Origin of the sequence: Aeoliella sp., from assembly GCF_965227375.1 — a bacterium.
Classification (GTDB): Bacteria; Planctomycetota; Planctomycetia; order Pirellulales; family Lacipirellulaceae; genus Aeoliella.
The window spans coordinates 2,991,568-3,452,940 of the sequence record NZ_CBDDFX010000002.1; the positions used below are offsets into that span (position 1 = coordinate 2,991,568).

Here is a 461,373-nt window from a genome sequence, read left to right on the forward strand (position 1 = left end):
CATCAGCAAGTTCAGCAACTTGCTAAACATGAAAGTTCTTTAGTAAGCGAGGGTTAGCCCGGGGGATCGACCGAGATTCGAATCTCCGCTCCATCGGGCAGGTCACGCAGTTGGTCTGCTAGTGCCGCGTGGGCGTGCAACGCGTCGAATACCGGCACAGTTCCAAGCGACGGCGGCTTCTCGGATTTCACGACAAACGGTGGATAAGCAAAGAACACCATCCCCGGCTCCAACGGTCGCTCAATGCTGAACGAAAGAAATCCTTCGGGGTCTGCCAGGTAGGCTGCAAAGAACCCATCGAGACTCAAGTTCAGTTCTTCCAAACCTCCGTCTTCCGCCTTCAGCCGAACGACGTGGCTCTTGCGCAACAGGAATTGATCTCCCATGCAGTCTTGAGCAAACGGCACGTCAGTCGGCGCAACTTCGGCATATAGTTCCGACAAGGCGTGATCGTCTTTCCAGACCTCTCGCAGGGAATGCCAATCGGGAGCGGTACAAGCACCACGAACGTGCAATCCACCACGAAACAGGATGAACCCGTTGCACTGCTTCAGGTAGTGCTGCAACTCATCCGGGCACGCAGCAAGTATCGCGTCATCGTCGAGTTCAGGCCCAGACCAAGTCGCATCCTGGAGCAACTCGGCGATCATCACCACCCCTTCACACCGCAAGCCTCTTGCGCTCGCTTGAGCGTGTCGCCAGCCTTGGCCCGCGCCTTCTCGGCACCGGCGGCTAATATCTCACGCACCAACTCAGGCTTAGCAGCAAACTCCTCGCGGCGTTCGCGCACTTCGGCCCAGTACTCTTGCGCCGCGTTGGCCAGGGCTTTCTTCACTTCGCCGTACCCGAAACCACCTTTACGATAAGTCTCGCTCATCTCGGCGACTTGCTCGTCGGTGGCGACCAGTTTGTAGAGGTCCATCAGCACGTCGCCTTCGGGGTCCTTGGGATCCTCCATCGGGCGGCTGTCGGTCTGGATCCGCATAATCTGCTTTCGCTGCTTCTTCTCTTCGTCGAACACGGCCAGCGTGTTGTTGTAGCTCTTGCTCATCTTCTCGCCATCGAGCCCAGGCACCTTGGCGCTTTGGTCGAGCACCTTGCCTTTGGGCATGACGAACGTTTCGCCGAAGTGATGATTGAACGAACCGGCGATGTCGCGGCAGACCTCGATGTGCTGCAGCTGGTCCTCGCCCACCGGCACGATGTCGGCGTCGTACGCCAGGATGTCGGCCGCCTGCAGCACCGGGTAGGCAAACAACCCCGCGTCGGCCTTCAGCCCCTTGGCAATCTTGTCCTTGTAGCTCACGCATCGCTCCAACAGCCCCATCGGCGTGCCGGTCATCAGCAGCCAACACAGCTCGCTCACTTCCGGCACGTCGCTCTGCACAAACAGCACCGCCTTCTCGGGATTGAGCCCCAACGCCAAAAGGTCGGTGGCCCCGTCGAGCGTGTACTGCTTGAGCAGTTCCTGATCCCGCACGGTGTTGAGCGCGTGCAGGTTGGCGATGAAGTAATACGACTCGGTGGCGGTGTGCTGCAGCTCGATGTACTGCCGAATGGCGCCGAAGTAGTTGCCCCAGTGAAAAGGGCCGGTGGGTTGGATGCCGGAAAGTACGCGCATGGTGGTGGAGGGGTCGGGGTTTGTTGTCTCGAGAGTTACTAGCCCCGGCATTTATGCCGGGGGATGATATCTATGTATCTTCATCCTTATCCCATGGCATGAATGCCAGGGCTAATCAACAGCTACGCAACCAGCGTCCCCACGACCTCGGCCACCGAACTCGCTCCCAACTCCTTGAGCGCACCCGGCAACGCATCCAAGACTTCCATACTAGCTTGTGGTTTGTAAAAGTTCACCGTGCCGAGTTGAACTGCGGTGGCGCCCGCCACCAGGAACTCCATGGCGTCGTCAATATTGGCAATGCCACCGATGCCGATAATGGGGGTGTCGGTCACCTGCCGGGCCTGGTACACGCATCGCAGGGCGATTGGCTTGATCGCGGGGCCGCTCAGTCCGCCCATCACGTTGCCCAGCATTGGTCGGCGGTTCCGCCAGTCGATCGCCATGCCCAGGCACGTGTTGATCATCGACAACCCGTCCGCTCCGCCCGCCGAGGCCGCTTTGGCCATGTCGGCGATGCGAGTGACGTTCGGCGTGAGCTTCGCCAGGATCGGCACCTCGGTCGCTTCGCGACAGCGACGCACCAGGTCCTCGCACATCGCCGGATCGGTGCCGAAGTCCACCCCTCCAGACACGTTGGGGCAGGAGATGTTCAGTTCCACGGCCGCCACGCCTTCGACTCCGTCGAGCTGCTGGGCGAGCTCCACGAACTCGTCCGCCGTGCGGCCTGCGACGCTCACTACGATCGGCACGCCGAGCGATGCCAGGTACGGCATCAGCTTCTGGAGGAACGAGTCGATACCGTCGTTGTCCAGGCCGATGGAGTTCAGCATGCCCGCTGGCGTCTCGATGGTTCGCCAGGGTGCGTTGCCCGCGCGGGGCTGCTTGGTGATGGTCTTCGGCAGGATGCCACCCAGACGCCCCAGATCCACCAGACCCTGCATCTCGCGGGCGTACCCAAACGTGCCGGAGGCCACCATGACTGGGTTGGGTAGCCGCAGTCGGCCGAGCGAGACGGACAGGTCCACGAGCGCAGGTTTCCTCAAGCGTTACTAGCAAGTCACAGGGTCAAACCGGCAATGTACCGCGCGTCCCACGGCGACGCGAGCGGCCCAACTGCTGCGGTGTGGCCCGAGTGGCTGCTAAATAACGCCGCCGTGCGTCACGAACGGCTTCATGTGGCTTGGCTGGTCGAGGAACCAGATTCGCTCCCACTCGTCCATCATCGCGCCCAGGTCTTCGGAGGTGAAGATCAACTGGCGGACGCGGCGAGCAGGGTCGCCCGAATAAAGCGGCAGCAGGCAACCGACGTTCGACATGAGGACGCAGGCCAGCAGGCCGGTCAACAACCATTTCCGGGAATGGCACTTACGCATGGGACTGGTACTCCTCCTTGAGTAACCACCGGCCCAGTGGGCGAACGCCCTGGAGGCTCGGGGAGACGTGATTCCTACTGTTGCGGCCGAAGCCGCGGGGTGACAAGTTCTTGGGATAAGTGTTTTGCAGCCAACAAGTTGCGCGGGCGATGAGCCGGCGATGGTCGGCTTTCCTTCAATCCTTTGAAGGAGTGTCTCTCGCCTGCTCGTCTACTCGTAACTCGTTTGTTCGCTTGGTGTTGGCGTCGCTGGGGGCGGCGCCGCGGCGGTGTGGCCTGACGAGCCGTTCATCTCGGCCGCCTCGGCCCGCTCACGGGCTTCGCGTTCCTCGTTAGCGCGACGTTCCAGCTCGCGGACGCGTGCTTCCATCTCCTTACCAGGCTTGAAGGTTACGACGAATTTCTCCGGTACCGATACCTTCTCGCCGGTGCGGGGATTCCGCGCCTTGCGGGCCGCTCGTTTCTTCACTTCGAAGACCCCGAAATTGCGAAGCTCGATCCGATGGTCCTCGACCAGGGTCTCCACAATCGCGTCGAATGTCTTCTGGACGATCTCTTTGGTCTTGAGCTGGGTGAGCCCAATCTCCTCGGAAATGGTCTTTACGATCTCTTTTTTGGTCACGACAGAATTTCCTCGTCCGAAGAGCTGATTTGGGCAGCGAAAATGGCCCTGATGACGACGTGCTGTCTTGCTCCAAGTGTAATTGTAGCAAGCACTAGAGTCAAGATTGACGCTTCGCCGACACCCGCTCTGGTACGGGATTCTGCCGCGCTCTGTTCGTTGATTCTGCTGCCAGCTGTGGGCTGAACAAAACGCACTTAAACCCAAATTGTCAAACAACTTACGAGTCGCCACCAGGCTCGCGAACCGGCTCGATTTGGAGAAAATCGCTGCAAATCTATATTTAACAAAGACTTGCGAAAATTCTCGCCGCACTCGGCCTATCGCTATCCGCGCAGTCCAATGGGGACTCACAACTAATCATCGGTCGCTCCGATCAGCAAACTTCATCCAATCGGAAAAGTTTCTCAAATCCCTACGGTCCTCTATCCGGGGTCGAGGACGACCCGCCTCGCTAGCACTTACAGCAAGCTTCACACGCGGATCTTCGCTCGCTCCGATTCGATGTGCTCGATGTCGTACAGCTTCCCTTTGCCCGCGCCGGGGCATTCCTCGCAGGTCGCTTCCCAAGTCTCCGGCGTGCGGAGGTTCGAGTCCCAGAACGGCCAGGTGCGGCACTGGCGCGGTCGGGCGGCGTAGACTTCGCACTTGCGGGTTTTGCCATCGAAGAACACGCAGTCGCCGTTGTCGAACTCGATCAGGCTCTTCCGCACGCCCACGCTGCGGACGTACTTGGCTTCGAAATCCGGGACTTCCATCTCCATCTCGGCCGCCAGCAGCTCAATGTCGGCCTTGTTCACCCACACGTAGCCCGGCGCCCCCGTGCAGCAGTCGCCACACCCGGTGCATTTGAACCGGAGACCGTCGGCGTACCAGGGAGTGGGGGGCTTCTTTGCAGGCATAGGTTTCGTCGGTGGTTCGATACGAGGGAAGTTTTTAATGACCAATGACGAATGTCCAATGACCAAATGCGCCAACGTAACGGGTTTGCCGACGAAGTATTGGTCATTGTTAATACGTCATTGGTCATTCATAACTACCCTCCGATCTGGTACATGGCCCTTTGCGGCCGCAGGAACGTTTGGTCGTCGATGCCGTGGCCGGGCTTTTTGGCCGCGATCGACTCGCGGACCAGTTGTTCGATTGCTCCGTCGCTCGCCCCCTCACGCAGCAGCTTCCGGGCGTCCGACTCGGTTGTGCTGAACAAGCAGTTGCGAATCTGGCCTTCGGCGGTCAAGCGTAGCCGATCGCACGCCCCGCAGAAAGGCTCGCTCACCGGGTTGATGAACCCCACGCGCCCGCTGCCATCGGCGAAGTCGTAGTCCACCGCTGGCTGACTGGTGTCGGTCCGCTCGGCAGGCGCCAACGGGCCCAGGTCGCGCTCGAGGATTCCACGAATGGCCTCGCCGGTCAGCACACGATCGTGCTGCCAGGCACCTTCAGCATCCAGCGGCATGAACTCGATGAACCGCATCACCAGCCCCCGCGACCGCGCGAACTGAACTAGCGGCACCACTTCCTCTTCGGTCTCATCGCGAATCGCCAAAGCGTTCAGCCGAATCGATGCAAACCCCGCCCGCTGCGCCGCGTCGATACCCGCCAGCACTTGCTCGAGTCCCTGCCTGCGCGTCATCCGCTCGAACTTCGCCGCGTCGAGCGTATCGAGGCTAATGTTCAACCGATCGAGTCCCGCCTGCTTGAGCGGCTCGGCTTGCTCGCCCAGCAGCATGCCGTTGGTGGTGAGAGCCAAGTCTTCCAGACCATCGATCTCACGGAGCATGGCGATCAGCGTCGGCAACTCCGCCCGCACCAATGGCTCACCGCCGGTGATGCGAATCCGAGTCACACCCATCGGCACAACCACGCGAACGAAGTGCGTGATCTCCTCGAACGACAAGATCTCACTCCGCGGCAAGAACCGCACCCCTTCGGCCGGCATGCAGTAGAAGCAACGAATGTTACACCGATCGGTAACGCTGAGCCGCAAGCTCGTATGCGTGCGATCAAACGAGTCCACAAGCGGAGGTCGAGTTGGAAGGGAGTCAGCCAAGTTAAGTGAGCCGACGGCGCTAGCCGCGGGTAACGTTGTGAGTAGGTGAGTAAGTGTGCTCAGTTCCCTCCCCCGGGCGATTTCGCGCGGGTGGGAGTCGACACGGCCAAATGACTTGGTCGCGAAATCGTTTGGGGGAGGGCTAGGGTGGGGGCCGAATTGCCAAGCCATGATCCCATTAACCGATCCCCGGATGCACCCATTCGGTCTCCCCTCCTTGGTAATGTTCCTGCTTCCAAATCGGCACGTCCTGCTTCAATGTATCGATGAGCCACTCGGCCGCCTCGAAACTCGCGCGTCGATGAGGGCTGCTGACCACCACGGCGACGCTCGCCTCGGTGATCGGCACTTCGCCCAGCCGGTGCACAACGATGCACTCCACCAGCGGCCACCGCTTCCGCGCGGCCGCTTCCAGCTCTTCGAGCTTCGCGAAGGCCATCTGCTCGTAAGCCTCGTACGCCAGCCGCTCGGTGTGCTTGTCGCCCGCCGCATCTCGGGTTTGGGCCCGGGTGATGCCGACGAACGCCACCACCGCCCCGGCAGCCGGCTGACTGGCTCGCGCGACGAGCGGGGGGAGTTCGATCGGCTTGTGAGTCAGCGAGATCACCGTGGAGAATTCCGAGGTCTTAACTTAGTTGTTTTCTACTAATATTCGACGCCGGCCCAAAACGGGTTTTGGGCCAGTTATGGGGATAAACGATCCATTGGCCCAAAACCCCATGTGGCTTTAGGCCCCATTAAACTCGTAAACCACTTGTTTTGCAGCCTCTGGCTAGTGGTCGCGGGACCGAAACGCGAGGGGTTTTGCCCCAGGGTTAACCGCAGGTGGACCAAAACCCCAATTGGCCCAAAACCCTCGGCCCAATCTCGGTGGGGCAACTCGCGGCCCACGTGGCGGTCCGGCTCGTGGGTTCGACCCCCCAAATCCGGAAGGACTCTCCACCTAGCCGCAGCGTCCGCTCTGCACCGCAGAGCACGTCCATTAGAACAGATTGGTGTGCGATTTCTACGGCGGATTTCTTACACTTGTGGGATTGGTGCGGAAGCGGAACGAGGATCTAACTTTGGAGGGAAATCCGGTGCGGACCATACTTCTATCCTGCTGCGTGGTGTGCTGCGTCAGCCTGGCCTCCGCTCAACAAACCGTAGTGGAGGTGAGCGCCCCGCTAGCTGTTCTGAGCGATGACGATTCCCACGTGACGCAGGCCAGTTTTCGTCGCATTGATACACAACAGCAGTGGTCGCAGGTGTGGCTCGAGCACCTGGACATTGAACCTGTTTACGACAATCCCAACCGCGAGTCCTTCCAAGTCGATTTCAAGCGGTGCATGGTGGTGGCCATCTTCGGCGGCGCGACCACGAACACCGCAGGCTACAGAGTCGACACGGTGACGAACGAAGTAAACACTGTTGTCCTACGGTTCGAAGCGAGAACCTACCAAACAGCGGGCCCCAACGGAGGTGCAGCGCATGTCACCCCCTACGCATTTGTCGTACTTCCGAAAACGACAAAGAACATCGTGCTGGAGCGTTCTGCAGAGCGTTACAAGGGACAGCCACCAGTGTGGAGGAAAGTGGCGGAACTTCCTGCTGCCACCGTCACGCCAAATGCACAACGCTCGAGCTTAGCGCACCCGAAACGTGTTGATATCCCAGACGACATTCCTTTCGTGCTTGTCCGCAACGCGCGGGAGAAGGATGGCACGGTGTATAAGCAGCGTCTGCACGCTGCATTCTCCTACGAAAGCGCACATCATCAGGCCTGGGAAGACTGCCTGGAGTGGATTGCTTCTCCCTATCGCAAATCGGGCGCATTCCGGGCACCCATCCCTCAAACGAACGACCCCTACCTACTCCGCGGCCTGGAGGATGGGTCCAATGATTGCATGGCTAGGATTCAAGCGCTTCGCGAAGCGGGACACACTGATGAATCGATTCGCCAACTAGCCCAACAAACGCTACAGCAATCCGGCGTTTACTCTTCCGCTCCACCACCACCTCCTGCCAATTGACTTGAAGCCACGGAGTGGCGACCGCGCATAGCCTGGGACGTCAGTCCCAGGAACAGTTGAGAATCTATCTCCAGCCGCGGAGCGGCGACAGCGAACCCTGGTGGCTAAATACGGTCTTACTCGCATACGGCACCTTATTGGTATGCTGGGTGAGTCAATGGTCACGTTCCACCGAGTTTTTCATCATCACGGTCGCGACTGCCAGCGTGTTCAATCTCCAATTCTGGACAGTAGCAGACGTGAGGAATTCAGCTTTGAACTTTCAGCCAGATTGTTCATTCATCAGAGAAGGGAAACCGCTCGAGGAGTGGCTATGGCTGCTGCTCGACGAATCGGCTTCGGTACGCATCCACGCTGGCGAAGTGCTACAGGCGATGGAATGGGGGATGCCTTCGGCCCACACCGACTTTGAAGACATGGCGGAGATGCCAGATGTCGAGTCGCAATCTCCTCGCTTTGCGGCACACCTCAAAGAAGTTGTTGGTGGTGCCGATTTCGATTCGGCGCAGTTTGTGGAGAAACTCGGTGCTTTTAAGTTGGCTTGTTCGAGAGATTGGAATCAGCGCGTTCGGAAAACGTGTACACAAACTTCCGTGCGTGATGGAAAATACCATCGCATCGCCGAACGTCTCCTGACGACCATCAATTCTACAACGGACAGCGACGAGAAAGGAACGGCCGAGAGTAGATTGGCGAAGCTGAACGCCGCTTATTGGCGCGGCGGTTGTGATGTCGATAACAACATATTCCAAGGAGCGGAAGCGGCCGCAGCTTCAGGTTTTGCGGCTAACCGAGTCTTCGATCTGTTGGACCAAGAACTGCTGGCCGCACCCTCCGTGCTGGAAGCCTTACTGTCAGAGTCTCAACTTCGGCACCAAGCCTTGTCTGCTATTGAGAGAATCGGTCCCGCTTCTGCTCAATTCGCAGACAGATTGATCAACGACATCGATCGACAGCTTGATGAAGACAATGCGAGCCATTGGTTTGACGGGGCTGGTGCACTTGGTTCCGTTGGAAGAGACAATCCTGCCATTGTGCAACGGATGATTGATCGATTGACCCACGATTCGAGCATTATTCGCTGTTCAGCGGCAAGTGTGTTGGAGCACATAGGGCTAAGCGTCTGCGATCGGCATGAAGAGATATGCAATCTGCTGCTCTCCTTGCTGGACAATGACGAAGACTGCTGCGCCGCGGTGCTCGCGCTGGCGTCGGTTGGTAGAGACTTCGCCGCGGTGCGAAACCGAGTGCTGATGCTGGCCCAGCCTCGAGAAGCAAAGCTCAGAACTTATGCTGACTATGAAGACACGCAATACGATCTCACCATGCAGGAGCGAGGTGTTGCGATCTCTGCAATGAAGTACCTTACTTCTTATCCGGAAGAGTGTGTTCCGGTGCTCGTGGAGGCGCTCGATTCGTTCGAGGAGTACGATCCAGATCACGGCTACCATGGTCCTCACGCAAGGGTCGCTGATGTCGTTGCAATGTTCGGTGAGTCTGCATCAGCGGCGGTTGTCCCGCTTGCAAATCATCTACAGGATGATCCAGATGAAATGCCAAGTAGCATCTTAGAGGCCCTTGCAAGCATCGGACCCGCGGCGAGCGCTGCGATTCCGGCGCTGCACGACCTTCGCGAAAGGTTCTCCGAATATTTTAGTGACGAAACAGAACTCTTCGATAAATCGGACAATCCTGTGGGCTGGACCATTCAGCAGATCGAAGGGACTCCTGAGGAGTAGGCAGTGGCTCGGGAGTGTGTAGTTACTGCCTAATATCGACGAACAACACAAGCAGGTCGTAGAGTTGGAAAAGATGCACTTGGAGATGCTGAAAAAGGCGCTAAGCGAACGTCCCAAGCGAGGAGAAGCTGACAACCATCGCACTTCATAGCTAGCGATGGCTACTCATAGATCTGGCCACAATAGACAAAGTCCTTGAAATCCTCCCATCGAATGGATGCTATCTCCATCTGCGGACTTGGCACGTCCTCCGGTTCCAAAGCGCAGATTGAACCATCTTCTGCAATAGCTGCCATTTGACCCGGCACAAAATCGCGTCCTGTGTCGTCACCCGGCTCCCAACCACCTAGCGAGCCAGCTGTCGCGCATTCCAGGTACCCATGAGGTTCGAAGTTGTACCATGTCGATCCGCGTGGAGATTCCAGGCCAAAGTAACGCCACTTGTTTTTCAGATCTCCCGATTCATCCATTTCGCGCAAATCGATTATCTGCCGAACCACTGTGGCGTGCCAACCAGCATATTCCGACGCTTCGTGGGGAAGTTCCTCGTATTGCTCTCGCCATTCGTCCTGAAAGGGCGCAGGATCATCCGTAAAACCTGCGGCAAGGATACCGTAGAACTCACTCAACTTGAGTGACGCGCGGTCGCTGAGAGCCGCGGCGTTGTTGAGAACTGCGAGGAGATAGCGTTCCAGTGACCGTTCACTATCCTTGTGCTGCTTTAACAATTCATCGATGGCGAGATAGAGATCGCGATTTGTTCTCAAGTCATTCATCTCACTACCCCCCACTCACCGGCGGAATCAGCGCCAATTCCGCTGCTGTGTCCACCGCCGCATCATCGCTCACGAACTCTCCCCCCGCTGCCAGTCGGCTCACAGTCACCAGAGGTGCGAGCGGTGGGTATTGTGCGGCGAGCGCGGCTTTCAATTCTGCGTAGCTCGCGCCGTTGGGGAGTTCGACGCACGCGGTCGACTCGCTTGCGACTTCGCGGGCGGCGGCGAAGAGGAGGACTTGGACGGTCATGGAATGGGGTTAACGCTACTTGGTGGTTCGCCCTCCCCGCGGCTGAGACCGCGACCCTCCCGGGGGGAGGGTGAGTTCCTTCTGCAAGGGAAAGGGGCTTATGGCTGACTACTTGCGGGGTTCTTCGGTCTTGTTTTTAGCGACTCGGGCACGTCGATCAGGCCGTAGGCGGCGGCTAGGACTTTGATGGGGTGTAGCGTTGGTTTGTGCGTGCCGCCGTCGATTTGCAGGGCGCAGGTGCTGCACTCGGTGACCGCCGCGTGGTACGGGCCGTCGCGCACTTCCGAGATCAGCGGCAGTCCGATACGCAGACTGTTGCGGTAGTTCTTGCGTTTCAGGCCCCATGTGCCCGCCATGCCGCTGCAGCCTTTTTCCACCTGGTGCAGGGTGAGCCCCGGCACCAGCCGCAGCAGGTTGCCCGACGGCGTGCCGACCTCCAGCGCCCTCAAGTGGCAAGGCACGTGGTAGGCTACCTCGTAGTTCTGGTACTCGAAGTCGAGCTTCAGGCCGCCGCGCTGGTGCAGTTGCCACAAGTAGTGGCTGGCGTCCTGCGTGTTCTCGGACACCAGGCGGACGTCCTCGTCGTCTTCTAACAACGCCGGGTACTCACGCACCAAAGCAAGCACTGCGGTTGGCTCGGTGCAAATCACCTTGTAGCCCAGCCGCACCGCCTCGACCAACGCGGCCACGTTGCGATGGGCCACTCGCCGAGCGTGCGAGAGGTAGCCCGAGCTAATCAGCGGCATGCCCGACTGGTGCTGACTCGGCGGAATGTAGACGTCGACTCCGTTGTGGTCGAGCACTTTCAACAGCGCGTCGACCAGCGCGGTATCGAAGTGATTCGCAAACGTATCGACAAACAGGGCAACGCGATTCTCCGACTCGCTATCCGGTTGCTTGCGCTGCTCGCCCGACAACGACTTCATGAACGAGCGGCTGGCGAGCTTTGGCAGCTTTCGCCCTTGGCTCAGGCCGAGCAGCTTCTCCATGATCCACCGCGCCTGAGGGTTGCCGAACAACCAGTTGGAGAGTCGCGGCAAGCGGCCGGCGATACGGATCATCATGTCGATGCGGGCCATCAGCCAGTCATACACATTCGAGCCGTTGCTGGCGACGTACTGCCCCTTGGCTTCGACCATCAGCCGCGGAATGTCGACGTTCGCCGGGCACTCGATGCGGCACATGTGACAGTGCACGCACAGGTCGGCCACCTCTTTCAGGGCCTCCGAAAGCGTGGTGTCGGGTGGCAACTGACCGGTGAGCACCGCCCGCATCAGGTTGGCCTTGGCTCGCGGCGAGGCTTCTTCGCGCGGGGCGAAGCGATTCACGGGACACATCCGCGTGCCGGGCGCACGAGTGCGGCAGGCTGCGCAGCCGTTGCAACTGCGGGCCGCGTGGGCCATCTGATCGACGTTCCAATTGAGCTGCAACTCGACCAACTGCCCTGCCCCGCCAGTCTTGGCCACGGGAAGCGAGTCGCCACTACCGCCGGTCGCGCGGTCGACGTCGGGCGACACCTGGCGCAAGTGATGAATCATCCGCGCTCCGGACTCGGGCACCACCTTGCCGGGATTGAGGATGCCTTCGGGATCGAAGATGCGTTTGAGTTCGCGGAACACGTTCACCAGCGGCCCGTACTGCCCCGCGACAAACGGCGTACGACTCAGGCCATCGCCGTGTTCGCCACTGATGGTTCCGCCCAGCAGCCACACCTTCTCGTACAGCTGGCTGGCAAGGCGTTCCATACGGCGTTTTTCGTTGGGGTTCGCCAAGTCCATGAACGGCCGTACGTGCAACTGCCCATGCCCCGCGTGGCCGAACAGGCTGGCGGTGACTTGCTCGCGTTTGAGCACGTCCTGCAGGTGACGCAGGAACACCGGCAGCGCGCCGACCGGCACGGCCATGTCTTCGACAAACGGCACCGCGCGACGCACCCCTTGCAGGCGATGCAGCGTGGGAACAAATCGCTGGGCGAGCTCCCAGAACAACGCGTTGTCCGATTCGTCGGTGGCAATGTGCGCGCCAGCCGCCAGGCGAGTGACGTTCGTTACCAGGTCGACCGTCGCTTCGAGCTTCTGGTCGACTTCCTCGCGCGTCTTGCCGTAGTGCTCCACCAGCAGCACCGCTTCGGCCGCGCCGGGGATCAGCAGTTCGTAGCGAACATCCAGCTCGCGCGCCAGGCTCAGGTGCCGGCGATCCATCAAGTCGCAGGCAACCGGCTTCAGTGTCAGCACTTCCTGTACCGCCCGGGCAGCGCGGTCGAGGCTCTCGAAGATGAGGATCGCGCAGCCGTGCTCGGTGGGCAGGTCCTGCGTCTCGACCACCAACTCGGTGGCCAGCGCGAGAGTTCCCTCGCTGCCGACCAACAGGCGTGCCAGATCGAGCTGGCCGTCTTCCAGCACGTCGCTTAGATGGTAGCCCGACGAGTTGACGTGGCTGTGAATGTTGGTGGAGCGGATGGTGCCGCGATTGCGATCGATGAGCGTCGCCACCGACCACACGAGTTCCTGCAGTCGCTCGTCGGCGGTGGGCGTTTCGGAAAGCACCGGGGCGGCCTCGGGCACCGGGTGGCGGCCCACGTCGAGAACGGTTCCATCGGACAGCACCACGCGCATCTGGCGAGTGTGATCGCGCGGCGTGCCATAGCGGAGAAAGTGGCTGCCGGTGGCGTTCACTGCCACCACGCCGCCCATGGTCGAGACGCTTGAGCGCGCCGGGTCGGGCCCGAACACGCGGCCGTGCGTCGCCAGCAGGCGATTCAGCTCACCATGCACCACGCCCGCCTGCACGCGCACGGTGTCGGGACGAAGCTGCAACACGCGACGCATGTTGCGCGAGAAGTCGACCACCAACCCACGCCCCAGCGCTCCGCCCGCCAAACCGCTGCCGGCACCACGGGCGTGCAGCGGCAGGCCATGCTCGCTGGCGTAGCGCGCGGTGGCCACTACGTCGTCGGTGCTGTTGGGTCGCACTACGCCATGCGGTCGGATTTCGTAGCTACTGGCGTCGGTCGCGTACTGCTGAACGGTAACGTCGTCGCAATGCACCTCGCCGGCCACCAGCCCGCGAAGGTCTTCTTCGATGCGTTGACGTTCGGGATCCATGCAGGAGGGAAGAGGGCGTTAGAGACTAGGGAAAGGTAAGTATCGAGGGGCAAGGGGCGAGGGGCCAGAGGCGAGGAAATGCTCGCCCCCTCGCCCCTCGATCCTCGTCCCTAGCCACCATAGATCAGGTTCATCACTTCGCTGCGGCTGGAAAGGTTCGAGCGGAACAGGCCTTTCATCGCGCTGGTGACGCACAGGCTGCCCGGCTTGCGGACGCCGCGGATGGTCATGCAGGAGTGAGTGGCTTCGATCACGACGGCCACGCCTTTCACGTCGAGTTCGTCGATCAGCAAGTTGGCGATGGTCTCGGTCATCCGTTCCTGCACCTGCGGCCGCTTGCTCACCACTTCCACGACGCGAGCCAGCTTGCTCAGCCCCACCACGCGGCCGTTGGGCACGTAGCCGATGTGGGCCTTGCCGCTAAACGGCAGCATGTGGTGCTCGCACATGCTGTTGAAGCTGATGTCGCGGACCAGCACCAGTTCGTCGTATTTCTCGGTGAAGAACTTCTGCAGGTGGACGCGGGGATCGTCGTGCAGGCCGCTGAACAGTTCGGCGTACATGCGGGCGACGCGGGCTGGCGTTTCGAGCAGGCCTTCGCGGTCGGGATCTTCGCCCACGGCGGCCAGGATCTCGCGAACCGCGGCCTCGATCCGCGGAAGATCCACCTCCGACGGAACTGGAACATCGGTCGAAGTCGCCTCGCCGTCGAGCGAGCCGGTTTCGCTGGGACTTTGCACTTGTGTTTCCTTCTTTCGAGTCGTCTCGGGCGCCCTGGCACGGGCGGCCCTCCCAATGAAGATTATGGTTGCTACCACTGCCGAGCGAAAGTCGCCCATGTGAGCCGAACGCCCTAGCGTCGGGTGGCCCGGCCGCGAACGTCAGCACTAGGGAACCCGAGGTTAGCGCCCCACGGCTCACACGCTAGTGCTTTGTCAAACGAGTCTTTGCGGATAGTGATCTCGACATCCGCCTGGAAATTTCGGTGACGTTTTGCGATCGCTATCCGAAAAGTTCGGCTTGACGAGATACTAATTCGCACTGAACGGCGGCGGGAAGCCCGAGCTGAGCCCCATCGAGAGCACGCCGGGCTGCGAGGGTGAGACGTCGGCGCCCAGGCAATCGAGCAAGGTGCGGGCGCGGCGGGCGACGCATGGTTCGGCGAGCAACTCCAACTTCTGGCCGCTACCCAGTGGCAAGGCGTAAGCAACCAGGTCGGTGAGCGCGGCCAGCGGCAGATTGTTCTGCAGCAGCGGCTTGAGCGAACAAGGCGCGTCGCCCGACGCCATGCGTCGCTGAAACACGTCGACGATGCGCTCGTGCAATATCGCGGCCTCGTCGTCTTGCTCGCACACAGGAATGTCGTGCACTAGCTCCGCTCGCGCTTCGCGGAAGCTGCGTAGCGGGGCGAGTTCTTCCTCGATCCGAATCCGCGCTACGCCCATCAGCAGCAGGTTGTAACAACCATCGGGCAGTTTGTTGTGCAGCACCACCTTCCCCAAGCAGGCCCATGGCTCGACTGGCGGGCGGCCGGCGTAGTCGGGTTCCCAACCGGGCTTGAGCACTGGCATGGCGAGCAGTCGATCGCCCACCAAGGCGTCGGACATCATTTCGCGATACCGCTCTTCGAAAACGTGCAGCGGTTGCACCACGTGCGGGAACATCACCAGGTTCGGTATCGGAAACATCCGAACCGTGCCGGAAAACTCTCCTGGATCGAACTCGGCGTGATCGAAATCAGATGGAGACATCCTGAATACTCTACAAGTCGCGAAAGCAGAATCGATGCGTGGTAGGAGGTCCGTCTTCTATGTTCAATGATAGACCCCGACGCGAAATTGAATAGGTTAGTACGCCAAATCCCGAAGAAAATCGGCATTCTGGGCACAAAAAAACCCGACCGCAAGCGGATGCTTGCGGCCGGGTGTGGGGATTATGCGGGCTGCTCAGTCACGGCTCGAGAACGCAATCACGATTCGCAGGATGTACCAGAACAGCAAAGCCACCGAGGCGAACAGCGCCAGCGAGGCAGCCACGTGCTGCGTGGTGCGGTAGTGGTGCAGCACGTTTGACGTGTCGTACAGGATGTAACCCGATGCAAGCACCACCAGGGCGATCGGGAAGATCAACCCGGATGTCAGCCCTTGGAAGAAGAAGCTGGCGATGATTACACCGAAGACGATCATGCTGGCAATGCCCAAGATCGGTCCGAGGAACGAAAAGTCGGCCTTGCTAAAGAACACGCCCGCGGTGAGACCTGCAAACACGAAGAAGGTTAGTACTGCGGCCACCAAAATGGGATTGAATTCGATATTCATCCCAGGGATGGTGGTAACGTAGTGATTTGCAATCCACAACAGAGGCGCCAGGAAGATCGACTGGGCGAATACGTAAAGCCCCAGCCCCATGTACTGTTTATTGACGCTCGCTTCTGACTGGGCCCAGTTCTCAGCGATCCATCCAGTGATCATGAACCCGCCAAACATAATCAGGATCCAGAACGAACCTAACAGTTGTGGCATCCATCTTTCCATGGCCTCGCCGAAAACGCCGAAGTAAATGAACTCCAACGTCACCAAGGCGTAGACCGCCAGCATCAAGTGGATGTAGGTACGCTTGATGAACGCCAGTCGCTCGGCAGCCGGCGCGTCGGCGGCGATTTGACCGAACGTGGCATAGGGGTTGTTGGCTTGGAAGTCACCTTGGCTCATGGTAACGAGCTCCGCGGGATACTTGGGAGGGAGAGGAGAGCGCAGCGGCTCGCCGTATATTGCTAGTAAAAGGTATGCTCGGCGAGTTGCGGCGTCAAGAATAAACGAACGGCAAAACAGGTGGGATGTTGCCGGAATTAGCAGTTATGGGGGAGTCGCGTGGGTGGAAACCGCGGTTGGGCACCCGGGGGCCGGCAGGAAACTGCTGCCCACTCCCCACGGCGGCCCGGCCGCGTACAATCGGCCACATGGCCAAGAAAAAGATCGCGAAGAAGACGCCCACCAAGAAGGTGCCCGCCAAGAAGAAAAAGGCGCCCGCCGCCGCTGCGCTGCCGCCGGAGGAACGGAAGAAACAAGCCTCAAAGGTCGTCCGCCGGCTCGAGGCCGACTACCCCGACGCCGAGTGTGCCCTGGTGCACGACACGGCCTACCAGCTATTGATCGCCACGATCCTCTCAGCCCAATGCACCGACGAGCGGGTGAACATCGTCACCAAGGAGCTGTTCGCCGAGCTGCCCACGCCGGCCGACATCGCCGGGGCGTCGATCAAGAAACTGGAGAAGCTCGTCCAGAGCACCGGCTTCTTTCGCAACAAGGCGAAGAACATCAAAGCCTGCAGCCAGGCGCTGGTGGACGACTATGGCGGCGAGGTGCCACAGGACCTCGACGCCCTGGTCAACCTGCCGGGCATTGGGCGGAAGACGGCCAACGTGGTGCTCGGCACTGCCTTTGGCATTCCCACCGGTGTGGTAGTCGACACGCACGTCGGCCGCTTGTCTCGCCGGCTGGGCCTCACCGACAACACCGACGCGGTGAAGGTCGAAAACGACCTGATGGAAATCCTACCGAAGAAAAAGTGGATCGATTTCTCGCACCGCATGATCCACCACGGCCGCGCCATCTGCAACGCCCGCAAACCGAATTGCGAAGAATGCTCGATGCGTAAGTTCTGCCCGCAGATCGGGGTGTGAGGAGTCGCCACACTCAACTGCCACGTTTCTCCCCGGTTTTCCGGCGGGTTGAAAACCCGGGCCGCCTGGGGTGTAATTGCGGGCATCGGTTCGGGCACCGTACACGGGCAATGGAGCGGCACCGTCATGATTCTCTCCGGGCAGCAAATTCGCGAGCGATTGGGCGATGAGATTCTCATTGATCCCTTCGACGAAACAAACCTCAACCCCAACAGCTACAATCTGTCGCTGCACAACGAGTTGATGGTGTACGAAGAGCTGGTGCTCGATATGGCCAAGGCCAATCGGGTGCGGCGGATCGAGATTCCCAAGGAAGGGCTCACGCTCAGCCCCAACCAGTTGTACCTCGGTCGCACCATCGAGAAGACCACCACGCACAATCTGGTGCCGCAGATCGAAGGCCGGTCGAGCGTCGGAAGACTGGGCCTGTTTGTGCACGTTACGGCCGGCTTTGGCGACGTGGGATTCTCGGGCTACTGGACGCTCGAGATGTTCGCCGTGCAACCGATTCGCATCTACCCTGGCGTGCCAATCTGCCAGATCTTCTACCACGAAGTGACCGGCGAAGTAGTCGAGTACGCCAGCAAGTACCAACACAACCGCGACATCCAGCCGAGCCTGTTGCACGAAGAGTTCGCCGGAGGCAAGACACCCGACCCACAGTTGCCGCTCAAGTTTGGCAACGGAACCCAACGATAAGCAGATGTGCCGCGGTTGTTATTCACCCTCCCTCCGGGAGCGCTGCATTTGCGGCGGGGAGGGTGCGTCTCCACGGCCCACCGCTTACATCACCGCGAAGTAATTCTCCACGGCGAAATCGAGGCTTTCATTGGTCATCAAGGCCGGCTGCTTTACGTAGTGGCAGTAGTTCTTGATCTGCAGCAGCAGGTCGCGTGGCTGGCAGCACCGCATTGGACGCGACACAGCCTTGTAGTGCGTCGCGATCAGGTACTCGAGCGCCGATTGGTTATACTCGACACCGATGATGGGGGCCATGATCTGGAACAACTCGCGGAACGCGGGTTCCTCGGGATCGCCCACTTCGATCTTGTAAGGGATACGACGTAGGAACGCGTCGTCTACCAGGTCCCTTGGCTCCAGGTTCGTGGAGAAGATGATCAACTGGTCGAAGGGAACTTGAATCTTCTTGCCGCTCGCCAGGTTCAAAAAGTCGTACCGCTTTTCCAAGGGAACGATCCAGCGGTTCAGCAACTCGTCGGTGGTCATCCGTTGACGGCCAAAGTCGTCGATCACCAGCGTGCCGCAGTTGCTCTTGAGCTGCACCGGCGCTTCGCTCACGTTGGTGGCGGTGTTGAGCGTGACCTCCAGCGAGTCCATCGTCAGTTCACCACCCACGACGATCGTCGGTCGGCGAATACGGACCCAGCGGTTGTCGATCTTGCGGTTGTCCAACAGGCCCTCGAAGTCCTCCTCAGGCGCTGGCTCGTGCATACTGGGGTCGTACAGCCGCATGATCTCGCCGTCGATGCCCAGGGCGCGGGGAATCCACACGTACTCACCGAACGCCTTGGTCACCCGCTCGGCGATACTTGTCTTACCATTACCCGGCGCCCCGTACAGGAACAGACCGCGGCCGGAATTGATGGCGGGCCCCAGTCGTAGCAGCATCCGCTTGTCGATCAAGAGGTCGTCGAACGCCCGATGGAGGTCTTCCTCCGATGGGTGCTGGTCGGCCATTGTCTGCTTGGCGACGCTATCGATGTAGTGATCGAGCATGACCGGCGCTGAACCAAAGTAAGTGCAGTGCTCGCTGAGTTTCTTGGCGCGTTCACGACCTTTGTTCGTGAGTTGGTAGATGTAGTCGTTCATAACCGAAGCGCCACGATGCGCGACCATCTGATCCTGCTTCATCTGTTGGAGCAAGGGATCGACCAACCGGAACGGCAACTTCGCCTGATCGGACAGATCACGACCACTCGCCTCGCTGCGCGCATTGAGAATCTTGAGCAGCAAGTCTTCCACTTCGCTGTCGGTAAGCCCGGCGCTGCGCAGGTCGTCTGGTTCGCTAGGGAACCACGCGCCCTGACTATCGCGTTGGTCGGACATCGGCTCCGACTCCAACGACGTCCGAGCGGCCGGAAGTGCGGTGGTGGAGGGAACGCTGTCATTCACCTCTGCAGGAAGCGCCGGCATGTTGGCCGAGGGAGCTTCGTCGGCTGCCGTGAGTTCGTGAATCCGCGACAGCAGCACATCGAGCCGGTCTTCCGCGGCTTCCTTAGGGGCGACTTCCGGAGCATTTTCTGTGGTAGACATAGTATTTCGCTCAGTGTTATCGCGCAGAGGGGGCTATACACCTGGGGGCAGGACAAGGTAGGCAGCGCACGGGCATAGCGTCGGCGACCACCTGCCCGCGCCTATGGTAAAGGCTACTTCGATTCTGGCCTTGAGCAAGCAACAACCGGCCGACAACCACACCGGTGTAGGTGGTAACGATTGCAGCGGTTATGCAAGCGGGGTGCGTGCAACAGCGGCTTGCCGGGTTGCGAGATTCTTTCTCTCTCCCAAATCACGCGAGCTAGGTTTTACTGTCGCGAAGCGCGGGGTGCGTCGGTCATCGTCCACCAATCTCGCGCGCCGACGTAGCAGGCGATTGACTCGCTTCCCTGACCTTTAGCCCACGACTGTACCGTGACTGCGACCGCCACGAATGCGAAAGATGACCTCAGCGAAGGAACGCTAGAACTGCACAATGAGGCGCTCGAAACACTGTTTCAGCGACTCAGTGAGCTGTCGAGCTTGCCATCGATCGCGCTGCGAATCATCGAGGCAGCTGTCGACGAACACACCGACGCGGAAGACTTGCGGCAGTTGATCGAGCGAGATCCCGCGTTGGCGGCCCGAATTATCCGCATCGTCAATTCCTCGTTCTACGGGGTTCGCCAGGAAGTGGCCGACCTGCGGAGTGCAATCGCCCTGTTGGGCACCAAACAGATTCGCAACGTGGCGATCACCGTGTTCGTGTCGCGGCAGTTCAGCCCGTCGAACACCAAAGACACACTCGACCGCAACCAGCTGTGGAGCCACTCGATGGCCGTGGGCGCGGTGGCCCGATTGCTCGCCAAGACCTTACATGTAGCCGATCCCGAAGAGGCTTACCTGGCCGGGCTGCTGCACGACATGGGCCTGCTGATCATCGATCAGCACCTGGCTCGCCACGTGCCGAGGATTCGCACCTCGATGCAAGAAGGCCTGTCGCTGCACGAAGCGGTGCACAAGATTCTGACCTTCTGCCCGTCGCAGCTGGGCGCTTACGTAGCCTGGCGTTCGAAATTTCCCTCGCGCCTGGTCACCAGCATCGAATTCCATCACAAGCCGGAAGACTACAAAGGCGACGATCGCCAACTGACCGACCTGGTGGCCGTGTCGGACTACATCGCCACCCGCAGCGGCGCCGGCGTGATGCAACAAGCCGACCCGATCACGCCCAACCAAGACGTTTTTGAGCGACTGAGCCTGAACGAAGAGCGGTTGTCGGATATCTGGTCGAAGATCGACGAGACGCTCGAAGCCACCAAGGCCATGGCTGCCGTGTAGTGCAAGCCGCATGGGCGCGTGTGGCGGCAAGTTTGTCAGCATTCTCGCACAAACACACGCCACAAGTACTTGTAGTGCGCTCTGGGGCACCGTGCCGGAAGGCGCGACGTCCGCTAAACTGGAATTAGCTATTCGCTCCCTTCCGCTGTACGTATCGTCGCCATGCAAATCGTCATCACTGCCGTTGGTCCCGACAATCGCGGCCTCGCCGACCCCATCGTTCATTCGGTGACCGGCCTGGGAGCCAACATTGCCGAAATTCAGATGTACGACCACGACCAGCAATCGGTCTTCTCGATGCTGACCCGCGTGGAAATCGACAGCTCGCGCTGCCAAGAACTCCAAGACAGCATGGAAGAGGTGGCGCGGACGACCGGACTGTCGGTCCGAACGTGGTCGCCCCAGATCAAAGGTCGCAAGCCACGGCTGGCAATTTGCGTGACCTATCGTCACGAAACGCCGCTGGCCGTGTTGCGGGCGATTCGCGACGGGCACATCAAGGCCGATGCCACCGTGATGATCGGCAACCGCGAAAAGTGCCGGCACTTGGCCGAGCAATTCGATGTGCCATGGGAAAACATTGCCGACGACGGGGGCAACCCCAACGACGAGCGGTTGATCCACATCTGCGATGAGCACCAAGTCGACTACATCGTGCTCGCCCGCTACATGCGTGTGCTACCCGCTTCGAGTTGCTGGAAGTACGCCGGTGGGCGGATCATCAACCTGCACCACGGGTTGCTGCCCAGTTTTCCAGGCATTCGCCCGTACCAGGAAGCGTTCGCCAGTCGCATGTTGACCTACGGGGCGACTTGCCACTTCATCGTGCCGGAACTAGACGCCGGCAACCAGATTATCTACCAGTCGACGTTTACCGTCCCACCCGGCATGTCGTGCGACGAGATCATTCGCCGCGGGCAAGAGGACAACGAGCCGCACTGCCTGGTGGAGGGAGTCCGCCGCGTGGTCGACGGCGAAGTGCAACTGCACTTCAACCGCGTCGTAGCGGTCGACTAGCAGCGAAACAAAAGAACGGCCGGCGCCCCCCAAGAGGCGCCGGCCGCTACAGCGACTATTCGAAGCCGTTTTCGGTTGTTTACTGTGGCTGCTGCGGCAACGGAATGTTGCCCGCATCGTTCACGATCACACCCGTCTGGTTGAATTCACCCGAGTTGTTGGTCGTGAGATCGGCCAGATCCTCCACCTGGAAAGTACCCGCGGTGTTGGTGAGGAAGTAGTCGTCGTTGCCGCCCACGTTGCCCGACATGGCCGAGTTGCCGTTCAGGTTCAGGCGAAGTGTCGCCGCACCGTTGTTGGTTTCGGCCAGGAACGACGGGCCAGGCGTGTTGTCGCTGTTGACGAACGAGTTGGTCAACACATTGGCGTTCACCGTGGCGTTGCCATCGATCAAGATGTCGGCGGCACCGGCAGTCCCATCGTTGTTGCTGAAGTTGTTGTTCTGCACCAACAAGCTGACCGTCTTACCCGAAGCACCACTTGCCACCAGGCTGAACGCAGCATTGTTGCTGGCCGAGTTGTCGACATTGTTGCCATCGACGGTGATGTGCACCGTGCTGGCGTTGTTGTCGATATTCAGCGCGATGCTCTCGTCGGCATTGGTGTCCATGGTGTTGTCGTTCAAGGCCAACCGCATCACGCCCGAACCAGTGGCGTCGAGGCTCACGCCTTGAGCAGCCGAGTTGCGAACCACCGTATCGGCGATGGTCACGTTCATCTGGGCGTTGTTGTCGTTGGTCATGGTAATGCCGTTGCCAAGGCTGCCCATCACCTCCATGTGGTTGATAGAGATGCTCTGGACGTTGGTCAGCACAATCGAGTCACCCGTGGTGTTGGTGAGCGTACCACCGTCGCCTTGTGAACTTCCGGTGGAGCCGATGCTGATCTGACCACCGGTCACGTCGTCCATCACGATGCCGTTGACGGCCCCGGTCACGGAGACGCTGTCGATCAGCATGCCAGACGAATCGACCTCGACATTGTTGAGATCCAAGGCCACTCCAGTGGTCGTGGTGATCGAGTTACCCGTGCCAATGATGCCAAGTCCCTCGGAGCCGTTGGCCACCAAACCGTTGCCGGTCGTGGTGTTGATATCCAGGCCGGAGAACACCGTGGTGGTGCCTGTGTTGTTGGTGAGCGTCACCGCATCGTTGGTGGTGGTATCCAGATCAAGTCCGCCGAGGAAGTTGAAGTCGCCGCCGGTGTTGTTCTGAACCAGGATACCCAGGTCGGTGCTGGTCACCTCGCCACCGAATGTCACTGTGCCACCGGTGTTGTTCTCAATGCGAACAGCGTGGCCAGTGTTATCGGTGATGGTGCCGTTGTAGTTGACATCGGCGTTGCTGCCAGTGATGACGAACGCGTCGCCCGTCGGATTGGTGATTTCCGAATCGCTGGCGAAGGTGAACGTGCCCGACGAACCATTGATGATGTCGATGCCCGCGTCGCCACCGTTCAGCACCACCGCGTCGTTGAAGTTGTAGGTACCGTCGGCGTTATCGAACTGCAGGCCGGTGCCATTGGTGGCTTCGACCACGCCCTCGCCGTTGGTGACCTCGTTGAAGTTCATCACTCCGTCGTGTCCTCCGGTGACCGAGATAGCCGCCACATTGTTCGACTGCTCGATCTTACCGGTGAAGGTAACGTCGGCCGAACCACCCACCACGTTCATCGCCACTCCCGTAGGATCGGTAATCGTGGTATCGCTGAAGGTGAAGGTACCGTCGGAGTCGTTGATGATATCGATGCCCGCATCGCCACCGTTCAGCACCACCGCGTCGTTAAACTGGTAGGTGCCGTCAGCGTCGTCGAACTGCAAGCCGGTGCCGTTCGTGGCGTCGATCACGCCGGTGCCGGTCTCCGCTTCGGAGAAGGTGAGCGTTCCGTCATGTCCACCGCTTACCGAAACGGCCGCGGCGTTGTTCGACTGAGTGATCAAGCCGGCGAAGTCGACGTCGGCGGAACCGCCGTCCACGTTAACCGCTATGCCGGTCGGATCGGTGATCGTGGTTTCGGTGAAGGTAAACGTACCGTCTGAATCGTTGGCAATATCGATGCCGGTGTCGGCAGCCACGGCCGAACCGTCCAGCGTGACCGAGCCCACGAATCCATAGTCGCCATCAGCATCATCGAACTGCAGACCCGTGCCGTTGGTGGCGGAGATCACGTCGGTGCTGGTGTCAGGCGACAGGAAGGTCATGGTGCCGGTATGGCCGCCGGTAACGGACATCGTAGCGACGTTGTTATCCTGGGTGATTTCACCCGTAAAGGTAAACGTCGACGAACCGCCATCCACGGAGATCGCCTCGCCGGTTGGGCTGGTGATCGTGCCGTCGGCGAAGGTGAAGGTACCTTCGCTGTCGTTCAAGATGTCGATACCGGTGTCGGCGGCGTTGCCGGTGCCATCGAGCACCACCGCGTCGTTGAAGATGTAACCGCCGTCGGCGTTGTTAAACACCATGCCGTCGCCGTTGAAGGCATCAATCACACCGCTGTCGGCGTCCAGTTCGTTGAATGTAAGCGTGCCAGTGTGCTCGTTCTCAACCAGCAACGTGGTGACAGCGTTATTCTGCGTGATCTTACCGGTGAAGTTCAGGCTCATCTCACCGCCATTGAACTCCAAGGTAGTGCCAGTGGTGTCGGTCACCGTGGCGTCGAGCATGGCGATCGAGCCGTCCGAGTCGTTCGAGGCGTTGATGGCCTGCGTGGTGTTGGTCATGGTCACACCGTCGACGAACGTGTAGACACCGTCGGCGTTGTTGAACACCATGCCGTCGCCACTAGTGGCGTCGACCACCCCATCGTCTTCGGTGCCTTCAAAGAAGTCGAGCGCGCCGGTGTGGCCGCCTTCGACCAGCAGCACTTCACCCAGGTCGCCCTGCGTGATCTTGCCAGTGAACATGATGTCGGTGGCACCGTCGTTTACGTGCATCGCCGCACCACCGGTGTCGGTGATGTCGAGGCCGAAGGAGTGCGAGCCGTCGCTGTTCACGACCGAGACACCCATGCCAGCGTGGTTAGTGATGCTCGAATCGGTGATGTTTACCGAGCCATCGTTAGCCGTCAGCAGGATGCCCGAGGTGCCGGTGCCAGAATCGTTGGTGTAGTTGTCGATGGTCGCCGTGCTGCGAGTGTTCGCCAGATTGATACCGACCCCGCCGTTGTTGGTACTCGTGACGTCGGAGATCGCAATGCTCTCGGTCACAGGCACACTGGCTGCTTCAGGCGAAGTGCCGTCGAGGTTGATGTCGTCGCCAGCCACGTTGTCGAACGTCAGGTCCGAGAGCATCGGAGTAAACTGAACCGCCAGTTCGTCGGCCGAGGTCGACGGATCGTCCGGAATAGTGCCGGGCGTCAGTGTGATGCCGTTGCCGGTCATGTTCGAGATAGCCAGGTTGTTCAGGTCGACACCCCGTGTTCCACTGGGCGAAACGATAGCGTTGGCGCCGCCGTCGATGGTGAAGTTCGAGACTTCCAGGGTGTTGCTGGCCAGCGTGATGACGTCTTCGCCCGCCCCGCCGTTGATGATCGGCACAACACCGGTGGATGCACCGGCTGAAGTCTCGGGCAGGGTGACGTCGCCAAAGTTGGTGGTGCTGACGATATGCTCGATGCCGCCACCTTCGCCCAGCATTCGCTGGCCGTCCAGCAAGGTAGCCTGCTCGCCGGTAAACGAGCTGCCAGCGTGCACCAGCACGATGCCTGGCGAGGCACCGGTGTCGTCGATCTCTTCCAAATTGTTGAGCGGGTTCTCGAACGAACCATCGCCACCCGCGGCCGCCGCACTGTCGACGTGCACCACGCGGATCTCCTCGACTTCGCCGTCGCCGTCGAGGTCGCCTTCGAGGATCTCGCCACCCAAGACGGTGTCCTGCTTGACGGCCACGTAATCGTTGCGAATCACCGGCTCACGCATCCGGTTCATCAACGATGGGTTGCAGTACGAAGCATCCCGCGTACGCCCGATGAACCAAGTGACGCTGAATACCGTGTTGGTGCCGAACTCGTCGTCGTCGTTCACTGCCAACTGCACCGCCAGGTCGGGCGTCAGGTAACCGCGCGCACCGAGCTTCAAGCCCAAGGTGTCAACGGTCTCGCCCCACAGGCCGTAAGCGCCTGCAAACAGCCACAGATCACGCTCGCCCAAGCGTCGCGCCAGTTCCACGTCCTGCACGGTCAAGGCTTCGTCCGTGCCAGCGATGGTCTCCTGCACCAGGAAGTCGCCCTGGTAGGTGATCGTGTCAGTAGCGACGAAGTCGCCAACTTCGATGTCGGCGAATGGAATGTAGGTATTCGCGCGGGCGTCCCAGAAGTCGCCCAGGTATTCCAGCGAAATGCCGACCTGTGGCAGGAAGTTCTCGTTGATCGTGGTCGAACCGTCCGTCCAGAAGCTAATACCAGCAATCTTCGCGCTGTCCGGGCTGTTGGGAAGCAGCGGCAGGGTCATGAACCGGTAGCCGATGCCCGCGTTGTAGCCCACTTTCGATTCGTCGTTGAGCGTTACCTGACCGTCTACGAACCACACGCCTCCGTTTTCGGCCTCGAACACCTTCATCGTGCCGAGATCGAGATTGCCGCGCACCTGGCCGTAGCTCTTGGTGTTGTAGCGCGCCCGCAGATGCATCCCCAAGCTGGGACTGTAGTTCATGCCATAAGGCGAATAGCTACTGTCAGGCGTGGCGATGTAGCTGGAGTCGGTCGAGTAGACGACGTCGCCCGCTGTTACACCGTTATCAATAGGCGCACCTTGACCGACGACTTCTTGCGCGGACGTACACGTGGCACTGACAAGCCAGGCAATCGTCATTGCAGAAACAATGCCACGGCCTCGCCGCAGGAGGTACTCACAGCCTTGCACGATAAGCTCCTAGAAAAGTGCTGGGCCAAGGGTGTCGTTAGGGTATGCTTGGCGCTCGCGGGGCGGATTCTAGCTTCTCAGCCAAACTCGGCAAGGTCAGCTTGATCCGCAAAGTCTATACAGTCGCTACGACGGTCATCGGCAGAACCGTTAGCTCTTCACCAGCCAATTCCGATAACTTTATCGGCAGGGTTTACCCAGAGTGACATGTGGGCGTTAGCAGCCGCACTATCAAGCAAGCTTTGACAGCCCAGCCCGTGGGCACACTTGGCTCCGCGAGCTTGCATCGCTGGCAAAACAGTGCCCTCTGCACGATCTCGCTTGCCACGCGCGACCAGTTTTCCTACATTTCGCGGCCCCGGAGATGCGGGAGCGTTACAGACCAGAATTCCTTGGAACGGATACCTTGCCATGAACAAGTTCATTACAACTGTCGCCTTTGCCTGCCTGGGAGTGCTTTCGATTGGTTGCAATCAGATGAACCAACCCGCAACGCCAACCGCCGAGGCCAAGCCTTCTGCGGGCATTGCCATCATCGACCTCGACGAAGTCGCCAAGCAGCTAGGTAGCGACAAGCAGATCGTCAACTCCATCCAGCAGCGCAAGGCCGCTCTGAACACCAAGCTGGTCGAACTGGCGCAGAACTACACCACTGAGTTCAACAAGCAAAAAGAGGCCATCGAGGCACAGCCCGAGAACAACGAAGGCGCCGTGCAGTTGGCGAGCTACGAAAAGCAGGTAAACCAACAATTCAACACCGCCCGTTCGCAAGCTAAGCAGAACTTGGTGCAACACCAGGTGAAGTTGGTCAAGCAGTTCCGCGACGCGGTTCGCCCCGCGGCGCGCAAGGTGGCCCAAGTGCGAGGCCTGTCGATCATCGTGACCAAACAAGAATCCTGGTACGACTACGACTCGGAGTGCGATATCACGGCCGACGTCGTGAAAGTACTCCGCGAATCGGCCGCCACCAGAAAGACAACCGCCGCGAAGCCTGCAAACCAGAAGGGCTAGGCACACTTCAGACACAAAGATTAAGTCCCCTCTCCCGGACCCTCACCTGAGTGAGAGTCCGGGAGAGGGGACTTTTTTGTTTCTACCGACGTCGCATCCGCGACGCGCCCCACAACGCCAGCGGGGCTAGCAACCACAGCGCCGACGGTTCGGGAACATTGGTCGACATCAATGCCGATGTCGCCGGGATGTCGCTACTCAGGCTGGAAGTCGACAGGCTGCTAAGCGCCGAGGAGTCGCTGCCAAGATTCTGCTCCTGTAGCGCCGTAGCGATCGGCCCCACAAACGAGAATTCGTCATCGGCTTCCACCACGGTCACCCGACGAATGAGCACCAGCCTGTCCTCTTCGACGACGGGTACGTCGATGAACGTAAGGTTGCCGGGCGAGCCGAAATCGTTGCTGAGGTCAACCTGGTCGAGCCCCATAATCGTGTCGATGGTCGACATGTTCTGAATCTCGGCGAACGGTACGAAGCCTTGTGAATCTAGTGATGAGTTGTTTCCTAAGTTGATGAAGAAACTGCTCGTGCCACTGTTCACATCGCTACCGGCCAACGCAAGCGACACCGTGCCGCGCGTGTTCGAAATCGAATCAAAGTCCACATTTCCATCGCCATTCTCGTCGACAATGGCTTCAGGCAACCGCTCAACAGCACTTGCGAGTTGCGGCCACATTCCGGTTGTTGGCTGAAATGCCAGAAAGCCACCCATCTGCAGGACAAAGTCGTCCGCTGGATTGTCGTTGTCACGATCTACCGCGCGGTTAATAGCCGTGAAGTGATACCGGCCCAGACCGACGTACGCGACCATGTTGTCGACCAGTGGCTGCAAGTTGGGATCGTCATTTGGATTCAGCACCATGTCGAAGTCGCCAACATTGGTCTCGAACCGCAGGGTTTGGGCCATCGCCACCGTGCACGTTCCCAACAACACGATAGCTACAAGTAAGAATCTGGACATGCGATCAAAAGCCTATGGGTGCAACTTCAAACAATAGAGGAGAGCGAGGCCGAGCGGTGCTTGGGGGGATTTGCTGGACCGCCGAGGGGCAGCTCGCGAGGGGTTCTGTTCCGGAACCTCTATTCTACTCGGAGCTGCGGTTCGTGCAAAAAAACTGCGCCAGGAACTGCCAAATCAGCTCGCTGGCCGACAGCCCCAGCGGGGAGGCACCCAAAAAACACCAGGGCGGGGCTTCGCCCGGCCAGGTATGGCCGCCGCCGGTGATCCGTACCTCGACAACCTGGTCCACACCGTCCTGCGTAGCGTAGACCGCCCGATGGGCGTCGAGCGGCTGGTCGTTGGCCAGGGTGCGGTCGTAGGGAATTTGCTGATACTGCGGGTCGATAGTCGGCAATCCACAAGCGGCTGCCCATTGGGTAAGCGAATCGTGCACCGACGGAAACTCGAGCTGCCGCAAGCTCCGCGCGCCGCCTCCGCCAAAGTAAGGCACAAAATGATCCGCCGTACCATGAATGTGCAGTGCCGGCACCACGCGCGGCAGCGGTTCGGGCTCGAACGCCAGGCAACCGGCCACGGGTGCAATGGCTGCAATGCGTTGCGGCAAGGCGGCCGCCAGGCGGTAGCAGAACATGCCGCCGTTCGACATACCGGTGGCGTACACCCGCGCTGGGTTCACATCGTAACGATCGAGCAACAGGTCGAGCAGCCGCGCGGCGAAGCCTACGTCGTCCACCTCGCGCCGCGACGCATGCCCGCAACAGATGCCGGCGTTCCACGTGAGGTACTCGGGCGAGGGTCCGCTGCCCGAGGGGAACACCACGGCAAACCGATGCCGGGTGGACAGTTCGGCCAAATGGCAAAACCGAGCCATGTCGAGCGGCGTGCTCCCTCCGCCATGCAGCGCGAGCACCAGCGGCAACGACTCGCCCGGCGGCACGTGCGCGTAGTAATACCGCCCGGAGTCTTCGCCACTTAGTTCCACTCGCTGAAGCATTCGAACCACCGATCCATAACAAATGTACGTGCGAGCGGCTATTATTACTTGTGAACCGGATTCCGACGAGGCGTAGCTCGTTGGCTATTGCTCACAGATTTTTCGATTGAGTCGAGATTCCCATCCATCAACTGATTGCAACAACCGCGTTTGGTCTCGAAAAGCTCGCCGCGCGTGAGCTGGAAGGCTTGGGGTACGCGCCGCGCGTGGTGCGGCCCGGCCGCGTGCTGTTCGAGGGCGACGCCGCGGCCATTTGCCGCGCAAACCTGTGGCTGCGGACCGCCGAGCGTGTGGTTGTGCTGGTTGGTTCGTTCGCAGCCAGCGACTTTGGGCAGTTGTTCGATGGCACCAACAGCTTGCCGTGGGAAGCGTGGATCCCACGCGACGGAGCGTTTCCCATCCGCGGCCGCTCGCACAAGTCGCAACTCTCCAGCGTGCCGGCCTGCCAGAAAATCGTGAACAAGGCGGTCGCCGAACGACTGCTCGCGGCCCACGAAGTCAACTCGCTTCCCGAGACCGGCGCGAAGTTCGGCATCGAAGTCGAACTGTTCGACAACACCGCCTCGCTGCTGCTCGACACCAGCGGCGCAGGGCTGCACAAACGCGGCTACCGCACCAGTGTGGCTGAAGGGCAGCTTCGCGAGACGCTGGCCGCGGCGATGGTGACCTTAAGCGTGTGGAACCGCGACCGGCCGATGATCGATCCCTTCTGCGGCACAGGCACCATCGCCATCGAGGCGGCGCTCATTGGTCGCAACTCGGCGCCGGGTCTCGACCGCGAGTTTGCCGCCGAAGCGTGGCCCACACTCGATGCGGCGCTGTGGCACACCTCCCGTGAGGAAGCCCGCGACTTATGGCAACCTCCGCTCGAGCAGCGCATCATCGCCACGGACCTGAACGCCAAGTCGTTGGAACTCGCCCGACACCACGCCGAACGAGCCGGCGTGGCAGGCGACATTCACTTTCAGCAGCGGGCGTTCGAGGACCTCACCAGCAGTCGCAAGTACGGTTGCATGATCTGCAACCCACCGTACGGCATTCGCATCGGCAACGAAGCCGAGTCGGTCGCGCTGCACAGAAAGCTGCCCATCGTTTTGCGACGATTGCCCACCTGGAGCCACTATGTGCTCACCGCGCGGGGCGACTTCGAGCGGCTCATCGGCCAAGAGGCCACACGGCGGCGGAAACTGTACAACGGGCGTATCGAGTGCACGTACTACCAGTTCCTGGGGCCCAAGCCACCGCGCGGCGACGGGGAAACCGGAGCCAAACCGCAATCGGCCAAGGCGGAACCTGTGTTTGGCGGCCTCAAGGAAGACTCCGCGCGTCAAGCGACTGAGTTCGCCAATCGGCTCACGAAACGCGCGCGGCACCTGCGACGCTGGCCCACACGGCGAGGCATCACTTGCTATCGGCTGTACGAACGCGACGTGCCCGATGTGCCGCTGATCGTGGATCGGTACGAGGACGCACTGGTGGTGGCCGAGTACCGCCGCCCCCACGACCGCACACCCGCCGAGCACGCCGACTGGTTGGAGTTGATGCTCCGCACCGCGGCCGAGACACTCGAAGTGGATCGCGACCGAGTGTTCCTGAAGACCCGTGAAACGCAAAGTGGCGAGAAGCAGTACGGCAAATTCGGCGCGGAGAGCGAAACGATGACCGCTCGTGAGGGCGGGCTCGAGTTCCTGGTGAATCTGTCCGACTACCTCGACACGGGGCTGTTCCTCGACCACCGCCAGACACGGCAAATGGTTCGGGATGAGGCGGAAGGCAAGCGGTTCTTGAACCTGTTCGCCTACACGGGAGCGTTCACCGTGTACGCAGCGGCCGGCGGCGCGGCGAGCACCACCACGGTCGACCTGTCGCGTAACTACCTGGAGTGGGCCGAGGAGAACCTGAGGCGGAACAAACTCGACGGCCCACCGCATCAATTCGTCGCGGCCGACTCGCGCGAATGGCTCACCACCCTGCCCCGCGAAGCGATGTTCGACCTGGCCATGGTCGACCCGCCGACGTTCTCCAACACCAAGCGAACCACAACCGGCCGCCAGGAAATCGACGACTGGGACGTCCAACGCGACTACGCAGCGCTGCTGGAGGAACTCGCCGCGCGAATGCCGGTGGGCGGCGTGGTGTACTTCAGCACGAACTTCCGCCGGTTCAAATTCGACGAGAAGCTGCTACCGAGCTACCAAGCCCGCGAGATCTCCAAGCAGACCGTGCCGGAAGACTTTCGCAACCAGCGAATCCACCGCTGCTGGCGGTTGGTGCGGGAGTGAGGTTGACGAAGGCCCAGGGCGTGGTAGAATGTAATTACATTGTTATCACATACGGAGTGCCCTATGGATATCAACCTTATCCCAATCGGAAACTCCCAGGGAGTACGGTTGCCTAAGTCGGTAATCGAGCAGGCCGGCCTCACTGGCCCGCTGCAACTGGAAGTCGCGGACGGGGCGATCATTATCCGACCCGCCAAGAAGAATCCACGCGAGGGCTGGGAGGAAGCCGCTGCCGAGATTGCGGCCATGGGCGAAGACAACGTCGACGATTGGGATGGAACTCTCAACGACTTCCACGGCGAGTGGGAGTGGTAATGCAACGCTTCGAAGTATGGCTGGCCAATCTCGATCCGACCATCGGGGCGGAGATTCAAAAGACTCGTCCCGTTGTCATTGTCTCTCCTGACGACCTCAACACTCAGCTCCGAACGGTGGTCGTCGTCCCTCTCACGACGGGGCGATCCTATCCCTTTCGCATCGCCACCAAAGTGCAAGGCAAGAGCGGCGTTGCAGCCATTGATCAAATTCGCACCATCGACAAACGCAGGCTGGTGAAGAAGCTGACCACGCTTCGCCAAACCACTGCAGATAAACTTCTTGAGGCACTGGGCGAGATGTTCCAGCCGTAGACTTGTACGCTGAAACTTACACCAGGCGACATCATTGCCTATTGAGTCGCTGCTCTGCTCTCCGTACAGTCGGCAACCTGATGCAGCGTTTCCACATCAAGGTGAGGTCCGTGAGTTAGTTTGCCTTTGTACTTGAAGTGCTCTCGCACGCGATGTTCGGCGGAGGTGAGCACGCACTTCAAGCAAGTTTGGACCACTTCGCTGCGGCAAGAGTGCACGCTTTGGTACCACTTGCGGGTGGTTTGAGTTTCCAGCGTTCCGGTGTGGATGTCTTCCTCGTCGTACTTGGCGTAGATCAGAAACCCATCCGTTCCGCTGCTGGGGTCCGATACCTTTCTTACCAGAAAACGGTACCCTGGAAACGCTACGTCGGTCAGTACGTTCGAAATCTCTTGGAAAGTCATGCCTCATCTCCCACTTTGAAACACTCACAACTTCAACTGCTTCTTGAGCTCCGCCAGTTCCTCGGCAAAGCCGCTATTGAGAATCGGAAAGCGACACCAGCTCTTCGGGTCGAGGTTCTCGTCGTCCACGTGGAAGCTGGGGGCGTAGCGTTCGCGTTTCCACTGGTTGCGACACCAGAGTTCGAAGAACCGTACTACCCATTGGCCGATTTGCTGTTCGGTGTGGTCGGGGAATTGCGCCCGGATCAGTGCGAACACGTCGCGCGGCAGTTGCTTGTCGCGAATCGCCGCTCGCTCGATGGCGTCGAGCACCACGTACGGCATCAGGTCGGCCTCGTCGGTTTGACCTTCGTCGTGCGGGCGTAGTTCGGCCGTCGGCTTTTGCGAGGTGACCACGCTCAGCTCGGGCAGCGGTGCCAGATCGTCCGGCCCGGTGGTTTCCATCCAGCGAAGCCACGACAGCAGGAACTGCTTGTCGATGCCCGCGACCGGAGACAAACCGCCGGCCGTGTCTCCATCCATCGTGGCATAGCCTACGGCCGCCTCGCTGCGGTTGCTGGTCGACAGCAGCAGAGCTCCACGCAGATTCGCCAGCAGCCACGCGCCCGGCGCTCGGCTGCGGGCTTGGATGTTCTGCAGGGCCACGTCGTCGGAATCCCACGAAAGCTCGCGGCCGATGGCCTGCGAGACCAACTGCACGTAGCTCTCGTTCACCGCGTCGACGTCCCACTGCAGGAACTCCGCGCCTACCGCCTCGGCCACGGTGCGGGCCGAGTTGCGGGTGGTGTCGGTCGAGTTCCGCGTCGGTTGGTACACGCAAGCCAGCAGTGCACCGGTAAACGCTTTGGCCACCGTGTCGTGGTCGCTGGTGTCGATCGACTCCTGCACCGCGGCCAATCGCAAGGGTGCGCCCAGTCGTTCGACGAACTCCGAAGGCGACATCTCTTTGAGCGCCCGACGGACCATTAGGTGCACCAGCACTGCGACGGCCGACGAGTCGGCCCCGCCGCTCAGGCTCACCACGAATCCTTGCGTGCGGCTTCTCCGCAAGTAGTCGAACAGCGCCAGCGGCACCGCCCGGCTGAACTCCTCGTGCTTCGAGTCGTCGCCGGTCTCCCACGGTTCGGGCTCGGAGGTGTGGTTCACGAGGCTTGGTCCCGCGTCGTTCCAGTTGAACGACACCAACTGCAACGTGTCGCCGTGCCGCTCGACTTTCATCCGCGAATCGAACGACAGCCCGCGCGCCAAACGGTTGCGGTGCACGTCGAAATCGGCCACGGTTAGTTCGACGTCCGAGTAGCTGAACAATCGCCCACGGGCGGTCATCTTGCCGCCGGTGGCCATGAGCACTCCCCCGTCGTACAAGCTGCGGCCCGACTCGTTGCCTAGCAGATTGCAATAGACGTAGGTCACACCAAACGCCCGGGATCCTTCGAGCACAAACCGCTCGCGAACCGCTTGCTTGCCGAACGCGAAGTGGCTGGCGCTGGGATTGAGGATCACGTCCGCGCCGCGGCGAGCCAGCCGTCCGCCGGGGCGTTCGGCAATCCAGGCGTCGCGGCAGATTTCGAAGCCGATTCGCACGCCGCCAACGTCGAACAACAAGTCGCCCACTGGATAGAGTCGACCTTGCCACTCAATTTGACCCACCACCCCAGCCGGCCAAGGGCGGAACCAACGCGGTTCGTAGTGAATGCCGTCGCTGGCCATGAACTGCTTGCACACGATGCCAACCAGTTCGCCATCGACCATCAACGCGGCCGCGTTGTAGAGGCTCGCTTCGTAAAACAGTGGCAGCCCCACTGCCACAACCATACCATGCGTGTGCGGCAGCAGTTCGGCGATCTCGTCGAGCGCCCGGCGCTGCACGCCGACCGAAAAGAACATGTCCTCGCAGCCGTAGCCAGTCACGGCTAGCTCGGGCAGATTCAGAATCTGGGCCCCGGCGGCGCGGGCTTCCTTGATGGCCGAGAGCAACCGCTCTCGATTGCCACTCCAATCGAGCGGAGTCTGATTCACACTGGCCGCAGCAATACGAATGTTGTGCATGGTTCCATAGAGCGTTGAGTGACATTTGCCGGGCCACGCTTAGGTGAGCCCGCTGACTTAGTGTACCAATGACACTAACTGGCGGCAAGGGGTTCGCAACTCGAATGAATTACGACTCGTCCCTCACCAATCGCAGTCGCAGCACGTTCAGGGCACTTTTGGCGATTCGCGGACCCACGACCGCCGGATGGCCTCCCAGCGTGAAAGTTTCGTGCTGGACATTTTGGCCGTCGGACATGGCGACCTCCACGTTGCCCTCGGCATCGCCGGCGCCGATCGCCAGCCCGTACGTCGCGTTATGCTCCTCCCGGGCGTTCTCGGCCGCGGCAGCTGCTGACTCGACGTTTGGCACGACCGCGCCGCCGAGGAACACCTTGGCCTCCGGATCGTCTTCGGCCAGCCAGCCGGCGACCAAACCGCGGGTGCAGCACTCCACGGTGGCGAGCGTCTGTTCGCGCTCTCCCAACTCGTGCAGCAATGCGTGGTGCAGGTCGATCTCGCCCTCGCCAAAAATGAACCGCCCAGCCGCCGCGTATATCTCCTGAGCCGTGGGCTCCATCGCAGCCAGGCAAGCTTGTTCGTTGGGGCCGGAGGCGGTGATTCGCAGCGTGAGCGTCGCACTCGACGCGGTGATGCCGACACGCGGCTCGCGTCCGCGACACACCAGGTCGGGTAGCATCGCTTCGAGTTGGCTCTCGCCGGGACCGAAAATCTTGATCGCGCGGTGCCGAATGACCCGCTGCTCGCCGGTAAGCACCATCACGGCTGGGGCAACAGTGGCGGTGTACATTTCATGCATCTCGGCCGGCACGCCCGGCAGGGCAAACAGGTGGCATTCGCCGCCGGTTGGTTTGGTGGCCTTGGCCTCGATGCCCGGGGCGGTACCGTTGGGATTGGAGATGGGCACCGAGCCGGCCGGAAAGTACGCCTGACGCTCGTTACGCTCCGGCATCGGGCGGTTGCGACGGGCGAACAACTGGCGAATATGCTCGAGCGACACCTCGTCTTTCACCAGTTCGACACCCATGGCTGCGGCCATCGCGTCGCGCGTCAAATCGTCGGCCGTAGGACCGAGACCCCCGCTGGTGACGACCACGTCCGCCCGAGCGATGGCGGTGCGAAATACATCGACGTTGGCCTCCAGGTCGTCGCCCACGGTGCTGTGGAACATCACTTCGAGACCAATATCGGTGAGCTGCTGGCTTAGCCACTGGGTGTTGGTATCCAGCCGCTCGCCGCTGGTAAGTTCGTCGCCGATGGCTATGACTTCTGCACGCATGGGGTACATCGCAGGTTGAACATGGAGAGTTTCGGCGAGCCGGAAGCGTCAGCGCCCGGAGCGAATGGCCAGAGCATACACCACTTCCAACCCCTCCGGGCGCTGACGCTTCCGGCTCGCCGTGTACTCTCTAATTCTGGCCTGCGAGAGTCATTCCGCACAGGGGCGGATTAGAAGAGTAAAACTCACTCGTGGGGAACCATCGCGGGGTATTCCACGAACACATTAGGGTCCAGATTCACGCCGGCGGTGACGGAGCCGACGTTGCCAGAAATCTCACCGCCGACCGTACCTCGCACGAGCATGGGGATGCCAACGCGGCGTTCCTCGTTGGATAGCAAGCCAGAGAAATTCTGCGTTTCAATTCCCGACAAGACGGCATGTTCATTTGGGTTATAGCCCGGCAAGTCCGCCGCAAACCACGGAACTGAGTTGGCTTCGTAGATCACAACATCGTCAACCATGCCATCGCCATCGAGCCAGCCATCGCCTCCGCCGACGTCAAATAGACCGAAATACTCACCAGGGTCTGCAGCCGCGATATCCTCGGCACGATTATCCTTGAAGTCTCCAGAAATGTTCCCGCTAATTGTGATGCCGTAGCATTGACTCTCGTCGGCCACGTTTCCGGAGATGTTTCCGTCGACGTTTCCGCCAACAACCATCCCTCCTCTTACGCCGTCTCCCCCAATGTTGAGGTTGTTTCGCAGCAACTGGTTGTTGACGATGTCACCCGTCACATCGCCTATGATCAATAGTCCGAAGCGAGTGTTATCGTTCATCGTGTTATTTGCAATCGTTCCAGAGAATCCTTCGACGACAAGTACCCCATAAGTCCCACTAGCTTGTATCGTATTGCTTTCGATGATCGACGCGCCATGCACATCTTCCAGTTCAATACCGGAATCAGCTCCGACAACTGCATTCCGGTTGATGTTTAAGTCATTAACACTCCGCGCCACGATGCCGTTGCCGGGATACACGCCAAAGACTAAAAAATGGATACGAGCAGCACTGGGATAGTAGACGTCTGTCAATGTATGAAAGGGATGCAGCGAACTTGAACTCACAGAATAATCGATATAAAATCCCGAGACCTCCACGCCATCGGCGGCGATAGTAATCGCATCGCCCAATCCCCCAGTAATCACTGGACTCACCCCACTACCCACCTCCGGCAAAACAATCGTTCCCGCCTGAGTCTCCAGCGTGTGCGACACGCCTTCTGCCAGCACGCGTTGGCCTGCGGTGGTGGTAACAAAGTGCTCGCCGACGAACTGGCTGCCGCCGTGCACTAAGACGATATCCTCGGGTTGGTTGCTGGCTGCGGCCAGTGAGTTGCTTGGCGACTCGAAGGTGCCGTCGCCGCCGGGTTCGGCCTCGGAATTGACGTGATGGAACGTGTAGGCGTGGCCGCCGGTGGTGGTGACCGCTTTGGCAGTGGAGGGGCCGCCGATGTAGTGTTTGATGGCGATCTGGTCCTGTCGCTCCACCGGGTCGCCCAGGCGGCAGGCGACGCTTTCGCTGGAGCGGCAACGCTCGAAGTGCCGCGTGAGGCCATATCGCCAGGAGATGCTCACGGCGGCCGTGGTGTCGAACTCGTCGTCGTGCTGCACCGAGCCGTTGAGCCATAGTTGGTCGCCGACGCGCAGCTCCAACCGCGCCCGAGGGCCGATGGCCGCCACGCCGGTGTTGGGATGCCACAAACTGTAGATGCCCGCTCCGCCGCGAAGCTGCCACACGCCCTGGTCGAGCAACAGGCCTACCGCTTCGCTATCCACACCGCGCAAGGCGACTTCCTGCGGGATGTCGGTGAAGTACAGATGCGAGCCGATGTAGGTGGTACTCGCCGCGTCGATGTAGCTGTTCCACGTGTTGCCCACCGGCAGGTAGGCGTTCACGCGGTAGTCGAACAGGTAGCCCAGGCTCTCAAAACCCCACGACAACTGGTTGTAGTGCGAGTGGCCCGTGTCGCGGTAGTCGTAGTAGAAGTGGCCGCCGTACACCCGATCGGTCACCGAGTCGTACGCCCGCACGCCGAGGCCCAGGTTCACGCCGTCGGCTTTCGACTGTTCGTTGAACAGCACCAATCCCAGATCGGCAAACACGAGTGAGTAATCGCTTGGACCGATAAGCGGCAGGAACGAATTGAAGCGCGTGTAGCCGTCGTCCAGCCCTGGCAGCTCGCCCGCGGTGTGACTGAAGCCGAGCCGACTGTCGACGCCCTGCGCCTCGGCGGCTTGCACCGAGAACCACAACACGGCAACCAGGCACGTCAGGGCGCGCAGCGATGCCGCAAGGAGTTTCGGCCAATCGCGTTGAGTCGATGGCGCTGGCATGGCAAACCGAGCGGCGGCCACTCACTGGGTAGCCGCGAGATATGGGTTGAGGAGGAGAATAGCTCTGGGGTAAGTACAGGACCCTGCTGGAGACCGCAACCCCAGCAGCGCCGCACGACTGATTCGCGCGCCATCAAATGCGCAACAGTTGCGCAATCCCCGCGAATTCCACCAATTGCGCCCGGAGCCTACAAATACAGTGGTTTTAGAGCATCCAGAGGATCCAGGCACGCCAGCTGCAGATGTTGGCAGTAGCTGTAACAGCCCGCCTCTCAGGAAAGGATCTCTACCATGTCCCGCCTCGAATTGACACTTTGGGCCGCCACGATGCTCGCATTGGGCCTCTCGGCCACCGCCAAGGCCGCCCCGCCCTACCTGCCTGGCCCGCCGCTCGAGCAGACTTACGCGCTTTCCATCGAACTGAGCAAAGAGGCGGCCGCGATCACCTACGACATTGATCAGCTACTCCGCGGCAAGGACCGCAAGGAAGTGCTGGAGGAACTTCGCGACCTGGCCGATGAGCTGCAAGACCTGTACGAGGCCATCGAGGACGCCAACTTCAAGCCGAGGAAGTGGAATCGCGTTCACAAGCGGACCGATGACGTGTTGGAGGAAGTCGCCGAGCTGGATGAGGAGATTCACAAGGCGGTCGACCACCTGAATGACCGCCCTCGCCAGACAGCGATTCCGCCGCGCGGACCGGCGTTCTACCGTTCGAATGCTCGCTCAGGACCGGGCGTGAATGTCGCCATTCGTATCGATGGGCGTGGCAGGTCTCGCTGGCAGGCTACCGAGGAACGGGCCAACTCGCTTGGTCAGCCGCAGAGCGTACCCTATCGTGCCGCTACGCCACGATACGTCCCCTTGCGAGTCGGAACCGAGCTGGAACAGCGCGTGCACCGCATGCTGGCCATCGCCCAGGAACTGGACCGCCTGGCGAACTTCCGCTGACTCCAGTGCGAGGGTAAAGAGGGGCAGCGCCGGCTTCTGGTGATTTTAGAACGCTCTGTTCCAAGTTTCCGGTCTCCGGAAGTCGGCGCCTTATAAAATCGTGGTCTCATGGAGTGTCATTCCGACGGGAGTAACACGACCGAGGAATCTAGCCTGAACTGGGCAAAGCGGTGCAAAACTTGGGCGGCCCTGCCCTTCCAAGCTCCCCCAGCATCCGACTCGCCCCGGTGCCGCAGCGTCGATTTCTCAGTCGGCGAGCCCTCCTTCGAAATGACACAATGAGCGCACCCAGCTTCGCTTTTCTCAGCCACGGGTTTGCCGAATCGGCCGGTTGTGCGATAATCCGGCCCTCCGAGCGTGAGCACGCTCCGGCCGCTTGTCCATGAAATCAGCTGCAGAAAAGGATTGACCCATGCCCCGCAACCGAACGTACGACAACGCCGCCCAGTGCATTGGCGAGACGCCGATGATCAAGATCAACCGCCTGGTGCCGGACGATCATGCCACGGTGTTCGCGAAGTGCGAGTTCTTCCAGCCGCTCAACAGCGTGAAGGACCGGATCGGCGCGGCGATGATCGAGGCAGGCGAGCGCGACGGCAAGATCAACGCCGATACGCACATCATCGAGCCCACCAGCGGCAACACGGGCATCGCCCTGGCATTTGTGTGCGCGGCCAAGGGCTACAAGCTTACCCTCACCATGCCCGAGAGCATGTCGCTCGAGCGTCGCGCGTTGCTGCGGGCGATGGGCGCAAGCCTGGAACTCACGCCGGCGGCCGACGGAATGAAAGGCGCGATCAACAAAGCCAAGGAAATGACCGAGGCAGGCCAGAACACTTTTATGCCGCAGCAGTTCGAGAATCCGGCCAACCCGGCCATCCATGAGAAGACGACCGGGCCGGAAATCTGGGAGGACTCGGGGCACGACATCGACGTGATCGTGGCCGGCGTCGGCACCGGCGGCACCATCACCGGTGCTTCGCGATTCCTCAAGGCCCAGAATCCCAATTTCAAAGCGATCGCGGTCGAACCGGTCGATTCGCCAGTGATTTCTGGTGGCGACCCTGGGCCCCACAAGATTCAAGGTATCGGTGCGGGCTTCATTCCGGGCAACCTCGATACGTCGCTGGTCGACGAAGTGGTGACCGTGAGCAACGAAGAGGCCTTCCAATGGGCCCGCCGTCTTGCGAAAGAAGAAGGCATCATGGCTGGCATCTCCAGCGGTGCCAACATGTGCGCCGCAGCGAAAGTTGCCGCCCGACCGGAATTCAAAGGCAAGCGCATCGTGACCATCATGTGCAGCCTCGGCGAACGCTACTTGTCGACACCGCTGTTCGAGGGCCTGACCGGCTGAGCTTGGGCCATCGACTCCAATCAACCTGACTTTTCATCGCTTGCCGGGAGATTGACATGGCCAAAGAGAAATTCGAGCGCACCAAGCCTCACGTGAACGTTGGCACCATTGGCCACGTGCAAGGCGTCGAGGGTCCAGCCGGACTGACGGTCGACACGGCCGAGTCGACCTCGGCTGGCAACCCGCCGGAAAGCTACGAATTGTCGGTCGATATCCCAGCAACTTCGGCACCCGAGTTGGCGACTGTGGTGATCCCGCTGGACGATGATTTCTTCTTTCGCCTGGAAACCGGCCCTGCGGTTTCGCTGGACTTCTCGATCGATGTCCTGCCGGCGGCCGTCGAAGGTACGGACGACGTGGATGTATCGCTCGCCATTCTGCAACACAGCCGCTTCTTCCTGGCTCGTCCTTCCAGTACCTTCGATCCTCCGTCGATCGATGGAGAAGGGTTGCAGTGGACCAGTTTGTCGGCACAGGATCTCACGGCCGACGAGTTCGACGCGGTGGGCGGTCGCGTAGGCCATCCCGATTTCTCCCAGCCGTTCCAGTTCGGCTACGCGCTAACGAGCGAGACTTCCTCGGCAGGACAACACCTGGAGTTGAGCCTCGACAACATGGTGGTGGAAATCACGACTATCCCCGAACCTGGCACCATCGGGCTCGCCATGTCGCTGGGTGCAGCCTATTTGTGGCATCGCTGGCGGGGCGATGACGATTAGCGGTGGGGCAGTAGGAGAACCGGCCTCGGGTGCCTAAACTATTGGTATGAGCAACTCCACGGAACTGCCGATCGTCACCCGCCCTCGACTTCCCGAATGGCTGCGTGCCCAACCACCGTCGGGCGAAGCGCTGGCAATATTCAATCGCACGCGCGGGGCGGTCGACGATGGTGGACTGCATACAGTGTGCGAAGAGGCCAAGTGCCCCAATGTGCACGACTGCTGGGGTCGCGGCACCGCCACGTTCATGATCGCCGGCAAGGAGTGCACTCGCGGCTGTCGGTTCTGCTCGGTCGAGACTCTCCGCGCACCAGAGCCACCCGACACGAACGAACCGCAGCACCTGGCGGAAGCCGTCGCGCGGATGGACCTCGACCATGTGGTCATCACGGTTGTCAACCGCGACGACCAACCCGACGGCGGCGCGGCGCACTATCGCAAGTGCGTCGAAGCCGTGCACAACACCGCGCCACACGTGACGATCGAACTATTGTCCAGCGACTTGGCCGGCAACTGGCAAGCGCTAGCCGAGATGTTGGATGGCATTCCTCTGGATGTGTTCGCCCACAACGTGGAGTGCGTCGAGCGACTCGACAGCACGGTGCGTGATCCGCGGGCGTCGTTCGCGTTGTCGCTGGAGATGCTTCGCCGTGCGAAGGAGCTGCGCCCCGACATCGTGACCAAGAGCAGCTTGATGGTCGGGCTAGGCGAAACGATGAAAGAAATCACCGAGGCCATGCAGCGGTTACGGTCTGTGGACGTCGACCTGATCACGTTTGGTCAGTACCTGGCCCCAGGGCGTCCCGGCGAGCGCTACCTGCCAGTCACGCGCTACGCCACGCCGGCCGAGTTCGACGCATGGGCCGACGAAGCGCGACAAATGGGTTTTGCAGGGGTGGCCTCCGGGCCGATGGTACGTAGTTCGTTCCGAGCCGGCGAGCTTCTGGCCGCCGCACGAAAGGGAGGGAAGAGATGAACTGGAGACACTTTGGCTTGCTGGCGTTTTCGTTGATCCTGTCGGTCGGATGTCAGACGCGTTTGTCCGACGAGAAGACTTACACGTTGGATTCCGCCGACATAAAGACATTGATCGTCGATGGCGTCCCGCGGGAGCGAGAATTGAAGGTCACCGCTACAGCAGACAATCCGGTTAGCCTGTACGTCTACTTAGAAGCCGACAAGGCGGAAGTGGAACCAAAGATCGACGTGGACGTGGCATCGGATAAGGTGCTGGCCCATGCGAAGGACAGCAAAGAGGTTGAATTGACCGCGACCATCCCATCAAGTGAAACCGCGATGATCGACGTCAAAACCAAAACCGATGGCACAACGGTCACTGTAAAGCTTTCCGACTAAGCTTTATCGCCCTGGTGGCGGTGGTAGTTCCTCGGGCGGGACGGTCACGTCGGGCATTACCGGAGTGTCGGGGACAGCGGGAACGTCTGGCACCAGCGGTGCCACGTTGGGGTCGGGCCGTCCGGCGCTGATTAGCACTCCGGCCGACAGCGTTAGCGAGTCGTTTGCGCGGAGCAGTTCGGCTTTCATGCCGCGGAACCATTCCAGCAGCGGGAACCGATAATCGCCGGGCACTTCGGTGAGCAGGAACTGGTTGTTCGGCGCGGCGGCCGTGGAGGTCCACGCCTGAATGCCGCCGGGCACTTCGGCCAGTACGTAAGTACCGCCGAGCGGACAGACAAACTCACCGCCTACCAGATCGTTCGCCATCCCCTGTGCGGCCGACGGTTCGATGTGTAGTTGGCGGGTGAGTGAATTCATGAACCGACTGCCGCTGGCCGAAGTGTCGCGCGTGCGAGCGTAAGCAAACGCGGTAGCAACCTGCTCGTACTGCGTGCCCACCAGGTCGCGCAGCCACAGCCACGCTTGGGCCGGGCGCTGGGCTTCGACCATCGCCAGTTGGCTACCCACCTCAATTAGCACTTCGCGTTTAAACGAGAACAACAGGAAGTCGTCGGCCCGCCGGACCCACATGTCGAACAGCCCGTTGGTGCGAGCCAACCCATGAGCATCGTACGGGCCGGCGGGTCGGCCGAGCAGTCGCTCGAGGAACTGTGGCTTCGGCCAAGCGCCGACGTACGCCTGCACGGCCGAGGTTAGTTGCATGGGAACGTTAACCTTGCCCCCCGAGACGACGAGCGGCAGGTGGCCATCCCGCACACCACCAAACAGGTGAAACGGCTCGCCGCCGCCAAGCACGCCATCGAGCACCACGTTCAGCGAGACTACATCGCCGAGAATCGGCGCCACGCGAAGCGGAGAAGGTGGGCCGAGCTTCTTGGCCCACGACACCAGGTTCGTTGCTTCGTACCGCTGCAAGTGCACGTCGATGGCAATGTCTTCGAGCCCTTCGGCCACTTGCTCGTGGTGCACGGTCACGGTGAGTGGAACCAGGCTACCAATCTCTCTGTGCAAGTCGCCAATAAACCGCTGGTAGCGACGCGCCTCACTAGGACTGCAGGTGGTAGGCAGGTTATCGGCGATCGGCGTGAAGCTACCGCGGTAGCCGCGCAGCGACTCGATGACCCGGCCCTCGGCGTCGACGCCCCAAGTCGCGCCGTCGGCGCGTGTGGAGAAGCCACCTGGCAGGAACGAACCGGCGACCAACTGCTCTTCGGTCTCGCCGGGCAGTTCCTCTTGCGCCGCGGCCAACTGCGCAAGGATCATCGCCCACTGAGTTTCCAGCGACCTTAGCCGGCGATCGAGTTCGATGCGATAGGCGGGGCTGATCAGGTTCTTGAGGAACGCGCTGGAGATGTGCACAAACACGCGGTCTTCCCTTGTGATAGGGTAACGCGTGCGAGCGGTGAGAAAGTCGCCGGCGGCTGACAACGGTCGGTCCCCTGCGCCGGCCGCGTAGAAGCGCTCGATCAGCGCCCGCGACGATGCAACAAAGTGAAATTCACCATCGGTGGCATAATAGGAACAGAGAGAACCGTCGGGCGAGGACAAGTAGGAGACCTTGTGGCCGGCGATATCCACAGTCTCGACTTTCGCACCTTCGACCTCCTTGGCGGCGGCGGAGCGTTGCTGGCTGAAACTGGTGCTGAGCAGGAAATTGTTTTTGGCGTGGAACAACACGCCGACCGACGCCCCGTCGCTAAAGTAGGCGTCGAAGCCCACGAGCGCCACGTCCTCGATGACTTGCGGCCCTAGGATGGCCGACATCTTCGATTCCTTCAGCGCCAGCATCTGGCCAATCGCATCGCCTGTGTTGCGACTGATGCTGCGCTGGATTAGCATGTTGCCGATGTCGCCCTGCCAGCGGCCGAGGAAATCTTTGAGCCACAAGTAGTTGGTGAACGTACCAAAGCGAACATAGAAGCACTCCTCGGGCACGTGGGTGGCCATCGGCTCGATGGCAATCTCGGTCCCCGCTTGAGGAAGCGGCACATCGGCTACCGGCAGTGGGATATTTGGCAATGGCTGTGTGGCCGCGTCGGTATCGCCTTCGCCGAGCATCAGATCGCGCAGCACCGACGCGCGATAGGCTTCGTCGGCCATCAGCTTACCGGTGACGGTACCGCCCTGCTGCTGCTCGCGAATCAGAAAGCCTTCGAGCTTCGGCATCTGCTGTCCGAGCCGCCCCGCCCACATCGCGGTTAGATAGGTTTGCACGCCAACGGGATACTCGGCCTCTTTGTGCACGCGTTGATACAACCCGACGTACGCCTTCCACCACTCGTTGAGCAGTTCGTTGTACTTTCGCTGGTCGTACTGCGGAGTGACGGTCACCTGCACCTGGTCGGGCAGGTAGAGATCGAGTTCGAGCGGCGCATCGCCTTTGAACAGGAAACAGAACGAAAGCTTCTGAGGCAGGTCGATCCCCAGCACACTGCCTAGGATTTTGCGCACCTTTCTCTGGCCCAACGTCGGATAGAGCACACGTCCCGCACGATCGCTCACCGTAAAGCGATCGTCCTGGAACGCCGCACTCGCCTGCTCCGATGGCATGTCGATCTCCACGCGGGCCACGCCAAGTGGCTGGCCGGCGTAGGCTTGGACGCGGATATCGGCCACCGCAGGCGCAGTTGAGAAAAGGCCAATGGCCACCAAGGCAAAAGGCAATATTCGATAGTTTTGTACGAATACTTGGCAATTGAAGATCGACATAGCGTAGCTCGGCAATATTTGGAGGCAGACAATGCGTTTATTCATTACACTACCAGCTTAGTTTTTCGCGGCGGCCCGACAACCAACACCAAATTCCTCTTCGCAAGGGGTACCCGATGCTACTTCCCCGTTACTCCATCCGCACAGTGCTGTACCTGGCAATTCTGTTTGCTGTGGTGGGTCTGGTGGCGGGGCAAGCGGTACAAGGTGCGCACTGGGCGCAGGCGGTGACCGTGGCGGTAGGAAGCCTGGCGGTGCTGTGGCTGGTATTCGCCCTATTCTACGGCATCGTGGCGCTCTTTGCGCTGGCGACCGAAAGGCGCTCGATGGATGCCGCACAAAGCTACTATCCCGCGAGTCGGCCAACCCCGCCGCCAACGGACACTCCGCCCGTAAACCCACAGGACAGCTAGACTTGCACCAATCGTGTCCAGCCCCGTTTTGCTTCTGGTTCGTGCTGTCGCTAGCGATCGGTGCGTGCTGGACGACATGCTGCGAGGCGCAGACGCTTCAGGGCAACAGTATCGTGTCGAAGCCCGCCAAGGGTGTCTCGAAGATCAGCGGCCTATCCCTCCGAATCCGCGACGACGGGCTGGGCAATGGGCAGTTTGGATATCGCCGTTTGTTCTTCGACGTTCAATCGCCCACGCCGGTCACGGCAGACACCCAGATCACCGTCAGGGCAAGCGTCTCCGTTGGATACCGTTCGCAAAGGGCGACCACCATTGAAGTGGATGGAGTGCTTTCTGCAGGACAACAGATGACGACACTCGTCCTCCGATTTCCGCAGACTGCCGAAATGCACCTTCTGTGGTGGGACGTATGGATCGATGCGGTGCCGGACAAAGCCTTGTCACAAAATCGCGAAGCCCCTCATCCGTTGGGCGACTCTGGAGATAGCAGGTGGCGAAACAACCAGTTGTTGATCCTCGAAACAGAAGCTAGACCGGCCACAACATCGACTGGGCAGCGAGTGCGCAACGCACAGCAGAGTCTGACGTGGAGCGCGTCGCTACGAACTGGGGAGTTGAGAGAGAACTGGCTCGACTTCACCCCGTTCGACATCGTGTATAGCGACATCGACACCTTACTTACAACTGCCCAGGATGAACCGCAGCGGATGGCCGCGCTTCGCAAATGGATCCATGCAGGCGGCATCCTTTGGGTTCGTCAGGAAAGCGACGACTGGGAGGCCCTGCACGATCTGGCCCCGCTGTTCGATTGGCAGCGGGGCGAAGGACCGGTCGATCCAACCAAGCCCGTCGGGCTCGAGCCGCCGGGCGTGGGGAGTTGGAGTTACGTGAACCTGCGTCCGATAGGGCCGTCCGAACAGCAAGACGGCTTGGTGGCCGACTTCGATCCGGATGCGCAGCCCATGGCGGCCCCATCGGCTCCGACTCCCATATACACCGAGGACTGGTTTGTAGTGCGTCGCCATGGTTGGGGAATGGTCGTTGCATTCCAGGGCGACTTCGCTGGCGATCGCCGACAGTGGTTCCCTGATAAACTTCAAAGGGCCAACATGTACTGGCATTCGCAGTCGTGGCCCCAGCGGCACGGGCTCGTGCCCGGCAACGCCAACACCGACTTCAGCAATTGGCTGATTCCCGGTGTAGGCCTCGCGCCGGTGGTTACGTTCCAGGTGCTTATTACTCTGTTCGTGTTGGGCATTGGACCCGCGAACTACTGGCTACTAAAACGAGCCGGCAAGCTGCACCTCATGGTGCTCACCGTGCCAGTGGTGGCCCTCGCCATCACGCTCGCGCTGCTAAGCTACGGGCTGCTCTCCGACGGCTTCGCCACCCGCTTGCGAGCACAATCCATCACACTGCTCGACCAGCAGACGGGCGATGCCACGAGTTGGAGTCGGTTGTCGTACTATTCTGCATTTGCTCCTCGAAACGGCCTGACGTTCTCCGACGAAGCCGCTGTGTACGCGATCCACCCTGGATCGATTGAGGCCTACGACATCCGAGTCGCGCAATCGCCACGCGAGATCCAGTGGACCGAGGACCAGCAGAAGCTCACCAGCGGGGGGCTCGCTTCGCGCACGCCAACGCAGTACCTGGTCGTTCAACCGCGTAGCACCACCGCTGGACTTACACTGAAACAAGTCGACTCCAGCACCAATGTGGCGAACCAATTCGAATCGGCCGCCCAGTTGATCGTCGTCCACGACGATCAAGGCGCGTGGTGGTTGGCCCATGATGTGCCCGCCGGCGATACTGCCGCAATGGAGTCGGTCGAGTACAGCGAAGCGGTCGCTGCACTGCGCGACATACTTAGCGACCGCCAACCCCGCTTTCCCGATGCCTTCGCGGCGGCCGAAGATTCCGAGTTGCTCTACCAGCAACGTCGAAATATGAGTCGCGACTACAGTCGCGCCGGCATGGACTACGCGCACGTGTCCGCGAGCCAGAACCAACTGTCGCAACGATGGCGGGAATTGCTGGGCTTGGCTGGCGGGCAAGCGCTCAACCTTCCTCCCGGCAGCTACGTGGTGGTGAGTGACCAAGCGCCGCTAGCGGTGTCGGAAGACGACTTTCCCGAAGAGGAGTCGAGCGTGCACATCGTGATTGGCAAGTGGTAAATCTGGTTTAACCTATGACCTCCATGCCTCAAATCGAACTCCGCAAAGTGCATCGCTGGTTTGGCGATACGCACGCGGTGAACGACGTCTCGTTTGAGGTGCACGCGGGCGAAGTTTTCGGCTACATCGGACCCAATGGCGCCGGCAAGACCACCAGCATGCGAATCCTGGCCACGCTCGACGAACCGAACGAGGGCGACGCGTTGGTGGATGGGTTCTCGGTGGTCGAAGACCCCGATCGCGTGCGGCGGCGACTGGGATTCATGCCCGACTACTTCGGCACCTACGACAACGTGAACGTGCACGAGTACCTCGACTTCTTCGCTCGAGCGTATGGGCTGCGGGGCAACGATCGAGTGCGGGCGCTGACTTTCGTCAAGGACTTTACGGGACTCGATAAGCTCGCAACCAAGCCGATCAACGGGCTGTCCAAGGGCATGAAGCAGCGACTCTGCCTGGGACGGACGATGATTCATGATCCATCGGTCTTGGTGCTCGACGAACCGGCCGCAGGGCTCGACCCGCGAGCGCGGATCGAACTACGCGAAATGATCTCGCGCCTGGCCGATATCGGCAAAGCGGTGCTCATCAGTTCGCACATCCTGACCGAACTTGCCGAGGTGTGCGACCGCGTTGGCATTATCGAGCAAGGCCAATTGGTGGCGGTTGGCTCGGTGGATGAAATCAGCCGCAAAGCGGAAGCCACGTCGATGGTGGAAGTTCGTTTCGTCGGCAGTATCGAGCAAGCCCAGGCATGGCTGCATCAGCGAGACGACTTGCACGAAGTGCGAGTGGATGGCCGCAAGGCAACTTTGACTCATGCAGGCGACGAGGCTGCCCAAGCGGTGCTGCTGCGGGAGATGATTCACGCGGGGCTCGAAGTGGTCGAGTTCCGCTGCCGCACAAAGTCGCTGGAGGATATCTTCCTGGAAGTCACGGAGGGTCGAGTGCAATGAGCGACGCCGCTGCCATTGATCCTCCGACCGCCATCGACCAGGGCCACAAGTCCGATTGGTCCGGTCGGCTTGCGCAGCTCGACGGATGGCTCGTTGCGGCTGGCGATCGGCTCAACCCCATCCTGGTAAAGGAAACCCGCCAGGCAATCAAGAGCCGACAGTTTGCGATCACCTTCGTGTTGTTGCTGCTGTTATGCTGGGTGGTGACCATCGCGGGGATCAGCTTGATGGGGCCTGGCATCTATTACACGGCTGCCGGCGGAGGGTTGCTGCAGGGGTACATGGTGCTGCTGCTGTTTCCGCTGGCCGTGGTAGTGCCATTCGGGGCATTTCGCTCGTTGATCAGCGAACGGGAAGAGAACACCTACGACCTGCTACGAGTTTCGACTCTCTCACCCCATCAGATTATTCGCGGCAAACTGGGCAGTGCCGCAGTGCAAATGGGTGTCTACCTTTCGGCCGTCGCCCCGTGCATCGCGTTCACCTACCTGCTCCGCGGTGTGGACGTCGCCACGATTGCGGTGTTGTTGTTGAGTGCCACGCTCGGATGTATGGGTTTATCGATGATTAGCCTGTTTTTGGCCGCGCTAGCTCAGGGCAAGCACGGACAAGTGCTGCTTTCGGTGGGCGTTGTGTCGATGTTAATGCTCAGTTTCGCCGGCGGTGTGGGATCGACTTCGATGTTCCTGCTCGAGGGTGTCCGAGAGATGCAGGATGAGGAGTTCTGGATTGTCGCCGCGATGATGCTTGCGACCTATCTAACGAACTTCGCTCTGATTTACTTGGCCTCAGTTGCCTTGGTGTCCTATCGCTCTGAGAACCGCTCTACACCTTTGCGTTGGGCAATGATCGTGCAGCAGGCGGCTTTTATTGGGTGTATAGCGTGGCTCTGGTTCCGTTTTGGCTACGAAGATGGGGCGCTGATCGTGGCGGTGATCGTGAGCGTGGTCTACTGGTATGCTATGGGCACGTTGCTCACCAGTGAGTCGCCCGAGCTATCGAATCGCGTCCGCCGGAGCTTACCGCAATCGACGATGGGCCGAATGTTTCTTGGGCTATTGAATCCCGGCCCCGGAACAGGTTTCCTGTTTGCCGTGGCGAATTTCACTGCCTTGGTTTTGATTGTCGGCATTGCGCTGGCTTGCGTGCGGTATATACCACTACCGACTCGCCGCGTCGGGTATCACTACCAGGAAATCATTGGGGCGATGATTATCTACTGGTGCTACCTGGTTTCGTACCTGGGACTTGGCAAGCTGCTGATCGCCGCCATTCGCCGAGTCGTCCCTGTGAATGCGGTGGCGGGTTTCTTGATCCACATTGTCTTCCTGATGGTGGGCGCTGGCATACCGATAGTCATCCAGCTCTCTTCTAGAAGCCTGCGAAACGTTGGCTACACTGCCCTGCAGTGGCCCAATCCGTTCTGGACGCTTGAAGAAGTCCTCAAAGGACGGGTTTCGTATCAGGAACTGTTATTGCAGTCGATTGTGATGGGCACGGTGGCGATTTGCATTCTGCTAGTCAACATGCCAAGTACGGCCCGCGAGTTCTGGCAAGGTCGCGTGGCGCTACCTGATCGCATCGCTCGGGACGAAGCCGAACTGCACCCCGTGGAGATCAAGCCTCAGAGTCCCTGGGAAGAAGACCAGCACGCACCAGCGGCTGACAGCAGTGCCTAGAGGGCACTGCAGATACTTGCTGCACTAATGCGAGACCGGCGGCACGCACTAATCGAGCGATGCGGTCCATTTGGTCTGTCCGCGCTCGAGCGTCACCTCATCTCCATCGATCGACACAACCTTGACGCCGTATTTTTCTTGTCCGACTGGCACCAAGGCAGTGGCGCCTTCGATGTCGAGGATCGCTCGGGGCTCACCAAGGTCCACCAAGCCGCGCAGCTGAACGTTGCCATCGCTAACGGACCTCGCCTGCTGCGGCGCGTCCTTAGGCGGCACGAACAAGTCGCTCCGCCCGGGATACGGCGCCACGTAGCTGGCCATCGCTTCCCGAAGCACCTGGCGAGGGTCGACACTTGGCTCGATCGTAGCTGGTTTCGCTTCGGCGATCGGTGCGGCGACTGATGGATCAGCGGCCGGCTCAGGCGCAGCCCGCTGGCAGCCCGTTGCGATGAGCAACAGGGTCGCGCCGAGGCACAAACTGTAGGGACTTCTGGACATTAGTTGGCAATGGGTTCGGCGCCGCCACCATGCTGTGAATTCAGTCGGGGCGGCATAGAAACGTAGCTTGCAGCCGGGATGCTGAGTGCTGGATTCACCGCAAGGTGGCTCCGACGCACCACCAGAAGATGCCGGCTAGATCGATTGCGCCGGTTGGTCGTGGATTTGCGGATCCCTACTCATGGCCACCGCTGCGCTGTCGGCGCAGGCTGAGGCTGTGGCAACCGCCGCACGCCTGGGTGGTCGCTGCCGAATGCCCGGAATCGCGCTTCGTAAGCAGGCCGCATGAGCACTTGGGCTGGCGACGTTGTCGTGGGCGACTGCACCATTTTCGGCGGTGCAGGAGTGGGCGGGGGAAGTCGACGTACTTCCGCCGGCGGAGGAGGCAAGCGGTAGATGACATTCGCTGGAGGCACAATGCGGGGAGCTGTTGCCGCTTGCGGTGGAAGGACCATTTCGGGTGCAGGTGTCGGTACTTGCTGCATCGGCGCTGGCGCGGGTAACTCGACAGGCACCGCCGGTGACGATGGACGTTCGACCCAACCATTCACTTGCGGTGGGCCTTGGTAATAGACGCCGGCAGAATGCGGGCCAGCGAAGCAATTGTTAGCGCACGGTGGGCATCCTTCGGCACGGGGAATGCGGTTCAATCGGCAATCGACCGTATCCTGCACCAACTGCGAACGGCAATCCATGGGGCCGCTGTAACCCACGATCCGTGGCGTGATGAACACCACCAACTCGCTCTCCCGAATGTCCGTGCTGCGCGAGCGGAATAGGTGCCCGAACCAACGAACATCCTTTAAACCCGGCACCGCTCCGAAGTCGCCAACGTCGCTGCGTTGCCGCATCCCGCCGATCACAAGGGTATCGCCGCTCCGCACGCGGACGGCAGTCGAGGTGGCGCGGGTGTCGATGATCGGCTGGTTGTCGCCAGGCGTGAACCCGGTGAGCCGGCTGAACTCGGGTCGGACGATCAGTTCCACCGTTCCGTCGGCTGCGATCTTGGGCAAGACGTCGAGCTTGATACCAGCGTCCTTGAACGCCGTGCCAGCCAATTGCCCGCCCTGCTGGGTCTGCGTAATCTGCTGGTAGGGAATCTGAGTGACCGCTTCGAAACTGGCCTCCTCGTTGTCCATCACCGTGACGTTGGGATTCGCCAACAGCCGCGAATCGCTGGCACTTTGAATTGCCTGGGCGACGGCCGACAGATCGAACGTGTCGCCGAAGTGCTGGAATGTGAACAACGCGCCCGACGCGGAAGGGTTGAACGGATTGCTGATCTGCAATTGGGTGTTGGTGGGCAGCGTGCCAGCGGTGCGTGTATTTACCGCCTGCGCCCAGTTGATGCCCAGTTGCTCGATGTCGGTGAGGCTCAAGTCGTAAATCAGTGCGGTGATCTGCACTTGCGGGCGAGGCCGGTCGAGATTCGCCAGCACGCGCTCGACCACCTGCAAATTCTCCGCGTAGTCGACCACCACCAAACGGTCTTCGCCGTCCACGGCCTCCACTCGCCCTACCGCGCTAAGCACGGTCGACAGAATCTTCTTGGCATCGGCCACGGTGATGTACTGCGTGTGGAAGTAGCCGACTTCCAGCGGCTTGGGGCGTCCCATGGCATCGAGTGCACCGGGCCCGCTGCTGGCGGCGTCGACGCTGGCTACCAACTCGCGAATCATCTTCACCCGCTCGGGGAAGTCGATCACGATCAAAGTCCGCGCCGAATCGATTGGCTGCACTTGCCCCTGCGGCGTGCTGAGTAAACGGGCCGCTTCGACCAGCTCGGAGGGACTGACGTTGAGCACCTGAATGGCCTCGGAGACAAAGAAGGGATTGATCCTCCCCAGTTGTTCGAGCTTGCTCACCACAATACTCTCGCCCACGATGCGATAGCCGTAACCGTTGCCCAGGAGAATGGTGTCGAGGATCTCTTTGAGCGGCGCATCCTTGAACACGCCGTTCACTTGCCCCTCGACCTTGCCGGCGATGATGTTCACGCCCCACAGTTCGTTGATCGTGAAAAGTGCGGCGTCCAGAGTCGAACCTCGCAGCACCAAATCGCCGCGACGCGCCAGAGCGGAGAGCAATTCGGGACTCGGCGCACGCAGTGCGGCGGAGGAGATATCGAGCTGGGGTCCAGATTGTGCCCAGCAGGCCACGGGCATGGCTACGACCGGCAAGGCTAACAGAAGCCATACGAGCGCACGCGTCCCACGGCGCAGGGGGTTCCTGCGCGCGGCCATCGGCGCTAGTGTCTCTCGCAGCATACGTCCTCCAGTGACGCTTGCCCTGCTTGGTTGACACTCCCAGGGGCTATTCCATTGCTATCCTACGCTGCAGTTCGCTCAAGTGTGAAATACCACAGTTCCATTGTGAGTTCCACGCGGCGACCGTTTCCAGCGCTCGGTTTCAAATCCAGTGTTTGCAGGTGCACTTGCTTGTCGTGCTGCTCGAAACGTTCGATCAGTCGTCGCACACTGGCGGTAGGTCCAGAGAGCGAAAGCGACACCTGACGGCGCTGGAGTTCATATCCGGTTGGCTTAAGTTTTTTGTTGTACGTTTTCTCCAGTGGATCGTCGTCCCGCCCCCAATCGCGAATCACCGCCGGGCTGACATTGAGCCGACGGAGTTGACATCCCGAGTCGCGAACCAGCTTCACCAGGCTGCTGCGGTACTCCGCTTCGTTCTCTTCGGTCAGTGTTTCCGCTAATTGTTCAGCGAGCAGCTCCGATTGCTCGGTGTAGCGCTGCTCGTAGCCGGGCAGGAGCCGTGCGGCCTCCTGGGCCAACGTTAATTCTCTTGCAACTTCCGTTTTTTCCCTACATACCGCAACATAGTCATCGACTTGTGGCAGCACGAACACAAGCACGAGAGTCAGGGTTCCCGCGATGACGACCAGCCAACTTCGCCGGTCTTCGCAAAACTTAACGATTGTATCGTCCATTACAGCGACTCCTCAGGCTGCTTCGCCTGACCGTTAAAGTCGAGGTCGAAATGAATGTCGAAAGTTGTGGCGTTGCGGTGAGACGTACGTCCTACTCCGGTACCCTGCAGTCCCACCGAGGCCACGCCTGGCAAATGCTGCAGATGTCCCACCAGATCGTAGATACTGCTCTCTACGTAGCTGCTTCCCGAGATCGTCGCCGTCTCCCCGCCCTCGAAGTGAACGTCGGAGAGCCAGACCTCGGCGGGCAGACTCTGTGTCAAGTTGCCAAGCAACAGCGAATACGGCTGGCCAGCGATGTGGTTGCCCAGACTCTCAAGTTCTCGACTCTTGAGTTGCATCGCGAGCGATTCTCCCCGCACCGCGGTGGCCCGCGCTGCTTTGGGGGCGAGCAGCGAAAGCTCGGCTTGCATCTCCGCCACTTCCCGATTGGCAAGCCAATTCAGCACTCCAAACACGGTGGCCACCAAAACGGCAGCCGCCACGGGAGCCAGCTTGCGAGCAAGCATAGGTAGTACGGCCGGCCGGGTGGTCGATACAAGTTCGTCCATCAGGTTGGGTCCCTGACACGATTCTTCCTCGTCAAGCGCCAAAGCGCAACCAACCGTGGCGGCCATCTTGGGAGTGAGGGATTCTCCACGCAACTGCCAGGGAAGCTGGATGTTTGCGGGATCGACCACCGACACGCTTAGTCGCTCTAGTTGCCGCATGTCGCTCAGCACCTGCTGTGCGACGGTTTGCTCTCCGCTAACCACCACGTGAGTTAGCTTGTCCGCCTCGAGTCCGTGCTGACGCTGACAGTACCGCTGCAAGCGCGTGTGGTGCTGCGCGACCAGGACCGGGGCCTGCTGAACACCCGCTTCGCCACCGGGACGATAGTCGAGAAATAGCCGGCCGGCCTTCATGATGCCCAGTTCGATGGTTTTGCCATCGACACCAATCGCGAGCGCAGCGGGGGCACCTTCGCCCTGGGCTTGGTGTACCGTGTGAGCCAGGGCGACTCGCGCAGAGCGGATGGCCACTAGCTCGATGCCGGCCGACTCGATCGCCTTCGTCAGGACGTGAAGCGTTTGCTGCGTGGCCACGGTGAGCAGCGCGTGCGAATGCCTGGCGTCGAGCGGCGTGGTGGAAGTAGCGGTTACCTTTTTGCCAGGTCCGAGCGACAAGTAGAGCTGGCTTCGATCGCGGAGCGTGGCGATCTCGCGTTGCACCTCGTCGATCGTTCCCGCCACCGCTCGGGTGACGCAAAGTTCGGTGCCCAGGAGCACTTGGGCCTGCGCGCCGGCCAGTCGTTCCTGGCTTGCCAGTTTGGCAACGGCCGCTGACAGTTCGGCCTCGCCTTGCGGCGAGTGCAGTGTCTCGGCGTCGATTCTCCACGGCGCTGAGCGGCAAACGGCCAGTGGTTCTTGATCGCCAGTTCGGTGCACCAGCACCAGCAGTCGCAACTCCGACTGGGTAATGTGCAGAATAGCGGTGCGAGTTTCCGAGTTGCGACGACGATCGCCTCCGTTGCGACGGTCGTTCTGTCGTCGATCGCCTGAGGCTCTGTTGTCATTGTTCACCGATTGTCTCCTTGATCGTCTACAACTCGACTGTGGCTTCCAGCGTTCTGGTAACATCGCCCGCCACCCCGATCGACACGATGTCTACATTGCCACCGGTGCCGTCGCTGGCGGTCGCCTGGTAGGTATCGTCCGCGGGGTAGAGACCATCAGTCACAGTGCCCCGCCACGATGTATCGGCTTCCAGTTCGGCACAGACGTGGTGGATGCCTGCGTTGGCAAGGTACAACGCTCGTTCGTAGTCCTGCACATTTCGGGCGGCGGCGTATTGGATGGTTTCGGTGTTGAGCATCGATAGCACGAGCGAACTGACCATGAACACCACGAACAAGCACAACATTAGCGCCATGCCGCGACGTTCGCGGCGTGCGACTTTGCGTTGCGTCGGATTGCTGAACTGGAGCTTCATGCGGTGTTACCAACTCCTGATCCACGCGTGGCTCGAAACGGTTCGAGTGGTGCCGCCAGCCGCTGGCATCGTGACTTGCACGGTGCATTTGATCGAGCGAATGTCGGCCACCGTCGTGGTGGCGGTAGTGCCGTCGGCTTCGTAGCCGACGAAGGTCATTTGGTCGATGTTGTCGGCCAGCAGTTGGTCGGCACTACCGGGTGCGATGCCAAACAGCACCTGCCCCCCTACCCCACTGTGCTGCCACAACAAGGTGTCGCCCGACTCCATGGCGAGGGACAGATTGCCCGAAGTGTCCCCGGAAGTCGAAATTGCCGTAACGGCTGTCGCCTGTCGGGCACTGCGAACAACGTGCCGCAGCGTGGCATACGCTGTCTCGGCGGCTTCCATGTCGGTTTCGTGCGCCTGCCACACCGCGTAGCTACTCCGCACCAACACGACAACCGACGCCATTAGCGTCGCCATGATCGTGGTGGCGGCCATCAACTCCAGCAACGTCATGCCGGCTCGATTACGGTGTGGCGAGTGCCTCATAGGTTGCAAATTTCCCGACCTTGGTGCGGAACACACAACGCTTCTCCTCCGCGTCGAGTGTGTCGTCGCTATCGTCGTCGATGTAAGTCGTCACTTGGATATGCATCAATTGGTCCACCAAGCCTCCGTCGATCACCGCGTCGGACCTGGTCGCGGTGAAACGCACATTGGCATGACCGTCGCCCGTATAGTCGCCGGAGGTGGTCGCCGAACTCCAGTTGCCAACCACCACTGCTTGCTGCTCCTCGAGCTTGCTAACAGCGTAGTTGGTCAACATCTGCCGCTCGTCGATCGTGGTGCTGGCCTCCATTCCGTCGCGCAGCATCGCCAGCGCACCCACCAGCGCAATGGCCGCCAGGGAGGAGGCCATCACCACTTCTAACAACGAGAACGCCCGCAGGCGCCCCCGATGGCGAACCGATAGCGGGTATAGCGGGTGCATGCAATAACTCGACTGCGCAGGGCGTTTCGCACCGCGCGAAACGCTCCTATAAACGTAGGACACCTGTTAGCAGAATCAACGCTGTTGGAGTGCGCCAGCCAGCAGGTGAGGCGGCGAGAGAGTTCCCGATGTTCCGAGCAATCGTTACAGAGCTACCTTCGACAAGATCACGTTGCCTGTGGCCAGGTAGACCGTGACGGTCCAGGTGTAGCAATCGCCGGTCACTAACATCACGCCGGTGCCAGTGCCGGCCCCCAGGGAGCCGTCGAACTCAAACTCCCACTGATCGGTCGCCGTGGTGATGGTGACGCCGTTGGGCACCGCAACAGTGCGGTCGACCACTACGTCGCCACCTCCCGTGTCGCGATACAAGGTGTAACTGGCTACTACGCCACTGGTGCGACTCAATAGCACATAGTGGTTGTCGCCCGTGCTGATGGTGCGGGCGCGGGCCTGACGCAGGTCGAGCATCAGGGTGCGAACGAAGCCTTCGGCCGTGGTAGTACGGTAAGCCGCGTCGCCGAATCGCAGAAAGGCCATCGACGAGAGCAGCCCGACGATAGCCATCACGGCCATCAATTCTATCAATGAGAACGCACGTCGCATTTGCATGCGACGTGCTTTCCGTTTCTCTCGCGGTGCAACGAGCATCTTCAAGCTGGGACTTTGCCGTTAATCGACTCGGTGAGTCGTGTTGTTCAAGGCGTAGGCACTGCTATCCACCGGGTTGACGGGGATGCCATCGGGGAAGTAAGCGGTGTTGGCGCCAATGTCGGTCAGATCGTCGGCGGGCCAATCGCCCGTTTCGATGTAGTAGCGCTCGACCGCCGAATTAATAGTGGCCTTGTTGTGCTCGTGCACCTTTTGCTTTGCGGTAGCACTGGACACGCTGACGCGTGGCACCACGATCGCCGCAATGATGCCGAGGATCGTGACCACGGCCAACAACTCCATCAAGGAGAATCCATGCCGTTTGTCAGTCTTACGTCGCATTTCTCAAACCTCGTCACAGGAGGGAAACGATGCTTGCCCATCAACTGGGCGGGGATTTGCCAATCAAGTTGCTGTACTCAAATCTTTACGAGCGAGGTGCTCGTTTGTAATAAGATAGGTTGCCTGTTACGGCTGTCCTCATGAAGCTTAGCATTTTTCGGTTAATGCGAGTGGCCTGTAACCAGTCCCGTGGTTGTATCGATCGTATAGGTTGTGCCATCGACGGGACATGTCGGCAAGCCGCCAGGGAAGTATTCGACGCTCGCCCCAACTTCCAACAAATTGGCCGCAGGAAAGCTGCCATTGTTGCGCTGCCAGAGTTGGCACTGCACCTCGATGTTACCTTGGTTGGTGAAGCATGCTTCGCGCTCCGCCTCGTCGACGCCGGAAGTGGCGCGAGGTAGAAGAATCGCCGCCAGAACTCCCATGATGGCGACCACTGCTAGGAGTTCGATGATCGAAAAGCCGTTCTGGTGATTCTGTCGAGGGTGCATTGTTACTTTCCAACGGTGTTGATCATGTCGAACATCGGCAGGTAAATCGCCATCAGCACGGCCGCCACCGCGGCAGCCAGTGAAATGGTGAGGATCGGCTCAATGGCAGCCACAAAGACATTCGCCTTGCGCTCGATTTCGGATCGTAGATGTTCGCAAATGTGTCGGGTGCTGCGTGTCAGCCGGCCCGTTTGTTCGCCAATGATGACCAGTTGGCTGACCATCGGCGGAAAGAACGAAGAGTGTCGCTCCATCTCGCGGCTAAACCGCTCGCCCCGAATCACCGCACGCTGCAGCTCTCGCACGCGTTCCTTACCCGAACGATTCGTCACCGACTCGGCGGCTTCGCCCAAAGCTTCAGCCAACGTGAATCCAGCGTTCAGCAACTCGCCGAGTACTTCCATCATCTGCAGTAGGGCCACGTCCCGCAACCACGGGCCCACTAACGGCGCGCGTAGGATCGTCTCGTCCATGCGAGCCGCGAATTCCGTGTTGCGCCGTAGTTGCCGCAAGGCAACCACGGACAGGAAGACGCCCGCCGCGACAAAAGGCAGGTAGCTGCGAGCAAACATGCCCACGGCGATCAAGGCCTGTGTGATGGCCGGCAGCGGCACCTTGGCGTTGGAGTAGGTCTCCTGAAACACCGGCACGACGTAGGTCAGCAGGAACGTGATGACCCCTGCTCCCACGATCACCAGCATCGCCGGGTAGGAGAGCTTCTTGATGATCTCGCCTTTGAGTTTGCCCGCTTTCTCGCGTTGTTCCGCCAGCAGCTGAAGCGATTCGCCCAGGTTGCCGGCGCGCTCGCCCACTTTGACGTGGCTGATCAACACCGCGTCGAACGTGGCTGGGTAGTGACTCATCGCCCCGCTGAAGCTCTCGCCATTTTCGATTCGCTTCCTGAGCGACTCGAGCATCGACCGATAGCCCTCGGTAGCCCGTTCCTCGGCCAGCGTGGCAAGCGCCTTGGGGAGGGATACACCGTTTTCGAGCAACGTCGACAGGTGACGAAAGACGTACGTCACCTGCTTGGTCTTCAAGCGGGCGGTGTCTTCCACGCGCCTGTGCTGTCGCCGTGCCCCGCCGCGCGCAGCAGCCTTGGGACCTTTGCCTTTCCAAAGGCTGGCGAACTTCGAGTTGCCTGTAGTCGACTTCATCAGGTTTTGCGGTGCTAGCTGGAGATTTTGTAATGCACTTCTTCCAAGGTGGTCTTGCCGGCCAGCACTTGCTCCAAGCCAGCCTGCGCCAACTCGACCATGCCTTGGCTCACTGCGATCTCACGCAGCTTGTTCACGGGCAAGCCTCGCTCAATGCCATCGGATAGCTCAGGCGTCACGGCCATGATCTCGTAAATGGGCAGTCGCCCCAGGTAGCCAGTCCCCAGGCACTTTTTGCAACCTCGCCCGCGGTAGAATACCGCATTGTCAGGCAAGGGATGGTTCTTGGTCAGTGCTTTCAGCAGCGCGGGATTCGGCTCGACCGGCTCCTTGCACTCCGGACAGATGGAACGCAATAGACGCTGCGCGACCGATCCGAGCAACGCACCACCGATCTTGAAGTTGTCGATGCCCAGATCGTTTAGTCGACCCACCGCGCCCACGGCGTCGTTGGTGTGCAGCGTGCTAATCAGCAGATGTCCGGTCAGCGCCGCCTGCACACCAGTGGTGGCCGTTTCTTGGTCTCGAATTTCGCCCACCATAATCACATCGGGATCTTGTCGCATGATGTACTTCAGCGCGTTGGCGAATCCCAGACCATAGTCGTTGTCGGATGCCACCTGGTTGATACCAGTCAGACGGTACTCGACAGGATCCTCCACCGTCACAATGTTGCGGTTAATGCTGTTGAGCTGCGCCAACAGGGCGTACATCGTGGTCGTTTTGCCGGAGCCAGTGGGACCGGTGAGCACCAGCATGCCGTGGGGCTTATCGATCAGCGACTGCAGCGTGCTCAGGTCGCGTTGGTTCAAGCCCAAGGCCTTGATGTCGAAGACCTTGCTGCCTTCGTCCAAGAGCCGCATCACGACCTTCTCTCCACCTACGGTAGGAATGGAACTCACACGAAAGTTCACCCGGGTACCTGCTTCGTGCACACTCAACCGCCCGTCCTGCGGACGGCGGCTTTCGGTGGTATCCATGTCGGCCATGACTTTGATGCGAGCAACCACCGCCTCTTCGATGTGATTGGGGATGGTCATCACCTGCTGCAGTTCGCCATCCACGCGGTATCGAACCCGCATCTCGGGTTGGTGCGGCTCGAGGTGGATATCGCTGGTACCAGCGTTGATCGCACCCATCAGGATCGCTCGCACCAGGCGCACAACGGGCGCCAAGTCTTCTTTGTCGGCCTCTGATTCAGCAGCCTCGTCCACTTCGACATGCTCAGCGGCTTCCAGGTCGGCCATCTTCATGTCGACGATGGTCTGCCGAGCGACGATACGATCATCGAAGCTGCGATCCAAGGCCGCCTGCAAAGGTCCTTCTAGCGCCACGACCGGATCGACGTGGTAGCCGGTGATCAACTCCGCCTCGGCGATCACTTCCATATCGTCGGGTGCCGCCATGGCCAACTGCATGCGATGCCCCGCCACGTTAAGCGGAACACACGAGTGCTGCCGCGCCATTGGTTCAGGCACCAGGCGAGCCACTTGCGGATTGACCGCCTGTGGGACCACCTCCACGTACGGCACGCCGTACTGCTCGGACAAAGCTTGCCCCAGTTGCTCGAACGACACCAACCCGCGACGCACCAGGATCTGTCCCAGCATGCCGCGCTCGTTGCCTTGAGCGGCCAGCGCACTTTCAAGCTGATTGGAGGTAATCCAACCGTGGTTAATCAGAATGTCGCCAAGTAGGGCCATTGCTCGTACGCTGGAAGGTGTAGGCTCAGGATTCGATTGCCATCAGTCGCTCAACCTTTTGCTCGAGCGTCCTGGGGTCGAACGGGGTCACCAGATACTCGTCCGCCCCTGCGTTGAACGCCCGCTGCACATCGTCGAGTTCCGAATTCGGCGAGAGCAAGATGGTCGGAATGTCGGAGGTGCGAACGTCGTTGCTGATGCGATTTAAAAAGTCGATGCCGTCCATGCCGGGCAGGAAGTGGCCAATGACGACCAGATTAGGCAGTTGGTCGCCCAGCCACACCAGCGCCTCTTCAGCCGAAGCGAGCCGCTGAACCGTGTGCCCCAGCAGTTCGAGACGAAAACCCGTTATGTCGGCTAGAACGGGCTCTTCCTCGATGAGTAGAATGTGCTTCTTGCCGTGGGACATGGGTGGGAAAATCCAAGGTTGGAGTGCGCCGAATCACCTTCAAATCGCCTCGGTGTGCAAAGTTCGACAGCAATACGTACCTTTTCTGCCGCATGAATCAAGCAGAACCATGCGACGCCGAGCACGCCAACGCAGTAGAGCCGGCTGTATCGATTAAACCGGTCGTCGACGGCATTGAACCAGCGGTCTTCCGCTAGCGGGCCTCCACCCATTTGATGATTCGAATCCCAGTTGTGGTCCCGGAAGAGTAGATTTGATCGACTTCCTCGGCATTGAGCGGTCGGTTGTAAATCCGAACGCCGTCGATCACGCCGTGTGCCGGCCACCGCCACTCGGTCAAACCCGGACCGCCGATTCCAATCCGCCAAGGCGTCGAACCAAGATCTTGCCCGGTCAAGCCGGGAGTGAAAGTATCCGTTCCTTGCAGTTGCCCGTCAACGTACAGCTCTAACGTGCCATCCGGCAAGTTGACGACGCCCGCCAAATGGTGGAACTTCCCAGTTGAATAAGTCTTCGACCAAGTCCCCGTACCTGTCCAGTTGTAGCCATTCAGATAGTTGACGAACTCGAACCGTTGTTCGTAGTTGTAATATAGTCCCGTGTGCCAACCCTCTTTGATGAGCACCCCCTGGTACGCGTGGTTGTCCGCGCCGGACCCGGTCGGAACGGAAAGCGGCTTGTACCACGCTGTGACTGAGTAGCTGCCTTCGTTCACATTGTTGAGCACGGTCGTGGTTGGCGCGGTGAAGTAATCGTCGCCATCGGAGTAGTCGCATCCACCACCTCCATCAATCTGGCCGCTAATCCAATCTTGTGTGCCTGTGAGGGTCGCATCGTTCCCCACGCCCGAGGAGTCGTACGCAGTGAATCCGCTCGACTCGTCAAGCCTCCAATGTGCCACGAGGCCGAATAGCTCGGCTACTTCACTCTGGCTAAGCGGGCGGTTGTACAGTCGCACGTCGTGCATCCGGCCCTCATAGTAGCCGTCGCTCCCCCAGTTGCTCCGACCAATGTATGTGTTGGATCGCTCGTTGTTGTTGGGAACTCCAGTGGTTCCGGTTTGAAGCACCACCGCATCCCGATACAGTACGGCGTTGCCGTTGGAATCGACCACCGCCACGTAGTGATGCCACTCGTTCTGGATGATGCCGTCGATGGCCTTGATATAGCCAGAACCAATCGAACCATCGTGTATGTGAAGCGTAAGGTCGTTTGTAACCGACTCGCGGGCTAGCAGGAAATTGTCTACCCATTCTCCGTTACCCATCTCGAAGAACCTGGCCCACATCTTGTTGTCCGTCGGTCGCGCCCACACGGCCATCGTCACCCCATCGTCAAACTCGGACGACACCGCCGGCAACGACACGTGGTCGTTCAGACCATCGAACTCGGCCGCCGTGTCACCTAGACCAGGATAGGGCCCCTCCGCATTCACCGTAACACCATTGGTGTGCATGCCATCGGTCCCTTTCAAACTGGTGTCGTTGGCCACGGTGCCGCTGCTCTCGTCGAGTTTCCAATGGCCAATCAGCCCGTAGAGTTCTGCCACTTCGGTCTCTGAAATCTCGTAGTTGTAGACGCGTACGTCGTCCAAAGCGCCGTTGAAGCGTTCGCTCGATCCTGTACGAGCCCCCAGTGAGAGCGTAGCTGCACTCTGGTCGGTTACCGTCATCGATCCGCTAGCAACCAACCCGCCGTCAAGATAGACCTTGAACTCATCGTCCTCGTCGTCATAGATGGCCACCAAGTGGTGCCACGCGCCGGCGTCCGCCGATCCGCTAGGTGTCTGGCAACCAGAGGCAACGCCGTCTCCGCCGAGATCGATGTAGATGGCCCCCCCACTATCGGTACGAATCCTCCAGTCGCCACTTGTGCCAAGCAATTGCTGCGCACCACTAGGCGCATCGCTGAAGCGATACCAAAAGGCCACACTGCCTGTAGCAGGCGGGTCGAACGAGGCATCGGTGTCGGCATCGTTCGATCCGTTGAATTGCAATCCACCGCTGCGGACTCCGGATACCCAACTCGGCGTTCCAGTGTTGAAGGTCGCGTCGTTTCCGTTGGGCGACGAGTCAGCCAACGTGCTGCCCGAAGTTTCGTTGAACTTCCAATGTCCAACAAGTCCGTAGAGTTCGACGATTTCGGCATGGCTCAGGATGTAGTCGTAGATACGAAAGTCATCGAGATATCCATCAAACGCCTGAGAAGAGACAAATCCGCCTCCAGGGCTATCTTGTTCCTCACCGATAACGAGACCATTTGAAGCAATCTCATAAGTTCCCGTCCGAGCGGGAAAGTTGAGTGTCCCCGCCGACAAACCATCGATGAAAAGTTCAGAGTCGCCAGTGGTCCGATCGTGAGTATAAACATAGTGGTGCCAGCGTCCATCGGCAATCGAAGCGATGGAGAGCGATCGGTTTGTACCGTCCATATAGGGTCGAAAAGTCGTGTCGCTGTAAAAGAAGATCAGGAAGGCATTGGCGGCCGAATAGCTACTGTTTGCTCCGCTGAGAATAGCCTGTTCGCCAGTCTTTGAGGTTCTCATCCACCAAGCTACACTGACTTGTTGCCTGCCATCGATGGACGAAATCGGAACATCAATTCGATCATGCTGCGTGTCGGCCTGAAGACCGATGGCTGAGCCTCGCTTACCAGTCGCGCCCAGTTCCGGCGAAGCGACGTAGACAGCATCGTTTCCGTTGGTCGACGAGTCAACCGCAGTGGTGCCGCTCGTTTCTTCTAACTCGAGGTGCAGGAGCAACCCCGATCCTGCCCCACCGCTTGCCCAATTCAGTGCGTTCTGGGTGAATAACAACCCTGTCGAGTTGAGGTTATCCCAAGTTCCGCTCCCCCAGGGGAGCCTCACTCGGCGACCAGACGCCGAGCTGTTGCCGCTGTAAGAGTTTGCCAGCGCTCCGCCCGTCTCGATTACTCCAACCGAGAGTGCCCCATAGTTCATCGTACCGAGCACTTGCACGCCGGCACCGAGAGTGTTGCCGTTCACCGACAGGTTCTGCGAGGTACCCGTGACCACATTGTCGCCCGATGAGAGCCCACTGGTCACATCGTGAGTGTTGTCCACTCCTTCAATCGTGTGCCAGGAGTGATTGTATCCGCCACCAGTGGCGAACCCAAACTCATCGTCGAGGTTCATGTGCTCATTCACAACTCCGCAGGTGGCCGTGCGAAGCTTGTAGGAGACATCGGGATCGTCCACGGTGTGACACACGTACACCACATCAATGCCGACCAATGCGGTGTCGTACTCGGACTGACTGAGTATGTCAGTGATCGTAGTGACCGTATGCCCCCAGCTTTCAAAGGCCGTCTTGCGACTACTCTCTTCTGCAATTATCGAATACCGATCAATCACCATCAGCACGTTCGCCGCCTGGCAATACGCACTGGCTACCAAAGCAAACACCGCAAGCACGATGGCCGGGCTTGCGGCGATGGCTCGTCTCGGATTGGGAGACATTCGATTCGACCTCACAATTGTCGGCCGCAGCTTAGGCGGAGCAGACAGGGGCTTCGGCCGTGTAGAGGGCCTTCAGCACGTCGACGCGCGATATGAGCCCGACCAGACGACCGTCCTTGACTACCGGCAGGCGGCGAACGCGGTGGACGATAAACTGGTCGGCCACGCGGTTGACCGGCGCCTTGGCGTCGACCGAGATCACTTCGCGAGTCATGTGCTGCGCCACGGTTTGATGGGTGACCGTCTTGTCGTAGGCCATGGCTAGCAAGGCGTACTCGCTGAGAATGCCGACCAGGGTTCCTGAACGATCCACCACCGGCAGGCCGCTGATCCGCTTGTCCAGCAGTTTCTCAATGGCTTCGCGAATGGACGATTCCGGTCCAATCGTGTGGACGTCGGGTGTCATGATCTGTTCGGCAGTCAGCATATTCGAGTCCTCCCGAGGCTCGCCTGCGATGCCGTAAGACATCTGCCCGGCTGGTGTTCTGCGTGGACGGCGCCCTGCCATCGCTTGTCAACTCTAAAACAATAGTACATGCAGAACACGCACCGCCATTTTTCTTGTCTCTGCCAAGACCCGCAGGTACAGTTGCAAACATCCGAGGTTCTGCCGTTCCGTTTGAAACGGTTATGCCAGTTCAATGGCAAGCCGTAGCGAACATTCGTTAAACTCTGCAATCGACCGTCGCCGCTCGCTCGCGGCGGACGATGTTCACTTGTGAATCCCCTACTCCAGGCATCGCAACATGGCCTCCCCTCCTCTGACCGCCGCCGAGCAGCTTCGTCAAACAGTGCCGCGCTCGGCGTTCGCTTTCCGGGGCTACAACATCACGAACTTGGGCCGGACGCCCGAGTTGTGGCAAGTCGACGCCTACCGCCCTTTCCTACAGCGATGGTTGGAGGTCGGCAGCGATGTCTGCCACCAGGCGCACGGGCAGCGGTCCGACCTGGTCGCCCGCGTGGTTGGTAAACTCGAAGCCGATTTGGAGCATTATGCCGAGGCTGTGGCGTTGGTCATGGCGGTGGAGTTAGCTCAGCTCGACATGCTCGCTGAGATTCATGGCGTCGAGTACAGCCAGGCGCCGCTGGCCTATGGCTACAGCCTGGGCGAATTGACTGCCACGGCGGCGAACCAGATGGTTTCGGCTGCCGAAGCGATGCAGGTACCAGTGACGCTGGCCACCGACTGCGCAGTGCTGGCCCATGATGTAAAGATGGGCATCCTGTTCTCGCGGACCGAAGCGATCGATGAGGCAAAGATCATTCACCTGTGCGAAGAATTGACCGCTGAACAGAACGGGGTAATCGGCATCTCAGCGGTGCTCTCCCCCAACACCTACTTGGTGCTAGGGCAGCACGATTCGTTGGCCCGCTTGAAGAGCACCATGCACGATATCCTTCCTGCAACAGTGTTGCTGAAGCGCGACTCGAACCTCTGGCCACCGATGCACACGCCCATTGTTCGCCAGCGGCATATTCCCGATCGTGCCTCGGTGCTGATGGAAGCGATGTCGCCCGAGCCTGGCCTCGAAAAGCCTGTGCTGTTCTCGCTTGCCACCGGCGACACCAGCTACCAGAAAGAACCCGCTCGCGAAGTGCTCCGCCGGTGGGTCGACCATCCACAACGACTGTGGGATGCGGTCGCTTACACGCTCAAGGAAGACATCAAGCTGGTGATTCACGTCGGGCCGGGACCGAATGTGATTCCCGCCACGTTCCAGCGACTCAGCGAGAATGTTTGCCAACAATTAGCCAGGATGTCGCTCGGTGGCATCAGCATGAGGGCGGTGTCCAATCTGGTGAATCGCCGCTGGCTAGCCAATCTGCTGCCACAACGCGCTTCGCTGCTACGTGCGCCGAATGTCCAGCATGTGATTCTGGAAGACTGGTTGCTCGAGAACGCCCCAAGTTGATGCGGCGCGCATCAGCCGACTCCCACCGGAGCGGGCGTTGGTTCGAACGGGGTGTCGTCGGCGGGCTGCTGCTCGTCCCACTGATGGTGCTCAGGCTTTACCTTCGCGCCGCCGAACACTTCGAGCATCAAGCGGAACAGCGTCGGCACGAACACCAGCGTGAAGATGGTCGATACCACCAGACCACCTAACACCACGCTGCCCAGACCTCGGTACAACTCGCTTCCTGCACCGGGGAACAGCACGAGCGGCGCCAAGCCCAGCACGGTAGTCGTGGTGGTCATGAAAATCGGCCGAATGCGGGTACGAACGCTTTCGAGAATTGCCTCGCGGGGATCCATCCCGTCGAACCGCATGTGGTTGAGCGACTGGTGCACAATCAGGATGGGGTTGTTCACGACCGTGCCAATGAGCACCACGAAGCCTAACATCGTGAGCACATCCAGCGGCTGCAGAATGAACAGATTGAGGATGGCCAAGCCAATCACACCGCCGGCCGCTCCGAGGGGGACACTGAGAATGATCACCAGCGGGTACATCCACGATTCGAACAGGGCGGCCATCAGCAAGTAGGTGATGATCACCGCAAGCAGCACATTGAACCTCAGCGCCGTCCATGCCTGCGTCAGTTTGTCGGCCGTTCCGGACAGCGAGATCCGGTAACCGCCCTCCAGTTGCCCCGAGTCGCGAATTGGCTGCACGATCTGGCTGTCGATCAGCAACATCGCGTCTTCCAGCGCCACTTCGGCGGGTGGGGTGACTTGGATGGTAATTGCCCGTTCGCGTTCGCGGTGATTAACCTGCTCCGGTCCTATGGAAAGTTCGACGTCGGCCACTGCCTTCAGAGGCACGAGTTGTCCTAATGGCGTGACCACGGGAACGTTCGCCAGTTGCCCCGTCGAACGATTGAATTGCTGCTCGCCCATCACGGTGAGGTCGATCTTCTTACCACCCAAGTAGTAGTCGCTTACGTAGGCCCCATCGATAATCGTATCCACCGCAAACCCAATATCGGTGGCAGTCATTTGCATCTCGGCAGCGTGCAACAGCTTGGGCTCGACATGCACTTCGGGACTCGAAATTTCGAGACTCGGAATGGGCTGTGGTCTTGCACCAGGGATAAGCGGCGGCTCTTCTTTGGATCCCAGTACCTTCCCCATAACCTGTTTTCCGATTCCCACCAGCTTCTCAACATCTGGGCCGACGATCTCGACGTCCACCGTTCGCCCCGCGGTCAACCCACGCTCGAACAAGCTCGTTTGTTTCGCCACGGGAATGATGTCCGGAATGCCGCTGAGCGCCTTGTAGATGACCGGTTCCAATTGCTTCGACTTCAGTGGATCGCGCGCCCTGATACCCATAAACACCTGCCGCCCGCGAACGACGAAGAAGAAATCGCGGATCGCTGGTCCCTCAAGCTGGGAAAGGTCGGTATTGTCGTCCACGTCCCAATAGGGCCGCAGTGCCTCCTCCGCCCGTTCGCCCAGTGTCATCAAATGGTCGATGTTGTAGCCGGGTGGGGGGATGACGATCGCGATCACGAGGTTGCGATTGCCATTCGGCAAGTACTCGACTTTGGGCCACAGCAGGTAGCTCACACCAACCGCCGCGCCGACTAGTACCGCAACCGTTAGAACTTGCCGCCACACCCGACGCTGGATCCATGCATTGACGCCCACGACTTGATCGGCGAACTTTCGCCCAATCTTGCCCGCCGTGCCGACGACCTGCTGTGCGCCAGCCTGAGTCGAACCGGAGCTACCGTTCTGCCAAAAGCCTGCACCCGATGGCAGCGCCTCGTCTTCGTGGCGGCGGAACAGCCTGGCGGCGGCGGTCGGGATCAGTGTGACGGAGACCACCAGCGACAGTCCGACTGCGGCAGTAATCGCCAGGGCGATATCGCGGAACAATTGCCCCGCTTCCTCCTCCATGAACACCACCGGCAGGAATACGGCAATCGTGGTTAGCGTCGACGACACCACAGCGCCCCACACTTCCTGGGTGCCACGCACCGCGGCCGTGAAGGGCGGCTCGCCCATGCTGTAGCGGCGGTAGATATTTTCCAGCACCACCACGGCGTTATCCACCAACATACCGACCGCAAACGCGAGGCCGGCCAAACTGATGACGTTCAGCGAACGCCCCAAGCCGCCCAGCACCAGGAAAGTGCCGACGATACTTACCGGAATAGCCAGCGCGACGACCAACGCACCACGTGCGCAAAAGAAGCCCACGCCAATCAACAGTGCGAGACAGACAACGTACAGCCAGGGCGAGACAAAGATCGAAGCCAGCGCCGATGCCAGGATAAGAGGAATCGAGATCAGAGTCGGCACGTTCAAGTGCAGGAATACCATCAACACGATCATGGTAAGCGCGCCGCCGAGCAAGATATTCTGCTGCACCAGGTCGACCGACGAGTTGATGTAGTCCGTTTCGTCGTACACTTGGGTGAGCATCAACCCACGCGGGTGTAGGATCTCGCGATTGAGAGTTTCATTCACTTCGCGCAATCCGGCCATTACGTCGATCACGTTGGCTCCGCCTGCCCGCTCGCAGTTCACCGCGATGCTCGACTCGCCAAACCTGCGAACCAGCCCTTCGGGCTTCTTGAATCCCAAGTGCACTTCGGCCACATCGCGGACGTACACTGGCTTCCCGTCGCGGACCGCCAGCAATTGATCTTTTACCTGTTCTGGCGTGCGGAACTGGTTGAGCGTGCGGAATACGTAGCGGCGTTTGCTTTCATCCAGGGTGCCCGCCGAGGTGTCGCGGTTCTGCGCCTTCAGCACGTCTCGCACGTCGGTAAGTGTGAGTTGCCGGGCGGCCAGTTGCTCCGGGTCGACCACCACCTGCAACTCGTCCTCCAAGCCGCCGATCACATTGGACTGCGAGACGCCCTTCACACGCTCGAAGCGAGCTTCGATTTCGTCCTCGGCGAAGCGACGCAGCTTGGGAACCTCCAAGTCGGGCGAGGGCAGCAGTTGAGTAACCTCCGGATGCTCTTCCGCCAGGTTCCGCAGCCTAAGCATCTTGAGCCCAACGCTCTCGGTTGCTTGAACCCTACCGATCTCGGCCTGCAGTTCGGGATGCGACTGAGCGAATGATTCGATTTGTTTATCGGTAGGCGGCAGCGCGCTGAGAATAAACCAGGCGATTGCGCGGGCGGCGCTATCGGAAGTCGTGATCACCGGCTGGTCGGCCTCTTCGGGGTACTCGCGCACTTGCTGCAAGCGGCTGTTCACCTTGAGTATCGCCTGGTCCATGTCGGTACCGACAGCAAACTCGATGGTGATCTTGCCTACCGAATCGGAGCTCTCCGACGAGAGCTTGGTCGCGCCTTCAACGCCTTTGAGCTGCTCTTCCTGCTCGATGATGATTTCTTGTTCCACCTCCTGCGGACTTGCTCCTGGCCACCGAGTATCGACCGTGATGGTGGGCGTCTCCACTTCGGGCGTCAACTGCATCGGCATCTCGAACAGCGCAACGAGGCCAAACAGCACGAGCAACAACACGCCGACCGTGACCTTCACCGGGTTGTGCACGAATGCATCGACGAGTTGCATAGCAGCTAACGAAGGCGGGAAGTGGGGAGGGAGTAACTAGCGACCAGGGATCGCGGGGCGTTGCGAGAGTGATTCGACTATCCGGCTCACCTGGACATCGGCGTTCGGCAGTAATCGTTCATTGCCTTCGACAACCACTAGGGCGCCGGGGGCAATGGCGTTGCCAATGTCGATCCATTCTCCGTACGCGGTGCCTAGCTTGACGGGCACCGGCATGGCCGTACCCGACTGGCCGGCGCCGTTCGCGCCATCCACCACGTACACGGTTGCCGAACCCTGGCCCAGCACCACAGCGTCTTTCGGAACGAGCGTCGCCTGAGTCGTCTCGCCCACTGGCAACTCGACACGCGCGTACATGCCGGGCTTGATCAATGGTCCGGCCGGCGTTGTTTGGTTCTGAATGGCAATCTTCACCGGAAAAGTGCGAGCCCTAACGTCGCCTTGCGGCACCACGGTGATCACCTTCGCGGAGAACGGCGACTGTGGCAGCGCGGGAATGTCGACGCTCACCTCGGCCCCTGGCGAGATATACGGTACGCTTTGCTCCAGCACGTGCACCACCACTTCCACCACGTCGATACCCACGACCTCGGCAACAGCGTCGCCGCGATTGACCCACTGTCCCTCCTCAGTGCTCTTGGTGACCACGTAGCCGGTAAACCGCGAGCGGATGGTGTGCTTGGAAAGCTGATCTTCCAAGCGATGGACCACCGCCTGCTGCATGTCGACTTGGGCCTTGGCCTGAGCAATCAACTCTTGGCGGGGACCAGCCTTGGCCTCTTCGTAAGCGGCTTGGGCTTCGGCATGGACTTCTTTTGCTTCGGCCGCCGCCATCAGGGCTTCGCGCCATTCATCTTCGCTCACTGCGCTGGTCTGCTCGGCTACATCCCGCAAGCGTTCGCGGCGTTCTTCCCGATAGTCCAACCGAGCTTTCGCGGCCGCCATCTTGGCTCGTGCTTGCTCTAGCTGCTCGGCTCGGGTTCCGTTCTCCAACTCCTGCAGTTTCGCCTGAAGGTATCTAAGTTCGCCCTTGGCCGAGACAATTTCCAGAGAGATTGTCTCGGTCAGCAGTTGCGCCAGTGGACCGCCCGCTTCGACCCGGTCGCCTTCTTCAAAATCACACTGAACAATCCGACCGTCCACAGCGCTGCCGATGGTTGCACGCTGCGAAGGCATGACCGTGCCGACGAAGGCCTGAGTGGACGTGACCGACTGCTGCTTAACTTGCGCCGCCACCACCGGCGACGGACCTTGCCCTCGCTGCGCGAACGCTACACTTGCCAGGCAGCAGAAACCCGTTGCCAGGCAGACAGCTTTATCGAATGGCAGTTTCATCGCTCGTGACATTCTCGCGAACCTTGTCCAGCAGGTGACGGAGTGTTTGGACTTCTTCCTCCGTAAGTCCCGCGGTCGCCTGTTCGCGGATCCCCCGCCCACACTCGGCAATTTTCTTCCATACCTTCTCTGCGGCTGGCAAAGTGTGGATCAGCTTTCGCCGTCGATCTTGATTGCAGCTACGCCGCTCAATCAGCCCCGCTTCCTCGGCTCGATCAAGAATGCCAACCAGGCTAGGCGGTTCGATCAACATCCGGGCCGCCAGCTCGGTTTGACTAAGCGGACCATCCATCGCCAGAAATGCAAGTAACTGCGCCTGGCGGTACGTAATTCCGTGTGGCTCCAAACGTTCATTAAATGTTCGCATGTAGGCTTGGTGTGCACAGCACAGCCAGTACCCGATGCTTTCGTCGAAGTCGTACTGCAACATTTGGAGCGGTTCTAATGGGAAGCCGATTGGTTAGCGCTCTAATTATTCTTGCTGCCATGCTCCAAGTCGACCCCCCTTTTTGGCCGCCGACAGAAGGGGCCACTTGGCGATTTTGCTCTTATTGCCCTGCTATTCCAGACGCGAGTACGGAGTTCACCAGTCCGCATTTCGGCAAACCGATCACCTGAAAGGCGACTTTCCCTGAATAATCCGCAACCTCAGCATTTTCCAATGGATGTTTCCCACAATGTGGAGGGACAGCTCCCCAAAAAAATCCTACGGTTAACTGTGCCTGAAGACATGTATGTAGTCGGGCGAAATCCGCTCCATTGGATCGCAGCCAACCTTTCGATGATTCGCCCTGCCGTAGCAAGTTTTCGACACCTCGCCTGCAATGCGGCACTTGCGCTGTGGTTCGTGTTCTGTGTGGTTGGTTTTGCGATGCTGGTGTCGTACAGCCAGACACCAGGAGTGCAGGAGCAGCCACCGCTTGCAGCGTCCGGCCCCGAGAGTCCTGCCTCCGCCGCGTACCGCATGGTAGTAGCCATTCATCCGAAGTGCGTTTGTTCAAGGGCAACTGCGAAGGAACTTGCCAAGATACTGCGAGACAACTCTGCCAAAATCGCCTGCCAGATCCTAATGTATCAGCCGGCGGACGCTTCCTCAGAGTTCGGGGAGACGTGGTTGATGCGTCAGCTCGCCGAACTCCCCAATACAACCATCTCGGTTGACTCGGAGGGCCGACAGGCGGCATCGTTGGGTATGCATACATCGGGGGCGGTGGTTCTTTATGGCGCGGCTCGTGAGCCGCTGTTCTATGGCGGTATCACCGCTGCCCGTGGGCACGAAGGCGACAGCGTGGGATCGGAAAGCATCTTGTCCTTGGTCCAGAACAACCCTCCGATCACCACCTGCACCAAGGTGTACGGGTGCCCTTTGCAATCACACGCCACGCTTCTCGAGCAAGGGGACTGACCGCCTTGGGCGGGGCTGCGAACCTATGGAGTGCATCGACACAAATCAACGCGCGCAAGAGATACTCGACGAGCGCACTCATCGCTTGTACGTACAGACCGATCGCTTGTTCGCGGCGCTGTTCGCAACCCAGTGGCTGGCGGCCATTCTGCAAGCAGCCTGGTACACACCGCGCGCTTGGGAAGGCGACCAGCAACAGTGGCACATCCACTTGTGGGCCTCCCTGCTGCTCGGCGGTCTATTGTCGGCGGCACCCATCGCCATGGCGCTGCTAAGGCCCGGGTCGTTTGCCACTCGATTGACCATCTCCGTTGCACAGGCGGGCTATTCGGCGCTGCTTATTCATTTGTCTGGCGGTCGTATCGAAGCACACTTCCACGTGTTCGGGTCGTTGGCATTCCTGGCGTTCTACCGCGACTGGCGCGTCCTGATACCCGCTACGGTGGTCGTCGCCGTCGATCATCTTGCACGGGGTGTGTACTGGCCCGACTCGGTCTTTGGTGTCCTTACTCCCAGCATTGGCCGTGCCTTGGAACATACGGGCTGGGTGTTGTTCGAAGATGCTTTCCTGGTGTGGAGTTGCGTAGTAGGCATGCGCGAGATGCGCACCGCGGCGCTTACTCAGGCTCAACTGGAGCAGGCCAAGGCCTCTACCGACCAGATTGTCGAGCAACGAACAACCGAGTTGAAGAAACGAACCGAGCAATTGGAAGCCTCCGTTCGCGAAGCCAAGCTGATGTCCCAGCAACTGGCCCTTGCCCAAAAGATGGAGTCGATCGGACAACTCGCGGCCGGCGTCGCCCACGAGATCAATACCCCCATGCAGTTCATCGGTGACAACACCGCCTATCTGCAGGAATGCGTCGATCACTTGCTCGCTATCACCGCTTCCTACGCCGAGATGGTGAACATCGAAGGACCGCCAATGTCCTGGGGTGACCGCCATCAACGAGCACTCCAGGTTTTGCAGCAGCATCGCTACGACGAGCTTGTGCGGGAAGTACCGGAGGCATTCTTGGACAACTTGGACGGCATCGAGCGGGTGAGTTCGATCGTGGGTGCCATGAAGGTGTTCTCCCACCCCGGCACTTCCCACAAAGAGATATCCGACGTAAATCAGCTGATTCGCAGCACAGTGACGATCAGCCGCAACCGCTGGAAGTACATCGCCCAACTCGAACTAGATCTCGACGAGACGCTGCCGCAAGTTCCCGTGCTTCCGGCCGAACTGAACCAGGTAATCCTCAATCTGGTTGTCAACGCTGCGGACGCGCTACGGGAGAAATTCGGCGACCTCGACCACCCGGCAGGGCTCATCACGATCAGGACCTTCTGCAGTGGCGAAGACGTCTGCATTGAGCTGGAGGACAACGGGCCAGGAATACCCGACGAGATCCGCAACCGAATCTTCGATCCCTTCTTTACTACCAAGGAGGTAGGCCTCGGTACGGGACAAGGGCTGGCCATCTCACATGACATCATCACCAATAAACATGGTGGCCGCCTGGACTTCGTTTCCACCATGGGTGTTGGAACGACTTTTTCCATGAAACTTCCTATCGCTGGGCACTACGAACCGCAACACCCACAGCAGGACGTAGTAATCTCCGCAACCTAGGACCATAGGCCACTGACTGTAGTAGACTTTTGCGCACAGTTTTCACTTTTTCGCGACCAGAACAGTTGCGGGGCAGAAACAGTATGAGTGAGCGAATTCTAGTCGTAGACGATGAGCAACCGCTGTTAAACGGCCTGCGGCGGCGACTTGGTGGATACTATGATTTGACGACCGCCAATTCGGGCCCCGCTGCTCTTGCAGAATTGAAATCGGGTAGCTTTGCGGTGGTGATGACCGACATGCGCATGCCGGGCATGGACGGAGTCCAGTTCATCCAGCAGGCGCGCATGATTGCGCCGGATGCAGTCTACATGATGCTCACCGGCAATCAAGATCAAGCCACGGCCATCAAAGCGGTGAACGACGGCCAAGTGTTTCGCCTGCTAAATAAGCCGTGCGAACACGACAACGTCCGCCAGGCGTTGGATGCAGGTTTGGCCCAGTACCGGCTAATTACGACCGAAAGAGCACTGCTGAACGAAACCCTTCCCGGCGCCGTTGGGGTACTGACCGATGTGCTGAGAACCGTCCATCCCGATGCACTCAGCCGCGTTCGTGAAATCGAAGTACTGGTGAACGACCTGCGCCAGGCGATCGGCGCACCGGCCCGCTGGGAATTCAAACTTGCCGCTCACCTGGGCCTTCTCGGTTTCGCGCTATTGCCAGAAGATCAGCAGCGCAGTTTAAGGTCTGCCGAGCATGAGGACTTCGACCTCCAAACCATCCTGGCAGAGGGCGCGGCGACGGGTGCTCAGCGGTTAGAGAACATCCCGCGACTTGAAGTAGTTGCCAACATCGTTCGAGAGCAAATGAATGCGGATGGCGACTGTATCGTTCCCTCGGATCCGCAGGAACAAGACATCGTGGCCATCGGAGCCACGCTGCTCCGCATCGCCGTGCTGTGGAGTTTTCTTACCCGTCTTGAGATCGACTCGCAAGACGCGCTGGCCGAAGTCAGGCGCGTGCTACCGAACCTGAATCCTGCGTTTGAACAGCAGTTGGAGCAAGCATCCTCCAGCAACCACAACCTGTCGCCAGTTGGCATAGGGATCGATTGACCCGCTGAAGGTTCTCTAGCTGGCGACCTTAGCGAGCATCTCGTCGAGATTCAGCCCCTTCGCGGCTCGGGCGATGCGGGGGCTGGCGAATACTCGCACTCGCTTCACGTAGTCGTCGAATTGCTCGCGGGCCAGGGTTCGCACTACGGGCGACACCTCGCCCAGCGGTCGGTACGTGTTGGTCTTGCTCGAGTAGACGTCGACGTTGAACTGCACTTCGAGCTTCACGGGCGGGGCATCGATCAGCACCTCGTGAGCGGCAACCGCTTCGCCTAACTCGAGGGCGAAGCACTCCGCCAGCCGAGTACTGCAGTCGACCAGCCACTCGTACGGGTGGCGGGCCAACAGCTCGTATACCTCTGGAGCTTCCAACAAGCTGTACTGGCCAATCCGCTTGTAGAGCTGCCGTTGGCTGCCCAGCAGCGCGTTGACAAGACCAGCAACTGGCGACGCTTCGCCGACCGACATCAAGTGGGCGGCGAACGTGCTGTCGGTCGAGCCGATCACCACGCCCCAATCGAGTTGTTGCTCCAATTCGAACACGGCCCGCTGCAGCATGGCAGTCGCCGATCGCACCGCGTGATGCCAGTACACTTCGCTGAACATCACGTAACGGGCGAAGACCATCAACTCGGCGGCCGTCTTGCCCTTCTCGGTCACCGCGATGCGATCGCCAGCGGCGTTTAGGCATAGACTCGACACCAGCCGCCGCTGGTCGAAGTTGCGCCCGTAAGGTACGCCGCAGTGCATGCTGTCGCGAGCCAGGTAGTCGACCTTGTCGACGTCGATCGGGCCAGAGAGCATGCTGCGCACGACCCGCTCGCCAGGCGTGTCGACACGCCCCTCGATCAAGTCGGCCACTTGGGCCGGGTCGACGTTCCAATCCTCGCTCAAAGCGTCCGCCACACAGCCCGTGGAGATTGCCTGACGAGCGGTGCTTTCGTGATGCACCACGCTCTCCAGGGCGATGTCCTCCAGCGGATGGCAGAACGGGTAGTGGCCGATGTCGTGCAACAGCGCGGCCAGCAAAAAACACTCGGCCTGCCGAGTGGTAACAACCTCCCCAAATCGCGCGTCGCTCGCCAGACGCTCCAGAAAGTCGAGGGCCACGCGATAGACACCCAGCGAGTGCTCGAATCGCGAGTGCCCTGCCCCGGGGTAAACCATGCGGACCAAACCGAGCTGCGAAACGTCGCTCAACCGGCGGAATGCTGGCGTGTCGATCAAGCGTCGCACCCGCGGCGTCAGCGGTACGTCCTCGCCAGGGGGCAGGCGGAGCAAGCCCTGCGGCGCGTGTCGTGTAGCGAACTCGGGAATCGATCGTAGGTCGTCAGGCATATCGGCTCTCGAAGTCCGCGGGTCAACCGAAGACCAGGCCCGGCACGAACGACAATCCCATCAGCAGCCGCAACAGTCCTGTGAAGATGAAGAACAACGCGAACAGCATCACCGCACTGCCGGGGTCGAGGTCTAAACTGGCGTAACCGGCCAACAGGCCCACCATGATCATGACCGCCAGCGGCACCAGCAACTGATAAAACTCCAATCCCTTGCTCACGTCTTCCGGCGTGGTGAATCGGCTGAGGATGAATCCAAACAACAGCCACGCCAGGGCGAACGATACACCGCAGGCGATCGCGCGTAGCCACAACTGCGATCCGCGGTACGGCTCCAACTCGTCGTCGCGCAGGAACATGTATCCGCCGGCGGCCACAAACGGCCCCACGAACGCCGCGGCGCCACACATCACCAGCACGGCAGGAACGGTTTCCGCCCCCGCGACGTATCCCTTGAGCAAAAACGCAATGAGGCAAGCTACCACCACTACGCCCACGGCGCTGAGCGCCATGATCGGCGAAAACTTGCTGTCCTTGCGACGGAACGTCTTCAGGACACTGCGGCCCTTCGAGTCGGTGGGCCCGGTGGGCTGCTCGTGGATGACAACCTGGTCTTCCAGCTTCGGAATCGTGATCGTCTTTTTGCAGCTAGGGCACGGCCCCTGCTTTCCCGCGTGCTTGTCGGCAACGGTAAATCGCTTCAGGCAACCAGGGCAAGTTACATTGATGGGCATCAGAGCGGAGGTCGATCGAGGGAGGTACGGCGGGCTGGATCGCTAAACAGCAAGTTTGGCCAGCCTGCGTCCGTGCGTCCATGGCCTAGTTGGAACATTCGCCGGCTAGGGCGAATCATATTGCTTCAATTCGTCTTCGTTGATCAGTCGAAAGCCCTGGCTGGTGAGAGTGTCGAGGGCCATTTCGATGTTGTCGACCATCACCGCCACCGCCGGCCGGCCGGTGGGACGGACCAGCAGCGGGTAGACCTGGATGATGTTCAGCTCGGCTGCCAGCAGGGCCGTGCACATCTGCAGCATCGGCTGCGGCGTGTCGGGCAGTTCGATGCCGATCAGGTCCGACTCCACCAGCGCCAGCCCGGCTCGCTCCAGGATCTCGCGTCCCGCCTCGGGGTCGCTCAGCAGGAACCGCACCAGGGCACACTCGGTCGAGTCGGAGATGCTCAGGGCCACAATGCGGACCTTGCTGCCTTGGAACTTCCGCACCACTTCGACCAGTTGGCCCACGCGGTTTTCCAAAAACACGGTGAATTGTCGGATCGACGGATAATCTCGGCCACGCATGGTGGCAAAGTCAGTACCCGCTCCCTCGCCAATGCTCATAGAGGTTCTTTCTTCAAATAGCGATTCGATAGCCCGGCGACGATACCAATTCCGCTGCCGGCGCGGAGACAAGCTGGTTATGAACTTGGCCGTAAGTATAGGTCTATTGGGGAGTTAATTCAACGCGAACCTCCCGGCCCCCCGCTACCGGCGCTGCCCCGCCGGCGGTGGTCCGCTATAAAGAGTGCCTCCCCCAATTCACCCCCGCCATGGAGGGCCGTGGCCGCCGTGTCTCAAGAGTTCAAGTTCTCTGTCGAAGTTCGCTACTACGAAACCGACGCCCAGGGCGTGGTGCACCACGCCAATTTCTTCAAGTATTTCGAACTGGCCCGGGTGCACCATTTACGCTCGCTGGGTCACGAATACGTCGATCTCGAGCGCGACGGGGTGATCCTGGTGGTGAACAAGATCGCCTGCGCGTACCGCCAGCCGGCCCGCTTTGGCGATACGCTCGACATCACCATCCGCATTCAGCGTGCCCGCGGCGCCCGTATCGACCACGAGTACCTGGTGCACCGCGATGGCCTGCTGCTGGCCGAAGGCTCCAGCACCCTGGCCTGCATCGACCGCGAGGGCAACATCCAACGCTTGCCCGAATACTTGCTGCTGGATGACTAGAGTGTGCATTAGGGGTGCCTGGGGTCGAGCACCGCGAGCCCCCAGAACTTTCGCCACCGGGGGCTCATTGCACTCGTCCCCAGCCACCCAACGTCACCTCGGGTAGTTGGCTACACCCGCGAGTCATGTTAAACAGAGACTAAAACGACAACCCCGCAACTCACTTCTCACCCCAGCCCGGTTCAAAGCAATGTCCAAGATTCTGATGATCATTGGCGACTTCGTCGAAGACTACGAAGTGATGGTGCCCTTCCAGATCCTCCAGGCGTTCGGTCACGAGGTGCATGCGGTCTGCCCCGAGAAGTCGGCCGGCGAAACAGTGGCCACGGCCATTCACGACTTTGAAGGCCAGCAGACGTACAGCGAGAAGCGCGGGCACAACTTTGCGTTGAACGCCACGTTCGATCGCATCGAGCCCGGTAGCTACGACGCCCTGGTGGTGCCCGGCGGCCGCGCGCCTGAGTACCTGGCAATCGATCACCGCGTGTTGAAGATGGTCAAGCACCTCGCCGGCGCGGCAAAGCCGATCGCCGCGACGTGCCACGGCTTGATGGTCCTGGCCGCTGCCGACGCACTGCGTGGCAAGCGCTGCCAGGGCTATCCCACGGTCCGTCCCGAAATCGAATCGGCCGGCGGCATCTGGGACGAACCCGCCGAAGGCCTCGACAGCGTCTGCGTCGACGGCAACCTGGTCACCGCCCCCGCCTGGCCAGCCAACGCGGTGTGGATGAAGGCGTTCCACGAGGTGCTGTGAGTGTTGTGAACAAGGGGCGATGATGAAGATGCTACCAAATTCCAACGACTCTCTGTTCATCCGCACTTACTTTGACGACGAAGAGTCTTGGCAGACAATCTGCCGAGAAATTCGCGAGCCAGCCGCAGAGCACACGGAAGGTTGGTCATTGCTCGGCGAACTCTACGAAACTCCGGGGCAGCAGTTTCCGGATAAACCGCAAGCGTTTCTCACGATTGTTGACGACCAAGACTTCTCAGGCGAGGCTCCCAAGCAGTTGGCTAGCTGCCTACCCTCGAATACACATCACTCATTTCTGTTAGTCGTCGATGAGCAAGCAACAACGAATCCTGAGCATCCTATCCTGGTGGTTGATGTCAACGATCAAGTCGGGAGGACTTTTCGGACCGTGCCATCACAGGTCCAGTCGATAGAGAACAACCTGTCCTTGGCAAACATGGACTGGGAAGATTTTTCAGAGTCAATCGACGCAGACGGCGTTTTCCGCGGTTTCCGTGAGGCCTAAGCATCTATTGACGTGAGATCGACGCAGCGAACTCACTTATCCTGCAGGACCTCTTCAGCGCTCTTGCCTCGGCGTGCCACGCCGGACCAACTAAGGCATGACATCGTTAAACATCTCCTGCACTTCCAGACCGGCTTGGCGAGTGAGACCAACAAGCCACCAACCGTACATCGACACGGCCAACGTTAGAACTATCGCAAGGCACGTGATGCCCATGGCGGATCGGCCTGTTTTGTGGTCGCTGACCAGCGAACGACCGCGAATTCTCCTGGTAATAGCGAAACACGCGGCGGCCAAAGCAACGCCAAACAACGAAACAATGCGAAGATTAGTTTGGGCGTGAAGGCCGGAGAAGCAATCTGACATCAGGTCCCAAATGAAGATCGACAGGATAAAAGCTGTACCTACTACTAACGCCCATTTCGACCGAATCAGCCCCAGCGCAATTGCGATTATTGAATAGCAAAACCACGCCGGCATGTCTGCCATTGCGAATGTTACATACCTAGCAACAAAGCCGGGCGGTACGCCCACACTGTCCATCAGAAAGTGCCTCACACCACTATACCAGTCGATGCCGAACCACTCGTATGATTGCTCGAATGCAGTGAACTCGACAGCTGCAACGACACCAATACAAACAGGGATCGCCGAAACGAGTGTGAACAAGTCCGCGGTGGTGAAACGAAGAGTTCGCGGATGAACGACGGCATCGTCTGGCATTTCGACTTTGAGCGCAGACAGCTGTCGCATGACTTGTCTCCAAACACAGGCACCAAATTGTGTTGCGTTTGATTATATCAGGGCAACACGCTAAATGGTCTTCCGAGGCTCAAACATTGGCACAGCTACAGTCGCCGCTTGATGATCTCACGGGACAGTTGACGCGCCTCCCTGCGTGACTGCTCGCTGAACTGGATCGAGATCGTCCCAATGTTGCCCCACGAAACCTTGTGAACGGTCTCATGGCCGTGGTCCGCGACCAGCAGGATCAAGCACGTTTCGTCCGACACATTGACGAAGTTGTCGGGGAACGCGGTGACCGAAGCATACGGGAGTAGGAACGTAAGCTGAAAGGCCGGCTTCGGCTGCATTACACCGGCCGTCGCCAGTTCCGGATCATTGGCAGGCTGAAGGTACGGCTGAAGATGTGGCAGCCATCGCTCTCGTGTCACAGGTGGGCTCCGCTGCACCGCATAACAATAATTGGATAGAGACGATTCTGCCTAAACGAGCAAGCAGTCTGCTCCATTGTCGGCGCAACCCCAGCAGAATGGAAGGCTTGCGAGCCCGCCTGGCGAGAATCGGCGGGTAAGACAGCATCGAACACGTTGCCCGCATTGAGGGCCCGCATTCGACCGCATCGGTCAACGCGGAGCCCCTTGTGTCGGTACTCAAAAGACTCATAACTCCAATCCGCAAGGTTTTGAGGCTTTTGAGTACACCCTCCGGCGCGTCGACTACATCGGCTCCCCCAACCGCTGATAGGCATCCAGCAACGGCTGAACCACCGGCACCAAGTCCGGGTCGGCCGCGAGCAGATCGCACGAGGGATCTTCCGGAAACGCATCGGCGACCACCCAGCGGCGGGAGAACAGCCAGTTACCGTCGACCTTGCGGACCTCGTCGTCGTAGCGTCCGAGGAAGGCCACTTTGTAGCCCTGTCTGGTCGCAAAGGCGGCCACCGTGGTCGATTGTCCTGTGGCGCGCTCTCCACTGGCATCGATTTCGAACAGCAGTGACGTGTTGAGATGCCGCGACGCGATCTGCTGGTGCACGCGCCCATAAGCGGTGATCTTCTCCCGCCCACGCAACCCGTGGTCGCCGAAGCCGAACACTCCGTCTTCGGTGAACGTATTGGCCCACGCTTCGATGTCGTGCCCATCCAAAGTGAGCGTGTAGCGGGCGCACAGTTCGTAGATCTTCTGTTTCTCGACCCATAGTTCCAAATCAGTCATCGCAGGGGCCTTTCGTTTTGAGGCTTTTGAGACCGCTACCAGACGTTGACGAATTTTTACCATGCAACAGCAACCTCTGAACGTCAACCAGGGTATACTTCGGACCACCACTCTACAGCGCGCAGATAATTTCGCGAGGAACACGCATGGCGACCGACTGTGACGCAATCGTGATTGGCGGTGGGCATAACGGGCTGGTGTGCGCCTGCTATCTGGCGAAGGCCGGGCTCAAGGTGCTGGTGCTGGAGAAGTGCAGCGAGATCGGCGGCATGACCAACACCCAGGAGGTGACGCTGCCAGGCTTTCATACCGACACGCACGCCATCTGCATCCAGTTCGCCAACTTCTCCCCGGTGCCCAACGAACTCGGCCTGGCCGATTATGGCTTCGAGCTGCTTCATCCCGATCCGTGCTGGTCGCATCCGTTCCCCAAAGGCCGCGCGCTGACCGTCTATCGCGATGTCGACCGGACCTGCGAGAGCATCAGCCGGTTCTCCCAAAAGGACGCGGAGACTTGGCGACGGCTCTACCAGGAATTCCTCGTCCAGAAGGACGCCATCGGCGCGTCGATGAATAGCCCACCCTCTGCCGCTGAGCCGGCATCGCCCGATCAGTATCGCTACGCGATGCAAAGCCTGCGTTCGTGGTGCAACGAGACGTTCGAGGCCAAAGAGACCAAGTGCCTGGCGTCGGCCTGGGGCGTACACATCGGGGCCTCGCCCGACGACATCGGCGGCGGCAGCGTTGCGTGCTTGTTCTCGATGGTCGTGCAGCACTTTGGCAACAACGTCGTGCGGGGTGGTATGCGACAACTGCCGCTCGCACTGGCCGGCTATCTCGAAGCCCACGGAGGCAGCATCCGCCTCGACTCGCAAGTGAAGTGTGTGCTGGTCGAGGATGGCAAGGCTATCGGCGTGGAGCTTGCCGATGGCGAGCAGGTTCTTTGCAAACAGCTTATCGCTTCGAGCGCCCACCCGCGGCAACTGGTGCTCGACCTGCTGGGAGAACAACAGGTAGGGCCAAGTATCGCTCAGAAGATGCGACGGTACGAATTGGGCGAGCCGGTAATGGTGGTGTACCTCGCGCTCGACCGCCCGCCTGAATTTGCAGCCGGCGGCGACGTCAACCAATCGGTGTACGCACACTGCAGCGAGCCGACGCTGGAATACTTCTTGCGCGCTTTTTCCGAGTCCCGAGCCGGCCATCTGCCCGCGCATCCCTTCGCGCTGGTGTGCCACGACACGGCCGCCGAGCCAAGTCGCGCACCGGCTGGCAAAGCGTTGATGAAGCTGGTCGTGCAACCGATACCCTACCGAATCACCGGCGACGCGGCCGGCCAGATCACTGGCCACGACTGGGACAGCGTGAAGGAGGCGTTCGCCGATCGTGTGATCGATCACCTCTCCAAAAACTACATTCCGGGCCTAGCGGACAGTATCGCCAAACGCGTGGTTCACAGCCCGTGCGACATCGAAAGGCTGCTGCCCAGCGCGATCGAAGGCACCAACACCCACGGAGCATGCTGGCCGTACCAATTCGGTGCGATGCGGCCGATCCCCGAACTGGCCGGCTACCGCTCGCCGATCAACAATGTCTACCTGTGCGGCTCCGGCAGCCACCCCGGCCCTGGCGTCACGATGGCACCCGGACGGAACGCGGCGCAAGTGATCTACGGAGATCTTGGGATCGACTTTAAGAGCTGATGCAATGGACTTTGGAGCTCTGGACGCTCCGAATCCTGGCTCCCACCAGCAACGCCCCCAGCAAGATAGCGCATGCCGCTGGCTCAGGGACTTGCGCGGCGGACGATGAAGCGGAACTTGCAAGTGATGCGCCAAAGTTTGCCTTCCACGTGGCGTACTGCGCCGGGCCGATGGCACCGCCGTTGCTGTCGTTCAGCAATACCCCGGGCGCGGCTCCGAGGCTGTTTCGCCACACCGTGTAGTCGGCCAGGTTCACCAAGCCGTCGTTGTTGTAGTCGCCGGCGAGGCCACTCACGGCGGTCAGCACGATCTCGGTCGCGGTGCTAGCCACGAGACTGAACAGCGATCCGTCAGGACCGCCGAGCGTAAGGTTGTTCGTCAGGCTCGACGCCGAGAGCACGGTGAACGTGTCGTTCAACTCGGGCGTGTAGTTGGGGTCGATTGACACCCACAGCACACCGTCGAGTGAGGCCGTGCCGTCGACTTCGAGCAGGTCACTGGTCTCGGCAACCTCCACTGCCAAGTTGGCTCCGGTAAGCAGGTCCAAGTTGCCACCGATTTGGCCACGGCCACTAAGCGTCGCTCCCAGGGCGACCGACGTCGCGGGGATCGCTCCGTCGAGTTCCAGCACGCCTGCGGCGACGGTCGTCGAACCGCTGAAGGTACTGTCGCCAGTGAGAGAAAGCGTACCCTCGCCGGACTTTGTCAACGAACCGCTTCCCGTGATCACTCCAGCGAAGTCCGAGTCGGTGGCGTTGCTGACCGTCAACTGCCCACCATTGCCGAGGTGAACGGTCGAACCGGCTGCGCCGCTCAGCCCGGCGATCTCCTGAGTAACGCCATCGAGGTCGAGCGTAGCGCCGCTGGCAATGTTTACAGTCGTGGTACTGGGCAACGAGCCCAGTGCCTGTCCTTGGTGCAGCGCGGCGACCTGGGCGGCGGAGAGCGATTGATCGTAAATCTGTACGGAGTCCATCAAACCGTTGAAGTTCAGCGCCCCGTCGCCCGGGTTGTTGGCAACGCCAAGTTGCACCAGCGAGCCGATGTCGGGCACGCCAAAACCGCTTTCGGCCGCCGAAGTCGAAAGCGGCTGACCGTCCACATAGATGGTGTACTCGCCGCCTTGGTTCACGTAGGTCACATGTCGCCATTGGCCATTGGCTACGTTGGTCGAGCCTGGCGTGGCGTGCAGGAAGCCGCCGGCCCAGCGGACGCCGGCTGGCTGAACGCCGCTGCCGAGCGCCGTTCCGTCGCCCAGGTAGAAGGTCGAGTTGCCGTACGCCCAACCGCCATCGTGCTTGGTGAGGATCGAGCCCCCGGCGGTGGTGGTCTTGATCCAGGCCGAGAGAGCCCAGTTGCCATCGGTTGCCAGGTCGGTGATGCCGCTGTTGATGTCGACCGACGCCCCGCCCGAAAGGCTCACCGCATTGCCGCTGCGGCCTCCACCGGCTGGAACGATGGTCGCACCGCCAGCCAACGCCCCGTTCATGGCGGAACCACCAGAACCGTCGTTCACCACCACATTGTCTCGGTCGCTTTCGAACGCATAGTCGGCAAGGGGCCTGGCGGGGCTTAGCCGCAACGTACCCTGGTTGATGTTCGTCGCTCCGGCGTAGTCGTTGGCCGCTTGGAGCGTCAAATCGTAGCTGCCGACCTTGGTGAGCGAACCGACGCCAGTGACAGCCGACTCGATGAAGATGTTCCCCTGCCCTGCGTCGAAGGTACCATTGCCCACGAGCGTGACATTCCCCGCCAAGCGGAACGTATCCAGATCGTATTGGTCGTGACGCACGATAGCGTTGTCGACGATCAAGTCCTTGATGGTGACTTTGCCGTCGTGGCCCCAACCGTTGTACAGCAGTCGGCCACGGCGGTTGATGGTGAGCGACTTGCCGGCGAAAGTCCAGCTCGGATAGCCATTGGGGGTGCGGATATCGTAGCTGCCGGTGGTGTAGTCGGCGTTGGGATGTGCGAAGGTGTTGTCGCTCCAGGTGCCAGCGTGGTTAAAGCCCGACGTGCCCACCGGATCGTCGGCGGTGAGCGTCACGCTGGACGCGTTCCATGCAGTAGGGTTGGCGGTGGAACCAATGCCCCAGTCGGCCCGCAGTGCGTACGTCAGGGCCACGTTTCGCTGAGCGTTGAGCTCGCTCCACTCGTTGTCGTAGTTCATTCCATACGGCCAGAAGTGCACGCCATCGTTGCCGACTCGGGCGCCGACGCCGTCGAACTGCTCGATGATGCGGATGGTGCGCTGGCCGTCCCACGACAGTCCGTTGGCGTTGGAAAAAGTACCCGTGCCAAGCCAATGGTCCAACTCGTGCATGGTGACCCGGTCGTTGGGCCAGGTGCCACCGTATTCGATGATGCCGCCCCACCCGCCGTAGCCTGCCTGCGCAGTCGGCACGCCAGGGTTGTAGGCAGCCTCGACATTGCTGCCGTTGCCGCCGGTGAAGTCGCCGTAGGCGTTGTAGCGATTGACGATGTTGTTCAGCGCCCACCACGCGGCGTCCTGACGAGAGTCGCCTGCCCAGCCCCACGAGAGCGAGAAAGTCAGCTGCGCATCAGCAGGCTTACACGCCACGGTAAGCACCGCAGACACGAACACCGCACATGCAATCAACGGCCGGTACAGCATACTTTTCTAGAAGAACATCAGGCAGCTAGCGCAATAGCGGGGGCATGCCGATGGGCGACCATCCGTCCGAGAGGTTCAGCGAACCTGCCACGTGAGAAACCGCCGACCACGAAAAGCCTCTTCCGCCTTGGTTTCATTATAAACCTCCAGTAATTCGGAGCTATTGCTGATTTGGGCAAACCAGTTACCATTTCTGGACTGGGAAACCGCAATGACAGTGGTGACAAACTTCTCATGCCACTGCGGCGACCTTCCTTGGTGAAGAGCATCCGGACCTCCCCGAAGCACCCAATTCGAGCCACAAATCACGGTATTGTGGCGATGAGTTGCGGGTGTTGACACCAGCGCAGCGGGCCGGGAGGATGCTTGAAACTTCATTGCGAAGCTTAAAGTAACGAATTGTTTTGATATCGCCTCACATACCAGGAGCAGATTCATGGCTCAGAAGTCCGCCGCTCGCGCGCTCGAAGACTTGAAGAAGGGCAACCAGCGTTTCGTGAAGGAGCGCTTCAACGACCCTCACGACGACTGCACGCTGCGAAACCTCGAGCGACGGAAGCAACTCGTAAGTGGGCAGGAGCCGTGGGCCGTGGTGCTCTGCTGTGCCGATAGCCGCGTACCGCCCGAGCTGATCTTCGATAGCGGGCTGGGTGAGCTGTTCGTCATACGCGTGGCTGGCAACGTTGCCAACAGCGAGTCGATTGCCAGCGTCGAATACGCCGCCATCAAGGCGGTGGGCAACATCGGCGCCAACCTGGTGGTTGTGCTCGGCCATGAAAGCTGCGGCGCGGTCCAAGCAGCAATCAACAATGCGGCGGCTCCCAAGCCAGCCAACCTCGGCCCGCACATCAACGGCCTGCTGAGCTACATCACCCCTGCGGTGAGCCAACTGCCTCCGAAGAAGGTCACCGAGTTCAACAACAAGTCGACGAGCGCCAAGCAGAAGCAAAGTACGCTGACTGCCGCGGTGAAGGCCAACGCGGTGAATTCCGTGGCCGACTTAAATTCGCTTTCGTCCATGATTCCGAACGAACGCGGACTGATCGTCGTTCCGGCGATCTACCGCCTGGCGACCGGTAAGGTCGACTTCTTTGAAGCTTGAGTCGGTCTCGCAGAGTTTGGTCGATCTGGAGTTTTGAGTCTTTTGAGGACGCTTGATCGGCCATGCGCCGACGTGCTGCATCCGAACTGGCAAACCCTGCGGCCTGGGCAAACACCGCCGCCTGCAACCGTTGTAGGCTTGGCGGCGTGAAAAACTGCCAAACAAACAATGGAATCCGGCGTCGCTCGCCCGGCATGGTTCCTCCCATGGTGTATGTTCCCATAGAGGTGGTGATCCGCACGCGGCGGACTGCTGCCCCATGGAAGGGACCAGCGTGCGATATCTCTCAGCCAAGGTGTATCGGCAAGTCGCGTTTACCGCGGCCTGCTTGCTGCTATTGGCTACCGGCTGCAGCCTCGACCGCCAGGCGTGGCGGTCTCCTGCTTGCGTTGCCCCCGTGGATCTCTCTTCGCAGCAGGCACTCATCGGCGGCCTCCACGCGGCCGAGTCGTACTACGCGCAGGCGTTTGCGCTGGAGCAATCGGGTCAGGCCGAGTGTGTCGACTATTACTATCAAGCAGCCGTTGCCGCCTGGCCCTCGTTTTGCGTGGGACAAGCCGGCGATGCGTCTCGCGAGTGGCAGTTATATCACTCGGCCGTGACGCGGATGCTCGAAGCCGCGCAGCATCACCAGCGTTGGCGCCCCGGCCAGGGCCTGCTGGTCGCCGGGCCAGCGGGACTTACGCCGGTGCCCGCGGCCTACCATGGATTCGCCTGGAAGTCAGCGGAGTTCAGCGAAATGGCGCCCGTTGGCGAGTACGATGTGCCCGAACTGAAGTACCGCTTTCGCACGTCCGGATTGGGAGTGCCGCTCGTGGTGGTTCGGCGCGGCCCCTGCATCGAGCCATTCATGCAGCGTGAGCAGTCGTTCGCGGCCACGGCCGTGCTACGCCCGACCAATGTCAGCAGAGGCAGCGCGCCGCAGTTCACTTTGGAGTTTTACAACCCCGTGGCGACCGATTCGCTGCAAACGGCAACGGGATGCACTCCCCTGGCACGCGACCTATCGGCAATGTTCGCCTATCCGCCACGCGGTGAAGACAAGCTGTGGCTCAAAGACTTCCTATTGCCAGGCTCGGGCACCACCGACGGCGGGCTTTACATGCTCGAGCCTTACCAGCCAGGCAAGATCCCCGTGGTGCTGGTGCATGGACTGCTATCCGACTCGGCCACATGGGTTAACATGGTAAACGAGCTGCGGGCGAATCGCGATATCGCCGACCGTTATCAGTTCTGGGCGTTCCAGTATTCAACCGGTACGCAGTTCTTCCTGAGCGCTGCAACGCTTCGCCAAGAACTTCGCCGATTGCGCACCACGTACGACCCACACCGGGCGGATCCGGCGATGTCGCAAATGGTGATGGTGGGCCACAGCATGGGCGGATTGGTAACAAAGCTGCAGGTCACCTACAGCGGCGAGCACCTGTGGAACACACTGGCGAGCCGCCCGCCGTCGCAGATCGTCACCACGCCACAAGTGCGCGATCGACTGACCGAGCAAATGTTCTTCGATCCGAATCCCGGTATCACCCGCGTGGTCTTTATCGGCACGCCGCATCAGGGTTCGACCGACGCCACTCGCTGCATCGGCCGAATCGGCTCGGTGTTGGCAGAACAGTCTCCTGAAGCAAAACAGGAACACGCTCAACTCGTGCGCGACAACCCTGGCGTGTTCGCCGCCGAAGTGCAGCGCAAGATCCTCAGCAGCATCGACCTGATGGAGCCAGAGAACCCTTTCCTTCGCACGATGCTCGCACTGCCCTTCTCGCAGCAAGTGCGGGTGCACTCCATCTGCGGCGTGGTGCCGCGGCTATGCAGCGCCGAACCGACCGACAGCGTCGTACCACTCTCCAGCGCCCGCCTGGCGTGCGTGTGCAGCGAAGCACTGGTGCCCGCCAAGCACACCGAACTGACCCGCGATGAGCAGACAATCCACGAAGTGGCGCGGATCCTGCGGCTACATGCGCAGTGCAGGTAAGGGAGTTTTGAGTGGCTTGAGGACCTATTCCGACCAGCCCGGCAGGGAAACCGTGGTCTGGTAGTTGGAGTAGTTGTAGAGTGGGTTGCGTTCTGGCATGTAGAGTCGTCCCGCTTTCGGGTTGTCGTCCTGCGTGTAGACCCACATTTCGTGCTGATCCCACACCACTACTTCGTCTCGGGCATCGCCCATGATATTCAGCACAGCGTTGCACAAGTCGGGATGACCATCGGCGGGGAACTTCACCACTCGCCGGCCCCATCCGTCGAACATGCCGCCCTGCTGGACATTGGCCGACAGAAGCCAAAACTCTCCAGGGCTACCCGTCCAATTTACCGGCAAGCACATGCTGCCGTGCTGGCACGGTTCGCAGTCGTGGTAGATGTCACCGGCAGCATCGTAGAAATGGACAATCCCCTGGTTGCCCCAGAAGTTGATCGAGACGGCCTCCAGACCTGGTAAATCCGGGCGGAAGTCGGCAATGGCGGGATTCTGCACATGCCCAATGTAGTGATGCTTGAGGATATTCCCCTCCAGGTCCGCGAAGAACATGCCTTCGTCGCTTGCCGCGCACAACAGCATTGGTGCTTTGTCCGAAGAGAACTGGGCAATAGCTACGCCATCGGCGTGATCTTGCACCACATCATCCAGAGACCACCGCTTGGAGCCATCGTCGTCGAACAACGTGTAGCCCATCATCAGTTCATCCTTGCCATCGCCATCGACATCGTAGGCGAACGGATAGTGCCCCGTATTGCATTGCGACTGCCAGAGAACTTCCAACCGGTCGTTCAGGGCCCACAAGTTGAGATACCGATCCTTGATAATCACGTCGGCATCCCGCCCTGTCCCGCGGAGGTCGCAGAAGTAGAGGCTATCGCCCAATACCCTGGCAAACTTGTTGTAAGGCTCGGGGGTATCGGGAGGTAGCTTGGGAGTGGGAACGGAGTACTTCGTCTCGCCAGTCGCGCCATCGGCGACAACCAGACGCATCTGCCGGCAGTAGACGACCTCGCTGCGTCCATCGCCATCAAAGTCGTGAATCTGAAAGCCGACATCATTGGTCAAGTGATCCTTCCAGGGGTCTGCCTCACCAATCTGCCAGAGCTGCTCTCCATCAAAAGTCATGGCGGTCAAACAGCTCAATTCACTGTTGCGGTCCTTGGGGCCGTGGTGCAACACCTGGCCGAACAAGACATCCATCTGGCCGTCGTTGTTCAAATCGCCGAATCGCACATTCCGGCCAACTCCAAAGTCCTCTAGCGACAACTTCTTCCACAGCACCATCTTGGGATTGGCCCGCTGAAGGCGTTCTGCTTCCAGCTGGCGATCTTCGATTGCCGCGGCGATTCTCTCAGCTTCGGCCGTGATCGCGGTTACTCGAACCTCTTGAAACAACGCGGGACCATCAGCAACCAGCCCAACCTTACCCGCGGGAAACACATCACTCTCCGCGGACAGTTTTGTGTTGTTGATTTCAGCGTTGATGACATTGCCATCCACGGCGATCCTAACGTGCATCGCCGCATCGCTTACCGTCTCCATCGGCGCCGTGGCAAGCACATCTTCCCGTGGCTTATGATAAGCAGTGGCGTGTCGAACGAGCTTCAACACCGCCTGTCCATCCTGCACTCCACAGAAGTAGTAGCAACGGTCGTTTTGGTAGCGAAAAACAACGCCAGTCATACGGTCTGGCGTCTGCGGGATGAATCGCGCTTCAACCGTGTAATCTTGCCACGAAGGGTCGCCCGCCACGATCATCGGATGGTAGTGCTTGTACTTGTTCTTGTAGGCCTGCGCCATCACCCTCCGTCCGTCATGCTCGACGATTCGCCAAGCACGCTGCGAAGCGACGTCGGAACGAAAGGTAGAGACCTCCCAGTTGCCTTGGGGCGCAGCTTCTCGCAAGTAGTGGTACTCCGTGTGCGCACCTACTGCCGAAGAGAACAAACCCGCGTGATAGTTGCTAAAGTCGTCCTCGAGCAGGACTTCTACTTCATCCGCCGCGATCACCAGAGAGGAAGGCCAGAACGTCAGCAGGACACTCATCGTAGCTAGTCGCGACATGTGGCTCCCCTCCCCAGAAATGCCCGTGGATCAAGTTTTGGTCGCTAGAACGGCCCCCGGAATTGTAAAGCACGGGTAGCGTCGCAGCAACAAAACCACGCTCCACAGCCTAGGGAGGGTTTTGAGTGTTTGAGACTCAAGAGCCGCACGGCTTCAACGCGTATACCTTCACGCTGGCAGCGTAGTCGTTCACGTTGTAGCGGGCGAGCAGGTCTTTTAGCCGCTCGTGCAGACCAGCGTCGCCTTCGGACACGACTGGCAAGCCGCAATCCATCGAAGGCGAACAGCATGCCGATTGGTTCTCGACCTTCGCGTAGGCGTTCAGGTCGCTTCCCGTATCGACTACCTGCACCGCGTCGAATCCGGCGGCAACCAGCCCCGCCGTGTACTCCTCGATCGGAATCGCACCGGCAATGCAACCGACGTAGGCCATCAAGTCGCTGCCGAGTTCCTCCGGCAGTTCGGCCTTCAGCGCAATGTCGCTCACCGCCAGTCGCCCACCGGGCTTCAAGACTCGGGCGATCTCGGCAAACACGGCCTGCTTGTCGGGCGCCAAATTGATCACGCAGTTGCTGATCACGCAGTCCACCGAGTTGTCGGTCAGCGGCAGATTGTCGATCGTGGCCTGATGAAACTCGACATTCGTCGCGCCCGACCGTTCGGCGTTGCGGCGCGCGAGTTCCAGCATTTCGGGCGTCATGTCGATGCCAATTGCCTTGCCAGTCGGTCCGACCTTCTTGGCCGCCAGGAACACATCCAAACCGCCACCGCAGCCGAGATCGACGACCGTCTCGCCCTCTTTGATCGAGGCCGTTGCCGTGGGATTGCCACAAGAAAGCCCCATGTTGGCTTCGGCGGGGATCGAACCAAGTTCCTCCGGCGTGTAGCCAAACGCCTCGGCAACCGCCTTGACGCCTTGGTGGTCGGTAGAAAGCCCGCTGCCGGCAACGCTGCCATACTTCGACTTCACTGCATCTTCTATCTTCATCGTATTTGCTCCAACCAAGCGGTAATTTGAGATTCGATTTGGTCTCGCACGGTGCGAAACACCTTCAACTTCTCTTCAGGCGGCCCGACAAACTCTGCCGGGTCGTCAAACGGCCAAAAATGGCGATGGTACATTCCGGGAAAGACCCGCGGACAGGCCTCGTTGGCTCCCGCGCAGACGATCACCAGATGATGCACGGTAAGGCGACCGAGGAACTGCTGCACGTCTTTGGGACGCTGGCTGCTAATGTCGATGCCCCGCTCGGCCATCACCTGAATGGCTAGCGGGTGAACGGACTCTGCCGGATTCGTACCGGCGCTGTACACGTCGAGCCGATCCCCGGCCAAATCGCGCAGCAGCCCCTCGGCCATTTGGCTGCGGCAGGAATTGCCGGTACAAAGGAACAAAGCGTTTTCTGCCATGCGTCTCCTCTCTCAATATCGGTTGCATCACTACGATAGTTTTACTATTATGGAAATATGGAAGTCAAGACCGCGGTAACCGCATTGGCCGCCCTGGCCCAAGAATCCCGACTCGAAGTTTTTCGCCTGCTCGTGTATGCGGGAAGCGCCGGCATGCCAGCAGGCGAAATTGCCGAGACGCTGGACATCCCACCGGCCACGCTCACGTTCCACCTCAAGGAACTAAGCCACGCGGGGCTGGTCGACTCGGTGCGCGAGGGCCGGTCGATCCGTTACTCGATTCGCGAAGAGGGAGTTTGCGAACTCCTTACCTACCTACTCGAGGACTGCTGCAACGGACAGCCCGAATTGTGCGGCGCGAGTTGCAAGCCGGCGAAGAAGCGGGGGAAGCAGTAACGCTTGCCCGTCAAACGAAGCTGCTAGGTGTGTCGGATCCAGCTTCGCCTTGGAATGGGATCTAATCCCAAACAACTCGCACGAGTGCACCGCACCGCTCTAATTCTTCTCGCCAGGTCCTGAAACTCGCAGGCCACCCTTTGGCAACGAGCACTGGCAAGCATTCAAGCGCATTCTTTGCTTGCTCCGGTGTCATTCCTGTCGCTGCTCTTAGAATCGTGAAGACTTTCGGACGGCTTGGGCCGACACACCCGATATACAAGTGAGGCTCTTCCAATCCTTCTTCATACTCAAAGTCATGCACACCAATCGCTTCACGCATATCGGAGATTGCTGCCCTCAATGGCATATGCGTGTATTTAAGTGCCAACGGAACATGTTCATCGCAAACCCATGCTGCACCAACAACCCCTGGGCAACATCCCTGCTTAGCTGCGGAGTCATCGTAGTCCGCGAAATGCAAGAACCGACCGCCCTCATGCACGTGGTGATACTGATTTTTGAAACACCTGCCGCAAACCTCGCAGTATGGAGGAGTCATCGCGCTGTTTGTCTCTAAACGTGATACGAGTTCGGAACCAAGACCTTTGAGCCACGGCTCGGCAGAATCGCGCTGCCAAAAAAGCAAGCCCGCCTTGTGCTATCCATGCACAAGGCGGGCTCATTCGACATCGATCGGAAAACAGACGGCATCCAGGCCTGTTGCGATTGCGGCGACTTTTTAGGCCACCAGACGAACCGCTTCGTGGTTTTCTTTCACGCCGATCACGAACTCTTCAAAAATACGCATATCCAAAGCCGAGGCCGTATTGGCTTCGGGGTGGAACTGAGTACCTAACGCAAACCAATCATGGCCCTGGTACTCGATGCCTTCGATAATGCCATCGGGGCACTTGGCGGTCGCGGCAAAGCCGCTGGCCAGCTCGTCGACCGCCATGTGGTGACGGCTGTTGACCCGCAGTTCTCCATCGCCGTACACGCGATCGAGCAGCGACCCGGGTGTGATTTCCAACGTGTGGCGATGCTGCAAGTCGATGGCGTCGCGATGCGGCAAGGCATCGGGACGATCTTCGGGAATGTGCAACAACAGGTTGCCTCCCATGGTGACGTTCAGCAACTGCATACCAGCGCCGATACCGAACACGGGAACACGACGCTCACACACCAACTGTGCCAAGGTCCGATCGAACGTCTCGCGACGAGGATCGAGCGGCTTGACGGTGGGATGGAGCATCCATCCATCGCGACGGGGATCGAGGTCGGCTCCGCCGACCATCAACACACCATCGACAATATCCAGCATCTGATTCATGTCGTCCCGGTCCGCAACCGGAGGCAAGATCAACGGAATAGCGTCCGCCTTGATAATGGCGTCGTAGTATCCGGCGCCAACGTAGGAGAAAGCGGGGGTATCGCCCTGGGTGGCGCGATAGTCTGCATTCAATCCAATGACCGGCTTCGACATCTCTCAACACTCCCTGTGAGGTGACTTTTGAAGGATGGTGCAGACATCCGACTTCTTCGTAAAGCCGGTGGTGATAGGCTGCTTGTCCGTCCCTCAATTTTGCCGGAGCTGCGCTCGAAGTCGGATAGAGAAACACTGTTCGCCAGCCTTGATGCGGCTGCAAGGATTCGGTCAAGCACCGATCCTACACCGGGATCACAGCTGGGTAGCTAGCGAAGTGCAAGTGCCAGGTAGGGTAAGGCACTCAGGTGGGAAGAGAGTGATGCGCGACAATTCCCTGGCGCGACAATCATAACCCCCATCGTTCGCCGCACACAAACAAAGGGCCGTGTGCGACAACGCCCGATTTCCCTATCGTTCGTCCTTGTACAACTCCTAAACAGTTATGCCGGTGTCACTCGGCCAGCGGAAAGATGCAAGTCGCCGCCAAATTTAGGGGCTGGGCAGGAAAACGCAATAGGCGCGGAACATTTTGGGACGATAGCATCCCAGCGCCCCAACATCCTGTGCCACCAAAATACACCTGTTGAGTGCTAGCAATTGCTCAAGCGTTATTTCGCGAGCAAAGGCCCAGCTAGGTGATAACCCAGGGCAAAGATTCCTGCGTCGACCAGCAAATGGCTGATCCATACGGCAAATATAGACTCGGATCGGTAATACAGCCAAGCCCAAAATGCCCCACCCACTGCCACGGCGAGCGCCAGCAGGATCGCCATGGGTGGAGAGTGTGCGAAATAGGCCCATAACACCACCACGTGGTGTGCGGCGAACGCCAGGGATGAGATGACAATCGCCCAGCCAAGCTTGACGTATCGCCTCAAACCGCTGAACACGAACCACCGCCAGTAGTACTCCTCGAACAACGAATGGAACAGGGAGTAAAATACGCCCAAAGCGATGAACGCGGCCGGCGTGCCGAAGCCGATGTCGGCGATCTTGTCGCGAATGGGCTCGAGCGCTTGCTCCAAGACTGGCTGCCCCTTCAAGCCCCAGTACAGCAGCCACAAGGCGCCAGTCACGGCCACGCCGAAGGCGGTGCCCAGCACCAAGCCTTGGCGACTCCGCCGCGGCCAACCGATTCGATCGCGCCAGGCGACGGCCGTCCATACGATTGGCAGGCCGAATTGAATCGTCTTGGCCACCAAATAGACGCCTTGCTGCACACCAGACGCCGAGCCGGCCGCCCACACGAAATAGACCAGCGTGACGAAGGTCGGCAACATGCAGGCGATCGCCAGTATCCACGGGTCGAACTTACGCAGTTGCTCGGTCAATCGATTGCTCCCTTGAGAATTTCCGCCGCTTTACCTCAGTGGCTGCGGGGTTTATCCTCGCTGGACAGTCCCACGAGTTGCCCCTGAGAACCACCCCCGCCATGCGTTACTCTCGTGTCCACATCGAATCGCTCGGTTACACGCTGCCGGCCGAGGTGGTGACCACAGAGGCCATTGAACAGCAACTTTCGCCTGTTTACCAGCGGCTGAAGCTCCCCGAGGGGCGGCTGGAGCTGATGACCGGTATCGCCGAGCGGAGATTTTACACCCCGGGAACGCGTCCCAGCACCATCAGCATCCAGTCGGCACGCCGGGCGATCGAGGCCAGCGGGATCGAGCCACGGCACTTCGGCGCACTGGTACATGGCTCGGTTTGCCGCGACTTCCTCGAGCCAGCTACCGCCTGCCGAGTGCACCACGAGTTGGGCCTGCCGGCGAGTTGCGTGATCTACGACGTCTCCAACGCCTGCCTGGGGCTGCTGAACGGCATTCTGCAGGTGGCCAACATGATCGAGCTGGGACAGATTCGCGCTGGGGTGGTGGTGGGCACTGAAAGCGGGCGTAACCTGGTGGAGGGCACCATCGAGCAGCTCAACACCGATACGTCGCTCAAACGTAGCGACATCAAACTGGCCGTGGCGTCGCTCACGATCGGCTCGGCGAGCGCTGCAATCGTACTGGCCGACGCCGAACTCACCAGCACGGGGAACCGGCTCGTCGGCGGGGCAGTTCACTGCCGCACCGAGCAACATGAACTCTGCCAAAGCGACGGCCACGCGGAACTCATGCAGACGGATAGCGAAACGTTGATGCACGAAGGCGTGGCCACCGGTCGGGCTACTTTTGAGTCTTTTGAGTCCGAGACGGGCTTCACTGCTGCGAACATCGATCGTACGTTCTGCCACCAGGTTGGCGTATCGCACCGCAAGCTGCTGTTTGATCAACTAGGGCTCGATCAGGCGATCGACTACGCCACGCTCGAAGTGCTGGGCAATACGGGCTCGGCCGCCTTGCCGGTTACCATGGCGCGCGGACTGGAAGAACGCCCCGCGAAATCGGGTGATCGCATTGCCATGCTCGGCATCGGTTCCGGCATCAACTGCGTGATGCTCGGCTGCGAGTGGCAAAGAACCAATGTCGCTGGAGGTCTGGAAGAATAGCCCGGCACCTCGCCGTCCGCGAATGCCCTACCTCGGCCAAAACTAAAGGCCGACCATGACCACCAACAAGATGCCCAGTGCGGCCACAGCCACCAGGCCAATGGTGATGATCAGGCCCCAGGGCGTCTTCTTGTAGGGACTCGAATACCCAGGTGGGTGCAACGGGTTGTACTCGTACTCGCCGGAGAAGCGTGGCTTGATCGTTTCTTCCTTCTCCAGCACTTCCTCTTCGAAGAGCGACTTCGTGGGAGGACCACTGGAAGTGGAAGACGAGGGCGACTTGGGCTTTGAGCTGGATCCGCCGAGCACGTCCGACGAACGCGCGGCTCTTTCCTTGTCCTTGCTCTTGGACTTGGGCTCTTCGTCTTCCTCGAGCGGCGCCAGGGAGATGTCGTCTTCGTCGATGATCACGTCGGAGCTGGAATCGTCGAGCCGCCGCGTGTCGCGATCGGCTGCAGCGTTCGACATGGTCTCGCTGCTGGGTGGGGTACTGATGGCGCTGCTAGGCGGACGAACGCCAAACCGCGTGAGGATACCGCTGCCAACGCCGCTGCCTTCGTCGCTCGGCTCAATGCTGCCCCCTCGCACTTTGCGTCCACGGTCGGCAAGCCACTGGGTCAGGCGGTCGGCCACTTCGCTGGCCGACTCGAAGCGGAGTTCCGGCCGCTTGTTCATCATCTTCTGGCAGATCTCCACCAGCGACATCGGCAGGTCGGGCCGCAACTTCAGCAAGCTGTCGGGCTCTTCCACTTGGTGCTTGAGCAGCCGCTCGGAGATCGTTCCCTCGGGGAACGGCGGCCGGCCGGTCAGCAGGAAGTACAACGTGCAGCCCAGGCTGTAGATGTCGCTGCGATGATCGGCCGAATGGCTGTTGAGCGCCTGCTCGGGCGCGAGGTAGTCGGCCGTGCCCAGCACGTTCTCTTCGTTGGCCAGCGTGAGCGACGTCTGATCCTCTTCGGCCAGTTTCGCCAGCCCCAGATCGAGCAGCTTCACGGTTTGAGCGCGGTCGACCAACAGGTTGGCTGGCTTGATGTCGCGGTGCACCAGTGCCTTGGCGTGGGCATGCGCCAAGCCGGTGGCCGCTTGCGCGATGTAGTCGGCGGCCATCTCCGGATCCAAGGGACCGCTGTCCGACACCAGTCGATGCAAGTCCTTGCCGTCGACGTACTCCATCACGATGTAGTGGATGTCGCCTTCGTTATCGATGTCGAACGCGCGGACAATGTGCGGGTCGTCGAGCTTGGCCACAGCGCGGGCTTCGAGGCGGAATCGCTCGAGGTAGGAGGAGTCCTTCACCCGGCTCTTGGGCAGTACCTTGATGGCCACGCGACGACGCATCAGTACGTGCTCGGCCAGATACACGGCGCTCATGCCGCCCTTGCCAACTTCGCCCAGCAGCTTGTACTTGCCAAGGCGGAACCCTTTGTGCTTGCCAGCCAGCAACTTCTTGCTCTGCCACTCGGTGAGCAGACCCTGTTCCACCAACTCGGCGGCGAGAACCTCCGGGTCGTCAGGTATAGACCCTCCGTGCTTCGCAGCGACTTTCTTGAGAAACGACTCGATTTGGTCGTCTTCAACGAGTTCGCTGCGTTTGAGGTCGTGGAGCAGTTTGTTCGTGATGGCCTCTGGCATCAGGTTGGGGGCTGGATGATACGGCCGCCTGGAAAAGTGACTCTGTTCCGCTTGTTCACAACGGTTTGCGTGCGCTCGAACAATGGACTCATTCGGCCGGGCCCCTCGCGCAGCCCTGCGCACGCATTGCGGCCCCCCAACGGCGGTAAGCCGATGGGATCGGGCGTCCGCCGAAACGGACCCCCTGGGTCGCCTTCTCCTCATCTATCACGATAGCACGACGGGCGTAAAGCATCCAGTAGATTTCACTTAGGATTAACGGCAAACCCCTGTCCCAGGCGGTCCAACCGCTAGGACCCCTCCACGCACCGGCGGACGATTTCCGCGTCGAAATAGTTGGTCTCCATTCCCGCGTCCACCACCACCCGCTGGGCGTTAATCCCGGCAGATCGGGGACTTAGGAGAAAAACGGCCGTCGAGGCCACTTCCTCGGTGGACACTGCCCGATGCCGCAGGGTGGCCTGCTCGGCGTACAAATAGCTGTCCACGTAGCCCGGAATGCCCGCAGATGCCGAGGTTTTCAGTAAACCGGCGGCCACTGCATTGAACCGAACCTCGCTCTCGGCGCTAAAGCTCTTGGCCAAAAACGCCAGCGACGAATCGAGCGCCGCCTTGATCGGGGCCATGTAGCCGTAGTTCTCGCTGGCCATGCGGGTGGTCGAAATCGAGATGGTCACCACCGAGGCATCTCGGGCAAAACGTTCTTTCAACGCCCGCGACATCGCCAGCAGCGAGTAGCAGGAAACATCCATCGTGCGCAAAAACGCTCGCTTGGAGGTGTCGTGGAAGGCCTTCAGACCATCTTCATAATCGGCGAAAGCGATGGAGTGGACCAACCCATCCAGCGCGTCACAGCGGCTGGCCACTTCGTCTGAGAGCCGCTCGATCTGATCTTCGTGCTCCACGTCGCACACCAGAATATCGTCGGCCGAGCCGCCGGAAATATTGCTCACGAGCTTGGCGACCTGCTCCCGCCGCTGCTCGCTCCGCACCGAAAAGAGCACCCGGCAGTCGGCCTCGGCCAGCAGCCGAGCAACGTGCCAAGCGACGCTCTTGCGATTGGCCACGCCGGCCACCAATACAGTCTTACCAGCAAGTTGTAGAAAATCGGCAGGCATAGTTGTGGCCCGACACTCCGTGTCGGAATATTGGCAACGGGATGTGGAATTTCTACGGCGATTCGAAATGGAGAGTCAGGATTGGTTGTCTGACTATTCGACTCGGAAAGTCGAGCTACTCTGCCTTGGTCAGCGTACAGGCAAACTCAAATCGGCAGGCCAGTTTGCCAGTTTCCTGATTGGTTACCTTGGCTTTCAGGAAAAATGCGTCGGCCAAGCGTTCGGTCAGTTCGACTTCGATCTTCACCGTGCTCCCTGGCAGGACCATGTCGCGGAATTGCACGTTGTTGGCCCGCGTGGCCACCGGCACCGCGCCGGGCTTGTCGGCCGCGTGCTTGGACAATAGCACCGCCCCGGCCTGCATGCTCGCCTCGCACAAGAGCACCCCTGGCGTGATGGGGAACTCCGGGTAGTGCCCCGCGTACCAGAACTCGTCGCCAGTAAATTTTTTGAGGCAAACGATGCGATTCTCTTCCTGTTCGACGATCTCGTCGATCAGCAGGAACGGTTCGCGGTGCGGAATGGCGGCTTTGATTTGGTCGAGGGACATGAATTCTCAGTTGAGGAGGTTGGGTATCGTAGCGAAGTGCTAGCGTACAAAGAAATCTAGGCGAAGAACAGAAGCCTACAGAGGATGAAGACGATCGCAGCCCGTCCTGACTGATTCTGGACTTGCGGGTAACTCGCAGATCGACTAGTTGACCACCGTAGATTTGGAACAGACGACTCGCTTGAAATATCGATCGCTTACTGGAAACCGCTGGGAGGCTACGATGAAGCCATGCAATGTTCGAATAGCATGTTGGATCACGCTATTCTTGGCGCAGCTTTCAATGGGAATAGTAAGCGCGGAGGAAGCGGAGCAAGTTCGGAAGTGGCATGGGGCAGACGGCAAGTACGTCTTCTCAGCCGTACTGGTGGGAACGTATGGGGACGTGATAGACTTGCGCCGCGAAGATGGCGTCACGCTCAGGCTACCTAAACAACTACTGAGCCAGGAGGATCAGACCTTTCTGGATCCAAGCTCGCCCGCCTCGTTCGAGATCGAAGACCTGGGTCGCATCTCGACCCCCGAAGGCTATCAGTGGGATTTGGTCCGCCGACTAAACACCGACAAAGGAATGCTGGTCGTATACGCCTGCACTTCTTCCGACTCTAACTCGGTGTTAACCCTTACTGTATCTCCTCAGGTTGCGCATAACCAAGCGGAACGCACAGCCCATCTCAAAGGTCACTTCAACGGAATGATCCAAGGACTTGTCAACAATGGAGTTTCCATCAGCGACGCGGTTCGTCCTGAGCTGACCGAGGCCATCCCCGACTCAGTGGACTACTCACTTACTGGCATCCAAGCCGACGGAAGCAGCATTTCGGCTGCTGGCACAACCCTATTCAATGCAGATAAGACGATACTCCTGCAATCAATGGGTAACAATGCGGCTGAAGTCGCAAAACTAGCTGCACTTTCAAACTCGATTCAGATGCGATGAGAGAGCTGATACCGCTCGTGACTCCAGACCATTGGTGGTTGACCGGCAAGCCCAGAGACTCTTACAGCACGAATGAACGCCGACACTAATCTGCAACAGCGATAGCCAGGACCTCAATCCGGCACGTCGACGTACTCGTGGCACTTGGGGCAGGTCTCGGTCTTGCCGCGACGATCGCCGGGAAAGGTAATCTGGGCGCCGCAGTCTTCGCACTCGAACGTGATGTCGCCGAGTTCCTCTTTCGCCTGCCCTGTAGTTTGCACATCAACTAGCAACTTCACAGCGGCTTCTAGATGCTCCTCTGGCACAAACAGCTTCAGGCCACCCACGGCGTTGGATAACAACCAGCTCGCGCCGATTGAGCCTTCGTTTTCCAGGAAGCTCTCGATCCCCTCCTGCTTCAGCACAGCTTGGCAGACTTGTGCGTCAGCAAGCGTCAAGAACGACGTGAGCTTGGCGAATCGCGAATCGCTGGATTCGCCGAATTCCTGCTCTGCATTGTCGCTCGCTTGCAGTCCATCATACGACTCCGGCGATTGGAAAGGATTCTCTTCCTGCGACATCTTGAGCCCCCAATAGTATCAGCGTTCTGTTTAATTCGATTACTCCGTCGCCAACTGCTTTTCCACACCCGCGGTCGACGTCGAACTGTTGGTCTCGAGTTGGCTATCGACTTCGTTCGCTACGATCACTCCGTAATTCATTGCACCGAGCCAGCCGCTCATGATGATGCCGACGCTGCCCGCGTGGTACAGACCGGTCACTTGCTGTGGCAAGGCGCGGCTAACCGCGAGGCCTTCGAACTTGGTGCCGAAGCTGGCGCCGGCGATATGGGCCGTGTAGTGCTTGAACGTGACCGGCGTCGAGGCTTCCACGTGCACCACTCGCTCGCGGACGTTCGGCACGTACTTCTCCAACGCATCGAGCGTTGTCTCGCACAGGTCTTTCTTGCTCGCTTCGTACTCGTCTTCGGGCAGCTTGGCCCAGTCGTCGTAATTGGCGTTGGTGCTCGAGACGATCATGCACCGCGGCCGCCCGTCGGGCCGAGTCTTCGGGTAGTAGAACGAGTAGGTGCGGCTCGTAATCTCGCGCGACAGCAGTGCCTCGGTGCGGAAGTACGGAGCGGTGCTGCTAAACAGCAAGTCGCCCAGCTCCTTCACGTCCAGCCGATCGTCCTCCTGCAGTGCCATGTAGACTTGCGTGCTGCTATTGTTGAGTCGCACCGCCTGGGCGTCGTCGATGAAGCCCTCGTCGAACTTGTCCTCGCCCACCAGGTTGAAGATAGTCGCCTTGAGGTTCGCGTTGGAGACCACCGCGTCGCACTCAATGGTGTGCGTTGCTCCCTTGGCGTCGATCTCCACCGAGTGCACCGCACCATTCTTAAGGTTGATCTTCTTGGCGTCGCAGTTAATGGCGATGGTCACGCCGCTCTTCTTGAGTTCAGCCTCCATCTGGCTGATCAGCTTGTCGGTGCCGCCCTGGAACGTGAACACGCCTTTGGACATGAAGTTCGAAAAGACGATGCCATAGCTGATCGCCGGGTCTTCGAGCGTCGAACCGTTGGCGTAGGTGATTGGTTCCATCAACAGTCGAATCACGTCCTCGCGGCCGGGAAAGAACTCGTCGAATAGCTCGCGGGTGGTGGTCTGTTGGTCATCGTAGAAGTTCATGCCGCGCGCTTTGTCGAAGAACGCGTGTACCTGTTCGGGCTCGACGCCGAACTTCTCGATCAGCTGATTGGTGAAATCTTCCCGCGTGAACGAGGTCCACAGCGAGAACATCGGGTTGTCGAACCGCACGCCATCGAGCTGGACGATCGAGTCGGCGATCTCCTTCGACCAGTATCGCCGGCAGCTCTTCACCATTCCGTACGGAAAGCCGTGCAGCGAGATGTCGAAAATGTGGCCGCCGGGACGTTTGAACCAGGTGGCCATGCCACCCAGCTTGTAGTGTTGCTCGAGCAACAGCACACTGCGACCCTGCCGGGCCAGGATGTTCGCCGCGGTCAGCCCGGCCAGGCCGGCGCCGATAACCACCACGTCGTAGCGACTCTGAGCGTCTTTGAGAAAGTCTTTGGGCACTGGAGAGGGGTCAGGAATCGGGGATCGGGGGTCGGGGACGAATCTGTGAGTTTACCAGGATTCCCCCGGTCGCTCGATGGGGCCCAGATTGCCCTCTGGATCTCGATTCCCAGGGCAGCGCCCTGGGCTTTCGAAGCGTGCTGCTTCGCAGCTGGTTAATGGGACTCCGCCCAGGGAACCACAACAGTCACGTCTTTTGACTCAAGAGCGAATCATCGAACGCAGGATTGGGCCGGCTATTTCAGGCCCGAAGGGCCGCGCTTCGGAAGCCCAGGGCGTAGCCCTGGGTAACCTGCACACCCATGGGTAGCTCCGAAGGAGCGCGCTATTCCCACACGTATTGTTCATCATACGGCACGTTGTATCTACCAAGAAGCTCGCGGAACTCATCTTGGAACGTAACGCCTTCCTCTGGTTTTGATCCACTTCGAGGAGTCTTGCTTGAGTTCCTGTACCAGTGTCGAAATGGCAACAGTTCGGCTCAGGGAACACGCGATATGCACGTGATCGTCGGTGCCTCCAATCTTGTGCGCAGGGCAATTGAGCGTCTTACAGATTGTCACGAGATAGGCGTGTAGTTCGGTCTCGATGTCGGTCTCGATGAGCGCCTGGCGTTGCTTTGTCGAGAAGACAAGATGGAGGAGCACATTGGAGAGCGATTGAGCCATGGTAGTTCGTCCCTTCGGGACTTGTGGTGTTCTGTCGCTTGGATTCCCAGGGCTACGCCCTGGGCTATCGAAGCGCGCTGCTTCGCAGCTAACTAGCGCGGCTTCGCCCGGAACACCAGCGATACCCCAGCAAGGCCTCTACCAGTTTAGCAGGACTCGAAAATGGGGCCCAGAATCAGGCCCGAAGGGCCGCGTTTCGGAAGCCCAGGGCGTAGCCCTGGGCTAGCAGTGCCCACCCCCATTTGTAGCTCCGAAGGAGCACGCCAAGTACGCGCTCATTCTTGCTTCCCTCCCTCCTCCACTGGCACGATCCACACCATGAACCCATCCGTCGGGCCTTCGATGTCCTTCGACGAGTAGCTGGTCGCGCGGCCCTCTTTATTGCGGGCGTGCACCTTGATGTCATGCGCTCGGGCGCGGTATAGAACGAGCGGCTCGGTTGGGTCGTGGAGCTCCAGTTTGTCGCCAATCTCCGACCAGCTGTAGGCCATTCCTCCGGTTTGCTTGTTCAAAATCCAGTCGTTCCACATTTCGGAGATTCCGATCCGAGCACTGGAGCTCGAGTTGACCTGTCCGTCAGCGGGGTCGATGTCGAAGTCCACCGTCACCGCCCGCGTTGGCTCGCCGGTGTCGCGATCGTAGCGCCGGTTGACCTTGACCTTCATCACGTACGTGCCGGGCTCCAAGAGCTTCGGATTCGGGTACTCGCCGACTTCCCGCTCGGGGATGCGGTTGGCCTGGTAGCAAGCTTCTTACTTCCGCCCCGGCGGCAGGTAGATGCGGTACTTGCGGGGCTCGTCGTTTTCGCTGGGCGCGCGGATGGCGTGAATCTTTGTTGGATCCTCGATCTCGAAGATACCCAGCACGTTGCGATGAGTCTTGTTCTCGGCGGCCAGTTCTTCGTTCCGCGCTTCTAAAATGGCGTTCCGCCGGCCCGATGAGTAGAGCCCTATCGCCAGCGCGGCGATCGTGATCAGCCATACCATCGTCAGCAGCGAGAATCGCGCGCCGCGTTTGGGTTGAAGTGCGGGGGTGCCTGTCATCGCATCTTCCCGTCTATCGGTTCCGATTCGATCCATAGCATGAATCCGTCTGTGAGGCCCGGGATTCTATAGCGGTATCGGTCGTAGGTTTGGCCGTCCTTGTATTTCTTTCGTGATTGGACTTCGGCCGCACGCGTGCGGTGCAGGACGAGGGGCTGGTCGGCGTCGTGCAATTCCACTTCTCGTTCTCCGGCGATGCGGTCGTTGTGTTTATCGCGCACGATACCGATGTCTTCGGTAATGTACTCCATGCATCCCGAATCTTCGTTGATGATCCAGTCGGCCGACAACTCGGATAATCTCAACTTGTGACGAATAGCAGAAGCTCCCGTTATATCCACTGGACGGACGCTAATTGCGCCAACTGCGAAACCAGTTCGCCTTTGGTTGTTGTCCCTTTCAAAAGCCACGCTTATCTTAACCTCATACTCGCCAGGCTTGAGAGTCTGTGGGTTCGGGCAATCGCCAAGCCCGTCCGCTGGAATGTTGTTTATCTGGTACTTAAGAAAATACGCGCGCCCAGGCGGCAAGTAGACGTGATAATGTCGCTTCCCGAGAATGGAACTTGAATCACGGCGAGGCGACATGTCCATCGTGTTGATCTTGGTCGAGTCCTCAACTTCAAAGATGCCGAATTCCTTGCGGTATTGTTCATTCTTGGCGGCTAGCTGGTCGATGTGCGCACTCAGTTCGGAGTTGCGTCGAGCCAAAGTATATAGCCCCACCACCAGCGCTGCGATCGTAAACAGCCAGACCATCGTTAGCAGCGAGAACCGCGCACCGCGTCGTGGTTGTTCGATTTGATCGCTCATCGGGGCTCCAGCCAGATCATGAATCCGGGTAGCGGACCCTTTGGGTCATTGGGCGGATCGTCTTCATTCGTGTAGCGGCGGCGGGCGATTAAGACTCGGCTGTCGGGTTCGAACACCTCGGTCGCGTCGCCCACACCTTCGCCAGAAGCCGACCAACTACTCCATTCGACCCACGGCTGAGAGCGACTACCGACGCTGCCAGAGTCGTGAACCAGCTTGCCCGACCAACCGCCGCGTTTCGGATCGCGCTCGATGACGTAGCGGATGACGTGCTCGCCCGGCTCGCGCAAGTACATGGTACCGCCGTACTCTGGAAACTCTGCGAGGGGAATGTTTCCGCCCGAGCTTCGCAAGCAGTAGGTCACACCCTCGGGAATCCAAATCCGCCACTTCCACTCCAACTTGCTGCCGGAGGGAACGTGAATGGCATGGATCTTGGCCTTGTCGCCGACGTGAAGTTCCCCCACTTCGGCCCGCAATCGCTGGACTTCGGCACGCAAGGGTCGCACCTCGCGGTAGAGCATCGCCACAGAAACCGCCAGAGCCACGATGGTGGTCACTAGCACCAACGTGAGGAGCGAGAAACGGGGGCGGCGCGTTGCAATTGTCTCTTTAACCATTGATCAACGGGAGTTTGATAGCCAAATTAGCAATCCTTCGTCGTAGTCGCTGGGCTTTCCGCGTTTGTCCGATTCCAACCGGAGCAATGCCAACGGTTCGTCGACATCGCTCGCAATCTGCTTCTCCTCGCCCGTGATCGAGGTGCCGATCATCGTGCGACCGTTGAGCCAATCCGTATCCTCGACCTCTAGAAACGGACTGTTGATACCATCGCTACGAAGGTAGAGGTATCTCACTCCATTCTCGGCGGGCAGAACCTCTGCGATTAGTGTCACCTCCCCGCCCGTCCCCAGTCGAGCCAAGCTGCTGGCTTTCTCTGGTAGTCCCTGCTTGGGGGCGTGCCTTGAGAGATGAATCCACCAATCGTGTCCCTTGGGCAGGTGAATTCGCCACTGCCAGTGGTATCCTCCTGCCTTCTTGACGGAAACCACGTGAACCTGGGATGCGTCTTCGACATCTAATTCTCCTACTTCGTATCGAAGACGGCGATTCTCCTCGCGCAACGGGCCGAGTTCTTGATATTGCAGGAAGACGGCAACCGCCAGCGCCACGATGGTGGTAACGAGCACCAGCGTGAGGAGCGAGAAACGGGGGCGGCGCGTTGGTGGGACGGTATCTTCTTCCATACACGGCTCATTCTAACACAGTTGCGGTAGAGCAATCGTGTATTCGCCGTGGAAGAGAGAATCTTGGCAATGCAATTACGTTCACTCTTCATTGAGTGTCAGCGTCATCGCCACGCGAAATCCGATCGGGCTGTTGCGTGCATCGGGTGCGTAGCGGCGGCGGCGAGCCGAGCGGCTGAACGTGGGCGAGTGTAACCAGCTTCCGCCGCGGCGGATTTTGGCTTTGCCATTGGGGGAACCCGTGGGATCGTCCAGCGGCGACTCCGCATAATAGTCGGCCTGGTCCCAATCGTCGCACCATTCCCACACGTTGCCCTGCATGTCGAACAGCCCGAAGGCGTTCGGTTGGTAGCTACCAACCGGCGAGGTGAAGACATATCCATCGTCGGGCGAGTCGCTGGTCATTTTCAGGCGATCCGTTTTATTGGTCTCCAACCACGCTGCGAATTTTGCGTTCGACGCTTCGTCAGAAACATTGCCGAACTTGGCAACATCGCCCGCGTTCTCGCCATGATGCCACGAGCTATCGGCACCGGCCCGGCAAGCGTATTCCCACTCGGCTTCAGTTGGGAGCCGGTACTTGACGTCCTCCAATTCGCTCAACCATTGGCAGAACGCAACCGCGTCGTTCCAACTGACATTCACCACTGGATGATCGTCGTTCTGCTCGAAGCCCACGTGCCGCCAGGTGAACTCGGGCGAGCGTTGGAAGGGCCGCGCGTCGTTGCCGGTGTATCCCCAGCCACCGCGGTCATCTTTCTCGGCGTCGGTAACATAATTGGTCGCGTCGACGAACTGGCGAAACTGCCCGCGCGTTACCTCGTGCAGCCCAAGGTAGAACGGCCGAGTGATCCGCACGCGATGTGCAGGCTTTTCGTCGCGCTGAGCTTGAGGATCGTCATCGGCCGCACCCATCACAAACTCACCAGCGGGCATGAGTCGGAGCTTCATGCCGATCGTATTCCTTCGGGATACCGATTCACCGATTGCCTTGGCAGTTTGCGTCTGCCGCTGGGACGCTATTCTCGCAGCGAAAGGCCACTCGCTATAGACCTGCCAAGGCGGCGGAGCCATCGTGTGCTGCCCTTGTTGGCCCAGCCCATTGGACATTGGGCAAGCGACCATGGCTACCAACACGGTGGTGGCGAGTAGGTAAGACTTGCTTCGATGGTCGCTCATCATTCCCCCTGCACCCCGCCCTTGAATCCTCAATCCCGCAAACAATGCATGTTCGCCATAGAGATGCCGCTGATGATCGCGCCAATGATGCCGACGAAACCCTGATCGGTGCCGCAGACAAACAGATTGTCGAGATGCGTCGTGCCGTCGAGTTGTTTGTCGGGTGCACCGTATACCGCTCCGTTGTCGTGGCCCGTGTAACGAACGATAGTGCCGGGTGTGAACATGTCGGTGTCGATCACGCGGGAGCGGAAGTCGGGCACGAAGCGGACCGCGGACTCGATGATGCGGTCCCACCAGCGGTGCTTGGCCAAACGATAGTCCGATTCGTCGAGCCCCATCCACCGCTGCTGATCGGCCAGCACCGTAACCCGCATCGTGCCTTCTTCGCCGAGCGGCCGATCGTAGCCAAAGTTGTCGGGCGAGCAGATTACGCCGCTCCGCACGTCGCAGATCTCGCCGGTTGGCTTGGTCCAGTGAAACTCGGGCGAGTCGTTGAAGAACGTGATCGTCTGGTGGTAGTCGAACGCCGAGGGTGGCACGTCGAGCGTGGCGATTGCTTCGCAGAAGCTGAGTTGGCCGCTGGCGCGCGAAGTGACCGGGTCGCCGTCGTCGCACAGTCGCATCGTCTCGCACCAACCTGCCGAACTGAGCACACGGCGGGCTTCGATCGTCTCGCCGCCTTCGAGCTCGACTGCAACCACATGACTGCCGTCAGTGGCTATTCGTTTGACTCCCGAACGCAACTTGAGCTCGCCGCCGAGCGATCGGAAGCGTTTGACCAAAAGCTTCAAGATCAACCGCACACCGGCGAACGGTCGACCGAGACCTTCGAGGAATATGCTGCGGAACATGATGCAGAACTGCCCCCAGTCCATGTCGTGCTCCCGGGCCGAGCCGTAGAACATCAGTGGGCAGAACAGCATCTCCACCAGTAGCGGCTCGCTGATGTAGGACGACACGACCTCGCGGGCCGACAGCTGCTGGTGCTCGTCGGTCAGGTCGTCGTAGTCGACGATCTGGCTGACCATCTTGTCGAACGCGTCGGCCTGGCTGGGAAACTGGCGGGCGACTTCGCTGCGCAGCAGTTCGAACTCGTTGGAGAACGACAGCTTTGCATCGGGGAAAACGATCTGCGAACCGTTCTGCGGCGAGATCTCAAAATCGTCCCACGAGAAACGCAACTGTCGCAGCAGCCGCGCGAGTGGCCCTCGCTTGGCCCCTCTGGGCGTGATGTTCGTCAGCGCGTGCAGCCCAACGTCGTAGTTGCGGCCGCGCAAGCGGTAGAACGAGTTGAGCCCGCCGATTGTGTAGTGGCGTTCGAGAATCGCCACCCGCTGCCCAAAGTGAGCTAGCCGAATACCGGCCGCCAGCCCACTCATGCCCGCGCCGATAATGAGAGTGTCGTACATAGCAGGAATGACCAACTTCGAATGACAAATGACCAATGACGAACTTGGTCATTGGTCATTCTGCATTAGGTCATTCATACCTTCTGAATGTCTTTCATCAGCGGTTCGAGGTACTCGACGGTGCTGTTCATGCTGGCGAGGTTCACGTAGTCGTCCTCGGGCACCTGCACGCGGTGGCGCTTGCGGAGTTCCATCACGATGTCGAGGAAGTCCATCGAGTCGAGTTCCATCTGCTCGCGGAAGCTCTGCGAGTCGTCGAGATTCGAAAGGTCCTCGTCCGGAGCGATGTCGGCCAGGATGTCGAGTACTTCTTCGCGGATTTCTTCTTTGGTCATAGTAGGTCTTGGGTTGGCGTCGGTTCTCGTAGGATGGGTCAAGCGAGTCTAAGCTCGCGCGGACCCATCATGTTTGTTTCTTTTCCAATCGATGGGTCAGCGTCGCTATCGCTCCTCGACCCATCCTACGGCTCACATTTTCTTAATCACGACAGCCGAGTTGATCCCCAGCATGCCGAAGGAGTTACTCAGTATCGTACTCACACCCTTCGTTTCGCGGGGTTCGCCGAGCACCAGGCCGGCCAGTTCGCACTCGGGATCGAGGTTGTCCACGTTTATCGTAGGATGACAAACGCCATCGTCAAACGCTGGCAGGTTGCCGGCCAGTTCCAGCGAGCCGGCGGCGCCCATCGCGTGGCCGATAAAGCTCTTGGTGTTGTTGATCAACGTGTCGCCATCGCCATTAAACACATCGCGCACCGCGGTGCATTCCTGAATGTCGCCGCTCGAGGTGGCCGTGGCGTGCGTGCTGACGATGCCGATGTCGCCTGCATTCATCCCAGCGCGATTGAGCGCCATCCGCATGCAGCGGGCTTGCTGCTTGGGGTTGGGCAGCACGAAGTCGCTGGCGTCGCTGTTCATGGCGTAGCCGACCAGTTCGCCGTAGATCTTAGCGCCGCGTGCGGCCGCGTCGGAGTAGCGTTCAACGATGAACAGACAACCGCCCTCGCTGACCACGATGCCGTTGCGGTCGCGATCGAAGGGGCGCGAGGCCTTGGTGGGATCTTCGTGCGTGGCCAGCGCGCCCTGGCTGGCGAAGCCCGCGAAGATGCCGAAAGTGCGGATGCTCTCGCTCACGCCGCCGCCGATGGCGACGTCGCACTCGCCCAGGAGCAGTTGCTGCGCGGCCTGAATCAGCCCTGCATTCCCCGCGGCACACGCCGCGCCCACCGTGTAGTGGGGGCCGGTGATGCCCATGTTCAGCGTGATCTCGCCGGCCGGGTTGTTGGCCACCGTGCGTGGGTTGTGGTGGTGGGTCCACACGCTGGTGTCGTAGTCGTACTGCTTGATCTCGTAGATTTCGTTCTCGGTCTCGACGTTACCGTGCTCGGTCACACCGACATACACACCAACGCGCTCGCGGTCGGTGTTTTCCCAGTCGATGCCCGAGTCGGCAATCGCCTCGTTGGCGCAGTAGATTCCGATGCTGCCGGCGCGGGTGCCGCGGCGGACATTGCGGCGTTTCTGGTACTTCAGCTCGTCGAAGTCGCACACTCCGGCCAGCGTCTCGCCCACATAGCGGATGTCGTACTGCTGAACTCCGCTACGGCCGCTGAGAAGCGCGTCGCGGTACTCGGCCAGCGTATTGCCATTCGGCGCGGTAAGCCCGACGCCGGTAATGACGATCCGCTGGTTGTCGGGCGCCTTGCTGGTCATGCGGCGAAAGGGGCTGGTAATGGGGGTGGGTAGCGTGGTGCGGCGAATCTACGAAAATAACCTTTCCTGCCTACCCTGGCAAGAATGCCGGCATCGCACCAGCGCGAGCTTGAGGGGCTCCGCACCGCGAAAAACAGGCAGTAAAACCGATCTTGTCGCACAATCCGAGGACCACAGCAGATGACCGCATTTCTGGGCGTTGATATTGGCACTTCCGGCACGAAGACCATTGCCGTGAATCCGGCGGGCGAGGTGCTGGCGCAGGCCAACCAGTCCTATCCGTGCCACCACCCCAAGCCATTGTGGAGCGAACAAGACCCGGAAGACTGGTGGAAGGCGACCGTCGCGACCATCCGCAAAGTGGTGAAAACCGCCAAACTCAAACCGGGCGACGTGAAGGCGATTGGCCTCTCGGGGCAGATGCATGGCTCGGTGTTTCTCGACAAGAACGACAAGGTGATCCGCCCTGCCCTGCTGTGGAACGACCAACGCACGTTCGCCGAGTGCGAAGAAATCGAGCGGCTGGCCGGTGGACGGAAGAAACTGGTGCAGATGGTCGCCAATCCGGCACTCACGGGTTTCACCGCACCGAAGATCCTGTGGCTGCGAAATAATGAGCCAAAGAACTTCGACCGCGTCGCCAAAGTGCTGCTGCCCAAAGACGATGTGCGCCGCCGCCTGACCGGCGAGTACGCCACCGAGGTCAGTGACGCCAGCGGCATGCTGCTGGTGGACGTGAAGCGCCGGCGTTGGTCGAAGCCGCTGCTCTCGAAACTCGATCTCGACGCGGATTTGTTCGCCACGATGTACGAATCGGAGGACGTCACCGGCACGCTCACGCCGGAGGCTGCCAAGCAACTGGGATTGTCGACCGACTGCGTAGTGGTGGGCGGAGCGGGCGACTGCGCGGCCGGCGCCATTGGAAATGGCATTGTCCGCAGCGGGGTCGTCAGCACTTCGCTCGGCACCTCGGGCGTGGTGTTCGTGCACAGCGACGAGCCGCAAGTCGACCCGGATGGCCGCCTGCACACATTCTGCCACGCGGTCCGCGGCAAGTGGCACATGATGGGCGTCACGCTATCGGCGGCCGGCTCGTTTGGCTGGTTCGCCGACGAACTGTGCAAAGACGACGCTGCGCGCGCCAAGCGTCAGAAGCTCAATCTGTTCGAAGAACTCACCGCCGAAGCCCAGGCCACGCCGCCGGGGGCCGAGGGGCTGTTCTTTTTGCCGTACCTATCAGGGGAGCGCACTCCGCACGCCGACCCGCTGGCGCGGGGCGCGTTCGTCGGCCTCACGGTCGCCCACACGCGAGCGCACATGATTCGTGCGGTGCTGGAAGGGGTGACCTACTCGCTGCGCGACTGCCTGGAGATTGTCGAGTCGCTGGGCGTGGCAACCAAACAGATTCGCACCACTGGCGGTGGCGCGAAGAGCGCCTTCTGGAGGCAGTTGCAGGCCGACATGTTCGGCAAGCGAGTGAGCGCCATGGCCAGCGACGAAGGCCCAGCGATGGGCGTCGCGCTATTGGCAGCCGTGGGCGCAGGCGAATACAAGAACATCGTCGAGGCAACCAAAGCCACGGTGCGCACTACCGATGAGTGCAAACCGAAAGCGGCGGCGAGAAAGCTCTACGACCGCGGATTACCCATCTATCGCAATTTGTACCAATCGCTGAAAGACGACTTCCGCCAGATTGCCGAGATGTGATGGCGAGACTTAACTCTTGTCCGCAGGAGTCTCGCTAGGTTGGGCCGTGGCGTCGACCGACTGAGTAAGCTGTGCCAGGATTGGCGATGCAGCGCCCAGAGTCGATTGAGGGTTGTAGTACTCCATCAGGTCGGTGTGCAACTGGATCATCCCCACGTACTGGGAACGAGCCTGCTGACTTTCCATCAACAGACCTTCCAGCTCGGTGACCTTTGGATCGTCCAACTCGTCGTCGAGCATCAGGCTGACAAGCTCATCCACCCGCTCGAGCTTGGTGGCCAATTCATGGTCGTCCAGAGCCGGTTTTTGATAGCCAAAGGGTTCTTTGGGTTCTTGATTAGCCACGATCGCACCTTTCGGATTCTACTCTTCTCTGTTGTGATTGAAGGAGCGGGCGGCTAGCCGTCCGGCACCTCCAAACTTCGTCAATGGTTCCTGCTATCCTTACGCCAGCAGGTCCCCAGTTGTTCTTCCCGCCTCACTAATAAAGACTAGCTCACGCGTGTTAGGTTCCGATGAGGAATTGTGCAACGGTCGTTTAGTCTTATCGGCCTCCTAAATCAAGACAGGATAGGAAACCTCTCTACTTACTAATCACCTTAAGAGCGTCTTTTGACACCAGAAAAGGCAAAAATAAAGTCAATTGACTGAAATTACTGACATCCCGCCGAGAGAAGCAGAAACCCGCACCCCCCCATTGTGGTGGACCTGGGCAGAGATTGCGCTCATTGTGGCCGTGTTCTACCTCAGTTGCCCTGCGCCGCCGCCGGGGGTGAACGAGCCCCATTACTTGTGCCGGCTCCGCCACGCGGTCGACCCTAGCTACTGCCCTGGCGACTTGTTCCTCGAGTCGCCCGATGCCCACTACACGTTCGTGTTGGTTTTTGCCCCACTGACCCGATTTTTCAGCCTCGAGGCGGTCGCCTGGCTGGGGCGGTTGGTGACCTGGGTGCTGGTGGCCTGGGCATGGCAACGGTTGTCATGGACGGTGGTGCCAAGGCCGCTGTTTGCCACGTTGGCGGCTGCGCTGGTCATTGTCGGCATCGCCGAGGGCAATTTCGCCGGCGAGTGGCTCGTCGGCGGGTTCGAGTCGAAGCCCATCGCCTACGCGTTCGTGTTCCTGGCTCTGAGGGCGTGGATTCTGGGTAACTGGAACTGGGCCTGGGTGCATCTGGGGATCGCCAGCGCGTGGCACGCTCTGGTGGGTGGCTGGTCGGTATTGATCCTGCTGGCACTGTGGCTCGGCGGGTGGCGACGCGAGCAATCCTTCGTCGGCATGCTGCCCGGGCTGGTGATCGGCGGCGTGATCTCGCTGGCCGGTATCATCCCGGCCCTGTTGACCTCGGCAGGCGAGCCGCCCGAAGTCCGCGCCGAAGCGGCCCAGGTCTACGTCTTCGAGCGACTGGCGCATCACCTTGCACCGCTGCACAAGAAAGCCGAGTGGATCGCCGAACGCGCGCTGCGACATGCCACGGTGGCGTCGTTGTTCGCCGCGCTGCTGGCCTTGCGGATCCGCATGCTGCGGGAGAACGAAGATGTGAAGCTGCGCGACGACCCCGCTTGCCGCATCGCGTTCTACGCCGCCGGTGCGATTGTCTTGGCGATCATCGGCGCACTGGTTGAACTGGTGCTGTGGAATCATCCGACCGCAGCCGCTTCGCTACTGCGTTACTATTGGTTCCGCCTGGTCGATGTGGCGGTGCCGATGGCTGCGGCGTTGCTGTGGATCCGCTTGCTGGCGGACTTGATGGCCGCACGCGATCGCTGGGCGCCGGCAATGCTCACCATCATGCTGCTGGTGGCCGGCGTGCCGCTGGGTATTGCGATGCGGGATTACGCCGCGAAGCCGGTGGCCGTGTCGGACGCCCGCCGCCGCGACGTAGCCGACTGGCTCGACATCTGCCAATGGGTGAAGGACGAAACGCCCACCGATGCGTTGTTCCTCACTCCGCGAGGCAACACTTCCTTCAAATGGCACGGCGAGCGGGCGGAGGTGGTCACATATAAGGACATCCCGCAAAACGCAACGGGGCTCATCGAGTGGCGGCGTCGGCTGTACGATGTATTCAAGCCCGATGGCGACCCCGATCAGCCGTGGGTCGGCAGCCTGGGGCAATTGGGCACTCCGCGAATCATGGAGCTGGCCGACAAGTACCAGGTTGACTACGTCCTGACTCGCCACGGAGCACCGTTGAGCTTGCCAATCGCTTACGACAACAAGACGTACGTAGTTTACGAAATCCAAAATAACGAGTAACCGACGCCTATGATCCCTGCTCCCGACAGTCCGATTCGCGCCGTGGTGTTTGACCTCGACGGCTTGATGGTCAACACCGAAGACGTTTACCACTTGGTTGGCACCGAGTTGATGCGCCGGCGAGGCAAGACGTTCGACGACGACCTGCGGGGCGCGATGATGGGGCAGCCGGCTCATGCGGCCTTGAGTGTCGCCATCGAGTGGCATTCGCTCAGCGATTCGCTCGAAGACCTGGCGGCCGAATCGGAAGCAACATTCTGGGAACTGGTCGAAGACAAACTGACCACTATGGCCGGCTTGCACGATCTGCTCTCGGCGGTCGACCATCACGGGAAGCGGAAGGCAATCGCCACCAGCGGCGCGCGGGACTATGCAGAGGAACTATTGAAGCGAGTCGACCTGCACGAGCACTTCGAGTTCTTGATGACGGCCAATGACATTACGCATGGCAAGCCGCACCCCGAGATTTACGAGAAAGCGGCCGCCAAGCTGGGCCTCGCGCCGGCCGAGACGTTGGTGCTCGAAGACAGTCACAACGGCTGCAAGGCCGGCATCGCCGCCGGGGCATACACGATCGCGGTGCCCAGCCCTCACAGCGCCGATCACGACTTCACCGGCGCGAAGTTCATCGCCGACACGCTAGCAGACCCTCGCATCCAACAAGTGCTAGCGGGCTAGAGATTCGTTCAAAGTTTCGCAACCCGTACAGCCGATACCTCCGACAAAGCTGCCAATCTTTTCCTGCGCAGGGTTAGTCGGATGAAACGTTTCGTGCTTGCTATCGTGTTGGGCTTCGGTGCCGCGGGCTTTGGCACTGGGTGCCGCAGTTGCCAGAACTGCCACGACTACGATCCGCCCGTTGCCGACTGCCAATGCGCAGGGTGCACCGCCAGCGGCCACGGCCGCGCCGGCTCCGTGCTCTCCGGCGGCTACATGGGCGGTGAAGTCATCACCGAGCCCTCGGTGTACGACAGCCAACCAATGTACGGCGAGCCCATTGCGCCCGAAGCAGTCGAGTAACGCGGCAACGACGATCTCTTCGAAACGGGAATGCATAGGGCCAGTCGCCCGCCGGCTGAAAGTGCGCCCCGAACTCCGCAATAGGTGGAAACACGCTAATCCAGGCTGCAATGGTTGACACCCGATCCAGCAGGTGTTACCCCTAGAGCATCTCTTCCGTGGTTTTCACGAGACTCCGCTAACGAACGCAGCCCCTCGCCCAAACCTCCCCAACTTCGCAGTTAACGCTGCGTCTCTCCTGAGGTTTGTCTGCTTCGTCGATGGGGCGGTTCTAACTCTTTGCCTTCCTCCGGGGCGATTGATATGCACCTGTTGCACAGGAATCTGTTTCTCATCTCGTTGCTTCTGGCCCTCGCCAGTGGCAGCGCCCGAGGACTCGAGCCGCTGCGCGTGGTGGCATTGACGGACGCGCGCGTCTTTTCCGCACCCTTGATCAACGAGCAGGGCCTGACTGCGTTTGAATTCGAATCTCCGCCGGGACCGCGTCGAATCGTCGCCGATGATTCCACTGCGGCGGCCGCACTTGTGCTCGATTCGACTTCTCAGCAGGGCCTCTATGTCGAGTCGACACTCGGCGTGCCGGAATTGGTTGCAGGCGTTGGACAACAGGCTCCTGGATTCGACACTGGCGTGTCGTTCTCCGGATTCTACTACCTTGGCTTCAATGATGACGGCGACATTGCCTTCATGTCCAGCCTGACAGGACTCACCACTCCAACGTACAATCAGGCATTGTTCAGCAAACAAGCAGATGAGCCACTCCGGCTGATCCTGCACCAAGGACAAACAGCACCGCTGCCCGATCCTATCGGCGATACGACTATCATTGTCTATAGCGGCCAAACTCCCGCATTGGGTGCCGATGGTCGTGTGACCACCCCCGTCCTGTTGCCCCAGTTGGGGAATATGGAGCGTGTGCTGCAGGAGACACCTACAGGCAATCTGAATCTTCTGGACAATATGGTGACGGTCGACACAACGATCACGATTGCACCTCGGGAAACTGCCCCCACCACGCTTCAAGTCACTGCCACGCAAATGGGATATCCGAACATCAATGTTAACGGCGATGCGGCGAACCTGGCGATGCTCGTTCCTCCTGCTGACCATGGCACCGGGTTCAACCAGCACACAGCGATCGTTAGACTATCGGCGGACATCGGAAACCGGGTGGTTGCTGAGCAAGGTGATGCGGTCCCGGGCGTTCAGGCATCCATCGCCGCATTCAATCGCCCGGCAATCAATAGCCTGGGCGACGTCGCTTTCTCCGCCAGCCTAAATCCTGGATTGGGGTATGGGGTTTTTCGCTCAACTGAAAATGGCCTTAGCGCAATTGCACTTTCTGGTGACCCAGCACCTGGAACGGGCGACAACGTCTCCTTCGTTGCACTTGCGCCGAACGTGTATCTTAACGACCGCGGCGAGACGCTCTTTTCGGCGTCGCTTGAAGGCCCCGAGGTTTTGGGATTGGAGAACACGGGACTGTTCCTCGATCACAAGGTGCGCGGACTGTCGCTCGTTGTCCGCGAGGGCGATCCTGCACCAGGCACTCAAGGGGATCTCACCTTCAGACACCTTGGCACCTTCTATCCCACGGTGAACAACGCCGGACAAGTTGCTTTCACAGCGAGTCTGCGGAACGCGAGCAGCACGGCCGACCGCGGCATCTGGGCCCAAGATCGCTATGGGCAGTTGCATCTGATCGCGCGCGAGGGCGACCAGTTGGACGTGAGCGCCCCAGGCGAACCAGCCGACCTGCGTACCATTTCCGGTTTGAATTTCCTCTCCGAGACCAGCAGCAACCACGGCCCCGCCTACGGCACGCCCATCAACGACCGCGGCCAAGTGGCTTTCTCTGCCCGCTTCACCGACGGCACCTATGGCGTATTCGTCTCCAATGCCGTGGCGGTGCCGGAGCCGATGAGTGTGGTGCTGGCCTTAGGAGGGCTCGCGGTGGTCGCGGCGTATCGCTTCACGAGAAACGCGAGCTATTTGTCAGCCGGTGTCTGATGCTGGCGATTGAACACCTCGGGGTCGAACTCGTCGCGGGGTTCGTACCGTTTGGGTTCGGCGCCGTAGCGAATGGCAGGCTTGGCGACGGGTGTTTCGGTTGCCTTGGTCGCTGGAGTCGCTTCAGGTGTGTCTGGCGACTGCATGGCAGCCGGGTCTTCCCAGAAGTGTCTTGGTTGCCCGGGCTGCGTGGGCGGCATTTGGGCTGTTGGGGGAGCAACGGTTTGCTGATGGGCGGCCAGTTCGACGGTGGGCGGTTGGGTTGGTGGGGCGACCTGGTCTTTGCCGGTGGCTTTCATCACCCACTCTGCCAGTCTCTCGCGAACCTTCTCGCGATGGCCGTCGAACACGGGACGCGGTAGGCCACCGTGTGGCACGGCGGGCTGCAGCAACAGCGGGCTGTACTGCGGAGTTTGCTGATCGATGGAGTTCCACACTGCTTGCAAGTTGCGTAGCGTGCTCTCGCGATTCGCGGTGCCGCGAAGCAGGTCGCGGTTGAGTCGCAGCTCGCGGTTGTCGTCCATCGAGTGGCATCCGCCGGTGGCGCAGCCGTTCACGAGTATCGGTTGCACGTGGCGGGCGAAGTCTTCCAACGTGCCGGGCGGAAGTGACGTGGCCAGCTTTTCCATCTCGGCCAGTTCGGCCGCCCGCTGGTGCGAGTCGTCGGCCGTGGGTGGGGCCGGCGCGGCGGCCTGCTGGGTACGCATGGCTGCGCGAGACATCACCTCGTACTGCCGCTGCACGTATTCGACGGCTCCGTTTTTGGGATCGATCTTACGAGCGTCCTCGATTTCGGCGGCCGCTTGGGGCCAGATTTCTTGCCGCATGCACCACTTGGCGAGCGCCAGATGGTCGGACACCGAACCCTCGCGAACCTCGATCCGTTTGGCTGCGTATGCATCCAGGAGAGTTGCGGTGATGCGTTCCACGTCCCGCAACGGCAAGTAGTGCTGGCTGTTCTCGGTGGCCACGCGGACCACGTCCTGCAGGCGATCGACCTCGCCCTCCAGCACGTTGCCATTGCGGAGCACCACCACCTCGGCCGCGTGACTGGCGAGGGCGGAAGCGAGCAACAAGGCGGACGTAACGAGGGTGCGGGCGTTCATATCCGGAGCGTGTAGCGGATTTTTGCCACCCGAGTCAAGGCGAACTGGCCAATGTGCGGTAATCTGGCGATCCCCTGGAGCCAGACACCGGCGACAAGTACACTGCTATCATGGCCGATTCGTCGAAAAACGAGCTGCGAGAGCTGCACTATTCGGGCCACGTCCAGGGCGTTTTTTTCCGGGCCACCGCCCGAAATATTGCCAGCGGCCTGGCGGTCACCGGGTACGTAGCGAATCTGCCCGACGGTCGAGTGAAGCTGGTCGCCGAAGGCACCCCGGCCGAACTCGACCTGCTGGAGCGATCGATCTCCCAGGAGAAGGGCCAGAACATCCAAGACGTGACCCGCGACACCCGACCGGCCACCGGACAATTCGATGGTTTTGAGATAAGGTATTGAAGAAGGTAGTAGGTGGTCGGCACGCTGCCTGCTGCTGCCATATGCACCCAAGCCCCAGTTGCCTCTGATTTCACCCGCGGCTAGCGCCGTTGGCTCACTTTCACTCACTTACTCCTCTCCCCCGCCATGCTACACGCTGCGATGCTTCCTCTGGCCAACGTTCAACTGTGGGTTACTCCGCTGTGGATTCTGTCGCTGGGCGTCACCGCGGCGGTGGTGATCTTGGCGATCCTGTACGGATTGATGGTCGTCGCCTGGCCGGCCGGTGCTCAGGCGGTGCGGCAAGCGGCGGGCGATGGACTGTTGACGCCGATTGCCGCGGTGGCGGCCGCCTTCGTGCTGCTCACGCTATTGGCCACGGCCTCGATGCCGCTAGACGACGTGTGGGCCTCGCTCCAGCGAAAACCAACGACCGGTCCCCACCAAGAAACCTTCACCATCGAAGCGAACGCGGTCGACCAGCCTCTGGAGGTCGACATTCGGGCCGATGAACTCATGGGTTACATCCTGGCGACCGATGGCGATTTGCGGCTATCGACCGAAGCGGGACGAGGATTCGCTGCGGTCGATTTCACACTCACCGGCGGTGAAGATTACGAATGGGACCCCGCGAAGAAGTATCCTCGCATCTTTCAGGATCGCATCACTACGCTGTACGCAACCAATCCGAACGAAGTGCCCATTAGCTTGACGTTCGACTACGAGACCGACGTCGAAATGCCCGAGGTGCACCACCTGCCGGTGATCACCTTGTCGATCGTGGGCGTTGTGCTGCTGTACTTCCTGCTGGAGGTGATCTTTCCAGGCGTGGCGACCGTGGCGGTGGGCACCGCCAAGGAGGCTATCTCGCAGCCGCTGTTTTTGGTGCTGACCGGCATCGGTGCGGTGGCGCTCGTGCTCTACATCTTCATTCCTTACCACACCTTTGGCGAGGACGTGAAGATGCTGACCGACTCGGGTTTGACGACCATCATGGTGCTGGGCATCCTGTTCGCCCTGTGGACCTCCAGCACCAGCGTGAGCGACGAAATCGAAGGCAAGACGGCCCTCACCATGCTCAGCAAACCGGTCAGCCGTCGGCAGTTCGTGCTCGGCAAATTCCTGGGCATCTTGTGGCCGCTGCTGGTGATGTTCGTCATCCTGGGCGCGATCCTGCTGATCACAATCAGCTACAAGGTGGTGTACGACGCCCGCGAGTCGAGCCAACCGACGCCCGACTGGCAGTTGTGCTACTCCACCATGGTGTCGGCCATTCCCGGCCTGGTGCTGGCCTACATGCAGGCGGCGGTATTGGCTGCTGTTTCGGTGGCCATAAGCACCCGGCTCTCCATGCTGCCGAACCTGATTATCGTGGGATCGATCTACGTGATCGGCAATCTGTTGCCGCAAATCGTCCGCAGTAGCGCAGGCGACATCCCGTTCATTGCGTTCACCGGCAAGCTGCTGAGTGTGGTGCTACCGGTGCTGAACCACTTCAACATCCAACCGGCCATCTCCGCCGGTATGCCGGTGCCGTATACGTACCTGCTGATGGCAGGGCTCTACTGTTTGCTGTACTGCACCGCGGCCATGCTACTGGCGCTGTTGCTGTTCGAGGATCGCGATCTTGCGTAGGCTTGCCGCTTGCGATTTGAAGCGAAATTGGAGTCGGCGAGCAGCATACTCGTCCTGCTTCCCCCGCTAGGGGGAAAAGCTTGCCATGTCACCCCTTGCGCGGTAACCTGCCGGGAGCGAGCAGGGGCAATTGCTCGACACTAAGGGTTTATTACCATGGCACGCAATCTCCTTGTGGCCCTCGTCCTAATTGGCCTTTCATCTTCGGCAGTTGCTGAAGAAGCGCCCGATGTCCTTGATCTACTTCCACGCTACCATTTGTTGCCGCGTCACAGCTACGTTCAACAGAGCGGCGACGACCTGGAACGCGACATCCTATGGCGTGCCCGCGGCAGCTATGGTTTTATGGCGACTCAACTGACTATTTACCCCGCTCCCCCTCCCCGGGCTTCTTTCTACAACCCGGAAATCTGGGGCACGATCGTCTCCGGCGGCCCTGCCATCACTCTGGCGCTGGACGTCGACTCGAAGTTCAACCTCGATGGCTTGCGCGGCACCCTGGTGCCTACGCTGCGTCCGTACGGCGATCTGTATCACTTCACCGGGTTTGCCGAGGACAATCTGGCGGTCGACCTGTATGCGTTGCAGCAAGGCAACTGGATGTACCTGAAGGGCACCAGTTATACGACCACCGACTTTGGTCCGTACGAAGAATACAACATCCGCGCCCTGGCCCGCACCCGCCCGTGGGCCGACCTGAATGACGATGGGCGTGTGAACATCGCCGACTACGTCATGATGCGCAATCACCAGGGCAGCGACCTAGACGCGCTGACGCTCGGCGACGCCGAGGGCGTGACGATGGCTGACTGGAAGTCGCAATTCGGCGAGACCATGCCCAGTATGGACGATTTCGATGCAACGATGGCCAGTGCCATCTCATCGATGTCCGCTTTGGCGGTCGCCATCCCGGAGCCAACCAGCGTGGGATTGCTGCTCGCTGGCGCTTTGGGATTGCTGATCCGACGCCGATACTCGAACTAGCGCAATTGCTGTGGGCTCGCAGAGCTCGTCCCCAGGCACCCTTCGTTTCGGAGATTTCGCTAGCCAGCTTTGCGGAGCGGCACGGTGGGGGTGAGCTGTGCACCACGGCGGCCCAGTGGCGAACCGTCCCATTGGTGCTTGTCGATAGACTCGAGCACCTGCTCGGCCACCGCCAGAGCGTTGCGCCCTGCGGAGCCGGTCACGCGGACCTCGCGGCCGGTGCGAATCGCTTCGGCGAAGTCGCGGTGTTCCTCGGCAATCGCATTAGTTTGCGGCGGCTCGTGCTGCTCTTTGACCAACAGTTCCTCGAACAAGTGTTCGCGGTAGTGGTCCACTTGCTCGGTGGTGAGCGACGCGAGGTCGAACTGCCGGGTGAGCAAATCCTCCGTCGGTCGCACGGTCGTGGCGCCGCGGCCGGCGAAGTCGATGTCTGTAAAGCCTGTGGCGCTGAACACCTGCATGCTCCGCGCGCCCTGATAGTTCACACGCGACGCGGTGAGTTGGGCCACGGCGCCGCTGGCGAAGCGAAGCTGCGCCTGGGCGATGTCTTCGTTGTCGCCCATCACGGCGACGCCAAACGCGTCGACGTGCACCACGCGGCTCTTGACCAGCGACAGCACCACGTCGATGTCGTGAATCATCAGGTCCATCACCACGCCGATGTCGGTGGAGCGGAACGTGAAGCCGCTGGCGCGAATGCCCTGGATGTAGCGAATGTCGGTCAGGTCGGCAGCTACGCACTCCAATCCCGGATTGAATCGCTCGACGTGCCCAACCTGTAGCTTCAGGCCTTTCTGCTTGGCCAGGTCGACCAGTTCATCGGCTTCTTCCACGGTGGTGGTGATCGGCTTTTCGACTAGCACATGCACGCCAGCGCTCAGCAGGTCCTTCACCACCTGGTGATGGTACACGGTGGGTGTGGCGACGATGGCAGCTTCGATCTCGCAGAGCACCTCGCGGTAGTCGGCTACCGCGCGGCAGCCGGTTTCTTCGGCCACCCGCTCGCGGGCCTCTTGGTTGACGTCGACGATCGCCACCAGATCGATGTGCGGCGCCTCGGCGGCTAGACGTGCGTGGATGCGACCCAAGTGACCTGTGCCGATAACGGCCGTGCGTAGCGGAAGCATGATAGGTAGAGCAATCTTCTTGGTGGACGAAACGAAACGGAGGTGAATGACCAATTTCGAATGACCAATGACCAAGCGAGTCGACGTTGGTCATCGTCAATTGGACATTGGGTGTTTCTCCCTATGCTGCGCGGCGGGCTTCGCGGCCGCGGCCGTGGCGTCCTTCCTGCTGGCCTTCGATGAACGACAGCAGGTGGTTCACCTGGGGCAACAATCGGTCGTTACCGCGGAGCACTTCGCGAGCGGCGTCGAGGCCGATCTTCGAGCGGTACATCAGGCGGTGCGTCTCGGCCAAGGCGTCGATCACGTGAGGCTCGAAGTTGTTACGCTTCAGCGCCACGATGTTGATGCAACGAGGTCGCGCGGGCGAACCTTCGCACAGCATGTAAGGGGGAACGTCGTGCAGCACGCGGCTCAGGCCGCCAATGAAGCTGAAGCTGCCGATCGTGGTGTAGTGATGAACGGCCACACCGCCAGAGATCGATGCGTGATCGTCCACGTGAACGTGGCCGCCGAGCATCGAACCGTTGGCAATGATGATGTGGCTGCCGAGCTTGCAGTCGTGCGCCACATGGGTGTTGGCCATCAGGAAGTTGTTGTCGCCAATGCGAGTGATGCCGTCTTCTTTCTCGCTGGCGCGGTTGATTGTCACGCCTTCACGAATGACGTTGCCGTCGCCCACGATCACCTGGGTATCGGTGCCGGCGTAGCTGATGTCCTGCGGCTCGCCACCCAACACGGCATGGGGATAGATCGTGTTGTCGCGGCCGATGGTCACGTGTCCCATCAGCGTCACGCTGTTCATGATCTTCGTGCCCGCACCGATCTTCACGTGCGGCCCAATGGTGGTGAACGGCCCCACTTCAACCTCTTCGCCGATTTCGGCTCGCGGATCGATCCAGGCGGTGTTGGCAATGGTTGTGGCCATGATACTGCGGGGGGATAAGGGTTAGGCGTTGGTTGTTAGGCGGTTTTTCTTTGCGATTGCTGCTCTTGCTGCAGCAAGGCTTCGACAAGCGACGCGTTAAGTTGGTGGCCGCTGCGGTAGCAGACGAAGTGCCCCACAATCGGTCGGCCGGCCAGGGCGAAGTCGCCCACTGCGTCGAGCACCTTGTGGCGGACGCATTCGTCGGCGAAGCGAAGTGGATTCTCCACGGGCCCATCGGCGTCGAAGATCAACAGGTCCTGCGGGGTGACGCGGGTACCTTTGCCCATGGCCACCAAGGCGTCGGCTTCTTCGCGAAGCACGAAGGTCCGGGCCGGGGCCAGTTCGAATCGGAACTGCTCGGGCGAGATCTCCGCGGCGAACGACTGCCGCCCGATCGCGTTGCCCGGTCCATAGTCGAGGTGGAATTCGATTGACAGCCCGTTGCGATTGGTGGGCTGAGCTTCCACCCATTTATGTTCGTTGCCGACTCGCACGGTCTGCGTAACGACCAGCGGGCGAGTGGGTGTGGATTGCACGACCACGCCGGCCATGTCCAAGGCTTCGACAAACGCTGCAGCCGAGCCATCGCAACCGGGAATTTCCTCGGCGGTGACCCAAACGTCGCAGTTGTCGATTTCCAGACCAGCCAAAGCGGCCATCACGTGCTCGATCATCTCGACGCGGCGTTCGCCGGTCTTGAGCACGGTGCGGCGGGGGCGGTCTTCGCGACAGTCGAGGCCCACTGGCATGCGTACCGGTGGTCGATCGTCGGGTGTATCCAGAATAAAGGTCACTCCGCTGCCAGCGGGGGCGGGCCGGAACTCTACCCGGCAGTCTTCGCCGCTCCAGTAGCCGAAGCCTTCCACGGCGGCGGCACGGGCAACAGTGCGCTGATGGCGCAAGGGGATCATCGGAGGTGGGCTCCCAAGCGGGGTCAATGTCCGAGGCGGACAAGCTATCAGTCAAGCAACTTAGTGCAGCAGGCAAGCCCCGTACCCAGCCGCCCATGGGGGGGAGAAATGGGCGGCCGGGTTGGTCAGGGCATTAGCACGTTGCTTACTTAGGAGGCAAAGCTCCGCCAGGTCGACCCGGCAAGTTGGGATTCGCAGTGGCGTTCGAGCGAGGAATCTGACCACTGTTCACCAAAGTCACGATGTCGCGAGTGATGTCGACATTGTTTTCGAACACCACGGGACGATTGATGTCCTTCAGGATGTCCTTCGGATTGCTGGGATCCGGCAAGTCGCCACTGAATCGCAGCACCAAGCCGATCCTACGCTGCTTCGCGTAGTTGGCGATCGTGTCGCTGATCTGGCGATAGGTGCTGTAGTAGATCTTGCTTTCCTTCTCCATCAGGTCCTTTTGCAGACGATTCATCTCCAGATTGAATCCTGCCTTGGCCTGTGCCAGTTCGTCGTCCTTCAGCTTGTAGTCGGGGGTACCAGGCTTGAGGTTGTTGCGAGCCTCTTCCATCCGGGCGATTCCGTCTCGCTTCGCCTTCAGGCCATCCTCGATGCCCTTCATCTCGTTCTTCATTTGCTCCATCCGAGCCTTGAACTGATCGTGGTTCTTGAACACGAAGCTGATGTCCACAACGGCAATTCCGAATGTCGAGGCGTTGGCGGCCTCGGGGTGTTGGGCTTGGGCTTGCGGGCTAGCAACACCAATCAACAGAGCGGCCGCGACGGCCAATGCGAAAGTCTTCACGTCAGCACTCCTTGCTGAAAAAACGGGTCTTCCTTGACCAAGGCGAAGTATTGCCAGCCGAGCCACGTGCTCGCTCGGCCGGAAAGTCAAGCGGGCGGTATTGTGCCGAGAACCTCCAATCGGGGCAAGACCACTTCATGCGGCTTTTTCGACTTTTCTAGCAGACCGTGGATGTTGCGTTTTCTCGGCGATTTATGGCCATTCGGAGGAATGACGAAACACCCAAGTACCCAATTACCCAAGGAACGGGAAGCTTCAACTTTGGGTGCTTCGTCATTGGGTATTTGGGTGTTTAGGGATTTGGGTATTACGTCATTCGCCATGTGTTAAGATGGAGACCCTGAAACACCTATTCCCTTTTCGGAGCCCTCCCCATGAGCCTACCCCTTGATCGTCGGACTTTCTTCCAAGGCGGTGCGGTTGCGGCTGGACTTGCGGCCAGCGGTGTTGTCGGTGCGGAGGAAAAGCCTCGCTCCGAAAGTGCCTCGCTGATCCAGCCCGGCGGTACGATTCTCTTCCAAGGCGACAGCATCACCGACGCCGGGCGTAATAAGAACGGCGATCTGCCGGCCAACAACCAGGACGCGCTCGGGGGCGGCTACGCCTTCCTGGCAGCTGCGCACCTGCTGGCCGCCGAGCCCGAAGCGGAACTCAAGATTCACAACCGCGGCATCAGCGGCAACAAGGTGCACCAACTGGCCGAGCGTTGGCAGGCCGACTGTCTCGACCTGAAGCCCGACGTGCTGAGCATCCTGATCGGCGTAAACGACATCTGGCATCACCTGAACGGCCAATACGACGGCACCGTCGATACCTACCGCGACGACTACCACGCTCTATTGAAGCGCACCAAACAGGCACTGCCCGAGGTGAAGATCGTGATCTGCGAGCCGTTTGTTCTGAAGACCGGTGCGGTCACCGATAAGTGGTTCCCGTCGTTCGACGGCTTCCGCGCGGCCGCGAAGGAAATCGCCGACGAGCACGGCGACGTGTGGGTGCCGTACCAGACGATGTTCGACGAAGCGGTGAAACTGGCTCCTCCCGCCCACTGGGCCGGCGACGGGGTACACCCCTCGGCCGCCGGCGCCGCGATGATGGCCCACGCCTGGGTAGCAGCAGTGAATGCGGCATGAGCGTAACCGGCACGCCCCTTCCACGCTTCTCGCTCTGCCTGCTCGCATTGGCACTACTGTCGATGCGCCCGGCAGTAGCCGACAAACCGAGCAGCGACGAGCTCATCGACGACATTCCCCCTGGTGTACGGCTCGGCGTGTGGGTGGGGCGACCGGACGGAACTGCGCTGCTGAAGCGCGATGCCGACGCGAAGATGCCGACCGCCAGTTCGATCAAAGCCGCGCTGTTGATCGAGTTGTTTGCCATGCACGAAAAGTCGCTCGACGCACCGCCCGAGAGCGTGGTGAGCATCTTCTCCAACGCGGAGCATCCAGCATTTGTGCATTACGACCGGCAGGAGCGGCGACAGTCTCGCAAGGCGCTCACCGATATCAGCGTCGCAGCGCTCGGCAAGCAGATGATCCGCGTCGGCGATGGGCCCAACAAAGTCTACAACGGGGCGGCGAATGTCGTGATCGCGCTGCTGGGCGGTCCCGAAAAGGCAACCGCGCGGATTCGCAAGCGAAACGAGCAATTTGCCGGGCACACGGTGAACCGTTACATGTTGGCCGATCGCAATGCCACCGGCGACAACACAGCGACCGCCCAGTCGCTGGCGGCCGTGCATGCGGCGCTCGCTCGGCGAGAGGTCGAAGGCCTCGAGCCGAAAACGATCGAGCGACTGCGAAACGTTCTACTGCTGAGCAAAGATAAGTCGGGCACGAGCCACTACTTTAAAGGGGGCTCACTCGGCACCGATCCGGTAACCTACGTTCGCGCCGGCTGGTGGGAGGGCGAGCGGCCCACGGTGGTGTACGCGCTGATGGGCGCGGCCGATCCGGAGAGCGATACCAAGGTCGACGCCAAGACGCTTGAAGAGTACGTCACCCAGATGGAATCGCGGATCCAGAAGCGTTACTTCGATAACTGACGGCCTCTCAAGCGGTTTCAGGGTACACAAGATGCGGAAGCGCGCGCTGCCGCCAATCGGGCGCGGCGGTTAGTGATTGAACCGCGCTCGCAATGTTCTGTGGACCACCTTCCAGCAACTCCGCCACATCGGTGCGGCCGACCAGCAACTCGAAGTGGCGGTCGCCGGCTGGGTTGGCCGCGGTTGGATAACGCGCCCACCGGAACTCGCCATGCGAGTGTTTGATCGCACACGCCAGAAGCATCAGCCCCAGCGCCACCGGCCGCACGCGATCGGGGTCGACGGGATTAAAGCGAATCCCGTGGCAGTCCTGCTGCTCATGGGGCGGCATCGTGGGTGTGAATTGAACGGGCTCGCACTCGACGCCCGCTAGCCCTAGCGATGCAAACTCGTTGCAAAGCTCCGCCGCGTCGATCCACGGCGCGCCGAATTGCTGGAAAGGATGCTCCGTGCCGCGACCCACGCTTATGTTCGTCGCCTCGAATAAGCACACTCCGGGATAGAATAGTGCGCTGGAATAGCACCGCATCGATGGCGAAGTCGACACAAACGGTGCGCCGGTCGCTGGTTGATGATCAGCGCGGTTCCACCCGGCAGCCGGCACGACGTGCAGGTCGACGTTCAATTGCTGTTCGAAGTTCCACAGTCGCGCCAACTCACCGAGGGTGAGCGAATGCCGAATGGGCATCGCGTAGCGGCCCAGGTAGCTGGCGCAGGATTCCACGTCGAGTAGCGGTCCTTCGGACATGGCCAGGTCGCCGCCGATCGGGTTGGGTCGATCCAACACCCACACCGGTGTGCCCGCATCGCCGCATGCTTCGAGCATGTGCGACATGCTCCAGATGAACGTATAGAACCGAGCGCCGACGTCGGGCAGGTCGATCAGCACCCCGTCGAGATCGTCCAGCATCGCCCGTTCGGGCCGCATCCGCTCGCCGTAGAGGCTCACGACCTCCAGGTTCGTCATCGGGTCAACGCCGTCGGGCACGCTTGCGCCGTCCGCTGCAGCGGCGGCGATGCCATGCTCGGGCGAAAAGAGCCGCGTCAAGCGTACCCCGGATTGCAGCAACGCCTCGCGGCTCGACGTGTGCGAATCGGCGGCCGTGGTGACAGCGTCGTTGGTCAACAGACCGAACCGCCCTGCTGGCAACTTCACCTGTCCGCGCACGATCTGGTCGACGCCGAAGCCAAAGGAAAGGGAGTACATGAATCTTAAAGGTCGACGGGTGCGGATCGCTTCACGGCAAGGCCTCACTCACCAGCGACTCGACCGCAGGCTTGATCACCGTCGCGGCGTCGTCGCGACCGTGCACTTGCCGCAGCACGAGCGTCCCCTCGACCAGGGCGGTGTACCTGTCTGCAAAACTCTCTGGATCTTCGGCGCCAGCCGCCGCGGCAAGGTCGCGAAAGAAATCGCGGTTCTTTCGCTTGTGTTCTGCCGCCACCGCGTGCACCGGATCGTTGGGGTTGGGAAACTCAGCGGCCGCGTTGATGAACTGACAACCACGAAACTCGGGCGCGTTGAACCACACATCGAGCACGTCGAAGAACGCGACGAGTTGCTCCTTTGGATCATCGCCAGCCGCCGCCCGCACCGCGCTGGTCCAGGCCTGCATCTCCCACTCGTCTCGCTGCTGAATCGCGGCGACAACCAGGTCGTCCTTGCTCTCGAAATGCTTGTAGAACGTGGTCTTGGTCACGCCCGCGGCGGTGAAGATTTGATCGACGCCCACAGCCTGAAACCCATGGCTGTAGAACAGCTCGATGGCGGCATGCACCAGCCGTCCGCGGCCCGCTGTTGGCGGCTCGGGAAGCCCGAACAGTTCCACCACCGGTTTGTGCTTGCTGTTGAAAACCATGTCGCCAAGGCACCGGCTGGGCTGGGGGTGCACCGAAGGTTCACCCCGGGGTTACTTCGAGTTCACTGTGAATCGACGCTATCCGGACGATACTTGCTTGCGACTGTTACCGCAAGCCGCTCAAGCGGCGTTACCTTCGAACAAGGAGTTGAGTGATGACTACGCAAACCGCAACCGCACAAGTCAATGGCATCGATGTCGCTGCGCTGAAGCAAACGATTGCCGACATCGAGGCGCAACCTCAGGCCGGGCAAACTCGTTGGACGGTGACCAGCCGCTGGCAAGGCGGTACCCGCACCGACCACTTCGTCGACGGAGTCGATATCGGTGGCCAGCGGGTGGATCGGAGATTTCAGATCGAGATCGACGAGCCATGCGAGTTGTGCGGCACCAACCAGTACGCCAATCCGCAGGAGTACCTGCTGGCCGCCACCAACGCCTGCATGATGGTCGGCTACGCCACGGTGGCCGCTGTGATGGGGATCGAGCTCAGCAAACTCGAACTACAGATCACCGGCGACATCGACCTGCGAGGATTCCTGGACATCGACGCGAGCGTCGCTCGCGGGTACGAGCGACTGCACTACACAGTGCGAGTGGCCGGCGACGGCACACAGGAGCAGTTCGAAAAACTGCACGAGGTCGTGCAGCGAACCAGCCCCAACTACTACAACATGGCCAACCCGGTGGAGTTGACCAGCGACCTGGTTGTCGAGTGATCGCCCAAGCGACGGCGACGCCCTTGGCCCGTGCGAGCGGGCCAAGGGCCGCCGGGTGGCTCACAGCAGGCAGTCTGTTACACTACGTCGAACGTGCAACTCACCGCGTCCAACGAAGGTAACCACCATGCCCACCATCCGCGAAATCGCCGGCCTCAGCGATACTCCTGCCAAGTTGAGCGAGTCGGCCTTGATCATGATCGACTGCCAGAACACGTACCGCGAAGGGATCATGCAACTGGTGGGAGTCGATTCGGCGCTCGAGAACGCCAAGGCACTGCTAGAGCGGGCGCGGGAGGCCAAGATTCCGGTCTTCCACATCCAGCACGACGCGGGCGTGGGCTCGCCTTACGATCTTACGGCCTCGAATGGCCAGATCGCCGACGTGGTCGCGCCGCAGGAGTCCGAGGCGGTGATCGTGAAGCACTTTCCCGATTCGTTTTCGGCGACCGATCTCGACGAGCAGCTACAGGCCGTCGGTTGCAAGAACCTGATCCTGGCAGGGTTCATGAGCCACATGTGCGTCAGCTCGACCGCCCGCGGCGGGTTCGATCGTGGCTACGCGGTGAGCGTGGTAGAAAACACCACCGCCACGCGAGACCTGCCCGACGGCCACGGCGGCACCATCTCGGCCGCCGAGGTGCAACGCGCAAGCCTGCGCGGCTTGGCCGATCTGGTGGCGGTTGTCGTGGACGATGCGGGCGAGATTCCGGAGTAGGTGGGTCGTTTGGAGTGTCCGTCTAGTAGAAGTCGCTGGTGCTTAAAGATTGTTTGCGACGACACCCACGGTTAGTGCCGATCATGCAATCCCAATTCCTTGCTCCCGGTCGTTGGCGGTTCCTGCTGTTGCTTGCAGCATTGTTGGTGCTGTTGGTCGTCGAGCCCCTCTCTGCTTCCATTGTGATCATCCAGCCACTGTTCGACATCCTGTTGGTAGTCGTCATGGCAGTGCTGGCCCTCGGATTGGTGCGGCACAAAGCGTGGCGCACTATCGCCGTCGCGTTGTGCCTGCCGGTCACCGCGTTGACGTTGGGTGGTTACCTGATGCCGGACGCCCACCAAATTGTTAGTCTGTCGCTCGGGCATGCGGTGGCCGCCATTTTCTTCCTCATTGCGGTCGGCATGATTGTCGCCGCGATTATGAGCGGAGAGCAGTCCTTGGACACCATCTTTGGCGCCATCTGTGGGTACTTGTTAATCGGGGTCGCGTGGGGCATGGCCTACGTGGTGGTCTTCACTGTAGACGCGAATTCCTTTGAGCTAAGCGACGTCGTCCGCGAGCAAATGGTCGACGACCACGAGATTCGAAGCACGTTTATGTACTATAGCTACGTAACACTAAGCACCGTGGGCTACGGCGACTTGACCCCCACTTCGAACGTAGCACGAACACTCTCGTGGCTCGAAGCCGTAACGGGGCAAGTTTACATGGCAGTGGTGATCGCCGGCCTGGTGAGCGCCATGGTGGCTTCGAAGATGTCGGCTAGCCAATCTCGGAAAGCACCGTAGATCCGCGCCACGCTTCAAGCGTTGCCAGTAGTTCATAACTTTCTTGGTACCCGGTACGCGCTGCGAGGCCTATAATCAGACTTCCATGTACATTTATCCGCTTTCCCGATCGATCGGGCACATCAGCGGCCGGGAGTCCCACCTATGTCTATGCAAATCGTCGGCCTTAGCACTGCTAGCCCCGACCACGTTCTCAGCCAGGACAACGCCGTAGAGATGCTGCAGCGGCTCTGTTGCGAGACGCCCAAGCAAGCCAAGATTGCCGATCACCTGATTCGTCGCACCGGCGTCACCCAGCGGAACACCTGCGTACCGCACTCGCGAGCCTATGACTGGGAAGATCAACCAAGTGGCCCGACGCTGGCCGAGCGGATGGACTTGTACGAGCAGCATGCGGCGCCGCTGGCCATCCAAGCTGGCAGGGGTGCACTCGAAGACGCGGACATCGATCCGGGCCGCGTTACGCATCTGGTCACCGTGTCGTGCACAGGATTCGAGGCGCCCGGCGTGGACATCCAGCTTATCGAATCGCTTGGGCTGCCGCTGGAAGTGCAACGAGTGCATGTGGGCTTCATGGGATGCCACGCAGCGATCAATGGCCTGCGCGTCGCTCAGGGACTCGTCGCTGGCAATAAGAATGCCACCGTGTTGCTCGTCGCCACCGAACTATGCAGCCTGCACTACGCCTACGGCTGGAAGCCGGAACAGTTTGTCAGCAACGCCATCTTCGGCGACGGCTCCGCTGCTGTGGTCGGCGTGCCCGGCCCAGCGGATGCTGACAACGCGGACTCCTGCGCGTGGCGACTGACGGCCACCGGCTCGCGGATCTTTGCCGACTCGCAAAACCTGATGTCGTGGCGAGTGCGGGACAACGGATTTGAGATGACCCTGTCGTCCGAACTGCCCGGCGTGATCGAGAACGAACTCTCTGGCTGGCTCACCACCTGGCTGCAACGGCAAGGCCACTCGCTCGACCAGGTAGGTAGCTGGGCCGTTCACCCGGGCGGGCCGAGAATCGTGACGGCCGTCGAAAACGCACTGGGACTTAGTTCGTCGGCAACGAGCACCTCGCGCGAGGTACTGGAAACGCACGGCAACATGTCGAGCCCTACGATTCTATTCATCCTTGAGCGGATGCGCGCCAGCCAGGCACCCGGCCCCTGCGTCGCCATCGGCTTCGGGCCAGGCATCGCGGCGGAAGTGGCGGTGTTTGAGTAAGCGGTCTGAACGCCATGCAGACTCGTCGATGGCGACGCTACGAAAACCTATCATCACCGCACCACAAACATGCTGATCCCCACCACCAGAAGCGCTGGGAGTAACAGCAGCCCGAGCCATAGGTAGGCGGCCAGGTGGGCGAAGTTTAGCGTCCACCCCATCCACTTGCGCGGCTTGGGCACCCACACTCGGCTATCCAACGGCGCACGATACACCCCGAACCGCCAATTGGCCGCGTCGCCCCACTCCCGCTCATTGATTTGGTGTTGGTCCATTTCTTTCGGTCCTATCTGCAGTGCGCTCTAATGCTCCGATTCGTCGGCCACGCAAGAATCTTGAGGGAGGCTAGGCAAGCTGGTTGTTATTGGACACTGGATTGATCTAATGGGTGTGCGTGGCTTTGTGTATAGGTAGGTGAGTAGGTGAGGAAGTGAGGAAGTGAGGAAGTGAGTGAGCCAATAGCCGACGAGCTACGCCTCGTCGGAAAGAAGCATCGTCGTGACGCTCGCTCGATCGCGGAGCGATCGGCCACTATCGGGGTTTTGGGCCAACTGTGAGACATGCGGGGAACAACGTGGTGGGTTATGGGCCACCGGGAAGCGAAACAACTCTAGAAAACAAGGGGTTTTTGAAGTTACACCGGACCAAAACGCTTGGGGTTTTGGGCCAACGAATGAAGATCCCCGGAAGGTTGGCCCAAAACTCGTGGTCCAGAACTCTCCTGGGTAATGAAACTTGGTTCCGGCGGGGCGTAGCTCTCCGGCTAGGGTCCGTCGTCCCCATCAGCTAGCAGGAGGAGAAATCGAAAATCGCTGTGAACTGCTTGAAATTCGCTTTTGACAGACTTGCGGGGGGTTACTATGCTTCGTGCCCCGCCCGGCAAACCGCTTGCCAAACCCGAACAACTTCAGAGTTTCACGTCGATCGCCTGGTGCGACCCTCGCCCGGCAGACGGTATTTTCGGTATTTCGCTATGCATTCCGACCGAGTGTTGATTGTCGACCAGTCCGCTGAATCGCGTGAAGTGCTCAGTGCACTTCTGGCGCGGAATGGTACTTCATCCATTGAAGCCTCGCGGGCGGCCGAAGCGGTTTCGCTGGCCGAGCAGCTTCGTCCGCAGTTGATTGTGCTGGATGCCGACAGCGATTCGACTTGCGAGCGGCAGGCCCTGCGAGAATTGACCGCCGCGGCGCGCCGCACCAATACCCCAATCGTTCTTCTCGGCAAAATCACAGGGGCAGAAATTGCTTTTGACCCCTCTGAGCTGCTAGCAAAACCCTACCACTACGGGCAGCTGATCCGTAGAATTGAGAGCGTTTTACAGCAACGCCGGGCCGCGGCTGCGTAAGGGTGCGGACGAGTCGGGCGGTGCTTGCAGGAGTTACGCCCACAATTCTCGTCACCCCACGGTTATCGTGCCGAGTCTGTTTGTTATCCAAGGCCGCGATCAAGGATCGCGTTTCGACCTCGAGGGACCCGTCGTATCGATCGGCCGGGTAGGCGACAACGCCATCCAGCTGCACGACACCGAAGTGTCCCGCATGCATGCGGTGCTGGAAAAAGAAGGCGACACCTACCGGTTCCGCGACCGCAACAGCTCGAACGGCAGCTTTATCAACGGCCGGCGGGTGCAGGATCACGTGCTGGCGAGCGGCGACCAGATCCAGTTGGGCCGCACCATGGTGCTGTACACCGGCACTCCGCAGGAGCAGCCCGACCTGTCGGAAGAGATCAACATCGTCGCCGCGGGAGCGAAGGAAGACGAGTCGCGCATCCTGCATGCAGTGACTCAGAGCGACTCGAGCGACTTGCTCTCCGCCCCGAGCGACGACAAAGCCAGTCCATGGCTCGCCAGGGCGCGAAGCAACCTGCAGATCATGTATCGCACGGCGCTGGCGGTGAGTCACACGCTGGACATCGACGAGCTCTTGGCGCGGATCATGGAGATGATCTTCGAGTGGGTCGACGCCGACCGTGGCTGCATCATGCTCAAGGACGAACACAGCGCGCACCTCGCGCCGCGCGTGCGTCGCCATCGGCGTGGCGTGCAGACCGAAGACAAAATCACCATCAGCAAGACGATCCTCGACTACGTGGTCGAACGCAACGAAGGCGTGCTGACCAGCAACGCTCGCGACGATCAGCGTTGGGACCCCGCTCAAAGCATCGTGAAGCTGGGCGTGCGGGAAGCGATTTGCGTGCCGATGCAAGGACGCTACGACGTGGTCGGCGTGATCTACATCGACACGTCGCTTACTCCGCAACGGATGCTGCAGGAGCGGACTACCACGAAGTTCACGCAGGAGCACTTGAAGCTGATGGTGGCCATCGCCCACCAGGCGGCTTTGGCCGTGGAAGACACCGGCTACTACAAAGCGATGGTGCAGGCGGAACGCCTGGCCGCGGTGGGGCAGACGATCGCCTCGCTGTCGCACCACATCAAGAACATCTTGCAGGGCGTGCGTGGCGGTAGCTACTTGATCGAGTTGGCCATGCAGGATCAGGCCAAGGCTTTAGAGGCCGGCGAGCAAGACCCGGAAAACATGGCCCGCGCGATGGACACCATGCAGAAGGGTTGGAAGATTGTCGAGCGCAATCAGCAACGCATCTCCGGCTTGGTAATGGACATGCTGACGTTCAGCAAGGAGCGCGAACCGGAACCGGTGCCTTCGGAGCTGAACGAGGTGGTCGCCGACGTGGTCGAGCTGATGCAAGCCCGCGCCGAAGAGCTGGGCGTGAAGGTGACGTTCGATCCGGCGAAGAACTTCCCGACCTCGATGTTCGACCCCGAAGCCATCCACCGCGCGGTGCTGAACGTGGTCACAAACGCCATCGACGCCTGCGAGGACTGCGATCGCCGCGAAGTGCACGTGACCACGCACTTGGGCGACAAAGGCAAGTTGGCCACTGTCGAAATCGAAGACACCGGCGTGGGCATCGAGGCCAAGGAGATTGAGAACATCTTCACCGTGTTCGTCAGCGGCAAAGGAAGCCGCGGCACCGGGCTCGGCCTGCCGGTGAGTCAGAAGATCATGCAGGAGCACGGCGGCACGATCCGCGTCGAGAGCGAGCCCGGCAAGGGAAGCAAGTTCTTGATGGAACTGCCCGTACACAAAGCGTCGGCCAAAGCCAAGCAAACACAGCCCGAAGTGGTGGACGAGCCGCCGGACGACGATGGCTCGGACAGTCACATCGAACGCGCGACCTTGGCGCCTGGCATGTAGGTCGGTTCACTCGCCTGGCACAAAGGGGTTGTTCTTCTTCTCGAAGCCGATGGTCGTCTCTGGGCCATGCCCGGGATAGACCACTGTGGAGTCGGGCAGCGTGTAGAGCTTCTCGCGAATCGAACGGACCATCGCGTTCATGTCGCCATCGGGAAAGTCGGTGCGACCAATGCCCTGGCGGAACAGCATGTCGCCGCCGATCAGGATGTTCGGTTCCTGGTCTTCCAACACAAACACGATGTGGCCCGACGAGTGGCCGGGCGTTTCGAGCACGCGGAACTGCATGCCAGCGGCTTCGTACACGTCGCCCTCTGCTAGCGTCGCGTCGGCCGTGGGACTGATGAGTTGCTGGCCGAACATGGCCGACAGGTTGCCCATCGGATCGGTGAGCTTACCCGCGTCGCCATGGCCGATCACCAGCGGACAGTCGGGCCAACGGGACTTCATGGCCTCGTTGCCCGCAATGTGGTCGCTGTGCCCGTGGGTGTTGAGAATCGCCGCGGGAGTGAGCTGCTGACTGTCCAACTCGGAAAAAATCTTGTCGGGTTCGAACCCAGGATCGACTACGACGCAATCCGAGCGGCCTGAAATGCCGAGAATATAGGTATTCTCGCCGAACGGCAGAGACAACACGGTGGTAATGTTGGGGGGTTGCGAAGAACTCACGTTTTGCGTCTCCCTTTCGGTTCAGGCAAGCAGGAACTACCATGGACGGACGTGAGCTAGGCTTTCCAGGGAGGATGCAAGCGTTACAAGCTTTGGCAAATCTTCCAAAGCCATTGCATCGCGGTCATCCTACTGGGCCTGGCTTGAACGGCTACAAGTAGTTACCAGCTAATAAGTTGAGCGGTCGTTGCATCCCGCAATCAAAGGTGCGCTGGCCGTGTTGGCGCAACGTTTGCTTTGCATCACCGCCACGCTTGAGAATAATTGGTATCGACACGATCCAGCAAGGCTGCGATAGAGGGCCCCCTGGACGTGTTGCCTCGCCCAGGGCCGACTGGCCGACCCACAGCGAAGGGAGTTTCGATTATGAAGGTTTCGACCACCACCTGCCGACTGGCCACCTGCGTGGCCATGCTTACCGTTGCATCCGCAGCCAATGCTCAGCAGGAGCGTGGCAATAACCTCGAGGCGCCGGTTTACCGCGTGGCGCATGAGACCCCCGCCAAGCCAGTTTCGGCGCGTGCGGTCAAAGAGGTCGACTTCTTCGATCTCACTCAGCATGAGAACGAACACCCGCTGGCGCCGTGCAAGCGGCTGGCGGAACGCGTGCAGGCGCACATCGCCGCCAACGTGAGCGACTATAGCTGCACGTTCTGGAAGCGCGAGCGGATCGATGGCGAACTGCAAGATTACAACTGCATGGCGATGCGGGTGCGGAACGAACCGCTCAGCGTTCACCTGATTTTCAAGAAGCCCAATCAAGGCCAAGAGGTGCTGTACATCGAAGGCCAGAACGGCGGCAAGATGCGTGCTCGCGGCCATGGCTGGCGGTCACGCGTGGGTGTCATGACGCTCGACCCCGAGGGCAGCATGGCGATGGACGGCAATCGTCACCCGATCACCATGGCTGGCGTCAAGAACCTGACTGACAAGCTGATCGAGATCGCCGAAAGCGACATGAAGTACGGCGAGTGCGAAGTGAAGACGCACGCCAACGCCACGATGGGCAAGCGGCCCGCCGTGATGCTCGAGATCATTCACCCGGTGCCCCGTCGCGAGTTCAAGTTCCACCTTGCTCGCGTCTACATCGACAAGGAGCTGAAGATTCCCGTCCGGTTCGAGGCCTACAGTTGGGACAAGGACAAAGCGGGCAATCCTGAGCTCGAAGAGATGTACATCTACACCGACGTGAAGCTCAACAACGGCTTCACCGCGGCGGACTTCGCCGAAGCGAATCCCGCGGTATTCAAGTAAGGCTCACTCGCGCTTCGGTAGCTGGATTCGCAAGAATTCAGAGCCCTACCAATCGCCGCGCGCCGATGCCGAGCAGGTCTGAATTCTTGCGAATCCAGCTACGGCTGTTGGTGTAGCTACGGCTCTGTTGGCGAAGCTCACTCGCCGATGGCGTACAGGTGCGTTTCGGTGCGGACGATCAGTTGACCGTCGACCACTGCAGGCGTGGCCATGTAGCCGCCGTCGAGTTCACTGGTGGCTACCACGTCGCCCTTGGGGCTATTGGCGTCGACCACCGTGGCGGTTCCTTCGCGGCTGAAGAAGTACACCCGGTCGCCTACCAGCAGCGGCGACGCGGAGTAGTTGCCCGCCAGGCGTTTCTTCCAGATCACTTCGCCCGTCTCGGCGTCGAGGCACTGGCCGATGCCGTTGTCGCTGACGATGAACAGCCGGCCGTCGTACAGAATGGGCGAAGGCTGCGTGGGAACCTGCTTGCCGTGGTACCACTCGATGTGCGACTTGGTCACGTCGCCACTGCCACCGCGACGGATGGCCAACAGGTTCGCTTTGATAAAGCCAGTGCAGCAGTAGATGTGCGTGTCGTCGACCACCGGGCGCGGGACCAGTGAGAATCCCGCACCGTGATCGAAGGTCCAAATCGCGCGGCCGTCTTCGGGCGCGTAGGCGATGATCCACTGCGCGCCAGGGATGACGATCTGCTTCTCGCCATTCTCTTCAATCACCAAGGGAGTGCAGTACGACTTCCGGAAGTCGGGATTCGTCGCCCGGATTGGCGGGCGGTCTTTCTTCCACACGGTTTTGCCGGTTTCCTTGTTCACCGCCACGACGTACTGCTTGTAGCCACCGTCGCAAGTGAGCACCAGCAGGTCGTCGCACAACACCGGCGAACTGCCCGGACCGACGAAGTGATCGTTGGGAAACTCTCGCTCCCAAATTTTCGACAGGTCCGACGTGTCGAGGCACACCGTGCCGTAGCAGCCGAAGTGGCAATACAGGCGGCCGTCTTCGACCACCGGCGTGGGCGAGGCGTAGCTATTGAGCGAGTGAATGGGATCGGGCTTTTCGACGTGCAGCACTTCCTCGTCGTGCAGCACCTCGCCCGTCTTGCGATCAACGCACACCACGCGGAGCGACACTTCGGCCGCCAAGGCCATGGCGTTGGCCGTGGGGCTGCCCTTGGTGCGTTCTTTCAGGTCCTCTGGATCCGCGGCGCGTTCGATGGCCGATGTCATCCAGATGCGATCGCCCTCGACCACCGGCGACGACCAGCCACGGCCCGGGATGGCCGTCTTCCAGACCACGCCGGAGTCCTCGCTCCACTCGAGCGGTGCATCCTGCTCGACGTTGCCCTGCCCGTCGGGCCCGCGGAATTGCGGCCACTCGGTCTCGGCACAGGCAAAAGCTGGATAGAGCAAGCAGAAGGTCGCGGCCGCAAAAAAAGCACGCTGGTGCATACGAACATCTCCCAGAGATTGTGGCTTACAAGCTTGGGCAGATTGTAACAGAACCAGCATGTCGAGTGGAGCAAATTCCTGCTATTCGACATTCATCGTGCCGAAATCGGCCCTGATTCGTGGCCGCGTTACTGGATGTCAGGCGGAAGTGAACTCGGCAACGCGCCATCACGCGTTCTGCGTAAGGATAGGATCAACCGCCGTTGTAATTTCATCGATAAGTTCTGCGTCCATGAATCTGTAGTTGTCGGGGATCTCCAGAACGTGCAGTTGTTTGAAACGCATTTCGCCCGGGAACTCGGCCAAGAGCCGCTGCCTGTGTTTCTGCTCCATCACCAGCACAAGGTCAGCCCACCTCAAGTGATCCGCCGTGACCGTTTGCCGAGCGTTCTTGCTAGTACCACAGGACCGGGTGAGTACGAGCGGTTTCTCAGCGTATATCTTCTCCGCTGTCGGGCTACGCCACTGGTTCATCGAGCAAACGAACAGAATCTTGATCGATTCGCGGTCGACCATTCTAGAATCACTCACGCGTGGGTATTCGAAGCCGAGTTGTTTCGCCCGGTGCAGTTTGTTGGACCTAGTGTAAACATGCTTCCAATTCTTCTCGCGCGGCCAATCGACTTTGTCCATGTCTACCGAATCACTTTGCACTGCCGACGTGGCTTGCGTAGAAGACATGCGCACACTTCGTACACTGACCGCGATCTTGAACCGATTTGAATTCCGTGTTGCACTTGGGACAACGCCGAGATTTGCCCGACCAGTAGAGGTCGGCCTGCTGGGCCTCGTGGCGTCGCCTCGCATCTCGTTCAGTCAGTTCTTCCAGGAGAGATTCGGACTCCGCCACTGCAACGGCTTGTTGCCAGTCGTGATCTGCCAAGACCGATTCGATCGCCTTTGCGTAGCTGCGATGTCCGTTGCCCCATTTGTATCCACCAGCATTCGTCTCCACGAGGTAGTCGTGCCACGCAAGCGGGTTGTATCCAAAGTCCTGGCGTGTCGTGAGAATCAGATGTTGTCGCCCGCGGGCGATCCCTTCGGCGCGCGAGTCATAAGGCATCATGGGAAGCGAACCGTAGAGCAGTAGCGACATTCCCATTTGCGCGGGTGTCAGCTGCATGGTGTATGGACCATTGGGGCGACACGAACAACCTGAGTTGGCGGCATAACAAGTGATCTACGACTCAGTGACCGCTCTACAACTGCTAGCTCCACTCCAGAGTTCCTACCAACATCCTATCGCTGACTAAACCCACCAGCAAGCAGAAGCTAAAGACAACGGCGACTCCACAGAAGTTCGGCGTTATTGGGAGGTATTTTGCCTATCAATACGCACCCTTCTGCCCCAGCACGACGCTGAAGGTCCGCAGCAGGATCTTCAGGTCCATCCACAGCGACCACTCGCGGATGTACTGATGGTCGTACCGTACGCGGCCCTGCATCTTGTCGAGCGTTTCGGTCTCGCCGCGGAAGCCCATCACTTGCGCCAGGCCCGTAATGCCCGGCTTCACTTTGTGGCGGAGCATGTAGCCCTCGATCAGTGAGCGGTATTGCTCGTTGTGGGCGGTGGCGTGGGGGCGGGGGCCGACCAGCGACATCGAGCCTTCCAGCACGTTGAACAACTGCGGCAGTTCGTCCAGCGAGGTGCGGCGGAGGATCGCTCCCACGCGGGTGATGCGTTGGTCATTCTTGGTAGCCTGGGCAACTTTGTCTCCGTTCTCGCAGCAAGTCATGCTACGGAACTTCCACACCAGGATCTCCTGGCCGTTCATGCCGTACCGCTTCTGGCGGAAGAACACGGGACCAGCCGAGGAGAGTTTTACCGCCAGGGCGATGGCCAGCATTGGCAGCGCGGCACACGCCAAGATGGCAGCACCCACGGTGAAGTCGAACACTCGCTTCAGCAGGCCATCGACGCCGTACAGTGGGTTTTCGAACACGCTCACGGCCGGCAGACCGTTGATGTTGGTCCAGCGAGCGTGCAGCAGCTCGAACACGAAGAAGTCGGGCACGATGTACACACTGGCCGTGGTGTCGCCCAGTTCTTTCAGCACTTCTTGAATTCGCCTTTCGGCACGCATGGGGAACGTGATGTAAACCATGTCGACCGAGCCACGCTTGGCGGCGATCACCAACTCGTCGAGCGTGCCAGCATGCTTGCCCAGTTCGGCCGGGATATCGCTGGTCCGCGACTGCGGGCGATCGTCGAAGAAGCCGTGCACTCGCAGCCCGAGTTCTGGCGAACCGGCCAGGTTGCGGGCCAGTTGCAGACCCAGTTCGTTGACGCCGCAGATCGCCACGGTCTTGGTGTTGAAGCCTCGCAACCGCAGGAATTGCTGCAAGGTACGCAGCACCATGCGGCCCGCCATCAGCGCGACCGGCGTGAAAACGATCCAGCCGAGCTTGGTTTCGTAGTTCAGCGTGGCGTTGTACTTGGTCGCCAGGCCAACGCCCAGCAGCACCGGCACCGCGTAGGCCCAGGTCAGGGCAATACAGGCCAATTCGCCCCGCATCCGCGTGCCCCGCCAACTGCGGTACAGCCCGCTCAACTCGGCCACCACGTGGAACACCAACACGGCAGCCGCCAGCAGCACTAGCCGCTCGTCGGTCGGCACGCCCGGCGTGAAGTCGAGTGCCCACAGCATACCCAAGGCGATCAATACCCCGTCCAGCAGACGGTGCAGGCTGTTGACCGGCGAAGTGGTTTCGGCAATTCCGCGGGTGACTGGCGACATGGGCGGGTGGTAGGTCCTGAGTGAGTGGAAAGTGGTGCAGCACCTCTGTTTTGCAAGCGGTGTGCCAGGAGAGAAAATCGCTGTTTTAGGAGGATTTCTGACCCCGCTGTTGATTTTTCGCAACATGCCTGTTTCGCAGCGCAAACAGCGCGGCAATCGGAACTTAGACCTTCGCGGCAGCGTCGAAGTAGCGTATGTTGAAGGCGCACTCCGCCGCCCCGCCCTCGCTGGCGACTCTCGCGGCGGAGACTCGTTCAGGAACACCAACGACCGACAGGCAATTTCTCCAATGACACTGCTTCGCTCCGGGCGCCGCGTCGCGCTGCCGCTTGTCTCGCTCGCATTGCTGGCCATTGCCGCGTACGCCGCGCAACCGGCCGGATCGCTTCCCACCCAAGCTCAGGCCAACAAATCCATGGACGAAGGCAACTTCAAAGAAGCCTTGGAGGCCTACTCCGCCCGGCTCAAGGACTCCAGCACACCGGGCAAAGAGGTGCAGAACGACCTGCCCCGCGCGGTGCAGTGCCTGAACCAGCTGAATCGGCTTGCGGAGTTCGACGCTCTAGTCGAGGCCACCGTCGGAGCGCACTCGGACGACTGGCGTGCGCTGTGGACCGCGGGCAGCCAGTACAACAGCATCACGCACTACGGCTACCTGATCTCGGGCGAGTTCCAGCGGGGGCAGCATCGCGGCGGCGGAAAGGTGGTGCACGCCACCGAGCGCGATCACGTCCGCTCGCTGCAACTGCTGCGCAAAGCGCTCACGTTGGCCGAAGCCGACCAGCGAGCCACGGGAGATGAGAAAGCTCAATTGGCCGAAGCGCTCGCCCAAACCCTGATGAGCGGCCGACAGCGACAAGGCTCGTGGGAACTGCAATTGCTGACCGACCTCGAAACGCTGCCCGACTACGAAGACGGTTGGGGCCATCACGGCGGCGGAGCGCAAGGCGCTCCGGTAACCGCAGACAACCAGCCGCTGTACTACGAGCTGCCCGAAAGCTGGGACACGGCCGCGAACGATGGCGAGCGATGGCGGTGGGCGCTCGCGCGGATGGTCGAACTCGACGACAGCCGCAAGTGGACCGAGCTACTCAACCGAGCGGGCTTTCTCCGCAGCCAGTTCGGCGTGGGCACTTTGGGCGGCATGATCCAGCCACTCTTAGAGCGGGCCGAGGCCGACGGCGCGGACCAGCAGGCCAGCATCTACGCGCTGCACACGCTCAAAGAAAATGAAACCATCGCCCGGCTTGCCACCGGCATCCAGCGATTCGAACTACCCGACGAGCATAACTTCGTGCTGCTCTACAAGCAGGCGCTCGAGCTCGCCAAAGAGACCAACGTCAAAAACCGCAGCCACCTGGCGGCATCGACGTTGGCGCATCTGTTTGCCGACCGCCGGCAGTATCCCAAGTCGGCCGAGTACTGGCAGGAAGCCCTGGAGTACGCCGAAAACAAGCAAGCGCGCGAACACGCCCAAAACATGATCAACCAGATCGAAAAGCCCTGGGGGCAGTTCGAGGGCGCCAGGCAACAGCCCGCAGACACGGGAGCCACCTTTGAGTTCCGCTATCGCAACGGCAACTCGGTCGAGTTCACCGCTCAGGCGATCAAGGTCAAAGAACTGCTGGCGGACATGAAAGCCTACCTGAAGAGCAACCCCAATGAGCTCGATTGGCAGAAGGTCGATATCTCGCAGATTGGCTATCGCTTGATCCACCAGAAGCAAACGAAGTACGTCGGCGACGAGGTTGCCAAGTGGAACGTGGAACTCGAGCCGCGCGAAGCCCATTTCGACCGCCGCACCACGATTACCACGCCCCTGCAGAAGGCGGGCGCGTACCTGATCACGGCCAAGGTGGCTGACGGCAACACCACGAACATCGTGCTGTGGGTGGCCGACACGGCCATCGTCAAAAAGAACTTGGGCGGCCAGACCCTGCACTACGTGGCCGACGCAGTGACCGGTAAGCCGATCGAGAAAGCCAACGTCGAGTTTTTCGGCTACAGGTACGACCGTCCCAAGCCAAACCAGATGCAGGTCGACGTCAAGCAGTTTGCCGAACTCACGGATGCCGATGGCCAGGCCATCGTGCCGCTGGAGTACGACAACTCGCGGCGTTACCAATGGCTGGCCACCGCCACCACGGCCGACGGCCGCCTGGCGTACCTGGGCTTCTACAACGTGTGGCGCAACAACCGAGGCCGCAGCAATCTCGACCGCGTGCAAGCGTTCGCTGTGACCGATCGCCCCGTCTACCGCCCCGGGCAGAAGGTGCAGTACAAGATCTGGGTGGAACGCGCCAAGTACGACTCGCCCATGGAGTCGGAGTTCGCCCACAAGACGTTCCAACTCGAGATCTACGATCCCAAGGGCGAGAAGATCGAGAACAAGCAAGTCACCGCCAACGCCTTCGGCGGCGTGGCCGGCGAACTCGAACTGCCCGAAGGGGCGACGCTGGGACATTACCGCTTGCAGCTGGTGAATTACGGCGGCGGTTCGTTCCGCGTGGAGGAATACAAGAAGCTTGAATACGAAGTGACCGTCGAAGCGCCCGAAGAGCCACTGGAGTTGGGCGATTCGTTCGAGGCGGTGGTGGCTGCGCGGTATTACTTTGGCGAGCCGGTCCGCGAAGGGACTGTGAAGTACAAAGTCACTCGCACCAGTCGCGACCAGCAATGGTTCCCCGTCGGGCCGTGGGACTGGCTGTATGGGCGCGGTTACTGGTGGTTCGGCTACGACTATACCTGGTATCCCGGCTGGAGTCGCTGGGGCTGCTGGGCGCCGCATCCCTGGTGGGGATGGCAAGGCCCGCAGCCGCCGGAGATCGTCGCCGAGGGCGAGTCGCCGCTCGACGCCGAAGGTCAACTGAAGATCAAGATCGACACGACGCTGGCCAAGGAACTGCACCCCGACCAGGACCACGAGTACAAAGTCGAAGCCCAAGTGGTCGATCGCTCGCGACGGACCATCGTCGGCAACGGCAACGTGCTGGTCACACGCAAGCCATTCGACGTTTATGTCTGGACCGACCGCGGCTACTACCGCACCGGCGAGACAATCCGAGCCAGCTTCCAAGCCCGCCGCCCCGACGGCAAGCCGGTCGAAGGCAACGGCTCGGTGCGGCTGCTGAAGATCGCCTACGACGGGTCGGGTAAGCCGACCGAAACCGAAGTTCGCTCGTGGGAACTGGCAACCTCCGCCGAAGGCACTTCGGAACTGCAGATCAAGGCCTCCGAACCAGGGCAGTATCGACTGTCGTACAAAGTGACCAGCGGCGAGAAGACCATCGAAGGCGCGTACCTGCTGACGATCGTCGGCCAGGACTTCGACGGCAGCGACTTCCGCTTTGCCAATCTGGAATTGGTGCCAAACCAACGGCACTACGCGCCCGGCGAAAAGCTCGAGCTGCAAATCAACACCAACCGCCGCGATGGAGTGGTGCTGCTGTTCGTGCGACCGGAGAACGGGGTGTACAGCAAGCCCAAGGTGATTCGCCTCACTGGCAAGAGCACCATCGTGCCGATCGACATCAAGCAAGGCGATATGCCGAACTTCTTTGTCGAAGCGCAAACCGTTTCGAATGGCGAAGTCCACACGGTGGCCAAGCAAATCGTCGTTCCGCCCGCCAAACGGGTGGTGAACGTCGAGGTAGCGCCGTCTTCCCCCGCGTACCAACCGGGACAGGACGCCACGGTGAAGATTCGCTTAACCGACGAGACCGGCGAGCCGGTTGTCGGCGATACGGTGCTCACCGTGTACGACGAGGCCTTGGAGTACATCTCCGGCGGATCGAACGTGGGCGACATCCGCCAGGTGTTCTGGGGCTGGAAACGACACCACCATCCGCAAACCGAGGACAACCTCAATCGCTACACCAACAACATCACTCCACCCGGACAAGTGGCCATGCAAGTGCTCGGCCAGTTTGGTCACGTGGTGTTTGGCGAAGACGCCATCATGGAAGGCGCAGCCTGGGGCGGTCGGGGTGGAGCCTTGAGGAAAGCGGGAAGTCGTTTAGCGACTAGCGCGACTCCGGTTCCCGCGATGGCGATGGAGGCGGACACTGCAGTGGCTGAAGCGCCCGCAGGTGAAGTAGATCTCTTCGTCGACCAAGAGGAGGCTGGCCCGGGCGGTGGACCCGCTGGCGAGGTGATGCCAACCATCCGCAAAGAGTTCGCCGACACCGCCTACTGGGCGGCCTCGGTGGAAACCGACTCCGGCGGGCTGGCGGAAGTTACCTTCACGATGCCCGAGAACCTCTCGAAGTGGAAGTTCGGCGTGTGGAGCATGGGCCACGGCACCCGCGTGGGCGATGGCTCCGCCACGGCGGTGACGCGAAAGAACCTGCTCGTGCGCCTGCAAACACCGCGGTTCCTGGTCGAGCGCGACGAGGTGGTTATCTCGGCCAACGTGCACAACTACCTGCCCGACGCCAAGCAAGTGAAGGTCCGTTTGGAGCTGGATGGCGACTACTTGTCGGCCATGAGCGACGGCGACCTCGAAACGGTCGTCGAAGTCGAGCCCAACGGCGAACAACGCGTCGACTGGCGGCTGAAGGCCGTGCACGAAGGCACCGCGGTGCTTCGCGCGCTCGCGCTCACCGACACCGAGTCGGACGCCATGCAGCTGGAAGTACCCGTCAAGGTGCACGGCATCGAAAAGCTCATTCCGCATAGCGGAGTGCTGGCTGCCGACTCGGCGAAGCAAGCGTTCGAGATCGTCGTGCCTGAACAGCGACGCGTGGGCGACACGCGGCTCGAAGTGCAGTTCTCGCCCACGCTGGCCGGCGCGATGGTCGACGCCCTGCCCTACCTGATCGACTACCCGTACGGCTGCACTGAGCAAACGCTCAACCGATTCCTGCCCGCGGTGATCACGCAACAGACGCTCCGCGAGATGGGCGTCGACCTCAAGGCGATCAAGGAGAAGCAAACGAACCTCAACCCGCAAGAACTGGGCGACGCCGGGGAGCGGGCCGCGCAATGGCAACGCTTCAAGGCGAATCCCGTGTTCGACGAAGCGGAACTCGACAAGGTCGTCAAAGCGGGCGTGAATCGCTTGACCGAGATGCAGCTGTCCGACGGCGGTTGGGGCTGGTTCAGCGGCTTCGGCGAGTACAGCTCGGCTCACACCACTTGCACGGTGGTTCGCGGGCTGTTGGTGGCTCGCGAAAACGACGTCGCCCTGGTGCCAGGCACGCTGGAAAAAGGTATTCAGTGGCTTGCGAACTACCAGGCGGGCGAACTCGCCAAGCTGGCGAACGTCGACAAGGACGGCAACCGCCGTGACGAGAACAAGCCCTTCAAGCGGCACGCCGACAACCTCGACGCGATGGTATTCCTGGTGTTGACCGACGCACGCCGTGCCAAGGTGGGCGAGGTGCCCGAGGCGGCCATGACCAAGATGCGCGGCCTATTGTACGAGGACCGCCTGAAGCTGGCTGTCTACTGCCAGGCGACGCTCGGCCTGGCGCTGCAGTACGAAGTCGACATGAATATCGCTGGCGCCGACGACATGCGCAACATGGTGGTGCGAAACCTGTCGCAGTACGTGGTGGTGGACGACGAAAACCAAACCGCGCACCTGAATCTGCCAGCCGGTTTCTGGTGGTACTGGTACGGCAGCGAGTACGAAGCGCACGCTTACTACCTGAAGTTGCTCGTGGCCACCGATCCCAAAAGCGACGTCGCTTCGGGATTGGTGAAGTACCTGCTGAACAATCGCAAGCACGCGACCTACTGGAACAGCACTCGCGACACCGCGCTAGTGGTCGAAGCGATGGCCGACTACCTGAAGGCGACCGGCGAAGGCAAGACAACGATGACCGTCGAGGTGTGGCTCAACGGGCAACGGCAGAAAACCGTGGAGATCACGCCCGAGGTGTTGTTCTCGTTCGACAATCGGTTTGTCGTCGAAGGCGGCGACATCGAAGCCGGGCGGCATACCCTCGAGATTCGCAAGGTTGGCGAAGGCCGCTTGTACTACAACGCCTACTTGTCGCTCTTCTCGCTCGAAGACGACATCCAGGCCGCCGGGCTCGAGCTGAAAGTCAACCGCAAGTACTACAAGCTCACGCCAGTCGATGCCGAAGCAAACGTCGCCGGCGGTCGCGGGCAAGCGGTCTCGCAGAAGGTCGAGAAGTACGAGCGGACCGAGATCCCCAACCTGGGCGTGGTGGATAGCGGCGACCTGGTGGAGATCGAGCTGACCGTCGAGAGCAAGAACGACTACGAGTACATCCTGCTCGAAGACCTCAAGGCGGCCGGCTTCGAACCGGTCGAGGTCCGCAGCGGCTACAATGGCAACGAGTTGGGCGCGTACATGGAACTGCGCGACGACCGCGTGAGCCTGTTCGTCCGCCAGCTCGCCCGCGGCACGCACAGCGTGAGCTACCGCATGCGAGCCGAAATCCCCGGCCAGTTCTCCGCCCTACCCACCAAGGCGTACGCCATGTACGCACCGGAACTCAAGGGCAACAGCAACGAACTGAAGGTGCGGGTGGTGGACGAGGAGTAAAACACCCAAATCCGGAATACCCAAACACCCAAAGCGAATGTCACAGTTCTTATTTGGGTATTTGGGTACTTGGGTATTTCGTCATTGGGTATTTCGCCCCTGGGTACTTGGGCATTTGGGGTTTGCTGGCATACAATGCCCTTTTCCCCCTCCTCCCCCACCACGAAAGGAGTCGCCGTGTCGACTGTCATGCTGGAGAAAGTACTGGTCGTTCCCACCGAGCTGTTTCACGAGCTGGGGCACTTCCAAGGATTCTCGCCCGACGTCGCGCGGTACTTCGAGCCACTGGCCAGCAGCGATCAGATCAGCTATCGCCCGCGGGGCGACATGGAGGAAGATCCCAGTTTCAAGCAGTTGATCCCCTACTGCCTGTTCCGCTACACCACCCCCACGGGCGAGGTGCAAGTGTTCGACTACTTGCGCGGCGGTGGAGTTGGCGAAGCCCGACTTAGGGCCAAGCGCAGCGTTGGCGTCGGTGGGCACATCTCGATTGAAGATGCCGAAGCGGTGAGCCACTCGGGCGACGTGTACCGCGAAGGGATGCGTCGCGAGTTGGACGAAGAGGTCTCGATCAACACACAGTACACCGAGTCGGCCGTTGGCATGATCAACGACGACGAAACCGAGGTCGGTAAAGTCCACCTTGGCGTCGTGCACCTGTTCGACGTCGAGTCGCCAAGCGTCGAGCCTCGCGAAGACGACCTGACCGAAGCCGGCTTCCGCCCTGTGGCCGACATCCTGGCCGAGCTCGACCGCTACGAAAGCTGGTCGCAGATCGTCATGCGGGCGCTGTTCGAGTAGGGCAAACCCTCCAAACTCGGCTTGCAGCCTTCCACCCATCGGCTTAGCATTCGTGCTGTCTGGTTCCTTTCTCCGGAAGACAAATAGCACGGAGGCCCGTAATGACTGCTGCAATTCGCTTTGGTGTTCTAGTGGGCTCACTGCTTCTGGCCCCGATGGCAAGTGCTTGTGGGAGTTCCGAGGAATTTGATCCGGAGGCCCTGGAGTCGAAGGTATGGTTGATTGATGCATGCGCGTACCGGTATGTGAATGGCTGGGAGATCGCCTATTTGGACTACTGCCTCGACAAACTTAACCATCCCAAGTTCACTGTCGATTTACCCATGCCATTTCTTGGTGGACGCAATGCTTTCACTCGACAGGCTTGGCAAGATCGAGGCATTCAACAGGCAGAAATCGCCCTCGAGTTGGCCTCCCTTCGCTTCGGGAGTGATCGGCTGATGCTCACGACAACTGCCGTCTGGTACCTAATCGGCGGGCGTGACGATGAAATGTTGACTGACATGATCTGGAGGTGAAATACACGCTCCCGCCACCTCCCCCTCCCCCCGGGGTTAGATGCCTGTAGCACGAGCATCTTCTGCACTCTCTTCGGGAGCCTTCCATGCGCTGCGCACTCTTAGCGATCACATGTTTCGCTACGATGTTTACCTCCACCTCCAGCTTTGCACAGCGCCCCGGTCGCCGCGATTTGGCCGACCGAGTGCCCGACAGCGTGCAGTTGGTGGCCGATGTTCCGTATGCCGACTCGGACAATCGGCGGCAGACGCTCGATCTGCTGGTGCCCAAGGCCGAAAGCGATAAGCCGCGTCCGGTCATCGCGTTCATCCATGGCGGGGCGTGGCGGGCCGGGGACAAACGGCAGGCGTTGCCGCGGGTAGCGAGGTTTGCGTCGTCGGGCGAGTACGCGGCGGTGAGCATTGGTTACCGGCTCAGTGGCGAGGCGCAGTGGCCTGCGCAGATTCATGACTGCAAGGCGGCCATTCGTTGGATCAAGGCCAACGCCGAGAAGTACAATCTCGATCCCGACAAGATCGGCGTGTGGGGCACTTCGGCCGGCGGCCATCTGGTGGCTGTGCTCGGCACCAGCGGTGGCGTGGAAGCGATGGATGGCTCGCTCGGCCCGCACACCGATCAATCGACCAACGTAGCCTGCGTGGCTGACTTCTTCGGGCCGACCGACTTTCTGAAGATGACCGAGGGCGCGCTGCCCAGCTCTCGATTCGATCACGACTCGCCCCAGTCGCCCGAGTCGCTGTTGATCGGCGGGGCCATTCACGACCATCCCGAGAAGGTGGCCACGGCCAACCCGATCACTTACATCACCGACGACGATCCACCGTTCCTGATCGTCCACGGCTCGGCCGACCCCACGGTGCCTTTCAATCAATCGCAGCTTATCCACGCAGCACTGCAAGAGGCCAAGGTGCCCACTACGCTCGTCACCATCGAAGGCGGCGGTCACGGGCGAGGGTTCCCGCCAGAGACGAACAACCTGGTTCGCCGATTCTTCGATCATCACCTGCGAGGCCAGGAGAGCGAGTGGCAAGACCAGTCGCTCGAGGCCAGCGAGCCACGAGTGCGCCGGCCGCGGTAGGCATCGACCGCACTACTCAGCCGGCAGTGCACAGAACGGCTCAAGTGTCTCAAGCAGTTGGTCGTGCAGAGCGGATGCAGTCTTGTCGTCTTTCGGGATGCGAAGCACGATGTAAAGGTGCTGCTTCTCGCCTTTGAGCTTGGGGAAGTAGACGTACTCGAGAAACTCCCCGCGATCACTCCTTCCCTCGGCGCGGGGATACGGATGGAACCCATCGCGGAGTTCGACATCCAGCCAGTAGCCACCCGCCTTGGGTCCTCGCACAACCTCGAGCCCTGGATCGACGCCCGCAGGGACCTTGATCATCGCTTCGAGCACGTAAGGAACCGTGTCCTGCTCGTAGTGGGACGTGCTACCGAAAAGATAGTCAGCCGATTCATCGTAGTTTTTGGCGGTGACTTTCTTGATTGCGGCGTGGATCTCTGTGAGCTCCTTCGATTCGCTCTTCGTGTCCGCTGCCTGAGTTTGCGATACTGCAAAACAAATCGAAAGGGCGACGACAATACGGGGCGCGAACGGCATCGAAATACTCCTCTCAAGTCCAGTGCACGATTTCTTAAGGCCGCCAAACGGCCCTCTCAGAGGCTTCTACGGCCAGCCGAATCAGCAGTTCAACTTCGATGGAAGTTATGCGCAAAATTGGACGACGCGGTCAGCGCATTCGATCGATGGACGTTTTCGAACCATTGTGAACGCCGAACGCTCGATTCTTGGTTTCTTCGCCGCGGGCTGTAGGAATTTTACACTCGGTGGGGGACAATAGAGCTCGCCCTAAGCTCCCGTCGGCCAGACGCTGGACGTGGGTGCGATGCGCGCTCGATGGCTGGGCCCAGCGAGGTGAGGCGCGGCACTTGGGTGCGACATAACATGGAGTTTTGTCGCACTACTGCGACAAAACCCTGCCCACCTGGCAGCCGAGCCACGCCGTAACGCGTTGCACTGTGGGCACTTACAACGACGCGAGTGCGGCGGAGTTTTGTCGCACCGAATCGTTTTGGGGCAACTGCGACAAAACTGCGACAAAACCGAAGTACCAACCACGTGACCATTTATCTCGACCATCACTCGACCACTCCCGTCGATCCGCGCGTGCTCGACGCGATGCTGCCGTACTTCACGGAGAAGTTCGGCAACCCCGGCAGCGTGCATGCGCTGGGCGAGGAGGCTCGCGATGCGGTGGAGCGTGCGCGGGCGACGATCGCTCGTGGAATTGGTGCAGAGCCCGGGGAGATCGTTTTCACCAGCGGTGCGACCGAGAGCAATAACCTGGCGATTCGAGGAGTGGCCGAGCGACGCCGGCGACGCGGCGACCATTTGGTGAGCGTGCGGACCGAACACCCCGCGGTGCTCGATCCTCTCCAGCGATGGGCGGAGCAAGGCTTTGAAGTAACGCTGCTCGACGTCGAACGACATGGATCGCCGCGCGCAGGTTGGCTCGATCCCGATCAAGTGGCCGCCGCGCTGCGTGACGACACGTGTTTGGTGAGTGTGATGCTGGCCAACAACGAAATCGGCGTGGTTCAGCCGCTGGCCCAGATCGCTGCAATCTCGAAAGCTCGCGGAGTGCTGCTGCACTGCGACGCGACGCAAGGGGTGGGCAAGCTGCCGGTCAACGTCGCGGAACTTGGTGTCGACTTGATGAGCTTCACCGCTCACAAGTTGCATGGCCCCAAAGGTGTCGGCGCACTCTACGTGCGGCGGCGCGATCCCGTGGTACGACTCGCTCCGCAGATCGCCGGCGGCGGTCAAGAGCAAGGGCGGCGCAGCGGAACGCTCAATGTGCCGGGCATCGTCGGACTGGCCGAAGCGGTCGGCCTGGCGACCGAGAACCTCGCGGCCGAGGTCGAACAACTATCAAAGCTTCGTAACCGCCTGGCGGAGGGAATCCTCAAAGCGGTACCGAATGCCGTGCTGGTCGGTCCGAAACTCGATGCCAAGAGCGAGGATGGCGACCCGCTGCGGCTACCGAACAACCTGAACCTGATGTTCCCCGGCGTCGACGGCGAAGCCTTGATGCTCGCCATGCCGGAATTGGCCGTGAGCAGCGGCGCCGCGTGTAGCAGCACCAGCGACGAGCCGAGTCACGTGCTATTGGCTTTGGGTCTATCGGCCGACGAAGCACGAAGTTGCTTGCGCTTCGGCGTGGGGCGTTTCAACACCGCCGACGAGATCGACCGCGCAGTCGCGATGGTCGCCGCGGCGGTAGACAAGGTTCGCAAACTCGCGGAGTGACTCAGTCCAACTCCGTGAGCACCAGGCCCACGCGGACCAACTGCGTGGGCTTGGGCTCGACGCGGATGGGGCAGACCTGGTCGTACTGTTCACTGGAAAGGAACAGCACAATCCGTTTGCCATCGGTGGCAAAGAACTGCTCGCGCCAACAGTCGGCCAGACCTTCGGCTTCACTGATCGACAAGCCGCGCTCGCACAACATGTTCAACAGCGTTTCGAAAGGTTGATCGCCCTTCAGATCGAATGGCATTGTTAGCGTTGTTTCCGACTTCATCTGCTTGGTGTCGAACACACAAGCTTCGATAATATCTCCATCGACATGAATGAACATCGCTTGGACCGGGACGCCAGTGTCGTCGCTACCGATGAATGGAATCGACGGCGAAACGTGCTGCGCGCGAGTCTCGTCTGTCGAGAAGATATCTTGCTCGACGGTTACCAGGTTCCCGGCGACCAGCGCGAAGTCGAGCGGGCTCTTGGCGAAGCTGGGACCATCGTAGTACAGGAACCGCTCCGACTCGCCGACGCTGCTGACCCAACTGCACTCGACGTCGCGCAGCTTGGACCACCACTGGTGTTCGCTGGCAACCTTAGGAGGCTGCATCCACTCCAACCGCTCGGGCGAGACGATCACGCTTTGCCAACGCAACCCAACGCTGTTGATGATGTTCACCCCGCCCATCCCAGAGATGACCGAGCCAAACGTACGATGGTGAGGCGTAAGCCAGGGATATCGCTCACCAACAGGATCAAGCGTGCCAGACTCCGAAGGTGCGAGTTTGTCCAACTCGGAACGCGGTGGGTCGGATTCAACAGTCGTCAAGCGGCTGGGACCGTATTGAGTAGCAACACGAACGTTGAAGTCATCAGGCCGAGGGTAAGCGAACCAGGGGCGACCATTCTGAATCTGCACTTCCAAGTCGACGACCATTGGACGGTTGGCGGTGATATGAATAATCGGCTTGGTAACGATCATGATCTGATTCACACGAACCTTCAGCGAATCGATCGTATTGCCGGTGCGATGCACGAATGGTGGGATCTCGTCGATCACCGATTGGGCGAGTTTCAATTCGCCCGAGTCGTTGATCCACACTCCCCACTCCGCGACGCGCAACTGGTAACCGTCGGGAGGCCATGCCAAGAGCGCTCGAGCGGCTGCGGTGCGTTCTTCGCTCGTTGGGCCGGCGAGCATCATCTGCTCCAGCGCATCGCGGTGGTCGGTGGTGAGTTCGTTGACGACTACCGCTGGACCAGGGGCGCCGCTGTTTGTTGTTCCGTCGGTCAACTTGTTGTTAAGTTCCAACAACGGCCACAACAATATTGGCGGCCTCGAGTCGATGCTCGGACTCCCAAACATGCTCCACCCGTCGTATTTAATCGCGTACGAGGGAGCACGCACCATCCCCAAAGCATCCGCAGCGGCCGCACGAATCTGTGGATCGGGATTGCTCATCAATCGCGCGAGCAGGTCAACCGACTTTTTATCTCGCGCGACCCCCAACAGATGCAGCGCGAGAAGGCGTGTGTCGTCGTGCTTGAGTTGGGGCCACAGCCTGAGCAGCATCGCCGCGGTTCGGTCGGGGTACTGCTCGGCCAGGATCTTCAGGCAGGCGGTCCGCTCGACGGGCCGCTGGAGGTGGAGGATTCCGTACTCGAGCAGTTCCAACTGTTCGGCCACGGTTCCCTCAATCGGGCAGACGGCCGTCTGCGGCTGCGGAGAATCGCTGGCCAGATCGACGTACACCGACACCCACTGCCGAACCTGCGACAGCCGCCAGTGCCGGTGCACCTGCTGGGCGACGAACATGCCGATGCAAGCCACCGTGACCAGGATGAGCAGCCCCCGCAGGCTGAGCCGGGGGCGTACGAGCCACCGACGGCGGCCGGAATTGGAAGTCGATTGCTGGGGATCTGCCATGTTGGAGGGTCCGAGATCGGGAAAACCGCGGCCGGCAGGGCTCAGTGTAGCGAATCCCGGCATTTGGGGGTGGATAGCCGTTTTCCCTTCCCTTCCGCCAGGAGTTGCTATAATTTAGAGACTTCGCAGCTATGGCTGCGGTTCCAAAAATCCGAAACCAGTTCAGATTGTTCTGCCAAGAGGAGTTCGTTAAACGATGTCTGTAACGCTTACCGAGAAGGCTGCTGCCGAAGTGCGGCGACGGATGGACGACCAGAAGTCGGAAGAAGAGACAATGCTTCGTGTACAGATTGCCGCCGGCGGCTGCAGTGGCTTCAGCTACGGTTTGGCGTTCGCCACCGACTACAACGAAGCAAGCGACACCAAGTTCGATTGCCACGGAGTGCCCGTGGTGGTCGACAAAAAGAGCGCGCTCTTCCTGGACGGCACGACCATCGACTTCCAGGACGACCTGCAAGGTTACGGCTTCCGGTTCGACAACCCGCAGGCGGTAAAGACTTGCGGTTGCGGAAGTTCGTTCCAGGCCTAGCATTGCTAGTCGCAGGTGCGACCGATACAACCCCTACAAACGTCAAACGGTCGTCGCAGATGCGGCGGCCGTTTGTTATTGGTATACCGAACCGGAGCCTATCTGGCTGGGGACGACTCAGAGGGCATCCATCCGGAACGATTGTTACAGGTTGCAAGAACGGCAAGAACTTCCGTGGAAGTCGTGGACGATTGTGGCGTCCACGCCCACCGACCTGTCGTAGAGTTGAGTAGACCGGCTGCTGCGCCCTCGATTTGGCTCACCAGCCCCTACTTTTCTGATGCCCATGATAGGGCGTCTTGCCATACTCTTCTCTACGGTGCCCCCATGTTGAAACACGTTATTGAATTTCTGGAAAGAGACGATGGACCAACCGCAGTGGAATATGCGGTGATGCTTGCGTTGATTGTGATAGCCTGTGTGGGATCCGTGTTGAGTATGTCCAACGCGACCGCCGACAGCTTTGACGAATCAGCGACCCAACTTGCTGGTGTGCTTGGTTCCTGACGGATTTGTGCTGCTTGTCGAACACGGAAACCGTTGCGCGGGATTCCGTTTTTTGGAGTGCATCTGCCGAAATGGTAAAGTCCACAATGCGGCTAGCCGATTACTCCTGTGATCGGACTGCTTTGCCGCTGGTTGGGCTGATACCGTCGGCGTAGTGCATCGACCAAATCAGGCGGCTCTTTGTTCCGGACGGGAATACCTGCCCCATTCCCCATGGCGAGGAGCCGCCATTTTTGCTGCGCAGTGCAACCAGCCGCCCGATCAGGCGGGTTGGACTAGATGACCAGCATGGCGTCGCCGTAGCTGTAGAAGCGGTACTCTTCGCGGACCGCTTCGGCGTAGGCTTCGCGGATCAATTCGCTACCGGCGAACGCCTGGACCAGCAGTAGCAGCGTGGTCCGTGGGAAGTGGAAATTGGTCATCAGCACATCGACCGCACGGAATTCGTACGGCGGGTGAATGAACAGATCGGTGTCGCCACACCAGGCGGAGAGTGGCTTTGCTTCGGGCGCCGTGGCAGCTGCCGACTCGAGCACGCGCACCGCTGTGGTTCCCACCGCCACGATGCGACCACCACGTTCGCGCGTGGCGTTGAGCGACTCGGCGGCGTTGTCGGTCAGCTCGCCCCACTCGCTGTGCATCTGATGCTCTTCCGGCCGATCGACCGTGATGGGTCGAAACGTACCGAGCCCGACGTGGAGCGTCACCTGGGCGAAGTCGACGCCACGCTGCTTGACCTGCCGTAATAGGTCCTCAGTGAAGTGCAGACCCGCCGTAGGTGCTGCAACGGCGCCTGGCTGGGCTGCGTAGACGGTTTGGTAATTCTTCACGTCCGCATCAACCATGCGGCCGCCGCGGATGTAGTGAGGTAGCGGAACCCGCCCGACCTTGGCCAGGACCTCTTCGGTGGGACCCTCCTGCTCCAGGTGCGCCAGCCACTGTCCTCCCTCGAGCCGATCGAGCAACCACAAGGTAGCGGCTTCCCGCCCTTCGCGGTCGAGCAGTTCGATCGCGTCGCCCGGCGCCAGCCGCCCTCGCGTTTTGCACACGATCCGCCAGTGCCCGTCCTCCGCCTCGCGGAGAAAAAGCCCATGCCACTGACCTCCGGTTGCTTTTCGGCGTCCGTACAGTTGAGCCGGGATGACTTTGGTGTTGTTGAGCACCAGCGAGTCGCCGCTGCGGAGGATCTCAGGCAGGTCGCGGACATGCCAATGCGAGATCTTCTGCCGCCCGCGGTCGACCACCATCATGCGAGCATCCGCGCGGTTGCGGAGTGGCTCCTGCGCGATCAGCTCGCGGGGCAGGTCGTAGTCGAAAAATGGGTCGGACGACATGGTACAGCAGGCGGGTGGAGCGACCGGCGTCGGTCGGCGGGACATGGCGGGGAATCGGCGGAAGCTCCGCGCGACTTTTGGAAGCATCATACCGGCCAGGGCGACAAACAACCAACCAGCCCCCAAGGAAAATCCCACCCTGCGCAGCGCCCTGCGAAATTGTCTGGCCACAAAAAAAATCTGAAATTGCTGCGCGGCGACACCGGCCCCAAATACTCCGAGAAAGAGTGCAAAACCACCACGCAGGACTGAACAAAACCAAACTGCTAGCAACGGATTTCCGCCGTTGACGCTGGCAGGAAGATGATTAGATTTTGGGGATCGATGGTGAGTTGTGGGGGGAAATGGGACAGCAATGCTACTAACCGGCACTCACTTTCGATCGCTCGACGAGAAAGGTCGCGTCGCACTGCCAAAACCGCTTCGAGAAGGCCTGGATACCGGTGAAAACAGCACTTTGTACCTCGCTCCAGGCACGGATGGGACACTTGCGCTCTACCCAGAATCGACCTTTCAACGCCTTGGCGAGCGGCTACAAGCCGCGACGCCCAACACCCGCACTGTGCGGGAATACGCAAGGCTGTTCTTTGCCCGTGCTGCCGCGGTGCGGCTTGATAAGCAAGGTCGTCTTCGGGTGCCAAGCGAACTTGCAGAGTTCGCGAAACTGTCCTGCGAGGTCGCCTTGGTGGGCGTGCAGGACCACGTGGAGATTTGGCCTCGCAGTGCCTGGGAACAGTACGTCGAACAGCGAGCCAACCAGTACGACGAATTGGCCGACTCGGCTTTTCTTTCTTCGCAACAGGAGACTTAGCACCGGACACTTTGCCAAACAATCTGGAAGCGCGCGGGTCAGCCGCCCCGCGCGAGCCACCATGCGCGTCGGCGGGGATTGGCCACATTCTCGCCGGCAGGTCTCCTCCGGCCTGTCGCCATGGTGGAACAGCTCGAGGAACGGACACCACACAATCGAGCGCGGCCAGGCGACAAGCAGCCCGCACTGCTAATAGCCGGCGTCGAACACATCGCTTCGGGTTCCAAGGATGGGGCCCGAAGCAAGACGTCGCTCAGCGCACCACCGCGCGGGCCTCTCGCACACCCGAGCGCTATCTCACGCGTCGTCTAGTGCACTTTCTGTTCTAGCGTACACAACGCCTAGGAGTTGAGCCCGGCAAGGAATTCGAAGGGATACTCTAGCAGTATCACTTCCTCCCCGACGATGACTTCTCGTCCTAGATCGAGGGCAGCGGTGACGCGGATGTTCCTGACATTCGACAGCTGGCCCGACTCCACGTGGGTAAACCCGCGCCGATTCACCCAAATACCTATGTCGTACCCACTGATACTGACGTTCTTAAACGTAGTGTTGCGGGTCACGTCGTTATTGCGAAATCCAAATCCATGCAGCGCGGAATCGTCGTGCATCACCACGATCCCATCAAATGTGATGTTGTGTGCATAGGGCGCGTAAATGCCCGTCTCATTGTTCCACAAGATGGAATTCGCAAAGACTGCTTCCTGCGAATTGGTGGAATGATACAAGACGTATCGCGTTTGCAAACCCGCTACAGAGGCATAGGCGACGTTGTTCTCGAACGGGCGTGGAGCGACGTCCTGAATCGAGATGGTAGCGGCTCCTTCGGCGATGGACGGATCGAGCAAGTTCACGCTGGCGAATTCTGTCAGGTAGCCAAACTCCCTCAACCCTCGAGCGAAGTAGGTAAATGCTCCACCGGCCGACCCAGCAACGATGTTATCGGTCACCGTGACCCCTGGACCCTGTAGCCAGAAACCTTCGCCGCCATGAGCGAAGTCTTGAACATAAGCTCGCAGGTTCGTGTCTAACCCTGTGCCAGCGCCAGGTAGATGGATGGCCAGGTTGTTAGAAAACTCACCCACCTCCTCTCCCGTTTCGGTAACGAAGCCAGCGCCAATTACGTCATAGGCCACGCTGTCCGTAATGTCCACGTAACTGCTGTGATTTACATAGCCCCAGCCCACACTGTCATTCACAACACTTCCCCGCACTGTGGACGGCGTGCCGGATTCAATCGCTCCATTGCGGTGGAAGTGAACCGCATATCGGGCTCGAGGATTCGTGCCGGTGCCGGATACCAGATTCCAATCTTCGTCGACAACTGAGTCATTGATTGATACCGTCTTGTCAGTTCGTCCGAGCTTGTAGAAGCCAACGTTGTTCACGTCGACGTCGCGGTTGTGCATAAACATCACATGCCCGCGCCGATCGACTGCATCTCCTTCGGACTCAATGACTACGTTTCGAGTGAGATTCGCAATATGGAATGGTGTTGCCGATGACGGGGAGTTGTGAGCGTATTCGAGCGGCGCCACCTCGATTACCGACCCTACGATCCCCAGGATAACTCGCTCTTCATCCTGGTTTTCGAGAGAGCTCGTTCCGGCGATCACCACGCGATCGCCCACTGACCAGTTAGTGGGATCTTCGCTCAAACTAATGAAACGCGATCCCGCGGCAAGTGATCCTTCGACGCTCGTAAACGACGTCTTCGCCTGTCCGTACATTTCTACTGCGCCGTGGGAGATGAGCCCTCGACTGACACCGAAGGGATCGTAGTTTCGATCGATCTCGCCGTTGTCGGTGATCACCAACCGGCTCTCCACACCAGCCTGTACTGGGACCGCTTGAGTGCCCATTTCAAACCTCCCCATGTGGCCCACGAACAGGGTGTCGACGCGCAATTCAGTGTCTTGATTGGGATCGAACGATAGCGTTCCATCAACACGAATCGAAAACACCTCCGTCTGGAGAACTTGATCGACCGTCACCTGCACACCCATCGGGATCAGCACGCGGGCGTCGGTTGATGGAATTGCTCCATCCTGCCAAATGGACGGATCCGACCAGTTACCGCTGGCAATGGCGGTGTGGGTCACGTCTGCATATTTCACCAGCTCGAACATCTGCAGATGCTCGGCGGCTTTCACAGGTTCCGTCGCATGGGGCAGTATGGAGGTTACGCGATCGTTCGAATTGATATCTGGAAGTGCGTCAATCGAGTCAATCAGCGCAAATCCCTCGACCACCAAAGGCTCCGTTACCACGTGCGAATGCTGTCCATGCTGCGGACCGATGGGACTGTAGTTGGAGTTGTGGCTCGTGAGCACTGCCCAGTCCGTATCGCCATGTCCCCAGAGTGTATCGGAGACGGCGTCGTCGATTAACGTGACCAATGGCAAGAGCGCAAGGCTGCTTTCGACGTCATGTTGCGATAACAAAGCCACGCGTGCCTCGAACGACAAACCGCTGCTCCATTGTTGCAGAATCGTGCGTAAGGCGTCGGGATCGTCATCGTAGATCGTAGCGCCACCGACGAGGATGTCCTGCCCTGATTCTCCAATGAGCGTGTCTGCCTCCATTCCACCCACTAGCAAGTCGTCACCGAGTCCGCCCAGGATTCGGTCGACGCCATCGCCACCCACGAGAGCATCGTTGCCATCGCTGCCTTCGATCAGATCATCTCCCTGGGACCCAAGGACTACGTCATCTCCCGCGCCGGCTTGCAAGAAGTCATCCCCGGCGCCTCCATCCAGGGTGTCGTCGCCTTCGTCACCATAGAGATAGTCGCTACCATCCTGTCCCAACAACTGATCGTTGCCGAGTTGCCCCAGCAGATCGTCGTTCCCCGCGCCCCCTTCTAACCAGTCGTTTCCGTCGCCACCTTCGATCCGGTCCTGGCCCTCGCCGCCGTAGACGAAGTCGTCGTCCGCGCCCGCGTAGAGGAAGTCGTCTCCCTGTTCACCTGCCAGTACATCGCTGCCTGCTCGTCCATAGAGGGTGTCGTCGCCCAGACCGCCATCGAGCGTATCGTCGCCCTCATCACCGTCCAGGTAGTCGCTGCCGTCCTGTCCAAACAACTGATCGTTGCCGAGTTGCCCCAGCAGAACATCGTTCCCAGCACCGCCGTTGATCAGATCGTTCCCATCACCGCCTTCGATGCGGTCTTGGCCCTCGCCACCGTAGACGAAGTCGTCGTCCGCGCCCGCGTAGAGGTGGTCGTCGCCCTGTTCACCCGACAGAACATCACTGCCTGCTCGTCCATAGAGGGTGTCGTCGCCCAGACCGCCGTGGAGCGTATCGTCGCCCTCGTCGCCATCCAGGTAATCGCCGCCGTCCTGGCCAAACAGTTGATCGTTGCCGAGTTGCCCCAGCAGAACATCGTTCCCAGCGCCACCAACTAACCAGTCGTTTCCGTCGCCACCTTCGATCCGGTCCTGGCCCTCGCCGCCGTAGACGAAGTCGTCGTCCGCGCCCGCGTAGAGGAAGTCGTCTCCCTGTTCACCTGCCAGTACATCGCTGCCTGCTCGTCCATAGAGGGTGTCGTCGCCCAGACCGCCATCGAGCGTATCGTCGCCCTCATCACCGTCCAGGTAGTCGCTGCCGTCCTGTCCAAACAACTGATCGTTGCCGAGTTGCCCCAGCAAAACATCGTTCCCAGCACCGCCGTCCAACCAATCGTTCCCGTCGCCACCTTCAATTCGGTCGTTACCTTCGTCTCCGTAAGCGTGGTCCGCGCCACCGTGTCCGAATATGCTGTCATTACCTACACCGCCCCTGAGTCGATCACTGCCGTCGCCACCCAACAGCTGGTCGTCACCGTCATGGCCGGTGATTAGGTCGTTTCCCTCGTTTCCATAGAGGGTATCGTTCCCCTCGTGGCCGCGAATAGTGTCATTCCCAAATCCACCGATGAGCGTGTCGTCGCCGGCTTCACCATAGATCAAGTCGTTCCCGTCGCCGCCCTCAACTCGGTCATTGCCTTCGGCGCCTGAAGCAAAGTCGGCGCCACCGTCTCCATAAACCGCATCGTCGTCTGCCCCACCCTCCAACCAATCGTCGCCATCGCCGCCGTAGAGCTTATCCTCTCCATCATGGCCCGTAAGTATGTCATCCCCTTCATTGCCATGAAGGACATCGTGGCCGGCGTGGCCGCGAATAGTGTCATTCCCAAATCCACCGATGAGTATGTCGTTGCCGGCGTCGCCGTAGATCACGTCATTGCCATCATCCCCTTCAATCCGATCGTCACCATCGTCGCCTGACAACAAGTCGCTTCCCGCGCCTCCTAAGATCCAATCGCTGTCATCACCTCCTTCAATCCGGTCGTTACCACTGCCGCCCAACAGATGGTCGTTTCCGGCATGCCCGGTGATTAGGTCGTCTCCCTCGTTTCCATAAACTCTGTCGCGACCGTCATGGCCGCGAATCGTATCATTCCCGAGTCCACCGAAGAGGTTGTCGTCGCCGGCATCGCCATAGATCAAGTCATCGCCATCTCCTCCCTCAATCCGGTCATTGCCTTCGCCACCTGAAGCAAAGTCGGCGCCGTCGCCGGCCGTGATCCAATCGTTGTCATCACCACCATCGAGCCGGTCGTTTCCACTGCCGCCCAACAGATGGTCGTCACCGTCATGCCCGGTGATTAGGTCGTCTCCCTCGTTTCCATAGATTCTGTCGTGACCGTCATGGCCGCGAATCGTATCATTCCCGAGTCCACCGAAGAGGTTGTCGTCGCCGGCATCGCCATAGATCAAGTCGGCGCCATCTCCTCCCTCAATCCGGTCATTGCCTTCACCACCTGAAGCAAAGTCGGCGCCGTCGCCGGCCGTGATCCAATCGTCGTCATCACCACCTTGGATCTGGTCGTTCCCTGTACTACCGATGAGTCGATCTTCGCCTGCTCCCCCAATTAGTTTGTCGCTCCCAGCTCCCCCGAAAACATAATCGTCGCCGGTGCCTGCATCCACATAAGAAGGAATGCTCGTGAAGTTAACGAAGGTGTCGTCGCCGTCATAGCCGGCGAATGCTATCGCTGTAACTTCGTTGCTGGGTAACCGGTAGAACGAGGGCTGTCCGGCCGTGATGGTGGTAATCTCCAATTCCGTCGGGGAGATTTGCTCCACGACCACACGATCGGCCAAGTCGGTGCCTTCAATCTGGATTTCGCCAGAGACGAATTCCACTTGGGTTACGGCGAGCAAGGCGCGCGGCTCGAGCGGTTCCAATCGCAGGTACTTGCGGCATGCCTTGCGGCGACGAGCAAGAGATTGCCGAAGGCGGGCGACTAGACGGCGAGTGCGTTTGGATTGACGAGGCATCGCATACTCCCTTGCGACGATGTGTAAGCTGTGGGTAGACGCTGCTACCGCAACAGCAAGTTCAACTGGGTTGTGCCACAGATCCTGCAGGACCCCGCAAACGGGGCCTTCGTCCAGTGAGAGGAGTTCACGCCGGGACGGCGCTGGACCGCAAGACTCTGTTCCGATGTGTGGTGGGCAGATACTGCAAGCCAAGCAGTGCTCTGCTTGCACATCTCTGGTGGACGGATTTAACCAAGCTATCCAGATCGCGCAAAGAGTAATTCTCAAGTTTTTTGCGAATTCTTCGGATATCAGTGAGAAGTCGAGTTGCGAAAAGCAGAAACCGGCGCTAATTCACCACCCCAGAAGGGGGTTCGAGGGCGCGCAGCGCAGAATGATCCCCCAACATGCGCCAACCCGTCTACCACAAATATTAACAGTCGCAACGTGCGAACCTGAGAGTATCACCTTCGAAGTGCGGAATTATTCCTCTCGCCTGAGTCACCTAGCACGGCTCCGAGGTCATGGTCGGTCGATGGCGTCCAGAGCGGCTCGCACTTCGTTCCAAAAGGCCGGCGATGGGTCCACTCGATGGCTGTCCGCGACCAACTGCATCGCCGCCTCAGGAGTCACGCCCGTGAGGTTGCTTACCGCCATCGCGGCGATGGTTGGCGAACGACTCAGTCCGGCACCGCAATGAACCAGCGTTGGAACATCCGCTGTGAGTAGGTTGGTTAACAACCTCACGGCTTCTTGCAAGAGCCAAGGCGGGTTGCCCGCGCCATCGACCAGTGGCATTCGGCAGTACACCAAGTCGCGCGGCAAAGTTGCTGGCGATTCAGAAGCGGCCAAATCGATCACCGCGAGGATGCCAGCGTTGTGGAGTGCTTCGGCATTCCGACCGTCCGCCACGGAGCCGATCCACAGCTGGTAACCTGCAACCTGGTCCACGATGCATCTTCGCTTTGAAAGGAAGGGACAGTCACCGTACTCGATCGGCAATATAGCAGACGCGTACCAACAACGCTGCCGACCTGATTGGACAGCTCCGCGGTGTGCCATGGTCGAACGAATTAAATGGTATCCGCTTGTCGAGTTCCAGGATTGCTTGACGAGAATCCCCCAAGTAGTGTCAACGATTGCGGCAGAATCATTATTTAACTTATTGGGCTTCTATGATGAGCAGTGTTCGGGATTTCGGGGCCGTGGGCGACGGCAAGACAGACGATACCAGTGCAATCCGCCACGCCATCGCCCAGGGGGAGGGACTCGTTGAGTTCCCGCGCGGCGCTTACCTGATCACCGAGACCATCGAGGTCCCGCTCGATAGCACCGGGTACATGGCGATCGAAGGTTCCGGAGGAACCGCCCAACTGATCATGGCAGGACCGGGACCTGCCATCCGGTTGGTCGGCACTCACCTGCGTGGGTCCGCGGGGCCTGACACAGTCGAGCCACGCGTCTGGACATCGCAGCGGATGCCCACCATCCGCCATATCGAGATCACGGCCACTCATCCGGAGGCAGATGCGATCGAATTAGTGGGGACCTTCCAGGCGACTATCGAAGGCGTGCTGATTCGCGAAGTTCGCTATGGAATTTGCCTTCGCAATCGCAATCGAAACGTTGCTATCCATGATTCGCACATCTACCACAACACGGGGGTCGGCATCTATTTGGACGGGGTAAACCTGCACCAGATCAACATCACCGGTAACCACATCAGCTATAACCGATTGGGTGGGATTCGCATCGAGCGATCGGAGATTCGCAACCTGCAAATCACCGGCAACGACATCGAATACAACAATCATCGAGTCCACGGCACGACTCCGGAACCGACAGCCGAGATCTACATCGACACCAATTCGCCAGGCGCCACAGTTAACGAAGTGACGATCGCATCGAATACCATCCAAGCCACCGTCTCACCCGGCGGAGCGAACCTCCGGATCCTTGAGAGCAGCCAGCAAGACCGCCCACCGGGTCTCTATGCTGTGACCGGGAATATCATTGGCAACCAAGAAGTGAACGTGCACCTGGTAGGCTGCCATGGAGTCGTCCTGTCGGGCAACTGCATCTATTCCTGCGGGCAGCGAAACATCGTTGCCGAGCGAAGTGACCAACTCAACATCACGGCAAACAACTTTCGCCGACACGGCGACGGTCTCTACGCTGGGATTAAGCTCATAGAGTGCCGCGACAGCGTTCTTTCGGCCTGCATCCTCCGCGACGAAACACCTGGCGGCCAGGGCTGGCCGCTGCTGGAGTTGGAGAACTGCGAGAGGATTACCGTTCAGGGCTGCCAATTGCTGGATGGAGCGCCAGTGGCCGTGGATGCCACCGACAGTGGCAACGTGAACATTGTGGGCTGCACCATCGCCAGCACCGGCAAGAAGCCGGCGAGCAACGTCGCCGTGCGGTTCCGCGGCCCCGCCGAGGGCAACCAAGTGACCGCCTGTTCGGTTCAAGGCCGCATTGAGACTTGAGGTGCTCGCCCGATACAATGCGTTCTACGCGCCCGCGTGGCAGAGCCGTGACTTCGCTCTGGAGCGACCGGCGAACACCAAGCCGGACAGGGCTATCAACCCAACCAAGGAAGCCGTGCCGGGTTCGGGTACCGTGTGACTCTTGAGCAACTGGAAGGGAAATCCGCCCAGTGGTTCCAATGCGACGTGGAGTACGAAGGCATCGTCGAGTTCCACTTTGCCGTCGAGATCCATGTCCCCCTTCAGCCAGGTGGTGAGGTCGCCAGCGAATACATCGCCATGGAACCCTGGAAAGTGATTCTTGGAATTCCATCCGGCCACGAATGCAGTGATGTCGTCGGTGTCGACCACGCCGTCGACGTTGACATCGCCGGGCAGGACATTGCCGTCGGTGATCGCGCCTGAACTTATGGTTGCAATCTGCGAGACAATGGCTTCGTTGTCGGTAAACAGGTTGAATCCGGCGTCGCTGTAAAGGTCGGCGTCGCCAATCACGCCGCTGAAGAAGTTGGTTTCTGACCCCGGAGATTCCGCCCCGAACAACAGTGGGCCATCGGTATCGATTGAGTAGTTGTCGATATGCGCGCTTACCGCGGTGCCGTTTACGTAGAGCACGCTGATGAAATCGCCCCCGGTTCCAGTACCGGTGTCGAACGCCGGTGCTCCAGGAGAGCCAACGGCATAGGTATGCTGCATTAGATGGGTCCACTCGTTAAGTACCACATCTTCGGTCGCCTGGATGTCGGTGTCGTTCACATGCCCGGCGGCGTTTTGAGTCCACTTGCCGTCGCCGGTAATTGCGATGCCCGACTGGTTTACACGACTGAAGTAGATACCCTGTCGCCCGCTGTTGCTGGTGGGATAGACCCACATGGCGACGCCAGCATTGGCCGTTGTGAGCGGCGTAAGGAATGGCGCCGTGTTGGTGCCAATGGACTCGTCCACTCCGTCGAACAACGCCCCCCAACTGCCAACGGTTGGCGGCTTGTTTGTGGAGTACGGCGACTGGGTGAGATCGGTATAAGAGGGAGTGCCAGTGACCTCAAGCAGGTCGCTCGATTCGAAGAAATCATCGTACGTCCGGGCAATGGTGCCGCCGTTGAAGACGCCTTCGAACGACTGTTCTTCTATTAGATCGCCGAATTGATAGCTCGCGTCGATGGTGACTGTCGCGAGGCTTGTCGCAGAAAGCGTGATCCAACATGCTGCAAGGCAACTCAGGCTGCGCGAGAGGGCTCCAATGCGGCGGCGACCGAACACCAAAACGCCGCTCAGCAAGACGAGCGCCAAACCGCTCGGCTCCGGTACGGCTTGAAGGGCCGCGGCGGCCGCGGCGGATTCGCCAAAGTGCTGCTTCCACAGGTTGTAGTCGCCCACATCGACCGTGCTGCTGCCATTGCCGTTGCCATTGAGAACTGCTTCGCTGCCACCTAAGTTGTTGCGCCAAACAATATAGTCGGCGAGGTTCACGGTGCCATCATCGTTGAAGTCGCCAGGCAGATCGGACACCAGATCGGTGAACTCGATAAGGCCTCGAACCACTCTGCCGACTCCGAGATCGTGGTAGTTGAAGCTCAGGTCGCCATCCTCCGCGCCTGCCAGGTACGCCGTGCCGATGCTGACAGACTGTCCAACATCGATGGATGAGCTACCGAGCCAGAAGACTTCCGAAATGTCATCTGTCCCGACCACGCCGGAGTGCTGCCAGGTCTCCCCAGGGTCGGCGCCGTCGTCCACCATGTCGAGATCACCCAGGCCCTCCCAGTCGGTGAGAAGTCGATTGCCAGGCGATTGCAGTCGATAGTTGTCGATCTCGATCGCAGCGAGAGTATCATTCCGCAACGAAACATTACCGGTTACGGTATTGACGACCGCTGTAAGCGAACCCAGTTGCAAAAACTGGTCCGGAGTTCTTACTTCTTTGAACACGCGAGTTTCGTCGTAGAAGATCGGACTTCCATCCGGCCCATCGTCGCTGAACACCGACCCTACGAGGAAAGGAAATCCAGGATCGGCCAATTGGTCACTCAAGGTGTAGTCTCCGCTCAGCACCTCATCGCCGTCGACGTACACTTTGACGTCGTCGTTGCCGGAGTTGTCGGGTGCGGCGACCATGGCGATGTGGTGCCACACACCCTGCTGTAGCGACCCGGCCGGAGCAACGAATGCCTGCGTGGGCCCCCTGTCCGGCTCGAAAATATTCAGTTGAATTCGGCCATCTGCGTACGAAGACAGTTCCCAGCCACCGGTTGCGTTACTCCTTTGGTACAAAAACTGGTAGCGATTATTGCCGTTGCTGAGGTCGTCGAACCGAATGAAGCTCTCCACCGTCACTGGCGTGGGGTTCGGGGTTGGATCGAAGCTGGAATTGCTGGCCGCTGCACGACTTCCGGCCGCCGTGGAAACCGTCGACCATTGGTTGGCCATGTACGTTTGCGTGGTGGGGTCGTAAATGGTGCCGGAGGGAACCTCGGTGGAGTACTGCAACTGGTGGAGCAGCTCGTTGTCGCCGTTGGCGGCAAACTCGTCGACCACACCTGTGCCCGAGTCCTCGCCAATCACGACTCCGTCGACGGGCGAGGCATCTGAGTCGCCCATTCGCCACCAAGCGCTTACCAAGTCGGCTTTCGCAGGCGCCGAGAGCAGTGCGATCCCCAAGAGAACGGCCAGCTTGGCTCCTGCAGCCCCAGAGCGTCTCCACAGGCCTGCCAAGCCGAGGGCGCCAGCGATCAGTATGAGCCCGGTAGCGGGCTCGGGAACAGCCGTACCTGCGAGCAGTGTGGCAAAGGCCCCCGGCCCGAACTCATCTGTGTAGGTCTGCTTGAACAGGATGAAGTCCTGGACGTCGTTGTCCAGGTCGCCATCCAGGTCGCCCAGCAGGTGCGCTAGCGCCGGTGAGCTGCTGAGTTGCCCCTCCGTAGGATGATTCATGCGAAACGTTTCCCAATCGGCTGCATCAACCACGCCATTGTGGTCGAGGTCGATCAGCGAAAGCGGCTCACCACCATTGCCCACATAGGTGATATCCAGCTCCTGGAACGTGCCATCGGTCAGCAACAAGGCAAATGCCAGGTCTTCGTTCGACGAGGGAATCCAAACTCCGTCGACGTTGCTCAAGGTGACCATTTGGCCGGGTGCAATCCGACCTCCGTCGCCCAAGAATTCGAACTCCGCCAGGCTGGTATTGTCGCCAGGATCCGAAAGGATGGTCCACTCGTCATCGGAGTCGACGGAGCCATCCCCGTTGGGAGTACTGGCGTCGTAGTTGCCGGCGATCGGCTTCCAGCCAGCACCGTTGAGTGCACCGAAGTCGGACGAAATGGAGTAGCCCAGGAATTCGAGATCGGCATTGGCCGACGCATCGTTGGACAAACTGATCGCACCTGTTGTACGGTCCACGGTGACGACGGGCAGCACGTCAAATGCCGCATCGACGACAATGTTGTCGATGAATGCCGTTTGCGCGCGGCTCGACGTGCCGGAGGCAAAGATGCCAAACTCATCGGCGGAATCCAGCGTATTGCGAAAGGGAACATCATCGATTTCGAGAATGTTGTAAACGAGCACATCGTATGTCTGCGTGGCAAAGCTTCCGACGATGTCGATGTGAACCAAGTCGGCCACGTCGATGGTTGTCGCGGGGAAGGCTCCGCCAATCGCCGTAAGCGTTGCCGTGGACGCACCGTGGTCGGCCGAAATATTGATCTCGAGCGCACGGTTGGCGGTTGTCGTGATATTGCCGCTGGACAACCCAACACGTGTGGCGGTTTGCGTGTTGCTGACGGTGGTGTCGACCGGTTCGTAGTAGTCGAACGAGAGAGTGAACGCGCCAGTGACTGGGGAAGCGAGACTTCCCGAAAGACGCGGAACTCCGCTGCTATCGCTGTACCGGAGATACTGACTGCCGGTGAACTCGTTCGTACCGCTAGAGTTATGAAGCACTGGAATCAGGTCGTTCACCACCGTAAACGAACCGCCACCTGTCACAGCGATATCAAAGGCGCTGTTGGCAGGGTCGACCTGCTGGTCGAGCGTCACTCCTTCGAAGTCCTCGGAGAACACAACAACTGCCTGCACGTTGGTGGTGACCACACACAACATTGCCAGGGCTGCTGGAACAATGAAACTCCAAGTGGGCTTAAACTTTAGCTGTAGCATCCTAAAAGGCTCCAAGTTTGTGAGAAACTTCGATGTGACTGCGGTGGATGTCTTCAAGAACTGCGACCGCATGCAGGCAAACATCACGGCCGTCAGTTGGTGTCGGTTGTCAGTTCGATGTTGAATACGTTGTCAACACCGGGCTTCACCTCAAACGCCAAGCCAGAGGACTCAGCGCCGGAGTAGTGGGATGGGATTTGAAGAGGCTTGAACGACTTGGCCTCCTCCTCGTTGGCGGGCGCACCTCCCAACACGGCAACTTGGTGGAGTCCGATCGAGGCGCCATCGTTGCTGCCATACGTCCTGAGTGAATAGGTGCCGTCGGGGCCGATCTCGCCAATTGCGCCACGACCACTCTTCGGCTGGAACATCACTCCACCACCCGTGAGCGGCTTACCATCCAAGGTAACGGTGCCGGTCACCGGAGCCGTTTCCTGTTGGTAACTGGGTTTGCAGCCGTGCAACATGCAGCACGACGCCCCTAGCAGGACGACCAGTAGGATGCGTTGCGGCAAGGATTTACCTCTTAATAATGGAGTGTGCCGTGAGCGTGGTGTGGTTGGTGCTGCTAGTCGTCAAAGGAGAACACTTCTTGGTGGGCGCGAGTCGAGGCAGCTTTCAGCACCGCGAGTTCCACGTTCTCCGAGACAAACCTCGAGGAGCCGTCGGCCAGTGCGAAGTTGGCACCGCCTGGGTGCAAGCTGCCGAAGCCGACATCGTTGGCGGGCGATCCAGAGACACCGCGTTTGAAGGCTTGCGTATTCAAGGGGCGGCGCATGTTACGACCGCCGTACGTGATCCATTCGTAGTTGTGGTTACTCGCCGTGGAAAGCGATCCGACCACCCAGGTGCGATTGCCGCCGGAATCCCATGACAGTTCCCCCACCAGGAAGGTGTTGGACGCTCCATCAACAATCTGGCGAAAGCTCACATCTTGTACCGGTGGTATCAGGATTCCAGAGACGGCATAGCCGCCAGCGTTTCCCTCACAGACGACATCGTTCCTGCCGTAAATCGCTCCACGAGGTGGAGGGCAGTCGTCCTTGGCGCCAAGAACGGCCAGGTAGTGCGACCTCCAGTTCAATTCGTCGATCTGGTGAATGGCCACGTTGAGCGATTCATTGCGTGCGTTGATCCAAGTCGCCTCGTCCTTCTGCTGCGAAGGACATCGAGTCGTGGGGACAGAACTCTCCCAGGCCGGCCGATTGCCTGAATGAAAGATCGAATCCAGGGTCTGGTCGAAACTGTCGTACAAGGCTTGCTGCTCGATGAAAGGTAGGATCTGAAACGCATAGCTAGCCCCGATCTCCGTGCTGGCTTTCGGGAAGTGCTTGTACGTGTCGACGTGCATCTGACAGCCGAGGCCAACTTGCTTCAGATTGTTGAGGCACTGTGCACGGCGCGCTGCCTCCCGCGCGGCCTGCACGGCTGGCAACAGCAGTGCCACGAGGATACCGATGACGGCGATCACCACCAGCAACTCCACCAGCGTAAACGCGGAACGACCCAGTCTTCTCATTCCCATGATCCTTGAATTCGATGCCACCTCTCCAAACACGGTAGCTAGACGGGGCCCGCCGAAGCGGGCCCCGTGCGCTGCCCTAGCAACTACATCGATTACATCTTTCTGCGTCGCAAGCCTGCCAATGCCAGAGCTCCCAGCACGGCGATGCCAACGGAAGTCGGCTCCGGAACGGCTTGCAAGAACTCGCTGGGGCTCAATGCATGGCTGAAATAGCGAGTTTCGTCGTAGAGAATGGGCACCGCTCCACTGCCTTCGGTGCTAAACACCGAACCGATCAAAATCGGAAAACCTGAAGCGGGCATCTCGTCGTCGTTAGTGTAATTTGCACTTATCGCAGCTTGGCCATCGACATACACGAAGATGTCGTCATCCCCGCTGGCGTCAGGAGCCATTACTAGCCCAATATGATGCCACGTGCCTGCTTCGAGGAAACCTGCTGCAGAAGTGAAAGTTGTGTAAGGGCCATCCCCACCGCCATCTTCTTCTTTGATCTGTATCTGAATCGAGCCATCAGCAAAGGACTGCACACGGAAGCCGCCACTCGAGTTGCTCAGGCCGTAGAGAAAGTCCACGCCACTGACGCCATCTTCAAGTTCAGTGAACTTCACAAACGTTTCTAAGGTCGCCGCTGGAGGATGAGGAGTTGTGTTATTTCCTTGTGGACGTGCACCTGGCGACCCGGAGTAAGCGCTCCAAGTATTGTCAGAATAGGTATCCGTTAGTGGATCGTAGATTGCCGAACCTGGTACGTCGTCGGAGTAACGGTAGTCGACGGTATCGGCTGCACGGAAAAGGTCATTGTCCCCTCCATACTCATCAACGATTCCCGATCCAGCACCAAAGAAGGTCCCACCCCCGAGGTCATTTCCAGTAACATTGTCGACGACGGGAGCTGTATCCGAGTCACCCATCCGCCACCAAGCGATGTTGGCAGCTTGAGCTGTAGCGCTGCACAGCGCGAACGCAGCAAGAAACGCGGGAGTAGCAATCAACAGAGTCAATTTCTTCACGAGACTTCCCTCCAAAGTTGAAAAACGGCGGATTCGCAACGGCGTCCGGCCCACACCGAACAAGAAAAGAAAATGGACAATACCGTCAGAATTTCTCCGGAAGGTAATAGCGGCACCGGGAATTCTCTTAACACGTGGCCGGAGATTATTTCGAGAAATCTCGCTCCACAAGCAACTCGCTGCGCTAGAACTCAAGCTCCGCCAGTGAGCGACTGGCGGAGTTCTCACAGCGCACGCACCTAGGCGCTCGGGAAGCCGCACGTCGAGCGCGGTTAAGATTTTTGGAGTTACTGCTATTTAATTACCGAGGCTCTCAACCAACACCACGAAAAGGAGCGTCTGTGGGACCATCTGAGGACTACGTCCAGGCAATGATCGGCATGCAATCGCGGCTGCACGCCTTCCTTCTAACTCTGCTGGCTGACTCGCAGGCGGCGGACGACGTATTGCAGGAGACCAATCTGATTCTCTGCCGCAAGTCCGACGACTTTGCCGAAGGCACCGACTTTCAAGCCTGGGCATTCCAGATTGCCCGGTACCAGTGCATGGCTTATTGGCAGTTGCGGCAGCGCGATCGACTGGTGTTTGACCAAGAGACCCTGGAAAGCTTCGCGCTGGAAGTCGAGAAGAAGCTCGCCGATACCGACCGTCGCGCCATTGAGCTGCGGAAGTGCTTGGAAACCCTACCCGAAAACCAGCGGGTGCTGATCGAGAAGCGTTACAGTGGAAAGAAGTTTGCCGTCAAGGCGATTGCGGAGGCCCTGGGGCGAACCGAGCTATCGGTGTCGCAGACACTCCATCGCGTGCGGGGCAAGTTACTACAGTGCGTAGAGGCACGCATTGCATCGAGTGCGTGAAAAGGCGGCATCGAATTTGTACCGCTACAATATTTCGACTGCAAAGAGAACCATGAGCGATATCCAACACACCGACATTCGACTACTCGCCCAGGCTGTAGTGGAAGGGCAGCTCGAGTCAGACCAGTTCGGTCCGCTAATGCAACGCCTGAGTTCCTCGGAGGAAGATCGCGAATCGTATATCGAGTACATTCAACTCCATACATTGCTCGACAAAGAGCTTCGCGACAAGCAGGGCACCCCGCCTGTTCTGCCAACCTGCCCCACGACGACTCCCGCAGCGGTAGCCGCGGCGCACTCGAAAGGGCCCAGTGGCTATTCGCGTCGTTTGCTGGCTGCCGCGATGACAGTGGCTTGTGCAATCGCCATTGGGTTGTATCTCAAACGCGATGTAGACGCTCCCCCCACGGCTGAAGAGGTTGCCCCCCCTCCGGTGGCCTACCTCGCCTCCTCGAATGGCTGTGAATGGGCGGGCATGCAGCGTTCGGTGGCCAATCACATGCGGATTGTGGAACAAGGCCAAGAGCTGGTGTTGTTGGAAGGAATTGCAGAGTTTCGTCTGGCCAGTGGTGTATCGCTAAGCGTCGAGGGCCCAGCTACCCTAGTGCTCAATTCACCCACCGATCTACATCTCGAATACGGTCATCTCACCTTCCTGGTGCCTTGGGTAGTCACCGACTTCAAGGTTCAAGCAGCCGGATTGGTCGTCTCCGCATGTGATGCTGAGTGTGGAGTCAATGTCTCGTCCGAAGAGATATCGGTGCATTGCTTCTCAGGATCCGCAACAGTTCTGCCAGACGGCAAAGAGGGGACGGAGGTGATTGAAGTCGCCGCCTCACGCTCTATCTACATCGCTAGTACACCGGAGCAGCCTGACCTGCCGCAACTTAACTGGGGCAAAGCGGACAATGCTCAGTTTGCCACACGGTTGCTCATGGCGGACAGGCTGCCCGTCTCGCCAAAGTACATCGAAGAAGTGCTGGATGACCAGCCCGTCGGCTACTGGCGATTCGAGTCGCAACGTGACGACACCATTCAGAACGAAGTAGCTGACGGCGTGAGTTTGGCCGTTCGCGGCCAACTCCGTCTGTCTGACCATGAGCAGAACCGTGTCGCAGAATTTGGCCGGCCAGGCTCCAACTGCCATTTACTATCCAATGGTCGACTCATTGAACACGGCTTCGACGAATACACGGTGGAGTTCTGGGCAAAGCCGAGTCATGTTCACCATGGCGGCATGGTGTCTCTGGTTCGAAGTCTTGATCCAGAGAGCGATGCGTTACATGGATTCCATGTCTGTTTGAATGCCGGCAAGATGGCAAACGTGTTGAGCCGCGAACATCCCTATCGATTGCGATACCTGCACCGCAATCCACCATCCAGCAAATACAGGACGGGTACTAGCATCTATTCCCGTGAGCCCTATTCCCTTCGACGATGGTTGCATGTCGTGGCTGCCAAGAAAGGGCCCTATATGCGGCTATACGTTAACAAGCAAGTCGTCGCCGTGGGTCGCGACAACACGAAACTGGCAGACGATCTCTACCTGCTTGTCGGCCGAACCGCGCACAACACGACCGCGGCCACCTTTGTTGGCCAACTCGACGAGTTGGCGATCTACGGCCGCACGCTCGAAACGGAAGAAGTGGCATCGCACTACGAGGCAATGTGGAGCGAGGTAGAAAACCACGCCGCACAGGCCAACGACATCTAAAGTGCCGCCCTGCCCCAGCCAAGTGGCAGAGCTAAGTCCTATCTGAGCTTCCGGCTCGTAGACGCGTCCCTGGTGCCGGAACGGAGAACGCTGGGCGTGCTAGCCCAAGCGCAACAGGTTCGGGGGTGATAGAATTTGCACCTCCGACATCTGCGTTCAACAATCCCCACCGCGGCTGTGTTCTCTCAAGACAGCACAAGAAGGCCCGCCGGAATGGTCCGGCGGGCTTTGTGGTGAGTTGCTTCGGCGCCAGTGCCGAGCGATGCTATGGGCCACCTGGTGCGAACAGGTTACCGTGGCCGATGGCGTGACCGCACTGACAAGAATCCAGTGCCGACGACCGCTAGTGCCATGATCAGTCCAGTGGCGGGTTCGGGTACGGCGGCTGCTTCCCGGAGCGTGGTGGCCACGATGATGTTGTCGAGCATGATCGTGTCGCCCAAGCCGGGTTCGTTGTTCATACGGAAGTGCAGCACACTCATCGTGTCGCCCGCTCCGCCTGGCAGAAACTCCAGTGACTGTTGCGCGACTGGGACTGCGAACGTATCGACCCAGAGCGAGAGCTGGTCGTAATTGGACGTGCTTCCGCTCTTGGAGAGCTTCAGTACAACGCGCTGGACTGCGCTGGGATCAAGTTCTGTGGTGGAGGACTCGGTGGCTTCCTCGGTTCGGAGGAAGTAGCTACCGGGACCTGGTGTCGCGTCGCGCCCAAGGCCCCAGCCCATGCCCTCTCGGAAGGTGTTGGCACGATCGTTGTTGGCGTAGAAGTGAAAGAAGGAGTCGCCCCAGTTGTCGTCGGTCTTCACGTCCATTCCGATATAGAAGTCGCCTGTTTGAGCTGGAAAACGGCGAGTGGCCATATTTGTGGCGTCACGACCACCTTCGAGAATCATCGACTGCCCGTCGATGCCGCTTGCACTGTCGGTGACCGTACGCTGCACAAGCGCCCTGGCGCCACGCGTGAGGCTGCCATCGTTGTTGGGGTCGTTGGAGGAGTCCCAACCACCATCAGAGTTGTCCCACCCGGTTCCGCCGGGAACCGTTTCGGGGGTCTCGCTCCCAGTGGTTCCATCGAACGTGCCCCCGGTGAGAATTACTCCCGGTGTGTAGGACGCGAAGTCCTCCGAGGCGATAACAGCCGCATTCGTTGGAGAACTACTCAGCACTGCGGCATAGATGAGTGCGAACAGGGTGGAATAGGTGATAGATTTCATTAGTCATTCCTCTCGGTGGTGATAAGAGCGATACCAATACGACAACGAGCTACAGACAAGGCCTCCCCCTTTTGTTTATTTCCCTTCCGCATGACGTTCTTGTATGCGAAACCTGAGGAATTTGACAAAAACAGAAAGTTGTCCGTGACCAGGCGGATGGGCGCATGCAGCCCCAGCGGCGAGCGCTGCCTGAAAAGCTCACCGGAACCAAAGTATCAGCCGGCCAGCACCTCCTGAATGACGTCGCCGCCGAAAACGGTGGCAATCTCGTCACGGCCGTGATGGTTGTACGAAAGGGCGTGCTGTTCGATGCCTAGCAGGTGGAGCAGCGTAGCATGCAGGTCGCTGGGACGCAGGGCTCGTTCGACGGGGGCGTACCCAACATCGTCGGTCCGGCCGATGGTCGTTCCGCCGCGAACGCCCCCGCCCGCCAGCCAGTAGCAGAATGCGGTAGGCGAGTGATCGCGTCCCTTCGACTTCGATTCCATGGTCGGCGTGCGTCCAAACTCGGCGCCCCAGACCACCAGCGTTTCATCCAACAGCCCGCGGCGTTTCAGATCGATGAGCAACCCGGCAATCGGTTTGTCGGTAGCGAGCGCCTGACCGCGATGGTTCTCCAGCAAGCGGTTATGAGCATCCCAACCGCCATAACGCACCTGCACGAATCGAACACCTGCTTCCACAAGCCGCCGGGCGACCAGGCAATGCTTCCCCATCGAAGCGGTTGCCTTGTCGTCGGTGCCGTAGAGTTCACGCGTCTGCTGAGTTTCGTCCTTGATGTCGAATAGCCCAGGGGCCGATGCCTGCATGCGAAAGGCCAGCTCGTACGACTGGATGCGGGCTTCTAGTTCTGCTTGCTCGCCACCCAACGCGGCATGCTTCTGGTTGAGTTCGGCCAGCAAATCAAGTTGCCGGCGCCGCGATGCGCTTTGGTAGGGCTCGGGCATGCGAATGTTGCGAATGCCGCGGCTCACATCGACAACGGTTCCCTGATACTTGGGCGGTAGGAACCCCGTGTCCCAGCCTGCGCTTTGTGGCGACTGGTTGGGCTCGCTGTTGGCGTTCATCACTACAAACCAGGGGAGGTTGTCGTTTTCGCTCCCCAGTCCATAAGTGAACCAGGCGCCGAGACTCGGGCGATCGCCGATGGCGGTACCGGTGAGCATCAGCACTTCACCTGGTCCGTGAACGGGATTGCGGTGATTCAGCGACCGAATCAGGCACAAGTCGTCAACCTGCTTCGCCGTGTGCGGAAAGAGCTCCGACACGGCCATGCCACATTCGCCATGCTGCTGGAACCGAAATGGCGAGGCCATGAGGTGCTGTAGTCCTGAGCCCCGTGACAGGCGGGGAACATTGCGGGCGATGCTCTCGGGAACACTGCCTCCATCCAGTTGGTTGAGCAACGGCTTGGGATCAAACGTGTCAATCTGGCTGGGCCCACCGGCCATAAAGAGGTAGATAATCCGCTTGGCCTTCGCGGCAAACTGGGGAAGCATTGGCAGATGCGGAACCGGTTCCCCCGCCAGCGTTCGGCCTTCGCGATTCAACAATCCCGACAGCGCAACCGCCCCGAAACCGATACCCGACTTCAATACGTCGCGCCGGCTGTACATACCGATGGGGAAACCTGACCGGTGTGGTTGCATATTCATTCAGACTTCTATGGCAAGTAGATTTGGCTGGGACAGCCTTCAGGGAATGTAGAGGAACTCGTTCAGGTTCACCACCGCGTGGCACAAAAACAGCAATGAGTTCGCGCTGTCCTCATCTGCGATGGAATCCATGAAGCGGATTAGCGTCTCTCGCTCGTCGTCGCTAGGTCTCCGAGATAGCGCCAGTTGAAATGCTCGATCGATCTGCTGCTGAGGGTCGCTGCCAGCTTCCTCTCCAACGCGCTGGGCCAACGACTTCACGTAACCGAGTACGAGTTTGTCATTCAACAGGTAAAGCGGTTGCAGAGCCACGGTGGAAGTGCGCCTCACACCGCAACAGGTAAGCGCATTGGGGCCATCGAATTGGTTTTGCACTGTCGGCAATGTTCCCCGTTTTTGCTCGAGGTAGATGGTTCGTCGCAGCGACTTGCCACGCACCTTCATGCTGGCGCTGGGACCGTAGAGCGTTCGGTCGAGTACTCCTGATACAGCCAGTATTGAGTCTCGAATCGACTCCGCCTGCAAGCGACGCCTCGACCAACGCCAATACCGAGTGTTCTCTGGATCGATCGAGTTGTGTGGTTCCTGCAAGGTCGACGCAAGCTGGTAAGTCCTCGACTTGAGAATCAATCGGTGTATGTGATTGGTATCCCATCCACTCTCAACAAGCTCCGACGCAAGCCAGTCGAGAAGCAGCGGATGGCTGGGGGCGGAGCCCTGGGTGCCGAAGTCGTCAACAGTCGAAACGATGCCGCGGCCGAAGTGCCACGCCCAGATTCGGTTTACCCAGACGCGGGCGGTGAGTGGGTTCGACTCGCCAACCATCCAATTTGCCAGGGTCGTGCGGGGAGTCTCTGAAATCTCGTCGAGGTTCGCTTCGCCGCCGAACACTTCCGGCCACCCAATGTCGACTTGTGGGCCTGGAGAGTTTATGTCGCCACGGATAAGCAATACCGGCGTTGCCCTTTGAAGCTTGTGGAGCGAGTAGCTCAGAGGCGAAGTGCGATCGAGATAGGGCACGCCAATGGTGGCGCTGGCGGTGACTGGTGAATAGAACGACCACGCGCGGTCGTATCCGGCGACGAGCTTCTGCACTTCGTCGAAATGCTCTCGGTCTTCAGGCGGTATCGACTTAATGGCCTTGGCGATCGACGTCACGGCCGTAGGCAGCCCTTGCCTCCGTCGCGAGGCCTCCATACGCGACATACTCTCGGCAATCATTTGGTACTGATCGGAGATTCCATCGAGCACCTCTTGCTGAGCGCCGTTCTGCTCGTCGGCGGCGGCTCCAGGGAGCAGGATCTCCACTGGCTGGCCTTTAACGAAATAGCCCATAAACCGGTAGTAGTCTCTCGCCGTGACGGGATCGAACTTGTGGTTGTGGCACTGGGCGCATTGCAGCGTGAGCCCCAGAAACGTGGTGGCCGTGTTATTGGTAATGTCGACGAGAATGTCGTTCCGCTGAATCTTCTCGTCGCGTTCGTTGCTGCTGTACCTGGCCGACGCCAGAAAGCCAGTTGCGATGAGGCGCTCGTCGGTGGATGGTTTCAACTCATCTCCGGCAACCTGCTCGCGCACGAATTCGTCGTACGGCTTGTTGTTCAGGAGACTGCGGATCACGTAGTCGCGATACCGCCACGCATGGGGACGCTTCTGGTTGTGTTGGTAGCCATCGCTCTCTCCCCACCGCGCCAGGTCGAGCCAATGCCGCGCCCAATGTTCCGCGTAGGCTGGAGACCCCAACAACCGATCGATGAGCCGGTCTACGGCCTCGGGTGACTGGTCTGAAAGAAACTCCTCCACTTCCTCGGGCGAGGGAGGCAAGCCGGTGAGATCGAGCGTCATGCGGCGAATAAGCGTCTGCCTGTCTGCCAATGTAGTTTCGGCAATCCCCGCTTCCTTCAGTCGAGATAGGATGAACGGGTCGACGCCAGTCTGCACTTCTGCCTGGTTGGGCACGCTTGGCAGCTTGGGACGCTCGATTGGCTGGAAGGCCCAGTGATCCGACTCGAGAGCCTCACTCGGTAGTTTTTGCTTGTCCCAAGCGGCGCCCTGATCGATCCAATCTCGGAGCACCTCTATTTCGTCGTCTGGCAATGGATCGCTATCGGGTGGCATCCGCAACTCTTCGTCAGGAGTAACTAGCACCTGCAGAAGCGGACTCTGGTTGCTGTTGCCCGGTACGATCAACGGCTTGCCCTGCGAATGGCCAAGCAGTTCCTCATAAACATCCAGTCGCTGCCCTGATAGTGCATCCTGCCCCTGGTGGCAGTCGAAGCAGTTGTTTTGCAGGATCGGCAGCACCTGCCGTCCAAAATCAACCCGACTGGCCGCTTCACCTGGCCTTGCTCGCGAGGTGATCTCAGATTGGGAGAACTCTTTGTCCGGCAGCACGTCGCTCCACGTCTCCCCTAGCACCAATTCGTCAACGGTGATGAAGTCCTGCGGTTCGGTCCGCCGGCCGATACTGAACCCCACCCAGCGGACCGAGTTTATCGACCTGCCCTCTGAGGATGCATCGGGCTCGGGAAGCGACGCCGACTTGTCCGGATCGATCCACAGCTCCATGCGGTCGAATGGAGCCAGCGGGTGATCGCTCGATTTAGAAAGCTTCGCTACGACCAGGTACGTTTCGTCGCCGATGAACTCCCGTTCGCTATACGAAGGGTTGTTTCGTTTCATGCGGATCATGAAGCGATTGCCAGGAGTAGCACGGTCGCTGGACGGATCCGGGATACGAACACCGATACTCGGTGCGTTGGGTGTATGGCCAGCTCCATCGGCACTATCGATGTCGTCGAGCCACAGGACGAAGAACTCGCCGTCACCCTGCGATGCAACATCGTCGATGGTTTTGGCGTCGTAACGCAAGACGAACCGCACAAACAGTGTGTTGCCGGTGAACGGCGTTGCCAATTCGCGGCGCAACGGAACCGCATTGCGCTGGCTTCCGTGAAATGCGGCGACTCGTCCTGCTGCCAGCGGCTGTTCGTTGTGCATCACGTAAGTGTGATGACTATCGCACACGTAACACAAGTTGTCGGAGACGCTCAACCAGCCGCGTTTGCTCGACCAGCCAACTCCGCCGTGCGCACCGCCAAAAGTGCCATAGGAGTAGTCGAAGGAATCGCTAGCTACGACTTCTGCTCGTAATGGCAAGGTAGCCCCAATTACGCAGCACACCAGTAGCAGGAGGAAGACTGGACGGAGTCCATGCAATCCGCCCTTAGATGATGCGAAGGGTAAGGTCACAGCTGGTTTACAACCCATACTACTTGTGCGTACCGAATCGAGTGGAGTGCGATCTGGAAACAACCAAGGATCTGCAAGTCAGGAGTAGTGGCTACCTGGTAGTAATGCTTAGCAATGGAAGGCTATGCGGAGAAACTTGGCTGCGTCGAGGTGGCAGGATGACCGGATAGCCGTGAGCACCTTCCATGTCACGAGTGGAGCGATCTGCACTCAAGCGAAAGACAACCGTGTCGCCACCCTGGGCGCCGTGGTCGTACAGTGTGCGAAGGAACTCGACCAGCGCCTCCCCTTCGATGGATATGCGACCATGACTGTCGGGAGTGACGACCGCTTTGGCGATAAGCGCCACGGGCTCGTCGGCGGGTCCGAGCAAACCATACTTTCCGGCGGATGAGGGATCGCTATCACCCTCCCAGAAGCAGGGAGTCGTGTACGTCGACTTGGTGGTGTACCCCAGACCATACAGATCGACAGCAAAGTCACAATCGCCAGTCGGAGCGAGAACCGTCAGATCAAGACTCGCATACTCGATAACCTCCACATCGATTGGAGGCAGTGTGAACATCAGAGCAACGGCCAGGGACTGATCATCGCGCATCGAGCTGCCTATCAGACGAGTTCCTCCGACACGAGAACCGGTTTCGATTCGACTTCCTGTCGACCGGGTCAAACCGCTACTTGGGTGGGCAGTCATCGACTGGGCAGAGAGCGAGAGCTGGCCGGTCGCAAGGTCCTGCGGCGCGTCGCTGAGAGGTGTAATCCAGAACATGGGGATCTCGGCGGGCTCCGTCACGCCATCAATGGCAGGAGGATGAACCACTTCGTAGCCTGTGGACCGCGGGATAGCCACCGTTGATGCGTTGGCATTGAGTCGGAAGACCACTAGATCTCCCGCTTGAGCCCCGTCTCTGTACAGGGAACGAATGAATGTGTCTAAACGACTATTACGAACACGAATCCGCCCCGGCTCTGTTGCAGGGGTCATCACCGACGCCTGGATTAACTGAACTGTCCTGTGGCCCGGACCGCTCATGCCGTAGGCAGCCCGCAAACTGTCGTCGAAGTCGCCCTCCCAGAAACCGTTCCCGGTTAGTTCAGGCGACTCGACGTAGCCTAATCCATAGAGATCCACATCAAACTCAGGACTGCCATCTATCTGCTTGAGGGTCCACTCGAGCCGAGCTGAATGGATCTGCTCGATATCTTCCAATGTTGGTAGCGGAAAGACGATCAAACTCGCAAGCGCCACATCATCGAATGCACTGCTTCCGATGCGCCGAGTGCCGGTTTCGACGTTGGGACCGTGCAGCACATGGTCGGGGTTCTTGGAGTAGGTAAGTCCACCGGAGTTGCCTGCCACGGTGAATCGCGAAGGCAGGAGAACTTGCGTCAGAATGTTGCGAACGCTGCTGCTAGCCAACACGGTCGTGACCATTAGCAAAAGCATGGAAAACGCAACAGCGGGCAGCGGGCGAGAGATTGGCGCGAACCACCGCTTCCTCGAACGCACCGGCGTAACGAACGAGGTCGACGACTCTGCCCCAGGCTGACAGGAGGCGCAAAGCGCGTCGATCGCCGAACATAGACTCTCGTCAACCGCGCAAGCGCCCTCGCGCGCCGTGGATTTTTCTTGAGTTCCAACTTGGATGCTTTCCTGGAGCAGCAACTCCAAAAGCACCCGATCTTCGCTGGCAGAACCACAATTCGCTGGTAGCGCCGCATGAAGCGTCATCGCGGCAACGTAAAACTCACAACACTCCGGCGAACTGCAGACGAGTTCTTGCATTCGCAGGCGCTGCGTCTCCTCGAGTTGCTGATCGAGAGCCAATCCAACCAGCGAGGATAGCTCGCGCAGCTGCTTCGCCGTCTGGTGAGGTTCATGCGAACTCATCGCCGTCCCTCCGCAGCGAGGTTGCGTTCAACACACTGGATCAACATGCGTCGGATGCGCTCCAGGGCTTTGTACACTGTGTTTGCGGGTTTACCAACTTCTTCGGCGTAGTCCACGATGCGTCGATCTGTTCCGTACCGAACATTCACCAGCTTTCGATCTGCATCAGCCAGTTTCTCCAAGCACTGTTTCAACATCTGTATCTGCATCCGCTGCCCTTCTACATTGCGGTCGATCATCGCATCCACCGCCTCCAGGAAGGCATGGTCTTCCACCTTACAACGACTCCGCTTCTGCCGCAGGTGCAGTGCCTTATGAAAGGCAATGCCCTTCGCCCAGGCGAAGAAGCTTCCATCGGGATCGAACTCATCGAACCGACGCCAAAGCACCAGAATTGTCTCTTGAAACGCCTCGTCCGTATCGGATTGGTTAGACAGCAGGGACAGCAGATATCCACGCAGCTGTGTCTCGCAATCCGTGTAGTGCCGGAGGAACGTCTCGGTTCTCGAGCTGTCGTCGTCGCTAGGCAATGGATGACGGTTCATCTGGTGCATGAGTGGTACAACAAATCTGCCTGATTTCGCACGATCACGAAACGCCTACGAAAGGAGGAACATCAATTCTAGCGGGTACATTCAACAGCACACTAAGACTGGTATTCAACTGGAGTGGAAGCGAGTGCACTCGCACATCCAGCAATTACTCTTCCGGGCAGCCCACCGTTTTCACATTGCAAACCGGCAAAAATTCGCGTTTTTTGGGCGGTCTCTACCGGGCGGTCATATGCCGCATCGTCAGCACCTGCGGGCCACCGTGATCCAATGGCGATATGTGACCCCTTAAATCCAGGTATTATTTTGTTTTCTTGTACGAATCGCGATGCTCCGCCGGAAATTATGATTGCTTCCAGTCCAGCAGCCCCAGCTGTTAGCTCTTTGACGGGGAAAGGTGGAACGCAAGCTCGTAGCGTCAATTGCTTGTTGGTCGAAGCGCGGTTCGTCCGCCGACCTTTGTAACGAGTCACTAATTGCCAGGTGAGGAGATTCCGGCTATGAGGCTGAGAACCTGCGGTTTTACGCTAGTCGAACTCCTTGTGGTGATCGCTATTATTGGCATCTTGGTGGGGCTACTGCTCCCTGCCGTCCAAGCGGCCCGCGAAGCGGCGCGTCGTACGCAGTGTACGAATAACCTGAAAAATCTGACTCTGGCGCTACTTAACTATGAGAATGCCCAGCAGGAGTTTCCTGCGGGTCGCTACAGCTGCGATGCGTCGCAGGTTTCCGACTGCCGCCAGTTCTCCGTCTCGCAGCGAGTAGGTCCCAGCGCGTTTGTGGCCATCCTGCCTCAACTCGAGCAGCAGCAGTTATACGACCAGTTTAGTCAAGACGACTTCGATGGCGGACCCTGGGTCACCGCAACATCAGGTGAGACGGCCTGGTTGGAGCGATACTCCGATGCGGTTGCCGCACGCCCTGATGTGTTCGTCTGTCCAACCGATGACGCAGCCCCCTGCTGCGAAACAATGCCCGGCAATATTGTCGTCGGGCGGTCGCACTTTCTACGCAACTCTCGTGGCGTTCAAGACTGTGCGGCGACCGGAAACTATGCGCTCTGCTTTGGTACTCAATCTCCCGCTTTCGCCACTTGGTCGTACAAAGTCACTGCCAACGGAGCCTTTCAGTACGTTAACAAGCTCAAGGCGAGGCAATTCACCGATGGGCTCTCGAACACTATGTTTGTAGGCGAAGCGATCGACGTGTCGACCGTTCCTGGTGCTTTGGTCTGGAGCCTTGGTTATCGCTACAGCTCGCTGCGCACCTCCGCTAACCCGATCAACACTCCTCCGGGCACGCTACAAGTCAACTCCGCCTACCCACCTGGGCTCCTGAATGCAGCATTCCAAAGCAAGCACCCTGGCGGGGCGCTGTTCGGATTTGGCGACGGACATGTAGAACTCATCGACGAGTCCATCTCGCAGGCCACGTACGACGCGCTGATCACACGCGCCGGCGGTGAGGTGATCACCGATCGCCCTTAAATTCGAAATGCTCCTGATTCGCCTAGATATGATCGCCACTGCTATTTTTCCACGCGCAGCCATCCCCGCAATTATGCTGGGAGTCTTGTTTACCGCCGGTTGTGGTGATCAACGTCCGCACCGAGTTCCAGTCTCTGGAGTCGTCCTGGTCGATGGTCAGCCCCTGGCTGGCGCTTTTATTCAATTCATACCGGCCGAAGGGCGAACTGCCGGGGGAAACACCGACGAACAAGGACGTTTTACCCTGACCTGCTACGAACTCAACGATGGTGCGACCCTGGGATTGCACCGAGTTGCCGTGCGTGCGATCGATAGCCTTCCCAACGAGCGAATCCGTTGGCGCGCGCCGAAGGCCTACCTTGATCCAGCGTCGTCTGGCCTTGAGGTGGAGATTGTTGAGCCTCGCGACGACGTTCGTATCGAACTCACCTGGAACGGTGGCAAGCCGTTTGTCGAACGCGATCCATTGGCAATGTCGCCCTAGCGCAACTCCACACCGAATCCAGGCGACTCCAACTCCTTATATCAGTACTAATAGTAGCCAGCTATCTAATCACTAAAGCTCTTGGAGATTACTTCATGTTCACGGGCCGCGAGCTTCTTTCTACCTCGTTGATCTTGTCAGTCTACTGCTTTGCGCAAGTTGAATCGGCGCACGCAGTTCTCGTATATTCCCAAACATTTGATGGTCCGGGAGTCCCTAGCGAATGGGCAGCCGAGGATTCTCCGGGGGCGGTCTTGGCCATCGCCGACGACAGCGCTGGAATCGGCGGTGGCAACGCCCTGAGCCTGAGTGCCTTGACCCGCGAGGGAACCATTGGCAGCTTCACTCAGACGTCCCTGGTCAACATCGGCGATAGCATCGAGCTCAGCTTCGATGTGAGACTAACCGCTTTTCCGGACAATATCGGCGGTTTCCGGTTCGGGCTGATGCAAAGCGAGGTGGCCGACAACAGCCATGGTTACCGGATCTCGGTGGGTACAGGGGCCAACACGCCTTACACAAGCGCCAATGCCGACGGCGGAGATCCGGACATCTTGTTTGGAATCAACCGCGATATTCTTCGCATCTCCGACGATCCGACCGACACTGGTGGCATCGCAGATGCACTTAGTCACTCGTTCAAGCTGGTGCTCACCAAGACAACGGTAGAGCAAGAAACTGGCATCGCCATTCGCGTGATTCAGGACGGACTCGACAGCCTCACACCTGCCGAAGTGGTTCACCTCGAGTCTCAGCCCGTCGGCGGGGCCAATCAAACGGCTCAGCCACTGCAGCAGACATTTGACCAGTTTGCCATCTCGACCAACGGGGGTATCAGCGGCTTCCTCGACAACGTGCAAATCGAGTACACCCCAGTCAGCGAACAACGACGTGTGATTGTAAACAGAGACGACGGATCTATCGAGTTCTTCAATTCGTCCGAAAGCCCGCTGAACATCATCGCCTACTCGCTTTCTTCCCCTACAGGGTCCTTTGACCAGTCCGGCTGGAAGACCATCGCGGACAACTACGACGCGAGCGCCCCTGGAGCCGATCAGATCGATTCCGATGACGAGTGGACCATCCTGACAAATCCGCTCAGCCATGATGAACTGAGCGAGGCGGAGTTCTTTGGCGATGGAGGTGTAATCGGGCAGAGCGAATCGCTGGTGCTTAGTGAAGGTGGAGCTTGGATTGCTTCAAACGTGGAAGATATCCAGCTTGAGCTGCTATTGGATGACGGTACGAAGTTGAACTTCAACGCTATCTACGAAGGGAACGGTGGGCAGCCATTTGCGGATGGCGACCTGGATTTTGACGGCGATGTCGACGCCGAAGACTACGCGGTTTTGAGAGACAATGGGCATTCCGATCTATCTGGACTATCTGCAGCGGAGGCATACAGCATGGGCGACCTGAACGGCGATGGCTTCAACAACATTCGTGACTACGCGTTGTTGCGAACCATCTTCGACTCACTTGGCCAGTCCGAGGCCTTTGTTTCGGCTGAGCTGAACTACGGTCGCGCTGTCCCTGAGCCAGGAGGGCTCGGCCTCCTGCTGCTAGCCGCCGGTTTGCCATTCGCCCAACGCCGCATGCGAAAACTGTCTAGTTGGGCGACGTTGTGCACCTTGGGTTTGGTGCTGGCAATGGCCGCGTCTCCTCCGGCCTCCGCCGTGATTGCGCCGATCACCTCGTCCGTGATCGACACAACGCTCGACGGCAACGGCGACATCGTCAACACCGCCAACCTGACTTCGATCAGCACGGCGCACGGCACCGTCAGCGATCTCTCTCATGCGATTGCCGGCTTCGGCAGCTTCGACAGCGGCGGAGGCGGGTCCGGCGTCCGCAATTCGTGGGGCATCGGTGGCACTCAGATCGACGGTGCAGCCGCAGTCTTGAATCTGGACATCTCGACCGGTCTGCTCAACGCCGGCGACCCAAACGACACCAGCTCCGTTCAAGTGGACATCGACGGCAACGTCGTTAGCACTGGCATGGGAGGCCCTGCTGTGTTCTTGTTCAGCCAGGACGTCACAGCAGGTGTGGCAGGCAGCGCGAACGACTTCTTCATTATCGAGAACGGCGGTAACGACGAGGTGATTGTGAAGCCTGTCGATGCATCTGGAGTGCCCATCGGCGACTACTCCCTGACGATCAACAACTCGAGTCATTGGGGAACCGATTTTACCGGCGGTGCCGGGTACGCACGCATCGGCGATGCCGTATCGGCTGGGCCGGTTGCCACTTTCGGTGGCGTTGCATTCGATGTGGAGGACTTCAGTGGAACCACTGGCTCGCTGGCAGGTATGGTTGGCTTCTCCATCGAATCCGATCCCAGCAACAGTGGCTTGGACACCTTGGTGATTGGTGTGAACGCCGAACTCGCTCCGCTACCTGAACCGGTCATCTTGACCGCGGAGATTAACACTCTCACAGGCCTCGTCCGCATCAAGAATAAGTCGGCTACTCCCATCGACATGAGCGCCTACGAGCTAACAAGTGTCGATGCGGATACGTTCGTGTTCTCGCAGTGGAGCAGCCTAAGCGATCAGAATCTCGATCCCGTCGACGACGGTGCCGATAACGGTGAAACCTGGGACGAAGTCGCCGGTTCGGACAACGGACTATTGGCCGAGCAGTTCTTTCTCGGCAGTTCCACGGTCAGTTCGACGCCACTCAGCTTAGGCCTTGCCTACAACACCAGTGTGGCCGGGGATTTGATGTTCGAGTACTTCGATGTCGGGTTAGGTGAAGTCGTCGAAGGGCTCGTGGAAATGGTGGCCACGCCTGGCCTCCAGGGCGACTTCAACGGCGATGGAACTGTCAACATTGCCGATTACACTGTGTGGCGTAACAACCTGGGCGCTCCGACGGAAGCTGCCCTGAACGGCAATGGCAGCGATGGCGGCGGCGTCGGACCCGAAGACTATGCCCTCTGGAAGACTAACTTCGGCCTCTCTTCCGGCAGCATTTCGCAGGTAGCGGCCACGCAGGTACCCGAACCCACCACGGCCCTGCTGGCGCTCCTCCCAATGCTGGCGGTCGCCTTGGTCCGGTCAACTCCTTCCGTAGTCTTCGCCCGGTTCGGCCGCTGCGCGGCCTTCGCGATTTGTTTGGCCGTGGCTTCGTGGGCGTCGGCGACCGTTACGATCGAAGGCGACTATCAGTTTGGCGACCTCGCAGATGAGATTCTATTTGAGTCGGTCGCGGAGAACCAGATCATCGATGCCACGTACGAAAACGCGCCGGAGAACGATCTCGACTTTGCCAGTGGAGACCCTCGATACGCGGACCTGACCCTGGCCCCATACGCCACCAACAAGCCAGCCGCCGTTGGCAACTGGGGCGCCAAGTTCGACGGAGATGGAGATTCCGTCCAACGCGCCGCTACAGGGCACCTGACGCCCTTGGGCACCGCCGACATTGGCATCTCTTTGTGGGCGTTTCCCCATGGCGGTTCCAATCGACAGACCCTGTACTTTAACGACGTCAACAATGTTGGTATTTCCATCACGGCCGATGGCGTGTGGACCCAGATCATCAGCGCCCACAGCAACGACACCGACATCGCTGGAAGGCTGGCCGCGGCGAGCGAAGAATGGGTCCACCTAATGCAGCACACCTACGTGACCAACGCACCTGGAGCGCCTGAAGTCGTGACGGGCACCAGCGATGGCAGCACCGCCTTTGCGACGGTGCTGTACGTCAACGGCGTGGCGATTAGCGCCCACGCCGACAATCACACGGTGAGCACCGGGGCGGCGTTGTTAATGGGTGCGGAGAATCCGGCGAACCCGCAGAACTCCTTCAATGGCGTACTCGGCGATGCGAAACTGTACAACACCAACAGCTTCAACCTGTTCATGGACAACGAGTCGCTCGTACAGCAGATTGCCGCGCTGAGCTCCAACGCGATCACCGATGGAGACATCCCCGTCGGAGATGTGAACGTCGACGGAGTCGTGGACAACAGCGACGTGACCGCATTCGTTGCCGGATGGAACTCGAAGAATCGTTTCGACGGATTCCACGCCGACCTCACCGTGGGCGACCTTACGACGTGGCAGAAAGGCGACATGAACCTGGACGGCAGAGTCGACCTGGATGACGTCTTCCTGATGAATGTCGCACTCGAACCCCTGGGAGGCTTTGACCTGAGCCTGCTACCATTTGGGGCAGAGGTGCCCGAGCCTCACTCGGTAGGCCTGATCGCTTTGGCCCTGGGACTGACGTTCGGTGCGACACGAAGGTACCGCAACTAGAGCGCGTTTGCCGGATTCGAAGTCTCGTATCATCTGGTCGACAGGACGCGAGTTGTACTGTTTCGGTGGGTAGGTGCCTGGCCTCCCGTTGAAGGTTGTCAATCTTCGTTCTCCTTGGGATTCTTCGCCCGATAGTCGCGAATCTTCTCGTAGATTTCGTCGGTGTTGAAGGTGGGGTCATCTACAGTGACGGACTGCAGGTTATCACCCTTAAAACGAAACTCGATGCCTTTCTCGCCGAAATCAAGATAGGTAGAATCGGCGGCACTTTCGTGAGTGCTAGGCTCGCCAAACTCGGCAATTATGTCTTCAATACTGCTTTGATAAGTGATCGCGTCATCCACGATTCCAGGAAACGCTGAGTAATGCTTCCTGCCCCAAGTTCCTGGGCGCAAATAAAACGTTGCGTGCCACACGCGGTCCTCGTAGCATACCACTGTCACGCCTTTGGCCAGATCAGAGTACCTTGAGACGATATGTAGCGGAACACCGCTCTCCTTTTGAGGTCCAACAAAGCTCTTAGGCAACTGGTCGGCAGGCATGTTGACCTGAACTTGCTCGGTGCCAAGTCCCGGCAGAACGGAAATGTAATCGGTGGTAGAAGCCGAACCGCGGCAAGACACAACCACGGCCACAGCCACGACCAGGACCACGACGGCACCTATCAGCTTCTCAGAGATAGACATGGTAGATGATTCCACCCCTTGTTGATCAGGGCAAGCATCCCAATCGAGTGAACTCTCGCAAACCTCAAAAAGACAAATGGCTTACGGCCGATTGCCGCGCCAAACGTCGAATCTGGGAAATCGTCTGTTTGAACTTCCGGCTCATCGACGTAACTGTAGACGTAACTCTAGTCCCAGAATGGAGAAAGCCCTTCGACGGACTCGCCGAAAGGCCCATATCTGAAGAAAGTCGGGGCGACAAGACGGCTATTGAACTTTTCATGTTAGGAATCCGTGGCTGGGAAGCCGGATTAAGACGGCAGATGTCTGACGATAAAGGCTTGCAGCAGTGACAACAAGGAGTTCGACGGCCGGGCTGACCAATTGTTGTCATTGAGTGCAGTGAGCGTTCATGCGGAAGAGGATAGTTTTTTTGCACGAAAATCGCGAGATTCCCGAATTTCGACTTAAGTCTCCATCCTCTCTGAATCGATACAATCGATAAGTCTCAGAATTCTTCCTGGACGAGGTTGTTTTTCTTCTTCGAACGGAGATTGGGTGCGAATGCGTCGGATCGGGTTGATGGCACTTCTGATCTTCTCGACGGTGGTTGGGGCATTGCCCTGTCCATGCCATGTGCAATCCTTCGCGTCCATCCTTATTGGAGCAACCGCGCAATCATCGGTCGGTGACGTGCAGCACGAGCCGTGCTGCGCGATTCCGGCCAAGGAGTTGCCATCGGGAGGTGGGCTCCCCTCTCGACCCACGTGCCCGTGCGAATCTCGAATTGAGATTACGGCATTTCCGGCAACGCGCATTCAGCAGACTCAGCGGGATTGCGAAGATAATCCGGTTGTATCATTGATAGGCGCTAATCTTTGCTACCAGCATGTTGGCGACTCCAATATCGCGCTGCGAATCACCAATGCAAACGGCGGTCCGGTTTTGTCCCCAAGAGACCGTCTTCATGTGCTCTGCCTCCTGCTTTGTTGAGGCGGTCCGGGTGATACCCATCGTCCTGCTGGACGGAGAGGGTTCCCCATCTCTTACAAATCATCTCGCATTGACGATGGTTTAGTCACTCGCGCTCACGGGCTGGGTGCGCTCGTTGGTAAGTACTGGTCTGTGCCTCAGTTGCGCTGTCGGTCATTGCTCATACTTGGCATGCATCGGTCCTCTGGGACTACTCAGGTCAAAGACCAAGCCAAGCCGGACGATTTCGAGGCAGTTGCAACCAGTCTGCCTTTCCCCAATCTTGGCGATAAAAACAGGAAGTGCACATGAAGAAATTGATTGAGGGTCTGAAACACTTTCAGAACCACGTCTTGTGGGAACGACGTGAACAATTCGAACGAAGCACCCAGGGCCAAAAGCCACAAGCGCTGTTGATTACCTGCTCAGACTCGCGCGTCCTGCCCGAGACCTTGATGCAGGCTGATCCTGGTGACTTATTCGTTTCACGCAACGCGGGCAATTTAGTTCCTCCGTGCGATGGTCCGAGCGGCGAAGCGGCTACGATCGAATACGCCGTTTCCGCGCTTGGTGTGACTGACATCATTGTTTGCGGACACTATCGTTGCGGTGCGGTTCGGGCAATTCTGCATCCGGAAGAGGCGGTCAATCTGAGCAAGACGAACGAGTGGCTGGCCCAAGCCGCTGAGACGAACGAGACGATCCGGAAGGAACACCCCGGTCTCGAAGGAGACACCTTGTGGGACAAGGCGGTCGAGCGGAACGTACTCTTGCAGGTCGAAAACCTGAAGAAACATCCAGCGGTTGTCGCTGCATTAGCTGCCGGAACCATTCGTCTGCATGCCTGGGTCTTGCGATTCGAAACAGGAGACGTGCTCGCCTACGATAAAGCCAGCAATGCCTTCGCCCCTTTAGCGGAGACGCCGGTCGTCCATACTGTCCGGTCTGATTCTGATTCGAGTTCATGGCCGCCCGAAGACGTGGGATCGTTGAAGGCTTCGCGAGTCGCTGAGCACCCGAAGTGGTTCGATGTACTCAAAAGCGACATTCCATCTTCTTTAGTAGTCTTTATGGTTGCCCTGCCGCTGTGCCTGGCTATTGCCAAGGCTTGCGGTGTTCCGGCGGAAGTCGGTTTGATCACCGGCATCGTCGGCGGAATTCTGGTGGGGTTGATTACCGGCAGCCCATTGCAGGTGAGCGGACCGGCGGCGGGGCTTATTGTGATCCTGCTCGACATCGTCGAGAAACAGGGGATCGGGATGTTAGGAGTCGTCGTGCTTCTCGCCGGGTTGATTCAAGTTGCCGCTGGCCTGCTGCGGCTAGGCCAGTGGTTTCGAGCCGTTTCACCCGCTGTCATTCTTGGGATGCTGGCTGGGATTGGGGCGGTCATCTTCTCCCAGCAGTTCCATGTCGCGTTGGACGACGCTCCTGCCCGAAATCCACTGGTCAATCTTGTGAATATTCCACAGGCCATGGCACATATCTTCATCGGCCACGACGGGCACCCAGGGCACCTTCCTGCTGCCCTTATTGGTGCCGCCACATTGCTCATTCTGGTGTTCTGGAAAAGGATCGTCCCGAACAAACTCAAGGCGATACCTGCTGTCATTGTGGCGATCATTGTTGTGACAACTGTATCCGCCTTCCTGTCGTTGCCCATTGAGCGGGTCGAGTTTGACAGCCTCGGGGCGGCAGTGAAGTGGGTTGATTTTGGTTCGCTCTCAGCCCTTCTCACGAGTTCATCGGTTTGGAAGGTTGCATTGATGGTCGCCTTCGTCACGAGTGCACAAACACTGCTGACTGCCGCCGCCGTCGACCGAATGCATCAGGGTCCTCGGACGCGCTATGACCGCGAACTGGCGGCTCAGGGTGTGGGTAACGCTGTCTGTGGTCTAATGGGTGCGTTGCCAATGGCAGGAGTGATTGTTCGCAGTTCGGCCAATGTTGATGCCGGCGCTCGAACCCGTTGGTCAACCGTGTTTCACGGAGCATGGCTGCTGGTATTTGCTCTCTTGTTTCCTGAAATGCTTCGAATGTTGCCGACGTCCGCTTTGGCCGCAATACTTGTGTTGACAGGCGTCAAACTGCTTGGAATTCGTGCGATTCGTGCGTTGTGGGAAGAAAGTCGGAGCGAGGGAATCATCTGTGTCGTCACCGCTGGTGCTGTCGTGTCCCTGGACTTGCTCACAGGAGTGTTGATTGGAGTCGGGCTGTCAATAGCTAAGTTGATTTATACGTTTTCCCGGCTTTCTGTTATCCATCGCGTAGACACGGCTGGCGATCGGAGAACGCTGGTGCTGGAGGGATCGGCAACTTTTCTGCGTCTGCCGAAGTTGGCTGCGGCGCTGGAAGTGGTGCCGCCGGGTACGAACCTGCATATCGACTTGAAAGGCTTGAGCTACATCGACCACGCGTGCCTCCAACTCCTGATGGATTGGGAACAACAGCATGAGACAACAGGAGGCACTCTCGTGCTGGATTGGGATACGCTGCACGCCAGGTTTCGCAGCTCCCGCCCACGGCCTCCGCAGTCGTGTACTTTTCATCAGACCGAGAACATCACTGGCGGTGATGCTTTTGAGTCGTCGCGAGCGGCATAGTTTTTACTTGTCGATGTGCGGCATTCGTGGTCGTATCTGCTGTAGTTGGTGCTATAACGGCGGCGGCTCGAATGTGCTTGATCAGAGCCGTTATAAACGAAAACGCAGCATCGGCGATGAAACCAGTAGGACAGTATGATGACGAACAAGACGAGAATTGAAATTGACCTGATTCTGCCCAGCGTGCCGGATACGCGAGATGCCTGTGTCGAGCGATTGACCGAGCGGTTGGCCACAGTGGAAGGCATTGAGGCCGCACATCTTGCGGACAGAAAGTCGCCCGATCAGGAGCAGGTTTGCATTCACTATGACCCGAATCGAATCACGCTGGGGGAAGTGCGTAAACTGGCGATGCGTGCGGGTGCCGAACTCGACCAGCGCTATGGGCACCTGCTGATCCATTCGCAATCGATGCACGCCCGGCAGGCCCGCTCCGCCGAAGAGCGAATCCGGCAAATCGATGGCGTGCTGGAAGCTGCCGTGTCTCCCGCTGGAATGCTGCGGATCGAATTTGATCGGCAAGTCGTCAACGAAGACTCGCTTCGAACTGATCTGCAAAACATCGGCATGGGAAAAATCGTTGAGGAGAAGAAGCGAAAGACCGCCCCGTCCGCTGAGGTTGAGACCGAAGGTGCCGAGAATGAGGACGGCCATGAACATGGCGGCCAGTTTGGTGAAAAGACGGAACTCGGATTTTCTTTGCTCTGCGGGGGGCTGCTGCTCAGCGGTTGGCTTTTGTCACTCTTTACCGAAGTTGTCGCCTCGGTGCCCTTGGCGATCTATATCGGGGCCTACTTTTTCGGCGGCTTTTTCACTCTCCGCGAGGCGTTCCAGAACATCCGTGCCGGACGCTTCGAAATCGATTCCTTGATGCTCGTGGCAGCCATCGGCGCCGCATCGTTGGGAGAATGGGCTGAAGGCGCGCTGCTGCTGTTCCTGTTTAGCCTTGGGCACTCATTGGAGCATTACGCAATGGGGCGCGCGAAGAAGGCAATTGAGGCGCTCGCCGACCTCGCGCCACAAACGGCGCTCGTTCGGCATGAGGGTGGTTCCAAAGAAGTCCCGGTGGATCAGCTTCAAGTTGATGACGTGGTGATCGTCAAGCCGAACGAAAGAATTCCAGCGGATGGTTTCGTGATCAAAGGTGAAAGCAGCGTCAATCAGGCGCCAATTACCGGCGAAAGCGTTCCGGTGGACAAGCAACCGGTCGACGAACCTGAGCAGGCCGCACAGAACCCAGAACAACTTGACTCACGGCATCGCGTTTATACCGGTACGATCAACGAAAGCGGTGCGCTGGAAATTCAGGTCACCAAGCTTTCTTCTGAAAGCACATTGGCCCGCGTCGTAAAAATGGTTAGTGAAGCGGAAACTCAGAAGTCGCCCACACAGCGGTTCACGGACAAGTTCGAACGATACTTCGTACCGGCCGTGATTGCCTTTGCCGTCATTCTCCTGTTTGCCTGGGTCGTGATCGACGAGCCGTTCAGCGCTTCGTTCTATCGTGCGATGGCGGTGCTCGTGGCGGCTAGTCCCTGTGCACTGGCTATTTCAACGCCCAGCGCCGTCCTCAGCGGGATCGCCCGCGCCGCTCGCGGCGGCGTGCTCGTCAAGGGGGGCGGACCGCTGGAGCACCTGGGTACCCTGGGAGCGATAGCATTCGATAAGACAGGCACACTGACCGAAGGCAAGCCACGCCTGACCGATGCAATCGGGCATGACGGCGTTGCGGAAGACGAGTTGCTGAGGGTCGCCGTGGCCGTGGAGGAACTCAGTGATCATCCGCTGGCCGCCGCTGTGGTTCGCGATGGACGCGAACGTCTGGGCGGGGAATCGACACCTCAAGCCCATGATTTGCAAAGTATCACTGGCCGGGGCGTCAAAGCCAGGGTCGACGGACAAGCCGTCTACATCGGAAAGGATGACTTATTCGGAGAAGTAGAGGGGACTCCGTTGCCGGAGTCCGTTCGCGAGCAAGTTGAAGCGCTGGAAGCGGACGGCCGTACGACAATGATCGTGCGCCGGGGCGAAACATACCTGGGCGTGCTGGGCTTGATGGACACGCCCCGTGAAACGGCGAAACGGACGGTCGCCAGATTGCGCGAGCTGGGCGTGCGGAGAATGATCATGATCTCCGGCGACAATCAGCAAGTCGCCGATGCTGTCGCGAAAGAAGTCGGCATTGACGAAGCGTGGGGGGACCTGATGCCCGACGATAAAGTCGAATCCATTAAGAAGCTGCGCAAGGAGGATGGTGTCGCAATGGTCGGCGACGGCGTCAACGATGCACCGGCGATGGCTAATGCGACCGTCGGCATCGCCATGGGAGCGGCCGGTTCCGACGTTGCACTGGAGACGGCTGACGTGGCGCTCATGGCGGACGATTTGAACCATCTGCCGTTCGCGGTGGGCCTAAGCCGGCAGACCAGCCGGATTATTCGCCAGAACCTCTGGGTCAGTCTCGGCATGGTACTATTTCTGGTTCCGGCCACTGTTCTCGGTTTGCAGATGGGAGCGGCCGTCCTGTTCCATGAAGGATCGACACTGCTTGTGGTATTCAACGCACTCCGGCTGCTGGCCTATGCCCAAAATGATTCGGATGGACGTGGTTCACAGGACTGATAAAGTTGACGTTTTGGCGCTCTTTCGACGGTTATCTGGTGGATTCTCGGAGCAATCATGGGTAGCAGCATTCTCAGTGCCTAGGGCTTGGCGCTACTCCCCGCATTGGGGAATCCGACCAGAGGGGTGCTCGCCGAATGGTTGCGTCCTTCCCAGAAATGCTGAACCGTGCGTTGCACGCGGCTCTTGTGGTTTCTGAATCCTTTTCGTAAATGGCGGTGCCGCTCCTTATGGGAGCGGCGAGGGTGGTCTGGCGGCGCTTGGTCTTGACGCATCGACGGATTTTTCGGAGAATCATTCCGCGATGGGAAACGATGCGCACAGATTCCAACGTGGATTGGCTTGGACAGCGACTTTGCTGCTGCTGTTCGCTGCGCCGTTGTCGTCATCGTTCGGAACTTGCTGCCATTCCATTGATGCGACTCAGTGTTGCCAGGGTGCCGAACACGGCGTCCCTTGCCACAGCCCAACATGCGAGTGCCATCGACCGGCGACATTTGCGCCGTCCCCACAATCATCTGGGCAGCGGTTGGGACAATGTGATCTGATCGTCGCTAGGTCGGATGCGATCGAATTGCCGTGGCTCGATCTTCAGGCAGATGCTTCCTCTCTTCCTGCTCCGCCCCCCGCAACGGCGCTTGAGCGCTGTGTGCTCTTCTCGCGGTTGACGCTGTAATCTTGCGCGGGCAATTTGCATCCGTAAATTGAACGTTTTACGGCTGCGCATAAGGCTGGGTTGCCGTCAGCGTCGCTTTTCTCTTGTCCGATGCCTTGCGCTCGACAAGTTGGCTTGCAGCGTTTCCCCTTCTCGAATGTTCAATCATCTTTCCATGGCACAACAAGAGGTGCCAGAAAAGGAGGCCCTTGCATGTTAGTCGTCACCCGTAAACTCACTGAGGCGATTGAGATTCCTTCACTCAACGTCTCCCTTGCTGTGCAGAGTGTCGAAGGCCGGCGCGTGCGTCTGGCCGTTTCCGCACCGCCGGAATTTCCGTTGTCCCGGGAAGAGGTGGCGACGCGAACGAATCCGCAGTCGTACCCCGAGACCAGGATGGAGGGCGTTCGCATCCTGTTGGCGGACGGCGATTCCTCGCTTGTCAAAGTCTATGCAACGCACCTGTCGTTATTGGGATTCGAAGTGGCCACGGCCGAGAGTGGGGTTGAGTGCTTCGCTCGCCTCCGCGATCAGATGCCTCATCTGGTGGTCCTGGATGCCGGTTTATTATGGGGCCGTGCGGCAGGCGTTTTAGCTGTTATGAAAGAGCATACCGAACTTCCTGCCGTGCCCGTTCTGATGACATACGACCGGACTTGTGAGCAGGCATTGCCTGATCTTTATTCGTTCCACGTGAGCGATTATGCAGAAAAACCTCTCACGCCAAGCCAACTCGCGCAATGGATTCGCGAGCTACTCGCGTTTCCAAGCATCGGCGGCAGTGGACGAGCATGAACTCATCCCGTGCTGAAAGGAGTGAATGGGATTTCGCGATGAACGATATCACCCAAGATGCTGCAAAACGACAACCACCACGGCGATCGATAGGGAAACTCCTGATTTGGGCCGTCAACCTGCCGTTACTGGCTGCGCTGGCGCTGTTGTTGCCATTGGATTATCGGCGTGAGATGGAAGACGCGGTTGTGGCGAAGCACGCGGCGCTGGAAGAGGAGGCGATGACAATCTACGAAGGGCTAAGCGCCCTTGGTCAGAAAGGTCAGCGAGAGTCTATCCAGAAATACATCGATTCGGTATGCGCTCGCATGCAAGAGTCGCGATCGCCAGGCCATCACATAGTCCTTCACTGGAATCATCAAGTGTTGCAAGCGGATGCCCATCATCCCGCCTCGCCGGAAATGATCCGTGCTATGCAAGAAGCTTCCGTTTCGTCTGACCATCGCGCTGTGGTCGGAGGCGAGTCATTGGTCGTTGGCACCTTTGCTGGTGACGGCGTGGAAGTGTGGGTTTCGGAGTATACCACGAACATCCGCCGCTCGATTCGGCGCGAGATTCTCTTGCATTTGGCATGGCTCGCGGCGCTGGCAGCCGTCGCAGCAGCAATCGTCAATCTGGTTCTCTGGCGAATCGTGACTCGCCCTGTGAAACGTCTGTCGAACGCCGTCTTGCGTATCGCGAATGGCCATTACGAGGTGAATTCCAATGGTTTTCGCTGTCGCGAAATGAACGATTTGTCGAGCGCAGTCGAGCAAATGTCCAAAATACTGGCTGACGACGAGCGCAACCGGCAGATGCAAATGGATCGGGCCCGGCGAATTCAGGAGCACCTGTTGCCGAACGGGGTGGAGGTTCCGGGGCTTCGCATCGCCCATTTGTACCAACCCGCCGATGAGGTGGCCGGTGACTATTTTGATTTCATCCGTCTGCCCGACGATATGTGGTTGATCTGCATAGCCGATGTAGCCGGGCACGGCATCTCAGCGGCCATGGGGGCGGCCATGCTCAAGGCCCTCATGTTGCACGCTGTGGAGCAGCATCGCGAGCCGTCGAAGGTCTTACAGTATATAAACAATCGACTTCCCGCTTTGCTGTGCGACGGATTCATCACGATGTTTCTCGCTCGCTGGAACCCCCAAGGGCAGCAGTTGGATTATGCCAGCGCTGGCCATGAACCGGGCCTCCTGCTCTCACCACGCGGTGATCTGCGACAATTGCCGTCTACCGGACTGCCTTTGGGTATCGATCCGACCTCCAACTGGGAAAGCGAGGCAATTAGCCTCATGCCTGGTGAGCGGTTGTTCTTGACGACCGATGGAGTCGCTGAGACCAGTGATCCCAGCGGCGAGTTGCTTGGCCGCGATAGGCTGGCCGATTTGATACTCAGACGGAGCATGCAGACGCCCTGCGAGATCGTAGCTGCGATCAGTACGGACGTGTTGAGACATCGGGCCGGCGGGAAAGTAAACGACGATGTGACAGCGTTGCTCTTGGAAGTGAAGGGGGAGTGGGCGTCGAGCGATGTTGTAATTCGAGAGAATAACGCATGTGCGAAGTGAGCCGTATCAGCAACCGTACATTCTCGTGGGAAAAATGAATCGAGTGACCGTCCCGTCCAAGTCGCAACACTGACATGCAAATAAAATGACGATTCAAAATAGACACCTGCTCATGCTGCTGTTGGCCATTTCGTGGCTGTTGATTGGCGCAATCTGGGCGGGAGTGCATCCACGGTCATCGGCTTGGGCCGGGCAAGAGAACCAGGCATTGGAGAAAACGGCTTCAGCAATCGGCGAAGCCGAACACGCCGAATCTGCGCATGAACTGCCGTTCTCGCCGATTCTGCTGGAGTTGGCGGTGGTCACCGGAGTGGCAATGCTCGGTCGCTGGCTGGCAGAATCCCTAAAGCAATCGTCCGTGCTGGGCGAATTGTTGATCGGCGTCGCCGCTGGAAATATCGGTTTTTGGCTGGGCATCCCTTTGTTTGTCATGGTGATGCATCTAGGCGAGGCCATGCCGTTGTTCAGCGAAGTCTGGCTGACAGGTCGCGCGGTCTCGGATGCCGCGAGTGAGATATTCTCAACGGCCGAGTTGGCCGAGGGAGGCAGCGCGAGCCGGCTGGTGGAGATCATGACCGGCCCAGACGGACCACGCTACGTCGCGATGACTTTTGCACTATGGATGTTTTCCGAACTCGGCGTGATCCTCCTGTTGTTCATGGTCGGTCTGGAGTCGCAGATCGACGAGATGCTAAAGGTCGGCTGGCGGGCCTTGATGGTGGCCATCGTCGGTGTTGTGGCACCATTCGTACTGGGTATGCTGACCGGCATGTGGCTGTTGCCCGACGCCGGATCAACGGTCCACATCTTCCTTGCTGCCACGCTGTGCGCGACGAGTGTTGGCATCACGGCCCGCGTGTTTCGCGACCTGGGCAGATTGCAAACGCGCGAAGCCAAAGTCATTCTCGGCGCCGCGGTGATCGATGACGTGCTGGGGCTGATCATCCTGGCGGTGGTCGTCGGCATCGCCTCGACGGGGCAGATTGACGCACTGGAAATCGGCCGCATTTCCCTGTTGTCGATCTTGTTTCTCGGTTCGGTGCTCATGTTTGGTGGAAAGCTCGTCAGTTGGCTCGTCCCGTTGGTCACGACGCTGGAAGAACATCATGTCAAACTGCTATTTCCCCTGGCCTTGGCATTCCTTTTGGCTTGGATAGCCAGTGCCATTGAATTGGCACCGATCGTGGGCGCCTTCGCGGCTGGTTTAATCTTGAGTGAAGAGCATTTCAAAAAGGTTTCCGGTCAGACAACGATGGAAAGCCTGATCGCTCCCCTGGAACGGATTTTCGCACCGATTTTCTTTGTTCTGATGGGGATGCAGGTCAACCTGCAATCGTTTCTCGATCCGACGACCTTCTGGTTGGCGTTGGCCTTCAGCGCCGTGGCCATCATCGGCAAGCTGGTCTGCGGCCTGCTGGCCGGTCGCGACACCGACCGCTGGTCGGTTGGGCTGGGTATGGTCCCGCGCGGCGAGGTGGGACTGATTTTTGCCAGCATCGGTAAGGGGCTGGGCGTTGTTAGTGGTTCCGTATTTTCTGCTCTGGTCGTGACGGTAATAATCACCACGTTGATTACACCGATCTCCTTGAAGTGGTCGCTGTTTCGCACGTCCGAAGTGGACGAGCAGATGTAAGCCACAGGAAAGAGGACACGATTTCTGATGGTCGACTGGGAATTGGAAACGATGTATGCCTTGCGGGTGGTCATTGCCGCGTTCTTGGGCGGTATGATCGGCTGGGAACGCGAGTGGCATGGTAGGGAGGCTGGCATTCGCACATATGCCTCCGTGGCTCTCGGTTCGTGTGTCTTTGCGCTGATTTCTTCGCATATTCCTGATGCCGAGCCGTCGCGGTTAGCCGCGAACATTGTGACAGGAGTAGGGTTTTTGGGTGCGGGCATCATCCTGCGTGATCGTGGTCGTACCGTGGGGCTGACCACAGCCGCCACGATTTGGGCAACCGCTGCTGTCGGAACCGCAGTGGGCTTTGGTATGTATTTGCTAGCGATTCTTACGGCGTTTATCGTCTTCGGAGTTCTTGCGGCCCACCATCTCCCCGGCTGGAACGCCTTTTCTAGGAACTCCGAAGAGACCAATACAGCAATTACTGGCGCTAATGCGACAGCGACGCCGGACAGCCACAAGACGGAGATTGATTCCTGAGTGACTGAGTGGTGTGTTGCTGGTGGTCCCTGGTGGGCCGCTTTGCCCTTTGATCAATGACATGATGAACATCGTATTGACACTTATTCTTGAAGTGATATCAGATTCGTTGGCGAGCGCATGAAAGACTTGTATGCCCCGACATCACCAAGGCACATCGGAGTGGCTACCTAGAACATGATTGTAACAGAGAAGACAAGCTGGCTGCGAATGATCTTTGCGGTCCACGGAACGACAATGGGCAAAGTGTGGCCGCGAGTTTTTATCGTAACTGCGTTCGCGGGCGTGGTGACTTACGTCTCCAGCGTCGCCGGCGTCCACAAGTATTCGTTGACACCAGCCCCTTTTACCGTTGTCGGTCTAGCCTTGGCGATATTCCTCGGATTTCGCAATAACGCTGCATACGATCGTTACTGGGAAGGGCGTAAGCTATGGGGCAGCATGGTTAACACAACGCGGACGTTTGCGATTCAGGTTCTTACAGTAACCCACGCGGAAGAAGGTGCCGACTTCGCTGAGTTAAAGCAACTACGTGGCAGACTCATTCGGTTAATTCTTGCGTATGTCAATGCCTTGCGACACAAATTGCGCGACACCACTCCCGAAGCGGAGTTGTACGAATATATGGAGGATAAAGCATCTGCTGAGGCCGTGCGGCGGCATGCCAATACTCCAGTTGCAATTGGTCGCCTGATTGCAGAGATGATTGCTGTAGCCGAGCAGCGAGGCTGGCTGAAAACTTTTCATGTGCCCCTGCTCTACAACAATCTGACGGAAATGATTTCAGTTCAGGGTGCATGTGAGCGAATCAAGTCGACTCCCATTCCGTACACGTACAGCGTCCTTACTCACCGCACCACCATGCTGTACTGCCTCGCGTTGCCCTGTGGACTGCATGACACTGTTGGCATCCTCACACCACTGGTCGTGGGCTTTGTTGCGTATGCCTTCTTGGGGCTCGATGCGGTGGGAGATGAGATCGAACAGCCGTTCGGTCTCGACGACAACCATTTACCGCTACACTCGATTACGAGGACGATTGAGATCAACCTTCTTCAACTGGAAGACATTGATTCGAATCCCGTCCCACCGGCACTTCATCCGCAGAAGCACGTACTACATTAGAATATCAATTGCAATACGCTTTTGCTGATTTGGGAGTTGGGCCGAAACAAGCAAGAAAGCGTATCATTGGGCGGTTCGCACTCTCCGCATAGATCACTGTGAGGGCGATTGTTCAAGCGAAGCGTGCTGTCTTTGGTTTTTCCGACAGCGGTTATACTCAGCGGGGCACAGGTAAACTCAATTCGATCGCGCGATAGATGTTCGCTGGCGTTTTCCCGTGGAAAACAGCGGATTTCCCCGGGAAATCCAGCCTATGCTGTGCATAGGGAAGACGCCTGTCAACACGTGTTCTGCTTTTCTCGCGCGAATTCCGCGACACGCTGCGATGGCTTGGAGGGCACCGCAGGCGGTAAAATTCGACTGTGCAAGGGCCGAAACGGAAGCAAAAGTGGGCAAGCGGCCAGCCTGAAGTGCGGTCTGCTTGCAGCAAGGAAAGAGGGGAGCAGCAGAAGCCAGGCACCAGCCTTGAGCCGTGCCTGGAAACCTATCTTAAGGCGTGGCTTACAGCCTATTCAGAAGCAGATTCGCTGTCCGGATCAGACATTGTAATGCGAACGTGGAAAAAGGCGTTTTCTGGCGTAGGGACGGTACTGATGAAGTAGCCAATGCGGTTGACGAAGCAAATACCGCTTTGGATGTAGAGGTCGCCATCGTCGCCGTCAACGAGCGTCCAGACGGTTGCTGGGTCTTGTTGGCGCAGGAAATCAAGTTCGGGACCGTACGTCTCGAACAAGCACCCATCCCAGCCAGCATTCGGATTCAGGTGGTTGGGCATGAGCGGGTAGTGCTCATCAAATTCATCTTCGGTCAGCTCAAGCAAGTCAGTCATTCAGCAAGTCCTTTCATATCGGAGCGAAGAAGACAAGTCGGCAGGTCTATGCCTGCCGATTTGTGATTCATGCGGCTTGCGAAGTCGAAGCGTCACTTGAGTCGGATGCCAATTGGTTGGCGATCCAGCTATGGGCCAGGTCGAGCAGCTTCGCCAAGGTGAGCAGGTCGTCGAAGCCAATGCTGCTAGTCTCCTTCCAGCCATCATCTTGCTTGTACGCTCGACTGGGCGTGACGCTGTACCAACTGCCTTTGTCGCTCTGATTCTTCCAAATCGTGACGCTCAAAAGGCAAATGCGAATCTTGTGTGCGGGTTTTGTCATTGCTTGTCTCCTGTGCTTGTGTTTAAGACCGCGACCATCGCGGCCTATGGCACCAGAGACGAAAGCCGCCCCATGCCGGGGCAAGTGCGCACCGGGCAAGCGAAAGGCCGAAGGCTTCCTTCAGGAAAGCGGCCTTGGCAGCTTGAGCGGACCGGCGGCGGCTTTATCGGTGTCCATCAATGGCCGAGGGCGAGGTCTGATCTCACACGGAAAGCAAGCAGGAGATTCGAGCGGATGAGTACTGCACCAGCTGTCGCATGAGCCGATGGCCCCTCAGCGAGAAAAAGTGAAAAAATTGTAAACGGCTGCGCTATAGCAGCCATGAAGTGATGAAGTTGAAGTGATATTGCACTCGATGACATCTCGCAAACGAAGACTGAGTGCGCGAGAGCATAGAGTCGTTAAGAAAGAATTAACGAATGCGAGCCTAAGATAGAATTAGGCATGATACGCATTACGCAACAGAATAGTGGTAAGGATGCCAAGCGTTACTACGCCACGGCAGATTACTACAGTGAAGGTCAGGAACTGATTGGTTCTTGGGGTGGCCTCGGTGCCGCTCGCCTTGGCCTTTCGGGCACCGTCGATCAGTTTGCGTTTGAGCGTTTGTGCGACAACCTCCATCCGCAAACCGGAAAATCTTTGACCGTCCGCACGCGAAGCGATCGTACGGTCGGCTACGACTTTACCTTCTCCGTTCCCAAGTCCGTGTCGCTGCTTTATGCCTTGAGCGGAGATCAAGATGTGCTTACGGCCTTTCGCGGTGCGGTCGATGAGACAATGCGTGAGATGGAGGCCGAAATGAAAACCCGCGTGCGTGTAGGCGGTCAAGATCGCAACCGCACGACGGGCAACATGGCCTGGGCGGAGTTCATCCACACGACATCCCGGCCGGTTGATGGCATCCCCGATCCACAGTTGCATGCGCATGTGTTCGTGTTCAACACGACCTGGGACCAAAAAGAGGGTCGTTGGAAGGCAGGCCAGTTCCAGGATTTGAAACGCGATGCGCCGTACTTCCAGGCAGCGTTTCGCGTACGACTGGCAGGCAAGCTGCAAGAGTTGGGCTTTGGTATTGAGCGCAATCGCGGCGACTTCGAGATTGCCGGTATGTCCAAAGATGTATTGGGCCGTTTCTCACGGCGCACGGCCTTGATCGAAAAACTGGCCGAGGAGTTGGGGATTTCCAAGCCAGAACGAAAGGGTGAATTGGGGGCGTCTTCCCGTGAACGAAAAGGAAAGCCGATGAGCATGGAAGAGCTTCGCAAGGAATGGCACGCAAGACTTTCCAGCGATGAGCAGGACGCAATTGCGAAGGTCCATCGCCGTGAAGTCGCATTTGCGCCCCCTGATCCGGGTCACGTCAAAGCAGTCGATCATGCCATTGAGCATAGCTTCGTGCGCGAGGCCGTGATTCCTGAGCGCAAACTGCTGACTGAAGCGTTGAAGCGTGGGATCGGCGAAGTGACTGTTGAGCAGACGAGCAAAGAGCTGGCTTCGCGCGACTTGATTCGGCGCGACGTAAAAGGACGGCCGTCAGTGACGACGAAGGAGATGCTCGCCCTGGAATCGCAGATGATCGATTACGCCCGCGATGGTCGGGGGCGATGCCGGCCATTGGGCGATCCAAAACGGCCGATTTCACGTGAATGGTTCAATGAGGGGCAGAAAGCTGCCGTATCGCATGTGCTGTCATCGCGGGACCGAGTAATGATCATCCGTGGGGCAGCTGGTACGGGAAAGACAACATTAGAGCAAGAAATCGGCGAAGCACTGATCGAAGTGGGCAAACCCGTCGTGGCGATCGCCCCATCAGTCAAGGCGAGTCGTGAAGTGCTACGTGAGGAAGCGGGTTTTGCCAAGGCGGACACGGTTGCCCGGTTTCTCAAAGACAAGCAGATGCAACAATCCGCCAAAGGCGGCGTCATCTTGGTGGATGAAGCGAGTTTGCTGGGCACGCGCGACATGCACAGTATCTTTACCATCGCCAAGTCGGTGGATACGCGGGTGCTACTGGTGGGCGATCGGCGTCAACATCGCAGCGTCTCAGCAGGTGAGCCGCTCAAACTGTTGGAAAAGTCCGCCGGGCTGAAGGTGGCTGAAGTCACCGAGATTCTCCGGCAAGGCGGTGACTACAAGAAAGCCGCCAAGGCGCTCAGCGAAGGCCGGACGGCCGATGCGTTCTTCGAGTTGGACAAACTCGGCTGGATCAAAGAAGTCAGCGATGAGAACCGCAATCAGGAGTTGGCTTCAGCATATCTGGCAGCTACGAGCGAGAAGAAAATCGGCGGTGCGACCAAATCGGCACTGATCGTCTCGCCAACGCATGCGGAAGCGGGACGCATCACGCGAGCCATTCGCGATGGGCTGAAAAAAGAAGGAAAGCTTGGCGAAGAGAGGCTAATCGATGCGTGGCTTCCTGCGCATTTGACCGAAGCACAGCGAGCGGATACCAGCGAATACGGCCCCGGCGATATGATTCAGTTCCATCAAAACGCTCCTGGCCATACCAAGGGCAAACGCATCATCGTCAGCGATGCCAGTGACGTGCCGACAGCGCAGGCGTCGCACTTTACGGTGTATCGGCCTGCTCAGTTTGGCCTTGCTGCCGGTGACCGCCTGCGTATCACCGCAGGCGGCACCACCAAAGACGGCAAGCATCGATTGAGCAATGGCTCGCTGCTTACCGTGAAGGGATTTACAAAGAGCGGTGACATTATTGATCAACGCGGTTGGGTGATTAGCAAAGACTTTGGTCATTTCACGCACGGCTATGTCGTGACTAGTCATGCGAGCCAAGGCGTGACGGTCGATAAGGTCTTTGTGGGGATTTCCAGCGAATCCTTGCCAGCGACGGATCAACGCACGGCCTATGTGGCTGTGACACGCGGACGGCAATCTGTGGAAGTCTTCACCGATGACCGTGATGCGTTGCTCAAAGCCATCAGCCGTGACGATGACAGTCTATCGGCGACTGATCTCAACGAAACAATGACTGAAGCCAGTACGACCCAGAAACGAAACCGGCGTCGCAATTTCGTACGTGGACAAGGTGTATTCATTGCCGGAGCGGCCTTGGAGGGCCGCGACGGCTCAAATGGTACCGGAGAGCGGGGATTGGACCATGCACGATGACCGACCAACCCATCAGCAGCGATTGCAAGGCATTCTTCGCCAGGGAGGCCCCAGTGGACCGACCGACGCGGGCGGGGGCGAGGGAGAATGCGCTGCCTTTGGCTATTTACGCGGCGCGAAGGATTCAGCGAGTTCGATTGAACTTCGCTTTAGTGATGGCAACAGCACCTGGTTTCCTTACGCGTGGTTGGGAAACTGGAAGTTCAACCCGTCGGAAGGGCTTTTGCTGAAGTTTTCCGGTGATCTGGTTTACCTGGTGCTGATTCGCGGTAGCAATCTCGACAAACCGCTTCCGGAGGGATCGGTCAATCTCACACGTGCCGGACTGCAACGTCAGCGAGTGATCTGGCTGCGAGAAATGAGCGACGAAGACATTCGCTCTACCGGAGAGGATGGACCTACGATCGACCGTATCGAGGTCGGCGAGTTCGAGTCACATAAGGAACTCAAAGAGTGGTTGTCAGAACGTGCGCCGGGCTTCATGCACTGAGTCACCCTAGCGGCCTCGTCCGCGTTCATGGTCACGCGAACCGAACACGTCCTTGAGGATTTCATTTGCCGCATAGCCTGTCATGACAATCATTGATCCCAATGCCACATAGTTGAGGACCATCGCCAGTCGTTCATTGTTGCACTGCCTGGACATAAACTGTGCCTGATTGCCAAGCGCGTTGAAAGTATATGTTGGTGGTACTGCCATCCTTTAATATATCACGATTAAATTGCTTGCGCAATAGTCTGAGTGCGGGTTCTAGCGATTTTCGGCATGCGGTATTCTTCAAAATAAGTCTGCCAACTGCGCGACGAAGTCGCACGCGATTTTCGCAAACAATAGACACCGACCGCCGGATGATTCCGGCGGTCAGCGAAGCGATCATTCGCTATTCTGCTTTGGGCTGTAAGCCGTGCAAATATTCGATGGCTTTGCTGGCATGCGATGCGGCGGAAAAGATTGCTCGCTTGTCATTCTTTAGGACGGTTAGCCAATTGGCAATGTAGGACGCATGGTCTTCGCGAATCTCTGGCGTGATGTTCAAGTCAGCACAAAGAAACGCGGAACCCAACTCGGCGACTAATTCTTCCATGGCGTAACCCTCATCACCCCATCGCTTGCGGCCAAATTCGCGGTTGAGGCGGCTTTGGTGGCGTGTCCAATGCGTCATTTCGTGGGCAAGGGTGGCCGCGTGTGATTCTGCATCGCAGAACGCTTCTAGCGGTGGCATGCGGATAAAATCATCCGTTGAGGCATAGTAGGCCTGATTGCCTCCCCTGCGGATGTCGGCTTGGGTATTGGCGAAGAACTGCTCGGCATGTGCGATCGGCTCAATGTTGCCAGCTGGTGGCTTGGCCAGCGTGTAATAGTGACCGGGCAAGCCTTCGCACTGCTCGGCGTTGAAAACCGTGTATTCCTTCAAGAATGGAATGTCGGCTTCGACTTCCTTTCCGTCGTCGGTCTCTTCCGTGCGTTTGAACGTGCTTGCATAGACAACGGGTGAGCCGTGCTCGCCTTTGCGAACATGCCCGCCAAGTTGCCTGGCTTGCTGGAAGGTGAGCCAAAACGGGCAGGAAAAGCCCTGCGTCTCTGCTGATTCCCACAGCATCAAAATATTGACGCCCTGATAAGGCTGGCCGCTATGACGTAGTGGCCGTGTGATGCGTCCGGCTGCGTTTTCCGCGTTCCATGGCTTGAGCCAAGGCCGTACGCCGCGCTCAAGCTCTTCGATGATGCGTGAAGTCACACGGGTGTAAACGTCGGTTCGTTTCGTGGTTTTACTGGTGGCGTTACCGGTGGTGCTGCTGATGGTCTTGCCGGCGGTGGTGGTGGTGGTTGCCATGGTCGTGGTCCTTTCTGATGGATCTTTGGAAATGTCCCCTTACGCGAAACGCGCTCGCGTTTTCCGGCGGAAGGGGGGCAAAGCCCAAAAAGAAAGGGGGGAGTGGCGTCAAGGACGAACGGCGTGGAGGGGCACCCGGTCTGCACAAGCGAGTCTGCGAGCGCGGAAGATTGGGGAGGAGGCCGCACCGATCGCCTGGCCTGATCCTTGACGCTGCGGGGGATTCACCCCCGTTTGATTACACGAGAGGGCGAGAGGGGGCTGTGCCGTCCGAAGGACCGAAGCGAAGCGTAGCCCGGAAGCAATCGTTCGCCGGGATGGCGACGTGCCCAAGGCACCCGCATATTTCACTTGAAGTGCTCACGCGAGTATGCCTAGATGACAGCGATTGCCCGCAAATAACTACGAGGACCGCTTATGCGTTTTCTTCTACTGTCAATCGTTCCGCTCGCACTTAGCGGTTGCCACTCGCACAACGTGCACCGTTTTTCAGATGTGGACGAAACTCAAAAGAGTGTGACTGTTCCTCCCGGCGGTAAGGGGCTTAAAGGAAAGCTCAAAACCGCTCTTCGTGACGATGGCTGGGAGTTGGTGGTCTATAGCGGTCCAGAAGTCACCGAGGGTTCTGTCGGCGACAAGACACAGCTCAAACGCTACAACACGTTCAATACACGCTATTCGCTATTCGTTGTCTCACGCACTTACGACTATTGCCTGAATCTTGATCCAGCGATCACTTACGACGTCTCGCTAGTTGACAACAAGACCGGAACGGAAGTGGTTACACTCGACGGAAAAGGGTGTGAAGGACGTGTTGTAGACGAATTCTCCAAAGCATTGCACAAATAGGTTGTAGCATGACTGGAAATGCGTAGCCGTCGAGGTTTCTTTCATGGCACTGATCACCTGCAAAGATTGCAAGAAAGAGTTCAGCACGGACGCGAAGCGTTGCCCGCAATGTGGAGCAAAGAAACCAGGTAGCAGAATTGTAAAGTACGGATTGTATCTCATTATATTCGTGTTCGTCATCGTTCCATGGATTGGGTCAATGGCAGCCAAGAAACCGAAGCAACCAGCGACGTCAGCAAATGTCGCTACAACAACTGATATGGCAGACGCCATTCAGCGTGCAAAGAAGGTGCTTAATGATCCGAACGCAGACAATTTTTCGAGAACAACTGCGATCGTCGACTTAGAGGCAGCAAAGTCAAACACCGAACCGTCAAAAAAGGCTGAGATTGAAGAGATACTTGCCGCTGTAAGGAAGCAAGCAGCAAAGGATGAACCAAAGCCCGAAGGTGCCTGGCGGTTGGAGAGATCACGCTCCCCATTGGATGATTCTGAAACGGTCATCCTCTATCTGAACGCAAACGAACCGATTCAAGCTTGGCTGAAGTCATCGGTGCCGACGCTCTTCATTCGCTGCAAGGAAAATAAAACAGAAATCTACATTCGCACCGAAACAGCTGCGAACACCGAGTATGGCAAATACAATTCAGCGACCGTGCGGCTGCGTTTGGACAAGAATCCCGCCTTTAAGCAAACCTGGTCTGAATCTACTGACAAGGAAGCGCTGTTTGCGCCAGGCTCTATTGCACTTGCCAAGAAGCTTGCAAAGGCTGAAACCCTTACGTTTGAGTTCACTCCCTTCACATCGTTCAAAGTGAGTTGATCTTCGTCTCCAGTTCGCGAAGCGTCTCCAATATCGCGTCAAAAGTCACTGGCTCCGCGAGATACATGTCGCGCATCGCCTGATAATCCTGCCACAAATCCGGGAGTCGCGAATCCGGTGGAATTAGTTTGAACGTACCGGGCTGTGCCGTCTCGTAGGATGCCCATCCACTGCCAAAGAATCGGCTTTTCCACGATACAACCCGTTCTCGCAAGTCATGGCGTTCAGTCGCCTGCCTGGCGGCTTCATGAAGCGCCAGCGCAGCGGTATCAGCATAGTGCCTTGAGAATCGATCCGGCGTCGGCTTGTCAGCAGGCCGGTGATACTCAGTATGCAGGATCGTCGCTTTCTCCCAAAAGCTTCGCTCGACTTCCAACGCCACGACTTCGCATTGCCAATCGGTAAAGGCTTTCGGCAGCGTGTCTGCAACCCATGGCGTAATGGGATGCCGTCCGGTGGGCTGCTGATCTGTCAGTGAGCCGAATTCGAGCTTTACCGAACGCTTGAGATAGGAAAAGCCATCGGGTTGAGAAGACGGATAATGAAACAGCACAACCGGTGATTGCGTGTGAGCATCGGTAAGATATTCGAACCATCCAGACTCGCGCGAGCCAAGCACGTCCTGAACATGCTGCTCAAGTACGGGCATGATTTGCTGTTCTACGGCAATAGCGCAGGCGGCTTCCGCTTTTTTCATCCACTTGTTGGCCTGGTTACGACTCGTGCCTGCTTCAGGCAGCTCCAAAAACTGTGGAGAGAGCGAAAGATCAATATCTTCGGAGAAGCGTTCAATCACGCCAAACACCTTCGATAACGACGTGCCGCCTTTGAAAACAAGATGCTCAGCGAACTCGGACCGAAACAGGATGCCAAGCAACCAGCTGACCCAGAAGTCCTTCTCTAGGATGATGGGCGACAGGTTGCGCTGAATAGCGGCCTGCTCGATATAGAGCTGCCGCTCGCTGTTTGGTAGTTTCAGAAACGCAAGCTCCATCAGGCGTCCTCCGCAAGCTCGTAGAAGAGGGGACGCATCCAAGCGGGAGCGAGCTTGATGTCTTTGACGATGGCCTTGCGTTTCTCAATTGGCAGCTTTTTCTTCAACTGCGAGATGCGCTCCGGTGTGATGTGTTCCTTGCCCAACTCGCGGAATGCTTGGATCAGCAGGCCGCTCAATCGGCCAGCAGCCGCCATATTCCGTGGGGTCGTGTGACGAAGTTGGATTGTCTGCGGTCCAACTGTTACGCTCCGGGTGGGGCCATCGGTCAGGAAGATGGCCTTGGCGGGCACTTGTTCGCTCAGACCAAGTGTGTTGGCAGCGTAAGCCCCGGCGGGCTGAATGCTGGTGTGATCTCGGCCCGCCAGCGCCTTTGCGATCGCTTCGGCGGTGGGCATCAGTTCGCCCAGCACCGGATGCTCTTTAGGGAAGTCGTAGACGCCCCGTGCGAGACGGCGGATTACTCCCTTCTTCACCAACCGGTGAAGCGCTACGTCGATGGCCTTGCGATTACCGAATTCGAGGAAATCAGTCGGCACGAAAACAGCGCCCCGCCCGCGTCCTCGAATGGACGCAAGTATCGGCTTCTCAACAGTTTGCTGATCTTGATTGGGTTCTCTCATGTAAGAAATATTACCCTATTTTTCTTACGAAGGCAAGGGTTTTCTTAGCCGTAAACCCTTGAAAATACGTCTCAGAACGACGAAAACGCCGGAAACGTGGTCAGGCGGCAGAAATTGACGTGTGAAATGCCGTTCGGCATGGGCGTTTGGGGGGCAAGCCCCAACGCGCGAGGCGGTTCCGCCTCGCTTTCTGAGCGGGTGACGTTCGTCCCGCTTACCGTCAATATTGGTCGTCGTCTGGAGATTCTGGGCGAGGGCGATGTTTGGGCTTGGGCTTACGAACGTTAATGGCAGACGCATCCAGCGTGTTCTTAATGTGAGCAGCGTAAAATTTCTCGATCATCTCCACGCTGGTGCGGCAATTCTTGGCGATTTGGTAGATGTCGGCTCCTTCCATGAGCCTCAAGCAGATATAGGTGTGGCGAAGGCTGTAGGCCGTACGCCGATTTCCGTCGCGGTCCAGCTTCAAGCCGGTCCGCTCCAAGATACCGTTAAACATCTTGATGTGGTTACCGGGGAAAACGAAGTCCTTTGGGCCGGGAAGCTCTGCTTCAACTGTCGGCGGGGGTTGCGACAAATCTTCTCCGCGATTTCGCCGAGCACGTCGAGTTTGCGATTGTGTGGGCTTCGGGCGATTGCGAAGTCGTTCGTATGGCAGAACGGCGCTGGGCATGCTTTTGCAGTAGCCCACGCCCCGTTTACCGCGTACTTCGATGACCAGAATGCGATCCCGGGTTGCCTCGTCAATCTCAATCTCCACATCGCGATGCTGGAGATTGTTGGCCTCGTCCGGGCGAAGCCCGGTATTGGCCATGAACAGGACATAGTCGTGCAACTGCTCAGCACTCCAACGATGGTTTTCTCGTTGCGGCTCTTTCGCATGCTCACGGGTTGCTTGATAGAGTTGTTTGTACTCGGCCGGGCTGAACCAAGGCCGGTGCACGACCTTACCCTGCGTCCGGTACGGTGGGGATAGATCAGGTAAGTGTGCTAGCCAGCCATGACGGATGGCCGTCTTAAGTACCAGTCTTAGCGTCACAATTTCATCGTGAAGGGTGCTACGCGCCGGGGGCTTGCCGGTCGTTGATGTCGCATGCCGATGCACGCGGTATTCTTGCACTTTGCCGGGAGTCACCTTCGAAAGCCCCAGTGAGCCAAAGAAGGGCACCAGGTGAAGGCGTAGGCGGATCGCATGGCCTTCAACCCATTTCTCACTACGCTCGCCTTGCGTAATGACCGAGTATTCCATCATGAACTGCTCAGCTGCGTCAGCAAAGCTGTTCTCTCGCTTTGTCTCAAGAACGCCCGCACGTGACTTGCCACGCAGCGTCAGATACCAGTCTTCGGCGAATTCCTTAGCAAGAGCAAGGCTTTCCTCTTTCGTACTGCTGCGGAATTGGTTTCCGTCGATCGAGGCAGAGCATTGCCAGAATCGACTTCTGCCTCTTTTGTAGACGTTAACCTTTCCGCCAAGAACCTCGTGACTCGCCATAATCCAGAGTGATCGCCATGTTGAACACTCTTCGAGAGTATCACGATACGTGAACCGCGCCAAGAAATAAGAGAAAGTGTGCTAGAAGTGTGCTAGCCGTTTTTAACTCTTTTTGCTGTGGATTATTTTGCTAAGTGATTGTTTTTGTTGGTTGCGGGGGCAGGATTTGAACCTGCGGCCTTCAGGTTATGAGACCGCGTAAAAATCGCGTAACCCATTGATTCATATGTCCGGTTTGTTTATTTCCTAAGCAGTGTGCTAAAAAGTGTGCTAATAATGCCACAACGTGAGGAATACCGCGCCTTACGAGAAGTCAGTCACTTACGACACCGGATCACGATCCGTTGGGTGGCGTCGTAGCACCGTCGAGAAATGGCTGGCAGAGATAGAGAATACAGCTGCTTAAGCTGAATGATTCCGCACCGCAGACTTCATTGCTTGATGCGTCATCTGGCGATCTCCCTCCGTTCAGTCTGTCGTCTCAGTTTGGTACGATTATCGGCGGCCGCCTGCGTTGTTGCATTGAAGTAAGCCCTTGAATGGCGGCCTGAAAGCTGGCATGTTCAGCTGCCTGAATGTCATGGCCATGCAAGGAGCGTTATGAAAGCTGGTCCAATCGAAATCGGAAGATTGCTTCAGAATCGGCAGCGTTTTTGCGTGCCGATCTACCAGCGGCACTACGTGTGGAGTCGTGAGAAGCAATGGGAACCGTTCTGGAATGACGTACGAACGAAGGCGATCGAATGCTTAAACGGTCGCGAACGCCGTTTCTCGCACTTCATGGGTGCTGTGGTTCTGGAAACGCGGGGCGGATTCTCAGCCGGGCGTGTTCCTGCGTTCCAAGTCGTTGATGGTCAGCAGCGTCTGACCACATTCCAGCTGTTTCTTGCAGCCGCCCGCGATTATGCCTTAGCAGCTGGGATGAACGATACCGCCGATCAGATCAGGTCCTACTTGCTCAATGACAAGCCGCACTTGATGGAAGACCCCGAGGTTGAAATCTACAAAGTATGGCCAACGCAGGCTGATCGCGAAATGTTCACGGATATCTTGGAGTTGAGCCGCGAGGAGCTGCGTAAGAAATATGATGACCATTTCTATAAGCGGCGCGATCAAATCTATGCGTACAGCACGGTGCCTCGCTTGCTTGGCGGCTACGGGTACTTCTTTGATCAAATCAAGCATGCTGTAGAAACCGACGATCTCGAAGACGAGTTCGCTGAAGCTCCTGATCTGGAACATGTTGAAGATGAAGAAGACACTCAGGGTGAGGACACTTCCGTTGACATGCGCATGCGTGAGATTCGCTTGGATGCTGTCTGGCGTGCTCTTGTCGAAGAATTCAAGATCGTTGAGATCACACTAGAAGACGGCGATGATGCACAAGTCATCTTCGAGACACTCAACGAACGTGGTGAACCGCTTTTGGCTGCCGATCTTGTTCGCAACAATATCTTCCATCGTGCGGATGCGGCAGGAGAGAATGCTGACAAACTCTTTGCGAAACACTGGAAGGGTTTTGAAGACGATTTCTGGAGCGTTGAAGAAAAACAAGGACGCTACAAGAAGCCGCGTATCGAATTTTTCCTGGCCAATTACATTGCGGGACAAATTGCTGGTGAAGTAAACCTCACCAAATTATTCAGCGAGTACAAAGCTTTTCTCAAACGCTCAGTACGCCAGGGCGGTTCACAAAAGTTTGAGACGATTTCGGACGAACTGAAAGAGCTTGAGCGTTTCGGAGCCATCTATCGCGAGATTATTGAGCGGAAAGCATCTTCAACGCTGGCAGAGTTTTCACAGAAGTTACACTTATGGGACGTGACGACGGTTTATCCTCTCGTTATGCGTCTATGGGCCTCTGACATGCAGGCCGACGACAAGGCAGACTGCTTGAACATGTTGCTGTCGTTCATCGTTCGCAGGGCCGTGTGTAACCTCACAACCAAGAACTACAACAAGTACTTCCTGACAATCGTGTCGCACCTGGATAAGAATGGCTGGTCAGTTGAGGGATTACGTGAGTTCATGCAATCCCAAAGCTCTGAGACAGCACGCTTTCCGGATGACGGTGAGTTTAAGAAAGGCTGGCTTGCAAATCCCGTTTATCACCGACTTAAGACCGCGCGTGTGCGGGCGGTTCTAGAGGCTATCGAGCGTGCCAAACGCACCGAGTACCAAGAGACCGACCAATTAAAGGCCAATCTGACGGTAGAGCACATCATGCCGCAGAACTGGCGTAAAGAATGGCCACTTGATGGCGGGGTGATGGTAACAGCTGAGCAATTATCTAACGCGTTCTATGTCGATGAGTCAGAGGACTCAATTATTGGCAGAGTCGCAAGACGCCAGCGTCTGAAGGATACCTTCGGCAATCTCACATTGTTGACGCAGCCATTAAACAGCGAAGTGAGCAACGGACCGTTCGAGGGTAAAAAGCAAGCATTGCGGGAAAAGTCGCTTCTCGTATTCAGCAAAGAGCTTCAGGCTGAAGATAGCTGGGATGAAGAACGCATCATCGTGCGGGGCGAGAAACTCTTCGACGTAGCCAAACAGCTATGGCCTTCGCTTTAGCCTAGCTGTATTTGCCAGCCTCAATGTCAGCACGAATCGCGTGCAACTTCAGCAGTTTGTCGTGGCACCAACAGCGATGCACCAATGACCATAATGCTTCGAATCGAGGGAGGTCTGGATTGCTCTCCTCTAGATGGCCTGCGCGAGTAAACGGTCCCATACGATTGATTTCACTCATCGCGAAGGCGAAGAGTCTTGCAGGATGGTCAGTGGCCCTGATGGGCTTATTGTCCCGCAGCAACTCCCATTTCGTCGGATCGATCTTGTACTTACTTTCCAGCAGTTCGCTTAGAATCTGGATCGTAGAATCCAGTTTCATTGTGTCGGATAGCTCTGCCCAGGGCGGAGCATCAGACCGGAAGCGGTAGTAATGTTCTGCTTCGCCAAAATACTCCTCCGGTTCGTCCTTTCCGAGTACCGGTAAGGTTTTAGGAAATGGTGGCGGCGCTGGTTGCTTGGCTTCTTGAAAGATCACGCCAAGCCCATCAAACCCCAATTTCAGTGACGGATCAGCGAGTGCTACCTCATTGGCAGTAGATCGACTAACGCCGATGATCGCACTGGAAGCTGTTGTTGCGATGATGCAGATACCAGCATTGTCTGGCAGAAACCTCTGGAGAAAGGCGATGACCTCCGTGAGTTTCTGAGCCGTGGCTGGGTTGGCTTCGCCAGATAGATCAATTTGGATATGCAAATTGATAACGCCGTTTGCTTGGCCCTCTGGATTGTCGGGTGATCTCTCGAGCAAAAGGCTTTCATAGCTAACTCCTAGGGCAGTGGCGATACATTCGATGGTATCGAAACTCACCGGATTGCCTGCGATGACTTTTTGAGCCGTTCGCATGCCAATATCAGCTTCTTCTGAGAGCTTCTCAATCGACCAGCCTTTGCGTTTCCGCAAGGAATCAATGAGAGATGCGTTGGGAATAATGCTTCGTCGTGAAGCTGATTCATTCATATTTGGCCTGCCGATTCGGTGCGCATAAGTGGCCGGTTCACAGCGCAGACCCTCTCAGGGCACACATTTAAGATTCTCCTGGCTGATGAAAATCTTACCCGGAGAGATCGCATGTCACAATTTACCAACAAGCCCTTGGGATGGTTCAAGCCGGACGCGAACCAGGCACGCCAACATTTTGACGAAACGGAACTGCGGCTGCTAGGTGAGTCTTTGCAGCACCGCCAGTTGCAACCGGTTCTGGCCCGTAAGGATGGAACCATCGTGGCGGGGCATCGACGCTACCGTGCTGCTGCATTGGTGGGAATCGAAAGTCTCCAGGTTGTCATCAGCGACGAAGAGTTGAGCGAATCCGAGTTGCGCATCTGCCAGCTAACCGAGAACCTCCATCGCGCCGATCTGACAGACGTGGAGAAATGGCGGGCCTGCGAGGAACTGCTCCGGCTAAATCCGGACTGGTCAAACAAGGATTTGGCTAAGCACCTGAAGCTTTCCGATTCGACCGTCACCAAGTATCTCTCGCCCTCACGCTGCACTGAAGCGGTCCAGGATGCACTCGAAGCGGGCGAAGTGGGCATCACCAGTTGCTACGAGATCAGCCGAGCGGCTCCCGAGCAGCAGCAGGAACTGCTGAGCCTAAAAAAGTCTGGGGCTTCTCGCGATCGCATCGCTCAACGCATTCGCAAGCAAAGTAGCAAGGATACCGCTCAGCCACGCATGAAACGCGTCATTTGTCCGCTTACTTCTGGCATACGCATCAGCGTGAGCGGCGATCAGCTTTCGCTGGATGATTTCATTGATGCCTTGGGCGAGGCACAGAAGGAAGCCCGCAAGGCGCGTGAGCAAAAGCTGGATGTGAAAACCTGGCAATCGGTAATGCGTGATAAGGCAGCGGCCTCAGCCGAGGAGAAGTGATGGTTTGGCTCACGCTTTTCGAGTTCGCGGCCCTCTATGGCATGTATGTCGTCGCCAAGGAAGTCTTTTTGGAAACCGCAGATCAACGAACGGAGCTTTCTGAACTTCAAGCGCAGGAATGTGGCTTAAACGCTGTGATTGAGCAGCAACGAAGAAGGCTTTCGCTACTCAAACAAGGCGAACTGTAAGGAGCAACGTGATGTTCACGATCATGATGGCCGCCACGACACTTTACATGCTTACGCTCGCTCAGAGCATGTGGTATTTGGGCCAACTAATTCTATACGACAGAAAAGTCGAGGAGCGCTTCCGCGAAATGGAGCGCCTTGAGCGCGAAATAACGCGTGCACAGCTTATCTGTGCGGCTAAGAATCCAGATGCTGCTGAGATTCTTGAGGAGAGAGAGCGTTTGCGGATGGAAACGTGTAATCTCCCAGATTATTTCCACAGCCGACGACTATGGGCTGCACAGCTTGGCGGGGAAGTATTCGATCGTGATGTCATCTCGGAAGAGGAGGATGCGCCATGCGATATTGCCGAATGATCCTAATTGCATCGCTATTAATCCTCGCCATCGTGCTTGTCGCAATCTTGGTAAGACTTCCCTTGTTGTTGATCTTTGTCGCGTTGGCCGTCATCGCACCAAAGCTTCGCAACGCCAAGACGCTCAGTGCCTTTGGCACGGCTCGCTGGGCGGGAAGCATGGATGCGCAGAAGGCTGGCATGTTTTCAGGCATTCCTGGATTGCCGTTAGGGCGGATGCAGCAACCACGAATCAGCGTACTTGCAGCAACGCGAGCATTGTTCGATCGACGCATTCCATGTGATCTGGCGTGTGAACAATTCGTCTTTGCGCTTCGCAAGCTTCAGCCACCGCCGCCGCCGCAACTGGTGCGTTTGGCTAAGGCAGTGCATGTTGCCGTCTTCGCGCCGACCGGTGTGGGTAAGGGCGTCTCCTGTGTCATTCCACACTTGCTGACCTGCCCCGATTCAATGGTTGTTGTCGATTTCAAAGGCGAGAACGCCAAGCTTACCGCAATCCATCGCAAGAACGTGTTTGGTCATCGCATAGTCATACTTGATCCGTTTCATGTGGTTAGCGATACGCCCGATAGCTTCAATCCGTTTGACCAGATCGACCGCAACTCCCCATTAGCATTGGACGATTGCAGAGACCTGGCAGAGGCGTTGGTGATTCGAACCGGCGAGGAGAAAGAGCCGCACTGGACCGATTCCGCAGAGACCTGGATTGCCGCAATGGCGTCTGTCGTCGCATTGTTTGGCGAAGATAAAGACCGCACGCTGCAAACCCTGCGGACGGTACTAACCAATCCGCTGAAGATGCAGGCGGTGATCAAGATGATGTGCGAGTCGGATGCGCAAGCGGGCATGCTTTCACGGCTTGGCCATCAACTCACCCAATTCAAAGACAAAGAACTCGCTTCCGTTCTTACGACAACAAGCCGATTTCTCCGCTTCTTAGATACGCTCAGTGTGGCGGCAAGCACGTCCTCAAGCAGCTTCGATCCGGCTGATCTTCGGACCGGAAAGATGACCGTTTATTTGATTCTGCCGCCAGATCACATGCGAGCGCAAGCGGGCTTGTTGCGTATGTGGATTGCTGGGTTACTGCGAGCCGTCGTGCGCGGGGGCTTACAAGAGACGAACAAAGTGCATTTCGTACTCGATGAAGCCGCAAGCCTTGGCCATATGGGCTGCCTTGAGGATGCGGTTGATAAGTATCGCGGCTATGGCATACGGCTTCAATTTTATTACCAGTCCCTTGGGCAATTGCGCAAATGTTGGCCTGAGGGTCAAGATCAAACGCTGCTTTCCAATACTTCACAAGTCTTCTTCGGCGTCAACGACTACCAGACGGCGGAATATGTCAGCGCCCGTTTGGGCGAAACGACAATTATCGTCGAAAGCGGTGGTACTAGTAGCAGCGGGTCGGTGCAATACAGCCGAGCAAGCAGCGATGAGTCGCACAGCCATTCATGGTCGAAGAACTTTAACTGGGCACAGCACGCGAGGAAGCTGCTTAAGCCTGAAGAAGTCATTGCTTTGCCCGCGCGTCTGGCGATCACCTTTACACCAGGTATCCCGCCCCTTTGTACCAAGCTGCTGCGCTATTACGAGGAAGGCAGTCTCCTTCCAGTTGATAGTCCCTGGAAGCACATTCGTAAACGCGCAGAGATTTGGGCCGCCGCTGGTGGCATGCTCACCTTGTCATTCATAGCCGCAGCCGGCTTAGTTCACTTTATCGCAACCCATTAGGAGAAATCCAAATGTCACGAGAGATATTTAAGGAAATCCTAGCTGACGTAGGCGCGGAGATGTCGCGACTGGGAACGCAAGGACAGATGGAGATGGCGTCAGCCATTTTCAACGGCGATGGCTTCGTGCCATACGGCCCGGGACAAATCACGCCCGAGCCACAACAGGAGCAGGCTACCACGGTGGAGCCTCAAATCGAAGAGTTGGACCACGGTCGAGAGATGTAAGGAGAGCGATATGTTGCTTGCAAGTTTTCAATCAGATTTGGGCGTTTTCATGATCATGATGGTAGTGGCCGCTTATGGCTGGGCACTGCTGATCAAGAAGTTGATGGGAGTTAATCCCGAAGTGAAAGATATGGCCAAGAAGGCAGCAGCCCAACAGGCCATGAAGTTCCTCGCAAAATGGCTGAAGTAATTCTCAGTCATGTCTTCCAGGAGCGTCCCGATGAGCATTGAAGAACGGCTTGGCCGTATCGAATCACTGCTGCTGGCATTCATGCAGCAGTCTGAAGGGCGCTGCTGGTATTCCGTTGAAGAGTTTGCCCACATCGTCGGTCGCTCGTCTTTTACCTGTCGGCAGTGGTGCCGTCTGGGCCGTATTGCTGCCCAAAAGAAGGCGAGCGGTCGGGGTGCTCATAAGAGTTGGGCGATTTCTCATGAAGAACTCTTACGCTACCAGCGTGACGGCCTGCGGCCTGCGCAGTAGCGAATCGCAAATTCAAGGACCTTCCCGTCATGTCACCCCGCAATCAGAATCTCGATTGCACGACCGAGGACGATGCTCCGTGCATCGTTCCGGCTGGGGTGCCTGACTGGATCACGGCCGAATTGATCGAGCGGACGATTGCCGTTTGGCAACCGTATTACGATGAGGTGCTTACACCCGAAGATGCCGCTACAATGATCGCTGATGTCGGTCGTTTGTATCAGGCTTTGTCTTCGGGATCACCGCCATGAAACAATTCGTCGCCCTAGCTCGCGTTTCCAGCCGTGAACAAGAACGCGAGGGTTTCTCACTGGAAGTTCAGGAAGAGGGGCTTAAACGCTACGCATCCCAAGCGGGCGGTGAGATCGTCAAGCTCTTCAAGATTGCAGAGACTGCAAGCAAAGGTGAGGAACGCAAAACCTTTCGCACGTTGATCACGTATGCGAAAAAGCATGCAGAGTCGCTTGACGGGTTGCTCTTCTACAAGGTTGACCGAGCGGCACGTAACCTCTTCGATTATGTCGAGCTAGAACGGCTGGAGTCGGAATATAGTCTGCCGTTCATCTCGGTGTCGCAACCGACCGAGAACACGCCCGCCGGTCGGATGATGCGACGGACACTTGCCAACATGGCAAGCTTCTACACCGAGCAGCAATCGGTCGATGTGCGTGAAGGGCTTGCTCGACGCATCAAAGAAGGCTGGTTCATCGGCCTTGCACCTTATGGGTATCGCAATACCCGCAAGAACGGACGCGGCGTCATCGAGACCGACGAGCGTGCCGCTGCCAATATCAAACGCATCTTTCATCTCTACGCGTTTGAGAATCTCACGCTTGATGGTGTTGCGGCCAAGATGAAAGAAGAGGGGCGAGTCTTTCGAGACTCGCAACCGGCTTTCCCGCGAAGTTCCATTCATAACATCCTGAGAGACCGTGCCTACATCGGCGAGATTTCCCACAAAGGCCAGTGGTATCCCGGCAAGCATGAGCCGTTGGTGGAGCGGGCAACCTGGGACCGTGTTCAGTCGCTGCTTGGCGGGCATGTCTATCAGACGCTCTCAAATACCTATGCCGGTCAGTTCATGCAGTGCGGTCATTGCGGCCATCCGATTACCGGCGAGATGATCACGAAGAAGACGAAGAACGGCAACCGCTACTACACCTACTACCGATGCACCTACTACAACAAAGGCGATCACCCGCGCACCCGCTTGCCTGAAGCGAAGATCGAAAGCCAGGTGCTTGCCATTTTCGACAAGATGAAGGTCGAAAACGAAGAAGTCCGGGACTGGTTCCGGTTAGTGCTCGCTTCGCAAACCAAAGATGCGCAGGCGGACTCGTTTGCCCAACGTGCTGAACTTCAGCGGCAAGAGACGCTACTCGTGCAGCAGCAAGACCGGCTGCTCAACATGCGGCTCAATGACGAGATCGACCAGGAGACCTTCGCAGCAAAGCACACCGAGCTTCGCGATCGACTCGCCAACATCAAGCTGCAACTGGATGTCGTGGACCGCTCACACGATGAAACGGCTGAGTTAGCGGCAAAAGTTTTTGAACTTTCACAAACTCTGAAATCACAATGGCTTACGGCTGATTACACCGCAAAGCGTCGTTTGCTCGAAATCGTGTTTTTGAACTGCACGCTCGAAGGCGTAACTCTTTGCCCCACAATGAGAAAGCCCTTTGACGTACTCGCCAAAGGGCTTGTTTCTGAAAAAAGTCGGGCCGACAGGATTCGAACCTGCGACCTTTTGACCCCCAGTCAAACGCGCTACCAGACTGCGCCACGGCCCGACGGTGAAGTGGAGCAGCCAACCGTTTGGCCGGGTTCTCCCGGCCGGTTTGCTAGCTCAACCACTTATTAACTACAGAATATCGCATATAGACGCGTCTAAGGCAATTGGGTTCGCCTGCAGTGAGTTGTCCTTAGTTTTAAAGCGTTTATCGTTGATCGAAGGCCGAACCCAACCTGATCAATGGGTGTCTTGCAGGATGCCGAGGGCCGATGGCGATTGCGGATGAATTGCTCGGCTGGTAGCATAGTCCGTTTCCCCACGGGGCGTGGCGCAGCCTGGCTAGCGCGACTGCTTTGGGAGCAGTAGGTCGCAGGTTCGAATCCTGTCGCCCCGACTATTTTTAGAAATCAGCCCTTTGGCGAGTACGTCGAAGGGCTTTCTTATTGTGGGCACTAGACTTACGTCATCGAGCGTGCAGTTCAAAAACACGATTTCGAGGATGCGACGCTTTTCAAAGCAATCTGCACTAACCCATTTCTCTGTAAGGGTTTGAGAAAGTTCAAAAACCTTGCTGGCCAAATCGGCGGTTTCGTCGTGAGCACGGTCGATGGCGTCTCGTTGCAGCTTGATTGACGCCAGGCGATCGCGGAGTTGTGTCTGCTTCGCGGCGTATGAATCCTGGTCGAGTTCGTCGCTCAGTCTCATATCAAGTAGACGGTCCTGCTGAGCGACCAAGAGTGATTCCTGTCGGGTGAGTTCTGAACGCTGGGCCTTGGACTCATTTTGTGAATCCTTTGTCTGCGACGCCAGCACCATGCGGAACCAGTCGCGAACATCGTCATCCTCAATTCTCATGCTGGCGAACACCTCAAGGACTTGGCGATCGAGTTCCGCTTCCGGCAGGCGGATTCTCGGATGGTCTCCTTTGTTGTAGTAGACGCACCGATAGTAGATGTACTGCTTCGGTCCTGCCTTGGTCTTCTTCGTCTTCACTTCGCCGGTGATGGGATGGCCGCAGTGACCGCACACCAGTCGCTGTCCCCCGTAGGTCAGGTCATGCGACTGATAGATGTGACCACCTAACTGACCCTGGACACGATCCCATGTGGCGCGATCGACAAGGGGAGCATGTTTACCCGGATACCACTGTCCCTTGTGTTCGATCTCGCCGATGTAAGCCCGGTCTTTGAGAATGTTGTGGACCGAACTCCGTGGGAATTTCGGCGTGGACGGGCGAAACTGCCTTCCTTCATCTGCAAGCTTGTCAACAAGCGTGTCAAGTGTGTGGTTTGCGTAGGCGAAGAGTTGGAAGATTCGTTTGACGTTGTCACTAGCAACTGGATCGACTTCGACGATGCCGCGACCTTCTTTGCGAACGTTGCGATAGCCATAGGGTGCCAACCCAATGAACCAACCCTCACGCACACGTCGAGCCAATCCTTCCCGTACGTCGACCGATTGCTGCTCGGTGTAGAAACTGGCCATGTTCGCCAGCGTGCGTCGCATCATACGTCCCGCCGGATTGTTCTCCGTTGGCTGCGAGACGCAGATGAAGGGAACGTCGTATTCGGATTCCAGCCGCTCGATCTCGACGAAGTCGAATAAGTTGCGAGCCGCCCGGTCGACCTTGTAGACGAGCAGGCCGTCGAGTTCCATGCAGTGTTTCTTGGCGAAGGCAATCACTTCGCGGAACGTCTTGCGTTCCTCGGTCTTACTGGCCGTCTCGGCAATCTTGAACAGGCGAACGATCTTGCCGTCGTGAGACTTGGCGTATTGACGCAGTGCATCCTCTTGAATGTCGAGCGAGAATCCTTCGCGTTCCTGTTCACGGCTGCTTACGCGGGCCAGAGCGACGAACTGTTTCATGGCGACGACCATCAGCAAGGGATTGAAATAATTGGCTGGTACCCATGATCATCGCCAGTGCGTCCTCGGGGATCAACTCCTCTTCGTAGTACCGTTGCCAGACTTCGAGCGTTTTCTCGATCAGCTCGGGCGTCACCCACGACGGCGCACCGTCCGGCACCACGACTTGCGGGGTCGCGTGTTTGTCGGTGTTCTTGCGTGAGGGACGAACGGGCATCGGGTCCTCAAAGGCTTAGAACAGTCGTCGCTCGACCTGGTTGCCGAACACAGTCCATTGGGAATTCGGGATTTCCTGGCGACCGAACAGTTCGAGATACGGACCGGGGCTGACTTTTTCGATCAGCTCACGAACGGCGTAGGGCTTCTGGCTGTGACGTCGACGACGATTTACCAACCAGCTTTTTTGAGTGTTGTCGAGAAACGGCATTCGGCCTCGGACACCCAGCAGCAGGAACTCGTGGGACACCCTCCAATAGTTGCCCATACCCAGCTGTGGTTTGATCCAGACGAAACTCGATTTGTAGGTGAAGCCCCAAGCACGCAGGAGTTTTTCGGCATCCCAGAGAAATGCATTCGTGGTCCAGAGATGCAAGTGAGCGTTGTCGGCTGACAGATTCGCAACCGGCATACTGATGAGCGTTTCCAGGTCGAGTGTCGGGTAGTGGTTCACGGCGGCACCTCGCGAAGCAGTGTTGTCGTAGTCCCACGGTGGGTCGACATAGATCGTGGGAAACCGCGCCCCGAGTGTGACGAGTTGATCGAGATCGCAGACTATGGACGGCAGCATCGAATGCTTGTCGTCTCTCGTGTTCTGCGAATTTTCGAACACCTCGCTCATTCTTCTTCGTTCTCCCGACTCATGGCGTCTTGTGTGGCGATCGTATCGGCGCGATCGCGCATCCACGCGGGGCTGCGACGTTCGGCATGACCCACGAAACATCCGCAACGCGGGCAGCGCAACGGACGAAACGGTGCGAACCACTTGGCGGTGCAAGATTCACAAGCCGCATACCAATACGTCCGTGTCGGTGGCGTGGTCATGAAGCTTGCGGCTCACTGCGGCCCTGTTCGTAAATCCAGGTATGGGCCAGATCGCTAACTTTCGCGACTAGCGGCAGGTCATCGCGGCCGAAGCGTGTCGACTCGACCCAGCTGTCGCCGTTCTTGTAGAGCCGTACGATCGTGACAGAATGGCGATCGCCGTTGCGGGTGTGGTTTTGCCAGATGCTGGCCTTGATCAGACCGAATCGAATCGTATGTGAGGGCGGTTTGGACATGCGTGTGCTCCAGGTTGATGAAAAGTGTTCGCGCGCCGGGGGACCAGCCCGGCGCGGCGAACGGTAAAGACTTGCGATGCACAAACAGCGTGCATCGCAAGTGAATAGGTTGTGATTTGGTCGGGTTACTCCTCCGGCATTCGAGTGACTACATCACGGACTTCGGAACGAACACGCACGACTCCTTCTTCATTCCCAGCGTCTGCGCCAGGTGATGGCTCAGGCAGCCGAGATCACCGATGAGTTCGGCGTCGAGGTCCGCGTGTTCGTGCAAAGCCGTCGCGATCAACGTCGTCAACTCCGCCAGACTCTCGATATCGTCGGGAGTCATCAGGTGGTCGAAGTCGCCGGTCACGGGGTCTTCGCGAAGGATCGCCACATTCCAGCGTTCCTCCGATTTCCACATCATTGCTCTCAGGTTTCCCACGCCGGCCAGAATCCTGGCCGATTTGGAACGACTCGTTTCGTTTGCTTTTTTCGATGCGTTCATGGCATCTCCAATTTGTTTGTTTGCAAAGGCCCACAGCACAGCAATTGGGGACTGTGGACCGCTCATCAGGCTCCCCGCTGACGCCAGTTGCGTCAGCGCGGAGTCGTTTCGCCGAAACAAGTCCTGCGAAGAACCTCCGGGGGAGAAGAGCGACCAACTCTTCTTCCCCAAACCGCGGTGAAAACCGCTGTTAAAACCGACCCATCGGCTCAGTCCTCCGACGGCAGCAGGATCGTCGTTGCCGAGCGATCTGCCTCCGTGATAATCCAGAACCGTGTGTTGCTACGGTCGACGTAGGCTGACAGTAGACGGCCACCGAATAACACTGCATCGTCGTTCGCCTGGCGGTCGTGTTCGTCGACATCGCCCCAGTCCCCATCGAGATGGCGGACGAGAGCTTTGAAGACGTCGTCTTCGTCAATGCCTTCGGCTACTCCACGGGTCATGTAGAGTTGGCCGACGTCGAACTTCGCAACGGCGCGTGTGACAAGTGACATCACATCTCCTCCGGAAAGGGGCTGGTCGGTTGCAACCGACCAGCCTGTGTTGTCATTACGCTGCGTCTTGAGCAGCACGCTTCAGCTCAATCTCGCGTTGCAAGATCCAACTGTGCGCCATGTCCATCGCCTTGGACGCAATGGGAAGTTCGTCACGCCGAAACGTCGTGGCGTCCCTCCATTGGTTGTCCTTCTTGTAGAGCCGGGAAGGCACGGCGGTGTGCCATACCTCATCCTTGTCCTCCGATCGGTTCTCCCAGATCGTAGCGCGGATTCTTCCCAACTTGATTTCATGGATCGGTTCATTCTTTTCCATGACACCTCTCTTTCGTATGTGAGGCTGAGCCTGCGTCGTGCGTCACTCAGTCCTCGAAGTTTGCAAAAGGAACAGCCACCCCATGTGGATGTTCCTGAAAAAAACGGGGAGCCAAAACGGCTCCCCAACCTCCCTGTCAACCGTACAGCAAACCTAACGTTTGGCTGCTCGGAGCGGTCCGCGTTTCGGGGCGCGTTCAGACTCCTTTTGAGCAGCAATGTACTTCTGCGCCGCAAGCAACGCCTTGAGCAGATCGCCGACATCATCGGCATCAAACATCTGCACGAGATCCAACCTGCGACCATTGGGTCTCCAACGGCCAAGACGGACGAGATAATCTTTCCGTCCCGATCGGCGCGTGGGGTACACCAACGCAGCGGCAGAACACGAGAAGAATTGCTCTTCAGGTTTGGCCTCTGGTGACTGGACATAGGGCTGATTGCATTTCGAGCAAAATCGCTCGCGAATGCCCGCCCGATACTCCAGCCAGCGACCGAACCACGAGTCACTGAACTTCCCTGTCCTTCTTCTTCCACGACGTCTCATTTGCTGGTTCCTCCAGCAATTCAGCCGACTGCTTCCCATGAAGTCAGCGCGGCCTACGGTTTGCCATAAGTCGTTTGTCCATTGTTTTTCCGTGTTCCTGGAGCAAGGAACGAGTGATAACCCTGCGGTGAGGGAGGGTGCCGCTGCCCGAAGGCAGCGGCGGTGTGGGAAGTGCTATTCGTGATTCTCGGGATCAATCTTCTCTGGGTCGAACTCCTGTTCTGGCCAAAAGAACTCGTCGATCATCTTCAGAAGGTCACACGACACATCGTTGACCTTCCACCAGACATCTTGCGACCAGTGGCTCAGCCAAAAGGCCGTTTCCCACCAGACAGCTTTGATTCCTTCACGTATGCGTTTCATGGTCATCATTCCTCCTTGTTGTTAGTCAACCGCTCGACCGATGGTTGCGATGGACCAATTGACCTCAACAAACGAAGCTGATGACAGAACCGGCACTTCTCACTTGACTCGATGTTTTGACATGTTCCTGAGTCGGGAACGGGTGAAAACCACACAGCGGTGGATTGTGGGGCTGATGTTAGCTTGGCAGCGGCGCAATCAGGTTGAGCAGTTCCGGAACGATGCTGACATGGATGGGAACTCCGCCAGGACTGGGCTTGTCTATCAACGCACGTCGCACGCGATCGGCTTTCTGCGGCAGTGCGGTCACAATGCGAACTTCAAATGCGCGACGCTTGAGAAAACGCTCAAAGGACGGATCCAAACGATGTTTGCGTACGTCACTTTGAGCCTTGGCCACAATGCGGTCCCAGCGGGCAGCACCACCGGTATCGACTCGGAGAAATCCAAGCACCGGGTCGGACGGTGCGAAGTCGATGTAGTAGTTCAACGCGAGTCCCGATCGATACACATCGGAAAAATATTGGCGGAACTCTTTCTGTGTTAGCTTGGTTCGGCTTGCCGTCTGTGAGGCACAAACGGCAAGCATCGCGTACGAACGAATCTTGGCCGTCTCTGAGAGATCATCTTGCTCAGGGTTTGACGAGACCGCGTGAAAGCAACTGTGATTCCGATACAACGACGACTCACGAAGGATGCCGTCGCGGGAGAGCTGCTTCAATACGGATTCAGCCGACAATGCATCTGAAAACAGATCGCTTCGGAGCTGGCACAAGGTCGCGGCCGTCAGCAGCTTGTAGCGTTCGGAAAGTCCCGTGGCTGCATCGATCTGCTGTTGTTTCGGAGTGTGTGTCGATGTTGCATGCATGTCTTCACCAGAGTTCGTAAGGAAGGTCGAGTGCGGAACAATGTTCGTGAAAGCTGTTGATTTGCTTCGGGGTGTAACGACCAGCGGATTCGATGACGTGCGTCATCTGACCATGGTCGTTGATGAGAAATGCGTCTGGATCTTTGATGCGGAAACCCGCCTTGGGGAGAAAGTCTTCACCGACCCAATGTTCCGCTTCACTGGGACGGTTGCAGCGATAAGCGACGAATGCGTCCGCAAGCAGCAGGTCGTGGTCTCGCTGTTCGAGCCTTGGCAGTCCGTACGCAACACCGCCGAAGAGATTTGCTGTCTGCTTCGACGCAGTGAAGACTTCCAGTGGGATCGTCGGGCGGTTCCAGCGCCTTCTCGCAGCGAGCGACAACTCGTGGCAGTCAGGTTCTGGCTGTCCCGGTTTCCACGACGTCAATGGAGCGGTAACCGCGAGTAGTGGATGCGCGTTGATGACGTAGCGATGAACAAGCCCGCCAGCGGCGAGTCGTCGCAGGCAACGACGCGAATCGCGCAATGATTCGTGCTGTGGCCACCAGATTTGAGTGGCCTGTGTGACTGATAGCATCCGGATACGTATGGCCAACGACTGTAGGATGTCGTAGTCGCGTTGAGTCCAGACGGTGACGCCGTCCGGGCGACGGGAACATGCAACGGGTGAAATCACGGAATCCTGGATCATCGGCGGCGTCTCCTGTTCATTGCACTTGTCGACTGCTGCGAAGAGAAATCCTTCCTGAGATCGGCGAAAGGATCGTTATCTTCGACCTGCGATGCGCCGACGACTTCGGTCGTCACTATAGGACCGCTTGACGTCTTAATGGCCGGCTGCTGACTCATTTCATCCGGAATGAACGTCCCTGCCTGGCGATTCGGCCACGGCGTACGGCGACGACTGTCGTACTCCTCCTGAGAGATGTGAAAGTCAGATTCACAGATCACCGGAAGGCCGCCGTATTGGGCATACCCAGCACCTCGTGAGATATGAACAATGCTTTGTTTCGGATGGTCGCTGGCCAACATGATGTCGTTAGCGCTCAAACGGGGCATGACGCGTTCGCTGATTGACTGAGATGTGGACGTCTTGCCATCGGAATTGGTTGACGATCCGCGGGTCGTGAAGTATTCGATCGTTTCTCCGCTGCAACGTGCCAGTCGTTCGCGGTCAGCCGATGAAGACACGGCGAACCACTGCCGATAGCGACAGTTGGCTTCGATGGCTGGTATGAGGTCGATCTTCCCTCGTTTCAGATCCTCCATGCTTTGGTTTGCGAGAATGATCCCAACCCCCATGCTCCGTGCGAGTTGGAGCATGTACTCGAAGTTCTGCGCGGCCATTCGCTGGAACTCATCGATCACGAGATACACGGGCACTGTTCGCTCCACTTGGGAGGCCGAAGCGAGCAGGAAATAGCAGACGAATCGGGCGAGCGCTGGGGCCGATCCCGGACCCAAAATCGAAGAGAGATGAAAATACAGGAGTTGGGGCTTCCGAAAGACGTCAGCCAGATCGATGGCCTGTTCAATTACGTCGTCCGGAAAGCCACATCCGGGAGCGACATTGAGCGGAGGAAACGACGCCAGACGCTTGAGAACCTCATGCACAAGAACGCCGTTCTTTCGAATTTCGCTGTGCAGCGCATGCTTGCCGCCAGGCGTTGCAAGGAGATGGCCGCAGCGGTCGGCAAGTTGATCGAATGTCTTGACGTCTGGATAGGATTTGTACGTGTGTTGAACAACTCCGTCGTTGACGGCCGTGTAGAAGTCGGCACCGTATGTGGGTTCGTACTTCAGGCCGGTCGCACCGTTGAGCAGATCGGTTTTCTTGAAACTGTTGAAGCGATGCCAGAACGTCTGCATCATCGGATTGAAGGCAAAGGTCGACAGGTCGTCTCGTGTCGTCAGATACTTCAGCGGTAGGTCGATGTCACGTTCAATGTGCAGTCGTTTTGCGGCGGCCATCATCGTGGCGAGCAGTTCAAGCGTGTCGGCCTTGAGATCGATCACGATGACGCTTGCGTCGCCAAATTGGATCGTCTGTTCGATGAACGGCGCCAAACCAAGCGAGGTCTTCCCGGAACCGCTGTCTCCCAGAAAGTGAGCATGCTCACCGAAGAGCGATCGAGGAACGAGGACGGGACTCCGATCGGCGACGACGCGTGCCATGTAGTAGGACTTGCGTTCGATTGGATTCGCAGAGCTGCGGAGAGTCGTAACCAGTGAATTCCAATCGTTGGCCCGCACCGCGTGGCGACGATATGGAGCGGCCTCGGCGAGGACGGGCTGCGTCAGAAGCAAAGGTAAAAATAGAGACACGAGGGAAGGGAAGACCATCGGCCAGATAAGACCATCCCGCAGGCATGCTCCCATGACCAGGCTCGCAAGGATGGTCAATTCCACGCGACCACTCAGAGTGCCCGCCGGACTATGAAAGAAACCGGGAACGGATTGTTTCGCGGGTTGGTACGTGAGCCAGGAGCCCAGCGCACTCCAGGCAGCTTTCCAATTCCGTACGCGGCGATATTCCGGCTGCACCAGCATTGCGGCGATCCCGAACGCCGCAAAAACGCAGCAGGCAATGACCGGGTCGCAAAGCCACGCTACCACTGCGACTCCCAATGGCAGGCCGGCAAGCCGCATCGATGCCTTGTTCCACCGGTCTAGCAATGGACGGGCTGTCGATTTCGGAACAGGCGAAGTCACGCAGAGTCGGCACCAGTGCATGACCAGCAGGCGGGAATAGCAGTAGGCGATGACCCCCGCGTGCAGCCAGCGGTACTCAGGAAAAGCGGGTTGCCAGAGTGTTGCCCCAGCAGCGACTGGAAGAGCGATAGAAATGAGAATGGCAATGCCGCGATCGTTAGGGGCACAGCACCTCAGCGCGTACGTCAGAAGCACGGCAAGACTGGCAAGTGCCACGAGAAGTCCACGGTATGCACCAGCCGCAGCGGAGTCCACAAACGTGAGCAGGAAGTAGTCGATGACGTCGACAACGACCACGCCAGTCACAACCTGCATAATTGCCTTGGACTGGAACAGTCCCGACACATCCGGAGAGGCAAGCGCTAATGAGAGCGTCCGTCGAGGAAGAAGCTCCCGACGAATTGGATTGCCAAAGTCCTGGAAGTAGCTGTCACGTGGCATCCGAGCACCTCGGTAGTAAAGGAAGGAGTTCAGGAATGACGGCCAGATGAATTCGCAGTCCAACCGGCCAAAGATGCCCCTGCAGGGCTTGTTGAATCGCCGCGGCCTTCTCGGTCGTGGCCGAGATCACGACGAGGCGGAACAATTCGCGTTTGACAAAGTCTTCAAACTCTCGACGTTGCTGGCGCAACTGGATGTCCGCCAGACATTTTCGAGCGACGTAGTCGGCGGGGCCGCCCAGATCGATGCGCAGCAGCTCCAGGATCGGTTGTGACTTCACACTGCGAAGACAATGAGGAGCAAGCGTCCAACTAGCGTCGTACCAGTCGAAACGTTGCTGAATCTCATCCGAGTGCAGCCGCTGTAGGCCAGTCGCCTGAGTTGCATAGAGCAGAATGGCGTATTCCGTGGGGAGGGATTGTGGGCCGAGTGGATGCGTGCGGCCGATTGGAAGCCCAAACGCCTGAGCGGTCCGCTTCCCCGGCACGAAGTATTTCATGGGGTAGATGAGAGGGTAGCGTCGCAGCCACTCTTCATCGCAGAGGCGCTGTACGACTTTGCAGACGGCGCCAAGCTCCTGATCGGCAAAGAACAGACGGTGCATCGTTTCCATCACGCCGATGCGATATCGAACGGCATGATCGATGATGCGACGATCCCGCGCCGACAGCCGTCGGGGATTGGTCTTCGCTGAATGTCTTGATTTCCGGGGCATAGGAATTTACCACATCCGGTAGGGAAGACTGCGGTCACGGCAGTCTTCATGAAATTCGCGGACCCGTTGTTGGTCGTACGCGCCGCCGAACTCGATCACACAGACCACCTCATCGCGTTTGTTGACGATGAAGCCATCGGGAAGCTTCTGCATGCGACGGGTATGGGCCATCACGTCTTCTCCCCGCCACGCGTCGGCCCAAGCGGGACTGGATTCGGCCAGTTGCAACCAGACCTGCGACACACCGAGGTCGTGGGTCGCCTGGAATCCGTTCTTGAGTTCGCCATGACCGCGTCCGCCAAGTATTCGAGACGCCTGTTCGGTAGCGATGTAGGCTTGCAGCGATTTGACCGGACGTCGGTGCCAGCGGGAGCGAAGTTGGTAAGCCGCCCGGCTGAAATCCGGATCGACGTCACCTGGATGCCAAACGATGACTGGCTCTTCTATGGCTGGTAGCGGTCGGGCACGGACAGTGATTTGCGTGACCAGGTTCTCGGCTGCCAGCTGGGCCAGTCGGCGGCGTGCGTTCGCCTTGTCGTCGTTGAACCAGAACTCGGCAACTTGCCGCTGACTGAACAGACGTACGAAGACGGTTAGCGCCTTCAATATCTCGCGGTCACGGTCGGTCATGCGATAGCCACTCATCCTGCACATCCCACTTTCAATCCAGGGAAATCGACGAGTCATCGGTCGTCTTCCGAGACTTTGACTTGCGTCGCGTCTTTGGTTTGGGGTTGGGAGCGCGACCGCCTTCAGCGTCGTCGTCCGGAGTAGCTGGCGACGATTGCAATGCCGGAAGTGTGCGACAATCTGCCAGGAGGTTTTGTATGACCGGCTGGGCTTCAGCCGTCGGATCGTCCATACTAAGAGTCTTGGCACGACAGCGAATCTGCTCGGCGAGTTGGGACTTGCCTTCGGCTTCGTACTGCCGCGCGAGATCTTCGAGATAGCTTTGTTGTTCCGCTTCCTGAGCGAGACGAAATGCAGAGAAGGTCGAACCGACGACACTGGCGACCGAGGCGACGATCCGGTCGCGGAGTCGATCGAGAAAGGTTTGCAGCAGTTTGTTCATATCGATGTCCTTGTGAAAGTAATCCACATCCCCCGAACAACGACCATTGAAACTGACCGGGGTCACAGGCTGGAGAGACGCTCGCGCATTCTGGCCACAATCTGAGAATCAGCAGATGGCCAGGAAATCCAATGCAACATTGAAACAGCGGAGCGGGCTGGTCTACCTCGACACCGCGAAGCTCCACGTTTTGTTGGAAGCACGCGGCGAAAGCTTTGGGTCGGCGGGCGGCGTCGCAGCATCGACTTGGAGAAACCTTGCCCAGGACCGAGGTGTGTTTCCGAATACGGCCAAGCGCGTCGCCGACTACCTGAAGCGACCTCTCAACGAATTGCTGCGGCCGACAAACGAGGTGGTGTCTGATGGGGAGTTCCAGTGGCCGGAGCATCCTGAATGGACAGTCGTCAACGGGACACGCACTGGTTGGGAGTACACGTCGAACGGGCTGGGCTACTTTCGTTGCCAGGTCCGACACAGATTTGTGGGAGACGCAAATGTTCCAGAATATGGCCGGGCACGGTTTTACGATCTGACGGCCGTTTCGTCCGATGACCGGGGTGAGATGCGCGAAGTGCTCACCCGTCATGCCCGCGTCTGTCGCGAATTGTCGGGTTTCCCACAACTAACTCGCAACAAGAGTGTGCTTCCTGTCGCAGGTGAAAGTTTCTGGTGGGTCATTGATGAGTGGTTCGAGTCAACAACGCTCGCAAGAATGATCGACGAGGGGCCGGTCGCGTTCGAGCAACTGCTGCCGGTCATGCAACAGGTCTTAGAGGGGCTTTGCGCACTGCACGAGCGCAAGATTATCCTGCGTGAACTGTCTCCGCGACGTGTCCTCATTGGCGACGACGGAACCGTGCGGTTGACCGACCTGGATTTGGCGAAACTGTTGCTGCATGGAAAAACCGTATCTGCCGAGTGGCCGATTGATCCCTACCGAGCGCCGGAAGTGGAAAGCGGTCAGGCGACGCCACAGGCAGACTACTACAGTTGGGCCATCGTATTTCTGCACGCGGTGACAGGCGACGACACGATCGCCCGTTACGACGGTGAACTGTGGGAACAACTTGAACTACCGCGACCAGTTGTCGATGTGCTAAAGCGATGCGTCGCATCGATGCCGAGCAAACGACCCCGGTCGATTCAGGAAATCCGAAAGGCACTCGACTGATGACGCTCGACCGCGAACATATGAAGCCGCACATTCGCGAGACTTTGGCCGTACTATCAAAAGATAAGAACGCGCCAGAACTTGGCGTGCATGTGATGAGCGAGTTCCTGTTCTGCCCCCGGGCCGGAATCATCACATATGAATCCCATCAGGTTGACACCGGGGCCGATTTCGAGCCAGCACCCGCGCTTGGCGGAATTCCGATGTTCGACATTGACCGGATTCAACGCAAACTGGAAATCCAAACTCGGCAAATCAAACAGTTGTCAACGGTGATTGGCGGCGTTGTGGGTGGAACCGTGCTTGTGTATCTCTACCTGCCCGCCTTCTTGGTCTGGCTCCTGGCAGCGTTGATGTTTGTGCCGCTCTTAACCTATTCGCAGTGGTTCCCGGTCATCACGTCTTGGCTTCATTTGCGGGCGAGGCTGGCGCAATCGCGCCTGGCCAAGCCCAACGAACCGAACTGGGAACACAAGCTCCAGCAGGAAATCCAATGGTGGGAACTGATTGCCGCTGGCTTCCAGTCGATCGAACTCAACCGACCACTGCACAACCATGAGATCGCTCTGACTGGCAAACCCTGGCGGATTCTTCACCGGGGTGAACTACGCATACCGGTGCTGCGGATTCACGTGGATGAAACGGAGGGTTCAATGGGACAGTTTCGTCCTCGACTCCAACAGCAGGCTCGGCTGGCCGCCTACGCATTCCTGACTGAGACGTGCGAACGTGGCAATGCGGATTGGGCGATCGTGATGTTCAATGACGGCGATCGTGGACTTGCTTTCCCGCTGGATAAGGAAGAATGGGAAGCGTTCCAAACAGGGTTGCCACGTGCCCGGAGCGAATTTCAACGCTACGAGAACGCAGCCCAATACCGACCGCGACCGACCGATCAAGGCAGAGTCTGCCGGGGGTGCCCGTTTGGCAAGCCACGCCGCGTAGGTCTGCGTCCGACAGTCTTGAACGGAGTCGAAGTCCTTCCACGCATTACGACTGATAATCTCAATCGCGAATTCCACTGTACGTGCTACGATCGCTTTGGCGACGAAGTCCCACCGCACAAGCTCGCGCGGCAACTTGGCCTGACCGATTGAATTGAGTCTAATCTACGTGCGCATCTTTGGGCGGCGATTCGTGAGTACCAACGAATCGTTGAGCCAGCCAATCGCAGAATTGTTCCCAGTATCCCTGTCGACGATGACTGCCTGAATCGCGGTCTTCCAAATGGCGATGGACAGCTCGCAGTGCATCCAGCCAGGCTCCCGAGGTGAGGAAACGTTGACCGGGGTCAAGTGCGAGGCCTTTCTGGACAACGTCGTCGAGCTGTCGGCGCAACCGACGCGGAACAAACCGCTCGTGGATGGCGATTTCGCTCGGCGGAACGACGACGTTGTCGGGGTCGAAGTACCGAGGCAGTCCTGCCTGCCCTCCCAATCCTTCGTAGGGAATCTTGAGTGTCAGAAGTTGATAAAGCAAAACGGACGCCGCAAATTGATCCGCCCGTTCGTCGACGCCCGCGGCTGCATCGTGCTGCTGTTCCGGAGCGGCAAAGACGGGGCTGAGTCCGTCGCCGGGATGACGAAATCCTGTGCGTTCGATCGGCCACGCACTACCAAAATCGATTAGTGACAGTCGACTCGGCTTTCGTGAGATGATCAGGTTCGCCGGCTTCAAGTCGCCGTGGATGATACGAGCGTACCGATGCATCAGGGTTAGGTCGACGGCCATGCCGTGGATCAACCGCACGGCATGGGCCGGTGTCGGTGGGACAACCTTCTCACGCTCGATCCGCTGAAGGTACTGGCCGAGGTCGATGCCCGGCGTCCAGGACAGCACTATCCGCGTCCGCCCGTCTTCCCTGTCGATGTCAAAGATCTGGGGCAGCGAACGACTGTTCAGATTCCGCAGGACGGAGGCGTGCTGGGCCGTTGGTTCGTCATCCGGCAGGACGAGCAACATACGGAGCTGCATCCCGGCTGCAGGGTCGCACACCAGATACCGTGCGCGGGGGGCCGAAGCCAGGCGGCGAAGGACCAAATAGATCCGCCCTCTTAGTCGCTGACGGTCGATGACGTCATAGGTCTTCCCATCGATCCGCACGCGGTTCCGGTTCTGATTTCTTGGTTTCGAGCGGCGGTTGCGTCTCTCCATGCGCGATCCTGCCCTGCCTCAGACTCGCGCCGGGTGTCGGTGGAAGTGTCGGCGAATACGGTCGCCTGACACTTGCGACCAAAACGGCCCGCAAATGCAACTGTACGTGCGACTTATTGTTCCTCCACGGCCTCCGCCATGGGAGTCATCATGCTGTCGGAAATGCTGGACGCTGGCTCGCGGGCTGGATGCATCAAGCTGGCCGGCCGGAACGACGTTCAGGAGTCCGGCCGCGCCGCAGCGTTCAGCGGAGGCGAACGACCGAAATCGGCCCCAGCCGATTCGGTCGCAGGTCCGGCCGCCGAGGCCGGACCACGTCACGTTCAGGGACGTTGCGGCCGGTTCGCCCTCGCGAACCGCCGCCTGGTTCGTCCAGAACCTCCGAGCGTTCAGCGCTGCTGGCCTCGCCGAATTTGCGACCAATTGACTCGGCTTTCTTGAAAGTGAAATCGTCATTTGGAGAGGAGTCCATCTTCGACCATGAGTTCGCCGTACTTCACAAGAAGCTGTTGGGCTCGACGAACCTTGTCTCGTTCCGACCCTTGCCCAAGGGTTTGCAGTGACACAAACGACGGAAATCCTCCCTTCTTACGCATATTCGCCGGGTGTCCGCCGGCTTGATAGAGGAGATTGAGACCGTCACTGGAGTCGTCGAGGGCACCAGACCCTTTCAGGGCATTGAGTGACGTCGGTTTCATGGGACCGCCCTTGGCGATCGGATTTGACTTGGTCGGCTGAGTGATGGCGCTGTCCAGAAATGGGGCAAGCAACGATTCGATCTCAGACAGGTCTGCCTGGTACTCGGCCTTCAGCTTTTCCAGTGCCAGCCGCGCACGTAATTCTTCATTTCGCTTTTCGATTGCCGCAAGTTCGGCAGCTCTTTCTTGCGTTTCAAGCTGCTCGGCTGCAAGTTCCTGCTCTTTCAGGAGTCTCCGTTGTTCGCGCTGTTCGGCGGCGATTTTCGCCGCGAACTCCTCATCCACTTTACGGATTTCAGCCCGGGTCGTCTCGCTCAGTTTCTGTCGAAATTGTTCATCGCGTTCTCGTTGAACGGCAGCAATTGTATCGGCCAACGTCTGTTGCCCCGGGTCAAGTCCATCGGCCTTCGCCATGATGAGTTGCAGTGCCCGCACCTGCTGTCGGAGTTGGTCAAACGCGGAGTTGACTTGGGCGTCCAGCGACTGAAAAGCAGTTATGTCGTCAGGGGTCACAACGACGCGGATCGACTGATCCCCATGGGCAAGTTTGATGCGGGAAAAAAGCGTGTCGAATTGCCGTTGCCAGCGATCCAGATCGTCGAACGTCGCCATCTTGACGTCTGACAGCGCAGCGTATTGCTGTAAAAGCTCCGGGCGTGTGGCAATTCGGCGTCCTGCGTCATTGGACGATAGCGGTGCAACCAAATCCTGCCATTCATCCAACTCTTTTTTCAGGGCGGAAATCTCGGACTCGATTCGGCGTCCGATCTCGTAGGCTTCGATCACGTTCACTCGATTACGGACTCGCTCACCCTCAAGCTCGCTTGCCTGTGTCTTGAGGGAGTCTACGATGTCGGCCCGCAGCCTGGCGCTTTGTTCAAGACTGTTGAGTCGTTCCTGAATCTTCTGCAGCGCCGAGTCGTCTAGTGTCTCTCCACTGGATAACTGGTTGCGAACTGAATCCAGGAACTGATCCTGCTGCTTCGTCTGATCTTCAATCTTGTCGATGCGATCATTGATGATTTGATTCTGACGATCCGACTCAGCCCATTCGTATACCGTCTTCCCAAAGGTGAGATACAAGAGGAAGACGACCAAGATCACGGCGACGAGGGTACGTATCGTATTTCGAAGCCAACGCCCATCGTCAATGGGGTCAGCAGATGGATCACCCATACTCATCGCGGAGGCTCCTGAATCGGTTGAGCGGGATGGCGAAGAACTGGGGCATGGAGTAGCGCCCCACCGATGACAGCCAAGATGACTGAGAGGAATTTGAGGTTTCCGAGTGCCCCAAAGTAAGCCAATGGCAAGCCGACCCCGGTCAGTACGAGAACGAGGCCAAGGACAAGTCCGAATGGTTGCCCGAACGCAAACGGGCGATCGCACGCTTGCGCATGAGCGTTTGCCGCAGTGATCGCGCTGTATGCCGCTGCCAGAATCACTACAAACGCGAATGCCAAATCGATCAGGTCGCTGACGCCCCAATGCCATGCCAACGACAGTCCCGACAATCCCACGGAAGCTGTCGTCCAGATCGTACGCTGCCTCGCAGCAGCTATTCTCCTTCTGGTTTTCTTTTCTTGCTCTCGCCGTTGCAGCTCGGCATTGATGTCGAGCGGTCCCCAGCCCGTCAGCACAATGTGATCAATGAGGACGCCTGGTTCGTACTCGAATTCAAATCGATCGATTGTGTTGCGTTGCTCCCAGGCGACGGTTTCGACATCTTGCTCGATAATCTGAGCACGAACCAACGTCCCGTCGATGATCCGGACGACAGGTTCCAACCAGTCCGGAATTCGGTTGACCAATTCGGCGACCGCTTTAGGAAGCACAACACGCGTATTGGCAATGCTGGTGACGATGGCCGCACCGGTGTGGTATTCATGTCGAGCGATCCGATGAGTGTGGGTGCCGCGATCGACCGCATCGACGTCCTGGATAGCGATCCCGTGCAGACTACGGTTGTAGTGGACAAGACCTTTCTCAATCACGGTGTCATCACGGTCCTGCACGATGACATCGCGGAAGAAGTGGTAACAGCACGTGTTTTGACTCGTCCATTCGACCAGTCCAGAAATCTCCTTATCCACCAATCTGTCGAGTGCATCGAACAAATCCTGAACAAAACGGTCGATACTCTGACGCAGCGACGTTCTCAGCTTCTTCAGCGCGGCGTCCGGATCCAAAGCAAGGAGATGGGCATTGACGGGATTCGCGATGGGGCGAATCGCCAATCTTGATTTCTCTATCATTGCGTCCAGCTTTTCCTTCATAGCCGTCGCCTTGCCCTCCTCAAACGTGTGGCCTGATTCCTGCCGAAACTCAAGGTTGGCACGACATAGCAACGGCACGAGTGCTTCCACATCCGAGCGAAAACCCGTCAAGCAACTGTGCGACTCACTGAATGCGCTACAGAGTTCCATCGTGGTTCCGTCTTGTGGTTCATTCAGAAATGGCACGCGGCGCATAATCTCTGCGGTCAGCTGTTCCTGGGTCGCTTGACGGGAAGAGTAGTCCGGAAGTTCGACAACCTGAGCCTCAGGTGTCGATTGGGACTGGGGGTAGATGCGTCCGCGAAATCGGACGGCAGGACGAGTACGATCGCTGATGGCCTCAGACGTTGCGGCGCGCATGTCGACACTCCTGGGCTGGATTTGCGAATAGGATTTCGGTCCTTAAATGATAAGGTGTACGCCCGCGAGAGTACAGAATCCGCGCTCACATCGCGGGTTGTGGATGAGGGCTGGCGGGATCGGCAATGAAAAAACGAGGCCAAGTGGCGTGCAGCAACCTGACCTCGGTACTCGAATCGGGTTCGACTGGGTGATTCCTCCGACCACTCGGCGATTCCTACGTTCGCACCCTTTCGGAGCGAGATTTGGCTTGCAATCGCAACGCCATCACTTGCCTCTTTCCGTCCTGCGGAACTTAGGATGCGTCATTCCCAGCGACGACCAGCCTCTCATGACATCGACATACAGTTCCTGATTCTCACGATGCCTTGCAATGCATTGCCGCATCAGATCGCGTCGGTCCGCTTTGGACATTTGCCGGAAGGTGTTCATTCCGCTCCGGAGTTTCGAGATCACATGCCGAATGACGGCGCGATTCGAAATGCCAATATGACAATCGCGGTCGATGATCTGTCGCACGATTGGATGAATGGTCAGGTGCTCATGGTAGTCGTTCATGCCGCGACCTCCTCATCCTGCTTTGCAGAGGTCAACGCCCTGATGACCCTGGTCGCTGTCTGCTGGATCAGTGCCAGTGACTGGCTGAGGACTTCCGTGTCGCCTTGATACAGTTGGATGTAGTCTGAACTATGAGTTGAACAGTCGAGGCCGAGAGCGCTACAGACGGCGTACGCTACAGCTTCTGCCTCAGTTTCCCGGACAGTCATAGTCGTCTCCTGACGACGTTCCGCGCCATGTAACCACTCGTGAGCTAACTCATGGGTCAGTACGGCGAAACGTTCCGCTGCACCAAGACCTTCGGCGACCACAATTGATCCCTTCTCGGAAACACCCTTTGTCCCAAGAGGAAGCACCTCGTACCGCAGCTCGATCCCGGATTCACGAACAAGAGTTTCCAGACCTTCGAGCAGATCACCGGGATCACCTTTGATATGTGCCAGCTCGGGAAGTTCCTCGCCCTCGGTTTGACTGACGTCGAACACGTGGACGACTCGAAATCCCCGCACCCCCGACTCCGTCTGCTCACGACCGTCATCCGCCTCGACCTTGCGGCGATACGTGAGCGGCGCGAGAATGGCGATGCCCTTCTCTCCTTTGCGTACGTATCGTTTCAGTTCGAGCCACTTGCGAAACCCGGCAACCTGGGTGGCCCCCGGATTCTGCAGCGCAATCAGCATGCAGTTTCGCCAGGAGTAGTGGTGGAAGCGGCTGACGCATTCGATGAACTTCAGCAGTGTTTCGCTGTGTCCGGCTTCGAGTTGAGCCTTCAGCTCTGCCAAAGCATCATCCGCCAATTTCTTTGCACGATCTTCTTTCATGTCGATTCTCCTTCGAGAAGTAGTTGCAGCCGGCATCTGCAACCGGAAAAGTGAATCGGGCCTGCCGGCGGCCCGCATGGATGCGAGCACGGCACGTCAAGGTGGAGCCTTTCGCGCGAGCGAAAGCAGCAGCGGACGCCGACGGCGGTCGCGGACCTTGACCGCCGTGGCAGACTCAGAAGGGCCGCTGACGAGCCCCCCTTAAATGCGAACGAGGCGTCTTCGATGGATGTCGACGGCCAGAATGGGCCAATGAAGGCTCGTGGTTTGGTGAGCTACTTTTCGATCATGAGCGCACCGGCGACGGTAGTTCTGTGAGTGCGGTTGATTCTTGCCATTCAAAAGACCGCAGTGCGGTCAACTGCTGGTCCAGATCCACTCGCTGAACGGCCAGTTAGGAGCTGTGACACCTAATTTGCGTGCCAGTGACCAACGCGTTCTTCAATCTTTCTCCCCGGCATTTGGTAAACCTCGAAATTGAACCAATGCACGCCACCGGCTTTCGAGTGGCTGGGACGAGTCAATCGAAAGCGGGGCAGTCACGTGTTCCCGAAGCTACTGAAGAGAGAACGGAGTGTGGCAGGGATAGCACAATGCTGAGCAAAGCGCAAAGAAATGGGGGGATGTCGTGAAGGTCTTGTTGAACGAAGGTAGGGATGTGGCCGCCCGAGAACCGGGCGGCTGAAGCGTCAGGTCAATGCTAGGAGTCCGTGGCCGGCGGCTGGATAGACAAGGCATCCTTCTGGAGTTGGGGCGGCCGCCACTTCAGCAGTTCCGAAAATCGGCTCCACAGTTCCTTGATCTGGCTGGGCGATGTGGCGAGCCAGACGGTATCGAGCAGTTCTTCCTTCTCCTGCTGCAGCTGGAGAATTCTTTGGCCGAGTTCAGTGGTCGACAAGAATTCACGAACATGAACGTCTCTTCGCCGTTTGATGGCTCTCTGGACTTCGAAGGGAGTGCTGTAGTGCTGACCAACTTCGTCGATGGGAACTCCCGAAACGCGGGCGTACATCTCGCGATAGATTTGTTCCTCGCGTTTACGAAGTTGGTTCTGTGCCTTGGCATTGTCTTGCCATTCATCTCGCAACGCCTTGAGCCCCAGAGTGTTCCACGCTTCTTCGTCGGCCTCCTTGTGAATTCGATCATAGAATCCAGGATCTTCGTTCGACTGCAACTCCTCAATCGCGTGATCAATCCGTCTTGCAATGCGTTCTTTCCAATGCTCTTTTTCTTTCACTGTTAATGACATGATGGTTTCTCCGTTTGTGCGAATCGGCCTTCGCAAGAATTCATTCAATTAAGTGATGGGCCTGCCGACGGCCCGAAACCGGGAACCCACGGCAGGTCAAGGTGGAGCCTTTCGCGAATGCGAAAGCAGCAGCGTTCGCCAACGGCGGACGCGGACCTTGACCGCCGTGACATCGTCAGAAGGGCCGGAGAGGAGTCCCCTTTTGAGAAAACGCGTAGAAGCCCTGGCATCCGAGCCATGTGCGTCAAGCATCGATGTGCTATCGATTCGTGGTCTCCGCCTCGAAGTGCATTTGAGACAACCGCAACGCCAACTCGAAATCGATCCCTTGCTGACGGCAGTAGTGACGAATGTCGGTCAGCAGGTCGCAAAGAATGACTTGCTGAGATTCGTTCGTGTCGACGAAACCTTGCTGGGCGCTCTCGTTGACGTGTTCGCGGAATAGACCATCCATGATCTGCGTGATTGCGTTCTGGTTCGTTTTCATCGTTTCCCTCCGTTGGATCGAGATCGAGAACCGGCCTTTCGATCTCGTCGTCAGTCGTTTTCAATGCCGGTGGTTGCCTTCACACGGCACGACAGGTCTAGGTGGAGTCTTTCGCGCAAGCGAAAGCAGCAGCGGTCGCCCCCGGCGAACGCGGACCTTGACCGGCGTGCCATGATGCGAGAGGCCACAGCGAGACCCTGGCTGGGCATCAATCGAGAAAGACGGCGATTGTTACGCCGTGCTGGACAGTGCAGTTTGCAACGCAGCACAGTCGTCAACGGAGAACGGGCGACTGGGAAGCGACACACGGACGATTCCGCGGGCGTAGGCCGACAGGGCGATACTTCGGTTGAGGAATCGACGGCGAAGCATTTCCGGAGAGACGTGGCGATCGGAATCGCGTGGGGATTGCAGGAGAACGATCCGCGAACGGAGATCGTCGCAGGGTGTCCGCACGCGCCACCCAAGCGAGGCGGCCATGGATGTCAGGATAAGTTCATTGTCGGTTGCCGCATCGGTTGCCTTTCGATTCCGCAGTGCATCGATAGCAGCGGCATTGGACGTCAGCATCGGCGAAAGCGACACGGTTTCACCAAACCGCTGACACGCTCCGCCATCGAGTTCGTCGGCAAATCGCATGAGGGGATCGTCGATTGCCCCTTGCTGCGTCCATCTCTGTGTCGAATCACGAATATAGTCTGCCGTGGCGGGATGGCCGAAGAAGCCGACGCCCATCGGAGTGAAGGCTCGTAACCACTTATGGCATCCGGCAATCACAAAATCACAGTAATTCGACGCCAATGCAAGCGGCACATGATTGTAGGCTTGCGCCGCATCGAGAACGACGAAACGCAATTCGGCTTCCTTCCGAATCCGATCGACGATGCGGCGAACCGGCAACTGGACTCCCAGATTGTCAACCAACGGTAAAAACAGTCCATCGCAAACGTCCCGGACAAACTGTGCGGCGATCTTGTCGGTCAGTTCATCAGCGGTGAGCTGGCGTTTCAGGATATCCCGTCGAATCCGTACGTTCGTGACTTTGTAGCCGCGATTATTGGCGGCACGACGCAGAATCCGGTCGTAGGCTGGCCAGCTCAGGTCGGTGACGAGAATGTTGTGACAGGGACGAACCAACAGCCGAGCCGCCAGTTTCATCAAGGACGCGGCACGAGATGCGATCAAGACGTTGCTGTCGCATTGAGAGTCAGACAAGACGCGTAGCGATTGCCGCAGAGTCGATACGCCACGCCAGTCTTCGAGACCACAATACCCGTCGCGGATAGTAGATGGGAGAGAAGCGAAGCCATCTTTCAGAAAGTCAGTCAAGTACAGCGTGGCACCGTATTCGCTGGAAAAGCGAGCAAAATCGACCGAGGCACGGCAGGCTTGCGGTGACATCAGGCCCAACCGTGCCGTATCCAGATACAGCAATTCGGGCATGGCCTCATCAACTCCTGACTTGATCGTAACCTGATCAGTGCTGCTGATCCAGTAGTTCTCGGTAGGAGATGGCATACACGCCGAGTCGATTCCACACGGCTTCAGCTTCCTGAATCTTCGCGAAGTTGAAATCGAGCAGAAATCGAATCGTCCGTCCGGCTGGATCTGCGGTCTGCATCCCGACTGCGCGCGTCCCATAAATTCCGAAATCACACAACAGTTCGGAATCGTTTTCCAACGCCGATTCTCGGACCAAACGGAGCCAGATGCCGTAGCGATGTTGTTGGTCGAGCCAGGAGTGCAGCGGATCGACCGGAAAGAGATCCGACGCCGGCCACAGATGATCCGCGATAATGGCAGTGCGTTCTATACGGATCGTGCCTTCGTCGTGCAGTTCAAGATTGAGTTGTGTGCTCTGCTGTCCAGGTCCATCCTGCCAGTAGTGCGCCGACTCGACATAGGCGACCGACCGATAGAGATGCAGGCCGGGACTGCGGAGCAGCTCTTCGTAGACGACGCGCCAGCTCTCGGTAGAAGTGAATGCGACCTGCCCCTTGGCCAATAATGCGCAATCAGCGGCAATGGAATTCAGTCGGGAGAGTGCAAGTTTGCGGAACGTTGGGTCCGTGCGACTGGAGACGTCCTGCAGAGCGTCGGCAAGAGACGCATGGAGCGTCGCCAGCTCCGGATCGCTCGCCAGACTGAGCAACAGCTCCAGGAGTGGCGGTTGTTGAGGACGTGCGCGGACCTCCAGCCAGGTCTTCATCACCAGACCAATGAGCGCTGAGACGAGCAAACAAAGATAGCCAAGCAGAAAACTTGTCGGAGCCGCCGCCCAGACAGCAAAGGTCAGTCCCGCCAAGCCGGCGGAGAGTAGGAGAGGTTTCGACGAATGCTCGCTGTGCGTTGTTTCGGTCGCGTCCATCGATTTAGCGTACGATGCAGGCCGTGGCCGTACAACGTCCCCAATTCGGAAACGTCTCTGGCAGCGTGCAATCGCACTCGGTTTGCAGCATCATCCGCACAGACGGCCGAAACATCTGGCTTGTTGGGCGAGCAACTCCCACGCGCGGCTGCGGCATCCCTGAGCTAACGCATTGTGGATCGATGGCAACTCAGACGAATCGAGGATGGCCCAAAACGGGACCGATCCAATGGGATAGGCTATCGGGTAGCTCTCCGATTCGATTGCATCGTCTTCGCTTCTGAGCGTTCGCAAACCTGCTGCGTCAAATGTTCCAACAAACGATCGTAACATTTCCGAGATGTACCACGATTTTCACGTGCGAGTAAAGGCTTCGCCGACTAAAAAATCCGCACGTTGCTGTTGATTCGTAGTCGCACTTCATCGAGTGCCTGTAGCAAGGCTTCTTCCTTGATCGATGGTCGCGTGACGCATGAGGAATTGAGCAAACGCTTCAGCCACCACGCATGCGGAGCGAGCTTCTCGATGCCAGCGTGCACGCGAATAGTGGTTTTTACGGAGCGAATTTGGGTCGGCGACATTCTCATCGAATCGGAGTTTTGACTCGAACGTTTCCAACTCACTCCCGTCGCTGGCAACCGAAATCGCAGCGATTTGAAGGATCGGTCGCCAGGTTTCAAGGCCGCCCGTTTCGAGGTCCACAAAGACCAGCCGTTCATCAGGAAACGATTCGTTTTCCATTCCTGAGTCGATACCACGGAAAACATTTTCCAGTCAAACATTGCCGTATTCTGACGAATTTCTCTCGAAACGATGACTTTTTCGGCGGTACTGCTATGAAGGGTCCTGTAGGCGAGTACTCCACTCGCCGGTCGTCATGCTCATGCAAAAACGCATTCGCTCGAAATCGGCGGCGATAGCCGTCGAACGAAGAGTGATTGAGCTGATGTCTCCTGACGGAGACGGCAGGTTCGGGAATCGTGGTCTCATCAGCCGCGGATAAGAACTGGAAGCCTTGCCAGCTTCCCGCGTCGTCAGACGCTGTGCCGGCTCTTAGCGCTGGGTACGTCGAGAGGCGTTCGCCCAGAGCGATGGAGGCTCGTTGGAGTAATCTCGATTGAACTCACGCTTCCCTCGTATGGAAGAAGGGTTCGAAGATCGAAGTAATCCCAGCGTTCTATCCAATGCGGCATGGCCGTTCTGTTGCCTGTCGCGGAGAGTGGGTCGCGACAGGAAAGGGGAAGAAGGGCGATGCGGAAAAACTTCGCTTACAACTTGTTGTCGAGCGAGGCCGTGTCGGTGAAGTGATAGTTCACTTCTTTGCTGCGAGAACCGTAGCGAACAAAGCGGGTGCAAATCCCGTCCGTGGGGTCCGGGCTTGCCTTGGGCGAGTTCGTTCAACGCGGCTGGCGTGGGGAGTTGTCTTTTGGTGACAGAAGGCACCGGGGTCTGACCACCTCGGCGACTGGTTTAAACGACCGGCGGCGAAAAGCTCAACCATGAAAGGCGCAATCGAATACGTAAGAAAGCGCTTGCCAGTGAGATTCTGAAGCGACGGTGCCGAACCGTGAAAATCCGTGTGGGGTTGGTACCCCGAGCTTCTGGTTTCGTAGGTGGGAAATCAGTCATTTTGTGAATGGCTGGAAAGTATGGCTGGCCGGAAGGCAGCACATACCCACGCGGACCGCGTCATCATTGGCGCTAGCGACGTGACTTCAGAGTCGAAGATCGACACTAACGCAGGAAGCGCTGTGGCTTCCGGGTTTGGCTACCCGGTGCATGGTCTGGTCGGCCATGTGAAAGTAAGCGTGACTTTGTCACGCCAAACGCCGTAGTGTGGGAGCGTGGCCTGAGTAGAACTCGTGGGGAACTGCGAACGGTGTTTCGAGCGAAGGCTCGGACATGAACGCGCACATTCGAGTGCGTTCGATCACGCGCGGCAAGGCAGTCGCGACCCGTCTGCCGATTGGGAGTGATGTCCCGGTCAAAGGGCAGGAACGAAAGGGCTGAGGAGCTTGAGGTTGCACAGTGCAACCGAAGACTCCGTCAGGTGATGTATGGCTGGCGCTCAATGGTGAGCGTCGGCTTCCTTGGCTGGCAGCGATGCGGCTAGAGCTGGTTGTTCGGAAGAGCAGCCAGCTTTGGCGGCGGACTGACGACGCACACTCGACTTGTGTCTTGCGACCCGTCGATTGTGCGGCCGAGGTTCTTTTTTGTGGGCACTATGTATTGTGGAAGTGCACTGACGAAACCAGTGCAGACAAAGCGACAGTGCGTGATGCTCGCAGGCTTCTGTGGTGACGATGCTGGCCCTTGGCCGCGACTTCTGTCGTGTCGAGGCCAAGGCAACCCGTACCGCACCACGGTCGCTGATGCCAGGGATTTCTCTAAGGAGAAGACGGCATTGGGGTTGGCCGCAACAGCCCCATCTTTTTCTGACTCGAAGAAACCGTGAGGAACGATGTCATACCGTTGCGTCGCAGCATCACCAGAAGGACTCGTTCAGCAGGTCGCTGTATCGTACCTGCGACACGGCTACTGGTGGTACGTGACCGGCCGGATTCCGAGAAGCAAAGATCCCGCAACCGTCGATCGGAAGCTCATCGCGAAGTACGGGATCGACCTAACGGACCGGCAACGGGCTCATCGCAAGCAGCGTGGCCTGGCGAACATGCAATACATCCGCTACGGCCATTGGTTCCTTCTCCTTGTGACTGAAGGACATCACTCATTCAAGCAGCAGGAACGAAATCGAATTCGCGATTGTCGGAGGCACCCAATCAAGTTCGAAGGATATTCGATCAGCTATCGCCGAAGCGGCGTCACGCCAACTGGCGGTCGGCCGAAGTGGCATGCGTGCGTTCGCATTGATCCGCAGACCTTCAAAGCGCTTAAGGCGTTTTTCTTGGATCGAGCATGTCAGCGCTCACCAGAGAATCTAGCCTTCGACTTTAGCCGTGTACCTTATGCACGCTTCGCACCTGTTCGGCGACAACTCTTGGCGATCCAACGGTCTGTCAATTCAGCCAGAGCACGCATGAATTACGTCCCAATTCCGCACTCCGCGCTGCAGCTGCGTCGCACGGTTGTGCAGCCCTTCCAACCTGAATCATTTTTCGAGTGTGAAGGATAATAACTTCGTGTCCGGTTACGCCACACAGCGATCCCACTTGATGTATGCCGGTTACGTATTCAAGCCTGACGGCCCCCCTGAAAGATGCAGATACCAAGCCGTCCGGCGAACTTCTCACGAGCATTCTGGTATGGTCGGCACAACCATTAAAGTCGGAATAGTGGGAACAACTGCATTAAAACTGTTTCATCTTACCGTTTCCAGGTCTTCAACGACAAAAAGGTTGCCGAAAAGAACCACAAGCAAAACAGAGTTCGATCGACTTCATTCGGACAGTTCGACCCGTTCCGACTGAGTTGACGCGTTTCAGGGAGGAACCGTGATGTGTCGTCTTATATGTCTAACTCTTCTGCTTGCCACGTCGGGCTGTGCCGGAAACCGGCAGATCGCCAGCACCGGTCCGGCGAAGCCAGCAACCGCACCCGGCCGTGCTGAGTTTGCGGTTTCTAGCGAATATGCCGATGCGTCAACGACGACCAATTTGCAGCAGTCCACATTGACGCGTCCACAACTTCGCGCGCCAAACGATGGACCGTCGCTCGCCCGACAGTCGCCAAAAAACCAGCAAGAGGCGGCCGACTCAGTGGCCCCAGTGCGTACCGTCGGGCATCGATTGGACGCACCGCAACACGACGGTCAACAGAGAACGCTCATCATCGACGGGAAGCAGTATCGATTGGAACTTGTCGAAGATCGAGCTGACAATTCGAAGGTGATTGTCGCCAGCGGCGATGCGATTAATGAAAGTGACACCTACGATTATCCCGCGTTGCGCGCGATCGATTCGTCGCCATCGCAAGTCGCGCCAATCCCGGATCCCGTTGTCGAGCCGACACTCGACGTGGTCGACATGAATTTGCCGACGGCGCTGTCCATGGTTGGCGGAAAGCATCCGGCGGTCGGATTTGCCCAGTGGCGGGTGCAGGAAGCCTATGCGCAGCTCGATCAGGCTGAAGTTCTGTGGCTCCCTTCGCTGCAAGCGGGTTTCAGCTTCCATAAGCACGATGGAAACTACCAAGCCAGCGATGGTAGGATTGTTGACGTGAATCGTAACTCGTTTCAGTATGGCCTCGGTAATGGTGCCACGGGAGCAGGGACGACTCCAAACCCCGGAATCGTCGCACGGTTTCATCTGGCCGATGCGATCTTTCAGCCGGAGATCGCACAGAAAACGGCCTGGGCGCGTGGCCATGCCGCCAACGGTGTGATGAACGAGCAGCTTCTGAACGTGGCCGTTGCCTACCTGGAACTGTTGAACGCACACCAGGACGCGCGCATTCTTGACGAGTCACGCGATCGCACGGATGACCTTGCGAAACTCACAAGTGATTTCGCATCGACGGGTCAAGGTCTGCAAGCGGACGCAGATCGGTTGGAAACAGAACGAACCCTCGTGGAGAACCGCCTCGTTTCGGCCCGCGAACGGATCGATGTGGCATCGGCCCGCTTAGCCCAGGCTTTGAGCATTGCGGCGGACCGCCCTATCGCGCCGCTCGACCCGACCGTCGTGCCCATCGATCTGGTCTCTTTGGACATGGACAAGTCCTCGCTGATCAGCACCGGGCTGTCCAACCGTCCCGAGTTGAAGGAGTCGCAGGCGCTGGTGGCCGCCGCCTGCGAGCAATACCGTCGCCAAAAGTATGCCCCGTTCGTTCCCAGCGTGCTCCTGGGGTTCAGCACCGGAGGGTTCGGCGGTGGACTCGGAGATAACCTGGACAACGTCGATGGCCGCTATGATTTCGACGCCTTGATGACTTGGGAAGTTCGTAATCTGGGATTCGGCGAACGTGCCGCACGCCGTGAAGCCACATCACGAATTCAACAGGCAAAATTCGAGAAAATTCGCGTCATGGATCAGGTCGCGCGAGAAGTGAATGAGGCTCATGCACAGGTACTCCGGCGAGCCGAGCGGATCACTATCACGAAGCGGGCGATTCGATCGGCAGAAAACTCCTACCAAAGAAACTACAGCCGTATCCGCGATGGCCAAGGACTGCCCCTGGAAGTGTTGCAGTCCGTACAGGCCCTGGAGGATGCGCGCCGGGCGTACCTGAGTGCGGTGATGGACTACAACGAAGCCCAATTCCGTTTACAATGGGCGCTCGGCTGGCCGGTGACCGCTCCACCTGGAACGGCATCGGCACTACCCGACCCGGCAACTCCTGTGATTCCGTGATGCGTTGCTGATAACGGCTATCCTTGTGCCTGATACCGAACGTTGGCTTCATTCCAATCGATGTGTTCAATGAATTTATCGACGTACTCGGATTTGCGATTCTGGTAGTCGATGTAGAACGCGTGTTCGTAGGTGTCGACGACAATCAGCGGAGTAGCCATCCAAAGCACGCCCATCGCGTGTTCGTCGCTGACGACGTTGTAGAGCTTCCCGTTGACGGGATGTTTGACGAGCATGGCCCAGCCCGCAGCCCCTTTCGCGGAGGCGGCGAAGTCGTCCGACCACTTCTCGATTGACCCGAAGCGTTTCTCAATCGCGGCGCGAATGTCGGCGGCCGGATCGGGTGCTACTGGCGCGAGGCCGTCGAAGTACATTTCGTGCAGCACGACGCTGTTGCTCTTGCTGTTGACGGCCCGCTTGAGCGCGCCGTATGCGGCCGCATCCAACGACTGCCCGGACTTCACCGCTTCTTCGATACGGGAGTCCGCCGCCGTGTAGCCCTTGAGCGCACCACCGTAATGCGCGGTATGGTGTGGTGCGATCTGTTCGGCGCTCAGGAAGCCCGGAATCGATTTGTGCTTCAGTGGCTTGGGGTTCCCGGTGACCAGTCCGCTGTGCGAAAAATCCAGGCCGTGCGTCTCGTGGTCCGCGGCTTCGGCAAGCCCACCGACCAGCATGTTTCCGGCGACTGCGCCCGATGAGGCAAACAGGAAATTGCGACGTGAAGAATTGGTCATTTGCTCACACTCCTTGTGCGGGTTTCTGTTCGAGTTGGCGGTGCTAAGCATCTCAACACCTTACTTTACTTTCTGTAAGTGATCATGCGCGTCGACTAGCTTGTCAGCAACCCTTTGGGGGGAACATGAAAAGCTTTTCATATTGCGTTCATTTCGTATTCGGCTGCGACTGTCCATAATCAGACGGAGGAGATTGATAGATGTCGCGTGTACTGATTGTCGAGGACGAGAAGAAACTGTTGGCCAGCCTAAAAAAGGGGCTGGAACAGGATGGGTACGAAGTCATTACAGCGACCACGGGAGAGGAAGGCTACTATGCGGCCACCACCGAGAAGGTTGATGCAGTACTTCTAGATTTGATGCTTCCGAGACGCGATGGAATTCAAGTGCTGCGCGATCTGCGTTCGGGTGGGTTTTCGCAACCGGTTCTGATCCTCACCGCACGAGACAGCGTAGATGATCGCGTTGTTGGGCTTGATAGCGGAGCGGACGACTACCTTGTGAAGCCGTTTGCCTTTGCCGAGTTGCTGGCCCGGCTACGGGCATTGCTGCGACGCGACACCGGCGAGCGGAAATTGATGCTCCTGGTTGGTGATCTGGAAATGGACCTCGTCGCCCGCCGCGTCGTGCGCGATGGTGAAGAGATCGAACTGAGCCTCCGCGAGTTTGAATTGCTGGCGTATTTCGTGCGCAACGCCGATACCGTCGTCACTCGGGATATGCTGGCTCGCGACGTGTGGCATGAGCCCATGGGTGTGCTAACAAATGTCATCGACGTTTACGTGGGTTTGCTGAGAAAGAAGGTTGAACGACCGGGACTGCAACAGTTGATCCATACCGTACGTGGTGTCGGTTATGTTGTGAGGGACGCGTCATGAGCAGGCTGAGCATCCGTTGGCGGTTGACACTATGGAACACTGTGGCCCTCGCCGTATTGTTGCTGGTCGTCGGAGTCTTGATCTACGGCCTGTTGCGTCATGCGATGTTGGAACAAACCGACCGAGTATTGATTGAACAATTTCACGAACTCGAACACGACCTGCAAAGCGTCAATAATCCTGAAGCTCGAATTCGACATTGGATAGAAGAGTTTCACGAGCACGCCGGGGCGTTATGTATCGTTTATGAAGATGAAAAAGTTGTTGCCCGAACCGAACAGATGGCGGAACAAAGTGTCCCGTTGGCACCAGTCGGTACGACACACAATATCCGGTTTGATTCGCGAGAGATGCCATTAATCGGTCGGCAGCGAACGCTGACGCGTGCGCTGGACGCCAACGATCGCCGGTTTGATGTCATCTTGATGCTGCCGATGGATGAAGTTCATGAAGAACTTGGGGAACTGGCAACCGTGCTGCTGACTGTTCTGCCGCTATCGCTGTTGCTGGCTGGTGGGTTCGGGTACGCGCTAGCCCGACGGGCTTTGGCTCCTGTCGAACAAATTCGTCAAGCGACGGATGAGATTACAGCCGAACATCTTAGTCAGCGACTCGACGTCCCCAACGCCAACGATGAACTCGGTCGGCTCGCGGAGACAATCAACTCCATGATCGCCCGGCTGGAACAGTCGTTCGCCGAGGTAAGACGCTTCACCGCCGACGCCTCTCATGAGCTGCGAACGCCGATTTCGGTGATTAGAGCCGAAGCTGAAGTCGCCATGAATCAGTTACCAGATGCCGGGGAGTATCAGGCGTTGGCCGGTAGCGTTCTCGAAGAGTGCGAACATCTCACAAAGCTGACGGATCAGTTGCTGACATTGTCCCGTGAAGATGCAGGACTGGTGCCGCTGGAATCACAACCTCTCAATTTGGCGCGACTGGTCGCCACTGCTTCGGACGTAATGCGGCCGCTGGCCGAAGCAAAGCAGCAAACACTCACGGTTGGCGGGCTGTCGGAAGCGATCGTTGCGGGTGACGCCGACCGGCTACGCGAAGTGCTTTACAATCTGCTGGACAATGCAATCAAGTACACGCCGTCAAAAGGTCGCATTGAAGTATCGGTATCCGCAGAGGACGGAATGATCGCCGTCGCCGTCCGGGACACCGGCATTGGGATTGATGATGAACACCTACCGCGTGTGTTTGATCGCTTTTACCGCGTCGACAAGTCTCGCAGTCGCGACGCTGGCGGCACGGGGCTGGGCCTGAGCATCGTGCAAAGCATCGTATCGGCTCACGGCGGTCGAGTAGATGTCATCAGCACGGCTGGCGAGGGCACGACGATCACCGTGCTACTGCCTCGCAAAGACGCCGACTCTGCAACATGAAAGACGTTTCATGTTGCTTTAATGGACTTGTTGAACATCTGTGAGAAGATACGCGCATGGCTTGAGTGTTCAATGCCTTGGCCGACTATTTCGTTGGAGTACGGAACATGAACATAAATGTATGGAGAGCAATCATGTTCGGATTCGGATTCGGAATCGCCGTATTATCGCCGTGCTGTGGCTGCACTCGGAACGATGAACCAGAGCATCACTCAGCGCCCGTCATTGAAGGCGAAACTCGCGAGTGGACTTTTGCAGCCGAAGACGTCGGCAAAGTGCCATCCGGCTGGGAAGTCGCCCAGACCGGCAAAGGTGATGGCAGCAAATGGGAAGTTTTGGCCGATGAGTCTGCTCCGTCGCGGTCGGGTTTCGTTCTCGCACAGACAGCCGAAAGCCCTCGGTCGATGTTTAATCTGTGCGTTGCCGAGGATGTTCGCTATCGCGATGTCGAATTGAAGGTGTCGTTCAAATCTGTCGCTGGCAGAGTCGATCAGGGCGGCGGGTTCGTGTGGCGCTATGTCGATGCGAACCACTATTACATCTGCCGCTTCAACCCGCTCGAAGACAACTTGCGAATCTACAAAGTCATTGTCGGAAAACGGACGCAACTAGCGAGTGTCGACGTGGAACTTGCGGCGGATCAGTGGCACCAGCTGGCCGTCGCGATGCAGGGTGATCTGATCGTCTGTGATGTTGACGGCATTCAGCTCAGTGTGCGAGACGACACGCTATCGGATGCCGGCCGCGTCGGACTCTGGACGAAAGCAGATGCGCAAACGAGGTTCGACGATTTTTCAGTTACCGGCCGGAGTATCAAGTAAAACATTTTCTTAAGGGTGGCGAAGGAAACCTGCGATGCAATTGATTCAGACCGCGCTCCGACATCCGATCACGGTAATGATTGTGGTCGTCGCGATTGTCTTAGGGAGCTTGGCAGCAATCGGCAAACCGATCGCCCAAGGGATTGGTTTACCGTGGCCGGCGGCGCTTCCGCAGGGCATGGAAGTCGATATTTTTCCAGCGCTTGACTTGCCCGTGATCTACGTCTGCCAGCCGTACGGGGGGATGGACCCCACACAGATGGAAGGCTACCTGACGAATTATTACGAGTACCACTTTCTTTACATCAGCGGAATTCACCACGTTGAGTCTCGCAACATCGCAGGCGTCGCGCTCATGAAATTGACGTTCCATCCCGGAACGGACATGGCTCAGGCGATGGCGGAAACGATCAACTACGTGAACCGGTCTCAGGCGTTCATGCCGCCAGGTACCGTTTCACCATTCGTGATGCGTTTTGACACCGGAAGTGTCCCGGTCGGTCGGCTCGTCCTGTCAAGTGACACACGTACAATCGCCGAAATCCAGGATCTGGCGCTCTTTCAGGTTCGTCCTATGTTCGCTTCGTTGCCGGGCGTCTCAGCTCCGCCTCCTTTTGGAGGAAGCCAGCGGACGATTGTCGTCTCCGTCGATCCCGAAAGATTGCAAGCCTATGGCATGTCTCCCGACGAAGTGGCCGCTGCCTTGGCGCAGAACAACCGGCTGAGTCCGTCGGGGAACATTCCCGTCGGCGACAAGTATCCCCTCGTCCCGGTCAACTCTGTTGTCAAAGACATCAACGATCTGAAAAACGCGCCCATCCGCATGTCAGCGACACAATCCGTTTATTTGCGAGACGTCGCCTCGGTCGCGGACTTTATGGACGCTCCCAATGGCTACGCCCTCGTCAACGGGCGCAGAGCGGTCTACATCCTCGCGACAAAGCGAGCCAACGCGTCCACGCTCTCGGTGGTGAACTCAATCAAAGAAGCACTGCCGAAGATGCAAGCGGTGTTGCCGGATGATATCCGCGTGAGCTTCGAGTTCGACCAGACTCCCTACGTGACACGCGGCGTCTCCGGAGTGGCGATGGAGGGAGCGATTGGGGCGATTCTCGTCGGTCTCCTCATCCTGGTGTTCCTGCGCGACTGGAGGAGTTCTCTGGTTGTAGTGCTCAACATCCCGCTCGCGTTGCTGGTTTCAACACTGGCTCTCTGGCTCACCGGCAACACTTTGAATCTGATGACGCTCGGTGGATTGGCGCTCGCGATCGGTGTCCTGGTCGATGAAGCGACTGTCGCCGTGGAGAACATTCACTCCCGGCTGGAACAGGGAGTCTCACTGCCCAGAGCCGTGCGGGAAGGAACGGGTGAGACCATCGTTCCTCGCTTTCTGGCGATGGTCTGCATTCTGGCGGTGTTCGTTTCGTCATTTTTTCTTCAGGGTGCGGCACGCGCATTATTTGTCCCCGTGGCCCTGGCCGTCGGTTTTGCGATGGTCGCCTCGTACATTCTATCGAGTACCTTCGTGCCGGTCCTGCTGACGTGGCTACTCAGGAATCACCCCGATGCGGGTCGCAGTCATGCTCCCATTCTGGACCGAGTCCGCGGAGTCTATCGACGGAGTTTGTCGCTGGTGCTTCCGGCTCGATGGATTCTGGTTGGGGTATACTTGGTGGTCTGCGCTGGCATCATCATAGGCGTGGGGACGCGTCTCGGAACCGACATCTTCCCGCATGTTGCCGCTGATCAGTTTCGTATCCGGATGAGAGCCCCGGACGGGACGCATTTGGGAATCAGTGAACAGAAGGCGAAAAAACTCGTCGAAGCGGTGGGCGAGGAGTTCGGTTCAGAGAACATTGACGTGACGTTGGGTTACGTGGGAACAGTACCGTCCAGTTATCCCATCAACGCTGTCTTTCATTGGTCGCGCGGGCCAGAGGAAACGGTTCTCTGGGTCGATCTGAACGACAACGCTGAGATTGACGTAGCCACAGTGCAACAACGGCTACGGGAGCGTTTGAGCAACGATCCCGAGTTTGCTCAGACTCGGTTTTCGTTTGAATCATCGGACATCATCAACGAAGTGATGAGCTTCGGTTCGCCGACTCCGGTGGAGATTGCGGTACGCGGTAAAAGCCTTGCGGACAATCGAGCCTATGCGCAAAAGCTTCAGGGGGAACTCGCGAAGATTCCGGCGTTGCGCGACTTGCAGATCGCACAGTCGCTGGACTATCCGACGATCGAGGTCAACGTCGATCGCGAGCGCGCCGGACTGGCCGGAGTAACGCCGCAGGATGTCGCCAGGTCTCTGGTCGCTGCGACGTCGTCAACGCGGTTCACTCAGCCGCTGTTCTGGGCTGATCCCAAGAGCGGGATCGGCTACCAAGTTCAAGTTGAGATTCCCCGTTCAATCATCCGGGAAAATGGCGATGGGACTGGTCTCGATTCCCTGCAAGATCTTGCCGAAGTTCCGATCAGCACCAATCACCGGGAAACGTCACCGCCCAGCGGCATGTATTCCAACGGCAATGGAGGCGTTATTCGTGTTCGCGATGTCGCGGACATCGAGGAAGGGACCATGCCGGGACAGTTCGACCGTTATAACATGATGCGCGAAGTGACGTTGACCGCCAATATCGCGGCCGACACTGATCTAGGAACGGTCACTCGCGATGTGGCTCAAGCGCTGGAACGTGCTGGGGAACCTCCCAAGGGAGCACAGCGAGAGATTCGAGGGCAACTGCCTCCGATGGAACAGATCTTGAGCGGACTGGGAGTTGGCCTGCTGATCTCAATTGTTTGTATCTTCCTGCTGCTCGCGGCCAATTTTCAGTCTTTGAAGCTGGCGTTGGCGGCCACATCCACAGCGCCGGCAGCACTGAGCGGCATCGTTCTTCTGCTGTACCTGACCGGCACGACACTCAACATCCAGTCGTTTATCGGGGCCATCATGGCGGTCGGCGTGGTGATGTCGAATGCGATTCTGATGATCACATTCGCCGAGAGACAACGGCGGGAAGGCGCTACTCCAAAAGAGGCGGCAATCACCGGGGCAGAGAGCCGCCTGCGCGCGGTCCTGATGACGTCCAGCACAATGATCGCCGGAATGTTACCGATGGCCTTGGCGTGGGGCGAAGCGGGAGCGCAGAACGCACCGCTTGGACGCGCCGTCGTTGGTGGATTGACGCTCGGTACGTGTGCCACGTTTTTTGTGCTGCCGAGCGTCTTTGCGATCCTTCAGGGGAGCGCGTCCACAGCGTCCAGTTCCCTCGACCCCGAAGATCCCCACAGCCCCTTCTTCGACCGACCAGCCGTTTCACAATCCCAACCTGCATAGACGATAGGTGTTGTCCATCCATGATGACTTCTCAGCGATTATTCCGACGCCATGGGCACTTGACTCTAATTGTTTGCGTACTGTGGGGCGTGCTGGAATTGCCGCCAGCAAATGCCCAGGAGAGCTCACAGGTATCCGGCGCAGAGTTCACGATCCAACCTGCCCGGCTCGAACCGTACGAGCGGACACCATTGTTCGCCAAAATTCAAGGCTTTGTTCTGAAGTCGCGACCGCGATCAGATGACGGCGACGCCTCCCAACGCGTTGCGATCGCGGACATAGGCGATGAAGTCTCCGAAGGGGAAATCCTGGCTGAAATCGATGTCCCGGAAATGTTGCAGGAGCTTTTGCAGAAAAAGGCATTGGCTGAACAGGCTGCCGCTGAGTTGTTGCAGTCCACGGCCGCGATAACCGTCGCAGAGAAATCGGTTGAGGCAGCTCGATCGAGGATCGCGGAAAGCCAGGCTGGTGTCACTCGGGCAAAAGGGGAATTTGAACGGTGGAAATCGGAATATGAGCGGATTCGTCAACTTGTCGAGAAGGGTTCGGTGACTGCAAAACTCGCCGACGAGACACAGAATGAATTGCGTGCCGCTGAGGCGTCGCAAGATGAAGCCAACGCCCATGTCGCCTCTGTCGAGTCAGACGTCGCCGCAGCAGTTGCAGAACTAGCCAAGGCCAAAGCGGATGAAACGGTGGCTCGAGTGCGTGTGAAAGTCGCCGAGGCCGAAGTCAGCAGATTCGAAGCGCTCTTCGCGTATGCCCGCATTCGGTCTCCGTTCACGGGTATCATCAGCCAGCGCAACATCGACACCGGCCACTTCGTCCAACCGGGAGCAGCCTCGCCGGCTCCTCTGTTCGTCGTCGAACGCATCGATACGCTCCGCGTAGCGGTAGACATACCTGAACGGGAAGCCGTTTACATCCGGACGGGTAATGCCGCTTGGATTCAGATCCCAGCACTCGGCAAGGATGAGTTGGAAGGCGCAGTGTCCCGCACAAGCTGGGTGCTCGATCCTGCGTCGCGAACTTTGCGCGTCGAAATCGATCTTCCGAACCCCGAACGCCGTTTCCGTCCCGGAATGTATGCGAAGGCGAGAGTCGTATTGTCAAGGACTACCACGGCTTCGAATGCGAACGAGTAACGGCAGACACATTTAATGTAAGGAGCCAATGCAAATGAATCCTTCTTCGAAACATCGACCACATCGAACGTGCCTCATGGTTGTGGCGGCGTTCGTGGCGCTAATCAATACTGCGGCGCGAGCTGATGCCCCGCGCACGGACGAGATTCTTCAACTTGAAGAACTTCTCGACAAAGCCATCGTGGATGGAGACTTTGGTACGTTCGACTGCCTGACTGCGGAGGATTTTACGCACGGCAGCCAATCGGGCCGTTTTCGATCTAAGGCCGAATGGTTGAAAGGCAAGGTCCAGTGGCAGAGCAGCTACCTTTCGTTTGATGTGTCTGACCGTAAAGTGCGCGTGTTCGACGACACCGCAATCGTGACTGGCATCTCAACACTCAAGTGGCGAGAGACGGACGGCACGATCGGAACGGGCAAATTCCGATTCCTTCGAGTATGGACACGCCTGAATGGCACGTGGCAAGTGGCTGCATTTCAAAGCACCAAAATTCCACAGCAAGATTCAAGTACGGATAAACCAACGCCCGTACAGTCACTCGATCTGGACGATCCACCGGCGACTCGCGAATTCTCAGTCAAAGAAGATCGCCCGTTTCTCGACGGCAAGCAGATTGAGATTTGGGGGCTACGGTGTGGCAACGCCTTGTACACTCAAGGTGTCACCGAGAGGCACGTACGAAACCTCGACAACATGGTTGCCCACGGCATTAACTGCATCGGTGTCTACATTCAGGGCAGCAACGCGGGACATCCCAATCCGTTTGGCGGTCGAAGCGGGTACAACGCGGACGGTTCACTCAAACCGGAATTTGCTCGACGGCTGGAGTGGCTCGTACGCGAAGCCAATGCCCGCGACATGGTCGTGATGGTGGGCCTCTTTTCGCCTCGCAAAGACGATGAACTCAAAGACGAAGCCGCCATTCAACGAGCATGCGAAGAAACAGCGAAGTTTCTCGTCCGTCGCAAGCTGAAAAACGTGTTCTGCGACGTTATGCACGAATACAACCACTCGCGTGTCGACCACGACATTTTTCGTGAGCCGAACGGAGCCGAAAAGAAGGCGAAGCTAACCGCGTGGTTCAACAAGTTCGCACCCGAGATCGAAGCGGGTATCTGCCCCACGTTCAAATCCGGAACTGGCACAGCTTACGCAGGTATGCAGGTGCGGATCATTCAAAAAGAAGAGGTAATACCCAAGGAAGGATTCGTCGTTAATGTCGAAACACAGCGTCACGATGCATACGAAAATGACGGCAAGTACGAAGCCGACGAGTTCCCGATCATGTTCGGCTACTTCAAACAATATGCCGCTGCTCCCAACGCCTGCATGTTGTTTCACAGTGGCTGGTGTCAGGGGATCACCAATGGCAGCGGCACGGCTCCTCATCCTGAAATGGGCGGCTATGGCAAGAGCGAGGAAGATCGTGGTATTCGTTTTTACTACGAGTGGGTACGTGACAATATCGGGCGATACGAGTACCCCAGACACGTTGCCAATTCAGAAAGCCCGTAGACCTTGAAAACGGAGAAAAACCTCATGCTACGAATACCATTTGACTACCTCGTGATCTTACCACCCTTATGTGTGGGACTGATGCTGTTTTCGGGCAATGCAAATGCTCAAGCTCCCGCATATGCCGAAACTGATGCTAAGCAGATTGGCGATGCAGCAGGTACGCAGGCCACGCTCAAAGACGGCGTGGTCCGCATCGGCTGGCCACGTAATGACGTGAAAGTCACCGTCGACGGTATGCCGCTCCAGCCGTTCGCTGGATTGGGATCTTGGGCTGTGTTCAAAAGAACGAGTCACGGTGCAATGATGATGGGCGATACCGTCGTCTTTCAAGATGAAGTTACGCCTGCGATGGATGCTGCTTTCGCCAATGGGTTGGAAGTAACCGCATTGCACAATCACTTCTTCTTTGATGAGCCTAAGGTGTACTTCATGCATATCGGTGGACAAGGTTCCCCTGAGACGCTCGCAAAGGGTGTCAAGGCAGTGTGGGAAGCAATCAGACAAGTACGAAGCCACGCCCGCCACCCCGCGACACGATATCCCGGAAAAAGTCCGGACGCCTCGGGAACGCTCAGCAAAACGAGCATCGAAGAGATCGTTGGTCACAACGGTCAAACACAAGACGGCGTCGTGAAAATCTCAATCGGACGTGACGGCGAGATGCATGGCGTCAAGGTTGGCGGCGCGATGGGACTCGGAACATGGATGGCGTTTTCCGGTAATGACGAATTAGCTGCGGTGGATGGCGACTTCATCATGACAGCATCCGAGGTGCAACCGGTGCTCAGATCGCTGCGAAAGCACGGGATTCATATCGTCGCATTGCATAACCACATGATCGGCGAAAAACCCGCATTCTATTTCACGCATTATTGGGGCAAGGGATCGGCCCAGTCTTTGGCAACAGCGATTCGTGCGGCTTTGGACGCACAGAAAGCCGTCAAGGATGCTCATGATGATGTCAAAGACGGACGATAGGCCACAGCAGCGATTTCTGGTCTGAATGTGAAAGGTGGAAACTCATGAAAATAAACCTCACACCACTTACGACATTGTTGATTCTGTTCGTCTGCGCGTTCACAAATATGGCCTGTACGGCGGCGCAGGAGCCTACAGCAACGGCCGTCGTGGAAACGGCGCCGGTGCATGGCGATGGCGACGCGGGCGATGACTTGTGTATCTGGCTCCATCCGACAGACCCCTCGCTGAGTACGGTCATCGGCACGGACTCGAAGTTCGGCATTGCAGTTTACGATCTGACAGGCAAGGAACTGTTTTACCACGCCGACGGCGCCAAAGGCATGGTCGATGTCCGCTATAACTTCCCGCTTGAAGCGCAGCGAGTCGCCATCGTCGCCGCAGGCGACAAGGAATCGAACTCCATCACGCTCTACACGGTTAACCCGGAGACGCGTGATTTGCTGGATGTCTCCGCCCGCGAGATCGAACCGGGCCTGACGATCTACGGCACCTGCCTGTACCGCAGCGAGCAAACAGGCGACTACTACGCCATTGTCACTTCCCAGAAAGGCGAAGTGGAGCAGTGGCATATTTTCGACAATGGGACGGGCAAAGTCGATGCGGAGCTTGCACGCCGATTCACGTTGAACCCCGAAGGCCCTGACCCGGATTACAAGATCGAGGGCTGCGTCGCGGACGATGAACTCGCTCGGCTCTACCTCGCACAGGAAGTCGCGGGCCGCATCTGGCGTGTTGGTGCTGAACCCTCCGAGTCGGTGGAGAAACCATTTCTTGTCGATCAACCGAAGGCGGACGGCGGTCACACGGTCGCGGATGTGGAAGGGCTGACCATCTACTACAAGCGCGACGGGACGGGCTATCTGCTGGCAAGCAATCAAGGCAACTACACGTACACAGTCTACGCGCGGGAAGGCGACAACAAGTATCTCATGACCTTCAAGGTCACCGGCAGCGATTCCGTTGATGCGGCTACTTCCGATGACTCGATTGACGTGGTTCCAATCCATCTGAACGACACGTTCCCGAAAGGGTTGCTTGTCGTGGAGGACGGCAAGAACACAAACGGCGGCAAGGCCGCCCACGACAACTACAAACTCGTGCCGTGGGAAGCGGTCGCAGCGATTGGCTCGCCCGCACTGGACGTGGACACCGCTTGGGATCCGCGCAAAGTCGGAGCAAAGGAAGATTCGACATCCGATACGCCTGAGCAGGAAGGACGATGAGCAGCAAGCAAGGTTACCCGACTTGGCAGGGCCAGACACGACACAGGCGTCTTTGGAGTCGTGACCAAAGCAAAGGAGTCTCTTGATATGCAATTTGACCGCGATCGATTTCGCTTCGGCATCGAGGCAGAGTACCTGCTTGCCGACAAAGCGACGTTTCGTCCGCTCTGGCACAACGACGTGACCTTTGCGGAGCTGCACAACCTCATGGAAGCAATCCCGTTTGACGACCTGCCGAGTATGGACGGTCTTGAACTTGAGCCGCCACATCGGAAGTTAATGCCGTATGTCGTTGAAGGATATCACGTTCCCAACCCTGACTTTTCGCCGATCGACATCCTTCCCAAGGGCGTCGAGATTCGCACGCCTGTTTGCTCGTCAATCGGCGAGTGCCTTGAATGCCTCAAAACGCTGCACGACCGGCTGGAAGCCGCACTGTCAGGCAGCGGCTACACACTTGTGTCACTCTCACACCATCCGACCGAGCATCACTTTGAAGGACCGCAGAACAAGAGACGGTACGACTTCTGGCAGTGGGCGATGGAGGTGATGACGACGTGCGGGCCGGACATCAACGTCAGCCTGCCGCGCGAGTTGAACGACCCCATCGACGTGGCTGATCTACATCGGAAAGTGAATTACTATTCGCCTGCGTTGGCCGCGTTGTCGCTCGCGTCGCCTATCTATCGCGGCAAGCTGTGGAAGATTCGCGGCACAGTTGGAAAGTCGATTCGCACCTACCGCCGCAGCGTGATTGCCCCCGCCATCGAATTGCATCCCGAAGAAAACGGACGCATGGAGTTCAAGCTGTTCGAGGCGACAAATCGGCTGGAGGATTATCACGCCTTCTTCCTGCTGTGGTTGACACTGCTGTTGGACGAGGGATTAAAAGGGCGTTCGCGAGACCAATCCCGCATCTACGATCTTGGAGCAGTGGCTCGTTTCGGTTTGGAAGCTGAGACCGTGCGCGAGCGGGCTGGCGAAGTCTTCGCGCAGGCACCCGTCGTGCTGAATCGTCACGGCTTTGACGCTGGCCCGCTGAACATAATGAAAAAACGACTGGAAACTGGGCGGCTTCCGGCTGACGACATCATCGACTACTTCGATGAAACAGGATCGTTGGAAGACGTGCTCAAGACACGGACCGGGCTAATTCATGGAACAGAACTAGCACAAGATTCTTCAGTCAACGCAGCGGCACTTTCTCGCAGTCGGCAAAGTATGACAGGGATCTGATAGTCATATGGAAACCACGAACGGAATCAGTCCCGATGCTCAGCCAATATCGAATAATGCCCACCCGACGTTTCGAGAGGCACTGTGGGTTTGGTGCCGCGTCGCAATGCTCAGCTTTGGTGGCCCGGCTGGGCAGATCGCCGTGATGCACCGAATCCTCGTTGAGGAGAAGCGTTGGGTCAGTGAGAATCGGTTTCTGCACGCGCTGAATTACTGCATGTTGCTGCCCGGTCCGGAAGCTCAGCAGCTTGCAACCTACATCGGCTGGCTGCTGCACCGCACGGTCGGCGGACTAGTCGCGGGACTGCTGTTCGTCCTGCCGGGGTTCGTGAGCATTCTGGTGCTGAGCGTGCTTTATGCCGGTTACCAAGACCTCAGTCTTGTGCAGGGAATCTTCTATGGCCTCAAGCCAGCCGTCGTGGCGGTGGTAATCGAAGCAGTGATCCGCATTGGCAAACGGTCGCTTAAGAACCGCATCATGGTGCTAATCGCGGCATTGGCGTTCGTCGCGATCTTTTTCTTTCAAGTGCCGTTTCCGTTGATCGTGCTTGCGGCGGCAATGGTGGGCTACGCAGGCGGAAGACTGTGGCCCGATACGTTTGTCGTGATCAAGGGGCACGCGACGAAGAATGATGAACCCAACCAGCACGTTATTGCAGATGATCACACGGTTGCCGTTCGCCCCAGCCTGAAACGCACACTCGGTGTGCTGGTTGTCTGGCTGCTCATCTGGTTTCTCCCGATCGCCGGGCTATTGTCCTTCAGCGGGTCGAACAGCGTCTATTCGCAGGAATCATTGTTTTTCAGCAAAACTGCGGTGGTGACGTTCGGCGGAGCGTATTCCGTGCTGGCGTATATCGCTCAAGAAGCAGTTGAGACGCACCACTGGCTGGGACCGGGTGAAATGCTCGACGGGCTGGGGATGGCTGAAACGACGCCCGGCCCGTTGATCCAAGTCGTGCAGTTCGTGGGGTTCATGGGAGCGTATCGGAATCCCGGTGAGCTGCATCCGATGCTGGCGGGCGTGATTGGATCGGTTGTGACGACGTGGGTCACGTTCGTCCCGTGCTTCCTGTGGATATTTCTCGGTGCGCCGTATATCGAATACCTACGAAGAAACCCGTCTCTGAACGCTGCGCTTTCTACCATCACTGCGGCAGTCGTCGGCGTCGTGTTGAACCTGTCAATCTGGTTTTCGCTCCATACGATCTTCGGAAAAGTCAGTGAGACGCATGCTTTCGGTGCGAAAATCCTTATTCCCAACTTTGCGACCCTCGACCTTGCCGCGCTCATCATTGCCACTGCCGCGTTCGTGGCCATGTTTCGATTCAAAACAGGAATGATTTCTACTCTGGGTCTAAGTGCAGTAATTGGGTTGATTTGGTTTTTGATACGGGGATGAGTCGTCGCGTGAATGGTACGAATCATGAAGACACGTCGTCGCCACATCATCCGGCTCTCCTTCAGGCAGTCGGCCTGTGCCGGTCGGCTGGCAACTGTGTACTGTTGGATGATGTATCGCTATCGATTCGTGGCGGTGACCGCATCGCGATTGTCGGCCCCACGGGCAGCGGCAAGACGCTGTTGCTGCGATCTCTCGCCATGCTCGATCGTATCGATGCTGGTGAACTCCGTTGGCACGGCAAGCGTATGCGCCGAAATGAAATCCCAACGCTCCGCAGTCAAGTCGTCTACTTGCAGCAGCGGCCGACCCTGTTGGAAGGAACCGTTGAAGATAACCTGCGACATCCCTTCACGTTGCGAAATCACAAAGACAAGCGATTTGATCGCGGAAGAATCGCTGAGTGGTTGTCACTGCTGAATCGAGATGATTCGTTTCTTCAAAAATCGCAGCGGGATTTGTCTGGGGGTGAATTGCAGTTTACCGCTTTGCTGCGGGCGATCCAGATTGAACCGCGTGTCCTTCTGCTCGACGAGCCGACTGCCGCCCTCGATTCCGCGTCAACGAAGGCGGTCGAAACACTGGTAACCAAATGGCTTGATGAAATGCCATCGGCCCGCGCGACTGTCTGGGTGACGCACAACCACGAACAAGCCGTACATGTGTCGGAGTCTGTATTTCAAGTCAGCAATGGTAAGTTATCACGAGGCGACTATGGATAAGTATGTTGAACTCTCCTATTCGCAAGTGGCCTTGGCCGCCCTCTTAATTGTTGTCAATGGAGCAATCTCGGTTGTGCTCAGGCTGCGAATGGAGTGGTCGCTGCTGATTGCCAGTGCTCGCACAGTAGTTCAACTGCTCCTCGTTGGCTTGGTTCTCGAATGGGTTTTTCGATGGGATCGCTGGTATGTCGTCATAGGGCTGGCATGCATCATGTCACTGATTGCTGGTCTCACTGCGGCCAGTCGCAATGAGCGGCGGTATCCCGGCATCTGGCTGAATACCATCCTATCCGTGTGGGCCAGTGCATGGATCGTCACGTCCTTCGCACTGTTCGCCGTCATGCAGGGAATTGACAGTTGGTACGAGCCGCAATACGCAATTCCGCTGCTGGGAATGGTGCTCGGCAACACGCTTAACGGCATCTCTGTCGGGCTGAACACATTCACCGAAACACTCGTGACCCGTCGTGATCAGGTGGAAACGCTCCTCGCCCTTGGCGCAACTCGCTGGGAAGCCGCCCGAGCGCCAATCCAGCACTCGGTTCGGACCGGCATGATTCCGATCATCAATTCGATGATGGTCGTTGGTATCGTTAGCGTGCCAGGCATGATGACTGGTCAACTCGTGGCCGGGGTCGCTCCGATTCAGGCCGTGAAGTACCAAGTCGTCATTATGTTTCTGATCGCGGCGGCAACGGCTCTGGGCACTGTTGGTGTCGTGCTCTCAAGCTTTTTTCAACTCTTCACGGATGATCATCAATTTCTCGCCCATCAGATCTCCACGCCCTTCACGGTCAAATGAACATCGGCGACCGTCTTCAGTCAATCAAACTGCCGACTCCAATGTGCCCGCCATCTGTGTGGTTTCTTTGTCTTGCCCGCTCACCCCTAAGCCAAAGAGTTGATTCATAGTGGGGAATGCCTATTGGCGACAACAACGACATGTCGTGAGCATCAGAATCAGATCACAAGGTCAGCAAACGCGATATTCCTACTTCACTCTTTGCAACAAGACCCGTGTGCAACATTAATCGCAAATTAAAAGCTTTTCATGCGTGACGAGAGCTGTTGTCTCAATCTCGCCAATATCTTTATCGTGTGGTTTAAGTGAACCCATCAGTCGCTCGGCGTTCTCTGGCTCATTTCAAAAACATAACGGTTGGGGTGTTCGCGCGGTGGGTGCGAGTAGTGTTGTGCCTTTATAGGAGAAAGCGAAACACCATGAACTTCCTACAAGTGGAAACACGGTTTGCGGTACTGCTGTTGACGAGCATACTCGGGCTCGGCCCCTTGTCCGCTCAAGGCATCTCGAATAGTAATGCGTCGGAACGCAAGTCTGCCGAGTTTGTTGTCGGACGCGATGGCCGCCCACTGCTGGTGCTGGTCAGTCTGGATGGAAAGGATTTCCGGTTCATTGTTGACACCGGGGCGGGAAAAACGGCATTCGACCGATCGCTGAGAACTAAGTTGGGCGTGCTTCGGGGAGAACAGCGGCTTCGAACGTCGGCCGGTTTTCTCTCAGTGGAAGTCTTTGATTGTCCGCAGGCAAAGATTGGTCCTTGGGGACTGGATCGCATCGAAACCGTTCTATGTCTCGATCTACAACCAATACGGATGGCCTCCGGGCAAGACATTTTCGGAGTTCTGGGAATGGATTTCTTGAGAAGCTACGCGATGGATGTCGACTTCGATCGGGGCCGAATGCGGTTGATGGAATCTGCTCCGCAGAAGTGGATGCGGCTTGGCCATCGGGTTCCGCTTTCCTGGAAACGAGGCTGCCCTGTGGCGATGGTCGAGCTTCCCGGCAAGCGGCACGAAGGATGTTTTGTTGACACGGGTGCGAACATCACCACGGTTCGAACGAACGTGTATGATGCGCTAAGTCAAGAGGAACTGCTCAAGCCAAGCGATGGGCAGAAAAGCTGGACTGTCAGTGGTGAGGTCGACAATCGTATTGGGTTTGTCGATCAGCTCACACTCGGGCCGTTCTCGCATCGAAATCTCCGTCTCGACCGGGATCCGATGAGCGCATTGGGCTTGAATTACCTGTCGCGGTACAGGCTTCGGTGCGACTTTCCCAACAGCGTGCTCATTGTCGACAAAGGGGAGCGCTTTGATAAACCGGAACCGAACGCCACCAGCGGAATGGCGATCCTTCAAATCGACGGTAGAAAGGTTGTCCATCGCGTTCACCCCGATGGACCTGCGGATCTCGTCGGCCTTCAACGAGGTGATATCATCGTCGAGCTGGACCGTCGGCAAGCATCGAAACTCGACATGTTTGAACTCGGACAAAAACTGATGTTTGAACCTGACCGAAAAGTGTCGATCAAAGTCGAGCGTGGTAACAAGACTCTTAGCGTTGATCTCTTGTTGAAGCGCAGGTAGACGTAATCGACTGTTCGGATCTGGCTGATCTCACGCGACAACGCAGGTGGCGTTTGGCGGCGTATTTTCGATCCGTCGGTGCATCGCACGCTGCGTTTCCAAGTAAATCAGACCTAGCAGAGTGCCATTGCCACTCAAATCGATATCCGCTCGACGATATTGCGTGTCACTTGCCGCTGCCGCCGGTCGTAGAGCCGAGTCGTTCGGGGATCGGAGTGACCGGCCAGAAATTGTACCTCCTCCATGGGAACGCATTGCATTAGAAGGTCAGTAATCGTAGCGACGCGAAATGAGTGTGGTGAAAACTCTTCCGAAAGACCCGCATCGCGGAGTCGGCGTTTGACCATCCGCCCCATGTCGTCTGCGGTCATCCTATTCAGGGTCAGGTGTTTCGTTCGCCGTGTCGTTGTGCGAAACAACGACGACGATTTGTCGGAGTATTCCAAGCAACCGGCCTTCAGATACGCTAGCAAGAACCCCCGCAATTCGTGCCGAACCGGGATCTCACGGTGCTTAGTTCCTTTCTCGGTCATCCGCAAGCAGAACTGGTCGCCGAGATCGTAGAAGTCCCTTCGACGCAAGCGGGAGACGGCTCCGACACGGGCAGCCGTATAAATCAAAATGGCAATAATCGCCCGGTCGCGAAGACCCACAACGTGGCTTACGTTGATGCTGGCAAGCAGCGTCCGACATTGTTTCGCAGAGATTTCCGGCGTTTTTCCTTCGACAGCCTGAAGACGCTCGCCACGAACCGAAGCGGCGGGATTGAGGATGACGACATGTCGCAACACCAACTCGTCAAAAAAATGCCGAATGGCAGACAGGTGAAGTTTCTTGGTGGCCGCTGCATACGGCTGCTCATCCAGATAGCGGCCGACATGAGCCGGTGCAATGCAAACGAGTCGCACCGATCTGGATTGGCACCACGTGAGAAATCGCTCGACCGCGTGGCAATACGCTCGCCTCGTGCCCAGATTCCGAATTCGACCATACACGAATTCTTCCCAGGCGAACCTCGCTGCACCGCTCTCACTCGCAATTAAATCCGGTGGTGGATACTTGCCCTCAATCTGCCCCACCACGTGGACACTTGCTGGAGCATCCGATTGATTACTTGGTAATTCATTCATCAGTTCGACATTTAATCTCCATGCACAGCCATGCCTGCATGCGTTTTCCAACTCAGAGGGATGTTCCATATGCCCTGCACACAATTTACGCATGAGGTTAATGAAGAATGCCGTTCCCTACCAGTTTTTGCTCACCATGTAAGTAACGCCTGAAAACATCTTTTGTCAGTCACTATTAGCACATGGCAGCGAGACTGACCACAAGTTCCAATCTTGGATGATTTCCGAGAGAATTGGTGCTGACTTGGGTTGGTCACAGGACAGGGCCTCGAATGGAATGCATAACAGGGAGCCACTCATGTTCAATCTGATTGTTTCGGGAAACGGTGAGGCGTGGGAGAAGCCGCCCTTGACAATGGACCGCGGTCGGTTTGGCGAGTATAGCGATATCGAGTCTCTGGGGATCTCACTAAAAGAGCCCGCCACGCTTCAAGTGCTTGTCGGGATTCCGACGCTGTTGATGTATGAGCTGGGAGCAAGCGGAGAGAACGTGCGGCTGGTTCGGTACGGCCGACTCACGAAGATTGAGGCAACCGGAAGATACTTGCATTTCGATTTCGAGCCCGACGCGACGAACGGATACCTCTCCCGCACGACCGTTCAGGAATTCTCTGCGGAACTGGGAATGCAGCGATTCGAGGACCACCGAACACATTGGGCCGTCAAAGATGGGGACATCCCCGACGACATTGTGTCTCGCGGCACACCAGCCCCTCCAGAGCGCGACATCAAACTGGTTTCGAGTGAATACGGTGAAGCGGTCGGAAACAACAACCAGAACCGAGTCGATGTGCTGCGTGACGAAATCAGGGCATTTCCGGCTTCTCTGGAGCAGGCAACGGAATTCGTTCGACGCGACTACGAGTCCGTCAACGCATTCGAGGCGATGTCTCATCTCGGTATCGAACGGAAACATGCCCGTAAAGCTGTTGAGTTGGCTCTTGAGCCAGCGAAGCTTGAAGACCTGAAACGGCATCGTCCGTTCTCGCTCGTCACGCTCCTTGAGGATTTCGGCGGGCCAACTGAGTCGGCACGGATCGATGATGTCGTCGACCACTGTGAAACGCTGTTGCGAGGTATTCTTGCCAGACCAAGCACGACCGCAGTTGCGGCGAATGATCTTCGCCCGCTGTGGCAGTGTGTTCGGAGTCACACATTGACACTACGGCTACGCCGCGTGCTGAATAGTTTGATCGCCAAGTTCTCTGGATTCCAAGCTGACGGAGGGTATTGGGTGTCGAGCGACATGCCTGACCGGCGCACCACAGCGATGATGGCGGTGATGTTACAGCGGCTTGGAAACGATAGCCATCGCACGTCGATTCGTGACGCGGTGATTTGGCTTTGCCGCCATCCCGACTACAACGACTTCCTGAGCGGAAGCAGTGATGTCGTGGCTGCCACATTGACGTGCGAGGCGGTACGTCGTTCCGGGATGCTTTCACAGTTGGATCACATCACAGACGCGACCGACTCCTGGATTCTGGCCAGCCAAAGTCCGATGGGTGAATGGCGATCGGAAGGATGGGAGCACGTGGACACGACAGTTCTCGTGCTGGACTACTTTTCACAGGCAAGTTCGATGTTGGAGCAGGTTGACGGTTTTCTGCTTTCGGAAGGCCGAGGAATTGGCCTTTGAAGGTGGAGTCAATAATCGCCGGCTGGCCACGATTTCCTCCGTTCATGCTGTGGAGATGTTCTTGTACGGGCTCTTCGAGCAGCGAGACGACTTGGGAATATCTGCGTTCGTTGACAAAGGCGATCAGACCTTGGGGCCGCGCGATGCACTCGCGGTGCTCCAGCGGAGGCTCCAGGAAGAAGGATTGCTGGCAGCGAATCGTAAGCTGTCTCACAGAGATCAACTGAGCGCGCTGGTTGGTCACCGCGACATGGTGATCCACCGGGCCAGCGAAGTCAGCGAGGAAGAACTGGCAAGGGGGATGAAGGCCGTGGAGCGGTTCATACGCAAATACGGCGATGACCTGATGCAGATTGAACTGCTTCAATGAAGGCATCACCCGCCAACCAAAACCTGCTTGGCAGTAAGCGTCTTAATCGAATGAAGGAGGACAAACACTTGGTGCGTGTTCGTAAACGCTTCGCCGACACACTGGTTTTGGTTTCCATTTCGGTCAACGAGTGTAATCCGGCGGAAACCGGACATTTTCTTGCCACCCACGGGAACGGCAGCTCCGACTTGATCGTTGGGGGAAAAATACTCCGGCCAGTTCAACACGCCAAACTGCTCTTCAAACGACTGCGATGCCACGACGCGTCGCAGGTCGCAGGTGAAACCGAGGTCCCCATGGACGACTGGCGGTTCCAACACCAGGACGAGACAAGCTTTGTGGTGGGTTGAAACGTAGCGGCGGACGGCCGAGTAGATTGACGATCCATAGGTCTTACTTATTCTGACCGGCACAAGGATGCCAACTTTGTGATCGGCTGCTTCTTCGGTGAAAGCGTCGAGCTGAAAAATCACCTCGGTAGCGAAGACGTTGGCTTCTCTTTCAAACTCATCAGCGATCTCTGGAGCCAGTGTCTTCTTGCAGTCTTCGGTGACCGCATAGATGTCTTTTTGCCACGGCAAGACTGCGTGAGCAGTCTCGTGCAATTTGAGAAAAGGCAATTTCGCGATGTGAACCGCCTTGTCGAGGTAGACCAGCCGCGCCGCCACGTGCATGACATCGATCCTTCACTATTCACCGCACCTGGCGGAAAATTGCCGTAGGTATCGTGGTGCATCTGTAGCGCCAGGCCCAGTTGCTTCAGGTTGTTCTGGCAACTCGACCGGTTGGCAGCTTCTCGAGCCGCTTGGACAGCGGGCAGCAGCAGGGCAACGAGGATGCCAATGATGGCAATGACGACAAGCAACTCAACAAGGGTAAACCCTTTGCGATGCTGAACTGTCCGCAGGTCTGCAACGTTCATCATTTTGCCTAACTCACTTTGGGTGTTGAGAGTGCCATGGGATCGCCGATCCCGCGTTGGCAGTTCTACAAGCGTGAGGTGATGAGGTGGTGGAATCGGAATCCCGAATCTCTGACCGTTTCAGAATCGGATCCACCAATACTCGCGATTGTGGAGCAGTTAATACGACATGTCAAGCTTAACGACACAGAATCTTAACGTAAGCTCTTGAGCCTACGTACGTTAGCTTATGCGGCAATTCCTACCAGGCGTTTCAGGGGGTCGCGGCCAACCCCACAGCCAGCTAGGGGCACGGGCATGGCAATTCCCGCAGTCGACGTATGCCGCTCGAAGCCCACAGCGCCCCCCGGTCAGGTGGCAAGGTGGTTGTTTAGCGTGATCTTCGTGACGACACCATCCATGCTGGCACTGAACCATTGAGACTGGTCGGTCGATACAGCCAGGGGAGCAAGGACGAAGAGGCTCGGCGCCACCGCGTGGGTCAGGAACGGTTGTCCATCGTTGGCACTCAACAGAGTGAGCACACCAGTGTCGGACACGGCTCCGATTAATTGGCGCCCTACTCCATCTCGTGTATTTATCGTAGGTACCATTGGTACGCGACCAAGCGGCACTTTCGATTCCCACTGCATGTTGCCGAGTTCATCAAGCCGCACCAGCTTGTCGTCGAGGCGTCGCACGATCACGCTCGCCGTAGGTGACTGCGCACTGGTCGCTGAGACAACGGAAGCTACCTGGTCGCTGACTTGTCCAAGGTACTTTCCATCATGGCTTCGATACCTGCCGAGCGTGTACCCTCGATCGGTGACCCACACCTCGTCGCCTATGGGAACCGGCGGACAGTCAGCGGGCCCATAGTACCTGCTAAACAACTTTTCCTGGCCCGTTGGGCTCGGCGACTTCCAAGCCGTCTCGCCGGTCTTCCGGTCGATCGCGTGCACGTAACCGTCCCACGCGCACACGATCAAGAGGTCGCTTTCGGAGTGGTGCACAGGTGCTTGCTCACTGGCGAAGGTGGCCACGTCTTTCGACCACAGAAGTTCTCGCCGACCTAGATCGATCGCGTGCACTTGGCCATTCGCATCCCCCAAGTACGCGACGTGGTCGATGAAGAGGCTGCCACCAAAGATCGGTGGGAAGTTGCTCTTGAGTTCGATCACACGTCCGTCGTTCGCATTCAGAAAGTGGAGGCAACCGCTGCCGTCTCCAACAAGTATGAGATCATGGTGGCGACTTAACGAATGATACACCTCACTCGATGCTTGGTACTTCCATACCGGCTGCATCGTCTGAGCATCCAGTGCGGTGACGAGTCCGCCGGTGTCGGCAAACAAGAGCAAGTCGATATCGCCATTGCGGAACAACAATGGCGACTTCACACCAGCGGTATTCTGGTAAGTCTCGACGCGGTAATCGTTGGAGTCCGGTTCGATGTTGAACTCCACCGCTTGTTCATTGGCCAACCGCAGCGGGCCCTTCACCGCCTGCGACTGTAGCTCCAGTTGCTGCTGCGTTTCGACGCGCAGCGTGCAGTAGTGCCTGCCGGCGATGAGGTCTTGGCCGTCTAGTGCAACTTCGAAACGATGGCCCTTCCCGCCGGCGCCGGACGCCATCTCGAGCGGCAACGTCTTCGCCTGCTGTTTGGCGTTGTCAATCCACGCGGACACTTCTGGTGGTTGGTCGCGGGATGCGACTCCCGTGGACGTTACCACCCCGTCCAGCAGCAGTTGCTGCTTCGTCGAATCGAACCTGGCGGTCGTAAACTCACAATGAAAACGCGGCGTCGGCCTATCGATGTGGTGGGTGAGAAGCTGAACCGTGCGGGCGCCGCCGTTGGCAGTGGGATGAAAGTGATAGTTCATCCGCAAGACGCCACCCGCAACTCGGGCGGAGGAGTATCCGGTGTTGCGGCGGAAGGTCTCGCCCCCGTTAACCCGCGGAATATTCTGCCACTGCCCTGCGTGCACTTGATGCCAGTGCCCATCGAACATCACAACAACGTGGTGGTGCCGAATGACCTCCCAGAATCGCAACTTGTCGTACTCGCTGGCGAACCCAGAGTCGCGAGACTGTGGGTGGTGCATTGCCAAGAAGACCGGCGTGCCGCGCGAGACCTTGCTCAGATCGTTGGACAGCCACAACAGTGTGCGTTGGTCCCAGCAGGGCAGCGGGTCGAGCGCGCCAGCGGAGTTGAGGCACACAAAATGGCAACCTTCGTGGTCGAAGCTGTACGAATCGTTGCCATAACGCTCGCGAAGGTGATGGTTGATCGACGCCCACGTGTTGTCGTGATTTCCAGGCACGTAGTGCACGGGGCACGAAAACAACCGAGCCAGCCGGAGCCAGTCCTGCCAACAGTCGTCGACGATGCTGTACTCAAACACATCGCCAGTGTGCAGGGCGAACGCCGGCGCCAAAGCGTCCGGTTCTGCCTCCGCTGTCTCGGCTACCTCGGGCAGTCCGTCGCGCCCGATGGCGTTGCTCGATCTTTTGCCGATCCACTCCAAGGCGCGCACACTGCGGCCATCGGCGTCGTACGCCTGCCCGTTGGGGCGTGGACTGAGGTGCGTATCGGACAGATGGAGAAAGGAGAAATCTCCAACCGCGGGATCTTCTGCGGCATCCTCCGCGAGGGCCGACTTCTTGCCCCCGAGCACACTCGCACCCAGCGCCGTGGGCCCGGCGATCAACAGGCGTTGGAACTGTCTGCGTGTGAACCGTGCCATGCGTTTCACCGCTGCAATCGTCGGCGGATGGTCAGAGTCGATAGACTTCCACCCTACCAAATGCCGCCGCTCGATAACAGACTTCCAACCGGTTTCAGCACCAAGCCCGCCGAACCACTACCTGCAACTTGTCGCCAGCGCTCAGCAGTTATCGCCTACGGATTGGGATAGAGATGGAAGTGATAGTGCGTACCGCCATAACCACCGCCCCACAGGTAGGGGTAGTTCATCTGGTCGAGGTACGGGCTGTTCAGATCGTCCATCTTCGATTGCTGGTTCTCGGTCGCCGCTTGCTGCTCCGCACGTAGGTGCGCCTGCTCTTGGTTAGCGGCGGCCGACTCTTCCTCGTTGATGTTGTTGTAGGCTTGCTGCGTTGCGTTGTTGGCTTGCATCGCACGCTGCATTTCGGCCTTGTGAACGTTGTTCATCCACCATTGCTGCGCGGCGGCAGCTTGCTGTGCGCTCTGGGCCGCGTGTGCATGCGCCTGATGCGCTTGGGCCGTTGGGTTGCTCTTGGTCGTGTGCGCGTGCATCGCGGCAAACAACTTCATTTGCTGAGGAGTCATGTCCATCATCGCCTGCATGTGCTGAGCGGCCTCGACCTCGGACATTGTCTGGTTTTCCTGGCCGGTTTTGACGTGATCGGCAACCCATGCGCGGGCGCGGAGCATGTCGGGCGAGTTCCAGGCGGCGTCGCGCTCGGCGCTGGCGGAGCTGCCGGTTGCGGCCTCCTGCGCGTGTGCCCTATCGGCCGACGTCTTCACCCCCGCCAGAACGGCGAGAGCGATCGTTGCGTACAACATTGTCTTAAAGAATGCATTCTTGGGCTGGCGCATGGCAAGGTTCCTCGAGGAGGCTGGAGTTGGTTCGCTATACGATTGTAGGTGCGGAAAATACGGGAGTCGATAGTCGCGAAAAGATGGGGCCAGTTTGACGGCCCGCCCACGCCTTCTACCCGCCATAAAACGCACTGGCGTTACAACTGGCCATCGAGGCGCGCCGCTCTTCGCCCTTGGCTGACGACCATTTCTCCGAAAATCGTCCCCCTTTTCCGGGTTACCCCAGCCCCCACCATTTGGGTAGGCTAAGGGAGGAAATCCCTCCTTCGCCGCCGAGGGGCCTCGTACCAGCCAGCTTAGAGCGAAAGGATCGCAACCCGTCGGCTCCACCGCCCGACCTGCGGCCAACTTAGTCAACTGCCATGGACAAGAAGAAGATCAAGAAGTCGATCGGCTCGCAAAGTTCGAAGCAACCGTACACGCTTCACCTGATTGCCGGGGCCACCGGCGATCTGCTGCACCGCTTGGCGTCGGTCGCGGTCACCCAGTTTTCCGATGTCGATATGCACATCGTTGCCCACCCGCTCGTCGACGATTTGGACAAGTTGCAGGAAACGCTCGACCACTTGGAGGGTGAGCATCCAATCGTGATTCATGCCCTGCCCTCCTCCGCGGCCAAGCGACTCGTTCGTCATCAATGCGTGGCGCGGCGCATCCCGCACTACGATGCCACCGGCCCGCTGTTGGATTTTCTGGCCGATTGCGTTGGCTCACTGCCCGACAACGATCTGTCGCGCCTGCACAAGGTCGACGCCGCCTATCAAAATCGTATCGAAGCGATGGAATTCGCCCTGGCGCACGACGACAGCCTCGGATTGCCTACGCTGCGCGAGGCGGACATCGTGATCGTGGGCGTCAGTCGGGTGAGCAAGAGTCCCACGACGCTTTACTTGAGTTCGCGCGGCTTCAAGGTGGCTAACGTTTCGATTTCGCCGCAGACAGGGTTCCCCGAGGAACTTTCGAAAATCAACAAGCGAAAGATCGTGGCGTTTACCACTCAGCCCAAGCGCTTGCAAGTAATTCGAGCCGAGCGTTTGCAACACAACGGCGTTGCTTCCAGCGACTACGACAATTTGCAGCAAGTGATTCGCGAGGTGATGGAATCGGAGGCCGAGTATCGCAAGCGCGGCTACCCCGTGATCGACGTGACGAATCGAACCATCGAACAGGTGGCCGCCGAGATCATGGATAAGTTGAGTCTCTCACCAAGGTGATTGGTCAACAGCGCTTCGCGAGGTACATGCCGTGCCGAAAACTCACCGGCACCCGGCCAGTCCCGTTCGTGTAGCGCTGCTCGTACTCGCTCAGCAAGGCGGCTAGCTCTCCCCGCGTCAGCGGCCGACGGCCGGTGGACAGCGGGCCGCCGGTGAATCCCTGCTCGCGCATCGAACGCAGCGCGGCGCTCGGCGTGGCGTACCACTCGCGATCCTCTTGTACTTGATGTGCGAGGACTTCAAATCCGCACTGCTCGAGGCTGGCAAGAACCGATTCGCTTTCCGGCAGCAGTTGCGCCGGTGCGAGCGCGGGGAACAGGTCGCTACGAATCGAGTGTAACTCGCCCAGCGTGCCGTGCAGCATGATCGACGCACAAACGTGACCGCCAGGTGCGAGCATACTATGGAGCTTGGCGAACAATCGATCGAACGGCTGCAACCATTGCAGTGTCGAGCTGCTCACCACTAAGTCGAACGGTTCAGCCGGCTGGTACTCTATGGCTTCAGCTACGACAAACTCGAGTGACGCGCTCGCGGGCACCTGCTGGCGGGCGACCTCGATCATGCCGGGCGAGAGATCGAGCGCGACAACTTCGGCCGCCGGAAACTGCGACAGCATCCGCCGCGTGAGAAAGCCCGTGCCGCAGCCGATGTCGAGCACCCGTCGAGGCGCAAGGCCCAACTCCGCCACCGCGGCGGCCAGCTGCTCGGCCGCTTGTTGCTGGACTCGGGCGAGCTGGTGGTACGCTTCGGCGGCGCGAGAGAAATGTCGTTCAATGGAGCGGTTGCTCGTCATCCGCCAAAACGCCTCGAATCAATTCCTGTAGTTCTTGTGGGTATTGCTCGCACAGGCCATGCACTCCCTGTTCGAACCGCTGCACCTCGGCGTGTGGCAAATGCTCACTCAAGTACTCGGCCGCGGCGATCGGAATCACACGATCGAGCTGGCCGTGCACGATCAACGTGGGTTGATCGACCTCCGGCAACACTGGTCGCAAGTCGCGAGTCTTTAGGTACTCGAGTCCTCGAGTAAGCTCCCCGCGATCCAATACGAGCGCCGCGGTTGTCTTCGCGGCGATCAATTCCTTCGTCACCGTGCGACGGTAAACGTTGCTGAGGAACAATCGCAACGTCGCTTCCGGCGCGTCGATCAAACCGCGTTGCATCTCGGCAACGCTTGCCTCGCTGGCGCCCGATGGGTAGCCATCGCGTCTGCAAAACGACCCGCAGCCCGACACCAGTATCAACCGCCGGACCAAGTTGGGATAGGCCCGGGCGGCCTCCAAGGCGACCATCGCGCCCATCGACCAGCCCAGTACCACCGCGGGGCCATCGCTCAACTCGCTGTCGGCTAGTTGCTGAGCGTAGCTCGAGGGCTCCGGCGTTTCCGCGTTGTTGTTACCCGCAGCCTCCTGCGCCTGACCAAGTTCGTACACGCTGGTGGTCCGCACCGCGGCAAACGGCGCGAGCAACTCGGCCAGCGGCTTCAGCACCTCGGACGCTTGCCCCCAACCGGCGACCAGCACCATCTGCGGCTTGCTCATTCCAACTGTCCGATGCTGCGGGCGGCCTCTGCGACGGCTTGGGCGGTGTGCGTAAGCAACTGCTCATTATGGGCCAAGGTCACCGAGAAGCGAAGGCGGGCCGTGCCGACTGGCACCGTTGGCGGGCGAATCGCTTTGACCAGGATGCCGCGCTCGTGCAGCGCCTCGGCCAACTGCACCGCCTGCTGGTTATCGCCCACCATCACCGGCACGATCTGGCTGGCCGATGGCCCGACTTCCAGCCCCTGCTCGTGAAGCTCGCGGCGAAAGTGCGCGGCCAGTTCCAGCAGCTTGTCTCCCAGCCCCGCCTGCGATCCGATGATCCGCAGCGACTCGCTCGCGGCCAACAGCAACGCCGGCGGTAGTGCCGTGTTGTAGATGAAAGGTCGCGCGCGGTTCACCAATAGCTGGCGAACGAAATCCGAAGCAACCACCACACCGCCGTAACTACCAAAAGCCTTGCTGAGCGTGCCGGTCACGAGTGGCACCTGGTCGGAGATGTCTAGCTCGGCTGCCACGCCACGCCCTGCGGGGCCGAACACACCCAGCGCGTGAGCTTCGTCGACCAGCAGCTGCGCGTCGTGCTCGATGGCGAGTTCGGCAATGGCGGCCAGCGGCGCGACGTCGCCATCCATGCTGTAAACCGACTCGACCACCACCAGCCATCGCTCGCCCGGCTTGCGCGTCGTGCCGGTTTTGACCAACAACTGTTCGAGGTGCGCCGCGTCGTTGTGTTGGAATCGCTGATGCCGCGCGTCGCTCAGTTGTATGCCATCGATCAAACTGGCGTGCACGAGGCGATCGGCGAACACGGTATCGTTGCGGCCCAGGTAACTCGATAGCAGCCCCAGGTTGGCCAGGTACCCGGCGCCGAACACCAATGCAGCGGGCTTGCCAAAGTACGCTGCCAGTTGCTGTTCAAACTCCTGGTGTATCTCCCGCGTGCCAGAAACGAGTCGACTGGCCCCACTGCCCACCATGGTGCCCGCCTGCATGGCCGCGACGACGTCGGGGTGCGTGGAGAGGTTGAGGTAGTCGTTCGACGTGAAGTCACACACCGCCCCATCGGCCGGATGCACCGCGAGCCGCCGCTCGAGCCCCTCTCGGGCCAGCTTCGCTAACAGCTCCGAAATCCACTGCTCCGACCGCATCTGAGTGATCCGTTACGCCCGCCCCCGGAAACCCTCATTTTATCGTGATGGAGGGTGGGGCTAAAAGGGAGCACATGGGAGTGCCAACCGCTGTACAGAACTAGGACTCTTGTGGCCATCGATGATGAAGGTATCCAACCATCTCGTCGCGTTCATCGTACAATTCAAAACGATGGCGAATGTCAGCCGACGCCAAAGCCGAGGAAACGCGGGCACTATCTGCGAGCATTCTTTCCAGCGAACTGGCATCCGCATCGAATTGGGGCACGTCAAAGTCGCCCCCGTAATCCTGAAAGACAAAGTGCTCGCAATCTTGCAAACGAATGGAGTATCGCCCGACATAGACCGAGAATCCAGCGGACTTCATTAGACATGCCATTTCGTCCTTGCTGGGCCAGCCATCAATCTGGCCGTACAGGCGAATGTGGTTGTTCATGTGAAGTTCACGTCAGTCAGGATACGCTAGAGTTCCCTTGCTGCCGGTTGATTACACCAATTGGCAACGCGTTTCAGCGGTCGCGTGCAACGCCTTGTTATGTTGCGTTGCCCATGTGGATGCGGTTGCCTTCAGGATCAAGCAGGAAGAATGTAGCTGGAGATGCAAGACAGTGATCCCCGAGTCGCAGCACGCCCCCGCAGTTGGGGTGTGTAATTGCATCCGGCATTCGATCGTCTTCTAATTCAACATAGTCGTAATCTGTACTCCCGCACTCAATGCAACGATTCGGTGATTTACGATGCTGAAATCGTTCTACGACTAAAGCAATTGCCTTCATTCGAGATGCGATGTAAGAATCCAAAGACTCGTTTACGGCTTCGGCAAATTCGCGATGCTGGTCATCAAGAAGACCTGCCCGACACCGTGACAGCTCCTCTCGAAGAACTTCCATCGGTGCCAATCCTTCGGCCACCGTCAGCGTGGCACAACGGCGACACCAAACGGTGCGGGTCAGCACGGGAATGCGATCTCCGTCCGGGAATTCGTAATATCCTGGACGTCCCTGAATCGCGTCGGCCTCGATACCGCAGCGGTCACAGCAGTAGTGGAAGATATACATGGTGAGAGCAACATAACGACTAAGTTCACCCGCCGCCGGGTGATTGTACCATTTGGCAAGTCGTTTTGGCGGTCTGGTACAACGCCTTGTTATGCCCGCTGTCAGCATTTGGATGAAATCAGCGTCGAGATTGACATGTTAACTCGGACTTGATTCCTGATCTGCAGCGACAGGAGAGTGTTGACTCCAGTACGATGGTTCTGCTGTTGCGCTAGCAACCATGCCTTCAATTTGGTCGTCGGTGAATCCCCAGGCGAGCGCACGTTCGCGGGCTTGCTTCGGCGTCACTCGGCCGTACCAGAGGCCGTACATGATTGTGGCGGTCCTTTTGCTCGCCTTGAAAGGGGGCGCCGGAATTCGGGATTTCCGCACCATCGCGCGCCATTGTGCGGCTACGAATTGTGCGATTGTGCGAATCATGGGTGGTGTGTGTAGTGGCATGACACGACTTCCAAGGCACTGCGCCGCATATCACCTGACAGTGCAGAATATACCACTCACCACCATCCAGCACACCGCGGCCCATTGCGGTCTCGGTCACGCTCCGGCTGTTGGAAGATCAACTCCTCGACCGCAGGGGAGATTGTATACCAGCTACCCCGCCGTGAACGACGGGGCTTGGTTGCGGGGGCCATGGGTCGCAGCTTTAAACTCTTTGCTTCCTCTGTTTGCTCCTGTTCAAACCGCTTTGGCATTGCCCCCGCAGCTAGCGTTTTTTACGGAGCCGGTACGCCCTTTGGCAAAACTTCGCGGACCAGCCGCAGTTTGCCGCCATCGACTTCGATCAGACTCACCGCTTTGGTGGGGATGCGGCTGTCTTTGGGATAGCTGAGTGTGCCGGTGACGCCTTCGAATTTGCGAATGCCCGATAGTGCCTGGCGGATGTCATCGGGGGCGGCGGTCTTCGACTCTTGGATGGCCAAGAGCAATAGTCGTGCTGTGTCGTAGCCCAGTGCGGCAAAGGCGTCGGGCTCGGTGTCGGGGTACGCCTGGGCGAAGGCCTTACGAAACTCGACGACTCGTTCGTTCTTATTGTCATTACCCAGGTAGGCGTGCGTGGTGTAGTAGATGTCGTTCACCACCGCATCCTTCTCCCACAAGCCGGCGGAGTCGAACGAGTCGCCGCCGACGATAGGGCAATCGAGTCCCGCAGCGCGAATCGCACGCACGGCTTTCTGAATGTCGGCGGGGACTTCGGCGGACAGAAAGACCATCTCGACTTCCGGCAGCTTCTCCAGCGACTGCTCGAGCGTGGCGGAGATGAAGCTTCGTTTGCCCGAGACCTTGCCGCCCAGTTGGGTGAATCGCTCGCCAAAGTACTTCTGCAGCAAACGCGTGTACTCGTGCGACGAGTCGTAGAGCACGAGCGCCGTGCGGGCGTTGTGATCGTTGTAGGCCCATTCGGCCGCGGCGGCGGCTTGCACGTTGTCGCCGAAGCAGGCGAGGAACAACCACTCAGGTACTTCGGCAGGAAGCAGCGGCGACGTGGCGCCCGAAGTTAGGAACACGCGCTTGTCCCGCGCGGCTGTGGGCGCGGCGGCCAGTACCAGGTCGGTATCGGAAAGCCCAAACAACGCAACGGGCGCGGGGGACGACGCAAGCAACTCGGCGGTCTTGGCTTTGACCACGGCCGGTTTGCTCTGGCCGTCTTGGATCGAGAGCACGATAGGGCGATCGAGCACACCACCGTTGGCATTGGCCTGGTCGACCGCCAAGCGAGCCCCTTTCGACGAAGGCACGTCGAGCCCGGCTTGTTGTCCCGTGCTGTTGTAGAGCGCACCGAGCACAATTGGCTGGTCCGCCCCACAAGGCGTCGCTGCGAACACACAAGAGACTACCGTCGCGAGCAACCAGCTTCCAACTTGCCTGAGAACCATCTGTCACCTCGGATTGGGATTGCGCAACACCGCCGCGCGAAAGTGTAGCACATCGCTGGCTTTCGCTTCTCAAGTTGCCTCCGGAATTTCACCCAGAACTCGCTAGCTGGGTGCAGCGAATCGCGGTTGTAATCTTACAATCGTGTGATTTAATGGTGGTGGCAATATGTACAGACAATCGATTTGGGTGAGTAAGCGATGGACCCAATAGCCGACGAGCTACGCCTCGTCGGAAAAACGCGCAGAGCGATGGGCCACTATCGGAGTTTTGCCCCAACGAAAACATGCGGGGAACAACGCGAAGAGTTTTGTCCCACCGAGTGATTGTTTTTGCCTAGAAAACAAGGGGTTTCACCACTTGGGGGGTGACCAAAACCCCTGGGGTTTTGGGCCAGCGGATCGTGGTTTGGGACAAAACCCCCGGTTTTGGGCCAGTGGATCGTGTTTTGGGGCAAAACGGACAAACCCGCCGGGCGGATGGAACGGTTGAGTTATTGGGGCAATTCGAGGACTTGCCCGTCGGCAACTAGGCGCTGCTTGAGGGTTTGGAAGTCCACCTCTTGGACCGTCGTACCGGAATCAATAGAGAGCACGGCCGCCGTTGCGGCGCTTTGCCCCAGCACCATGAACACCGGCTCCATACGAATCGAACCGAAGGCAATATGGCTCGAAGAAACGCAGACCGGCACCAGCAAATTCTGGCACTCTTCCGCTTTGGGAGTGATGCTCTTGAAGGCAACCTGATAAGGACGCGGCAAGCGCACCCCGATGTCGCCCTCGTTTTGTACGACCCCGCTGGAGGTGATGTATCGCTGAACATTGTGAGAGTCCATGGTGTAGGAGCCCATGCCGATGGACTGTGGAGTTTGCACCTTGCTGAGGCAATCGCTTTCGGTCATGACGTACTCGCCAATCATCCTCCGCGCTTCGCGAACATAGATCTGGTAGGGCCAGTTGTCGTTGTCAGTAAACTCGTCGCCTGCGAGGCCAAAGCTGGAGACTTTTTTGCGGACATGATTCGGAACTCTTGGATCGTTTGTGAGAAAATAGAGCAGCCCGCGTTGGTATTGTTCGTGTTCGTCCAGAATGGCCTTACGCTGTTCGTAGCTGGCTTCCGGATAGTCGTAGTTGTATCCGATGTTGTCCGTGCTAAAGGGGCCGTTGTTGTTGGTGTCGGTCTTGCGATTGGGAACGAAACTATACGTCATGAGGCTCACGTTGGGCATGGCCTGGAGCAAGCGCGCGAGCAACTCGTACTGCTGCGGGTCGTATCCGTCCGGTTTGGAGAAGGAAACACGATTTTCCGGATGGTTGGTAAGGCAGAGTCGATAGCAGTAGGCCTGAATCAATCGATCGGCTTCGCCGTTGGGCGTTGGTCCCGAGTCGGCAATGCGTGCCAGCAACCCGCTGGAAGGATCGCCGGGCGTCTTGTACGGATCGATTTTGACCTCAAAGTAGTGCTTGTGATGAAACACGCCGTACTGAGTGCCGTTGTGTTGTTCGCCGTAGGTGTCGTTCGACTCGCGCCCGACGTGGTAAGTAACTCCGGCCGCAGCCATGAGGTCGCCTTCGTAAGTGGCGTCGATGAACATCTTGCCTTCAAACTGCTTGCCATTGAGCATGCGAATGCTGTGAATCCGCGGGCCTTGTATTTCCACACCCGACTCGCGGTCGAGCCAGTGATCGCGAAACACATGAACTGGCTGCTCGGCGAGCATTTGTTCAAACGCAGCTTCGGCGGCATGGGGCTCGAATATCCACATCGTGCGATTCACGGAGTCGAGCGCTTCGGTTCCTTGACCACGGTTGCCGTAGTTCTCCCTGGCCTCCCAGTTCCAAGAGTCGGGCTGCTGATAGTGCTTCCAGAGTCGATGGTAGAACTCGCGTGCCAGGCCGCCGATCACTTGCTTCTTACCCGTGTCGGTAAAACCAAGCCCGCTCGAAGAAAGCCCTCCCAGGTGATTCTCCGGGCAGACCAGCGCGACCGTCTTACCCATCCGCGCCGCCTGAACCGCCGCCGTCACCCCTGCCGAAGTGCCGCCGTAGACCACAACGTCGAACTCGTCCGCCTGCGCCGAGTTAGTTGGGCAGAGCAACAGGGCTAAGAGAATTACAGCAACAGTTCGGAGAGCATAAACCATGGAGAGTCAACAACTTGTGTTAGAGGTGCGTGTGCAGCAAGCGAAGCGATCGACTGCGAGCCGACAACAAGGTGGCGCGGCCAGCAGTCTCGCGACGAAGACTGATTATAGCGGCGCGGCGCCTGACTCGGGTACCTGCCGGATGCGCCTTGGTGACGCTAGGAACGACGTCCGGAAACCCTTCAAGAATAGTAGCCGAGGCGGGACTCGAACCCGCACGTGGGTTACCCCACACTGGATTTTAAGTGAACCAAAGCACAGTCCACGTACCTTCCATCGCACTCAAGCCCGATGAATACACGGCGCAGCAGTGCCCATAGCGATAGCGCACGTCACGTTCTGGTGGACTTTTTTGTGGACACTTCGCAGGGGCATGGAACGGCGTTAGGATCCTGCCAAATACCTGCCATGCACTAACCTGCCTTGCGTGGTCAGCTAGGGTATGGCAAACTACGCGCGCCATCGATGCGCAATTGCCAGCCAGGCTTGCAGCATATCACAACCAAACTTGCCGGCCGCCCCGGCGTAGCGAATTGACGCAGGGCGCTTCCTTCCGAGAGCCATCGGAGCGAAGCGCTCTGCGTCTTTTTTTTTGGAATACCTGTAAGAAAAGAGGACTCCCAGGCCGACATTAACGGGAACCTTTGGCGACCCGATCATCGCTAGTTTGGTGTCCCCCATAACAGGAGAAACATGGAATGAGTCGCAAGCCATCTGATGTACTTGGTATTGATCCGAGCTTTCGTTACACGCTCACCGGTTTCAAGGTGGCTGCCGGCATAGGCGACAAGCTGATTGCCGCTGCGGCCAAGCGTGGGGTGGAACTAAAGCGGCGGAGAGTTGGGCGCCGCGACTACGTGCACGGTGCTGACGGTATCGAGTATCTCGATCGACTCGCCGAATTGCCTCAGCCAATCTGTCAGTGATCTCGTTCTGGCGACACACCCACAAGGGTTAGGCAACGATGGCGAAAGGATTTATCACCATGCCAAGAGCCGTCCTGGACCAACTGCGTGATGACTTCGAGCTGTATGGTCTGATGGTCCTGCTGGTCGATTTGGCGGCCTATCAGGAGCGCCCGGGGCGCAACGGTGAGGTGCTGAAACCTGGCGAATTGTACGCCGGCAAGAGGCGTCTTGCGAAGCTCACAAACCGAGCCGCTTCATGGTGCGAGCGCGGGACGGCACGGCTGCAAAATCGAGCCTTAATCGAGCCACGACCGAGCCGGGTTGAAAAGATCATAAGTATCTGCAATTGGGGGACTTACCGCCCGCCGTCACGTAGGAGGCGAGCCAGAACCGGGCCGGATTCGAGCCGGGATCGAGCCGCAACCGAGCCAGATTCGAGCCAGGACCGAGCCCTTTCAACTAATAACCAATCAACTAACAACCAACTTCCCCCTCCGGGGGATTGGGGGGAGGGCGAGCGCGAGGAAATCGAAACCAGGCTGATTCGAGCGGGCGTTGCCAAGGTGGCGACAGCTATCGACCAAGCCCGCGCGGGCGGAGTGACCGCGGATCACGTGCTGGACCTGATTGAATTTTGGACTCGATACCGAAACGGGTGGGATGACCCAGGGGCGAAACTCTACTTTCGGGTTTGCAACGCTCGTCGCGGTGTGTCGGTTGAGGAAGGCTGGCAAGAGTTTCGACCAGGCTACATCGCAGGACCTCAGGGTGCCATGAGCAGCGAATGCCGGTCCCTGATTCGCGAACTCGATAGTGACTCTGAGCTTGCTGCGATCCTTGGAGAGTCGCACCGTTTTCCGCCCGACGTGTGGCGATCGTGCCACCGTGAAGCTTCGGAAACAGCCCCTGCAGGCTTGCCACCTGCGAGAGTCAACCTGTTGGCGGCAAGACTGTATCGAGAGCGAAGAACAAACGGCCACGTGACCAATGGGAGCCGAGCCTGATGCCAAGATTGTATCCCCCAACATCGCCATCGAACTTGTCGCGAGGACCATTCGCCAAGGGGCTTTCCCATCGGGCTCGCGAACTCGATCGAGCTGAAGCGGAGGGACTACTGAGAGCTCACTTGCCCAACGTTGCCGCTTCGCTAATTGCAACTTGGCCACCAGGAGAACCCATTCGCGGCGTGGCGGAAGCGGCGCTGATGGGCGTATTGGAGACCATCGGGCAATGACCACCGAACACTTCGAACTTGTAGCCGGCGATCCGTTCGCCTTCACCGCCGATTCCGCGGCGCGGATGACGGCCGAGGTTCGCGGCCACACGCTGTACGTCGACGTCGAAGGCAGCCTATTCGAACGGCACTGGAAGCAGCTGAAGGCCGCCGTTGAAGTAACCGCTCGCGTGTACCAGGTCTACGCGCTGTCCCTGACGATCGACTCGATGGCCCAACAAGCCGCGGGCGCGTGTGACGCGTTGGAAACACTGGAGGCAGCGCGGCGGCGGCTGATTACGTTCGCCCATATCCGAAACGCTGGCGGCTTGGCTGTACTGCTGGCCCGTCTCTGCGACACTCGAACCGCGACGGCCACGGCGCGAATCGGGCACCTCGCTTTCACGCCGTCGATAAACACATCGGAGGCATGGGTCGCAGCGCACAGAGAAACCGCCTGGCTTCGCTCAGCGATCCGAGGCGGCCGGCGTGGGCTAATGTGGCGATGGGTGGATCAGCTACGCCATAGGGCCGAGCTCGGCGAGCAGCTTGAACGGCGCGGGCTGGTTCAGGCCCTGACCAGCAACCCGGAGACAATTCTGAATGCAATGATCCAGGGAGTCGAGAATTGATCACCATCGACCAATGCTACCTGATGCCGATGCTGGCCGGCGACGTGCTCCAGCAAGCCCCTTACCAGCGAAGGCAGCCGGAAGAAGTTCCTCGGCGACAGGGCATAGCAATAGTGCCGCTGACGGCCAGCTACATCGACGCGGCCGTGTCCTTCGAGGTGAGCCGCAAATTGCGAGAAGCGGCCGCAGCGAACGTTGCCGAGATCATCCTGTTTTGCGATTGCCTTGGCGGTTCGTCTGTTGATAGTGGGCGGTTGGCAGAGGTCGCGGCCGAAGTGAATAGCCAGGTGCCAATCACCACGTTTGTCGCCGCGCAGTGCACCAGCGGGGCGTACAAGGTCGCAAGCCAAACATCGAGGATCGTCGCATCACGGCACGCGGTGATTGGCAGCATTGGAACCATTTTGCTGGTAGCCGACACTGAAGAACTCTATCGAAGACTCGGCGTGAAAGTCTGGGCAATCGCAACTGGCGAACACAAAAGCACTGGCGCGCCCGGCGTGAAGATCACCGATGGGCAACTCGCAGAACTGGAACGCTTTGTACGCTCGATCACCGCAAACTTCTTGTCCGATGTCGCGCGAGGCAGAAAAGTCTCAGTGCGTAAGGTGAAGGACGAATGGGCAACAGGATCGGTGTGGGTGTCACTGGAAGCTGCCGCCATGGGCCTGATCGATGGGGTAATGCGTTGGGAAGCGCTGGTGGCAGATGTTGTTGCTCGAAGCAAAGCCATGCATGACCGACAAGTGACCCAAGACTATTCGCATCTCCGAGGTAAGGCAGCACTTCAGCAGGTCACCAAACTGGTGAAAGAATCGAATCGTCCCCTGCAGAACGCCTTGCGGGAGGTGATGTTCAACCACGGATCGTTGTACCACTCTGCGAAGTTGGCGCTGGGAAAACAGACGTTCGAAGAGTGGTTTGAATTCCAGCAGCGAGCAGGAAGGCGAAGATAGCAACCCACCGCCGGCATCGACGCCCGTGGCGAGACTCGAAAAACCCAAGAACGAAGGAACGCAAATCATGTTGAGCCCAAGAGCAAAAGAAGTACTCACCAGCGTGTCTGGCAAATCCAAGGAACTGGCGATCGAAGCGGAGAAGCTACTTCGGTTTTATGCGGCAACCTTCACGCTGAACAAAGCGAGTGAAGACTACGTGAATCTTCCTCACCTCACTGGAGACGAAAAACTGCTACTGCGACTAGCGGGTTTTGAGCTCGACCAAAGATCCTTTGCCCGTCAGGTAGCACGCATCCAAATGGAGGAGCGGATACGAGCGAGGTCCGGCACTAAGGCAGACGTCGAATCGCTGGAGGGAAGACTGAAAGAGATATCGGATCGCAATCGAGAAGAACTCCCCTCGCTGCGCAAGGAAATCAAGCGTCTCGAAAAAAAATCGCTCGCGATGGAGGAAGAACAAACCACAGCAGAACAAAGACTTGTCGACATGAAGGCAGCTCGCCGAGAGCTTCGCGACCATCTGCCACCGCACCTGGCAGAGGAAGTGTTACACGAGGAGAACTGGGCACAGATCGAATGTGGAAAAGAGTTAGGAGAGATGCAGGCTGAGAAGGGGTGGTTGCCGTCGCTGATTGAAGCAGCGATATCAGAGCGAGAGCGAGTGAAAGGGTTACATAGTGCTCGGTACCAAGGCGGTGCACCAGTCTTAACAACGGACATCAACTTGGTTTCGGCGGTGAAGGAACAGCAGCTCCGCGACGACGAAATGCCCCCGCTTCTCAATGTCAAAGGTGAGCTAAATCTGGACGATTGCATAGACTACCTGAGAGACAGGTCGGTGGTGGTGGAGGACCGTGTGGAGCAATGCCTCCAAGATATGCATGAGAACCTGAGCAAGGCTCGCGCGATTGTCGAAGAGTTCGTAGAGGCGGGTTTCCTCTCCGACGACACCCAAGCCACCACATCGCCCCCACAAGAAGGAGGCGAGTAACACACCCTCGGCCCAGGGCCCGAGCCAATCGCCGCTCCACGGTTCGTCTCCTTGCGTCACAACCGTCGAATGGCAGCCGTCGACGGCGGAGCAATGAGCTCGGGTCCTTCCGAGGGCCCCCCTGCACGGGCCTGTGGCCCCTGACCCGGGCCTTTTTTCGCACGCACGACCAAAAGGTCTGATTGATTGAAAGCGCCGGCGAGAGCTTCCGGCCAAGATTCTTTAACAATTCTAACCCGGAGAACCGGAAGATGACAGCCATTCAAGAATGGAAGCAAGCCGTCGACGCCAAACAAGCCTCGGGCATGAGCCTCGCGGAGGCCACTCGCGAGGTAACCAGTGAAAAGCCTGAACTTCACGAGCGGTATCTGGCAGAGCAAACGGAACTCAATCTGCGCCGAAAGACGACACCGCCGTTTACCTCGTAGGCGTCGCCACCTGGTCCGCTCGCCACGCGTGGCGGTGCTGGATCCGCACGAACATCGTTCTTCAAACACTGAAAGGATTCATCATGTCGACCCGACAACGCGCCGACTTACCGGCCTTTGGGCCATGGCCTTGTAGCGATCTGCTGGAAGCACACCGACTTTGCCATTTGGATGGTAGCGGCGAGCTGGAGTACTCAGCCGACGACAGTGTCGATTCGCTCGGTTTCCTCACTCGCGATGTTCACAAGGTCGGCGATAAGCGACACGTGTGGCCGGTGGCCATGGGAACCCCGCTCCGCGCCGTCGCCGATGGCGTGATCGGCGAGGGGGCAATTGTCTACCAAGCGGATGAGGGAAAGCTGTCCGCAACGGGAACGATTCGCCGCGGCGTTTCTCTCGAAGCGGCGGTGGACGGCGACTACTTCGATTTTCTGCCAAGCTGATATTGGGGTGCCCGGGCGGCTGGCCGACACCCCCGACGTCGGCCACGTCGCCCGTGGTGGTGAAATCGCGTAATCAACTGTAGGGGGAACTTGACCGTGTCATCCGTAAGATTTGATACCGACTTCGCCTCCGCGATCGCCGCTCATGATGACTTGGCGGAGTCGATCGAGGGCATCAACGAGAACTACGAGAAAACGACCAAGGGCGCAAAACAACTCGAGCGCGCCGCAGGTCGCATCGTCCAAGCCAATCTAACTGCGCAGGAACGCTACAACCAGAAAATGTCAGAGCTCGCCCGGCTGGTGAAAGCGGGCAAGCTGTCAATGGACGAAGCGGAAAAAGCGGCACTGCGGTACCGTAAGCAACTGGACCGCGCGGGCGAATCGGGTCGTAAAGCGTTTGGCGCTGATATGCTCGGCGGCTTGCGATCGATGGCGACTGGGTATCTCAGCGTTCAGGCAGCGATCAACGCGGTCACGTCAGCAATGTCGGACCTGCAGGCGCAGGAGGAAGCCGCCGCCCAGCGAGCTCGAGCTTCGACCGCGGGGCTTGGCGAGCTGGCTCAGCTAGCCGCCACAGCACAGGACCCGAAGCAGGCTTACGCCGACCTGTTACAGGAAGCGAGGGAGTTTCGAGCAGCGGGCGCCGCCGAGTCGACGGAAGAGGCGGCCGGACAACTGTTCAGCCTTGTGTCGGCTGAACTCGAACGCCGAGACCGTGACTTTGCCAAGAAGCTCCGGGCGTCCGGGGTCATGTCTGAAGTGGGCGGTGCGTCGACGGCCTACAGCGCCATGACAACGGCCCTCGGCAAGGGCGAGGTGGGCAGCTTCGAGGAAATGATCTCGAAAGCCCTGGCGGCATCGAGCATTGCCCCTGCCCTGGCGAACGAAATCGTCCAAGCCTCGGCCCAGTCCGGCGGCTCTGCAGCTGCACTCGGCATTAGTGATGAGTTTCTTCTCAGCGCAACCGCCATCCTCGGCAAGAAGACGGGCACCGCCGCCCAGGGCGGTACTCAACTGGCGGCCCTGCTGAAAGGCATCGAGGAAAGGACAGGCGACGAGTTCAAGGGCAAAAGCGGTATCGAGATCATCAAGGAGCTAAAGGGCCGAGATCTCGACCGGGCCGGAATTGTGGGACTGGTGGGGAATCGCGCAGAGGCGGTCGAAGGTCTGCGAACCCTGATTGCCAACAGCGCTCAACTGGAGCAACTGCTCTCGGAAGTCCAGTCGGCCGCCTCGCGTGGTGTAGCTCGGACCGCGCTCGGACTTCCCGATACAGACCAGGTTGTCCGGTCGGGTAAAACCGCCAAAGCCTCAGCAGGCATGCGTGACGTTGTCGAGCAGGAAACTTTGTCCCAAAGAACAAACCTCTCCAAAGCTGCCACCGATCAGATCGTGGCGGCTTATCTGAAAGAGGGGAATCGAGCTGGCGCATGGTTCCAGGAATTGAAATCGAGTTGGTACCAGTGGGCTGGCGACGAGCGGCTATTGCTCGTCGAAGCTGCGAGGTCCGGCAAGTTGGCTGCGGAGACCCAGTTGGAGGTGCTGGAGTACCTCCGGGAAACAACGGAGCGGGATGCCGGGTTACTCATGTCGAAGGATCGTATCCGTGCGCGGGAGGAACAGTTCGATCGCATGATTGAACTTCTCGAAGCTCAGTTGGCTGCCACACGGCAAAATCGAGACACGTCAAGTTCCACCAGGGGCCAATGATAATCGACCATCGCGGCAAGTGGCGTGGGCGGCCGGATTAGACCATTCGAATTACTGAAATGAAAGCTTCAATCGAGACCCAGCCAAACAAGATAAAGCCGACCAGGTAGCAAACGGTGCAGAAGAGACGTGATCCTTCGCGACGTGAGTCGTGCACTTCGCGAGCAAACCAAAACGCCGGTGCTATCGCTTCCTCATGGAGCCGAAGACATGCAACATCCGATGCCTTACCGAGATCAATCTTGATCGTCAACAGACCCGCCTTGGTATCCGGCGGAATGGTCGCAGTGCTGGCGACAATCGGCACGAAATCATCATCTCCGGTCGCTGAGTCTTTGGGGATCGGAACAAACAGCGTTCCTGGAGGAAACTGCCATTGAATCATCGATCCATAACGGCCGACTAGTTCGCCTCGCACATATCTCGAGAGAAAGTTGATTAACTGCTTGTTCCGGTCGTGATAGAAGCTCCCCGCCACGACATCCGAATCGTACACTGCGAGCCGGAAGAACTCATCACGCAAGTGCTCTTCACCACGTCCTATTCGACGATAGTCATCGAACGTGTCGTAGTCGCGAATCAGGGGAGGACACCTGTATTGAAACATCCACCGCCCAACCGTGAAGGCGATGGCGCCGAAGTAGAACATCTTCCAGGAGAAGGGTAACTCGAAGTTCAGCAGTATGGCGTCGCCACCGAAATCCACCTCGACCGGGCTCTTGATTGCCGAAAGGAACTTGGCCGCGATTGGCACCAGAATGATCCAGACAAAAGCCAGCCTGGCCCACGCACCTAGGCCCAAGCTCTTGAGCGAAGACCAACGGAAGGCGACTTTAGCCGCCGGAATTCGAAGCATTGGATGTAGTCCACGTTCCATGACCTCAGTGTAGCCGGCGGAATTGCAAGGCACCATCGCTACGCCCGGTTTAGAGCCAAAGACAGTTTTTACTCGGTGTTTAGCGCTACTTTTGAACACCACCCGGCGAGGGTATAATGATTGGTGCTAAACCCCGCCTCGGCTGCAGAACCCAGCCAGGGCAACAGAGGAATTAGGAATGCTAAATTCTATTAGGAAATCAGAGCGCCGGCGCGCGCAGGTTTGGGGTACCCGTAAGGGCCCCGGGCGGCTCCTAATCCGCCTAGCAAAGCCTGTGCGCGTCGGCGCTTTCTTTGCCCCCTCGCCTTGCCAACTTCACCCGGCACTCTGAGGGGGCAGGAAGGATGCCAACTATGGCAATTCTCATTCAGCGATTCCGTCTCCGCTTCGTTTGGCTGTTGACTGGCCACCCACGCTTTCGGCCACTCTATCACCGCGACGTAGTATCGCCCGACCCGCTGGAGCAAGCAGAGTTCCTGGCCAACGCCGGATACTACGTTGCAGCCGTGATGCTGGCTCGCGTGTCAGTTGAATCACAGGTCCGGCGGTACGCGATGATCACAAAGAATTGGACCGACTTCAAGCGTCGTCACACGGTCGAGGACATGGCCAAAATTCTGTTGACGCACAAACGAATTGGCAAAACGTGCTGTAGTCAGATAGCTCGGTTCTACGCTCTCGCGAGTAGCATCGCACATGGTAGGCCGGCGGACCTAAAGATGTGTCTCGACGTACTGCATCTCGGCTACCGAGTCGTCCAGCAAGTTGAATTGTCTCGGCAACTATATCTGAAAGGCTCCTTGCCGGTCGCGATGGAAGGGGGTGCAGCATGCCAGCTCGCATGAGCATCGAAACCGTCCGTCGAATTGAGAAGTTGCTGGAGGAACAAGCCGGCACCCCTAAAGAGATTGGGGCGATGGTAGGCGTTTCAGGCGCTGCCGTCCGAACAGTCAAGCTTGGCCAGCACGTCCACCAGCAATCGGAATGCCACAAAGAGTACCGAAGGCGCGATCCCACGCCGGAGGAAATCGCCGCGGCCTGCGCGGTGTTCCGCCGGCGAAAGGAAAAGGGGCGGGAGCGGTATTCGTTCCCGGTGCTCAGTCAACTGTAACCATCACCACCCGCCGGCCGTGGCATTCGCGGCCGGCGGTTTTTCTCTCACGACCGGGAAACAGCACAATGGCAAAGAAACGCAAGAGAGTTACGACAGGCCAACAACTAGACTCTCTAACCCGGGAGCTGGAAGGCGTGAGGGGGTTGGTTGAGAATCTAGCCAACTTTGGCGGTGCCAATTCTCCACTCCCCATCATTCACATCGAACAACTTGCAAAGCAGCTTGACATTGAACGGCGGTGGATCCTCGACAACTGGGTCAATCGTCAGCCAGCGGTGCCCCACTTCAGAGATGGCCATCATGTGTTCTTCAACTTGGAGCAACTAAACGATTGGTCGAAGCAGAGGGCGGCCCATGCGGCGATCGAGCGATAGGTTAGACTGCAAGATGCTTAGGCCCCCAGCGAATACAGAAACGGCACCTGCCAAAGTGTACTAACACTCCTATTGAAACGAGGTGAGAAATGCGAAGAACAGCTTCGCGCCGGTCAATTTTCTACTCGATGGTGTATCCCTTCGATTCCGTCCAGAGCATGTTAGAGTTTGCCAATGGCTACTCCTACATGGGAATTCGTCTGAGTGGAGACAAAGTTGATGAGGATGATTTCGATTCACTTCGCGCCTGGATGATCCGTCTCGAACGGGAAGGGTACGTTGAGATTCAATGGACGGACCTACCGGAGGAAGGGCATCGCAGGATAGACGCCATGGCGCTGACTACGGAGGGGCACAAGCTGCTGGCGGAATTAAGGTCGCAAAGTGCTGGGGCAAAACTAAAGCAGCGAATTGCCGACTTAGCATGGATTGTCGTGGTCTCTATGCTTACCACTCTCGCAACGATTCAGGTTCGAGGCTGGCTTGCCCCGGCTCCCGCACCCACAGCCCAGCCTCAGCAAGTTACCGCGGCCGAAGGTGAGAGCAATGAATAGCGAAATCAAAGTCTACGTGATCGACAAGGGACGCAAGTACTGGTACATGAAGTACACGAACCCTCTCGATGGCTCCGAAGAATCGAAATCTACCAAGTGCAGCGACTACAACAATGCACTAAAGGCAGCTGCGAAGTGGGAAGCTGACTTGCAGGAAGGCCGCTACGAACGATCCTCGCGAATGTCCTGGGAGAGGTTCATCTCGCACTACACCGAGAACGCCCTTGGTGACCTCGCCGCTGCTACCTCGTATGGATATCTTCTGGCCCTGGAGAAGTTCTCCGATCGATTCCATCCAAAGAAGCTGGGAGACCTCACGACCCCGCGCATCACCTCTCTGGTAACAAAGCTCCGCGCCGAAGGACTCTCCGAGGCTTCCATCGCAAGCGTACTTCGGGGCTTGAAGCGAGCAGCGAGGTGGGCACATGGTGAGGGACTGTTGACGAAGATTCCCAGCTTCAAGATGCCAAAGTCAGTTCGTGGTCAGAAGCGAATGAAAGGCCGCCCGGTCACGGCCGAGGAATTCGAGCGCATGGAGCAAGCGGCCAAGAAGGTCATCGGCGCGAAGGGGACGGCATCGTGGAGGTTCTACTTGCGCGGCTTGTGGGAGAGTGGGTTGCGACTGGGCGAGTCTCTGAAGCTGAGTTGGGACGATCGCCCGGGTGCCATCGTGGTCGACTTCGCCGGACGTAGACCGTTGCTGCGGATCCCAGGCGCGGCACAGAAGAAGGGCACCGATCAATTACTACCAATCACTCCTGAGTTTGCCAGGCATCTCGAAACGGTCCCAGAACCCGAGCGACGCGGCTGGGTATTCCGGCCGCTGGACGATTCAGGCGAGCCCTACAGCCGCTCTCGGCACGCTGTGGGGCCTGTGGTAACTCGGATCGGCAAGAAGGCCGGTGTGGTGGTCGACGAGCGTACGAAGTGGGAGAAAGACGAAGAGGGTAACCAGGTTGACGTGGTGGTTCGGAAGTTCGCCAGCGCTCACGACCTGCGGAGGGGGTTTGGGTTCCGGTGGTCGCGGCGCGTCATGCCGCCGGTACTGCAGGAGCTAATGCGACACGCCTCCATCCAGACCACAATGGAATTCTACGTGGGGCAGAACGCCGAATCGACGGCAGACGAGCTCTGGCGAGCGGCCGAATCACAATCGGTGGACTTTTTGGTGGACACCCGCCATAAACCGACTAATCGGGCAGAGGGACAGGAGCAAGAAAACCCTTGAAAAACAATAGCCGAGGCGGGACTCGAACCCGCACGTGGGTTACCCCACACTGGATTTTAAGTCCAGAGCGTCTGCCAATTCCGCCACTCGGCCGTGTTGATGGGTTGAAGATTCACTGGAAGGGTTACTTGGTCGTGGCGACCAGGAAGGAGGGTTTTAGTGCGTCGAACGTCAACCGGTCGAGTTGGTCGGTGCCACGGGAGATGTTGAGCATCCACACTTGTACGTTATCAGTATGAGCCCGCAGGGCCTGGCGAAGTTCGGTCAGGTTGTCGATGCTCGCCAGGTTGATCACCATTCGGCCTCCGTCTCGCAGGCGGGGGTAGGCGGCTTCGGCGATGCGGCAGACTTCGCGCCCGCCGCCGGCGACGAACACGCAGTCGGGGTCGGGCAGAGCTTCCCAGGCTTCGGGGGCCTTGCCTTGAATCGGAATCACGTTCTCCACGTTGAAGCGTTGGGCGTTGGCTTTGATCAGTTGGTGATCTTCGGGGTCCATCTCGATGGCGTACACGGCGCCATCGGTGGCGAGTTGGGCCGCTTCGACACTCACCGAACCGGTTCCCGCGCCGACATCCCAGACGATGCTGTCTCGCCAGATGTCCATCTGCGCCAGCGCCATCGATCGCACTTCGGCCGAAGTGAGCAATCCATACTTGGGGCGTGACTGGAAGAACACCTCATCGGGATTGCCAAAGAGCCGGCGGCCGACCGCTTCGCGCGGGCGGTCGGGCAACTGTCGCTGACGGACCAGGATCATCACGTTGAGTGGCTCGAACGACTGCCCGGCGATATCCGCTAGCGAGCCCCGTGTGACGCGCTCGTTGCGCGCACCCAAGTTCTCGCAGACGTAAGCGTCGAAGTAGTCGATCTGTTTGTCGAGCAGTGCTTGAGCCACTTGGTCGGGCCCCACTGTGTCGGTCGTAAACAGACCGACTCGCTCCGCGATGCGAACCTTCTCAATCACCGAACCCAAAGAGTGGTTCGCCAGGTTGGTCAGGTACGCCTCGTCCCAACTTTCCATCACTCGCGCGAACGCCAGTTGCATGCTACTCACATGCGGTATTACTTCGAATCGATCCTTGCCGAACTCGTCGGTGATGTAGCGGGCGAGTCCGTAGAACATCGGGTCGCCCAGCACCAGCACTACGGCACTTTGATCGCCGATGTTGCGGACTTGGTCGGCCAGTTCGGCTAGGTCGCTACCGATCTGCACGCGCTTGCCGGCCACCGAATCGGGCAGCAGGTCCAACGCCCGCTCGGAGCCGAGGAGCACTTGCGCCTGTTCGATCCGCTCGCCAACGGCTGGCGACACGGCTTGCAAACCATCGTCGCCGATGCCAATGATTGCGATTTTGGTCATGTGTTTGTTGCCCGATTTGTCAGTTATCAGTCGACAGAGGACTCAATTTACCACCGTCGATGGACCGCTGACAACGGACTACTCCGCCACATAGCATCGCAACGAGTGATGCTCCAGCAAAACGGGCTTGTTCGACACCGCGAAGGGGCCATTGTGCTTGGAGTAGAAGTCCTTCGGAGCCGGGGCAGCCGTGTCGATGAGCAGCCGCCAGCGTAGCTTTCTGGCGGGCTCGGGGATGGCGAAGCTCTGCGACTCGCCGCCGGAGTGCATCATGATCAGCACCGGGCGGGCGGCCGGGTCGGTGAGCCAGCACGTGCCTAGCAGGCAAGTCAGACTGTGGTAGGTGCCTTCCCAGTCGATCGACTCCCCTTCGACGCCATACCAGCTGACGTCCGGCAGTTCGCCCGGCCGGCTGGCGGTGCCAGTGAGGAACTTCTGTCGGCGCAACACTGGTTGCTGACGCCGGAAGGCAATCACCTCTTGGGCAAAGCGGAACATCTCCTGGTTCCGCTCCACCAGTCGCCAGTCGAACCAACTTGTCGCGTTGTCCTGGCAGTAGGCGTTGTTGTTGCCGCGCTGGGTTCGCAGCACTTCGTCACCCGAGAGGATCATCGGCACACCTTGGCTCAACAAGAGCGAAGCGATCATGTTCTTCGCTTGGCGTTGCCGTAGCGTGACGATGGCAGCGCGGCGCGTGGGACCCTCGATGCCATAATTGGCCGAATAGTTATTATTGTCGCCGTCGCGATTGTCCTCGCCGTTGTCGAGGTTGTGCTTCCGCTCGTAGCTCACCAGGTCGTTCAGCGAATAGCCGTCATGCGACGTGATGAAGTTGATACTGTGGTACGGGCTGCGACCGCTCGGTTGATACAGATCGCTGGAGCCGGCCAGGCGCGTGGCCATGGCGCCGGTGACACCGAAGTCGCCACGCCAGTATCGGCGGACATCGTCGCGATAGTGACCATTCCACTCGGCCCAACGCAGGTTGGCGAACGTACCGACCTGAAACGCGCCAGCGGCATCCCACGCTTCGGCGATGATCTTCGTGTCGGAGAGCATCGGATCTTCGGCAATGATCTCCACCATCGGCGGATTCGGTACCAGTTCACCCTTGCGGTTGCGGCTGAGAATGCTCGCCAAGTCGAAGCGGAAACCGTCGATGTGATAGTTGTAGACCCAGTGTCGCAAACAGTGGAAGATCATCTCGCGGACAATCGGGTGGTTGCCGTTCACCGTGTTGCCGCAGCCGGAGTAGTTCTTGTAGCCTCCATCCTCGGTGGTCATGTAGTAGACGTTGTTCTGCAGCCCCTTGAAGCTGAACGTCGGGCCGTGCTCGTTTCCTTCCGAGGTGTGATTGAACACCACATCGAGGATCACTTCGATGCCGGCCGCGTGCAGTTCGCGGACCATCGTCTTGAACTCGTCGACCTGGCCGCCGGGCTTCTTGCCGGATTGATAGCCGCGGTGCGGTGCGAAGAACGCCATGGGGTCGTAGCCCCAGTAGTTGCTGCGGCGGGGCTTCGAGCCATCGCTCTCGCAGAGCGGGAACTCGTGCACCGGCATCAATTCCACGGCCGTCACGCCGAGCGACTTGAGGTACGGAATCTTCTCGATCACCCCCAGGTACGTGCCCGGGTGCTCGGTGTTGCTGGTACTGCTGCGCGTGAGGCCGCGGACGTGCATCTCGTAGATGATCGACTCGGCCAGCGGACGGCGGAGATGCCGATCGCCTTGCCAATCGAACTGATCGTCCACCACCACGCACTTTGGTGGACGGACGAGTCCGTCGGTGGAACGCTGAAACGAGCCGGCCAGCGCGCGGGCGAAAGGATCGATCAGGCGGGCCTTGCTGTTGAACCGCAAGCCCTTGCCCGGTTCGTAGGGTCCATCCGCCTGAAAATGATACAGCGTCCCGGCCTGCAAGTCGGGGACGAATACGCTCCAGATGTCTCCCCAGCGATCGGTCACCGGGTCGAGCTTGATTACCTTCGTCGGTTCGCGGTCGCTGACCTTGTCGTACAGCAGCACGCGCATAGCGGTAGCCGACCGACTATATACGGCAAACTGCACACCGTGATCGTGCAGAATGGCGCCGTAAGGCAACGGGTAGTTGAATTGCAGTGCGGGAGGGGCGGGTTGGATCGAGGGCATTACCACGCTCGCCGAATGGGCGAGCAGCGAGGGCGCCTGTAGTTGCATGGGTGGGGTGCCTAAGTTGCGAACGGGAGAGGACTGCCGACGTCGATCCCATCGGACCGCGTCATGGCTTAGGTCTCCTCGGTCACTAGCCGAGCACCACTTTACTACCCTACTTATCGTACCGCACAGCTTCCCTCGCCAGAATGGTTCCCGGCGCCGGACTATCCAATTCGACCACCTTTTCCCACCGCGGACAGGTGGAAAACGCGACAATTGTAGCAGTCGTGGCGATCTACGCTAGTGCGCGGCGGCGTTCCTGACCACGCGGGCTCCGTCGACCAGCGGCTACAACGCCCCGGGCCGGCGGTCAGTCGCACCTTAGGCGACCGGCACATTCGTTACAGGGGCTACCACTTTCCGCTCATAGCGGCGCTGCCAACTCGGCGGCCAGGCCGGCGTGGGCCACGTTGCCGCCGCGTTGACACCTTGTCGCTGCGACTTCTAAAATCAGCGGTTCTCATGCATTTTTTCGCGGACGATATATGGCCAAGGCAACTTACAAGGATTCGGGCGTTGATCTGGAGGTCTATGCGCAGAGCATGGCTCGGTTGCCGCGGCTGTTGAAGCGGACGCACTCGCCGCGGGTGCTGCCGGCCGAGGGAGGATTCGCGGGCCTGTTCTCGCTCGACTTTCCTGGCCATCTGTTCCGGCGCAACTACCAGGATCCCGTCCTTGTTTCGTGTACCGATGGTGTGGGCACCAAGGTCAAGGTCGCCCAAATGGCGGGCCGCCACAACACGGTGGGCATCGACCTGGTGGCGATGTGCGTGAACGACGCGTTGTGCGTGGGCGCCGAACCGTTGTTCTTCCTCGACTACATGGCCATGAGCCACGACGATCCAGAGCTGGTTGAGGCCCTGGTCGAGGGCATCAGCCAGGGATGCCTGGATGGCGACATGGCGCTGGTGGGCGGCGAGACGGCCATCATGCCCGATGTATACTCGCCCGGCGACTACGACCTTGCGGGTTTCTGCGTAGGTGTGGTCGATCGCGCCAAGCTGCTCGATGGCCGCGCGATCTCCGCCGACGACGTACTGATCGGCATCGAGTCCAGCGGCATCCACTCCAACGGCTACAGCCTGGTGCGGAAAATCGTCTTCGATCTGGCGGGACTTCGATTGGACGATCATGTGGAACCATGCGACGCTACCGTCGCCGACGTCTTGCTCACTCCCACGCGAATCTATACCTCGGCGGTGCGCAATGTATTGGGGCACTATCGTGTAAAGCAGGTGGTGCATGGCATTGCTCACATCACCGGCGGTGGCTTAGTCGAGAACACAAGTCGCATTTTGCCGCCAGGATTAGGGGTTGAGATCGACCCTGACAGTTGGACCGTTCCCCCAGTATTCACTTGGCTGCAGCAACTCGGGGAAGTTGACGATGACGAAATGGCTCGCGTGTTCAACATGGGCATAGGTTTGGTGATGATCGCCAGCCCTTACTACGCCGAGAGTATCCAGTCGCAGCTATCCGCATGCGGCCTAGAGAGTTGGCAAATTGGTCGCGTGGTTGATCGTTAGGAAACACACAATTAGCGCTTGCCGCACGTTTCAAGTCGCGCCTTCTCAACAGTGCGGATTGTACAAGTTGAGATGCTGCGTCTTTCCGCCGAAAGCATGATATCACCTGCGGTTCTATGCCAATGTAGTGATCTATCGCTTGCAGATTTCTTATCAAGAAAGTACACCACTCTGTATGGCTATAGATCTTACAAATCGTGAACGTGAAGTTGTCCGCCTCATCAGTCTTGGCTGCTCCACCGAGGAGGCTGCGAAGATTCTTGGTGTCTCCACGCCGACTGCCGATACGCATCGCACCAATGCGATGCGCAAGATGGGAGTTCGCAAGGTGGCTCTCGTCACCCGGCTGGCTATCAAGCATCGAATCAGCAGCATGAAAGACACTCTGACCACCGCCGAGAAGCGCAAGCGTGGTCGCAAGAAGGATGGCTGGAACTAAGTTCCAACCGTGCCTTTTTCAGGTGGTCTTTCAATCTCATGGTGTGGGCGCACAAGCCCATTTTGCTGCGCGCCAGACAACTCTTCCGTAGCTTCCGTCGCCAGACGGAGGGGACTAGCCCCTTCGACTGCCTGATGGGGGGCGATCCGCTTCGTTCTTCAATCGCGAAGCCTACCTGTTCGACTTCGCCGCACGAATAGACGGCGAAGCGGACCATCCACCGCTGGCCAAGGTCGGGCATTCCAAGCGTCCGTCTACCACGCCCAGCGAGGGTTGCTCAGTGCCAAGGCCGGCTGCAGCGATAGGACCGGCCCGCCCATCGCAACCAGGACCTCGATCAAGCGAAAGCGTCGTTCAAAGTACCGACAAAGCGAGCAATGGCCATCGGGGCGGTTGGTCACCTGGAGGTTGCGTATCTGCACGAGATGTTTCGGCCACGCCCAATCGCGACTATCATGCGTGTACGCCGCCTTGGTTAGTCGGAGTTGGTCCTGGTTACTATAAGCGAGACAACCCCTCATGAATCTAAATCGATTCAGCCGACAGGCTTTTCTTCCGCTGATTGTCATGCTCGTTGTCATGAGTTCTGGTTGCAGCAGGACTGCTTCCGACCAAGGGAGTTCGCCGGACGGGTCGGAGGATCCACAACGAATCGCAGTGATCGTCTCGACACTCAACAATCCGTGGTTCGTGAAGTTGGGGGAAACAGCTTGTGATCGAGCTGTCGAGCTTGGCTACGAAGCAACTCTTTTTGATTCGCAAAACGATACCGCGAAAGAGTCCGCTCATTTCGACAACATCATCGCTGCTGATTACTCAGCGATACTCTTCAATCCGACGGATGCGGATGGCTCGATCGCGAACGTCAAGAGAGCCAAGGATGCCGGTATCCCTGTCTTTTGTATCGACCGAGAGATTAACTCCACCGATGCAGCAACTGCTCAGCTCTTGTCCGACAACTACTCGGGATGTGTCGAACTCGGCAAGCACTTCGTCGAAGAGGTCGGCGAACAGGGCAAGTATGTCGAATTGCTGGGGCTGGTGGGCGACAATAATACCTGGAATCGCTCGAAGGGCTTTCACAGCGTCGTCGACCGATACGAGGGGCTGAAGATGGTGGCTCAGCAAAGCGCCGACTTCGATCGAAACAAGGCACTTGAAGTCATGGAATCCATCCTCCAATCGCAAGACAATATAGACGCTGTGTTTTGTGGAAACGACGCCATGGCGATGGGTGCCTATCAGGCGTTGCTCGCGGCGGGCAAGGCCGATCAGGTCAAGGTGTTCGGATATGACGGCTCGGAGGATGTGGTCAATTCGATAAGCGAAGGCATGATCGTGGCCACCGTGATGCAGTATCCCAAACTGATGGCCCGAACATCGGCTGAGTATGCTCACGAGTATCTGGCGAATAGCAAGCGCGACTTCGAGCAGAAGATTCCAGTTAATGTCGATCTCGTCACGCGAGACAACGTCAGCGACTTCACGGGGTATGGCAAGAGGGAGTAGCGATGTCTCGCAAGGTGCTCTACGGCGCGCTACTCGTGGTTGGTGGCGCCTGCTGCTGGTTCTTTCCGCTCTTTCACATTCGGCCGCTAGGCGAAGGGAAGTCGAAAGCTGAGCAATCCACGTCGACAACGGAACCGGCGGCACTTGCAGCCGAACTGTGGAATGGACCTCTGAGAATTGGCGAAAACGCCACGGAAGTCACGCAGCTGTGGGGCGCCTTCACAGCGGATCCAGCGGCCGCCCAAAGCCAGCACGGGCATCAGGCGGGGCTGGGAGGAACATGGTGCTTCTGCGTTCGAGGCCATGGCACCATCGAAAGCGTGGAGAATCAATATGTGCTCTTGAGGGTCGCCGGCGGCATGCGTCTGGTGCGGTTGGAACTCGGTGTGATCGTCGACAACACCGTACGTGACGCCCTGGCAGTCAAGGCGAGCGCCTTCGCGAACTCGCAAGACTTCAACGCAATCTCGTCCACACTCAACCGTCGCGTCGAAGAAGAGGTCATCGCACCAAACCGCTCCCGGCTAGTGCCGGGTGTGGTCGTCGATTTTGTGGGCTGCACGAAGGTTGCGAGCGAGAAAGATCTGGACCCGCTCAGTCTGGTTCCCATCCGCATCGAAGTCTCCGACTTGGGAAGTGTGGAATGAGCGAGGCACCAGTGCTGGCCGGCGAAGGAATCGTCAAAGCGTTTCCAGGCGCTTTGGCGCTGGACGCCGTGGACTTTGGGGTGCGCGCGGGAGAAGTGCATGGACTGATAGGCGAGAACGGAGCTGGCAAGTCGACTTTGATGCACATCCTCGCTGGGGCGACACAACCCGACGCGGGTGTGATCCGGCTGGACGGAGAACCCGTTCACTTTGCGACTCCGCGTGACGCGATCGACCAGGGGATCGTTCTAGTACATCAAGAACTCAACCTGGTCCCTCACCTCTCGGTCGCAGAGAACGTGTTCCTGGGAAAGGAGTTGGTTTCTCCTCTGGGGCTAGTACGAACGCACGAACAGACCCGACGTTGCCGCCAACTGCTCTCCGAAATCAATTCGACGATTGACCCAAGTATGGAAGTCCATCGACTGCGTGTTGGTCAGCAACAGATCGTCGAACTTGCCAAAGCCTTGAACTCGAGAGCACGTGTTATCTTCATGGACGAGCCGACCTCTGCGATCAGCGACCAGGAGGTGGAATCGCTATTTGACTTGATCGATGCCCTCCGTTCGTCCGGCGTCTCGATTGTCTATGTCTCCCATAAGCTCGATGAGCTTCTTCGGCTATGTGATCGCATCACGGTGCTCCGCGACGGTCGACACGTCGAAACGCTCGACCGCGCCGATGCCGACCGGGATCGAATCGTGCGTTCAATGGTTGGTCGGCAAATGGACGACCTGTTCGTCCATTCCGGGTCAAATCCCGCAAAGCGAGGGTTGCGTGTTGAATCGTTGACACTTACCAGTAAGCAATCGAATGGCCCGCTGGTCGACCGTGTGTCGTTTTCGGTCCAGGGTGGAGAAGTACTGGGTATCTTTGGCCTCATGGGGGCCGGTCGCACGGAGTTGCTCGAGTCCATCTACGGGCTGCATTCGGCGAATACGAGTGGTGCTATCTACCTCGACGGCGAAGCTGTGAGTATCCGATCGCCCCAATCCGCGCTCCAGAACGGAGTGGGATTGGTCCCTGAGGATCGCAAGCGGCAAGGGTTGGTACTGGGCATGAGCGTCGAGCAGAACATGAGTCTCTCGAACCTCGCCGAAATGGAGCAAGCCGGCTTGCTAAGTGGTCGCAAGGAACGAGCACACGCCGAATCGTTTGTGGAGCGATTCTCCATTCGCGCCCCAAACGTAGGCAACAAGGTTGCTACATTGAGTGGCGGAAATCAACAGAAAGTGGTGCTGTCGAAAGTGCTGTCCAGAAAGCCTCGCGTGCTAATGCTGGACGAGCCGACGCGCGGAATCGATGTGAGCGCAAAGCAAGAAATCTACACACTGATAGATCAGCTAAAGCGTGAGGGGATTGCCGTGATCGTTGTTTCTTCCGAGCTCCCTGAGCTGCTGGGTATCTCAGATCGTGCCATCGTTTTGTGCGAGGGACGCAAGACAGCAGAGTTTGAAAGATCCGAAATGAGCGAGCAAGCGCTGATGCGCGCCGCTGTGCCAGGAGCTGAACAGAATGAATGACAGGCAGACAATCTGGCAGTTGATCAGTCGGTTTCAGTCGCTGCTCGTGCTGGCGTTGATGATTCTGGCCATGGGGCTGCTGTCAGACAAGTTCCTGACGACTGCTAACGGCTGGAACATCATGCGGCAGATCTCCGTGAATGTCTGCCTGTCCATCGGCATGACGATGGTAATACTTTCTGGCGGAATAGACCTATCTGTCGGGTCGGTGCTGGCTTTCGCTAGCGCGATCACAGCCGGTCTCGTGAAAGCCCCCATCCCACTTCCTTGGCTTGGCGTCGAGCTCCAGTGCACTGCCCTGGGAGCAATCCTGGCGGGGCTATTAGTTGGCAGTGCTCTTGGGTGGTTCAATGGCCTGATGATCACTCGAGTAAGGATTCCACCGTTTGTCGCAACGCTTGCTATGTTGGGCATCGCTCGCGGTATGACCATGTTGTGGACGAAGGGATTTCCGATCACGGGCCTGGGGGATGAATTCGCAGCGATCGGCACAGGATCGGTACTGGGGATTCCCGCGCCAGTGTGGATTGCAGCAATCCTTGTCGGAGTCTTTGCGGTAGTCACCAAGAAGACCCGATTTGGTCGCTACATCTATGCCGTCGGCGGCAACGAGCAAACCGCCATTCATTCTGGCATTAACGTGCGTCGCATCAAGTTGCTCGTGTATACCTTAGCAGGAGCCCTGTCAGCGACAGCGGGCACGATCGTGATATCCCGCCTCAACTCAGCCCAACCCAACGCCGGGTTGGGTTACGAACTCGACAGCATCGCCGCGGTCGTCATCGGCGGCACATCGCTATCGGGGGGCCGTGGATCCATTCTGGGCACGGTCATCGGATGCCTGATCATAGGCGTGCTCAACAACGGACTTGTGTTGTTAGATGTTTCACCAAACTGGCAACAAGTCGTGAAAGGAGCAGTCATCCTGCTCGCTGTGGCCGTTGATCGCCTCCGCCAGCCTGGGGATTGATCCTGAGTGCAGCGACCGACGAGTCTGCTGCCCAGTACTCGCCGGCCGCCGCCACAGGTTTCCGTCTTTGGATGGGGATTCTCAGTTATAGGTCGTCGGTGCTCGTTACTTCCTCACCGGCTCGGGTGACAAAGTTCTCCAGCACGGCCAAGTCGATGTCCTTGCTCACCGCCGTGCTACTTCCATCGCAAAGCGTGACATTTATCACCCCGGTGTGATCCCCCCCAAACCACACCGGGCAACCAGCACCGCTTTCGCAATCGTCGCCGCGGTGCTGGAATCGATCTTGAGCGACACTGCCCCCTTCGCGCTTATTGAAGTCGATACCGCGTCCCCCGTTGGGTAGCTGCGCCTTCACCCGCGCGATCGCCCCTCGGCCAAGTATGGCACCGGGGTTGTCGTTTCCGTCATAGATCGACGCTCGTGCTGACATCCAGTAGGAGTTTTCGCCGACCATGAACGTGTTGGACGTCCCATCGACAATCCTCGAGAGTCTAGTCCTGGACTTATAGCGTCTGCCGCTCTTGAGTTCTGGGAGCACAATTGCGCCGTCGAAGACATGATCGAAATTACCCTGCCCCGACCGAAACGTACTCGAAATACAGGCATAGTCGCCCCGGATTCCGAGTGTTGTTCCTCCACCCATCACAGTCCCGCCAGAGGAAGTTTGAACATCCGGAATTACTTCTGAGCGGAGGTAATTCACTGGCCGGTCATGGCTTCGTGAGGGACACAGATAGGGTGGAATGGGCGTTTCCTTCACAGCGATGTTTTGATCTGCGAAGTCCTTGGTAAAGTCCGCCAGGTCGCGAACGTTCGCCTGCTCGAGGTACGGAAGGATGACCCCCGCCCAGGTGAAACCACCATCCCACATACGGCTCGGTGGCAACTCATTCGACACGTCGTGGTGCATGTGAATGGCAATGCCGATCTGACGCATGTTGTTGAGGCACGACGACCGCCGCGCTGCCTCGCGTGCCGCCTGGATAGCCGGCAATAGGAGTGCGACCAAGATTCCAATAATGGCGATCACCACCAGAAGCTCGACCAAGGTAAAGCCCCTAACGCCGGGGGCGTGCCGTCTGTCGGTCCCTCTCATCTCACACCTTTCTTGACTTCTTGTATCTGTTTTGTAATCGCGAATGCACAAGGGCTATGCCAGATCATGAGTTTGCACACCACCTCGACGACACGAACAAAGCAAACCTACGCTTGCAACAAGTACTAGCCCCAGAGCTGTTGGCTCTGGCACCCGAGTGTTGACTGCCGCCAAAGAACCCGACTCAACCTCGCCGAAGTGCGTCTTCCATAGCTCGTAGTGGGCGGAGCCAACAGTGCCCAGCCCATCGTCGTTTGGCAAACTTGGGCCGCCGAGGTTGTTACGCCAGACCGTGTAGTCGGCCAAGTTGACAACACCGTCCTCGTTAAAGTCGCCTGACACACCGGGGACAAAAGTCGAATAGATTACGGCGCCCGTTGTGGCCGTGCTGTCGCCCATCAGCAGAAAATTGAACTCAAGGTCCTCGTCGCCGCCGGTAAACAAGGGCCCCAAGTTGTACTTGGCGCCAGGCGCGAGCGTTAAGAACCCTTGGGAGTCGAACTCTGCGAGTTGAGTGGCACTGTTGGTATCCGCTTCCAACCAAATGTTCGATGTGACACCTTGTTCGGCCAGACTATCCCAGCCAGCTGTCGTCAAAGATCCGCTGTCGGAGAGAACCTCGTACGAATCGATCTGAACTGTCGTATTGGAAGTGTTCCGCAGATAAGCGTCGCCGGCGCCGGTAGGGTCGACCTGCAACAGCAGGTTGTTCACCTTGATCCCGCTATACTGAACGATGCCGGGAATCACTGCACTGTCGGACGATCGTCGATACTCGAACACCAGATCTTCCGTCGCTCCGCCAAACACCCCGGCCAGGGCATCGTAGATGTTTCCAAGTTCGATATCACCGGCAAACGCGGCGTCTGCTCCAACCTTGAGTTCGCTGACATTCTTGACGGTCTGGGCCGTTTCTACCCAGTCGGATCCATACTGACCGCTCTCCACCAGGCTATCCCAATTGGCATCCTGGTCGCTGAGCAAACCGATGTCGGAGCCGACCGAGTAGCCGTCGAACTCGATCGTCGAGCTGCCAGGATGCTTAATGGTGACAGCCCCTGTGTTTCGGTTCACATCGAGCACGAGAATCTCTTCCACTTGTGCTCGCAACTCGACGCGTCCGCCACCGATATCTGGCTTGGAGAGCACCACTCTTTCATTGCTGGCCATTGGCACACTGGTTGTGACCGAATCGAAAGACCCATTCACAACTTGGGCATCCAGTACTTTCCATGAGTGACCACTCGAAGGAACGTAGTTGAAGTTCAGATGAAGTGTCCCGCCTAACGTGGCAGTGGTTCCGACTGAAATGAAACCACCTGCATCGTCGCCCGTGATCTCTGCCTGGTAATAACCCGAACTGCCAAAACTCGCGAGACTTGTCGTCGAGACGCTGGCATTGGGATACACCTGGACGGTGGAGTTAAAATCTGCCGTGGCGGAGGACAAGGTGGCGGTGGCGCCAGTCATTCCACCCACAACAAGTCGATTGCCCGCGTTGCTGCCTATCGAGACCGCCCCCTCTGCGGTCAATGTTCCTCCAGGTAGGACATCGACCGTTCCCACGCCATCGGCGCTGCCGATGGCAATGTTGCCTGAGGTAGAACCTCCCTGCATGGAGTGCAGCGTGCCGCCATTGCGGATCTCGAGCCCGCCGCTGGAACTTCCCGTTCCAATGGAGATGGCGCCTGGGTACACACCGCCGTCGGTATCGACGTAGGCGGTGCCACCGTTGCGTATAGTGGCTCGCTCACCGCTACCCACGCTGTGATCTGGAATGAAGTGGTTGTCGAGATCGTCCCACCAGTTGTCGTTGATGTTCCAGTTGCCGTCGGGGCCGGCGGGCGCTGGAAGGGGGGTATTGGACATGGCGTCGCGGAAGTAGGAGTCGGACTGCCCCCATGCAATCGAGGCGCTAGTCAGAAACACTACGAGGCTGCTACCCAGCAGAAACGAGATCGAACGAAATCGAGATGGTATGTCAAATTGCATTGTGGTTGCCATCAGAGCTGCCGCTATAGGAGGTTGATTGGAGTGTGGATACCGTGGCTGTGATCGAGCAGACGGTTGCCTTACGACCGGCTGGCAAGCGATCTCACCTTAGCGCGGCGGCATCGCACCGCAATCGAAGCGCCGCCAATTGCTAACGCTGCCAATACGGCCGACGTTGGCTCAGGGACTTGCGTGCCTGTCAGAAAATCCAGATTGAGATTGGCGAGCGAGCCGTTGTAGTTCCTCTTCCATTGATCGAAGTCATCGAAGTCGACGAAGTTGTCGTTGGTCAGATCGCCTTGAATTCGACTGGTCACCGATTGGCGAAAGTTGTCGGCAATGATCTGGAGGTCCACCAAGTCAACGCCATTGATTCCATCCACATCGCCATCGGGAACGACGAAATTCAAGGTCATTGGACCGTGACCGCCTGACATGTTGCCTTCCTTGCTGTCGATGTGGTACTCATGTCCATCCTGCGATGAACTCATGAACATAAACGTTACCAAACCATCCGTGTCGGCATTCAAGAAGGAACCGAGGGGCAGGTCGGTTGAATTGGAGGCAAACGGAAGGGGTTGCACGTCGTTGCCGTCGAACGACATGGTGCCCAGGAAGGTCGCGTCCGAGTTGAACGCAAATGTGTCTATCAGAGCGGAATTATCGACGCCAGAGGCGTTGGAGTAGTTGATGGAACCCTCACCACTTTCGATCCAGTTATTTCCCTGCCCGGTGGTCGTCACATCATTGAGGCCATACACGTCCCACATTCCCGATCCATCGCCAGGGCCATTGCGGCTGCTGTCCCTGAACGTTCCGCGCAAGGTGGCCGTATTGAATAACGACGAGTCGAATCCGGTTATGTCATAGCGAACATAGCCAATTCGGATCCGAGGCGCTTCGTGCCATCGGACTTCCCAAAGGCTACTGGAGCCCGTGTTACTGGTTGGCCCTCGGTTAGTGTCATTCGCCAAGCGTGCGTCGGCGTCTGGGGGCACGGGAAGAAGGCTCTGTGCGCTGGCAGTGTTGAACCACTGTCCTCCGATCGCTGCCGCGAGAAGAGTCACGAATAAGAACAGTTTTCGAATCATAGTTACTAACTCCACCTTTCACGACGAGACTTGCTCGTTCGCCGGGGCTACTTTGTTGTCGGTCATCCTCACGCCGCACGTGAGCGAGTTACACTTGGTCGATTACTTCAGTTTGCGCCGTGATAACACCGCCATGCCTGCCAAAGCCAAGCCACCAATAACGATGCTGCTTGGTTCGGGAACAGCCACGGGGTTGAAATCGATACCCGCCAGCGAGCCTCCCGCTTCGAGGAATCGTGTTTTCCATTCGCGAAAGTCGGCGTAGTCGATGAAGTCGTTGTCGATCAAGTCGCCTGCAGTGCGTTCGGTCTGCGCGGTTCGGTAGTTCTGCAAGATGGGCGTGAGGTCCTCGGGACCTACGGTACCGTTGCCGTTGGTGTCGCCTGGCACGGAGACGTTGGTCGCAAGCGCCGCGCCGATGGTGAAGTCGTACCAGCCCAGCGACCGCGTCACGCTATTGGTTTTGGATACGTTGACGGTGAAGGTCGGATTTACCCCAAAGTTGTCGCCGATCACACCATCGTCGAAGGTAATGTCCGGATCGAGGGCGACATCGCTGGTCAGATTGCGAGAGTCCATGTAGGTTCCACCGGTGTTCAGTGGCGCTGTCAGATCGATGTCCCAATCCCAGCCGCTCCCCCCGCCAACCGTGGGAACAATCCTCGTTGTATTGATGTTGAAGTCGGTGATGACTTCTCCGGGATCGAGACCAGTAATCGAAATGAGCCAGGTTTCGTCGATGGCGGAACTGGTGCTTTCGGTGCGGAAGTAATACCTTGCTTCATGCTGCGTCTTTTGTGTGTGACCCGAGATGGTCACAGTGAAATCTCCCACATCGGCATCGCTGATGAGATAAGAGGTCATCTCGTCGAGAGTTGTGTCGACCACGGTGACGGCCGCCAATGCCGTGCCGGTCAGGCCCACGACAAAGACTGAGAATGCGGCCAATCGGGCAAGGCACCTGTGTGTGTTTATCATCGTTCGCAAAGGGTTTAAGAGGGAAAACTGGGTGTTACGGGGCATCGAGGTTTAATCACGCCCGGCTGTCGATCCGAATCCTTGCCGTTACCCCTCCGGCTCGCTAAGTCTCAGCGAGCCAGAGGGTACGGTTGATTCCATGCAGACGTATTCAGCTTCGGCTGCGCCGTACCGCAAACCCAACGCCGGCAAGCGCCAAAGCGACCAAGGCAATGCTGCTGGGTTCGGGTACGAAATTGAGCCTCATCGGACCATGGCCATCCGCCGTGCTTCCCTCCTTGCTGTTAATGCGATATTCGTGACCTCGCTGGTCGACGTCCATGAACATGAGGGTCACCAAACCATCCGTATCGGCGTTTAAGAACGCGGAGAGGTCCAGATCAGCTGTATTGGAGGAGAATGGAAGGGGCTGAACGTCCACCCCATCAAAGGACATGGTACCCAGAAATGTAGCGTCCGAATTGAAAGCAAAGGTGCCCACTGCAGCACTATTATCAACGCCAGAAGCGTTCGAGTAGTTGACAGCAGATTCGTCCCAACTGTTGCCCAATCCAGATGAGGTCGTGTCGTTCAATCCGTACACGTTCCACATCCCCGAGCCATCACTTGGACCATTTCGACCACTGTCCGTGAAGGTTCCGCTAAGCGTTGCCGATCCGAAGAGTGCGGGATTAATGCCACTGATATCGTATCGGACGTATCCGATTCGCACTCGAGGAGCGGAGTGCCAGCGGACTTCCCAGACACTGCTACTTCCGGTGTTGCTGGTCGGCCCGCGATCCGTGTCGTTCGACAATCGCGTGTCGGCATCAGGAATCAGGGAGGCCGCATGAGCATTGCCCCATAGGCAGGCTGCCGCCAGCAGCAAAGCAATATTAAACGCGCGTCTGCAAGTCATTAGAATACCTCCAAGGTGATGATGTTTGGGCCACAGGCCCGATAAGTACCGCTTGTGGCCCATCGATTGCGCTCTTCGGAAGTGAATGGGCCGGAATTCGAATCACTTCACAACAATTACAATGCAGTCGGTAAACCGACGGTTGGCGATTGCATGGCAAACACAAGCAATGGCCGTTTTTCAAGGCGTCACACGCCGCGATGCAATGAACCCGAATCGGTTCGCTTGCTTGTGAAAGGAAAACAGAATAGCAGGAGCTGCATGAATGGATTTCTCAATTCTGACCACCGCAGCAATTTGCTGCGGTGAGGCACACATGCTCGAAGAGATTCTCATTTTCCGCCTAGTTGCTTGAAAGCGTAAGTTGCCCCTTTCAGTTAGTAAACACACAATTGCTGCAAAGCGAACGCCCCTGGTTGCACATCAAATCGCCACTAAAGTCCATTGACGAGCTCGAGTTTGGACGCACAACTAAAGTGGTTCTACTAACTCCGTCACAACAACGCCGTACATACTTTCGTACACGACGTGAGGTGACGACACATCCAACTGTTCTTGCCGAATCGGCCCCAACGTTACGAGTGAGGCCTCCCTGACATCACGCCGCCATACCGAAAAAACATGATCTACGCTAGCACCAGCACCAACACCGATGACGAGCCTGCGGTCGCTGCGCATCTCGTCCATACCAACGTCCCAACCGGTATCGAAAAAGTTGTCTAACAACCACCGGGGCAAAGGCACGCGGTCGTCCAGCAGCACATACAGCGTCGAGGGCATAGCCAACTCGACCTCAATCTCCACCGTCAAGACCTTGTCGTCGTTGAAGGTCATGACGTAATCACCGCCGACCATCGCCGGTGGAAGCCCCTGCTGGTCGACACCATTCCACTCGTAGGAGCGATCGACATACGCCCGGCAGTCTTCTCCAAACCCTCCGCCCACCACCCTGTAGAACTTCACCGTCTCGGTGGTGGGGAGACGGTCGCTCACCGAGACAATTCTCTTGGACAGACCGACTCCACGATCGAGTGGATACAAAGGGGTCAAATGCTGGTCACCCCGAACCTGCGTGATTCGATGCGGCTCACCCAGATGAGAAATCTGCAGGGCCTCGCCAGCCGTTAGGCGTCGCTCCAGAGGGTTAGCGCCGACCCGGGTGGTCAAATCGACCTTGCCATCGTAAACGACGACATCCGTGTGCTGACCCTCCCTAACGGAGACGCCGAACTCGGTGCCGAGATCGACTACGTCGACGTCCGGCGACTCAACCTGAAAACCCACTGCTTCGGGACCGCATCTTGCGACAAGATTGCCCTTCGAAAGAACCGCCTTTTCAGCGGAAGTGAGGCGAAAATCTGCTGGACCTTCCAGCTTAATCTCGGCGCTATTGTCCATCATGAGCGACACCACTCCAGCGTCGATGGCGATCGATTGCCCCACGTCGAACCGAGACCATTCGTCGAACTCTACCGCGCCCTTAGTCCACTTGACGTTCTTTAAGCTGACAACCCGCCCCACGGTCTGAACCTGCGATGTTTTGGTACCTTGCGTTGCTGCCATTTGCGAGTGGGAACTGGACCAATGCCACAGCCCCCCCACGAACGTGAGCGCGATACACGCAGCTATGACTGGGGCAAATAGCGCCTTGTGGGTCAAGCGAAAGGGCCGGGAGGCCCGCAGAGAGCAATCCATCGCCGCAGCCGACCGGACAAGTGTCGCCGTGTCGTTGCACGAAAGCAGGTAGACTCGCCGCGCCAATGACGACTCGGATAGCAGTACATCCAACCTCGCACTCTCGTCTTCTGTCGGAGTGGATTCCTGGCAGCGAAGCGTCAGCTTGAGCACTTCGTCAACCAACTCGTGATCTGTAGGTTTCTGAGCCATCTTGCTACGAGTGAAAGCTACCTGCTTAACTTTGTGCCACTACGCTTGCGCTTTGGCGAGATTACGTTCAACGCATCCAAAGAGTATCTTCCTGACTCTGTAGAGTCGCTGCCGAAGGGCTGCAACTGAAAGCCCTTTTGCGTTCGACAGTTCGGCCGAATTGCCCAGATTCGCATAGTATTCAGCGACAAACTTCTGTTCCTTTGGCGCGAGCTTCTGCAAGCACTCCTGTAATGCCTCTTGTCGATCGTCTAGCGATGCCACAATTTCATCGTAGGTGGTGCTCAACTTCGACAAAGCGACGTCGCTCAATGACATTGGGCGACGGCTCTTCTCCTTTCGGTAGGTGAGCACCTCGTAGTAGGCAATCGCCCTGGCCCAGGCTCCGAATGACAGCGATTCATCGTACTGATCGAATTGATTCCACAACTTAAGTCGGACGCGTTGGGCAACTTCCTCCGCATCGTTCCAATCGCCCGTGAGCGAGTAGACGTATGGCAGGAGTTGTCGCTCCTGGCTGCCGAGTAACTCAACGAAACGTTCGGAGTGAGAACGTCCGTCCTGAATTTCAGCCTGTTTGTTGATGCTCATGTTTTCGGGCTTGATGCTCCGATCAAGCTGGGTAGACAAGGTACGTCCGCACCGTATCTAGGCGCGACTGCCGCATGAAGTAACGGACAAATCTGAGAAGATGCTCAAATTCTGTCGACCGCTTCCATTGGAAACGGCCTAAGTGCAATCCCTAGCGAGGAATACGCTGGCGGAACCGCTTTGGATTATCCTGATTCCGCTACCGCAGGGCGATGGCTCTACGCGCAATGTATGCCTCCTTTTGAGACGCGGGTGTTGCGCAGAAATGCAAAGACTCACACCGCAGAGGGGGAGACTAATTCTCTTCCAACGCCAGCACGATGCCAGATGCGGTCTGGAACTTACCGCCTTGCGAGGCGCCAAACAGATGCGTGGGCCGATCGCCTTGGAACAGCAACTGTGGCCTCTCTAGCCGTCCATAGCGCCTCAGGTGCTTTGGCGCTGGGGGTTGATCGAAGTAGTGCGCGAGTTCGTAGTAGGCTACCTGCGGTTCCGACCATTGGATGCCGTCGCGTGACTCAAGGTAGAGACCCACGTCGTGATTGAAGACGCCCATGTCTCTTGTGATCATCTTGAAGAGTCCACCTTCCCTCCAGACATAGGCATCTTCGCATTGGCGATTCTCGCCAAGGCCCGAGTAGTCGACCAGAGGGTTCTCGGCATGACGCCTGTAGGGACCGTCAACGCGGTGCGCAACGGCCAGCCCATACTTGCGGTTTCCTCGTATTCGCCCGCTGCCGTTGGTGTAATCGGCCGTATTCCATGACTTGTAATACAACCAACTTTCTCCATTGGGATGCGCGATATAGGAGGGATTGGTGGTGCAATGATCGTCCCAACTTCCCTCGGCGCCAGGCTCGAGAAGCGGTTTATCGGGGCGAATCCACGGCCCCTCCAACGACTTGGCCGTTGCCAGGCCGATCCGCTTGGTGTTGGTCTTGCCGTTCGAATTCCCCATAAAAAACAGGTGAAACGTGTCGCCCACTCGTTGAATGTGCGGATTGTGGCAAGTCGTGGCATCCCAATATCCCTTTCCGCGCGGCGCGAGCGGAACATCGACCGTTGTGTACGGACCTTCGGGTGAGTCGGCCACTGCGTGGGCAATCTCGCAGCTGTTGATCCACCCTCCCATCCCCTTCCGCGCCGGCCAGCGGGAGTAGAAGACATGGATCTTGCCATCGTCGTCGGCAATAGGGGTGTTGCACCAAACGTAGTAGCCTTCCAACTCGAGTATGCGACCAATTGGCTTAAGTCGCCTGCATAAATTGGATATCGCCTGTTCGGGATAAGCTTCCGACTTCGTATCTGCAGTCGCGTTGCACGACAGCCATGACGCAATGGGGAGGATTGCCGCACTTTTAAAAACCTCGCGACGCAACATAGGACACTCCACGTTCATGACTGCTTCGACAACGCATGGCCTGTTCTGACTATCCTGAGTAGAATGAGCACACTTGTCGAGAGTCTATTCGCAAAGAGTAAAGTTCGCGATACGTTGAAGAGATCTCCGCGAGCATTTCCGCCCCTTTTCTGTTACAGCCGTTCCGTGATGAAGTTCGCCGTTCTACTGATGGTCTTGCTGGCTTCTGCTCGGCTCGAAGCAGGGGAGTTCTTTGTGGCAGTAGACGGTAACGATGGCAACCCGGGTACGATCGATCTGCCGTTTGCCTCAATTGCACGCGGCCAGGAGGCCGCACACGCAGGCGATACGGTGTGGATTCGCGGCGGAGTCTACGAATACAGCGCTGGAGCCGGAGCCAGTGAAAACGCAGTCTTATTCGACAAGAGTGGCTCGCCGGGACAACGCATCAACTACTGGGCTTATCCCGGGGAATCGCCAGTATTTGACTTCTACAATTACTTGCCAATAGAACGAATCCGTGGATTCAGCGTCGACGCCGATTGGTTGCACTTTAAAGGACTGGAACTGCGTGGTGTGCAGCAGGTCATAACCAACGTCAACGAGTCGTGGGCGATTCGGGTGGAGGGCGACCGAGGCAACGACAACATCTTCGAGCAGCTAAACCTGCATCACAACGAAGGACCTGGACTATTCATCCTGAGCGGCGGCAACAATCTGGTTCTCAACTGCGACTCACACCACAACTACGACCCCGATCGTGGTGGAGAGAACGCCGATGGTTTTGGCAGTCATAGCGACCAAGATGGCAACGTATTCGTCGGCAATCGGGCGTGGGAAAATAGCGACGACGGGTTCGACTTTATCAACTCGCCTGGCGAAGTGACTGTAGCTGACTCCTGGTCGTGGCGGAACGGCTACATTCCCGGTACCAACACGGCGGCTGGCAATGGAGCAGGGTTCAAGACCGGGGGATTCGGGTTGGATCCAGCCAAGTTCCCCGATCCAGAAGACGTGCCGCGAAATGTCGTTCGCAACAACATGGCGTTCGATAACCGAGTGCAAGGTTTCTATGCCAATCATCACCCAGGCGGGATCGACTGGATCAATAACACCGCGTTCAGCAACTCTCGAGGCTTCGACTTGACGAACGACGTCGAACCGACCAACTGGCCTGCGGACCACTACCTGCGGAACAACATTTCATTCGCCAACGGTTCGAATTTGTCCAACGCTAACCCGTCGTTGATCGACGACGAGTACAACACCTGGAATAGCGGTTTCGACGTTTCAGCGGCTGATTTTGCGAGTCTATCCAAGCTTGGCGTCGATGGAGCGAGGGCCGCCGATGGCAGCTTGCCGACTATCGACTTGCTGCGACTCCAGCCCGGCAGCAGCTTAATCAACGCTGGCGAGGATCAGGGGCTGCCCTACTATGGCAGCGCACCCGACTTGGGCGCATTCGAGCTGCAAGGAACCTTGCCTGGTGATTTTAACGCCGATAACGCCGTGGATCTAAGTGACTACACCGTGTGGCGCAACAACCTCGGCGGCGACGAGTCGGTGTTGAAGGGCAATGGCGACGGCGATAACCAAGTGACAGCGGGGGACTACGCGTTGTGGAAAAACAACTTTGGTGCATCGATCGTTCCGGATGCTCCTGTCTTGCTTGCTGTTGCAGATACGAATATCGAAGAGCATCAGCCCAACGACGCCGAAGGGGGTAGAACTCGCATTCAGGTGCGTTCGCGGTCTGTTGATGGCACTGGTCGCCAACACGTTTCCTACATCCGGTTTGACCTAACAAACGAGACAAGCATCACGGACGCGACGTTTACGCTAGTCACAAACAACAATGTAGGTTGGCTGGAGGGCGAGGTTCAGGTGTATGGTCTGAACGATGTGGCTGGGAATACGCCACAGGACTGGAACGAGGCGACGTTTTCGTTCAACGCCTCTGGTGACGAAATTCCTGGCGACGGAGATGCTGAAACCCAAGACCTGGGCTCCGTTGGGACCTCGGGAACAGAAAACCTATGGCTGCTAGGTTCCCTTCCGCCACTAGATCCGAACCACGGCGACGAGTTTGTTCAGTTTTCAAGTTCCGAATTGAGTAGCTTCCTAAACAGCCGCGTTGGTGGTCTCGCCACGTTACTCGTCGTAGGCGCGAACGGATCAGACAACGAGTTGCTGTTTTGGACCAGAGAAGTTGCAGGCTTTGAACCCAGGCTTGCCATCCATCAGCAGGCTGCCGGCATTACTACAGTGCCCGAACCGTGCAGTGCCGTGCTTGTACTCCTGACGGTAGTGCCTTGGCTAAATCGTTCCACGCAATTTGCCTCATGGCATGCGTCGTAGTCCCTCGTATCGAACCGACCAAGATCCATCGCTTGGGAAGCCTGGTGCATCGCCCAGCGGTTCACTACCGTCCCAGCCGGCGCTCATCATAGCCACAGCGGCAAGCAGCCCCCCATTGGCCGGCAGATAGACTGGCAGGCGGTCCGCTTGGTAGCAATGACCATTCATCATATATCGATTCTTGGGCGTATCGAGAAGCAGATAGTCGACCGCCTTGCTGCGATTGCCCACACGTGCAGCCGTCATGGCCATCATGGGGTAGTCCCAGCCCCAAGTCTCCGACCAGTCCCAATCTCGCTCGACATCCAGCATGGTGCGCGACATCGTGTCTGCATCTAAGAGGCCCACATCGGGCATCACTCCCAAAGCAGCCAGCATCGACGGATGATCTCGTCGGCGCGTGTAGGGTGCATTCTCAATCGCCGCGTAAACTCCGTTCCGAACCGTTGGCTTTGCAATCTTGTCGGCCACCTGTTTCCAATGCTCATTTGGTGGCAAATCGAGGCGCTGCCGCCACCGGTTGGCCGTTTGCAGCGCCCACCGCCAGTAGGACAGCTCGAAGGTAGGATTGTACACGCCGGCCGCGGATCGTCCGTCGTAGCACTCTTGGGCAGGGATCAACACGGGCCCCAACAAGTAGCGGTCGTTGGACGCGTCAAAGTGTGCATAGTCTGCCATAAACTCCGCTGTTTGCTCGACAATAGTCTGGTAGCGTTCTAGCGTTTCGGCATCTGGCTTATCGCGATAGGCTAGCTCTGCCAAGTAAATCGGATGAGGCTGTTGCCACACGAGCAGTTCACCGACTTCGCTGGGACTGCTAATTCCAGCTGGTCCAGTCATCTTCGGCCAGCGCACCCCTTTGTATCCTTGGCGTTTGGCGATACTACGTGCGGCTGGCGTGATCTCCTCGTACCACCCGAGGGAGCGCTCCAGTAGTTCGAATCGCCCCCAGAACGCGAAGTGAGCTGCATGCCACCAGTGCATTTCCAGATGACTCTTGCCGTACCAACTATTGCACAGTAGTCCGGTTTCTTGTGGTGGCATCGAACCGGCACATTGGATGGCCGTCAAGTATTGCGAGAGCACGATTCGCCGTTCCAACTCGCGCCACCTCGGATCGCGGCTCTCTGAAAGATCAATTGCGCCCCCACCAAGCCAAAAACCTTCCCAGTGCTTGCTGGCGGCTCTGCGTACGCTATTTACCGACAGCGGTTCAAAGTCAGTCTCTGGCTCGGGATGGAAATGGACGACTAACTGCAGGTGTTCACTTCCAAGATGTTCGATCGCGAACTGATGCGGTGCATTGGCCGTCAGATGGCCGTTGGTCGATACATCGGCGGCGTATTGCACTGCATCGAGGGTGCGCACGAGCCGTATTTGATCCCCCACTTGTTTCAATTCGGTCGTATGCCGCTGGGGAGTCTCCCAGTTATCGACCTTCGGGCCCCAAACACCTGCCGGGTAGGCGAAACTCAGATCGATTCCGACTTGCCCACTGGCCACAAGTGGCGATCGTATATCAATAGCAAGTGCATCAAGAGTCGGGTGAGACGCTGTTCGTACCGTGACCGGTTGGCCCTCAAACGTAAACTTGCTCGTTGCCTCTCCTGTCCAGAGCGACAACTCTTGTGAGGTGTTGTCGAGGTCCGTCACCTCGGCCCTGCTGCCTTGCGAATCGATCAACCTGAGAGCGATGCGTGCCAGATTGAATCGGTGGGGATTCGAGCGAATCGCGACCGCGGCTTCGCTTCGCATGTCCGTGGCGTAGCTGACCTTGCGCCCGTGGACATCGTACTCACGAAGCGTTTGTCGGTATTGGTACTGTTGTCGCTCAGGGAACGAGTGCCAACTCCACTGAGCCATAGTCCCCAACGGCACATGCCCCTCCTTTTCGGAGGGAAAGGTCTGCAGCCCCGTGATATCGAACGCAAAACTAAACTCACCATTGCCCACTTGGCCGGGCGCCTCGGGCGTGTATTTCTCGTACTGGACCGTGTGGCGGTCGACGAGGGCACGCCGGTCGATTTCCCGCCCACAAGTAGCATCAGCAAGTACCAGCAGAATGAACTGCACAACCATCTGAACGGAAGGCGTGAGCCAGAGCATCAGGCTATCTTGCTGATTAGTCACTGCAATTCTCAATTGGAAGGCCTGGATCGGAAAGATCACCGCGCATGAGGATGCCGCTATGCGGCGACCATTCTCACAGTAGGTTGGTTCTCGAAGATAGTCAACGCGCTCGGCCACTTCGGGAACTCGCGACGACACAGAGTCGCCGTTGTTGCATATGGCAGTCCATTTACTGCATACGCATCGAACCCACCTGCTCTAGAACTGGCATACCAGCCGCATTGGCGGTTACTCTCACTGATAGTTCAACCAATGGCGAGATTTCAGTCTTGCACTCAACACAGCTACCTTTGGAGTACCAGGTGGGACAACGGGACGGGCAAGAGTCGGCGGCGGTGCGGTCTGTGTTTTTATCCACATTGGCTCTGGTCCTGATTGGTTCCACCTCCCTCGCACAGTTGCGGGCGTTTCCTGAGGCGGAGGGATTTGGCGCCTACGCCACCGGAGGACGTGGCGGGGCCGTCTACCACGTTACAAATCTGAATGACTCTGGCGCAGGCAGCTTCCGCGACGCTGTGAGCAGCGGCAACCGCATCGTCGTGTTCGACGTCGGCGGATGGATCGAACTTCAGTCGCCGGTGAGTGTGCAGGACAACATTACCATTGCTGGTCAAACGGCTCCCGGCGATGGCATCGGCCTGAAGAACTACGGTGTGAGCTTTTCCAACGCCGAGAACGTGATCGCCCGCCACCTGCGCGTTCGCCAGGGTCCCTACCACGACTCGGTCGGTCGGGACGCAGTTGGCGCTACCAACGCCAGCAACATCATCTTCGATCATATGTCCGTGTCCTGGGGACGAGATGAAAATTTCAGCATCACCAACAGTGCGAATATCACGATCCAGAATTCAATCGTCGCCGAAGGACTTCTTAACCACTCCATGGGCGGGCTCATTGAGTGGAACGACGGCATCAGCATTCATCACAGCTTGTACGTCAGCAATAACGACCGGAACCCGAAGACCAAAGGGGTTCTGGACTTCGTCAACAACGTGGTCTTCAACTGGGGAGAGTTTTCCTACGTCGCCGGCGATTCGGCCGGTCAGAGCTATGGCAATGTGGTCAACAACTACTTCGTAGCCGGCCCCAGCAGCAGCGAATTGCACGACCCAATTTCGCGTGGCAACCGCAATTACAGCATGTTTCTCGACGGAAACTACTACGACGGAAACCTGAACGACCAGCACGACGGCCAGATGTTCACCGCCGCCGACGTCGATGATGAGCTGACTTACGTTTCACAGCGATTCGACTACCCGTCGATCACTACGGACTCAGCGACGCGGGCGTACGAAAAAGTGTTGAACAAAGTGGGGGCGTCGCTCTCACGCGACTCGGTCGACACTCGGCTGGTCAACGGAGTGATCAATCGCAGCGGAACACTGATCAGCGACCCAAGCTCCGCAGGCGGCTGGGGAGACCTCGCCGGCGGCGCAGCGCCACTCGACTCCGACCAGGACGGCATGCCCGACTTCTGGGAAACTGCACAAGGCCTCAATCCATTTGACAACAGCGATCGCAACAACATTGGTATCTTCGGCTACACACGCATCGAAGAATATCTGAACGAACTCGGCGGCGCACACACGGCGAAAACTTGGAACGAAGCGGCAAGCACCTGGCACGCCGGATCCCAATGGGGCCCAACGGGCTTGCCAACGGACGACGACAATGTGTTTATTCAAGGCAGTGGCGGAACTCCCGGTGCGGTGAGTGTCGATCAGCCTGGCGCCGCCGCGTGGGACATACGTATCGGTGGCGACGGCCCCGCAGCGCTCGCGGTGAATTCAGGCGGTGACCTGCGGGTTGTTAATACACTTACGGTTGGCGAAGCAGGAGTCGGCTCGCTCGTCGTTGATGGTGGCGTTGCCACGGCGAAGAACCTCGTCATTGGCTCGTTCGCATTCGGTGGCAGCGTAACCGTGCGGGGTGGCGGCGTGCTAAGTTCGTCATTCGTCACGACCGACGGAGTCGGCGGCGGCGTGACACTCGAAGGAGGAACACTTGCAGCTGCGGGGGACCTGCTGGTCAGTGCGCCAGTAAACCTGGCTGGCAGCGGTTCTTTCGACACCGCAGGACACAGCGCAACCATTAATTCAGTGGTCTCCGGCGGCGAGTTGATCAAGAAGGGCGAAGGCGTTCTGACTCTGACCAACACCAACACCTACAGCGGCGGAACCACGTTAACCGATGGCGCTCTGGCGATTTCGAGTAGCGCGAACATCGGCGGTGCTGGCTCAGAGGTCAAGTTTGCCGGCGGCACCCTACGCGCAACAGGTACCGACATTTCCAACCTCAACTCTCACTCGGTTAACTGGAACAGCTTCGACGGTGGTATCGACGTCGACAACGCCGGCCACACGTTCACTATCAGCCAAGCCTTGGATGGCGGCGGCACTTTCACCAAACGCGGTGCTGGTACGCTCTTGCTAACGGCCAATAACAACCATGGCGGCACCATGGTCGCAGACGGTGTACTGAGTGTAGTTGACGATGGTCCCCTTGGTGCTCCGGCAGCGCCGCTCGGCCTGGCGGGGGGCACGCTTCGCTTCACCACCGCTAGTTCAACCACCGTTGATCGTATCACCACGCTCACTGCCCCCAGCACGATCGACGTGCAGCAGGCATCCGGCGCTATCACGATGTCTCAGGTGATCAGTGGAACCGGCTCTCTGACCAAGGCGGGATCGGGCACGCTCATCCTCGGTGCTGCTAACACCTACACGGGCAATACGACGATTAGTACTGGCGCGCTTCGCATAACCAATCCACTTGCATTACAGAGCACCACCGTACACATCGCCGGTGGTTCACTCGATCTGAACGGCTTGGCGGCATCGGTTGGCGGCCTCTCGGGAAGCGGCACTGTCGACCTGCAAGGCACTGTTCTGACTCTCGGCGGCGCTAACGACGACTCGACCTTCTCCGGCAACATCGTCAGTTCCAGCGGAGTCGCTTCGGTTGAAAAAGTCGGCGCCGGCATAATCAATCTTACCGGCGACAACACCTACGCAGGTGGAACCGTATTGCGAGACGGCGAGTTGGGCATTACCACCGGGACGAATATTGGTGGCGCCTCCAGCGCAATCACATTCGATGGCGGCTTGCTAAGAATCAATGGAACGAGCCTCTCGTCGCTGAACAGCCACTCCGTCAACTGGTCAAGCTTCAACGGCGGTCTCAACATTGCATCTGCCAATCACATCTTTACGATAAGTCAGGCGATCAGTGGGAGCGGAGCGCTCATCAAGCGAGGCGACGGAGTGCTTGCACTCACTAGCACGAGCAATGCATACACCGGCGGTACTCGGCTCGAAGGAGGCAAGCTGGAGGTATCGTCGCTGAGCAACCTGGGGGGAGCCAACTCAGAACTCACGTTCGCCGGCGGCATACTCCGCACTACGGGATCTAGTATCACCTCTTTGTCTTCCAATAGTGTTAACTGGTCCAGCTTCGACGGTGGATTCGATATCTCTTCATCCGGTTCGACACTCACGCTCAGCGATACGATCAGTGGCGCTGGGTCTCTTACGAAACTCGGCTCCGGCACATTGCGAATGACCGTCGCCAACACGTATACCGGCGACACGCGATTGGACGCTGGCACGCTCGACGTGCGACACCAGGATGCTTTGTCTAGCACCAACCTTGTTCCTGGCGGAGGCTCGCTCACCATAGGGCTGACGAACTTCCTTAACATTGGTGGACTCAAAGGGTCGGGATCACTTTCACTGGGCGGATTTCCGGTGAACGTTGGTGGAAACAATCAAGACACAACCTACTCGGGAGCGCTAAGTTCGACGCAGGCCCAAGGGCAGTTCAACAAAGTGGGCGCAGGAGTGCTCACGGTTACTGGCAACAGCTCCTACTCGCGGCCGATCGTCATTCAGGATGGTGCCATCGCCGTTCCTAGCCTGGCATCAGCGGGCTCGAATAGCCCGTTGGGCACCGGATCATCGGCGTCGATGCTCGTGCTCGACGGAGGCAAGTTGGTCTACACTGGAAGCTCTACTGGCTCCACGAACCGACTGTTCACAGTCACCGAGAATGGCGGTGCAATCGAAGGTGCCGGCACCGGTAAGGTCCAGCTCACCTCGACGGGAAGCGTGGTGCAAAGCGGAGCCGGCGATCGCACCCTCACGCTCAGAGGCGTCAACGCCAACTGCGAGTTCAAGTTTCAGCTGGGTGATCCTGCGAGTGGCAAGACTTCGCTCCACAAGGACGAGGGTGGCCGCTGGATTATGAGTGGGGGTTCCAACTCGCTCACGTACTCAGGCGACACGGTGATCGATGCAGGAATCCTCATTCTAAACGGAGGAGTGCGGTTGCCATTCGGCGCTGGTAAGGGCAACTTGATAATTAACGGCGGCCAATTCGAGATGAACGGCCGCGACATGTCAATCAACGGACTCTACGGCGCGGGAAATATCCAAAACCGCACCAGCACCAGAACGCTGACGCTTGGCCACGCTAATGCCGACGGCGACTTTAGCGGTGTGGTCAGCAACACTGGGGGTGGATCAAGCACTCAGTTGCTCAACGTCACAAAGGTAGGCGCCGGTACGCAGGTATTCAGCGGACAAAACACCTATGGCGGGCTATCCGATGTGCAGGAGGGGACGCTCGTCATGGCGGGCCACTTCGCGGCGGGTTACAGTTCGATTCTGGCGAGCAACGGCGTGCTGCGAGTCGATCCCGGTGCCGGCGAGGCTCTGCAGTTGTTCAAGACCGTCGATATTGGCGGTTCGCTCAGTTCACCAACCGGTACCATCGACGTGGCCAGTGGCGGGTTCATTGCATCGAAATCCTCAGGCAACTCACTCGAGGAATTCCTCGCTTGGCAGGAGGCCGGCATTCTCTTGGGCAACGGCAAGGGACTGGTGAGCAGCATGGCACTCTCGAATTCCGAATATGGCCTCGCGGTTTTCGACAATGCCGACCTCGGGCTGATTAGCTTTCATGGCCGCGACGTCACCAACGATTCCCTAATCGTTGCCCCGGCACAAATTGGTGACATCAACCTGGATGGCGATGTGGACTTTGCTGACCTGCATCGTCTCGCACAACACTATGGGGCTTCCGACAGCACCTGGGTGTTTGGCGACTTCAGTTCAGACCAACTGGTAAACGAAACGGACCTTCTCCTGATGGAGCAGCAATACGGCGGCTCGCCAGAGGACTTTGCGGCAGCATGGGCGCTCGCCCAGACTTCAAACCCACTTCCAGGCGACTACAACACTGACGGTTCAGTGAACCTCGCTGACTACGCAACCTGGCGCAACGCGTTAGGGAGCCCTACCGGCACGCTGGCCAACGACCCGAACGGGAGCGAGACGATTGGCGCCGCTCGGTACAACACATGGCGCGATTACTTCGGCATGAGCCTCAGCGGATCCACCGCTAGCTACACCCAACCCGTGCCAGAACCATCCGCGGCATGGTTGCTGGCTGGAGCCGCCATGCTTATGGTGAGCAGAATACAGCCCTTCAAGAGGCGATCGAAACGTTCGTATCGTCGGTCGGCGGCCCTGGCAAGTCCATTGCCAATCTGTTGAGGTCTTCGGAGTCGAACATCGTTCAAACAACAGGAAATCCCATGCCGACTGTTAGACGCTTGCTGATTTCTCTACTCTTCTTCGCAGTGATGTTGAACACATCACCGTTCGCAGCGGCTCAGCCACCGAAGGAGTGGGTCGACCCGGCTACCGGGCATCGCGTCGTGCGACTCTCGGAAGAACCTGGCAGTCGCAGTCTGTACTTCCATCAGTATCCGTTTTCGCAAGACGGCAAGAAGATGGTATTCACCACGCCGCGCGGCCTTGCTGCGGTCGACCTAACGACTCGCAAGGTGGAAACAGTGCATGAAGGCGCCGGGCGGGTCTTGGTAACCGGCCGCAAGACGGGAGACATCTACTACATTCTGGACGGTGCGGTACACGCAGTCGATTTCGATACCCACGAGTCGCGTTTGGTAGCGGAGCTTCCACAAGAGCATCGCTGGCCGTTTGGCGCGGAAGGCAAGGAGATACCACTGCGATCCCGGATGGACTCCATCCGCATGGACGAAGCGAGGCGCAGAAACCGGGGCTGGGGGAACATTACGGTTAACTGCGACGAAACACTCATTGTCGGTGTTGGGCATGATCCAGATGGCTCTGCCCAACCCAAAGAAGTTCCCGCCGGGCAGAGCATCGGAGGGCGACTGGCTCCTCGTTGGAAGTCCGGCATGCCGATGCTGATGTTTACGATCGATATCGAAACCGGTCAGAAAAAGGTGATTCATCGCAGCAACGACTGGCTGAATCACCTGCAATGCTCGCCAACCGATCCCGATCAGATCCTATTCTGTCACGAAGGACCCTGGCACTACGTGGACCGCACTTGGCTGATTCGATCCGATGGCAGTCAGCTCACTCAAGTACATCAGCGGACGATGGATTTCGAGATCGCCGGACATGAGTTCTTCAGCCAAGACGGCAAGCAAGTGCTATACGACCTGCAAACCCCACGTAGTCTGGTGTTCTGGTTGGCAAGCTACGACATCGAGACTGGCAAGCGGCACTGGTATCTCCACAAGCGTCAAGAATGGTCGGTGCACTACAACGTCTCCCCGGATGGCACGTTATTCTCAGGCGATGGCGGCGGACCTAGTAGCGTAGCTGCCCAAGCACCCGGCTATGGCCAACTTGACGAGCCTGGCAACGGCACCTGGATGTACCTATTCCGCCCCAGCCTGGTCAAGCGCACCGGCCTGCCGGAACAAGCCGCCAAGCAAATCAAGGCTGGCGTGCTGCTTTCCGAGCGTCTAGTCGACCTCTCCAACCATGACTACGATCTGGAACCCAACGGCATCTTCACGCCAGACGGCAACTGGCTGGTGTTCCGCTCCAACATGCACGGCAAGTCGCATGTCTACATGGTAGAGTTGGAGAAGGCAATCCACGCGCTCGAAAGACCTGACAACCGCACGGGCGCAGACGCCAGATAGGCTGTGTTTCTGAAACAAACCAGCTATGTCGAAGTGTAGCGGTCTTTATTCCCAACGATGCTGCTTGTCGCTCGTTCCCTCGGACGGGTGCGATCTAGATCGCATTTGATTCTGGTACTCTGCTAGAGCGCATTTCCGATTGCCATTCTGCTAGCTTGGCGTGATGGGTTAGGCTTCTTTCTTTTGAAAGGAGTTTCCCATGAACGGGCGTGCGTATTCGATCGATCTTCGCGTACGGGTGTTGATGGACCTTGATGAGGGGATGAGCAAGGCCGCGATCGCTCGCAAGCACCGTGTCTCGACGCGGTGGATTTACAAGCTGCAGAAGCAGCGGGAAGAGAGCGGCGACATCGCCCCGCGGCGGGGTAAGACCGGCCCCAAGCGGAAGCTGGCCGGGCACGCCGATCGGCTGCTCGAATTGGTGGAGGAGCAGCCTGACGCATCCCTCAACGAACTCCGCGAACGACTGGATGTGGTTGTCGGGGTCACCACCGTGTGGAGGGCTCTGAAGACGCTCGGCGTGACGTTCAAAAAAGGTGGTGCACGCGGCTGAGCAGGACCGGCCGGACGTGGCCCTCAAGCGGACCGCCTGGCGGTTCTGGCAGGCCCACCTGCGGCCGCACCACTTGGTGTTCATCGACGAGACCGGCGCGAACACCAAGATGACGCGCACCGGCGGCCGGGCCTACCGAGGCTGCCGCGTGGTGGCCAAGGTCCCTCACGGCCACTGGAAAACCACTACCTTCGTCGGCGCGCTGAGGGCGACCGGCATGACCGCGCCGCTGGATGGCCCGATGAACGGCGACCTGTTCCTGGCCTATGTGCAGCAGCACCTGGTGCCGACCCTGCGTCCAGGCGACACGGTCATCATGGACAACCTCTCCAGCCACAAGCGGGCCGGTGTCCGCGAAGCGATCGAAGCGGTCGGCGCAAGACTCGAGTACCTGCCGCCCTATAGCCCCGATCTCAACCCGATCGAGCTGGCGTTCGCAAAGCTGAAGGCCAAGCTACGCAAGGCGGCTGCACGCACCATCGACCAGCTAGAGCAAGCCATCGCCGAGGCGATCGACCGCTTCCCCACAAACGAATGCCTCGCCTACTTTAGGCACTGTGGGTACTCGGATCGGTAATGTGGAATATGCTCTAGTGCGACCGCATTTTCCCACTGTTGTGTAAGAAGCACAGACCGGCAGACCGTTGCCCGATGCAACGGATAGCTGTTACCTTTGTAGCGGCGTAGCTAATGAGAATCTGGTGATTGGCGGACCCGAATTTCGAAGGAAGGCAATGCAAAAAGTAATCGTTGCGGTGGACGGATTTTCTGATCAGCACATGCAAGCCATCGACACGGCCGTTCGAGATTGGGCGACCTGCGTTCGCATCGAACAGGCCGGCAGCGAGGACGAACTCCGACAATCGCTACAGGATGCCACCGCCATCGTCGGCTGGCCCAAGCCACAATTGGTTGCCGAGTCGCCGGTGCAACTGCTCCAGCTCGCCAGTGTCGGTTACGAGGACTATCTACAACTTGGACTTAGCGAAAAGCCGGGGTTTCAAGCCTGCAATCTTGGTCGTGTGCCCTCGATTCCTGTCGCGGAGCAAGTCATCGCCATGATGTTCGCCCTGGCCCGCGGTTTGCATCAACACGCCCTGGACAAGCAAGACAAACGCTGGCTTCGGCTACAGCGATATCCGGAAATTACTGGTAGCACCGTGTGCATCATTGGTGTAGGCGGAATCGGCACCGAAGTGGCAAGGCGGTGCAAAGCACTCGGTATGGAGGTGCTGGGAGTTGGACGCCACCCCGAGCACATGCCGAGTGAGTTGCTAACGCGCGCCTACGCCTGGAATGACATGGCCACAGCGCTCTCAATCGCCGACCACGTGGTGCTTTGCTTCCCAGCCACCAGCGAGAACGCGAACATGTTCAACGCGGGGCTGTTTGGCTCGTTCAAGAAGGGAGCCATCCTGTACAACGTCGGCCGTGGCAGCGTGGTGCATGAAGCCGACCTGGTGGCAGCGCTGCACTCGGGGCAACTGGGCGGGGCGGGCCTCGACGTGTTTCAACAAGAGCCCCTCCCGCCAGAGCATCCCTTGTGGGAAATGGAGAACGTGATCATCACGCCGCACTCCGCGGGTCGTTCCGTCAAAGAGTACGACCGCATCTGCCAGCTGTTTGTCGACAACCTGGAGCGTTTTCACACCCGCCAACCACTGCTCAACAGGATCTCGTTGTAGCAGTCCGAATTGTGTCTCCGGCCAACTCGCCAGAGACCTCGTTTTCAGCCATTTTTTGTCCCCGACTTGGAGAGCCGTCTCAGTGTGCGCATAAACGCAGCTGCTGGTCGAAAAATAGTTTTCTCTTAAGGGAATTTTTTGCATTGCTTTCAGCAATTATATGTTCTAGCCTGTGAAACTGTGATGTTTCACCTACCTGCGTTTCCGGTTCTTACATCCATTACATGGATGACGGGCACAGGAGCAAAGACAGTCGACGTGGCGGAGCGGCTCTTTTTGGACAAACAGATCAGGACCCGGCGGCTAAGTGGCACCCCCCTGATCTGACCATCACTTTTTGCGTTTCAAGAACGTCGAAAGTGATAAGCGACTTGGCCAACTGGGCGTCCTCCGCCTCTCGAGCGCAGGAAGAGCTTGCACGGTGGACAACACCGTGCCGTTCGATCGTGTTTCGACACGAAGAGTACTCTACCAAGTCCACAAACACAGGATGGAGGGGTCTCGCATGAACCACGCCCTGCTTCGCAATCAGCGTGCTTTTACACTAGTCGAGTTGCTCGTTGTGATTGCGATCATCGCCATTCTGGTAGCGCTATTGCTGCCCGCAGTGCAATCCGCCCGCGAGTCGGCCAGGCGGACGCAGTGCTTGAACCAGGTGAAGCAAATCGCCTTGGCGTTGCACATGCATCACGACGCTCATGAAGAGCTCCCTCCGGGCGGAACGTCACTCAACAACCTGTCATTCACTTGCTACATCCTTCCCTACCTGGAAGAAAACGCAATGTATGACCAGATGCGCGAGCTGGGAACCTTTGAGGAAGGCGAAACGCGAGGTGGCACCAACAACGAAGGAACCCACAAGGGCAACTGGTTCGCCTTGAACCGTATGGAGAAGCTGCTGTGCCCCACAGCGCGCAACCACGAGGACGAAACTTCGCACAAACCTTCGTTCACACTAGGCGACGGCCGTCCCCTGTACGTGCAGCACTACTTCGGAATCGCCGGGCCACTCGGTCCGAATCCCGCCGCCAGCGGCGAGGACTATCCGAGCATGTTTGAGGGCGTGCTCAACTACGGAGGCTTCGCGCTCGACGGCGTGTTGGGGCTCAACCGGCCTACTTCGTTCCGGCAGATCACCGACGGGGCGTCCAACACCTTGATGCTTGGCGAACTGCACACCGGCTCGAACAACGGATGGACCACCGGCGCATTGATCAGCGGAACGCTCGACCCCATCGAGAACAAACGGCACAAGAGCGGCTACACGCGTGCTTATGGGGCGATGAAGAACATTCGCGTCGCCATCAATACTCCTTACGTCGACGTCGACTTGGACAACGAGATGGCGTTTAGCAGCCTGCACCCCGGCGGCGCGCACTTTTCGATGACCGATGGCAGCGTCCACTACTTCAACGAGGACATTGACCTGATTCTCTACAAGTCCCTCGCCAGTCGCTCCGGAGGCGAGACAGTCAGCATTCCATAGCCAATCCCGCACGGTCGATAGCGACTAAGCCCATTTTTCCACAACTCCAGGAAGTAAAAGTCTAATGCTTCGATACGTCTTGCTTTTCTTCTTGTTGTTCACCGTCTGCGGATGTCAAAAGTCCGACGATCCGCGGGTGCACCTCTCTGGCCAGGTCACCTGGAACGGCAATCCAATCCCCGCTGGCCACGTATTGCTCAGTCCCGATGCCGCCAAAGGCAACTCGGGCGCACAAGGCATGGCGGCCATTCGCGATGGACACTACGACACCAGCGCCACCGGAGGCCGACCAGCCATGCCCGGCTCGGTGACGGTCACGATTCACGCCTTCGACGGCAAAAGCTCCTCGAACGACAGCCCCAATGGCACCCGGCTGTTCATGCCTTACGACATGGACATTGAGGTACCCAGCGGGTCGGGCGAGTTCGACCTGTCGATTCCCGACGATGTCGAACCCGTGCCCAAGGAGTAGCGAAGAGCCAAACCTTTAACGATTGAAGAATCAACTACTTGCGGCGATGCGTTCGGATGAGAGATGAGTTGTCATTGCTAAGTCAGAAACTAGATGTGTCTGTCACACCAACTGGTAAGTGAGGCTAATGATGAACTGTCGACGTGGATTCCTGCTACTTATCGGCATCCTATTCCTGGCGGTACGTTCCGACGCGGTGACGATCACCAATGTCACCACCACCCAACTGCTCTTTTCCGACGACTTTGAGAGCGCCCCAGGAGTTAGCAACGCTGCTTACCTGGACACCTCGGGCGACTACGACCCCGTGCCGTCGGTGGGCACTTGGTTTCTCGATGAGAACGACGGAACCGCGGAGTTTGATATCCAGGTAACCAACGTCGCGTCGAATGGGGTCGATCCAGGTCCCATTCAAGGTGCAAATTACCTGCGAATGGATCGATCCATGGGCGAAGGACCTGTGCGCGCCGAGGCGGAGTTCGACTCGCAAACCACCGTGGGCAACGTGATTCGCGTGGAAACCATGTTCGCCACGCCTGAAGCCCCCGACAATCGCGGCAACTTCGAGTTCCATGCACCCGATGGCACGCAGGTGTTTCGGTTCACGATCGACGGAGAGGACGAATACCTACAGAACATCGGCGCGGGCAGCGAAGTAGTCGCCAACTTTACCTCAGGTGCATGGAACCACCTGGTAGTGGACTACGAGATCGGCAGCGATGTGTACAGCATCACGCTAAACGGAAAGACTTACGCCGACATCCCTGCTGCGAATCCCACCGACGGCGCCGGGTGGGTCCGGTTCAGTGCTTCAGCGCGCACGGAAACCGAACTGTCTCCGCTCTACGTTGACGCCGTTCCGGCACTGCCTGAGGTGACGATTGACCGCATCAGCGGGAACATCTCGCTGGCCAGCACGTCGGGCGAAGACGTGACGATCGTTGGCTACAGCCTGCTCTCGCGCACCGGCACGCTCGACCGGGCAGCGTGGACTTCGATCGCCGAGAACTACGACGTCGATAGCGGCAATCCACTCGATGACAACGATGAATGGGTGGAACTGGGAGAGCCAGACGACTACTACGACATGAGCGAGATGGAGGTCGGCCAGGTCGGCGATGGCCTGACCCTGGCGAGCGGCGGTGCGTCCATCGACTTGGGCGATGCCTGGCTTGCGCACCCATCTGAAGATGTAGAAATGGAGTTGCTGCTGGATAGTGGTGCGGTCGTGATGGCCAAAGTCACCTTCACCGGCGGCAGCGGCGCCTATCCGTTTGGAGACCTCGACTTCGACTACGACGTGGACACCGACGATTTCGAGTTGCAGTTCCTACCGAACTATCTGGTCGATACCAGCACCGACCCCGGTTATTTACAGTATCGACGAGGAGACCTCAATCAGGATGGCATCGTCGATGCACTCGACTTCTTGATCTTGAACGAAGTCTATCTGGAGCAAAATCCTGGCGCGGCAGCGCTATCGCTGAATGGATCGGCTGTTCCAGAGGGCAACAGCCTTGCAATGCTGCTGCTGGCAGGAATTGGCTGCGTGGTCGTTTCGCTGCGGAATCGCTTCCGACTGCGTCCGGTAGTAGCCGTGGCGGCCGTAGTGGCGACAACCATCGCGGTCGCTTCCAGTGCACACGCAACGCTAGTCCGAAATCTCGACACCGACGAGCTGCTGTTCTTCGACGACTACGAAAACGCCCCCAACGGCTACAGCACCATGGGCTACGTCGACAATGCTGGCGACTACGACCCGAGCGCTACGGTTGGAACCTGGGACATCGACGAGAACGGCGACAACGTGCCCTACGACATCCAGGTCACAGAGTTCGTAGATGGCATCGGAGTAATCGAAGGCAGCCGTTCCTTGCGAATCACTCGCGACCCGGACGCTTCTCCCGTGCGGGCTATCTTCGACTTCGACGATCAAACGACGGCCGGTGAGGTCATCCGGTTTGAGACCATGTTTGCCACAGGCCCCGACTCTTCGAATCGTGGCAACTTTGAAGCCTTCGATTCCTCGGGGAGTCTGCTGATCCGACTGACGCTGGATGGGGCAGACGACCACTTTCAGAACTACACTGGCAGTTTTCAGACGATCGCATCGTACACCGACGGCGAGTGGCACCACTTTGTTGTGGACTACGAAATCGGCAGTTCGGTATACAGCTTGACGGTCGATGGAATGTTGTATGACGACATTCCCGTCAATGCGGTGGGCACGAACTTGAGCCACGCGCGATTTGGCACCGGACGGGAAAACTACATCTATCTCGATGCGGTGCCGATCCCCGAGCCGCAAGCGATTGGCATCCTGACCGTCTTGCTCGCCGGAGCGTTTCTGGTTGTGCCCTCGCTGCGAAACCGCATCCGACTCCACCCGGCGGTCGTCGCGATAGCCACTTTGGCGACTGCGCTGCTCACCGCCTCCAGTGCGCAAGCGCTCAAGGTCGAGAACCTGAATACGGACACCCTGTTGTTCTACGATGATTTCGAAAGTGCTCCCAACGGCTCTAGCACCGCCGCCTACCCCGACACCAGTGGCGACTACAACCCGGTGGCCTCGGTGGGAACCTGGGACATTGACGAGAACGGCGGAGCCGAATCCAACGACATCCAGGTGACTGAATTCGTCGAAGGCATTGGGGTCTTCGAAGGAAACCGTTCATTGCGCATCACCCGCGCCTCCGGCGCGTCGCCGGTGCGTGCGATTCTCGATTTCGACGACCAATCAACGGCCAACGACGTCGTTCGATTCGAGACCATGTTTGCCACCGGCCCCAACTCCCCAGGCCGTGGCAATTTTGAGGTCTTCGATTCCACTGGAAGCCAGCTCATCCGCATCACGCTAGATGGGGCCGACAACCACTTCCAAAACTACACTGGCAGTTTCGAGACGATCACGTCGTATACCGACGGCGAGTGGCACCACCTGATCGTGGACTACGCCATCGGCAGCTCGGAGTACAGCATGACGGTCGATGGAAACACATTTGGGGGAATACCGGTGAATGCGATTGGCAACGACGTGAGCCTGGCGCGGTTCGGAACCGGCAGCGACAACTACATTTATCTCGATCGCGCGTACAGCAACGAGTTGACGCTCCAGGTGGACCGCGGCACTGGTGAGATCACGCTGATCAACAACAGCGGCATGAGCCACCAGATCGATCTGTATCGCATCACCAGCGAACTGGGTTCGCTGACTCCGAACGGATGGGACAGCCTGCAGGACAAGGAATACGACAGCACACCCGGCGATCCAAAGTGGAGCGAGTTGGGCGGACAGAGCATCGAAATCTCCGAAGGGGCTTTCGGTGAGAGCACACTGCTGCCCGACAACATGCCGATCAGCTTGGGAAACATTTACAACTTCGGTCTCGACGCAATGGACCTGCAGTTCGACATCCACTTTGCAGGAACCCCGGCCAACCTGCTGTACTCGGCCCAGCCGGTTTACATCGGCACGCCGCCGGATAACCTCCTCGGCGACTTCAACGCCGATGGCATGGTGAACCTGGCCGACTACACGGTTTGGCGTAACAACCTGGGCGCTACGACCGAGGACGCATTGAACGGCGCTGGCTCCGGCGACGGAGTGGTGGATGCCAACGACTACGCCCTGTGGAGGGAGCACTTCGGCGAAACATCGGTTGCCATATTGGCACAGGCATCGGTCCCTGAACCAGGCACCGTGGTCCTGCTCAGTTGCCTGATCGGGTGCCTGTTGCCCCTGCGGCGGCAAATGCGATGATACGCAAAGAGGGGCCGGCGGCGAACATCGCATGGCGCTGCCGTCCGGGGGAGAGCGGGCAGCACCCCCGGGTGGCGCGCCATGGTGTACGCCGATAACTCGCCGTGAAACTCAGAAAGAGAGCACATGAACCGCCGCAATTTCCTACTGTCGTCGGCTTCGGCCATGGCATTGCCGAGCCTTGGTAGTTTCGCTCTGGCGGAGGAGGCGTCGAAACCTCGCCACAAAGTCGAGCGGCTTGGCATTGGCGTTATCGGACTCCGTTATCAGGGATCCGTGGTCGCTCGCAAGGCCGAGCAGCACGGAGATATTGTCGGCGTTTGCGACGTGGACGATCACGTTCGCGACCAAGGTCAATCGTCGTTTGGCGAGCGCCCGGCAAAGTACGAAGACTATCGCAAGATGCTCGAGCGTCCCGAAGTCGACGTGGTGATCATCGCCACGCCCGATCATTGGCACGCGAAGATGTTGATCGACGCTTGTCGCGCCGGCAAGGAAGTCTACGTCGAAAAGCCGCTTACCCTGACGATCGACGAGGGCAAGATCATCCGCAAAGTGATGCAGGACACCGGCCGCGTGGTGCAGGTGGGTTCCTGGCAGCGGAACGACGAGCGTTGCCGGTTGGCGGTCGAGATGGTTCGAGCCGGGCGAATCGGAAAACTCGAGCGTGTGGAAGTGGCGCTGGCCAAGAACAAGGTGGGGGGCCCCTTCCCCGAGTTCCCCGTGCCACACAACCTGAACTGGGAACTATGGCAAGGCCAAACGCCCGATACGCCCTACATCGAACAGCGCGGTCACTTCAATTTCCGCTGGTGGTTCGAGTACGCAGGCGGGAAGATGACCGACTGGGGTGCACATCATGTGGACATCGCCGAGTGGGCCATCGACTCCTACCCCGTGGAAGTTAATGGCGAAGCCAACATGCCCGAGGTGAGCAAGAACAGTTACAACGTCCCCATCGACTTCAACGCCTGTTATCGCTACGCCAATGGCGTGGAGATGACCGTCACCGACACCGGTCGGCGGGGCGTGATGTTCATCGGCTCCGAGGGTCGGATCTTCGCCAATCGGGCGGTAGTGGCCGGCAAGGCGGTGGATCAACTGGCTGACCAGCCCTTCGGACGCGAGAACTACGCACTGTACGACTTCGACAACTTCGACCGCCCTCCGCGCGAAGGCAAGATGGAGTCGATTATTAATCACGTTGGCAACTTCTTCGACTGCGTGAAAGCTGGCAAGACACCCATCTCGGACGTGGAGAGCCAACACCGCAGCGCGACCACCTGCCACCTGGCGAACATCAGCATGCGACTGGGGCGACCCCTTAAGTGGGATCCGGATGCAGAGCTGTTTGTGGATGACAATCAAGCGAACGAGATGCTCCAACGCCCCCAACGACGTGGTTACGAGGTCTTCTGACCGAGGCCCCTTAAGCGGAGCGACACGCAGTGGAAACTAAACTAATGAACCAACCTATCCAACACGAAATCGACCGTCGGGGATTCCTGGCAGCGATGGGAGTGGCCGCGGCCGGCCAGGGGCTGTCGCCAGCGGGCTTCGCCAAGGAGCCGGCCGATGGCGATGCGTTCGAGCTGAGGTACATGCTCGCGTCGTGCATGTATGGATTTGCCGACTTGTCGGACGTGCTGGTCGAAGTCCCCAAAGTGGGAAGCAAGGCAATCGACCTGTGGCCGAAGAAGCATGGCAATCAGCGTGAGCAACTCGACGAGATGGGCGAAGAACGCTTCGCAGAACTGCTCGCAGAGCACGAGGTCACGTTGGGATGCCTAACGCGATACCACGCCGATCCGGAGATCTTGCAGGGCGAAATGCGTCTGGCGCAGCGCCTAAAATGCCCGCTCGTCGTGAGTGCCGCTAAGGGACTTCCCGACATCGACGACAAGAGTATCAAAGGATACCTGCAACATTTTTTCGACGAGTGGAAACCGCAGATTGCTGTGGCCGAGGAATGTGGCGTAACGCTCGCTCTGGAGAACCACGGCGGCAATCCCATCGATTCTCCCGACTCGCTGCGGTGGTTTGTCGAACTTCGCCCCAGCAAACACATCGCCCTGGCGCTTTCGCCTTACTACCTCGAACAGGATGGAGAGCAAATCGCCCAAATCGTTCGCGATACCGGCGAGGGAATCGCTCTGTTCTACGCTTGGCAGCATGGGTTGGGCTCGAAGCAAAAGCGGCCGCTCGAGGAAGAACTGCTCCAGATGCCAGGCCGAGGACCGCTCGACTTTGGTCCGATTGTCGAAGCATTGCGCGACATCAACTATCGCGGATGGACCGAGATCTTCATGCATCCCTACCCACGCGGCAGGCCCATCCTGCCAACCATCGACCAAACTACAGCCGAGATCAACCGCTCGCGTTCCTACCTTGCCAAGGGTCTGAAGAACTAGCGACTACGATCGCTGCACTCGACCCAGCCAACACGCCGCGGGCGTCGTTTACGGTGCTCGCCTCGGCATTTCCGGTACCTAATCATTGCTTAGTACAGCAGAATCGACATGATAACAAGAATGCACTTGCCTTGGATCCAGAGCATGGCTCGCATCTTACTCGCGGCAGTCAGTATCGGGTTGCTTTGCAGTCAGCCCAGTGGCGCTGAACCTGCCGACACGGCTCCTAGCGCGCGTCGCGCGCTCACTTTAGATGAGCTACGCAGCGCACGCGAAGAGGCCAAGTTCCGTCGCCGACGGATCATCGTCAACAACGACGGCAATGACAAAGTCCGACCTCCGTATACTGTCGAGCGGTTCTTGGCGGCGCGCACAGCGGGGCTGGCCGACTCGCAGGTGGATACGATCTTCTACTGCAGTGGCGTTCCCATGCTGTATACCCATCGCAGTAAGATCGCCGAACAAACCGGCGTGGGCATTCACCAGGATGCGCCCAATAAGGAATGGGTCGCTGCGTTCAATGAGATGGACACCGATTCCCTCGAGATGGTTGTCAATTGGAGCAAGGAACATGACAAGGAGGTGTTCTGGTCGATGCGATTGAACGATCGCCACGACTCAAGCCCCAATTGGCCCTGGCTGATCACCGAATGGAAGCGAAGCCACCCCGAGCTGCTGATGGGCACCGAGGAAGGTGGACTGCCGGACCACTTCGAACGGGGCAAGAAGAGCTGGTCCGCAATGCGGTACGACAAGCCGGAGGTTCGCCAGACGGTGTTCGACCTGATCGAAGAGGTCTGCACCAACTACGATATCGACGGCGTGGAGCTGGACTTCTGGCGGCACCCGCTTTACTTCACCGAACCGCTCGAGGGCAAGCCGGTACCGCAAGCCAAGATGGACGAGATGACGGAGCTGTGGCGTCGCGTCCGACAGATGACCGAAAGGATCGGCCGCCAGCGCGGGCGTCCCTTTCTGATCGCCATTCGAATCCCCGACTCCATGGACTACTGCCGCGCCATGGGCCTCGACGTTGAAAAGTGGCTTGAGGACGACCTGGTCGACATCGTGACCGGCGCCGATTACTTCAAGCTGGAGCCGTGGGAGAACCTCGCCGCCACCGGCAAGAAGTACGATGTGCCGGTCTATGCGTGTTTCGAGATTCGGCGGGTCCAGGGCAAGGAAAACCGACGCAAGACCGACGTGAAACTCTGGCGCGGCGAAGCCTACAACGCCTGGAAGGCCGGCGTGGATGGAATCTATCTGATGAACCGATTTGATCCTCGTGATCCGTTAACGCGCCAGTTGGGTGATCCGGAACTGCTCGAGTCGCTGCCACGGGTGGACCAAACGTCCTACTATCGCCCAGACAACAGCTTCAAGCCACAGGACTTCGTTCCTGATGGCTTGAAGTACCTCAAACAACCTCCACCGAAATCCAATGAACAATAGGCTCACGGGGCTCTACGCCGCCACTTTTACGCCGATGCGGAGCGATGGATCGCTCGACCTGCAGCAAGTGCCCGCCATGGTTTCGCACTTGGCGAAATCGGGTGTGGCTGGCATTTACGTGGGAGGGAGCACTGGCGAAGGGATGTCGCTCACTTCGAACGAGCGGATGGAATTGACCGAGGCGTTCATCGCGTCGGCCAAAGACAAGATGCTGGTCATCGCGCACGTGGGTCACAACTCACTGGCCGAAGCGCGGCTGCTCGCCCAACATGCTTGGAACGCCGGAGCCGACGTCATCTCAGCCACCGCGCCGAGTTACTACAAAATCGGAAGCGTACGACTGCTCCTGGAGTCCATGGCGGAATTGGCCTCGGCCGTGCCGGACGCACCGTTCTACTACTACCACATTCCGTCGCTCACCGGCAACGAGGTCAGTATTCCACGGTTTCTCGAGCAAGCGCCTACACGCATACCAAGTCTAGCCGGCATCAAGTACACCGCACCCTATGTGCACGAATACCAGGCCGCCACCACCACGTGCGATGGCAAGTACGACGTCCTGTGGGGCACCGACGAAATGTTGCTCAGCGCTCTGGTTGTGGGTGCTCAGGGAGCCATCGGCAGCACCTACAACATCTCCGCTCCGCTGAACAACTCCATCCTCACCGCATTCACCGATGGCGACCTCGCCACGGCCACCGGGTTGCAGCAGAAATCGGTCGACCTGATCCGCGTGCTGCTCTCCTATCCGTTCCACGCGGCGATGAAGTCGCTACTAGCGCGGCAAGGCATCGAGTGCGGCCCTTGCCGATTGCCACTTGGCAATTTGTCGGAAGCGGAAGAGAAGCTGCTGCACCAGACTTTGGACGAGTCGGGCATCTCCAATTGGTTGTTCGACCAACAGCCGCCTGCTACCATCAACAAGCCCCATGTGTCCTTCGGCTCCAGCCGCTCGACAACGGGCGTGAAGAAGTAGGTGGCGGAAAGCCCACTTTACTCAATTATCAATCACTCCATTTCGCGAATCGCAAACATGACGAATCACTCCAGAATAGCAGCAACCCACCTGCTGGTAGCGTTTAGCCTCTTCGCCTCCACTTCTATTGCGAGAGCCGACCAGCCAGCAACTCAAGAAACCAACCTGTTCGTTAGCGGTAAGGGTGGATACGACACTTATCGCATTCCGTCGCTGATCGCGACTAAGGAGGGAACTTTGCTGGCGCTGTGCGAAGGGCGAAAGAATAGCAGGTCCGACGCAGGCGACATCGACATGCTGGTTCGTCGATCAACGGATCAGGGAAAGACCTGGTCGGACACAGCCGTGATTTGGGACCACGAGGGAAACACGTGCGGCAACCCCTGCCCTGTTGTCGACCAGGAAACCGGCGTCATCTGGCTGCTGATGACTTGGAACGAGGGATCCCGGCACGAGTCGAAGACGATGCCCGGTTTTGGCACCGACTCGCGCCGCGTGTTTGTCAGCTCCTCGGAAGACGATGGCAAGACGTGGTCGACGCCGCGCGATATCACTGCCGACGTGAAGGACAAGAAGTGGTCCTGGTACGCTACAGGCCCCGGAGCAGGCATCCAGATCGAACATGGCAAGCACAAAGGGCGGTTGGTCATTCCCTGCGACCACAAACTTCCTGTCGGCAAGTCGATCGAGTATCGCTCGCACGTGATCTATTCCGACGACCACGGCAAGAGCTGGCAGTTGGGTGGCGTAGTACCAGAGGATGACGTGAACGAATGCGAGGTAGTCGAGCTGGCCGAAGGACGACTCATGCTGAACATGCGCAATTACGACCGCTCGGTCACCGCGCGGCAAGTTGCCTTCAGCGACGACGGAGGTGCCACCTGGTACGGACAGCGGCACGACGATGCACTCACCGAACCACGCTGCCAGGCGAGCATTCGCCGGTGTCGCTGGCCCCAAGGCGACGAGCCAAGCATATTGGTGTTCTCGAATCCGGCCCATCCAACCAAGCGGCTGAACATGACGCTCCGCGCCAGCCTCGACGACGGCGAGACGTGGCCCATCGCCCGACAGCTTTACGCCGGCTCGAGCGCGTACTCTTGCTTGGCAGTGCTGGACGACGGCCGCATTGCCTGCTTGTACGAAGCCGACGACTACGGTCGCATCTGCCTGGCGATTTGCGATCCCGATACGCTACTCAAGTAGCAACTCCGCAAACCGCGGCGTCGAAATCGCTTTTTCGTGCAGCCGTGCGGCGTGCTCTAACACCCTCGTACGGCCGGATGCTCTAATGACGTCATGGAGCCTACGCACACGCGGTTTGCGTGCTCTCATTCGCCCACGATTCGAAAGCCGTCCACCATGATCAAGACATCGCTCGTCGTTCTGCTGCTGTTTCTTGTTAGCTCCACGGCCAGTGCACAAGGGCTGGCGGAGTTGGCCACACCTCAGAGCGGCCGTAGCATGCGCGCGACTTCGGCGCATCGCTCTGGCAGTGATGGCGAGTACGATCCTTCAGCGGAAGTCGATCCCGACAGCAACCTCGACCGGCAAGACCTTGAGCCGGGCAAGACGCGCGTGCTGCTCGAGGCGGATGGCCCCGGCGTGATCACGCACATCTGGATGACTTTCCTCGGCCCCCAGCCGCAAGGCTGGGCTCCCAACGGCGCGGCGAACCACCAGGAGATGCTGCTGAGGATCTACTACGACGGCTCGGACCGCCCTGCGGTCGAAGCACCGATCGGCGACTTCTTCGCCAACGCGTTCGGCAAGCGGTCGGAAGTGATCAGCGTGCCGGTCATGGTGGAGGATGCCGATTCGTACAACTGCTTCTGGCACATGCCGTTTCGCAAGTCGATTCGCATCGAAGTGGTGAATCAGAGCGAGAAGATGCTGAAGAAGTTGTACTACAACATCGACTGGATCAAGAAAGACGAGTTGCCTGCAGATACTCCCTACTTCTACGCGCAGTACAAGCAAGAGTACCCGGTCAAACAAGGCCAGGACTACGTGATCCTGGACACCGAAGGCAAAGGACACTACGTCGGCACGGTGCTCAGCGTGCGGATGCGGAGTCCGGCATGGTTCGGCGAAGGGGACGAGAAAATTTACATCGACGGCGAGCAGAAACCATCGATCTGGGGAACCGGCACAGAGGATTACTTCCTCTCGGCGTGGGGGCTGAAGCAGGTAATTTCACCCTACTTCGGCACTCCCTTTTTCGATCAGCGCGGGCCGGGCGGGCACGTGAGTTCTTACCGCTGGCATATCGGCGACCCGATAGTGTTCGACAAGAGCATCAGGGTCACCATCGAACACTATGGCTGGATGTCGCCGGACGAGAACCCTGAGTACCGCTCCACCAGTTGGAACGAGCGGCAGGACGACTACTCGAGCGTGGCCTTCTGGTATCAAACGGGAACTCCTACGTTCGATGTCAAAGTTCCCCACGCCCGCGAGCGCGCCCTGCCCAACCTGGACAAGATCTTCTACGCCACGGATATGCTGGACAAGATCAAGCACGGCGACGGGTCCACGAGGAAACAGGAATTCGATATCCTGCCCAAGGGACACATGCTCTACAAACCGGAGACCCAGGAGAACGCCCGACTTACCTTCCCGTTTACTGTTGAGAATAAGGAACCTGTGCGACTGGTCGTGAGGGCGACGCAGTCGTACGACTTTGGCATCTACAAAGCCACACTCAACGGAGTCCCCATTGGTCGCCCAATGAACTTGTACTCCCCCAAGACCAAGTCGTGGGACTACGCATTGCTCGACTTCTGGCCCGAGCCCGGCGAGTATACCCTGCAACTGGAATGTGTAGGAAAGGCTCCCCAGTCGAGTGGTCACCGCGCGGCCATCGAATCGGTTCGGCTGCGCGAGCGGCGACCGCGCGTGAAGGAGATGGCGCACGACCGGGACAAAGATTGGCGCGAAGATCCGCTGCTCTACTAATACCTGGAGCCACTTGAAACCTGCACCAATACCTGAGAGGCATCCCAGCATGCGCACCTTCCATCTCTTGCACTCGCTCACCTTGGTTGCAGGATTCCTTGCGATCACTCTTTCCCGCTGCGAAGCTCAAGAGCCTCGGCGCCCTGACGTGTTGATGATCGTGGTCGACGACCTGAACGACTGGAACACGCTGCTCAACGACGACGCACCGATCGAACTGCCCAACCTGGAGCGATTGGCGAAGCGTGGCGTGCTGTTCACTCGTGCGTACTGTGCTTCCCCAGCGTGCAACCCGTCGCGTGTGGCCACGCTCACGGGGCTGCGCCCTTCCACCAGCGGGGTTTATGGCAACAAAACCGATTGGCGGCGGGGTGTCGGCGACCGCAAGACCATCATGCAGCAATTCAGAGAGGCCGGTTACCACGTGGCCGGGGCGGGGAAAATCTTTCACCACCAATACGACGGGGCGTTTCACGATCCGCAATCGTTCGACGATTTCCAACCCATGAAGCCGCAACTCTATCCTCCAGAGAAGCTGAACCAAGCGCCGGAGTATGGGTCGGAGAATACCGATTGGGGCACCTGGCCGCCGAACATCGAAGACTCTATCGACTTTCACACGGCTAACTACTGCAGCGAAAAACTGCGCAATCCGCCGGCCGATAAACCCATGTTCTTGGCCTGCGGTATCTACAAACCTCACTCTCCATTCTTCGCCCCCGCACAGTATCAGTCCGTGCCTGCGGGTATCTCCATGCCGGCGCTCGGCCAAGACGACCTTGACGACTTGCCCTCTGGCGCCGCAGCACTACTGAAACCGAAGCGGTGGTTCTGGCAGGGCATGACCACACTCGACCAACGAATTCCCGGGTCGTATCGCGAGTTCATTGAGTCGTACGCAGCGTGCGCCCGATTTGCCGATGACCAGATCGGACGAGTCCTGAGCGCGCTCGACAAAAGCCCTCGCCGGGACAACACCCTGGTAGTACTTTGGTCGGATCACGGGTTTCACCTGGGCGAAAAAGAGCACATCGAGAAGTTCGCCCTCTGGGAAAAGTCGAATCACATTCCCTTCATCGTTGCGCAGCCGGGTGTAACTCCGCGGGGTGCTACCTGCGAGGTGCCGGTCGACATGACCTGCTTATACCCAACACTGCTCGAACAATGCGGCCTGCCCGCCGACGATCGCGCCGATGGCCAGAGTATTTCCAAGCTTCTGGAGAATCCCAGCGACACTTCCGCAGAGCGCGTCGCGGTGATGACCTACTTGCGCGGCAACCACGCGGTTCGCAGTCCGCGTTGGCGGTACATTCGCTATGCGGACGGCACCGAAGAACTGTACGATCACACCAGCGATCCCCACGAGTGGACCAACCTGGCCGCCCAGGAGCAGTACCGAGACATCATTGCCCAACACCGCCAGTGGCTGCCCAAATCGAACGCGGCGCCTGTGCGTGATCTTCGCAAGCCATAGCGGATAGCTATGGATGCTGCTCTGCTTCTTCAAGAGCAGCCAACTGGTTTGATACCAGTTGCACGTGCATTGCTCGATGTGTGACATCTGCACCATCGATTAGCTTATCGTATCCCGAAACATCCGCCCAGACCAAGCGTGCGGCAACCCTTTTGCCGCCTTCGCCTTCGAGCGCTGTGGCATAGCAATAAGCAACGTTGGCCGTTTCAGGATTGGCTCCTTCAATGATGTCTAGCAGCAACTGCAAGACTTCCGCTGGACTCTTATGGTACGCAGCGCTTAGTTCGTGGGGAATGACTAGCCTGACGATGGGAAGCTTGTTTCCATGCTCGGTCGCCGTCGCCACATCGCCACGATCGATGCACTTTCGGATCCTGGAAAGCTCCGACACCGTCAGTCTCTTGGGGGCGGGCTCTTCATGGCCCCCAATGCCAATACCAATCAACGCTGCACCCCCTGCGCAGACGGTCATCAACGCTAGTAAGAACCACAAGCGAAACCCGACGCGACCAGTCATCATCACTTGGGTATCTCCTGATCTATTTGCTGGCTCAAACGCTGGACCACATCGGCCTGCTCACCCGCCTTGTTGTGCTGTTCGGCCGGATCGCTCGACAAGTCGAAGAGTTGCGTTCGAGCGGTGTCCCATTCATGCAAGACTTGGTAGCGAGTGGTGTCCTCGCCCCGGTGACGCAGCAGTAGTTTCCAGGGGTCGGTCACACACCATCGATACTGTAAGGTCGACATCGGCGATTCCACTTCGGCGTTGTGGGTCGACCACACGCCGCCGTACACCGCTTTTCGTTCTGCTCGGGTTCGGGCGTCGCGCAGGTCGATACCCGGCAGGCCCTCGGGCGGGGTGATACCACAGGCGGTCAAGATGGTGGGCATCAAGTCGATTGAGCTTGCCAGGTCTTGCGAGCGCTCGGACTCCACCTTCCCCGGCCACGACACCATTATCGGCGTTCGAATCCCCAATTCGTACGGAGCACCCTTCGATCGCGGAGCGTAGTCGGGCCACCAGCCGTCGGGCAAATTCGGAGCATTCTTGTCGACCGGAGCCCAACCGTTGTCGCACACGTAGACGACCATGGTATTGTCCTCAATGCCTGCCTGCCGCAGATGGTCCAACAACGTGCCGCACGATTCGTCGAACCACTCGCACATGGCAAAGTACTTCGCGACATTCGCCGGACGGCCGGGCGTTTGGTACTTCTGCAGCAATCGTTCTGGCGGGTTGTGAGGCGTGTGGGGCATGAAGGGTGCGTACCACAAAAAGAACGGGCGATTCTCGGCCACCGCGGAATCCATAAACTCCAGGACCGGAGTCATCGTCTCGCGCCCAATCTTCAATCCTTCGTCGCCATGGCGTCCACGGCGATTTGGATCGCCGTGCGTCATGCCATCGGTAAAACCGCCGTCCTGCCACGAACCTTCCCACCACTTGCCCGATTGAAAGGCAAGGTAACCATGATCGACGAGCATGCGCACAAGGCTCGGGTGCTGGTGAAAACGTCTTCTCATTGGCAGGTCGGACACCGCGCGCCGACGATGATCCACGTCGTTGGCCACCACTCCGTGCTGATGCGGATACAAGCCTGTGACAATCGAAGCGAGGGACGGCCGACAAAGTGATGTGGTCACGTACCCGCGAGGAAGCACCAAACTACGACTGGCCAACTGGTCGAGGTGCGGCGTCTGTATCACCTCATGCCCCATGAACCCATAGTCAGTCCACGCCTGGTCATCGGAAAGCACGACGACCACGTTTGGCGGCTGAGCGCCAACCGCAGAGGCTGGATACAACGTCCACGCCACCAGCATCCCAATCATGCCCATTGCGGCGATGGGCAGAAAGCGTGCTCCCGCGCAGGTTCTCTCGAGGAGCAAGCTCCGAAGTAAGGTGTTCATACCGGGCGATTGTAGTCGAATACGCCCCGCAGGAGGTCCTTTCCGGCGGAAACTTCGCCACCTGCGCAAAGGCAAATCGTTACAGCGCAACGAGTTACGTCACACACGGACATCCCTCGCCCCTCCGGCCTCCATAGGGCGCCTCGCCTTAGCGACGGAAACCCTTGTTCAAGTATTTTCACTGCCAGAACCGGCAAGGCGAAAACTATTTCTGTGTTGATCGAAATTATTTGTTGACTCAGAATATTAAATTGGTAATATGTGGTTGTCGAGGCGGTCGACGAGGCTTATAGACGCTTCTCATCTTGGGTTCACGCAATGCCTCAGAAGGTGGTATCGATCACTCCGCAGATCGCGGAGCTGGCGAATCAATTGATGGACGATATTACATCGCGCGGGCTATCGCCCGGCGATCGATATTTGTCTACCGCAGAAGCCTCCCGGCTCTTGGGAGTCAGTACAGCAGCGGCTAATCGGGCGCTGCAATTGCTCGAGCACCGCCGAGTTATTTCCCGCCAACAGCGCAAAGGCGCCTTTATCCTCGACTACTCCGAGGACAACCAAGCGCCTCCGTTGCACCGAGTGCACTTCTTGACTCATCCCCTCTACATGCGTACCGAGGGAATGGGCAACGACCACATCTTGCTGGGGATGCAGCGAGATCTTCCGGGCGTTCATGTACAAATCAGCTTCCTTCCCCAGGGAGATGAGACCACCCTAGTGCAACAGTTGATTGGCCAGGCGCTGGCGGCGGACTCTACTGATGGTTTTGTGTTGGTCCGCGTGAGCTGTGAGACTCAACGATTGGTGGCCGGGTCGGGGTTGCCGGCAGTGGTGTTTGGCGCCGTCTATCCCGGCATTGATGGTCTGGCAAGCCTTGATCGCGACATGGACTCCGTAGGGGGCTTGCTGGCTGAGTGGATGCTCGAGCGCGGACATCGGCGAATAGCCTACTTGAATCGTCAGATCGTCCTTCCTGGAGACAACACCACAATGGAGGCCATCGCTGGGGTGCTAGCCAAAGCTGGCTGCCCCGTCGATTCGCTCCTAGTGCGTGGGCTCCCTTCCGATTCTCAAGCAAGCGTCGCCGACCTGAAGTCGCTACTAACGCGGCCCAATCCTCCGACTGGATTCATCTGTCGAACGCACCGGATCGCCGAAAACACCGAAGCAGCCATAGTGCGTGTGGGGGGAGATCCGAACAAGTTTGATATTGCGGTGTGCGACTTTTTCTCGGGCGGCAAGGACGAGTGCCGGTTTGCTTATCCTCGACCTATTGAAGACGACAAACAGCAGGGGCAACACCTGGCGCGCTTACTTTCGTCGCAACTCGATGGGAAAGCCGGCCCTGCGCAACACGTTGTTGTTCCAGTGAAGTTGCAACTACCAGGAGATGAAGCAACTTGAGTACCTGACTTACCTCTTCTTTTGATTTTATTGGCGGAGAGTCTCATGATTTCCAGAACTGCGGTTGTGCTGCTAGTAGCTCTCAGTTTGTGTGGTGGTCGACATGCGTCGGCCAATTTGATGGCCCATTGGCCGCTGGACGACGCTGGTGGCAGCGGCACAGTGCTAGAGACCATCAACTCATACCATGGCACACCGGGCGCGGGTGTCACTCAGGGAGTAGTCGATGGTTCGCTGGGCGCCACGGTGGTGGAACTGAACGGTAGCTCGAGTGCGAACATCGACCTGTCGGCCCATGTGGCCAACTTTAATGGCATGACGTCCGGAACCGTTACCGGCTGGTTCCTGCACGACGTAACCTCGGACGACGCGCTCTTTACGCTCTCGGACAACACGGTGGGTTCCACTGAAGCACGCGTCATGTCGGAAGACGACCGCATATTCTACGCAATTCGCGACGAGGGTGGAAACCCAACGGGCGAGGGCGAGAAGGTGCTCAGCCACGAAGGTCTCAACGATGGCCAGTGGCATCACTTTGCAGTGACGATGGACGGGGCAGCACAACTTACCAAACTGTACGTCGATGGCTTGCTCGTAGGACAAGACAACGCGCCGATCTGGGGCAATATTACCGACGCTACGACCGCGCTAAATACCATGTCGATTGGATCCAACACCGATAGCGGTGGCGTGCAATGGGGTTGGGATGGACGACTGTCCGATTTTGCCGTCTACGACGACGCGCTGACCTATGGTCAGGTGCGCGACGTCATGCTGAACGGCGTTTCCACTGTGCCCACGGACCTGGGTCCTGTGGTGCGTCCCAATGGAACCATCGCTCACTACAAGTTCAACGAGAAAGCTCCCGGCAATCCCGCGAATGCCAATGATGTGATCGTCGACGAAACGGGAAACCACAACGGAACCGTGATGTCTGCGCTGAGTTATGTAGATGGGCCGGATGGCTCCGCGCTGCACTTTGAAGGCGACGACTTCGCTAGCCACCGCATCGAAGTCGCCAAGGACGAGGACTTCTACGTGCTTCCAGGCGAGGGATTCACGGTAGAAGCCATCTTCCGCACAGACGCCGATGGCACGCTCGGCTTGGTTTCCATGAACGGAAACGGCGGAGAGACGTGGATGCGACTGCAGAATGGAGAAGTGCGATGGTACATCAACGATAGTGGCGGAATTGGCAGCATCAACGTGCAGTCAGACGACACCGAAGGGGAAATCGCCAACACCGGCGAATGGACCCACGTGGCCGGCGTGTACGACCCGGCCGCTGAGCAATCCCGCCTGTACATCAACGGAGTGCTGGTCGACACAAACACCGCACCTGCCGCATTCGCTGCACCGCTGAACGGCGACACCAATCCCCTGGTGATTGGCGACTTTGTGGGCACTGACTCACGCAGGTTCATTGGCGACATCGACGAGGTGCGAATCACCCGCGGGGCGCTCGTGCCGAGCGAGTTCCTACAGGTGGTGCCTGAACCATCGTCGGTGGTGTTGGCCACCCTGGCACTGGCAGTTGCGGGTTGGACTGCAAGGCGACGAGCAAAACAGTGAAGCAGCAACCTTAAGGGCAGCTCTCGTCAGGTTGGCCCTGCTTTCGAGCAAGGCTGACCTGGCGGGACTATTACAAGCAGAGATGCGACCGGAACTTAGAGTGGCGAACGACAGAGTGATGCAGATGCGACATATTGGACTACAACTTCTAAACCTCATAGCGATGGCCAGTTTACTGGCAATCGGCACCACCGACGCGCATGCCGAGTTCGTCAAGCGTCTGGTCTTCGAGAGCGGAACGGAAGGCTACAACATCTATCGCATTCCGACAATCGTTCAAGCAGCCAATGGCGACCTCTTGGCCTTCGCCGAGGCGCGATCGGGCGGCGATGCAAGCGAGATCGATATCGTCATGAAGCGGTCGACCAACAATGGCGATAGCTGGGGCACACTTCAAGTAGTGGTAGAGAACAACAACTACCGCGGCTGGGATGGACTACCGCTCACCAATGTCACCGCAGGAAATCAAACTCCCGTCGTCGATCACCTCGATCCACAGAATCCCGGCCGCATCTGGATGCCATTCACGCTTGAAAACGACCGCGTATTTGTCACCTACAGTGACGACCACGGGGCAACATGGGAGTTCGACGCGAATGGCCGCGCGCGGGAAATCACCGCCGACGTAAAGCTGCCCTCGTGGGGTTGGTATGCCACCGGTCCCGTACACGGCATTCAGCTTACTCGAGGCGAAGACGCGGGCCGACTAATCATTCCTTCCGACCACCGTGCGGACGGCTGGGGTTCACACGTTGTGTACAGCGACGACCACGGCGTCACCTGGGAACTCGGCGCCGTAGATACTCGCAGCGCTGAGGATCCCGCACACCCCAATGAGAACGTCGCCACCGAACTGGTGGATGGTCGCGTTTACTTCAACGCCCGTGATCAACACGGCACCAGCGAAGGGAATCGCGTGATTGCATACAGCAGCGATGGCGGCGAAAGCTATGACAGCCCCTTTGCCCCCGCACCCGAGTTTGTCACCCCAGTCGTGCAGAACTCGGTGATTCGCTTCCGATCCGTCGACACCGGTGACTCTGAGAACATCCTTATCCACTCAGGGCCGGGACAAGCAGACAGTCGCAACGACATGACCATCAGTGTTAGCTACAACGAAAGCGAAAGCTGGGGCAAGCGCACACTCATCCATGCTGGACCTTCAGCGTACTCCGACCTGGTGAAGATCGACAGCGATCACTTCGGCGTACTTTGGGAAGCCGGCGACTCGCTCTACGAAGAGATTCTGTTCGGCTACATGTCCATCGACGATCTGGATCCAACCGCTTTCAACGGAATCGACGGCGACGTGAATCAAGATGGCATCGTGAACATCGACGACCTAAATCACTTCATTGATGTCTGGGAGCCCTACTCGGACAAGCAGTTCCTAGGCGGCGTCGACAACTACACAAACGGCGACTTGAACTTCGACAACACGCAGAACATCTACGACGCCGCCCTGTTGCGGCAGTATTTACTCAACGCAGGCGTTCCGACCGACGGACTGCAGGCGTTGTTCCAACCTATACCCGAACCATCCGCCGTTGTGTTGAGCGCCATCGGCGGTTGCTACTTGCTCCGCGGCAGGCTTGCGCCGCGAACCTCCTTGATTTCCGACATCTTTGGATCGGCCGTGGACAATAGCACCACAGCGCCCGGTCAGCTTGGTACCCGCTAGACTTTGTTTTATTGAGGAACTCCCCATGTCTGCCCACTCTCATCGACGCCGCAGTGCTCACCTACTGCTCTTGACGGCCACCTGCTGTTTCTACGCACTCTGCGGGATGCAAAAGGCATCGGCTGTGCTGGTTCTTCATTTCGATCCCAGCGACACTCGGACTACTTTTCAAAACGGCTACGAGGACAATCGTTACGGTACGGTTCCCGCGTTGACTCCAGGTGATGCGGTTGGCTGGATCATGGACACCCGCGTCCCCAGCACCCCCACGCCTGATCCCGATAACGGACCAGACGGCTTCATCGATGCCCAGCAGGGAGCCAACCCTCTGGCCTTGGGTATCCACCCCACAGTTGGAAACGTGGTCGAATTCACGGAGTCCAACGGCAACCTGCTGACCTTCGAAGGCGAATCGAACAACCTGACAGATGGCTGGAATGCCAACATGGACACCAACCTAGCTACGGTCCTACTTGCGGGCAAAGTGGATGGAAGTGGGTCAGGCACCAACTACCTGTTCGACTTCCGTGATGACGATCCTGTAGGTGGCGGGTCCAACGTTACCGATGGCCTTGCTCTCCGCTATAACCACAACACCGGCGAGCTCGAGGGGGTCGTCAAGCAATCGGTTGTGACGTCGGTGCCATTGGGTACTGGCGAGTGGTTCACCGCGTCGTTGGTGTGGGACGGACCAAACACCACTGCCACGATCTCCGTCGAGACGCTGGCTGGCGTCGCTTCCAACACCGGCACCGCCTCGGACATGGCGATGAATATCGACCGCAGTCGCTGGGGAGCCCAAAGCGACGGTAGCGACGCATTCGCGGGCCTCATGGGTGACTACATGGTCTACAACGACGTGGACGACCACTCTGCCACGTTTGCCGCCTTGAGCGCCGACTACCTGGTTCCGCTTCCAGAATTGACCATCAATCGGAACACTGGCGAGATCTCCATCACCGTACCAAGCGGCGGCGTCGCTCTGACCAACGTCGTGGGCTACGAAATTACTTCCGAATCGGAAACCTTGGATCCCACCACGTGGACTTCGATTGCCGACAACTACGACGCCGGCAGCCCAGGCCCGAATCAAGTCGATCCGGACAACAACTGGACCAAACTGTCGGACCCTGCACTGAGGACCGACTTGAGCGAGATTGAGTTTGAGCAAAACGGCGGTGCTGCCAACGGTGCCGACTTCATGCCCGGCACCAGCACCAGCCTGGGCAACGCCTGGATCCGGTACTACGAAGAAGACGTCCTTGCCAATATCGTGTTCGACGACGGAACGGTAATGCCTCTGGACGTGGTGTTCACTGGCAACGGTGGTGTGCCACTCACGTTTGGTGACCTCGATTTTGACGGAGACGTGGACATCGATGACTTCAACAACGAGTTCGTCCCTAACTACGGCTCTGATACATCTGCATTGATTGCGGGACCGGAGAAGTACGGCCAGGGGGATCTGAATCTCGACGGTACGATTAACATTCAAGACTTCATTATCCTCAACAACGCCTACGCCGCAGCAAATCCAGGCGCAGCCGCACTGTCGTTCAGTGCATTAAGCGTGCCCGAACCAACCACCTCTGCCATGCTGTTGATGGGTGCTGGGGCATTGGTGTTCTGCCGCGTGCGACGTCAATCGTTCCATGGCCTCGCCACCTGTGCGAAGCTGTGTGGTATCTTCGTCGCCCTCACCGCGATAACCGCTCGTGCCGATCTCGTGGTCCACATGGATCCCAACGTGCTGGAGAGCCAATTTGAAGACGGCGGTACCGGAGGTGGCTCCGATCCCGCCGAGATCGGCGATACCGTTGGTTTCATCAGTGACGTTCGTGCATCCCTGTACGGTGCCGCTGGAGCGGGCGATGGATTCGTCGACTTGGAAGGAAGCAGTGGCGACCTCGCGAGCCGACCACAGATCGTTCCGCATCCCACACTTGGAACCGTTTGGTCAACGACGGGCGGCCAGCGAATGCTAGGCCGCACCGGTCCATCCAACAACACAGATGGAATCGAAACCAACTTTGATACAAACACGATCAGCGCCATTGTGGCTGGCCAGATCAGCTCCCAGGGAAGCGGCAATGGTTATTTCTTCGATTTCCGCGACGATTCCGGCGACTTGGTCGACGGTTTTGCACTTCGGTACAACTACTCCAACGGCATGCTCGAGGGCTTGGCCAAGCAGTCCGTCAACGCGGCGGTTTCTATACCGTTGGACGAGTGGTTTATCGCGTCGTACTCTTGGGACGGCCCCAACTCCACCGCGACGGTCTCAGTCGAGACGCTTTCCGGAGAGGTACTGAGCAACACAGCCGCAGCCGAAAGTGCGGCATTAGATCCCGATCGTTGGCGACCCGTCGCCAATGGAAATGGTTCGGCCGGCTCACGCCTCTACGGACTGATGGGTGACTTCCTGCTGTACAACGACTTGGACGATCACAGTGATGTCTCCGATGCACTGGCCGATGACTATCTGTTGACGGTCGACGTCGCCATCAATCGTACCAATGGTGCTGCCACGCTGACCAACAACTCCGGAGTCGATTTTACGATCGACGCCTACACCATCACCAGCGCGATGGGCTCGATTGCCTCCGGGTCCTACAATTCGCTCGATGGTCAAGACTATGACGGTGGCGCTTGGACTCAACTCGACACCGACCCAACACTGGTCTCCGAAGGTGCGTTCTCCCTCGCTGGTTCAACCATCGCGAATGGTGCTTCGATTCCACTGGGGACGCTGTTTAATACGTCTGTCGGTGAAGAGGACCTCCAGTTCGCGATGCACTTGTATGGAGAAGCCGAAACGGCCTTCATGAGTGGTCGTGTGACCTACTTCGATGGACCCGGCGGGCTCGCTGGCGACTTCAATGGCGACAATGTAGTGAACCTCGCCGACTACACCGTGTGGCGTAACAACTTGGGTGCCGACGAGTCGGTGCTGCCTGCCGGCAGTGGCGATGGCTCCGGCACCGTGGATGCGGGCGACTATACCCAATGGAAGGACAACTTCGGCGCAACAGCCGGGGCCTTGTCCACGGTCGAAACCGCCGCTGTGCCCGAACCAAGCAGCTTGGCCATTGTGGCACTCTCGATGTTTGGGGTGGTCCTTTGGAAGTCCGGTCGCGTGCGCCAATTCGGCAAACTGGCTGCCGCCATGGTCTTGCCGTTGGTGGTTGCAAGCGTTGCTTCGGCGACGACAAACGATCGGCTCTATCTGTTCGGCGACGCCGACTCGTACGACGCTTCGCAGATAACCGTGTCTGAGGGGCTTACGATGGGCTACGCAGGCGCCAACACCTTCACGGCCGACGACGCGTACGTCGGAGTGGGATCAGGCCAGGACTTGATCGTAGCCGGTCCCACCTACACCAGTGTCTCTGATCGCCCCGGCGCCGATGGAACCGACTTTGGGGCCAACTTCGATGGAGCAAGCTCGCTCACTACTCCCCAGAGTCTCCACCTGCCACACACGTTTTGGAGGGACCCTGATTTCTTCAACAGCATGTCGCCAGCGTACTTTCCCCTGAACTACAACACCATCAACGCTCACGGTATCCAGCTATGGGCTCAACCAGATCAAACCGCCCTCGCGGCGGGGAACCGACAGGACGTTGTGATTGATACCACCGAGAATGGTATCTTCATTTCGGATGAGGGAAACTGGGGGTTGCAGTTCGACGGAGGTGGCGAGTCCGACGTTGCCGTGGCGGACACCCTCGATTCTAACGGCTGGGTGCACGTCATGCAGATCAGCGGCACCGGCGATCTGGTCGGTGGCCACTCACCTCTAGCGGCCATCATGTACGTAAATGGTATCGCCGTGAAAGCCACGGACGACCTTCCGGAACTCAACAACGACGGTTTGTCCATCGGCAGCAACCAGGCCGGCGATGGAAACTTCTACACAGGCGTTCTGGACGACGTCGCAATGTTCCTCTGGGGCGACAATAGCAGCCAACTCGGCGAAGACAATGCGGTCGGCGGCACTAACGGCGTTGGTGGCTTCAACGCCGATGGCGACGACTGGGGCGCCTTCTCTTTGTTGGAAGACAACGAATTCATCGCCATGGCCATCGCGGACCTGGGCATTGGCGCCCTTGATGACGGTGACGTGAATCTCGACGGCGACGTCGACATGGACGACATTGCCGCGCTGCAGTCTCACTGGGGCAATGCCAACCTGGTTGATGGCTTCCCGACCGGCGATTGGATGACTCGTCAACAAGGCGACCTCAACCTCGATGGCCTCACTAACGTGCTTGACGCCGTGGTGCTCCGCGACGAACTTCTCGCGGCAGGATTCAGCAACATCACCCTCGACGCCATTGTGGGGGGGACTAACGTACCAGAACCCAACAGCCTCTTCATCGTAATGGCTGGAGTAACGCTGGGGCTTGTGACCTTTCAACGTTCAAAAGTCGCGGTGCGTTCACGCAAAGCGTGATACGCACGGCACACACGAAATGGAGAAAAGCGATGCGGAAACTAGAATTCAAGACAGGCCGGAACGGATTCACGCTCGTCGAACTACTAGTCGTGATTGCGATCATCGGCATCCTTGTGGCGTTGCTCCTGCCAGCCGTGCAGTCGGCACGAGAAGCGGCGCGACGCACCTCATGCCAGAACAACTTCAAACAAGTGGGAATCGCGCTGCACAACTACCACAGTGCGATGAAGCACTTCCCCGCGGGAACTGAGTTCACCGCCAACGATGATCCATCTGATTGCCCCGGCTCCGATCCAAATGGATTTGCCAGCTTTGGGTGGGGCGCGTTCCTCTTGCCCTATATGGAACAGCAGGCCGTGTATGACATGTTGGACTTCGAGACCAACGTCTACAACGGATCGAACTGGGTTGCCTCTGAACAACTCATTCCGGGATTCCTCTGTCCTAGTGAAGTCAACGAAGACAAGTGGGTAGACTGCTGCAGTGGAAAGGACCACTATGGGGCACCGGGCTACGACTGGCGACTCTCCAACATGGTGGCCATTGGCGACAGTGTCGAAGCACACTGCTGGCAGTACCAGCCGCACGCCATCGGCCGCGGCGTCATGTTCAACTACAGTAAGGTCTCGGTCGCTAAAATCACCGATGGCACGACCAACACCATCGCGGTTGGCGAAGTCACGTCAGGACGCGGCTTTGATGCCAACGCACAACCGGTGTGGGTCGGCGCCACTTGGGTCACACGTGCGATTTCCGATGTGTACGAAGGCATCAATGGACCAGGCACTCTGCCCGGTGGACGCGATGACGGCTTAGACCCATTCGGCAGCGCTAGTGGAGGAAATAGTGAGAACCGGCATGAAGAGTACTCTCGCGAGAATGGCCTCTCCAGCTACCACCCGGGCGGCGCTCACCTGCTGTTTGCCGATGGCAGCACGCAGTTCATCAACGAAGATACGAACCAGGATGTTTTATTCGCCTGGGCAACCCGGGCGGACGGTGAAGTGATCAACGTCGAGGCCGGAACCGCTGCCATTGTAGATCGCAATCCTCCAGCCAAACCCGGCGGAGGCGGAGGTCCCGTGCGCTAAGGCGGAAGGACAGTTGTTTGGACGGGCCTCAATACAGGACAGAGGGTAGTTAACTTGAGTGGTCTAAAGTTGCGTTATTATAAGCACGGAACGATGCTGTGCTGCCTGATCGGATTGATCTCGCTGACATGCACGGGGTGTGGGAAGTCATCGGGCATCGAGAAAGTTGTTTTCACTGGCAACGTGTCGTTAGATGGTCAGCCCATCTCGAATGGCGAGATCCGCTTCTTCCCCATCGAAGGAACCCAGGGGCCGGTTTCTGGCAGCCCTATCGTGGACGGATCCTACGAGACGAAGTATCGCGACGGAATCCCTGTTGGCAAGCATCGAGTCGAGATCATGGCCTACCGTGCCAAAGGGGGTTCGGTACCTGCCGAAATTGCGCGTGAGGGAGGGGCTACCGAACAGTACTTGCCTCCCAAGTACAACACAAGCTCTGAACTAACTCGCAGTGTTGAGTCGGATACGGAAACCATGGACTTTGAATTGACTTCAAAGTAGGCCAAGGTGCGTCTTTACGCTACCGGCGCGTCGGAGATCCACGTTAAACCTGCGCGAAGACGCCGGGGCTGCGGGAATTCCACTCGAAGCACACCGTCACACGCCCGAGAGGTACGCGCTGGCCAGCGGCGTCTGTGGCCCCGATTCTGAAGACGATCTCACACAAACAAACGCGATTAGCTTCTGTAGTGCGAGCCAAGCCTCGCATGGGCGGAGATTACTGTTCACCAAAAGGCGAAACGATGGTTCCCAACTTTGTGCGAAGTGTGGTCCTGCTTGTGGTGCTCTCCCTGATTGCGACGGTCTCCCATGCCGAAGAGCGCGATTACGAAGGCGATGCATTTGATGTAACGACCATCGACTCGCTCGAGGCGAATGGCCCGTACAACAAGATCTGGGAACCGTACATCGCCAAGTGGAAGAACAAGCACTTCGTTTCCGTTTACGGTTTGCAAGTGACTGGCAAGGGCGACATGGGAGATGTTGTCTGCTCGATTTCCAGGGACGCCGGCAAGACCTGGGGGCAAAGGGTGATGGTGTTCGACCATCGGCATCGCAACGGAACCGTCCAGTATGCATACAACAATGCGGTTCTCTACCGCCCGCCGGGACAAGACCTGATTTGGGTGTTCGCGATGAGGGCGCCGATGCATTATCGCGACAGCGAGAACGCCGACCTCGTAGCCGCCTACACGGCCGACGGGGGATACTCGTGGCATCACGTGGAAGTCGCCATGGACTACCAGGGCTCGCTGATCATCGTAGCCGGTATCGAGGCGGTAGAACGCGATGGGCAGACGCACTACTTACTGCCGGCTCACCGCAACAGCTTTCGTCGGGACCCACACGGCGACCGTCGACAGTTCGTGCTGGAGAGCACCAGTTTGCTTCACTGGAAGCTGGCGGGCTATATCCCCTACGACGAAGATAAACCTGTCTTCCTTCACGAAGGAGGTATCGCTCCGGGCGAAGAGCCAGGTGATATCAAGATGGTGATGCGTACCGCCACCATGGATCGCGAACGCCCGATCGACCCACCAGTGGCCTACTCGTCGGTGAGCAAAGATGGTGGCCGCACTTGGTCACTCGCTCAACCCGAACCGGAGCTACCCAACTACCGCTCCAAGAGCTTCTTTGGACGTGACAACAATGGAACGTACGTGTGCGTCTACGGCGACACCGTCGACCGCCGTGGGCTGTACTACAAGACACGCACAACGGGCGGGGATTGGTCTCCGCAGAAGGACTTCTACGTAGCAGACAACCGCAACAGCTACCCCGCGCTTATCGAAGAGAAGTCAGGGCAGTGGATCGCTGTGTGGGACAGCTCCAACTCGCCAGAACGCAAGCGAACGGCAATTCGGTTTGGACGACTGAAGGTAGAGGAGTGATGTCGCGCGACTACTCGTCGGTGTGGCACCAGCGCGTGCGTCCCATCGAACCAGCAAGCGTGCCAAGCCCGATGAGTACCACTGGGAAGGCCGAGGGCTCGGGCACAGGACTGAACAAGACCGCCAACCGCTCTGTTGGCATCGAGTTATCGATGAGGTAGCTTCGCATCAGAACAGCGTCCCAGATGTCCGTTTTGCCGTCGAAGTTGAGATCGCCTCGCATGTAGCTGGCTCGTGTCCCAAAGACGCCGGGCAGTTCACCGGATCCCCAAGCATCTATGAACGCGGAAACGTCATCTCGGTCGGGAGTGCCGTGACCATTGCCCGTGAAAAATCCGTCTTGATTCACATCTCCCAACACACCGTTCCACCCGAAGTTACCGCCTTCGGCCCAGAAAATGACTTCGTTGCTGACAATCGCCGTATTGCTGCTGCCCCGTTCGCCAGAAGTGTAAACCACCGCTGGGTCTGCGGTCGTTAATTCGTTGAATCCGGTTGGCCTTTCGATGCTCGGTAGCCAGTTAGGTGTGCTTGGATCCACATTAGAGATGATTTGCGAGGTGAATGTCTGACCTCCGTCGTTCGACTCGACCCACACGACTTCGCTCGACGTGGTTCCCCAGAAGCTTCCCTGCGAAGAATCATCAGCCATGGTTAGGACCATAGTCATCCGGCCGTCGGGCGTGATCGTCAGTCCGCCGGGCGTTCCGAGCCCCCAGCCATTGTCCGGCAGAATGTCGATCTTGTCGTTGAGCAGCGTCTTGCTCCAGCCGCCCGCCCCATCCGGCGTTGCAATCCACGCCTGGCGCGGAAGTGAGCCATCATCCTGCAGAGTGTTGTAGAGAATGTAGGGAACATTGTTGTTGTCTACCGCGATTGATCCACCTCGCAAGGACGATGAGTTCTCGTACTGCGCCCGCTGTGATGGCGGGGTTGCCTCGACGGTGTCGAGCGTCGACTCGAAGGCGGGCAGCGTCACTGGAGTTCCGTCGTAGTGCTGCCACGTGTCGCCAAAATCGGTGCTCTGCAAGTAGCCAATCTTGTATCCCCAACGCGGATCCTCGCCGTACATACGAACCGACATGTGCAGTGTCTGATGGTCGGGTCCCCACGCCAGCGCATCTTGGAAGTGAAAGTAGCTGGTATCGCTCGCCTCGATCAGCGGCTTGGCGCTCGACCACGATCCGCCCGGCGAGAGTGTGAACAGGTCGTTCGACCAGCTCGAACCCGTACTGTTGCGGGCCGTCAAATAAAGCGTATTGTCCGGCCCCGTGACCATCGTCGGGTAGGTTAGGTTGTCGGCAATGTGCGTGACCGGAGTCCACGACGACGTGTCGTTTGGCTGCTGCGAACGACGATACCGCATTGGTTCGTGATGAGGGTAGTAAGCGACGTGCAGATAGCCTTCACTATCGATCGTAAGCGCCGGCCCGCCGTGATTGTCTTCCGCTTCGCCAATGGTGTAGGTGGGCGACCACTGACTCGTAGCATGATCAAGCGTGCGGATCTTCACCTCAAAGCCGTCCTGCGTCGTGGAATCCAGCCACGACACATGCGTCTTACCATCGAACGTGATGATCTTGTTCGCTTCGGCATAGCCCGTGGCTCGGCTCGAACCGTCGACCGAGAGGATCCGTGGATCACTGGCGCGTGCAATGCCAGCTAGCCATGGTAGAAAGCAAGAAGCAACGAAGCAAAACAGAGTTGCTAGATTCACGTAGGATGGCATCGCTCGGTTACCTCAACTTGATTATACCACGACTCTTCCGTCAGCTCGTTCCGCCACCACTCGAGAAATTGCTCGGCAAGTACTTTCTGGTCCGAATTCGGCACGGGTTGGTAGGGGGACTTGGTGTAGCCGTCGTCTTCCAGAAACCCCGAAGCAGCGGCGCGTGCCTTCCCAACAATGCCGTGCAGGTAGCCTCGCCCGACCAGCGGATCGACGCAGTCGTGCTCCCAGCGATTGAATTTGGCCTGCATGGCCATCGCTTTGTCCCACGTCCGCTTCTGACAGAGGTCGACAAGACGCCGCTGCCACTCGGGCAAGGTGTTCACCCAAAAGCTGTAGGTGCCCCGCGCTCCCAGCATCATGGCCGGTGCGACTACGAAGTCGGTCACCAGGTGCGCCAGATGCGGTGTTGAGCCGATCACGTCGCACAGTTCCACCACGTTCTGCGACGCCAGCTTGGTGCCCACCAGTTGGTCCGGAAACTCTGCAGCAAGTCGTTTGTAGTCGCTGCCATTCATCACGACATGGCCGCGAGGAGTGTTGTAATGCACCCACTTGGCCGCTGGCGCAGCCTCGGCCAGGTCGTTCCAAAACCGCCAGACGTCGTCCGCCGACAAGGGCATCCAATACGGGTAGCAGACGTGTACCGTCGAAATGCCATGATCAAGGCACACCTTGATGCGGTCGATAATCCCCTGGGTGTTTGTCCAAGTTACCCCCATCTGCGCTCGACAATCCAGCGGCTCCATGAACCGCGAGAACGCTTCGATGAAGCTCTTAAACTCATCGAGCTCCAACGCGTAGAACTCGCCATCGCTATCGGTGCTATAGATCCCATCGCTTCCGGCAGCTGCCAGACGCTCCAGGTTGCGCTGCAACATTGGAGCGTTCAAGCGTTGGTCGGACGCCCACGGCATGGGAACCGCTGCCCACAAGCCATGAATGTCGTCGGGTTGGTGAATGTCCTTCATCTGGATCGCTCCGCCTGGCTCACTCGGTCTCCTGGCGATCGGTTGCTCCGAGGATTTTGTAGTAGGTGCCCGGTTGATAGGGATACTGCGACTCCAGATCGTCCGGGACCGTAAGACCTAAACCAGCCGAGGTGGGCGCAGGTACTTTTCCTTCGACCAGCCGTAGCGGCTCGGCAAGCACCGCTTCGCGGAGCGGGTTGGGAACGCTTGGCAATTCCACGATCGAACAGTTTCGCGATGCGAACGCCGCGTGGTAATTGCCCATGATTCCCACTCCGGCGCTCCAGGTGTGGACCGCCACCGGGATCTGACGTCGATCGCACAAGTCGGCGAGCTTTCGAAACACAGAGAGTCCGCCGATGAGCGACGCGTCGGGCTGGAACAGATCCAAAGCGTCTGCCTTCAGGTAGGATTCCGCCTCGGTAAGGCTTGTGACCGTTTCGCCACCGGCCACCGGAATGGAGATGTTCCTGCGAATCTCGGCGAACCCATCATAGTTCGCCACCTCCGCGGGCTCTTCGATCCACATTAGATCGAACTGTTCGATGGTTTTGGCAATCGTGGTGGCTTGCTTGACCGTCCAAGGCCGTCGCGCCAACCCTTGGGCTGCGTCGACCGCCAGGCCGACGTCGGGGCCCAAAGCTTCGCGGCAGATGCCGACCTTTTGAACGATCTCGTCGACACCTGGCAGATTGTTGATGCGAATCTTGACCGCGCGAAAGCCGTCCTCGACGTAGCCTCGCATCTCCGCACGCAACTCGTCTTCGGGCTTGTTGTTTCCGCCGCTTGCGTACGCCAACAGCGCGTCATGCGTCCGCCCACCTAAGAGATCGCAAACCGGCACGCCGAGCGACTTGCCGTGCAGGTCCCACAGGGCCATTTCGATACCGCCGATCACGCTTTGCGAAATGCCCAGGCGTCCCCAATAGTAGCTCGCCAGTCGCATGCGTTCCCAAAGGGTCGCGGGGCGACGAGCATCTTGGCCTTGAATCGCCTCGCCCAGTTGGTTGGTCAACGCCGCAACCGTTTCCGGAGCGTAGACACCGGAGTACACCTCACCGTATCCGCAGGAACCGTCGGATGCTTCCACACGGATCAGTCCCGCCGGACGAAAGCCCGTTTTAAGATGGAGCACCCGTTCTGCGTCGTCGGGAGTGGCGTAGGGCGCGCTCAGCAGCACGCAACGGACATCTGTAATCTTCAACGGATCCACCTTACGCATCGGCTGGTCGACACCTCAAGTGCGGAACGACCACCCTTCGGATACTCACCTTCGTTACTACTTGGCGGATGCGTCCAGTTCGACCGGAATGACCTCATCGGCAACCACCTCACCGCGAGCCATCGCAGCCAGCATTCGTGCAATGTGCTTCCCCTGCTCCTCCGACGAATAGAGAGGACGCAAGAACACATGCTCCGGCGCTTGGTTGGCTGGCGAATAGCTATCGCACAAAACTCTGTCAATCTTCTTCGACATCTTCAGTTTCTTGGCGACTTCCCTCACCGCATTGGCCATGCGCACCGTACGACAGATGAACCCGGTAGGAGGGTCGTCCTGAATCAGTAGTCGCTGCACTGAGGCCTCGCAAACACTTGTCGCAGGAGGCAGGAAGCGCTCGTAGAGGGCATCTGGATCGAGCTTGGCCTCCGTTAGCCGCCGGCGAACGGCGTCAAACGTGTCGTGATCGCCTGGGCGCGTTTCTTGTCGCGACAGGAGGGCAAGCTTCCGGTGCCCCTGCGACAACAGGTAGTCGGTTGCCAGGTAACCGATGCTCGTCATATCGCGGTCCAGACGCGTGAGCCGGGTAATGCCCGGGTAGATCCCCCCGTAAACGAGCGCCGGCACTCCGCTGTTGCTTACCAACTGATGGACTTCAAACGGCGCCCGCACCAGGATAAATCCATCCCGTGCTTTGGCCGTGAGCGAGTGGTCGATGAGATCGGCCACAAAGCCATCCGCATTCTCCTGCGGCAGAAAACTGATCTGCACGTGAACGCCTGGCAGTTCCTCCTGCATACCCAGCAGGACCATATCGTTGCCAACCCCTTCGGAGGCCAGATAGTTCTGGTGGACGAGAAAATGCACCCGGCGCAACGGCGGAACGGACAACTCGCCCGGCAAATTGGCGATAAAGGCGCCACGGCGCTGCTGCCTGGTGATGATCTGGCGGCGTTCGAGCAACTGGAGAGCCCGGTTGGCCAGTCCGTTGCTGACCCCCAGCAGTTTGGAGGCGTCGACGGTAGTGAGGTAGCGATCGCCCGGTTTCAGGTTACGGTCTTCGATGTCGGACGCCAATTTCTCGGCGAGTTCTACTAATCGTGGTGTATCGGAGCCGGAACGTGCCATAGTGAGTAATATCCGTGCGGGGATGTGCAATGAAGTCTTAACACGTCGGATTGTAGCTTGATGGATCAGGTTTCTCACCATGAATCACAGATGGTACTCTATTTGCGCGGCTTAGTCTATGGAATATTACTGCAACATCAGTACTTTTAGTGTACGCCCCGATTTTCTAGGCGTTATCGCCACAGTTCGCCCTAGAAATTTTGATTGGTCAAACACTTTTGGGCGCCCGGAAATAGTGCTTGCTGACCGATAATATTAGTGATAGGATGGGCAACATTGACTAAGAAGCGTCGTTTCATGGCCTCGGCCAACTAGCTTCGGGCGGTCTATTCAGGCAACGAGGGCATACAACGAGCATCCAATGCGAGTAGATTCTCGACACGCAACGACTGAGCAACTACGACTCATTCCCGCTACCTACGCACCGCTCGGCGCGGATGGTTCCGTCGACCTGAAGGCGATACCAAAATACGCCAGTTACCTGCTGGAACGTGGTATTCGCGATGTGTTTATCAACGGCACCACAGGGGAGAGCCTGTCGCTCACTACCGACGAACGCCTGAAGATTGCCGAAGTCTGGGGAAATCACGCCAGCGAACTGAATATCATCGTCCACACGGGGCACAACTGCCTGCCGGACGCTGTGGCTCTTTCCTCGCACGCCAAATCGGTGGGCGCAGTTGCCATCTCGGCCATGGCGCCCTCGTTCCTGCGTCCTCAAACGACAGAGGACCTGCTGGAGTTCCTCGCCCACTTGGCGTCGGCCGCCCCTCAGCTCCCATTCTACTACTATCACATTCCGTCGCTCACGCACGTGCCGCTCGAAGTGGATTCGTTCCTTCAGCGCGCTATCGACAAGATCCCGAGCTTCGCTGGAATCAAGTTCACTCACGAAGACCTCGGAGAGTTCGCCCAATGCAATCAGAAGTGGGGCAGCCGCCTGGAACTGATGTTCGGCCGCGATGAGCTTCTGCTACCCGCATTGGCCATAGGTGCCCGATCGGCGGTCGGCAGTTTCTACAACATTATCCCTGAGGTGTTCTTCGCCATTGAAGAGCGACTGTCGCACCAGGACATGGAGGGAGCCAACCAGTGGATGCTGTACGCCCTCCGCTATATCGATCTGTGTAAGCAGGTGGGGGTTGCCCCTGCAGGAAAGTGGTTGATGTCGGAACGCGGCGTGTGTGGTCCTACCTTACGGTTGCCGCTGGTTTCGCTCGATCAGTCGCAGCAAGAGTGGCTGCGGGAGGAAATCCAGCGGTTACCAATGCCCGGTGCAAGTTCGGAACGAAAAGACACTCCCGTGCGGACTCCCCATTCTCAACCGAGCCGCAGTGGTCAAGGTAATCAATCCCCCGAGTCCATCGCGGGCGAGCGGTAAGTGATGCCAGGCATCGCGATCGGATGCCGTGAAACCCAATGCTCACACGCAGTTGTGTAGCGCGGTCGCTCCTCTCAAAATAGCAAGATGCATCGCCTCATCGCCACCTACGCTTCGTTGCTCGCCTGCATCACGATGCTGGCGTGTACATCTTCGGTTGCTCACGCAGATGCGTCACACGATTGGCTCGAGTGGCGCGAGCTTCCTGACCTGCCCGACCCCCTTGGAGTCGCCGGGCCCATCGTGGGTCTCAGCAACGATTGCCTCATCGTGGCCGGAGGCGCCAACTTCCCCAAGCCCGTTTGGGACAACGAAAAACAGTGGCACGATGATGCCTATGTGCTGACCCGTAGCGGTGAACAGTACACCTGGAAACACGCTGGTAAGCTGCCGGCCCCCGTTGGCTACTCTGCAGTCACCACGCTCCCCGATGGCGTGCTCGCCCTGGGAGGCAATGATGCAAAGCAGGTGTTCGACAAAGCGATGCTGCTGAAATACGTAGCCGGCGAGTCGAAGCTTCAGGTTGTCGACTTCCCCGCGTTACCCGCACCGAATGTCTTCGGTCAAGCGGCCGTTATCGGCAACGTGGTTTACCTGTCCTGCGGGCAATCAGGGCAGGACCTGGCAACGGCCACTGACAAACTTTGGTCGCTGAACCTGGAACTCGAAGCCGACGAGCGAGAGTGGAAGGAACTTCCCCCCTGCCCTGGCGGTGCAAGAGCCCTGCACATGATGGTCGCCCAACACAACGGCTACGACCAGTGCCTGTACGTGATCGGCGGCCGGCGCATTGAAGACGGAAAGGCAAAGTTCCTTTCCGACAACTGGGAATACAATCCCCGCACGAATTCCTGGCGTGAGCGCAATTCGGCGCCACAAGCCATCGCTGCCGGCACCGCGGTTCCCAGCGGTCAAAGCCACATCCTGGTGCTCAGCGGCGACGACGGCAGTCTCTTCGATCAAGCCGATGCACTGGGCGACGACCACCCCGGGTTCACCAAGACCTCATTCGCTTATCACACGATCACGAATGCTTGGGAAGAGATCGGCGAAACGCCACAAAACCAGGTCACGACGCCGGCGGTGAAGTGGGGCGGAGAGTTCATCGTCGCCAGCGGCGAAGTCCGACCCCGCGTCCGCACCCCAGCAGTCTGGGCCGTGTCGCCCAAGCACAACTCGGCGAACTTCGGAACGCTCAACTACCTAGTACTCATCAGCTACCTACTGGCAATGGTAGGCGTTGGGCTCTACTGCAATCGGAACAATAAGGACACCGACGATTACTTCCGCGGGGGCAAGCAGTTGCCATGGTGGGCGGCGGGTTGCAGCATCTTCGCCACGATGCTCAGTTCGCTAACCTTCACCGGCATACCCTCCAAGGCGTTCGCCCAGGACTGGGTGTACGCGGTGGGCAACTTCATGATTCCCGTCGTCGCCATCCTGGCGGTATTCTTGGCTCTGCCGTTCTATCGCATGCTCGACGTCACCAGCGCGTACGAGTACCTTGAATTGCGATTCAACCGCAAGGTGCGCAAGTTCGGCAGTCTTAGTTTTACGCTGTTCCATCTATTCCGCATGGCCGTGGTGATGTCGCTCACCGGTCTCGCGCTCGCGGTCGCTACTCCGCTAACGCCAACGCAGTGCGTGCTGCTGATGGGAGTGTTGAGCATTGCATACTGCACCATTGGGGGCATCGAGGCGGTAATCTGGACCGACACGATTCAAACGTTCGTGTTGTTTGGAGGAGCGTTGCTGGCGCTAGCGCTGTTGATTGGCGACACCGGGTTCAGCACGTTTGCTTCCTCCGCCGCTGCGGATGGGAAACTCCACATGGCCAACCTCGGTTGGGATGCGACAAGTACGCAGTTGGTGCTGTGGGTTGTGATCCTGGGTGGTATCGGGCAGAACGTGTCGTCGTACACCGCCGATCAAGCCGTGGTGCAGCGCTACCTCACGACACCCACCGAGAAACTCGCCGCCCGCTCGATCTGGACGAACGCGGTGCTAACGATACCCGCTACGCTGCTGTTCTTCGGCATCGGAACGGCGCTGTACGTTTTCTACAAGACACACCCTGAACGGCTCTCGCCGACCATTTCGACCGACCAGGTCTTCCCGTACTTCATCGCCAGCGAGATGCCTATTGGCATTTCAGGGCTTGTGGTCGCTGGCATCTTTGCGGCGGCTCAGTCCACGGTCAGTACGAGTATGAATTCCATCGCCACGACGATCGTCACCGACTTTCTTCAAAGCGATCGAAAGGAGGACGAAGGGCGGAGCTACCTGGGCATTGCACGGTGGATCACATTCTCTACCGGTGTCCTGGGAACGTTGGTAGGTCTGCTGTTTGTCGATCCGCAGATCAAATCGTTGTTCGACGCCTTCCTGATAGTGATCGGGCTGTTCATGGGTGTTTTGGGCGGATTGTTTGCCCTCGGGTTTGTGAGCAAACGTGCAAACGCATTCGGAGCCATGTGTGGGGCGTTGGTGGGTGCGGGGACCATGGCTGCAATCTGGTTATTCACTCCCATCAGTGGCTACATCTACACAACAATAGGCATCCTTACGTGCTTGATCGTCGGTTGGGTCACCAGCCAGTTGGCCCCAGCTCCCGATCCAAGCACAGAGCGATTGACTCTCTACGCCCTGTCCGGCATGAAGAAGAGTCAACGCAACGCTGATTTCCAGCCTGCGGCAACGACCAGCACGAGCCTGCCATGAAATGGGTGAGGGCCATTCTGCCGCTTGCCTTGCTGCTGGCACTGGTTGCCGCAGTCTCTTGCGGCAGAGCATCGGCCGCATCCGACCGCCCCAATGTACTGTTCATCGCCGTGGATGACCTACGGCCGTCGCTGGGCTGCTACGGCGATGCAACGGCCAACTCGCCAGCCATCGACGCCCTGGCCACCCGTGGCACGGTGTTTCACCGGGCGTACTGCCAGCAGTCGCTGTGCAACCCTTCGCGCGCTTCGGTGATGACCGGCCTTCGACCCGACACGATCCGAGTGTGGGACCTCAAAGCACACTTCCGCGACCACGCGCCCGACGTGGTGACACTGCCGCAGCTGTTCAAGCAGCATGGATACCACACGCAAAGCATTGGCAAGATCTACCACGGCAATGGTCGAGCAGCGAAGGATCCACCTTCCTGGACAGCCGAGCCAGAACTCGACCTCGTCCGGTCGGCCAAGTTGAGATACGCAACGCCCCAGAACCTGAGCGGCAGCGGGCTCAAGCGAGACGCTACCGAGCGCGCCGACGTGCCGGACGACGCGTATGTCGACGGAGTGGTGTGCGGCAAAGCCTGTGAGGCCTTGGCCCATCTTGCCGACTCCGAGCAACCGTTCTTCCTGGCCGTTGGTTTTCGAAAACCGCATCTTCCGTTCTGCGCGCCGGAGCGGTATTGGGAACTGACTGCCAGTAGCGTGGCGGCTGCTCTCGAGCACCGCAACACCCCTAGGGGCGCTCCGGAACTTGCTACCCGAACATGGGGCGAGCTGGAAGGGTATCGCGATATTCCTGAGCTCCCATCACAGAATCTGTCCCGCGAAGAGGTGGCCCAACTGCGGCACGGCTACTACGCCTGCGTGGCGTACACGGATGCTCTGGTGGGACGAGTGATCGATCAACTCCAGCAGAGCGGCTTACAGCAGCGAACCATCGTCGTTGTGTGGGGCGACCATGGTTTTCATTTGGGCGAATTGGGGTTGTGGACCAAGTGCAGCAATTACGAAGTCGCTACTCGTTCCCCGTTGATTGTCTACGACCCCAGAATCCCGACGCCATCGGCAGCTACGGACACCATCATCGAGTTGCTGGACATCTATCCAACACTGGCAGAACTGTGCAATCTCGAAGCGCCAGCCACGCTCGAAGGCAGGAGCCTGGTGCCACTCATGAGCGACCCGACCGCCCAGCGCGATCGTGTTGCCTACTCCCAGTTTCCACGCGCAGCAAGTGGCATTCGTCACACCAACAACGGCGATTACATGGGCTACTCCGTACGAACCGATGCGTTTCGCTTTGTCGAGTGGCGCGACAATCGAACAGGCGCCGTAGTTGCCACCGAATTGTACGATCACACGAAGGACCCCGGCGAAACGACGAACGTATCGGCTGACGCAGCTTACGCACAACAATCCAATGCGCTCAGCCACAAACTGAAGAGCGTATTTCCCACCTCCGCGTCCACCAACTCCGAGGACTAGGCGATGAACCTCCGATCTCACACCGGCCGTGTAGGCCTGGCATTCACATTGAGCTGCTTGCTTTCCCATTCCGCTAGTGCAGACCAAAGCCCGGAGTCGGGCGAACCGTTCTTCGAGTCCCAAGTGCTGTTCGAGGCCGGCCACCAGGGCTACCGGACCTATCGAATTCCATCGCTCGTAATCACTCCCAAGGGCACTTTACTCGCTGCCGTGGCAGCCCGCTTCGATGGCCACGGGGACTGGTCGGATATCGACACCATGGTTCGCCGCAGCGACGATGGCGGTAAGACCTGGACCGAGCAGGCGATCGTTACCGACGACGGAAAGAACACGGTCGACAATGCGACGTTCATCGTCGATCCCAAGTCGGGCAAAGTGTACCTGATGTACCAGATCAACTACGCCCGGGCGTATCTAAAGGTATCGGACAACGAGGGCCAACGGTGGTCTCCCCCGCGCGAGATCACGTCGGTGTTCGATGTGTTCCGAGATCGCGACGGCTACGACTGGGAAGTCATCGCCATGGGACCAGGGCACGGCATCGTCACCAGCAGTGGCCGATTCGTGGTGCCGGTATGGCTCTCGACCAGTCACAAACACCGTCCCTCCATCGCTGCGACCATCTACAGCGACGACCAAGGCACAACGTGGCAGGCGGGAGACGTCATCGCCCAGACCGACGACCACACACCCAACCCAAGCGAGCACGTGGTGGTCGAACTGGCTGACGGTCGAGTCATGGCGAACATGCGGACAGAGTCGCGTCACTACAGGAGGTTTCTCGCCTTCAGCCCGGATGGCGCAAATAACTGGAGCAAACCCCAGCCGCACGACCAACTCGTCGAACCTATTTGCATGGGCAGCATGACCACGATGGAGTCCCCCAACCAGGACGAACTCCTCCTTTTCTGCAATCCAAACAGCGAAGCGCCGCGCACGTCGAGTTCAGGCGCCGCCTGGGGAGCGCGAAAACGGCAGAACGTGACCGTTCGGGTAAGCAGCGATCTGGGAGAGACCTGGCCGATGTCGCGTACGATCGAGCCACAGGACAGCGGCTACAGCGACGTAGCCGTTGGTCCCGATGGGATGATCTACGTGCTGTACGAGTCGGGCAAGGTCAACGAACACGGCGCGTTCATCCCGGGCAACATAACGCTGGCCAAGTTCAACCTGGCTTGGGTCGCCGAGGGGAATCAGCAGGACTGATGCAGCGCAGCCCCGCCGGTGCTACGCCACACCTTATTCCTTGAACCAACGTGCTTTGTCGTCCAGCGGGCGAATCCACACGTTGCGAAAGCGAACCTGCGAGTCGTGGTCTTGCAGATAGAGGGGTCCCACTTCGTGTTCGCGGATCTGCTGGTTCACCTTCTTGGTGTAGTCGGTCACGTCGAACTTCATCGGTGCGTATCGTGAAGTCGGCTCGGTAAACTCCGTGCTGTCTTGCACCAGCACCCCGTTGAGCAGTGCGGTGATGCTGCCGGGCGTTGTGACTTTGCCCGTTTTGTCCCGCCGAGGGGCTTTGAAAATGACGTCGTACGTTTGCCACTCGCCAGCAGCCCGGCCGGCGTTGACCAGGGGAGGTTTGATGCCATAGATCGAGCCGATCACCAACTCGGGTCGATCCTCTTTCTCCGCGACCGCGTAGATTTGCAGCTCGCAGATGCCATGAAAGTAGAGCCCGCTGTTGCCGTGCTCGCGGTCGACCTTGGGCTGCTGGAATTCGGCATGAATTTGGGCGTCGCGAAAGTGGAAGGTTGTCCACACACCGCGATTCTCTTTCTGCTTGCCGGGCACAAGCAGCTCGTCGCCTTCGATTTGCCAATCGCAGGGCGAGCCGTCGACCTTCACCAGGTGCTTGGTGCTGGTGCCATCGAAGATGACCACCGCGTCCGAAGGGGGAGCGCTACCGAGGCTGGTTACCTTCGGCAACTCGGCTATGCAGCACACTGGCGTCAGGCACCAGGCCAAGAGCAGGCTGATTCCAACGGATCGATTTACGGTTGCCGAACTGAGTCTCAAGCAGTGCATTGTTGTACTTACCACCGGTTGCCTCGATTCCAAATCATAACTCGGTTTTGAAGAATCTGGTTGTTATCATCACCCCGTTCTCCAACCAGGTAAAGGACGCTCGGCAATGCCGATGGCTGGTTGAAACCGGTCGGTTTCTCGATGTTGGGAAGCCAATGGGCCGTGGTCGGATCGCGTCGAGAGACCATTTGCGAGGTAAAAGTCTGGCCGCCGTCGCTCGACTCGGCCCAGATCACCTCGCTGGAAGTCGTCCCCCACAGCGTAGGCTGGGCCACATCGTCTGCCGCGGTGAGCACGATAGACATGCGACCGTCTCTGCTAATCACCAATCCGCCCGGTGTACCCAGCCCCCACCCCTCGGGCAAGGCGTCGATCTTCTCGTTCAGCGAGGTCTTCTTCCAACCGCGCTCGCCATCCGGCGTTGCCAGCCACGCCCGACGTGGCAAACTGTGATCGGGCTGCAATGTATTATACAGCACCCAGGGCCGATTCTCCGCGTCGACCGCCAGCACGCTTGCTCGTAGCGACGAAGTATCCGCGTAATCCATCTTCCGCTGCGGGTCGATCACTTCGATCGGATCGATCGTCGCCTTCACTGCAGGTAGCTCAATGGGGCTGCCATCGAGCCGCTGCCATGTTTTGCCAAAGTCGGTCGACTTCATGTAGCCAATCAAATACGCCCACCGCGGCAGGTCGCCGTACATCCGGGTGCAGAGGTGCAGCGTTTTATGATCGGGCCCCCAGGCCAGGGCTTCCTGAAACTGCGAGTAACTCCGCTCCCCTGCCCGAATGATGGTCGATCGCTTTTCCCAGGAACCGCCGGGCGGTTTGGCGAAGAACTGCACTTCCCATGGTTGCTCCGCGGAGCCGCGATACCGTGCGGTAAGGTACAGCGTGTTGTCGGGCCCGACGACCAGCGTGGGATACGTGAGTCGATCGCCGAACTCCACCTCGGGAGTCCACTCCGACGCGTCATTCGGCCGCAACGACCTACGATAACGCATGGGTTCGGAGTGCGGGTAATAGACGACGTGCAGGTATCCTTCACTATCAACAACCATCGCCGGACCGCCGTGATTGTCCTGCGCCGGCCCGACTTGATAAGACGGCGACCACTCACCGGTGGAATGGTCGTATGTGCGCACCATTACCTCGAAACCACTCTCGTTAGTATCGAGCCACCCCACGTGCGTCTTGCCGTTGCAGGTGACGATCTTGTTGGATTCGGCGTAGCCGGTCGCACGCCCCGATCCCTTGTCGGAGAGTAAGAACTCTGTCTCCGCAAATGACTGAATGCACAGAACAACGAACAGTGCTACTAAAACAGCACGAAAACTCGATAAGTCAATCACAACACCCCTTCTCGTCTGCGTAGAATTCGGCGCAAGCTTGCTACAGCGCTCAGTCCGCGACCAGCTCGTTCGGTTGCTTCCACTCAATCTGGCAGATCGCCACGTTCTTATCACCGGGCGTAGTGGTTCGATGGGCCACGACGATCCAGGAAACGCCTGGGGAAACGTTGCAGGTGCCGAAGTTACCCATCGCAGCGCTACCTTGCTTCGGAACAACGATTCGCTCGGTGTCGCGCAGCACGCGACTGGTTGCCGGATCGATCTGTGCCATGACAAGCGGTGCGCGGTGGCGCATCACGTCGTCGTTGTCCAACCCTCGTCGGGTATAGACCAGAAACAATGCGTCGGAGTGAGTCAGGAAGTGCTGCTGCGTGTTGTAGCTGCCGAGTTCTTCCCCGTCGTCGAATCGCCACTTCTCGTGCGGCGTGTAGTTTAGTCCGTCGGAACTAGTGCTTACGTAGGCCGTGTGATCGTTGCGCATGGTCAGGAAGTACTTTCCCTCAAAGCATGCGATCGACGGCTCGCTCATCCCACGGCCATTGTCCACTACGTGCTCGCTGCCATGCTCCTGGTAGGTTAGTTTCTCTCCATCGAACGCACAGCGGGCCACGGCAGAATAGTGAATGCTGTTGTTGTGCTCGCCAAAGTAGATCGGCATCAGCACTTCGCCGTTGGGCTGAACGATGCATTGCACGCAGCCGGCTCGTTTGTAAGGCCATTTGAACGACTTGGGAAAATCGAGCCTCTGCCAGGTGTCCCACTTTTCTGTTTTGGGATCGTACACCGCGTAGAAAACGTCGCTCGCTCCACCCGGCACGTCCTTGTTCGTCTTGGTGTCGACATGGAACGTCGCGCCGACCAGCAGGACCTTCTGAGTTTGGGGATGATAGATGGGCGTCGCGTCAACCGGCACTTCGTAATACCGGCTGCCATTGTCTTCGGCGACACGCAAATCCAGTTCGTCATGCGCGGTGGGCCCCTGCCAGATCTTTCCCAGGTCGTCGGTGTATGCCGATACGATGCCTTTGTAATTGTGAGTGCCCTTCATGCCGTGCAACTGCATCGTCAGCAACACGCGCGGGCCGCTCGCGCCGGAATCCTTGAGAATCTCGCGAGGAATCGACTCGGCGCGGGCTTGGAACCAAAAGCCCTCTTTGGGGCATGGAAATTCTTGGGTAATGCTGGTGGTGTAGTCGACTGTCTCTGCCTGAGTCGGGCGTAGCGCTCCGACGACAAATAGAGCAGCGACGCAGGCCGCTTTCAGGTGGTTCGTAGAAAGGTTCATAGTAAACAGCCTTTGGTTAATGTTGAATGCGGACCAGTGCAGACCAGCGAACACCAGCCTCTCAGTTCGGGTGCACCGTTGCCTGTGCCTGCTTGCGACGCGAAGCGTCGTCGTACTGCGGATTCGGCAGCATCGGATCGGCGCCGACCTCTGCGCGCCACGCTTCCAGTTTCCCCGCCAACTCAGCCGCCTTGGCAGGATGGCTCGCAGCGAGATTCTTCTGCTCTCCGATGTCCTCGGCGAGATTGAACAGTTGTTGTTCGCCTGATTCGAGGTTCTCAATTAGCTTCCACTTGCCAGCGCGAACCACGTCGGAGGGAAAGCTCTGCGGATGCTGATTGTAGTGCGGGTAGTGCCAGTAGATAGCTTCGCGCGAGAGGTTGCCTTCGCCAGAAAGCACCGGTGCGAGGCTCTCGCCATCGACGTGCTGATGCGGCCGCGCGGGCAGGCCTACGGCTTCGAGGATCGTCGGATAGAAGTCCGTGCTAATCACTGGCTCGGCACTCTTGGAGCCAGGCTTTGTCTTGCCGGGCCAGCGTACGATCAGCGGCACGCGGATTCCGCCTTCGTAGCTCGAGCCCTTGTTCGCACGCAGCGGCGAGTTGTCGGTGGCCTTGGCGAATCCCCCGTTGTCGCTCGTGAAAATAATCAGGGTGTTGTCGTCGAGGTGCAACTCCTCTATCGCCTTCATCACCCGCCCCACGCTATCGTCGACGCTCTCTACCATCGCGGCATAGTTCGGCGGCCCCTGGCGGTCCTTCTTGTGCACCTGCTTGTAACGCTCCACTTTGTCCGGCTTGCCCTGCAGCGGCGCATGCACGGCGTAGTGCGACAGCATCAGAAAGAAGGGAGCCTCGGAGTTGGCGCGGATGAACTTCTCTGCCTCCTCTGCCAGCCGATCGACCAGGTAATCTCCTTGCTCGCCAGGAAGCATGCTGTGTTTGACGTAGGTCTTGCCGGTCGTGGGAATCTTCCACGTGCCTTCATAAGGATAGAAGTAGCTGCCCGGTGCGCCGTAGTCGCGGCCTGCGACGTTCAGGTCAAAACCGTTGTGCTCGGGCGAGTAGTACGAGTCGGCACCCAAGTGCCACTTGCCCATGAACGCGGTGCGATAGCCGGCTTCGCGGAGGGCCTCGGCAATTGTTACTTCTTCCAGCGGCAAATCCGAGATATAGCGGCCTTCCCGCATGCGTCGCTTCGCCGGATCCCAACGCCCCGAAGGCAGCCACTGCGTCAACAGCAGCCGCGCAGGATACTTGCCGGTCATGATGGCCGCGCGGGTTGGCGAGCAGACACTACAAGCCGAGTAGTTGTCGGTGAACAACATTCCGTCGGCCGCAAGTTGGTCGATGTTCGGGGTCTGATAGTAGGTACTGCCGTAGCAGCCGAGATCGGTCCACCCTAGGTCGTCGATCAGAATGAAAACGATGTTCGTGGGCGAGGGGTCGGAGTCGCCGGCAATCGCTTGCATCGGCACTCCGCTCCAGGCAGCAAGCACAACACTCCACAGGAGAAAACGCGCCGAAGTGTGTATCGAATACCGCCCGGTACTTCGCATTACTTAGCCCTACTAAGTGGCTCGCAGGGGACCCTAAAATGGTGCGATTCTCAAGTTAGGGTTGAATATACCCGCGGTCAAGATAATACTTCTAAAAATAGTGAAATATTAGACGGAAAGCTAGACTCCCAATTTTTCCAGGGCTAATCTCGGTTTTTGCGGAGGAAACATCGATGCACGATTCGTCTTCCCGAACTTGCCTGCCGCCCTTCGCGCGTGCCTGGGTGGTGGCGTGGTTGCTTCCGCTCGCAACCGTCATGGCCGCCTCGCCGGCACCCAATGTCCTCTTCCTGGCGGTAGACGATATGAAGGACTGGGTGAACTGCCTGGACGGCTACGAAGGGGTCGTTCATACGCCCAACATCGACGATCTGGCGAGCCGTGGCATGCTGTTCACCAATGCCCACTGCCCTTCGCCCAAGTGCGCCCCCTCGCGCGCCGCGATTCTCACCGGCTTGTATCCTTCGACAACCGGTTTGTACGACAACAACCAGTGGTGGTATCCCAACCTGCCCGGCGTGGTCACGTTGCCGGCGCACTTTCGTCGCAGTGGTTACCACGCCGCCGGAGCGGGCAAGATATTTCACCACACCGCAGGCAACCATCCACCCAACCAGTGGGACGACTTCCTCCCGTTGCGGTTTCGCAACGACGGATGGTTTCGCGGAGCGAAGATCAACTATCCGTGGAGCCAACACGTTCCCGAACCCGCGCAATTCCCGTTTAGTGGCGTCGATGGGTTGAGCCATGAGAACGATTGGGGATCACTGCCCATCGCCGCGGAAGACTATGACGATGCTCTGAGCACCGACTACGCCGTGCGATTCTTGCAGGCGAAGCACGACAAACCGTTCTTCCTGGCCTGCGGCTTATTCCGCCCTCACTTGCCGTGGTACGTTCCGCAGGAGTACTTCGACCGATACAAGCTGGAGGACATTGTGCTTCCGCAGGTGCCGGACGACGACTTGCAAGACATTCCACCGGTTGGATTGAAGCTTGCCAAAGATCGTCGCGGCGACTATCGCAAGATCAAGCAAGCCGATCGCTGGAAACACGCCATTCAAGCCTACCTCGCCAGCATCACCTACGCCGATGCACAACTGGGTAGGATTCTCAAAGCACTCGAGCAGAGTCCCTACAAAGACTCGACGATCGTCGTGCTGTGGTCCGATCACGGCTGGCATCTCGGCGAGAAGCAACACTGGCACAAAGGCACACTGTGGGAAGAAGCCACTCGGATACCGCTAGTCATCCGCGCTCCACACTCGAGTCCAGGCGTTTGCGATCGGCCGGTAAGCCTCATCGACCTGTACCCCACACTGGTCGAACTCACGGATACCGAGGCTCCGGCGACGTTGGACGGGAAGTCGCTGGTTGCCTTGCTCGAAAATCCAACGCAACCATGGGCGCGTCCGGCGCGAGTCGAGTACCTGCGCGGCAATGCAGCCGTCCGGTCCGATCGCTATCGCTACATTCGCTACAAGGACGGTGCCGAAGAATTGTACGATCACCAAACCGACCCGCACGAGTGGAACAACCTCGCCGCCGACAAAGACATGACCGACGTCAAGAAAAGCCTCGCCCGCTGGCTCCCCCAGCAATGGGCGAAGCCTGCAGCGGCCAAGAAGGGGTTTGAATTCGATCCCGATGCGTTCACTTGGCAGGATAAAGCTACCGGAGAAGTAACTTCCGCCGCGGCCAAGTAACGCCAGCAACGGCATGGCTACTAGCTCCTTCCGGATACGCCTTTCTAAGAGAACATCATATTATGAAAGCGAACAGATACGGTTACCTGCTCATCGCTTGGATCGCGTGCCTGTCCACGTATGGTCAGAGTGAAGACCCGCGGTATTTCGCCAACGCCCGGCTGATTCCGGACGAAAGCTACTGCGACGAGCCGTACATTGTGACCACACAGGACGGCAACTGGGTCTGTACGATGACAACCGGACCTAAGGGGGAAAGTGGTGAAGGCCAGCACATCGCAGCCACCATCAGTACCGATCAGGGGAAGACCTGGTCGGATCTGATTGACGTTGAGCCTTCTAGCAAGTTGAAGTCCTCCTGGGCAGTTCCGCTGATCACGCCAGGTGGCCGGATCTACGCCTTCTATAACTACAACGGCGACCAGATCCACGAACTCAATGGCGAGAAACTCCCCGTCGACACACTCCTCGGCTGGTATGTCTACAAATTCTCCGACGATGGGGGCCGAACGTGGTCCGACAAGCGATACCGGCTGCCCATGCCAATAGCCGAGGTCGATCGAGTCAACGACTGGGGTGGAGCAGTACAGCTCTTTTGGGGCGTCGACAAACCGATGATCCATAAGGGAGACGCCTTCTTCGCCTTTACACGGATGGGCGAGTACATACATGGTCAAGGAGAAGGGTGGCTCTATCGATCAGACAACATCTTGACGGAATCCGACCCTGACAAGATTCGCTGGAAACTGCTCCCCAATGGCGGCCGAGGCATCCGCAATGATGCGTTTGGATCAACCCAGGAAGAGCACAACGTTGTTGCTCTGTCGAACGACGACATGTTCTGTGTGTATCGTACGACGAGAGGGTATCCTGGGACAGCTTACAGCAGGGACCGAGGAAGAACCTGGTCGGAGCCTGAATATGCTACCTACGAACCCGGCGGAAGGAAGATCCAATCGCCCCGCGCCTGTGTCATGGTTTGGAAAACGGAGGATGAGAGATACCTGTTGTGGTTCCATAACACAACACTTCAACTCCGTAGCAGGGGTCGTTGGCGTCAGGACAAAGCCCTGCCGGTCACAGGCCGAGATTTGGTGTGGCTTTCGGCTGGGGTCGAGAAAGGTGGTCATCTCGTGTGGTCACAACCCGAGTTGATCAGTTACACAACCGATGGCCGAGGCATCAGCTACCCCGACATGATCGAGACTGACGACCGATTCTACTTCTCCGCAACCAATAAGCGTGACGCCCGGGTGATATCCGTCGAACGAGATGTCGTGGAGGACATGTGGCGACAAGGCCAACTGAACGAAGCAGCGAAACGAGGATTGGTTCTCCATCGAGTTGGCAGGCTCACCGGCGAGATCGACATGCCTGATTTACCGAATCTCTCCCAAAATGGCGGTTTTACCATCGACCTGCGACTGAAGTTGAAAACCCTGGAACCAGGTCAGATACTGCTGGATTCACGCGATCCACAAGGACAAGGGATTTTGCTGCAGTCCTCCGAGCACAACAAGCTGCAGTTCATTATCAACGATGGCGAGAATTCGATCGACTGGACGACCGACAATGACGTGCTGTCTCCTGACCAATGGCACCACCTAACAATCATTGTCGATGGCGGTCCGAAGATGATCACCGGGCTCGTCGATGGTCAACTTTGCGATGGAGAAGACGACCCCAATCGCTATTCCGGCCAGAGCCGGTTTCTCGATCAGTCGTTTGATCGCCCAATTGAAGATGTCACAGGCGGCCCATTGCTGCAAGTCGCCCCCTCGATGGATGGCGACATCGGCGATCTACGCATCTACGATCGCTATTTGAGAACGAGCGAAGCTATCGGCAACGCCCAAAGTTACGATCGCAATCTCAACCAACCGTGAAACTTGCTGGCCCTCACTCTGCTTCCAAGACAGCGGCCACTTTGAACCGCACGAACGTTAGTCCGTTATACAGGTCGCGTTCGAACACCAGCCCGACAGTTTCGTCATCGATCTGCACCATATCGGAGTAGGCGGATAGGCCTTCGTAGATGCGCAGACCCTTGTTCCAGGTTTGGCCGCCATCGGTGCTAGCGCGTACTGTCATCCGCTCGCGACGTTGGGAGCGGGGATTGCTCATCAGCAGCACGCTCTCGCCATTCGGACGGGTAACGCTCAGGACGCTCGCCTCGCAGATGGAGCAAGTCAGTTCGTCATCCAGTTCCGGCAGCTCGAACGATTCGCCTCCGTCGTTACTGTAGGCCACGTATCGCAAGTAGGGATGCGTGTGGTTGCGGTGAGTGCTGATGCGTGCATTCACGTACAGCCGACCGTCGCCCAACTCGGCAATGGAGTTCTCGTTGGTGGCCGCATCGACGCTTCCGCCAATCCGCCACGTGGCGCCGTGATCGTCGGAGATAATCATGTGCGTTTCGGTGCCCTTGCGGCGATTGGGAGCGTTGTGATTCGCAGGAATGACGAGGCGACCACTCGCCAGTTGGATGCCGTGGCATGGCCCGGTGGCGTACCAACCGGTCCACTCAGGTCGTTTGAGCGTGGCAGTCAAATCGACCGGCTTGTTCCAGGTCTGCCCATCATCGTCGCTGTACATCGCCAGCACATCTTCGTTGTCGCGACAGAAGAACAGCCAGATTTTACCCGTATCGCGATCCACCACTGGCACCGGGTTGCCAATCGTTACCCGGGCGTCGCCTCCTTCCTCGTACACCAGTTGCATTGGCAGCCACGTGCGGCCGCCGTCCTCGCTGCGACGCAAGACGATATCGACGTCGCCATGATCAAACTGATTCTGCTTACGCCCCTCGGCAAACGCCAACAACGTGCCCTGATTGGACTTCACGATGGCGGGAATGCGGTACGTGTGGTAACCATCCTGCCCCCGCACGAACACCTCGGAGTGCTCCTCACCTGCCAACGGGTAGTCGCGCTTTAAACGTGGCGTCCAGTCGTCCAACGAACCTGTCTCGCCTCGAATTCCAAACGACCGGACCGTCATCCGCGCCTTCCCGGGACAGAGCGTCAATTTCCCGAACGGGCGATCGCCAGCAAACTCCATCTTCCACACATCCTGATCGTTGATGGAAAACGTCACCAGTTCGCCTTCTCGCCGCACCCGAACCTGGAACCACTCGCCAGACTCAATCAGTCCCTTCACTGGGCGGACCCGCTGAGTTCGATCGCCAAAGAAGAAGCCACGCACGTAAACATGATCGTCGCGAGAGAAGATCAACTCCCCGGTGGCCATCCGATCGGCCGCATCCAGCATCAACGACGCATGCTGCTTGCCCACATTCTTCAGCCGGAGTTCGGCAAACACCTCAAAGTCACCGGTGCCGACCGTCCGACCCGCATTCAGTCTGCTCTCCTGCCCCGTTGCCACCAGACCAGCGTCGCTAGCCTTCCATGCATCCCGCTCATCCACTACATCCACGGCCGCGCCATCGCGCACAAACCAAGTGGTGTCGCTAGAAGCGCCTAGCGCGCTGTTGCAATAGCACAGCAGGTTGAACACGAACAGCGAAAATACAATGTGCGACGTCTTCATATCAGAATCCCAACAACTCGGAGAAAGCTAGTCAGTGGCACTGGTGTTCCCAAGCGAAACAACCCACCTGCTGATCACTGTAATGCTCGCACGATGGCGATGCAAACAGGAGTTGAGGAATATCAGCGCGCGACTCGAAGCGCAGATGCCTTCAGAAATATTGCTCCGCATGCGGAGTTCCGACACTTGTCGCTATGTGCCCACTAAGCGAGATGCTCAGTCTTGTTCTTTACCAATGCGAGAACCTGGTCATCGGGGTCTATTGAGGTCGGTGCAATAACCGCTCTCAACTTGCCAAAGTGCAGCCACAACACTTCTGCAGGTCGAGATTGAACTCCAGTGAGTGCATCCCACGACAATCGAGTACCATCACGTAGCGTCATGCCTTCGCCATCGATGACTCGAGGGTAATTCCGCTCTGTAGGTAACCACACCGCAAAATAAAAGCCTCCTAGTGAGGCAACAGTGAGAAACGCGGCCGTGACCTTAAAGCTGGGCTTCAACACAACCTGAATCGCCATGCAGCTTCCACCAATAAGTGTCGCGCGACACGATGAGCAGCCACCGCATCCATTTGTCACCCAGAGCAACATCGGGGCTTGGCGTTGAAAAGCAAAAAGCCCCTAGTTTCCTAGAGGCTCTAAAGCACACCCCGGAGGATTCGAACCTCCAACCTTCGGATTCGTAGTCCGATGCTCTATCCAGTTGAGCTAGGGGTGCATACCGCGTGGGGCTCTTGGCCTTGGGCGAAGCTCATATCATGCCCGAATTGCTCCTGTGCTGCAAGAGAGGCCTTCTACGCCGCAGAGGTTCGCGATTCGGGCGGCAAAGAGGCGTCGTGGCGACGGGGGCCAGGTGCTACAATCTGGCTACTTTGCTGGGCCCACTGCGTCGCCAGGGCCGCCGATCCGTGTTTGCCACTCGCACCTCGAATCCTCCTCCGCTATGGACGAACACCCGCCTTTCGCTTCTCCGCAAAACTCGCCCGACCTTCCCGATGAACAGGTCGTCGAAGACGCTCCCCTCTACACGCCCCAGCCGGGAGAACGGCAACTCACCGCGCGAGCTGTGATTGTCGGGTGTCTGGTTGGTGGCATCATCGCTTGTACGAACATCTACATGGGGCTGAAGATCGGTTGGAGCTTTGGCGCGTCGATTGTCTCGGCCGTGCTGGGGTTCTCTTTCTTTGCGGTGATCAATCGCCGACTCTCCGTTATGGAGACAAACATTGCACAAACAGCGGGATCGGCGTCTGGCTCCATGGCTTCGGCGGCAGGGCTAGTGGCTGCCATTCCCGCCATGCAACTCATGGACTATCAGATCGAGTGGTGGGAATTGACGTTGTGGGCGCTAGCAATTGCTTTCCTGGGAGTGTTCTTTGCGGTGCCGCTGCGTCGTCAGATGGTGCTGGTCGACAAGCTCAAGTTTCCAACCGGTACCGCCACCGCCGAGACTATCACCGCCATGTATAGCGAGGCATCGGTCGCTATTGCCAAAGCACGAGTGCTAATCTTCTCCGGCTTGTTCGCTGGCCTGTTCACGTTGGCGAGTTATTTTGTGCCTCAACTCGAAAACCCACCGATAGCCGAGTGGACCGGTATTGCGTTGCTGGCGACTGCAGCCGCCTGGGGATTCAAGGTGTACCTGGGACCGGCGCTTTTAGGAGCTGGCTTTCTGATTGGCCCCCGAGTAGTCCTCTCGTTGCTGGGCGGGGCGATTATCGGTTGGGGTATCCTTGGCCCCTTCGCGCAGTCGCAGGAGTGGGCGACAGGAAAAGTAACCAGCTACAGCGATGGCCCCCAAGGATGGCTGCTGTGGCCTGGCGTGGCACTCATGGTCAGCGAAGCCTTGTCCAGCGTAGCTTTCAGTTGGCGGACATTTCTACGCGCGTTTCAGGGTGTTGCCGCTGCCGCCAAAGGGGGACGAGACCACTCCGCCGAATCGATTCCGAACAGTTGGTGGATTGGTGGTTTGGCTTTCGGATCGATCTTAACCATGGTCATCGCCCAAACGGTTTTCGGCATCAGTTGGTACTTCTCACTGCTGGCCATTGCCCTCTCGTCGGTTCTTTCGGTAGTGGCGGTACGGTCCACCGGCGAAACCGATATCAACCCAGTTGGCGGTATGGGGAAAGTAACCCAACTTGTATTTGGCGGTCTTGCTCCAGGGCAGATCTCAACGAACTTGATGTGCGCCGCGATTACGGGCTCCGGCGCATCGCAAGCGGCCGACATGATGCAAGACCTCAAAACGGGACACTTGCTCGGTGCGTCGCCGCGCAAGCAGTTCATCGCCCAACTTATCGGCATTCTTGCAGGTATTGTGTTTGTCGTACCAGCTTACTTGTTGTTCACGGACGCCTATAAGTTGGGCGAAGACGGCGACTTGCCAGCACCAGCCGCATTCGCCTGGAAAGCGATGGCCGAGCTACTTACCAAAGGCCTAGGAGAATTACCGGACTACAGCCTGCACTTCGTAGCCGGGGCCACGGTCGTGGGCGTTGCATTGGCTTCGCTACGACGCATCCGCTCCATTGCACCCTACGTACCCAGCGGCCTGGCGCTCGGCATCGCATTCATCGTGCCACCTTACTATTCGCTCGTGATGTTCTACGGTCTGGTGATCTGGTTGATCTGGAGAGCGATCTCACCGCAATCGTGCCGCAACTTCGATTTTGCCATCGCTTCAGGTTTGATCGCTGGTGAGGGACTGATGGGGATCGTCAACGCGGTGCTCACCATCTGCAAAGTCCCCACACTAACAGGATAAGGTCCTAGCCTACCTTCCCCCGCGAACGCCAGGTCTGCACGATCAGCACCAAGCCGCCGACCGCGCCGAACAAGTAGCTGGCCAGGTGGATCCATAGGTCGGTGATGAACCCAACGTGCTTATCGGCTGGCACGCGCGACGCCATCGGTTCCAGCAGTATCACGCTCCCGCTGCTGGCAGCAAAGTATCCCAGGACGCCCGCCAGTGCGGCTAGCGCGCCGGTTACCAGCATCAGCACAACGATCGGTTTGACAAGCGAACGGGCGTCGCGCGGCGGACGTTTACCAGTTCGGGCGACGATGGCCAGTGGGATACCGAGGCCTGCTCCCACCCACCAGGTGGCGATCACGCCCCACGCCAGGCCGATGATGGTGGGCGACGTGACGGGCACGGTGAAGATCGGCGGGTGGCCGATGGTGAAGTACTCGATGCAAATCCGTGCGGTGAATTGGTCGTGCACCACGCCGTAGGTCACAGCGGCAAGAATCGACAGCATCATGATCGCGAGACCTTGGAGCATGGCGACTATCCTTACTGTTCTCGCAACCACTGGATGATATCGAGCCAACCGATCGTGATCCCCAGTTGCCGCAGCATGTTCGAGCATTGCGCTCGATGGTGCGTGCCGTGTCCGCAAAGTTGCACCAGCGACTCGGTAACGCGGAAGCAGGAATCGGGTCCACCGGCGGTGACGTAGACAATGCGGTCGGCCGACTCGGCGTCGAGGCTCTCGATAAACAGGTTTCGCTCGCCAGCCAGCTTGGCGTACTGCTCGCGCATCGCCGGCAGCGACTGCGACGGCTCGTCGCGTGGGAACGGGGCACGATCCGCCGCCCAGTTGCCCAACCACCACCGCTCGGCGTCGATCATGTGTTGCAGGTTCTTGCGCAGCGAGCCGGAACCCATGTCGAACGGCTGATCCAGCAGCGGCTCATCGAGTTCCGCCGCGCCGGCAAACACCCGCTGCATGGCCCACTCGCTGTACGCGAAGTAGAATTCGATGCGCGAACGATCGAACTGCGGCGCAGGGCCTTCGTCGGTCGCTGCCTCCAGACCATAGCTGCGGAGCGGCTCGAGGCTCTCATCGGGCAGCGGGTGCGAAGGATGGGCCATCTTATAGAAGAGGTAGTCCAATCCACCCGGCACCTTGCGACCGAACGACTTCAAGAAGCTGAGCGCCTGCGCGCGATGATGAATGCCGTGATTGGCCACGTGGTTCATCAAGTCGCCCAGCGCGAACGACCACTCGTTTTGCTTGCTGTCCTTGAAGGTGACCTGGCGAGTGAAGCCATTGGCCGCTTCGCGCACTAACAACTCGTTCCGCTCCGCCGCCACACCAATCGCCCGCGTGCGGATCTCTTCGATCGGCAATCCAGCGGCATCTCGCTCCAATGGCGGACCTGGCTCCCCGCGCCACCGCCCGAGCCATACGCGTTCCGCCTCGAGCATGTGAAACAGCGTATTGCGAAGCGACCCAAACCCCATCTCCCGCGGCTCGTCGAGTTGTTCATCGCTGAGGTCGGCCGCCAGGGCGTAGAGCTTGGCGTTGGCCCGATCGTTGTGGGCGAACAGGTCTTGGAGGATGGTGGTGCGTTGCATGGTGATTCACAGAGAGGGAGATAGATGAACCGACGAATACGTCACCTCACTTCCGGCTGCGCGCCGCAGGCGTTATCGGACGCATAAGTCTTGTTGCCAGCAACGACGGCGTCACTTGGAGACCTGTGGTTCGGAAACCAGTTCTTCGTCACGTCACACCTCTGTTCAGGCACGCCCCGGATCTTGATTGGCAACCTTGCAGCACCAAACGTGTTGTTTTCAATCCGGATAGTCGTGCCGGCGATGTTTGTGCCATCGTTGCGATCACGTCCGCCGTGCATGTCGAAGCAATGGCTAAGCGACTCACCAAGCTCTACATTGTGCCTCGCGGTGTAACTACATCCTGGCTGCCCTGTACCTGCAATGGAGTGGCGGTTCCAGTTGAACAGGTTGTACTCGATGACCGACTGGGCATCTGCATGGCAAACGCCATAGCCCAAGCCATTGTATTGGCAATGGTGAATGTAGTTGTGGTGGATGTAGTGGCCATCGCCGCCTCGAAGGTAGATACCCGCATGCGAGAAGCCCGAGATCTCACAGTTGTCGACGGTAAGCTTGGGTACATCGCAGACGATGCCTTGGGATGTGGGGAGCTTGTAGTAGTAGTCACGGCCCTTGCCACCTTTCCCGAACGAACGCTTGTGATGATCCAAGTACCGCCTGTTATTCGGCCCCTGGAGCCGGAGCCCCGCCACACGCGCTTCCGGACCCATCGGCCTCAATACGCCTGGCGTGTCCAGCGCGTCGCAGACCAGCAGTGCGCCTTGCGAGCCTTGCTCGCCCCGATTGCTTGCCAGAGTCACGCCAGCGGGAATTTCAATTACCAGGCGATCGATGTAGACCAGCGCAGTGAGGTTCATTTCCACATCGCCTGGAAGATAGACGACATCGCCACGCTTTGCCTGCTTTAAAGCGTCCAGCAATTGATCCACCGTGCGAACGGTAAAGTCGCCGGCCGAGACAATATCGGTGTAGCCCGATCCGCCCCCAATAGGACCTCGTTCATCTGGCTTGGCCCCATACTCCACCCCGTCGATATCGACCCAACTGGAGGCAGTTGTCGAAGATTCCGAATGCGATTCACTCGCCAGGAACAACCCGATACACGCAGCACAGAGCAGCTGACAAGTGGAGTACCTGTTGCTCATCATATTGGCGCCTTTCGTGCTATTGTTCTGGCTCTCGCTTGAGTGCAATCATCCGAGTCGATGCACCGAATCTATGCCCCGTCGTCCGGCGACGATGGCTCCCAGTTGAACTCGTAGCGCTCCCCCAGTTGCATTCGCGAGAGGCAGATGATCTCCTGCGCGTGGCCCTGGAAGTGAGGGACGCTGTCGAACACCGCCTCGATGCCCGAGACTTCGAAGCCCTGGATGAGTCGCAGGCGGATCAGGTCGGCGTCGCTAGTGGCGAAGATCGCCTGCTTGGCTTCTTCAACCACCAGTTCGAGCTGGTTCCAAAGTTGTTCCTTCGACCCCGTACGCTTGGGGGCGAACTCCGCGGGGCGGTCGCGGTTGTCTACCGCCCCGCCCACGCCGGCCACAATCCACTGCCGCAAGTTGCCAGCCAGGTGCAGCATCAGGTTGCCGATGGAATTCATCTCCTCGGCCGGCCGCCACCACACTTGCTCTTCGCTCAGTTGATCCAGGCAGTGGCCGATCTTCTTCATCGAACCATCCAGTGCACGGCATGCTCCCTGCCGCACGCCTTGGCTGAGTTGGTCACTTACGCTCATGGTTTTTTCTCATTGTAGCTCGACAGTCCCTGTCGAATGAAGTTTGTTACAGCCTTGCCCAACGCCAAAGTAAACAAGGATGGTGCTACTCACTTGATCTCTTCCAATACAAGTACTCACCGGGCGCGAGATTCGCCTTGCTTGGATTTTCCTCAATATAGTTCTGCAGATACTCAAACTGCTCTGGGCTTCGCACCAAATGATCGAATGGTTCGGCTTGCCAGAATGCGCCATGCTGACTGAGCGATGCGTTTATCTGCCGAGCCGTAAAGCGGAGCCAACTAGACGTCTGCTTCGCCAATGTGTGTGGCGGCCTGAACTGCAGTAGCACATGAACGTGGTTCGGCATCACCACGAAACTATCAAGATCGTAGCGGTCGTTGTCAAAGTGCTTCATCGAGTTGCCGACAATCTGGGCAAGTTCGGGTCGCCGGAGCACACACGCTCCATGGCATTCGTCCAACGAGTAGTGCCATAGTCGGTCTCGCAGACGCCGGAACTCTTTCGCAAGTGCAGCGGGCACATCGCGCAGTAACGACAAATCGCTGGCGACCTTGGGATTCAACTTGTTTCGGGTAAGCCACTCCCGAAGCTCGGACTGCCACCGTTCGACAACCTCGCGGGGCATGGAGTCGATGGTGCGAAAGGTAACAAACACCGCGACGCCGGGTTGAAACCAATGGGGAAGCTTCCGCTCCGTGCGGTGAGTCTCTGCCTTGGGGTCGAAGGTCTGGAATGCGGGACGGGTTGTTCGATCTGAGGCAACAGTGGTTGGTTCCGTTGGGATTGGTGTGCTTGCTGCCTGCTTGGTATCGCTTTCGACTCGGAGAGTCGAGTTACAATACTTCCCCTGCCAGGTATCACGCCGCTCGAACTCTGCATCGATCTCCCGCTTCACCGCGCCTTTGTTCAAGCACCACTCGGGGCCGATGAAGTAGTCGGGTGGGGCGTCGCCACTGATGCGTTCGATGACCATCGTCGGTGGCAACAGCTCCATAAAGTCGACCACCGTCTTTACGTAGTCTTCCTGGCCCATCAAGGTCACCTCGCCCGCGGCGACCTGATCGGCGAGCTTGGTGTTCTTCACGCAGTACAGGTTGTGCAGCTTCACGCCATCGACATCCAACTTGGCCAGCTCGCGGGCGGTGGCCAGCATGTCGTCGTGCGACTCGCCTGGGAGCCCCAAAATGGCGTGGGCGGAGATTTCGAACTTGCAGCCGGCGCTGCGACGCATGGCGTCGATCATCGAGTCGTGGTGGCAGCCGCGGTTCATCCAGTCGAGCGACCGATCGTGAATGGTCTGCATCCCGTATTCCACCGAGAGGTATGTCCGCTCGCCGAACTCGTTAAGTAGTGCGATTACCTCATCTGGAACGCAGTCGGGCCGGGTGCCGATCGCCAGCCCCACCACCTGGGGATGATCCAGGGCCTGCTCGTACAACGCCCGCAGCCGGTCCACGGGGGCGTAAGTGTTCGTCGCCGGCTGAAAATAGGCCAGAAAATGCTCACAGTCGGAGTACCGCACCCGCATGCGGGCGAGGCTCTGGTCGATCTGGCCGCGGATATCGGCACGCGGCAACCGGCGGCTGGGGCTGAAACTGCGGTTGTCGCAGAACGTACACCCTCCTTTGGCCACGGTGCCATCGACGTTGGGGCAGGTGAACCCCGCATCGATGCTCACCTTCTGCACCCGATGCCCGAAAAGTTCGCGCAGTCGGAAGCGGTAGCTGTAATACCGCAATCCCGACTGTCGCCAGGCGGGGAAATTATCGGCCGACGTAAGTGGTTTGGTTGACTGCAATTGGGTCGACGAATAAATTAGGGGGTTGGCGGAGGGCTTTGACGCGGGCCATTATTTCCTCAAATGGGAAGGGTCCGCATCGCCTGGTCGGACGGGGCAAGACCGGCCGGGCGACTACCGCAAAGTCGGCCCTCTGGCCCATTCATCCTGATTCGTATTTATACTCTTGTGTTCTTCTAGTGAGGTCAACCATGCAAGGCTTCGACGCCGAATATGGGGAACTGATCCCCATGGGCGGAGGCGATACCATTCCCCTCAAGAAGCAGCAGTTACTCGTTGGCCGACGCGAAAGCTGTGATATTGTTCTCCGCTTTGCCAACGTGTCGGCTCACCATTGTCAGTTGACTCTCGACAGTGGCTACTGGTATGCGCGCGACTTGGGGAGTCGCAACGGTATTAAAGTAAACAACGTGCGTGTGCAGGAGAAGCGCCTGGATCCGGGCGACATCCTGCACGTCGCCAAGCATCGCTACGAGGTAAGCTATTCGCCCGCCGACCTGGGTGCCGTGGGTCCTCCGCCCGACGATACCCTCACTCGCGAGATCATGGGCGAGTCGCTGTTGTCCCGCGCGGGGCTCGATGGCAACTCCCGTGGCCAAGTTGAGAAACCCGGCAAGCGGTACGATCCCACCAACCAAGAAGCCGGGCAGATCGACCTGCCCGACAAACCTGTCTGACGCGAATGGCCAATGTCGAACGACCAATGACCAAACAGTGCATTGGTCATTGGCGGTTCGGTCGTTGGACATTGGCTCGTTTTTATGGCTCGCAAGAAGAAGAAAGTCCGCGCATCGTTTCGCAAGAACCGCGAGGTGCGGACGCGCGAGAACGATCTGACACGCCACTACGGTGACGAAGCGGCCGAGGATCATCTGCAGGGCGAGCGGATCAGCGGCAAGGGCGCGCTGACGCGCAAACGCACTGTAGCCGGCGGCGAAGTGGTCGAAGACGAAGCCGGCGAGTACATCCTGCCGGAAGTCGATACCACTGTCTGCCGCCCTGGACGAGTGCTTCGCGTGCAGGGTTTGGTGAGCATCGTTCGTGATGAGCAAGGTGAGTTGTTCTCCTGTGCTACGCGACGACTCTTGAAAACGCTCGCCACCGATCAACGTCACGTCGTGGCGGCGGGCGATCACGTCTGGTTCCGGCCCGAGGGCCAAGGCGAAGGCATCATCGAGCGCGTCGAGCCGCGGCAGGGACTGCTCTCTCGCACCAGTCGCGGCCGCCGGCACGTGCTGGTGGCCAACGTCGACCAGATCGTGGTGGTCGCCAGCGCCGCCGAACCGCGCATCAAACCCAACCTGATCGACCGCTTCCTGCTCACCGCCGAAAAGACCGAGATCCGCCCGGTCGTCTGCATCAACAAAATCGACTTGGTGGAGCCGGCCGATCTGATGCCGCTGGTGGGCGTGTACAGCCAACTCGGCTACCAAGTGCTCTTGGTCTCGGCCACCACAGGGCAGAACATCGACCAATTGCGCGAACTCCTTTCCGGGCGCGACACGGTGCTCAGCGGCCAGTCGGGCGTGGGCAAATCGTCGCTACTGAACGCCATCGAACCGGGACTTGGCCTCCGCGTGCAAACCGTAAGCAGCGAGTCGCAAAAAGGCCGCCACACGACTACCACCGCCGAGCTGTTCCCGCTGGCCTGTGGCGGGCACGTGATCGACACGCCCGGCATCCGCCAGTTTCAACTGTGGGACGTCATCCCCGAGGAAGTCCCCGGCTTCTTCCGCGAACTGCGGCCTTACGTCTCGCGTTGCCGGTTCCCCGACTGCACTCACACGCACGAAGATTTCTGCGCGGTGAAAGACGCCGTGGCCGACGGCCGCATCGACACCCGCCGGTACGAGAGCTTCACCCAAATCGCCGCCGGCGACGAAGCGTAAAGTCACAGGTTTTGTCGCACATAATGTCGCACTGGTGCGACAAAACGATTACCTGCGACAAAACTCCTTCGATGGTCCACAGCGACATTACTTGCAAGTCATTGCCTACCGCGATGTTACGTCGATCGGCAAACTCGTAACGCCGCGAGTTGTTGCGCTCGGTTCACCGCAGGTGCGACAAAACCCTCCGAGGTGACAAAATTCGTCCACCAACGGCGAGCCGGAAGCGTCAGCGCCCGGAGGGATTGGCGCCGGTCTAAAGAGCTAAGCAGTCAGCCAAGAATTGCAGAACCAGATTGCCAAAGAGCCCGCTGGGAACCTATTTTCACCACTCTATTGGACCAAAACCCGGTCTCGGTTCAACCGCGTTTTTTTGACACGACGCGCCATTTACAAGTCTGCACCTACACGATTGCCGACAGCCCGCAGAGCAGCACGGCGATTGGCTCGGGCACTGCGAGGCTATTGGTCCCGGCGGAAGTGGACAGTGCCTTGCCGAAGTTCGCCTTCCAGGTAGCGTACTGTGCGGCGCCGATGGTCGTGTTGTCGACATCGTTGGGCAGCGTGCCGGCGGGGGCGCCGATGTTGTTGCGCCACACGGTGTAGTCGGCCAGGTTCACCACGCCGTCGTTGTTGTAGTCGCCCGGCAGTACCTCGGAGATCGGCAAAAACAGATCGCTCCAACTGTCTCCCAGGCGAATCTCATCGAACATCACTTCTGCGGCGGCCCCGATGTTGGCAGCGCGAAGCACCAGCGTGTCGATCAAGCGATTCGGGTCCGTCGTGGGGAGCAACCAAAATGCCCCGTCGAGCGACAACGAAGGAGGACCCTCGGACCATGTGTCCGTGGGGTTCAACCAGATGGAGAGACTATCTGTCGAAGCAGAGGTATCCACATCGACTCGCATGACAAACAGATGCGTGCCGGGTTCGAGATTGTCACCAACGATCGAGGTGACAACTGGGTTCGGTGAGCCATTGTCGCGATACCGCACCACCGCATCGACGCCGCCGGAACCATCGCCTTGAAATCCCCATTGCAGGCCGATAGTCCAAGGCACGCTGGGATCGCCTTCCTCGGCGTTCAGCAACCCGGTTAGGGCGAGCGAGTCCGAGGTCGTGGAGAAGTTCTCGTCAAAGCTCATCAGGCCGGTGACATAGAACGTGCGATCCTCGGTAGTGAGATCGCTCGCATCGAACGCGCGCGTCATGCTCTCGGTACCGGAGATTGCCGATGGGGAAGTGAAACGAACCGCTCCATCGCGAGCATCCACGTCTGGGTACGTCAAACCTGCACCAACCACTTGGAAGGCGTTTGGAGTGGTTCCTTGCCCTTGCTGCCACGCACCGAGGAAACTGCTTCCCTCGGGATTGCTCCCCAGGAGCGGGCCCACGCCGTATTCTCCCAATTCGCCATGGGGCGGGTTGACCACCACGAAAGGCTCGTACAGTCGAGGTATCGCGATGCCGGTTGGACGAAAAGTCACGTAGAGCAGCAAATCCTCCAATATCACGTTGCCCGACAACGAAGCGTCGCTGGCGATGCGAAAGCTGTTCGCGCCCTTGTTTAGCAGCGACCGCTCCACGGTGTATTCGAGGTAACCGCCTGATAACACTCCGCCGCTCAGCAACTGGTTGTTCAACTGCACATTGAGTTGTTCGGCGCCGGGTAGATTATCGACTTGCAGCCGAAGTTTCACGCGAACTTCCGAAGCCGCATAGGCTGATAGATCATCGCCAATCGTGAGCGGTATGTCTTTGAACTGGCTGGGCGCGATGCTCATCGTGCGTTCCGGCGAGACCACCGTGCGATTCAAGTAGTTCAGTCCGCCTGACAGCGCGCTGGACATGTACTTCACGCCGCGAGCACCCGTTGTGTATACCTTGCTCACCCCTTGCAGTGTGGCATCGTCGCCGACCAGGTTCCACAGCTCACTGTGGTCGTCGGTGTAGTTGAACATGTAGATTCCATCAACGCCCTCTTGCCACGCACCGCTCGCGCGCGCCATGTACGCATCGAGCGAGTCACGCACCGCACCTGCGCTGCCACTCATCCGCGACTCGCTCAAACCGGCATAGACGGGCACATCGTGCTGCTGCCCCAAGGCGACGGACGTACTCCACTCTTCGGCGCGAAAGTAACCGCTGAAGGTCATCATGTCGACCAAATCCTCCTGCAACCACTCGGCGACGTCCAGGCCGACATCGCTCGAAAAACCAAGCGAATCTGGTACTCGCACTGACACCAAGAACGGTCGGCCGCGCTGCATGCCGACCTGTTCGGTCATGGTGCGGATGTCGCGCATCAACTGCGTCATCTGGTCGCGGTCCGCTTGAGTCGCGGTCCCGCCAGAGGTGTGGGAGCGAAAAAAGAAGGGGTGCCGAAAGAAATCCAGTTCCACCCCATCGATGTCGTAGTTCTGGCAAACTTCCTCGACGTAAGCCAGGGCGAGATCGCGGACCTCCTCCACGCCATAGTCGATGGCCGACCAGGCACCGTGGGCAGGCGGATTCGATTTGGTTCCCATCAGCCACTCAGGGTGATCCACTTTAAGTTGAGGAAACGCGTAGAGTCCCGATTCACCCGACGCGTCATGCGTGTCGTTCATACGCATCGACCAGAAGATCTCGATGTCGTTCGTTCGAGCAAAGTTGCTCATCACTTCCAGCACGTCGGTCCCCTGGTCAATCAGGTCCTGTGTCATGTTGTTGCTGTACCTGCCGCCGGTACTCGTGAACACTTCTCCCACCTGCGTGTTGTGGGTGAACAGACCAAATCCGGAACTTCGCGTCGTGTAGAAGATCGAGTCCAACTGCGTTCCCGCCACGCCCGAGGTGCGCACGTCGAGCAGCCCCTGAGGGGTATGCTGCTCGCCGTAGAGAACGTCGCCGCCGTCGTTGTTGTAGATCAGCTTGCGTTCGCGGTTCTTTGCCAGTTCGCGGGCGGCGCGAAGTTCCTCGAGCGTGAGCGGCTCGGCACAACTGGTTCCGCTGTGGATCAACGGAAGCAGCAAAACCGCCACGATGCAGCTAATCGCTCGACGATACGAAGCGACACGTGGCGAGCCTTTGGCTTTCATTGCGATTTCTCTAGAGTCTGGAACCAAGCACAGCCAGCATCCATGCATTATGTTCCCGCGCCACGCGGGTGACAACTGAATCGACTCAGGCGGCATGCGCATCCAGCAGCCGCGCCATGGGCCTGAGGCTCACCTTGATGGGGGGCCAGGTGAATCGTCCTCCCACGTCGCCCCGTTTTCATCTACAATACGCCCGGCCCCAGGAACCACCACGACCAAAACGAGTTCTCATGGAAGTTACTCCCGACCTCATCAGCAAGTTCGTCCTCCTGTGGGCGGTGATCGACCCGGTGGGCACGGTGCCGGTGTTTATCTCGGCCACGTCGAACCGCTCGCCGCACGAGCGGCGGCACATTGCAATAGTGGCCACCGTGGCCGCGGCGCTGATTCTGCTGTTCTTCATCGTCGCGGGCGAGGTTGTGCTTGTGGCGATGGGAGTGCCGATGCCGGCTTTTCAGATCGCCGGCGGGATTATCCTGTTCCTGTTTGCCCTGACCATGGTATTCGGTGAGAGCAAGCCGGAGAGCGAAACCAAGATGCTCCGCAGCGTGCACGACATCGCCATCTACCCGCTGGCCACGCCGTCGATTGCCTCGCCTGGGGCTATGATGGCCGTGGTGCTGCTCACCAAGAACGACGTGCACACCATCATGGATCAGGTACTTACCTCGGTCGTGATGTTCAGTGTGCTGGCCATCGCGTGCGGGTTGATGCTGATCGGCGGCTGGATCGCCCGCGTGATCGGTACCGGCGGCGCGAGCATCATCAGCCGCGTGATGGGGCTTATCTTGGCCTCGGTGGCCGCGGCCAATGTGCTGGAGGGGGCGAAGGAGTACTTTGGGTCCGTAGCCCCTTAGCCGACGAGCTACGACTCGTCGGAGAATTCTGCGCGGGAGGCAACGTCCGACGAGGCGTAGCTCGTCGGCTGGTCGCAACACGTTGATGACGCTTCGCTCAAACTGCTAGCTCCCGCCGCGGGGAAAATGGGAAAATCTTCCCCCTATCCCTATAGACGACCCGCTCTGTGGGCGATAACATTTGCGCAATCACACGGCTCTGTCCGTGGACCGTTTTTGTGAATGTTTTTCTCACCCGCCTGGCCGAAGAAGCGGCCACCATAGGCACCGCATTCTCAATTTTTGGCGGTTGATCGCTTTCACTCTGCCGGAAGGTTCTGCGCTATCGGAGCGCTAGGGGACGCCGGTTTCCATCTCTCGTGTTTCGGAGCTGTTACGCAAGATGCAGGTATTAACCGAATACCGCCGAATTCAACATCAGGGCGAGGCCCATTACGGGCAGCACCTGCTGGTGACGGCACTGGGCTGCAACGAAAACATCCTCTCTATCGAGAGCATGTATCACTTCCTGCAGACCATGGCCGACGAGATCGACATGGTCCGCTACGGACCACCGATTGTCGCCCGCTTTGGTGGCGGGATCGAAACTGGACTGTCGGGCGTGCAACTGATCGAGACGAGCGCGATCATGTTCCACACCAACGACGCTCACCGCGATATGTACCTCGATGTCTTCAGCTGCAAGACGTTCGAGGAGTCGACGGTGCGCCGCGTGCTCGACGAATACCTTGCCCCCACGACCATTCAGACGGAGCTGATCTACCGAAAATGACAAGAATCTATCCCGAATCCCTACCCGTGATCCCGGACGAACCTGCGGCCGAGGATTTCCGGGTGGTCCAAGTCGACGCGACGCGCGGCTTGGGCGTACTGGTACTGCGCGCCTTCAAGGCTGGCGACGTGCTGTTCCGCATGAATGGCACGCTCACCGAGGAAATGACGCTGTACAGCCTGCAAATGGACGAGCGGTGGCACCTGGACGACCCGGACTTCGCCGGTCGGGTGCTGCACTGTTGCGAGCCGAACTCGCGACTCGATCCGGTAACGCGACTCTTCACCGCAGTGAAGGACATCGAGCCGGGCGACCTGCTCACGATGGACTACAACGAGACCGAAGACGTGCTGTTCCGCGCGTTCGAGTGCTCGTGCGGCGCGGAAGGTTGTCGTGGCTACATTGCTGGCCGCAATGCAGCTCCCATCGCGGCACACGTTGCCTAGATGTAGAGTCCAATTGAAAACTTCAAGCGGCTAAGCCGCGAGCAGTGGCTCGTTGCTTGGCCGTTTGGTTCTTGAATGGACTCCTTCAAGGCATGCATTCGCGAGTCACGCCCATCAGGAATCCCAACACCAGGCCAAAGATCGTCGACAGACACGCCAGAAGCAATGAAAACGCGAGAGCCAGTTCGAAAGGACCAACGGGCTTGCCGTTCTGGGTTGTGCTATAAGCCTGCTGTCGTTCGAACATCTCGAACAGTTCCGCCGCGGAGTTAATGCCCACCAGCACAGCGGCGACGCCAACGCCCAAGGCACATGCAACCAGCGGTTTCCATTCGAGATGCAGTAAGACGGATACGGCAATCAAGAATGGCAAGATGCTCGAACTGATGATCAAGATGAGCTTCGCCAAAGCCATCCAGTCAACGAGCTTCCATTCAACCCAGTAGAGCCACAGGGAAACGGGACCGGTTGCCATTAGCACCAGCAACATGAGCTTCAGAGACCACTGCAAGCGGAACTCCGACCGCCCCCTGGGATCCAGGTAAGGAATCTGGCCTGGCTGGTTTGTATGATAGCTTGAAGACATGACACCCCTCTTCACGTCTGGTCTGCCTCCCCACATCGTACGAGAGCGAATTGCGATCGGCAAGCTGCCGGCATGAATGCCAGTCGGTTTCCGAGGCTGTGAACTGGGAGCGAAGGAAAGACTGGGACTTTCACGCTCGAGCGCGAATTCTGTCTCAATTCAGGTCTCAATCGCAGGTCCGGTTGCCCAAGTAGCTCGTGATCCTCAGCTAAAATGGGCGTGTCTCGGTTGTTCTGCTTACTACTACTGGAGGATCTTGTGCATTGGCTTCGATGTAGATACTGGCTACTCGCTTATCTCATGGCATCTGCCGAATGGTGCCTGGCTGAACCCACCATTTATGAGGGGTTTCAGTACGCCAGCAAAAGCGACGTGACCGGCACCACCGGGGGGACGGGCTTCCTCGATCCGTGGCAATCCCGCAGCGGACTGTTGGGCAGCGGCAGTGGTTACACGCCGGCCGCCTTGACCTTGCTGGACGATAGCCTCAGCTACGAGGACACGCAGGGCAACAGCCTGGCCACGACTGGCGGAAGCCTGAAGATCAGCGGCCAGTTTGGCAATGTACACCTGGCGCGCACCATCGATGTAACCCAGTTGCCGAACACAGGCACCAATCCTCAGATCGGGGCAACCACTTATGTCTCGTTTCTAGCTCGTCGGTCCGGCGAGGCTGCGGATCCCGACGATCCGGTGTACAACGGCGACTATCCATGGGGATCGAACCTCTACCCTCGAGTTGCCGGGCTGAGTCTTTTCAGCAACGATGGCGGCGATGCAGTGCCGGTGCTGGTGGGGGCGCCTTCGAACGAAGATACAGACGTCTGGAGATTGCGGGGGCAGGATCTCGATGGCGTGAGCAAGGACCCTCAGGTCGATGTCCCCTTCGGCGAGGGGCAACTGACGCACTTTGTCGTGCTGCGAATCGATCACGGCCAGGGCGATGGCAATGCCGACGAGCTAAACCTGTATGTCGATCCGCTGCTGGGTTCCGAATCGCTTAACTCCATCGGTGTGACAGCCGATTGGGAGGTACGCGACGACCCGCTTTACCTTCCCGGCGATTGGATTGGCATTCAGGCGGGCAACGCCAGCAGCAATCGTCCCTTTGCCGAGTTTACCTTCGACGAGTTCCGCATCGGTCAGACCTGGGGTGATGTCGTGCCGCTGGCCGCAGCAATCGAACTGCCAGGCGACTTCAACCAGGACGGAATGGTTAATCTGGCGGACTACACGCTGTGGCGGAACAATCTCGGGGCGCCAGCTGGGACACTGGAGAACGATCCCCACTCCGACGCGATTGGCGTCGCTCAGTATGAAACCTGGAAGTCCTCGTTCGGCACCAGCGCAGCGGGAGCGGCCGCATTCGCTGTGCCCGAACCTACTGCCATCGTGCCGGCAAGTGTTCTTCTCGTCATCGCGATCTATCGGCGGCTTGTCGCGCCCAAGTAGTGCGCTCTAAACATCTTCCCGCCTGTTCACGGCCAATACGATTCCGCCTAAAACGCCAAGGGCGGTGGACACCACTGCGAAGGTGACCGCTATGCACAGCACGAGATAGAGCGAACTATCGGCACGTCCCCCAAACTGCTCGTTCTTCAACGCCCAGGAGAGTTCCCGCACGGTTAGCACCAACAACACGAGGGCTGCCAACCCGATTGGGGCCGAGGCCAGCAGAAAAATGTCGCGCGGCAACTTCATGGCCAGCGTCGCCAGCAAGGCAATCGGAAGAATCGACGAAACGACCAGCAGCAACGCCGTTTCGCCGGGCGAGGCGGTGGTCTTCTTCAGGTCCTTCACCACCTCACCGAGCAACTCGTCCGAATGGAGCCACAATACTCCTCCTAAAAAACTTGCCAGAGCGGTCAAGGTGACTACCAACAGCAGCACCTTCATGGAAAAGCGTGGCAGATCGCGCTGATGGCAGACAACAGGCGGAAGGTAAGTGTTGGCTTGAGGGCGCACTTTCTTTCTGGCCATGGCAATCGCACCCATTCGCGACCAAAGTTCGGAACCGCCAGCGCATCATAACCACGCACTGCGACGCGTCAAGAAATAGCCCTTTCATCAACGGCGACCGTGCCTATAATATTGCGACTGAGCTACCAGTTCGTTCTCGCATACGCCCATCGCGTCGGTTCTTGGGCTTACGACGCACCAAGCTGTGAAAAACTCGAAATTGCGGCGGCAAATCGCTTTCGAAGCCGCCCGGCTGATGTACGATCGGCAGGAGTCCGAGTACTACCGAGCCAAGTTGAAGGCCGCCAGCCGCATCTGCAAAGGCTGGGTGAAACCGGCCGACTTGCCCTCGAATGCCGAGATTCGCGACGCCATTCAGTCGTTTGCACGACTCTTGGAAGGCGACTCCCGCACCGAGAACCTGCAGTCGATGCGCCTGGCCGCGCTGCGCATGATGCGGCGGCTGTCGGCCTTCCGCCCGCGACTGATCGGCAGCGTGCTCACCGGGCACGTTCGGCAAGGCTCCGACATCGACCTGCACGTGTTCAGCGATTCGGCCGAGGCGATCACGCACCTCTTGGATAGCGACGGGTTAAGCTATCAGGTCGAGCGCAAGCAGGTTCGCAAGGATGGCGAGGAGCGAGTCTTCACGCACATCCACGTGCGGAGCAACTTTTCGTTCGAACTCACCATGTACACGCCTGAACAACACAGCTACGTGTTCAAGAGTTCCATCACCGGCAAGGCGATCGAGCGGGCCAGCGTCGCACAGCTCGAGCAGTTTCTTGCCGCCGAGTACCCGAATCTCGACATCGAAGCAGCGCTTGCCGAAGCGAACGACGGAGTCGACTGCTACCGGCTGTTCGAGTCGCTACTGTTGCCGCTGGAGGACGTGAAGCAAGACCCTCGCTACCATCCCGAGGGCGATGTGCTGTACCACAGCCTGCAGGTGTTCGACCACGCCCGCGACGAAATGCCGTACGACGAGGAGTTCCTTACCGCTGCCCTGTTGCATGATGTGGGCAAAGGCATCGACTCGCGCGACCACGTGAACGCCGGCCTCGAGGCGCTCGACGGGTTCATCACCGAGCGGACCGTCTGGTTGATCGAACACCACATGCATTGCCACCTGATCGTCGACGGCTCGCTTGGGGCCAGGGCGCATCGGCGACTGCGGGGTTGCGAGTGGTACGACGACCTGATCCTGCTGGGCGAATGCGACCGCGCCGGCCGTCAACGAGGCGTCGAAGCACCGGAATTGGACGAGGCGCTGGACTATCTACGCGACCTGGGCGGAATGTTCGATCCGGACTAGTATTCCGGTGGAATGGCGGATGTGCCGAAACACATTTTTGAAAACCGGAACACCTGTGACCGGTCCGGTGTTAAAGTCATTGCACCGCCCACCTTTCGACGCGAGAGACCCCGTATGCGAACGACGTTGCTGCTGTTTTTGCTTCATGTTACCACCCTGGCCGCGCCGCCCAATGTATTGTTGATCTGCGTCGATGATCTAAAGCCGGCACTCGGTTGCTACGGCGACGAGCTCGCCCAGACGCCAAACATCGATCGGCTGGCGGCGAGCGGCGTTTTGTTCGAGCGGGCGTACTGCAATCAGGCGGTGTGCGCTCCGTCACGAAATGCGTTGCTCACCGGACTGCGGCCCCAAACGCTGGGCATCTACGACCTGGGTACGAACTTTCGCAAGAGCGCGCCCGACGCGGTGACGCTGCCGCAGTACTTCAAGCAGCAAGGGTACCACTCGGCCGGCATGGGCAAGATCTACCACACCGGCCACGGTAACAGGGACGACCGCTCTTCGTGGAGCGAGCCGTTCTCCAACACGCAAGGCGTGATCTACCACCATGGCGAGGTGCCCCGAGGACAGCGCGGGCCGGCCTTCGAAGCCGCCGACGTGCCCGACTCGGACTACACCGCCGGCGTCGTGGCGGACCTGGCCATCGAGCGATTGCAGAAGGCGAGCGAATCGGACGACAAACCATTGTTCCTGGCCGTAGGGTTCCGCCGCCCCCATTTGCCCTTCAACAGTCCGCAGAAGTACTGGGACCTGTACGACCGTAGCGACTTCGCGCTACCCGAGGTGCGCAAACCACCGCAGGGAGCACCTCCCTACGCTCCGACCAAGTGGGGCGAACTGCGGCAGTACAGCAACATCCCCAAAGAAGGGCCCATGTCCGAAGCGTTGCAGCTGAAGCTGATTCACGGTTACTACGCCGCTGTGAGCTACGTCGACGCTCAAGTTGGTCGGCTTCTCGACAAGCTCCAGGAGACTGGACTGGAAGATAATACCATTGTTGTGCTGTGGGGCGATCACGGTTGGCACTTGGGCGATCATGGTCAGTGGTGCAAGCACACCAACTATGAGCAAGCGACCCGCATCCCGCTGATCGTTGCCGGACCCGGCATCAAGCCGGGCGTAGCGGCAGATTCCTTCGTGGAGACGGTCGATATCTACCCCACGCTGTGCCAGTTGGCGGGGCTGCCGCAGCCCGAGGGGCTCGACGGGAAGAGTTTCGAGGAGGTGTTGCAGGATCCCGGCACCGTAGTGCGCGAGTCGGCCGTGCAAGTCTACCCCCGCCGGCGGCGAATCGGCCAAACCGTACGCACGGCACGATACCGCTTGGTGGAATGGAAAAGCCGTAGAGCCCCAGCCGAGTACGAACTGTACGACTACCAGGAAGATCCTGGCGAAACGGTCAACCTGGCGGCCGACCGCCCCGAGGTGGTCGCGGAGCTCAAAGCATTGCTCGACGCGCTGCCCGAGCCGAAGCGATTCCGCGGCTGAGTTAGCTTAACCGCGGCCAACGCGAGCGAGCACGGTCTCAACGGTTTGTCGCAAGACGTTGCCGCTATTCCGCAGGCCCTGCATCTCCTTGGGCCACAGTTCGACTTCCAGCCGATCGACCACACCACACCGCCCGACCACCGTCGGCACCGACAGGGCGACGTTGCGAATGTTGTAGCAGCCGTTCTGCACGCTGGATACCGGCAGCACTTGCCGGCTGTCGAGCGCGATGGCCTCAATCACGTCTTGAATGGCCACGCCCACGGCGAAACCCGCTCCGCCCTTTCCGCGGATCACTTCGGCGCCGCTTCCCTTGGTGCGGGTGAAGAGTTGATTGGCCAAATTGGCGTTCCAACCGGGATACTTATCGATCGGCAGACCCGCGATCGTGGCGCTCGACCAAATCGGCACCATGCTGTCGCCGTGCTCGCCCAGAATCAGAGCTTTCACCTGCGTAGGAGGTGCGCCGAGTTCTTGAGCGATCAGGCTGCGAAAGCGAATCGTGTCGAGCTGCGTACCAAGGCCAATCACCTGCGTGGCCGGCAGACCGAGTCTGTCAGCGGCCAGATACGTGAGCACGTCGACCGGGTTGGAGACCACCACGACGATGGCGTCTGGCTTGGGTCCGGCTTGCTTCACCGCGTCGAGAATCGTCACGAACAGGTCGACGTTGCGGTTGATCAAGTCCAGCCGGCTCTCGTCCGGCTTGCGTCGCAGCCCGGCGGTGATGCAGATCACGTCGCTCGAGGGAATGTGCTCGTAACCGCCGGAGTTAATCACCTGGTCGGCAATGCTCGGGCCGCCATGCAGCAGGTCGAGCGCCTGGCCAGCGGCCAAGTCGGCGTTCACGTCGAGCAGGCTGATTTCACGGACGATGCCTCCGGTTTGCAGCGCGAACGCCGCACACGATCCCACCAGTCCACCGCCGCCAATGATGCTTACTTTCATGGTTCCACTTACTGAGCGTTAGTGTTATGCGTCCTCAATAGGCCCGGCATTCATGCCGGGTGGAGCTCGGAACAGTTTCCAATGCAAACCCGGCATAAATGCCGGGCCTAATAACCGTTAGCTTTTCTGCAATGCTTCGAGCACGCGGTTGGTGATCAGTTGCACCAACGCTTCCTGGTCGCCGTTGGCTGCAGGTGCAGCAGTGGGAGCAGGTGCAGCGGGCGCGGCAGCCATCGGGGGCGGAGCGGGGAAGCCTCGCCGCTCGACGCCTGCACCTTGCCAACTGTCGCGGAAGATATCGTTGGCGCAGATGTCGCAGTTCTCGAACTCCTTGTGCAGCCGCGGATCGTCGAAGCCCCACTTCTGCTTCAGGTCCAACAGTTCCTGCGACTTCTCTTTGGTCAGGTACGAAACGTTGCCCACCTGCTTAGCCAGAATCAGGATGCGGCAGTAAGCGTCGAGGATTTCGGTCCACCAGTATGCCCGCTCGACGTTCTCGCCGTAACTCACGGTGCCATGATTGGCGAGCAAGATGACATTCGTCTGCTGCACGAACGGCAAGATCGTCTCGGCAAACGCCTGACCACCAGGCGTTTCGTACTTGGTGATCGGCACATCACCCAGGAACACTTCGACCTCGGGCAAAATGCACTGCGGGATCGGCTCACGCGCCACTGCGAACGCGGTCGCGTGAGGCGGGTGGCAGTGCACCACGCTCTTCACGTCAGGCCGAGCCTTCATGATCTCGATGTGCAACAGCGCCTCGCTCGAACGCTTCTTGTTGCCGGCGATCTGGTTGCCCTGCATGTCGATCAGGCAGATGTCGTCCGGCTTCAGGAAGCCCTTCGAGTGCATGGTCGGCGTGCACAGCACCTCGTTCTCGCTCACGCGGTAAGTGATGTTGCCATCGTTCGCGGCGGCGAAGCCCTTCTTGTAGATGCGGTCGCCAATCTCGCAAATTTCCTGCTTCATCCGGTGGATGTTCATCATGGTCTTGCCTTGGTAGGTTTTGGTTTACTTTCGTTGTTTTCGATTCTGCTGACTGGTACTGTTAGGTCCGGCATTTATGCCGGGTTGTGTGTGGTTCCTTTAACCCGGCATAAATGCCGGGCCTATGAGGAGTTTTCCCTCCTCTAGAACTTTAGCTCATCCAAAATGGCCGAATTGTACGCGTCCACCGGCTTCATTTCGGGGCGGAATGGTTGGGCGGCCTCGCCGCTTTCGCTGATCGCCATCAGCGAGCCGATGCCCGCGCCGTGCTCGTCCCACACCACGAGTTCTTCGCCCGCCGGCTCAGCGTCGCCCTGGAGTTCCTCGAGCGTCATCGGCACCGCCAGCCGCAACGATGCACCCGCAAAGCTGGGATGGCTGCGACTGAGTACCACGTTGCCGATGACTTTTGCAATTCGCATGGTGGGTGGTGAGTAGGTAGTTAGGTGAGTAAGGAGTTGGTGAGTAGGTTAGTAAGTGAAACGGTCCTGCTTACGCTCTTACCAGTTCGATCTTCTTCTCTTTCAGATGATCCACGACCGCGGGTGTTACGATCGCGCGGCAGCCGACTTCGACGCGGCCGATGCCACCAAGCTTGTTACCCAGCGTCTCGAGCGTCACTAAACGCTCCGACAGCGTGAGTGTTCCCGCTGCGGGCTGCGCCGGCGAAGCGGTTGCGGCGCCTGACGCGCGAAGTCGCCGGACGACCTCGCTCACAATCCATTCAAGTTGTTCTTCGGTGAGTGTCACTTGTCGCAAATTCCAATCACGGTCCAGCGGACCGGTGTCGTGTCGCTATTCAGTGCTTCCCGTGCGTTGCGGCCGTCGCTGGTGATCATGATCTCGTCGCCAGTCCCAGCTCCGCAGCCGGTATCGATGGCCACCAACGGATGACCATCCGGCGTCGCTCCGTCGGGACCGTACGGCTGCACCACCAGCATCCGAGCGCCGGTGAGCGACGGGTGCTTTACCGTGGAGGTGGCAGTGGCTACGACGGTTGCTTTGAGCATGCGTGGTTCAAATCCTATCGGCGACCCAGAATGTGCAGGTCGTCGATCAGCGAGCAACGCCGCTCGCGAGTAAACGTGAGTGGTGTGGTGACGCCTTCGCCGGTGGGCGTGGCGATGGAGAACGACAGGTAACCCTCGCCCCCCAAACCGAGCGACGACATGCAGGGGCCGTTCTTCACGAACAGCGTGGTGTCGAGCGCCCGACCCATCATGGTCATGTGACGGACGTTGTTGGTGTGGATGATGGCGGTGTGGCGGAAGCCGTGCTCGTAGTACTTCGCCTTGGCGATGCACTCCTCGATGTCGCCGCAACGGACGAACGGCACGAACGGCATCATCTGCTCGACCGGCACGAAGGGGTTCGTCTCGCTGGTCTCGCCGAACAACAGTTCGGTGCCAGCGGGTACGTCACGGCCGGCGGCCTTCGCCAGCACGGCGGCGTCTTTGCCGATGAACTCCTTAGCGGCCACATCGTGCTTGTGCTCGCCCTCGCCCACGGTGGTGATCGCCGCGGCGGTGAGTCGCTCAATCTCCGTCGACGTGAGTCGCACCGCGCCGGCTCGCTCCATGGCGTCCATCATCGGATCCATGGCCGCGGCGGTGCAGAACACTTCCTTCTCGGCAATGCACAGCAAGTTGTTGTCGTACGAGGCGCCTTGGATGATGGCCTTGGCCGCACGGTCGAAGTCGGCCGTTTCGTCCACCACTACCGGCGGATTGCCCGGGCCGGCGACGATCGCACGCTTGCCGCTGTTCAGCGCCGCCTTGGCAACCATCGGACCGCCAGTCACGCAGATGCAGGCGATGTCGCGGTGGTGGAAGATGGCGTCGGCCGTTTCGAGCGTCGGCTCGGCGATCACGCAAATCAGATTGTCGATGCCAACATCGGCGGCAATCGCCTCGTTGAAGCGTCGCACGCCCTCGGCGGCGACCTTCTTGCCGCTGGGATGCGGATTCACCACCAGCGTGTTGCCGCTGGCGATCATGCTCACCGCATTGCCAGTGATGGTCGGCAGCGAGTGCGTCACCGGCGTGATGGCGCCGATCACGCCGAACGGCGCCCGTTCGATCACCGCCAGGCCGTAGTCGCCGCTGTAGACGTCGGACTTCAGGAACTCCACGCCCGGTGTTCGCTCGCCCAGCGTTTTGAGCTTTTCGATCTTGTGGTCCAGCCGACCAACGCCAGTTTCGTTCATCTCCATCGTGCCGAGTTCAACGCACTGGTCGATCGAGATGCGGCGGATGTGGTCGATGATTCGCTTGCGATCGTCGATCGTGCGGCGACTCAGTTGGTCGAACGCCTCGGTGGCTGCAGCCACCGCTTCGTCCACGCACGTGAACACACCGTGTCGGCCAAAGTAGCCATTCGTGCTCGTGGCGGCGGGAATGTTGCCCACCTCGGCCAGCACCTGGGCGACCACGTTTCGCAATGTTTGTTCGTCAAGTTGCATTGGAAGGAGTCAGGATTCGGGGTTCTGGGAGTTTCAACAAGCGGCACTCGCCACTACTCTCAACTCTGATCGAATACGGTCGATTGCTCGACGACCACACGGTCGACGATGCCGATTACCACCGTGTCGATCGGCAGGTTCTTCGTCTCGGGCGTGAGTCGGGCGCTGGAGCCTTGAGTGATGAGCACCATGTCGCCCTCGCCTACGCCAAGGGTATCGACCGCCACGAACGTGCGGCCGGCGCTCACCAACTCGGTTCGCTTCTTGGCGTCGACGCGGTACGGCTCGACCACCAGCAGTTTGTGGCCCCGCAACGTGTCGATCTTCTGCGTCGACACCAACGATCCGATGACCTTTGCGAGAAACATGTCAGTCGCCTCTAAGGGGATTGCTTACGATTGTTCGAGCAGGTCGCGCGTCTGTCGGGCAACTACCAACTCCTCGTTGGTCGGCACGATCCAAATCTGCGTCTTGCTCTCGGCAGCGTGGATAGCTCCCTCGCCAGTGGCCGCCGCGTTCTTTTCTTCATCCAACACGATTCCGAGTTCGCCCAGTCCGCTGCAAATGGCGGTGCGAATCCGGGTGCCGTTCTCGCCGATGCCTCCGGCGAAGGCCAACATGTCCACGCCGCCCAATTCCACCAGGTACGCACCGACGTAGTGCCGCACGCTGGTGGTGAACACGTCCAAGGCCAGCTGCGCCCGCTCGTCGCCCGCGGCGGCCGACTCGGCCAGGTCGCGAACATCGCCACTGGTGCCCGAGAGTCCTTTCAATCCACACTCGCTGGCCAGCAGCTCCAAAGCTCCTTCCAGCGTCGTGCTGGTTCGCTCCATCAACAGTGGCAACGCGAACGGATCAAAGTCGCCTGCTCGGTTGTTCTGCGGCGGCCCCGATTGCGGGCTCATGCCCATCGAGGTTGCCACGCTCTGGCCATTGCGAATGGCACACACGCTGCTCGAACCACCAAGGTGACACGAGATGACGCGCTGCTCGCTGTTGCCAGTCAGCTCGGCCGTGCGACCTGCCACGTAGCGATGGCTCGCTCCGTGAAAGCCCCACCGCTTGATGCCGAACTCCTCGGCCCACTCGGTCGGCACCGCGTAGTGCTTCAGCCGCGGCGGTATCGTCTCGTGGAAACCGGTTTCGAACGCGGCCACCAGCGGAATACTCGGCAGCGCTTCCTGCAGTTGCCGCATCGCCGCGGTGTAGGGTGGGTTGTGGGCCGGTGCGACCGTGGCCATCTCGTCCATCGCCGCCAGCACGTCGGAGTCCACTCGGCGGACACCTCGGGCACGGCCGCCGTGCACCGCCTTGAATCCGATCGCGCTCACTTCGTCGGCCGAGGCGAGGCACCCTTGGTCCGGGTCGGTGAGCTGCACCAGGCACTGCTCGACCGCCGCGGCGTGATTGGGTGCTTCGATCGTCAACTCGCGTCGGGCGTCGCCGATCTCCACGAAAGCCGAACTCTGCTCCGCGCCGATGCGTTCCACACCGCCACGAGCCAGTTGGCGCTCGCCGTCCATGTCGAACAAGCGGTACTTGAAGCTGGTGGAGCCCAAGTTCGCAATGAGTACCTTCATGGTTCTCGCGCCTTCCACTTACGAGTAGGCTGGCTACCTCTTACTTGAAGTAGGCGGCGATCACGCCATCCGACGGACGGGCGATGATGTGGCTGGCGATCAGCTCGCCAACCTGGCTGGCAGCAGCCGCACCGGCTTCGACGGCTGCGCGAACGCTACCGACATCGCCGCTCACCACAGTGGTCACCAGACCGCCGCCCAGGTCGACGCGCTTCTCTACGGTTACGTTGGCCGCCTTGGCCATGGCGTCGGTCGCTTCTACGAGCGGCACCAGGCCCTTCGTCTCTACGAGTCCAATTGCTTGTTGCATTGTTAGACCTTTCAATCAGTTGTGTTTAAATCTTGTGCTGGTTTGTCTAGCCTTTGGCGGCCGGGGCCTTCTTCATGACGGTCTCGACGTCTTCGTGCGGGCGAGGAATCACCTGCACGCTGACCACCTCGCCAATGCGACCAGCGGCCGTTGCACCAGCGTCGGTCGCCGCCTTCACGGCAGCCACGTCGCCACTCACGAACACGGCGGCCAGGCCGGCGCCGACTTTGTCCCACGACTGGAACGTTACATTTGCTGCCTTGAGCATTGCGTCGGTCGCCTCGACCAGCGGCACGAAGCCTTTGGTCTCGATCATCCCGAGCGCTTCCACTGTCTTTGCCATCGTTTGTTGTCCTCGTTGTAAAACAGAAAACTACGTTTGCTCCGTCATTGGCCGCCGACCAAACGTTGGCCAGCGCCCATCATCACTGCGCCGACTAGTGCGACTGGCACTTGCACGGCTCTTGTTTCTCCAGCACTACGCTCAACGCGTTGTCCAGCGCGGCGGCGTTGCCTTCGTCGGTGTCGATGTGCACTTCGAGCTTGCTGGTGTCGTCTGCACGAACCAGCAGGTCTTCGAGCACCATCGAGCAACTCGATTCGATCCGCAGATTCATGCGGTCGCCATTCTTCACGCCGTAGAACTCGGCGTCGCGGTTGTTCATGTGCACGTGCCGCTCGGCGCGAATGACGCCTTCGGACAGTTCCACCACACCGGCCGGACCGACCAACACGCACCCCGGCGTGCCTTCGATCTTGCCGCTGGGGCGGACCGGCAGGTCGATGCCCAGCGAGATGCCATCGGTGAACGCCAGCTCCACCTGGCTGAACGAGCGCGTCGGGCCGAGCACTCGCACGCTGGGCAGCATCCGTCGCCGCGGACCGACGACCATCACGGTCTCTTCGGCTGCATAGAACCCGTCTTGATACAGGTCTTTCCCCGGCGTGAGCGTGTGCCCGGGTCCGAACAGAGTTTCGACGTGCTCATCCGTGAGATGAACGTGCCGTGCGGAGACGCTCACCACTAGATTCGGCTCCACCGAGGCGGCTGCCGGCGCGCCAGCGGTGGGGAACGAGAATTGTCGCTGGACAATCTCGCGAACGATGCGTTCGACGTCGCTACGATTCAATGTGGCTGCACTCATCGACGTATTATCTTCAAAGGGGTGATTCACTTTGCGAGGTGGCCATGTCGCCGGGTTGCCCATCCTGATCAGCGGGCGACACGTCGGCCAGCAACAACTCGAGGCCGGCCTCTTTCACTCTCTCTCGCCACGACTCTTCAAGCTCGCTATCGGCCACGACGTGATCGATCTCGCTGAGATCGCAGATCTTGGCGATGCTCTGGTGGCCGAACTTTGTGCTGTCGGCGACCAGGATCACCCGATCGGCCGCGCGAATCATGGCTTGCTGGGTGCTGGCAATCATGTGGTTGCTGTTGTACAGGCCCGACTCGCTGACGCCCGCTGCACTGATCACAGCAGTCCGCACTCTCAGCGAACCAAGCATCTGTTCAGCGTAGGTTCCGACCAGCACGCCGGCGGAACTCTGCAGGTTGCCGCCCACCAGCATCACGTCGATCTCCGAACGCGAGCTGAACAGGTTGGCCACCGGCAACGAGTTGGTCACTACGTGCATCGCACGCCCAGCGATCAACCGTGCCAGTTCGTAGGTAGTGCTACCGCCATCCAGGAGCAGCGTGTCGATGTTCGTCACTAGGTTGGCCGCCACGCGAGCGATCGCGCGCTTCTTGCTCCACTCCGCCTCCTGGCGGTTCTTGAAGTGCGACAGGTGCGGCGACGGACCGGCGTAGAACGCTCCCCCGTGGGTGCGACGCGCCAGCCCCGACTGCTCTAAATGGGCCAGGTCGCGGCGCACGGTCGACTCCGACACATTCAGCGTCTCCGCCAAGTCGGGTAGCGATGCAAACCCTTGCTGGCGAACGATTTCGAGCAGACGTTTCCTGCGATTACTGACCATCCATCCGTCCTGGCGGCTGATTTCGAGCATCAAACGCCACCATTATGCGCCTCAATGTGAAAGATATCAAGCATCGTATTGACATATTTTGTCCACCACAAGGCGGTAGAGTGGCATGCACTGCGCATTACTCAACAAAACAAGGGCTTTGCGGGACATGGAGAGGCGCAAATGGCCCAAGGAGTCCGACAAGAGATGGCGCAAGACGATCATTTGATGATTGAAAGTGCGCAGACTCCGTCATGCGATGCGGCGAACCGAAGCGAGCAATGAAGAGCCCGCCAACAAGCCCAACAGACACGACGTGGGCTCTGGAACCGCATGAGAATACGCCCCCGCATTGGCAGCCGCTGCAAAACTCGACTTCCAAAAGTCGTAGTCGGCCGCGTCGATCCTACCGTTGGCGTTTCCGTCCGCCTGGGTGCCCGCCAGCACGCGGCGGCCAAATAGGTTCCGCCAGGTGGTGTAGTCGGCCAAATTGACCACGCCGTCGAGGTTGTAATCGCCCGGCAGCGTGTCGGTGACGATCGCGATACTCAGGTTATCAATCTCCGCGGATACCGATTCCATCGACGCCAAGCTGCTACCGGTCAGCACGTGCAACGCGAAGTAGCGCTCGAGTTGCGATACCGCTAACTCCTCGCCCGTGAGTAGCGTTACTCCATCGATGGCGACAGTGACCTTGGGCAGTGCTTGGGTGTCGTCGACCAGCACCTGCAACAGGTAGTCGGGACCGAAGGCGAGTCCCTGGCGGGTGACCTCTCCGTTGGCGTTGCCCCCAGCTTCGACGATACGATACCGGTTGTTTTTGGAGAGCTTCACGGTGAGATCGGCATCGTCGCTGAGCGGTTCGCCAATCGGCCAGGAGTCGGCCAGTGTGAGTGCAAATGCTGCATCTTCGCTCGAAGCGCTCGCTTCCAGATGCACCTCGAGCGACAACAGCCACTTCTCGCCGCTAAGCTGCGGTGCGAAATTGCGCACGGCGCTCACGCTGGGAGAGTCGGCGCCGGTTGCTCCTTGCACTCCGCGAAGAAACAGCTTGCCATCTGTAATCTCCACGGCTGGATCACCCGATGGCGTGGTGCCTTGCTGAAACTCGTACGGCGAATCGACTTGGCCCGCCGCCTGTCGGGGCGCTGCATCCACCGCGTCGTTCAAGTCGCCAGCGGCGTTGAACGCGTCGCGAAACACCCAAGGCGTCTGAGCGAACGAAGCCACGTCGGGCTGCACGCTCAACTCGTAAAACTGATTCAGGTTTTCCGCGCCGCTCACTTCCACGTAGTAAGTCCCCGCAGATGGCAAGTCGAAGCTGGCAAGTTGCTCTTCTTCGCCAATGTCGGCCAAATCGTGCGTCACGAGCGGAGTTTGCCCGTCGCCCGACAGCAGTCGAAAACGCAAGTTGCTGAGCGATCCTGCAGCGAGCGACTGCTGCGGCAGGTTCTCGGGAAAGAAGGTGTAGGTCGGGCCACGGGGCGTGAGTGTGATGGTGGCTTCGCTGGCGAACGGCACTTCGATGCGGTAGTAGTCGACGTCGCTCGTGCCATCGATCGTGACGAAGTCGGTCTGTTCAAAGTCGATGTGCAGATCGTCGGCGTCGCTGCCAACGGTAGTCGCAATGCCCGTCGCGAGTGTTCCCAACAACGTGGCGCCGGTCGATTGATCGTTGCCGCCGCCGGCCTCGAACTTGTCGCCGTACAATCGTGTCAGCGCGTACAAGTCGTCGAACTGCGGACCCTGCAGCGGAAAGCTCGACGTACCCAGCAGCGGTGTGGATCCGGGCACTGTGACATGCAGCAAACCCAATGAATGGCCGAGTTCGTGCTGGAACACACCGCCTAACAGTGCCGGATTGTGGAACGTGGTGTTGTCGGTATCGAGCCGGATGTCGCCTCCGTTGGATGGTCGCTCTGCCTCGCCAAGTTGCCCTGGCTGCGGGAACGCCACGCCCGCGACGCGAATATCGGCCTCGCCCGCGGCGGCGGGTTCCTCGTTCCAGTCTCCGCTTGCGTCTTCGACGTACTCGAACGTGAGCCCTGTCTTGGCAGCGATGTTATCGAACTGCGCTTGGAGCGTCGCGAACCAGGGCCGCTGCGAAAGGTCGTCGCCCGGCGTGGTGCCGTAGATACCATCGAGGTAGGCAACCAAATCGCTCGAGCCACCTTCCACGTCTTGGCCGTCGTCGACAATGCTCCACCGCAACGTGGTGGCGTCTCCCTGGGAGAGCATCGCCCCGTCAGCGGAGGTAGACGACCAGCGGTAAATGTCCTGAAAGTTCGCTCCCCACGCAGCACTGCCAGCCAACGCCCAAAAGACGTGACATATCCAGGCGATGAGCCAGGTTCGCGGGTAAAGTCGGAGGGAGCGGATCATTCGGAGCGGCGGATAACAACGAGCGGAAGTCTTTAGTATAACTACAAGCTGCAAATTCTGACCGGAATTGGACAACGCGAAAACACCTACTTGGGAGTGAGCAACATGCTGCGGATTGGGATCGCTGGCCTGGGATTCATGGGCATGGTCCATTATTTGAGCTACCAGCGGGTGCGGGGCGTGAAGGTGGCGGCCATCGCGACCCCGGAGCCGGAGCGTCGCGCTGGCGACTGGCGTGGGATCAAAGGCAACTTTGGCCCGCCCGGCGAGAAGATGGATCTCTCCGGAATTGAGACGTTCGCCACCGTGGACGAAATGATCGAGCAGGCCGACATCGACGCGGTCGACATCACCCTGCCCCCTGCCCTGCACATGCCAGCGGCCATCCGGGCGCTGAAGGCCGGCAAGCACGTGTTCAGCGAGAAGCCGATCGCGATGACGATCGCCGACGGCAAGAAGATGGTCAAGGCAGCCGCGAAAGCCAATCGTTCGTTGCTGGTTGGGCACGTGCTGCCGTTCTTCCCCGAGTATGCCTGGGCGCTAAAGGCCATCCGCAGCGGCAAGTATGGGCAGGTACTGGGCGGGTCGTTCCGCCGCGTGATCTCCGATCCAACTTGGCTGACGAACTATTGGACGGTCGATCAAGTGGGCGGGCCGATGTTGGATCTTCACGTCCACGACGCGCACTTCATCCGCCTGGTGTTCGGCAAGCCCGACTCGCTCTCGACGGTAGGCCGAATGCATGAAGGCTTACCTGAGTTCTGGCACACGCAGTTTCAGTTCGAGTCGGGCGCGACGGTTGAGGCCACCAGCGGAACGATCGATCAACAGGGGCGGCCGTTCGATCACGGCTTCGAAATCCACCTGGAAGATGCGACGCTCGTGTTCGAGTTTGCCGTGATGGGCGATAGCGGGCGATACCTCTGCCCACCTACTTTGCTCACCAGCACCGGCAAGGCCAAAGAGGCGAAGCTCACCGGAGGCGACCCGATGGACGCATTTGCAGCCGAACTAAAAGAAGTCACCAGGTGCTTTGCGTCCGGCGAGCCGAGCGACATCCTGGGAGCGGACCTGGCCCTCGATGCGGTGGAAATGTGTCACGCACAGTCCACTAGTCTGGCCAGCGGACGCCGTGTGCGACTATAGTAGGGCCATACGTCCCTCGCTCGAGTAACGCACGAAACGCCCCTGCATGCCGGGGCGACTTTGTATATGCCCATCGACTTCACTCCCGATCACGTTCTTTACCAGCTTGCCGTCGTATTGATTGCTGGAATCATCGGTGGTGAGATCTTTGGTCTGATGCGATTGCCGAAGGTCACGGGCTGGATCGCCACTGGCATTCTGATTCGTGCCACTGCCAATCAACACACGATGGTTACCGGCCTGAACTCGGGTTCGGTGGAACTCTTCAGGCCGTACATGCACTTTGTGCTCGGCTACATTGCCTTCACCGTGGGCGCCGCGTTGCATTTCGCCAGTCTGCGAAATTCGGGCCGGCGACTCGGGCTGTTGCTGCTGGGCGAGGCGGTGTTCACGCCCACGGTCGTTACACTCATCATGTACTTCGTCGGGCGTGCCATTGCGCCGGATCAGATGACGATGCGGGCCGGATTGCTGCTGGCGGCGATCGCCATTGCCGGTGCGCCGGGCACCACAATTCTCGTGGTGCAGGAGTGCCGCGCGCGCGGCATCCTTACGCGTACGTTGGTGGCCGCCGTGGCGCTGATCGACATGGTCGCCGTCGGAGCGTTTGCATTTGTGTCGTCCTATCTTGCCGAAGGCGGCGCTGGTGGCGAAGCGTGGCACAGCACCTGGTCAATGGCCATTGTCTCGGTGGGGCGCGAGTTCGGCCTTGCGCTTTGCGTCGGAGGGCTCAGTGCGGTGATCGCCCTGGTGCTCAGTCGCACCTTGGTCAGCCCGGCATTCCTCGGACCAACGATGGTGGCCGTGATCCTCGGTTCATGGGGTGGCGCTGCGGGGCTCGACGTGTCGGGCATCCTGGCGTGTACGTTCGCTGGCATCGTCGTCTCGAACCTGAAGCACGACGTGGTCCGATCCGCGGAGGCTTACCTGCACTCGATCGGCGGCGTGTTGTTCGCAGCCTTCTTTACCTTTGCGGGCATGAACCTCGACTTCTCGCTGGTGATGAAGGCGGCTGGCCTGGTGGTGCTATACTTCCTGGCTCGTTTCCTGGGAAAGTATGTCGGTGCGTACACGGCCATGTCGCTGGCTCATGTGCCGTCGAAGGTGCGTAACTACCTGGGCCTCGCGCTGGTGCCGCACGGGGGCGTGGCAGTTGGTTTGATCTTGATCGTGCAGTCCGATCCTCGACTCCAGGACTCCGCAGAGCTGGTCACCACCGTGGGCCTCGCCGCCCTGGCGATCAATCAACTCGTCGGTCCCAGCGGCGCACGGTTCGCGCTGCAGAGAGCGGGTGAGGCCAACAAGGATCTGCCGCGGCTGCTCGACTTCCTTGACGAGCACCACATCACCGTCGATGTCACCGGCAAGAACAAGGACGACGTTATCCGCACGCTGGCCGCGCAGCTCTACACTACGAAGGACAAGCCGTCTATTCCGCAGGATGAGTTCGTACAAAAGGTGTTCGAGCGCGAAGCACTCGCGTCGACATGCTTGTCGCAGGGACTGATGGTTCCGCACGCGATACTCGATAGCGGGCAGGAAATCACCGGAGTCCTGGGCATCAGTTCCAAGGGACTCGATCTCGGCGCGCCGGACGGCCATCCGGTGCACGCCATCTTGCTACTGGCCACGCCCGAGTCGGACCGGAATCGGCATCTCGAAGTGCTGGCCGCCTTCGCCCGGGCGATTACTCGCGACATCAACCTTCGCGAGCAGCTGTACCATGCTCGCAGCGCGGCCTTCGCCTACGACGTGCTGCATGCGGACGCGGCCGAGGACATCAACTACTTCCTCGAAGACGCCCTGGTGAAAGCGGGGGTGGGCGAATCGAGCGAGCCGTGATGGGCGCGATGCGTCTGGAGCATCACCCCGTGTATTCGGTGTCTTCCTGCTCGGGGTCTTCATCGGCATCGAGTACTGCCAAGTGTTCTGCAGCAAAGTACCTGCCCGCCAGCAGCCTCACCGGCACAAGGATGGCGATGAACAGTGGAAACAAGAGGGCAATCCAACTGATGCTGCTCGTCTTCACCATCCAAAGCACTGCCAGGCAAACGAATTGCAAAGCGGTGAACACATGGGTGACGTGAATGGGAACTTTGCGGATGTAGTGCGTTGCGGGGTAGAGCTGCGGGTCCTTGACCCACAAGCTCATGCGCTCGAAGAACTGATTGCCTGCAATCGACACCACGCCCATGAACAAGAACAGCCCGTAGAGCACCGCCAGGGGAATGTACTTGAGCGCAGCGAGCAATAGCAGCGAAAGGCCGATCAGCAAATGGATTGCAAACGGCGTGACGCGGTTCTCGCGTACATGAATGATCTTCTCTTTGGTGTGCCCGCTACGACTGACGACTTCTTCCGACGTCGCCAGACTGCGCACGTGGTTGAGCGAGCGGACTGTCGCGGCAACCAACCAAGGCAAACCGAATAGCGAGCAGAAACCAATCAGCACGCCCACGACCAACAAGTCGAGATGATACGCCACGCCCTTGTGCAAGTGATGATCGGGGCTGTTGATCAATCGTGCGGTGATGTTCTGATCCAGGTACACCAGCACCGCGACCAGCAAGGCCGGGCCTGCTGCGGCAAACTTCATCCAAGTCGGAACTTGCCCTATCGGCACCAGCCAATCTCGCCCACTGGTCGTTCCCAGCTTGTCGGGTACATCGAGCGGCTTCAAATCGACCTCGTGAAACCAAAATGCAACGGCCGCCATGCTGACCATGGCAATGGTAGGCCCGAAGTCGGCCAGAAACTCTCGCATCCAACCGCGCAGGAAGTCGCTATGCCGAAACCGCGAGAGACTAGTGGCCACGTAGTACGTTCCCAAGGCCAGCAACAAGGTTAACAGCGCGGTGGAATGATGCTGCGCGGTTTCGAGATCCTGAAACTCATGCACCAGCGACTTTAAGGCCTCGTAGATGAAGATCAAAGAGATCAGTGCAGCGAAGGTCTCGTCGGTAAAACGGGTGAAGAACCGCATCAGGCAACTGGCGTCGAACAAGGCGAATAGCACCACCCACACCGCCGACCAGATCCCCACCCAGGCATAGACCGGAAGGAACGGATGTTGAAAGTCCTGGCACACCTGGTATAGCACCGCGGTAAACACCAACAGCGGTCCCGTGCCTCCCAGGATGACCAGCGGCTGTCCTGCAACCAGCGCGTACACAATGCCGCAGATTGCGGTAGCTACCAGCATCTCCACGGCACCGATCTGCTGGCCGGTGCTCACCGACATCAACCCGCCGAACGTCACCGCCGGCGCGAGGCAGGCGAAGAACAGAAAGAACGTCGAGCCGACACACTTCGCGTGCAGCCCGTCGAGCCAGTCACTCACGTAGTGCGGCGCGCGACGAGCCGTGTCGCCGATCACTCCGCCGGCAAAGCGGCCGGTGTACTGCAGCCCATCGACGGGCGCCGGCTGCGGCGTCGCCACAGCCAGCGCGTTGCGCTCGGCGAACCGATCCAGTGCAGCGACCAGGTCGTCGCTCGACTTGGCGATCCGCGCGTCGTAGCGGAACTCCTCATCCGCCATCAACTTCGCAATATTAGCGAGCAAGTCCAGGTGTTGCGAGATGGCCAACTCGGGACCCATCAATAGGAATAGGAACCGGGTCGGGATTCCGTCGGGCGCTCCGAGGTTCAGCGGGTGGGCCAGCCTGGCGAACACCACGGTGGGCTCCGAAAACGCCGACATGTAAACGTGCGGCACCGCCAGGGCATGCCCAATGGCCGTGGAGGATTGCTTCTCGCGAGACGCCAACGACTGCTCGACACTCTCGCGATCGGCCTCGTCGATGATGCCTCGATTGGCAAGGTGCTCCGTGGTGGCGTGAAACACGTCACCGAAATCTTGCGCATCGAGGTCCAACAGCACAGATGCATCGGCCAATGCACCGCGAATGATTTCCATAAGACACCGATGACAGTCGATCGCTGAAGAGCGGGTCGACGACGACCCCCTGCGTTAATTCACCCCGTGAGTCCGTACATCTTAACCAGAAACCACGGCTTAAATACACGTGGATTGGTGAAGCGACGAAGCCACGAAGCGCTGCAGCTTATACATGACTAGCGTGTCTTGTATATCAACTTGTCATCAATGGCGGCTAGCCTAACGGCTCAGCCCATGTGCTCGATGATCGCCGAGCCAAACTCGCTGCATTTCAGCAGCTTGGCGCCGTCCATCAATCGCTCGAAGTCGTACGTCACGGTCTTCGCGCCGATGGCGCCGTTCATGCCGGTGATGATCTTGTCGGCCGCTTCGGTCCAGCCCATGTGACGCAGCATCATCTCGCCAGAGAGGATCACGCTTCCCGGGTTCACCTGGTCCTTGCCGGCGTACTTCGGCGCGGTGCCGTGCGTGGCTTCGAAGATCGCATGCCCGGTGTCGTAGTTGATGTTGCCACCCGGAGCGATGCCGATACCACCGACGCACGCAGCGAGCGCGTCGCTAATATAGTCGCCGTTCAGGTTGAGCGTGGCGATCACGCTGTACTCGGCGGGACGGGTGAGGATCTGTTGCAGCATTGCGTCGGCGATCACGTCCTTCACGGTGATGGTGCTGCCATCCTTGGGCGACTTGAAGGTGCACCACGGTCCGCCGTCGAGTTCGGTGGCGCCGAACTCTTCCTTCGCACACTGGTAGCCCCAGTCGCGGAAGCCACCTTCGGTGAACTTCATGATGTTGCCCTTGTGCACCAAGGTGACCGAGTCGCGCCCGTTGTCGATGGCGTACTGAATGGCCGCCTTGGCGATTCGCCACGTGCCTTCCTTCGACACCGGCTTGATGCCAATGCCGGCGGTGTTCGGGAAGCGGATCTTCTTGTAGCGATCGGGGAACGCCTCGGCGAACATGCTCTTGAACTTCTCGCAGTCGTCGGTGCCGTTCTCGAACTCGATGCCCGCGTAGATGTCTTCGCTGTTCTCGCGGAAGATAACCATGTCGGTGAGGTCGGGCCGCTTGACCGGCGAGGGAACGCCCTCGAACCAACGCACGGGGCGCAAGCAGGTATAGAGGTCGAGGATCTGTCGCAGCGCCACGTTCAGCGAGCGGATGCCACCGCCGACCGGCGTGGTGAGCGGGCCTTTAATGCCCACCAAGTAGGTGCGGAACGCGTCGAGCGTTTCGTCGGGCAGCCAGTTGCCGTTGGCGTTGAACGACTTCTCGCCCGCCAGCACTTCCTGCCAGGCGATCTTGCGCTGGCCGCCATAGGCTTTCTCGACCGCCGCGTCGAACACCCGCACGCTAGCAGCCCAGATGTCGGGACCAGTGCCATCGCCCTCGATGAACGGGATAATCGGCTGGTCGGGGACGTTCAGCTTGCCGTCCTGCATGGTGATGGCGCTGCCGCTCATGATGGGGGGTCCTTTGGGGTTGAATTTGGTTGTTCGGAGTTTGATCGAGAATCACAGCAGGCCATTTCGGAGCCTGTGAGTAGGTGAGTAAGTGAGTAGGTGTCGCTGGTTCACCTGCTCACTTACTTGCCTACTCACCTATTACCCACGCAGGCCAAACCGCCGATTCTCGGCAGCACCAGCGGACGGGTCAATGGGCGCAGGGCGTCCGGGGCCCGGGATTCCGCAGCATGCGGTACGTTGCATCGCCAGTTGCGGCGAGTCACAATCAAGGATCTCACTGCCACCTCTTGCGTTTTTCCACCCTCTGGGAGTGCTTTGAAATGTCTACCTATACAACCCGTCGCGAAATGCTGAAGTCGACGGCCGCGGCCTCCGCCGGCCTGGCGATCGGCAGCCTGGGCCTCGGCCAGCTGGCCTGGGCCGAAGAAGCAGCCAAAAAAGACGAAAAGGACAAGAAGGACCCGCTGTTCGAGATCTCCCTGGCCGAATGGTCGCTGCACCGCACTATTAATAGTGGCGAGATGACCAATCTCGACTTCCCCGCCGTGGCGAAGAACGAATTCGACATCAGCGCCGTGGAGTACGTGAATCAGTTCTTCAAGGATAAGGCCAAGGACCTCGATTACCTGGGCGAATTGAAGACCCGCTGCGACGACCTGGGGGTCCGCAGCCTGCTGATCATGTGCGACGGAGAGGGCAAACTGGGCGATCCGGACGAAAAGGCCCGGCGAAAAGCCGTCGAGAACCACTTCCGCTGGGTCGAAGCGGCCAAACTGCTCGGCTGTCATTCGATCCGCGTGAACGCGGCCTCCGACGGCACCCGCGAGGAGCAGCGTGATCGGGCGGCCGACGGGCTGTCGCAGCTCGGCGAGTTTGCCGACGAGCACGGCATCAACGTCCTGGTCGAGAACCACGGCGGGCTGTCGTCCGATGGCGCTTGGCTGGTGGCCGTGATGGAGCAGGTCGCCCGGCCCAATGTCGGCACCCTGCCCGACTTTGGCAACTTCTACGACTACGACCGCTACAAGGGCGTCGAGGAGCTGATGCCGTTCGCCAAGGCGGTGAGCGCCAAGAGCAAGAAGTTCAACGCCGACGGCGACGAGGCGGACATCGACTACCGCCGGATGATGAAGATCGTGCTCGACGCCGACTACCACGGCTACGTCGGCGTGGAGTGGGAAGGTGGCAAGCCCGACGAGAAGGAGGGCATCCGCCTGACGCGCGACCTGCTTTTGAAAGTCCGCGAAGAGCTCAGCTGAGCATCTGCCAAATCGGCAGTAGGCCAATCTAACTTGGTCACCACCACAGCCGATCGAGCCCCACGGGGTTCGATCGGCTTTTTGTTTGCCCAAATGGAAACTTTCAGAATCTGTGGAAAAATGTCTCAAGTTTCAGATTGGCCTTGTCTTGATAGCATTTTCTTGGTACTTACCACGCCCTCCGCCGAACTGGACACTCGGCTGATGGGACAGAGAACCGCTGCACGCTTTTTGTGCACAGCCGCGTGCCCACGTTTTGGGCACGCCGTGCACTAGGTTAGGCACCGCCGGCCTGTGGTCGTAAGTGCAAGCATTGCAACGGGATGCATGCATTGGCTTGACAGCATACGAAGATGTCCACAACTGGCGGGTCTGTGTGGGCCCGTGACCGCAATCGCTCCCAAGCACAAACGTAAGGAGACAAGTGCCGTGACCACTGAAAAACAGGAACGCTATCAACAAGTCCTCTCCACCGCTCGCCAATTGGCCGAACGCGACCTCGACTGGGTGACCTTCTTCCGCGAGGTACTGGGCATCGAAGGTGTTGTCCGCAAGGCTTTCCCCACGTTCGACGAGTTGTGCGAATTCGAAAAATCGGACGAATACGACGCCATCCAACGCATCCTGGTCAAGCTCCGTGAGAAAAAGGGCACCAACGACTCCGATACCGAGCCCACTCGCGTTATCACCGTCCGCCTGCCCAAGAGCATGCACGAGTACCTGCGTACCGAGGCTCACGACCTGCGGACCAGCATGAACAAGCTCTGCATCTCCAAATTGCTGCAGGTGGTCGAGCAGGACATGATTCCGGCCGAAAAGTCGGCCCCGGCTCGCCGCCGTGCCACTCCGGCTCCTCAGCCTGTGACGCAGCCGGCCGTCAGCACGACGCCGCCTACCCCCCAGCCGTCGCAAAGCACCCCAAGTGCTAGCAACAGCCCGTTCACTTCCAGCTCCAATGGCGTCTCGCCGTTGAAGACCAACTGGTAGCGGGCGGCCGAGCGATTCAGCGGTCAGCGATCAGCAGTCGGCCACGCGGTGGACTGCTGAGAGCTGATCGCTGAAAGCCGAACAATTTAAAAAAGAGCCAGAGACGACCTGTAAGCCGGGTTCTGTCGCGGCCCGGTTCCCGACTAGGAGAACCTGGGCCACGGATGGCCATTCCTCTACGACGCGAGTTGCCTCGCGCCTCCAGCGGCCTACCCGAGAGTCGTAACGAGTCGAGCCGACTCTGCCCTCTGTTTGGCCTTGCGCCGGGTGGGGTTTACCCTGCCAGGCGAGTCACCTCGCCCGCGGTGCGCTCTTACCGCACCATTTCACCCTTACCGGCGAGGCTGTTAGCTATTGGCCCAGCGTGTGGACAACGGCTAACAGCCCCTCCGGCGGTATATTTTCTGTGGCACTTTCCCGGGTCTCACGACCGGTGGACGTTATCCACCACCCTGCCCTCTGGCGCCCGGACTTTCCTCCCGCCCAAGTCCAATGGACCCGAGCCGGCGACCATCCGGTCGTCTCTGGCTGTTGCAATTGTAAGTAGACCCTTATCGGTTGTCAGTTGTTCGCAAGTTGCATCCATCGGCCCAAAACCGGGGGTTTTGTCCCCTACATCGATCCATTGGCCCAAAACCCCAGACGTTTTGGTCCCACCCAAGTGGCGAAACCGCTTGTTTTCTCGACCAAACCATTCGGGGGGTACGACAAAACTCCTCGCGTTGTTCCCCGCATGTTCTCCAGTGGGACGAAACGATAGTCGCCGTTCGCTCCGCCGAACGAGCGCAAGGACTTTCTGCAGCGCTGAGCCATCACGGACGTCGTGGTCATCCGGCTACTTATGTTTCCCAACAAGCCGGAAACGCCAAAATCTGGAGATGCAGCGAATCGAGCAGGACCGCGAAGGGCAAGCCAGTGGAGGACTCACCTACTCACCTACTCACCTACTCACACACACCTGTACATAACACCATGCACCCCCATTGGATCACACTCCCGCACAAATTCAACGGCGATTTTTTGACACACGCGATTTTGTTCTTCCCGTGCACCGCCGCGTGGTGAGGTAGGCGGAGTGGAAAGACTCTCGATCGCACGACGATTTGGCCCGGGCAGTTCTTGGGTTTTTGGAAGCCCACCGATGGGGAGCGGCACCGCTGGAGATTCGGAGCCATCCCAGAAGTGCCTCGGCGTGTCACGCCGAATGCAGTTGCGAATCGCCTGGAAATGGCACAGGACGATGAAGCCTGTATAGATTCGCCACTCCAGCGAATCGGATGGTTGCCTGACTCATATTCCCCAAATCCATAAGCATTGCCACGAACTGATTTCCCTCCGACCCGGCGGCTCACACCCGAGCTGCTGTGCGACATCATCTGCAACTGGCTGCAACGCGTCTGCAACTTGCTCAGCCGAGCTACTCCGCTTTCCCCGAACTTCCATGATTCGGAGTGAAGTTCGTCGTCCGCGTACTCTAACCACTAGATAGCACCACCATCCATGGTGTTGACTTAACAGCAATTCTAGACCGTCAATCGAGTTCATCTCGATTCGTGTCCTAACAAATGGCACATTACCTACGGAAACTCGATTTGATAATTCATCGATCTCAAGGGTGCGGTTAAATAGTTCTTGGAGGATCTCCCACAAAAGCCCAATGGAAATATAGAGGCCTAGACCGACAAATGCAGCCACAAATACGCCACTCACAAATGTTTCAAAGACTTGACTCAGCCCTTTGATAGGTAGCTCATTCCAAACTGCAAGAGCGAACATCACTATTATGGCAACGCAGAGGTATGCCAAAAAGATAAATAGTGGTGTTACCAAAACCAGTGGCCACAAATGCGATCGACGACCGAATTTCAGAACTCGCTTGCCAGCAGTGGAGGCGTCAACTTTGTATTGGCTCGAATAGTCGTATAGGAGGGGACCGTTGTTCTTCATCTTGGAAAGTCTAGCAAAACCAATCTCACCAGCGAACCGTTCTCGGCGTGAAACTCCTGTGCAGGAATTGGCGTCGTGCCAACGTGCCTCGGCCACATCGACCTAGGCACGGTCCGGCGGTCCCGCAACTCCCCGCGGCATACATCCCCTCCGTATCTCCCAGCAGTTTTGAAAACGCAAACCCGGCCGCACTCCGCCTGTCTCCGTCATCCGCCTGACCGGACCACTCAGCGCCCCTACGATCAGATTCTACACCCGCAGGAAGATCTTCTTGCGGTACATGAGATACAGAAACAGCCACTTCAGCATCACCAGGCCGATCGCAAACAGCAGTGGTTCGTAGCCGCCGGTCAGCCCGAGTACGCCGTCGAGCAGGAAGTGCGCGGTGTAGTTGAAGTCGATCAACCGCTGGGCCATGTAGATCAGGATGGAGTTGCTGCCGATCACGACGAAGAAGAACGCCCAGCGGCGAAATTTCCAGACGTCGATCACCAGATAGAACGCGGCCAGGAAGATCAGGCTCCAGCCTGCACACCATAGCACAAACGAACTCGACCACAGGTTCTTGTTGATGGGGAAGTTAAAGTCCCAGAGCCAGCCCAGCCCTAAACAAACCACTCCCATCAGGGCCATCATGCCGGCCTTGAAGTAACCGCTTCCCTGCGAGTGCTTGAGAAACTGACCGGTCAGCCCTCCAGCGAGCGCCGTGGCCACCGCGGGCACGGTCCCCAAGATCCCTTCGGGATCGCGGTTGCCCTTGTAGAGTCGCCCCGGCAGCAGCGTGTGGTCGATCCAGTCGGTCAGCGTGTGACCGGGCTCCAAATCACCCGCCCCAAAGCCTGGCACGGGGATGAACTTCAGCGCGGCCCAGTATCCCACGAGCAGTCCCACAATCCACCATAGCCGCCCGCGCAGATCGGTGTTCAAGAACACCAGCCCCGCCAGCATGTACGCCAGGCCGATGCGGCCCAGCACACTCGGATAACGCATGTTGGCAAAGTCCAGCTTGAGGATGCCGCTGTAGACCCAGCCCAGCAGTACCAGAACCAGTCCGCGGATAATGACGTGCCGGTAGAGTTGCGCCTTGGTGTCGCCGCGCGCCAGCCGTTTCTCGAAAGAGTACGGCATCGACACGCCGGCCATGAACAGGAACAACGGGAAGATCAAGTCGTAAAACGTAAACCCATGCCACTCGGGATGCTCGAGTTGCCCACTGAGCCACACCAGCCCCGCCCAACCGGTGAGCTTCGCCGCAGCGTGCGCGATTGATTCCCCACCGATGATCCAGAACATATCGAAGCCCCGCAGCGCATCGAGGCTCATCAGGCGTTCTGCCTTGGGCGCGGGTTCCACCTTGACTGCTTCGTCTGACACGATTCACCACTCCCATGCAAAGAAACTGCCGGCTACCATTTGGCTGGCATTGTAACCGCTCGCTGGTCGAGAATCGAAGTGTAAGAAAACTACAGCCGCGCGGGGAGAGTGCCTTACCAATAGGTGATGCTTTAACGACGAGCAAATCCGTTAGCCACGGAGTGGCGACCGCGCATAGCCTGGGACGCGAGTCCCAGGAAGCCGTGTGGCTATTCTCCAAAGCCGCCGAGCGGCGACAGCGACTCTAACCCACATGCTCCTGCTCGAACACATACTGCGGGCCATACTCGATATGATGCCGCTCGAGCAACTCAATGAACTCCACTTGGAAGCTCCTTTGGCGATGGTAGTGGCTTGCTGAACGAGAATCTATAGCTCAAAATGTCGCGGAACCGTCGCCGCAAAGCGACAGAACCAAGCCGTGAACCGGAGCACTCATTCACGCGGCATCTGAAATCACAGCCTTCCCTTCGTGCCCGGTTACGGCGGTGGTTAGGAGCAAGAAGATGAGACACCTTTGCATTCTTGCCATGTGCATCGCGATCTTCGGCTGCGGCGGCCACCGTGACCGCACGGAGTACAGTCTCGATGAGAAGTCATTCGATTCCGAAGCGATGGCGAAAATCCAGACGGAATCGGGAATCACCCTTCCTGATGGGTCGGAGGGTCTTGCGTTCAAGCACATCCCCCCAATTGACCCCCTCGTCTTCGCCAAGATTCAGATCCCGGGCGATGCGCAAGAGTCACTCAGCAAGCAGATCGCAGCACTCAAGACGATTGAGTTCCCGAATGACTTTGCATACGACTGGTGTGACTGGTGGCCCCCGCCACCAGAGCAGATCGTGTTGTCGAAACGGGCAACCAACAACGGGTATTATATTGAGCTGCATCTCGTGAAGGAGAACGAACTGTTGATCCTGTATATTCAGTACTTCACGATATAGCTCCTAACAAGCCACTAGAGGCGACATCCTAATGCCCGCGCGTCAGTGGCAACGTTATGTGCCCGAAGTCGTCCCTCGCCTTTGTCGTCGTTCTTTGCTTCGTTGGTTGTGACCGCCAACCCCCATCATCGTCCTCCTCGTCCACAATGGGTAACTCTGTGACTACAGACGGCGGTTGCGCGGCTGAGAGCGTGTTTGGAAGTTGAATGAGCCGCTCGCGCCAGCTAGTCGAGTAGTGGTTTGCAGGATTCTATCCTTGGTGGCCGCCGTCAAAAAGCAAAGATGGTGTAGAATGGCTGCTCCTGCCGACTGTTTGGCGGCAACGAAAGCCTGATTGCTCACCAAGGTCTAGTCGTGCATGTGGAGATATGCTTATGGACCAGAGAAGCTTCCCGAAAGAACTTCCGTTTGTGGCAGTGCTAGTATTCAGAAACAAGGAATGGTGCACCATCGAGCCTCGCCTTGTTACTGCTTCCCATCCCGAGCAAGCCTATCAACTTGCACTAGCTTCCAGTGCAGCCGACAGTCATGGTCATGAATTTGTGGGACTTGCCGACTTATACGAACAGACATTTCCCAAGTTGCCTCCTGGGAAGTCTGAAACGGCCGACGCCACATCTTTGGTAGTGCCAAAAGAAGACCTCCGGGCGTTTCGCGATCCTCGGTGGAAAGGGGCCTCGCCAGATCAACCACTGCACCAGGCTTTTCAGAACCCAGAAGTCTTGGTCGAACTACAAGGCCTGGAGTCGGTCCCATGGCACTCCCTATCGCATGCCTATGGACCAGCTACCGACGTACCTTACGCCCTACGACATCTCGCGTCCTCCCATCCTCGCGTTGCCGCCCACGCGATTGGCTGGTTGCATGCGTCGGTTCTTCATCAGGGGAGTATCTACGATTCGACACTTCGCGCAATACCATTCATTGTCCAAATTGCCGCTGACCCAATCGCCTTGAATCGTGCACAAGTTGTTGAGTTCTTGTGGATTGCCGCCGAATCCAGCAGTGCTGAGAGCATCCGCCGATACCACTTTCATCATGGCAATGACACTTCGCTGGGCTGCGAGTACCTGACCACAGCTGCGGAAGTTCGTGAGGAGTTACTCACGCATCTCCCGATATTCCAAAGTATGGAGAGAGATTCCAATCGCGAGATACAGAAGGCAGCGTCTCGCCTTATTGCTGAACTCACACGTCGGATGGAGCCAGAGAAGTGTTGTCCAGAATGTGGGTTGCCGCTGTTAACGCCACTTGCCAAGCAGTGTTTCAAGTGCGGCGCCGATTGGCACTAAGAGTCCACACCGCATCGTGTATTCAGGCGAACAATCACGACTATCCATTCGCCTCGTGCGTCAGATACTCGTTCTTCAACTCCACGTAGTGCGCCGGGGAGTAGGTGAAGAACGTGCGTTCCTTTTCGGTCACCGGGCGGAGTTGCCGGCAGGGGTTACCGACGTACACGTAGCCCGACTCCAGGTGTTTGCCGGGCGGGACGACGCAGCCTGCGCCGATCATCACTTCGGGCTCAACCACCGCTCCGTCGTTCACGATCGCACCGATGCCGACTAGCACGCGGTCGCCTATTTTGCAGCCGTGCAATACTGCGCTGTGGCCGATCACCACGTCGTCGCCAATTTCCAGCGGGAAGCCTCCGGGATTGTAGTCGCCGGCGTGGGTGATGTGCAGCACCGCGTTGTCCTGCACGTTCGAGCGATGGCCGACGCGGATCGAGTGCATATCGCCCCGCAACACCGCGCCGGGCCACACCGAAACGTCATCGCCCAGCACCACGTCGCCCAGCACCGTGGCATTGCGGGCGATGTATACTCGCGCGCCGAGCGTCGGCGTTACTCCGCGAAAGCTGCTTGTACGATGCTGCATGGCTTGGTTCTCCGAAAGTCTTGCTCCAAGGACGATTATCCGCCAACCGATAGGGGAGAACAAGCGACGGCCGCGGAGGTTGGGAAGTCGCTCCCATGGCGTTATACTTCTAGAGATCGCGCCTTTGGAACAGGGGCGAGGCGGACCTTCTTACGGTGATGCATCATGCGTTGGATATTGCGAATTGGGTACGGGTCGATCCTGTTTGTACTCGCCCTGGGGGCCATCGCCTTGTATCAGGGCGTGACCACTTCGATTCGCGCCGAGAACACGCTGCACGCGACGCTACTGGTTGTGGATCTGACCAAGCAGTACGTCACCACGAACGACGGCGCGTGGCCCGACTCGTGGGACGACCTGGAGAAAGTGAGTCCGCCTGAGAGTTCCGCAGGCACCTACGACTGGCCGGCCGACTCGGCGAAGATCCAGCAGTGCGTGGAAGTCGACTTCGACGCCGACCCCAAGAGGATCGCCTTGCAAGCGCCCGAAGAGTTCGATGCCGTGCTGCCGATCGGACCTTACTATCCTTACCAGGACTACGGTTCGGTACGGGCGTTGATCGAGGCAGTCGCCGCGCATCACGAAGGTGAGTCAACACCTTAGTACGGCGCTCTCTACTCTAGGAACTGGCCAGCAGGTTGGTGATCGTCCGGGCGGCCAGCACCAATGTGACACAAAAGCCGAGACTGCCCACTATCAACAATAGCAGCGGTACCCGTTGCCCCCGTTTGCGGCCAGTGAACCCCAGCCACAGCATCAGGGCGGCCACTGGTGGAAATCCAATCACGGTCAGCGCCTGGGCAAACACAATGAAGTTCACCGCGTTCTTGCCGGCGAGCATCGAGTAGCAGGCGATCGCCATGCCCACTGCCAGGGCGAGCACCGTGAGCCGCTTGCACCACGCGTCGTTTACCGAGCTTCCCCATCCGAGTCCATCGGCCAGCACGGTCCCTCCCAACAGCGCGTTCCCCAGAAAACTGCTAAACGCCGCGGCGAAGATACCACAAGAGAAGAGTATCGACGCGAAGGAGCCAAACAGTGGCTCGAGTTGCCGCGCGATTTCTGCAGTGGATGTCAGTTCGTTGGGCGCGACGTTGCCGTGCAGTGCGGCGGCGCTGGTGACGAGGATGATCGACGAAATAGCGCCCAACAGCGCGATGCCAATGATGGAGTCGCCAAGCCCCTTACGCACTTCGCTCACGCTCCACCCTTTGTCGCGCACCAGGTAGCATTGATAGAACGCAGCAGCCACGGAGAACGTAGTCGCCACGAGTCCCAGTAGCGGCCACAACGCCTGGGCTGCCGAGGCATCACCCTTGGCGGTATCGGGCAGGCTGGGAATCAGCCCCCGCACTACGTCCAAGGGTGCAGGGCGAACAAGAAACAGGTTCAAGCCGAATCCCACCAACATGGTCAGCACCAGCACCATCATCAGCAGCTCCAACGGCCGGTAAATCTGGCGGAAACCTAGCAGCGTGACGACAATGAAGCCGTTGAGTGCAAGCAGTAGGATCAGCTTGGTCGTGTTCGATGCTTGAGAGGCTCCTTCAATCGACGCAATCACCGCCGCGTTGTTACCCGCCTGAAAGCATGCGACGATCAGGAACACCAACACTCCAATCACCACGGCCGCCGGGCGTCCTAGCGTGTCGGCCAGGTACTGGCAGGGAGTGCGGGTCGTCGTCGCGCCCAAGAAGGCGCCCAGCGCGGTCATACCCATCATCAACATCACCGCGGTCGCCAGCACCCACAGCATGCTGTAGCCGTACTGGCATCCCACCTTGGAACTGGTGAGCACGCTGCCCGGCCCCAGCACGATCGATGCCACGATGATCGCCGGCCCGATGGCCAGACCGAGTTGCTTCGCCTTTTCCCAAACGCTCATTACCAGGCCGCCATGCTAGATTGAAGTAAGATGGAAGGAGCTAAATACTATAAAACAGACTCGGTGGGCAAAAACCTGATTCAGCCACGGGTAAACCCCGCGCGGCCGAGCCACAACCAAAGCCGTTTGAACAGGAGGCCGCAGAGGAAGCAGAGAGTACAATGCCGCCACCGTTGTTCGCGCCGATGGAATCAGCCACGGATGAACACGGATGCTAGAACCGACGCCCTGGGTTGGCCAAGCAACCAGAGTAGCTTTACTCGGAGCATGACCGAGACCGCAACTTGGCCGTGGCCCAAGGACTGAGAATCCGTGTTTCATCAGTGTTAATCTGTGGCTCAACCTAAATAATGCGACTGCTATTCGGCCGCCTTGGCCTGTTCTAACAACTGCTGCACGTCCACAGGCTTGCCCCCTTGCTGCAAGCTCGCTTCGGCCGCTTCCATGAAGGCCAGTAGTTCCAGCGTTTCGTTCATGTCGACCGGTGGCTTGCGCGAAAAGAAGAATTCACCTATCTCATCCACCAGCGGCGGGTAACCATCGAATCCGACAATCGTACGGATGTCCTTGCTGCCGTAAGCGGTAATGGAGAACGGCTTGCGCCCCGAGGGACCGTTCTTCAGCCCGCGAAAGGTGCCGCATCTCCCATCGCTCCACAAGCCGACGGCCACACACTCGTTCTCGCCATCGAAGCACACCACTTGCTCGCACCCCGCGCCCATCAACGCGTAGAGCGACTCCACGCCATGAATGCCGTACCAGTACAAAGCGGGGTGCGTGGGGTCGGTCTTGTAGGGCGAGGTGGCGGTCGCGCCGTTCAGCTTGCCAACCGACTTGTCGCCCTTGAGTTCTTGCATCTGCGCGCTGAAGCGAAGCGCCGAACTCGAGAAGCAGGGCGTCTTGGTCTCGTCCGCGATCCGCTTGATCGCCACCGCGTCGGCCAGCGATGCAGCGCACGGCTTGTCGATAAATACCGGCTTGCCGTGAGCGATCTTGCGAAACTGCTCGAGGTGCACCCGACCATCGACACTCTCCAGCAGAAAGGCATCGCACAGCGGATTCAGGTCTTCGATGTTATCGACGATCTCCACACCCATGTCGGCCAGTTGCTTGGTAAATCCCTCCACCCGATCGCGACTCGACGCAATATCGTCGCTCCCGCCTGGATAGGCGGCGACCACGGTGATGTCGGCCAGGCTGCCGGCGGCCTGCGGATTGTTAAACAGCTTGGTGAAAGCGACCGCATGCGAGGTATCGCAGCCAACGATGCCCACGCGCACTGGCTCGGCCGCAGCCATGGACGCAGCCGCGAGCGCGACCATCAAGCCGCACATCACACGGGTTAGAAAACGATGTTGCATGGTTCGTGATCCTCTGCAGGGGGTTTAGTAACTCTTCTCGAGTTGCGATGCGGCGGGCGCATCGAGGAACAGGGTCGTCGCTTCGTGCTGCTGCAAGATCGACGCGGGCACCGTGGAAGTCACGGGACCTTCCAGCGCGTTGCGCACCGCTTGGGCCTTCCGCTCGTCGGGCACGGTGCACACAATGTGGTTGGTCTTGAGAATCTGCTTGATGCTCATCGTAATCGCGTGCGTTGGCACGTCGTCGAGCGTCGCGAACCAACCTTCGCCGGTTTGCTGCTGTCGACAGGCTTCGTCCAAGGCCACGCACAGGTACGGCTCTTCAGTCTCAAAGTCGGCTGGCGGATCGTTGAACGCCAGGTGGCCGTTCTCGCCAATGCCGACGAACGCCACGTCCACCGGGTGCTGCTTGAGGATCTCGCCCACCCTCTTGCACTCTTGGGGAGCATCCTGCTCGCCGCTCAAATAATGAAACGCACGCAGCGGCACCGGCAACTGGCTCACGAAGTTCGACCACAAGTAGCCTCGGAACGAACCTTTGTGGCGAAACGGCAAGTCAATGTACTCGTCGAGGTGAAAACCGGTGACGCACTGCCAATCGATGTCGTCCATTGCGACCAGATTGCTTAGCATACCGAGTTGCGAAGCCCCTGTGGCCACGATGATGTTCGCCTGCCCGCGCTCATTGATGGCCTGCCGAACCAACTCGGCCCCGTGCTGGGCGGCCGCCTTGGCCATGGTCGCCGCATCGGGCGAGATGCTCACTTGCATAGAGTTATACCTCCTGGTTTGACTTTCTATTTAGTTTGATTTCAGGCCAATGGCCTTCTGAGGGTTCTCGTAGGTTAGCTGGCGGATTGCGTCGTCGCTCAGTTGCAGTTCGTCACGCAGGCGATCCACCACCGCGGGCATGGTCGACGCCGAGCCAACCAGGTTCTGGCGATCGGCCGACCAGGTGGCGAGATGCTCGTCGACCACCACCTGCTGCTCGCCCAACTGAAATACGCCTGGCCCCCGACCCGCAGCAGAAATCGCATCGGTCACCACAAACGCGCGCTCGAGCCCGGCGGCTGCCAAGTAGTTTCGCAAGGCAACATACGGCACGTGCACCCCATCGGCGATGAATCCATTGGCTAGCTTATCCGAAAAATGGAGCGCCCGCTGAATGATGTTATCGTGCCGGTGCAGTTGTAGCGGACAGCCATTGCCCAGGTGAGTGAACATCGACAGTCCCGCGTCGATCGCTGCGGCCAGTTGTTCGGCCGTGGGATTGCAGTGCCCCGCCGAAACCGTAACGCCCCGCCGCGCTAGCATCCCGGTCACCTGGAGTCCCGGATCGCACTCCGGTGCGAGCGTCACGATTCGCGTCAGCCCTGCGGCTGCATCCAGCAGACGGTTCATCGAGTCGACATCGGCGGGTCGCACCGCGGACTTCGGGTGGGCACCAACGTAGCCGGTCGCGGGATTGATGAACGGGCCTTCAATGTGCACTCCGCGAATCACACTGGCGACCAGCTCGTCCTGCTCGCAAGCAGCGGCGATGTTCGCCAGCCGCGCACTCATGGCGTCCACGTCGTCCGTGATCACCGTGGCCAGGATGCCCACCACGTTGTGCTCGGCCAACTCGCCACAAGCCGCGCGGAGTTCGTCCAGGCGCAACTCGTCCGCGTTGAAATCGACGCCGGCGTAACCGTTTACTTGTAAGTCGAAGTACATATCCTATTGCTGCTCTTGCAGTTGCTTCCACTCTTTGATCGCTTTGGGAAGCACCTTGCGAATCACCACGGGCGATATCGCGTGGCCGCGATGCGAATCGTCGGAGTAGACGCTCCACCGCCCCGTGTCGATAGCCGCCACGCGATCGGTAAGCGACTGGCCATAAGTCTTGTAGACCGTTCCCCCAAAGCAACATGTGTCGTACAAGTTGAGCACCTGCACTTCCAACCGAGGGCGTTTGGGATCGGGCGAGGTTCCTCCCAGCGCGTAGATCTCGAGCCACGACGCGATGCCGCTAGCCTTGTCGAGCACCCCGTCGCCGTCGGTGTCTTCCTCGCGATACAGCTTCGCGTACTCCTGCTCGGCATCGCCCTTGCTGCCGGGACTAAAGGGTCGCGCGTAAAGGGGCAACGAACCAGCGACGGGAATCGACACGTCGATCCGCGGATCGACCGCCGCCGACAAGTGCGTGGTCCATCCGCCGCCAGAAAGTCCGATCATCAACACAATCTCTGGATCTTCATGCGTGGCGAGCAACTCGTTGGTGACTTGCACGACCTCTTCCAGGAAGAACCGCAGGAACGCACCTTCGAGCTCCGGCTCGGTGACCGCCATCAGTTGATCGTGGCCTCTGGTAGCGCGACCCTTCACTTCGAAGCGCGTACCGCTCGGCAGCACTCCATCGGTGTCGTCGTTCCACGTCACCAGCGGCATCTGCACCACCGCCACCACGTAGCCTTGCTTCAACAGCACCTCGATGGTGTCGTCGAGCCCGCCAATCAAGTAGTTCTCCGGCCCCTCCGGCATGTGTCCGCCATGCACGACGGCCAGTCGCGGCGCGCCTTCCGCTGGCTGCTTGGGAAACACAGCAAACGAGTGCTGTATGAAATCGAAACCCGATACGTCGACGTCGTACCGCTCGACCTTGCTAACTAGCGACCGATCCACGGCGGCCAACTCCGCGGGATGGCCATCGAGCGGAACCACGGTGGGCCGCGTAGCGGGAAGACCATTGGGCCAGATGAATCGAACCATACGCTGCCGCACCGCTTCGGCCTGCTGCGGCGTCTCGAACCGCACCAGGCCCGATATGTCGAACTCCTTCAGGCGGGGATCCAGCTCTTCGGCCAACGTCGCACCGGCAGCGTACACGAAGCAGGCAGCCGTCAGGGAGACACTCAGCAGAACCTTAGCGTTCATCTAGTGTGTTCCTTCTTGTTAAACGGCGACCAAACTTCACAGCGCGCAACTACGGCGAGCAACGCCGGCGACAGTATAACTTGCAGGACAACCGAAAAACCATCGCTGCGTCCAGCAAGTGCTGTTGCCACGGGCCCAGGTGCTGAATTCCTGGTGTCAGCCGACAGTAAAGACGGGAAGCATTGGCCGAATCGATGGCACTCAACCACCCGAGCGACCCCGATCAGCGTGTGCTGCGCGAGAATCTTGCAGGCGAGTACGGCGCGATGTTTAGATGCGTCGGCTTGTCGGCGACGATTTCGGCAATCAGTTTGCCGGTCGCCGTTGCTAGGCTCACGCCCAACATGTTGTGCCCGGTGGCCAGCAGCACATTGCTCAAGCGAGGCGTCCGCCCGATGATTGGCAAACTGTCCCACGTCATGGGCCGCCACCCGTACCACTCGCTTACATCGGCGCGACTGGCCGATCCAACGAGGTAGTGGTCGGCAGCAGCGAACAGTTGTTCGATGCGACGCGGCGGGATCGTTTCGTCGTAGCCGACAAACTCCATCATCGAGCCAATCCGAAAACCACTCTCAAACGGCGTCACGCCGACGCGGTGCTCGGGGAACAGAATCGGGTGCCGAGGGCAGGGATCGGGCCTTGCCGTGGTGACCGAGTATCCCTTGCCCGGTTGGATGGGGATTGGGCACTCGAGCGACTTCGAGAAACTTGGGCTCCACGCACCAGTGGCGATCACCACTGTCTCGGCGGACATTTCTCCCTGTGAGGTTCGGAGGCGAGTCACTCTCCGACGATCGGTCTCGACGTCCTGCAGTTCGCAATCCTCAACCAATCGCACCTCCTGCCCGCGCAAGCGGGCGGCCCAAGCCGATGTGAGCGTACCGGGATTTAAGTGCGCGTCGTGCTCGTAGTAGTACGCCCCCGCCAGGTCGGTTCGCAAGGCGGAGTCGAACTCCGGCAGGTCCTGCCCCTCGATTCGGCGGGCTGAGATATCGAAGTGCTCTGTGAGCAACCGATCGGTCGACGCAAACTCGTCCATCGCTTGCTGCGAACGCATCGCATACAACAGCCCGAGCGGTTTCCATTCGCATTCCAGATGCCCAGCTTCCGTGAGCTGGCGATACTCGCTCATCGACGATTGCAGGATCGCGTGTAGATGCACCGCACTTTGCATCATTCGGCGATGGGTGCAGCGACGCCCAAACTCCAGCATCCAGCGCCACATGGTCGGGCTGAGCGTGGGCTTCACGCGAAACGGCGACGCCGGCTGGAACATCGACTTCAGCGCGACGCGAATCGCAGCTGGCTCGGTTAGCGGCAGCACATGGCTCGGGCAGATGTAGCCACAGTTACCAAGCGAGCACGCCCCGCCAATGGCGCCGCGTTCGATTACCGTGATCTGCAGGTCGAGTTGCCGCAGATAGTGCGCGCAGGCGAGACCAACGACACCACCCCCAACCACAATCACACTTCCGTTGGACGCAGCCGTCGTCATGTGGTCGGTCCTATACGAATGCCGTGCCGATACGGATCGTTGGCGTCGATCAACAACCGCCCCTCCGCGGTGACATAGGCTTCGCCGGTGATCGTAGGAATGATGCGCCCGTTGTCGTGCCACTCGTAACGCCCTTCGAACAGGCTGCCCACGATGCTTTCCTGCACCCAGGTTTGCCCGGGCTCGAGCAATCCCTCGGCCGCCAGGCAAGCGAGCTTCGCGCTGGTGCCGGTGCCGCACGGCGAGCGGTCGTACGCTCCGCCAGGGCAGAGCACGAAGCTACGGCAGTTCGCTCGTTCGTTGCCAGGTGGGCCGATCAGTTCGATATGGTCGATCTCGCCGCCGCCCTCGCCGGTGATCTTCTTCTCGCTCAACTCGTGCATGATGCGGCGCGTGCAGGTGGTCAGTTGGTTGATGTTCTCAGGGCGCACCGCCAACGACGCCGCTTCGGCCAGGAAGAACCAATTGCCGCCCCAGGCAATGTCGCCACGAACGCTGCCGAAGCCGGGCACATCGATTTGGACACCGGTGCGGTAACGATAGGCTGGCACGTTCTTCACTTCCACGCGGTTCGGCGAAAGCAGGTTCACCTCCACGACTCCCACAGGCGTTTCGATCCGCGAAAGGCCCTCGGCGATGCGGCCCAGATAGGCCAGCGTCACCGCGACACCGATCGTCCCGTGGCCACACATGCCAAGGTAGCCTTTGTTGTTGAAGAACGTTACCGCGGCCGCGCAACTCGAGTCCACTGGATCGCTTAATAGCGCTCCGACCAACACATCGCCACCGCGCGGCTCGAGAATGGCTGTCGTGCGGAGGTAGTCGAACTTCGTACGCAGCAATTCCCGTCGATCGGGACTTGCGGGCGTGCCAAGATCGGGGCCGCCGGCGACGATCACTCGCGTCGGCTCGCCGGCCGTGTGTGAATCGACAAACTGCAGTGCGTCCACGCTGGTCTCCTAACTCGACGCGGCGTCGGACCAAGACTGCCACCAGGTGCGGAACTGCCGCCACTGCGAGTCGACCTGCGCCTGCTGGCTAGGCGAAAGGCGATCGTCCGGATCGACCGAGTGTTGATAAGCAGAATGGCCCTCGAGCACCATCAACCGTTTGTAGTACAGCACCAGGTCCGGCCCCTCGTCAAATTTCGACAGCACGGCCAATGCACCTTCGAGTTCTAGCGCCTGCCGTCGGGCGGCGGCGTCGCCGGTAGCCGCTCGCTGGCACAGTTCCATCAGCCGCAGCACTTCTGTGGGCAAGGCGTTGCCGACGCCGGTGATCGCGCCCACGGCTCCGCAGCGAACGAACCCGTGGAACACTTGCGTGTCGACCCCCACCATTAGCGCCAGCGACGCGTCGCCACTGGTGATGTGCTCCGCAGCGTAGGTGAGCGAGTCGCTCCCGCCGAACTCTTTGAAGCCGACAAGATTGGGATGCGCATCATGCAACCGGAAAAACAAATCGGCTTTGGTTTCAAAGCCATAGTAGGGACTGTTATAGATCACCGCCGGAAGCTCGCTACCAGCCTGCAGCACGCGAGCAAAGTGCGCGAACTGAGCGGTTGGCGAAGTACCGCGCGAAAGCACGCGGGGAATCACCATCAAACCTGTCGCGCCGACCTGCTGGGCGTGAGCAGCTAGGTCGGCGCCGATCGCCGGGTTCTGCGCGCCCGTTCCCACTACCACCGGAATGCCCGCTTCGGCCAACCGCTTCACACCTTCCTTGCGCTGCTCGTTGGTGAGCAAAGGCCACTCGCCCATCGAACCACAGTAGATCACGCCACTCATGCCGCGGTCCATCAACGATCGGCCAGTGGCGACCAGCTCCTCGTAGTTCGGCCGGCCCACTTCGTCGCACGGAGTCATCAAGGCGGGCATGCACCCGCGAAACACGTCAGCACCGTTCATTCGCTTCGATTTCCTTCCAGCAGAGAACTTCGCAATCCACGGACCAGCTTAGTCTACGCTCGCCTGCTTGTATTTACACGCCGGCTGCGCGAAACTTGAAAATGCGCACAATTTGGCCTTTCCCCCTCATATAGGCCCATATCCCCATGCTCTCCAAGTTCCTCGACCAACTCCAACAACCGCTAACGGGCGAAGAACTGTTCGATCAGTTGTCCGATGTCGTCTACTTCATTAAGAATCAGCAATGTGAGTACGTGCTGGTGAATCGCACGCTGGCCGAGCGGTGTGGTCAGCGAGACAAACGGTCGCTGATTGGTCGAAGAGCCAGCGAAGTGCTTCCTCCCCCGATCGGGCAGAGCTTCGAAGATCAGGATCAGGCCGTTTTGAAAACAGGACAACCCATCGTGTCCCACCTCGAATTGCATTGCGTGCCTTCGCGCGACCTTGGTTGGTGTTTGACCACCAAGCTGCCACTGCGTGGCAAGTCGGGCAAGACGATCGGGTTGTGGGGCGTATCGCAAGACTTGAGGTTGCCGGATTCGACAACCAGCGAGTTCCGCAGCATCGCCGAAGTGCTCGGCACGGCGGAGAAATCCGTCGACGATCTTCCCACCGCTGCGCAGCTGGCCAACATGGCGGGCATGTCGCGGTATCAGTTCGACCGCCGCATGCGAGCCGTATTCGGCGTTTCGACAAGGCAGTGGCTCGTGAAACTCCGTATCGGTACCGCCGAACAAATGCTGCGAAGCAGCACCAAACCGATTTCGGAGATTGCATTGGCCGCTGGCTACGCAGACCAGAGCGCTTTCACACGGCAATTCACGCGTACCACGGGACTCTCGCCACGGGATTTCCGGCGAGCGGTGTCTGGCGGATGAACGACTACGAATCAGACTTATCCGTCGCGCCCATCGCGAGACGCTAATCCGCAGGAGGCAGCCTTACTACGCTGAACCAGTAATCCTTCAGCGTCTTTAGTACCTCGCGGAACTGGTCGAGGTCTACCGGTTTAGTGACGTAGCTGTTGGCCTGATGCTCGTAGCTTCGCGCCACATCCTTCTCGTCATCGGACGTCGTAAGAACAACAACCGGGATACTGTGCAACTGCGGATCTTCTTTGATCTCTTTCAGCACCTCGCGACCACTCTTCCTCGGCATGTTGAGGTCGAGCAGAATTAAATCCGGTCGCGGTGCGTCAGCGAAGTCACCTTCGCGACGCAGGAACTGCATTGCCTGTATTCCATCCTCTACCCGGTGAAGACGAATTAATACGCGGTCGTTCTCGAATGCCTTTCGTGTAAGCCGCACGTCATCATCGTCGTCATCAACTAACAGAATTACAATGGGGCGCGCCGACTGTAACAGAGTGTCGTCGTGAGGCATCTTGTCGTGTTTCTGGTTGGACTTTGGTGGTGGTAAAGTAAAAGGTGCTACCTGCCCCAGGGGTAGAATCAACTCGGATCTGGCCGCCAAACCGTTCTACAATGCGTTTGCAGAGCGCTAAGCCTATGCCTGTTCCGCTATATTCACGGCGGTTGTGAAGCCGTTGAAACACCTGGAAGATCTGTTCATGAAACTGCGGTTCAATTCCAATCCCGTTATCTTGAACATAAAACTCAATGGTGTCGCCGAGATCACGTACTCCAACATGTATCTCTGGCACTGCCTGATCGCAATACTTTATCGCATTGCCAATTAGATTCTGGAACAGATGCGTTAGCTGTCCCGCGTCCGCCCACACTTCTGGCAACGCATCCTTAGTTATAACCGCAGACTTTTCCTCAATGAGCACGGAGAGATTCGTCGTTGCATCGTCTAGGCTACTGGACGCGCAGGTGGCCGACAAGGGTCTTCCGCGGGTGGTGATACGGGAAAACGTCAGGAGGTCGCGAACCAATCTCTGCAGGCGAGTCGCACCGTTGATGGCAACCTCCAGGTACTCCTGTCCTTCTTCATCCAGGTTCTGGGACTGCTCTTCTTGAAGGAGCTTACAATACGAGGCGATCTTCCGGAGTGGTTCCTGCAGATCATGCGAAGCAATATAGGCAAACTGTTCGAGTTCCTCGTTCGACTTTCTTACTTCCGCTACAAGGCGGTGCAACTCGAGTTCGGCCTCCTTCCTGGCTGTAAGGTCTACGACCGTGCCAATGGCTCCCATCCCCTCGTCGAGAACGGCGGGCGTCAGTCCTAACTCGACAGGGACCAGCGTTCCGTCTTTGTGCACACCGTAGAGATCTCGCCCGGCCCCCATCGGCCTCTGAGTAGGATTCTTGAAGAACTCGTTACGCTGTCCAACATGATCTTCCCGGAGTTCCTTTGGCACCAGGAGTTCGATTTTCTGGCCAAGCAGCTCTTCTTTTTGGTACCCAAACAGCCTGCACAGCGAGGAGTTGGCAATAACAATGGTGCCTTGTTCATTGATCATCACGATGCCCACTGGCGCGGCTTCCACCGTGGTGCGAAAGCGTCGCTCACTCAACTGTAGTTCCGCAGAAGTTCTCTCCAACGCAATCGTACGCTCTTTAACCCGACGTTCGAGCTCTTGATTGAGAGCCTGGTCGGCGTTGCGTTGCTCTCGCAACCTCGAGACCTTCTGGCGTCCCAACGCGACATCGACTCGCAAGGAGTCGGCAGCATTGGCTAGCTCTTCGGCAGCTCGGACCATCTGCAGTTGCTTTCGCGCCTCCACAAACTGAGAGGTTTCGTCTTGCAGTAGCTTGATGTGCCGGTCGGCGAAGCCATTGACCAGGGTTTCGCTGGACTCCGTATGCTCGCGTACAGCAGCAGCGATGCTCTCCCGATACTCGGTGTCCATCTGGTCCGTCTTGCTGGTAGCCCCCCAGCTCTCGAAGCAGTCGTAGGCTCGCTGCCAGTAGACTTGCTGCAGTCGTCCCTGATTCAACGAAGCCCAGAGTTCCGATGCACGTTCGTTCGCGAAGCCCTCCCACTGGGTGAATCCGTTCTCATGGGCGGATATGATTGCCTCGTCCAAGAGATTCATCGCTTCGTGCGTCCGCTCCTCAAGGCGGGCCCACGAAGCAGACACGAGCAAGTGCTTGTGCTTAAAGTTCTCCGGGCACTGCGTTGCCCAAATGCCAAGCTGTTCAGTCAGACTTTGCATTTCATGTCGAAGTTCCTCGGAGACAGAACTGGGCTCCTTACACTGCATCACTCCAATGGACATCGCACGAACAAATACGTACTCCGGCCACGGAAGAAGACCTTGAGTTCCGACCGTAGCGATGAGTGGAGTTGCTTTCTGCGAATATTCAAACGCTCCTTCTGGATCCCCTTGCAGCAAGCACTGCTGCGACCGCAGCACGTGATAGATACAGGCAACCTGTTGGTTATGGTGGGCTTCCACGTCCGTCAGATACTCTGACTCCCAACTATCTTCGACATCAACCGCCTCGTCCGGCCGCAGCAATCGCTGGAAGATGTGAAGGCCACCGTCAAGCAAGTCCGTCGCCCATTGATTGCGTCGTGTCCTACTGAAGGTCAATGAGCATTCCGTTTCGCCGATTAGCTCTTCCAGTCGGGTTCCTTGAAAGAACCGGCAGTACATGTTGTGGCCAACTGCGTAGGCTGCATACTGGAGGTTGCCGGACTGGCGCCCCGTTTCAATCGCATTTAGGTAGTCGCCGGTGCTCTCCGACAGGTGCCGGTACCAATGCCGAGCCGAGCTTCCCATCATGAGATGGAAGACGGACTTGTCCGACGAGGACGCCAGCGAAGGCGTCATTACCTCACGGGCGATCTCACAATAGTCTTCGCCAGTCTTGAAATCACTCGAAACCCACCCCAGCAGCCCGGCCAGGGCAGTGTGGCTATAGCCGATTTGTGGGATGTGGCCATGCTGCAAGGTCAAGTTCACGACTCGTGGTACGATGACACTCCACAACTGCTGGTGGGCACGATAGGTTGGTGGTCCCATCGTGATTAGCACCTTTGCTGTGGTTTGCATCACCTCGTCGCTTGCAACCGGCATGTCGATTACATCGGCAAGGCTTCGCCCTTCCATGAGTCGCTGGCATTCTTGAATGGCGGCATCGCGAGCTTGCTCGAAATCTTCCATGGGCAACTGCATGCCAATCGCCGCCAGCGCTTCTCTTCCGGTGGAAATCGCGTCGGCGTATCGCGCTTGCAGCGTGTGCTGCACAACAAGCGTGTTCAGGGCCTCCGCTTTCTGAACAGGCGTAAGGGCTTTGGTCACCGCATGGCGGATCAGTTTCTCGGCTTCTGCTGGATCTCCTTCAAGGAACTCCGTCTCCGCATGTTCCAAGTACAGCGCGAACACGAGTTGGTGGTGCTCCTCCCAGCACTGCTGAAGTACGTCGTCCGCCTGCAGAAGTTTCTGCGCCGCACGATGAAACTCCAATGCAGAGTAGAACGCCGTAGCATCTCGAGCCCTGCGAGCGGCCGCCACATTCAACTCAATCCCACGCAGAATCTCGGAGTTCGATTCGAGCAGCGTAGCACCGGCATTAAAGTGGTCCGCGAGCTCGCAAATTCGCTCGTCCAAGTCCACTTCGTCCATCTCGGCGAGCATCTGCCGGGCGATCTGCAAACGCAACCAGGGGAGCTCGTTGACCTTGATGCGTGAGTAGGCTGCCTGCTGCACTCGATCGTGCACGAATCGGCACGACATGCTGTGAGCCAATGTCGCGTTGTCGCCGATCGCCACGACCAGGTCCATTGCAGGCGAAAGAGCCGATGTGCACTCCGCTACCGAGCACCTGCTGATGATCGAAAGCGTGCGGATATCGAAGCGATGCCCCAAGCACGAGGCCAGCGACAGAAGTCTCTGGGTCTTTGTGGGGAGCGCATCAATTCGACGAGTGAACACGTCGACAACATCTGTGGGTAGATCAAAGAGCGATTGGCTCTTCGGACCAACTTGAGCCGATTCACGAGACTCCATTGACTCCAGCAGCGCGCGGGCGAAGAATGCATTGCCTCCGGTAGCCAAGTGAAGCTGGGTGGCAACCTTATTTACCGCATCGGCCGACACTCGCTGAGAGTCTCCAACGAGTCTTTCGAGCTCTTCCGCCGAGAGATTGTCGACGCGCGTGTCGCTGAGTGGTATCTGTTGACTGCGAAGCTCATCCAATGACAACTGGAATGCATCTCCTGGTTCAACCTCGTCGCTGCGATAGGATGCAACCAGCAGAAGGTATCGCAAGGTCGAGTCCAACTGCAGCTGAGTTAACAGATGCAAGGAAGCGGGGTCCGCCCACTGCCAGTCGTCGATAAAGAGCACGACCGGGTGCTCTGGCCTACAAATGACCGCAAGCGTGTCTCGAATCACGCCGGCGAAACGATGCCGAGATTCTTGCGGGCTGATCTTGTCTACCGGAGCCTGCTTACCTAGTAGGTGCTCAAACTCCGGCACCAAGTCAACGAGTAGTTGCCCCTGCCCCGCAACAGCCTCCAAGATAACTTCAGCCCATTTTCGCTGGACATCTTCTTCCTCGCGACCGACGATTTCGCAGAAATCTGCCAACGCTTGTCGCCACGCAACGTAGGCCACATTCTGGTCGTACTGATTGAACTTGCCCTCCAGGAAGAAGCCATTCCTCGCCTTGGTGGGCTCCCGTAGCGTGTTGGCCAGCGAGGTCTTGCCAGTTCCCGAAAGGCCAGGCAAGAGCAAGACTTCTCCACGGCCTCGATTCACACGCTCTAAGGCTTCAAGCAGTTGTGCCACTTCCGTATCGCGACCGTATAGCCGGTTACGCCGCGCGATCTTCGAAGCAGAAGCTATTACCTCGGGAGCGTTGATCATTTCTTTGCTCTTACTTGTACGGCATCGCCTTGTTCAGACTCGCCTTGTTCATAACCTTCAGATTCACAACTTGAAGCCTTGGAAATGTCGTCTCAATGGGTGTTCGGCTACTCTAGGTCATCTCAACTGTTCTCACGCGGCGGAAATGTCGCCATCATCCCCGGGCAAGGTCAAGATTGGCCTCCAGTGCAGTGCGCAATCTCTTCCAATCTAGCGGCTTCGTCAAAAACTCGCTCGCACCAAGCCCCCTCATTTGACGTTCGATGTTCGCTTCTCTTCGCCCAGTCAGTACGATGACTGGAATATCACCGGTAGCCGGGGATTCCTTGAGACGGCGAATGACGTAGTCTCCATTCCCTTGGGGAAGTTCGTAGTCCAAGACGATGGCACACGGAGCCTCCATGAATGCTCGGCGGTAGCCTTCCATACCGGCAGCCGCTCGAATCACCTGCACACCGTACTCTTGCAGACGCAGGCGAGTTGCCAAAGCAAAGTCGTCATCATCCTCAATCAAAAGCACCCACGGTTCTTCGGACCGCCGAGGCACATCGCCATCACGGTCGAAGACGGCACTTGAGTCTTCGGCCCCCAGTATCGCGAAAACGGTGTCCATCAGGTCGACCGGTTCGCAAGAACCATTGCTTCGTAAAGTATTTTGTTCGTGTTCAATCATGTTGTCGGCGGGTTCGCTCTTGAGGTGAAAAAGTTCTTGTAGTACAGGTTGTACGCGAGACCATACGTCTGGGCATTTCAGAACGTAGTAGGCCATTTGCTCGTGGCAACGTCGCACCGTCTCCTCGCTGGTGCTCGCAGTAAGCATGATGACGGGTATCGACTGGAGATCTTGATGGTTCACCATCATTTCACGGACACATAGTCCATTCCCAAGTGGCATATCAACGTCCAAAATGGCCACGTCCGGGGAGTTCTCTTCGATTTTCCCAAGTGCCGTCATCGCGTTATTGGCGCTATCCACTTTGAAACCTGCTTGCTCGCAATGCAGAGTCAGCAAGTCGACTATATCTTGGTCGTCATCGGCGATGAATACAGACTTGTTCATGGCAAGCTCCCCGTCGCTGTTCAAATACTCTTAGATCGAAGTTTGTCGTTCAACTGGACTCAATCGCGGACTGGACTGCTGCCACGAGTTTCTTGCCATCGTAGGGCTTGTGTACGAAAAAGGTCGCACCCGCGTCGAGCGCTCGCTGCTCGTCCCGTAGGCTAGCGGATAGCATCACGATGGGGATTCCCGAAGTGTCGGGGCTGGCGCGCAATTCTTCGAGAGCCTGAAGTCCATCTTTCCGCGGCATCATGACGTCGAGCAGTATTGCATCCGGATTGGTCGCATGAGCCGCAGCAACTCCCGCGTCGCCATCGAACGCGACACTCGTTTCATAGCCACATGCGTTTAGCCAGCGGCCGACTCCTTCACGGATATCCGGCTCATCATCTACAATCAAAACTCGCCGAGCGCTCGTCACTTGGCCACCTCTTCTGAACAGGGGTACTCATCCGTGGCAGTAACGAAAGGCGACCTGCCCAATATGTGATCAAACACCTCAAGGACTGCGTCCCGCTCTTCCACGGAGTCCCACCGCCCCTGAAAATTTACGGTGTATTCTGGGAGCGGACCCATCGGACGGTTGCGATTGTGCTTCTGGAACTCCTCTGCAACGCGACGCTCCCAGTAATCGGCCTCGCAATGCGGGACCGCCATGACTTGGAGCCACCTAGAACCATCCACCCTGAATAGGAGATCACGCTTACGAATCAGACTGTTGAGGAATCGATCGAAGTCGGCTTGAGAAGTCGCATTTACTGTAGCACCCAGTGCGACTTCCACCAACTGCAATGACTCCTGCGTGCCGCATTGTGTACCAATCCACCTGGACAGCACCTCTGGGGGGTTGGCAGTCGGAATATGGAAAGAGAAGGTGCTGCCCTCCCCTATGCGGCTTTCCACCTGCATTTCGCCGAGATTCAACCGGCAGAACTGATTGGCGATACTCAATCCCAAGCCAAACCCTTTGTCGGTTGTCTTTACCCGGCCTTCCTCTTGGCTAAACCGCTTGAAAATCTTGCTCAACGATTCCGAGTCGATTCCCGGACCGTTGTCGGTGATCCCGATTACGACCTGGTGCCGTGCGTTGTCGGCTTCGGCCCACAGCCGCACTTTTCCGTTCTCGCCACAGAACTTGATGGCGTTGATCGCCAGATTGGTAATGATCCGGCCGACCATGTCAGCGTCGCAGTACACCTCTGGCAGGTCGTCGGTGCATGCAATCTCAAAATCCACGCCCTTCGTCTTCGATCGCTGCTGAAGCATGGATGCGACTCGCTCCACGATGTTGCTTACCGAGACGTTTCTCCGCCAAGCACCGAGCAAACCAGACTCAAGCTTGCTGACGTCAAGCAAGTCGTCCACCATATTATTGAGGTCGTCTGCACGGACAGAGACCTTGTCGAGCATCCGCTGCTGTTCTTCGTTGATATCCCCCACCATCCCTTCGCGAATAATCGCAACATAGTCCTTGATGACCGTGAGCGGAGTTCGGAAGTCATGCGACACGTTATCGACGAACTCTTGCCCCGTCTTGTACAGTCGTTTCAGTCGGCGGTTCTTCTTCTTCAACAGTGCTGTTTGCTGGCGAAGCAGCTGCTGATTCAACTCGCGTTCTTTGAGCAATCTGGACAGCTCATTCTGCATGCGTTGGCGCTGAATCGCATGCACGATCGCCCGGACGGTGGCGCGGCCGTTGATCTCTCCTTTGACCAGATAGTCCTGCGCCCCGCACTCGAGTAGATCTTGCGCCATGCACTCGTCGTCGAGGGAAGTGAGTACAATAACCGGCAGTTCGCCTACCAGAGATCGCAGTTTGCCCACGGTGGCCAGACCGTTACTCTCCGGGAGCGACAGGTCCGTGAGAACGATGTCATAGGTCTTTTGACGGACCTTGGTGGAGGCTTCCGTGAGATTCTCCGCCCAATCGACATGGACCCCGATCTCTTGATCGCGGAGCCGCTTCATTAGCAGCCGATAGTCATCGGAGTCATCCTCGACCAGCAGGACTTGTAGTGGGTTGTGTCCGTTCATATTTACTCTCCTTCCACTTCTCTCTCGCGAAGGTCGATAAAGCGACTGATATGGTGAACCAGTTCGTCGAAATGCACAGGCTTGTTCAGGTATGCCTCGGCACCCGCTTGCATCAGCCGGTGTTTCAGGTTGGGGTCCCGCATACCCGTGAGCACAATCACTGGAATCGCACTCGTCGCAGGATTGCTCTTCACCGCTTCCAGCAGGTACTCGCCATTCCCATGCGGCATCGCCTGATCCATGAGGATCAAGTCCGGGCTGCACTGTGCAGCTTCCACGATGCCTTGCATTCCATAGAAGGCGTGCTCGACCTCCACATCGTACTTCCGCATGCGAAGTTCGATGGCGGTTTGAATGTCCGGATCGTCGTCCACGCAGAGGATGCGCGGAGATCGAGTGGATGTGGAATTGGGCAGACAGCCGTGGGGGTGGGTTAATACGTGCATACACTATCTCCTATTCAACAAACGCACGGAGCGTCAGGATCTAAATCAAGGGTGGCTACAATACACAGAACGAGCCCATGGGGCTCCGGCGTCAAGGCCAAGTTTCTGAGGCAGCTTGCGGCTGCGGGGTAAGAGCCCCTGGTATGTAGCTTAAAAAGAGTGCGAATGAGTGCTCTGCCCGTCAAATTCGGCAATCAAGGCAGAACAGGTCCGGCAGGCGGAACCGCCCTTCGGCACATTCAAACGTAGGTCATAAATCGGCTGAAGCAAATCAGCGCCGAAAAAATGCGGAACGCACGTCCACAGGGCTCGTTGACCAAATCCCAGTCCCCGCATGGAGAATATCTAACACCGCGTTCCCTCCCTCTTCGATGGACCTTTTTGCTCGTGAGAACGCTCAAACAGCTTTACCGCAGATGATTCCAGATACGACGATAACCGCAGGCACGCCATTCCAGGCTTTAGCTACCAAGCTGGGGCTGCTCAACAATCTGAGCAATACGAGAAACAGACGTAGGTTATCGTGCATTGTTTCTACGGGGAGCAATGCGAGTTAGTTCGGATCACGCAACATATCTAATCGGCGAGACTTGTCGCGCTCGTGTCAGTTGAGGGATTTAACCAATCCACACCGCTTTCGTCCGTCAGGCCGGCACGGCCGATCTCGATGATTGACGCACGAGAAGTTACATCCAGCGGCGTGTAGCGTGGATGGTGCGACTCCTTATATGGATTGTTGGAACGAGCGTTGTAGCAGCATATCATTGACCACCGTGGCTTGTCGGAACGATTGGCATCTGATCGGTGAAGGGTGTTGCAGTGGAAGACGACTAGGTCACCAGGGTTGAGTTCACAATATATTAGCTCCATTCGCTCCAGTGCAGCTTTCACCCTCTCAAGGTCGGCGCCGGCTTGGTCGCCGCTCTGCTTGTGGTCGACGCGTCCCATGAGGTGTGAGCCCTTTATAACCTGAAGGCAGCCGTTTTCCTGGGTAGCGGGATCCACACAGACCATCACGCTGCACAACTCAGGCTTCAGAACACCGTTCTGGTACCAATAGCCGTAGTCCTGGTGCCACTCCCACGCGCCACCCACGTGAGGCTCTTTCATGATCATCTTAGAGTGGTAGTGGTACGGCTCATCGCGTAACAACTGATGGGCTAGCCCAACCATATGCTCACAGCGAGCGAACATGCCATAAACGCCGTCGCCAGGTTGATTCCACAGAGCCAGGCGGGTTGAAGTTCCTTGACCGTCGGCGCGGGATATGGCATGTTCGTCCAACTTGTTGTCACGGCGGGCCGTGTCGCGCAGAAGCCCAATCTCCTCAGCCGTGAAGAAGCCACGAAGTATAAGGAAGCCATCCTTGTCGTACTGTCGCACTTGTTCTTCAGTGAGCGGCTTCAAGGACATGAACGTCTCCTCGATTAAAAGAGTTTGCGTGGAAGTGACCAAATTGGACATAATTTCTGGGTAACAGGTGGCCAGGATCGCTAGTTCTGCAAACCGAACACGCTGAATGTAGCGTCAACCAAGACTCATGTTGCCCGCGAACCCGGTCGGTGACTGTGCCCACATCGCAGCATCATTGACTGCATCGCTGGGGCATTTATTCATTCTCTCCTCGAAAGGAGGGTGTAATCCGATCTTGGTGGTAGGCCTGTTCGGTCAACTCCCACGTCCCCAGCCGAGACAGGTGAACCCAGCAATTTCCGGGATCAAGTTGGCCGCTGAAAGGAAGATAGAACGTCAGGAATTCCCAACGGTTGGATTCTGTGCTGCGGTACATGCTGTCACCGAGGGGGCAAGAAGGGATCACACATTAGCAAGACGCACGGTTTTCGTCGTTAATCCGCCAAAGAATCGTGAAGCCGACCCAACAAGAAGTACTTGTGCCGAATAACCAAGCCCGTATGGAGAAATTAGCACACGCTAAGTCGGATTGTCATCACTGTAGCAACGTACTTCGTAAATGGATGCCGGAATGTCTTGGCTGGGATGAACAAGCTCAATCTTTAGAGTGTCGGTTAATACACATTTCTCTAGAATCACAACGTTTCGTGTCTGGTGATTATCTCTCTCTTCAAATAGCAGTTGGTCGTTGCCATCAAGGATTCGGTACTCTCTCACACAAAAGGGGGATACGTTTTCATAGTGCTGCATCAAGACCGTTTCCATTGCATGATCAAGATCTGTATCCAATACCAACTCAATACGTTTAATTGCTTGTGGTTCATCCCACTTTAGCGTCAAGCTTGGAGTTGGGTCGTCGATGGCAGCAACCCATGCGTTTGACGAGGTGCCAGGTCTGCGAAAGCCATTGCAGGTGTTCTTGGCTGCAAACGTATCGACTGGTGTTGTCGACTGAAATGCCAAGTTCTTACCTTTGGGTCGACGCTCGGGGACCCAAAATTCAAAGGTATCGATCCCACTCCCTGGAGGTGGATTCTGCTTAGAGCTTGTGGCTACTCGCTTGCTATGTTTCTGTGACACTGTGACAACACCAGTACATAGACGATCGCTCAGGGCAACCTCGACTAGTGGATTAGCCATTAGGCAAATAAAGGCATACTGATCGGCCTGTAGCTTAGCATTGAAGGCGAGTCGCATCGTACTGCTAGAGTTCTCACGCTCCAGGCGTGGCTTGGTAGCCGTCATACTAGTTTGCCTTGCACCGCCATGGTCGCCATTACCGTTTCTAGACCGAATGACTGGGGTAAACTTATGCCCTGCGTGCAACTGCTGATGTTCGTTTTGAAGGATCTTGATTTCGGATGAATCAGCGACAGAGAGTGTGATCGACTCTAGAACTACGTCTGGCGTAAAGTTGCCAATTCGGCTGCAAGTACGCAACTGACATTCCAGGGTCGTTTGCTCAGATGCACGGGCTATGAAATTGAATTCTGGAACAGTCCCAGCTTCTAAAGGAACGATCAGTGCGTGCGGCTGATCCAGACAGACGTAGTCGCCATTCGGAGGAAATGAACTGAGTTGAAACTCGCTAGAAGCCGTTGCCGTGGCGGTACGAGCAAGATCTGATTCATCAAGCAATTCCAGCCCGGGGATGTGTTGTCCTACTCGCAATAGTTCTTGTTGTAACTCGACAACCTTGCTGGGGTGCGCCACATCCCGCGGCAGGATGCCCTCCCGGGTGCAAAGTGCTGCCGCAAGCCCTACAGCTTGTGCATTATGAGCACAGGTCGCCATAACCCGGATTGACCCGAATGCAGTATGTGACGCACTAATGATTCTTCCTGTCAGAAACAAGTTGGGCACATTGCGACTGTACATGGTGCGATAAGGAACCTGATAGACTCCCTTGGAATGCCAATGCGTACAGGGGGCAAGATCGCTGTAGATTCCTTCCGAAGGATGCAAATCGATTGCCCACCCTCCATAAGACACCGCGTCGTAATGCGTATGCTGCATGACGATATCTTGCTGAATCAGCATGTAGTCGCCCTCGAACCGTCGACTCTCACGCTTGCCTGGGATTGCCCCAACCCATTCGAGTGTCAATGTCTCTGCTTCTGGGAAGCGTCCCGAGTTTTTGATCATATTCCACACACCATATACAATCTTCCACAGCTCCCATTTGATCTCTTCAGTATCGTGAACTGTGTCACGAATGCCGCCGTACTCGATCCACCACAGTTGGCAGCCGTGCTCCTGAGTATTGAATTGCCTGTAGCGGGGAATCTTAGTGATATCATCGAGAGCATACTTTGGAGGTACAAATCGCACCGGCCGCCCCGTGTCGCGAGTGTAAAAGTAAAGTGAATGCCCTAGCTGGTCGTTGCTTGCTTCGCGAGGTGCGAGTTGTTCGCCAAACTCCATGCGTGACTCAGCACCAATACGAAACGCCGCACCGGCAAGAAATCCTACCACGCCGTCCCCCGATGCATCGCAGAACAAGGGCGCACACAATCTGTATTCGGTAGAGTTCTGGCTACAGAATGCTCTGGCGGATCGAATATGCCCGTCGCTCTTCTCGATATCGTGGACAGAAGTGTTGAGCAACAATGTGATATTCGGCTCTGATCTGACCTTTTCGAGAAGCACCGTGTCGAAAATCACCGGGTTGCCTTCCGGATTTCGATATAAATTCTCGACTAACAGTTCATCGATTACTCCCCCTTCACGTGACCAACGATTATTGTTGCCCATGTGCGAAGTAGCACCGAGAGTCCACAACCGAACTTCACTGGATGCATTGCCCCCCAAGACCGGGCGATCCTGAACTAACGCGACTTGCACGCCGGCACGGGCAGCAGTGATCGCGCAGCATGTGCCAGCCAATCCACCTCCTACAACGACTAGGTCGACGTCACAGTCTATCCTTTTGAGTTGTCGGCCTTGAACGGCATCATAGATTTGCATGCGTATTCTCTCTTGGAACACCGCGTCGTAGCAGTGTGATAGTTGACAACAGAATGATCCCCACTCCCAGAAGAGCGGCAGCGAAACTTGTTAGTATAAACTGGCCTTCGGTATCGTAGAGTGCCAGCATCGCCATCATTCCGCCGCACACTATTAGACTCCAAGCAACCGTCCGAGCGGGCGTTTGGTTATGATTTGTTAGTGGCTGCTGAAGATTCAACTTCTCCGCTGCGAGTGACAGTCGCACCCAACCGACAGATGTCTTTCTAGATAGAGTTTGTAGCAACAGAAGGACGACTATCGGTACAAGCACCCCCAAGAGCAAATCCATGACCTTCTCATGAGAGGCGAGCAACGCAATCGTTGAGTCAAACACTTGGCCACCGCTAAGCCACCCGCCGCTCACGCAGCCGAACTTCACCACGGCAGCCACCGCGACACTCACACCAGTGGTCCACCATACGCCGGACTGATTGACTCGGGAGCTGAACAGTCCCCACAGGGAAGGCGCGAGCAGGGGGACAACCACAAGGCTGGTAACGGCAATGACCACTTTTTCGGCACCTCCCAATCGCGGCACTCCGAGCGCCACCGCAACAAACAAGATGCCGATGCCAAACGTGAATAAGCGACCCGCCCACACCAGCCGACGCTGACTGACATTGGGGCCAGCCAGTGGCCGATAAATATCATTGGTCAGTACACCTGCAAATACGTTGAGTTGCGAGCTCATCATGCTCGCAGTCGCCGAGAACATAGCGGCAATCATCAAGCCAACCATCCCATCAGGAAGTAATGAGAGGCAAGAATCAATGTATGCGCGTTCGCTCAGTGCATTAAGCTCTTCCACACCTATTCCTATAGGTACTGGGTTTTGCAATCGGTGGATTAAAGGCGGCAGAAGCCACAAGAATGGACTGACCAAGTACAACACGCCAAACAAGTACGCACTGCGTTGGGAGTCAGCACTCGACGAAACACACAGATACCGTTGAACATAGGCCCACTCTGCTCCAATCATAAAGAAATGAAGTACGATCCAGCCGATCAAGAAGTACCAAGCGTAGCCAGCATCGGGAGCCAGCGGCCAAAAAAAACCATCCGGTGATTCATCAACAAACGACGTCCAGTTAGTTTGTTGGCTCAGCGCTACAACGACAAGAAACACAACAGCTAGGTTTAAAACAATGAACTGGATAACGTCGGTCATCAGGACACCCCAAAGGCCGCCCATCATCGTATAGACGACAACCACTCCCCCAGAGATGACAATCGCCCAAGTTAATGACAGGTTGCCGGTGGCGGGATCACGGAGCGGATGACCTTCGGCCAGGACCATCGACTGCACTAACAGAATGCACATGGCGTAGAGCGCCACTCCACCGTTGACCACACGGTAGAACATCATCCACCAAGTATAGAAATGCAGCGCTGTTCGGCTAAACCGTAGCTCGATGTACTCCGCAGGAGTAAGAATACCTAGGTCTTTCCACTTCCCAGCAACAAACACCCCCACCAACAATGCGGCAACTCCGTAGCAGAGGTTAATCGCTATGGCGACCACGCCCAAGCGAAAAGCGATTCCTCCCCACACGACAAACGTGCCGGCCGAAAACATGGTCATGAAGGCGCTAAGCCCAGATGTCCACCACGGTGACTGCCCTCCCGCGGCGAACATCTGAGCTGCATCTTTGTTTTGACGGGCGAAGAAGAGCCCAATCGCAACCATACCCGCTAGATATAGCAGGAGCACTATGTAATCTGCACTGCTCATGGGACATTGCTCATTTGCATCGAATCACTCGTGTTGCAAACGGCTCACCCAGGGACAATTGAGATTCTCCCAAGAGGTATGCAACCAAATGTTGACCAAACTAACTTAGCGTTGTCGCTCCTTTATTTCGATGTCGAATGGATTCGCTTCCTTCTGCTCCACTGTAAGAACGATACCAGTCTTGTCCGGCAGCGAAAATCGAATTGGCACATGCGGTGGAAGTGGACCTTCTTCAAAGGTATCCATCCCAACAGCAGAAGATTTTCTAGGAGCAGATACTCCAATCATGTACTTCCCTGCAGGAAGTAGTGTTTCGTAGTGACCTTCCGGGTCAATAGCGGCGGATGTCTGTCCGTGATCCGCGGACTTGAACAGAACCCACCCAGTAGGAACTGCCACGCCGTTGTACTCAACAACACCCGAAACAGGATACTCAGGGGGACCTGTGTCACACCCCATTGCAAGCAGAAGAGAAACTAGCAGGCAGCCAACTTGAGCTCGAGTTAGATTTCCTTCACCCCATCCGCGATGGATTGACTTTGCAATGTGTACTTGTGGGTAGGACATGAGCACTAAGTGTCGAAGGTGTTTATCCACCGTAGCATGTACCATCATCGAGAACATTCACGTCTTCGGTGACTTCACCGCCATTGCGAGTGGCCATGTTTTTGAGAACTTCCAGATCGGTGTCGTTCGCAATGGCTTGGACACTTCCATCGGAAAGCGCGAATTGTGTAACCCCCGCATGCAAACTGCCCCAGAACAGGTCGTTAAATAGAATGTCTTTCTTTGCCCCTGGCGGAGCGTCATTGCCTTTCACGTAGTAGCCGATGTCTTGGGCAGTAGTAATTCCCCACCGCATGTTCTTCGCTGAATAACTACATATTTGGCTGGCAGCTTCTGGACTTCTTCCCGTTATGTATGCTCCAAGAAAGAACGACCTGAGCTGGTACTCCCTTTCGCCAAGCATCAAGGTATTGCTAGATCCGTCCGTAACATCTTTCATGCGGATATTATCATAAGGAATCAGCATGCCATCCTTCGATACCGCACCGCAATGTGACTGCTCCAAGGTACCTGATCCGCCATACTTGTGGCCGTTCTTGCAATCTCCATTTCGGCCTGCTCCCATAACACCAAAGTAGGTGGAAGTAGAGAACCCAGCATCGGTGTAGTCCTCCGCCGATTGAAGGGGTCTGCTGGGGCACCAAAACAGCTCGATGAACGTCCTGCTCAATTCGGCTGAGAGGATTTCCGTTCCAAAATCCTCCCCGGCAGCATCAAGCTGCTCCTTTACACGGTCGCTCAGGATTCCTTGCTCCATGTATGGCAGTATCTGCACATGCAATCCCTTGGCTCGTGCTTGCGATTTAGTCGCTCCCTCAGCCGGAGATGGGAACTCACCGAACGTAGTGTGGTAATTGTGACACGCCAACATCATGTTTTTCAAATTGTTCGTACAACTCATCCGCCGTGCAGCCTCCCGGGCCGATTGCACAGCAGGCAGCAGCAAGGCCACGAGAATACCGATGATGGCGATAACAACCAACAATTCCACAAGTGTAAAACCACGCAAGCATGTACGCACACACCTGGAGTAAGCCATGGCACTAATCCTTTATAACCGTTCGACCACCTGAGGTCCGATATGGAAAAGAGTTAATAAGTCCCGCCGCTAATCGCGGTCACGTAGTCTGTTCGAACGTTTGATGAGTTGATTGAACTGCGAGGTAGCTTGACAAGGAGGTAACGTGGAGCTTGCCTCTCGGATGCTGTATCACGTACATTCTGCAAAACTAGAGGTTTGAGAGCGAGGAGCAATTGCGCAAAAAAAATAAGATATTGCGACAAGGCCTTATGGCTTCTCGAGTGGAAGCACTCCATAATGAGGAGCAACTTGAACGGCGACTATTCAGAACCCGCTCTAACAGTCTTTTCACTACAGACTATCCCTTCTAGCGATCCGGGATTGATAGAACATGAAAGAAGGGTCTGAGCAAATTCCTCGAATCGCCGTCTTAGTTGATACCTCAAGCGGGTGGGGGCGTCGCTTGATTGGTGGAATCTCCAACTACGTTAAAAAACACAGCGCTTGGGACATCTGGATCGAGCAGCGAGGACAGGGAGAGAGTTTGCGACTACCCCGGGATTGGCGCGGAGATGCCGTCATCGCAAGGGTTTCGTCCAGTCAAATGGCAGAGCATCTCCTTCGTCGCCAAATCCCGGTGGTGAACGTTTCGTCAATCCGGACTTCTAATCATCACTTCGCAACGGTAGTTGTCGACGAGGACGAGTTGGCCACTATGGCCGTCGAGCACTTTCGGGACCGGGGTCTGCCACAAATCGGCTATCTTGGGCTGCCTGGAGAATCTTACTCACTCGCCCGAAAGACAGCTATCGAAAAGGCTTGTGAAGAAGCAGCACTCCCGTTCTTGAATTACACAGAAGACAAGAGCAATGGATCGAAAAAGAGTTGGTCCAGGCAGCAGCAGGCAATGCAAAGCTGGATCAAGCGACTGCCCAAACCCATTGGGATTCTCACTTGGGATGTTACTACTGGATTGAATCTGATTCGGGCGGCAGTGGCTGGAGGACATCAGGTACCTGAAGAGGTAGCAATTCTGAGTGGCGACGACGATGATTTGCTTTGCGAGATGTCAGAACCGATGTTGTCGGGTATCGTTAATCCCTCTCAACAAATCGGATATCAAGCCGCAAGCCTCGTTGCATCGTGCCTGGATGGTGCGAACGCTAAAGACTTGCAAATGAGATTGAAACCCACGGGTATCGCTCTACGAGGTTCTACAGATGTGCTCGCTATCAACGACGCCGATGTCGCCCTGGCGATTCGCTTCATTCGCGCAAATGCTGACAAACCGATTCAGGTCAGCGACGTTGCAGAATTGGTAGCCATCTCGCGGCGTGCGTTGGAGCGGCGATTCCACCGAGTGTTTAACCGAACGATCGGCGACGAAATCGTACGTGTCCATTTAGAGCGGGCAAAATACTTACTTGCAGAAACGGATTTGCCGGTATCAAAGGTTGCGGATGCATCCGGCTATGGCTCTCCGGAGTATTTTTCGTCCGTCTTTCGCAAGTCCACTGGTCGAAGCGCCCTGCGTTATCGCATGCAGTGCCAAGGTAAGTAAGAGGTGTTTGGACAGAATCTGCAAGGACTGCCATTCAATTCCGTCGCCGCACTCAGTGTCGTGATTTCTTATTTTTTTTACGTGATATTGCTATAAGCAGTTGCGGCTCCCCGGTAGACTAGCCGGAGACTTTTCTCACTGGAATCCTGCCTACCGTTGTAGATTTTCCAACTCACCAAGTCATGCCACGTGCCTTTTCTGTTTCAAACGCCAGGGAGTTAGAGCGATGAATCACTGTGTACGCCGTTGTCTAAGCTGTGTGTCACTGGTAGCAGTTTTCACCCTGGTCTTGGGTGCCAGCACTTCAGCTGTGACCGTCACTCTGAACCCCACAGACGATAGTATACTTCGCGAGTCTGCCACGACTCCTCAGGGCACTAATCCACTGGTCATTATTGGCGATACAACAAACGCGAACGACTTTCTTCGAAGTGCGTTTGCCTTTGATCTCTCTGGAGCAGAACTCTCTGGCGCAGTCGTCAACAACGTCACGCTCAGGCTGACGGCCGACAGAACGGATGCCAGTAGCGAGAACGCGGACGTGGTGATTGATTTTCATGAGCTCACCGCCTCGTTCACGAACGATGATGTCACATGGACAAGCCGGAACGGCACAGATAATTGGACGACTCCAGGTGGTGATTTCGGCGGTGTTATCGCCAGCCTGACGGCCAACGCCGCGACAGTCTCTTCTGGTGACGAGCTAGACTGGTCGAGTGCAGGCTTGGCGAGTGCAACGCAGAATGCCATCGGTGGTTCGCTCTACTTGATCGGCAAGCTGAATGTCGAAGACAGTACAACTCGCAACGCTTTCTTCTTCGAGTCCCTAAGCACTGCGGGTGCTGAGCCCGAACTTATCATCGACTTTACCCCTTTGTTTGATCCTGCTGATGTCAATCGAGACGGCTCTGTGAATTCACTGGACTTCAATCAGATTGCTGGCGATCTGTTCAAGCCAACTTCAGAACTAACAGGAAACAACATCTTTAGCGACATCGACAACAGCGGCGTGGTCGACTTCACCGACTTTCGCCTATGGAAGAACACCCCCCAGGGCGCAGCATTTATTGCCGGCTTGAATGTTCCAGAGCCCTCCAGCATCGTCATGCTGTGTGGCATAGTCATCTTTTCTGCAGGATTCCGAAGAAGGAGTAGATGATCGGTAGCTCGTTGTAGCTGCGGTCTCGCTGTGTTGATCACCCTTCTCCTCATTAACAGTGCTTCTGGGAATCTTGTGATGAAACGCATATACACTTGCCACTGGACTCTAGCCACTTTCGGTTGGATAGCTCTACTTGGCTCCGACTTTGCTATGGGGCAAATCGAGCAGACATTCACGGGGGCAACCAATTCTGATTACAATCTCAACTCGAACTGGGTTGGCGGTAGCGGGAGTTTTGTACCGGACGTCAGCTTGGCTGACGAATTCGCCGCGATCGGCAGCAATACGCCCGACCCACTGGGATCAGGTACCTATCCTATTGCTACAGCTGACTTGACCAGCGTTGCCCCGGCGGCCGGTAGAGTGTTAATCGGCTTCGGTACTGGAACAAACGGAACCCTGAATGTAAGTGGCGGCGGCAGCCTTACCGCGATGAGCTCTACTGGAGGATTGGCAGGCGATGTCGTTGTTGGTGCCAATGGAACTGGCACGTTGAACGTGAACTCTACGGGGACGATCACTGCAGAGCTTCTCGACATTCGCAGCACCGGAACCGCGCGAATCACGGGTCCTAATGCAAATCTCAATTCGAACGAACTGAATGTCGAAGGTAACCTGGTTGCAGAGATTACCAATGCATCAAGCCATTCGGTCATCAATGTCTCCGGTGCTACAGATTTGTCAGGCCAGCTCGATGTCGACCTAAGCAGCATTGCCCCACCGACAAGTGGGACGTCATGGGAGATTATCGAGACCGGCACGGTGTCTGGTTCTTTTTCGTCGGTGAATCTCGTGGGTTCAACAGCACTGGGATCCTCCCAAGCACTAAGTGCACGTACTGTCGACAATGGCTCTACAACATCCATCGAAGTGTTCGTCGAGCAACTTCTTACGCTGCAAGTCGATCGAGGAACGGGCGCGTTAACTATTCTCAACACGGGCCCGGCTTCGGCTGCTAATAATATCTCGATCGACGGTTACACCATTTTCTCAAGCTTAGGTTTACTCAATACAAACTGGAACAGCCTGGATGATCAAAACGCCAGCGGCGGTGATTGGCTCGAATCCAATCCCACAGCAGAGCGACTTTCTGAGCTGAAGGAAGTTGCCTCTACAACAGTTGTTGCCAGCGGCGCCTCATTGAATCTTGCCAACGGATACGTTGCTCCATCCGCCTTTGGGGTGGAAAGTGATTTGGAATTCCAATACACGAGCCCGGATGGAGCAATCAGCACTGGCATCGTCGAATATACAGGCCCATCTAATACACTAGTTGTCCAGATCGACCCGTCGGATGGCCGTGCTCGTCTGGTGAACCAATCGCAGTTCTCGGTTGACATCGACGGCTACACCATTACCTCGGAAGCCAACGCG

The 461,373-nt window shown here is 58.5% G+C and carries 379 protein-coding genes, 4 tRNA genes, 1 other RNA gene and 3 pseudogenes (1 of these 387 only partly in view); 169 read left to right on the forward strand and 218 right to left on the reverse strand.

Going from position 1 to position 461,373, the window contains the following annotated elements; genetic code table 11:
• Window positions 1-53 precede the first annotated feature (53 nt).
• The 8 genes from ACQK2L_RS24770 to ACQK2L_RS24805 form a co-directional block, all read right to left on the reverse strand.
• Window positions 54-650 (reverse strand): hypothetical protein, encoded by a 597-nt coding sequence (locus ACQK2L_RS24770; RefSeq protein ID WP_425399727.1) that lies wholly within the window; start codon window positions 648-650, stop codon window positions 54-56.
• Window positions 650-1,621 (reverse strand): tryptophan--tRNA ligase, encoded by a 972-nt coding sequence (gene trpS / locus ACQK2L_RS24775; RefSeq protein WP_425399728.1) that lies wholly within the window; start codon window positions 1,619-1,621, stop codon window positions 650-652. Before trpS ends, ACQK2L_RS24770 begins: the two co-directional genes overlap by 1 nt.
• Window positions 1,622-1,743: 122 nt before the next feature.
• On the reverse strand, window positions 1,744-2,649 hold the full coding sequence (locus tag ACQK2L_RS24780) for a dihydroorotate dehydrogenase (protein ID WP_425399729.1): 906 nt from the start codon (window positions 2,647-2,649) through the stop codon (window positions 1,744-1,746).
• A gap of 114 nt (window positions 2,650-2,763) precedes the next feature.
• The gene (locus ACQK2L_RS24785; protein ID WP_425399730.1) at window positions 2,764-2,997 is read right to left on the reverse strand and encodes a hypothetical protein; all 234 of its coding nucleotides are present in this window, start codon (window positions 2,995-2,997) and stop codon (window positions 2,764-2,766) included.
• Window positions 2,998-3,207: 210 nt separating this feature from the next.
• Window positions 3,208-3,618, reverse strand: a complete 411-nt coding sequence (locus ACQK2L_RS24790) for an HU family DNA-binding protein (RefSeq protein ID WP_425399731.1) — start codon at window positions 3,616-3,618, stop codon at window positions 3,208-3,210.
• Window positions 3,619-4,091: 473 nt separating this feature from the next.
• Window positions 4,092-4,520: a YkgJ family cysteine cluster protein gene (locus ACQK2L_RS24795; RefSeq protein WP_425399732.1), complete on the reverse strand. Its 429-nt coding sequence runs from the start codon at window positions 4,518-4,520 to the stop codon at window positions 4,092-4,094.
• A 134-nt stretch (window positions 4,521-4,654) separates the two neighbouring features.
• Complete coding sequence (gene moaA / locus ACQK2L_RS24800) at window positions 4,655-5,635, reverse strand: GTP 3',8-cyclase MoaA (RefSeq protein WP_425399733.1); 981 nt, start codon at window positions 5,633-5,635, stop codon at window positions 4,655-4,657.
• Window positions 5,636-5,846: 211 nt separating this feature from the next.
• Complete coding sequence (locus ACQK2L_RS24805) at window positions 5,847-6,275, reverse strand: molybdenum cofactor biosynthesis protein MoaE (protein ID WP_425399734.1); 429 nt, start codon at window positions 6,273-6,275, stop codon at window positions 5,847-5,849.
• A gap of 472 nt (window positions 6,276-6,747) precedes the next feature.
• Between ACQK2L_RS24805 and ACQK2L_RS24810 the strand changes: the two genes are divergently transcribed.
• Both ACQK2L_RS24810 and ACQK2L_RS24815 read left to right on the forward strand, forming a co-directional pair.
• Complete coding sequence (locus ACQK2L_RS24810; protein ID WP_425399735.1) at window positions 6,748-7,680, forward strand: hypothetical protein; 933 nt, start codon at window positions 6,748-6,750, stop codon at window positions 7,678-7,680.
• A 14-nt stretch (window positions 7,681-7,694) separates the two neighbouring features.
• Complete coding sequence (locus ACQK2L_RS24815) at window positions 7,695-9,419, forward strand: hypothetical protein (protein WP_425399736.1); 1,725 nt, start codon at window positions 7,695-7,697, stop codon at window positions 9,417-9,419.
• 161 nt (window positions 9,420-9,580) lie between these two features.
• Here the strand turns inward: ACQK2L_RS24815 and ACQK2L_RS24820 are convergent, their stop codons facing one another.
• From ACQK2L_RS24820 to ACQK2L_RS24845, 6 genes are all read right to left on the reverse strand, one after another.
• On the reverse strand, window positions 9,581-10,195 hold the full coding sequence (locus ACQK2L_RS24820) for a hypothetical protein (protein WP_425399737.1): 615 nt from the start codon (window positions 10,193-10,195) through the stop codon (window positions 9,581-9,583).
• Window positions 10,196-10,199: 4 nt separating this feature from the next.
• Window positions 10,200-10,445 (reverse strand): MoaD/ThiS family protein, encoded by a 246-nt coding sequence (locus tag ACQK2L_RS24825; protein ID WP_425399738.1) that lies wholly within the window; start codon window positions 10,443-10,445, stop codon window positions 10,200-10,202.
• A gap of 98 nt (window positions 10,446-10,543) precedes the next feature.
• The gene (locus tag ACQK2L_RS24830) at window positions 10,544-13,549 is read right to left on the reverse strand and encodes an anaerobic glycerol-3-phosphate dehydrogenase subunit C (protein ID WP_425399739.1); all 3,006 of its coding nucleotides are present in this window, start codon (window positions 13,547-13,549) and stop codon (window positions 10,544-10,546) included.
• Window positions 13,550-13,659: 110 nt separating this feature from the next.
• Window positions 13,660-14,217 (reverse strand): GTP cyclohydrolase I FolE, encoded by a 558-nt coding sequence (folE, locus tag ACQK2L_RS24835; protein ID WP_425401127.1) that lies wholly within the window; start codon window positions 14,215-14,217, stop codon window positions 13,660-13,662.
• A gap of 363 nt (window positions 14,218-14,580) precedes the next feature.
• Window positions 14,581-15,300, reverse strand: a complete 720-nt coding sequence (locus tag ACQK2L_RS24840) for an LON peptidase substrate-binding domain-containing protein (protein ID WP_425399740.1) — start codon at window positions 15,298-15,300, stop codon at window positions 14,581-14,583.
• Window positions 15,301-15,495: 195 nt separating this feature from the next.
• Window positions 15,496-16,260: a Bax inhibitor-1/YccA family protein gene (locus tag ACQK2L_RS24845; RefSeq protein ID WP_425399741.1), complete on the reverse strand. Its 765-nt coding sequence runs from the start codon at window positions 16,258-16,260 to the stop codon at window positions 15,496-15,498.
• 248 nt (window positions 16,261-16,508) lie between these two features.
• On the opposite strand from ACQK2L_RS24845, the gene nth reads away from it, so the two are divergent.
• Both nth and dcd read left to right on the forward strand, forming a co-directional pair.
• Window positions 16,509-17,231 carry an endonuclease III gene (gene nth, locus ACQK2L_RS24850; protein WP_425399742.1) on the forward strand — a complete coding sequence of 241 codons (723 nt, stop codon included), beginning with the start codon at window positions 16,509-16,511 and terminating at the stop codon, window positions 17,229-17,231.
• Window positions 17,232-17,357: 126 nt separating this feature from the next.
• Window positions 17,358-17,930 carry a dCTP deaminase gene (gene dcd, locus ACQK2L_RS24855; protein ID WP_425399743.1) on the forward strand — a complete coding sequence of 191 codons (573 nt, stop codon included), beginning with the start codon at window positions 17,358-17,360 and terminating at the stop codon, window positions 17,928-17,930.
• A gap of 84 nt (window positions 17,931-18,014) precedes the next feature.
• Here dcd and ACQK2L_RS24860 read toward each other — a convergent pair whose 3' ends face one another.
• On the reverse strand, window positions 18,015-19,505 hold the full coding sequence (locus tag ACQK2L_RS24860; RefSeq protein WP_425399744.1) for an AAA family ATPase: 1,491 nt from the start codon (window positions 19,503-19,505) through the stop codon (window positions 18,015-18,017).
• Between the two features lie 375 nt (window positions 19,506-19,880).
• On the opposite strand from ACQK2L_RS24860, the gene ACQK2L_RS24865 reads away from it, so the two are divergent.
• Both ACQK2L_RS24865 and ACQK2L_RS24870 read left to right on the forward strand, forming a co-directional pair.
• Entirely contained in the window at window positions 19,881-20,786 is a 906-nt protein-coding gene (locus ACQK2L_RS24865) for an HDOD domain-containing protein (RefSeq protein ID WP_425399745.1), read from the forward strand.
• 162 nt (window positions 20,787-20,948) lie between these two features.
• On the forward strand, window positions 20,949-21,803 hold the full coding sequence (locus ACQK2L_RS24870) for a formyltetrahydrofolate deformylase (RefSeq protein WP_425399746.1): 855 nt from the start codon (window positions 20,949-20,951) through the stop codon (window positions 21,801-21,803).
• A 79-nt stretch (window positions 21,804-21,882) separates the two neighbouring features.
• Here the strand turns inward: ACQK2L_RS24870 and ACQK2L_RS24875 are convergent, their stop codons facing one another.
• Entirely contained in the window at window positions 21,883-26,610 is a 4,728-nt protein-coding gene (locus tag ACQK2L_RS24875; protein ID WP_425399747.1) for a beta strand repeat-containing protein, read from the reverse strand.
• Window positions 26,611-27,072: 462 nt separating this feature from the next.
• Between ACQK2L_RS24875 and ACQK2L_RS24880 the strand changes: the two genes are divergently transcribed.
• Window positions 27,073-27,672 carry an OmpH family outer membrane protein gene (locus ACQK2L_RS24880; RefSeq protein WP_425399748.1) on the forward strand — a complete coding sequence of 200 codons (600 nt, stop codon included), beginning with the start codon at window positions 27,073-27,075 and terminating at the stop codon, window positions 27,670-27,672.
• Window positions 27,673-27,754: 82 nt separating this feature from the next.
• On the opposite strand, the gene ACQK2L_RS24885 is transcribed toward ACQK2L_RS24880, so the two are convergent.
• Both ACQK2L_RS24885 and ACQK2L_RS24890 read right to left on the reverse strand, forming a co-directional pair.
• Window positions 27,755-28,633: a peptidylprolyl isomerase gene (locus tag ACQK2L_RS24885; protein ID WP_425399749.1), complete on the reverse strand. Its 879-nt coding sequence runs from the start codon at window positions 28,631-28,633 to the stop codon at window positions 27,755-27,757.
• Window positions 28,634-28,757: 124 nt separating this feature from the next.
• Window positions 28,758-29,627, reverse strand: coding sequence for an alpha/beta hydrolase family esterase (locus tag ACQK2L_RS24890; RefSeq protein ID WP_425399750.1), 870 nt, complete (start codon window positions 29,625-29,627; stop codon window positions 28,758-28,760).
• A gap of 134 nt (window positions 29,628-29,761) precedes the next feature.
• Here ACQK2L_RS24890 and rlmKL point away from each other — a divergent pair, with 134 nt between their 5' ends.
• The 3 genes from rlmKL (at window position 29,762) to ACQK2L_RS24905 (ending at window position 32,538) form a co-directional block, all read left to right on the forward strand.
• Window positions 29,762-31,909 (forward strand): bifunctional 23S rRNA (guanine(2069)-N(7))-methyltransferase RlmK/23S rRNA (guanine(2445)-N(2))-methyltransferase RlmL, encoded by a 2,148-nt coding sequence (rlmKL, locus tag ACQK2L_RS24895; protein ID WP_425401128.1) that lies wholly within the window; start codon window positions 29,762-29,764, stop codon window positions 31,907-31,909.
• Between the two features lie 63 nt (window positions 31,910-31,972).
• Window positions 31,973-32,224, forward strand: coding sequence for an AbrB/MazE/SpoVT family DNA-binding domain-containing protein (locus ACQK2L_RS24900; RefSeq protein WP_425399751.1), 252 nt, complete (start codon window positions 31,973-31,975; stop codon window positions 32,222-32,224).
• On the forward strand, window positions 32,224-32,538 hold the full coding sequence (locus ACQK2L_RS24905) for a type II toxin-antitoxin system PemK/MazF family toxin (protein WP_425399752.1): 315 nt from the start codon (window positions 32,224-32,226) through the stop codon (window positions 32,536-32,538). The genes ACQK2L_RS24900 and ACQK2L_RS24905 overlap by 1 nt, the downstream gene beginning before the upstream one ends.
• Window positions 32,539-32,576: 38 nt before the next feature.
• On the opposite strand, the gene ACQK2L_RS24910 is transcribed toward ACQK2L_RS24905, so the two are convergent.
• The 4 genes from ACQK2L_RS24910 to ACQK2L_RS24925 all read right to left on the reverse strand — a co-directional run bounded on the left by ACQK2L_RS24910 (window position 32,577) and on the right by ACQK2L_RS24925 (window position 38,609).
• Window positions 32,577-32,942, reverse strand: a complete 366-nt coding sequence (locus ACQK2L_RS24910; RefSeq protein ID WP_425399753.1) for a hypothetical protein — start codon at window positions 32,940-32,942, stop codon at window positions 32,577-32,579.
• Between the two features lie 24 nt (window positions 32,943-32,966).
• A complete protein-coding gene (gene nadE / locus ACQK2L_RS24915; RefSeq protein ID WP_425399754.1) occupies window positions 32,967-34,991 on the reverse strand; it encodes an NAD(+) synthase in 2,025 nt (674 codons plus the stop codon).
• Between the two features lie 109 nt (window positions 34,992-35,100).
• Window positions 35,101-36,270, reverse strand: a complete 1,170-nt coding sequence (locus ACQK2L_RS24920) for a CinA family nicotinamide mononucleotide deamidase-related protein (protein WP_425399755.1) — start codon at window positions 36,268-36,270, stop codon at window positions 35,101-35,103.
• Between the two features lie 185 nt (window positions 36,271-36,455).
• Window positions 36,456-38,609 carry a right-handed parallel beta-helix repeat-containing protein gene (locus ACQK2L_RS24925; protein ID WP_425399756.1) on the reverse strand — a complete coding sequence of 718 codons (2,154 nt, stop codon included), beginning with the start codon at window positions 38,607-38,609 and terminating at the stop codon, window positions 36,456-36,458.
• A 291-nt stretch (window positions 38,610-38,900) separates the two neighbouring features.
• Here ACQK2L_RS24925 and ACQK2L_RS24930 point away from each other — a divergent pair, with 291 nt between their 5' ends.
• The 5 genes from ACQK2L_RS24930 to ACQK2L_RS24950 all read left to right on the forward strand — a co-directional run bounded on the left by ACQK2L_RS24930 (window position 38,901) and on the right by ACQK2L_RS24950 (window position 42,989).
• Entirely contained in the window at window positions 38,901-39,560 is a 660-nt protein-coding gene (locus tag ACQK2L_RS24930) for a hypothetical protein (RefSeq protein ID WP_425399757.1), read from the forward strand.
• 412 nt (window positions 39,561-39,972) lie between these two features.
• On the forward strand, window positions 39,973-40,914 hold the full coding sequence (gene cysK, locus ACQK2L_RS24935) for a cysteine synthase A (protein ID WP_425399758.1): 942 nt from the start codon (window positions 39,973-39,975) through the stop codon (window positions 40,912-40,914).
• A gap of 56 nt (window positions 40,915-40,970) precedes the next feature.
• Entirely contained in the window at window positions 40,971-41,633 is a 663-nt protein-coding gene (locus tag ACQK2L_RS24940) for a hypothetical protein (protein ID WP_425399759.1), read from the forward strand.
• Between the two features lie 46 nt (window positions 41,634-41,679).
• Window positions 41,680-42,609, forward strand: coding sequence for a lipoyl synthase (gene lipA / locus ACQK2L_RS24945; RefSeq protein ID WP_425399760.1), 930 nt, complete (start codon window positions 41,680-41,682; stop codon window positions 42,607-42,609).
• Window positions 42,606-42,989, forward strand: coding sequence for a hypothetical protein (locus ACQK2L_RS24950; protein ID WP_425399761.1), 384 nt, complete (start codon window positions 42,606-42,608; stop codon window positions 42,987-42,989). Before lipA ends, ACQK2L_RS24950 begins: the two co-directional genes overlap by 4 nt.
• Window positions 42,990-42,992: 3 nt before the next feature.
• Here the strand turns inward: ACQK2L_RS24950 and ACQK2L_RS24955 are convergent, their stop codons facing one another.
• Window positions 42,993-45,761, reverse strand: a complete 2,769-nt coding sequence (locus tag ACQK2L_RS24955) for a hypothetical protein (RefSeq protein ID WP_425399762.1) — start codon at window positions 45,759-45,761, stop codon at window positions 42,993-42,995.
• Window positions 45,762-45,877: 116 nt separating this feature from the next.
• Between ACQK2L_RS24955 and ACQK2L_RS24960 the strand changes: the two genes are divergently transcribed.
• From ACQK2L_RS24960 to ACQK2L_RS24975, 4 genes are all read left to right on the forward strand, one after another.
• Window positions 45,878-46,174 (forward strand): hypothetical protein, encoded by a 297-nt coding sequence (locus ACQK2L_RS24960; protein WP_425399763.1) that lies wholly within the window; start codon window positions 45,878-45,880, stop codon window positions 46,172-46,174.
• 113 nt (window positions 46,175-46,287) lie between these two features.
• The gene (locus ACQK2L_RS24965) at window positions 46,288-48,351 is read left to right on the forward strand and encodes a hypothetical protein (protein ID WP_425399764.1); all 2,064 of its coding nucleotides are present in this window, start codon (window positions 46,288-46,290) and stop codon (window positions 48,349-48,351) included.
• A 14-nt stretch (window positions 48,352-48,365) separates the two neighbouring features.
• Window positions 48,366-49,307, forward strand: coding sequence for an ATP-binding cassette domain-containing protein (locus ACQK2L_RS24970; RefSeq protein WP_425399765.1), 942 nt, complete (start codon window positions 48,366-48,368; stop codon window positions 49,305-49,307).
• On the forward strand, window positions 49,304-50,986 hold the full coding sequence (locus tag ACQK2L_RS24975; RefSeq protein ID WP_425399766.1) for a hypothetical protein: 1,683 nt from the start codon (window positions 49,304-49,306) through the stop codon (window positions 50,984-50,986). Before ACQK2L_RS24970 ends, ACQK2L_RS24975 begins: the two co-directional genes overlap by 4 nt.
• Window positions 50,987-51,034: 48 nt before the next feature.
• On the opposite strand, the gene ACQK2L_RS24980 is transcribed toward ACQK2L_RS24975, so the two are convergent.
• The 15 genes from ACQK2L_RS24980 to ACQK2L_RS25050 form a co-directional block, all read right to left on the reverse strand.
• Window positions 51,035-51,484: a hypothetical protein gene (locus tag ACQK2L_RS24980; protein ID WP_425399767.1), complete on the reverse strand. Its 450-nt coding sequence runs from the start codon at window positions 51,482-51,484 to the stop codon at window positions 51,035-51,037.
• Window positions 51,485-51,663: 179 nt separating this feature from the next.
• A complete protein-coding gene (locus ACQK2L_RS24985; RefSeq protein ID WP_425399768.1) occupies window positions 51,664-53,649 on the reverse strand; it encodes a secretin N-terminal domain-containing protein in 1,986 nt (661 codons plus the stop codon).
• A gap of 164 nt (window positions 53,650-53,813) precedes the next feature.
• Window positions 53,814-54,428, reverse strand: a complete 615-nt coding sequence (locus tag ACQK2L_RS24990) for a hypothetical protein (protein ID WP_425399769.1) — start codon at window positions 54,426-54,428, stop codon at window positions 53,814-53,816.
• Window positions 54,428-55,990: a PilN domain-containing protein gene (locus ACQK2L_RS24995; RefSeq protein ID WP_425399770.1), complete on the reverse strand. Its 1,563-nt coding sequence runs from the start codon at window positions 55,988-55,990 to the stop codon at window positions 54,428-54,430. The genes ACQK2L_RS24990 and ACQK2L_RS24995 overlap by 1 nt, the downstream gene beginning before the upstream one ends.
• Before the next feature lie 19 nt (window positions 55,991-56,009).
• Window positions 56,010-56,399, reverse strand: a complete 390-nt coding sequence (locus ACQK2L_RS25000) for a hypothetical protein (RefSeq protein ID WP_425399771.1) — start codon at window positions 56,397-56,399, stop codon at window positions 56,010-56,012.
• Window positions 56,400-56,405: 6 nt separating this feature from the next.
• Window positions 56,406-56,933: a PilW family protein gene (locus ACQK2L_RS25005; RefSeq protein WP_425399772.1), complete on the reverse strand. Its 528-nt coding sequence runs from the start codon at window positions 56,931-56,933 to the stop codon at window positions 56,406-56,408.
• Entirely contained in the window at window positions 56,911-57,375 is a 465-nt protein-coding gene (locus tag ACQK2L_RS25010) for a type IV pilus modification PilV family protein (protein ID WP_425399773.1), read from the reverse strand. The genes ACQK2L_RS25005 and ACQK2L_RS25010 overlap by 23 nt, the downstream gene beginning before the upstream one ends.
• 144 nt (window positions 57,376-57,519) lie before the next feature.
• A complete protein-coding gene (locus ACQK2L_RS25015; protein ID WP_425399774.1) occupies window positions 57,520-57,987 on the reverse strand; it encodes a pilus assembly FimT family protein in 468 nt (155 codons plus the stop codon).
• Window positions 57,988-58,047: 60 nt separating this feature from the next.
• Window positions 58,048-58,368 carry a type II secretion system protein gene (locus ACQK2L_RS25020; RefSeq protein WP_425399775.1) on the reverse strand — a complete coding sequence of 107 codons (321 nt, stop codon included), beginning with the start codon at window positions 58,366-58,368 and terminating at the stop codon, window positions 58,048-58,050.
• A gap of 161 nt (window positions 58,369-58,529) precedes the next feature.
• On the reverse strand, window positions 58,530-58,862 hold the full coding sequence (locus tag ACQK2L_RS25025; RefSeq protein WP_425399776.1) for a type II secretion system protein: 333 nt from the start codon (window positions 58,860-58,862) through the stop codon (window positions 58,530-58,532).
• 2 nt (window positions 58,863-58,864) lie between these two features.
• A complete protein-coding gene (locus tag ACQK2L_RS25030; protein WP_425399777.1) occupies window positions 58,865-60,019 on the reverse strand; it encodes a type II secretion system F family protein in 1,155 nt (384 codons plus the stop codon).
• Between the two features lie 14 nt (window positions 60,020-60,033).
• Window positions 60,034-61,722, reverse strand: a complete 1,689-nt coding sequence (locus ACQK2L_RS25035; RefSeq protein ID WP_425399778.1) for a GspE/PulE family protein — start codon at window positions 61,720-61,722, stop codon at window positions 60,034-60,036.
• 25 nt (window positions 61,723-61,747) lie between these two features.
• Entirely contained in the window at window positions 61,748-62,131 is a 384-nt protein-coding gene (locus tag ACQK2L_RS25040; RefSeq protein ID WP_425399779.1) for a response regulator, read from the reverse strand.
• A 193-nt stretch (window positions 62,132-62,324) separates the two neighbouring features.
• The gene (locus ACQK2L_RS25045; RefSeq protein WP_425399780.1) at window positions 62,325-65,609 is read right to left on the reverse strand and encodes a LamG-like jellyroll fold domain-containing protein; all 3,285 of its coding nucleotides are present in this window, start codon (window positions 65,607-65,609) and stop codon (window positions 62,325-62,327) included.
• Between the two features lie 31 nt (window positions 65,610-65,640).
• On the reverse strand, window positions 65,641-66,036 hold the full coding sequence (locus ACQK2L_RS25050) for a CBS domain-containing protein (protein WP_425399781.1): 396 nt from the start codon (window positions 66,034-66,036) through the stop codon (window positions 65,641-65,643).
• Window positions 66,037-66,355: 319 nt separating this feature from the next.
• Here ACQK2L_RS25050 and ACQK2L_RS25055 point away from each other — a divergent pair, with 319 nt between their 5' ends.
• The gene (locus ACQK2L_RS25055) at window positions 66,356-67,522 is read left to right on the forward strand and encodes a hypothetical protein (protein ID WP_425399782.1); all 1,167 of its coding nucleotides are present in this window, start codon (window positions 66,356-66,358) and stop codon (window positions 67,520-67,522) included.
• Between the two features lie 11 nt (window positions 67,523-67,533).
• On the opposite strand, the gene ACQK2L_RS25060 is transcribed toward ACQK2L_RS25055, so the two are convergent.
• The 3 genes from ACQK2L_RS25060 to ACQK2L_RS25070 are packed head-to-tail and all read right to left on the reverse strand — an operon-like array spanning window position 67,534 to window position 72,853.
• Window positions 67,534-71,088: an efflux RND transporter permease subunit gene (locus tag ACQK2L_RS25060; protein WP_425399783.1), complete on the reverse strand. Its 3,555-nt coding sequence runs from the start codon at window positions 71,086-71,088 to the stop codon at window positions 67,534-67,536.
• Window positions 71,089-71,124: 36 nt separating this feature from the next.
• A complete protein-coding gene (locus tag ACQK2L_RS25065) occupies window positions 71,125-72,423 on the reverse strand; it encodes an efflux RND transporter periplasmic adaptor subunit (protein ID WP_425399784.1) in 1,299 nt (432 codons plus the stop codon).
• Window positions 72,404-72,853 carry a MarR family winged helix-turn-helix transcriptional regulator gene (locus ACQK2L_RS25070; RefSeq protein WP_425399785.1) on the reverse strand — a complete coding sequence of 150 codons (450 nt, stop codon included), beginning with the start codon at window positions 72,851-72,853 and terminating at the stop codon, window positions 72,404-72,406. Before ACQK2L_RS25070 ends, ACQK2L_RS25065 begins: the two co-directional genes overlap by 20 nt.
• Before the next feature lie 351 nt (window positions 72,854-73,204).
• Here ACQK2L_RS25070 and ACQK2L_RS25075 point away from each other — a divergent pair, with 351 nt between their 5' ends.
• The 3 genes from ACQK2L_RS25075 to ACQK2L_RS25085 all read left to right on the forward strand — a co-directional run bounded on the left by ACQK2L_RS25075 (window position 73,205) and on the right by ACQK2L_RS25085 (window position 76,504).
• Window positions 73,205-73,828, forward strand: coding sequence for a hypothetical protein (locus tag ACQK2L_RS25075; RefSeq protein WP_425399786.1), 624 nt, complete (start codon window positions 73,205-73,207; stop codon window positions 73,826-73,828).
• A gap of 25 nt (window positions 73,829-73,853) precedes the next feature.
• Window positions 73,854-75,446, forward strand: coding sequence for a sensor histidine kinase (locus ACQK2L_RS25080; RefSeq protein ID WP_425399787.1), 1,593 nt, complete (start codon window positions 73,854-73,856; stop codon window positions 75,444-75,446).
• 83 nt (window positions 75,447-75,529) lie between these two features.
• Window positions 75,530-76,504 (forward strand): response regulator, encoded by a 975-nt coding sequence (locus ACQK2L_RS25085; protein WP_425399788.1) that lies wholly within the window; start codon window positions 75,530-75,532, stop codon window positions 76,502-76,504.
• A gap of 15 nt (window positions 76,505-76,519) precedes the next feature.
• On the opposite strand, the gene ACQK2L_RS25090 is transcribed toward ACQK2L_RS25085, so the two are convergent.
• The 3 genes from ACQK2L_RS25090 to ACQK2L_RS25100 form a co-directional block, all read right to left on the reverse strand.
• Entirely contained in the window at window positions 76,520-77,842 is a 1,323-nt protein-coding gene (locus ACQK2L_RS25090; RefSeq protein ID WP_425399789.1) for an HD domain-containing protein, read from the reverse strand.
• A 22-nt stretch (window positions 77,843-77,864) separates the two neighbouring features.
• The gene (locus tag ACQK2L_RS25095) at window positions 77,865-78,575 is read right to left on the reverse strand and encodes a hypothetical protein (protein ID WP_425399790.1); all 711 of its coding nucleotides are present in this window, start codon (window positions 78,573-78,575) and stop codon (window positions 77,865-77,867) included.
• Between the two features lie 105 nt (window positions 78,576-78,680).
• On the reverse strand, window positions 78,681-79,178 hold the full coding sequence (locus ACQK2L_RS25100; RefSeq protein WP_425399791.1) for an acetolactate synthase: 498 nt from the start codon (window positions 79,176-79,178) through the stop codon (window positions 78,681-78,683).
• A 219-nt stretch (window positions 79,179-79,397) separates the two neighbouring features.
• Here ACQK2L_RS25100 and ACQK2L_RS25105 point away from each other — a divergent pair, with 219 nt between their 5' ends.
• The 3 genes from ACQK2L_RS25105 to ACQK2L_RS25115 all read left to right on the forward strand — a co-directional run bounded on the left by ACQK2L_RS25105 (window position 79,398) and on the right by ACQK2L_RS25115 (window position 81,055).
• Complete coding sequence (locus ACQK2L_RS25105) at window positions 79,398-79,796, forward strand: acyl-CoA thioesterase (protein WP_425399792.1); 399 nt, start codon at window positions 79,398-79,400, stop codon at window positions 79,794-79,796.
• A 190-nt stretch (window positions 79,797-79,986) separates the two neighbouring features.
• Window positions 79,987-80,550 carry a DJ-1/PfpI family protein gene (locus ACQK2L_RS25110; RefSeq protein ID WP_425399793.1) on the forward strand — a complete coding sequence of 188 codons (564 nt, stop codon included), beginning with the start codon at window positions 79,987-79,989 and terminating at the stop codon, window positions 80,548-80,550.
• Between the two features lie 19 nt (window positions 80,551-80,569).
• Window positions 80,570-81,055, forward strand: coding sequence for a DUF6924 domain-containing protein (locus ACQK2L_RS25115; RefSeq protein WP_425399794.1), 486 nt, complete (start codon window positions 80,570-80,572; stop codon window positions 81,053-81,055).
• 90 nt (window positions 81,056-81,145) lie between these two features.
• Here ACQK2L_RS25115 and ACQK2L_RS25120 read toward each other — a convergent pair whose 3' ends face one another.
• The 3 genes from ACQK2L_RS25120 to ACQK2L_RS25130 all read right to left on the reverse strand — a co-directional run bounded on the left by ACQK2L_RS25120 (window position 81,146) and on the right by ACQK2L_RS25130 (window position 83,013).
• Complete coding sequence (locus tag ACQK2L_RS25120; protein WP_425399795.1) at window positions 81,146-81,808, reverse strand: hypothetical protein; 663 nt, start codon at window positions 81,806-81,808, stop codon at window positions 81,146-81,148.
• A 95-nt stretch (window positions 81,809-81,903) separates the two neighbouring features.
• Window positions 81,904-82,230 (reverse strand): hypothetical protein, encoded by a 327-nt coding sequence (locus ACQK2L_RS25125; RefSeq protein WP_425399796.1) that lies wholly within the window; start codon window positions 82,228-82,230, stop codon window positions 81,904-81,906.
• Window positions 82,231-82,515: 285 nt separating this feature from the next.
• On the reverse strand, window positions 82,516-83,013 hold the full coding sequence (locus ACQK2L_RS25130; RefSeq protein WP_425399797.1) for a nuclear transport factor 2 family protein: 498 nt from the start codon (window positions 83,011-83,013) through the stop codon (window positions 82,516-82,518).
• A 146-nt stretch (window positions 83,014-83,159) separates the two neighbouring features.
• On the opposite strand from ACQK2L_RS25130, the gene ACQK2L_RS25135 reads away from it, so the two are divergent.
• Complete coding sequence (locus ACQK2L_RS25135; protein ID WP_425399798.1) at window positions 83,160-84,716, forward strand: phytoene desaturase family protein; 1,557 nt, start codon at window positions 83,160-83,162, stop codon at window positions 84,714-84,716.
• Here ACQK2L_RS25135 and ACQK2L_RS25140 read toward each other — a convergent pair.
• Together ACQK2L_RS25140 and ACQK2L_RS25145 are read right to left on the reverse strand one after the other, a co-directional pair.
• A complete protein-coding gene (locus ACQK2L_RS25140) occupies window positions 84,706-87,351 on the reverse strand; it encodes a LamG-like jellyroll fold domain-containing protein (protein ID WP_425399799.1) in 2,646 nt (881 codons plus the stop codon). The genes ACQK2L_RS25135 and ACQK2L_RS25140 overlap by 11 nt on opposite strands.
• Before the next feature lie 75 nt (window positions 87,352-87,426).
• Window positions 87,427-87,789, reverse strand: a complete 363-nt coding sequence (locus ACQK2L_RS25145; RefSeq protein WP_425399800.1) for a hypothetical protein — start codon at window positions 87,787-87,789, stop codon at window positions 87,427-87,429.
• On the opposite strand from ACQK2L_RS25145, the gene ACQK2L_RS25150 reads away from it, so the two are divergent.
• Together ACQK2L_RS25150 and ACQK2L_RS25155 are read left to right on the forward strand one after the other, a co-directional pair.
• Window positions 87,788-88,453 carry a carbonic anhydrase gene (locus ACQK2L_RS25150; RefSeq protein WP_425399801.1) on the forward strand — a complete coding sequence of 222 codons (666 nt, stop codon included), beginning with the start codon at window positions 87,788-87,790 and terminating at the stop codon, window positions 88,451-88,453. The two genes, ACQK2L_RS25145 and ACQK2L_RS25150, sit on opposite strands and share 2 nt — an antisense overlap.
• Window positions 88,454-88,727: 274 nt before the next feature.
• On the forward strand, window positions 88,728-90,431 hold the full coding sequence (locus tag ACQK2L_RS25155) for an esterase/lipase family protein (protein ID WP_425399802.1): 1,704 nt from the start codon (window positions 88,728-88,730) through the stop codon (window positions 90,429-90,431).
• Between the two features lie 24 nt (window positions 90,432-90,455).
• Here the strand turns inward: ACQK2L_RS25155 and ACQK2L_RS25160 are convergent, their stop codons facing one another.
• From ACQK2L_RS25160 to ACQK2L_RS25170, 3 genes are all read right to left on the reverse strand, one after another.
• Window positions 90,456-92,498, reverse strand: coding sequence for a hypothetical protein (locus ACQK2L_RS25160; protein WP_425399803.1), 2,043 nt, complete (start codon window positions 92,496-92,498; stop codon window positions 90,456-90,458).
• A 136-nt stretch (window positions 92,499-92,634) separates the two neighbouring features.
• Window positions 92,635-93,486, reverse strand: coding sequence for an arsenite methyltransferase (gene arsM / locus ACQK2L_RS25165; RefSeq protein ID WP_425399804.1), 852 nt, complete (start codon window positions 93,484-93,486; stop codon window positions 92,635-92,637).
• Window positions 93,483-93,908 carry an arsenate reductase ArsC gene (locus ACQK2L_RS25170; protein WP_425399805.1) on the reverse strand — a complete coding sequence of 142 codons (426 nt, stop codon included), beginning with the start codon at window positions 93,906-93,908 and terminating at the stop codon, window positions 93,483-93,485. Before ACQK2L_RS25170 ends, arsM begins: the two co-directional genes overlap by 4 nt.
• A gap of 57 nt (window positions 93,909-93,965) precedes the next feature.
• Between ACQK2L_RS25170 and ACQK2L_RS25175 the strand changes: the two genes are divergently transcribed.
• Window positions 93,966-94,304 carry an ArsR/SmtB family transcription factor gene (locus ACQK2L_RS25175; protein ID WP_425399806.1) on the forward strand — a complete coding sequence of 113 codons (339 nt, stop codon included), beginning with the start codon at window positions 93,966-93,968 and terminating at the stop codon, window positions 94,302-94,304.
• Between the two features lie 721 nt (window positions 94,305-95,025).
• On the opposite strand, the gene ACQK2L_RS25180 is transcribed toward ACQK2L_RS25175, so the two are convergent.
• Window positions 95,026-95,769 (reverse strand): gamma-glutamyl-gamma-aminobutyrate hydrolase family protein, encoded by a 744-nt coding sequence (locus tag ACQK2L_RS25180; protein ID WP_425399807.1) that lies wholly within the window; start codon window positions 95,767-95,769, stop codon window positions 95,026-95,028.
• A gap of 551 nt (window positions 95,770-96,320) precedes the next feature.
• A complete protein-coding gene (locus tag ACQK2L_RS25185; protein WP_425399808.1) occupies window positions 96,321-97,043 on the reverse strand; it encodes a CPBP family intramembrane glutamic endopeptidase in 723 nt (240 codons plus the stop codon).
• A gap of 101 nt (window positions 97,044-97,144) precedes the next feature.
• On the opposite strand from ACQK2L_RS25185, the gene ACQK2L_RS25190 reads away from it, so the two are divergent.
• On the forward strand, window positions 97,145-98,203 hold the full coding sequence (locus ACQK2L_RS25190; protein ID WP_425399809.1) for a 3-oxoacyl-ACP synthase III: 1,059 nt from the start codon (window positions 97,145-97,147) through the stop codon (window positions 98,201-98,203).
• A gap of 42 nt (window positions 98,204-98,245) precedes the next feature.
• On the opposite strand, the gene ACQK2L_RS25195 is transcribed toward ACQK2L_RS25190, so the two are convergent.
• The 3 genes from ACQK2L_RS25195 to ACQK2L_RS25205 form a co-directional block, all read right to left on the reverse strand.
• A complete protein-coding gene (locus ACQK2L_RS25195; RefSeq protein WP_425399810.1) occupies window positions 98,246-99,835 on the reverse strand; it encodes a serine/threonine protein kinase in 1,590 nt (529 codons plus the stop codon).
• Window positions 99,836-100,125: 290 nt separating this feature from the next.
• Complete coding sequence (locus ACQK2L_RS25200; protein ID WP_425399811.1) at window positions 100,126-100,953, reverse strand: enoyl-ACP reductase FabI; 828 nt, start codon at window positions 100,951-100,953, stop codon at window positions 100,126-100,128.
• 115 nt (window positions 100,954-101,068) lie between these two features.
• Window positions 101,069-101,503: a 3-hydroxyacyl-ACP dehydratase FabZ family protein gene (locus ACQK2L_RS25205; RefSeq protein ID WP_425399812.1), complete on the reverse strand. Its 435-nt coding sequence runs from the start codon at window positions 101,501-101,503 to the stop codon at window positions 101,069-101,071.
• A 283-nt stretch (window positions 101,504-101,786) separates the two neighbouring features.
• On the opposite strand from ACQK2L_RS25205, the gene ACQK2L_RS25210 reads away from it, so the two are divergent.
• The gene (locus ACQK2L_RS25210) at window positions 101,787-102,443 is read left to right on the forward strand and encodes an SHD1 domain-containing protein (protein WP_425399813.1); all 657 of its coding nucleotides are present in this window, start codon (window positions 101,787-101,789) and stop codon (window positions 102,441-102,443) included.
• 113 nt (window positions 102,444-102,556) lie between these two features.
• Here the strand turns inward: ACQK2L_RS25210 and ACQK2L_RS25215 are convergent, their stop codons facing one another.
• The 12 genes from ACQK2L_RS25215 to ACQK2L_RS25270 form a co-directional block, all read right to left on the reverse strand.
• Window positions 102,557-103,006: a hypothetical protein gene (locus ACQK2L_RS25215; protein ID WP_425399814.1), complete on the reverse strand. Its 450-nt coding sequence runs from the start codon at window positions 103,004-103,006 to the stop codon at window positions 102,557-102,559.
• A 39-nt stretch (window positions 103,007-103,045) separates the two neighbouring features.
• A complete protein-coding gene (locus tag ACQK2L_RS25220; RefSeq protein WP_425399815.1) occupies window positions 103,046-104,524 on the reverse strand; it encodes a phytoene desaturase family protein in 1,479 nt (492 codons plus the stop codon).
• 386 nt (window positions 104,525-104,910) lie between these two features.
• Window positions 104,911-105,192, reverse strand: a complete 282-nt coding sequence (tnpA, locus tag ACQK2L_RS25225; RefSeq protein ID WP_425399816.1) for an IS200/IS605 family transposase — start codon at window positions 105,190-105,192, stop codon at window positions 104,911-104,913.
• 275 nt (window positions 105,193-105,467) lie between these two features.
• Entirely contained in the window at window positions 105,468-105,857 is a 390-nt protein-coding gene (locus ACQK2L_RS25230) for a hypothetical protein (protein ID WP_425399817.1), read from the reverse strand.
• 87 nt (window positions 105,858-105,944) lie between these two features.
• Complete coding sequence (locus tag ACQK2L_RS25235) at window positions 105,945-106,235, reverse strand: hypothetical protein (RefSeq protein ID WP_425399818.1); 291 nt, start codon at window positions 106,233-106,235, stop codon at window positions 105,945-105,947.
• Window positions 106,232-106,993: a hypothetical protein gene (locus tag ACQK2L_RS25240; protein WP_425399819.1), complete on the reverse strand. Its 762-nt coding sequence runs from the start codon at window positions 106,991-106,993 to the stop codon at window positions 106,232-106,234. The genes ACQK2L_RS25235 and ACQK2L_RS25240 overlap by 4 nt, the downstream gene beginning before the upstream one ends.
• Window positions 106,994-107,043: 50 nt before the next feature.
• A complete protein-coding gene (locus ACQK2L_RS25245; protein ID WP_425399820.1) occupies window positions 107,044-107,667 on the reverse strand; it encodes a hypothetical protein in 624 nt (207 codons plus the stop codon).
• A 3-nt stretch (window positions 107,668-107,670) separates the two neighbouring features.
• On the reverse strand, window positions 107,671-108,294 hold the full coding sequence (locus ACQK2L_RS25250) for a hypothetical protein (protein WP_425399821.1): 624 nt from the start codon (window positions 108,292-108,294) through the stop codon (window positions 107,671-107,673).
• Window positions 108,295-108,375: 81 nt separating this feature from the next.
• Window positions 108,376-109,245: a formylglycine-generating enzyme family protein gene (locus tag ACQK2L_RS25255; protein WP_425399822.1), complete on the reverse strand. Its 870-nt coding sequence runs from the start codon at window positions 109,243-109,245 to the stop codon at window positions 108,376-108,378.
• Window positions 109,246-109,502: 257 nt separating this feature from the next.
• Window positions 109,503-110,885 carry a phytoene desaturase family protein gene (locus ACQK2L_RS25260; RefSeq protein WP_425399823.1) on the reverse strand — a complete coding sequence of 461 codons (1,383 nt, stop codon included), beginning with the start codon at window positions 110,883-110,885 and terminating at the stop codon, window positions 109,503-109,505.
• Between the two features lie 74 nt (window positions 110,886-110,959).
• The gene (locus ACQK2L_RS25265; protein WP_252852598.1) at window positions 110,960-111,220 is read right to left on the reverse strand and encodes an acyl carrier protein; all 261 of its coding nucleotides are present in this window, start codon (window positions 111,218-111,220) and stop codon (window positions 110,960-110,962) included.
• Between the two features lie 132 nt (window positions 111,221-111,352).
• The gene (locus tag ACQK2L_RS25270) at window positions 111,353-112,597 is read right to left on the reverse strand and encodes a beta-ketoacyl-[acyl-carrier-protein] synthase family protein (RefSeq protein ID WP_425399824.1); all 1,245 of its coding nucleotides are present in this window, start codon (window positions 112,595-112,597) and stop codon (window positions 111,353-111,355) included.
• Between the two features lie 180 nt (window positions 112,598-112,777).
• On the opposite strand from ACQK2L_RS25270, the gene xylB reads away from it, so the two are divergent.
• Window positions 112,778-114,304, forward strand: a complete 1,527-nt coding sequence (gene xylB / locus ACQK2L_RS25275; RefSeq protein ID WP_425399825.1) for a xylulokinase — start codon at window positions 112,778-112,780, stop codon at window positions 114,302-114,304.
• 9 nt (window positions 114,305-114,313) lie between these two features.
• Here xylB and ACQK2L_RS25280 read toward each other — a convergent pair whose 3' ends face one another.
• Window positions 114,314-114,649: a hypothetical protein gene (locus tag ACQK2L_RS25280; protein WP_425399826.1), complete on the reverse strand. Its 336-nt coding sequence runs from the start codon at window positions 114,647-114,649 to the stop codon at window positions 114,314-114,316.
• A gap of 298 nt (window positions 114,650-114,947) precedes the next feature.
• Between ACQK2L_RS25280 and ACQK2L_RS25285 the strand changes: the two genes are divergently transcribed.
• From ACQK2L_RS25285 to ACQK2L_RS25300, 4 genes are all read left to right on the forward strand, one after another.
• Window positions 114,948-116,561, forward strand: a complete 1,614-nt coding sequence (locus ACQK2L_RS25285; RefSeq protein ID WP_425399827.1) for a DUF6798 domain-containing protein — start codon at window positions 114,948-114,950, stop codon at window positions 116,559-116,561.
• Between the two features lie 9 nt (window positions 116,562-116,570).
• The gene (locus tag ACQK2L_RS25290) at window positions 116,571-117,239 is read left to right on the forward strand and encodes an HAD family hydrolase (protein ID WP_425399828.1); all 669 of its coding nucleotides are present in this window, start codon (window positions 116,571-116,573) and stop codon (window positions 117,237-117,239) included.
• An 81-nt stretch (window positions 117,240-117,320) separates the two neighbouring features.
• A complete protein-coding gene (locus tag ACQK2L_RS25295) occupies window positions 117,321-117,581 on the forward strand; it encodes a hypothetical protein (RefSeq protein ID WP_425399829.1) in 261 nt (86 codons plus the stop codon).
• A 303-nt stretch (window positions 117,582-117,884) separates the two neighbouring features.
• Window positions 117,885-119,591, forward strand: coding sequence for a DUF7453 family protein (locus tag ACQK2L_RS25300; RefSeq protein WP_425399830.1), 1,707 nt, complete (start codon window positions 117,885-117,887; stop codon window positions 119,589-119,591).
• Here ACQK2L_RS25300 and ACQK2L_RS25305 read toward each other — a convergent pair.
• Complete coding sequence (locus tag ACQK2L_RS25305; RefSeq protein ID WP_425399831.1) at window positions 119,570-120,697, reverse strand: hypothetical protein; 1,128 nt, start codon at window positions 120,695-120,697, stop codon at window positions 119,570-119,572. The two genes, ACQK2L_RS25300 and ACQK2L_RS25305, sit on opposite strands and share 22 nt — an antisense overlap.
• Before the next feature lie 110 nt (window positions 120,698-120,807).
• Here ACQK2L_RS25305 and ACQK2L_RS25310 point away from each other — a divergent pair, with 110 nt between their 5' ends.
• The 3 genes from ACQK2L_RS25310 to ACQK2L_RS25320 all read left to right on the forward strand — a co-directional run bounded on the left by ACQK2L_RS25310 (window position 120,808) and on the right by ACQK2L_RS25320 (window position 123,693).
• A complete protein-coding gene (locus ACQK2L_RS25310; protein ID WP_425399832.1) occupies window positions 120,808-121,095 on the forward strand; it encodes an acylphosphatase in 288 nt (95 codons plus the stop codon).
• 126 nt (window positions 121,096-121,221) lie between these two features.
• The gene (locus ACQK2L_RS25315; protein ID WP_425399833.1) at window positions 121,222-122,709 is read left to right on the forward strand and encodes an ABC transporter permease; all 1,488 of its coding nucleotides are present in this window, start codon (window positions 121,222-121,224) and stop codon (window positions 122,707-122,709) included.
• A 156-nt stretch (window positions 122,710-122,865) separates the two neighbouring features.
• Complete coding sequence (locus ACQK2L_RS25320; RefSeq protein ID WP_425399834.1) at window positions 122,866-123,693, forward strand: PEP-CTERM sorting domain-containing protein; 828 nt, start codon at window positions 122,866-122,868, stop codon at window positions 123,691-123,693.
• A gap of 59 nt (window positions 123,694-123,752) precedes the next feature.
• Here the strand turns inward: ACQK2L_RS25320 and ACQK2L_RS25325 are convergent, their stop codons facing one another.
• The 4 genes from ACQK2L_RS25325 to ACQK2L_RS25340 form a co-directional block, all read right to left on the reverse strand.
• Window positions 123,753-124,820 carry a Gfo/Idh/MocA family protein gene (locus ACQK2L_RS25325; RefSeq protein WP_425399835.1) on the reverse strand — a complete coding sequence of 356 codons (1,068 nt, stop codon included), beginning with the start codon at window positions 124,818-124,820 and terminating at the stop codon, window positions 123,753-123,755.
• 121 nt (window positions 124,821-124,941) lie between these two features.
• Entirely contained in the window at window positions 124,942-125,748 is an 807-nt protein-coding gene (lpxA, locus tag ACQK2L_RS25330; protein WP_425399836.1) for an acyl-ACP--UDP-N-acetylglucosamine O-acyltransferase, read from the reverse strand.
• A gap of 35 nt (window positions 125,749-125,783) precedes the next feature.
• Window positions 125,784-126,659: a UDP-3-O-acyl-N-acetylglucosamine deacetylase gene (lpxC, locus tag ACQK2L_RS25335; RefSeq protein WP_425399837.1), complete on the reverse strand. Its 876-nt coding sequence runs from the start codon at window positions 126,657-126,659 to the stop codon at window positions 125,784-125,786.
• 145 nt (window positions 126,660-126,804) lie between these two features.
• Window positions 126,805-127,455: an OmpH family outer membrane protein gene (locus tag ACQK2L_RS25340; RefSeq protein ID WP_425399838.1), complete on the reverse strand. Its 651-nt coding sequence runs from the start codon at window positions 127,453-127,455 to the stop codon at window positions 126,805-126,807.
• Window positions 127,456-127,829: 374 nt separating this feature from the next.
• On the opposite strand from ACQK2L_RS25340, the gene ACQK2L_RS25345 reads away from it, so the two are divergent.
• Both ACQK2L_RS25345 and ACQK2L_RS25350 read left to right on the forward strand, forming a co-directional pair.
• Window positions 127,830-128,588 (forward strand): SGNH/GDSL hydrolase family protein, encoded by a 759-nt coding sequence (locus tag ACQK2L_RS25345; protein WP_425399839.1) that lies wholly within the window; start codon window positions 127,830-127,832, stop codon window positions 128,586-128,588.
• Entirely contained in the window at window positions 128,585-129,499 is a 915-nt protein-coding gene (locus tag ACQK2L_RS25350; protein ID WP_425399840.1) for a serine hydrolase, read from the forward strand. The genes ACQK2L_RS25345 and ACQK2L_RS25350 overlap by 4 nt, the downstream gene beginning before the upstream one ends.
• 7 nt (window positions 129,500-129,506) lie before the next feature.
• On the opposite strand, the gene ACQK2L_RS25355 is transcribed toward ACQK2L_RS25350, so the two are convergent.
• On the reverse strand, window positions 129,507-130,706 hold the full coding sequence (locus ACQK2L_RS25355; protein ID WP_425399841.1) for an exo-beta-N-acetylmuramidase NamZ family protein: 1,200 nt from the start codon (window positions 130,704-130,706) through the stop codon (window positions 129,507-129,509).
• 31 nt (window positions 130,707-130,737) lie between these two features.
• Window positions 130,738-131,391 (reverse strand): TetR/AcrR family transcriptional regulator, encoded by a 654-nt coding sequence (locus tag ACQK2L_RS25360; RefSeq protein ID WP_425399842.1) that lies wholly within the window; start codon window positions 131,389-131,391, stop codon window positions 130,738-130,740.
• Between the two features lie 122 nt (window positions 131,392-131,513).
• Between ACQK2L_RS25360 and ACQK2L_RS25365 the strand changes: the two genes are divergently transcribed.
• From ACQK2L_RS25365 to ACQK2L_RS25380, 4 genes are all read left to right on the forward strand, one after another.
• A complete protein-coding gene (locus ACQK2L_RS25365) occupies window positions 131,514-132,077 on the forward strand; it encodes an OsmC family protein (RefSeq protein ID WP_425399843.1) in 564 nt (187 codons plus the stop codon).
• Between the two features lie 127 nt (window positions 132,078-132,204).
• Entirely contained in the window at window positions 132,205-132,795 is a 591-nt protein-coding gene (locus ACQK2L_RS25370) for a cysteine hydrolase family protein (RefSeq protein ID WP_425399844.1), read from the forward strand.
• An 83-nt stretch (window positions 132,796-132,878) separates the two neighbouring features.
• Entirely contained in the window at window positions 132,879-133,586 is a 708-nt protein-coding gene (locus ACQK2L_RS25375; protein ID WP_425399845.1) for a potassium channel family protein, read from the forward strand.
• Window positions 133,587-133,730: 144 nt separating this feature from the next.
• Window positions 133,731-134,804 carry a type III polyketide synthase gene (locus ACQK2L_RS25380; RefSeq protein WP_425399846.1) on the forward strand — a complete coding sequence of 358 codons (1,074 nt, stop codon included), beginning with the start codon at window positions 133,731-133,733 and terminating at the stop codon, window positions 134,802-134,804.
• A gap of 53 nt (window positions 134,805-134,857) precedes the next feature.
• Here ACQK2L_RS25380 and ACQK2L_RS25385 read toward each other — a convergent pair whose 3' ends face one another.
• Window positions 134,858-135,079 (reverse strand): DUF5808 domain-containing protein, encoded by a 222-nt coding sequence (locus ACQK2L_RS25385; protein ID WP_425399847.1) that lies wholly within the window; start codon window positions 135,077-135,079, stop codon window positions 134,858-134,860.
• Between the two features lie 713 nt (window positions 135,080-135,792).
• On the opposite strand from ACQK2L_RS25385, the gene ACQK2L_RS25390 reads away from it, so the two are divergent.
• The gene (locus ACQK2L_RS25390; RefSeq protein ID WP_425399848.1) at window positions 135,793-136,152 is read left to right on the forward strand and encodes a response regulator; all 360 of its coding nucleotides are present in this window, start codon (window positions 135,793-135,795) and stop codon (window positions 136,150-136,152) included.
• A gap of 67 nt (window positions 136,153-136,219) precedes the next feature.
• Window positions 136,220-138,028, forward strand: coding sequence for an ATP-binding protein (locus ACQK2L_RS25395; protein WP_425399849.1), 1,809 nt, complete (start codon window positions 136,220-136,222; stop codon window positions 138,026-138,028).
• A 6-nt stretch (window positions 138,029-138,034) separates the two neighbouring features.
• Here the strand turns inward: ACQK2L_RS25395 and ACQK2L_RS25400 are convergent, their stop codons facing one another.
• Complete coding sequence (locus tag ACQK2L_RS25400) at window positions 138,035-138,694, reverse strand: MBL fold metallo-hydrolase (protein ID WP_425399850.1); 660 nt, start codon at window positions 138,692-138,694, stop codon at window positions 138,035-138,037.
• A gap of 366 nt (window positions 138,695-139,060) precedes the next feature.
• Between ACQK2L_RS25400 and ACQK2L_RS25405 the strand changes: the two genes are divergently transcribed.
• Window positions 139,061-139,948 carry a DUF1571 domain-containing protein gene (locus ACQK2L_RS25405; RefSeq protein ID WP_425399851.1) on the forward strand — a complete coding sequence of 296 codons (888 nt, stop codon included), beginning with the start codon at window positions 139,061-139,063 and terminating at the stop codon, window positions 139,946-139,948.
• A gap of 137 nt (window positions 139,949-140,085) precedes the next feature.
• On the opposite strand, the gene ACQK2L_RS25410 is transcribed toward ACQK2L_RS25405, so the two are convergent.
• The 4 genes from ACQK2L_RS25410 to ACQK2L_RS25425 form a co-directional block, all read right to left on the reverse strand.
• Window positions 140,086-141,402: a PQQ-binding-like beta-propeller repeat protein gene (locus tag ACQK2L_RS25410; RefSeq protein ID WP_425399852.1), complete on the reverse strand. Its 1,317-nt coding sequence runs from the start codon at window positions 141,400-141,402 to the stop codon at window positions 140,086-140,088.
• A gap of 168 nt (window positions 141,403-141,570) precedes the next feature.
• Window positions 141,571-142,083 (reverse strand): low molecular weight protein tyrosine phosphatase family protein, encoded by a 513-nt coding sequence (locus ACQK2L_RS25415; RefSeq protein ID WP_425399853.1) that lies wholly within the window; start codon window positions 142,081-142,083, stop codon window positions 141,571-141,573.
• On the reverse strand, window positions 142,046-142,525 hold the full coding sequence (locus ACQK2L_RS25420; RefSeq protein WP_425399854.1) for a hypothetical protein: 480 nt from the start codon (window positions 142,523-142,525) through the stop codon (window positions 142,046-142,048). Before ACQK2L_RS25420 ends, ACQK2L_RS25415 begins: the two co-directional genes overlap by 38 nt.
• 205 nt (window positions 142,526-142,730) lie before the next feature.
• Window positions 142,731-144,140, reverse strand: coding sequence for an undecaprenyl-phosphate glucose phosphotransferase (locus ACQK2L_RS25425; protein WP_425399855.1), 1,410 nt, complete (start codon window positions 144,138-144,140; stop codon window positions 142,731-142,733).
• 289 nt (window positions 144,141-144,429) lie between these two features.
• Here ACQK2L_RS25425 and ACQK2L_RS25430 point away from each other — a divergent pair, with 289 nt between their 5' ends.
• The 4 genes from ACQK2L_RS25430 (at window position 144,430) to ACQK2L_RS25445 (ending at window position 153,055) form a co-directional block, all read left to right on the forward strand.
• Entirely contained in the window at window positions 144,430-150,657 is a 6,228-nt protein-coding gene (locus tag ACQK2L_RS25430; RefSeq protein WP_425399856.1) for an alpha-2-macroglobulin family protein, read from the forward strand.
• Between the two features lie 177 nt (window positions 150,658-150,834).
• The gene (locus ACQK2L_RS25435; protein WP_425399857.1) at window positions 150,835-151,458 is read left to right on the forward strand and encodes a phosphoesterase; all 624 of its coding nucleotides are present in this window, start codon (window positions 150,835-150,837) and stop codon (window positions 151,456-151,458) included.
• A gap of 101 nt (window positions 151,459-151,559) precedes the next feature.
• Window positions 151,560-151,976 (forward strand): hypothetical protein, encoded by a 417-nt coding sequence (locus ACQK2L_RS25440; RefSeq protein WP_425399858.1) that lies wholly within the window; start codon window positions 151,560-151,562, stop codon window positions 151,974-151,976.
• A 125-nt stretch (window positions 151,977-152,101) separates the two neighbouring features.
• A complete protein-coding gene (locus tag ACQK2L_RS25445; protein WP_425399859.1) occupies window positions 152,102-153,055 on the forward strand; it encodes an alpha/beta hydrolase fold domain-containing protein in 954 nt (317 codons plus the stop codon).
• Window positions 153,056-153,067: 12 nt separating this feature from the next.
• Here ACQK2L_RS25445 and ACQK2L_RS25450 read toward each other — a convergent pair whose 3' ends face one another.
• Window positions 153,068-153,577, reverse strand: coding sequence for a hypothetical protein (locus ACQK2L_RS25450; protein WP_425399860.1), 510 nt, complete (start codon window positions 153,575-153,577; stop codon window positions 153,068-153,070).
• A gap of 519 nt (window positions 153,578-154,096) precedes the next feature.
• Between ACQK2L_RS25450 and ACQK2L_RS25455 the strand changes: the two genes are divergently transcribed.
• Window positions 154,097-155,287 carry a cysteine desulfurase family protein gene (locus ACQK2L_RS25455; protein ID WP_425399861.1) on the forward strand — a complete coding sequence of 397 codons (1,191 nt, stop codon included), beginning with the start codon at window positions 154,097-154,099 and terminating at the stop codon, window positions 155,285-155,287.
• A 1-nt stretch (window position 155,288) separates the two neighbouring features.
• Here ACQK2L_RS25455 and ACQK2L_RS25460 read toward each other — a convergent pair whose 3' ends face one another.
• The gene (locus ACQK2L_RS25460) at window positions 155,289-157,208 is read right to left on the reverse strand and encodes a HEAT repeat domain-containing protein (RefSeq protein ID WP_425399862.1); all 1,920 of its coding nucleotides are present in this window, start codon (window positions 157,206-157,208) and stop codon (window positions 155,289-155,291) included.
• A 196-nt stretch (window positions 157,209-157,404) separates the two neighbouring features.
• Between ACQK2L_RS25460 and ACQK2L_RS25465 the strand changes: the two genes are divergently transcribed.
• The gene (locus tag ACQK2L_RS25465) at window positions 157,405-157,737 is read left to right on the forward strand and encodes a HesB/IscA family protein (RefSeq protein WP_425399863.1); all 333 of its coding nucleotides are present in this window, start codon (window positions 157,405-157,407) and stop codon (window positions 157,735-157,737) included.
• Between the two features lie 327 nt (window positions 157,738-158,064).
• Window positions 158,065-158,244: a Flp family type IVb pilin gene (locus ACQK2L_RS25470; RefSeq protein WP_425399864.1), complete on the forward strand. Its 180-nt coding sequence runs from the start codon at window positions 158,065-158,067 to the stop codon at window positions 158,242-158,244.
• Between the two features lie 275 nt (window positions 158,245-158,519).
• On the opposite strand, the gene queA is transcribed toward ACQK2L_RS25470, so the two are convergent.
• On the reverse strand, window positions 158,520-159,623 hold the full coding sequence (gene queA, locus ACQK2L_RS25475; protein ID WP_425399865.1) for a tRNA preQ1(34) S-adenosylmethionine ribosyltransferase-isomerase QueA: 1,104 nt from the start codon (window positions 159,621-159,623) through the stop codon (window positions 158,520-158,522).
• 310 nt (window positions 159,624-159,933) lie between these two features.
• Between queA and mraZ the strand changes: the two genes are divergently transcribed.
• Window positions 159,934-160,389: a division/cell wall cluster transcriptional repressor MraZ gene (gene mraZ / locus ACQK2L_RS25480; RefSeq protein WP_425399866.1), complete on the forward strand. Its 456-nt coding sequence runs from the start codon at window positions 159,934-159,936 to the stop codon at window positions 160,387-160,389.
• 341 nt (window positions 160,390-160,730) lie between these two features.
• On the opposite strand, the gene ACQK2L_RS25485 is transcribed toward mraZ, so the two are convergent.
• On the reverse strand, window positions 160,731-165,713 hold the full coding sequence (locus ACQK2L_RS25485; protein ID WP_425399867.1) for a G8 domain-containing protein: 4,983 nt from the start codon (window positions 165,711-165,713) through the stop codon (window positions 160,731-160,733).
• A 504-nt stretch (window positions 165,714-166,217) separates the two neighbouring features.
• On the reverse strand, window positions 166,218-166,646 hold the full coding sequence (locus ACQK2L_RS25490) for a dual specificity protein phosphatase family protein (RefSeq protein WP_425399868.1): 429 nt from the start codon (window positions 166,644-166,646) through the stop codon (window positions 166,218-166,220).
• A 224-nt stretch (window positions 166,647-166,870) separates the two neighbouring features.
• Between ACQK2L_RS25490 and ACQK2L_RS25495 the strand changes: the two genes are divergently transcribed.
• Window positions 166,871-168,184 (forward strand): right-handed parallel beta-helix repeat-containing protein, encoded by a 1,314-nt coding sequence (locus ACQK2L_RS25495; protein ID WP_425399869.1) that lies wholly within the window; start codon window positions 166,871-166,873, stop codon window positions 168,182-168,184.
• Window positions 168,185-168,208: 24 nt separating this feature from the next.
• Here the strand turns inward: ACQK2L_RS25495 and ACQK2L_RS25500 are convergent, their stop codons facing one another.
• The 4 genes from ACQK2L_RS25500 to ACQK2L_RS25515 form a co-directional block, all read right to left on the reverse strand.
• A complete protein-coding gene (locus tag ACQK2L_RS25500; protein WP_425399870.1) occupies window positions 168,209-172,342 on the reverse strand; it encodes a LamG-like jellyroll fold domain-containing protein in 4,134 nt (1,377 codons plus the stop codon).
• Window positions 172,343-172,434: 92 nt separating this feature from the next.
• Window positions 172,435-172,857, reverse strand: a complete 423-nt coding sequence (locus tag ACQK2L_RS25505; RefSeq protein ID WP_425399871.1) for a hypothetical protein — start codon at window positions 172,855-172,857, stop codon at window positions 172,435-172,437.
• 53 nt (window positions 172,858-172,910) lie between these two features.
• Entirely contained in the window at window positions 172,911-173,861 is a 951-nt protein-coding gene (locus tag ACQK2L_RS25510; protein ID WP_425399872.1) for a DUF1559 domain-containing protein, read from the reverse strand.
• A gap of 98 nt (window positions 173,862-173,959) precedes the next feature.
• The gene (locus tag ACQK2L_RS25515) at window positions 173,960-174,877 is read right to left on the reverse strand and encodes a hypothetical protein (RefSeq protein ID WP_425399873.1); all 918 of its coding nucleotides are present in this window, start codon (window positions 174,875-174,877) and stop codon (window positions 173,960-173,962) included.
• A 341-nt stretch (window positions 174,878-175,218) separates the two neighbouring features.
• On the opposite strand from ACQK2L_RS25515, the gene ACQK2L_RS25520 reads away from it, so the two are divergent.
• A complete protein-coding gene (locus ACQK2L_RS25520) occupies window positions 175,219-175,734 on the forward strand; it encodes a sigma-70 family RNA polymerase sigma factor (RefSeq protein ID WP_425399874.1) in 516 nt (171 codons plus the stop codon).
• 52 nt (window positions 175,735-175,786) lie between these two features.
• A complete protein-coding gene (locus ACQK2L_RS25525; protein ID WP_425399875.1) occupies window positions 175,787-177,448 on the forward strand; it encodes a LamG-like jellyroll fold domain-containing protein in 1,662 nt (553 codons plus the stop codon).
• Window positions 177,449-177,738: 290 nt separating this feature from the next.
• On the opposite strand, the gene ACQK2L_RS25530 is transcribed toward ACQK2L_RS25525, so the two are convergent.
• From ACQK2L_RS25530 to ACQK2L_RS25550, 5 genes are all read right to left on the reverse strand, one after another.
• Window positions 177,739-178,662 carry a hypothetical protein gene (locus ACQK2L_RS25530; RefSeq protein ID WP_425399876.1) on the reverse strand — a complete coding sequence of 308 codons (924 nt, stop codon included), beginning with the start codon at window positions 178,660-178,662 and terminating at the stop codon, window positions 177,739-177,741.
• 215 nt (window positions 178,663-178,877) lie between these two features.
• Entirely contained in the window at window positions 178,878-180,317 is a 1,440-nt protein-coding gene (locus tag ACQK2L_RS25535; protein WP_425399877.1) for a DUF1501 domain-containing protein, read from the reverse strand.
• 39 nt (window positions 180,318-180,356) lie between these two features.
• Window positions 180,357-183,476, reverse strand: coding sequence for a PSD1 and planctomycete cytochrome C domain-containing protein (locus tag ACQK2L_RS25540; RefSeq protein ID WP_425399878.1), 3,120 nt, complete (start codon window positions 183,474-183,476; stop codon window positions 180,357-180,359).
• Between the two features lie 184 nt (window positions 183,477-183,660).
• A complete protein-coding gene (locus ACQK2L_RS25545) occupies window positions 183,661-185,460 on the reverse strand; it encodes a hypothetical protein (protein ID WP_425399879.1) in 1,800 nt (599 codons plus the stop codon).
• Entirely contained in the window at window positions 185,457-186,005 is a 549-nt protein-coding gene (locus tag ACQK2L_RS25550) for a sigma-70 family RNA polymerase sigma factor (RefSeq protein ID WP_425399880.1), read from the reverse strand. The genes ACQK2L_RS25545 and ACQK2L_RS25550 overlap by 4 nt, the downstream gene beginning before the upstream one ends.
• Before the next feature lie 506 nt (window positions 186,006-186,511).
• Between ACQK2L_RS25550 and ACQK2L_RS25555 the strand changes: the two genes are divergently transcribed.
• The 3 genes from ACQK2L_RS25555 to ACQK2L_RS25565 all read left to right on the forward strand — a co-directional run bounded on the left by ACQK2L_RS25555 (window position 186,512) and on the right by ACQK2L_RS25565 (window position 192,250).
• The gene (locus ACQK2L_RS25555; protein WP_425399881.1) at window positions 186,512-187,498 is read left to right on the forward strand and encodes a DUF1559 domain-containing protein; all 987 of its coding nucleotides are present in this window, start codon (window positions 186,512-186,514) and stop codon (window positions 187,496-187,498) included.
• 7 nt (window positions 187,499-187,505) lie between these two features.
• Window positions 187,506-187,982, forward strand: a complete 477-nt coding sequence (locus ACQK2L_RS25560; protein WP_425399882.1) for a hypothetical protein — start codon at window positions 187,506-187,508, stop codon at window positions 187,980-187,982.
• Window positions 187,983-188,236: 254 nt separating this feature from the next.
• Window positions 188,237-192,250, forward strand: a complete 4,014-nt coding sequence (locus ACQK2L_RS25565; RefSeq protein WP_425399883.1) for a hypothetical protein — start codon at window positions 188,237-188,239, stop codon at window positions 192,248-192,250.
• 98 nt (window positions 192,251-192,348) lie between these two features.
• Here the strand turns inward: ACQK2L_RS25565 and ACQK2L_RS25570 are convergent, their stop codons facing one another.
• Window positions 192,349-192,936, reverse strand: coding sequence for a hypothetical protein (locus ACQK2L_RS25570; protein ID WP_425399884.1), 588 nt, complete (start codon window positions 192,934-192,936; stop codon window positions 192,349-192,351).
• Window positions 192,937-192,941: 5 nt separating this feature from the next.
• Between ACQK2L_RS25570 and ACQK2L_RS25575 the strand changes: the two genes are divergently transcribed.
• From ACQK2L_RS25575 to ACQK2L_RS25610, 8 genes are all read left to right on the forward strand, one after another.
• Complete coding sequence (locus ACQK2L_RS25575; RefSeq protein ID WP_425399885.1) at window positions 192,942-193,268, forward strand: hypothetical protein; 327 nt, start codon at window positions 192,942-192,944, stop codon at window positions 193,266-193,268.
• Between the two features lie 927 nt (window positions 193,269-194,195).
• The gene (locus ACQK2L_RS25580; protein ID WP_425399886.1) at window positions 194,196-196,487 is read left to right on the forward strand and encodes a SulP family inorganic anion transporter; all 2,292 of its coding nucleotides are present in this window, start codon (window positions 194,196-194,198) and stop codon (window positions 196,485-196,487) included.
• 135 nt (window positions 196,488-196,622) lie between these two features.
• Window positions 196,623-199,109, forward strand: coding sequence for a heavy metal translocating P-type ATPase (locus tag ACQK2L_RS25585; RefSeq protein WP_425399887.1), 2,487 nt, complete (start codon window positions 196,623-196,625; stop codon window positions 199,107-199,109).
• Window positions 199,110-199,977: 868 nt separating this feature from the next.
• The gene (locus ACQK2L_RS25590) at window positions 199,978-200,559 is read left to right on the forward strand and encodes a carbon storage regulator (protein ID WP_425399888.1); all 582 of its coding nucleotides are present in this window, start codon (window positions 199,978-199,980) and stop codon (window positions 200,557-200,559) included.
• Window positions 200,560-200,597: 38 nt separating this feature from the next.
• Entirely contained in the window at window positions 200,598-202,118 is a 1,521-nt protein-coding gene (locus ACQK2L_RS25595) for a PP2C family protein-serine/threonine phosphatase (protein ID WP_425399889.1), read from the forward strand.
• A gap of 85 nt (window positions 202,119-202,203) precedes the next feature.
• Entirely contained in the window at window positions 202,204-203,751 is a 1,548-nt protein-coding gene (locus tag ACQK2L_RS25600; RefSeq protein WP_425399890.1) for a cation:proton antiporter, read from the forward strand.
• Between the two features lie 27 nt (window positions 203,752-203,778).
• Window positions 203,779-204,279: an MgtC/SapB family protein gene (locus ACQK2L_RS25605; protein WP_425399891.1), complete on the forward strand. Its 501-nt coding sequence runs from the start codon at window positions 203,779-203,781 to the stop codon at window positions 204,277-204,279.
• Between the two features lie 177 nt (window positions 204,280-204,456).
• The gene (locus tag ACQK2L_RS25610; RefSeq protein ID WP_425399892.1) at window positions 204,457-205,404 is read left to right on the forward strand and encodes a bestrophin family protein; all 948 of its coding nucleotides are present in this window, start codon (window positions 204,457-204,459) and stop codon (window positions 205,402-205,404) included.
• Window positions 205,405-205,912: 508 nt separating this feature from the next.
• Here ACQK2L_RS25610 and ACQK2L_RS25615 read toward each other — a convergent pair.
• Both ACQK2L_RS25615 and ACQK2L_RS25620 read right to left on the reverse strand, forming a co-directional pair.
• The gene (locus ACQK2L_RS25615) at window positions 205,913-206,233 is read right to left on the reverse strand and encodes a hypothetical protein (RefSeq protein WP_425399893.1); all 321 of its coding nucleotides are present in this window, start codon (window positions 206,231-206,233) and stop codon (window positions 205,913-205,915) included.
• A gap of 67 nt (window positions 206,234-206,300) precedes the next feature.
• On the reverse strand, window positions 206,301-206,555 hold the full coding sequence (locus tag ACQK2L_RS25620; RefSeq protein WP_425399894.1) for a hypothetical protein: 255 nt from the start codon (window positions 206,553-206,555) through the stop codon (window positions 206,301-206,303).
• 444 nt (window positions 206,556-206,999) lie between these two features.
• On the opposite strand from ACQK2L_RS25620, the gene mobF reads away from it, so the two are divergent.
• Both mobF and ACQK2L_RS25630 read left to right on the forward strand, forming a co-directional pair.
• Entirely contained in the window at window positions 207,000-209,690 is a 2,691-nt protein-coding gene (mobF, locus tag ACQK2L_RS25625; RefSeq protein ID WP_425399895.1) for a MobF family relaxase, read from the forward strand.
• Window positions 209,680-210,180, forward strand: a complete 501-nt coding sequence (locus tag ACQK2L_RS25630; protein WP_425399896.1) for a hypothetical protein — start codon at window positions 209,680-209,682, stop codon at window positions 210,178-210,180. Before mobF ends, ACQK2L_RS25630 begins: the two co-directional genes overlap by 11 nt.
• A gap of 6 nt (window positions 210,181-210,186) precedes the next feature.
• Here the strand turns inward: ACQK2L_RS25630 and ACQK2L_RS25635 are convergent, their stop codons facing one another.
• Window positions 210,187-210,390, reverse strand: a complete 204-nt coding sequence (locus tag ACQK2L_RS25635) for a hypothetical protein (protein ID WP_425399897.1) — start codon at window positions 210,388-210,390, stop codon at window positions 210,187-210,189.
• Window positions 210,391-210,571: 181 nt separating this feature from the next.
• Window positions 210,572-211,525, reverse strand: a complete 954-nt coding sequence (locus ACQK2L_RS25640; protein WP_425399898.1) for an ArdC family protein — start codon at window positions 211,523-211,525, stop codon at window positions 210,572-210,574.
• A gap of 417 nt (window positions 211,526-211,942) precedes the next feature.
• Here ACQK2L_RS25640 and ACQK2L_RS25645 point away from each other — a divergent pair, with 417 nt between their 5' ends.
• Together ACQK2L_RS25645 and ACQK2L_RS25650 are read left to right on the forward strand one after the other, a co-directional pair.
• A complete protein-coding gene (locus ACQK2L_RS25645; protein WP_425399899.1) occupies window positions 211,943-212,374 on the forward strand; it encodes a hypothetical protein in 432 nt (143 codons plus the stop codon).
• A 43-nt stretch (window positions 212,375-212,417) separates the two neighbouring features.
• Complete coding sequence (locus ACQK2L_RS25650) at window positions 212,418-213,197, forward strand: hypothetical protein (protein WP_425399900.1); 780 nt, start codon at window positions 212,418-212,420, stop codon at window positions 213,195-213,197.
• Here the strand turns inward: ACQK2L_RS25650 and ACQK2L_RS25655 are convergent.
• From ACQK2L_RS25655 to ACQK2L_RS25665, 3 genes are all read right to left on the reverse strand, one after another.
• Window positions 213,184-214,191 carry a nucleotidyl transferase AbiEii/AbiGii toxin family protein gene (locus ACQK2L_RS25655; protein WP_425399901.1) on the reverse strand — a complete coding sequence of 336 codons (1,008 nt, stop codon included), beginning with the start codon at window positions 214,189-214,191 and terminating at the stop codon, window positions 213,184-213,186. The two genes, ACQK2L_RS25650 and ACQK2L_RS25655, sit on opposite strands and share 14 nt — an antisense overlap.
• Window positions 214,191-214,814, reverse strand: a complete 624-nt coding sequence (locus tag ACQK2L_RS25660; RefSeq protein WP_425399902.1) for a DUF6088 family protein — start codon at window positions 214,812-214,814, stop codon at window positions 214,191-214,193. Before ACQK2L_RS25660 ends, ACQK2L_RS25655 begins: the two co-directional genes overlap by 1 nt.
• A gap of 220 nt (window positions 214,815-215,034) precedes the next feature.
• The gene (locus ACQK2L_RS25665) at window positions 215,035-216,306 is read right to left on the reverse strand and encodes a tyrosine-type recombinase/integrase (protein ID WP_425399903.1); all 1,272 of its coding nucleotides are present in this window, start codon (window positions 216,304-216,306) and stop codon (window positions 215,035-215,037) included.
• A 600-nt stretch (window positions 216,307-216,906) separates the two neighbouring features.
• On the opposite strand from ACQK2L_RS25665, the gene ACQK2L_RS25670 reads away from it, so the two are divergent.
• Window positions 216,907-218,880: a DUF262 domain-containing protein gene (locus tag ACQK2L_RS25670; protein ID WP_425399904.1), complete on the forward strand. Its 1,974-nt coding sequence runs from the start codon at window positions 216,907-216,909 to the stop codon at window positions 218,878-218,880.
• 1 nt (window position 218,881) lies between these two features.
• On the opposite strand, the gene ACQK2L_RS25675 is transcribed toward ACQK2L_RS25670, so the two are convergent.
• Window positions 218,882-219,838 (reverse strand): helix-turn-helix domain-containing protein, encoded by a 957-nt coding sequence (locus ACQK2L_RS25675; RefSeq protein ID WP_425399905.1) that lies wholly within the window; start codon window positions 219,836-219,838, stop codon window positions 218,882-218,884.
• 111 nt (window positions 219,839-219,949) lie between these two features.
• Here ACQK2L_RS25675 and ACQK2L_RS25680 point away from each other — a divergent pair, with 111 nt between their 5' ends.
• From ACQK2L_RS25680 to ACQK2L_RS25720, 9 genes and pseudogenes are all read left to right on the forward strand, one after another.
• Complete coding sequence (locus ACQK2L_RS25680; RefSeq protein ID WP_425399906.1) at window positions 219,950-220,753, forward strand: ParB/RepB/Spo0J family partition protein; 804 nt, start codon at window positions 219,950-219,952, stop codon at window positions 220,751-220,753.
• Entirely contained in the window at window positions 220,753-220,941 is a 189-nt protein-coding gene (locus ACQK2L_RS25685; protein ID WP_425399907.1) for a hypothetical protein, read from the forward strand. The genes ACQK2L_RS25680 and ACQK2L_RS25685 overlap by 1 nt, the downstream gene beginning before the upstream one ends.
• An 11-nt stretch (window positions 220,942-220,952) precedes the next feature.
• Complete coding sequence (locus ACQK2L_RS25690; RefSeq protein WP_425399908.1) at window positions 220,953-221,297, forward strand: hypothetical protein; 345 nt, start codon at window positions 220,953-220,955, stop codon at window positions 221,295-221,297.
• A complete protein-coding gene (locus ACQK2L_RS25695; RefSeq protein WP_425399909.1) occupies window positions 221,279-223,030 on the forward strand; it encodes a type IV secretory system conjugative DNA transfer family protein in 1,752 nt (583 codons plus the stop codon). The genes ACQK2L_RS25690 and ACQK2L_RS25695 overlap by 19 nt, the downstream gene beginning before the upstream one ends.
• Before the next feature lie 11 nt (window positions 223,031-223,041).
• The gene (locus ACQK2L_RS25700) at window positions 223,042-223,257 is read left to right on the forward strand and encodes a hypothetical protein (RefSeq protein ID WP_425399910.1); all 216 of its coding nucleotides are present in this window, start codon (window positions 223,042-223,044) and stop codon (window positions 223,255-223,257) included.
• A gap of 10 nt (window positions 223,258-223,267) precedes the next feature.
• Window positions 223,268-223,447: a hypothetical protein gene (locus ACQK2L_RS25705; protein ID WP_425399911.1), complete on the forward strand. Its 180-nt coding sequence runs from the start codon at window positions 223,268-223,270 to the stop codon at window positions 223,445-223,447.
• Window positions 223,448-223,477: 30 nt separating this feature from the next.
• A complete protein-coding gene (locus tag ACQK2L_RS25710) occupies window positions 223,478-223,738 on the forward strand; it encodes a hypothetical protein (RefSeq protein ID WP_425399912.1) in 261 nt (86 codons plus the stop codon).
• 29 nt (window positions 223,739-223,767) lie between these two features.
• A complete protein-coding gene (locus tag ACQK2L_RS25715) occupies window positions 223,768-223,989 on the forward strand; it encodes a hypothetical protein (protein ID WP_425399913.1) in 222 nt (73 codons plus the stop codon).
• Window positions 223,986-224,972, forward strand: a pseudogene (locus ACQK2L_RS25720) (recombinase family protein); the annotation flags it as partial. The gene ACQK2L_RS25715 and the pseudogene ACQK2L_RS25720, both read left to right, overlap by 4 nt.
• A gap of 485 nt (window positions 224,973-225,457) precedes the next feature.
• Here the strand turns inward: ACQK2L_RS25720 and ACQK2L_RS25725 are convergent.
• A tRNA-Pro gene (locus ACQK2L_RS25725) sits at window positions 225,458-225,531 on the reverse strand.
• A 261-nt stretch (window positions 225,532-225,792) separates the two neighbouring features.
• On the opposite strand from ACQK2L_RS25725, the gene ACQK2L_RS25730 reads away from it, so the two are divergent.
• Window positions 225,793-225,867 (forward strand) — tRNA-Pro (locus ACQK2L_RS25730).
• A gap of 482 nt (window positions 225,868-226,349) precedes the next feature.
• Here ACQK2L_RS25730 and ACQK2L_RS25735 read toward each other — a convergent pair.
• The 15 genes and pseudogenes from ACQK2L_RS25735 to ACQK2L_RS25805 all read right to left on the reverse strand — a co-directional run.
• A pseudogene (locus tag ACQK2L_RS25735) lies at window positions 226,350-227,351 on the reverse strand (recombinase family protein); the annotation flags it as partial.
• Window positions 227,299-227,556, reverse strand: a complete 258-nt coding sequence (locus ACQK2L_RS25740) for a hypothetical protein (protein ID WP_425399914.1) — start codon at window positions 227,554-227,556, stop codon at window positions 227,299-227,301. The pseudogene ACQK2L_RS25735 and the gene ACQK2L_RS25740, both read right to left, overlap by 53 nt.
• Before the next feature lie 15 nt (window positions 227,557-227,571).
• Entirely contained in the window at window positions 227,572-228,177 is a 606-nt protein-coding gene (locus ACQK2L_RS25745; protein WP_425399915.1) for an MT-A70 family methyltransferase, read from the reverse strand.
• Between the two features lie 199 nt (window positions 228,178-228,376).
• Window positions 228,377-228,616: a hypothetical protein gene (locus ACQK2L_RS25750; RefSeq protein WP_425399916.1), complete on the reverse strand. Its 240-nt coding sequence runs from the start codon at window positions 228,614-228,616 to the stop codon at window positions 228,377-228,379.
• A gap of 148 nt (window positions 228,617-228,764) precedes the next feature.
• Complete coding sequence (locus ACQK2L_RS25755) at window positions 228,765-229,106, reverse strand: hypothetical protein (RefSeq protein ID WP_425399917.1); 342 nt, start codon at window positions 229,104-229,106, stop codon at window positions 228,765-228,767.
• A gap of 209 nt (window positions 229,107-229,315) precedes the next feature.
• The gene (locus ACQK2L_RS25760; RefSeq protein WP_425399918.1) at window positions 229,316-229,603 is read right to left on the reverse strand and encodes a type I restriction endonuclease subunit M; all 288 of its coding nucleotides are present in this window, start codon (window positions 229,601-229,603) and stop codon (window positions 229,316-229,318) included.
• Between the two features lie 55 nt (window positions 229,604-229,658).
• Window positions 229,659-229,919 (reverse strand): hypothetical protein, encoded by a 261-nt coding sequence (locus tag ACQK2L_RS25765; RefSeq protein WP_425399919.1) that lies wholly within the window; start codon window positions 229,917-229,919, stop codon window positions 229,659-229,661.
• Window positions 229,920-230,072: 153 nt separating this feature from the next.
• Window positions 230,073-230,465: a hypothetical protein gene (locus tag ACQK2L_RS25770; protein ID WP_425399920.1), complete on the reverse strand. Its 393-nt coding sequence runs from the start codon at window positions 230,463-230,465 to the stop codon at window positions 230,073-230,075.
• 174 nt (window positions 230,466-230,639) lie between these two features.
• Window positions 230,640-230,828: a hypothetical protein gene (locus ACQK2L_RS25775; RefSeq protein ID WP_425399921.1), complete on the reverse strand. Its 189-nt coding sequence runs from the start codon at window positions 230,826-230,828 to the stop codon at window positions 230,640-230,642.
• A gap of 178 nt (window positions 230,829-231,006) precedes the next feature.
• On the reverse strand, window positions 231,007-231,696 hold the full coding sequence (locus tag ACQK2L_RS25780) for a hypothetical protein (RefSeq protein WP_425399922.1): 690 nt from the start codon (window positions 231,694-231,696) through the stop codon (window positions 231,007-231,009).
• Between the two features lie 4 nt (window positions 231,697-231,700).
• Window positions 231,701-232,387 carry a hypothetical protein gene (locus ACQK2L_RS25785; protein WP_425399923.1) on the reverse strand — a complete coding sequence of 229 codons (687 nt, stop codon included), beginning with the start codon at window positions 232,385-232,387 and terminating at the stop codon, window positions 231,701-231,703.
• Window positions 232,384-234,849: a type IV secretory system conjugative DNA transfer family protein gene (locus ACQK2L_RS25790; RefSeq protein WP_425399924.1), complete on the reverse strand. Its 2,466-nt coding sequence runs from the start codon at window positions 234,847-234,849 to the stop codon at window positions 232,384-232,386. Before ACQK2L_RS25790 ends, ACQK2L_RS25785 begins: the two co-directional genes overlap by 4 nt.
• Window positions 234,839-235,462, reverse strand: coding sequence for a hypothetical protein (locus tag ACQK2L_RS25795; protein WP_425399925.1), 624 nt, complete (start codon window positions 235,460-235,462; stop codon window positions 234,839-234,841). The genes ACQK2L_RS25790 and ACQK2L_RS25795 overlap by 11 nt, the downstream gene beginning before the upstream one ends.
• A gap of 108 nt (window positions 235,463-235,570) precedes the next feature.
• Complete coding sequence (locus tag ACQK2L_RS25800) at window positions 235,571-236,194, reverse strand: replication-relaxation family protein (protein WP_425399926.1); 624 nt, start codon at window positions 236,192-236,194, stop codon at window positions 235,571-235,573.
• 31 nt (window positions 236,195-236,225) lie between these two features.
• A complete protein-coding gene (locus ACQK2L_RS25805; RefSeq protein WP_425399927.1) occupies window positions 236,226-236,636 on the reverse strand; it encodes a hypothetical protein in 411 nt (136 codons plus the stop codon).
• A 115-nt stretch (window positions 236,637-236,751) separates the two neighbouring features.
• Here ACQK2L_RS25805 and ACQK2L_RS25810 point away from each other — a divergent pair, with 115 nt between their 5' ends.
• On the forward strand, window positions 236,752-237,807 hold the full coding sequence (locus tag ACQK2L_RS25810) for a protein kinase domain-containing protein (protein WP_425399928.1): 1,056 nt from the start codon (window positions 236,752-236,754) through the stop codon (window positions 237,805-237,807).
• A complete protein-coding gene (locus ACQK2L_RS25815) occupies window positions 237,741-238,904 on the forward strand; it encodes a hypothetical protein (RefSeq protein WP_425399929.1) in 1,164 nt (387 codons plus the stop codon). Before ACQK2L_RS25810 ends, ACQK2L_RS25815 begins: the two co-directional genes overlap by 67 nt.
• Before the next feature lie 7 nt (window positions 238,905-238,911).
• On the opposite strand, the gene ACQK2L_RS25820 is transcribed toward ACQK2L_RS25815, so the two are convergent.
• The 10 genes from ACQK2L_RS25820 to ACQK2L_RS25865 all read right to left on the reverse strand — a co-directional run bounded on the left by ACQK2L_RS25820 (window position 238,912) and on the right by ACQK2L_RS25865 (window position 249,519).
• Entirely contained in the window at window positions 238,912-239,961 is a 1,050-nt protein-coding gene (locus ACQK2L_RS25820; protein WP_425399930.1) for a serine/threonine protein kinase, read from the reverse strand.
• Window positions 239,962-240,413: 452 nt separating this feature from the next.
• Entirely contained in the window at window positions 240,414-241,841 is a 1,428-nt protein-coding gene (locus tag ACQK2L_RS25825; RefSeq protein WP_425399931.1) for a hypothetical protein, read from the reverse strand.
• Window positions 241,838-243,295, reverse strand: a complete 1,458-nt coding sequence (locus tag ACQK2L_RS25830; RefSeq protein ID WP_425399932.1) for a hypothetical protein — start codon at window positions 243,293-243,295, stop codon at window positions 241,838-241,840. The genes ACQK2L_RS25825 and ACQK2L_RS25830 overlap by 4 nt, the downstream gene beginning before the upstream one ends.
• 267 nt (window positions 243,296-243,562) lie before the next feature.
• The gene (locus ACQK2L_RS25835) at window positions 243,563-243,853 is read right to left on the reverse strand and encodes a hypothetical protein (protein WP_425399933.1); all 291 of its coding nucleotides are present in this window, start codon (window positions 243,851-243,853) and stop codon (window positions 243,563-243,565) included.
• Window positions 243,850-244,674, reverse strand: coding sequence for an ArdC-like ssDNA-binding domain-containing protein (locus ACQK2L_RS25840; protein ID WP_425399934.1), 825 nt, complete (start codon window positions 244,672-244,674; stop codon window positions 243,850-243,852). The genes ACQK2L_RS25835 and ACQK2L_RS25840 overlap by 4 nt, the downstream gene beginning before the upstream one ends.
• A gap of 700 nt (window positions 244,675-245,374) precedes the next feature.
• Window positions 245,375-245,923: a hypothetical protein gene (locus tag ACQK2L_RS25845; protein ID WP_425399935.1), complete on the reverse strand. Its 549-nt coding sequence runs from the start codon at window positions 245,921-245,923 to the stop codon at window positions 245,375-245,377.
• A gap of 259 nt (window positions 245,924-246,182) precedes the next feature.
• The gene (locus ACQK2L_RS25850; protein ID WP_425399936.1) at window positions 246,183-246,410 is read right to left on the reverse strand and encodes a hypothetical protein; all 228 of its coding nucleotides are present in this window, start codon (window positions 246,408-246,410) and stop codon (window positions 246,183-246,185) included.
• A gap of 231 nt (window positions 246,411-246,641) precedes the next feature.
• A complete protein-coding gene (locus ACQK2L_RS25855; RefSeq protein WP_425399937.1) occupies window positions 246,642-247,928 on the reverse strand; it encodes an aminotransferase class V-fold PLP-dependent enzyme in 1,287 nt (428 codons plus the stop codon).
• Window positions 247,888-248,778: a hypothetical protein gene (locus ACQK2L_RS25860; protein WP_425399938.1), complete on the reverse strand. Its 891-nt coding sequence runs from the start codon at window positions 248,776-248,778 to the stop codon at window positions 247,888-247,890. Before ACQK2L_RS25860 ends, ACQK2L_RS25855 begins: the two co-directional genes overlap by 41 nt.
• Window positions 248,779-249,198: 420 nt before the next feature.
• The gene (locus ACQK2L_RS25865; RefSeq protein WP_425399939.1) at window positions 249,199-249,519 is read right to left on the reverse strand and encodes a hypothetical protein; all 321 of its coding nucleotides are present in this window, start codon (window positions 249,517-249,519) and stop codon (window positions 249,199-249,201) included.
• Between the two features lie 3,068 nt (window positions 249,520-252,587).
• Here ACQK2L_RS25865 and ACQK2L_RS25870 point away from each other — a divergent pair.
• Window positions 252,588-254,087, forward strand: coding sequence for a TolC family protein (locus tag ACQK2L_RS25870; protein WP_425399940.1), 1,500 nt, complete (start codon window positions 252,588-252,590; stop codon window positions 254,085-254,087).
• Window positions 254,088-254,104: 17 nt separating this feature from the next.
• On the opposite strand, the gene ACQK2L_RS25875 is transcribed toward ACQK2L_RS25870, so the two are convergent.
• Window positions 254,105-254,824 carry a superoxide dismutase gene (locus tag ACQK2L_RS25875; protein WP_425399941.1) on the reverse strand — a complete coding sequence of 240 codons (720 nt, stop codon included), beginning with the start codon at window positions 254,822-254,824 and terminating at the stop codon, window positions 254,105-254,107.
• Between the two features lie 200 nt (window positions 254,825-255,024).
• Here ACQK2L_RS25875 and ACQK2L_RS25880 point away from each other — a divergent pair, with 200 nt between their 5' ends.
• From ACQK2L_RS25880 to ACQK2L_RS25940, 13 genes are all read left to right on the forward strand, one after another.
• A complete protein-coding gene (locus ACQK2L_RS25880; RefSeq protein WP_425399942.1) occupies window positions 255,025-255,702 on the forward strand; it encodes a response regulator transcription factor in 678 nt (225 codons plus the stop codon).
• Window positions 255,699-257,090, forward strand: a complete 1,392-nt coding sequence (locus ACQK2L_RS25885; protein ID WP_425399943.1) for a sensor histidine kinase — start codon at window positions 255,699-255,701, stop codon at window positions 257,088-257,090. The genes ACQK2L_RS25880 and ACQK2L_RS25885 overlap by 4 nt, the downstream gene beginning before the upstream one ends.
• Before the next feature lie 134 nt (window positions 257,091-257,224).
• On the forward strand, window positions 257,225-257,911 hold the full coding sequence (locus tag ACQK2L_RS25890; protein ID WP_425399944.1) for a hypothetical protein: 687 nt from the start codon (window positions 257,225-257,227) through the stop codon (window positions 257,909-257,911).
• A 34-nt stretch (window positions 257,912-257,945) separates the two neighbouring features.
• A complete protein-coding gene (locus ACQK2L_RS25895; RefSeq protein ID WP_425399945.1) occupies window positions 257,946-261,248 on the forward strand; it encodes an efflux RND transporter permease subunit in 3,303 nt (1,100 codons plus the stop codon).
• 20 nt (window positions 261,249-261,268) lie between these two features.
• Window positions 261,269-262,393, forward strand: a complete 1,125-nt coding sequence (locus tag ACQK2L_RS25900; protein ID WP_425399946.1) for an efflux RND transporter periplasmic adaptor subunit — start codon at window positions 261,269-261,271, stop codon at window positions 262,391-262,393.
• 34 nt (window positions 262,394-262,427) lie between these two features.
• On the forward strand, window positions 262,428-263,909 hold the full coding sequence (locus ACQK2L_RS25905) for a nuclear transport factor 2 family protein (RefSeq protein ID WP_425399947.1): 1,482 nt from the start codon (window positions 262,428-262,430) through the stop codon (window positions 263,907-263,909).
• Between the two features lie 3 nt (window positions 263,910-263,912).
• Window positions 263,913-264,890, forward strand: a complete 978-nt coding sequence (locus tag ACQK2L_RS25910; RefSeq protein WP_425399948.1) for a DUF1259 domain-containing protein — start codon at window positions 263,913-263,915, stop codon at window positions 264,888-264,890.
• 44 nt (window positions 264,891-264,934) lie between these two features.
• The gene (locus tag ACQK2L_RS25915; RefSeq protein WP_425399949.1) at window positions 264,935-266,116 is read left to right on the forward strand and encodes a phytase; all 1,182 of its coding nucleotides are present in this window, start codon (window positions 264,935-264,937) and stop codon (window positions 266,114-266,116) included.
• Between the two features lie 87 nt (window positions 266,117-266,203).
• On the forward strand, window positions 266,204-267,352 hold the full coding sequence (locus ACQK2L_RS25920) for a glutamate-cysteine ligase family protein (RefSeq protein ID WP_425399950.1): 1,149 nt from the start codon (window positions 266,204-266,206) through the stop codon (window positions 267,350-267,352).
• Between the two features lie 7 nt (window positions 267,353-267,359).
• Complete coding sequence (gene chrA / locus ACQK2L_RS25925) at window positions 267,360-268,754, forward strand: chromate efflux transporter (RefSeq protein ID WP_425399951.1); 1,395 nt, start codon at window positions 267,360-267,362, stop codon at window positions 268,752-268,754.
• A complete protein-coding gene (locus ACQK2L_RS25930; RefSeq protein ID WP_425399952.1) occupies window positions 268,733-269,476 on the forward strand; it encodes an ABC transporter ATP-binding protein in 744 nt (247 codons plus the stop codon). Before chrA ends, ACQK2L_RS25930 begins: the two co-directional genes overlap by 22 nt.
• Window positions 269,469-270,278, forward strand: a complete 810-nt coding sequence (locus tag ACQK2L_RS25935) for an ABC transporter permease (RefSeq protein WP_425399953.1) — start codon at window positions 269,469-269,471, stop codon at window positions 270,276-270,278. The genes ACQK2L_RS25930 and ACQK2L_RS25935 overlap by 8 nt, the downstream gene beginning before the upstream one ends.
• A 419-nt stretch (window positions 270,279-270,697) precedes the next feature.
• Window positions 270,698-271,864 (forward strand): aspartyl protease family protein, encoded by a 1,167-nt coding sequence (locus tag ACQK2L_RS25940; protein WP_425399954.1) that lies wholly within the window; start codon window positions 270,698-270,700, stop codon window positions 271,862-271,864.
• 134 nt (window positions 271,865-271,998) lie between these two features.
• Here the strand turns inward: ACQK2L_RS25940 and ACQK2L_RS25945 are convergent, their stop codons facing one another.
• The gene (locus ACQK2L_RS25945; RefSeq protein WP_425399955.1) at window positions 271,999-273,063 is read right to left on the reverse strand and encodes a tyrosine-type recombinase/integrase; all 1,065 of its coding nucleotides are present in this window, start codon (window positions 273,061-273,063) and stop codon (window positions 271,999-272,001) included.
• A gap of 148 nt (window positions 273,064-273,211) precedes the next feature.
• Here ACQK2L_RS25945 and ACQK2L_RS25950 point away from each other — a divergent pair, with 148 nt between their 5' ends.
• Window positions 273,212-274,633, forward strand: a complete 1,422-nt coding sequence (locus ACQK2L_RS25950) for a hypothetical protein (protein WP_425399956.1) — start codon at window positions 273,212-273,214, stop codon at window positions 274,631-274,633.
• Window positions 274,623-275,003, forward strand: a complete 381-nt coding sequence (locus ACQK2L_RS25955; RefSeq protein ID WP_425399957.1) for a hypothetical protein — start codon at window positions 274,623-274,625, stop codon at window positions 275,001-275,003. Before ACQK2L_RS25950 ends, ACQK2L_RS25955 begins: the two co-directional genes overlap by 11 nt.
• 5 nt (window positions 275,004-275,008) lie before the next feature.
• Here ACQK2L_RS25955 and ACQK2L_RS25960 read toward each other — a convergent pair whose 3' ends face one another.
• The 4 genes and pseudogenes from ACQK2L_RS25960 to ACQK2L_RS25975 form a co-directional block, all read right to left on the reverse strand.
• Window positions 275,009-275,677 carry a hypothetical protein gene (locus ACQK2L_RS25960; protein ID WP_425399958.1) on the reverse strand — a complete coding sequence of 223 codons (669 nt, stop codon included), beginning with the start codon at window positions 275,675-275,677 and terminating at the stop codon, window positions 275,009-275,011.
• A 22-nt stretch (window positions 275,678-275,699) separates the two neighbouring features.
• Window positions 275,700-275,925 (reverse strand): annotated as a pseudogene (locus ACQK2L_RS25965) (type II secretion system protein); the annotation flags it as partial.
• Between the two features lie 350 nt (window positions 275,926-276,275).
• Window positions 276,276-278,651, reverse strand: coding sequence for a PQQ-binding-like beta-propeller repeat protein (locus ACQK2L_RS25970; protein ID WP_425399959.1), 2,376 nt, complete (start codon window positions 278,649-278,651; stop codon window positions 276,276-276,278).
• Between the two features lie 155 nt (window positions 278,652-278,806).
• Window positions 278,807-279,487, reverse strand: coding sequence for a hypothetical protein (locus ACQK2L_RS25975; RefSeq protein WP_425399960.1), 681 nt, complete (start codon window positions 279,485-279,487; stop codon window positions 278,807-278,809).
• A gap of 365 nt (window positions 279,488-279,852) precedes the next feature.
• Between ACQK2L_RS25975 and ACQK2L_RS25980 the strand changes: the two genes are divergently transcribed.
• The gene (locus tag ACQK2L_RS25980) at window positions 279,853-280,704 is read left to right on the forward strand and encodes a pyruvate, water dikinase regulatory protein (RefSeq protein ID WP_425399961.1); all 852 of its coding nucleotides are present in this window, start codon (window positions 279,853-279,855) and stop codon (window positions 280,702-280,704) included.
• Between the two features lie 4 nt (window positions 280,705-280,708).
• Here the strand turns inward: ACQK2L_RS25980 and ACQK2L_RS25985 are convergent, their stop codons facing one another.
• From ACQK2L_RS25985 to ACQK2L_RS26015, 7 genes are all read right to left on the reverse strand, one after another.
• On the reverse strand, window positions 280,709-281,500 hold the full coding sequence (locus tag ACQK2L_RS25985) for a methyltransferase domain-containing protein (RefSeq protein ID WP_425399962.1): 792 nt from the start codon (window positions 281,498-281,500) through the stop codon (window positions 280,709-280,711).
• The gene (locus ACQK2L_RS25990) at window positions 281,478-282,248 is read right to left on the reverse strand and encodes an alpha/beta fold hydrolase (protein WP_425399963.1); all 771 of its coding nucleotides are present in this window, start codon (window positions 282,246-282,248) and stop codon (window positions 281,478-281,480) included. Before ACQK2L_RS25990 ends, ACQK2L_RS25985 begins: the two co-directional genes overlap by 23 nt.
• On the reverse strand, window positions 282,245-283,399 hold the full coding sequence (locus tag ACQK2L_RS25995) for an aminotransferase class I/II-fold pyridoxal phosphate-dependent enzyme (RefSeq protein ID WP_425399964.1): 1,155 nt from the start codon (window positions 283,397-283,399) through the stop codon (window positions 282,245-282,247). The genes ACQK2L_RS25990 and ACQK2L_RS25995 overlap by 4 nt, the downstream gene beginning before the upstream one ends.
• 100 nt (window positions 283,400-283,499) lie before the next feature.
• Window positions 283,500-283,835 carry a hypothetical protein gene (locus ACQK2L_RS26000; RefSeq protein WP_425399965.1) on the reverse strand — a complete coding sequence of 112 codons (336 nt, stop codon included), beginning with the start codon at window positions 283,833-283,835 and terminating at the stop codon, window positions 283,500-283,502.
• A gap of 97 nt (window positions 283,836-283,932) precedes the next feature.
• Window positions 283,933-284,457 carry a hypothetical protein gene (locus ACQK2L_RS26005; protein WP_425399966.1) on the reverse strand — a complete coding sequence of 175 codons (525 nt, stop codon included), beginning with the start codon at window positions 284,455-284,457 and terminating at the stop codon, window positions 283,933-283,935.
• A 716-nt stretch (window positions 284,458-285,173) separates the two neighbouring features.
• Window positions 285,174-286,334, reverse strand: a complete 1,161-nt coding sequence (locus ACQK2L_RS26010; protein WP_425399967.1) for an ABC transporter substrate-binding protein — start codon at window positions 286,332-286,334, stop codon at window positions 285,174-285,176.
• Window positions 286,335-286,825: 491 nt separating this feature from the next.
• Entirely contained in the window at window positions 286,826-288,475 is a 1,650-nt protein-coding gene (locus ACQK2L_RS26015) for an FAD-dependent oxidoreductase (protein WP_425399968.1), read from the reverse strand.
• Window positions 288,476-289,173: 698 nt separating this feature from the next.
• Between ACQK2L_RS26015 and ACQK2L_RS26020 the strand changes: the two genes are divergently transcribed.
• From ACQK2L_RS26020 to ACQK2L_RS26050, 7 genes are all read left to right on the forward strand, one after another.
• A complete protein-coding gene (locus ACQK2L_RS26020; RefSeq protein WP_425399969.1) occupies window positions 289,174-289,401 on the forward strand; it encodes a hypothetical protein in 228 nt (75 codons plus the stop codon).
• 1,212 nt (window positions 289,402-290,613) lie between these two features.
• On the forward strand, window positions 290,614-291,228 hold the full coding sequence (locus ACQK2L_RS26025; RefSeq protein WP_425399970.1) for a hypothetical protein: 615 nt from the start codon (window positions 290,614-290,616) through the stop codon (window positions 291,226-291,228).
• Window positions 291,225-292,184 carry a S49 family peptidase gene (locus ACQK2L_RS26030; protein WP_425399971.1) on the forward strand — a complete coding sequence of 320 codons (960 nt, stop codon included), beginning with the start codon at window positions 291,225-291,227 and terminating at the stop codon, window positions 292,182-292,184. Before ACQK2L_RS26025 ends, ACQK2L_RS26030 begins: the two co-directional genes overlap by 4 nt.
• 67 nt (window positions 292,185-292,251) lie before the next feature.
• Window positions 292,252-293,178, forward strand: a complete 927-nt coding sequence (locus ACQK2L_RS26035; RefSeq protein ID WP_425399972.1) for a hypothetical protein — start codon at window positions 292,252-292,254, stop codon at window positions 293,176-293,178.
• A gap of 251 nt (window positions 293,179-293,429) precedes the next feature.
• Window positions 293,430-293,606 carry a hypothetical protein gene (locus ACQK2L_RS26040; protein WP_425399973.1) on the forward strand — a complete coding sequence of 59 codons (177 nt, stop codon included), beginning with the start codon at window positions 293,430-293,432 and terminating at the stop codon, window positions 293,604-293,606.
• 83 nt (window positions 293,607-293,689) lie between these two features.
• Complete coding sequence (locus ACQK2L_RS26045) at window positions 293,690-294,049, forward strand: hypothetical protein (RefSeq protein ID WP_425399974.1); 360 nt, start codon at window positions 293,690-293,692, stop codon at window positions 294,047-294,049.
• Window positions 294,050-294,202: 153 nt separating this feature from the next.
• Entirely contained in the window at window positions 294,203-295,762 is a 1,560-nt protein-coding gene (locus tag ACQK2L_RS26050) for a hypothetical protein (protein WP_425399975.1), read from the forward strand.
• A 37-nt stretch (window positions 295,763-295,799) separates the two neighbouring features.
• Here the strand turns inward: ACQK2L_RS26050 and ACQK2L_RS26055 are convergent, their stop codons facing one another.
• Window positions 295,800-296,618 (reverse strand): hypothetical protein, encoded by an 819-nt coding sequence (locus tag ACQK2L_RS26055; protein WP_425399976.1) that lies wholly within the window; start codon window positions 296,616-296,618, stop codon window positions 295,800-295,802.
• 374 nt (window positions 296,619-296,992) lie between these two features.
• Between ACQK2L_RS26055 and ACQK2L_RS26060 the strand changes: the two genes are divergently transcribed.
• Both ACQK2L_RS26060 and ACQK2L_RS26065 read left to right on the forward strand, forming a co-directional pair.
• Entirely contained in the window at window positions 296,993-297,484 is a 492-nt protein-coding gene (locus tag ACQK2L_RS26060) for a hypothetical protein (protein WP_425399977.1), read from the forward strand.
• Window positions 297,469-297,750, forward strand: a complete 282-nt coding sequence (locus ACQK2L_RS26065) for a hypothetical protein (RefSeq protein ID WP_425399978.1) — start codon at window positions 297,469-297,471, stop codon at window positions 297,748-297,750. The genes ACQK2L_RS26060 and ACQK2L_RS26065 overlap by 16 nt, the downstream gene beginning before the upstream one ends.
• A 158-nt stretch (window positions 297,751-297,908) precedes the next feature.
• On the opposite strand, the gene ACQK2L_RS26070 is transcribed toward ACQK2L_RS26065, so the two are convergent.
• Window positions 297,909-298,055, reverse strand: coding sequence for a hypothetical protein (locus tag ACQK2L_RS26070; RefSeq protein ID WP_425399979.1), 147 nt, complete (start codon window positions 298,053-298,055; stop codon window positions 297,909-297,911).
• Between the two features lie 161 nt (window positions 298,056-298,216).
• Between ACQK2L_RS26070 and ACQK2L_RS26075 the strand changes: the two genes are divergently transcribed.
• Window positions 298,217-298,681, forward strand: coding sequence for a hypothetical protein (locus ACQK2L_RS26075; protein WP_425399980.1), 465 nt, complete (start codon window positions 298,217-298,219; stop codon window positions 298,679-298,681).
• Window positions 298,674-299,909 carry a tyrosine-type recombinase/integrase gene (locus ACQK2L_RS26080; protein ID WP_425399981.1) on the forward strand — a complete coding sequence of 412 codons (1,236 nt, stop codon included), beginning with the start codon at window positions 298,674-298,676 and terminating at the stop codon, window positions 299,907-299,909. Before ACQK2L_RS26075 ends, ACQK2L_RS26080 begins: the two co-directional genes overlap by 8 nt.
• 7 nt (window positions 299,910-299,916) lie before the next feature.
• Here ACQK2L_RS26080 and ACQK2L_RS26085 read toward each other — a convergent pair.
• The 3 genes from ACQK2L_RS26085 to glgX form a co-directional block, all read right to left on the reverse strand.
• Window positions 299,917-300,002 (reverse strand) — tRNA-Leu (locus ACQK2L_RS26085).
• Window positions 300,003-300,033: 31 nt separating this feature from the next.
• Window positions 300,034-301,269, reverse strand: coding sequence for a precorrin-6y C5,15-methyltransferase (decarboxylating) subunit CbiE (gene cbiE, locus ACQK2L_RS26090; protein ID WP_425399982.1), 1,236 nt, complete (start codon window positions 301,267-301,269; stop codon window positions 300,034-300,036).
• A gap of 78 nt (window positions 301,270-301,347) precedes the next feature.
• Window positions 301,348-303,468: a glycogen debranching protein GlgX gene (gene glgX, locus ACQK2L_RS26095; protein WP_425399983.1), complete on the reverse strand. Its 2,121-nt coding sequence runs from the start codon at window positions 303,466-303,468 to the stop codon at window positions 301,348-301,350.
• A 482-nt stretch (window positions 303,469-303,950) separates the two neighbouring features.
• Between glgX and purM the strand changes: the two genes are divergently transcribed.
• The 6 genes from purM to ACQK2L_RS26125 all read left to right on the forward strand — a co-directional run bounded on the left by purM (window position 303,951) and on the right by ACQK2L_RS26125 (window position 310,079).
• Window positions 303,951-304,991 carry a phosphoribosylformylglycinamidine cyclo-ligase gene (gene purM / locus ACQK2L_RS26100; RefSeq protein WP_425399984.1) on the forward strand — a complete coding sequence of 347 codons (1,041 nt, stop codon included), beginning with the start codon at window positions 303,951-303,953 and terminating at the stop codon, window positions 304,989-304,991.
• Between the two features lie 127 nt (window positions 304,992-305,118).
• Entirely contained in the window at window positions 305,119-305,430 is a 312-nt protein-coding gene (locus ACQK2L_RS26105; protein WP_425399985.1) for a response regulator transcription factor, read from the forward strand.
• A 657-nt stretch (window positions 305,431-306,087) separates the two neighbouring features.
• Complete coding sequence (locus ACQK2L_RS26110; RefSeq protein ID WP_425399986.1) at window positions 306,088-306,939, forward strand: D-ribose ABC transporter substrate-binding protein; 852 nt, start codon at window positions 306,088-306,090, stop codon at window positions 306,937-306,939.
• Between the two features lie 2 nt (window positions 306,940-306,941).
• The gene (locus tag ACQK2L_RS26115; RefSeq protein ID WP_425399987.1) at window positions 306,942-307,586 is read left to right on the forward strand and encodes a DUF2291 family protein; all 645 of its coding nucleotides are present in this window, start codon (window positions 306,942-306,944) and stop codon (window positions 307,584-307,586) included.
• A complete protein-coding gene (locus ACQK2L_RS26120; RefSeq protein WP_425399988.1) occupies window positions 307,583-309,109 on the forward strand; it encodes a sugar ABC transporter ATP-binding protein in 1,527 nt (508 codons plus the stop codon). The genes ACQK2L_RS26115 and ACQK2L_RS26120 overlap by 4 nt, the downstream gene beginning before the upstream one ends.
• A complete protein-coding gene (locus ACQK2L_RS26125) occupies window positions 309,102-310,079 on the forward strand; it encodes an ABC transporter permease (protein WP_425399989.1) in 978 nt (325 codons plus the stop codon). Before ACQK2L_RS26120 ends, ACQK2L_RS26125 begins: the two co-directional genes overlap by 8 nt.
• Before the next feature lie 85 nt (window positions 310,080-310,164).
• Here the strand turns inward: ACQK2L_RS26125 and ACQK2L_RS26130 are convergent, their stop codons facing one another.
• The 8 genes from ACQK2L_RS26130 to ACQK2L_RS26165 form a co-directional block, all read right to left on the reverse strand.
• Entirely contained in the window at window positions 310,165-311,130 is a 966-nt protein-coding gene (locus ACQK2L_RS26130) for a DUF1559 domain-containing protein (RefSeq protein ID WP_425399990.1), read from the reverse strand.
• Between the two features lie 102 nt (window positions 311,131-311,232).
• Window positions 311,233-313,107, reverse strand: a complete 1,875-nt coding sequence (locus ACQK2L_RS26135) for a hypothetical protein (RefSeq protein WP_425399991.1) — start codon at window positions 313,105-313,107, stop codon at window positions 311,233-311,235.
• Between the two features lie 143 nt (window positions 313,108-313,250).
• Entirely contained in the window at window positions 313,251-313,994 is a 744-nt protein-coding gene (locus ACQK2L_RS26140; protein ID WP_425399992.1) for a PEP-CTERM sorting domain-containing protein, read from the reverse strand.
• A gap of 369 nt (window positions 313,995-314,363) precedes the next feature.
• Complete coding sequence (locus tag ACQK2L_RS26145) at window positions 314,364-315,209, reverse strand: PEP-CTERM sorting domain-containing protein (RefSeq protein WP_425399993.1); 846 nt, start codon at window positions 315,207-315,209, stop codon at window positions 314,364-314,366.
• A gap of 181 nt (window positions 315,210-315,390) precedes the next feature.
• Window positions 315,391-316,137, reverse strand: coding sequence for a PEP-CTERM sorting domain-containing protein (locus ACQK2L_RS26150; RefSeq protein WP_425399994.1), 747 nt, complete (start codon window positions 316,135-316,137; stop codon window positions 315,391-315,393).
• Window positions 316,138-316,608: 471 nt separating this feature from the next.
• Window positions 316,609-317,700 (reverse strand): FecR domain-containing protein, encoded by a 1,092-nt coding sequence (locus tag ACQK2L_RS26155; RefSeq protein ID WP_425399995.1) that lies wholly within the window; start codon window positions 317,698-317,700, stop codon window positions 316,609-316,611.
• A 363-nt stretch (window positions 317,701-318,063) separates the two neighbouring features.
• Complete coding sequence (locus ACQK2L_RS26160; RefSeq protein ID WP_425399996.1) at window positions 318,064-318,615, reverse strand: sigma-70 family RNA polymerase sigma factor; 552 nt, start codon at window positions 318,613-318,615, stop codon at window positions 318,064-318,066.
• Between the two features lie 295 nt (window positions 318,616-318,910).
• Window positions 318,911-319,996, reverse strand: a complete 1,086-nt coding sequence (locus ACQK2L_RS26165) for a glycoside hydrolase family protein (protein WP_425399997.1) — start codon at window positions 319,994-319,996, stop codon at window positions 318,911-318,913.
• 168 nt (window positions 319,997-320,164) lie between these two features.
• Between ACQK2L_RS26165 and ACQK2L_RS26170 the strand changes: the two genes are divergently transcribed.
• Window positions 320,165-322,333, forward strand: coding sequence for a right-handed parallel beta-helix repeat-containing protein (locus tag ACQK2L_RS26170; protein ID WP_425399998.1), 2,169 nt, complete (start codon window positions 320,165-320,167; stop codon window positions 322,331-322,333).
• Here ACQK2L_RS26170 and ACQK2L_RS26175 read toward each other — a convergent pair.
• Entirely contained in the window at window positions 322,316-324,463 is a 2,148-nt protein-coding gene (locus ACQK2L_RS26175; RefSeq protein WP_425399999.1) for a hypothetical protein, read from the reverse strand. The genes ACQK2L_RS26170 and ACQK2L_RS26175 overlap by 18 nt on opposite strands.
• A gap of 269 nt (window positions 324,464-324,732) precedes the next feature.
• Here ACQK2L_RS26175 and ACQK2L_RS26180 point away from each other — a divergent pair, with 269 nt between their 5' ends.
• The 14 genes from ACQK2L_RS26180 (at window position 324,733) to ACQK2L_RS26245 (ending at window position 348,678) form a co-directional block, all read left to right on the forward strand.
• Window positions 324,733-330,018 carry an autotransporter-associated beta strand repeat-containing protein gene (locus tag ACQK2L_RS26180; RefSeq protein WP_425400000.1) on the forward strand — a complete coding sequence of 1,762 codons (5,286 nt, stop codon included), beginning with the start codon at window positions 324,733-324,735 and terminating at the stop codon, window positions 330,016-330,018.
• A 41-nt stretch (window positions 330,019-330,059) separates the two neighbouring features.
• Window positions 330,060-331,451 carry an oligogalacturonate lyase family protein gene (locus ACQK2L_RS26185; RefSeq protein ID WP_425400001.1) on the forward strand — a complete coding sequence of 464 codons (1,392 nt, stop codon included), beginning with the start codon at window positions 330,060-330,062 and terminating at the stop codon, window positions 331,449-331,451.
• Between the two features lie 199 nt (window positions 331,452-331,650).
• Window positions 331,651-332,581 (forward strand): IS630 family transposase gene (locus tag ACQK2L_RS26190; protein WP_425398043.1). Its coding sequence is split into 2 segments (ribosomal slippage): window positions 331,651-331,980 and window positions 331,982-332,581, totalling 930 coding nucleotides; the frame shifts between segments, so codons are not numbered across the junction.
• Between the two features lie 157 nt (window positions 332,582-332,738).
• Complete coding sequence (locus ACQK2L_RS26195) at window positions 332,739-333,689, forward strand: D-2-hydroxyacid dehydrogenase (RefSeq protein WP_425400002.1); 951 nt, start codon at window positions 332,739-332,741, stop codon at window positions 333,687-333,689.
• Window positions 333,690-334,194: 505 nt separating this feature from the next.
• Window positions 334,195-335,175, forward strand: a complete 981-nt coding sequence (locus tag ACQK2L_RS26200; protein WP_425400003.1) for a DUF1559 domain-containing protein — start codon at window positions 334,195-334,197, stop codon at window positions 335,173-335,175.
• A 64-nt stretch (window positions 335,176-335,239) separates the two neighbouring features.
• Window positions 335,240-335,647, forward strand: a complete 408-nt coding sequence (locus tag ACQK2L_RS26205; RefSeq protein ID WP_425400004.1) for a hypothetical protein — start codon at window positions 335,240-335,242, stop codon at window positions 335,645-335,647.
• A gap of 127 nt (window positions 335,648-335,774) precedes the next feature.
• Window positions 335,775-339,407 carry a hypothetical protein gene (locus tag ACQK2L_RS26210; RefSeq protein ID WP_425400005.1) on the forward strand — a complete coding sequence of 1,211 codons (3,633 nt, stop codon included), beginning with the start codon at window positions 335,775-335,777 and terminating at the stop codon, window positions 339,405-339,407.
• 126 nt (window positions 339,408-339,533) lie between these two features.
• The gene (locus tag ACQK2L_RS26215) at window positions 339,534-340,826 is read left to right on the forward strand and encodes a Gfo/Idh/MocA family protein (RefSeq protein WP_425400006.1); all 1,293 of its coding nucleotides are present in this window, start codon (window positions 339,534-339,536) and stop codon (window positions 340,824-340,826) included.
• Window positions 340,827-340,870: 44 nt separating this feature from the next.
• The gene (locus tag ACQK2L_RS26220) at window positions 340,871-341,818 is read left to right on the forward strand and encodes a sugar phosphate isomerase/epimerase family protein (RefSeq protein WP_425400007.1); all 948 of its coding nucleotides are present in this window, start codon (window positions 340,871-340,873) and stop codon (window positions 341,816-341,818) included.
• A 144-nt stretch (window positions 341,819-341,962) separates the two neighbouring features.
• On the forward strand, window positions 341,963-343,270 hold the full coding sequence (locus ACQK2L_RS26225; protein WP_425400008.1) for a hypothetical protein: 1,308 nt from the start codon (window positions 341,963-341,965) through the stop codon (window positions 343,268-343,270).
• Complete coding sequence (locus ACQK2L_RS26230) at window positions 343,260-344,246, forward strand: dihydrodipicolinate synthase family protein (RefSeq protein WP_425400009.1); 987 nt, start codon at window positions 343,260-343,262, stop codon at window positions 344,244-344,246. Before ACQK2L_RS26225 ends, ACQK2L_RS26230 begins: the two co-directional genes overlap by 11 nt.
• Window positions 344,247-344,303: 57 nt before the next feature.
• Window positions 344,304-345,452, forward strand: a complete 1,149-nt coding sequence (locus ACQK2L_RS26235) for a sialidase family protein (RefSeq protein WP_425400010.1) — start codon at window positions 344,304-344,306, stop codon at window positions 345,450-345,452.
• A gap of 156 nt (window positions 345,453-345,608) precedes the next feature.
• A complete protein-coding gene (locus ACQK2L_RS26240) occupies window positions 345,609-347,204 on the forward strand; it encodes a glycoside hydrolase family 172 protein (RefSeq protein ID WP_425400011.1) in 1,596 nt (531 codons plus the stop codon).
• 49 nt (window positions 347,205-347,253) lie between these two features.
• Window positions 347,254-348,678, forward strand: coding sequence for a sulfatase (locus ACQK2L_RS26245; RefSeq protein WP_425400012.1), 1,425 nt, complete (start codon window positions 347,254-347,256; stop codon window positions 348,676-348,678).
• A gap of 7 nt (window positions 348,679-348,685) precedes the next feature.
• Here the strand turns inward: ACQK2L_RS26245 and ACQK2L_RS26250 are convergent, their stop codons facing one another.
• Window positions 348,686-349,198, reverse strand: coding sequence for a hypothetical protein (locus tag ACQK2L_RS26250; RefSeq protein ID WP_425400013.1), 513 nt, complete (start codon window positions 349,196-349,198; stop codon window positions 348,686-348,688).
• Entirely contained in the window at window positions 349,198-350,589 is a 1,392-nt protein-coding gene (locus ACQK2L_RS26255) for a sulfatase-like hydrolase/transferase (protein ID WP_425400014.1), read from the reverse strand. Before ACQK2L_RS26255 ends, ACQK2L_RS26250 begins: the two co-directional genes overlap by 1 nt.
• Before the next feature lie 318 nt (window positions 350,590-350,907).
• Here ACQK2L_RS26255 and ACQK2L_RS26260 point away from each other — a divergent pair, with 318 nt between their 5' ends.
• The 7 genes from ACQK2L_RS26260 to ACQK2L_RS26290 all read left to right on the forward strand — a co-directional run bounded on the left by ACQK2L_RS26260 (window position 350,908) and on the right by ACQK2L_RS26290 (window position 362,691).
• Complete coding sequence (locus ACQK2L_RS26260; RefSeq protein WP_425400015.1) at window positions 350,908-351,996, forward strand: substrate-binding domain-containing protein; 1,089 nt, start codon at window positions 350,908-350,910, stop codon at window positions 351,994-351,996.
• A 45-nt stretch (window positions 351,997-352,041) separates the two neighbouring features.
• On the forward strand, window positions 352,042-353,568 hold the full coding sequence (locus tag ACQK2L_RS26265; RefSeq protein ID WP_425400016.1) for a LamG-like jellyroll fold domain-containing protein: 1,527 nt from the start codon (window positions 352,042-352,044) through the stop codon (window positions 353,566-353,568).
• A 163-nt stretch (window positions 353,569-353,731) separates the two neighbouring features.
• Window positions 353,732-355,249 carry an exo-alpha-sialidase gene (locus ACQK2L_RS26270; RefSeq protein ID WP_425400017.1) on the forward strand — a complete coding sequence of 506 codons (1,518 nt, stop codon included), beginning with the start codon at window positions 353,732-353,734 and terminating at the stop codon, window positions 355,247-355,249.
• A 25-nt stretch (window positions 355,250-355,274) separates the two neighbouring features.
• Entirely contained in the window at window positions 355,275-359,705 is a 4,431-nt protein-coding gene (locus ACQK2L_RS26275; protein WP_425400018.1) for a PEP-CTERM sorting domain-containing protein, read from the forward strand.
• Between the two features lie 32 nt (window positions 359,706-359,737).
• The gene (locus ACQK2L_RS26280; protein ID WP_425400019.1) at window positions 359,738-360,799 is read left to right on the forward strand and encodes a DUF1559 domain-containing protein; all 1,062 of its coding nucleotides are present in this window, start codon (window positions 359,738-359,740) and stop codon (window positions 360,797-360,799) included.
• A 69-nt stretch (window positions 360,800-360,868) separates the two neighbouring features.
• Window positions 360,869-361,300, forward strand: a complete 432-nt coding sequence (locus tag ACQK2L_RS26285) for a hypothetical protein (RefSeq protein WP_425400020.1) — start codon at window positions 360,869-360,871, stop codon at window positions 361,298-361,300.
• 242 nt (window positions 361,301-361,542) lie between these two features.
• The gene (locus ACQK2L_RS26290; RefSeq protein ID WP_425400021.1) at window positions 361,543-362,691 is read left to right on the forward strand and encodes a sialidase family protein; all 1,149 of its coding nucleotides are present in this window, start codon (window positions 361,543-361,545) and stop codon (window positions 362,689-362,691) included.
• A gap of 10 nt (window positions 362,692-362,701) precedes the next feature.
• Here the strand turns inward: ACQK2L_RS26290 and ACQK2L_RS26295 are convergent, their stop codons facing one another.
• The 4 genes from ACQK2L_RS26295 to ACQK2L_RS26310 form a co-directional block, all read right to left on the reverse strand.
• Window positions 362,702-364,420: a BNR-4 repeat-containing protein gene (locus tag ACQK2L_RS26295; protein ID WP_425400022.1), complete on the reverse strand. Its 1,719-nt coding sequence runs from the start codon at window positions 364,418-364,420 to the stop codon at window positions 362,702-362,704.
• Window positions 364,405-365,391, reverse strand: a complete 987-nt coding sequence (locus ACQK2L_RS26300; RefSeq protein WP_425400023.1) for a dihydrodipicolinate synthase family protein — start codon at window positions 365,389-365,391, stop codon at window positions 364,405-364,407. Before ACQK2L_RS26300 ends, ACQK2L_RS26295 begins: the two co-directional genes overlap by 16 nt.
• Window positions 365,392-365,410: 19 nt before the next feature.
• Window positions 365,411-366,595, reverse strand: a complete 1,185-nt coding sequence (locus ACQK2L_RS26305; RefSeq protein ID WP_425400024.1) for a mandelate racemase/muconate lactonizing enzyme family protein — start codon at window positions 366,593-366,595, stop codon at window positions 365,411-365,413.
• Between the two features lie 75 nt (window positions 366,596-366,670).
• Complete coding sequence (locus ACQK2L_RS26310) at window positions 366,671-367,738, reverse strand: GntR family transcriptional regulator (RefSeq protein ID WP_425400025.1); 1,068 nt, start codon at window positions 367,736-367,738, stop codon at window positions 366,671-366,673.
• 361 nt (window positions 367,739-368,099) lie between these two features.
• On the opposite strand from ACQK2L_RS26310, the gene ACQK2L_RS26315 reads away from it, so the two are divergent.
• From ACQK2L_RS26315 to ACQK2L_RS26330, 4 genes are all read left to right on the forward strand, one after another.
• Window positions 368,100-369,119 carry a dihydrodipicolinate synthase family protein gene (locus ACQK2L_RS26315; RefSeq protein WP_425400026.1) on the forward strand — a complete coding sequence of 340 codons (1,020 nt, stop codon included), beginning with the start codon at window positions 368,100-368,102 and terminating at the stop codon, window positions 369,117-369,119.
• Window positions 369,120-369,206: 87 nt separating this feature from the next.
• Window positions 369,207-371,840, forward strand: coding sequence for a sodium:solute symporter family transporter (locus tag ACQK2L_RS26320; protein ID WP_425400027.1), 2,634 nt, complete (start codon window positions 369,207-369,209; stop codon window positions 371,838-371,840).
• Window positions 371,837-373,327: a sulfatase gene (locus ACQK2L_RS26325; protein WP_425400028.1), complete on the forward strand. Its 1,491-nt coding sequence runs from the start codon at window positions 371,837-371,839 to the stop codon at window positions 373,325-373,327. Before ACQK2L_RS26320 ends, ACQK2L_RS26325 begins: the two co-directional genes overlap by 4 nt.
• Window positions 373,328-373,330: 3 nt before the next feature.
• Window positions 373,331-374,533, forward strand: coding sequence for a sialidase family protein (locus ACQK2L_RS26330; protein ID WP_425400029.1), 1,203 nt, complete (start codon window positions 373,331-373,333; stop codon window positions 374,531-374,533).
• Window positions 374,534-374,566: 33 nt separating this feature from the next.
• Here the strand turns inward: ACQK2L_RS26330 and ACQK2L_RS26335 are convergent, their stop codons facing one another.
• The 4 genes from ACQK2L_RS26335 to ACQK2L_RS26350 all read right to left on the reverse strand — a co-directional run bounded on the left by ACQK2L_RS26335 (window position 374,567) and on the right by ACQK2L_RS26350 (window position 379,463).
• Window positions 374,567-375,346, reverse strand: a complete 780-nt coding sequence (locus tag ACQK2L_RS26335; RefSeq protein ID WP_425400030.1) for a 3-keto-disaccharide hydrolase — start codon at window positions 375,344-375,346, stop codon at window positions 374,567-374,569.
• A 17-nt stretch (window positions 375,347-375,363) separates the two neighbouring features.
• Window positions 375,364-376,707 carry a BNR-4 repeat-containing protein gene (locus tag ACQK2L_RS26340; protein ID WP_425400031.1) on the reverse strand — a complete coding sequence of 448 codons (1,344 nt, stop codon included), beginning with the start codon at window positions 376,705-376,707 and terminating at the stop codon, window positions 375,364-375,366.
• A gap of 49 nt (window positions 376,708-376,756) precedes the next feature.
• Window positions 376,757-377,992, reverse strand: a complete 1,236-nt coding sequence (locus ACQK2L_RS26345; protein ID WP_425400032.1) for a sialidase family protein — start codon at window positions 377,990-377,992, stop codon at window positions 376,757-376,759.
• A gap of 61 nt (window positions 377,993-378,053) precedes the next feature.
• Window positions 378,054-379,463, reverse strand: coding sequence for a sulfatase (locus tag ACQK2L_RS26350; RefSeq protein ID WP_425400033.1), 1,410 nt, complete (start codon window positions 379,461-379,463; stop codon window positions 378,054-378,056).
• A gap of 260 nt (window positions 379,464-379,723) precedes the next feature.
• Between ACQK2L_RS26350 and ACQK2L_RS26355 the strand changes: the two genes are divergently transcribed.
• Window positions 379,724-381,256 carry a sulfatase gene (locus ACQK2L_RS26355; protein WP_425400034.1) on the forward strand — a complete coding sequence of 511 codons (1,533 nt, stop codon included), beginning with the start codon at window positions 379,724-379,726 and terminating at the stop codon, window positions 381,254-381,256.
• A 62-nt stretch (window positions 381,257-381,318) separates the two neighbouring features.
• A complete protein-coding gene (locus tag ACQK2L_RS26360) occupies window positions 381,319-383,142 on the forward strand; it encodes an exo-alpha-sialidase (protein WP_425400035.1) in 1,824 nt (607 codons plus the stop codon).
• Between the two features lie 13 nt (window positions 383,143-383,155).
• Here the strand turns inward: ACQK2L_RS26360 and ACQK2L_RS26365 are convergent, their stop codons facing one another.
• The 3 genes from ACQK2L_RS26365 to ACQK2L_RS26375 all read right to left on the reverse strand — a co-directional run bounded on the left by ACQK2L_RS26365 (window position 383,156) and on the right by ACQK2L_RS26375 (window position 385,525).
• The gene (locus ACQK2L_RS26365; protein ID WP_425400036.1) at window positions 383,156-384,805 is read right to left on the reverse strand and encodes a sialidase family protein; all 1,650 of its coding nucleotides are present in this window, start codon (window positions 384,803-384,805) and stop codon (window positions 383,156-383,158) included.
• A gap of 203 nt (window positions 384,806-385,008) precedes the next feature.
• On the reverse strand, window positions 385,009-385,326 hold the full coding sequence (locus ACQK2L_RS26370) for a hypothetical protein (protein ID WP_425400037.1): 318 nt from the start codon (window positions 385,324-385,326) through the stop codon (window positions 385,009-385,011).
• Window positions 385,327-385,451: 125 nt separating this feature from the next.
• Window positions 385,452-385,525 (reverse strand) — tRNA-Arg (locus ACQK2L_RS26375).
• A gap of 225 nt (window positions 385,526-385,750) precedes the next feature.
• On the opposite strand from ACQK2L_RS26375, the gene ACQK2L_RS26380 reads away from it, so the two are divergent.
• Window positions 385,751-387,574 carry an OPT family oligopeptide transporter gene (locus ACQK2L_RS26380; protein ID WP_425400038.1) on the forward strand — a complete coding sequence of 608 codons (1,824 nt, stop codon included), beginning with the start codon at window positions 385,751-385,753 and terminating at the stop codon, window positions 387,572-387,574.
• Between the two features lie 4 nt (window positions 387,575-387,578).
• On the opposite strand, the gene ACQK2L_RS26385 is transcribed toward ACQK2L_RS26380, so the two are convergent.
• The 5 genes from ACQK2L_RS26385 to ACQK2L_RS26405 form a co-directional block, all read right to left on the reverse strand.
• Window positions 387,579-388,094 (reverse strand): hypothetical protein, encoded by a 516-nt coding sequence (locus tag ACQK2L_RS26385; RefSeq protein WP_425400039.1) that lies wholly within the window; start codon window positions 388,092-388,094, stop codon window positions 387,579-387,581.
• Window positions 388,095-388,105: 11 nt separating this feature from the next.
• The gene (locus tag ACQK2L_RS26390) at window positions 388,106-389,173 is read right to left on the reverse strand and encodes a DinB family protein (protein ID WP_425400040.1); all 1,068 of its coding nucleotides are present in this window, start codon (window positions 389,171-389,173) and stop codon (window positions 388,106-388,108) included.
• A 41-nt stretch (window positions 389,174-389,214) separates the two neighbouring features.
• Entirely contained in the window at window positions 389,215-390,105 is an 891-nt protein-coding gene (locus tag ACQK2L_RS26395) for a right-handed parallel beta-helix repeat-containing protein (RefSeq protein WP_425400041.1), read from the reverse strand.
• Window positions 390,106-390,392: 287 nt separating this feature from the next.
• Window positions 390,393-390,908, reverse strand: coding sequence for a DUF1572 family protein (locus tag ACQK2L_RS26400; protein WP_425400042.1), 516 nt, complete (start codon window positions 390,906-390,908; stop codon window positions 390,393-390,395).
• A gap of 85 nt (window positions 390,909-390,993) precedes the next feature.
• A complete protein-coding gene (locus ACQK2L_RS26405; protein WP_425400043.1) occupies window positions 390,994-392,709 on the reverse strand; it encodes a TIGR01212 family radical SAM protein in 1,716 nt (571 codons plus the stop codon).
• A 191-nt stretch (window positions 392,710-392,900) separates the two neighbouring features.
• Here ACQK2L_RS26405 and ACQK2L_RS26410 point away from each other — a divergent pair, with 191 nt between their 5' ends.
• Both ACQK2L_RS26410 and rsgA read left to right on the forward strand, forming a co-directional pair.
• Complete coding sequence (locus tag ACQK2L_RS26410) at window positions 392,901-393,386, forward strand: FHA domain-containing protein (RefSeq protein ID WP_425400044.1); 486 nt, start codon at window positions 392,901-392,903, stop codon at window positions 393,384-393,386.
• Between the two features lie 84 nt (window positions 393,387-393,470).
• Window positions 393,471-394,598 carry a ribosome small subunit-dependent GTPase A gene (gene rsgA, locus ACQK2L_RS26415; protein WP_425400045.1) on the forward strand — a complete coding sequence of 376 codons (1,128 nt, stop codon included), beginning with the start codon at window positions 393,471-393,473 and terminating at the stop codon, window positions 394,596-394,598.
• 404 nt (window positions 394,599-395,002) lie between these two features.
• Here the strand turns inward: rsgA and ACQK2L_RS26420 are convergent, their stop codons facing one another.
• Window positions 395,003-397,678, reverse strand: coding sequence for a hypothetical protein (locus tag ACQK2L_RS26420; protein WP_425400046.1), 2,676 nt, complete (start codon window positions 397,676-397,678; stop codon window positions 395,003-395,005).
• A gap of 230 nt (window positions 397,679-397,908) precedes the next feature.
• On the opposite strand from ACQK2L_RS26420, the gene ACQK2L_RS26425 reads away from it, so the two are divergent.
• The 3 genes from ACQK2L_RS26425 to ACQK2L_RS26435 all read left to right on the forward strand — a co-directional run bounded on the left by ACQK2L_RS26425 (window position 397,909) and on the right by ACQK2L_RS26435 (window position 399,753).
• Window positions 397,909-398,535, forward strand: coding sequence for a MarC family protein (locus tag ACQK2L_RS26425; RefSeq protein ID WP_425400047.1), 627 nt, complete (start codon window positions 397,909-397,911; stop codon window positions 398,533-398,535).
• A 382-nt stretch (window positions 398,536-398,917) separates the two neighbouring features.
• On the forward strand, window positions 398,918-399,307 hold the full coding sequence (locus ACQK2L_RS26430; RefSeq protein WP_425400048.1) for an S-adenosylmethionine decarboxylase: 390 nt from the start codon (window positions 398,918-398,920) through the stop codon (window positions 399,305-399,307).
• On the forward strand, window positions 399,304-399,753 hold the full coding sequence (locus ACQK2L_RS26435; protein ID WP_425400049.1) for a hypothetical protein: 450 nt from the start codon (window positions 399,304-399,306) through the stop codon (window positions 399,751-399,753). Before ACQK2L_RS26430 ends, ACQK2L_RS26435 begins: the two co-directional genes overlap by 4 nt.
• A gap of 85 nt (window positions 399,754-399,838) precedes the next feature.
• On the opposite strand, the gene ACQK2L_RS26440 is transcribed toward ACQK2L_RS26435, so the two are convergent.
• Window positions 399,839-400,339, reverse strand: coding sequence for a hypothetical protein (locus tag ACQK2L_RS26440; RefSeq protein ID WP_425400050.1), 501 nt, complete (start codon window positions 400,337-400,339; stop codon window positions 399,839-399,841).
• A gap of 300 nt (window positions 400,340-400,639) precedes the next feature.
• Here ACQK2L_RS26440 and ACQK2L_RS26445 point away from each other — a divergent pair, with 300 nt between their 5' ends.
• Window positions 400,640-401,791: a hypothetical protein gene (locus tag ACQK2L_RS26445; RefSeq protein ID WP_425400051.1), complete on the forward strand. Its 1,152-nt coding sequence runs from the start codon at window positions 400,640-400,642 to the stop codon at window positions 401,789-401,791.
• A gap of 6 nt (window positions 401,792-401,797) precedes the next feature.
• Here ACQK2L_RS26445 and ACQK2L_RS26450 read toward each other — a convergent pair whose 3' ends face one another.
• Window positions 401,798-402,334 (reverse strand): hypothetical protein, encoded by a 537-nt coding sequence (locus tag ACQK2L_RS26450; RefSeq protein WP_425400052.1) that lies wholly within the window; start codon window positions 402,332-402,334, stop codon window positions 401,798-401,800.
• Window positions 402,335-402,503: 169 nt separating this feature from the next.
• Between ACQK2L_RS26450 and ACQK2L_RS26455 the strand changes: the two genes are divergently transcribed.
• Window positions 402,504-403,613 carry an HD domain-containing protein gene (locus ACQK2L_RS26455; protein WP_425400053.1) on the forward strand — a complete coding sequence of 370 codons (1,110 nt, stop codon included), beginning with the start codon at window positions 402,504-402,506 and terminating at the stop codon, window positions 403,611-403,613.
• A 114-nt stretch (window positions 403,614-403,727) separates the two neighbouring features.
• Window positions 403,728-405,104 carry a sulfatase gene (locus tag ACQK2L_RS26460; RefSeq protein ID WP_425400054.1) on the forward strand — a complete coding sequence of 459 codons (1,377 nt, stop codon included), beginning with the start codon at window positions 403,728-403,730 and terminating at the stop codon, window positions 405,102-405,104.
• Window positions 405,105-405,110: 6 nt separating this feature from the next.
• Here ACQK2L_RS26460 and ACQK2L_RS26465 read toward each other — a convergent pair whose 3' ends face one another.
• From ACQK2L_RS26465 to ACQK2L_RS26525, 13 genes are all read right to left on the reverse strand, one after another.
• Window positions 405,111-406,052 carry a lactate/malate dehydrogenase family protein gene (locus ACQK2L_RS26465; RefSeq protein WP_425400055.1) on the reverse strand — a complete coding sequence of 314 codons (942 nt, stop codon included), beginning with the start codon at window positions 406,050-406,052 and terminating at the stop codon, window positions 405,111-405,113.
• A gap of 117 nt (window positions 406,053-406,169) precedes the next feature.
• Entirely contained in the window at window positions 406,170-407,042 is an 873-nt protein-coding gene (locus ACQK2L_RS26470) for a class II aldolase/adducin family protein (protein ID WP_425400056.1), read from the reverse strand.
• A gap of 143 nt (window positions 407,043-407,185) precedes the next feature.
• Window positions 407,186-407,464, reverse strand: a complete 279-nt coding sequence (locus ACQK2L_RS26475; protein ID WP_425400057.1) for a EutN/CcmL family microcompartment protein — start codon at window positions 407,462-407,464, stop codon at window positions 407,186-407,188.
• A gap of 70 nt (window positions 407,465-407,534) precedes the next feature.
• Window positions 407,535-407,792, reverse strand: coding sequence for a hypothetical protein (locus ACQK2L_RS26480; protein ID WP_425400058.1), 258 nt, complete (start codon window positions 407,790-407,792; stop codon window positions 407,535-407,537).
• Window positions 407,789-408,052, reverse strand: coding sequence for a EutN/CcmL family microcompartment protein (locus ACQK2L_RS26485; RefSeq protein WP_425400059.1), 264 nt, complete (start codon window positions 408,050-408,052; stop codon window positions 407,789-407,791). Before ACQK2L_RS26485 ends, ACQK2L_RS26480 begins: the two co-directional genes overlap by 4 nt.
• Before the next feature lie 14 nt (window positions 408,053-408,066).
• Entirely contained in the window at window positions 408,067-409,503 is a 1,437-nt protein-coding gene (locus tag ACQK2L_RS26490; protein ID WP_425400060.1) for an aldehyde dehydrogenase family protein, read from the reverse strand.
• Window positions 409,504-409,562: 59 nt separating this feature from the next.
• Window positions 409,563-409,871: a EutN/CcmL family microcompartment protein gene (locus tag ACQK2L_RS26495; protein ID WP_425400061.1), complete on the reverse strand. Its 309-nt coding sequence runs from the start codon at window positions 409,869-409,871 to the stop codon at window positions 409,563-409,565.
• Between the two features lie 24 nt (window positions 409,872-409,895).
• On the reverse strand, window positions 409,896-411,083 hold the full coding sequence (locus ACQK2L_RS26500) for an acetate/propionate family kinase (protein WP_425400062.1): 1,188 nt from the start codon (window positions 411,081-411,083) through the stop codon (window positions 409,896-409,898).
• A gap of 40 nt (window positions 411,084-411,123) precedes the next feature.
• Window positions 411,124-411,393: a BMC domain-containing protein gene (locus tag ACQK2L_RS26505; protein ID WP_425400063.1), complete on the reverse strand. Its 270-nt coding sequence runs from the start codon at window positions 411,391-411,393 to the stop codon at window positions 411,124-411,126.
• A gap of 46 nt (window positions 411,394-411,439) precedes the next feature.
• Complete coding sequence (locus ACQK2L_RS26510; protein ID WP_425400064.1) at window positions 411,440-411,736, reverse strand: BMC domain-containing protein; 297 nt, start codon at window positions 411,734-411,736, stop codon at window positions 411,440-411,442.
• A gap of 94 nt (window positions 411,737-411,830) precedes the next feature.
• A complete protein-coding gene (gene pduL / locus ACQK2L_RS26515) occupies window positions 411,831-412,538 on the reverse strand; it encodes a phosphate propanoyltransferase (protein ID WP_425400065.1) in 708 nt (235 codons plus the stop codon).
• Window positions 412,539-412,551: 13 nt separating this feature from the next.
• Window positions 412,552-413,403, reverse strand: coding sequence for a DeoR/GlpR family DNA-binding transcription regulator (locus tag ACQK2L_RS26520; RefSeq protein WP_425400066.1), 852 nt, complete (start codon window positions 413,401-413,403; stop codon window positions 412,552-412,554).
• Window positions 413,404-413,613: 210 nt separating this feature from the next.
• Window positions 413,614-415,743: a hypothetical protein gene (locus ACQK2L_RS26525; RefSeq protein WP_425400067.1), complete on the reverse strand. Its 2,130-nt coding sequence runs from the start codon at window positions 415,741-415,743 to the stop codon at window positions 413,614-413,616.
• 105 nt (window positions 415,744-415,848) lie between these two features.
• Between ACQK2L_RS26525 and ACQK2L_RS26530 the strand changes: the two genes are divergently transcribed.
• Together ACQK2L_RS26530 and ACQK2L_RS26535 are read left to right on the forward strand one after the other, a co-directional pair.
• Window positions 415,849-416,889, forward strand: coding sequence for a Gfo/Idh/MocA family protein (locus ACQK2L_RS26530; protein ID WP_425400068.1), 1,041 nt, complete (start codon window positions 415,849-415,851; stop codon window positions 416,887-416,889).
• A 66-nt stretch (window positions 416,890-416,955) separates the two neighbouring features.
• On the forward strand, window positions 416,956-418,731 hold the full coding sequence (locus ACQK2L_RS26535) for a cation:proton antiporter (RefSeq protein ID WP_425400069.1): 1,776 nt from the start codon (window positions 416,956-416,958) through the stop codon (window positions 418,729-418,731).
• Between the two features lie 22 nt (window positions 418,732-418,753).
• On the opposite strand, the gene ACQK2L_RS26540 is transcribed toward ACQK2L_RS26535, so the two are convergent.
• Both ACQK2L_RS26540 and icd read right to left on the reverse strand, forming a co-directional pair.
• Window positions 418,754-420,805, reverse strand: a complete 2,052-nt coding sequence (locus tag ACQK2L_RS26540) for a PTS sugar transporter subunit IIA (protein ID WP_425400070.1) — start codon at window positions 420,803-420,805, stop codon at window positions 418,754-418,756.
• A 209-nt stretch (window positions 420,806-421,014) separates the two neighbouring features.
• Complete coding sequence (gene icd / locus ACQK2L_RS26545; RefSeq protein WP_425400071.1) at window positions 421,015-422,250, reverse strand: NADP-dependent isocitrate dehydrogenase; 1,236 nt, start codon at window positions 422,248-422,250, stop codon at window positions 421,015-421,017.
• A gap of 323 nt (window positions 422,251-422,573) precedes the next feature.
• Here icd and ACQK2L_RS26550 point away from each other — a divergent pair, with 323 nt between their 5' ends.
• Together ACQK2L_RS26550 and ACQK2L_RS26555 are read left to right on the forward strand one after the other, a co-directional pair.
• Window positions 422,574-423,512, forward strand: a complete 939-nt coding sequence (locus tag ACQK2L_RS26550; RefSeq protein ID WP_425400072.1) for a sugar phosphate isomerase/epimerase family protein — start codon at window positions 422,574-422,576, stop codon at window positions 423,510-423,512.
• Window positions 423,513-423,941: 429 nt separating this feature from the next.
• Complete coding sequence (locus ACQK2L_RS26555; protein ID WP_425400073.1) at window positions 423,942-424,499, forward strand: hypothetical protein; 558 nt, start codon at window positions 423,942-423,944, stop codon at window positions 424,497-424,499.
• 95 nt (window positions 424,500-424,594) lie between these two features.
• Here the strand turns inward: ACQK2L_RS26555 and rnpB are convergent.
• An RNA gene (gene rnpB, locus ACQK2L_RS26560) (RNase P RNA component class A) lies at window positions 424,595-425,025 on the reverse strand.
• A gap of 1,670 nt (window positions 425,026-426,695) precedes the next feature.
• Window positions 426,696-427,820, reverse strand: coding sequence for an acyltransferase family protein (locus tag ACQK2L_RS26565; RefSeq protein WP_425400074.1), 1,125 nt, complete (start codon window positions 427,818-427,820; stop codon window positions 426,696-426,698).
• Window positions 427,821-428,350: 530 nt separating this feature from the next.
• Here ACQK2L_RS26565 and ACQK2L_RS26570 point away from each other — a divergent pair.
• Window positions 428,351-428,764: a hypothetical protein gene (locus ACQK2L_RS26570; protein ID WP_425400075.1), complete on the forward strand. Its 414-nt coding sequence runs from the start codon at window positions 428,351-428,353 to the stop codon at window positions 428,762-428,764.
• Window positions 428,765-429,570: 806 nt separating this feature from the next.
• Here ACQK2L_RS26570 and ACQK2L_RS26575 read toward each other — a convergent pair.
• The gene (locus ACQK2L_RS26575) at window positions 429,571-429,804 is read right to left on the reverse strand and encodes a hypothetical protein (RefSeq protein ID WP_425400076.1); all 234 of its coding nucleotides are present in this window, start codon (window positions 429,802-429,804) and stop codon (window positions 429,571-429,573) included.
• 292 nt (window positions 429,805-430,096) lie between these two features.
• The gene (locus ACQK2L_RS26580) at window positions 430,097-430,645 is read right to left on the reverse strand and encodes a gamma carbonic anhydrase family protein (protein WP_425400077.1); all 549 of its coding nucleotides are present in this window, start codon (window positions 430,643-430,645) and stop codon (window positions 430,097-430,099) included.
• A 165-nt stretch (window positions 430,646-430,810) separates the two neighbouring features.
• Between ACQK2L_RS26580 and ACQK2L_RS26585 the strand changes: the two genes are divergently transcribed.
• Window positions 430,811-431,248 carry a hypothetical protein gene (locus ACQK2L_RS26585; RefSeq protein WP_425400078.1) on the forward strand — a complete coding sequence of 146 codons (438 nt, stop codon included), beginning with the start codon at window positions 430,811-430,813 and terminating at the stop codon, window positions 431,246-431,248.
• Window positions 431,249-431,264: 16 nt separating this feature from the next.
• Here the strand turns inward: ACQK2L_RS26585 and ACQK2L_RS26590 are convergent, their stop codons facing one another.
• From ACQK2L_RS26590 to ACQK2L_RS26625, 8 genes are all read right to left on the reverse strand, one after another.
• Entirely contained in the window at window positions 431,265-432,530 is a 1,266-nt protein-coding gene (locus ACQK2L_RS26590; RefSeq protein ID WP_425400079.1) for an Nramp family divalent metal transporter, read from the reverse strand.
• Window positions 432,531-432,889: 359 nt separating this feature from the next.
• Window positions 432,890-433,891, reverse strand: coding sequence for a Gfo/Idh/MocA family protein (locus ACQK2L_RS26595; protein ID WP_425400080.1), 1,002 nt, complete (start codon window positions 433,889-433,891; stop codon window positions 432,890-432,892).
• Window positions 433,892-433,915: 24 nt separating this feature from the next.
• Complete coding sequence (locus ACQK2L_RS26600) at window positions 433,916-434,662, reverse strand: glucosamine-6-phosphate deaminase (protein WP_425400081.1); 747 nt, start codon at window positions 434,660-434,662, stop codon at window positions 433,916-433,918.
• A gap of 30 nt (window positions 434,663-434,692) precedes the next feature.
• On the reverse strand, window positions 434,693-435,607 hold the full coding sequence (locus ACQK2L_RS26605; RefSeq protein ID WP_425400082.1) for an N-acetylglucosamine-6-phosphate deacetylase: 915 nt from the start codon (window positions 435,605-435,607) through the stop codon (window positions 434,693-434,695).
• A gap of 3 nt (window positions 435,608-435,610) precedes the next feature.
• On the reverse strand, window positions 435,611-436,807 hold the full coding sequence (locus ACQK2L_RS26610) for a hypothetical protein (RefSeq protein WP_425400083.1): 1,197 nt from the start codon (window positions 436,805-436,807) through the stop codon (window positions 435,611-435,613).
• Between the two features lie 223 nt (window positions 436,808-437,030).
• Entirely contained in the window at window positions 437,031-438,305 is a 1,275-nt protein-coding gene (locus tag ACQK2L_RS26615) for an NAD(P)/FAD-dependent oxidoreductase (protein WP_425400084.1), read from the reverse strand.
• Window positions 438,302-439,255 carry a proline racemase family protein gene (locus tag ACQK2L_RS26620; protein WP_425400085.1) on the reverse strand — a complete coding sequence of 318 codons (954 nt, stop codon included), beginning with the start codon at window positions 439,253-439,255 and terminating at the stop codon, window positions 438,302-438,304. Before ACQK2L_RS26620 ends, ACQK2L_RS26615 begins: the two co-directional genes overlap by 4 nt.
• Window positions 439,256-439,264: 9 nt before the next feature.
• A complete protein-coding gene (locus tag ACQK2L_RS26625; protein WP_425400086.1) occupies window positions 439,265-440,212 on the reverse strand; it encodes a dihydrodipicolinate synthase family protein in 948 nt (315 codons plus the stop codon).
• A 146-nt stretch (window positions 440,213-440,358) separates the two neighbouring features.
• Here ACQK2L_RS26625 and ACQK2L_RS26630 point away from each other — a divergent pair, with 146 nt between their 5' ends.
• Window positions 440,359-441,090, forward strand: coding sequence for a helix-turn-helix domain-containing protein (locus ACQK2L_RS26630; RefSeq protein ID WP_425400087.1), 732 nt, complete (start codon window positions 440,359-440,361; stop codon window positions 441,088-441,090).
• 43 nt (window positions 441,091-441,133) lie between these two features.
• On the opposite strand, the gene ACQK2L_RS26635 is transcribed toward ACQK2L_RS26630, so the two are convergent.
• The 11 genes from ACQK2L_RS26635 to ACQK2L_RS26685 all read right to left on the reverse strand — a co-directional run bounded on the left by ACQK2L_RS26635 (window position 441,134) and on the right by ACQK2L_RS26685 (window position 457,294).
• On the reverse strand, window positions 441,134-441,520 hold the full coding sequence (locus tag ACQK2L_RS26635) for a response regulator (RefSeq protein WP_425401129.1): 387 nt from the start codon (window positions 441,518-441,520) through the stop codon (window positions 441,134-441,136).
• 16 nt (window positions 441,521-441,536) lie between these two features.
• Entirely contained in the window at window positions 441,537-445,994 is a 4,458-nt protein-coding gene (locus ACQK2L_RS26640; protein ID WP_425400088.1) for an AAA family ATPase, read from the reverse strand.
• Between the two features lie 154 nt (window positions 445,995-446,148).
• On the reverse strand, window positions 446,149-447,054 hold the full coding sequence (locus tag ACQK2L_RS26645; protein WP_425400089.1) for a response regulator: 906 nt from the start codon (window positions 447,052-447,054) through the stop codon (window positions 446,149-446,151).
• 49 nt (window positions 447,055-447,103) lie between these two features.
• Entirely contained in the window at window positions 447,104-447,475 is a 372-nt protein-coding gene (locus ACQK2L_RS26650) for a response regulator transcription factor (protein ID WP_425400090.1), read from the reverse strand.
• The gene (locus ACQK2L_RS26655; RefSeq protein ID WP_425400091.1) at window positions 447,472-449,088 is read right to left on the reverse strand and encodes an ATP-binding protein; all 1,617 of its coding nucleotides are present in this window, start codon (window positions 449,086-449,088) and stop codon (window positions 447,472-447,474) included. The genes ACQK2L_RS26650 and ACQK2L_RS26655 overlap by 4 nt, the downstream gene beginning before the upstream one ends.
• 2 nt (window positions 449,089-449,090) lie before the next feature.
• Window positions 449,091-449,534: a response regulator gene (locus ACQK2L_RS26660; protein ID WP_425400092.1), complete on the reverse strand. Its 444-nt coding sequence runs from the start codon at window positions 449,532-449,534 to the stop codon at window positions 449,091-449,093.
• A gap of 576 nt (window positions 449,535-450,110) precedes the next feature.
• A complete protein-coding gene (locus ACQK2L_RS26665; protein WP_425400093.1) occupies window positions 450,111-450,947 on the reverse strand; it encodes a phytanoyl-CoA dioxygenase family protein in 837 nt (278 codons plus the stop codon).
• Between the two features lie 519 nt (window positions 450,948-451,466).
• Window positions 451,467-453,914: an FAD-dependent oxidoreductase gene (locus ACQK2L_RS26670; RefSeq protein WP_425400094.1), complete on the reverse strand. Its 2,448-nt coding sequence runs from the start codon at window positions 453,912-453,914 to the stop codon at window positions 451,467-451,469.
• Window positions 453,901-455,688, reverse strand: a complete 1,788-nt coding sequence (locus ACQK2L_RS26675; RefSeq protein WP_425400095.1) for a sodium:solute symporter family transporter — start codon at window positions 455,686-455,688, stop codon at window positions 453,901-453,903. Before ACQK2L_RS26675 ends, ACQK2L_RS26670 begins: the two co-directional genes overlap by 14 nt.
• A gap of 105 nt (window positions 455,689-455,793) precedes the next feature.
• A complete protein-coding gene (locus ACQK2L_RS26680; RefSeq protein ID WP_425400096.1) occupies window positions 455,794-456,255 on the reverse strand; it encodes a hypothetical protein in 462 nt (153 codons plus the stop codon).
• A gap of 22 nt (window positions 456,256-456,277) precedes the next feature.
• Window positions 456,278-457,294 (reverse strand): DUF1559 domain-containing protein, encoded by a 1,017-nt coding sequence (locus ACQK2L_RS26685; protein ID WP_425400097.1) that lies wholly within the window; start codon window positions 457,292-457,294, stop codon window positions 456,278-456,280.
• Between the two features lie 373 nt (window positions 457,295-457,667).
• Here ACQK2L_RS26685 and ACQK2L_RS26690 point away from each other — a divergent pair, with 373 nt between their 5' ends.
• From ACQK2L_RS26690 to ACQK2L_RS26700, 3 genes are all read left to right on the forward strand, one after another.
• Window positions 457,668-458,837 (forward strand): substrate-binding domain-containing protein, encoded by a 1,170-nt coding sequence (locus ACQK2L_RS26690; RefSeq protein WP_425400098.1) that lies wholly within the window; start codon window positions 457,668-457,670, stop codon window positions 458,835-458,837.
• Between the two features lie 310 nt (window positions 458,838-459,147).
• Window positions 459,148-459,996: a DNRLRE domain-containing protein gene (locus ACQK2L_RS26695; protein ID WP_425400099.1), complete on the forward strand. Its 849-nt coding sequence runs from the start codon at window positions 459,148-459,150 to the stop codon at window positions 459,994-459,996.
• A 153-nt stretch (window positions 459,997-460,149) separates the two neighbouring features.
• Window positions 460,150-461,373, forward strand: the 5' portion of a protein-coding gene (locus ACQK2L_RS26700; RefSeq protein WP_425400100.1) for a hypothetical protein. Its footprint extends 564 nt past the window's final position; 1,224 of the gene's 1,788 nt are visible here — the first part of the coding sequence; the start codon lies at window positions 460,150-460,152; its stop codon lies beyond the right edge, outside the window.

What these genes read in the sequence shown, in the direction of transcription:
- ACQK2L_RS24770 (WP_425399727.1), bottom strand. Translation starts at nt 650, where the DNA reads ATGATCGCCGAGTTGCTCCAGGATGCGACTTGGTCTGGGCCTGAACTC.
- trpS (WP_425399728.1), bottom strand. Translation starts at nt 1,621, where the DNA reads ATGCGCGTACTTTCCGGCATCCAACCCACCGGCCCTTTTCACTGGGGC.
- ACQK2L_RS24785 (WP_425399730.1), bottom strand. Translation starts at nt 2,997, where the DNA reads ATGCGTAAGTGCCATTCCCGGAAATGGTTGTTGACCGGCCTGCTGGCC.
- ACQK2L_RS24795 (WP_425399732.1), bottom strand. Translation starts at nt 4,520, where the DNA reads ATGCCTGCAAAGAAGCCCCCCACTCCCTGGTACGCCGACGGTCTCCGG.
- ACQK2L_RS24820 (WP_425399737.1), bottom strand. Translation starts at nt 10,195, where the DNA reads ATGAATGACTTGAGAACAAATCGCGATCTCTATCTCGCCATCGATGAA.
- ACQK2L_RS24825 (WP_425399738.1), bottom strand. Translation starts at nt 10,445, where the DNA reads ATGACCGTCCAAGTCCTCCTCTTCGCCGCCGCCCGCGAAGTCGCAAGC.
- ACQK2L_RS24830 (WP_425399739.1), bottom strand. Translation starts at nt 13,549, where the DNA reads ATGGATCCCGAACGTCAACGCATCGAAGAAGACCTTCGCGGGCTGGTG.
- ACQK2L_RS24840 (WP_425399740.1), bottom strand. Translation starts at nt 15,300, where the DNA reads ATGTCTCCATCTGATTTCGATCACGCCGAGTTCGATCCAGGAGAGTTT.
- ACQK2L_RS24845 (WP_425399741.1), bottom strand. Translation starts at nt 16,260, where the DNA reads ATGAGCCAAGGTGACTTCCAAGCCAACAACCCCTATGCCACGTTCGGT.
- nth (WP_425399742.1), top strand. Translation starts at nt 16,509, where the DNA reads ATGGCCAAGAAAAAGATCGCGAAGAAGACGCCCACCAAGAAGGTGCCC.
- dcd (WP_425399743.1), top strand. Translation starts at nt 17,358, where the DNA reads ATGATTCTCTCCGGGCAGCAAATTCGCGAGCGATTGGGCGATGAGATT.
- ACQK2L_RS24860 (WP_425399744.1), bottom strand. Translation starts at nt 19,505, where the DNA reads ATGTCTACCACAGAAAATGCTCCGGAAGTCGCCCCTAAGGAAGCCGCG.
- ACQK2L_RS24870 (WP_425399746.1), top strand. Translation starts at nt 20,949, where the DNA reads ATGCAAATCGTCATCACTGCCGTTGGTCCCGACAATCGCGGCCTCGCC.
- ACQK2L_RS24875 (WP_425399747.1), bottom strand. Translation starts at nt 26,610, where the DNA reads ATGACGATTGCCTGGCTTGTCAGTGCCACGTGTACGTCCGCGCAAGAA.
- ACQK2L_RS24880 (WP_425399748.1), top strand. Translation starts at nt 27,073, where the DNA reads ATGAACAAGTTCATTACAACTGTCGCCTTTGCCTGCCTGGGAGTGCTT.
- ACQK2L_RS24885 (WP_425399749.1), bottom strand. Translation starts at nt 28,633, where the DNA reads ATGTCCAGATTCTTACTTGTAGCTATCGTGTTGTTGGGAACGTGCACG.
- ACQK2L_RS24890 (WP_425399750.1), bottom strand. Translation starts at nt 29,627, where the DNA reads ATGCTTCAGCGAGTGGAACTAAGTGGCGAAGACTCCGGGCGGTATTAC.
- ACQK2L_RS24900 (WP_425399751.1), top strand. Translation starts at nt 31,973, where the DNA reads ATGGATATCAACCTTATCCCAATCGGAAACTCCCAGGGAGTACGGTTG.
- ACQK2L_RS24905 (WP_425399752.1), top strand. Translation starts at nt 32,224, where the DNA reads ATGCAACGCTTCGAAGTATGGCTGGCCAATCTCGATCCGACCATCGGG.
- ACQK2L_RS24910 (WP_425399753.1), bottom strand. Translation starts at nt 32,942, where the DNA reads ATGACTTTCCAAGAGATTTCGAACGTACTGACCGACGTAGCGTTTCCA.
- nadE (WP_425399754.1), bottom strand. Translation starts at nt 34,991, where the DNA reads ATGCACAACATTCGTATTGCTGCGGCCAGTGTGAATCAGACTCCGCTC.
- ACQK2L_RS24920 (WP_425399755.1), bottom strand. Translation starts at nt 36,270, where the DNA reads ATGCGTGCAGAAGTCATAGCCATCGGCGACGAACTTACCAGCGGCGAG.
- ACQK2L_RS24925 (WP_425399756.1), bottom strand. Translation starts at nt 38,609, where the DNA reads ATGCCAGCGCCATCGACTCAACGCGATTGGCCGAAACTCCTTGCGGCA.
- ACQK2L_RS24930 (WP_425399757.1), top strand. Translation starts at nt 38,901, where the DNA reads ATGTCCCGCCTCGAATTGACACTTTGGGCCGCCACGATGCTCGCATTG.
- cysK (WP_425399758.1), top strand. Translation starts at nt 39,973, where the DNA reads ATGCCCCGCAACCGAACGTACGACAACGCCGCCCAGTGCATTGGCGAG.
- ACQK2L_RS24940 (WP_425399759.1), top strand. Translation starts at nt 40,971, where the DNA reads ATGGCCAAAGAGAAATTCGAGCGCACCAAGCCTCACGTGAACGTTGGC.
- lipA (WP_425399760.1), top strand. Translation starts at nt 41,680, where the DNA reads ATGAGCAACTCCACGGAACTGCCGATCGTCACCCGCCCTCGACTTCCC.
- ACQK2L_RS24950 (WP_425399761.1), top strand. Translation starts at nt 42,606, where the DNA reads ATGAACTGGAGACACTTTGGCTTGCTGGCGTTTTCGTTGATCCTGTCG.
- ACQK2L_RS24955 (WP_425399762.1), bottom strand. Translation starts at nt 45,761, where the DNA reads ATGTCGATCTTCAATTGCCAAGTATTCGTACAAAACTATCGAATATTG.
- ACQK2L_RS24960 (WP_425399763.1), top strand. Translation starts at nt 45,878, where the DNA reads ATGCTACTTCCCCGTTACTCCATCCGCACAGTGCTGTACCTGGCAATT.
- ACQK2L_RS24970 (WP_425399765.1), top strand. Translation starts at nt 48,366, where the DNA reads ATGACCTCCATGCCTCAAATCGAACTCCGCAAAGTGCATCGCTGGTTT.
- ACQK2L_RS24975 (WP_425399766.1), top strand. Translation starts at nt 49,304, where the DNA reads ATGAGCGACGCCGCTGCCATTGATCCTCCGACCGCCATCGACCAGGGC.
- ACQK2L_RS24980 (WP_425399767.1), bottom strand. Translation starts at nt 51,484, where the DNA reads ATGTCCAGAAGTCCCTACAGTTTGTGCCTCGGCGCGACCCTGTTGCTC.
- ACQK2L_RS24985 (WP_425399768.1), bottom strand. Translation starts at nt 53,649, where the DNA reads ATGCCCGTGGCCTGCTGGGCACAATCTGGACCCCAGCTCGATATCTCC.
- ACQK2L_RS24990 (WP_425399769.1), bottom strand. Translation starts at nt 54,428, where the DNA reads ATGGACGATACAATCGTTAAGTTTTGCGAAGACCGGCGAAGTTGGCTG.
- ACQK2L_RS25000 (WP_425399771.1), bottom strand. Translation starts at nt 56,399, where the DNA reads ATGAAGCTCCAGTTCAGCAATCCGACGCAACGCAAAGTCGCACGCCGC.
- ACQK2L_RS25005 (WP_425399772.1), bottom strand. Translation starts at nt 56,933, where the DNA reads ATGAGGCACTCGCCACACCGTAATCGAGCCGGCATGACGTTGCTGGAG.
- ACQK2L_RS25010 (WP_425399773.1), bottom strand. Translation starts at nt 57,375, where the DNA reads ATGCACCCGCTATACCCGCTATCGGTTCGCCATCGGGGGCGCCTGCGG.
- ACQK2L_RS25015 (WP_425399774.1), bottom strand. Translation starts at nt 57,987, where the DNA reads ATGCAAATGCGACGTGCGTTCTCATTGATAGAATTGATGGCCGTGATG.
- ACQK2L_RS25020 (WP_425399775.1), bottom strand. Translation starts at nt 58,368, where the DNA reads ATGCGACGTAAGACTGACAAACGGCATGGATTCTCCTTGATGGAGTTG.
- ACQK2L_RS25025 (WP_425399776.1), bottom strand. Translation starts at nt 58,862, where the DNA reads ATGCACCCTCGACAGAATCACCAGAACGGCTTTTCGATCATCGAACTC.
- ACQK2L_RS25030 (WP_425399777.1), bottom strand. Translation starts at nt 60,019, where the DNA reads ATGAAGTCGACTACAGGCAACTCGAAGTTCGCCAGCCTTTGGAAAGGC.
- ACQK2L_RS25035 (WP_425399778.1), bottom strand. Translation starts at nt 61,722, where the DNA reads ATGGCCCTACTTGGCGACATTCTGATTAACCACGGTTGGATTACCTCC.
- ACQK2L_RS25040 (WP_425399779.1), bottom strand. Translation starts at nt 62,131, where the DNA reads ATGTCCCACGGCAAGAAGCACATTCTACTCATCGAGGAAGAGCCCGTT.
- ACQK2L_RS25045 (WP_425399780.1), bottom strand. Translation starts at nt 65,609, where the DNA reads ATGTCTCCCAATCCGAGACGAGCCATCGCCGCAAGCCCGGCCATCGTG.
- ACQK2L_RS25050 (WP_425399781.1), bottom strand. Translation starts at nt 66,036, where the DNA reads ATGCTGACTGCCGAACAGATCATGACACCCGACGTCCACACGATTGGA.
- ACQK2L_RS25055 (WP_425399782.1), top strand. Translation starts at nt 66,356, where the DNA reads ATGGCCTCCCCTCCTCTGACCGCCGCCGAGCAGCTTCGTCAAACAGTG.
- ACQK2L_RS25060 (WP_425399783.1), bottom strand. Translation starts at nt 71,088, where the DNA reads ATGCAACTCGTCGATGCATTCGTGCACAACCCGGTGAAGGTCACGGTC.
- ACQK2L_RS25065 (WP_425399784.1), bottom strand. Translation starts at nt 72,423, where the DNA reads ATGAAACTGCCATTCGATAAAGCTGTCTGCCTGGCAACGGGTTTCTGC.
- ACQK2L_RS25070 (WP_425399785.1), bottom strand. Translation starts at nt 72,853, where the DNA reads ATGTTGCAGTACGACTTCGACGAAAGCATCGGGTACTGGCTGTGCTGT.
- ACQK2L_RS25075 (WP_425399786.1), top strand. Translation starts at nt 73,205, where the DNA reads ATGATTCGCCCTGCCGTAGCAAGTTTTCGACACCTCGCCTGCAATGCG.
- ACQK2L_RS25080 (WP_425399787.1), top strand. Translation starts at nt 73,854, where the DNA reads ATGGAGTGCATCGACACAAATCAACGCGCGCAAGAGATACTCGACGAG.
- ACQK2L_RS25085 (WP_425399788.1), top strand. Translation starts at nt 75,530, where the DNA reads ATGAGTGAGCGAATTCTAGTCGTAGACGATGAGCAACCGCTGTTAAAC.
- ACQK2L_RS25090 (WP_425399789.1), bottom strand. Translation starts at nt 77,842, where the DNA reads ATGCCTGACGACCTACGATCGATTCCCGAGTTCGCTACACGACACGCG.
- ACQK2L_RS25095 (WP_425399790.1), bottom strand. Translation starts at nt 78,575, where the DNA reads ATGCCCATCAATGTAACTTGCCCTGGTTGCCTGAAGCGATTTACCGTT.
- ACQK2L_RS25100 (WP_425399791.1), bottom strand. Translation starts at nt 79,178, where the DNA reads ATGAGCATTGGCGAGGGAGCGGGTACTGACTTTGCCACCATGCGTGGC.
- ACQK2L_RS25110 (WP_425399793.1), top strand. Translation starts at nt 79,987, where the DNA reads ATGTCCAAGATTCTGATGATCATTGGCGACTTCGTCGAAGACTACGAA.
- ACQK2L_RS25115 (WP_425399794.1), top strand. Translation starts at nt 80,570, where the DNA reads ATGATGAAGATGCTACCAAATTCCAACGACTCTCTGTTCATCCGCACT.
- ACQK2L_RS25120 (WP_425399795.1), bottom strand. Translation starts at nt 81,808, where the DNA reads ATGCGACAGCTGTCTGCGCTCAAAGTCGAAATGCCAGACGATGCCGTC.
- ACQK2L_RS25130 (WP_425399797.1), bottom strand. Translation starts at nt 83,013, where the DNA reads ATGACTGATTTGGAACTATGGGTCGAGAAACAGAAGATCTACGAACTG.
- ACQK2L_RS25135 (WP_425399798.1), top strand. Translation starts at nt 83,160, where the DNA reads ATGGCGACCGACTGTGACGCAATCGTGATTGGCGGTGGGCATAACGGG.
- ACQK2L_RS25140 (WP_425399799.1), bottom strand. Translation starts at nt 87,351, where the DNA reads ATGCTGTACCGGCCGTTGATTGCATGTGCGGTGTTCGTGTCTGCGGTG.
- ACQK2L_RS25150 (WP_425399801.1), top strand. Translation starts at nt 87,788, where the DNA reads ATGGCTCAGAAGTCCGCCGCTCGCGCGCTCGAAGACTTGAAGAAGGGC.
- ACQK2L_RS25145 (WP_425399800.1), bottom strand. Translation starts at nt 87,789, where the DNA reads ATGAATCTGCTCCTGGTATGTGAGGCGATATCAAAACAATTCGTTACT.
- ACQK2L_RS25160 (WP_425399803.1), bottom strand. Translation starts at nt 92,498, where the DNA reads ATGTCGCGACTAGCTACGATGAGTGTCCTGCTGACGTTCTGGCCTTCC.
- arsM (WP_425399804.1), bottom strand. Translation starts at nt 93,486, where the DNA reads ATGAAGATAGAAGATGCAGTGAAGTCGAAGTATGGCAGCGTTGCCGGC.
- ACQK2L_RS25170 (WP_425399805.1), bottom strand. Translation starts at nt 93,908, where the DNA reads ATGGCAGAAAACGCTTTGTTCCTTTGTACCGGCAATTCCTGCCGCAGC.
- ACQK2L_RS25175 (WP_425399806.1), top strand. Translation starts at nt 93,966, where the DNA reads ATGGAAGTCAAGACCGCGGTAACCGCATTGGCCGCCCTGGCCCAAGAA.
- ACQK2L_RS25180 (WP_425399807.1), bottom strand. Translation starts at nt 95,769, where the DNA reads ATGTCGAAGCCGGTCATTGGATTGAATGCAGACTATCGCGCCACCCAG.
- ACQK2L_RS25190 (WP_425399809.1), top strand. Translation starts at nt 97,145, where the DNA reads ATGCGTTACTCTCGTGTCCACATCGAATCGCTCGGTTACACGCTGCCG.
- ACQK2L_RS25195 (WP_425399810.1), bottom strand. Translation starts at nt 99,835, where the DNA reads ATGCCAGAGGCCATCACGAACAAACTGCTCCACGACCTCAAACGCAGC.
- ACQK2L_RS25200 (WP_425399811.1), bottom strand. Translation starts at nt 100,953, where the DNA reads ATGCCTGCCGATTTTCTACAACTTGCTGGTAAGACTGTATTGGTGGCC.
- ACQK2L_RS25205 (WP_425399812.1), bottom strand. Translation starts at nt 101,503, where the DNA reads ATGTCCCTCGACCAAATCAAAGCCGCCATTCCGCACCGCGAACCGTTC.
- ACQK2L_RS25210 (WP_425399813.1), top strand. Translation starts at nt 101,787, where the DNA reads ATGGGAATAGTAAGCGCGGAGGAAGCGGAGCAAGTTCGGAAGTGGCAT.
- ACQK2L_RS25215 (WP_425399814.1), bottom strand. Translation starts at nt 103,006, where the DNA reads ATGTCGCAGGAAGAGAATCCTTTCCAATCGCCGGAGTCGTATGATGGA.
- tnpA (WP_425399816.1), bottom strand. Translation starts at nt 105,192, where the DNA reads ATGGCTCAATCGCTCTCCAATGTGCTCCTCCATCTTGTCTTCTCGACA.
- ACQK2L_RS25230 (WP_425399817.1), bottom strand. Translation starts at nt 105,857, where the DNA reads ATGAAGGTCAAGGTCAACCGGCGCTACGATCGCGACACCGGCGAGCCA.
- ACQK2L_RS25235 (WP_425399818.1), bottom strand. Translation starts at nt 106,235, where the DNA reads ATGACAGGCACCCCCGCACTTCAACCCAAACGCGGCGCGCGATTCTCG.
- ACQK2L_RS25240 (WP_425399819.1), bottom strand. Translation starts at nt 106,993, where the DNA reads ATGGTCTGGCTGTTTACGATCGCAGCGCTGGTGGTGGGGCTATATACT.
- ACQK2L_RS25245 (WP_425399820.1), bottom strand. Translation starts at nt 107,667, where the DNA reads ATGGTTAAAGAGACAATTGCAACGCGCCGCCCCCGTTTCTCGCTCCTC.
- ACQK2L_RS25250 (WP_425399821.1), bottom strand. Translation starts at nt 108,294, where the DNA reads ATGGAAGAAGATACCGTCCCACCAACGCGCCGCCCCCGTTTCTCGCTC.
- ACQK2L_RS25255 (WP_425399822.1), bottom strand. Translation starts at nt 109,245, where the DNA reads ATGAAGCTCCGACTCATGCCCGCTGGTGAGTTTGTGATGGGTGCGGCC.
- ACQK2L_RS25260 (WP_425399823.1), bottom strand. Translation starts at nt 110,885, where the DNA reads ATGTACGACACTCTCATTATCGGCGCGGGCATGAGTGGGCTGGCGGCC.
- ACQK2L_RS25265 (WP_252852598.1), bottom strand. Translation starts at nt 111,220, where the DNA reads ATGACCAAAGAAGAAATCCGCGAAGAAGTACTCGACATCCTGGCCGAC.
- ACQK2L_RS25270 (WP_425399824.1), bottom strand. Translation starts at nt 112,597, where the DNA reads ATGACCAGCAAGGCGCCCGACAACCAGCGGATCGTCATTACCGGCGTC.
- xylB (WP_425399825.1), top strand. Translation starts at nt 112,778, where the DNA reads ATGACCGCATTTCTGGGCGTTGATATTGGCACTTCCGGCACGAAGACC.
- ACQK2L_RS25290 (WP_425399828.1), top strand. Translation starts at nt 116,571, where the DNA reads ATGATCCCTGCTCCCGACAGTCCGATTCGCGCCGTGGTGTTTGACCTC.
- ACQK2L_RS25295 (WP_425399829.1), top strand. Translation starts at nt 117,321, where the DNA reads ATGAAACGTTTCGTGCTTGCTATCGTGTTGGGCTTCGGTGCCGCGGGC.
- ACQK2L_RS25300 (WP_425399830.1), top strand. Translation starts at nt 117,885, where the DNA reads ATGCACCTGTTGCACAGGAATCTGTTTCTCATCTCGTTGCTTCTGGCC.
- ACQK2L_RS25305 (WP_425399831.1), bottom strand. Translation starts at nt 120,697, where the DNA reads ATGAACGCCCGCACCCTCGTTACGTCCGCCTTGTTGCTCGCTTCCGCC.
- ACQK2L_RS25310 (WP_425399832.1), top strand. Translation starts at nt 120,808, where the DNA reads ATGGCCGATTCGTCGAAAAACGAGCTGCGAGAGCTGCACTATTCGGGC.
- ACQK2L_RS25315 (WP_425399833.1), top strand. Translation starts at nt 121,222, where the DNA reads ATGCTACACGCTGCGATGCTTCCTCTGGCCAACGTTCAACTGTGGGTT.
- ACQK2L_RS25320 (WP_425399834.1), top strand. Translation starts at nt 122,866, where the DNA reads ATGGCACGCAATCTCCTTGTGGCCCTCGTCCTAATTGGCCTTTCATCT.
- ACQK2L_RS25325 (WP_425399835.1), bottom strand. Translation starts at nt 124,820, where the DNA reads ATGCTTCCGCTACGCACGGCCGTTATCGGCACAGGTCACTTGGGTCGC.
- lpxA (WP_425399836.1), bottom strand. Translation starts at nt 125,748, where the DNA reads ATGGCCACAACCATTGCCAACACCGCCTGGATCGATCCGCGAGCCGAA.
- lpxC (WP_425399837.1), bottom strand. Translation starts at nt 126,659, where the DNA reads ATGATCCCCTTGCGCCATCAGCGCACTGTTGCCCGTGCCGCCGCCGTG.
- ACQK2L_RS25345 (WP_425399839.1), top strand. Translation starts at nt 127,830, where the DNA reads ATGAGCCTACCCCTTGATCGTCGGACTTTCTTCCAAGGCGGTGCGGTT.
- ACQK2L_RS25350 (WP_425399840.1), top strand. Translation starts at nt 128,585, where the DNA reads ATGAGCGTAACCGGCACGCCCCTTCCACGCTTCTCGCTCTGCCTGCTC.
- ACQK2L_RS25355 (WP_425399841.1), bottom strand. Translation starts at nt 130,706, where the DNA reads ATGTACTCCCTTTCCTTTGGCTTCGGCGTCGACCAGATCGTGCGCGGA.
- ACQK2L_RS25365 (WP_425399843.1), top strand. Translation starts at nt 131,514, where the DNA reads ATGACTACGCAAACCGCAACCGCACAAGTCAATGGCATCGATGTCGCT.
- ACQK2L_RS25370 (WP_425399844.1), top strand. Translation starts at nt 132,205, where the DNA reads ATGCCCACCATCCGCGAAATCGCCGGCCTCAGCGATACTCCTGCCAAG.
- ACQK2L_RS25375 (WP_425399845.1), top strand. Translation starts at nt 132,879, where the DNA reads ATGCAATCCCAATTCCTTGCTCCCGGTCGTTGGCGGTTCCTGCTGTTG.
- ACQK2L_RS25380 (WP_425399846.1), top strand. Translation starts at nt 133,731, where the DNA reads ATGTCTATGCAAATCGTCGGCCTTAGCACTGCTAGCCCCGACCACGTT.
- ACQK2L_RS25385 (WP_425399847.1), bottom strand. Translation starts at nt 135,079, where the DNA reads ATGGACCAACACCAAATCAATGAGCGGGAGTGGGGCGACGCGGCCAAT.
- ACQK2L_RS25405 (WP_425399851.1), top strand. Translation starts at nt 139,061, where the DNA reads ATGAAGGTTTCGACCACCACCTGCCGACTGGCCACCTGCGTGGCCATG.
- ACQK2L_RS25410 (WP_425399852.1), bottom strand. Translation starts at nt 141,402, where the DNA reads ATGCACCAGCGTGCTTTTTTTGCGGCCGCGACCTTCTGCTTGCTCTAT.
- ACQK2L_RS25415 (WP_425399853.1), bottom strand. Translation starts at nt 142,083, where the DNA reads ATGTCTTCTACGCAAGCCACGTCGGCAGTGCAAAGTGATTCGGTAGAC.
- ACQK2L_RS25420 (WP_425399854.1), bottom strand. Translation starts at nt 142,525, where the DNA reads ATGCAGCTGACACCCGCGCAAATGGGAATGTCGCTACTGCTCTACGGT.
- ACQK2L_RS25425 (WP_425399855.1), bottom strand. Translation starts at nt 144,140, where the DNA reads ATGTCGCCAGTCACCCGCGGAATTGCCGAAACCACTTCGCCGGTCAAC.
- ACQK2L_RS25430 (WP_425399856.1), top strand. Translation starts at nt 144,430, where the DNA reads ATGACACTGCTTCGCTCCGGGCGCCGCGTCGCGCTGCCGCTTGTCTCG.
- ACQK2L_RS25440 (WP_425399858.1), top strand. Translation starts at nt 151,560, where the DNA reads ATGACTGCTGCAATTCGCTTTGGTGTTCTAGTGGGCTCACTGCTTCTG.
- ACQK2L_RS25445 (WP_425399859.1), top strand. Translation starts at nt 152,102, where the DNA reads ATGTTTACCTCCACCTCCAGCTTTGCACAGCGCCCCGGTCGCCGCGAT.
- ACQK2L_RS25450 (WP_425399860.1), bottom strand. Translation starts at nt 153,577, where the DNA reads ATGCCGTTCGCGCCCCGTATTGTCGTCGCCCTTTCGATTTGTTTTGCA.
- ACQK2L_RS25460 (WP_425399862.1), bottom strand. Translation starts at nt 157,208, where the DNA reads ATGGCAGATCCCCAGCAATCGACTTCCAATTCCGGCCGCCGTCGGTGG.
- ACQK2L_RS25465 (WP_425399863.1), top strand. Translation starts at nt 157,405, where the DNA reads ATGTCTGTAACGCTTACCGAGAAGGCTGCTGCCGAAGTGCGGCGACGG.
- ACQK2L_RS25470 (WP_425399864.1), top strand. Translation starts at nt 158,065, where the DNA reads ATGTTGAAACACGTTATTGAATTTCTGGAAAGAGACGATGGACCAACC.
- queA (WP_425399865.1), bottom strand. Translation starts at nt 159,623, where the DNA reads ATGTCCCGCCGACCGACGCCGGTCGCTCCACCCGCCTGCTGTACCATG.
- mraZ (WP_425399866.1), top strand. Translation starts at nt 159,934, where the DNA reads ATGCTACTAACCGGCACTCACTTTCGATCGCTCGACGAGAAAGGTCGC.
- ACQK2L_RS25485 (WP_425399867.1), bottom strand. Translation starts at nt 165,713, where the DNA reads ATGCCTCGTCAATCCAAACGCACTCGCCGTCTAGTCGCCCGCCTTCGG.
- ACQK2L_RS25495 (WP_425399869.1), top strand. Translation starts at nt 166,871, where the DNA reads ATGATGAGCAGTGTTCGGGATTTCGGGGCCGTGGGCGACGGCAAGACA.
- ACQK2L_RS25500 (WP_425399870.1), bottom strand. Translation starts at nt 172,342, where the DNA reads ATGCTACAGCTAAAGTTTAAGCCCACTTGGAGTTTCATTGTTCCAGCA.
- ACQK2L_RS25510 (WP_425399872.1), bottom strand. Translation starts at nt 173,861, where the DNA reads ATGAGAAGACTGGGTCGTTCCGCGTTTACGCTGGTGGAGTTGCTGGTG.
- ACQK2L_RS25525 (WP_425399875.1), top strand. Translation starts at nt 175,787, where the DNA reads ATGAGCGATATCCAACACACCGACATTCGACTACTCGCCCAGGCTGTA.
- ACQK2L_RS25530 (WP_425399876.1), bottom strand. Translation starts at nt 178,662, where the DNA reads ATGAAATCTATCACCTATTCCACCCTGTTCGCACTCATCTATGCCGCA.
- ACQK2L_RS25535 (WP_425399877.1), bottom strand. Translation starts at nt 180,317, where the DNA reads ATGAATATGCAACCACACCGGTCAGGTTTCCCCATCGGTATGTACAGC.
- ACQK2L_RS25545 (WP_425399879.1), bottom strand. Translation starts at nt 185,460, where the DNA reads ATGAGTTCGCATGAACCTCACCAGACGGCGAAGCAGCTGCGCGAGCTA.
- ACQK2L_RS25550 (WP_425399880.1), bottom strand. Translation starts at nt 186,005, where the DNA reads ATGAACCGTCATCCATTGCCTAGCGACGACGACAGCTCGAGAACCGAG.
- ACQK2L_RS25555 (WP_425399881.1), top strand. Translation starts at nt 186,512, where the DNA reads ATGAGGCTGAGAACCTGCGGTTTTACGCTAGTCGAACTCCTTGTGGTG.
- ACQK2L_RS25560 (WP_425399882.1), top strand. Translation starts at nt 187,506, where the DNA reads ATGCTCCTGATTCGCCTAGATATGATCGCCACTGCTATTTTTCCACGC.
- ACQK2L_RS25570 (WP_425399884.1), bottom strand. Translation starts at nt 192,936, where the DNA reads ATGTCTATCTCTGAGAAGCTGATAGGTGCCGTCGTGGTCCTGGTCGTG.
- ACQK2L_RS25575 (WP_425399885.1), top strand. Translation starts at nt 192,942, where the DNA reads ATGATTCCACCCCTTGTTGATCAGGGCAAGCATCCCAATCGAGTGAAC.
- ACQK2L_RS25580 (WP_425399886.1), top strand. Translation starts at nt 194,196, where the DNA reads ATGAAGAAATTGATTGAGGGTCTGAAACACTTTCAGAACCACGTCTTG.
- ACQK2L_RS25585 (WP_425399887.1), top strand. Translation starts at nt 196,623, where the DNA reads ATGATGACGAACAAGACGAGAATTGAAATTGACCTGATTCTGCCCAGC.
- ACQK2L_RS25590 (WP_425399888.1), top strand. Translation starts at nt 199,978, where the DNA reads ATGTTAGTCGTCACCCGTAAACTCACTGAGGCGATTGAGATTCCTTCA.
- ACQK2L_RS25595 (WP_425399889.1), top strand. Translation starts at nt 200,598, where the DNA reads ATGAACGATATCACCCAAGATGCTGCAAAACGACAACCACCACGGCGA.
- ACQK2L_RS25600 (WP_425399890.1), top strand. Translation starts at nt 202,204, where the DNA reads ATGACGATTCAAAATAGACACCTGCTCATGCTGCTGTTGGCCATTTCG.
- ACQK2L_RS25605 (WP_425399891.1), top strand. Translation starts at nt 203,779, where the DNA reads ATGGTCGACTGGGAATTGGAAACGATGTATGCCTTGCGGGTGGTCATT.
- ACQK2L_RS25610 (WP_425399892.1), top strand. Translation starts at nt 204,457, where the DNA reads ATGATTGTAACAGAGAAGACAAGCTGGCTGCGAATGATCTTTGCGGTC.
- ACQK2L_RS25615 (WP_425399893.1), bottom strand. Translation starts at nt 206,233, where the DNA reads ATGACTGACTTGCTTGAGCTGACCGAAGATGAATTTGATGAGCACTAC.
- ACQK2L_RS25620 (WP_425399894.1), bottom strand. Translation starts at nt 206,555, where the DNA reads ATGACAAAACCCGCACACAAGATTCGCATTTGCCTTTTGAGCGTCACG.
- mobF (WP_425399895.1), top strand. Translation starts at nt 207,000, where the DNA reads ATGATACGCATTACGCAACAGAATAGTGGTAAGGATGCCAAGCGTTAC.
- ACQK2L_RS25630 (WP_425399896.1), top strand. Translation starts at nt 209,680, where the DNA reads ATGCACGATGACCGACCAACCCATCAGCAGCGATTGCAAGGCATTCTT.
- ACQK2L_RS25635 (WP_425399897.1), bottom strand. Translation starts at nt 210,390, where the DNA reads ATGGCAGTACCACCAACATATACTTTCAACGCGCTTGGCAATCAGGCA.
- ACQK2L_RS25640 (WP_425399898.1), bottom strand. Translation starts at nt 211,525, where the DNA reads ATGGCAACCACCACCACCACCGCCGGCAAGACCATCAGCAGCACCACC.
- ACQK2L_RS25645 (WP_425399899.1), top strand. Translation starts at nt 211,943, where the DNA reads ATGCGTTTTCTTCTACTGTCAATCGTTCCGCTCGCACTTAGCGGTTGC.
- ACQK2L_RS25650 (WP_425399900.1), top strand. Translation starts at nt 212,418, where the DNA reads ATGGCACTGATCACCTGCAAAGATTGCAAGAAAGAGTTCAGCACGGAC.
- ACQK2L_RS25655 (WP_425399901.1), bottom strand. Translation starts at nt 214,191, where the DNA reads ATGGAGCTTGCGTTTCTGAAACTACCAAACAGCGAGCGGCAGCTCTAT.
- ACQK2L_RS25660 (WP_425399902.1), bottom strand. Translation starts at nt 214,814, where the DNA reads ATGAGAGAACCCAATCAAGATCAGCAAACTGTTGAGAAGCCGATACTT.
- ACQK2L_RS25665 (WP_425399903.1), bottom strand. Translation starts at nt 216,306, where the DNA reads ATGGCGAGTCACGAGGTTCTTGGCGGAAAGGTTAACGTCTACAAAAGA.
- ACQK2L_RS25670 (WP_425399904.1), top strand. Translation starts at nt 216,907, where the DNA reads ATGAAAGCTGGTCCAATCGAAATCGGAAGATTGCTTCAGAATCGGCAG.
- ACQK2L_RS25675 (WP_425399905.1), bottom strand. Translation starts at nt 219,838, where the DNA reads ATGAATGAATCAGCTTCACGACGAAGCATTATTCCCAACGCATCTCTC.
- ACQK2L_RS25680 (WP_425399906.1), top strand. Translation starts at nt 219,950, where the DNA reads ATGTCACAATTTACCAACAAGCCCTTGGGATGGTTCAAGCCGGACGCG.
- ACQK2L_RS25685 (WP_425399907.1), top strand. Translation starts at nt 220,753, where the DNA reads ATGGTTTGGCTCACGCTTTTCGAGTTCGCGGCCCTCTATGGCATGTAT.
- ACQK2L_RS25690 (WP_425399908.1), top strand. Translation starts at nt 220,953, where the DNA reads ATGTTCACGATCATGATGGCCGCCACGACACTTTACATGCTTACGCTC.
- ACQK2L_RS25695 (WP_425399909.1), top strand. Translation starts at nt 221,279, where the DNA reads ATGCGATATTGCCGAATGATCCTAATTGCATCGCTATTAATCCTCGCC.
- ACQK2L_RS25700 (WP_425399910.1), top strand. Translation starts at nt 223,042, where the DNA reads ATGTCACGAGAGATATTTAAGGAAATCCTAGCTGACGTAGGCGCGGAG.
- ACQK2L_RS25705 (WP_425399911.1), top strand. Translation starts at nt 223,268, where the DNA reads ATGTTGCTTGCAAGTTTTCAATCAGATTTGGGCGTTTTCATGATCATG.
- ACQK2L_RS25710 (WP_425399912.1), top strand. Translation starts at nt 223,478, where the DNA reads ATGAGCATTGAAGAACGGCTTGGCCGTATCGAATCACTGCTGCTGGCA.
- ACQK2L_RS25715 (WP_425399913.1), top strand. Translation starts at nt 223,768, where the DNA reads ATGTCACCCCGCAATCAGAATCTCGATTGCACGACCGAGGACGATGCT.
- ACQK2L_RS25740 (WP_425399914.1), bottom strand. Translation starts at nt 227,556, where the DNA reads ATGCCCGTTCGTCCCTCACGCAAGAACACCGACAAACACGCGACCCCG.
- ACQK2L_RS25745 (WP_425399915.1), bottom strand. Translation starts at nt 228,177, where the DNA reads ATGAGCGAGGTGTTCGAAAATTCGCAGAACACGAGAGACGACAAGCAT.
- ACQK2L_RS25750 (WP_425399916.1), bottom strand. Translation starts at nt 228,616, where the DNA reads ATGTCCAAACCGCCCTCACATACGATTCGATTCGGTCTGATCAAGGCC.
- ACQK2L_RS25755 (WP_425399917.1), bottom strand. Translation starts at nt 229,106, where the DNA reads ATGAACGCATCGAAAAAAGCAAACGAAACGAGTCGTTCCAAATCGGCC.
- ACQK2L_RS25760 (WP_425399918.1), bottom strand. Translation starts at nt 229,603, where the DNA reads ATGTCACTTGTCACACGCGCCGTTGCGAAGTTCGACGTCGGCCAACTC.
- ACQK2L_RS25765 (WP_425399919.1), bottom strand. Translation starts at nt 229,919, where the DNA reads ATGGAAAAGAATGAACCGATCCATGAAATCAAGTTGGGAAGAATCCGC.
- ACQK2L_RS25770 (WP_425399920.1), bottom strand. Translation starts at nt 230,465, where the DNA reads ATGAGACGTCGTGGAAGAAGAAGGACAGGGAAGTTCAGTGACTCGTGG.
- ACQK2L_RS25775 (WP_425399921.1), bottom strand. Translation starts at nt 230,828, where the DNA reads ATGAAACGCATACGTGAAGGAATCAAAGCTGTCTGGTGGGAAACGGCC.
- ACQK2L_RS25780 (WP_425399922.1), bottom strand. Translation starts at nt 231,696, where the DNA reads ATGCATGCAACATCGACACACACTCCGAAACAACAGCAGATCGATGCA.
- ACQK2L_RS25785 (WP_425399923.1), bottom strand. Translation starts at nt 232,387, where the DNA reads ATGATCCAGGATTCCGTGATTTCACCCGTTGCATGTTCCCGTCGCCCG.
- ACQK2L_RS25790 (WP_425399924.1), bottom strand. Translation starts at nt 234,849, where the DNA reads ATGCCACGTGACAGCTACTTCCAGGACTTTGGCAATCCAATTCGTCGG.
- ACQK2L_RS25795 (WP_425399925.1), bottom strand. Translation starts at nt 235,462, where the DNA reads ATGGAAACGATGCACCGTCTGTTCTTTGCCGATCAGGAGCTTGGCGCC.
- ACQK2L_RS25800 (WP_425399926.1), bottom strand. Translation starts at nt 236,194, where the DNA reads ATGACCGACCGTGACCGCGAGATATTGAAGGCGCTAACCGTCTTCGTA.
- ACQK2L_RS25805 (WP_425399927.1), bottom strand. Translation starts at nt 236,636, where the DNA reads ATGAACAAACTGCTGCAAACCTTTCTCGATCGACTCCGCGACCGGATC.
- ACQK2L_RS25810 (WP_425399928.1), top strand. Translation starts at nt 236,752, where the DNA reads ATGGCCAGGAAATCCAATGCAACATTGAAACAGCGGAGCGGGCTGGTC.
- ACQK2L_RS25815 (WP_425399929.1), top strand. Translation starts at nt 237,741, where the DNA reads ATGCGTCGCATCGATGCCGAGCAAACGACCCCGGTCGATTCAGGAAAT.
- ACQK2L_RS25820 (WP_425399930.1), bottom strand. Translation starts at nt 239,961, where the DNA reads ATGGAGAGACGCAACCGCCGCTCGAAACCAAGAAATCAGAACCGGAAC.
- ACQK2L_RS25825 (WP_425399931.1), bottom strand. Translation starts at nt 241,841, where the DNA reads ATGAGTATGGGTGATCCATCTGCTGACCCCATTGACGATGGGCGTTGG.
- ACQK2L_RS25830 (WP_425399932.1), bottom strand. Translation starts at nt 243,295, where the DNA reads ATGCGCGCCGCAACGTCTGAGGCCATCAGCGATCGTACTCGTCCTGCC.
- ACQK2L_RS25835 (WP_425399933.1), bottom strand. Translation starts at nt 243,853, where the DNA reads ATGAACGACTACCATGAGCACCTGACCATTCATCCAATCGTGCGACAG.
- ACQK2L_RS25840 (WP_425399934.1), bottom strand. Translation starts at nt 244,674, where the DNA reads ATGAAAGAAGATCGTGCAAAGAAATTGGCGGATGATGCTTTGGCAGAG.
- ACQK2L_RS25845 (WP_425399935.1), bottom strand. Translation starts at nt 245,923, where the DNA reads ATGTCATTAACAGTGAAAGAAAAAGAGCATTGGAAAGAACGCATTGCA.
- ACQK2L_RS25850 (WP_425399936.1), bottom strand. Translation starts at nt 246,410, where the DNA reads ATGAAAACGAACCAGAACGCAATCACGCAGATCATGGATGGTCTATTC.
- ACQK2L_RS25855 (WP_425399937.1), bottom strand. Translation starts at nt 247,928, where the DNA reads ATGCCATCTCCTACCGAGAACTACTGGATCAGCAGCACTGATCAGGTT.
- ACQK2L_RS25860 (WP_425399938.1), bottom strand. Translation starts at nt 248,778, where the DNA reads ATGGACGCGACCGAAACAACGCACAGCGAGCATTCGTCGAAACCTCTC.
- ACQK2L_RS25865 (WP_425399939.1), bottom strand. Translation starts at nt 249,519, where the DNA reads ATGGAAAACGAATCGTTTCCTGATGAACGGCTGGTCTTTGTGGACCTC.
- ACQK2L_RS25875 (WP_425399941.1), bottom strand. Translation starts at nt 254,824, where the DNA reads ATGACCAATTCTTCACGTCGCAATTTCCTGTTTGCCTCATCGGGCGCA.
- ACQK2L_RS25880 (WP_425399942.1), top strand. Translation starts at nt 255,025, where the DNA reads ATGTCGCGTGTACTGATTGTCGAGGACGAGAAGAAACTGTTGGCCAGC.
- ACQK2L_RS25885 (WP_425399943.1), top strand. Translation starts at nt 255,699, where the DNA reads ATGAGCAGGCTGAGCATCCGTTGGCGGTTGACACTATGGAACACTGTG.
- ACQK2L_RS25890 (WP_425399944.1), top strand. Translation starts at nt 257,225, where the DNA reads ATGTTCGGATTCGGATTCGGAATCGCCGTATTATCGCCGTGCTGTGGC.
- ACQK2L_RS25895 (WP_425399945.1), top strand. Translation starts at nt 257,946, where the DNA reads ATGCAATTGATTCAGACCGCGCTCCGACATCCGATCACGGTAATGATT.
- ACQK2L_RS25900 (WP_425399946.1), top strand. Translation starts at nt 261,269, where the DNA reads ATGATGACTTCTCAGCGATTATTCCGACGCCATGGGCACTTGACTCTA.
- ACQK2L_RS25905 (WP_425399947.1), top strand. Translation starts at nt 262,428, where the DNA reads ATGAATCCTTCTTCGAAACATCGACCACATCGAACGTGCCTCATGGTT.
- ACQK2L_RS25915 (WP_425399949.1), top strand. Translation starts at nt 264,935, where the DNA reads ATGAAAATAAACCTCACACCACTTACGACATTGTTGATTCTGTTCGTC.
- ACQK2L_RS25920 (WP_425399950.1), top strand. Translation starts at nt 266,204, where the DNA reads ATGCAATTTGACCGCGATCGATTTCGCTTCGGCATCGAGGCAGAGTAC.
- chrA (WP_425399951.1), top strand. Translation starts at nt 267,360, where the DNA reads ATGGAAACCACGAACGGAATCAGTCCCGATGCTCAGCCAATATCGAAT.
- ACQK2L_RS25935 (WP_425399953.1), top strand. Translation starts at nt 269,469, where the DNA reads ATGGATAAGTATGTTGAACTCTCCTATTCGCAAGTGGCCTTGGCCGCC.
- ACQK2L_RS25940 (WP_425399954.1), top strand. Translation starts at nt 270,698, where the DNA reads ATGAACTTCCTACAAGTGGAAACACGGTTTGCGGTACTGCTGTTGACG.
- ACQK2L_RS25945 (WP_425399955.1), bottom strand. Translation starts at nt 273,063, where the DNA reads ATGGAACATCCCTCTGAGTTGGAAAACGCATGCAGGCATGGCTGTGCA.
- ACQK2L_RS25950 (WP_425399956.1), top strand. Translation starts at nt 273,212, where the DNA reads ATGATTTCCGAGAGAATTGGTGCTGACTTGGGTTGGTCACAGGACAGG.
- ACQK2L_RS25960 (WP_425399958.1), bottom strand. Translation starts at nt 275,677, where the DNA reads ATGCACGTGGCGGCGCGGCTGGTCTACCTCGACAAGGCGGTTCACATC.
- ACQK2L_RS25970 (WP_425399959.1), bottom strand. Translation starts at nt 278,651, where the DNA reads ATGGCACGGTTCACACGCAGACAGTTCCAACGCCTGTTGATCGCCGGG.
- ACQK2L_RS25975 (WP_425399960.1), bottom strand. Translation starts at nt 279,487, where the DNA reads ATGCGCCAGCCCAAGAATGCATTCTTTAAGACAATGTTGTACGCAACG.
- ACQK2L_RS25980 (WP_425399961.1), top strand. Translation starts at nt 279,853, where the DNA reads ATGGACAAGAAGAAGATCAAGAAGTCGATCGGCTCGCAAAGTTCGAAG.
- ACQK2L_RS25985 (WP_425399962.1), bottom strand. Translation starts at nt 281,500, where the DNA reads ATGACGAGCAACCGCTCCATTGAACGACATTTCTCTCGCGCCGCCGAA.
- ACQK2L_RS25990 (WP_425399963.1), bottom strand. Translation starts at nt 282,248, where the DNA reads ATGAGCAAGCCGCAGATGGTGCTGGTCGCCGGTTGGGGGCAAGCGTCC.
- ACQK2L_RS25995 (WP_425399964.1), bottom strand. Translation starts at nt 283,399, where the DNA reads ATGCGGTCGGAGCAGTGGATTTCGGAGCTGTTAGCGAAGCTGGCCCGA.
- ACQK2L_RS26000 (WP_425399965.1), bottom strand. Translation starts at nt 283,835, where the DNA reads ATGAACAACCACATTCGCCTGTACGGCCAGATTGATGGCTGGCCCAGC.
- ACQK2L_RS26005 (WP_425399966.1), bottom strand. Translation starts at nt 284,457, where the DNA reads ATGTATATCTTCCACTACTGCTGTGACCGCTGCGGTATCGAGGCCGAC.
- ACQK2L_RS26010 (WP_425399967.1), bottom strand. Translation starts at nt 286,334, where the DNA reads ATGGTTCTCAGGCAAGTTGGAAGCTGGTTGCTCGCGACGGTAGTCTCT.
- ACQK2L_RS26015 (WP_425399968.1), bottom strand. Translation starts at nt 288,475, where the DNA reads ATGGTTTATGCTCTCCGAACTGTTGCTGTAATTCTCTTAGCCCTGTTG.
- ACQK2L_RS26020 (WP_425399969.1), top strand. Translation starts at nt 289,174, where the DNA reads ATGAGTCGCAAGCCATCTGATGTACTTGGTATTGATCCGAGCTTTCGT.
- ACQK2L_RS26025 (WP_425399970.1), top strand. Translation starts at nt 290,614, where the DNA reads ATGACCACCGAACACTTCGAACTTGTAGCCGGCGATCCGTTCGCCTTC.
- ACQK2L_RS26035 (WP_425399972.1), top strand. Translation starts at nt 292,252, where the DNA reads ATGTTGAGCCCAAGAGCAAAAGAAGTACTCACCAGCGTGTCTGGCAAA.
- ACQK2L_RS26040 (WP_425399973.1), top strand. Translation starts at nt 293,430, where the DNA reads ATGACAGCCATTCAAGAATGGAAGCAAGCCGTCGACGCCAAACAAGCC.
- ACQK2L_RS26045 (WP_425399974.1), top strand. Translation starts at nt 293,690, where the DNA reads ATGTCGACCCGACAACGCGCCGACTTACCGGCCTTTGGGCCATGGCCT.
- ACQK2L_RS26055 (WP_425399976.1), bottom strand. Translation starts at nt 296,618, where the DNA reads ATGCTTCGAATTCCGGCGGCTAAAGTCGCCTTCCGTTGGTCTTCGCTC.
- ACQK2L_RS26060 (WP_425399977.1), top strand. Translation starts at nt 296,993, where the DNA reads ATGGCAATTCTCATTCAGCGATTCCGTCTCCGCTTCGTTTGGCTGTTG.
- ACQK2L_RS26065 (WP_425399978.1), top strand. Translation starts at nt 297,469, where the DNA reads ATGCCAGCTCGCATGAGCATCGAAACCGTCCGTCGAATTGAGAAGTTG.
- ACQK2L_RS26070 (WP_425399979.1), bottom strand. Translation starts at nt 298,055, where the DNA reads ATGATGGCCATCTCTGAAGTGGGGCACCGCTGGCTGACGATTGACCCA.
- ACQK2L_RS26075 (WP_425399980.1), top strand. Translation starts at nt 298,217, where the DNA reads ATGCGAAGAACAGCTTCGCGCCGGTCAATTTTCTACTCGATGGTGTAT.
- ACQK2L_RS26080 (WP_425399981.1), top strand. Translation starts at nt 298,674, where the DNA reads ATGAATAGCGAAATCAAAGTCTACGTGATCGACAAGGGACGCAAGTAC.
- cbiE (WP_425399982.1), bottom strand. Translation starts at nt 301,269, where the DNA reads ATGACCAAAATCGCAATCATTGGCATCGGCGACGATGGTTTGCAAGCC.
- glgX (WP_425399983.1), bottom strand. Translation starts at nt 303,468, where the DNA reads ATGCAACTACAGGCGCCCTCGCTGCTCGCCCATTCGGCGAGCGTGGTA.
- purM (WP_425399984.1), top strand. Translation starts at nt 303,951, where the DNA reads ATGGCCAAGGCAACTTACAAGGATTCGGGCGTTGATCTGGAGGTCTAT.
- ACQK2L_RS26115 (WP_425399987.1), top strand. Translation starts at nt 306,942, where the DNA reads ATGTCTCGCAAGGTGCTCTACGGCGCGCTACTCGTGGTTGGTGGCGCC.
- ACQK2L_RS26120 (WP_425399988.1), top strand. Translation starts at nt 307,583, where the DNA reads ATGAGCGAGGCACCAGTGCTGGCCGGCGAAGGAATCGTCAAAGCGTTT.
- ACQK2L_RS26125 (WP_425399989.1), top strand. Translation starts at nt 309,102, where the DNA reads ATGAATGACAGGCAGACAATCTGGCAGTTGATCAGTCGGTTTCAGTCG.
- ACQK2L_RS26150 (WP_425399994.1), bottom strand. Translation starts at nt 316,137, where the DNA reads ATGACTTGCAGACGCGCGTTTAATATTGCTTTGCTGCTGGCGGCAGCC.
- ACQK2L_RS26155 (WP_425399995.1), bottom strand. Translation starts at nt 317,700, where the DNA reads ATGGCAGCAACGCAAGGTACCAAAACATCGCAGGTTCAGACCGTGGGG.
- ACQK2L_RS26160 (WP_425399996.1), bottom strand. Translation starts at nt 318,615, where the DNA reads ATGAGCATCAACAAACAGGCTGAAATTCAGGACGGACGTTCTCACTCC.
- ACQK2L_RS26165 (WP_425399997.1), bottom strand. Translation starts at nt 319,996, where the DNA reads ATGTTGCGTCGCGAGGTTTTTAAAAGTGCGGCAATCCTCCCCATTGCG.
- ACQK2L_RS26170 (WP_425399998.1), top strand. Translation starts at nt 320,165, where the DNA reads ATGAAGTTCGCCGTTCTACTGATGGTCTTGCTGGCTTCTGCTCGGCTC.
- ACQK2L_RS26185 (WP_425400001.1), top strand. Translation starts at nt 330,060, where the DNA reads ATGCCGACTGTTAGACGCTTGCTGATTTCTCTACTCTTCTTCGCAGTG.
- ACQK2L_RS26195 (WP_425400002.1), top strand. Translation starts at nt 332,739, where the DNA reads ATGCAAAAAGTAATCGTTGCGGTGGACGGATTTTCTGATCAGCACATG.
- ACQK2L_RS26200 (WP_425400003.1), top strand. Translation starts at nt 334,195, where the DNA reads ATGAACCACGCCCTGCTTCGCAATCAGCGTGCTTTTACACTAGTCGAG.
- ACQK2L_RS26205 (WP_425400004.1), top strand. Translation starts at nt 335,240, where the DNA reads ATGCTTCGATACGTCTTGCTTTTCTTCTTGTTGTTCACCGTCTGCGGA.
- ACQK2L_RS26210 (WP_425400005.1), top strand. Translation starts at nt 335,775, where the DNA reads ATGATGAACTGTCGACGTGGATTCCTGCTACTTATCGGCATCCTATTC.
- ACQK2L_RS26215 (WP_425400006.1), top strand. Translation starts at nt 339,534, where the DNA reads ATGAACCGCCGCAATTTCCTACTGTCGTCGGCTTCGGCCATGGCATTG.
- ACQK2L_RS26220 (WP_425400007.1), top strand. Translation starts at nt 340,871, where the DNA reads ATGAACCAACCTATCCAACACGAAATCGACCGTCGGGGATTCCTGGCA.
- ACQK2L_RS26225 (WP_425400008.1), top strand. Translation starts at nt 341,963, where the DNA reads ATGGCTCGCATCTTACTCGCGGCAGTCAGTATCGGGTTGCTTTGCAGT.
- ACQK2L_RS26230 (WP_425400009.1), top strand. Translation starts at nt 343,260, where the DNA reads ATGAACAATAGGCTCACGGGGCTCTACGCCGCCACTTTTACGCCGATG.
- ACQK2L_RS26235 (WP_425400010.1), top strand. Translation starts at nt 344,304, where the DNA reads ATGACGAATCACTCCAGAATAGCAGCAACCCACCTGCTGGTAGCGTTT.
- ACQK2L_RS26240 (WP_425400011.1), top strand. Translation starts at nt 345,609, where the DNA reads ATGATCAAGACATCGCTCGTCGTTCTGCTGCTGTTTCTTGTTAGCTCC.
- ACQK2L_RS26245 (WP_425400012.1), top strand. Translation starts at nt 347,254, where the DNA reads ATGCGCACCTTCCATCTCTTGCACTCGCTCACCTTGGTTGCAGGATTC.
- ACQK2L_RS26250 (WP_425400013.1), bottom strand. Translation starts at nt 349,198, where the DNA reads ATGATGACTGGTCGCGTCGGGTTTCGCTTGTGGTTCTTACTAGCGTTG.
- ACQK2L_RS26255 (WP_425400014.1), bottom strand. Translation starts at nt 350,589, where the DNA reads ATGAACACCTTACTTCGGAGCTTGCTCCTCGAGAGAACCTGCGCGGGA.
- ACQK2L_RS26260 (WP_425400015.1), top strand. Translation starts at nt 350,908, where the DNA reads ATGCCTCAGAAGGTGGTATCGATCACTCCGCAGATCGCGGAGCTGGCG.
- ACQK2L_RS26265 (WP_425400016.1), top strand. Translation starts at nt 352,042, where the DNA reads ATGATTTCCAGAACTGCGGTTGTGCTGCTAGTAGCTCTCAGTTTGTGT.
- ACQK2L_RS26270 (WP_425400017.1), top strand. Translation starts at nt 353,732, where the DNA reads ATGGCCAGTTTACTGGCAATCGGCACCACCGACGCGCATGCCGAGTTC.
- ACQK2L_RS26275 (WP_425400018.1), top strand. Translation starts at nt 355,275, where the DNA reads ATGTCTGCCCACTCTCATCGACGCCGCAGTGCTCACCTACTGCTCTTG.
- ACQK2L_RS26280 (WP_425400019.1), top strand. Translation starts at nt 359,738, where the DNA reads ATGCGGAAACTAGAATTCAAGACAGGCCGGAACGGATTCACGCTCGTC.
- ACQK2L_RS26290 (WP_425400021.1), top strand. Translation starts at nt 361,543, where the DNA reads ATGGTTCCCAACTTTGTGCGAAGTGTGGTCCTGCTTGTGGTGCTCTCC.
- ACQK2L_RS26295 (WP_425400022.1), bottom strand. Translation starts at nt 364,420, where the DNA reads ATGCCATCCTACGTGAATCTAGCAACTCTGTTTTGCTTCGTTGCTTCT.
- ACQK2L_RS26300 (WP_425400023.1), bottom strand. Translation starts at nt 365,391, where the DNA reads ATGAAGGACATTCACCAACCCGACGACATTCATGGCTTGTGGGCAGCG.
- ACQK2L_RS26310 (WP_425400025.1), bottom strand. Translation starts at nt 367,738, where the DNA reads ATGGCACGTTCCGGCTCCGATACACCACGATTAGTAGAACTCGCCGAG.
- ACQK2L_RS26315 (WP_425400026.1), top strand. Translation starts at nt 368,100, where the DNA reads ATGCGAGTAGATTCTCGACACGCAACGACTGAGCAACTACGACTCATT.
- ACQK2L_RS26320 (WP_425400027.1), top strand. Translation starts at nt 369,207, where the DNA reads ATGCATCGCCTCATCGCCACCTACGCTTCGTTGCTCGCCTGCATCACG.
- ACQK2L_RS26325 (WP_425400028.1), top strand. Translation starts at nt 371,837, where the DNA reads ATGAAATGGGTGAGGGCCATTCTGCCGCTTGCCTTGCTGCTGGCACTG.
- ACQK2L_RS26330 (WP_425400029.1), top strand. Translation starts at nt 373,331, where the DNA reads ATGAACCTCCGATCTCACACCGGCCGTGTAGGCCTGGCATTCACATTG.
- ACQK2L_RS26345 (WP_425400032.1), bottom strand. Translation starts at nt 377,992, where the DNA reads ATGAACCTTTCTACGAACCACCTGAAAGCGGCCTGCGTCGCTGCTCTA.
- ACQK2L_RS26350 (WP_425400033.1), bottom strand. Translation starts at nt 379,463, where the DNA reads ATGCAAGCGATTGCCGGCGACTCCGACCCCTCGCCCACGAACATCGTT.
- ACQK2L_RS26355 (WP_425400034.1), top strand. Translation starts at nt 379,724, where the DNA reads ATGCACGATTCGTCTTCCCGAACTTGCCTGCCGCCCTTCGCGCGTGCC.
- ACQK2L_RS26360 (WP_425400035.1), top strand. Translation starts at nt 381,319, where the DNA reads ATGAAAGCGAACAGATACGGTTACCTGCTCATCGCTTGGATCGCGTGC.
- ACQK2L_RS26365 (WP_425400036.1), bottom strand. Translation starts at nt 384,805, where the DNA reads ATGAAGACGTCGCACATTGTATTTTCGCTGTTCGTGTTCAACCTGCTG.
- ACQK2L_RS26370 (WP_425400037.1), bottom strand. Translation starts at nt 385,326, where the DNA reads ATGGCGATTCAGGTTGTGTTGAAGCCCAGCTTTAAGGTCACGGCCGCG.
- ACQK2L_RS26380 (WP_425400038.1), top strand. Translation starts at nt 385,751, where the DNA reads ATGGACGAACACCCGCCTTTCGCTTCTCCGCAAAACTCGCCCGACCTT.
- ACQK2L_RS26385 (WP_425400039.1), bottom strand. Translation starts at nt 388,094, where the DNA reads ATGCTCCAAGGTCTCGCGATCATGATGCTGTCGATTCTTGCCGCTGTG.
- ACQK2L_RS26390 (WP_425400040.1), bottom strand. Translation starts at nt 389,173, where the DNA reads ATGCAACGCACCACCATCCTCCAAGACCTGTTCGCCCACAACGATCGG.
- ACQK2L_RS26400 (WP_425400042.1), bottom strand. Translation starts at nt 390,908, where the DNA reads ATGAGCGTAAGTGACCAACTCAGCCAAGGCGTGCGGCAGGGAGCATGC.
- ACQK2L_RS26410 (WP_425400044.1), top strand. Translation starts at nt 392,901, where the DNA reads ATGCAAGGCTTCGACGCCGAATATGGGGAACTGATCCCCATGGGCGGA.
- rsgA (WP_425400045.1), top strand. Translation starts at nt 393,471, where the DNA reads ATGGCTCGCAAGAAGAAGAAAGTCCGCGCATCGTTTCGCAAGAACCGC.
- ACQK2L_RS26420 (WP_425400046.1), bottom strand. Translation starts at nt 397,678, where the DNA reads ATGAAAGCCAAAGGCTCGCCACGTGTCGCTTCGTATCGTCGAGCGATT.
- ACQK2L_RS26425 (WP_425400047.1), top strand. Translation starts at nt 397,909, where the DNA reads ATGGAAGTTACTCCCGACCTCATCAGCAAGTTCGTCCTCCTGTGGGCG.
- ACQK2L_RS26430 (WP_425400048.1), top strand. Translation starts at nt 398,918, where the DNA reads ATGCAGGTATTAACCGAATACCGCCGAATTCAACATCAGGGCGAGGCC.
- ACQK2L_RS26435 (WP_425400049.1), top strand. Translation starts at nt 399,304, where the DNA reads ATGACAAGAATCTATCCCGAATCCCTACCCGTGATCCCGGACGAACCT.
- ACQK2L_RS26440 (WP_425400050.1), bottom strand. Translation starts at nt 400,339, where the DNA reads ATGTCTTCAAGCTATCATACAAACCAGCCAGGCCAGATTCCTTACCTG.
- ACQK2L_RS26445 (WP_425400051.1), top strand. Translation starts at nt 400,640, where the DNA reads ATGGCATCTGCCGAATGGTGCCTGGCTGAACCCACCATTTATGAGGGG.
- ACQK2L_RS26450 (WP_425400052.1), bottom strand. Translation starts at nt 402,334, where the DNA reads ATGGGTGCGATTGCCATGGCCAGAAAGAAAGTGCGCCCTCAAGCCAAC.
- ACQK2L_RS26460 (WP_425400054.1), top strand. Translation starts at nt 403,728, where the DNA reads ATGCGAACGACGTTGCTGCTGTTTTTGCTTCATGTTACCACCCTGGCC.
- ACQK2L_RS26465 (WP_425400055.1), bottom strand. Translation starts at nt 406,052, where the DNA reads ATGAAAGTAAGCATCATTGGCGGCGGTGGACTGGTGGGATCGTGTGCG.
- ACQK2L_RS26470 (WP_425400056.1), bottom strand. Translation starts at nt 407,042, where the DNA reads ATGATGAACATCCACCGGATGAAGCAGGAAATTTGCGAGATTGGCGAC.
- ACQK2L_RS26475 (WP_425400057.1), bottom strand. Translation starts at nt 407,464, where the DNA reads ATGCGAATTGCAAAAGTCATCGGCAACGTGGTACTCAGTCGCAGCCAT.
- ACQK2L_RS26485 (WP_425400059.1), bottom strand. Translation starts at nt 408,052, where the DNA reads ATGCTCAAAGCAACCGTCGTAGCCACTGCCACCTCCACGGTAAAGCAC.
- ACQK2L_RS26490 (WP_425400060.1), bottom strand. Translation starts at nt 409,503, where the DNA reads ATGCAACTTGACGAACAAACATTGCGAAACGTGGTCGCCCAGGTGCTG.
- ACQK2L_RS26495 (WP_425400061.1), bottom strand. Translation starts at nt 409,871, where the DNA reads ATGTTTCTCGCAAAGGTCATCGGATCGTTGGTGTCGACGCAGAAGATC.
- ACQK2L_RS26500 (WP_425400062.1), bottom strand. Translation starts at nt 411,083, where the DNA reads ATGAAGGTACTCATTGCGAACTTGGGCTCCACCAGCTTCAAGTACCGC.
- ACQK2L_RS26505 (WP_425400063.1), bottom strand. Translation starts at nt 411,393, where the DNA reads ATGCAACAAGCAATTGGACTCGTAGAGACGAAGGGCCTGGTGCCGCTC.
- ACQK2L_RS26510 (WP_425400064.1), bottom strand. Translation starts at nt 411,736, where the DNA reads ATGGCAAAGACAGTGGAAGCGCTCGGGATGATCGAGACCAAAGGCTTC.
- pduL (WP_425400065.1), bottom strand. Translation starts at nt 412,538, where the DNA reads ATGAGTGCAGCCACATTGAATCGTAGCGACGTCGAACGCATCGTTCGC.
- ACQK2L_RS26520 (WP_425400066.1), bottom strand. Translation starts at nt 413,403, where the DNA reads ATGCTCGAAATCAGCCGCCAGGACGGATGGATGGTCAGTAATCGCAGG.
- ACQK2L_RS26525 (WP_425400067.1), bottom strand. Translation starts at nt 415,743, where the DNA reads ATGATCCGCTCCCTCCGACTTTACCCGCGAACCTGGCTCATCGCCTGG.
- ACQK2L_RS26530 (WP_425400068.1), top strand. Translation starts at nt 415,849, where the DNA reads ATGCTGCGGATTGGGATCGCTGGCCTGGGATTCATGGGCATGGTCCAT.
- ACQK2L_RS26535 (WP_425400069.1), top strand. Translation starts at nt 416,956, where the DNA reads ATGCCCATCGACTTCACTCCCGATCACGTTCTTTACCAGCTTGCCGTC.
- ACQK2L_RS26540 (WP_425400070.1), bottom strand. Translation starts at nt 420,805, where the DNA reads ATGGAAATCATTCGCGGTGCATTGGCCGATGCATCTGTGCTGTTGGAC.
- icd (WP_425400071.1), bottom strand. Translation starts at nt 422,250, where the DNA reads ATGAGCGGCAGCGCCATCACCATGCAGGACGGCAAGCTGAACGTCCCC.
- ACQK2L_RS26550 (WP_425400072.1), top strand. Translation starts at nt 422,574, where the DNA reads ATGTCTACCTATACAACCCGTCGCGAAATGCTGAAGTCGACGGCCGCG.
- ACQK2L_RS26570 (WP_425400075.1), top strand. Translation starts at nt 428,351, where the DNA reads ATGTGCATCGCGATCTTCGGCTGCGGCGGCCACCGTGACCGCACGGAG.
- ACQK2L_RS26575 (WP_425400076.1), bottom strand. Translation starts at nt 429,804, where the DNA reads ATGATGAAAGTGGTATCGGCGGATGCTCTCAGCACTGCTGGATTCGGC.
- ACQK2L_RS26580 (WP_425400077.1), bottom strand. Translation starts at nt 430,645, where the DNA reads ATGCAGCATCGTACAAGCAGCTTTCGCGGAGTAACGCCGACGCTCGGC.
- ACQK2L_RS26585 (WP_425400078.1), top strand. Translation starts at nt 430,811, where the DNA reads ATGCGTTGGATATTGCGAATTGGGTACGGGTCGATCCTGTTTGTACTC.
- ACQK2L_RS26590 (WP_425400079.1), bottom strand. Translation starts at nt 432,530, where the DNA reads ATGAGCGTTTGGGAAAAGGCGAAGCAACTCGGTCTGGCCATCGGGCCG.
- ACQK2L_RS26595 (WP_425400080.1), bottom strand. Translation starts at nt 433,891, where the DNA reads ATGCAACATCGTTTTCTAACCCGTGTGATGTGCGGCTTGATGGTCGCG.
- ACQK2L_RS26600 (WP_425400081.1), bottom strand. Translation starts at nt 434,662, where the DNA reads ATGCAAGTGAGCATCTCGCCCGATGCGGCGACCATGGCCAAGGCGGCC.
- ACQK2L_RS26605 (WP_425400082.1), bottom strand. Translation starts at nt 435,607, where the DNA reads ATGTACTTCGACTTACAAGTAAACGGTTACGCCGGCGTCGATTTCAAC.
- ACQK2L_RS26610 (WP_425400083.1), bottom strand. Translation starts at nt 436,807, where the DNA reads ATGAACGCTAAGGTTCTGCTGAGTGTCTCCCTGACGGCTGCCTGCTTC.
- ACQK2L_RS26615 (WP_425400084.1), bottom strand. Translation starts at nt 438,305, where the DNA reads ATGACGACGGCTGCGTCCAACGGAAGTGTGATTGTGGTTGGGGGTGGT.
- ACQK2L_RS26625 (WP_425400086.1), bottom strand. Translation starts at nt 440,212, where the DNA reads ATGAACGGTGCTGACGTGTTTCGCGGGTGCATGCCCGCCTTGATGACT.
- ACQK2L_RS26630 (WP_425400087.1), top strand. Translation starts at nt 440,359, where the DNA reads ATGCTCTCCAAGTTCCTCGACCAACTCCAACAACCGCTAACGGGCGAA.
- ACQK2L_RS26640 (WP_425400088.1), bottom strand. Translation starts at nt 445,994, where the DNA reads ATGATCAACGCTCCCGAGGTAATAGCTTCTGCTTCGAAGATCGCGCGG.
- ACQK2L_RS26645 (WP_425400089.1), bottom strand. Translation starts at nt 447,054, where the DNA reads ATGAACAAGTCTGTATTCATCGCCGATGACGACCAAGATATAGTCGAC.
- ACQK2L_RS26655 (WP_425400091.1), bottom strand. Translation starts at nt 449,088, where the DNA reads ATGAACGGACACAACCCACTACAAGTCCTGCTGGTCGAGGATGACTCC.
- ACQK2L_RS26660 (WP_425400092.1), bottom strand. Translation starts at nt 449,534, where the DNA reads ATGCACGTATTAACCCACCCCCACGGCTGTCTGCCCAATTCCACATCC.
- ACQK2L_RS26665 (WP_425400093.1), bottom strand. Translation starts at nt 450,947, where the DNA reads ATGTCCTTGAAGCCGCTCACTGAAGAACAAGTGCGACAGTACGACAAG.
- ACQK2L_RS26670 (WP_425400094.1), bottom strand. Translation starts at nt 453,914, where the DNA reads ATGCAAATCTATGATGCCGTTCAAGGCCGACAACTCAAAAGGATAGAC.
- ACQK2L_RS26675 (WP_425400095.1), bottom strand. Translation starts at nt 455,688, where the DNA reads ATGAGCAGTGCAGATTACATAGTGCTCCTGCTATATCTAGCGGGTATG.
- ACQK2L_RS26680 (WP_425400096.1), bottom strand. Translation starts at nt 456,255, where the DNA reads ATGTCCTACCCACAAGTACACATTGCAAAGTCAATCCATCGCGGATGG.
- ACQK2L_RS26685 (WP_425400097.1), bottom strand. Translation starts at nt 457,294, where the DNA reads ATGGCTTACTCCAGGTGTGTGCGTACATGCTTGCGTGGTTTTACACTT.
- ACQK2L_RS26690 (WP_425400098.1), top strand. Translation starts at nt 457,668, where the DNA reads ATGAAAGAAGGGTCTGAGCAAATTCCTCGAATCGCCGTCTTAGTTGAT.